Below are 437,377 nucleotides of genomic sequence, written 5' to 3'. Positions count from 1 at the left end.
CGTCCGGTGGGGCGGCGCGTCTGCGGTCCGCCGCCCCTCCCCCCCTCCCGCCCGGCCCGCCCCCGTTGTGTTTGTTCTCGGGCCCCACCCCCCCCCCAAACCCCCCCACGACCGCGGCCGGTTGGGTTTCTTGGGCAGCAGGTCGTAGAGGCCCTTGCGGGCGCCGTTGTCGTTGACGTTGCGGGCCACCGCGACCTCCGAGATGAAGTCCTCGAAGACGAACTCCTCGTCGGCCGGGACCACCGCGGGGGCGGCGTTCTCCGCCAGGTACCCGTCGAGGGTCTCCGCGATCTCGCGGAAGGACAGCGCCTGCAACGTCTCCGGCGCGTAGGTGGTCACCGGGACGCCGTGCGCCGCCGCCTCGTTCATCACCACGCCCAGCGGCAGGTGCGACAGCATCGGGATGCCGAAGTCGTACATCTCCTGCAGCGCCGCGGCCGCGTAGTGCGAGATCGGCCGCCGGTACAGGCTCGGGACCAGCCCGAACCAGGACAGCGGCTGCCGCCCGACGGTCTGCTCGACGTACCGGACCTGGTCGGCCAGCAGCCGCAGCGCGCGGATGCTCGTCTTGTCCGGCTGGACCGGCACCAGGATGCCGTGCGAGGCCGCCAGCGCGTTGTTCGTCAGCACGTCCAGCGCCGGCGGGCAGTCGATGACGCAGTGGTCGTAGTTGGCGAACTGAATGACCCGCGCGAGCTGCCAGCCGGGGACGCGGAAGGAGTCGAGCCGCCGGATCAGGTCGAACATCCCCGGCGACGTCGGCACCACGTCGAGCGCGCCGCCCTTGCCGAGGTTGCTGCGCGGGTGCGGCACGACGAGCTGCTCGATCGGGCCCTTCCACGTCTTGGCCAGCGCCTTCGCCAGGCTCGGCTGGTCCGCGGCCACCTCGGACAGCCCGAGCATCTCGGTCGTCGCGTGGCCCTGCGGGTCGAGGTCGACCAGGAGCACCCGGCGGCCCCGCTCGGCCAGTGCGGCCGCCGTGCCGACGCTCAGTGAGGTCTTGCCGACCCCGCCTTTCTGGTTGACCACCGAGGTGATCTGCATGCCGGAGCGCTCCTCAAGTCGGTCGTTCCGCGAAGGTTATTGGATGCGGGCCCGTTGTGGGTGGCTATCCGCCCCCGGCCTGTCGCGGCCGGACCATCAGGGCCTGGGCACCGGTGGCCACCGGGCCGTCGGCGTCGTGCAGGATGCTGGTCGCCGTGCCGATGCCGTGCGCGCCGACCAGGGTGACCGCGTCGAGGCCGATCCACTCGCCCCGCGGGATCCGCCGCAGGTGCACGGTGAGCTCGGCGTTGATGAACCACCACTTCCGCGGGTCGAGGTAGTTCGACACGCCGTTGCCGGAGTCGGCGACGGTGAACAGCCGCTGCAGGCCGCTCGGTTCCTCGCCGTCGACCAGCGGGACGCGCTGGCGGACCCAGACGGCCGCCGGGCCCGGCACGTCCATGCCGCCGCGCACCGCGCGCCACTCCATGGCGTCCAGGTAGCCGCCCTCCCAGCCGTCCGGCCACGGTGACTCGCCGACGCTGCCGGGGCCGGGCAGCAGCGGGCCGGCGTCGGTGCCGGCTTCCGCGGTGTCCGAGGTCGCGATGCGCCACGCCGACGCCCGCGCCACCACGCGCTCGGCGCTCGCCAGCTCGGCCTGCAGCAGCTCGACCGACCGGCCAGGGCGTTCGACCCGGGCCCGCACGGTGAGCTCGGCGACCGGTGCCGGGCCGAGGATTTCCACGGTCACGCGGGCGAGTTCGGCCGGATGAGCGGTTTCGACGGTTTCGAGGGCGCGGACGAGCAACGCCGACGGCGGGCCGAAGTGCTGGGCGTCCGGGGTCCACGGCCCGGCCGTGTGCGCGGTCGCGGAGAACCGGCCTTCGCCGAGCGGGACGTAGAAGGCGTCGGCCATCAGTCGGCCCGATCCAGCGGAGTCTCTTCGCCCGCGCCGGGCTCCGGCCAGCCGGGGTACTCCGGTGGTGTGCCGCCGTACTCGGGGCAGTGGGCCTGGTGGTCGCACCAGTTGCACAGCTTGCTCTTGTTCGGCCGGAAGTCGCCGGTCTTGCCCGCCTTCAGGATGGCCTGCCAGATGGCTTCCAGCGTGCGCTCGAAGCGCAGCAGCTCGGCTTCGTCCGGTGTGTAGGCGAGGGACTGGCCGTCGGTCAGGTACATGAGCTTCAGCTGACGGGGCACGATCCCGCGCAGCCGCCACAGGACCACGGCGTAGAACTTCATCTGGAACATCGCCTTGGCCTCGCCGATCTCGCGCGGCGCGGCACCGGTCTTGTAGTCGACCACCCGGATCTCGCCGGTCGGCGCGACGTCGAGGCGGTCGATGTAGCCGCGCAGCAGGACACCGGAGCCGAGCTCGATCTCGACGTGCAGCTCGCAGGCCTCGGGTTCGAGGCGTCGCGGGTCTTCGAGGTCGAAGTAGGCGTCCAGCAGCTTTTCCGCCGACCGGAGCCATTCCGCGTGGTCCTCCGGCTTCTCGCCGTCGAACAGCCCGGTCCATTCCGGACGGTCCGCGGAGAGGTCCGTCCAGGCCGGGCCGAGCAGCTCGCGGGCCTGGGCGGGCACGCGCTCGGCGGCCGGGAGCGCGAAGAGCCGCTCCAGGACGGAGTGGACGAGCGTGCCGCGCAGCTGGGCCTTGGTCGGGACCTCCGGCAGCCGGTCGACCGCGCGGAACCGGTAGAGCAGCGGGCACTGCTTGAAGTCGCTGGCCCGTGACGGCGACAACGCGGGCCGCCGCCGGACCTCGGTGGCGACGGCGGAGGCGGGGGTGTCCGTGGTGTCGGTGGTGACGGTGTCGGCGTCGGGCATGGGCAGAGCGTAACGCCGGGGTACGACAGTTCCGGCGACCGCAACGCCCGCCACCCCCGCGGGCCGGTCCCGAGCGACACCGGTGGGGGCCGGATCACCCGGTACCCACACCCGGGGCTCTAGGCTCTCCGCATGGCCGCGACCAGTGAACAGGGCACCGGGGGCACCCGGCAGGCCGTCCGCTCGGACGGTGGCCTCGTGCTGTTCCGGGTCGCCGGGGTGCCGGTGCTGCTCGCGCCGTCCTGGTGGGTCGGCTCGCTGATCGTCGTCGTGCTCTACGCGCCGCTGGTCGGGCGGCTGCTCCCGGAGGCGTCGACCACGACGTCGTGGTTGCTCGCGGGCGCGTTCGCGCTGCTGCTGGGCCTGTCGGTGCTGCTCCACGAACTGGGGCACTGCCTGGTCGCGCTGCGGCTGGGGATCCCCGTGCGGCGGCTGCGGCTGTTCCTCCTCGGTGGCCTGTCCGAAGTGGCCCGCACGCCGAAACGGCCGGGCGACGAAGGCCTGGTCGCCGCGGCCGGGCCCGCGGTGTCGCTGCTGCTCGGCGGGTTCTGCGGCCTGCTGATGTTCGCCGTGCCCCCGGACGGCGCGGTCTGGCTCCTGGTGGCCGAGTGCGCGGTGGCGAACCTCGCCGTCGGCGTGTTCAACCTGCTGCCCGGGCTGCCGCTGGACGGCGGACGGCTGGTCCGCGCCGGTGTCTGGGCGGTCACCGGGATCCGCGCCAAGGGCACGCGCGCGGCGGTCGCCGGCGGTGCGGTCGTGGCCGCGGGCCTGCTGGTCTGGGCCCTGTGGGGCCTGGCGACCGGCAGCCCGGACCGCTGGCTGCGGCTGGGCGTGTGCGTCGTGACGGCGTGGTTCGTCGTCCTCGGCGCGCGGTCGGAGCTGGCCGCCGAAGCGCGCCGCACGTGGCCGGAAGGCCTGGTCCTCGGCGAACTGGTCCGGCCGGTGCTGCAGCTGCCCGCCGAGAGCCCGGTGTCGGACGCGCTGGCCGCGTCGGCGGGCCGGGGCGTGGTCCTGGTCCGCGCCGACGGCGTGGCGGCCGGGCTGCTGGACGAAGGCGCGGCGGAGCGGCTCGCGAGCTCCTCGCCGCACGCCCCCGCCGAGTTCGCGGCCGAGCCGATCCGGGCCGAGACCGTGCTGCTGGCGTCGGAACCGGGGGAGGACGTCGTCGAGCGGGTCCGCGAAACCGCGGCGTGGCAGTTCCTCGTGGTCGACGACGAGGGCCGCCCGGCGGGCGTGCTGCGCCGGGAGGACCTGCGCGCCGCGCTGAACCGCCGTACCCGCTGAGCCCCTGCACCGCGCGGCCTGCGAAGATCTGGTGTCGGCCAAACGGGTTACAGCAGGAGGAAGTGTTGTCGGTCAGCGGACCGTTTCGCGCGGGTGATCGGGTGCAGTTGACCGACTCGAAGGGGCGGCACTACACCCTGACGCTGGCCACCGGTGGTGAGTACCACACCCACCGCGGCGCCCTGGCCCACGACGACCTGATCGGCCGCCCCGAGGGCTCGGTGGTCACGTCCGCGGGCGGGTCGACCTACCTCGCGCTGCGCCCGCTGCTGCCGGATTACGTGCTTTCGATGCCGCGCGGCGCGCAGGTGATCTACCCGAAGGACGCGGCGCAGATCGTGATGTGGGGCGACATCTTCCCGGGTGCGCGCGTGCTGGAGGCCGGCGCCGGCTCCGGCGCGCTGACGTGCTCGCTGCTGCGCGCGGTCGGCCCGGCCGGGCGGGTGCACTCCTACGAGATCCGCGACGACCACGCCGAACACGCCGAGCGCAACGTGGTGAAGTTCTTCGGCGAGAAGCCCGCGAACTGGTCGCTCACGGTGGCCGACCTGGCGTCGCACGAGGGCGAGGTCGACCGGGTCGTGCTGGACATGCTGGCGCCGTGGGACCAGCTGCCGAACGTGGCGGCCCACCTGGTGCCGGGCGGGGTCCTGACGGTCTACGTCGCGACGGTGACGCAGCTTTCGCGCGTCACGGAGTCGCTGCGCGAGCAGCAGTGCTGGACCGAGCCCGAATCGTGGGAAACGCTGATGCGCCCGTGGCACGTGGTGGGCCTGGCGGTCCGCCCCGACCACCGGATGGTCGCGCACACGGCGTTCCTGCTCACCGCCCGCCGGCTGGCCGACGGCACCGTGTCCCCGCGGGTCTCGCGCCGTCCGAGCAAGGGCAAGGGCTGACCGGAGTGTCGCCGCGCCGGGTTGTCGGTGGCCGCGGCCGGACGATCGAAGCGGGTGCCGCGTCCGAGCCGGAGCGCGCCGACCTGCCCGGGGTCCTCGCCGGCGCGACCACCCGCCGGCCCGGCGGGTGCACGCCACCGGCCTAGCCGGGCACGCACCAGCGGCCGTTCTCCTTGTGCAGCGGGAAGGGCGTGTCCTTCGTCCCGCCCGCCGCTTCGACGTGCACCTTCGCCGTCGCGGACTCGCCGCGCAGCTCCGGCGGGGCGGCCAGCCTCGCCGTGACCGGGCCGGCCGCGTCCCACGTCCGCTGCAGGCCCGCGAGCGCCTCGGCGGTCTGCGGGCGGCACGTGAGCTTCCCGAACGCCGCCGAGTCGTGCCGGGCGATCGCGTCGACGATCGAGCGGGCCAGCACCGCCACCGCAGCCGTGTCGGCTTCGTCGGGCGCGGCCGGGGGTGCCGGCGGGCGGGTCGACGGCGACGGCGTGGCCGACGCCGCGGGCGGGGCGCCGGCCGGGGCGATGAGCAGCAGCCCGAGCACGACGCCGGCGCCGGCCACGCCGATCAGGACCAGCCCCGCGGCGAACGCGCGGTTCACCGCCGCCGGGTGCTCACGAGCCGTCCGCGTGGACGTTCGACAGGCACCAGAGCCCGGATTCCTTCTGCGCCGACATCGTGCCGACCTTGGTCTTGCTGCCGTCGGTGGCGGAGTAGCGGACGGTGGCCTTGTCGCCGGTCTCCTGGGGCGTGTCGGTCAGCTTCACCGTGACCTTCGGGATCTCGCCCGTGGTGCCCTCGTAGACGCTGCGGCAGATGGTGTCGCCCAAGGCCTTCTCGTCGCCCGCGTTGTAGGCCGTGATCGTCGAGTCGAACAGCTCCTGGGAGCTGGCCTTGCCGCCGGGGGCCGGGCCGCCCGCGGGCTTGCTGCTCTTCGACGTCGGGCTGGTCGGCGCGGTGCTCTTGGGCTTCGGGGTGGACGCCTTCGGCGCCGTCGTCGGCGCCGCCGAGCTGCTGCTCGCGGGCGGCGCGGCGGTCTGCGTGTCGTCGCCGTTCAGGAGGACGAACGCGGTCACGCCGCCGCCGACGAGCAGCACGGCGGCCGCCGCGATGCCGACGATCAGGCCGGTCTTCTTCTTCGGCGGGGGCGCCTCGCCGAAGCTGCCGCCGCCGTACGGGTCGTGGCCGCCGAAGGACTGGGGCTGCTGGCCCCACTGGTCCTGCTGCCCCCACTGGTCCTGGCCGTACTGGGGGTAGCCCTGCTGGGGCTGAGGGCCCGTCTGCGGCGGGTAACCGCCCTGGCCGGGCTGGTCGTACCCGCCGGGCTGGCCGTACTGCTGCGTGCCGCCGTCGTAGCCGCCGGGCTGGCCGTACTGCTGGGTGTCGTCGTACGGGCCGGGCTGGCCGAACTGCTGGGTGCCGCCGTAGCCGGGCTGCGGCTGGGGGCCGCTCTGCGGGTAGCCGCCCTGCTGGGGCTGGCCGTACGGCCCGGGCTGCTGCCCGTAGCCGCCGGGCTGCTGGCCGTAGCCGCCCGGTTGCTGCGGCGGGTAGGTCATGACGGGTGCCCCCTCGCGTTGCTTCGATGGCGTCCGGCCGTCGGGCCGGTACGACGTCGCCCGATGCTAGCCACCGGGCCGTCCCGCCGCGCGGTTAGGGCGGAACTGACCGGTGTGCCACGCGGGGGTTGGCACTCTCGCGGGCGGGGTACTCCCGTCGTGCTTGCTTCGTTCCGGCCCGGCCGGACCCGCGACACACCGGCGCCACGGCACCGAAATGGCCGCTTGCGCTGCGGGAATGTCCGTGCTGGAGGGGGCAGGCAAACCGCGACGCGCCGATCTTGTGATCCGGAAAGGCCTTTTCTTGTCGGTGATCGCCGGTACCGTGGAATGAAAAGCACTCCGAGGAGGTGCCCGATGCATCATGACCTTCCCGGAGGTCGGCGCAAGGAGGCCGACCCTTCAGCAACATCCGGAGCTGGGACGACGGCGGACGAGCAGGCTCGGCAGATCCGTTTTCTCGAGGAAGAAGTGGCGCTGCTGCGCCGCAAACTGACGGACTCGCCACGGCAGAACCGGGTTCTCGAACAGCGGCTCGCCGAGGCCTCGGAAAGGGTGAGCCAGCTCACCGAACGCAACACCAAACTGGTCGAAACCCTGCGCGAAGCGCGAGGACAGCTCCTCGCCCTCCGCGAGGAGGTCGACCGGCTGGCCCAGCCACCGTCCGGGTACGGCGTCTTCGTCGAGGCGTACGAGGACAACACGGTGGACGTCTTCACGGCCGGCCGGAAGATGCGGGTGTCGGTTTCGCCCGCGGTCGAGATCTCGTCGCTGCGTCGCGGCCAGGCGCTGCGGCTCAACGAGGCGCTCACCGTGGTCGAAGGCGGCGGTTTCGAACGCACCGGTGAGGTGTGCGCACTGCGCGAGGTGCTCGCCCCGGACGTCGAGGGCGGCAGCCCCCGCGCCCTGGTGGTCGGGCACGCGGACGAGGAGCGGGTGGTCCTGCTCTCCGATCTGCTGGCCGAGCAGCCGCTCAAGCCGGGCGACTCGCTGCTGGTCGACTCCAAGGCCGGCTACGCGTACGAGCGCGTGCCGAAGGCGGAGGTCGAGGACCTGGTGCTGGAGGAGGTGCCCGACGTCCGCTACGAGGACATCGGTGGCCTCACCCGGCAGATCGAGCAGATCAGGGACGCGGTCGAGCTGCCGTTCCTGCACGCCGACCTGTACCAGGAGTACCAGCTGCGGCCGCCCAAGGGTGTCCTGCTCTACGGCCCGCCGGGCTGCGGCAAGACGCTCATCGCCAAGGCGGTGGCGAACTCGCTGGCCAAGAAGGTGGCCGAGGCCCGCGGCGACGCGGCGGACGGGAAGTCCTACTTCCTGAACATCAAGGGCCCCGAGCTGCTCAACAAGTTCGTCGGGGAGACCGAGCGGCACATCCGCCTGATCTTCCAGCGGGCGCGGGAGAAGGCCTCCGAGGGCACCCCGGTGATCGTGTTCTTCGACGAGATGGACTCGATCTTCCGGACCCGTGGGTCGGGCGTTTCGTCCGACGTCGAGACCACGATCGTGCCGCAGCTGCTGTCGGAGATCGACGGTGTCGAAGGCCTGGAGAACGTCATCGTCATCGGCGCCTCCAACCGCGAGGACATGATCGACCCGGCGATCCTGCGGCCGGGCCGGCTCGACGTCAAGATCAAGATCGAGCGTCCGGACGCCGAAGGCGCGAAGGACATCTTCTCCAAGTACCTGGCCGAAGGCCTGCCGATCCACGCCGACGACCTCGCCGAGTTCGGCGGCGACGCCAAGGCGACGTTCGACGCGATGATCCAGCACACCGTCGAGCGGATGTACGAGGAGAGCGACGAGAACCGGTTCCTCGAGGTGACCTACGCCAACGGGGACAAGGAAGTCCTGTACTTCCGCGACTTCAACTCGGGCGCGATGATCCAGAACATCGTGGACCGGGCGAAGAAGTCGGCGATCAAGTCGGTGCTGGAGACCAAGCAGCCGGGTCTGCGCGTCCAGCACCTGCTCGACGCGATCGTCGACGAGTTCGCGGAGAACGAGGACCTCCCGAACACCACCAACCCGGACGACTGGGCCCGGATCTCCGGCAAGAAGGGCGAGCGGATCGTCTACATCCGCACGCTCGTCACCGGCAAGAACCAGGACTCGGGGCGGGCGATCGACACCGCCACGAACACCGGTCAGTACCTGTAGGGTTCCGAACGCACGGTGGGGCGGTCGCTTCGGCGGCCGCCCCGCCGGCGTGTCTAGCGGCGGACGAGCTCGGCTTCGGCGGAAGTTGAGCGGCGCAGGCGCAACCTGCCGTGTGCGGCCAGGATCCCCAGCACCACCAGCAGCGCCCCGGCCGGCTGGTGCCAGCTCACCGGTTCCCCCAGCACCAGCACGCCGAGCAGCACGCCGACCACCGGCGTCAGGTACGTCACCGCCGAGGCGTTGGCCGCGCCCCAGGCCGCGATGATCCGCGTGTTCCAGGCGTACGCGATCCCGGTGCCGAAGACGCCGAGCGCGATCATGCTCGCCACCACCGGCAGGTCCAGGTGCACGGGCGTCGCCGCGACGAGCGGGCTCAGCAGACCCAGGATCACCGTCGCGGACGCCGTCTGGCCGAACGCGACGACCACCGGGTCCGTCCCACGGGGTGAGACGAACCGGCGCAGGTACACGAAACACGCGCCGTAGCACGTCGTCGCGCCGAGGCAGGCGAGCTGGGCGGTCAGCTGGTGGGACACGTCGATGCCGTGCCACACCCCGACGATCGTCAGCACCCCGAGGAACCCGAGCAGCAGGCCGAGCACCCGCGGTGGCGTGAACCGCTCGTCCGGCAGCGCCGCGGCCGCCAGCAGCATCGTGATCAGCGGCGTCGTCGCGTTGAAAATGCTGGCCAAACCGGACGAAATGTACTGTTCCGCCCACGAGAACAACAGGAACGGCACCACGCACAACAGCACCGACACCGCCGCGAGGTGGCCCCACAGCACGGGATCGCGGGGGAGCGGCCGCCGGCGCGCCAGCAGGATCCCGGCCAGTGCCAGCGCGCCGAGCGCCACCCGGGCGAGCGCGATCTGGCCGGGGGAGAGCCCGTCGAGACCGACCTTGATGAACAGGAAACTCGCACCCCACACCACGGCCAGCAGCGCGAACCGCACCGTGACCCCGAACTCCGCCAGTCGCATGGCCGCAGTCAAACCGGCGGACCGGCCGCGAAGCCAGTGGTTTTCCGACGCCGCGTTGTGTATAACGGCCTATACCATGGGGCGAGAATGGCGGGCTGCAGTCGAGTACGTCGAGGCCCGCACGGACGGGCCGCCGCTGCCCGACGGCCTCGACATCACGATCCACTTCCACCCGGACCGGCTGGTGGGGGACGTGCCGCTGCTGCGGCACTGGCTGACCGACGGCGTCTACCGTTCGCAGTTCGAGACGAGGACGAGCAACGGCGGCCTGACCGCGCACCGGGGCGGGGACCGGTGGCGCTGGGAACACCGGATGTTCGGCGGCGTCTACGACGAGGCGCCGCCGTCGGCCCGGCCGAAGTACGGCTCGCTGAACCACCGCCGCCGCCCGGCGGGCGGCTCGGTCCGCTTCGGGTCGGCGCACTTCCGGCTCGCGCGGGATGTGCTCGCGCGCACGACGTTCTGCTACCCGGACAGCTTCCACGAGCCGGCGCACTTCGGCACGCGCACGCACTTCCCGCTGCTCCCGCTCGTCGAGGCCGACGCCCCCGACGAGCTCGACGACTACGTCGAGGCCCACGTGCACGGCCCGCTGCGGCTGCCGGACGACGTCGCGGCCCTGGTGCTGGACCCGGCCTTCCGCGGCACCGACGTCGAAGCCGCGGCCGCGGAGTTCCCCTTCCCGGTCCACTGGCACCACGGTTTCCGGCTGCCGGTGGCGGACCTCGCCGCGCACGCGGACTACCGCGGCGCGGACACCGTGCGGGCCGGCGAAGCCATCGCCGAGGACGGCTGGCTGGACGCCCGCGTCATCGGCGACGCCGTCCGCGCCGGCCGGCACGATCCCCAGGTGCTCAAGCGCGTGTGGCACTGCACCGCGCGGTTCGGCCTACGCGGGTAGCAGCGCCTCGGTCAGCCGGCGCCAGTGCGGCATGGCCGAGGTGCCCGGTTCGACGCCGATGACCTGGACGCCGACGTGGTCGGCGCCGGCCTCCAGGTGCCGGCGCAGCTTCGCGGTGATCGTCTCGAGGTCGCCCCAGAACACGAGGTCGTCCACGAGCCGGTCGCTGCCGCTGTCGATGTCCTCCTCGGTGTAGCCGAGCCGGAGGAACTTCGCGATGTTGTACGGCGTGGTCAGGTACGGGTGCAGGTGCTTGCGGGCGGTCTCGCGCGCCTTGGCCGCGTCCGTCTCGAACAGCACGGCGTGCTCGACGCCCAGGAACGGCTCCGCCCCGAGGATCTCCCGCGCTTGGGCGGTGTGCTCCGGGGTCACGTGGTAGGTGTGCGCGCCCGCCGAGCGGTCGCGGGCCAGTTCCAGCATCTTCGGGCCGTACGCCGCGAGGATCCGCCGCACCGGCGAGCGCGGGGCGGGGTTGACCTTGGTGTCGATGTCGAGGGCATCGAGGTAGTCGCTCATCGCCTGCAGCGGCTTCGCGCCGGGCTTCCCGGCGCCGTAGCCGAGCCCGAGCAGGTGGCGGTCCGGGTATGCGTCGGCCAGCAGCAGGGCGCCGCCGCGGGTCCACTGCGCCTCGCGGGACCAGATCTGCGCGATGCCGTTGACGACGGTGAGGCGTTCGGTGGCCGACAGCAGGAAGCCGGCGTGCGTCAGGGCCTCGCGCCCTTCGCTCTCCGGGATCCAGATCGCCGGCCAGCCGAGTTCTTCCAGCTCCTGCACGGAGTCCCGGATCAGGCCGGCCGGCTGGTCCTCGAAGTCGAACGTCCAGATCCCGTAGCGGCCGAGCCGCATGTTCTCGATCATACCCATAAATCGAAGTATCGCAGATTTGCGATATGAAGCAAGGAAGGGGTGTCCAGATCGGGGAGCGGAGGGTCAGAGGGAGCGGCCGAGGGTGGCGACGAGCTCGGCGATCCGGGCTTCGTCCCGCTTGTAGTGCGTCCACTTGCCGACGCGCGTCGCACGGACGAGACCGGCCCGCTGCAGCACCGCCATGTAGGCCGACACGGTCGACTGCGCCAGCCCCAGCTTCTCCTGGATGTGGCTCACGCACACGCCGACCTCCACCGGGTCGGCGATCGCCCGCTCGACCGGGAAGTGCCGCTCCGGCTCCCGCAGCCACTGCAGCACCTGGAGCCGGACGGGGTTCGCGAGCGCCTTGAACACGTCGAGCAGCTGCTCGACGTCGGCCGGGGAGGAAGTGTGCGTCGTCATGGTGTCGCGGCCAGTATATCGGCGTATAACGATCTATACTCACGGCCGTGACCGAAGAAACCCGGCCCCGCGCGCCCATCACCGAAGCCGACGTCCTGGCCTGGCTGGAGACGACGGCGGCCGCCGTCGAAGCGGGCGAAGTGGGCGCCCAGGAACTCATCGACATGCTCGGCGAGCTGCGCCGCGCGTCCGCGGCCTGCGCCGACGCCTCGGACTGGCTGCTGCTCGCGGCCCGGGAGGGCGGCGCCAGCCTGCGCCAGATCGCCCCCGTCTTCGGCAAGGGCTACGTCCGGGCCCCGGCCGCGCGCCTCGAGAAGCTGCACCGGCAGGCGCAGACCTCGGGGCAGTGGCTGGCCATCCTGCGGCACAAGCAGACGGCATGAGCGTGGAGCGCATCGCACTCGGCCTGGCGGCGCTGGGCCGTCCCGCGTACATCAACCTGGGCCGGGACGGGGCGCTGCCCCCGGTGCGGGACGTGGCTTCGATGCGCGCGGCGACGTTCGCGGTGCTCGACGACGCCTACGCCGCGGGTGTCCGGCACGTCGACGTCGCCCGGTCCTACGGGCGCTCCGAGGAGTTCCTGGCCGGCTGGCTCGCCGAGCGCGGCCACGCCGACGTGGAGGTCTCCAGCAAGTGGGGCTACGCCTACGTGGGGGAGTGGCGGGTCGACGCCGACGTGCACGAGGTGAAGGAGCACTCGGCGGCGCGGTTCGCCACGCAGTGGGCGGAAACCCTGGCGCTGCTGGGGGATCGGGTCGGGCTCTACCAGGTCCATTCGCTCACTGTGGACAGTCCGCTGTTCGCCGACGAGCCGTTGCTGGAAGCTCTCGCGGAGCTGGCCGCGAACGGGGTCGCGGTCGGGTTTTCGACGTCCGGGCCGGCCCAGGCGGACGCGATCGAGCGGGCGTTCGCGCTGGAAGCGGCCGGGCGGGGAGTGTTCTCGGCGGTGCAGTCGACGTGGAACGTCCTCGAGCCGTCCGCGGGGCGGGCCCTGGCCGCGGCGCACGCGGCCGGGAAGCGCGTGCTGGTCAAGGAAACCCTGGCCAACGGCAGGCTGGCGGTCGAAGCGCCGGCGGTGGTCCGCGAGATCGCGGCGGCGCACGGGAGCGGGCCGGACGCGGTCGCGGTGGCCGCGGTGCTGGCGAACGACTGGGTGGACCGGGCGGTCGTCGGCCCGGCGAGCCCGGCGCAGCTGGCGGCGAACCTGCGCGCGACGGCCCTGGAACTCACCGCGGCGGAACGGGACGCGCTGGCCGCGCAGGCCGAGGAACCCGGCGCGTACTGGCGACACCGGTCCTCCTTGGCGTGGGACTGAGGGGCTGCACTACCCTTCGCAGGCACGCCACGGACGACGGGAGGCCGGAGCAGGTGCGTCATCGGCAGGCGGTCGCGTTGGCCGCGGTCGCGTTGGTCGGCCTCACCGGCTGCGACGGGCCCGACCCGAACAACCTTGAGACGTACTACGACGATCCGGTGCCCACGTCGGCGGCCGCGCCGGCGGCGCCGAAGACGTCGCAGGCCCCGGTGAGCCCGCCGCAGGTGACGCCGGCGGCGTTCGACGCCGGCAAGCTCGCGGCGCAGGCGTTGCTGACCGACGCCGACGTCGCCGAGGAAGGCGTGCAACCGGGCTCGAGTGAGGTTTCGGGTTGCCTGGCGGACGGTCCGGCAGCGGGCAGCAGGACCGCAACCTGGCGCTATTCCAGCGGGTCGGTGCTGAGCCACCGCGTCGTGGCGTTCCCGGACCGCTCGGCCGCCCGGGCCGTCGCGGAAAACGAGTGCGCGGGCAAGACGGTGAGCGTCCCCGTGCAGCCCGGGGTCGAGGTGCAGCAGGCCTGGCGCGACGGCAAGACCTGCACGGTGCTCCTGGCCAAGGGAAGGCTCGTGTCCGAGCTGACGGTCTCGGCGAGCACCGAGGCCCGCGCGGTCGACGCGGCGAAGCGGCTGCTGCCCGCGATGACGGCGAAGCTGGCTGCTCAGCCGTAGCGGCGGAACCACTCCTGGACGCCTTCGCGGCCGTCGGGGATGAACGGCAGCTCCGGGGCCGGGTCGTCGACCCACGCGCGCAGCTCGTCGAGGGTGACCCAGCGGCCTTCGACGATCTCCTCGGCCTGGTGGCGGATCGGGCCGTCCCAGCGGACCTCGAAGGCGAAGTTGTGGCAGCGGTTGCGCCCGTCGTCGTAGACCTTGGTGAACAGCGGCACGGGTTCCACTCCCTGGACGCCGAGCTCTTCGGCGAGTTCGCGGCGGGCGCACTCGGCCGGCGTCTCGCCCGCGGCCACCACCCCACCGGCCCAGCAGTCCCAGGTGGAGGGGAACACGTCCTTACCGGGCGTGCGCAGGTGCACGTAGACCGCGGTTCCGTCACCCGAACGGACCAGGACGACACCGGCGGCGTGCCACAGCGCGCCGGCGCGGACCCGGGCCCGGGTGGTGCTGCCCACCACTGCTCCGGCCTGGTCATAGAGGGCAACGAGTTCGTCACTGCCTGGCATGGGTGCATCGTTCCACTAGGACGACCCCGTAGGGTGGGGACATGCGGCGGATCATGGGAACCGAAGTCGAGTACGGCATCTCCGTGCCGGGCGACGCGACGGCGAACCCGGTACTCACCTCCACCCAGGTCGTGCTGGCCTACGCGGCGGCGGCCGACATCCCGCGTGCCCGGCGGGCGCGCTGGGACTACGAGGTGGAGAGCCCGCTGCGGGACGCGCGCGGGTTCGACCTGACCGGCCCGGGCGGGCCGGGGCACGACCCGGACGTCGAGGACCTGGGCGCGGCGAACGTCATCCTCACCAACGGGGCGCGGCTGTACGTCGACCACGCGCACCCGGAGTACTCGGCGCCCGAGGTGACGAACGCGCGCGACGCGGTCATCTGGGACAAGGCGGGCGAGCGGGTGATGGAGGAGGCGGCGATGAAGGCCGCTTCCGTGCCCGGTCAGCCACAGCTGCAGCTGTACAAGAACAACGTCGACGGCAAGGGCGCGAGCTACGGCACGCACGAGAACTACCTGATGGCGCGGTCGACGCCGTTCACCGCGGTGATCGCCGGGCTGACGCCGTTCTTCGTCTCGCGCCAGGTGGTGACCGGCTCGGGCCGGGTCGGCATCGGCCAGCAGAGCGAAGAGGCGGGGTTCCAGCTCTCCCAGCGCGCGGACTACATCGAGGTCGAGGTCGGCCTGGAGACCACGCTGAAGCGCGGGATCATCAACACCCGCGACGAGCCGCACGCGGACGCGGACAAGTACCGGCGGCTGCACGTCATCATCGGCGACGCGAACATGTCGGAGTACTCGACGTACCTCAAGGTCGGGACGACGGCGCTGGTGCTGGACCTGATCGAGTCGGGCATCCGGTTCGACGACCTGAAGCTGGACGAGCCGGTCAAGGCGGTGCACCAGATCAGCCACGACCCGACGCTGAAGGTGCAGGTCGCGCTGGCCAACGGCAAGAAGTACACCGGGCTCGACCTGCAGTTCGCCTACCACGAGATCGCCTCGCAGAACCTCGAGCGCACCGGCGCCGACGAGGCCTCGAAGGAGGTCCTGCGGGTCTGGGGCGAGGTGCTGGACGCGCTGGCGCGCGACCCGCAGGAGTGCGCGGACCGGCTGGACTGGCCGGCCAAGCTGCGGCTGCTGGAGGGCTACCGGCAGCGGGACAACCTGGCCTGGGGCGCGCCCCGGCTGCGGCTGGTCGACCTGCAGTATTCGGACGTGCGGCTGGCGAAGGGCCTGTACAACCGGCTCGTCACCCGCGGGTCGATGAAGCGCCTGGTCACCGAGGAGGAGGTGCTGGCCGCGGTGACGACGCCCCCGTCGGACACGCGGGCCTACTTCCGGGGCCGGGCGCTGGAGAAGTACGCGACGTCGATCGCGGCGGCTTCGTGGGATTCGGTCATCTTCGACGTCGGCAAGGAGTCGCTGGTGCGGATCCCGACCCTCGAGCCGCTGCGGGGGACGAAGGCGCACGTCGGCAAGTTGCTGGACAACGCGGCGACGGCGGAGGAGCTGGTGGAGGCGCTCACCGGTTCGGACTAGGCGGTTGGCACACCGATCGCGGCGTTGCCCCGAATGTCGGGGCCGCTGGGTAGGCTAGGAAACATCAGCCACACCGGGAGGCGAGATGGCCCAGGAAAAGATCGAAAAGCACGGCGGTGGTGACTCCGACGAGGAGTTCGACGACACCGGCGCGGCGGGTCAGGAGCGGCGCGAGAAGCTCGGCGAGGACGTCGACACGATCCTCGACGAGATCGACGACGTGCTCGAGGAGAACGCCGAGGACTTCGTCCGGGCCTACGTGCAGAAGGGCGGCGAATAGCCGCACCGGGGCACTGCCCCCCTTGCCGACCGTTCAGCAGGCGGCCGGGGCTCCGCGTGGCGTCCTGCACGCGGGGCTCCGGCCCGCACAGATGGGATTTTTGAGCACGTATGGACAACACCAGGGGCATCTCGGGTCCCGCGCTGCCTGCGGCGTACTTCTCCTCGGCGACGTCGTCGTTTTCGGACTTCCTGCGCGTGCAGGCGCCGGAGCTGCTGCCCGAGCGGCGCGTGGCGCCGGGCGCGGCTGAGCTGGGCATCCCGCACGGCACGACGATCGTGGCGTGCACCTTCGCCGGCGGCGTGCTGATCGCGGGTGACCGGCGGGCGACGTCGGGGAACCTGATCGCCAGCCGCGACATCGAAAAGGTGCACGTCACCGACGAGTATTCGGCGGTCGGCATCGCGGGCACGGCGGGCCTGGCCGTGGAGATGGTGCGGCTGTACGCGGTCGAGCTGGCGCACTACGAGAAGATCGAGGGCGTCTCGCTGTCGCTGGACGGCAAGACGAACAAGCTGGCCGGGATGGTCAAGGCGAACCTCGAGATGGCGATGGCCGGGCTGGCGGCGATCCCGCTGTTCGTGGGCTACGACCTCGAGGCCGAGGACGCCAAGCACGCGGGCCGGATCGTGTCGTACGACGCCGCGGGCGGCCGCTACGAGGAGAACGGCGGCTACGCGGGCATCGGCTCGGGTTCGCTGTTCGCGAAATCGGCGTTGAAGAAGCTGCACGACCCGGACGCCGACGTCGAAGGAGCGGTGCGGGTCGCGGTGGAGGCCCTGTACGACGCGGCGGACGACGACACGGCATCGGGCGGCCCGGACCTGGTGCGGCGCATCTTCCCGAGCGTCGTGACGATCACCGCGGAGCACGGAGCGGTGCAGCTGTCGGAGTCGGAGACGGCGGCGGTGGCCGAAGCGGTGGTGGCCGGCCGGATCGAGCGCCAGCAGCGCCGGCTGTCCTGACACCGGGGCTTGAACCAGTGAACGTTGGAACACCGAAAGACCTGGAGCGCACACCGTGACGATGCCGTTGTATGCCTCTCCCGAGCAGCTGATGCGGGAGCGTTCCGAGCTGGCGCGCAAGGGCATCGCGCGCGGCCGGAGCGTGGTGGTGCTGAAGTACGCGGGCGGCGTGCTGTTCGTGGCGGAGAACCCGTCGGCGACGTTGCACAAGGTGTCCGAGATCTACGACCGGATCGGCTTCGCTGCGGTCGGGCGCTACAGCGAGTTCGAGAACCTCCGCGTGGCGGGCATCCGGCACGCGGACCTGAAGGGCTACCAGTACGACCGCCGCGACGTGAGCGCCCGGGCGCTGGCGAACGCGTACGCGGCAACGCTGGGCAGCATCTTCACCGAGCAGCTGAAGCCGTTCGAGGTGGAGGTCTGCGTCGCGGAGGTCGGAGCGAGCTCGGCGGAGGACCAGCTGTACCGCCTCACGTACGACGGTTCGATCTTCGACGAGCCGCAGTACGTGGTGATGGGCGGCCAGAACGAGAAGATCGCGGCCAAGCTGAAGGAAACGTTCGAGGACGGCCTGGACCTGCAGGCGGCCTTGGGCGTGGCGGTGGCGGCACTGCGGGCACCGAGCCAGCCGGCCCCGTCGACCTCTTCCTCCTCGGCGTCGTCATCGTCGGCGAACACCGCATCGAACGGCAACGGCGACGCGGACCCGATCAAGCTGGAGGTGGCGGTCCTGGACCGCGACCGCCCCCGCCGCGCATTCCGCCGCCTGACCGGAGCAGCCCTGGACACGCTCCTCCCGGTCCCGGATCCCCAGGGCGAGGAGCCGGAGAGCAAACCCGAAGGCGAGTAAGCAAGCAAGCGAAGCGGGGCGCAGCCACAGGCGGCGCCCCGCTTCCTTTCGCCCGCGGCCACCCGTGCAGGCTCCTCAAGCGCCCCAAGGCGGCCTTGGTTGCGTCCGACGCACCGAAGGCCACGGGGGCGCTCGAAGCGCGGCGGGGCGGAGGCCCGGACCAGCCCAACAACCACCCGAGCCGACCAACCACGCCAGCCTCCGGCCACACCCCCCTGCCGACCCGATACGCAGCCGCCTCAGCGGCCGACAGGCCGTGTCAAGGCACGCTTTCCCGCCTTGACAAGGCCTGTCGGCCGTTGAACAATCCGGCGTTCGGGCCGGCGGGACCACTTAGCCGCGAGTTCCGACCGGATCCACTTAGCCGCGCGTCCAGGCCACATCCCGGCAAGACGCAACGATCACGACGCCGCAGGAGGCGTCCGGAAGTCCTGATCGGCAAAGGCCAGCAGGTAAGGCAGAGTGGCCCGAGCGGTGTGCCAGGTGTGGTTGAACCCCCGCTCGGCATGAACCACCGCCTCCTGCCCCCGGGCATGCAGCGCATCGGCGATCCGCCGGGCGGTGGCCACATCCGTCGGCGCCCCGGTCCCCACGGCGAGCATCACCGAGATCGGCGCCGGGAACTTCATCGTCGGCAGGTACCGCCGAGGCGTGTTGGCGGCAATGGCCTGCCGGTTCCCGTCGAGGATCCCGACCGAGTCGTTGAGATCGTCGTACGGCAGCGCGATCACCAGGGTGGCGAACTCGTCCACGTGGTGCAGCCCGATGTTGAGCGCACCGAACCCACCTCCGGACATCCCGCCCAACGCCCGGTGCGCCCGATCGGCCAGAGTCCGGTAGCGCTGGTCGATGGCCGGCACGACGGTGCCGGCCAGGTAGGTCTCCAGCTGCGGACCACCCGGCACGTTGAGGCACTCCCAGTCGGTGCTGGGGTTGCCTGCGGTCAGGTCGACGCTGACCACGATCATCGGCGCGATGACGTTGGCCTGCTGCAGCGCGGTGAGCGAGCCCGGGGCGTCGCCGGAGGTGAGCCAGTCGCGGGGCCCGCCGAAGGGGTAGCCGTGGATCAGGTAGACGACCGGGTAGCGGCGGGTGGTGTCGCTGTCGTACCCGGGCGGGAGGACGACGTAGTTGCTGCCCGACGGGATGCCGTTGGCCGGGTCGGGGAGGTTGACGACGTCGATCCGCTGCCCACCGGCCGCCTGGCCGGCACCGGGGTGCGCCGTGGACGACGACGCGGAGTCCGAGGACGACGACCCCGACGACGGCTCGGGGGCCTCCTTGCCGTCGTCGAGCAGGCGGCCGGCGAAGTTGACGACGCCGGGGCCGCGCTGCAGGAGCCGGGCCAGGTCGTCGGAGGTGCGGACGTACCCGACGTAGCTGTTGAGCGCGGTGACCGACGCCAGCAGCAGGAGCACGCCGACGGCGGTGAACCCCCAGCGCCGGACGCGGCGGCGGTACCAGAGCGCGACCACGACGGAGAGCACGGCCACGGCGGCCGAGGCGAAACCGAGCCAGATGAGCGGCGACTCCAGCGGGCCGAGGTCGCGGGCGCGGGCGGTGACGTCACCGGGCAGCACCGGGTCGCTCGCGGCCCGGTGGATGACGCTCGCCAGGCCGTGCCCGTCCATCGAATCCCCGCTCGTCCCCTGGTCACGGGCAGGAGGGCCCGCAACTCGATCACGAAGCTAGCCGGGGGAGCCTGTGGGTTCGTTGAGAGAAGGTAAAGCAACCTTCAGGGCCGGTAGAGCGTCAGGGCGCTGGACCGCGACCGGAAGCGGAACCGGTTGCCGAGCGGGCCGACCTCGCCGTCGGTGGCGACGCGGCGGTTGCCGTCGAGCAGCTCGACGTCCAGTTCCGGCAGGTCCAGCTCCTGGTAGACGTGGCTGGCGGCGAGGCTGCGGGTGATCATCGCGAGCAGGAACCGGGCGCGGGAGTAGGGCAGGTCGGCGCGCAGGTAGCGGATGTCGAGGAGGCCGGTGTCGAGCGCGGGCCGCCGGCTCGGGGCGAACCCCTTCGGCGCGTACGTGCCGTTGCCGACGAACAGCAGCCAGACCTGCGTCCGCTTGCCGTTGAGCCGGACGGTCAGCGGCTTGGCGTGCCGCAGCGTCCTGGCCAGCGCGATCGCCGCCGAGGGCCACTTCGGGTGCTTTTCCTGCAGCTTCTCGCGCAGCCGGACCATCTCGGGGTAGCCGCCGAGGCTGGCGGTGTTGACGAACCAGCGGTGGGCCGGGTCGCCGGCGCCCTCGATCTCGACTTCGCCCAGGTCGACGCGGACGGCGTTGCCGACCTCGGTGGCCGCGTCGGCGTCGGGCATCGAGGTGACGCCGACGTCGCGGGCGAAGTGGTTGAGCGTCCCGGCCGGGACCAGCGCGAGCGGCAGGTCGCGTTCGGCGGCGACGGAGGCCACCGCCGCGACGGTGCCGTCCCCGCCCGCGACGCCGAGCGCGCGGATCGTGCCGCGGGCGTCGATCTCGGCTTCGAGCTGGGCGCGCAGGTCCTGCTGCGGGTCCGGGTAGAGCAGCGTGGCCTTCGGCCAGGCGTACTTGACGTCCTCGGTCGGGTCCTGGCCCGCGATCCCGGAGTTCGGGTTGACGACGGCGAGCATGTCCTCGCCGTCGACCATCTCGGAGGCGTCCGCGTCGTGGGCGGTGCGGCCCGGGACGTCGTCGTGCAGCGGCCACCAGTGCCGGGTGGCGAGGCCGACGCCGACGCCGATGCCCAGGCCGACGCCGACGTCGGAAGGCCAGTGCACGCCGGTGTGGACCCGTGAGTAGGCCACCGCCAGCGCCAGCGGGGCCACGGCCAGCCCGGCCCGGGGCGACTCCATCGCGACCGCGGTGGCGAAGGCCGCCGCGGACGCCGAGTGCCCGGAGGGGAACGACGAGGACGTCGGGCGTTTCCGCAGGCGGCGGTGCACGGGCGTCTCTTCCTCGGCCGGACGGCGGCGCGGGAAGAGCGGCTTGCCGATCAGGTTGGCCGCGGCGCTGGCGCCGGCGATCGCCACGACCCCGCGCAGCGCCGCGCGCCGCGTCGGGCCCTTCTGCACTGCGAGCACCGCGGCGACGCCCCACCAGAGGCGGGACTTGTTCGCCGATCTGGACAGCGTCATCAGCGCGTCGTCGGCTTTCGTGGCCGGGAGGGCGGCGGTGCGCCGCATCAGGGCGCGGTCGGTGCGCCCCACCCGCCGGAAGGCCTGGATCAGCTGGTGTGTCAAGGAGTCGCCTTCCCCGAGTCGTCAAGAGCAGTGCTCCAATCGTGCCTGAATCGGGGAGTTTTCACCGTCTGTGGCATACCGGGGGCGTGTCGACGCCCGAACGGCGCACCGTCGAAGGGGGTCCAGCGCCTACTCTGGTGGAATGCAGCGGCGGATCTTTGGCATCGAGACCGAGTTCGGGGTCACGTGCACCTTCCACGGACAGCGCAGGCTCTCGCCCGACGAGGTGGCGCGCTACCTGTTCCGGCGGGTCGTGTCGTGGGGACGCTCCTCCAACGTGTTCCTCTCGAACGGCTCCCGGCTCTACCTCGACGTCGGCTCGCACCCCGAGTACGCGACGGCCGAGTGCGACGACCTGGTCCAGCTGGTCACGCACGACAAGGCCGGGGAGCGGATCCTCGAGGACCTGCTGGTCGACGCCGAACGGCGGCTCGCCGACGAGGGCATCGGCGGCGACATCTTCCTGTTCAAGAACAACACCGACTCCGCGGGCAACTCCTACGGCTGTCACGAGAACTATCTGGTGACCCGGGCGGGGGAGTTCTCCCGGATCGCGGACGTGCTCCTGCCGTTCCTGGTGACCCGGCAGCTCATCTGCGGCGCCGGCAAGGTGCTGCAGACCCCGCGCGGCGCGGTCTACTGCCTCTCCCAGCGTGCGGAACACATCTGGGAGGGCGTCTCCAGCGCGACCACCCGGTCGCGGCCCATCATCAACACCCGCGACGAGCCGCACGCCGACGCCGAGCGCTACCGGCGCCTGCACGTCATCGTGGGCGACTCGAACATGGCCGAGCCGACGACCATGCTCAAGGTCGGCTCGGCGAACCTGGTCCTCGAGATGATCGAGGCCGGTGTCCAGTTCCGGGACTTCACGCTGGACAACCCGATCCGGGCGATCCGCGAGATCAGCCACGACCTCACCGGCCGCCGCCAGGTGCGCCTGGCCGGCGGGCGCGAGGCCTCGGCGCTGGACATCCAGCGCGAGTACCACGCCCGCGCGGTCCAGCACATCAAGGACAACGGCACGACCGCGGCGAACGAGCGCGTCGTCGAGCTGTGGGGCCGGGCGCTGGACGCGGTCGAGCAGCAGGACTTCGGCAAGATCGACACCGAGATCGACTGGGCGATCAAGCACCGGCTGGTCGAGCGCTACCGGCACAAGCACGACCTGGACCTGTCCAGCCCGCGCATCGCGCAGCTCGACCTCGCCTACCACGACATCCGCCGTGGCCGGGGCATCTTCGACCTGCTCCAGCGCAAGGGCCTGGTCCGCCGGGTCACCGACGACGGCGAGATCGAAGCCGCCAAGGACACCCCGCCCCAGACCACCCGGGCCAAGCTGCGCGGCGACTTCATCGCCGCCGCCCAGGCCGCCGGCCGCGACTTCACGGTCGACTGGGTGCACCTGAAGCTCAACGACCAGGCCCAGCGCACAGTCCTGTGCAAGGACCCGTTCCGCTCGGTCGACGAGCGGGTGGAACGCCTGATCAGCTCGCTCTAGCCCGGACCACCGCAGGGGACGTCCGCACCGGGCGTCCCCTGCGGCGTTCCCGACGAAAGTCGCGCGGCGGGTGCGGCAGGATCGCGGCATGCGTGTCGTGCTGCTGGTGCTCGCCCTGCTGGTTTCGCTCGCCGTCCCGGCGTCGGCGGGGGAGCGCCCGCCGAAGTGGGAGCTCAAGCCGACCGGCGTCACCGCCCAGTTCCGCGGCCTGTCCGCGGTCAGCGCCCGGGTGGCGTGGGTCAGCGGCACGCAGGGCACGGTCCTGCGCACCACCGACGGCGGGGCGAGCTGGAAGTCCGTGGGGCCGCCGGGGACCGAGGCGCTCCAGTTCCGCGACATCGAGGCCTTCGACGCCGACCACGCCGTGACCCTGTCGATCGGCCCGGGCACCGACTCTCGCGTCTACCGGACCGACGACGGCGGCGCGCACTGGTACCAGACGTTCCAGAACACCGACGCGGCGGCGTTCTACGACTGCCTCGCCTTCTTCGACCCGTGGCGTGGCCTGGCGATGAGCGACCCCGTCGACGGCCGGTTCCGGGTGCAGGCCACCTTCGACGGCGGCCGCAGCTGGCGCCCGGTGCCCGACAGCGGCTTCCCGCCCGTCCTGCCCGGCGAGGCCGGGTTCGCGGCCAGCGGCCAGTGCATCACCACGGCGGGGCCGTTCGACGCCTGGCTCGCGACCGGGGGCGGCGCGACCGCCCGCGTCCTGCACTCCGGCGACGGCGGCCGCCACTGGAGCGCTTCGGACACGCCGTTGCCGAGCAGCCCGTCGGCGGGCGTGTTCGCGCTGGCCTTCCGCTCGCCGTCCCACGGCGTCGCGATCGGCGGCGACTTCGCGAACCCGACCGCGCCCGGCCCGGCCGTGGCGCTCACCCGGGACCGCGGCCGCACCTGGACGACCCCGGGCCAGTACCCGGCCGGGTACCGCTCGGGCCTGGCCTGGCGCGGCGGCACGGTGCTCGCGGTCGGCCCGGGCGGCAGCGACTACAGCCCGGACGGCGGACGGCACTGGAGCTCGTTCGACACGGGCAGCTTCGACAGCGTGGACTGCGCCGGGGCCGCCTGCTGGGCCGGCGGCGCCCAGGGCCGCGTCGCCCGCCTGGGCTTCTAGAGGACCTGGCCGGTCGGGCGGACCACGATCTCGTTGACGTCGACCGACGGTGGCTGCCCGAGGGCGTAGAGGACCGCGCGGGCGACGTCGTCCGGGGCCAGCTTCGGCTTCTTGCGCTGCTCGTCGCTGAGGATGTCGGTGTCGACGATGCCCGGGTTGATCAGCGTGACCCGCACGCCGGTGCCGACGGCCTCCTCGCGGATCGCGCCGGCCATGCCGGTCACGGCCCACTTCGTCGCGGAGTAGAGGCTGGCGTTGCGGATGTACCGGCCGGCGACCGAGCCGGTGATCAGCAGGTGGCCTCCGGACTCGCGCAGCGCGGGCAGGGCGGCGCGGGCGGTGTAGGCGGCGCCGAGGACGTTCGTGCGGACCATGGGCTCCCACGCCCGCGGGTCCGGATCGCCGTCACCGAAGAAGGACGTCCCGACGCCGATCCCGGCGTTGGCGAAGACGGCGTCGAGCCGCCCGAACCGGGCGACGGTCTCGGCGACCGCGCCGGAGACGGCAGGCCAGTCGCCGACGTCGGCGCCGAGGGCGAGGGCCCGATCCCCGCCCAGCTCGGCGGCGAGCGGGGCGAGCGATCCGGCCTCGCGGGCGACCAGGGCGAGCTTGAACCCGGAGGCGGCGGCCAGCCGGGCCGTCGCGGCGCCGAGACCGCGGGAGGCGCCGGTGACGAGGAGAACGCGATCATCCATGGGCTCCAGGCTAGGGAGTCAGCACGAGCCGGCCACGCAGCCCGCCCGCGGCCAGCCGTTCGTGCGCGGCCGCCGCCTCGGTCAGCGGCAGGACGCCGGCGACGCGCAGCGGGAGCGTGCCGTTCCCGGCGAGGCGGGCCAGCTCGGCCAGGCGTTGCCCGTCCGCGCGGATCCAGACGCTGCGGACGCGGGTCCCGCGCAGCGGGATCGGGGCGGCGCCCGCGGCGAAGGCCACGAACTCGCCGCCGCCGCGGACCGCGTCGAGGGCGTCCAAGCCGAGGAGCGCGGTGTCGAGGGCCGCGTCGACCCCGCCCGGGACCAGCGCGCGCACCCGGTCGCCCAGCGACGGACCTCGCGGCACGAACTCGTCCGCGCCGAACGCCCGGACCGGCGCTTCGTCGGCCTCGGAGGCCACGGCGACGACCCGCAGCTTCCGGGCGTGGGCGAGGGCGACGGCGTACCCGCCGACCGCCCCGGCCGCTCCGGTGACCAGGACGGTCCCGGTGGTCTGCACCAGGTCGAGGGCCTGGGCGGCGGTCAGCGCGTTCAGGGGCAGGGTCGCGGCTTCGGCGGGGGAGACGCCGGCGGGTGCGGGCGCCACGGCGGAGGCGTCCAGGACGAGGTGGTCGGCGTAGGCGCCGAGCGGCGTGGCGATCCGGTCGCGCAGGCCGACCACGGCGTCGCCCACCCGGAAGCCGGTGTCGCCGGCGTCGTCGATCTCGCCGGCGACGTCCCAGCCCAGGCCGAGTACCTCCCGCGGCGGGATCACCCCTGCCGCGCTCAGCGCGCCACCGGCGGTCGCCAGGTCCACCGGGTTCACCGCGGCCGCCGCCACCCGGATCCGCACCTGGCCCGGCCCCGGGTCCGGCACCGGCACCGAAACCACCTCGAGCTCCCCGAACCGCCGGACGACCACCGCACGCATCTCGCGTCTCCTTCACCGATCGGAACCTTCCCCGCGAACGTATGGGGAGCTACTCTCCATCGGGAAGTACGCACCTGCGGGTGCCTACCCGACGAGGAGGTTCGCCCGGTGGCCACGCGCACGGCGGAACAGCGGCGGCAGGCCGAAAAAGCCGCCTACGACGCCTACCTGGCGGCGTGCCCGACCCGGAAGCTGCTCGACGAGATCGCCGGCAAGTGGGTCAGCCTGATCCTCGTCGCTCTCGGTGACGGGCCACAGCGCTACAGCGACCTTTCGCGGCGCATCGCCGGGGTCAGCCAGAAGATGCTCACCCAGACCCTGCGGGTGCTCGAACGGGACGGTCTCCTCACCCGCGAGGTGACCCCGGCGGTGCCCGTCCGCGTCGACTATTCCCTTACACCACTGGGGGAATCGCTGCGGGCGCTGATGGCCGGGTTCAAGGAGTGGGCCGAGGCCAACTTCGAAGCCGTCGACGCCGCCCGCGCCGATTACGACGCGCGCACCCCGGACCTCACGATCGGGCCGGGCGGCGCGGGCTAGGCTCTACCGGGTGTCCACCGCACGCGCCGAACGACTGGTCAACCTGGTGCTGGCCCTGTTGTCCACCCGGCAGTACCTCACGGCCGAGAAGATCCGCGGCATCGTGCCCGGCTACGGCGACGCGGCCAGCGACGAGGCCTACTTCCGGATGTTCGAGCGGGACAAGACCGAGCTGCGCGAGCTCGGCATCCCCCTGGAGACCGGCCGCAACTCCGCGTTCGACGCCATCGAGGGCTACCGGATCGCCCGCCGCGACTACGAACTCGGCGAGATCGACCTCGCCCCCGACGAAGCCGCCGCCGTCGCGCTGGCGTCCCGGCTGTGGGACTCCCCGGAGCTGACCGGGCAGGCGCAGGGCGCGCTCGTGAAGCTGCGCGCCGCCGGCCTCGAGGTCGACGACCAGGCACCCACCGTGGTCGAGCCGCGCGTGCGCGCCGAACCGGCGTTCGGGCCGCTGCTGGCCGCGGTGCAGAACGGCCAGGCCGTGCGCTTCGAGTACCGCCGCAGCGGCTCCCCGGAACGGATCATGCGCACCCTCGAACCGTGGGGCGTGGTGTCCTGGCGGGCCCGCTGGTACGTCGTCGGGCACGACCGCGACCGCGGGGCCACCCGCTGCTTCCGGCTCTCCCGCGTCACCGGGCAGGTCCGTCCGGTCGGCAAGCCCGGCGAGGTCCGGCGGCCCGAGGGCGTCAACCTGCTCAAGCTCGTCACGGCCACCGGCGACAGCGAACCGGCCCCGGTCACCACCGCCAGGGTCTGGGTCGCCGACGGCCGCGCGGTCGGGGTCCGCCGCCGCGGCACCGTGGTCGGCCGCGCCACCGTCGACGGCGAAGAGGGCGACCTCGTGGAGATCGCCCTGCTGTATCCGGAATCGGCCGCCGACTGGATCAGCGCGCAGGGCCCGGACGTCCTCGTGCTCGAACCCGACGTGCTGGCCAAGAGCGTGCAGGACCGGCTGGAGGCCGTCGTCGCCCGGCAGGTGAGCGCGCTGTGAGCGGGTCGACCGACCGGATGCCGCGGCTGCTCGCGCTCGTGCCGTACCTGCTGGCGCGCCCGGGCGTCCGCATCGACGACGCGGCGCAGGACTTCGACGTCAGCCCGCGGCAGCTGCGCAAGGACCTCGAGCTGCTCTGGATGTGCGGGCTGCCCGGCTACGGCCCCGGCGACCTGATCGACCTGTCCTTCGAGGGCGACACGATCGTCGTCACCCACGACGCCGGGATGAGCCGCCCGCTGCGGCTGACCGGCGGTGAGGCCACCGCGCTGCTGGTGGCGCTGCGGGCGCTGGCCGAGACGCCGGGGGTGGTCGACGGCGACGCCGTCCGCCGCTCCATCGCCAAGATCGAGGCCGCCGCCGGGCAGGCCCAGCCGGCCGGCGTGGTCGTCGGCGGGGGAGTGCGGGAGGGCAAGAAGACCGCCCGCACCCGCGAGGAGGTCGCCCGGGCGCTGCAGGACGGCCGAGCGCTGCGGATCCGCTACTACACCGCCTCGAAGGACCAGATCACCGAGCGCACGGTCGACCCGATGCGGCTGCTGATCGTCCAGGCGGTCGGCTACCTCGAGGCCTGGTGCCGCCGCGCCGAGGGCGTTCGGCTGTTCCGGCTCGACCGGATCGACGAGCTGACCGTCCTCGACGAGCCGTCGCGGCCGCCCGCGCACGCCCACCCCACCGACATCTCCGACGGTGTCTTCCGCGAGCGTCCCGACCAGCGGGAGGCCGTCCTGGTCCTCGACCCGGACGCACGCTGGGTAGCCGAGTACTACCCGTGCGAGGAGCTCGACGAGCTCGACGGCGGCCGGCTGCGGATCCGGATGCGCTACGCCGACCAGTCGTGGATGGTGCGCCTGGTGCTGGGCCTGGGCGGGGAAGCGCTGGTGGAGAGCCCGGCCGACCTCGCGTCCGACGTCGGTCGCCGGGCCGCCGACGCGGTGGCCCGAGCCCGTCACCTTCCGTCAACCTGCGACCACTAGGCTGACGGCGTGCCGTACCTGCCCACCGCTGTGCTCATCGCGCTCGGCCTCGCCGTCCTCGTGGTCCTGCTGGTGCGGACCGTCAAGGTCTTGCGTGCCTTCCGGCAAACCACAAGCATGGTGGTGACGAACACCCAGGACCGGGCCGGTCTCCTCCGCGCCCGGTCGGCGGGACTGCGCGTCGCGTTCGCGCAGCGCCGCCGCAAAGCGGAAAACCAGTAACATCCCTACCAGACGCAGATAGGAGGCCACCATGCTGAACGGATTGCAGCCGTGGCATTTGATCATCTTGGTGCTCGTCGTCGTGCTGCTGTTCGGGGCCAAGAGGCTTCCCGACGCGGCCCGGTCCATCGGCAAGTCCATGAAGATCTTCAAGGCCGAGACCAAGGACCTCACCGGCGACAAGGCCGCGGCGCACGAAGACGCCGAGCCCGCCGAGACGAAGCAGATCTCGGCCACGCCCGCCACGCCCGCTTCGACCGACCAGCAGGTCGCCGACCTGCAGCGTCAGCTCGACGAGCTGAAGAAGCAGCAGGCGGCCGAGCAGCCGCAGAAGAACGTCAGCTGAGCGGCTCCGGCCCCACCCGGTCCCCCGTCCACGGAGCGCGCCGAACCCGGCGCGCTCCGGCGGACTCCGACGAGAACGGAACAACCCGTGGCGGAATCCGCCTCCGGAAACGGTGACAGCCGCCGGTCGAAGCGGCGCAAGCGCAGCCGTCGGGCCAATCCCGACGGCACGATGACGCTCATCGAGCACATCTACGAGTTCCGCCGCCGTCTCGGCTTCGCGCTGCTCGCGGTGGTGATCGGCGGGATTCTCGGGTTCATCTGGTTCGGCACCAAGATCGGGCCGATCCCGTCGCTCGGCGACCTCGTCAAGGACCCGTACTGCGCCATCCCGCCGGAGCGGCGGCTCGACAGCGCGGCAGGGTGCCGGCTGCTGCAGACCGTGCCGTTCGAAGCGTTCATGACGCAGCTGAAGGTCGGCATCGCGGCCGGGGCCGTGCTCCTGTCGCCGGCCTGGCTCTACCAGCTCTGGGCGTTCATCGCGCCCGGCCTTTACAGCAAGGAACGCAAGTACGCGCTGACGTTCGTCGCGTTCGCGTCGGTGCTGTTCGCCACGGGCGCCGTGCTCGCCTACATCCTCTTCCCGCACGCCCTGCAGCTGCTCATGGGCTTCGGGCAGGATGCGTTCGTCACCGCGCTGACCGCGGACAAGTACATCTCGTTCCTGCTGTCGCTGCTGATCATCTTCGGCATCAGCTTCGAGCTCCCGCTGCTGGTGGTGATGCTCAACCGCGTCGGCGTGGTGAAGTACGTGCAGCTGAAGAAGTGGCGCCGCGGCATCGTGTTCGCGCTGTTCGTCTTCGCGGCGTTCGCCACCCCGGGCTCGGACCCGTTCTCGATGCTCGGCCTGGCCGGCGCGCTCACCGTGCTGTTCGAGATCGCCGTGCAGATGGCGCGCTTCCACGACCGCAAGCTGGACAAGGCCCGCAGCGACGAGGGCTGGGACTCCCTCGCCGACGACGAAGCCGCGCCGTTCGACTACACGCCGAGCACGATCGACGACGAGCCGTCCACCCCGACCGCCTCCGGTGGCCGCTCGAGCACCGACGACGTCACCTAGTGGGGCTCCACGCCGCGCTCGCCGTGCACCCGGCGTCGGGGCACGGCGCGGCCGCCCGGATCGCCGACACCGTCGCCGAACGGCTGCGCACCGCCGTGGACCGCCTCGACGTTCTGGTCGCCAACTCCGTCGAGGAGTCCCGCGCGCTGATGCAGTCCTCCCACGCCGCGGGGCTGGACGCCCTCATCGTGCTCGGCGGCGACGGCGCCGCCCACCAGGGTGTCCAGTTCTGCGCGAACAACGACGTGGCGCTCGGTCTCGTCCCGGCGGGCACCGGCAACGACTTCGCCCGCGCCCTCGGCATCCCCGGCGAGCCCCTCCCGGCGGTCGAGGCGCTGGTCGCGGCCCTGGGCTCGGGCGCCCGCCGCCGCATCGACCTCGGCCGCGCGGGCGACACCTGGTTCGCCACGGTGCTGTGCGCGGGGTTCGACGCGAGCGTCAACGAACGCGCCAACCGGATGCGCTGGCCGTCCGGCCCGCGCCGCTACGACGTGGCGATCCTGGCCGAGCTGGCGTCGTTCCGGTCCCGCCCGGTGGTCGTCGACACCGGCACCGGCCGCCTCGAACTCGACGCGACGCTCGTGGCGATCGGCAACACGCGGTTCTACGGCGGCGGCGTCCCGATCTGCCCGACGGCCGACCCCGAGGACGGCGTCTTCGACGTCACGATCATCGGCCACGCCACCCGCCGCGGCCTGATCCGCATGCTCCCGGGCCTGCGCACGGGCAACCACGTGACCCACCCGGCGGTCCGCACGCTGCGCGCCCGTTCGGTGACCCTGGCCGGCAACACCTGGCCCGCCTACGCCGACGGGGAACCGCAGGGCACGGTCCCGGTCACCGCCACCTGCGTGCCGGGTGCCCTGACGGTGCTGGCCTAACGGTCGTACCCGCCCGCCCGCGCCACCAGGTGCCGGAAGTGCGCCGGGGTCAGCAGGCGGCCCGAGTCGGCGAAGTACACGCCGCCGCAGCGGTGGCAGAACCAACCCTGCTCCCACACCTGCTGGGCCGCCGGCACGCCACGCCGCTGCCGCCGGTGCGCCCGCACGCGGCGGACGTACAACCAGACCAGCACCCCCGCCGCGACGTACACCGCGAACGCCGGCAGCGAGAGCACCGCAAAGCCCAGCACCTTCGCGGCCGCACCGCCCGGGGGCGGGTCATCGGACGCCGAGAACGGCAGCACGAGGAAACAGCTGCCCACCAGGGCCAGCAGGATCGTCGCCGCCAGGAGGCCACCGCCGCGGCGCGGGGGAGGGAAGGGGTCCAGCACCCGGGCCACCGCCGTCACCGTCACGCCACTGACCTGGCTGTTCGTCACGATCACCCCGTCACCGGCCGGCACCGCCACCGCCGGCCCCTGGCCCCGGTAGAACGCATGGCCGCCGTGATAGGCCGCGGGCACGTGCTGCACCCGGTCCAGGAGGCCGCAGCTCGGGCACGGTTCGGTCATGCCCGCTCCGACGCCGCCCGATGACCCCCGGTTCCCGCCCACCCAAGTGTATAACGACCTATACCGCGGGTCGAAGTACGCAACGTGCGGACTGTCGGTGGGGTGTGAAACCCTGACGACGTGGCCAGTAGCCCTTCTCCGTCCCCGGCCGAGGCCTATGCGGCCTCCGCACGCCGCGGGAAGCACCCCCAGCTGACGCGCTTCGCCGCGGAGGTGTCCTTCGAGTTCGACGAGTTCCAGATCCGCGGGTGCCAGGCGCTCGAGGACGGCCACGGCGTGCTGGTCTGCGCGCCCACCGGCGCGGGCAAGACCGTGGTCGGCGAGTTCGCCGTGCACCTGGCCCTCGCCGAGGGCCGCAAGTGCTTCTACACGACGCCCATCAAGGCACTGTCGAACCAGAAGTACGCCGATCTCGTCGCCCGCTACGGCACCGACGCCGTCGGCCTGCTGACCGGGGACACCTCGATCAACGGCAACGCGCAGGTGGTCGTGATGACCACCGAGGTGCTGCGCAACATGCTCTACGCCGGCTCGTCGACGATCACCGACCTCGGGTACGTCGTGATGGACGAGGTCCACTACCTCGCCGACCGGTTCCGGGGCGCGGTGTGGGAAGAGGTGATCCTGCACCTGCCCGAGCACGTGCGCGTGGTCGGGCTGTCGGCGACGGTCAGCAACGCCGAGGAGTTCGGCGAGTGGCTGGTGGAGGTCCGGGGCGACACGACGGTCGTCGTGGACGAGCACCGGCCGGTGCCGCTGTGGCAGCACATGCTGGTGGGCAACCGGCTGCTGGACCTGTTCGCCGGGGACGACGTGCACGCGCCGGGCGCCGAGCTGCGGATCAACCCGACCCTGCTGCGGCGGACCGAGGAGATCGGCCGCCAGTACGCGCCGGCCGGGTTCCGCGGGCCGCGGGGGCGCCGGGGTGCGCCGCCGCGGATGCCGCGGTTCCGGCCGCCGTCGCGGGTCGACGTGGTCGAGCAGCTCGACCGGGCCGGGTTGCTGCCGGCGATCGTGTTCATCTTCTCCCGCGCGGGGTGTGACGCCGCGGTGGCGCAGTGCGTCCGGTCGGGGTTGCGGCTGAACGGGCCGGGCGAGGTCGAGGAGATCCGGCGGGTCATCGAGGAGCGCACGGCGGACCTGCCCGAGGGCGATCTGGGCGTGCTGGGGTACTGGGAGTGGCGGGAGGCCCTCGAGCGCGGGATCGCCGGGCACCACGCGGGGCTGCTGCCGGCGTTCAAGGAGACCGTGGAGGAGTTGTTCGTCCGCGGGCTGGTGAAGGTCGTGTTCGCCACGGAGACCCTGGCGCTGGGCATCAACATGCCGGCCCGCACGGTCGTGCTCGAGCGGCTGGTGAAGTACAACGGCGAGGCGCACGTCGACCTGACGCCGGGGGAGTACACGCAGCTCACCGGCCGGGCCGGGCGGCGCGGCATCGACGTGGAGGGGCACGCCGTCGTCGCGTGGCAGCCGGGGGTGGATCCGAAGCAGGTGGCCGGGCTGGCCTCGACGCGGACCTACCCGCTGCGGTCGTCGTTCCGGCCGGGCTACAACATGGCGGTCAACCTGGTTTCGCAGGTCGGCGCGGCCGAGGCGCGGGAGCTGCTGGAGCAGTCGTTCGCGCAGTTCCAGGCCGACCGGTCGGTGGTGGGGACCGCGCGCCGGATCGAGCGGAACAAGGAGGCGCTCAAGGGCTACACGGCCGCGGTGACCGGCGATTTCGACGAAATGCTGGAGTACGTCGAGCTGCGGGCGAAGATTTCGGCGCGGGAGAAGGCGTTGTCGCGGCAGAACACCGCGGCGCGGCGGGCCGGGACGGCCGATTCGCTGGAGAAGCTGCGCAAGGGTGACGTCATCGCGGTGCCCGCCGGGCGGCGGGCGGGGCTGGCCGTGGTGGTCGATCCGGGCCTGGACCCGATCCGGGAGCCGCGGCCGGTGGTGGTGACCGAGGACCGGTGGTCGGGGCCGTTGTCGGTGGCGGACTTCCCGGCGCCGGTGGAGGCGCTGGGGCGGATCCGGCTGCCCAAGCACGTGGAGCTGCGGTCGCCGCGGACGCGCCGGGACATCGCCTCGATGCTGCGGAGCTCGGGGATTTCGTTGCCGGGGCGGCAGAAGCGGGGTTCGGGGGCGAACGAGGACGGGGAGCTGGCGGCGTTGCGGCGGGCGTTGCGGGCGCACCCGTGTCACGGGCTGGCCGAGCGCGAGGCGAACCTGCGCTGGGTGGAGCGGTACCAGCGGCTGGCGGCCGAGACCCAGCAGCTGGAGCGGAAGGTCGCGGCGACGACGCACTCGCTGGCGCGGGCGTTCGACCGGATCCTGGCGCTGCTGGGGGAGCGCGGCTATCTGGGGCCGGAGTCGGCCGGGGACGGCGAGGACCGGGTCACCGAGCACGGCCGGCGGTTGACGCGGCTCTACAGCGAGTCCGACCTGCTGGCCGCGGAGTGCATCCGGCACGGCGTGTGGCGGAAGCTCAACGCCGCCGAGCTGGCCGCGGTCGTGTCGACGCTGGTGTTCGAGGCGCGCCGGGACACCGCGGGGGAGCCGCGGCTGCCGGGCGGGGCGGTCCCGGAGGCGTGGCAGGAGACGGCGCGGCTGTGGGTGGAGCTGACCGAGGACGAGCGGCGGCACCGGCTGGACCGGACCCGGGAGCCCGACGCCGGGTTCGCGTGGCCGGTTTATCGCTGGGCGCGCGGTGAATCCCTGGAGAAGGTCCTCACGGCGGCCGAGGCCAACGGCCAGGAGCTGTCGGCCGGTGACTTCGTGCGCTGGTCGCGGCAGGTGATCGACCTGCTCGACCAGGTCCGGGACGTGCTGGGCAAGGCGGATCCGGTGGGGGCCACGGCGGCCGAGGCGGTGAAGGCACTCCGTCGCGGAGTCGTGGCCGCGGGGGCGGCGTGAACTCGGTGTTAGCCCAGCTCGGCGGCCGGGTGACCGGTGAGCGTGGACACGTGTGCTCGGCTGGAACCTGTGGTTGGATCGCCTGCGACACCGTGTGTGCGCGGCTTGCCGGTGTTTCGGGGTGGACAGCGAGATGAGCGAAGCAGGCGGAGGCAGACGATGAGCACGCCGTATGGCGGCAACGACCCACAGCAGCCCCAGTACGGGCAGCAGCCGGGCGGCGCGTACCCGCCGAGCGGCCCGCAGGAGCAGCCGCACTGGGGGCAGCCGCAGCAGCCTCCTTACGACCCGAGCCAGCAGCAGCAGTGGGGCCAGCCGCAGCAGCCCCAGCAACCGCAGCAGTGGGGGCAGCAGCCGGGCGGGTACACCCCGCCGCAGCAGCCGCAGTGGGGCCAGCAGCCGCCGCCCTACGGCCAGCAGCCCGGGGGCGGGTACCCGCAGAGCGGGCCGCAGGCGCAGCCGCAGTACGGGCAGCAGCCCGGTGGGGGGTATCCGCAGAGCGGGCCGCAGGCGCAGCCGCAGTACGGGCAGCAGCCGGGTGGCCAGTACGACTACGGCCAGCAGTTCCCCGGCACGGCCGCGCCGGAGGAGGAGAAGCCGGCGAAGTCGAAGAAGGGCCTGCTGATCGGCGTGGTCCTGGCGATCGTGGCCGTCGCCGCGTTCCTCGTGCTGGGGTTCGTCGCGCCCGGGTTCCTGAAGACGCAGGTCTTCAACAACACCCAGATGCAGACCGACGTGCAGAAGCTGCTGACCGAGACCTACAAGATCGACGGCGTCACCGGTGTCACCTGCCCCGCCGAGCAGAAGGTCGAGGACGGGGCGAAGTTCGAGTGCACCGCCACGATCGCCGGGAAGCCGCAGCAGGTGCCGATCACGGTGAAGGGCACCGGCGGCAACTACGAGGTTTCCCCGCCCGTGACCAAGTAGTTCGCGCGAGGCCCGGCCGCCGGCGTATTCCGGTGGCCGGGCCTCGGCGTTTCCGGAGATGATCCGGGCATGAGCGACTTCGAGATCCGGACGCTGGACGACGGCGAACACCGGGCGGCGAGCGAGCTGTTCCGGGAGACCCTGCACGCCGCGCCGTCCGATGACGCCGAATGGGAGTACGCGGCGCGGTACTACCAGCCCGGAGGCACGCTCGGGGCGTTCGACCCGGAGCTGATCGGGACGGCCCGGTCGTTCGACGCCGAGCTCACGGTGCCCGGCGGGGCCCGGCTGCCGATAGCGGGCGTGACTTCGGTGGGGGTCCGGGCCGATCGCACCCGGCGGGGTGTCCTGCGCGCGCTGATGACGACGCAGCTGGCGGACTTCGCGGCGCGCGGGGTGGTGTTCGCGAACCTGCTGGCGTCGGAGGCCGGGATCTACGGCAGGTTCGGGTACGGGCTGGCGACGCGCTACCGCACCTACAGCCTCGACCCGCACCGGGCGCGGCTGCGGCCGGACGCGCCGGCGGGTGGTGAGCTGGAGCTGCTGGACCTCCGCCGGGCACTGGAGGTCTGCCCCGGCGTGTACGAGCGGCTCGAGCACCGTCCGGGGATGATGACCCGGCCCGAGGTGCTGTGGCGGCTCTACGAGATGCAGCTGCGGCGGCACACCACGCCGGCGAAGGCGGTCGTGCACCACGGCCCCGACGGGCCGGACGGCTTCGCGATCTACCACGTCGACGGCGCGATGGCCCCGCCGTGGACCAAGACCCTGGAGGTGGCGGACCTGTTCGCCGGTTCCGCGGCCGCGTACGCCGGGTTGTGGCGGTTCCTGCTCGGCGTGGACCTGGTGGACCGGATCGTCGCCGGGGCGCGGCCGCTCGACGACCCGATCGAGCTGCTGCTGGCCGACCACCGCCGGGGCAACGTCGACCGGATCGGGGACGAGCACTGGTTGCGGCTCGTCGACGTCCCCGCCGCACTGGCCGGTCGCACCTACGGCGTCGCCGAGCCGGTGGTCGTCGAGGTGACCGATCCGCTGCTGCCCGCCAACAGCGGCACCTACCGCGTCACCCCGGACGGCGCCGAGCGCACGGACGGGCCGGCCGGGCTCGGCCTGGACGTCACCACGCTGGCCATGGTGTACCTCGGGACCTGGCGGCCGTCGGCGCTGGCGGCGGCCGGCCGGCTCGAGGTCCGTGACCCGGCCGCGCCCGAGGCGGCGGACCTGCTCTTCGGCACCCGGTCGGCGGCCTGGAGCGGCAGCCACTTCTGAGCGGGCGCGAAAACCGGGTGCCGGGCCGGGTGTCCCGCGGCAGGATCGGGAGGATGAGCACCTTCGACGTCCGCCCGATCGGCGAAGACGAGCGGCGCAGCACGTTCGACCTGCTGCGCCGCGCGTTGCACACCGCGCCCGTCACCGACGACGTGTGGACGCGGGTGGGGGAGTCCTGGCCCGCCGCGCGGAAGTTCGGCGCGTTCGAGGGCGGGATCCCGATCGGGATCGCGAGCTCCTACGACACCGAGATCGCCGTCCCGGGCGGGCGGACGCTGCCGGTCGCCGCGGTGGAGGGCGTCGGGGTCCGCGCCGACCGGACCCGCCGCGGGGTGCTCGGCGCGATGATGGCCGCGCAGCTGGCGGACCTCGCCGCGCGGGGGCTGCCGCTGGCGGTGCTGCACGCCAGCGAACCCACCATCTACGGCCGGTTCGGGTACGGCTCGGCGGCGCTCGGCAAGACGCTGCGGGTGGCGCGGCCGTCGGCGCGCCTGCACGAGCGCGTCGCGGCCGGGGGCGACGTCCGGCTGCTCACGCCCGAGGAGGCGGTGAAGGAGATTCCGGGGCTGTACCGGCGGATCGGGCTGCACCGGCCGGGCATGATCAGGCGGCCGGAGCGCTGGTGGCCGATCTCGCACGACCGGCACGTCGGCCCGGACGGCGGACGGCTCGTCGTCGTCCACAGTGGACCGGACGGGGACGACGGGTTCGCCGTGTACGCCACGGTCACCCGCCGCTCGTTCGATGCACCCGACCACGGTGCCGCGCTGGAGGTCCTCGACCTGCACGGGGCGAGCCCGGCCGCCGGTGCCGCGCTGTGGCGGTACCTGCTGTCGGTGGACCTGGTCTCGGAGGTGTACGCCCGGCACCGGCCGGTCGACGAGCCGCTCGCCCTGATGCTGACCGATCACCGGCACGCGGCCACGGCCGCCGTCGAGGACGACCTGTGGCTGCGCCCGGTCGACGTCGCGGCCGCGCTCGCCGCCCGCACCTACCGCGCGGCCGCCCCGGTGGTGCTCGCGGTGACCGACCGGCTGCTGCCGGCCAACGCCGGGCACTACGAGATCGGCCCGGACGGCGTGCGGCGCACCGACGCGGCCGCGGACCTGGCTCTCGACGTCGACACGCTCGGCATGCTCTACCTCGGGCACTGGGCCGCGACGACGCTGGCGGCCGCGGGCCGCGTCGAAGTCCGCGACGCGGCGGCGCTCGGGCGGGCCGACGAGCTGTTCACCACCACGGCCGCACCGTGGTGCGGCACCCACTTCTAGGCCGCGCTCACGCGCCGGGCAAGGCCTTGAGCAGCCGTTCGACCGAGTTGCCGAGGTTCCACCGCTCGGCCAGCTCGGCAACCCGGTCCGGGTCGGCCGGCTTCGCGGGGACGGTGTCGGGGCGTGACTGCTCGACCGGCGCGTCGACCGCCACGCGCACGACGGTGGGGGCGACGGCGAGGTAGTCGGCCGCGTCCTTCAACCGCAGCCGCGTCTTGAGCGGGAGCGCAGAGTCACCGGTTTCGCCCGCCTTCACGAGGGCTTCGAGCGAGCCGAACTGCGTGATCAGCTTGGCGGCGGTCTTCTCGCCGATGCCGGCGACCCCGGGCAGGCCGTCGGAGGGGTCGCCGCGCAGGGCGGCCATGTCCGCGTACGCCGGTCCGGCGGTGTCGCGCGGCAGGCTGTAGCGCTCGGCGATCTCGGCGGGCCCCAGCACCTCGGCCTTGGCCCAGCCCTTGCCGACGTAGATGACCGAGGTGGGCGTGGGTTCGGTGCGCACGAGCTGGAAGAGGTCCCGGTCGCCGGTGATGACCTCGACCGGGTCGGCCTGCTCGCGGGTGGCCAGCGCGCCGATGACGTCGTCGGCCTCGTAGCCGGCGGCTTCGGCGGTGGCGAACCCGAACGCTTCGAGCAGGTCGAGGATGATCGGCACCTGCGGGGTGAGCGTGTCGGGCACCTCTTCGACGTCCGGGCCGCTGCCGGTCTCCTCGGCCACCCGGTGGGCCTTGTAGCTGGGCAGCAGGTCGGTGCGGAACTTCGGCCGCCAGTCGGCGTCCAGGCAGCAGACGAGCCGCGCGGGCCGCCGGTCGGTGAGGATCCGCGCGATCGTGTCGGCGAACCCCCGCACGGCGTTGACCTGCGTCCCGTCGGCGGCGCGCATCGAGTCGGGCAGGGCGAAGAAGGAGCGGAAGTACAGGCTCGCGGAGTCGAGCAGGGCAAGGGATCCGGTCACCCGCACAGCCTGCCACGTCCGGGGGGCGGAGGAGGGACAAGCCACGCGGCGCTCTCGCCCGGGGAATGCGGGCCGGGCTCGCGGCTGACCGGGGTTCGGCTTCCCGGGCCCGGAATTGTCGGTGGTGACCGGTAGCGTGGAAAACGGGGGGCGCCCCCGCGGGCGCAGGGCGGCGCGCGGCGGGGGAGCGGTGAGCCGCGGGTCACCCGGCCCGGCATGTCGTGGCCCCGGGCGCGTTCGGATCGCCCGGCGCCCCACTAGGCTCGCCCTCATGTCGCGCCGCTCCCTTCACACGCCCGCTCCCGATGCCGCCGCCCTCCGGGCGCGGCTGGACCGCGCCCGCGCTGCCGCGGCCGCCGCGGGCACCGATGCCCTGCTGATCGCGCCCGGCTCCGACCTGCGGTACCTGCTCGGGCAGGCCGGGGGCTCGTTCGAGCGGCTGACCACCCTCGTCGTCCCCGCCGACGGCACGCCCGCGCTCGTCGTGCCGAAGCTGGAGGCGCCCGGGTACGCCGACGTCCCGACCGACGACCTCGGGGTCGAGCTGCTCACCTGGGTCGACGGTGACGACCCGTACGCGCTCGTCGCCGACCGGCTCGGCAAGCCCGGCCGGGTCGCCGTCAGCGACTTCACCCCTGCCCTACACGTCCTCGCGCTGCGGGCCGCCCTCGGCAGCGCCGAGCAGACGCTGGCCGGTCCCGTGGTCCGGGAGCTGCGGATGCGCAAGGACGCCGCCGAGATCGCGTCGCTGCGCGAGGCCGGCGCGGCGATCGACCGGGTGCACGCCCGCGTCCACGAGTGGCTGCGGCCGGGTCGCACCGAGGCCGAGGTCGGTGCCGACATCGCCGCCGCCATCGTCGAGGAGGGGCACGTCCAGGCCGACTTCGTGATCGTCGGCTCCGGCCCGAACGGCGCCAGCCCGCACCACGACGTCTCCGGCCGCGTCATCGAGAAGGGTGACGTCGTGGTCGTCGACATCGGCGGCCCGCTGCCGGCCGGCTACAACTCCGACTCCACCCGCACGTACGCCGTCGGCGAGCCGCGGGACGCCGACGTGGCCGAGACCTACGCGGTGCTGCAGCGGGCCCAGGCCGCCGCGGTGGCCGCCGTGAAGCCGGGCATCACCGCCGAGGCCGTCGACGCCGCCGCGCGGGACGTCATCGCCGAGGCGGGCTTCGGCGAGTACTTCATCCACCGCACCGGGCACGGCATCGGCCTGGACGTGCACGAGGAGCCGTACATCATCGCCGGCAACGCGCTGCCGCTGGAGCCGGGCATGGCCTTCAGCGTCGAGCCGGGCATCTACCAGCCGGGCCGGTGGGGCGCCCGGATCGAGGACATCGTGATCGTCACCGAAGACGGCGTCGAGGCCGTCAACAACCAGCCGCACGAGCTCGTCGTGCTGGACGCATGACGCCCGGCGGCCTGGAGCCGCTGGACCAGTCGATCGTCCAGGAGCTCGCCGCGGACGGCCGGCGCAGCTTCACCGACCTCGCCGAGCGCGTCGGGCTGTCGGTGTCGGCGGTGCACCAGCGGGTGCGCCGCCTCGAGCAGCGCGGGGTCATCCTCGGCTACACCGCCCGGCTCGACGGCGAGCAGATCGGCCTGCCGCTGACGGCGCTGATCTCGCTGACGCCGAACGACCCGGCGGCTCCGGACGACTACCCGCAGCGGATCCAGCACATCAAGGAGATCGAGTCGTGCTACTCGGTGGCCGGCGACGAGTCCTACATCCTGCTGGTGCGCGTCCAGTCGCCGCTGGCGCTGGAGGACCTGCTGCGGCGGATCCGGGAAGCGGCGAAGGTGTCGACGCGCACGACGGTGGTGCTCTCTACGCCGTTCGAGGGACGTTCACCCACGTTCTGACGCCGGCGCCCCGCTCGGCGGCCGGGGCGCTGGTACGGTAAAAGGTATGGCAACACGTAAGGTCACTCTTTCGCTGGACAGCGGCGCGCTGGAATTCGCCGAACGAGCCGCGAAAGCCCACGGAATCTCGGTCTCGTCCTGGCTGTCGAAGGCGGCCAGGCGCGAGGCGGTGCGCACGGGATACACCCCGCAGAAGCCGGAACCGGCCGTCGCGGAATCGGACGAGGCCGAGCGCAGCGCGGCGGAAAAGGATCTGCGTGCGCAGGGGTGAAGTCTGGACGTACCACCCCCCGACCGATCCGGCCCGGCAGCGCACGGTGGTGCTGCTGTCCTCGGACGGGGTGAACGAGTCCGAGCGGCCCTGGCTGCTCGGCACCGAACTGCTCGACCGCGACCCGATGGACATCCTCGGCGTGGCGGTCGACGCCCGCTACTGGGTGTCCACGCTCAACCTCACCCGGCTCTACCGCCCGTGGTTCGACGAGCGCCTCGCCGAGATCGACCAGGACGTCCAAGAGCGCATCGACATCGCCCTGCGGGCCGCCCTCGACCTCTGACCTCCGCGACCCCGGCGGGTCAGCGGGCCACGACCTCCGGGACCGCGTGGAGCTTGCCGTCCGCGCCGGCCAGGCAGGAGGCGTTGCCGTCCTTGGCCGCGATGAACTCCGTCAGGCAGCCGGCGATCGCCGCGTGGCCCGTGGCGTTGGGGTGGAACGATTCCTGGAGCGCGTGCCCGGCGCGTTCGACCTGGCCGAGGTCGGCCAGCTGGAGCGTCAGCCGGGTGAACCACTCCGTCGCCGGGTTGGCGCCGCCGCTGCAGGCCTCGTGCTTGACGCCCGCCTTGGCCAGGTCCAGGAAGCGGGCCCCGGTCTGCCGGGCGGCCGCCTTCAGGCCGGAGGACAGCACGCCGATGCCGGTCTGGGCGATCCAGCGCAGGTCTTCGGCGCGGAACGGGCACCCGTTGAGGCTGCGCAGGTTCTCCGGCAGGTCCGGGCCGATCGGCGCCGCGTAGGACTGCAGGATCAGCTGGTAGTCCGCGGGGACGTAGCCGGCCTGCGCGAGCACCGCCTTCACGTCCGAGACGGCCTTCGCGACCTTCGGCACCATCGCGTCCACTTTGGACTGCCAGGTCTGCTTCAGCGCGGTGCTGCACGGCGGGCCGCCGGGATCGAACCACGCCTTGAAGCAGTCGTTGACCTGGTTGGAGAACTTCGGCTCGTCGTTCGCGCCCACCGCGATCACCACCGCGGCCACCCGGTGGTCCTTCACCAGCGCGGCCAGCTGCTGCGCCTGCGAGCCTTCGGTCCACTGCTTGACGTCGCCGAGGGCGACCTGTTCGGCGGGTGCGCCGGAACAGCCGAGGTTGACGTGCGCGGTGACGCCCGGGATGGCGATCTTCTCGACGAAGGCGTTGGGGGAGCGGTGGCACCAGTTGCCGCCCTGGCCGTTGGTGGTGGCCGTGTACTGGCCGGCGCCTTCGCCGGAAACGGTGCTGTCGCCCATCGCGACGACGGTGAGCGGGCCGGTGCCCGGCGGGCCCTGCCGCGGCTGCGGCTGCCCGGGCTTGCTTTCGGACCCGAAGAAGACGAAGAACCCGGCCAGCAGGGCCACACACGCGAGGACGAGGGCTCCCCAGTACCACCGAAGGCGTCGCATCGCCGCCGATTCTACGGACCGGCCGATCGGCGGACACGGTGCGTCACCGCAGCCAGGTGCGCACCAGCCGGACGAGCGACTGCGCCAGCGTCGCCGAGCCGATCTCCCGGTCCCGCCGCCAGTGCCGGACCTGCTCGGCCGCGAGCGCCGCGAGCAGGACGTCCGCGGCGATCTCGGCGTCCTCCGCGCCGCCGGCTTCCAGGAGGTGGCGGCAGTGCTGCCGCCACAGGGTGTGTGCGCCGGTGCGGAACCGGGCGCCGGTCGTGGCGGTTTCCGACAGCAGGACGAGGTCGAGCTGCCGGTCCAGCAGTTCCAGGTAGGCCTCGACGAACGCGCCGAGGCGGGCGGCCGGCTCGGCGCCGGGCCCCAGTGGCGGCGGGCCGGTGAGGATCCGCTCCTGCAGTTCGCGTTCGCGCTGGTCGAGCAGGGCCATGGCGAGACCGCCCTTGTCGCCGAAGCGGCGGTAGAGCGTGCCCTTGCCGACGCCGGCGGCGCCCGCGACGTCGTCCATGGTGACCGCGTCGACACCGCGTTCGGCGAAGAGCTTCTCGGCGGCTTCCAGCACGCGGATCCGGTTGCGGGCGGCGTCGGCCCGCTCGCGGACGGGCGCGCCGAGGACCGGCAGTTCGGCGGGCGTTGACGAAGCGGACTGCGGTCCGCTACGGTTCAAGGACATAAGCGGACTCTAGTCCGATTCTCCGCCCGGCGAAAGCCGGCCCCCGTCCGAGGAGCTTCGACATGCCCGATCTGCTGCACATTTCCGCGTCCCCACGAGGCGAAGCGTCCCAGTCGCTGCACCTGGCAGCTACTTTCCTGGACACCTACCGCAGCCTCCACCCGGACGCCGACATCGACGAGTGGGACCTCTGGGACGGCTCGCTGCCCGCGTTCGGCCCGGCCGCGGCCCGGGCCAAGATGACCGTCTTCGGCGGCGGCACCCCGCAGGGCGAAGAGGCCGAAGCCTGGGCGGCGGCGCAGGCGGCGTTCGCCAGGTTCGACGCCGCCGACCGGATCCTGTTCAGCGTGCCGATGTGGAACTCCGGCGTGCCGTACGTGCTCAAGCAGTTCGTCGACGTCGTCTCCCAGCCCGGCTGGGTCTTCGGTGTCGACCCGGCCACCGGCTACCGGCACCTCCTGGCGGGCCGCGGCAAGCGCGCGGCGGTCGTCTACACCAGCGCGGTGTGGGCGCCCGGCCTCGGACCGGAGTTCGGCGCGGACTTCCAGGCCCCGTTCTTCACCGGCTGGCTCAACTGGACCGGCATCGACGACGTCACCGAGATCCGCTTCCACCCCACGCTCACCGGCGACGCCGGAGAAGCCGGCCGCCTCGCCGCCGAAGCCGCCCGCGACACCGCCAAGACCTTCTGACCCGCGCCGGGCACCGTGGACCCGGCTTGCCGCGGTCAGCCCGCCTGCGTGAGGTCGGTGGCCGCCGCCAGGTCGGCCGCGACCCCGGCGATCGCCCGGACCGCCGGGTTGTCGTTGCCGGGCACCCACACCAGTTCCGTGCGCGCGACATCGCCGTCCAGCGGCACGAACGCCACGCCGCCGCGGCGCAGGCTGTGCGACGAGCGGGCCAGCCGCGTCACCCCGACGCCGGCCGCGACCAGCCCGAGCAGGCCCTGCACGGTGGTGGCCCGCTGCACCACCCGCGGGGTGAACCCCGCCGCGGCGAAGTCGTCGTCGTAGCGGCGGTGCCACGGTTCCCAGCTGCTGCGCGGGGTCAGCACCCACGGCTCGTCCGCCAGCTCGGCCAGCGCCAGCGACGCCCGCCCGGCCAGCGGGTGCTCCACGGGCAGCACCGCGCACACCTCTTCGGTCAGCAACGTCTCCGACACCAGGTCGCCGACCAGCGGCGGCCGGGTGAACGCCAGGTCGAACCGGCCCGCGCGCAGGCCCTCGACCAGCTCGGCGACCGGTGCCTCGGCCGTCGTCACGGCCAGCCCGGGCAGCCGTTCCCGCACCGCGCGCACCACCGGCGGCAGCAGGTAGTTCGCCGTCGTGGCGAGGAAGACGAGCCGGACGTCGCCGATCTCGCCGCGCACCGCCCGCCCGAGCGTCGCGACGGCTTCCTCGGCGCGGGCCAGCACCGCGCGAGCCTCGGGCAGGAAGAGCCGGCCGACGGCGGTGAGCCGCGTGCCGCGCGCGTCGCGGTCGAACAGCCGCGCGTCGAGGGTGCGCTCCAGCACGCCGATCTGCTGGGACAGCGACTGCTGCGCGAGGTGCAGCCCGGCGGCGGCGCGGGTGAAGCTGCTCGCCTCGGCGACGGCGACGAAGTAGCGGAGCTGCCGCAACTCGGGGGTCACAGGCCCAGACTGTAGCCGCGGCAGGACATCGGTGTTGGCGTCCCGGCCGTGCTCGTCCCCAGGATGGCAGGAGGAACGCACTGGGAGGAAACCGAAGATGACCAACACCGACGGCCGCGTCTGGCTGATCACCGGCTGCTCCGCCGGCTTCGGCCGGGAGATCGCGCTGGCCGCGCTGGCCGCCGGCGACCGTGTGCTGGCCACCGCCCGCCGCCCGGAAACGCTGGCGGACCTGCGGGACCGCGGCGGCGACCGGGTCCGGACCGCGGCACTGGACGTCACCGACGCGGGGCAGATCGACGCGGCGGTGAAGACCGCGCTGGTGGCGTTCGGCCGGATCGACGTCGTGGTCAACAACGCCGGCAACGGTTCGGTCGGCGCGGTCGAAGAGCTCACCCTGGACGAACTGCGCGGGCTGATGGACGTCATGTTCTTCGGCGCGGTCGCGGTGACCAAGGCGGTGCTGCCGCACCTGCGCGCGCAGGGCAGCGGCGCCGTCGTGCAGCTCAGCTCGATGGGCGGGCAGCTGGCCCCGCCCGGCTTCGGCGCCTACTGCGCGGCGAAGTTCGCCCTGGAAGGCATTTCCGAGGCGCTGGCCGCGGAGGTGGCCGCGTTCGGGGTCAAGGTGCTGATCGTCGAGCCGGGCGCGTTCCGCACTGAGTTCGGCGGCGGCCGCATGCACCGCTCCCGCACGATCGACGCCTACGCGGAATCGACCGGAGGGACGCGCGCCGCGGTCGAGAACATGGACGGCACCCAGCCCGGCGACCCGGCCAAGGCCGCCGCGGCGATCGTCCGCGCGGTGGGCAGCGCCGACGCCCCGCTGCGGCTCGCGCTGGGCGCGGACGCCGTCGAGGCCATCCGCGCCCACCACGAGGCCGTCGCGGCGGACCTGGCCGCCTGGGAAGAGGTCAGCCGGGCCACCGCGCTCGATCAGCCCTGAGCGTCCTGCAGGAGGCCGAGGACGTTGCCGTCGGCGTCGGTGAAGGTCGCCACCAGGCGCCCGTTGCCGACGTCCTTCGGCTCGTCCTTGACCGTCGCGCCCGCTTTGGTGACCTCGGCGAGCTTGGCCTCGATGTCGTCGACGTGCCAGTAGGTCACCGGGCCGGTCATGCCCTGCTGCGCGCCGTTGGGCACCAGCCCGATGTGCTGGCCTTCGACGTCGTAGCCGACGTAGTAGGGGGCGTCGGCCTGCGGCTCGAGGCCCAGCAGGGCGGTGTAGACGGCCTTGGCGGCGGCCAGGTCGGTGACGGGGTGCAGGACGGTCTTGATCCCCTGGGTGCTCATCTTCGGTGCTCCTGAAGTTCGTGGTCTGCGGTACGCCGGCAACGCTATGGCCGCGCTCCTGACCTGCGCTTCTCGATTCCTGATCGGTTGTCGTACCCAGCCACTACACTCCCGACCGTCATCCGGAACGACGATGGGGGGACCGCGTGAGCGGGAACAAGGTGCTGGTGGCCGGGGCGAGCGTCGCGGGGCCCGCGCTGGCCCACTGGCTGCGACGGCGGGGCGCCGAGGTGACCGTCGTGGAACGGGCACCCGGGCTGCGCCCCGGCGGCCAGGCGGTGGACGCCCGCGGGGTGGCCAAGGAAGCCATCAAACGGATGGGGCTGGACGCGGCCGTGCGCGCGGCCCGCACCGAGACAGCCGGTGCGTACACGGTGGACGCCGAAGGCAACGTCCTGGAGACCTTCAACGCCGAGGACAACGACGGCGACGGGTTCATCGCGGACATCGAGATCCTGCGCGGGGACCTCTCGCAGCTGATCTACGACGACACCCGCGATCGCGTCGAGTACGTCTTCGGCGACCGGATCGCCGAGCTCACCCAGGACGCCGACGGGGTCGACGTCACCTTCGCGGGCGGTGACCGGCGGCGGTTCGACCTGGTGATCGGGGCCGACGGGCTGCACTCGTCGCTGCGCGCGATGGTCTTCGGCCCGCGCGAGCGGTTCGTCCGCCACCTCGGGATGGTGCTGGCCTTCTACAGCGTGCCCAACGAATTCGGGATCGACCGCTGGATGATCGACTACCAGCACGAGGGCCGCTCCGCCGGCCTGCGGCCCCTCAAGGACCCCGGCCGCGCGATGGCCATGCTCTCCTTCCCCGCCGAGGGCTTCGACGTCGACCACCGCGACCTCGAGGCGCAGAAGAGCCTGCTGCGCGAGCGGATGGCCGGCCTGGGCTGGCGGACCCGGGAAATCCTGGCCCACCTCGACGACACCCCGGACTTCTACCTCGACCAGGTCGCCCAGGTCGTCATGGACCGCTGGTCGGCAGGCCGGGTCGGATTGCTCGGCGACGCGGCGAGCTGCTCGTCGCCGATGTCCGGCGGCGGCACCGGGCTGGCCCTGGTCGGTGCGTACCTGCTGGCCGGCGAGCTGGCCGCGGCCGGGTGGGACCCGGAGGCCGGGTTCGCCCGCTACGAGACGCTGATGCGCCCGTACGTCGAGGCCAACCAGGAGATCGGCCGGCTCCACGTGCAGAGCCGCGACGCCGGCGCCGAGGCCGCCGAACCCGACATGGAGGCGCTCATGCCGGTGATCGAACGCGCGATCAACGGCGTCGAGCTGCCGGACTACGCCGGGGTCCCCGACTCCGGGCCGCGGGTCAGTCCAGCAGCGCCGTAAGCACCCCGTCGAGCAGGCGGACGCGGCGGTCGGCGACGCGGTGGACCTCTTCGTCGTGCGTCGCGACGATCACCGCGGCTCCGTCATCGGCGCACCGGCGCAGCAGCCGCAGCACCCGGGGCGTCGAACCGGCGTCCAGGTGCGCGGTCGGCTCGTCGGTGAGCAGCACCCGCGGCCGGCCGGCGACCGCACGGGCCAGCGCCACCCGTTGCTGCTGCCCGAACGACACCTCCAGGGGGTAGCGGTCGCCGAGCCCGCCGATGCCCAGCTCGTCGAGCAGGCCGGTGACCCGCTCGGCGATCGCCTCCGGCGCCGGACGCGGGACGTCCGAGCGCAACCGCAGCGGCAGCGCGACGTTCTCGGCGATCGTCAGCTCGTTGGCCAGCCCGAGCGCCTGCGGCAGCACCGCGCACGTGTGCCACGGCGGCGCGCCGCCGATCGGGACGCCGTCGAGCAGCACGCAGCCGGAATCGGGGGAGTCGAACCCGCACAGCAGCGCCAGCAGCGCGCTCTTGCCCGACCCCGACCGGCCCGACACCGTCACCAGCTCGCCGGCGCCCACGCGCAGTTCGAGCCCGCGCAGCACCTCGATGTCCCCGCTGGGGTGGGCGAAACTGCGGCGCAGGCCGACGGCTTCCACGACGGTCATGCCGGCAGCTCCCGTTCTTCGATGCTCTCGAGCGTGCCCTTGTGCAGCCGGGCCACCCGGGCGCCGAGGTCGATGAGGCGTTCGTCGTGCGAGGCGACCAGGACCGCGAAGTCCTGGTCCACCAGGTACTGCAGGGTGTCCAGCACCAGGTCGGCCGACGCCTCGTCCAGCTGCGACGTCGGCTCGTCGGCCAGGATCACCGTCGAGCGCGCGGCCAGCACGCACCCGAAGGCCAGCCGCTGCTGCTGCCCGCCCGAGAGCGCGGCGATCTTCCAGCCGCCGGTGCCGTGCAGGCCCAGCTGCCCGAGGATGTCCTCGGCGTTGCACTCGGTCCCGGCGGCCTCGGCCGCGGCGTGCAGGTTTTCGGCCACGCTGAGGTAGCCGAGCAGGTTGTCGGCCGGGTTCTGGAACACCAGTCCCAGGTGGTGGCGCCGCAGCGCCCGCCGCTCGCGGTGCTTGAGCTTGCGGACGTCGGCGCCCTGGAAGGTCAGCGTGCCGCGCGCGGGGTGCTCGAACAGCCCCAGCACCCGCAGCAGCGTCGACTTCCCGGACCCGGACGGCCCGGCGAGCACGGTCATCCCGCGCGCGGGCACGTCGAGGCTGACGTCGTCGACGCCGGTGACGATCCCGGCGGGCGTCGGGTAGTCGACGCCGATGCCGCGCAGGGAGAAGATCGGTTTTTCAGGCACGGATCAGCTCCGCGGTCCGGGCGGTGCGCACCGAGCGCACCGCGATCCAGCCGGCCAGCGCGACCACGGCCACGCCGATCACGACGACGGTCAGCACGAACGGCAGCGGATCCGGCAGCTCCGAGCGCGGCGCGAGGAACGTCGCCGGGTCGAACCGGGGGACCGACAGGCCCGCCACCGACACCCCGCACACCACGCCGACGACGATCGCCAGCCCGCTCAGCGCCCCCAGCTCCATCAGGTGGCTGGCCAGCAGCGTCCGCGGCCGCATGCCCATCCGCAGCACCAGCGCTCCGGCCAGGGCGTTCTGCCGCCGCCGGACCTCGACCGCGACCAGCAGCGCGAGCACCGCCACCACCCCGAGCACCGCGCCCAGCAGCGCCACGAACGAGAACGTCCACGACACCACGAAGAACGGCAGACCGTCCAAAGCGGACTCGCGGCTGATCCGGTTCGGGATGTACACCCCGGCCGCCCGCAGCGCGGTGGTCGCCTCCGCCAGCGGCGCGTGCGTCAGCACGCTCCACCGCGGCACGCCGTCCAGCTGCCCGTGGCTGAGCACCGTGCGGGAGACGACGTACCCGGGGGAGGTGCCGATCATCGGGAACACCGGCAGGTCGCCGGCGACCACCGCGTCCGGCAGGTCGTCCGGCAGCTTGGCGCTCTGCTTGGCCGTGTGCCCGACCCGGATCACCGGCGTGCCGCGCGGGTCCGGCCGCGAGATCCGCGCCAGCAGCCCGGCCAGGTCGTCGCCGGGGACGGCGTCGACCGCGGCGCCGCGGGCGAACGTCGCCGGGTCGACCACCAGCACCACGCTGCCGGTCCCGGTCAGCTCGCCGACCACCGTGCTGTTCCCCGCCAGGGACCCGGGCACCGCGACCTGGCCCATGCCGATCGGGCTGTCGGTGTCGACGCGGGCGTTGCTGCCGACGAAGATCGCCGACTTGGTGTCGAGCGCCTCTTCCTGGCCGTTGGCGATGCCGATGCCGGTGGCCAGCGTGCCGATGGCGAGGGTGCCGATGACCAGCACCCCGGTCACCGGGGCCCGGGCCCCGGCCAGCCGCCGGATCGCCAGCTGCAGCGCCGGGCGCGACCAGAACCGCGCCCGGTGGGAGGCGTGCAGCGCCAGCCACGCCAGCCGCGCGGTCAGCAGCCCCACCGTGAGCACCACGAACACCGGGTAGGTCAGGGCCAGCGGGTCCACCTGGGGCAGGGGGTTGCCCAGCCGCGAGGCCGTGCCGTAGTGCGCCAGCCGGGTCCAGCCCAGCCACGCCATGCCGGCGGTGGCCAGCTCCCACGGGAAGTACGCCAGCAGCCGCACCCGCCTGCCGCCGCGGCGCACCCGGCCCAGCTCGAACTCCCGGTGCACCCGGACCGCGACGATCAGCGCCAGCAGCACCAGCGACACGACCAGCGTCCCGGCCGCGACGCCGGCCGCCCGCAGCTCGGCCGCCGGGTCCGGGCTGCCGGGCGGGCCGTAGACACCGAGCAGCAGCCGCGCCGCGACCGCACCCGCCGCCCCGCCGAACAGGATCGGCAGGCCCAGCTCGGCGACGGCGAGCCCGCCGAGCGCCGCGGGCCCGCTCCCGCGCGCGGACAGCAGCCGCAGCTGCGCGTGCCGCCGCTGGTACCACTGCAGCGCCACGGTGCCGAGGCCGGCGCAGCCGACCAGGACGCTGATCAGCGCCAGCGGCAGGATCGAGACGAACACGTTGTCCTGCGCCTGGCGGGAGATCTGCACCGAACGCTCGAACGTCGGCACGTCGGCGGCGATCAGCGAGCCGAGCCCCTGGGCGGTCAGGTCGGCGCGGACGTCGGCGACCAGGTCCTTCGAGCGTTGCAGCAGGTCCTCCGCCGCGCTCAGCGTCGCCGGCGCCGGCTCGTAGAAGGAGACGTGGAAGTACTGCATCGTCGGCAGGCCGATCGCCTTGACCGCGTCGTCGAAGGTCCTGCGGTCGGTGGCGAAGGCGATGGAATCGATCGGGTCGTTGACCAGCCGGTCGACGACGGCCCCGGACTGCTGGGAGCACCACCACCGCGGCGGCGGGTCGAGCAGGTCGCGGTAGATGCCGGTGACCGGCGGCAGCGGCACGCCCTGTAGGCTCGGCTTCGTGCCGACGCCGATGTGCTCGGCGTCGGCCACCACGTTGCCCAGCCACAGCCCCGGCGCGCGCGTGCCCTGCTGCAGCGTCAGGTTGTCCAGGCCCACCTGGTCGCGGTAGCCGAGCCGGATCTTGTAGTGCGGGTCGCCGTTGAACTCGGTGCCGCGCAGCACGTTCGTGAACTGGCCGACGACGGGCGCGCCGAACCCGTGCGCGGCGGCGTGGCGCTCGATCGCGCCGGTCACCGCCGGGATGTCCTCGACCGGCATGTTGCCCTTGCCGAACATCGGGCCGTAGCTGTCCGGGCAGGTGATGCCCGTCTGGTAGCGCACGGCCGCGCCGCCGGCCGCGGACGCCTGCAGCACCGCGGCGGTGCCGAGGAAACACGCCAGCAGGGAGGTCACGGCCGCCACGATCAGCGTCAGCGGGCTGGAGAGGGCGGCCTTCGGCGCCGCCCGCCACGGCTTGGTCACTCTGCGTTGTCCATTCTTCCCCCAGATCACCCGCATGGACCAGGACGCTACCGGCCACCTCGCCGAGTTGGAACGTTTTTGTCACGATCGTTGCTCACCAGGTGTGTTCGCGCCCGGGGGCGCCGCCCGAGCAACCGGTACCGCCGTCCGGCCTGTTTAGTGGTCTAGACCTTGACGTACCGATTGGTCTGATCCAATCCTGAAAGCGTTCCCGCCGTGCCACGCCGCCGCACGGCTCCCCGCCCGTCCAGGAGCGCAGATGCGTCGACGCAGACCTTTCTCCCGATTGTCCGTTTCCCTTGCCCTGGCGGCGTTCTCGGCCGGCTCCCTGGTCGCCGTGGCCGGGCCCGCCCAGGCCGCCACGCCGCTGCCCGCGCACGTCTTCGCGCCCTACTTCGAGGCCTGGACCGGCGAAAGCCCCGCCGCGCTGGCGCAGCAGTCCGGCGCCAAGCACCTCACCATGGCGTTCATCCAGGCCGCCACCAAGGGCTCCTGCACGGTGTACTGGAACGGCGACACCGGGATGCCGATCGCCACCGGCACCTTCGGGGCCGACATCACCACCATCCGCTCCCGCGGCGGCGACGTCATCCCGTCCTTCGGCGGCTACACCGCCGACAACACCGGCACCGAGATCGCCGACAGCTGCACCAGCGTCGACGCCATCGCCGCCGCCTACGAGGCGGTGATCACCACCTACGACGTGCCCCGGCTCGACATGGACATCGAGGACAACTCGCTGACCAACTCCGCCGGGATCGACCGCCGCAACAAGGCCCTCAAGAAGGTCCAGGACTGGGCCGCGGCCTCCGGGCGTTCCCTGCAGATCTCCTACACCCTGCCCACGACCACCCGCGGCCTCGCCGACAGCGGCCTGAACGTGCTGCGCAACGCCGTCGCCAACGGCACCCGCGTCGACGTCGTCAACCTGATGACCTTCGACTACTACGACAACGCCGCCCACCAGATGGCCACCGACACCCAGACCGCCGCCACCGGCCTGGTCTCGCAGCTGGGCGCGCTCTACCCGGGCAAGACGCAGGCGCAGCTGTGGGCGACGGTCGGGGTCACCGAGATGATCGGCGTCGACGACTTCGGCCCGGCCGAGACGTTCACCACCGCCGACGCCGCCACCGTCTACAACTGGGCCGTCTCGAAGGGCATCAACACGCTGTCGTTCTGGGCACTGCAACGCGACAACGGCAGCTGCCCCGGCGGCGCCGCGGCCGACAACTGCTCCGGCATCGCCCAGGACACCTGGTTCTTCAGTCACGCGTTCGAGCCCTTCAGCGGCGGCACCTCCGTGCCCGGCAACGACTTCTCCCTCGCCGCGAACCCGGCGTCGGCCGCGGTGGACCCGGGCGGGTCGACGTCGGCGACGGTGACCACCGCCGTCACCTCCGGCTCCGCCCAGCAGGTCGCGCTCTCGGTCACCGGCGCGCCCGCCGGTGTCACCGCGACGGTCAGCCCGGGCTCGGTGACCGCGGGCGGCAGCGCAACGCTCTCGGTGAGCACCACCGCGGCCGCGGTCCCCGGGGCCTACCCGCTGACCGTGACCGGCGCCGGCGCCTCCGGCAGCCACAGCACCACCTTCACCCTGACGGTGAAGGGCACCCCGCCCGCTGGCGGCGTGGTCAACGGCGGCTTCGAGACCGGTGCGCTGAGCCCGTGGACCGCCCCGGGCGACACGGTCGTCGGGTCGCCGGCGCACTCGGGCACCCACGCCCTGCAGGTGACGCCCTCGGCGTCGGCCACCGGCGAGGCGGCGCAGAGCGTGACGCTGGCCCCGAACCACGCCTACACGCTGACGGCGTGGGTCCAGGGCAGCTACGCCTACGTCGGTGTCCGGGGCGGGGCCACGGCGAGCGCGTGGACCTCCGGCAGCGGCTGGACACGGCTGTCGGTGCCGTTCACGACCGGCGCTTCGGGCGCGGTGACGGTCTACGTCCACGGCTGGTACGGCCAAAGTGCCGTCTACGCGGACGACTTCGCGATCGGCTAGCTCGTTCGGCGGCGGCCCGGTTGGGCAACACGGAGGTTGGCCGGGCCGCCGCCACCCGAAAGACTGCGCGGGACGATCTTTCGCGGACCGCCAGGAGGACCCGATGCCGCACATCCCGCTCGACCCGCAGCTGCCCGGCATCCGGTCGCTGATGGCCTACCGGCCCGAGACCGCCGTTCCGCTCAACGCGCTGGCGCAGACCCTGCTGCGCGGCCCGAGCAGCCTGACCGTCGGCGAGCGCGAGCTGATCGCGGCGGTGGTGTCGAACGGCAACGAGTGCCGCTTCTGCCACGGCAGCCACGCCGCCGCCGCGGCCGAGACCCTCGACGGCGGCCGGGCGGTGGTCGACGCCGCCTGCGCGGGGGTCGACGACGCGCCGGTGGGGGAAAAGCTCAAGGCCCTGCTGCGGATCGCCCTCGCCACCCGCGAGACCGGCCGTGCCGTGACGCCCGAGCTGATCGCCGCGGCCCGCGCGGAAGGCGCCACCGACCTCGAACTGCACGACACGGTCCTCATCGCCGCGGCGTTCTGCATGTACAACCGCTACGTCGACGGCCTCGCCACGGTGGCCCCGGACGACCCGGCCGCCTACGAAATGATGGGCAAGGTGCTGGCCGCGGAGGGTTACGGCCGCTGAGGCGGCTCGCGACGTCGGATAGGCTCCCGCCTCGAACATTGATGGGGGGAAACTTCGATGTCGCGATTCGTCAAGCCCGCGCTGTGGATGTCCGGGGCGCTCGCCGTGGGCGGGTTCGCGTTCTGGCTGCTGCTGGCGCTGAACATCCCGTACCAGAGCACCGCCGCGCCGGAAACCACGCCGGCGAGCACCACGGCGGCGACCACCACGGTCCTGCCGCCGGCCCCGCCGGCGGAACGGGCCGCCTGGATCGCCGACGTCCGGCTCGGCCCGGACGACCACAGCGCCGTGCTGCACGTCAACCTGCCCACCTGCGCCGAAGCACCGCGCACCCAGGTCACCGAGGCCGACAACCGCATCGACGCCGGTGTCCTGTTCCGGGTCCGGCCCGATCCGGACTGCACGGAGGTCCCGGCGGACTTCCCGTTCCGGACGGCCGCCCCGATCGGCAAGCGGATGGTGATCGTCAACTCCACGGAGCCCTGGGGCCTGCGGTCCGGCGGCTGGAAGAAGTGCGACCAGGTCGTCGTCTGCGACCCGCCGGCCGACCACTGCAACCCGGCGTGGATCGGGCCGCTGGAGTTCAGCGCGGAGGCCGAGTTCCCCGGCACCACCCGGGCGTGCGACCAGAACTGGCTGATCCACGACCTGCAGCGGCACAACGGCGAGCCGCCGAACCGGGTCGCCTACCGCTGGGCCGGCACCGGCTGGGCGAGCTTCGCCTCCGCCAACGGCGGCGGCTGCGCCCAGATCCTGGCCGCCGAACCGAAGTTCCCCACCGCTCTCTGCCAGAACCTGGCCCCGACGGGCGGGCCGTGATCGCTCACCGCACCCGCACCGCCACCGTGCGGCCGATCCGCGCGGCGACAGCCGGGCCGGCGGGGGATTCCGGGGAACGGAAGCGGTTTGGAAGCCGGATCCCGCAGAATGCGGGGGAACGCGAAGGAGCTCAACGATGAAACGTGCTTTGGCTGCCGCTCTGCTCACCGCGGCCGCGCTCGCCGTGCTCGCCCCCGCGGCGTCCGCGTCGAGCGATCCGAACCCGGTCGGCGGGGTGGGAAGCGGTCCCTACATCGGCGACGTGCCGAAACCCGGTCCTGGGGGTCAGTGACCGATCTGCTTCACGGCACCAGAACCACGCGGCCCGGGCGGCGCCACGCCCGGGCCGCGTCGTCCAGCGGGACTCGCTCGTACCCGACCGTCAACGCACCCTTCATCGCCTGGTCCACCACCGTGAGCAGCGCTTCGCGGCGTTCGCCGTCGGTGAGCTCGTTGTTCGTGTAGCCGAGGATCCGCAGCGACCGGCTGCGCAGCACGGCCGACGGGACCGGGCAGACCTCGCCGGCCGCGCTGCCGAGGTTGACCAGCCGCCCGCCCGGGCGCAGGGTCCGCAGCGCCGCCGCGGCGGGGAGCCCGCACACCGGGTCCAGCACCAGGTCGACCGGACCGGCCACCGCGGAAAGCCGCCGCGCCAGCTCGTCGACGGATTCGCCGTCCTCGAGCCGGACCGTGTCGTCCGCCCCCAGCGAGCGAGCCCGCTCCAGCGCGGCGTCCGAGCGCGCACACGCGATCATCCGCCCGGCCCCGGCCACCCGCGCCAGCTGGACGGCCGACTGCCCGACCACCCCGCCCGCGCCGAGCACCAGCACCGTCTCACCCGCGGCGAGTTCTCCCTTGCCCGTCAAGCACATCCACGCCGCCACCGCCGAGAGTCCGAGCGCCGCGACGAGCTCGTGGTCGGCGCCCTCCGGCAGGGCGACGACGTCGGCCGGCGCGGCCACGGCGTACTCGGCCATGCTGCCGTCGCCGGGGCGCATGCCCGCCGTCGTGGCGAACCAGACCGGTGTCCCGTCCGAAATCCCCACCCCCTGGACGCCCGGCACGTAGGGCGTGGCCGGCACCCCGAAGTAGGACGCACCGGACGCGCACAGCAGGTCGAGCGGGGTGATCGGCGCCGCCGTCACCCGCACGGCGACCGTGCCGGGCCCGGGTGCCGGCTCGGCCCGGTCCATCACCTCCGGGGGCTGTCCGGCCGTGCGGATCTCAGCGGCGCGCACCGGCGGTCACACCGGCTGCAGGACGAAGTCGTACCGCGCCTCGAGCCACGGCTGCGCCGATTCGCCGCCGTCCGGTGTCGGCCCGGGCTCCCGCGGCTCGAAGGCGACCACCAGCTCCTGCTTCGTCCCGAACACGACGTCGCTGTCCAGGTACTGGGCGCCCTCCTGGAACAGGTGCGTGATCAGCGGCTCGTACCCGGCGGCGTTGATCAGGAAGTGCACGTGGGCGGGCCGGAAGTGGCTGATGTCCGTGCCGCGGATCAGCTCGCCGACCGGGCCGTCCATCGGGATCGAATACCCCTTCGGCGCGATGGTCCGCACGCAGTAGGTGCCGTCGGCGCGGCTGGTGTACTTGGCGCGCAGCCGGGCCTCGTCGATGTCCGGGAGCTGCGACTCGTACGCGCCTTCCTCGTCGGCCTGCCAGACGTCCAGGACCGCGCCGACGACGGGGAAGCCGTCCAGGCCGCGGACCGTGCCGGTGATGTAGAGCGGCGTGCCGGGCAGGCCGTCGGACATGTCCCCGCCGAACTCCTTCTCCGGCGAGCCGTCGATGTGGAACGGGCCGAGCACGGTGGCCGGGGTCGCCTTCGCGTCGAAGGCGTGGTTCATCTGCACCACCAGCATGCTCAGGCCGAGCACGTCGGAGGCGAGGATGAACTCCTCCCGCTTCTCGTTGCTGATCTGCCCGGTCTCGGTCAGCCACCGCATCGCGGCCATCCATTCGGGCTCGCTCAGCCGCACTTCGCGGGCGAAGGCGTGCAGGTGGCGCACGAGCGCGGCCATCACCTCCGCCGTCCGCGGGTCGTGCGCGCTCGCCCAGCGCCGCGCGGCGAGCTCGGTGATGTTGTCCTCGGTGACCAGCTGCATCGGCGTTCCTCTCACGCGTGCGGATCCGGCGGGACCGACCGGTTGTTCAAGTCGACGGACAGGAAGACGTCGTTGGCCACGGGGTGGCGCAGTTCCTCGGCGAGCTGGCCGATCAGCCCGGCGGTCCGGGCCAGCAGCGCGAACCCGCGCAGCAGTTCCAGCGGCAGCCCGAGGTCGGCGAGCGCGGCGCCGCAGACGCCGGCGCCGTTGAGCGGCAGCGTCTTGCCGAGCACCCGGGGGTGCACCCGGCCGATCGCGGCGAACAGCTCCAGGTGCGGGCCGCGCAGACCCTCCTCCTCGGCGATCGCGAACAGCCGCGGGGTGCGCGGGTCGCCGTCCTTGTGCACGTGGTGCCCGAGCCCGGGGACGAACCTCTTCTCCGCCCGGCGCTTCTCGACGGTGTCGAGCGCCAGCGCGTCCCAGGCGTCCTCGCCGGCCGGCACGGTGTCCACAGTGGAGAGGACGGCGTGCAGGAACCGGCCGCAGTCCTCGGTGACGCCGAGGAACCGCGACCCGCCGCCCAGCAGGCCCGCCGCCAGCGCACCCTGGACCGAATCCGGTGCGGACAGGTACGTCAGGCGCGTGACGATCGCGGTCGGGGTGAAGCCGTGGTCGGCCAGCGCGGCCAGCACCGCCTCGAAGACCCTGGTTTCCCCTGTGGACGGACGTCGCTGCGTCGCCAGCCAGAAGGCGAGTTCGCCGAACCCCACCTTCCCCATCACGTCCTCGGCGAGGTCCTGCCCGAGCAGCGTGATCTTGTCCCTTGTGGACGCACCGAGGGCGGTTTCGTAGACCGGGTCAGCCATCGGCGGCCTCCGTCAGCCAGGCCCGCAGTTCCGCGCCGTGCTCGTCGAGCTCCGGCGGCGGCAGCCGGTAGCCGGCCGGGGTCGCGGAGAACCGGATGGGGTGGCGGGTGGTCGGGACCGCGCGGTCACCCTCGCCGACCTCGACGACCGGGTCCAGCCCGAAGCGTTCGGCCATCGCGAAGCCGCCGTCGATCGTGTTGATCGGTCCACACGGGACGCCGACCTTCGTCAGCGCGTCGAACCAGTCCACCGCGCCGCGCTTCGCCAGCCGCTCCACCAGGATCGGCCGGAGCTCTTCGCGGTTCTTCGTGCGATCGGCGTTGCGGGCGAACCGCGGGTCGTCCGGGACGCCGGGCAGGTCGAGGACCTCGCACAGCCGGCGGAACTGCCCGTCGTTGGCCGCGGCGACGATCAGGTCGGCGTCGGCGGTCGGCAGCGGCTCGTACGGGAACACGCTGGGGTGGGCGTTGCCCATCCGGTAGGGCACCACGCCGCCGGCGGCGAAGGCCGAGCTGTGGTTGACCAGCCCGGTCAGCGCCGAGGACAGCAGGTTGACCTCGACGTGCTGCCCTTCGCCGGTCGCGTCGCGGTGGCGCAGCGCGGCCAGGATGCCGATCACCGCGTGGTTGCCCGCCATGACGTCGAACACCGAGATCCCGGCCCGGTACGGCGGGCCGTCCGGGGCGCCGGTCAGGCTCATCAGGCCCGAGATCGCCTGCACCATCAGGTCGTAGCCGGGCACGTGCGCGCCTTCGCCGGCCCCGAAGCCGCTGATCGAGGCGTAGACGCTGCCGGGGTTGGCCCGGGCGACCGCGTCGTAGTCCAGGCCGTACTTGGCGAGGCCGCCCGGCTTGAAGTTCTCGATCAGCACGTCCGCGCGGGCCGCCAGCTCGCGGGCGACGACGGCGTCGGCCTCGTCGCGCAGGTCCAGCGCGATGGACCGCTTGCCGCGGTTCACGCCGAGGTAGTAGGTCGAGACGTCCCCGCGCACCGGCGGCATCCACGTGCGCGTCTCGTCACCCTGCGGGCCCTCGACCTTGACGACGTCGGCGCCCAGGTCGGCCAGCAGCATCGTGGCGTACGGGCCGGCGAGCACCCGGGAGAAGTCCGCGACCAGCAGCCCGGACAGCGGACCGGGGGGTGAATCCACGCCATGCCTCCACTCGTGTCCGTCTGACGGACTTGTGTCCGCAGTCTGCTCCCGAGCGGGGCGGCGGTCAAGGGACCGCGGGGACGGTGACGTGCGGGACGCTGTCCAGCCGGGCGAAGTCCGCGCTGATCTCCCCGGCGGCCTGCAGCAGCAGTGGCAGGTGGTGGTCGAGCAGTTTCTCCACCGGCGTCTCGGCGGCGTGGCAGTTGACGTTGACGCCGGCGATCACCCGTCCGGACCCGTCACGCAGCGGCGCCGCCACCGACCGGATGCCCAGCGCGAGCTGCTCGTCGGTGAGCGCCCAGCCGCGGGCGCGGACCTCGCGCAGCTCGGCGTCGCGCTCGGCGCGGTCCGGCTGCCAGCGCGGCACCAGGCCCGACCGCGTCGGCTGCGCCAGCACCGCCTCGAGTTCCTCCGGCGGCAACGCCGCCAGCTGGACCTTGCCCAGCGACGTCGGCAGCGCCGGGAAGCGGGTGCCGATCTGCACGCTCAGTCCGACGATCTTCGGCACCGAGACCCGGGCGACGTAGACGATGTCCGAACCGTCGAGCTGGGCGATCGAACACGACTCGTTCGTGCGCGCGACCAGCCGTTCCAGGTGCGGCCGGGCGACGTCCCACAAGCCCATCGAGCGCACGTAGGCGACACCGAGGTCGAGCACCCGCGGGGTCAGCGCGTAGCCGCGCCCGTCGGTGCGGACGTAGCCGAGCTCTTCGAGGGTGAGCAGGATCCGGCGGGCGGTCGGCCGGGCCAGCCCGGTCGCCGTGGCGACTTCGGCGAGCGTCATCTCCGGCCGCTGCGGGCCGAACGCCGTGATCACCTCGAGCCCGCGCGCCAGTGCCTCGATGAAATCGGGACCGGTTCCCTCGCGTGGCATGCGACCTCCCTCTGCAGTCACTGGCAGCGTAGCCGTGGGGATTGACACCGGCGCGGCACTGGGCAAAGGTGACTGCGCCCACGGATTGTCCGTAGAGCGGACGAGTGTACGCAGACGGAGGCAGCCATGTCCGGATCGATCGTCCTGCGGGGTGGCACGGTGCTCACCCTCGACGACGCGCGCCGCGTCCTGCCCGGCGAAGACGTCCTGGTCGAGGGCGACCGGATCGCCGCGATCGGGCCCGCGCTGGACGTCCCGCCGGGCACGACCGAGATCGACGCCTCCGGCGGCATCGTCCTGCCCGGGATGATCGACACGCACCGGCACCTGTGGCAGACCGCCATGCGCGGGTACGGCGCCGACTGGACGCTGACCCAGTACTTCGTCTGGTACTACCTCGAATGGGGCAAGGTGTTCCGCCCCGAGGACATCTACGCGGGCAACCTGCTCGGCGCGTGGGAAGCACTGGAAGCCGGCGTCACGACCACCGTCGACTGGTCCCACGGCCTGCAGACCACCCAGCACGCCGACGCGGCCGCCGACGCGCTCGAAGCCGTCCCCGGCCGGTTCGTGCTGGCCTACGGCAACATCCAGGACGCCCCGGCGAACTGGACGGCCACGCCGGAGTTCCGCGACTTCGTCGCGCGGCGCGCGGATGGCCTCGAAGGCTTCCAGCTCGCCTTCGACGTCACCGGCGACCCGGCGTTCCCCGAGAAGCCGGCCTTCGAGGTGGCCCGCGACCTCGGCGTGCCGGTGACCACGCACGCCGGCGTCTGGGGCGCGACCGGCGACGACGGCATCCGGCTGATGTACGACAACGGGTTCATGACCCCCGAGACCGTCTACGTCCACGGCGCGTCGCTGTCGGCCGACTCCTACCACCGCATCGCCGCCACCGGCGGGTCGGTGTCGGTCTCGACCGAAAGCGAGCAGAGCGCAGGCCAGGGCTACCCGCCCACCTGGGCGCTGCGCCAGTACGGCATCCCGGTGTCGCTGTCGATGGACACCTCGGTGTGGTGGAGCGGCGACCTCTTCTCGGCCATGCGCGCCACGCTGGGCGCCGACCGCTCCCGCGAGCACCTGGAGGCGCACGCCAAGGGCGAGACGGTGACCCACGCGGCCCTGCGCGCGGAACAGGTCGTGGAGTGGGCCACCCGCGGCGGCGCCGCGGCGCTGGGCCGACCGGACCTGGGCAGCCTCGAGGTCGGCAAGAAGGCCGACGTCGTGCTGCTGAAGAACGACGATTCCCCGGTGTCGTTCCCGCTGCTCAACCCGTATGGGCACGTGGCGTTCCAGGCCCAGCGCGCCGACGTCCACACCGTGCTGGTCGGCGGCCGGGTGGTCAAGCGCGACGGCAAGCTGGCCGGCATCGACCTGCCCGCGGTCCGCCGGCGCGTCGAGGAGACGGTCGAGCACCTGCGCGCGCAGCTGGGGGAGGAGGCGTGGCGGCAGGGGATGAACCCGGACGTCCCGGAGACCAAGATCCTCGACAACCCCTACACCTACACGGACTACCAGAGCGACCGCACCCACGGCGGCTGAGCTACCGTTCCCGTCCGTGGTCCAGGTCTTCGTGCAGCCCGCCTACGGCACCGCCGACGCCCGCCGCTACGGCGCGGAATCCCTCGACCGGACCGTGTCCTTCCGCGAGCTGGCCGACCTGCTCGAGCCCGCGGACCTGGCCCGCCTGAACGAGCTGCACCCGGGCGGGCGGGCCCGGTTCTGGGGCGCCAAGGACAAGTACGACCGCCGGATGGACACCGTGACCACCGGCGACGTCGTGCTCTTCACCGGCCGCAAGCACGTCCAGGCCACGGCCGAGGTCGGGCACGGGTTCCGCAACCCCGCCTTCGCGCGCCGGCTGTGGCGCCCGGACCCGGGGAAGTGCCTGTTCAGCAACGTCTACAGCCTGCGCCGCTACCGGCGCGTCGGGCTGCCCTACGCCGCGATCTGGGCGCTGCCCGGCTTCACCCCCGGTGACAACTTCATGGGCCTGCGGTTCCTCGACGAAGCGAAGTCCGCCGCGGTGCTGGGGTTGCTGTCCGCGCACTGAACGCGCTCCGCGGTGCGGCACGACTCAGCGGTGCGGCACAACTCAGCAGTGCGGCATCACGTCGTCGAAGGAGGCGCAGTTGTCCTGGTCCCAGGGGGTCGACTGCCACTGGTCGGCCGTCAGGATCCGGGAGGTGTCGCCCGCGACGAACTTCCAGGGCCCGTAGTAGGAGTTGCTGAACCAGTAGTTGCCCTGGTCGTGCGTGATGGCGTCCTGGATGACCTTGCCCTGGTACGGCGACCAGGACGGGTAGGTCCCCCAGTTGGACAGCAGCGCCATCTTGCCGCAGGAGCCGTTGGTGCAGCCGACGCGGGCCGGGTCGAAGCGGAAGGTGTTGTCGTGCACCTCGACCAGCTGGGTCTTCCAGCGGCAGTCGTCGTACAGCGGCGGGGAGGCGATCCCGGGCGCCGAACACCGCGTGCGGTCGGTGACGAGCTTGGTGCAGGTGTTGATCGAGGTGTTGGCCGGGCTGTTGCAGAACCGGTCGGCGTTCTCCCAGGCGGTGATGCCGGACCAGTTGTCCTCGAAGGTGTTGTCGTAGATGTCGACCAGGTGCGTGCGGGCCGGCACCCGCGGCTCGCCGCCCGACTCGGAGAGGTAGACGCTCGCCACCGGGAAGTTGTCGCCCTTGTCGGCGCGGCGCTTGCCCGAGACCAGGGCGTTGCGGCGCAGGACGTTGTCGCGGAACACGAGGTTGTAGCTGATTTCGTAGAACAGCGCCTCCGCGTCGTTGTCCTCGATGAGGTTGTTCTCGACCAGGAAGTCGTTGTTGTCGGTGTCGGCCCAGAGCCCGGCGCCGTGGTTGTGGTGGATCCAGTTCCCGCGGACGTCGGCCTTGTCGACCACCCAGAACTTGATCCCGCCGCTGCACCCGCAGCCGGGGCTGCGCGTTTCCCAGTCGTCGGTGTTGTTCCCCGAGATTTCGTTGCCCTCGATGATCAACGCGGTGATCGTGCTGTCCGACCGGTAGGCGTTCATGCCGTACTGGCCGTTGTTGCGCAGGCAGCTGTGGCGCACCTCCTGGCGCGCACCGGCCATGATTCCCGCGCCTTTGTTGTTCTGCACGGTGGTGTTTTCGATGATCCAGTGCTCGCCGGAATCGTGGTTCACCACGCCCTGGTCCTGCGGGGCGACGAAGTTCTGAATGGTGAGCCCGCGGATCACGACGTCCTTCGCCAGCTGGGTGAAGGCCGCGCGGTTGATGCCCTGCCCGTCCAGCACCGCGCCGGGAGCGCCGAGGTAGACGTCGCCGTCCTTGGGGATGACCTGGCCGAACGGGTCCGCGGCCAGCAGGTGCGTGCCCGGCGGCAGCCAGAACGTCGTCCCCGGCGGCGACTCCTGGGACTTGCGGTACAGGTCGCCGGGCACCGCGGCGTCGACGGTGACCGCACCCGCCGGCGCCGTCGTGTTGGCCAGGGGCTGGTGGTCGCACACCGGTCCGGGTGTCACCGCGGCCGCGGCCACCGCGGGGCCGAGCGGGACGACGAACGCGGCCAGCAGAACGGCGGCCAGAATGGCTCTGATCGGCGACATGTCGTGCAACCTACGCAATTAACCGCGCAACGGCTTGGTCCGATCGAGTCCATTAATGTGCTTTTCGGGTGTACCAGGTAACGAAAAAAACAGTGATTACTCCACGACTCTGAATACCGTGGGAACAATCTGTGAACGGTTCTGTTATCGTGGTGTGGTGGCGGTTCGCGGCCGAAATTCCCCGCCGGGGCGGGGTTGCGGAGGTTCGTCCCCGGCGCGTCGCGGGTGGGCCACCTGCCGGGGTCCGGTCAGCCGGGCGGCCGAGCGCGGGTGCGGGCGGCCGGGGGAGGGCGGCGGTCCGCCGGCCGGGTGCCCCGCCGGCCGGACCGGAGTTTTCTCCGTTAAACGGAGAACTACCTGAGCGAGTGATTTCGCGGCACTCATTCCGACCACTCCCGCGGCGGCGAACTAGGCTGGTTCGATCCCATTCCGGATCTGTCCTCCGCTTGGCGGTTCCCGCGCACCGATCGGGTATTTGCGCAGGTCAAAGCGGTATCGAGGGGCCGTCCGGGCGGTAACGTCACCTTTCGGACAGAACTTCTGCCCCGGCACCCGGGCCCCGAATGAAACCCGGTTGCCGCACCCAGGAAGGAACCCCGAGAAATCATGTCCACATTGCGACGACTGGCTGTCGCCGGCGCTTTCGCGCTGCCGCTTTCCCTCGTCATCGCCGGACCGGCGACGGCGCACCCGCTCGACTGGCCGCACGACTCCTGGAGCGCCGAGAGCTCCAGCAGCTGGGCCGGCATCGGCGGCGCGGGCACGACCGACACCGACGAAGGCATGACCTGGTGGGGACACCACTGGTCGGAACAGGACTCCGCGGTGGCCGGTATCGGCGGCGCGGCCGTCACGCACAGCGGCGAGTCCGGCGACCACCACGGCTGGCACCACGCCACGCACGACGGCTGGTACGACGGGGACGACGACGACTGCGACGACTACGACAACGGTGGCTACCACCACGGCGACTACGACGACGACGCCCCCGACGTGGTCGAGCACCACCACGCCGTGAGCCACCCCGACCCGGTGGACCAGGAGCCGGCCGGCTACGTCGTCCACCCGGCGTACCAGACCGACGACGCCGACGACGACGATGACGACGCCGACGACGTGGGCTACTACGCCGAGCAGCACTCGGCCGGCGTGGACGGCGCGACCTCGGCCCACGTGGTGAGCCACGCGGGCGAGCACCACGCCACGTACGAGGCGGAGAAGCTGACGGCCGGCCCGCACGGCGCATCGTCGGAGGGTGCGCACGCGGTGGCCGTGCCGGACTACGCGGGCTACCACGCCTGGTACACCGCGGCCGGCGTGGGCGGGGCCGCGGCGCACTCGGTCACGGCGGTGGCCGACGCCACGGACGACGACGTCTGGGCCGACCACGACGCGGACAGCGACTACGACTACGACCGGGGCTGACGTCCACGGCCGAAGCCGCAGGCCGATCGAGCCGGGTCCGCACCGCGCGGACCCGGCTCGCTCAGCAGGGCGCGTCCGGGGCCGGGGTGAACTCCAGCCGCAGCGCGTCGGTGCGCGGCAGCACGAGGGCGGTCCCGTCGGCCTTGTGCCACTGCACGGGGAGGAGGAAGTACTGGCCGCCGGACTGCAGGACCAGCTTCAGCCCGGTGTACCGGTAGCGGTAGGCGGTGTCGGGGTTGCCGCACTGCGTTTCCCGGACCCCGGGCGCGGTGAGGTTCAGGCTCTTCTCGCTGTAGAGGACGGTCTCCGGCGGCGTGGCCAGCGCGGCTTCGATCTGGATGGCCCGCCCGATGCCCACCGAGGCGGAGTAGTCGGCCACGGCCCAGAAGAGACCCACGCTGACCAGCGCGAACGCCGTCACCCACTCGGCGGTCGCCACCGCGGCCGGCAGCGGCCGCCCGGCCCGGGCGGCGAGCAGGCGCGAGGCGGTCACGAGGAACAGCACGCCGAGCGAGAGCCCGGCGCCGGGCACCGAATACGACGTGGAGAAGGCCTCGGGGTCCACCACGCCGACGGCAGCGAGCACGACGCCGGCGAGCCCGGCCACGACGGCCACCGGGGTCACGAGGCGGAGCAGCCGCTGCCACGCTTTTTCCGCGAGGCGGGCACGCAGGAAGCGGTACAGCCACAGCAGCGTCAGCACCGCGGCGAGCACGACCGCGACCGGGCCGAACAGGCCGTCGGCGCTGCGGACCAGGTAGTCCTGCGCGGTCAGTCCCATCGTCGAAAGCGGCACGCCGAAGTAGTCGAGCAGCCAGTGCGCGTGCTGCCTGCCGAAGAAGAACAGCAGCCCGGTGAGCACGGTCGTCGGCGCGATCACCGAGCCGAGCACGCGCAGCGCCCGGGACGGGCTTTCGGGTTTGCCCGTCGCCGCGGGCGGAGGCCGCAGCGACCTGAGCCGGTTCGCCATCGCCGCCGCTACTCGGTGGGTTCGGGCGGCGGGGTGAAGTCCCCGCAGGGGTCGGAGAGCACGAAGGTGATCGTGTCGCCGCGGTAGATCGGCACCGACTGGATGATCCGCTTGACCGTGCAGTCCTGCTTCGGGTCCGGCGGCCCTTCGACGGTCGTCCCCAGCGTGACGCACAGGGTGCCGCCGCACTCGTCCGCGAGCTGCGCCTCGGTCACCGGCCCCAGGGCGGCGTAGGAGGTGCCGATGATGTCGATCGGCGCGGTCCGCACGGGCGACCCCTTGGCCGGCGGTTTCGCCGTCGTGATCTTCGGAGGCGTGGGCGGCTTGCCGGTCGTCGGCTTCGCGGTGGTCGACCCGCTGGTCCGGGACACCGGGTCGGCCGGTCCGGTGGCCGTGGTGGACGCGGCCGAGTGGACGGGCGGTGCGCCGGCGGAGGCGGTGGTCGCGGCACCGGTGGAGAGCGACGGCGGTGGTTCCGGCGTCCCCGGTGGTTGCGGGCTGCCGCAGCCGACCACCAGCAGGGCCAGTGCCGGCCCGATCGAGGCGGGAATCCGTCGCATGGGTGCCTCTCGTTCTCCCACTCCCCGAAGCAGTAGTCGCCCCGGCGGCGGAGCCGGTTACAAGATCGGCGGACCGTCCCGGCCACCACCCGCTCTGCCCGTACGGGCAGCCGGGCGTACCCGAAGGTTTGCCGGTGCGCGGCTGGCCCGGCCGGGTTCTCCCGAACATCGTGGAGGCACCGCCAGTGCGAGGAGGTCCGCCGGTGATCCACGAGGTCGACGAGGCGCTGCGCCGGCTGGTGAAGGACGAGGCGCTGCGGGGCAGCGAGGTCGACGTCGCCTTCGACGCGCCCACCAAGGACTGGGCCGCCCGGCGGAACGCTCCGACGGTGAACATCTACCTCTACGACGTGCGCGAGGACATGCGGCGCCGGTCGCGCGGGCTGCTCAACGAATACGACCAGCGCGGCGAGGTCGCCGCGCGGCACCTGCCGCCCAAGCACGTCAAGCTGTCCTACCTGGTCACCGCCTGGACCCAGCGGCCGGAGGACGAGCACCGGGTGCTGTCGGACCTGCTGCTCGGCCTGCTGCGCCACGAAGCCGTACCTCCCGAGGTGCTGACCGGGTCGCTGGCCGAGATGGGCCTGCCGGTGCCGATGACCGTCGCGCTGCCGCCGCCGGAGGACCGCGCGTTCGCCGACGTGTGGACCGCGCTGGGCGGCGAACTGAAGCCGTCGCTGGACGTCGTCGTCTCCGCGCCGATCCACAGCGGACGCGTCTACCCGGCCGGGCCGCCCGCCAAGGAAGGCCTCAAACTCGACACCGGCGGCGGTGATCTGCTCGGGCACCACGTGGTCGAGACCGGGGCCGTCGAAGGACAGCGCCGGGTCGCGATGGCGCGCACCCACCGGAAGACCCGGTGAGCCTGGAGTACCTGTTCGAGCGGCTGGCCCGGCTCGAACAGCGCATCCGTGACGCCGTCGACAGCCGCCGCGCGGCCGATCCGAACCCCGACGACCCCTTCCGCGGCCTCTACCTCTCCAACGAGACGATCGACGCGCTGCTGGAGGGGCTCCGCGAGCCGTTCACCCCGTTCACCGACTCCGCTCCGGAGGGCAGGCTGCGCCAGCTCGCCGAACGCGCCGGGCTCACCGGCGTCGACGTCGAACTGCTGCTGGTCGCGCTGGCTCCCGACCTGGACAGCCGGTTCGAGCAGTTCTACGGCTACCTCAACGACGACGTGACCCGCCGCCGGGCCAGCGCCGGGCTGGCGCTGCGCCTGTGCGGCATCCCCGAGGCGTCGGCCGCCGGCCGCGCCCGGCTCGACGCCGACTCGCCGCTGGTCACCTGCGGCCTGCTCGCCGTCGGCGAGGACGAACGGCCGTTCCTCTCGCGCACGCTGCGCGTCCCGGACCGGGTGGTCAACCACCTGCTCGGCGACGACCGGCTCGCGCCCGAGCTCGCCGGCTGCGCGCACCTGGGCACCGAGCTCGTCGAGGTCCCGGGCCGCGAGCGGCTCGCCCGCGCGCTCCGCGGCGGGGTCGGGCTGGTCTACCTGAAGGAACAGCCCGGCGGTGGTGCCGAAGAGCTCGGCGTCGGCGCGCTGGCCGCGGCCGGCCACCCGGCACTGGTGGTGGACGCGGCGCGCTGGCAGGCCGAGCCCGGCCGCGCCGAGCTCACCGCTTCCCTGCGGCGGGAGGCGCTGCTGCGCGGCGCCGGGATCGTGCTGGGCCCGGTGGAGGACCCGCGGCTGGAGGAGCTGGCGCACCCGGCGATCCCGCTGGTGGCCCACGGCACCGGCGCCTGGGACCCGCGCTGGAGCGCGACGCCGCCGTTGCAGCTCGACGCGTTGCCGCTGCCGGGTGCCGACCGCGCGGAACTCTGGCGCAGCCGCCTCGACGGCCGGCTCGCCCCGGGCGTCGACCCGGGCGAGGCGACCGCGCACTTCGTGCTGGGGCCCGGGCAGATCGCCCGCGCGGCGAAGGCCGCGTCGGTGACCGCGCTGGCCGACGACGGACTGGTCCGCACCGACCACGTCCGCGCGGGCGCGCGCAGCCAGAACGCCGCCGGCCTGCAACGGCTCGCGCGGCGGATCGAACCGGTCGTCGGCTGGGCCGACCTGGTGCTGCCGGCCGGTGTGCTGTCCCTGCTGGACGAGCTCGCGGCGCGGGCGCGCTACCGCGACCAGGTGCTCGACGAGTGGCGGATGCGCCCGGGTGGCGGCCGCGGCCGGGGCGTGACCGGGCTGTTTGCGGGGGATTCGGGCACCGGGAAGACGATGTCGGCCGAGGTCATCGCGGCGTCGCTGGGGCTGGACCTCTACACGGTGAACCTGGCGACCGTGGTCGACAAGTACGTCGGCGAGACGGAGAAGAACCTGGAGCGGATCTTCACCGAGGCGTCCGGGGTCAACGGCGTCCTGCTGTTCGACGAGGCGGACGCGATCTTCGGCAAGCGGTCGGAGGTCCGCGACGCGCACGACCGGTACGCCAACATCGAAAGCGCGTACCTGCTGCAGCGGATGGAGACCTTCGACGGGATCGCGGTGCTGGCGACGAACCTGCGGGCGAACCTCGACGAGGCGTTCACGCGCCGGCTCGACGTGATCGTGGACTTCCCGCTGCCGGACGTCGAGCTCCGCCACCGGCTGTGGGACCGCTGCCTGGGCGCGCGGATGCCTCGGGGCGCCGACCTGGACCTGGGGTTCCTCGCCGAGGCGTTCGAGCTGGCGGGCGGCCACATCCGCTCGGCCGCGGTCACCGGCGCGTACCTGGCGGCCGAGGCGGGCCGCCCGGTGGGCATGGGCGACCTGGTCGGCGCGGTCGCGCGTGAGTACCGCAAGCTGGGCAGGCTCTGCCTGGACCGCGAGTTCGGCCCCTACCTGGCGATGGTGACGGAGGGCTGAGCTGCCCGCAGGGGCAGGTTTCGCTGCCCGTCCGGACGGGCAGCGCAGTCTGGCGTTCGGTGCCGCGGCAGGGCAAGCTTTACGGGCGGTGGAGGGAGCGAACATGCGCGGGCACAGCCATGACAACGACTTCGACCCGACCCTGCGGCCGAAGGGTGACCGCATCGAGCGGGAGGACCACGACCTCCTGGGCCGCGCGGCCGCGGCGGGCCGCACCGACGTCCTGGGGCCGGCGGGCATGCTGGGCCTGCAGCGAGCGGTGGGCAACGCGGGGACGGCGTCCCTGGTGGAGGAGGAGCGCTCGCCGGTCCACGACGTGGTCGGTTCGGGCGGTGGAGCGCCTCTGGACACGGCGACGCGCGCGGACATGGAGTCGCGCTTCGGGGCCGATTTCTCGGACGTGCGGGTGCACACCGACGGGGCGGCGCACGATTCGGCGAAGTCGGTGAACGCGCAGGCCTACACGGTGGGGTCGAACATCGTTTTCCAGCGGGACAAGTTCGACCCGGCTTCGGACGCGGGGAAGCACATGCTGGCGCATGAGCTGACGCATGTCGTGCAGCAGCGGAGCGGGCCGGTGGACGGGACCGACGCCGGGGGCGGGGTCAAGGTTTCGGATCCTTCGGACCGGTTCGAGCGTGAGGCTGTGGCGAACGCGGATCGGCTGATGTCGGCACCTGCGCCTGCTGTTGCCGGGGCCGCGGTTCAGCGGTGCGAGGATGGTGGGCACTCTTCTTCGGAGGATTCTGCGGCTGTTCAGCGGGAGGAAGCTCCTGCGGCTGAAGAGGGCGAAGAGGAGAAGATGGCGCAGACCTTCGTGCAGCGTGAGGAAGAGGGCGAAGAAGAGGTCTGAACCACAAGGGCGCTTCGGGTCGACGACAGGATGGAGCGCACGCCCTCGGCTGAGAGGTTCACTTTGCGGGATCCGTCCTTCCGCAAGGATTCTCGGTGAACTTCTGTCGCGGTGTCGGGAGCTTTCTGTTTCCGGCGCCGAGTTCTGGTCTTTCTTCTTCCCCTTGAGCCTCTCTTGCCCGCCTTCACGCGCGCTCGCGTGGCGCGTTGTCCCGCGCCGTCGGCATGGGTTCACTGTCGGCCGCGCCGGGCCGATTGCCGACGACCGGACGGGCAGGCGCGGCCGCCCGTCCGGGCAGTTGCCTTTAAGGGCAGAGATCGGTTCCCGCGGGCCTAGCCGCACGGTCGTTCCGCGGAGAAGGCCCTGGCAGCAGCATCGCCGGGGACAAGACTTGTGCGTCGACAAGGGAGGCAACGCATGCCCACCTATCTCACGCCGGGGGTGTACGTCGAGGAGATCGAGGCGGGCGCACGGCCGATCGAGGGCGTGGGCACCGCGGTCGCCGCCTTCGTCGGCTTCGCGGCGGACGGTCCCTTCAACACCCCGACGCTGGTGTCCAACTGGGGCCAGTTCACGCAGACCTTCGGCGACTTCATCGAAGGCTGCTACCTGGCCCAGTCGGTCTACGGCTACTTCCTCAACGGGGGCACCAACTGCTACATCGTCCGCATCGGCGGCTCGCGCGCCAAGGACAACGGCGCCGCGCCGAAGCAGCTCACCGCGCGCCAGGCCGTCCTGGGCGGTTACCGCTTCGTCGCGAAGGAACTGCCGGAGGGCAAACCGGCCGGTGAGATCACCGTCGAGGTGGCCGACCCGACCGGGGAAAACCCGGCCGAAGACCGGTTCACCGTGGTGGTCAAGCAGGACGGCAAGGTCGTCGAAACGCACAACGTGACGACCAAGCGCACCAAGGAGAACGTCGTCACCGCGGTGCGGGAGAAGTCGAACCTCATCACCATCGAAGAGGTCGCCGCCGGCGGCGCGGTCACCAAGCCCGACAAGGGCACCGCGGTGCTTTCGGCGCCGCCGAAGGAGGCCGGCGCGCCGCCGGTCCCGGGCCGGGTGGCGGCGAACGACTACGTCGGCGACGTCGCCGACCGGACCGGGTTCGGCGGCCTGGAGGCGATCGACGAGATCACCATGGTCGCCGCGCCGGACCTGATGGCCGCCTACCAGCGCGACCTGATCGACCTCGACACCGTCAAGGCCGTGCAGCTGGCGATGATCGCCCACTGCGAGCTGATGGGCGACCGGATGGCGATCATCGACCCGCCGCCCGCGCTCAACCCCCAGGAAGTCCGCAGCTGGCGGATGGACGGGGCCGGCTACGACTCGAAGTACGCCGCGCTCTACTACCCGTGGGTGCAGGTCCTCGACCCCGCCTCGGGCACGAACACGTTCATCCCGCCGAGCGGCCACATGGCCGGCGTGTGGGCCCGCACCGACGCCACCCGCGGCGTCCACAAGGCCCCGGCCAACGAGGTCGTCCGCGGCGCGCTCGCGCTGGAGACGCACCTGACCAAGGCGGAGCAGGAACTGCTCAACCCGATCGGCGTCAACTGCGTGCGGTCGTTCTCCGGCAAGGGCATCCGGGTCTGGGGCGCGCGGACGCTCTCGAGCGACCCGGCGTGGCGCTACCTGAACGTCCGGCGCCTGTTCAACTACCTCGAGGAGTCGATCCTCAACGGCACCCAGTGGGTCGTGTTCGAGCCGAACGACGACGCGCTGTGGGCCCGGATCCGGCGCACGATCAGCGCGTTCCTGGTGATGGAGTGGCGCAAGGGCGCGCTGTTCGGGCTCACGCCGGACGAGGCCTTCTTCGTCAAGTGCGACCGCGAGACCAACCCCGCCGAGGGCATCGACCTCGGCCAGGTGATCTGCGAAGTCGGCATCGCCCCGGTGAAACCGGCGGAGTTCGTGATCTTCCGGCTGGCCCAGATGTCCGGCGGCACCAGCCTCGTCAACGAGTGATGAAGGGACTCCACCATGGCACTTCCCGATCTTGACAAGGCTGTCGGCCACTCCTTCGGGCTCGAGATCGACGGCGTCCAGATCAAGCAGATCTCCGAGGTCTCCGGCCTCAAGATGGAGCAGGACGTCATCGAGCTCAAGCAGAACACCGTCGACGGCAAGTACGTCATCAAGAAGCTGCCCGGCCGCCCCAAGGCGGGCGAGGTCACGCTGACCCGCGGCCTCACCGAGGACAACAGCTTCGAAAAGTGGGTCAAGGACGCCCACTTCGGCAAGATGGCGACCGCCCGCAAGGGCGGCGCGATCATCGTCTACGACTACGAGGGCACCGCGCTCAAACGCTACAAGCTCACCAACGCCTGGCCGAAGAGCCTGGAGATCGGCTCGCTGAAGGCCGGCGACACGAGCGTGCTCACCGAGAAGCTCGTCATCACCTACGAGCAGATGGAAGTCGAGTGAGCCGATGCGCAGGGTGATGGCGTCGGCCCCGGTCGAGGAAGCCCCCGCCGCGACGGCGGGGGAGCCCCGGGCGGAACGGCCGAAGCTGCGGACGGAGTTCGCGTTCGAGCTCCCGCGCGGGTACGTCGACGACGAGGGCAAGGTGCACCACTCCGGGGTGATGCGCCTGGCCACCGCGCGCGACGAGCTGATCCCGCTGCGGGACGACCGGGTGCGCGAGAACTCGGCGTTCCTCACGGTGGTGCTGCTGGCCCGGGTGGTCACCCGGATCGGCGACATCACCGACGTGCACGCGGGGATCATCGAGAACCTGTTCGCCTCCGACCTGGCGTTCCTGCAGGACATGTACCGCCGCGTCAACAGCGAGGGCCACACCAGGGCGGGCGTCGCCTGCCCGGAGTGCGGCCACAGCTTCGTCGTCGACGTCGCCGGTGGCCGCCTGGGGGAATCGTGACGTACGCGGCCGACCGGCTGCACGAGGAAGTCGCGTACGTCGCCTACCACCTGCACTGGTCCCTCGACGACATCCTCGACCTCGAACACCCCGACCGGTTGACCTACGTCGCCGAGATCGCCCGGATCAACACCCGGATGAGCCAGGGACGGTGACGCACGATGTGGTTCCGCCGGAAGGAGACGAGCCCGCCGCCCGCGCCCGCACCTGAGCCGGCCGCGCTGCCGGTGACGCGCGGGGAGTGGCGGAGCGTGGCGCCGATCCGGCGCGTGCTGGCCGAGCACCCGCTGGTCAACCCGGTGCAGCGGTTCAGCTCGACGCTGACGTCCTGGCAGAGCCCCGGCTACCTCGAGCCGCTCGGGCACCGCGTGGGCCCGGCCGAGCCCGCGGGCGTCATCGGCGACCTCGTGCGCCCGGCCGTGCCGGTGGCGGCGCCCGGGCCGGCGGTGCAGCGGGTGCTCTCCCCGGCGGGGGAGAGCACCTTCGCGGACCTGCCGCTGGTGCTGCCCGCCGTCGCGGCACCCGCGGCCGGGCCGCTGCTGACGTCGGCAGGAAGCACGGTCACCCCGCCGGTGCGGACGCTCCAGGCGATCGCGGAGCCGTCCCCTGTGGACACTCCGGCGGCCGCGGAGACGCCGGTGGTGCCGCTGGTGGCACCCGAACCGCCGGCCGCCGCCGAGCCGGCGCCGGTCGAGCCGGCGCGGCCGGAGCTGCCCCTCGTCCAGCGGACCGAGCAGGCGGTGCCGCGGCGGCTGGGGCTCGGCGCGCCGATGCAGCCTTCGCTTCCGGTCTCGCGCCTCGAGGATTCGCCCGGCTCGCCGGTCGGTTCTTCGGTGATGCCGCCCACCGGTTCGCCGCCGGTGAACAGCTTCCGCCCGCTCGCCACCACGGAGCCGCCCGGGACACCGGGCGGCTCGACGAACGTTTCCACGCCGTTGCCGGAGACTCGTGTGGGGGAGGGTTCATCCCTCCGGGGCGAGGTTTCGGGACTCCCTGTCGCGTCGACGGCTCGGGAGCCGGGCGTGGCGGTGTCACGGGCGGTCGAGAGCCCGGATTCTTCGCCGGTGGTCTCGCGGGTGGTCGAAGGCTCCGGTCGCCCGGCGGCGCAGGAGCCGCCGTTGCCGATCTCGCGGGCCGTCGAGGGGCCGCTTCCGGTGGCGTCGACGGCGGCCGAGTCTCGGGTGGCCGCGCACCCGCCGGCTTCGGCCGCGGGGGAGTCTTCACTGGTGGTCTCGCGGGCCGTTGAGACGCCCTCGGTCGCATCTCGGGCGGTGGAGAGCCCGACGGCGGGCGAGTCTCGGCCGGTGGTGTCGCGGATGGCGGAGATCCCGGTGCTGCCGGTGGCGGGGCAGTCGCCGTTGGCGGCTTCGCGGGCGGTCGAGGCTCCGGTGGTGCCGGCTGCGTTGAGGGCTTCGCGCGCGGGCGAGGGTGCGGTGGTGCCGACTGCGGGTGACGCTGCGTTGGGGATCTCGCGGGCGGTTGAGGGTGCGGGGGAGCCTCTGCTGGCAGGCTCGCGGGCTGCTGATGCTCCGGTGGTGCCGACCGCGGGCGAATCTCCGTTGGTGGTCTCGCGGGCGGTGGAGCACCCGGTGGTGCCTACTGCGGGCGAGCTTGGGGGCTCGCGGGTGGTTGAGACTCCGGTCGTGTCGACGGTGGGCGAGTCCCCATTGGGGGCCTTGCCGGCTGTTGAGAGCTCGGCGATGCCGTCTGCGGGCGAGCTTGAGGTCTCGCGGGCTGCCGAGGCTCCGGTCTTGCCGACCGCGGGGGTGCCTTCTCTGGTGGTCTCGCGGGCGGTTGAGGCTCCGGTGGTGCCGACCGCGGGGAAGCCTTCTCTGGTTGTTTCGCGGGCGGCTGAGGCTCCGGTCGCGCCGCCTGCGGGGGAGTCTCCGCGGGTGGTTGCGCACCCGGTGTTGCCGACTGCGGGCGACTCTTCTCTGGTGGTCTCGCGGGCAGTTGAGGCTCCGGTGGTGCCGACCGCGGGCGATTCTCCGTTGGCGGTCTCGCGGGTGGTCGAAACTCCGCTGCCGGTCTTGCCTGCGGTCGAGACCCCGTTGGCGACATCGGAAAACTCGCTGTCGGTCGGTTCGCGGGCGACCGAGCACCCGGTGGCGCCGACCGTGGCGCAGGCTCCGCTGCCGGTCTCGCGGGCAGCCGAATCCTCCCAGATGCCCCCGGCTGCGGGATCACTGGTGTCCGAGGCGGCCGGCAACGCACCGCTTCCGGTCGCCAGGGTGGTGGAGGAGCCTCCGGCGACGCGAGCGAGCGGGACTTCGGCGCTCCCCGTGGCGCAGACGTCTTCGATGCCGGCGGCCGCTTCCGGGCCGTCCGTCGCGCGAGGGCCGGCGCTTCCCGTGCTGCGGATCGCCGAGACCCAGGCCGACCCCGGGGCACGAGTGACCGTACGATCGCCGCTTCCGGTGCTTCCGATCGCTCGAGCGGTCGAAGACCCGCCCGCAGGAGCGGCACGGGATGCTTCGCTGCCGATCGCAGGCACTCTCGAAGGCTCGCCCCTGCTCCCCGTCGCACGGGCCGACGAGGCTCCCGGTCGGGCGCTGCCGGTGCTGGCCCCCGGAATCGCGAATCGCACGGTTCAAGACTCCGCGACCCCGGGGCGCGCCGCCGAAGGCTCCTCGGTCGCGGGAGAACAGACGTTTCCGGTGGCCGGAGCCACCACACCGCCGCTCCTGGTCGCGCGAGCGATCGACGCCCCGGGACTCCCGGTGGCCCACCCCGCCGGAAGCTCGGAAACCGCCGTGTCGCCGCTCCCGGTCGCGCGGGCGATCGACGGCCTGGCCACCCCGGCCTCACGCACCCCCGGAGCCGCGGCGCCCGGCGAAACACCCGCGAGCCTGCCGGTCGCGAGGATCGCCGACCACGGCATCGACCACAGCCCGGACCACGGCACCGACCGGGTCCAACCGTCCACACCGGCGCCCGTGCCCGGTCCCACGTTCACCACCGTCGTCCAGCGCGACCCGGAGCCCGTGGCCGCACCCGCGCCGGCCGCGGCGCCGGCGCAGCCGGAAACCGAAGAGCTCGTCAAGAAGCTCTTCGACCCGCTGCTGCGGCGCCTCAAGACCGAACTCCGTCTCGACCGTGAGCGCCGGGGCGCGCTCACCGACCGCCCGCACTGAAGGAGGAGCCGATGCCGGACACCGAAGAGGCCGTTGCCGTGTGTTACGTCGTCAAGCTGGACGACAAGAACCTCGGCAACCTCGGCGCGTTCTCCAGCTGTGACGGCCTCGGCTGCGAATTCGTCATGGAACAGCGGGAAGAGGGCGGCAACAACGGGATGGTCTGGCAGCTGCCGACCCGGATCAAGTACTCGAACATCAAGCTCTCGCGCCCGGTCACCGAGGCCAGCTCGCAGATCACCAAGTGGTTCGCCAGCCTGGCCAGCGGGATCGAACGCAAGACCGCCACCATCGAGGCGCGCACCCTCGAAGGCAAGGTGATCGCCAGCTGGGCGCTCGAAGGCGTCGTCCCGGTGCGGTGGAGCGGGCCGCAGCTCTCGCCCGACTCGCCGAAGGTCGCCACCGAGACCCTCGAACTGGCCCACCACGGCTTCCTCAGCCCGGCGAAGCGGGGTTGACGCCCATGTCCTCGCCCGTCACCTTCACCTCGGCCGGCTCCCAGCCGCCGGCCGCCTACGGCTCCGGGGCGCCGGCGCCCAGCAACCTGCAGCGCGCGGTGCTCAAGGTCCACAAGCCGCCGCAGTCGGGCGGTACCGGGCAGCCGCCCGGCGACTGGCTGTTCGACATCGAATTCCAGTTCAACCCCAAGGAACTCTCGCTGAGCAAGAACGCCAAATGGGGCCGCGACGCGCAGCCGAACGCCAAGAAGAGCGCGCCGCCGCAGTTCAAGGGGTCCGATCCGGCCAAGCTGGCGCTCGAAATGTTCCTCGACGCCACCAACAAGATGGACGACTCCGTCGTCAAGACGGTCGAGAAGCTGTTCTCCTGCTGCGTGGCCACCGAGGACAGCCGTCAGCACAAGAAACCCTCCCCACCGTGGGTGATCTTCAAGTGGGGCGGCATGACCGGCTTCCCCGCCTACGTCTCCAGCGTCACCGCGAAGTACACGCTGTTCACGCCGTCGGGGACGCCGGTCCGCGCGGTCTGCACGATCAACCTCGAAGAGATCTCCGGCGAGCTGGGCGGCCAGAACCCGACCTCCGGCGCGCTGGCGGCCCGGGACACGCACGTGCTCGTCGCCGGGGACTCCCTGCCTTCGGTGGCCTTCCGCGCCTACGGCGACGCCGGGCGGTGGCGCGCCATCGCCGACGCCAACGACATCGACGACCCGATGCGGCTGCGGCCCGGCACCCGGCTCCTGGTGCCCGCGCTGGAGGAGCTCGATGGCTAACGAGACCTTCACGAACACCCTGATGGTCGAGGTCGAGGGCACCGCGCTGCCCGACGACGTCAAGGTGATGCTCGGCTACGCCTACGTCGACGACAGCCGGAACCTGCCGGACACCTTCGTGCTGCGGTTCCGCGACCCCGGGACCGTCGTGCTGGAGAAGGGCAAGTTCAAGGTCGGGGCCAAGATCAAGCTCAAGGTCCAGACGTCCGACCCGGAAGCTCCGCAGGACCTGCTCTCGGGCGAGGTCACCGCGGTCGCGATCGACCTGGACGCGCACGGCACGTTCACCGAGGTCCGCGGGTACGACCACGCGCACCGGCTGTTCCGCGGCCGCCGGGTCGCGGCCTACCCGAACATGACCATCGCCGACATCGTGCGCAAGGTCGCCCAGCGCGCGAACATCCAGGTCGGCAAGATCGACAACGTCAAGGGCTTCGGCGGCCGGCCGAACACCCAGCTGAGCCAGGACAACGTCAGCGACTGGGAGTTCCTGTCCCGGCTGGCCGACGTGGTGGGCGCGCAGATCGCCGTGCGCGACGGGAAGCTGAACTTCGAGCTCCCGGAGAAGCCCTCCGGCGCGCCCTCGACCAGCACCAAGGCCACCGCCGACCCGCTCGTCCTCGAGGCACACGGGACACTGGTCAGCCTGCGCGCCAGCGTCACCGCGGCCGAGCAGGTCCCCGAAGTGCGGGTCAACGGCTGGGACTACGAGAACAAGCAGCCGATCAGCGCCACCGCGACCCCGAAGAACGCGGGCACGGACGTGCCGTCGGTGGACCCGGTGGCGCTGGCCGGCAAGTTCGCCGGCCCGCCCTTCCTCGACGCCGCGGCGCCGCGGCGCACCCAGGGCGAGGCGGACGCGACCGCGAAGGCACTCGCCGAGAGGTTCGGCAGTGCCTGCACCGAACTCGACGGCGTCGCCAAGGGCAACCCGAAGCTGCGGGCCGGCACCGCCGTCACGCTCACCGGCGTCGGCCAGCCCTTCGCGGGCAAGTACACGCTGACCAGCACGCGGCACCTGTTCAACGACGAGGTCGGCTACACGACGGAGTTCGCCGTGTCCGGGCGCCAGGAACGCTCGCTCTACGGCCTGGTCGCCGGTGGCGCGAGGACCTCCACGTGGCCGGGAGTCGTGCCCGCGCAGGTGACCGACCTCAAGGACCCGGCGAAGCTCGGCCGGGTCAAGCTCACGTTCCCCTGGCTGGACAAGGACTTCTCCAGCACCTGGGCCCGCACGGTCCAGCCGGGCGCGGGCAAGGACCGGGGCGCCGTGGTGCTGCCCGAGGTCGGCGACGAGGTCCTGGTGGGCTTCGAGCACGGCGACTTCGAAGCGCCCTACGTCCTGGGCGGCCTCTACAACAACAAGGACACCTCGCCGTCGAAGTTCACCAAGCCCGTCGTCGACGGCAACAGCGGGGAGGTCGCGCTGCGCGGGTTCGTCTCGCGGAAGGGCCACAAGCTCGAGTTCGCCGAGGACGACGGGATCATCCTGTCTTCCGGCGACGCGAAGTTCGTGGTCAAGATCGACCAGAAGAACCAGGTCATCGAGGTGACCAGCGGCAAGAGCGTCACGGTGAAGGCCCAGAACGGCGTGAGCATCGACGCCGGCACCGGGCCGCTGGAGCTCAAGGGCCAGAAGGTGACGGTGAAGTCCCAGACCGACGCCAGCGTCGAGGCGGGAGCGCAGCTGAAGCTGAACGGCACGGCCGGCGCGAAACTCGAAGGCGCCACCGTGTCGGTCGCCGGCCAGGGCCAGACGGAGCTGACCGCCAGCGGTGTCGTCACCGTGCGCGGCAGCGTGGTCAAGATCAACTGACGGGGGAGTGCGCATGCCACCAGCCGCGAGGGTCGGCGACCCGACCGGGCACCCGGGCGTCATCGCCGGGCCCGGGGTGCCGACCGTGCTGATCGGCGGGATGCCCGCCGCCAACGTCGGGACGCTGCACACGTGCTCGTTCCCGCCGCCCGCGGTGCACCCGCCGACGCCGATCGCGCCGCCGGGCTGCCCGACCGTGCTCATCGGCGGCATGCCCGCGGCCCGGATGGGCGACATGGCCGCCTGCGGCGCGCCGATCGTCATGGGCTGCCCGACCGTCATGATCGGAGGCTGACGTGGACTTCCTCGGCCGGGGACTGGCGTTCCCGCTGCACACCGACGCGACGGGCTCGATCGCGCTGGTGGGCGGCGAACGCGAGGTCGTCGAGAGCATCCGGCTGATCCTGGCCACCTCGCCCGGCGAACGCCCGATGCGCCCCGAGTTCGGCTGCGCGGTGCACGACCTCGTGTTCGCGCCCGCCGACGCGGCGACCGCCGGGCAGATCGCCTACGAGGTCCGGGTCTCGCTGGAGCGCTGGGAGCCGCGGATCACCCTCGACGACGTCGTCGTCAGCTTCGACGAGGCCGACCGCGGCACCCTGCTGATCGACATCCGCTACCGGCTGCGCGGCACCAACGACCCGCGCAACCTCGTCTTCCCGTTCTACGTCATCCCGCCGCACGACTCGGGCGAGGAGGGTGCGTGATGTCCCTGCCGATGCCCAACCTCGACGACCGCCGGTTCCAGGACCTGGTCGACGAAGCCAAGTACCTGGTCCAGCGCAACTGTCCGGAGTGGACCGACCACAACGTCTCCGACCCCGGCGTCACGCTGATCGAGACCTTCGCGCAGATGGTCGACCAGCTGCTCTACCGGCTCAACCGGGTGCCCGAAGCGCACTACCTGCGTTTCCTCGACCTGATCGGCGTCCGGCTGTTCCCGCCCGCCGCGGCGCGGACCGACGTCACGTTCTGGCTCTCGGCCGCGCGTGACGTCCCGGTGGTCGTCGCGGCGGGCAAGCAGGTCGCGAGCGTGCGCAACGAGGTCGAGGACCCGGTGGTCTTCACCGTGGAGCGCACCCTGAACATCGTGCCGTGCTCGCTCGCGCACCTGGCGACCAGCACGGCCGACACCGGCCTGCCCCCGGTCGACCGCACCGACGAACTGCTCGTCGGCGGCGGCCCGGCGGCCTTCTCCGAAACCCCGGCCCCCGGCGACGCGGTCCTCTTCGGACTGTCGGATGCCGTGCCCGGCTGCGCGGTGCTGCTGCGGCTGAACTGCGAGGTCGAAGGCCAGGGCGTCGACCCCCGCGACCCGCCGTGGCTGTGGGAGGCCTGGGACGGCACCGGCTGGGCGGCCTGCGAGGTCGACCGGGACAGCACCGGCGCGTTCAACCGGGCCGGCGACATCGTGGTGCACGTCCCGCACGGGCACACGGTGTCGATGCTCGCGCGCCGGCGGGCCGGCTGGCTGCGCTGCCGGCTGGTGGAGGCCAAGCAGAACCAGCCGTTCTACCAGCGTTCGCCGCGGCTGCACACGGCCGAGGCCTCGACCATCGGCGGCACGGTCGCCGCCGTGCACGCCGAAATCGTCCGCAACGAGATCGTCGGGACCTCCGACGGCACCCCCGGCCAGCGGTTCCCGCTCGGCCGGCCCCCGGTGGTCGTCGGGGAAGGGGAACTCGTCGTCGAGGTGTCGGGTCCGGACGGCTGGCAGCAGTGGACGGAGGTCCGCTCCTTCGCCGACTCCGGCCCGGACGACCGGCACGTCATGCTCGACCGGGTCGGTGGGCAGGTCGAGTTCGGCCCCGCGGTGCGCCAGCCCGAGGGCGGCCTCCGGTTCTACGGGGCCTTCCCGCCCAAGTCCGCCGCGATCCGGGTGCCCGAGTACCGGTCCGGGGGCGGGCGGCGGGGCAACGTCGCCCGTGAGGTCCTCGAGGTGCAGCGGGACCCGATCCCGTTCGTCAGCAGCGTGGTGAACCGCCGTCCCGCGATCGGCGGGGTGGACGGCGAATCGGTGCGGGACGCGGCGGTCCGCGGCCCGCTGCTGCTGCGCACCCGCGACCGCGCGGTCACCGCCGAGGACTACGAGCAGCTCGCGCGCGAAGCGGCGCCGGAAGCGGCCCGGGTGCGGTGCATCCCGGCGCACGGCCCCGACGGCCGCGAGACCGGCGCGATCCGCGTCCTCGTCGTGCCGGCGGTGCCCGACACCGGCGAACTGGCCTTCGCGACCCTGATGCTCGAAGCCGGCATGCGCGCCCGGATCGAGCGCCACCTCGGCGAACGACGCTGCGTGGGCGCGCTCGTGTCCGTGGAACCGCCGTTCTACCAGGGCGTCACGGTGGTCGCCCGGCTCCGCGCGCGGCGCCGGACGACGGCGGGCACGCTGGGCGCCCGGGCGAGCCAGGCCCTGTACGACTACTTCAACCCGATCAGCGGCGGCCCGGACGGCGACGGCTGGCCGTTCGGCCGCCCGGTGCAGTCGGGCGAGGTGTTCGCGGTGCTGCAACGGCTTCCCGGCGTCGAGCTGGTGGAGGACGTACGCCTGTTCGCGGCCAACCCGATCACCCGCGAACGCGGCGAACAGGTCGACCGGCTCGACCTGCCGCCCAACGCGCTCGCGTTCTCGTTCGGGCACCAGGTCCGGGTCCGGGAGGCGGGCGCATGAGGGTGGGGATCCCGGGGCTGCCGAGCCCGCACCCGATCGGCGAGCAGCTGCCCGCGGTGTACGCCGAGGACCGGTTCGTGCAGGGCTTCACCGGCGCGCTCGACGAGGTGCTCGCCCCGGTCATCTCCACCCTGGACAACCTGCCGGGCTACCTCGACCCGGGCCTGGCGCCCGCCGACTTCCTCGGCTGGCTGGCCCACTGGGTCGCCCTGCGCGTCGACGAGAGCTGGAGCCCGGAGCAGCTGCGGCAGCTCGTCACGCGCTCGGTCGAGCTGCACCGGTGGCGCGGCACGCGGCGCGGCCTCACCGAACACGTGCGGCTGCTGACCGGCGGCGCGGTCGAGGTGACCGACAGCGGTGGCGTCGTCGCCGACCCGCAGCCCGGCGCCCCGCTGCCGGACCCGGGACCGCCGTGGGTACAGGTGCGCGTGCGGGTGCCCGACCCGGCCCGGGTCGACGTGCGCCGGCTGACGGCGACGGTCGTGGATGCGGTGCCCGCCCACGTGCGGGTCACGGTGGAAGTGCTGGAGGGCTAGCGGATGGTCATCTACGCGGAGTGCGGGCACCAGGGGCCCGCCGACGTCGAGTTCTGCGGCGAATGCGGCCGCTACCTGAAGTGGGACGACGACGGCCCGGTCGCCGTGAAGTCACCGCCGGTGGTGCACCAGCAGCAGGTGGTGCAGCCCGCCGAGCCGATCGCCCCGGTCCGGCAGCCGGTGCAGCAGACCGTCGAGGAGCAGGTGCTCAACCCCGGCGACCTGATCTGCGGCCGGTGCGGCAAGGGCAACGCGCCGAGCCGGAACTTCTGCAGCCGCTGCGGCGCGTCGCTGGCCGAGTCCGAGGTCGTGACGACGTCGTGGTGGCGGCGGCTGTTCGGCCGCAAGCCGAAGGAGCACAAGGCGGGGGCGAGGCCGGGCAAGGACGGCGTCCGCCGCCGGACCGGCCGGGCCGGTGCCGCGCGCCGGACCGTGGGCAAGGTGATCCGCCGGGCCGTCGCGGTGACGCTCATCTTCTCGGCGCTGATCTACGCGCTGTACCAGCCGTTCCGCAGCGCGATCAACACCGCGGCGGTCGGCCTGTGGAACCAGGTGACCGGCGTCTTCGAGGCCAAGCTCAACCCGGTCCACCCGGTCAAGGTGACCGCGACCGGGCAGACGGACGGACACTCGGCGCCGCTGGTCACCGACAACGCCAAGAACACGTTCTGGGCGGCGCCGGGCGACAAGGAACAGACACTGGTGTTCACCTTCGACCACGCGGCGGACCTGCGGAAGGCGTTCGTGTACTCCGGTGACGCGGCGAACTTCCCCGCCCAGCACCGGCCGGCGAAGCTGCACCTGGTGTTCTCCACCGGCAAGACCTACGACATGGCGCTGGCCGACACGCCGGACGCCCAGGAAGTCCCGATCGAAAACAGCGAAGGTGCCACCAGCGTCGAGCTGCACGTGGCCGGGCTGTACCGCTCGCTCGACGGCACGGACGTCGCGATCTCCGAGATCGAACTGTTCGAAGCCGGCTGAGCCACCGAAAGTCTGTTGGGGAGGAACCGACCATGCGCGCGAACCGAGCGGTGGCGGGTATCGCGGTCGTCGCGTTGCTCGGCGGCTGGGCGATCACCGGAGCGCTCTCGCCGACCGCGGCGCAGGCGCCGGTACCGGTGGCTGCGCCCTACCGCGTCGGGTACGTCAGCGAGGACGCCACCGGCCTGTACCAGGCGGACGCGGAAGGCGTGCGGCCCGCGCTGCCGGCCGCGGTGGGCAGCGTCGACTCCGACGCCTCCGCGGGGGCCGGCGGCATCGTCTGGGTGAGCCACCGCGCCGCGGCCGCCGGTGGCGCCGAGCGCGACGGCGAGCTGTTCTACCTCGGCGACGGTGAGAAGGAGCCGGCGCCGCTGCAGCTGACGAACGACGACGCCGTCGACCTCCACCCGGCGTTGTCGCCGGACGGCCAGACGGTCGCGTTCGCCTCCGAACGCACCGGCACCCGGAAGCTCTTCGTGATCGGCGTGAACGGCCGCGGCCTCCGTCAGGTGACGACAGGGCCGGCCGTCGACGACTCCCCGAGCTGGTCGCCCGACGGCACCCGCCTGGCGTTCAGCAGCACCCGCGACGACCCGGCAGGCGACATCTACACCGTCCCGGTCGACGGCGGCACGCCGACGCGGCTGACCGCCGACCCGGCCGCCGACACCCAGCCCGCGTGGGGCAAGGGGCGGATCGCCTTCACCACGACCCGCTTCACCCCGGCCGGCGACGTCGCGCTGATGGCCGAAACCGGCGGCGCGGTCACCCGCGCGATCCCCGACCCCGGGGACTCCTCCGAGCCCGCGTGGTCGCCCGACGGGGCCCGGCTGGCCTTCACGACCCACGCGCCGGACCGGCTCGGCGACGTCAAGGAGCTCGTGGACGGCAAGGTCTCGGTCATCTCGGCGCTGGAGGGCATCGGCGAGACCGAGCCGGCGTTCCGCCTGGACGGCCGCCCGGTGTTCACCGAGCTGCGGGCGAGCGGCTCCACCGACATCTGGAGCGCGGACGCGACCGGCGGCGACCGCCGGGACATCACGAACCGGCCGGGCGCCGACGAGTTCGACCCCGCCTTCTCCGCCGACGGCTCGCAGCTGGCCTACACCCAGGCCGGCCCCGGCGAGTCGTCGCAGACCGAGGTCGTCGTGGCGAACGCCGACGGCGGCGCGCCCCGCCCGCTGACCGGCCGGGTGGACCGGACCAAGCACGAGCAGCACCCGGCCTGGTCGCCCGACGCCACGATGATCGCGTTCACCAACACCGCGATCGAGGGGGAGAGCAGCCGGGACTTCGTGCGGATCGCCCGCGTCGCGGACGGCCGGATCCTCGGCGACATCCCCATCCCGCCGAACCTGCGCGGCGAGGACTCCCAGCCGGTGTGGTCCGCCGACGGCACGAAGATCACGCTCACCCGGGCCGCCTCCCGGGTCGTCCCACCGCCGCCGGGGCGGGTGCAGCCGACGGTGGTCGACATCCCGGTCGGGCAGGGCTCCTCGGCGGCGATCCCCAAGACCGTGCCGACCGACAAGGTGCCCGCCAAGCCGGACATCGTGCTGCTGATGGACCAGACCAGTTCGATGGGGACCGCCCTGAAGAACATGCAGGACAACCTGACCGAGGTCATGAAGACCATCAGCACGGCACAGCCGGAGGCCCAGTACGCCGCCGTGGCGTTCGGCGACCGCAAGGACCCGGCCGACGCCAACAACCCCCACGGTCGGCTGTTCCAGGTGCAGCAGGACCTCACGAAGAACCAGGCCGACATCACGAAAGCCTTCGAGAAGATCACGCCCGCCGACGGTGACGACATCCCGGAGGACTGGATCTACGCCCTGGACCGCGTCGCCACCGGTGCCATCAGCTTCCGGCCGGACAGCAGCAAGATCATCGTGCTGGTCGGCGACGCGCCCAGTCACGACCCGAGCGGCGACCCGGATCCGACGAAGGGCGTGACCCTCGCCCAGGCGATCGGACACCTGACCGGGCAGGGCATCCGGGTGGTCGCGGTGTCGGCCAGGGTCGCCGGCGGCCTGGACAGCGACCCGGCCCACCAGGCCACCCAGGTGGTGACCGCGACCGACGGCGTCATCGCGAGCACCGATCCGGGCAACATCAGCGCCGTGATCACCGAGAAGATCGGTGACCTGAAGGTGAAGGTGCAGCCGGTGCCGTTCTGCGACCGGGGGCTGACCCTGACGTTCACCCCCGAAGGGACCCAGCAGGTGCCGGGCGGGACGAACGCGAACTTCACCGAGTTCGCGAACGTGGCGGCGGACGCGCCTCTCGGTGCGTTCCTGCACTGCCGGGTGGAGTTCCGGATCGACGGCGAGGAATTCGTCCGGGCCGGCTACACCGAGGACGTCACCGTCCGGGTCAAGGACCCGCGGCTGCCCCTGATCACCGTGCACGACAAGACCGTCACCGGGACCGCGCCCACGGTCGTCGAATACTCCGCGACCGCGGTCGACGCCGACCGCGAAACGAAACTCACGCCGTTCTGCACGCCGTCGTCCGGCAGCCTCTTCCCGGTCGGGGCCACCACGGTGACCTGCACGGCGACCGGGCGGGGCGGCACGGCCACCGAGACCGCCGTGATCTCCGTCGACCCCGGCGGGGAATTCCGGCAGGAGCTCTGGCAGGTTTCGCTCGCGGTGACGCCGGACAGCGTCGTCGCCGGCACCCAGCGGGATCTCTCGCCGTCGTTCGGCACGCCGTGCGGCGCCGGACGGCAGGGCTCGGCGGACGTCTCGCCGGACGGCACCGCGCTCGTGTTCCAGAACGACCGCCGTCAGCTCTGCGTCGCCCGCGCCGACGGCGGTCCCGCGCGGGTCCTGGTGCAGGACACCGGATCGGTGGACGATCCGGCCTGGTCGCCGGACGGCACACTGGTCGCCTTCGACAGCACGTCCGGCGAATCCCGGCCGGGCATCCGCACCGTGCCGGCGGCCGGGGGACCCTCGACCGTGCTGATCGCCGCTCCGGGCGGGGCGTCGCAGCCGGCGTTCCAGCGGATCGCCGACGTGCGCGTGACCGCCACCGCCGTCCCGCCCGCCATTCCGTTCGGCGGCCTCACGACGTTCGAGTTCGTGGTGACCAACCACGGCGCCACCGCGGCGCCCGGCGTCGGCCTGTTCGTCCGGCTGACCGCCGGGCTGCAGCAGCCGCAGGCGCCGATCACCAGCGTGGGTACCTGCACGCCCGACCTCGTCTGCACCTTCGGCACGCTCGCCCCGGGCGCGCAGGCGCGGGTGCGGTTCACCGCCACCGGCGCCGAACCCGGGGCACAGGCCGCGACCGGCACCGTCACCACGGCCGGCGCGGACGCCGACGTGCGCGACAATTCCGCCGCGGCCGTGGTCACCGTCGGCGAGAAGCCGGTGCCGCCGGTCACGCCGGGGTCGCTCTCGGTCGGGCTGGCGGTCTCGGCGGTGCCGCTGTTCGTCGGCGGCGACGACGTCGTGCTGACCTTCCTGGTGCACAACGGTTCCGGGGCGCCGATGCCGGACGTCCGCCTGGTCACCCAGCTGCCACCGCAGCTGCCCGCGACCGCCGTGTCGACGGGGTGCACGCCGGGCGGCGGCAGCTGCGCGCTCGGGACGCTGGCGCCGGGCCAGACCGTCGAGGTCCGGATCGCCCTGGCGGCCAAGGCCGCGGCGGACGCCCCGGTGGCGGGCACGGTGAGCACGAGCGGGCCCGACAACAACCCGGGCGACAACACCGCCGCGGCCCGGGTGGTGATCCGCCGGCCGGTGGTGACCGTCGACCCGGGCATCGCCCCGCTGGGCACCGTCGCGCGGGTGACGGGCACGGACTTCCCGCCGGGCGCGACCGTCCAGCTGGGCTGGTCGGCCGGGATCTCCGAGACACCGGGCCTGACCACCGTCGGCGTCGACGGGAAGTTCGAGGCGCAGTTCCTGGTCTTCCACCACGACCTGATCGGGCCGCGGACGGTGTCGGTGGCTTCGGCGAGCGGCCCGAAGTTCGGGACCGTGCCGTCGAACCCGATCCTGGTGGTCCTGCGCACCGAGCAACCCCCGTTCATCAGCCGCGGCTGAGCCGCACCCGAACCCGCTGCCCGTAGGGGCAACCACCGGCGCACGGCCGCACACCCGTCCGCTGGTGCCGGAGCCGAGACACAAAAGGGAGACTTCCGCGCATGGGAGCAACGGCGACGCTGTCCGAGGCCGGCCTGGTCGCGGAACCCGGCCAGGAGACGAGCTGCACGGTGACCATCCGGAACGCCGGGCAGGTCGTCGACCAGTTCACCGTCGACGTCGTCGGCGACGCGAGTGGCTGGGCCACCGCGGAACCGGCGACGGTCAACCTGATGCCGGGGGAGACCGGCACGGTCACCGTGCGGTTCGCGCCGCCGCGGTCCTCCGACGTCCCGGCCGGGACGATCCCGTTCGGGGTCCGCGTGTTCTCGAGCGAGGACCCGGCCGGCTCGGTCGTCGAGGAGGGCAGCGTCGAACTCGGCGCCTTCACCGAGGTGACCGCCGAAATCGTGCCGGCCAAAGTGGAAGGCAGCTCCAAGGCCGACTTCGAGGTCGCCGTCGACAACCGCGGCAACCGGCCGGTGGCGGTCGAGCTGAGCCCGCTGGACCCCGAGGACGAACTGGACTTCCGGCTCGAGCGCGACCGGGCCGAACTGGCCCCGGGCACCGCCGCGTTCGTCCGGATGCGGGCCAAGCCGCGGAAGCGCTTCCTGCGGGGACAGCCCGTCCGGCACCGCTTCCAGGTGTTCGTCGCCGCCGACGGGAACGAGCCGCTCAAGACCGAAGGCACCATGGTGCAGCGGCAGCTGCTGCCGAAGTGGCTGCTGCCCGCGCTCATCGCGCTGCTCGTCGCCCTGCTCGCCCTGGCGACGCTGTGGTTCACCGTGCTGCGGCCCGCGGTCAAGTCGGCCGCCCGCGAGGCCGCCCAGGAGCAGAACCACGAGATCGTGAAGGCGGCGCAGGACGCCGGCGCCGGCGCCGACCAGGCGAAGAAGAACGCCGAGCAGGCCAAGCAGAACTCCGAACAGGCGATGAAGGCCGTCGGCCTGACCCCGCCGGGCGACCCCTCGGCGACCCCCGGCACCGGCCCCGGTCCGGGGACCCCGCCGACCCGCGTGTCGAACGCCGCCGCCGACGGGACACCGACGGACTTCCGGGTGGCCGCGGACGCGAAGATCGACTCGAACGTCAACAAGTTCGCCGAGTTCCCCTACACGCTGCCGGACGAGACCAAGACGCTGGTGATCACCGACCTGATCCTGCAGAACCCGCGCGGTGACACCGGAACCCTGCGCCTGCTGCGGGATGCCGGTGGCACCAAGACGGTTCTGCTGGAGGTCGGGCTCTCGAACTTCCGCGACCTCGACCACCACTGGCTGCAGGCCTGGCGGTTCCAGCCGGGGGAGAAGATCGTGCTCGCGGTCAGCTGCCAGAACCCGGGAGACCGGGGCCGCTGCACGCCGTCGGTCTCCTTCTCCGGCCGGATCGAGTGAGCGGGTGCTAGATCAGCCCTTCGCGCATGGCGAACGCCACCGCGTGGGCGCGGTTGCGGAGCTGGAAGCGGTTGGTGATGTCGTGCAGGATCGACTTCACCGTCCGCTCCGAGTAGCTCAGCTGGTCGGCGATCTCCTTGGTCTCGAAGCCGTCGGCCACCAGCCGCAGCACCCGGGTTTCCCGCTGGGACATCCCGGCGAGGTCCCAGCCGTTCGGGTGCAGCACGTCCCGCTGCAACCGGGACACCCGCGACAGCAGGCGGCCCAGCAGGTCGGGCGGCAGCGCGCCTTCGCCGACGGCCGCGGCCTTCACCAGCCGCACCAAGGTGTCCGGGGTGGCGTCGGCCCGGCGGATGATCGCCGAAACCCCGTTGCCCACGACGTCCAGCAGCTCCGAGTCCTCCACCTCCCCGGCGACCAGGACGACGCCGGCGTGGCCGGCGCACTGGAGGCTGCGCAGCAGCTGCCGTGCTTCTTCGTTCAGCCGCTCGACGATGACGAGCACCACGGCGGGCTCGTCGGATCCCTCGTCGGCGAAGCGGATTTCGGGACGTGAGCGCAGCGCGGCCGTGACGCCCGCGTGGGTGATGGTGTCGGTGGCGTGCAGCAGCACCGGAACCTGATCGGTGATCATGGGTGAAAGTCCTCCCTCGAACGACGTCGGATCGCTCCACCCCCAAGGATCGTGGCGCGAACGCCTGCCGAACAGGGACATGGAGTCCCGATCTGTCCCGCTTTCGTTACTCCGTTCGGGTTTCCCTACTCCGATCGGGCAATGCCCGCCTCTTTGGCCTTCGCGATGGCCTGGGTCCGGTCGGTGACCCGGAGCTTGCGGAAGATGTGGGACACGTGGTTGCGCACGGTTTTCTGGCTCAGCACCAGTTCCTCGGCGATCGAGGCGTTGCCCATGCCCTTCGCCACCAGCCGCAGGATCTCCTGTTCGCGCAAGGTGAGCCGCGGGAACGACTCGTCACGCGGGGTCGCCGTCCCCAGCAGGGACAGCACCCGGGTGGCGATCGCCGGGCTGAAGATGGCCTCGCCGTCGCCGATCACCCGGACCGCGCGGATGATCTGCTCGTTGCGCGCGCCCTTGAGCAGGTAGCCGCGGGCGCCCGCGCGCATGGCGGCGAACACCGCGGCCTCGTTTTCGAACATCGTCAGCATGAGCACGCCGGTGTGCGGGCTCGCGCTCACGATCCGCCGGGTCGCTTCGACCCCGTCGAGGTCCGGGAGGTTGAGGTCCATCAGGACGACGTCGGGCTCGAGCCGGCCCGCGTCGGCGACCGCGGTCAGGCCGTCGGCCGCCTCGCCGGCGACCTCCATCCCGTCGGTGGCGTCGAGCATCGCGCAGAGCGCCGCCCGGAAGACCGGGTGGTCGTCGACCACGAGGACGCGCAGGGAACCGAACACCGCGTCACTTCCCCGCGGCGAGCGGCAGCCAGGCGGCGATCCGCGTGCCGCCGGAGGAAACCGGCTCGACCCGGCAGCCGCCGCCGAGGTCGCCGGCGCGTTCCCGCATCGACCGCAGCCCGGTGCCCCCGACCGTGGGCAGCGCGCCGCCGTCGGTGCCCACGCCGTCGTCGACGATCTCCACGTGCAGGTCGCCGTCCCGCGGCCAGAGGTGCACGGTGCACTCACGGGCCCCGGAGTGACGGGCGACGTTGACCAGCGCCTCGCGGATGATCCGGTAGGCGGTGACCTCGACCTCCGCCGACAGCGGCGGCAGCTCACCGCGCACCTCGACCGCGACCCGCAGCGGCCCGTGCTCGGCGGGCACCCGGCCGGTGAGCGTGGCGGCGTACCGGCGCACGGCCAGGACCAGCCCGGCCTCGTCGAGGGCGGGCGGCCGGGCGTCGGCGACGATCCGCCGCAGGTCGGTGATCGCGCCGTAGAGCTCCTCCTCGAGCCGGGCCAGGAGGTGCTCGGTGGCCGCCCGGTCCCGCGCGACCAGGTCCCGGGCGGCGCGCAGGCCGAGCACGGCGGCGGTGAGCGTCGGCCCGAGCCCGTCGTGCAGATCGTGGAGCACCCGTTTCAGCCGGTCTTCGTATCCCGCGGGGCGGCCCAAGTCGGCGACGACGAATGTCCGGCGCATCTTCTCCCCGTCCGCCAGAAATGGTCTGGACCCCCCGGCGAACCGGGGGAACCAGTTCTCGTGCGGGTAGCCCAGCCGGCTGCTCCGTTTCGCGTAGCGGGATGGTCACCCGCTGTACTAATCGCCGCGTCCCGCCCCGGCGTTTCATTCGGGGCGGCCGCGGCGGGTCACGGATTGGTTCCGATGCGGAAACGCTCGTAACGGCGCAGGTCGTGGTGATGATCCGTTCGGCGCAACGGGTCCCGGCCACCAAAAACCATTCATGAACTGTCCGGTGAACCGGTGGAAATTCGACAAAGCCGAGGCGCTGCACTTTCGTGAAGTCGCACGGGCGGATGGAGCAGAACGACAGCGGCAAGTGGCGGTACACCCGTTGCGCCGATTCTTTTCGTTCATCCGATCGGTATCAGAATCGGGGTCGTCGGGCGGCGGAACGCCTTTTCGCCCGGTTGGTTCGACGAACTGCCGGAGTACCGGATCCGGTCGTGTTCAGGCCACCACGACCGGCGTACCGGGCAGTGCGAGCCGGACGGGGATCTCCGGGGCGATCCGGGCCAGCGCGTCGACGTAGTGGCGCGGGTCGCGGTCGCCCTTGGTGATCATCCGGTCGCCGAGGCGGCCGCTGTGGAAGGCGTAGTGGTGCGGCACGGCCAAGGCCGGCTTCAACGCCGCGGTCAGCCCGGCCGCCTCCTCGGCGTCCATCACCACCTGCTGGAGGTGCAGCGGCCGGATGCACAGGCCGTTCGTCGGCAGGATGGCCAGGTCGACGGGTCCGAACCGGTCCGGGATCGTGTCGAGCTCCGGGACCCGCAGCGAGTCGCCGCCGAAGAACACCGTGCGGTCGCCGGCCTGGATGACGAAGGTGACTTCGTGGACGCCGTGTTTGCCCGGCGTCGCCGTCACCGTGAGGTCGCCGACCGTCGCGGCCTCCCACGCCTCGACGACGCGGACGTCGTGAAAGCCCTTGTCCCGCGCGAGGGTCGCCACCGTGCCGGGCCCGATCAGCGGGGTGCCGAGGTCGAAGCCGCCGTCGACGAGGGCGTCGAGGTCGCAGTGGTCGTAGTGCTCGTGGCTGATCACGAGCGCGTCGACCCGGCCGAGGGCGGGGACGGTCGAGGCGACCGGCTCGCCTTGGTAGTAGGTCGGGGCCTGGGTGAACCACGGGTCGGTCAGCACCCGGATCCCGCCGATCTCGACCAGCTGGCAAGCGTGCCCGATCCGGGTCACGCTCAACGTGGTGCGCATGCTTTTCCTCCTGGGGATCAGTGGCCGAGGTCGAGCAGCGCGCCGAGCAGTTCCTCGGGCGTCTCGACCTGCGGCAGGTGGCCGGTGCGGGGCAGCAGGGTGAACGTCGACAGCGGGATCGCGGCCGCGTAGGCCTTGCCGTACTCCGGGCCGGCGATGCCGTCGCTCTCGCCCCAGACCACGTGCACGGGGACGTCGATCTCGCCGAGCCGCCCGGCGAGCTCCGGGTCGGCCATCGCCGGACCGGTGTAGCCGATCAGGGCGCGCACGTCCGGGCTCGGCCCGGTGCCCCCGCCGGCCGGCGGCGCCGGCGCCTTGCTCGGGTCGTGAAAGGACAGTTGCCGGATCTCGGCGAGGGACATGCCGCTGATGTCGGTCAGCGGGTGCCCGTCGACCTCGATGCCGATCCCGTCGACGATCACCGCGCCGCTGACGCGCGGGCTCTTCTGCAGCGCGATCTCGGCGGCCAGCCAGCCGCCGAAGGAGTTGCCGATCACCGTGACGTCGGTGAGCTCGAGCTGGTCCAGCAGGCCGACGTAGAGCCGGGCCAGCTCGGGCACGCCGGTCAGGTTCGCGGCCTTCGGGGTGCCGGCGAAGCCCGGGTGGGTGGGCAGCAGCACCCGCGAGTGGGTGCGTTCGGCGAGCAGGTCGGCGAAGCCGGTCATCGTCGCGACGCCGCCACCTCCGTGCAGCAGCAGGAAGGGCCGGGTGCGGTCGCGGTCCTCGAGGGTCACCTCGGCCGGGCCGACGGTGCGGGTTTCGGTGCGGGTGGGCCGGAGCGAGCCGGCCGCGGGGAGAGTCGTCATGGGTCCTTCTCGGTCTCGAGGGCTTACCTAAGGAACCTTATATAAGGTTGTTTAGATAAGCAACCTGACTTCGATGGGATAGGGTGATCGCATGAAGTACCGCCCCGGTGACGTCTCCCTGGCCGTCAAGCGCCTGCAGCACCGCCACCACCGCGCGCTGAGCCGGGCGCTGGCGCCGCTGGGGCTTTCGCTGGTGCAGTGGGACACCCTGCGTCACCTGCACCGCCGCCCCGACGCGTCCCTGCACGAGCTGGCGGTGCTGACGTTCCAGACCGACCAGTCCTTCGGTTCGCTGGCGACCCGGATGGCCGAACGCGGGCTGATCGAGCGGGTCCCCGGCCCCGGCCGGGCGGTGCGCCACAAGCTGACGGCGGAAGGCGCCCGGCTGCGCGCCGAGGGCCAGGCCCTCGTCGACGGCGTCGTCGAGTCGTCCTTCCGCGACCTGTCGGAGGCCCAGCTCGCCCAGCTGGGGGAGCTGCTGGACCTGGCACTGGGACCGGACCCGACCGCGTAACGCCCGGACGGGTTCCGGGCACTGAGGTGTGTCGAATCCGCCTCCGAAGGAGCTTGACCCCATGCCGAGCTACGACGATCTGCGCGCCCTGTTCATCAACGGCACCCTCAAGCGCTCGCCGGATCCCAGCAACACCGACGGCCTGATCGACGTCAGCCGCGGGATCATGGAGAAGAACGGGGTCCAGGTCGAGGTGCTCCGCGCCATCGACCACGACATCGCCACCGGTGTCTGGCCCGACATGACCGAGCACGGCTGGGCCACCGACGCCTGGCCGGGCATCTACGAAAAGGTGATGGCGGCCGACATCCTCGTGCTCGCCGGGCCGATCTGGCTCGGGGACAACAGTTCCGTCACCAAGCAGGTCATCGAGCGGCTCTACGCCTGCTCGCACCTGCTCAACGACGCCGGCCAGTACGCCTACTACGGCCGCGTCGGCGGCTGCCTCATCACCGGCAACGAAGACGGCGTCAAGCACTGCGCCATGAACGTCCTCTACAGCCTCCAGCACCTCGGCTACACCGTCCCGCCGCAGGCCGACGCGGGCTGGATCGGCGAGGCAGGCCCCGGACCGTCCTATCTGGACCCCGGCTCCGGCGGCCCGGAGAACGACTTCACCAACCGCAACACCACGTTCATGACCTGGAACCTGCTGCACCTGGCCCGGATGCTGAAGGACGCAGGCGGCATCCCCGCGCACGGCAACCAGCGCAGCGAGTGGGACGCCGGCTGCCGGTTCGACTTCGCCAACCCCGAATACCGCTGAGCCGTGCCCGGCGTCGGCTTCGGGAACCTGTTCGCGGTCGCGGCCATCGCGTTCGCCGCGCCGCTGCTGCTCGGGCTCGTCCCGAAGTTGCGCGTGCCGGCCGTGGTGCTGGAGATCGTGGCCGGGATCGCGCTCGGGCCGTCCGGCCTCGGCTGGCTGACCCCGGACCTGCCGGTGCAGATCGTCGCCCTGCTCGGGCTCGCCTTCCTGCTCTTCCTGGCCGGGCTGGAAATCGACGTCCACCGGCTGCGCGGGCGGGCGCTGCGGGTCGCGCTGCTCGGCTACGGCATCACCCTGGCACTCGGGCTCGCCGCCGGCGCCGGGTTCGCCACCGCCGGGTGGGTGCAGAGCCCGCTGCTGGTCGCGGTGGCGCTCTCGGCGACGTCGCTCGGCCTCGTCGTGCCGGTGCTCAAGGACGCCGGGCAGGCCGAAAGCGGCTTGGGACAGGCGGTCATCGCCGCGTCCTCGGTGGCCGACTTCGCCGCCGTGCTGCTGGTCTCGCTGCTGTTCTCCGCCTCCGGCAGCACCGGCGCGCGGCTGGTGCTGCTGGCCGCGTTCGCCGGGCTGGTCGTCGTGACCGCGGTCGTGGTCGCGCTGGCCGGGAAGTCGCGCCGGCTCGGGACGACCCTGCTGCGGCTGCAGGACACCACGGCTGAAATCCGCGTCCGCGCGGCAGTGGTGCTGCTGGTCGCGTTCGTCGCGCTGGCCGAAAGTTTCGGCCTGGAAAGCATTCTCGGCGCTTTCCTGGCCGGCGCGGTCGTCGGCCTGCTCGACCGCGACGCGGCGTCGCACCCGCGGTTCCGGGTCAAGCTCGACGCCATCGGGTACGGCTTCCTGGTGCCGGTCTTCTTCGTCACCAGCGGCCTGCGCCTGGACCTGTCCGGGCTGCTCGCCGACGCGGCCGCGCTCGCCCGCGTCCCGCTGTTCCTCACCGCGCTGCTGCTCGCGCGCGGCGTCCCGGCGTTGCTGCTGACCCGCGAATTCGGTGCCCGGCGGGCGATCGCGGCCGGCCTGCTGCAGGCCACGTCGCTGCCGTTCCTGGTGACCGCCACCCAGATCGGGGTCCTCACCGGACTGATGACACCGGTGACCGCGGCCGCCCTCGTGTGCGCCGGCCTGCTGTCGGTGCTGGTGTTCCCGGCCGGCGCGCTGTCGCTGCTGCGGACGCGGGGCCGGGTGGCCGTAAGATGACCGTCACCTGTTTTGCCGGTTCCGGCGCTTATATTCGTCCGGTGAGCCCGCTCCCGCCGGACACCGAACTCGTCGCCGCGCTGCGCGGCGGGGACGACAGCACCTTCGCCGCAGTCCTCGACGCGTGGTCGGCCCCGATGCTGCACCTGGCTCGCTCGTTCGTCTCCACCCACGCGTCCGCCGAAGAAGTCGTCCAGGACACCTGGCTCGCCGTGGTGAAGAGCCTCGACGCGTTCGAAGGCCGCTCGGCGTTCAAGACGTGGGTGTACCGGATCCTGGTCAACACCGCCAAGAAACGCGGCACCGCCGAGCACCGCAGCATTCCCTGGGCCAGCCTGGCCCCCGACGGCGAGGACCGCGGCCCCACCGTCGACCCGGCCCGGTTCCGCGGCCCCGGCGACCGCTACCCGGGCGGCTGGCGGGAATTCCCCGCCGCATGGCCTTCTCCGGAAGGCACCGCGCTGGCGCTCGAAGTCCGGCAGGTGATCGCCGGCGCGCTCGACGAGCTGCCCGCGCGCCAGCGCGCCGTGATCAGCCTCCGCGACGTCGCCGACCACAGCGCCGACGAAGTCTGCGAACTGCTCGAGATCACCGCGGCGAACCAGCGGGTACTCTTGCACCGCGCACGGGCCGTGGTCCGTGAACGGCTCGCGGAGTACCTGGGCGCCGAGGGGAAGCCGGCATGACGTGCGAAGAGTTCGTCGAACTCGTCACCGCCTTCCTCGACCGGGCCCTCGACCCGGAAACCGAAGCCCGCTTCGTCGAGCACCTGGCACTGTGCGAAGGCTGCGAAACCTACCTCGAGCAGTTCCGCACCACGATCGCGGAACTCGGTTCGCTCCCGGCGGAGACGCTGTCGGCCGACGTCCGCGACACGGTACTCGGCGCCTTCCGTGATTGGCACTCCCGATGACCACCTCGCCACCGTCCTCAGTGGACCCCACCGCCGGCCGGGTCCGGCCCGCGACCCGGGTGCTCGCCCTCGTCATCGTGCCGTTCCTCCTGGCGGCCTTCGTCATCTGCTACCTGATGCCGGCCCGGACCGCCGAACTGTTCGCCTGGGGCATCAAACCGCCGCTCACCGCGATGCTGCTGGCCGCGGTCTACCTCGGGGGAGCGTTCTTCTTCGTCCGCGTCGCGACGGCGAAGCGGTGGTCGGACGTCGCGCTCGGCTTCCCGCCGGTCGCGCTGTTCGCGTCGATGCTCGACGTCACGACCGTGCTGCACTGGGACCGGTTCACCCACGGCCATATCTCGTTCGTCGCGTGGGCCGCGCTGTACTTCGCCGCGCCCGTCTTCGTGGTCGTGATCGCCGCGCGGAACGCACGAGCGGCCCGCGGCGCCGTGCTCGCCGCCCAGCCCCGGTTACCGGCCGCCGTCCGGATCGTGCTCGGCGTGACCGGCGCCGCCGAGCTGGTCCTGGCCGCCGCGCTGTTCTTCCTGCCGGGCCCGGTCGGCGCCCTGTGGCCGTGGGCGGTCACCCCGCTGACCGCCCGCACCTTGGCCGCCCTGTACGCCCTCGGCCTTGCCAACGTGCTCGTCGCGGCCGACGCCCGGGCATCCCGGGTGCGCCTCCAGCTCGAGGTGCAGACGGTCATGCTGACCCTCATCGCGATCGCGGTCCTCCTCCGGCGCGAAGACTTCACCGCCGGCCCGGCCGCCGCGTACGCGTTCGCGGCCGTGGTGGCCGCGGAACTGGCGGTGATCACGGGCGGCCTGATCGGCATCTCCCGGAACGCGCCGCCCACGGCGTGGTGGCGTTCCGCGCACCTGCCCCGACGGCACCACCCGCACGGCACCTGACCGGCCGCCTTGCCACAAGTGTGTATAACGACCTATTCAGCGGGGCTCGGATTGGTCAAGATTTCCCGGCGGCTAAACCGGAGTTCGGCGCCACAACCAGGGACGAAGTCCTCTAGGCCGGAAACGGCGGCCGAGCATGATGGTCGATGCGGGCGAACCCGGATCGAAAGGAGCCGAACGTGACGATCTACCTGCAGCAACCCGCGACGTACGACCTGGTGGGCACCGTCATCCAGGTGGCCGGCGTGGCCGGCGGCGCGTTCGAAGCGAACTTCGGCTACCGCGTCCACGAGGGCCACGACGAGGTCACCGGCTCGTTCATGGCGGGGGACGGAACCGGAGGGCACAGCCAGTTCCAGTTCACCGTCGACGTCGGCGGCGCGGCTTTCACGCTGGACCGGTTGTTCGTGGACCTTTTCCACACTTCGCCGAAGGACGGCAGTGAACTGGGCAAGGTGGTCGTGCCGGTCGTCTACGGCCCGCGGATCGTTCCGGGCTACCAGAACTACCTGGAGCACATCGTGGTCGCCGGCGAAACGCTGTGGGGCATCGCGGCCAAGTACTACGGGTCCGGCAATCTCTACCACCGCCTGGTGGCGGCCAATCCCGGCACCATCCCGAACCCGAACGTCATCCACCCGGGTGACCTGATCCGCGTGCCGCAGGGAACCTGAACACCGGCGACCGGCTCATGGCCTGGCCGGCCGTGAGCCGGGAAACCGGTGTACTCCGACGGTGGTACGAGCGGCGCGCTCGGTGGTGCTACACATGCTGACGGTCGACCCGGCGGCGGAACGAGGCGTGATGGAGCAGGAGGTGGACTTCGGCGCCGTGTTCCTGGCCGGTCCGTCACCGATGGCCGTGCTGTCGCCGTCGCTGGTCTTCCTCGCGGTGAACGACGCCTACCTCGAGGTCTCCGGCCGCCGCCGCGAGGAGCTGCTCGGGCAGCACGTCTTCACCGCCTTCCCCGACAACCCGGCGGATCCGCAGGGCGCCCGGAACCTGCGTGGTTCGCTGGAGCGCGTCCTGGCGACCGGGCAGCGGCACGTCATGCCGCTGCAGCGCTACGACGTGGCCGTGGCCGGCCAGCCCGGCGTGGTCGAGCAGCGCTTCTGGAGCACGGTGAACGTTCCCGTGCCGGGCGAGGACGGTTCGGTGCGGTGGATCCTGCACCGCGTGGAAGAGGTGACCCGGTTCCTGGAGCAGCTGCCGCCGGACCACGCCGGGGCGGGGGAGCGGCAGGCGATGCAGGCCGAGGTCTTCGCTCGCAGCCAGGAACTGCACCAGGCCAACGAGCAGCTGGCCGCGACGGCCGACATCACCGCCGCGGTGCTGGCCGACGCCCCGGCCACGGACGTGCTGGAGCTGATCGCGGCGCGGGCGCGCCGCATCGCCGGGGTCGACCAGACGCTCGTCCTGGTGCCCGACGACCACCGCGAACACCTCGTCGTCGCCGCGTCGGCGGGCGCGCAGGCCGACGCCTACCGCTCGCTGCGGCTGCCGTTGACCGGCGCGGCCGGCCCGGCGCCCCTGAGCGTGCGGGTCTTCCGGACCGGCCGGTCCCTCATCAGCGACGACGCGGCGCCGGCGGCCCGAAACGCCGGGCTGGGCGTCGCCGTCGGGGCCGCGCTGGCGGTGCCGCTGGGGCCGCCGGACGGCGTGCGCGGAGTTCTGGCCGTGGTCAACGCGCCCGGCCACCCCATCACGCCGACCGGCGTCGTCCGGTCGCTGGAGCTGTTCGCCGCCCAGGCCGCGATCGTCCTGGAGCTGGCCGAGCGGCGCCGGGACGCGGTACTCGTTTCGGTGCTGGACGACCGGGAACGCATCGCCCGCGAACTCAACACCGCGGTCGTCGGCCGGCTCGCCACGATCGCCACCGGCCTGGTCTCGACGCTCAAGATCATCCAGCGCGAAGACGCGGCGCGCCGGGTCCGGGACGCCGTCGGGGCGGTGGACCAGGTCATCCAGCAGCTGAACTCGGCGGTGTTCGCCATCCACGCCGAGCCCGCGCGCGAGCGGGCGCTGCACCGCCGCGTCCGGGACCTCGTCGACGCGGCCGCCGAGACCCTGGACGTCGAGATGACCTCACGGCTCGACAGCCGGCTCGACACGGCACTGCACGGGGCGGTCCGGGAGCAGTTGCTGGCCGTTTTGGACGCCGCGTTGTCCGCGGTCTCCCGTCGGGAGGGGGCTCGACACGTCACCGTGACCGTGGAGCTGCGGCCCGAGCCGAGTCCGGACTGCCTCTTCGTCCAGGTCGAAGACGACGGGACGCCGGGGGAGGAACCGGCCGGGCTCGCGGGGCCGCTCACGGTGGCCGCCCGTCCGGGCGGTGGTACGGCCGCCACGTGGGAGGTTCCGTTGGCCGGCGATGTCTCCGTGCGATCCGGGCGGTAGCGCCGATTTTCGCGGGTTTTGCTTCTGCCGCTGTTCGAAGACCGTCCTCGCCGGACGAGCAGGCGACGGGATGGCCACCCAGCTCGGGGAAGTCCGGGGATTCAGCTCGGCTCGGTCCGGGCGCACAGGGCGAGGAACCAGCCCAGGCCGGCCACCCACAGGCCGGTGAAGCCGCCGGACCACAGCAGCTGCAGCAGGCCGGCCGTCACCAGGGCCACCCCGAGGCTCCAGCCGGCTCGGGCCGCCACGGCTTGGGCTCGGCGCCGGTCGCCGGTGATCTTCCAGACCACCGCCTGCAGGACGCGGCCGCCGTCCATGGGTGCTCCGGGTAGCAGGGTGAACGATGCCAGGACCAGGTTCGTCCAGCCCAGCCAGGTCAGCGTGGACGCCACGATGCCGGTCGACAGCAGGCCGGCCAGCAGGAAGCCGGCCCCGGCCGCGAGGCTCGCCACCGGTCCGGCCACGGCGACGGCGATTGCGGCGCGCGGTGTTGCCGGGTTGTCGGCCGGCTCCGTGCTGCCGCCGAGGAACCACAGGGTGATGCCGTCGACGACCTGGCCGCGGTCCCGGGCCGCCAGTGCGTGGCTGAGCTCGTGGACCAGCAGGGACCCCAGGAACACGACCGAGCCCGTCGTGCCGGTCGCCCAGTAGACCACCGGGGACAGGCCGGGGACGGCGTCCGGCAGCAGCGTCCGCGCCAGGAGCCCCGCCAGCAGGGCCATGACCGGGAGGACGGACCAGTGCGCGCCGACGTGGATGCCGGCCGGGCGCCCGAGGGGGAATGTGGCGTGCATCACTCGACGGTCCGCTCCGCCCGCGGGCGCGGCGAGGGCCGCACTGCCCCGGCGCGAGTGACCAAAGACCCCGGCTCCGGCGACGTTCGGCCACAGCGCGGACACCCGGCGGGCGCTTGGTCCGCGGCCGGAGCCGCCGGCGCGGGCGCAGGCGGATTTGGTCCCCGGGGAAAGGGACTTCGTGCCCTGACCGGCGAGTACCGCCGGTCCGCATGCTGGAAGCCCGGATCCGCAGGAGGAACTCATGACCGCAAACCGGCCGGTGCTCGTCGGGGTGGACGCCTCGGCACCGTCGTTGGCCGCCGTCCGCTGGGCGGCCCGGGAAGCAGGGCGGCGCGACACCACGCTGCGGCTGCTGCACGCCTGCGTCTTCGAGGCCACCTCCGCCCACGAGCGCGACGAGCTCCTGCTCGAACACATCTCCCGATGGCTGCGCCACGCGGCCGGAATTGCCCGGGACTGGGCACCCGGCGTGCAGGTCGAGACCGCGGTCCGGCTCGGGCTCGCCGCCGATCTGCTGCTCGAAGAGGCGGCGGGTGCGGAACTGGTCGTCCTCGGCTCGCACGGCCTCGGTGGCCTGCGCGGCGCGCTGATCGGCTCGGTGGCCCTGCAGGTGGCCGCGGAGGCGCCGTGCCCCGTCGTCGTGGTGCCCGGTCACCAGCCGGCCCGGACGGGACCCGTCGTCGCCGGGATCGACGGGACCGAGTCGAGCGAGCACGCCCTGCGGTTCGCCTTCGAGGAGGCGGCCGCGACGCGGGCACCGGTCCTGGTCGTGCACGCCTGGCACACCGGGGACGCGGCCGCCGAGCGGCAGGAGCTGGAAACGCGCGTCGCGAGCTGGCGCGGCAAGTACCCGGACGTGGAGGTCCTCACCCAGGCCGTGGCGGACCGGACGCCGGCCCGCGCGCTGCAGCACGTCGCGCCCGACGCCCGGCTGGTCGTCGTCGGCACGCGCGGCCGCGGCCCGGTCGCCGGCGGGATCCTCGGCTCGACCGGCAACGCCCTGCTCGCGGAAGCGGCGTGCCCGGTCGCGGTCGTGCACTGAACGTCCGCGACGGCACCGCCGGCCCCCGAACCGTCCACTGTGGACACCCAGGAAGGAACGATCATGCACGCACAGCCGGGCGACTGGCTCGTCCTCAAAGGGCCGCGCACGCCCGACCGGCGCGGCCGGAACCTGGAGGCCGGCCGTGTCCGGGTTCGTTGACGGCGCGGTCGTCGCCGGGATCGACGGCTCCGCGTCCGCGGTGCAGGCCGCGGAGTGGGCGGCGGCGGAGGCCGTGCGTCGCGGGCGTCCGCTGCGGCTGGTCCAGGTTTACGCGCTGCCGCAGGTGAAGGCGCCCGTCGCGTTCGGCACTCATGAGCAGGTGCGGGCCGGGCTGGCCGAGCGGGGCGAGGGCTGGCTGGCCGAGGCGAAGGCCGCGGTGCTCACCGAGCATCCCGGTCTGGACGTGCTCACCGCGGCGCGGGAGTGGAGTCCGGTCACCGCGCTGGTCCAGGAGTCGCGGCACGCCGAGCTGGTCGTGCTCGGCTCGCGCGGGCTGGGTGGGTTCACCGGTCTGCTGGTGGGCTCGACCGCCGTCGCGGTGGCCGCGCACGCGCACTGCCCGATCGTCGTGGTCCGGGGCCGGAGCTCGCACGAGCCGCCGCCGAGTGCCGGGCCGGTGGTCGTCGGGTCCGACGGCTCGCCCGACAGCGAGGCCGCGATCGCGTTCGCGTGCGAAGAGGCGCGGCTGCGCGGCACGGAGCTGGTCGTGGTGCACACCTGGAGCGACGTTCTCGCCGATGGCATGCTGCGGCCGCACCCGCTGCAGGAGGATCCGGGCGAGATCGCCGCCGCCGAGCGCGTCAAGCTGGCCGAGCAGGTGGTGGGCTGGCAGCGCAAGTACCCGGAGCTGGCGATCGAGCTGGAGGTCGTGCGCGGGCGCCCGGTGCGGACGCTGCTGGAGCGCGGTGAGGGTGCGCAGCTGGTCGTGGTCGGCTGCCGTGGCCGGGGCGGGTTCACCGGCATGCTGCTCGGCTCGACCAGCCAGGCGCTGATCGCGCATTCGCCGTGCCCGGTGGCGGTCGTCCGGCCCCAGCGCAGCGAAGAAGCCCGAGTCCCCGCGACACGAAAGACAGGAACCTCCGATGCGAGCACGTGACCTGATGACCGCGCCGGTGATCACCGTGCACCCGTGGGCGTCCGCGAAGGAGGCGGCGGAAGCGCTGGCCGCGCACGGCTTCACCGCGCTGCCGGTGGTGGACGACGACGATCGGCTGATCGGGATCGTCACCGAGGCCGACCTGATCCGCGGCCGCGTCCCGGCCGATCCCCGGAACGTCCGCGAGCCCCGCGAGAGCACCGCCGGCAAGACCGTCGGCGACCTGATGACCACCCCCGTCACGGCGATGAGCACCGGAACCGACGTCGCCGACCTGTGCCAGGCGCTGGTGGACGCCCGGATCCGCGCGGTGCCGATCGTCGACGGCGCGGCCGTCGTCGGCATCGTGACCCGCGGCGACGTCGTGCGCGTGCTCGCGCGGGAGGACGCCGAAATCGCCAGGGACGTCAAGCACCGCCTGGAGATCTACGGCGGCAGCGGCCGCTGGCACGTCGACGTGCACGACGGGCTCGTGCACATCACCGACCAGTTCGACGACGACTCCGACCGGCACGTCGCGCGGCTGCTGGCGCTCGCCGTGCCCGGGGTCGTCGCCGCGGAGACCGCATACGCGGGTGAGGAGCAGGCGCGATGACCGCCAACGACCCGAGGATCACCGTGGGCGTCGACGGCTCGGCGGGGTCGACCGCCGCCGTCGCGTGGGCGGCGAAGCTGGCCTCCCGGCGCCACCTGCAGCTCAAGATCGTGCATGGCCTGCAGATCGCCGGCCTCTACTACGGCGGCGGCATGACCGGGATCGGCGCGGCGACGCTGTTCGAGGCGGTGCGGACGGACGGCGAACGTGCCATCGCCGAGGCCCGCGCCCTGGCGGAGTCGATCGACCAGGACCTGGCCATCACCACCGAGCTGCCCAACGACCCGCCGGTGCCGATGCTGATCGAGGAGTCCCGGCACGCCCGGATGCTGGTGGTCGGCCGGACCGGCACCGGCGGGTTCGCGGGCATGCTGATCGGCGGTACCGCCGCCGCGGTCGCATCCCACGCGCACTGCCCGGTCGCCGTCGTCCGCGGCCACCAGGACTCGACGGCGGGCCCGGTCGTGGTCGGTGTCGACGGGAGCCCGAACAGCGAGCAGGCCGTCGCCGTCGCGTTCGAGGAGGCCTCGCTGCGCGGCGTCCCGCTGGTCGCGGTGCACGCGTGGAACGACATCGTCTACGAGGACACGCGCGGCACCGCCCGGATCCTCACCCAGCCGGAAAGCCTCGAAGAGGGGGAGGAGCGGCTGCTGGGCCAGCGGCTCGCGGGCTGGCCGGAGAAGTACCCGGACGTGGAGATCCGGCGCGTGCTGGTGCGCGACCGGCCGCGGCACGCGCTGCTGAAGGCCGGCGAGGAGGCGCAGCTGGTGGTCGTGGGCAGCCGCGGCCGGGGTGGCTTCACCGGCATGCTCCTGGGGTCGACGAGCCAGGCGCTGGTCCAGCACGCCGACTGCCCGGTGCTCGTGGTCCGCCCGGAGCCGAAGGGATAGCCGCCGTCGACGTCGGGCCCGCGGTCCGCCGGAGCTCGCCCAGGTGGGCGCGCTCCGGCGGACCGCGAACTGTTTCCGGCAGGCCCAGAGCTACCTGATGGCGAACCATGGCCTGAAAGTCATGCCGGTCACTGGCCCGGGCCACGGCGGCCCGGCGACGCGATCGAGGCCAGTGGCAGCAGGGCGAAGCCCGGCGATTCCGCCAGGGCCGTCCACATCGGATCCCGCCGGTGCAGCCAGTCGTCGGCGACGAGCACCCGGCAACCGAGCCCGAGCAGCGCCTCCGTCTCCTGGCGTGCGTCGATCCCGTGCGGGCAGTCCCGGGCGGCGTGTGCCGGGGCGTCGGTCAGGACGAGGATCGTCCGGGGGCCGATGTCGGTGACGAGTTCACGGCAACGCTGCATCGCGTCCTCGAGAGCCTCCTCGAAGTCACCGCCGCCTCCCAGCGGCAGTCCTTCCGCCGCGTCGAAGGCTTCGGCGAGAGACGGGAACGGCCCGAGTGAGCGGAGGAAAAAGGGCTCGCCCTGGTCGTGGTCGGTGTAGGCGACGACCCGGAACTCGTCGTAGCCGGCCTCGAACGCGTCGTCGAGCAGCAGGGACTTCCGGGCCTGGCCCAGCCGGCCGCTCATGCTCGCCGTCCGGTCCACCAGCAGGACGAGGCCGTCGACCGGCTCCTGCCGCTCACCGCCCGGCGGAGCCGTCGCGGCCTGGACGGTATCCACGAACGCCGCGGGGACATTGCCCGGCCGGAACTGCTCGGCGAGCCGGATCTGCGTCCACGCGCTGCCGTACTCGGCTTCGGGATCGCTGCTCCGGCGGTAGTCGCAGTGGTTGACCACCCAGGTGACCCGGGGCCGGAGGCGGGCCGCGTAGCGGACGGCGACCCCCAGAGCGGTCGAGGGGCGGGCGTCACCGGGATGGCTGCCGCGGGGCATCTTGATGCGGTCCTTGGCTTCGACGACGACCAGTTCCCGGCGGTACGGGGCCGGGGTCGACACGGTGACGTCCGGTGTCAGGTCGCCGTCGGCGGTCCGGCACCGGGGCTCGTGCCACACGTCCAACGTCAGGCTCGGGTCCCGCCCGTGTTCCAGCCGGCAGGCGGGTTCGTCGGCCACCCCTCGGGACAGCACCCACACCCCGTCCGGCCCGGGAGCGCCGACCAGGCGCGGCTCCCAGCCGCCCTGCTCGCAGACGCCGATGGTGGTGCAGAGCACCCACACTTCGTAAAGCAGTTCCCGCTGCCGCCAGAGCGGCAGGTTGAGGAATTCCTCCGTGAACTCCAGCATCTCCGTGACGTCGGCGGACCCGGTCGGGTGGAAGACCTCGGAGGCCAGCCAGTCGGCCGCTTCCCGGGCGGCGCCGGTCAAGGTGGTGAGCCAGGTCGTGAGGGCCGTCGGATCGGTGAGGAGCCCACGCTCGAGTTCCCGGCGGGTCTGTGGCCGCCATCGGCCGGTGCGCCACTCCGCGACGAAGCCCGCCAGGGCGCCCACGGCTGTTCCGTAGCCTTCCGCAGCCTCCACGGCGACCGGCTGCAGGTCGTGATCGAGGCCGAGATCCATGCGACGTTCGAGGTTGCTGACCGAGATCGGATCGGCGAATGTCGCGATCACCCGGGCGGTCCGGTAGCGCTCGACCTCGAATTCGAACCGTCCGGGAAGCCGATCGGCCTCTTCGTCGGTGACGAGAAACTCGGAAGCAGGAGCGACGGCCGGAATCGGCAGCGAGTCGATGTGGGCCAGATGGGTGCGAATGAGCCATTGAGCGGTCGAGACCAGCCGTTCGCCCGCCGCCACGGCCTCGGTCGCGGCATCGGCCGCGATCTCCCAGCCAGTGGGTACCCGGTGGGCCATCCCGGTCGGGCGGGAAAAGATCTCGGGGCGAATCCAAGCGAGGGCCAGCAAACCGTCCAGAAGCATGACGCCGTCTTCGGATTCGGTCGGCAAGCTTCCGTAGAAGGCGCCGTTGTCTGCGCGGGTGAACTGCTGGAGCGCATCGTGGTCGATCCGGCCGATTTCCAGCGTCGTGAGGCGTTGCTCGAGTTTTCGCACCTGCTCGATGAATTCCGGGCTGATGACCAGCTGTTCCTCGTCCACGTCGCCCCGCTGCAGGCGGAACGTGTCGCTCGTTCCCCTCGTCGTGGTGGAATACCTGGCCAGGTGCTCGTAGATTTCGGCGACCATGGCCACGAAGCGGCCACCGCAGCGCACGACTTCGTTGAGCAGGGCGCCCGCGGTCGGGGCGGCGTCCGCGAGCTGCTCCGCGGCTGCTTCCCGGAGAAACCCGGCTCGGTCGGTTCTTTGCTGTGGCACACTGCGGGCCAGTGCGGCGAAGTCCATTCCGAACGCCGCGAACAGGTCGTCAATAACGTCCCGTTCATTCTTTCCGGTGCCCAATTCCAGCGCCTCGACGACCAAGGTGGCCAGATTTCTCCGGATTTCCGCGTCGCTCATGGACGGATGGTAGCCTTCATTGCTCGTGCTTCGCACCGGTGCGCGGTGAAAGGGAGGCGGCATGGCGGCGGAAGAGCGGGCGGGCCCCCTGCGCCGCCGGTTCGCGGTTCCGGCGGACGCGGCGTGGCAGGTGTTGAGCACGCGGGTGGGAATGCGGCGGTGGCTGAGCGATCCGTCCCATCCGGGAATGGCGGTCGGGGCGCCTTTCACCCGCAAAGGCAGCATGCCCGGCCGGATCGAGGAGGTCGGGCCGGGCGCCGCCTTCCAGGTGAGTTTCCCGGGAGGCGAGCGAGCCTGCCTGGAAATCCGCGCCGACGGGGAACGCAGCGAACTGGTCGTGACCGTCCAGGGTGGCGGCGGTGCCGGGGCCGAGGGCTGGTCCGGGGTCCTGACGGCGGCGCAGTACCTGGTCGACGAGGCGAAGAAACGGCGTCACCCCAGGCAGGCCGTGGTGGTCGTCCACGGGATCGGGAACCAGCGGCCGATGGCGACCATCAGGCGGTTCACGGCCGCGCTGGCCGGTCCCGGTGAGATGTGGAGCAAACCGGATCGGGTGTCCCGTTCCTACGAGCTGCGGCGGCATCAGCTGCGGCGCACGCACTACCGGCCTCGTACGGACATCTTCGAGCTCTACTGGGCGGACAAAGTGCCCGGGACGAAGCTGAAGCAGATCACCGCCTGGCTCCGCTCGGTGATGCTCCGCCGTCCGGCCGACGTCAGCCGGCGGCTGCGACCGGTCTTCTACCTTTCGTACGGCGTGCTCCTCGCCTTGGCGATCGCCGGCGTGACGCTGGCCGTCGCGGTGGGGGTGGACGGGGTGAGCCACCTCCTGTCCGGTGCGGCGGCCCTCGCGAAGATCGGGTGGGTCAGTCTCCTGCTGTCGGTCGCCGGCGCCGCGGTGAACACGGTGCTCATCTCGACGCTGGGGGACGCCGCGCGGTACCTGGACGACGCGCCGGACAACATCGCCGTCCGCCAGTCGATCCGCGAGAGCGGGATGGCACTGCTGCGCAGGCTGCACACGGAAGGGAAGTACGACCGGATCGTCGTCGTCGGGCACTCGCTGGGCAGCGTGATCGGCTACGACCTGATCTGCCGGTACTGGCTCGAGGTGCACCGGTCCCACGGCCGTCCGCTGGTCGTCCGGCAGCCCGCGTTGCCGGGTTTCACCGCCCGGCTCGGCAATCCGATCACCACCCCCGGCGGGCTGGACGGCTACCGCAAGGCGCAGCGAGACCTGTGGCGGGACTACCGCAGGCTCGGCCAGCCTTGGCTGATCACGGATCTGGTCACCCTGGGCAGCCCGCTGACCTACGCGGACACGTTGCTGGCCCGGTCCCCCGAGGAACTGCGAACCCGGATCTCCCAGCTCGAGGTGCCGGTGTGCCCGCCGGAGTGCGCTCCCGGCGAGTTCACCCTGGACGAGAAGTACCTCGTGGACGGGCACATGCGGTCGATCAAGATGCTGACGCACGGAGCGCCGTTCGCGGTGGTGCGGTGGACGAACCTGTACTTCCCGGCGCGGTGGCTGCTCTTCGGAGACCCGATCGGCGGTCCGCTGGCGCCGGTGCTGGGGTGCGGGATCAAGGACGTCCCGGTGACCACCTCACCCTGGATCCGCCGTCGGACACCGCTGGCGCACACGGCGTACTGGCGTCGGCCGGTGAGCGACGAGAAGGCCGCGGCCACCCGGGCGCTGCTCGAAGCCGTGGGGCTGGAGTCGGGCCGGTGGCTCGACGAGCACGTGGCCGAGATGCCGTGGGAATACTCCGTCGCCGAGGAGGGCGAGGCGCGAGCCGAGCGGTGACCGGACGCCCTTCACCGCAGTGGTGATCCGGACGGCGACGATGCGCCGACGGCCGTGAGAGCGACCTCGGGGAGCGCCGCGAACTCCGCCGGCCGGTGCGTCACCACCAGCACCGACCGGCCCTCCGTCGCCGTCAGCACGTCGGCCGCCAGTGCCGCTGCCGTCGGGGTGTCCAGGTGGGCCGTCGGCTCGTCCAGCAGGAGGATCGGGCGGTCCGACAGCAGTGCTCGGGCCACGCCGATGCGCTGACGCTCGCCGCCGGACAGCGGGGTTCCGTGGGTGCCCAGTGCCGTGTCGAGGCCGTGCGGGAGCTGTGCGAGCCACGGCGAAAGCTGGGCCCGGCCCAAGGCGGCCCGCAGCTCGGCCTCCGATGCCGACGGCCGGGCCAGGCGGAGGTTCTCGCGCAGTGTGCTGTCGAACAAGTGCGTCTCCGGGCCGCACCAGGCGATGTTCTCCCGGACCGAGTCGCCGTCGTACCCCAGCGTGTTCCTGCCGTCGAGCAGGACCCGGCCCGCCGAGGGGTCGAGGTAGCGCAGGAAGGCCGCGATCACCGTGCTCTTGCCCGCGCCCGAGCGGCCGGTCAACGCCAGGCGGTGGCCCGGACCCAGCCGGAGGCCGACGTCCTGGACCGCGTCGGCCGGCGCGCCCGGCCAGCGGACCGACAGGTGCTCGGCCGCCAGTTCGGTCGCGGCCGGAGCGAGAGCCGTGGCCGGCGCACCAGGCGAGGGCAGCGCGTCCAGTTCCGCGAGCCGGCGCGCCGAACCGGACGCGCCGAGCAGCCGCTGGGCCGCCTCCGGCAATCCGGCCACCAGCTCGGCCGTCGCCAGCGGCGTCAGCGCCAGCACCGCCAGCGCGGGACCGGGAACGGCCGCCAGGATGCCCAGCGCCAGGCACGTCACCGACGTCAGCCCGACGCCCAGCGAGGCGAGCCCGCCGCCCAGGCCGCGCCACGCCGCCGAGCGGCGCTGGAGGGCAGTCAGTGCGGCGTCGAGTTCGCGCAGCCTGCCGTGTCGCCGGGCGGCGGCGTCGTGGGTGATCAGCTCGGCCGACGCCTGCAGCAGCTCCACCGTCCCCGCCGTCAGGTCCGCCCGCAGCAGGGCCGTCTCCCGCTGCGCCCGGCGAGCGGCCACGGCCGCGACGACCGGGGCCAGCAGACCCGCGACGGCCAGGCCCGCCGCCGGCAGGAACGCACCGGGGAGGACGACGCCGAGGGTGACGGCGGTCGCGGCCAGGACCAGGAACGTCGAAACGCCCGGGACCAGGCCCCGCACCAGGACGTCCTGCTGGCTGTCCACATCGGACACCAGCCGGTGCAGCAGGTCGCCCCGGCGCAGGCGGGCGCTGCCCGCCGGGCCGATCCGGACCAGCTGCGCCCACACCCGCACCCGCAGCTCGGCGAGTGCGCGCAGGGCGACGTCGTGGGACAGCAGCCGTTCGAGGTAGCGGAAGAGGCCTTTCGCCAGGCCGAACGTCCGCACCGCCACGATCGCCACCAGCAGGCTCAGCACCGGTGGGTGCAGGGCCGCGCTCGCGATCAGCCACGACGACGTCGCCGTGAGGGCGACCCCGCAGCCGAGCGCGGCCGTCGCGGCCAGGCAGGCCAGTGCCAGCCGCAGGCGGTGCGGCCGGACCGCCTCGCGCAGCGGCCGCCACCGCGGAACGTCCACAACGGACGGCACATCGACCGCGGTCGCGGCCGGTCGCGAAACCGGCCGCGGTGGGACGGCAGCCGAGACCGGGGGAAGGGCGACGGGATCGCCGAGGGAGATCACCCGGTCGCAGCGGGCCAGCACCGCCGGGTGGTGGCTGACGATCACCGCGGTCCGCCCGGCGAGCACCTTCGGCAGCCGCTCCAGGATGGCCGCCTCGGTCTCCGCGTCGACGCCTTCGGTCGGTTCGTCGAGCAGGATCAGCGGCCGGTCGAGCAGGACCGCGCGGGCGAGGGCGACGCGGCGGCGCTGGCCGGTCGACAGCCCGGCGCCCAGCTCGCCGACCACAGTGGACAGCGGGACGTCGAGCGCCGCGGTGTCGGCGGCGGCGAGCACCGCCTCGTCGTCCGCGTCGGGGGAGCCCAGCCGGATGTTCTCCGCCACCGTCCCGGCGACCAGGTGCGGCTGCTGCGGCACCCACGCCAGGTGCCGGTGCCAGGTCGCGCGGCCGATGTCGGCGAGGTCGACGTCGCCGACGAGGATCCGGCCGCCGTCGGGCCGCCGCCAGCCCAAGAGGAGGTCGAGCAGCGTCGACTTGCCGGCCCCGCTCGGTCCGGTCACGCCGACGACTTCGCCGGGTGGCAGGCGCAGGCCGAAGCCGTCGAGGACCGGTCCCGACCGGCCGTCGACCGTGACGTCTTCGCAGCGCAGCGCCACGCGGGCGAGGTCGGGAACCGTGCGGGTGCCGGTGTCGCCGGTGGGCGTGCCGGCGAGCGCGATGATCTCTTCGGCCGCGGCGAGCCCCTCGGCGCTGTCGTGGAACCGGGCGCCGACCGCCCGCAGCGGCAGGTAGACCTCCGGGGCGAGGACCAGCACGACCAGCGCGGTCTGCAGGTCGAGCTCGCCGGCCAGCAGCCGCAGCCCGATCGACACCGCCACCAGGGCGACCGACAGCGTGGCCAGCAGTTCGAGGGCGAGCGCGGAGAGGAACGCGACGCGCAGGGTCCGCATGGTGTGCCTGCGGTACTTCCCGGTGATCTCCCGCAGCGACCGGATCTGCGCGCGGCCCCGGCCGAACGCCGTCAGCTCGGCCAGCCCGGCGACCAGGTCGAGGAAGTGGTTGCCCAGCACGGAAAGCGTCCGCCACTGCCGGCGGACGTCGCGCTCGGTGTACCGCCCGATGAGGATCATGAAGACCGGGATGAGCGGGACGGTCAGCCCGATGAGCACCGCGGCGGCCCAGTCGGCCAGCAGGATCCGGGTGCCGACGACCAGCGGCACGACCGCCGCGATCAGCAGCTGCGGCAGGTAGCGCGAGAAGTAGCCGTCCAGCCGGTCGACGCCGTGCGTGGCCAGTGCCGCGATCTCGGCCGGTGACCGGCCGGCCCGCCGGGGCCCGAGCCGCAGCGCGGCCCCGATCACCGTCTCGCGCAGCTGCGAGAGCGCCCGGGCGGAGGCGCGGTGCGCGGTCGTCTCGGCCAGCCACGTGATCCCGGCCCTGGCCAGGACCACCAGGGTCAGCAGGCCGAGCGGCAGCACCAGGCTGCGGAGCGGGAAGCCGTCGAGGAACGCCCAGGTGATCGTCTTCGCCAGCAGTTCCGCCTGGGCGAGCACCAGCATCGCGGTGAGCGCGCCCAGCGCGGCACAGGCGAGGACGAACGGCCGGACCGCGCTCGCGTGGCGCAGCAGGCGCGGGTCGAGCGGCTTCACCGGCCGGCCACGGGCAGGCCGCCGCCGGCCGGGATCGAGGCCCGGCTGATCCGCTTGCGGAACACCCAGTACGTCCAGGCCTGGTAGGCCAGCACGATCGGGGTGAACGCGACCGCGACCCAGGTCATGATCTGCAGCGTGTACGGCGTCGAGGACGCGTTGGTCGTGGTCAGGCCGAACGCCGGGTCGGTCGTCGAGGGCAGCACGTCCGGGTACAGCGACCAGAACAGCGTGAAGGTGACCGCGATGATCGCGCCGGCGGTGCTGGCGAAGGCGAACCCGTCCCGCTCGCTGGTGGTGAACAGCACCGCGGCGACGAGCAGGGCCGCGGCGAGCGCCGAGGACAGCCAAGCCCAGCCGCCGTGTTCGATCGCGGTGTAGGCGAGGAAGACGCCGCCGAACACGATCGCCGTGCCGCCGAGCGCGCGGGCCAGCGTGTGGGCCCGGTCCCGGAGGGCGTCGGTCGTCTTCAGCGTCAGGAACACCGCGCCGTGGAAGGTGAAGAGGCTGAGCGTGGCCAGGCCGCCGAGCAGGGCGTACGGGTTGAGCAGGGTGAAGAACGTGCCGGTGAAGTGGTGCTGCGCGTCGAGCGGGACGCCGTGGACGATGTTGCCGAACGCCACGCCCCACAGCAGCGCGGGCGCGGCGGAGGCGAAGACGATGATCCAGTCCCAGGTGTTGCGCCAGCGTGGGCTGTCGAGCTTGCCGCGGAACTCGAACGCCACGCCGCGCAGGATCAGCGCGACGAGCACGAGCAGCAGCGCGAGGTAGAAGCCGGAGAACAGGCTCGAGTACCAGAGCGGGAAGGCGGCGAAGGTGGCGCCGCCGGCCACGAGCAGCCAGACCTCGTTGCCGTCCCAGACCGGGCCGATCGTGTTGATCAGCACCCGCCGGTCGGTGTCGTCGCGGCCGAGGACGCGCAGCAGCGTGCCGACGCCGAAGTCGAAGCCTTCGAGGACGAAGTAGCCGGTCCAGAGGACCGCGATGAGCAGGAACCAGATGTCGGTGAGGGCCATGACAGGTCTCCGGCGTCTCAGTAGGCGAAGGCCGCGGGGCGCGGCTCGTCGGAATCGGTGTCTTCGCGAGGCGCTTCCGGCGGTGGGGGACCGGCCTTGGCGTAGCGGACCATCAGCACGCCGTCGACGACCGCGAGCACGCCGTAGAGCAGGGTGAACACGATCAGCGAGGTCAGCACGCTGCCGGCGGAGACGGTGGGCGACACCGAATCGGCGGTCTTGAGCACCCCGAACACCGACCACGGCTGGCGGCCCATCTCGGTGAAGATCCAGCCGACGCTGTTGGCCAGGTAGGGCAGGGCGATCCCGAGGGTGGCGACCGGGAAGAACCAGCGGGCGCGCGGGGTGCGGCCGCGGCGGAACAGCCAGAGGCCGGCCAGGGAGATGAGCAGGCACAGGAAGCCGAAGCCGATCATCAGCCGGAACGTCCAGTAGGCGACCGGGATGTCCGGCCGGTACTCGCCGGGCCCGTACTGCTGCCGCTCGGCGGCCTGCAGGTCGTTGATGCCCTCGACCTGGCCGTCGAACTTCCCGGTGGCCATGAAGGAGAGGACGCCGGGGACGCGGATGCTGAACTTCTCCTGCGAGCCGTCGAGCGAGCCGATGGTGAACAGCGAGAACGACGCGGGGGCGACGGTGTCGTAGAGCGCTTCGGCGGCGGCCATCTTCATCGGCTGCTGCTCGGTCATCAGCCGCGCCTGCAGGTCACCGGTGACGATCACGCCGAGGCTCGCGATCAGCACGGTGACCAGGGCGAGCTTCATCGACGGCCGGAAGACGTCGGCGTTCTTCTGCCGCCGCAGCTGCCACGCGCTGATCCCGACGACGAACATCCCCGCGGTGAGGAAGCACGCGGTGACGGTGTGGGCGAACGCCCCGACGGCGGTCGAGTTGGTCAGCACCGCGCCGAAGTCCTTCAGCTCCGCGCGGCCGGTGGCGGGGTTGACCGCGTAACCGACCGGGTGCTGCATCCAGGAGTTCGCGGCGAGGATGAAGTAGGCCGACAGGAGGGTGCCGATCGAGGCGAGCCAGATGGTGGCCAGGTGCAGCCTCTTCGGCAGCTTGTCCCAGCCGAAGATCCACAGGCCGAGGAACGTCGACTCGAGGAAGAACGCCAGCAGGCCTTCGATGGCCAGCGGCGCGCCGAAGATGTCACCGACGAACGTGCTGTAGTCCGACCAGTTCATCCCGAACTGGAACTCCTGCACGATGCCGGTCGCCACGCCCATGGCGAAGTTGATCAGGAACAGCTTCCCCCAGAACTTCGTCATCCGGCGGTAGCGGTCGTTCCCGGTGCGCACCCAGGCGGTCTGCATCCCGGCGACCAGGAAGGACAGCCCGATGGTCAGCGGGACGAAGATGAAGTGGTAGACGGTGGTGATCCCGAACTGCCATCGGGCCAGGTCCAGGGCGCTCATCGAAGATCTCCTGCTCGTTCGCGGTTACCCGGTGAGCATCGGGTGCGGCAGCCCTCCGCGCTTAGGGTCCTTGGTCACTTCCCGGACGGTCACGGGTCCCTGCCGCCGGAGGCCCCCGCGGTCGTACGCTGGGCGTGTCGAACCGTTCCAAGGGAGGTCGCAGATGCTCCGGGTGTTTCTCGTCGACGACCACGAGGTCGTTCGCCGCGGTGTCGCGGACCTGCTGGACGAGGACGAGAACCTCACGGTCGTCGGGCAGGCCGGCAGCGTGTCGCAGGCACTGGCGCGCATCCCGGCCCTCAACCCCGACGTCGCCGTGCTCGACGTCCGGCTGCCCGACGGCAACGGCATCGAACTCGCCCGCGAGCTGCGGTCCCGGCTGCCCGGGCTGAAGTGCCTGATGCTGACTTCGTTCACCGACGAGCAGGCGATGCTGGACGCGGTGATGGCGGGGGCGAGCGGGTTCGTGATCAAGGACATCAAGGGCATGGACCTGGTTTCGGCGGTGCAGGACGTCGGCGCGGGCAAGTCCCTGCTCGACGCGCACGCGGCCGCCGCGCTCATGACCAAGCTGCGGGAGAGCCAGGCCAAGAAGGGGCCGCTGGCGGACCTGTCGGACCAGGAGCGGAAGCTGCTGGAGCTGATCGGCGAGGGGCTGACCAACCGGCAGATCTCCGAGCGCATGTTCCTGGCCGAGAAGACCGTGAAGAACTACGTCTCGCGGCTGCTGACCAAGCTGGGCATGGAGCGCCGCACGCAGGCGGCCGTCCTGGCCACCGAGCTGCGCAACCAGGGCGGCTGAAGCCCCGGCGCTCAGGCCCTCAGCGGCGACGGTTCCATCAACACGTCCGCCAGCGACCGCCGCGGTGTCCACGGCACCGGGGTGCCGCGGCCCAGGCGCAGCACGATCTGCGGCCACAGGCCCCCGCCGAGCAGCCGGCGCAGCTCCGCGCGGACCGCCGGGACCTCGACCGGCTGGGAGATGAACGACGCGTCGAGCCCGGCCACCGTCGCGGTGAGCAGGACCCGCTGCATCGCCTGGCCGGCCTGGAGGCGGTCGGCGGCCGTGTCGTCGAAGGAACCGATGACGACGACCAGCGGCTCGGAATCGTCGGGACGGCCGCGGTCCCGCGTCCCGAAGTCGCGCAGCACCCAGCCGCCGTTGTTCGACGGCATCGCGCCGGCCGCGAACTCCGGGACCCCGTCGCGGCTGTCCGGGCCGCGGCCGGTCCAGTGCCGCCACTCGGCCAGGAACGCCGGATCCGCGAGCTGGACGCGGTGGCCCTGGTGGATCAGCTCGCGCAGGCCCGCCAGCTGCGCGCCGGTCAGCCGCGGCAGCCAGGACTGCTCGAGTTCCGCGGCGTGGCGCAGCTCGGCCACCAGGGACGGGCGGATCACGTCCGCTTCGAACGGCGTGCGGTTGGTGTGCCGTCGTGGGATCGCGTTCGCCAGCTCGACCATGCGGGGGTCCGGACGGCGGGCCGCGAACGGCCGGACCGTGGCGAGCAGCGTCGGGTCGTCGCGGCGGGGGAGCAGCGTCGTGGCCGGGTGGGCACCGAGCGCCTGGATGGCCGTGCGCAGGTTGAACAGCGCGGCGCCGCAGGACAGCAGCAGCTCGCGCCGGTCGGCGTCGGCCACCGGCAGCGCCCGCTCCGGGTCGGCGTGCAGCTCCAGGCCCTCGTGGGTGCAGCGGAAGCGCCAGGGCTGCGTATTGTGCGTCGACGGAGCCAGTACCGCAGCGCCGATGACCGACTTCACCTGATCGGGGTCCAGCAGGCCGATCGAGGTGATGGGTAGTGTCATGGTTTCCCCTCGGTGCCGCGGGGCGGCACACTGTGACTGTCGAAAACTTGGTTCGACGGTCTCTCGCACCGCAGGGCCAAGGAAAGGGGACAAAGTCACCGATGATGCGGAGGCGGTGGTGAGCGAAGCCGGGCGCGAACCGGACGGTGGGCCGCGGCGGATGGCGGGCACGCTGTCCGGCCTGCGGCTGCGGGAAGTCCTGCGCGACCTGCAGGACCGGATCGAGCTGCTGATCGGCACGCGCGACAAGATGGACGGCCTGCTCGACGCGGTGCTGGCCGTCGCGTCCGGGCTGGAGCTGGACACCACGCTGCGGCGGATCGTCCAGGCCGCGATCGAGCTGGGCGAGGCGAAGTACGGCGCACTGGGCGTGCTCGCCGACGACGGGTCGCTTTCGGAGTTCGTCCACATCGGCATCGACGACGAGACCCGCCGGCTGATCGGCGACCTGCCGCAGGGGCACGGCGTCCTCGGCGTGGTCATCGACGAGGCGAAGCCGCTGCGGATGGAGGAGATCTCCGCCCACCCGGCCTCGGTCGGGTTTCCCGCCCACCACCCGCCGATGCACTCGTTCCTCGGGGTGCCGGTGCGCGTGCGCGACGAGGTGTTCGGCCGGCTGTACCTGACCGAGAAGAAGAACGGCGAGCAGTTCACCGACGACGACGAGGTCGTCGTGCAGGCGCTGGCCGCGGCGGCGGGGATCGCGATCGAGAACGCCCACCTCTACGAACAGGCCCGCGTGCGCCAGCAGTGGCTGGCCGCCACGAGCGAGGTGACCACCGAGCTGCTGGGGGGTACCGACCCGGCCGAGGCGCTGAGCCTCATCGCCAGCCGGACCCTCGAACTCACCGGCTCCGACGTCACGATGCTCGCCCTCCCGCACTCCGGGGGCCTGGACGTCGACGAAGAATGGGGCCACGACGCCGAAGACCTGACGGTCACCGTGTGCTCGGGGACGCGCGCGGCCGAGCTGTCGGGGACGCGCATCGCCATCGAGGAGAGCGTGCCCGGCGCGGTGTACCGGGACCGGACCCCGCGCAGCGTGCCCGAACTCAGCCTCCGCGACCACCGGTTCGGGCCCTCGATGGTGGTTCCGCTGCGGGCGGGCGACCGGACGACCGGCGTGCTCATCGCGGCCCGGGAGGTCGGCGCGGCTTCGTTCGAGTCGGCCCAGCTGCCGGTGGTGGCGTCCTTCGCCGACCAGGCGGCGCTGGCACTGCAGCTGGCGGCGCAGCAACGGGCGGCGCGGGAGCTGGACGTGCTCGGCGACCGCGACCGGATTGCCCGTGACCTGCACGACCACGTCATCCAGCGGTTGTTCGCGGTGGGGTTGTCGATGCAGAGCACCCAGCGGCGGGCGAAGTCCCCGGAGCTGCAGAAGCGGCTCGGGGACAGCATCGAGCAGCTGCACGAGATCGTCCAGGAGATCCGCACGGCGATCTTCGACCTGCACGGCGGCGCGGCCGGGGCCACCGGCGTGCGGCTGCGGCACCGGTTGCACGACGCGATCGCCGAGCTGACCGACGACGCCCCGCTGCAGCCGACGGTGAGCATGTCCGGCCCGATCGACACGGTGCCGACCCAGCTGGCCGAGCACGTCGAGGCCGTGGTGCGCGAGGCGGTCAGCAACGCGGTCCGGCACGCCGAAGCCTCGACGTTGTCCGTGTCGATCGCGGTGAGGGACGACCTGATCCGCGTCGTGGTGGCCGACGACGGCAAGGGCCTGCCCGAGGGCATCGCGCCGAGCGGCCTGGGCAACCTCCGCGACCGCGCGGAGGCCACCGGCGGCGCCTTCACGCTGGGCAGCGAGCCCGGAGGCGGCGTCAAGATCGAGTGGTCCGCCCCGGTCGCCTGACCCGCCGCCTTCGGTGACGAAGGTCCTCGCGGTTCGGGCAATCCGGCCGCGTCGCCGCGTCCTGCTCCCGAGGTCTCCTTGACGGGCGAAACCGGACTGGAGGAGCGACCGTGCGAGTGCTGACCCTGAACCCCGGTTCGTCGAGTGTGAAGGCGTCGCTCGTCGCCGACGGCACCGCGATCGGCTGGGCGGCCTGGGACTCGGCCGACCCGGCGGTGTGCGGCCAGGCGATCCGCCGGTGGCCCGATGTGGACGCGGTGGCCGTGCGATTCGTCCACGGCGGTGCCCAGAAGGCTCCGGCGTGCGTGGACGACGCCCTGCTCGTCAACCTCGAACGGCTCACCTCGCTGGCGCCGAACCACCAGCCGCTCTCGCTCGAGGTCACCCGGGAGGTCCGCCGGCTCCTGCCGGAGGTCCCGGTGGTGGCCTGCTTCGACACGGCGTTCCACGCCCGGATGCCCGAAGCCGCCGCCCGCTACCCCCTGCCACGGGCGTGGACCGCGCAGAACCGGTTGCGGCGCTACGGTTTCCACGGCCTGTCGTGCCAGTACGCCCTGCGCCGCTGCGGCGAGCTGCTGGGCCGCTCCCCGGAGGACCTGCAGCTCGTCTGCGCCCACGTCGGCGCCGGGGTCTCGGTGACCGCGATCCGCGACGGCCACGGCGTCGACACGAGCATGGGCTTCACCCCGCTCGAAGGCGCCATGATGGCCACCCGGTCCGGCTCGATCGACCCGGGCCTGCTGCTGCACGTGCTGCAGACGGCCCCGATGAGCCCGGCGGAGCTGGCCGACGCGCTGTTCCACCGCTCCGGGCTGGCCGGGATGACCGGCACCGACGGCGACCTGCGGCGGGTCCTCGCCGCGGCCGCCCACGGCGTGCAGGACGCTTCGGTGGCCTTGGACGTCTACCGGCACCGGCTGCGGCGGGAGATCGGCGCGGCCGCGATGAGCCTCTCGCGGCTGGACGCCGTCGTGTTCACCGGCGGCGTCGCCGAACACCAGCCCGGGCTGATCACCTCCGTCATCGACGGCCTGGGCGTGCTCGGCCTGCACGCGGGCGCCGTCCCGCGAACCGACGTCGACCGGATCGTCACGGCGGCGGATTCTCCGGTGCCGGCCCTGATCGTGCTGCCCCGGGAAGACCTGGAGCTGGCCCGCGGCGCCGAAGAGGCCCTCGCCCGAGCGTCCGTGACGTGACCGGGTTCCGCTGGGACACCTCGTCCCGGGCCGTGCTCGGCGACGCGCTGGTGCGGCTGGGCCCGAACCGGTGCGTCGCGGAGGTCCGGCCGGACGAGGTCGTCCTGGCCGAGCCGCCCGCCCGGCGCGACCGGGCGGGCAACGCCGCCCTCCTCGAATGCGGCGCGGCGCTCTCGACCATCTGGACGGTCGTGCGCGTCCTCGGCCGCGATCCGGTCGTGGTGTTCCCGCACGACGCCGACCGCCCGGAGGTCGCGGCGGTCGTGCGGGCGGGCGGCGCGCACCCGCCGTCCAGCGGCGAGTGGGCGCGGTACGTGGCGCTGCGCAAGCTGGGGGAGCCACAGCTGCGGCCGGTCAGCCTCGCGGTGCTGGGCGCGCTGGCGGGCGACGGGTTCTGGCCGGAGACCGACGTCCGGATCGTGCGGCCCGGCTGGGTCCCGGCGTTGCAGCAGCTCGGCGCCGACGTCACCGGGCAGTCGGCCCTGCTCGTCACCACGCCCGGCGACAGCCGCCGCCACCACGTCCTGGCGGGCGCCGCGCTGCACGGCACCCGGCTGGCCGCGGCCGTCCGCGGGTTCTCGTCCCGGTCCGTGCGGCTGGCCCGCCTGACGGTCCTCGAACGGAGCCGGCAGACCGAAATCCTGCCCGGCGTCCCGCAAGGGCTCCTGCTGGTCGGCCTCCCCGCGAGGAAGACCCGATGACCGGGGAGGGACGAATTCCGCCGGGGCGGGTGACTTTGTGCTCCGGTGCCGTCCCGGTGCGCGCCGCGACCATGAGGAGGGCGGAGCGCCCGGCTCCGCGGCGAGGAGTGACCGCGATGACCACCGCAGCTCCGGCAGCCCTGACCTCCGGCCAGATCGGCGTGCTCGCCCGGGCCGTGAGCCGTGCCCCTTCGGTGCACAACAGCCAGCCGTGGCAGCTGCTGATCCGGGGCACCGAAGTGGACCTGCTCGAACGCCGCGACGTCGAGCTCCGCCGGCACGACCCGTTCGGCCGGGACCGCGTGCTCTCCTGCGGTGCCGCGCTGGCCAACCTCGAACTCGCCGTCCGCGCCCTCGGCCGGGACTGCCACGTCGACCCGAGGGACACCGGTGACGTGGTGGCCACCGTGACGATCGGACGCCCGCGCGCGACCTCCGCCCGGGCCTACGCGCTGTACCAGGCGATCGGCCGCCGGCGCAGCCACCGGCACCGGTTCTTCCACAGCCGCGTGCCGACGACCGTCCACACCGCACTGGTCGCCGCCGGCGAGACGACGGGCGTGCGCGTCGTCGTCCCCGGCCGGCTGGACAAGCTGGCCGAGCTCCTCGGCTTCGCCACGCGCGTCCTGCGGGCCGACCGCGGCTACCAGCGCGAGCTCGAAGTGTGGACCGCCCACACCCACGGGTGGGACGCCCACGGCGACGGCGTCGTCGAGGAGGCGCTCAGCGCCGAGGCCCTGCCGGTGGCCGGGCTCGTCCGCGCGAGCACGCCGGTCCCGGACGACGCCGTGCTCGCCGACCGGCTGGCCGCGGAGAACCTGCTGGTCTTCTGCACCGACGGCGACGCACGGGCCGACCACCTCGCGGCCGGCGCGGCACTGCAGCGCGTCTGGCTCACCGCGGCCTCGAAGGCACTGGCCGGGTCGGTGATCACCCAGCCACTGCACCTGACCGGCTTCCGGGCGCGGCTGGTGTCCGAGCTCGCGCTGCCCGGCGTCCCGCAGGCGATCTTCCGCTTCGGCTACCCGGCCGTCCCCGCCGCGCCCTCACCACGGCTCCCGCTCGGTGAGCTGTTCCCGTGACACGGTCCGGACGGCGGCGTGGACACCGGCCTCGTGACCAAGGGTTCGTCGCGGCGATCCGGTCCACGGGCGGCGCGTCCGGCGAGCCGGTGCCACCGGACCTGCGCAGGGGCCGCCGTGCCTTGCTGGACCGCCTCCGGTGCCACCGGACCTGCGCGGGGGCCGCCGTGCCTTGCTGGACCGCCTCCGGTGTCGCCGCCACCCCGCGCCCAGCCCCGAAGAAGCCCTGCACCAAAGTGTATAACGTCCTATACAGCACGGCTGACCTGAGAAAAAATTCGTCGTCGAACATCAAAACAAAAGCGGCAAAGACCCCGGTCAGCCGGCGACCTTGCGGGCCACGCCACCGTAGAGCTGCGTGTTCGTGTACGGGTCGGCCGAGATGTCGCCCGGTCCGCCCGGTCGCCACAGTGCGCAGCCGACCAGGCCTGGCTCGAGCAGTTCGAAGTCGCCGAACATGGTCTCCACCTCGTGGTAGCTGCGGGTGGTCGCCTGGTCCTGGCCCTTGGCCAGGTTGAACGTGCCCACGAGGCCGCTCATCCGGCTGCCTTCGCGGTCGTTGACCATGTGCGAGATCGCCAGGTGGCTGCCGATCGGCACGCGGCGGCGGTACTCCGCGAGCAGTGCGTGCGGGTCGCTGGCGTCGGGGATCCAGTGCAGCATGGCCACCATCAGCAGGCCGATCGGTGCATCGAAGTCGAGCCGGCGCACGTCGGGGTCGGCGAAGATGCTCTCCGGGTTGGTGAAGTCCGCGTGCGCGATCGTGGCGGTGTCGCTGGTGCGCAGGAGCATCCTGCTGTGGGCGACGGCGATCGGGTCGCGGTCGACGTAGACGACCCGGCAGCGCGGGTCGATCTCGGCGGCGATCTGGTGGACGTTCCCGACGGTGGGGATCCCCGAGCCGATGTCGAGGAATTGGCGGATGCCCAGGTCCATCAAGGTGCGCACGACCCGGCCGAGGAATGCGCGGTTGAGCCGGGCGACGTCGCGGATGCCGGGCATGACCTTCTCGGCCTGTTCCGCGGCGTCGCGGTCGGCCTGGAAATTGTGGGCGCCGCCGAGCAGATAGTCGTAGGTCCGGGAACTGCTGGGTTTCGTGGTGTCGATACCCGGGGGAACCCATTCCTCTTGGTGTTGTGTCGTCATCGTGCACCTCGCTCCTTCGAACGAAGAACATACTCACTGCCGCGGGGTCGTTGATTACGCCATCGGTGTGACGGCAATTCAGCCGATGGGTGCTGTCGCGTGCCGCCGATCGGGCCTAAGGTGGCAGACCTCTTCCGGACTGCCAAGGAGAGGAAATGAGCGTCCCGGTCGCGCCCGGCCGTCGGATCCTGCTGGGGCACACCCCGTCGTTGTTGCGGCGGCGGGTCGGGTTCACGTCTTCCCTGCGTGTTCACGGCGATATGGTGCGGCTGTTCCTCGGTCCGCTGGAGGCGTATTTCCTGACGAGCCCGGAGTTGGTCAATCACGTGCTCGTGACCCAGGGGACGAGCTTCTCGAAGGGGATCGTCTTCGATCGTTTCCGGCCGTTCATGGGAAACGGGCTGGTGATGTCGGAGGGGGTGTTCCACCTGCGGCAGCGCCGGTTGGTGCAGCCGGCGTTCCACAGTGCCCGGCTGGCCGCGTACGCGGACACGATGGTGCGGGTGGCCGGGGAGCTGACCGGGGGCTGGCGGGCGGGTGAGGTCCGGCAGCTGGATGCCGACATGCAGTGGCTGGCGATCACCGTGGTGGGGGAGACGCTCTTCGGCGCCGAGCTCGGGCGGAGGGCTGTGGCGGAGGCGCGGCGGTCGATTCCGGTGGTGTTGAAGGCGGGGATGGTCCGGGCGTTGTCCCCGCGGTTCCTCGAACGTGTCCCGCTTGTTCCGGCCAACCGGCGGTTCGACCGGGCGGTGGATCGGCTGCGGCGGATCGTGCTGGAGGTGATCGCCGGGTGGCGGGTGGCGGGGGAGGATCACGGTGATCTGCTGTCGCTGTTGATGCTGGCGCGGGATCCCGGCACCGGTGAGGGGATGACCGACGAGCAGGTCTACGACGAGGTGATCACGTTGCTGACCGCGGGCAGTGAGACCACTGCGGTCACGTTGACGTGGCTCTTCCACGAGCTGGCGCGGCATCCGGAGGTCGGGCGGCGGGTCCGGGCCGAGGTGGACGAGGTGCTGGGTGGCCGGGTGGCCACGTTCGCCGATGTCGCGAAGCTGGGGTATTTGCGGCGGGTGGTCAGCGAGGTTTTGCGGATGTACCCGATCTGGATCCTCATGCGGCGGGCGGTGTGTGAGGTGGAGGTCGGCGGGGTTCGGCTGCCGGCGGGGACGGAGGTCATGTTCAGTCCGTTTTCGCTGCATTTCGATCCGCGGTTCCACGATGATCCGGAGCGGTTCGATCCGGATCGGTGGTTGCCCGAGCGGGCCGCGCGGGTTCCGAAGGGGGCGTATGTGCCGTTCGGGGCGGGTGGCAGGCAGTGTGTGGGGCAGGCTTTTGCGCAGACCGAAATCACCTTGGTCGCGGCCACAGTGCTGGCGGGGTGGGAGTTGTTGCCGGTGCCGGGGGTGCCGGTGCGGTTGACGGTGACTTCGGCGGCTTATCCGGATCGGATGCCGATGACCGTGGTTCCCCGGCGGGTGGTCTGACCGGCGCCGGAATGTCGTTTTCTTGATCGCTGTGTTCGTTTGATCTTTTCGGAGGTAATTTTTCGTGTCCGGATTCCGTGGTGGGGTGGAGCGCGCCGCCGGTCGTCGTCGGCGGGCTGTCGTGCTGGTGCTGGTGTCGTTGGGGTTGCTGCTGGTTCCGGTGTCGGCCGGTGCCGATGGTGCGGGTTGCCGGGAGCTGTACTTCCCGGTGACGTTGGTGGCGCTTCCGCAGACGATGCACGGGACGCTGTGTGTGCCGCCGGGTGGGGCGAACACGGTGCAGGTGCTCATTCCGGGTGGGACGTACAACAGTTCTTACTGGGACATCGGGTACCAGCCGGAGGTGCGGTCCTACCGGTTGGCGATGAACGCCGCCGGGTATGCCACGCTGGCGCTCGACCGGCTGGGGACGGGTGGGAGCACGACGCCGCCGAGTGCGGTGCTGACGACGGTTACCGAGGCGGCGGTGGTGCACCAGGTGATCCAGGCGGTGCGGTCGGGTGTGCAGGGGCCGGGGTTCGCGAAGGTGATCCTGGCCGGGCATTCGTTCGGTTCGGGGACGGCGAGCATCGAGGCGGGTACGTTCCACGACGTCGATGCGGTGCTGGTGACCGGGTTGGCGCACCGGTTGAACCTGGCCGGGACGTCGGCGGTGTTCGCGGCCACGTATCCGGCGTTGCTGGATCCGCGGTTCGCGGCCGGTGGTTATGACCCGGGGTATCTGACGACGGTGCCGGGCAGCCGGTATTCGATCTTCCACGCGCCGGGTCCCGAGGTGGCCGGGGCGGTCGCGTTCGACGAGGCGACGAAGGACACTTCGGCGTACGAGCAGGCGGCGGATCTCTTCCCGATCGGGATCATCGCTCCGTATTCGCTGCTGATCGACCGGCCGGTGATGGTCGTGCTGGGTCAGGACACGGTGTTCTGCGGGTTGCTGGCCACGAACTGTTCGTCGGCGGGTGGGATCAAGGCGTCGGAGGCGCCGTACTACGGCGCGGGGGTGGATCTGACCGCGTATGCGTTGCAGGGGTATGGGCATGCGATCAACTTCGCGCCCAATGCGCCGGATTACTTCCGGGCGGTTGTGGAGTGGGCTGATCGCAAGGTCGGCCGGTAGGGGTGTCGCTTGGCCGGTGGTGTAAATTTCACGGCCGTTTTGTCCTTTGTGGACGTTGGGCAGTGGCTCTGAGGAGGGAAGCCCTGTTCGGTCACGCTCGCGGGTTGCGGTGCCCGGGTGCGTGGATTGACAACTGCTCGCCCGGGAGTTCAGGCTTGCGCCACGCATGTTAGCGATAACAGTCGTGGTGCTCGTGCGAATACCGATCTGGCCGTCCAATGGCGGGTAGCTGACCGGGAGAAGGTCGTCATGAACAGAGGAAGTTTCAGCCGCCGGGGCCGGCACGGGCTCGCCGTGCTCGTCGCCGCGGCGACGGTCGCGGCGACGGCGTTGCTGGGGGCCAACGCCGCGCAGGCCGACGTCACCGGCGCCTTGCGCGGCGTCGGTTCGGGGCGTTGCCTGGACGTCCCGAACGCCAACCAGACCGATGGCACTTCCGTGCAGATCTACGACTGCTCGGGCGGCGCCGGTCAGCAGTGGACGTCGACCGGCAGCGGCCAGCTGACGGTGTTCGGCGGCGCCAAGTGCCTGGACGTGGCCGGCAGCGGCACGACCGCAGGCACCCGGGTGCAGATCTGGACCTGCCACGGCGGGGCCAACCAGCAGTGGCGGGTGAACGCCGACGGTTCGGTGGTCGGGGTGCAGTCCGGGCTCTGCCTGGACGTGACCGGCGCCGGGACGGCGAACGGGACCGCGGTGGCGCTGTGGACGTGCCACGGCGGGACCAACCAACAGTGGACGGGCCTGTCCGGCACGCCGACGACCACGCCGACGACCACCACGACCGGGGGCACCGGCTGCACGCTCCCGTCGACCTACCGCTGGTCGTCTTCAGGTGCGCTGGCGCAGCCGAAGAACGGGTGGCTGTCGCTGAAGGACTTCACCAACGTCGTCTACAACGGCAAGCACCTCGTGTACGGGTCGACGGTCAACTCGTCCGGGTCCTACGGCTCGATGGCGTTCAGCCCGTTCACGAACTGGTCCGACATGGCCTCGGCCGGCCAGAACGGGGCGAACTCCGGCACCGTCGCGCCGACGTTGTTCTACTTCGCGCCGAAGAACATCTGGGTGCTGGCCTACCAGTGGGGTTCCTGGCCGTTCATCTACCGCACTTCGAGCGACCCGACCAACCCCAACGGGTGGTCCGCGCCGCAGCCGCTGTTCACCGGCAGCATCTCCGGCTCGGGCACCGGCCCGATCGACCAGACGCTGATCGCCGACGGGCAGAACATGTACCTGTTCTTCGCCGGTGACAACGGGAAGATCTACCGCGCGAGCATGCCGATCGGCAACTTCCCGGGCAGCTTCGGCTCGAACTACACGACGATCATGAGCGACACGCAGGCGAACCTGTTCGAGGCGGTCGAGGTCTACAAGGTCCAGGGCCAGAACCAGTACCTGATGATCGTCGAGGCGATGGGCTCGCGCGGCCGTTACTTCCGCTCGTTCACCTCGAGCAGCCTGAGCGGGTCGTGGACCCCGCAGGCGGCGAGCGAAAGCAACCCGTTCGCGGGGAAGGCCAACAGCGGTGCGAGCTGGACGAACGACATCAGCCACGGTGATCTGGTCCGCACCAACCCCGACCAGACCAAGACGATCGACCCGTGCAACCTGCAGCTCCTCTACCAGGGCAAGGACCCGGCGGCCGGCGGCGACTACAACCGGCTTCCGTGGCGGCCGGGCCTGTTGACGCTGCAGCGCTGATCGGCGACCACCGCGGAGAGGGGCCCTGGCCGGGTGACCGGCCAGGGCCCCTCTCCGGCGCGCGGAGCCGGCAGGCGCGGCCACGTCGTCGCGGGTGAGCCGGGCCGGCGAAACAGCGGGTTCGGACCTCCCACGCTTGACCTTGACACTGTGGCAAGGTCTTCACTGCGTGCAGGAGGTGGTTCCCATCAACCCGACACACACCGACCCCTGGCACCACGACCGGCTGCTCGCCGCACTGGGGGCCGGGAATTCGTCCACTCGCCTGCAGGCCGCGCTCGCCGCGGGCACCGGCGCCGACCCGGCTCTCGCCGGCGCGCTCCTGGAGCGGTGCGCGGTCGAGCCGGACTTCTTCGTGCGCGACATGCTGACCTGGGCGTTGACCCGGCTCCCGGCGGAGGCGACGGTGCCCGGGTTGCTCGCCCAGCTCCGTTCCGGGCGGGCGCAGGCCCGGAGCCAGGCGCTGCACACGCTGTCCAAGATCGGGAACCGGGCGACGTGGCCCGCGATCACCGGCTCGCTGCTGCGTGACGCCGACGACGAGGTCGCTCGCAGCGCGTGGCGGGCCGCTGTGGTCCTGGTGCCCGCCGGAGAGCGGGCGGCGCTGGCCGCCGAACTGGCCGGGCAGCTCGGTCGCGGCGACCGGACCGTGCAGCTGAGCCTGAGCCGGGCGCTCGTCGCGCTCGGCGAGGTGGCCGAGCCCGCGCTGCGGGCCGGGCTGGCGAGCGCCGACCCGGCGGTGCGGGCGCACGCCCGCGCCACGCAGCGGCTCCTGCTCGACCCCGACGCCGGGTTCGACGTGGCGGTCGACGAGGCGAACCGGATCGTCGCGCTCGGCCCGGAGCGGGCCGGGGGAGCCGCGTGCTGATCGGCGAGGTGGCCCGCCGCTGCGGGGTGAGCACCCGGATGCTCCGGCACTACGAGTCCCTCGGGCTGGTGCGGCCGACCGGCCGCACCGTCGGGGGCTACCGCGAGTATTCGGCGGCGGACATCCGCCGGATCTTCCACGTGGAAGGCCTGCGGTCGCTCGGTATGTCGCTGCGGCAGATCGGGCGCGCGCTGGAGGATCCCGCCTTCACCCCGGCTGCGCTGGTCGGTGACCTGGTCCGGCGGACCGAGGACCGGCTGCGGCGGGAGCGGGAGCTGCTCGAGCGCCTGCGGGCGATCGACGCCTCGGCGCCGTCGGGCTGGCAGGACGTGCTGCGGGTCGTCGAGCTCCTGCGCGGCCTCGGCTCGCCCAGTGCCGCCCGGCGGCAGCAGGCCGTCCTGGTGCGGGCCGAGGACCTGCCGGTTCCGGCCGATCCGCTGGCCAAGGCCATCCTCGCCGAATCCGATCCGAACGTCGCCGGAGCGCTGCGGTGGGCGCTCGCGCGGGCGGGTGGTGACGGGATCGGCAGCCTGGCGTCCGGCCTGGGGTCGGACGACGCCGAGGTGCGGCGGCGGGCGGTTCGGGCGATCGCCGAGCTGCCCGGCGTGGAGGCCGACGCGGTGCTCGAAGAGGCGCTCGAGGACGCGGACCCGGCCGTGCGGCGGCTGGCCGCGCTGGCCGCGGGCCGGCGCGGCGCGACCGCCGCCGTGCCGGTGCTGGCCGCCATGGTGGTCGAGGGCACGAACGACGTCGAGGCGGCCGAGGTGCTGGGAACGCTGGTACCCGCCGAAGGGCAGGAGGACCGGATCGTCGGCGCGCTGGCCGGTGCGCTGGCCGCACACCCGGCGGACTCCGCGGTCCGGATCCGCCTGGCCCAGGCGCTGGCCGAGCTGCCGGGCGACGCCGCGCGAGACGTCCTGCGGCAGCTGGGCAGTGACGAGGACCCGGCTGTCGCCCTGGTCGCGTCGGCGCTGGTGGAGGCACTCGAGGCGCGGCCCGGCGGCTGAGCGCGGTCACGAGACCGTCGCGGCGATCCGCACGGCGTCCTCGGCGGTGAACGCGCCTTCGAGCCGGTAGGCGACCGTGCCTCGCTGCCAGATCAGCGACGGTGCCGCGAGGCGGGCGGTTTCGGTCCGCCACTGCCCGGCCGGGTCGACGTACATCAGCTCGTGCGGCCGGTCGATCCAGATCGCCGGTGCCCCGCCGACGCTGACCCGCCGGCCCTCGGACATGCCGAGGAACTTCTCGAAGACCGGGCCGAGCTGCCCGTCGAACTCGTCGAGCCGGACGGCGGGCTGCCCCGCGGCGGCGGCCGGGCGGCCCGGTCCGCTTTCGTAGAGCAGCGAAACCACGCGCGTCGGGGCACCGGCGACCCGGACGTCGTCCGGCGTGCCGAGAGCGGCCGGGACCCCGATCGGGAACGCGGTCACGTCGCGCGCCGCGGCGAGGTCCAGCGAGCGTTCGCCGGGCAGCAGGCCCTGGCCGCGCACCGGAGGACCGGGTTCGCTGCGCAGCTCGATGCCGGCGAACCGCAGCAGGTCGGTCACGGTCGCGCGGACCGCGGGGGAGAGGGTGACCGCGGCGGCGAAGGCCAGTACGAGCGCCGCGGCGACGGTGGCCCACCGCGGAACCACCGGACGCCGTCGCGGCCGGGCGGGCAGCCGGGCCAGGACGGCCGCGCGCACCTCGGGGGCCGGCGGCACGTCGAGGCGGTCGCCGAGGCCGCGTAGTGCGGCGGCGAGCCGCGCATCCTCGGGATCAGTCACCGACCGCCTCCTTGTCCGGTTCGGCCAGCAGCTCCCGCAGCCGGGCGAAGGCGCGGTGTGCCCGCGACTTCACCGATCCTCGCGGGCACCCGAGCACCTCCGCCGTTTCTCCTTCCGTGAGGTCGAGGAAGTACCGGCAGATCACGACCGCCCGGTTCTTTTCCGGCAGGGCCCGCACGGCGTCCAGCAACGCGGCGTCCGACATCGCCTCGGTCGCCGGATCGCCGTCGCGGACCAGCTCCAGGCGGGTGGCGCGCAGCTCGGTCGCGGCGCGGCGGCGCCGGGAGCGGACGAGGTTGTGCGTCTCGTTCGCGACGATGCGCAGCAGCCAGGCGCGGAACGAGGCGCCACCGCGAAACGACGGCAGCGCCCGGAAAGCCTTCACGAACGCCTCCTGGACGACGTCTTCGGCTTCGTGCCCGGCGCCCAGCAGGTAGGCCGTGCGGTGGGCGAGCGCGGTGTACCGGTCGACCAGCGTCCCGTAGGACGCCGGGTCGCCGCCGCGAATCCGGGCCACCACCTCGTCGTCGTCCGTCGCCCGCCCCTTCCCACCGTGTTCCACCTTCCTGTACACCGGCCGCGGCCGGGAGGTTCCACCGGAACCCCGGCCGCCGCCGGCGGTGTAGGGCGGGCATGAGACTGCGACTCGCTTCCCTGCTCGGTGCCGTCCTGCTGGCGATGCTCGGGTCGGCACCCGTGGCCACGGCGGGCAACTGGGCGACCAGCTACCTCGACCCGCTGCCGGACACCTTCCGGGCCGGACAGCCCTACACCGTCGGCTATTGGGTGCTGCAGCACGGTTCCCACGTCAGCTCCGAAGACCTGGGGACGACCGCGCTCGTCTTCACACCCGCGGAGGGGGCGCCCGCGGAGTTCCCCGGCGTCGCCCTGCGCGAACCCGCGCGCACTACGCGGCCGCGATCGCCTTGCCCCACGACGGGGTGTGGCGGGTGTCGGCGCGCCAGGGCCGGTTCGCCGACTACGGGATCGGCACCGTGACGTTGCCCGGACGGCTGGCCGTCACGCCGCCACCCACCCCGATGACCTGGGGCGAAAAGCAACCGTGGGACGCGATCCGGCCGCCGGTCGCCCCGGACGGAAGCGGTGCGGTGCAGGCGGACACCGCCGCCGCGGGGCCGGTGACGGCCGCACCCGAGGCGGCGGCGCCACTGGGGGTGGTGCTGGCGGTGGCCGGGCTGGTCGTCGCCGGGGGAGCCGCGCTGCTGCTCGGCGGACGCCACCTGCGAGCCCGGTTGCGCCGGTGAGCGGGACCGGGCTCAGCCGGCCCCGGTGGTGCGCTCCAGCAGCGTGTTCGAGGACCGGACGAACGAGTCGGCGCAGCCGCACGAGCCCCGGGTCGTCAGCCGGGTCGGCAGGGTCCGCAGCCCGGCCGGCCGCGGCTCGTCGCCGAGGGCGCCCACGAGCAGTTCGGCCGCCAGCTTGCCCATCTCGAAGATCGGCTGCTCGGCGGTGGTGAGGCCGGGACTGGTGTAGGCGGCGTACTCGATCCCGTCGAACGAGGCGACCGCGAGATCGCCAGGCACCCGCAGGCCGTGGTCGGTGGCCGCGCGCAGGAGGCCGAGCGCGGCCAGGTCGCTGGTGACGAACAGCGCGGTCGGCGGGTTCGGGCCGGCCAGCAGGGTTTCGAGCGCCTCGTAGCCGGCCCGGCTGCCGAACGGGCGGCGCAGCACCGGCAGGGCGGCCAGCCCGGCGTCGGCCAGCGCGCGCTCGTACCCGGCGACGCGGTCACGGGAGGTCGAGACGTCCGGCCCGCTCAGGCAGGCGATCCGCGTGTGGCCGTGCCCGATCAGGTGCGCGACGACCTCGCGGGCGCCGTCGACCGCGTCGGCCACCACCGTCGGCAGGTCCCCGTCGTCGAACGACCGGTCGACGAACACCACCGGCGTCGGCATCTTCGCGTACTCGGCGCGCAGCAGCGGGCTCGTCGTCGACGGGACCGCCAGCACGCCCTCGACCTGCCGGTCCAGGAACGCGCGCAGATAGCCGAGTTCGCGGGTCTCGTCGTCGGCGGCGTTGCCGACCAGCAGCGGGTACCCGAACCGGTGTGCGGTCTCCTCGACCGCCCGGGCGAGCAGCGCGAAGTAGGGGTTCGCGCTGTCGGGGATGACGAGCCCGAGCGCGTGTCCGCGGGCCATCCGCAGGGACCGGGCCACGGTGTTGGGCCGGTAGCCGAGCTCCTCGATCGCGGCGAGGATCCGCTCCCGGGTCTCCGGGGCCACGCGCCGGGGCCCGTCGTTGAGCACGTAACTGACCAGCGCCGGAGACGTCCCCGCCCGCCGGGCGACGTCCGCCCGCGTCACCGCCATCCAGGAACTCCGTTCTTCGGTTCGGGTCTCGGCCCGTGCGTCTTGACAAGCAGTGTGCCAGAGCACAGGATGCTCCATCAACACGAGTTGACGAGCTATCAACTCGTGTTGCCGCCCAAGAATCAACACGAGTTGAATCGCTCGGACCAGGGAGAACACTCATGGGAAGCTGGAACCTTCGCCGCATCGTCGCGGTGACGGTCGCGGCCGCCGCGGTCACCGGGATGACCGCGGCCTGTGGCCGCGGTGGTGACGACACCAAGCAGGCGAGCGGTCCGCGGATCGCCATCGTCACCCGCAACTTCACCAACCCGTACTGGGCCGCGCTGCGCGACGGCGCACTGGCCGAGGGCAAGCAGCGCGGCGTCGAGGTCAACGTGCAGGCCGGCACGTCCGAGACCGACGCCGACGGCGAGAACGCCAAGATCTCCACCCTGGCCGGCCAGGGCTACGACTGCTTCGGCGTCGTCCCGGTCAACGCGAGCAACGTGATCACCCCGCTCGTGCCGGTGGCCCGCAAGAAGACCCCGATCCTCAACCTCGACTCGCAGATCGACCCCGGCGCCTCGAGCGCGGCCGGCGTCTCCTACGCCTCGTTCATCGGCTCCGACAACATCGCGGCCGGCACCCTGGCCGGGCAGAAGATGCTGACCGCGCTCGGCGGCAGCGGCAAGGTCGTCATCCTGCAGGGCATCGCGGGCGAGCAGAACGGCATCAACCGCGAAAAGGGCTTCACCGAGGCGAGCGGCGGCAAGCTCGAGATCGTCCAGCGCGCGCCCGCCGACTACGAGCAGGACAAGGCCCTGCAGGTCACCGAGGCCATCCTCAAGGCGCACCCGGACATCACCGGCATCTTCGCCGCGAACGACACCATGGGCCTCGGCGCCGTCCAGGCGATCAAGAACGCCGGGCTGGCCGGCAAGATCAAGGTGATCTCGGTCGACGGCATCAAGGACGCGCTCGACTCGGTCAAGCGCGGCGACCTCTACGGCACGATCACCCAGTACCCGTACGCCGAGGGCCAGCTCGCGGTGCAGGCGTGCATCGCGGCGCACTCGGGCAAGCAGGTGCCGCAGCGGGTCGTCGCGCCGATCGCGTTCATCGACAACACGGTCGTCGACCAGCAGATCGCGTCGTTCCCGAAGCCCTTCGCGCCGTTCGACAACCCGCTCGCCGCGCTGGTCGCCGGATGACGGCCACGGCGGCCCGGCCGCGTTCGGTCGACCTCGCCCGCGCGGCCGACTACGCCGCTCCCGGCGCGCTGGTCGTGGTGTGGGTCGCGTTCTTCATCGCGACCCCGCACTTCCTGACCCTGAGCAACATCGGCGACCTGCTGGTCGCCTCGTCGATCCTGGCGGTGCTGGCGCTGGGCCAGCAGTTCGCCGTCGTGGTGGCCGGCATCGACCTGTCGGTGGGCGCGAACCTGCCGTGGGCGGCCGCGCTGCTCGGCGCGACGGCGACCGCCGGTGTCCCGCTGGGCCTGGCGATCGGGATCGCGATCGCGGGCAGCGTCGTCGTCGGCCTCGTCAACGGGTTCCTCGTCGGCTACCTGAAGATGACCGACTTCATCGTCACGCTCGGCTCGCTGAGCGTGGTCAGCGGCATCACCCTGCTGCTGACCGAAGGCAACACGGTGGCGGTGTCCTCGCCGTTCCTGCAGACCATCGCGCTCGACGGGATCGGGCCGGTGCGCTGGTTCTGGCTGATCGCGCTGGCCGCCGCGGTGCTGGTGTGGTTCACGCTGTTCCGCACCCGCGCCGGCACGCACCTGCTCGCCGTGGGCGGCGGCTCGGACGCCGCGCTCGGCTCCGGCATCCCGGTGCGCCGCGTGCGCCTGGCCGCCTACGCGGCATCCGGCCTGCTGTGCGGCGTGGCCGGGGTGATGCTGGTGGCCCGCAACGGCGGCGCGGACCCGTCGCTGCAGACCAACTACCTGCTCAGCTCGATCGCCGCGGTGGTGCTCGGCGGCTCGTCGCTGTTCGGCGGGAAGGCCTCGGTCGTCGGCTCGGTGACCGGTGCGGTGCTGCTGACCAGCCTGGTCAACGGGTTCACGATCATCGGCATCTCCCAGTACTTCCAGACGATCGCCGTCGGCGCGGTGGTGCTGCTCGCGGCGCTGCTCGCCCGGTTCCGGAAGTGAGGCGGCACATGACAACGAACTACCTGATCGAAGCCCGCGAGCTGGTGAAGTCGTTCGACGCCGTGCGGGCGCTGGATGGCCTGACGGCGGGCTTCGCCGAAGGCGAGGTCACCGCGATCGTCGGCGACAACGGCGCCGGCAAATCCACCCTCGTGCGCTGCCTCACCGGCGTGCACCCGCCCACCGAGGGCAGGCTGCTCTTCCGCGGGGAGCCGATCCGGCTGTCCTCGCCCCAGGCGGCGCGCGACCTCGGCATCGAGACGGTCTACCAGGACCTCGGCCTCATCGACGACCTCGCGGTGTGGCAGAACCTGTTCCTCAACCGGGAACTGCTGCGGCCGGTGCCCCTGCTGGGCGTGCTCGACCGGCCCCGGATGATCCGCGAGAGCCGCGACATCCTGAGCGGGCTCGACGTCAACGTGCCCTCGGTGCGTACGACGGTCCGGCGGATGTCCGGCGGGCAGCGGCAGAGCATCGCCATCGCCCGCGCGGTCACCTGGGGCAAGTCGATGGTGATCATGGACGAGCCCACGGCGGCCCTCGGCGTGCGCGAGACGGCGGCGGTGGAAAAGCTGATCCTGTCGCTGCGCGACCGCGGGGTCACCGTGCTCATCATCAGCCACGACCTCGAGCAGGTGATGCGGGTGGCCGACACCGTCGTGGTGCTGCGCCGCGGCCGGGCGGTCGCCCGCCGTCCCGTCGCCGAGGTCACCGGCGACCAGCTGGTCGGCCTGATCACCGGAACCATTTCGGAGGCCGCGTGAAGCGCACGGGCCTGATCAACGGGCAGCTGACCCGGGCGCTCGCCCAGCTGCGGCACACCGACCTGTTCGCCGTCAGCGACTCGGGCCTGCCGGTGCCCGGCGGCGTCGAGGTGATCGACCTCGGCGTCGTCTACGGCACACCGGACTTCTGCACGGTCCTGCGGCCGCTGCTGGCCGAGGTGACCGTCGAAGCGGCGTGGGCGTCGGAGGACGTCGTGGACGCCAACCCGGACGTCCACCAGGCGCTCGGCGAGCTCGTCGAGCCGCAGCTGCTGCCGCACGCGGAGTTCAAGGACCGGCTCGCCCGGTGCCGCTTCGTCGTCCGCACCGGGGACGCGACGCCGTACGCCAACGTCCTGCTGCGGGCGGGGGTGGCGTGGTGAGCGGATCCGTCGTGGTGGTCGGGGCGGTGAACGTCGACCACGTCGTCGTCACCGACCGGCTGCCGCGGGCCGGCGAGACGGTGGTCGGGCCCGCGATGGTCCGCCACGGCGGCGGCAAGGGGGCGAACGCCGCGGTGGCGGCCGCCCGCTTCGGCGCCCACGTCCGGCTGGTCGGCGCGGTCGGCACCGACGACGTCGCCGCGGGCGCACTGGCCGAACTGGCCGAAGCCGGCGTCGACGTCGCCTCCGTCGACCGGCTCACCACCGTCCCGACCGGGGCCGCGGTGATCGTCGTCGACGCCGCGGGCGAGAACCAGATCGCCGTCGGGGCCGGCGCGAACGCCCACGTCGACCCCGACCGGGTCCGGGCCGCGCTGCGGGCGGCCCTGCCCTCGTGCGGGTGCGTGCTGGTCAGCACGGAGATCCCGGAGGCCGCGGTGGCCGCGGCCGTCGAGGAGGCCACGGCGGCCGGGGTGTGCTGCGTGCTCAACCCGGCCCCGGTCGTCCCGGTGGTCGCGGCATTGTTGCGGCACGGGCCGGTGCTCACCCCGAACCGCGGCGAGGCCGCCGAACTCGCCCCCGACCTCGCCACGCTCGCCGCGCGGACGGGTGCGCCGGTGGTGGTGACGCTGGGCGGCGACGGCGTCCGCTACGCACTGCCGGGCGAGGCCCCGGTCGACGTGCCACCACACCCGGCGGACGTGGTCGACACCACCGGTGCCGGCGACACGTTCAACGGCGTGCTCGCCGCCCGCCTCGCGGCCGGCGACCCGCTGGACCGGGCGGTCCGCACGGCGAACGTCGCGGCCGCGCTGTCGGTGTCCGCACCCGGCGCCCGCGCGGGCGGCCCGACACCCGCCGCGGTGGAAGCAGCGCTCGTCCGGCGGTGACGGAGGCCGGAGGCACTCGCGCACAACCGTCCGATGTGGACACACAGCGAGCGGACCTGACCGGCCGTACGCGGGCCACCGCGCGCGGTGGCCGGAAACGGCGTGCTTTCCTGCCACCGGAGTTACGCCGATCGGGCCATCCGCGGCGGCCCGATTTCCCTTTGTATCTGAGGTAAAGCTCGTTGCCCCTTTAGCAATGAGCTCAGGCAGAGGGAGATGGCCATGGGTCGGCCTGAACGCCCGCTGGACCCCACCGCCGGACCGATCGCCGCCTTCGCCCACGAGCTGCGGGTGCTGCGGAGCCGGGCCGGGAACGCCAGCTACCGGGAACTCGCCCGGGCCGCGCACTTCGCCCCGTCGGTGTTGTCCAGTGCCGCCAGCGGCCGACGGCTGCCGACCCTCGCCGTGACGCTGGCGTTCGTCTCCGCCTGCGGTGGCGACCGCCTCGCGTGGGAACGGCGCTGGCGCAGCATCGCCGGGAAGAAAGGGGACGACGAAGCACCGAAGTCACGCGCCAGGGCCGTCCGGCCCGCTCAGCTCCCGCCCGGCTCGAGAACCTTCGTCGGCCGCGAAGCGGAACTGGCGGACGCAGCGGGGGTGATCGAGGCGAACGCACCGGGGCGGATCCCGCTGCTCGTCACCGGCCCGATCGGGGTGGGCAAGGCCGCCTTCGCCCTGCGGCTGGCCGAAGTGGCCGCCGCGGACTTCCCGGACGGGCAGCTCTACGCGGACCTGAGCGGCCGCGGACCGGGCGCCCGCTCGAGCGACGGCATCGTGCGGGGGTTCCTGCGGGCACTGGGCGTGCCGGCCCGGCTCGTGCCCGACGACCCGGCGCACCGCATCGACCTCTACCGGTCGCTGCTGGCCGAACACCGGCTGTTCGTGCTGCTGACCGGCGCCGGCACCGAGGCGCAGGTGCGCCCGCTGCTCGGCCGCACCGCCCGCAGCCAGGTCGTGGTCACCAGCCGCGCCCGGCTGCCGGCCCTGGAGGACGTCCACCGGGTCGAGCTGACCGCCTTCACCCGCGCGGAGTCGCTGGCGTTGCTCGGCAAGATCGCCGGCGAACACCGGATCCGCGCCGAGCCCGCCGCCGCGGACGCGATCGCCGGGCGGTGCGGCGACCTGCCGCTGGCCGTCAGCATCGTCGGCCGCCGGATCGCCGCGCGCCCGGAACGGACGATCGCCGCCACCGCCGCCCGGCTCTCCGGCCGCGAACGGCTGCTGGAAAGCCTCAGCGTCGGGGACGTCAACCTCCGCGACCGCTTCGCCGCCGCCTACGACGGCCTCTCCGCTGCCGGTCGTGCGGTTTTCCGCCACTTCGACGCGGACTGGACGACGCCGTCCGCCGTCGCCGCCGCGACGGGGGCCGCCTTCGAGGCCGCCGACGAGCTGCTGGAGTCCATTGTGGACGCCGGACTGCTGCACCGCGCCGACGTCGCCGGCCGCTACGCGATCCCCGAACTGGTCAAGGTGTTCGCCGCCGAGCGGTAGGCACCGGCGGCGAGATTCCCGGGTCGGCGGGAACAGTTCCCCTACCGACCGGGAACCGGCCGAACCTAGCCTTTGCGCATCGGGCCGGCGGCGCTCACCGTCCGTTGTGGACTGCAGCACGCCGCCGGCCGTCGCGAGCTCGTGACACGGAGGTGGCTGTGCGACCGACCAACGAGGTGGCCGGGTGACCGGCGCCACGCCGACCGGCGTCTTCGCGGTGCTGCGGGCGACCCCGGCCCCGGTCAGGTACCTGCTGGGCGGCATGCTGGTCAACCAGCTGGGCGCGTTCGTCCAGACGTTCCTGGTGCTCTACCTGACCTTCCGGGGCAACTCGCCCGGCTTCGCCGGCATCTGCCTCGCCGCGTTCAGCGTGGGCGCGATCTTCGGCGCCATGCTGGGCGGCGAGCTGACCCACCGCTTCGGCGGCCGGACGACGATCGTGGCGGTGATGACCTGCGCGGCCCCGCTGGTCGCCTCGATCCCGCTGGTCGCCGGCGTGCCCGCGGCCCTGCTCGCGGTGGTCGGGCTGTCCGGGCTGGCCATCCAGGCCTACCGGCCCGCGGCCGCGGTGCTGCTCGCCGAATCCATGCCCGAAGAGCACAAGGTCATGGGCTTTTCGATGATGCGCATCGCGTTGAACATCGGCGCCGCCGTGGCGCCGCTGCTCGCGGCCGTGCTCATCCAGCTGAACTGGGACCTGCTGTTCTGGCTGGACGGCACCACCGCCGCACTGTGGGCGCTGCTGGCGTTCGCGCTGCTCCCGAGGCACACCGGCGCCCGGCACGGCACCGGACCCGACGGCACCCCGGCCAAGGCGGCCAGTGCCCGTGCGGTGTACGGGACGATGGTCCGGGACACCCGGTTCCTGTGCTACCTGCTGGCCGGCGTGTTCGGCATGATGGTCTACGCCGGGTCGGTCGCGGTGCTGCCGCTCGACATCGTCTCCGCCGGCTACCCGGTCGGGCTGTACAGCACGGTGCTGGTGATCTCCTCGGTCGTGCTGATCACCTGCGAACTGAAGATCACCACCTACATCGTCCGCATCCCGAAGTACGTCGCCGGGCTCACCGGCAACCTGGTCAGCGGGCTCGGGTTCACCCTCTACGGGCTGATCGCGCAGCACCCGTTCTTCGTGGTCGCCGGCGCGTTCTTCGCGGTGTCCGGGCTGATGATCCACGGACCGAGCACGGCCGCCCACCCGGCCACCTTCCCGGCCCGGGTGCGCAGCCGCTACATCGCCACGAAGGAAACCCTCTCCGGCCTGGCGGCGACGATCGGCCCGGTGCTGGGCCTGTTCGTCTTCACCCGCTACGGCGGCCCGGTGTTCTGGGGCGGCTGCGCGCTGCTGTCCGTCACCGCCGGCTCCATGCACCTCTACGGCCTCCGGACGCCCCGGACGCCGGCACCCGTTCCCGAACCGGAAGCCGTGGGAGAACGATCATGACCGAACCCGAGGGCGTGCTGCTGGTCATCGGCAGCGGGCTGCGGACCTACCGCGAATACCTGGTCGCCTCGATCCACCGCTGCGCCCGCCGGGCCGGCCTGGGACTGGTGCTGCTGAACAACCTCAAGCCCACCTGGCAGCGCGGCTACTTCGACGAGATCGTCCACGTCGACGTCTTCGACGCCGACCAAATGCTCACCGCCGCCCGCGAGGTCGCCGGACGGCACCGCGTCGCCGGCCTGATGTGCTGGGACGAACCCGTCGTGCTCGCCGCGGGCGAGCTCGCCGCCGAACTCGGCGTCCCCGGCCTGAGCGTCGACGGGGTCCGCGGCTGCCGGGACAAGAACCGCACCCGGACCGTGCTGACCGCCGAAGGCCTGCTGCAGCCCGGATACGCCCTGACCACCGGCCTCGACGAGGCACGCGCGGCCGCCGCCCGCATCGGCTACCCCGTCGTGCTCAAACCACGGGCCATGGGCGCGAGCATCGGCGTGGTGTTCGCCGCGGACGAGTCCGAGCTGGACGCCGCGTTCGCGGTCGCGATGGGAGCGGCCACGGTCGACCAGAGCCGCTACGGCGGGGCCGCCATCGTGGAGGGCTTCGTCCGCGGGCCGGAGATCAGCATCGACGCCGCCGTGCACAAGGGCGAGTACCTGCCCATGTTCGTCGCCCGCAAGCACACCGGCGACCCGCCCTACTTCGAAGAGATCGGGCACGTCGTCGACGCCGGCGACCCGCTCCTGCACGACACCGAACTGCTGGACGTCCTGGTGCGGGCCCACCGCGCGCTCGGCGTGGAAGACGGCATCACCCACACCGAAGTCCGGCTGACCGACCGCGGCCCGCTGATCATCGAGGTCAACGGCAGGCTCGGCGGCGACCTCATCCCGTTCCTCGGCAAGACCGCCACCGGCATCGACCCCGGCGAGGTCCTGTTCGCCGTCGCCACCGGCAACCGCCCGGTCATCACCCCGACCCGGCACGCGGTCGCCGGCATCCGGTTCGGCTACCCGGACCACGACTGCCTGGTCCACGAGATCACCGTCCCGTCCGACCACGACCAGGTGCCTGGGCTCGTCCTCGCCTCGCCGATGACCGCCCCCGGCACCACCCTGCGGCTGCCACCCGGCGGCTACCTCGCCCGCCACTCCTTCGTGGTGTGCGAGGCCGACGACCCCGAAACCTGCGACCGGCGACTGGACACGGCCGCCGCCGCGGTGCGGGTCGACGCCGTCCCGGTCGCCCCACCGGAACCCGGTACCGCGTTCGAAATGCCCGCCGGACTGCTCGACGTCGACGACCACGAGGGAGTTTCCGCATGACCATGACCGAGCCCGCCCGCACCGATGTGCCGCTCACCGGCGCGCAGATCCTCGAGAACGCGAAGGCGCTCGCGCCGGTCCTGCGCGAACGGGCCGCGGAGATCGAGGCGAACCGCAGCCTGCCCGCGGACGTGGTGCAGCTGCTGCGCGACGCCGGCGTCTTCCGCATCGGGTTCAGCCGCGACTGGGGCGGCCCCGAAATGACGTCGATGGAGCAGACCGAGGTGATCGAGGCACTGTCCTACGGAGACGCCTCCGTGGGCTGGTGCGCCAAGCTCGGCTCCGACATCGGCCTGCACGCGAACTTCCTCGACCAGGACGAAGCCCGCCGGATGTTCACCAGCATCGACATGCACTCCGCCGGCGTGCTCCCGGTGACCGGGCACGCCGAACGCGTCCCCGGCGGCTACCGGCTCACCGGCCGGTGGGGCTTCGGCAGCGGCTCGACCCACGCCGACTGGGTCGCCTCCGGCGCGATGGTGTTCGAGAACGGCGAGCCCTACGCCAGCCCGGACGGCAGCAACCCGCACGAGTCACGCCTGTTCATGGTGCCGCAGGAACAGATCCGCTCCCTCGACAACTGGTACACCCTCGGCCTCTGCGGCTCCGGCAGCAGCGACTACACGATCACCGACGTGTTCGTGCCCGAAAACCACACCCTGACCTTCGACAACCCGAAGGTCCCCAACGGGCCGCTGGTGCAGCCGGACGTCATCCAGCGCAGCATGTGCGGCGTCGCGCTGGGCATGACCCGGGCGGCCCTGGACTACGTCCGCGACCTGACCATCGAGCGGGTCGACATGCTGAAGGGCCGGCCGTGGCGGATGAGCGGCCTCGCCTGGAAGGACAACGAGCACATCCAGATCACCCTGGCCGAGTGCGAAGCCGACTACAGCACGACTCGCGCCGGGGTGTACCGGGCCCTGGAGCGGCAGTGGGAGGTCACCGCCGACGGCATCGGCACGCTGGACGACCTCACCCCCGACGAGCGGGTCGCCCCGGCACTGACCGGCTGGCAGGCGTTCCAGATGGCCAAGCGGGTCATGCTGCGGCTGTGCGACCTGGTCGGCACCGCCGCGATCCGGTCCGACGACCCGATCAACCGGTGGCTCCGGGACGCGGTGACCATGTCCATGCACCCGACCGCGCGGGACCGGGTCACCCAGACCGTCGGGGCCCACCTCGTCGGCGCCAAGCCCTCCATGCGGTTCATGCTGGGCATCGTCGACAAGCCCAAGACCGAGCCCGAGACCGATGAGTGAGCGGCCCGTTCTGGTCGTCGGGTTCGTGACGCCGGTGCTGATGGCCCTCACCGGCGCCGAACCCGACGGCTCGGTGGTCCTCGTCGAAGAGCCGGACGTGGTCCGCAAGCGGGACCTGCGCCCGAAACTGGCCGGGTCCGCCCTGGTCCGCGAGCTGGTCGAGTGGGAGCACACCCGGCCCGGCTCGGCCGACGAGTTCCACGCCGCTCACCCGGACCTGGACCCGGTCGCGGTGGTCCCGCTGACCGAGTACGCCACCCCGTTCGCCGCCCGGCTCGCCGAACGCTACGGCGTGCCGGGCGCGAGCCTCGGCGCCGCGCAGATCCTGCGGGACAAGGCCGTGCTGCGCCGGGTCAGCGCGGCCGCCGGCCTGGCCAACCCGGAGAGCGTCACCGTCACCGGCCCGGCGGACGTGCTGGCCTTCATGCGCGCCTGCCCGGGCCCGGTGGTGCTCAAGCCCGCGAACCGGCAGGCCTCCGTCGGCACCCAGGTCGTGTCCGACCCGGCCGAGGTCGACCGGGCGTGGGCGAACTGCGTCGAGCAGGACGAAGGCATCTTCGTCCCCGACCGGCCGATGGAACTGCACATGCTGGCCGAACGGTACGTGCCCGGCGCCGAGTACAGCGTCGAGCTGCTCGTCGGCGGCGGGCGGCAGCTGTTCGCCAACGTCACCGGCAAGCAGCTCCACCCCGGCCCGCGCCCGGTGGAGCTGGCCCACATCGTGCCGGCCGGCATCCCCGGCGAACTCGCCGGGACGCTGACGGAAGCCACCCGCCGGGTCGTGGCGGCCATCGGCTTCGCCGACGGGATCGTGCACTGCGAGTGGATCGTCGGCGACGACGGCGTGCCCTACCTCGTGGAGTGCGCGGGCCGGATCGCCGGGGACGGCATCATGGAACTCATCGACCGCGCCTACGCGATCAAGCTGCTGCGCGCCTACTTCGCCGTGATGCGCGGCGAAACCCCGCCCGAGCTGCCCACCCGGGCGGCCGGCGGTGCGGCCGGCCGCTTCGTCACCATGGAGCCCGGCGTGATCGACACCGTCGCGGGCCTCGAGCAGGCCCGCCGGGTCGAGGGCGTGTTCCTCGTCGACCTCCAGGTCGGCCCCGGCCACCGCTTCGCCGGCCTGCGCAGCTCCTGGGACCGCGCCGGCCTGGTGATGGCCGAGGCCGACAGCTCGGCCGAGGCCCTGCAGCGCGCCGAAAAGGCCGCCGGCCTGGTCCGGATCGAGATGCGCCCGGAGTGACTCCCGCGACGAGAAGAGGCCTTCGCCGGACCAGCGGCGAAGGCCTCTTCTCGTCGCGCGGGTCAGCGGCGCAGCCGGCGACCCACCCCCACCACCGCCGCCGAGAGCGCGGTGGCACCGGCGAACTTCAAGAGCCGGTGCTGGCGGCTCGCCCGGTGCTGGGCCTGCAGGTACGGGATCGTCGTGTTGGTGACCATGGCGTGCAGCGGCATCCAGCGGTGGCGCAGCAGCTTCTCCAGAACCGTGTCACAGGCCCGCTCCAACCGGACCACCGGCGACCGCACGGTGTCGCGCAGCTCGGCGAAGTTGCGGTGGGACATGGTGGCGAGGGCATCGGTGTTCGGCTTGCGGCGGGTGTAGTACCGGGCCAGCGCGGCCACGGGGTCGGCGGGGTGGGCGGCCAGGCTGTCGGTCAGCTCGAGCGCGTCCTCGAACGCGGAGTTCATGCCCTGGGCCAGGAACGGGTAGACCGCGTGGCAGGCGTCGCCGATCAGCACCACCTTGCCTTCGTGGGTCCACGGCGCGGTGCTGACGGTGACGAGGTTGAAGGTGGGCCGGCGCAGGAACGCCTCGCCCAGGTCCGGGACCAGCGCCAGGACGTCGGGGAATTCGCGGCGGAACAACGACTCCACGTCCGCAGGCGTCCGCAGCGCGTCGAAGCCCGCCGGGCCGTGGAACGGCAGAACGCAGGAACAGGTGAACGAACCGTCGCGGTTGGGGTGGGCGAACATCATCGTGTCGCCGCGGGGCCACAGGTGGAAGACGTCGTCGGCCATCCGGTGGGAGCCGTCGCCCGCCGCCGGGATGTGCAGCTCGCGCCAGCCCCACTCGAGGTAGCTCTGCGAGAACTCCGCGCGCAGCTCGTGGTGCATGAACCGGCGGACGGCCGAGAACGCGCCGTCCGCGCCCACCACGACGTCCGGCGTCACGGTGAACACGTGTCCGCCGGGCCCCTCGAAGGTCGCCGACGGCAGGTCCCGGTCCACGCCGGTGCAGCGCGTGTCGAACACGAACCGCACACCGGGCTCCCGGAGGGCGGCGTCCACCAGCAGCGCGCTGAGGTCCTGGCGCTGGATGGCGAGGATGCCGCCGTCGCCGTAGGGCGAGAAGCGCAGACCGCCGTCGGTGTTGTGCAGCAGCCGCCCGCGCATCGGCACGACGAGCTTCGTGACTTCGTCCGACAGGCCCAGGCGGTCCAGCGCCGCCAGGCCGCGCCGGGACAACCCGAGGTTCATGGACGTCACCGCGACACTCGTCCCGCGCGGGTCCGGCCGCCGGTCGTACACCGTCACGACGTGCCCCTGCCGGCCCAGCGAGAGCGCGAGGAAGGCGCCGGCCATGCCGGCGCCCACGATCGTGAACTCCACTACACACACTCCTTGTCGTTCACGCCGCCGAGGATTTCCCGGGCGACGAGCGGGGCGGCGCCGAACCCGGAACCGCCGCACGCGGGCCGGGACCACACCGACGGGTGAATTCGCGCGAGAACCGGACCACCGGTGACGGCATCGGCCGCGTAGTGGCAGTCCTTGATGCCCACCACGGCGTAGTCCTCGCCGCCGGCGAGGATCGGCTCGGAAAGCAGCCGGCCGGCCCACGGTTCGCGGTCGGGCTCCGCGGTGGTGGCGACCTCCCGGCACACCGCGTCGGAACTGATCTTGAGCAGGGCCCCGCCGCCGGGCGGCAACAGCCAGGCGCGGCGGTCGGCCCCGATCCGGCCGACCCCGGGAGCCGACGCCCACCAGGCAGCCAGCCGCGCCGGCGGGCGCAGGTAGACCATGGTCTGCCGGTGCAGCACGACGGACGGCCCGGCAAGGCTGCTGGTCCACGGCCCACCGGCGACCAGCACGGCGTCGGCGTGGACCGGCTCACCGGTGTCCAGCACCACTTCCCGGTCGTGGACACCGGCGACGGCGCACCCCGGCCGCAGCGTCACGGCGGGGTGCGCGGCGAGCCACCCGACGGCGGCGCGCAGGAACCGGCCGGCCAGCAGCACGGCCCCGCCGGGATCGAACAACCCACTGGTCCCGGCCGGGAACAGCACGGGCGGAAGGGCACCGGGCGCGACGGCGGTGGCGGGCACCCCCGCCCGCCCGGCGGTGTCGAACGCCCGCTCGAGCTCGTCCGGGGTGCCGGCGGTGACCACGCCGACGGGCCGCACGAAACCGGTGCCCAGCAACGATTCCAGCTCCGCCCACCGGCGCCGGGCCTCGGCCATCCGCGCGGTGCCCTCGACATCGTCCGGGCGCAGGACACGAAGAGCCCGGTGCTGGTCGGACGAGGTCGAAGAGGGGTTGGGGACGGGCCCGCGTTCGAGAACGCAGACGCGGTGCCCGGCCCGCGCACACCCGATCGCGGTCACCAGGCCGGTGACCCCAGCCCCGACGACGGCGACCGTGGCCATCAGGGAGCCGTCGGGCGCATCGCCGGGGCGCTGTCGACGTACCTCGGACGCGCGGGACCGGCTGCGCTCTCCGGCCCGGCCGGTCCAGGGGCGACGGCCTCGGTCGCGGTCCGCGCCCTTGCCACTGCCGCCGGTCCGGTTGTGCCGGCCGACTCAGCCGCCCGGACCGTCACCGACAGCCGCGGCAACCTCTTCGGGGTCACCGTGTCCGCGTCCGGGTGGCCCGGCAGCATCGTGTCCGGCAACGCCGCCGCCGCGAGGTCGATCAAGATCGGCGCCGCGCACCGCAGGAACACGTCCACCTGGTGGCACAGGTCGCCCGCCGTCCCCAAGCTCACCCCCGCCGCCAAGCGATCCAACCGGGCGAGCTGCTCGGCGAGGGTCGAGGCCGCCGCCGTCAGGCTGAACCGCGGGAGCTCGTAGGCGTCGGCGAACCTCTCGGCCATCCGCTGCGCCGTCCTCCGGGCATCCGCCGACACCGGCAGCGGACCGCGGTCCACCCACCGGTCGACCGCCGCCGCCACCCGGTTCCACGGGCCGGTCAACCGGGTTTCGCCCACCCGGAGCAGCGCTTCGCGGGTGAAGTCGGTGCGCTGGTACTCCGGGCTGGTCGCACACAGGTGAAACCGGATGAGGTCGCGCGGCACCTCGGTGGCCAGTTCCCGGCCGGACACCACGTGCCCGCGGCTGGTGGAGAACTTCTCGCTGGCCAGCTCGTAGAACTCGTTGGTGAAGTACTGCGACGGCAGCACGTGCTCACCGAGCGCGGTGAGCAGCGCCGTGCCCACGATCGCGAACGGGTACGTCGCGTCCAGGCCGAGGAAGTACACCACCGTCGTGCCCGCGCCCGCGCGCCAGAGCTCGTCGTCGGCGGTCAGCACCGCGCCGCGCCGCTCGGCGCCCAGCGCGGTGATGAACATGCTCCACGGCATGCCTTCCATGTGCGCGTAGAACACCTGGCCCGCCACCTCGGGGAACGGCGCCGGGATGCCCCACGACGCCGGCTGGGTGATCGGGAAGTCCGGCAGCGGCCGCGCCAGCGCGGACTCGATCAGCCGGGCCATGCCGGGCCGCATCGGCGTCCGGGCGAAGTACGCCTCCAGCTGCGCGCGGTACCGCTCCACCGGGAAGACGAGGATGTCGACGTCGCGGCGTTCCAGCGGCTCGTCCGGTCGCGTGGCCGAACGCGGCCCGATCAGGTCACCGGGGGCGATCGGCAGCCCGCAGCTCTCGCAGATCCCGGCACACCCCTCGGCGAGGCAGAACGGGCACCCGCCGGTGACGTAGGCGTCCATCAGGTACTCGCCCGTGCTGGGCAGGTACGGGAAGGTCACCGTCCGCAGCTCCAGCAGGCCCCGCTCGTGCAGGCGCTCGTAGAAGCCGGTGACCATCCCGGTGAACCGGTCACCGAGGCAGCCGAACCCGTCGATCTCCACCCCCATCGCGGAGAAGGTCCGCCGGACCTGCTCGGCCGAGCGCTCCCGCAGCTCCTCCGGAGCCACGCCCAGCCGCTCCGCCGCGGCGACGACGTAGTTCTGCGTGAAGTGCATCCCGGTGCCGTACAGCGCTTCCCGGCCGGTCGCCCGCGCGTACCGGGTGCAGACGTCCGCGGCCAGGAACGGGCCCGCGAGGTGGCCGAGGTGCAGGTCCCCGTTCGCCGTCGGCGCGGGTGAAATCACCACGAGCCGGTTCACCGGAGGGCCTCGCGCTCGCCGGCGCCGCGGCGGGCGAGCAGGTCGTCGAGGATGTCGCGGGAGCGGTGGGCCAGCACGCTGATCAGCGAGTCGGCGATGCCGTGCGTGGCCTCGTTGACGCCCTGCAGGTACACCGCGCCCCACGCGGACTCGCCGAGGTCGACCCGGTAGCAGCGGCTGACCGTGATCTCGGCCAGGCCGACGTGCTCGGCCAGGTCGCGGACCAGCGCGGGCATCCGGTTGTCGAAGCCGGTGCCGAGCAGCACCAGGTCGCAGTGCAGCGGCTCCACCTTCCCGCTGGTGCGGTCGCGCAGGTCGAGCACCACCTCGTCGCCGGTGACCCGCGCGCCCACCACCTCGGTCAGCGTCCGCACCTCCGAACGCCGCTGCCCGATGCCGCGCTGCTGGTAGAGCGTGGTGTACATCTGGTCCAGGAACGGCGGGGCCGCCCCGGCGTAGTTGGTCAGCCGCATCTCGTCCAGCACCTGCTGGCGGACCTCGGGCGGGCTGTCGTAGAACCGGTCGACGAACGAGGGGAAGAACAGCTCGTTGACGAACTTGCTCGTCTGGTAGTTCTGCGGGCCCACCGACCGCACGATCATCGTGCGGGTGCTGTTGGGCAGGTTGTCGTGCAGCGCCATGAACATCTCCGCCGCGCTCTGCGCCCCGCCCACCACGACGGCACGCAGCGGCGCGTCCGCGGGCAGCTGCGCGATCCGGCGCCGGTACTGGGCGCTGTGGATCAACCGGTCGGCGGGCAGATCCGCGAAGACCTCCGGCACGTGCGTGTCCCGGCCGCCGCCGACGACCAGGTCGCGGCAGCGGATGGTGTCGCCGCCGGCGAGGGTGGCGACCCAGCCGACGATGGAGCCGTCGGCGTCGCGCGCGGGTTCGATGCGCTGCACCTTCGCCTCGTACCGGATCCGCACCTGCTCCAGCGACTTCGCGACCCACTGGAGGTAGTCGGAGAACTCCCAGCGGAAGGGGTGGAACGTCCCCAGGTTGACGAACTCGTCGAGCCGCTGCTGGTCGTGCAGGAAGCTGAGGAACGAGAACTTGCTGCGCGGATTGCGCAGGGTCACCAGGTCCTTGAGGAAGGAGACCTGGCTGCGCGCCCACGGCATCAGCAGGTCGCGCTGCCACTTGATGTCCGGCCCCTGCTCCAGCAGCAGCGTCTGCCGGGCCAGCTCCGCGTGCCCGGACTCTTCGATGGCCACCGCGAGCGCGAGGTTCGCCGGCCCGGCTCCGATCGCGAGCAAACCCACCTGTACTTCGGTCACAGATACACTCCGATTTCTGGGAATAGGTCGGCGTGCCGCGTGCCGCCGGAGGCGATCGTAAGGAGCGCTCTTTCCCGGGTGGTAGGGACGGTTTTCCCGCCCTTCGGGGAATCTCGCCGAGATCGTGCACGCCGGTGTGCGCCGATCGATGACGGTAAGTGGCGAATTGATTGCGATCAAGGAAGTTGATTGCGATCAATTCCTCCTGCCGAAGAGACTCTCTTGTCGGATATGGGAGGCGCGCCGCGCTTTCACTGGGAGGAGCCGACCGCCAAGCGGATCGGCAGCGGTTCACTTTGGGGGAACGATGAGTCACGCCACCGGTTTCGGCTACACCGCCCGGCTGTGGCCGGTCGAACACCCTGAGCTCGCCCCGCTGACCGTGCTGCTCGCCGACCCCCAGCCGTCGGTGCGGCACTGGGTCCGGGCCGCGCTGGAACACGCCGGCGGCGTGTTCGTGGTCGGCGAGGCGGCCACGGCGAACGGGGCGATCACCGAAACCGCCCGGCACCGGCCGGATGTGCTGGTCGTCGATCCGCAGCTCGGCGGGGCCGGGCCGGTCGACGTGATCGGCCGGGTGGCGCTGGTCTCGCCGGAAACGAAGGTGCTCGTGCTGAGCGCGGCCGACGACGACACCGCCGTCCGGTCGGCGATCCACGCCGGGGCACGCGGGTACCTGGTCAAGGGCGCCGACGCCGAGCAGATCGTGCGCGGGGTGCGGGTGGTGGCGGCGGGCGAGGCGATCGTCGGCCGGGCGATCGCCGCCCGGTTCAGCACTTTGGTGCGGACTTCCGGGCCCGAACCGTATCCCTTTCCGCAACTGACGACCCGGGAACGGCAGGTGCTCGATCGCATCGCCGCCGGTCGGTCCAATGCGGTGATCGCGCGCGATCTAGGGCTGGCCTCCAAGACCATCAGCAATCGGGTGTCGGCAATTTTTACAAAACTCGGTGTAGCCGATCGGGCACAGGCGATAGTGCTCGCGCGGGACGCGGGACTCGGCCGCGGCGAATTCACCGGCGATCGGGAACAGTTCCCCTATCGCCGGGAAACCGGCCCGACCTAGCGTCGATCGGCGTCGGAGGCGGCGACCGGAGACACGCTGATCGGAGTGGGATGTGACTGACCAAGACCTTGCCCTCCTGGACATCCGCAGGCTGGAGCCCGAGAACCTGACGCGGGCCTACGGACTGGACATGAAGCTGCTCTACCCGTGGGACGGGATGACCGCGCCGTTCCGCGGGGCCTGGTGCGTCCTGCGCCCGGGTGACGCCTCGGTGGCCCACGCCCACCACGAGCACGAGATCTTCATCGGCATGGCCGGGCGGGCCGAGGTGGTCACCGGCGACCGGCGGCACGCGTTCGCGGCCGGGGACATCGTGTTCCTGAAGCCGGGCATCGAACACCACCTCTTCAACGACCCCGAACACGGCGAAGACTTCTCCTACTACGCCATCTGGTGGGACCGCGAGATGTCGGCCGAGTTCGTCGCGCACGACACCGGTGAGGCGGGACCGGCGTGATCGACTACGACGGGCGGAAGTTCCGCAAGGCCGGCGCCGAGGCGGTGGCCGTGTACCGGCAGGAAGACGACGTCGTCTGGGCGGAGTTCGCCGGGGGAGAGGTGCGGCGCGGCGCGATCACCGGCACCCAGCGCGAAAACGGGACCCTGCACCTCGGCTACACGCTGGTGCTCGCCACCGGCGAGGTGATCTGCGGGCACACGGTGAACACCCCCGAGGTCACCGAAGACGGCCACCTCCGGCTGCGCGAGGTGTGGGAGCGCTACGGCCCGCACGCCGCCACCGGCGTCTCCTACCTCGACGAGGTGAGCTAGTGTCCCGGCGCCCCACCGACGCGGACTGGCGACGCCTCGAGCGCGCGGTGACCGGCCGCGTGCGGCGCCCCGGCGAGGCCGGGTTCCGCGCCGCGAGCACGCCGTTCAACAAGCGCTTCGCCGGCATCACCCCCGCCGGCGTCCTGTCCGCGGCCGGCACCGCGGACGTCCGGCGCGCCGTCGAATGGGCGCGCGACACCGGTGTCGGCCTCGTCGCCCGCGCCGGCGGGCACAGCTTCGCGGGACATTCGGCGGGCACCGGTCTCGTCCTGGACCTCGGCGCGCTGAACACCGTGTCCGCCGACGCCTCGACCGGGCTCGTGACCGCCGCGGGCGGCGCGCTGATGGCGGACGTCTACGCCGCCATCGAACCCTGCGAGATGGCCTTCGCGCTCGGCAACAGCGCAGGAGTCGGCATCGCCGGGCTCACCCTCGGCGGCGGGTGCGGCGCCACGTCCCGCGTGTACGGGCTCACCGCGGACGCGCTCGTCGCGACCACGGTCGTGACCGCGGACGGGCAGCTGCTGCACTGCGACGCCGACACCAACGCCGACCTGTTCTGGGCCTGCCGCGGCGGTGGCGGCGGCAACTTCGGGATCAACGTCTCCTTCACGTTCCAGGCGAAACCGGTGGCGGACTGGGCCACCTACGTGCTGCTGTGGGACAGCGCGGACGCGGCGAAGGTCTTCTCCGTGCTCCAGGACACCGTGCGGCTCGCCCCGGACGAGTTCGCCGCCCGGATCGGCGTCAGCACGGCCGGTGGGGAGACCGTCGTGTCGGCCGTCGGGCAGCACCGCGGGTCCGCGGCGGAGCTGCGGGAAATCCTCGACCCCGTGCTGTCGGTCGCGGCGCCGGTCCGCACGGCCATCACCGACCGGACCTTCTGGCAGGCCAAGGAAGACCTGCGGCACGAGACCGCCGGAGGCGCGTTCGCCTCGCGGACGAACATCGCCACCGGGCCGCTGCCCGACGAGGCGATCGCCACGATGCTCTCGTACGTCGCACGCCGTCCCGCCAGCGGCAACCCCGACGGCGGCGGCGCCGCGCTGTTCTCCTGGGGCGGGGCGATCAACCGGGTGGCCGCGACGGACACCGCGTTCGTCCACCGCGACGCGATGTTCCTGCTGGCCATGGACACCTCGTGGGCCGAGGACGACGAACCGGCCGTGGTCGAGGCCAACCTCCGCTGGCTGGCGGACCTGGGCGAGGCGATGGCGCCGTACGTGTCGGACCGCGCGTTCCAGAACTTCGCCGACCCGGACCTCGCGGACTGGCGAACCGCCTACTACGGCGCCAACTACCCGCGCCTGAAGCAGATCAAGGAGCGGGTCGATCCGGACGGGTTCTTCACCTTCGCGCAAAGCATCGGCTCATGATCGGCGACGACAAGGTGCGCATCTGGACGGCGGCCGAGGTCACCGCCGGCACCGCGCCGGCCGAGCACCTCCCGCCCCTGCGCGAAATCCTCGCCTGGGCGTGGCGGTACCTGGTGGCCGCACACCCGGACCTCGGCCGCAACGGCCCGGTGTGCCCCTACACGCAGCCCTCGCTCCACAAAGGACTCTTCCACCTTGCCGCGCTGACCGCCGCGAACGCCGAGGTCGACGTGCACGCCGCGATCGAGAGCCTGCGCGCCTGGTACGAGCGGCTCTCGGCAGGCATCCCGCCGGAGCACCGGGAACTGCTGACGATCCTGCTCGTGCTGCCGCAGCTGGACCACCACGACGCGACCCCGCTGGACGACCTGCAGCGCGAAGCCAAGGACGGGTTCGTCGCCGACGGGCTGATGATCGGGCAGTTCCACCCGGTCTGCGACCAGCCCGGCCTGTGGAACGACGAGTTCAAGGCGCTGCGCGCACCGGTACCGCTGCTGGCCGTCCGCAAGCTGGTCGTGTTCGACCTGCCGTTCCTGATGGACAGCACCGCGCACGCCGAAAGCTACTTCCGGCGGTTCGCCCCGGACATCCCGCCCCGCATCCGCGACCAGCTGGTCCGGCGGCTGGTGGGCACCGAGAAGTCGTTGCAGACGGCCTGAGCACCCAGGAGAACCCCGTGCGGCACTACCTCATGGTCAGACCGGCGTACTTCGACGTCGAATACTCGATCAACCCGTGGATGGACCCCGCCAAGCCCACCGACACCGAGCTGGCGACAGCCCAGTGGGAATGGCTGCGCGACCTCTTCCTCGACCTGGGCCACCGGGTCGAGCTGCTCGACCCGGTGCCGGGCCTGCCGGACATGGTGTACGCGGCCAACGGCGCCACCGTGGTGAACGGCCGGGCGCTGGTCGCCCGCTTCCGCCACCGCCAGCGCCGCCCGGAGTCCGCGGCGTACACGGAGTGGTTCGCCCGGCACGGCTACCACGACGTCCGGCAGGCGTCGTGGCTCAACGAAGGCGAGGGCGACTTCCTGGTCGCCGGCGCCCGGATCCTGGCCGGGACGGGGTTCCGGACCGACCCCCGGGCGCACGAGGAGGCCGCGGGGTTCTTCGGCCTGCCGGTGGTGGGGCTGACGCTGACCGACCCGCGCCACTACCACCTCGACACCGCACTGGCCGTGCTGACCGGCGACCTGATCGCGTACTGGCCGGAGGCGTTCACCGAAGAAAGCAGGCGGCAGCTCGAGTGGCTGTACCCGGACGCCGTCATCGCCTCCGCCGCCCACGCCGCGGCGTTCGGCTTGAACGCCGTCTCCGACGGACGGCACGTCGTGCTGCCCCAGGCCGCCACACGGCTGTCGGCGCAGCTGCGGGAACGGGGCTTCGAGCCGATCGGCGCCGACCTGTCGGAGCTGCTCAAAGGGGGCGGCAGCGTCAAGTGCTGCACGCTGGAACTACGCGATGGGGGAGAACAGCAGTGAAGAGATCTTTCGTACTGGCCCTCGCGGTGCCGCTGTTCGGCGCGCTCGCCGTGCCGGCCACGGCCCAGCCACGGCTGTCGGGGCCCACCGTCGAATTCTCCGTCCTGGCCCGGGAAGTGGCCGGCGGGTACGACGTGGCGGCGGCGGAGAACGCCGTCCGCACGGCGGGCGGCCGGGTCGTCACCAGCAACGCCGCGGCCGGCCTGATCACCGCCGCCGCGCCGGCCGGCGGTTTCCTCGAACGGGTCTCGGGCGACCGCACGGTATTCGGGGCCGGCCGGGCGAAGTCGATCGGCACCGTGCCCAAGAACGGCAAGGCCGTGGCGAAACCCGACGTCGCCGAGACCGAAACCGGCCGCGGCCCGGCCCGGCCGAAGGGCTCGTCCGCCGGGCTCGACCCGCTCGACGACCGGCTCTGGGGCCTCAAATCCGTGCGGTCGGACCTCGCGCGGACGGTCCAGCCCGGCGACAAGCGGGTGAAGGTCGGCGTCATCGACTCCGGCATCGACGCCACGCACCCGGACCTCGCGCCGAACTTCGACCGCGCCGGCTCGCGCAACTTCACCAGGGACATCGTCGCCGACGAGAACGGCGTGCCCGTCGACGGGCCGTGCGAGTACCGCGGCTGCGTGGACCCGGTCGACGTCGACGGCACCGGGCACGGCACGCACCTGGCCGGCACGATCGCGGCGGCCGCGAACGGCTTCGGGGTGTCCGGCGTCGCGCCGAACGTCACGCTGGTGAGCCTCCGCGCGGCGCAGGACTCCGGCTTCTACTTCCTGCAGCCGACGATCGACGCACTGACCTACGCCGGCGACGCGGGCATCGACGTCGTGAACATGTCGTTCTACATCGACCCGTGGCTGTACAACTGCACGGCGAACCCGGCGGATTCGCCCGCCGAGCAGGCCGAGCAGCGCACGGTCGTCGAGGCCACGAAACGAGCGCTGAACTACGCGCACCGCAAGGGTGTCACGATCGTGGTCGCGCTGGGCAACCAGCACAGCGACCTGGCGGCGCCGCAGCCGGACGCGACGAGCCCCGACTTCCCGTCCAGCCGCGCGCACCCGCGCACGGTGGACAACGCGACCTGCCTGACGCTGCCGCTCGAGGGGCCGCACACGATCGGCGTGGCCGGGTTCGGCCCGTCCCAGGCGAAGGCGGACTACTCGAACTACGGCCAGGAGCGGATTTCGGTGTCCGCGCCCGGTGGCTACAAGCGCGACTACTTCGGCACGCCGTGGTACGACAGCCGGGACAACGAGATCCTCTCGACCTACGCCCACAGCGTCGGCGTCGCCGCCGGCTACATCGACGCCGCCGGGGAAATCACCCCGGCCGGCGCGGCGGTGGGCATCCAGAAGCAGACGGCCGCCGACGGGCGCGTCGGCTACTTCCGGTGGCTGCAGGGCACTTCGATGGCGGCCCCGCACGCGGCCGGCGTCGCGGCCCTGATCGTGTCGCAGTACGGCCACCCGACCCCCGGCGGAGGGTTCGGCCTGGACCCGGACGTGGTGCAGCGGATCCTCGAGCAGACGGCGGCGAAGATCGCCTGCCCGGTCCCGCGCACGGTCGATTACCTCGACGAAGGCCGCGATGCTTCGTACACGGCAACCTGCGTGGGCGACGCTTCCTTCAACGGCTTCTACGGCCACGGCGCGGTCGATGCCTGGTCCGCGGTGACCCACGGCCGTCCGTGACTGCGTGAAGGAGCGGGGTGCCGCGTTCCCGTGGCCCCCGCTCCGGTCGGAGTCGCTAGTACAGCTTCGGGCCTCGGGCGTCGCGCTCGTTCGCGGCGGCCACGAACGCGGGGTAGTCCTCCCCGCGGGCGCGGCGGGTCCGCAGCTGGAACTGCTCGACCGCCCGGGGGTGGAGCGACAGCTTCACCACGCCGAACCGCCGCCGGAAGGAGCGGACGATGCCGGCCTCGATCAGCCGGACCGCCTCCTCCCGGGACAGGAGCTGCCTGCGGTTTTGCCAGGCAGCCCAGAGCCGGCTGAGCAGAATCGTGGCGACGAGCCCCGGGCCGATGAGCTGGACGGCCGTGCCGACGATGAGAACCACGAGGATCGCACCCCCGTCGGACAGCAGGATCAGCACGAGACCGCTCAAACAGCCCACGGACGTCGTCCCGACGGCGTACACGCCCACGGCCATGGGGAGGTATTCGGACCCCGCCTGCCCGCGGCGAGCCCATTTCGTGGCCACCACCACGCTCACTTCCAACGCCACGAGGTGCAGGACGCCGACGCCCCACAGCGCCCACAACACTGCCTTCAACACCAGCATGACTGCCTCCCCGGGTTCGTGCGCCCAGCATGCGCCGAACTCGGACACCGCGTCAAGACACAGTGTCCGGATTTGCTGTCCGGCTATGCTCCGGCCGTGCCTTCAGTGACCCGGCCGACCGGCCGCAAGCGGCAAGACCGCCGAGAGCAGCTCGAGCGGCGGTTGTTCGCGGCCACCGAGGAGCTCGTCGCGGCGGGCGAGGCCTTCACCGAACTGAGCGTCGAGCGCCTGGCCGGGGCGGCCGGCATCTCCCGCTCCACGTTCTACGTCCACTTCGAGGACAAGGGCGACCTGGTCCGGCGGCTGGCCACATCCGTGCTGGCCGAGCTGCGCGAGGTGTCGAGCACCTGGTGGCGGGCAACCGACCCGGCCGGCCTCACCGAGGCCGTCACGGCGATCGTCGCGGTCTACCGCAGCCGCGCCGCGGCCTTCACGATCATCACCGAAACCGCGGCCTACGACCCGGCCGTCGCGGTCGAGGTGCGCACGCTGATGCAGTCGATCATCAACGCCACCCGCGAAGCCATCGAGCGCGGCCAGGCGGCCGGCGTGATGCGCCCGGTCCGCCCGGCCGAGACCGCGGCCATCCTGACCTGGATGGTCGAACGCGCGGGCTACCAGCTGGTCCGCGGTACCGAGCCGGCCCAGGACGAGCACGTCGTCGAAGCCCTGACCGACATCATCCGGACCACGCTCTACGGGCCCTGATTTCTGCTTCCGGATCCGGACTTCGGCAGCCGGGCTGATCGGGTGGACTGGTTCAAGTGGCCGACAGCGTGCAGCCGGTGGCGCGCATGGTCGCCACGCGGTTGTCGCGTTCGAGCCGGAGGTCCGTGATCCGCCGGTTGATCGGCCCGTCGTGGTGGGGTTCATCGCGCAGCTGGGATTCGAGCTCCGCGATCCGCCGGTCGATGGCCGCGATCCGGGAACGGAGGTCCGCGCAGGCGGCGGGCTCGCCCAGCGGCGTCACGACGATGTCGACGGACTGCCCGGCCTCGCCGAACCAGCGGACACCTTCCTGGAGCATCTGCCAGCCGAACCTGAGCGCGCCGGGCGTCGAGGGCGCCTTGATTTCGAACGTGAACCGCGCGGACCCACCGGGGTGGACCGGCGCGGCGAGACCGACTCGGCCCAGTCCCCAGTTCAGGTTGTCGGGCGGATCCTGCGACCCCAGCCGATAGCCGGCGGCGGGGTCCCAAGTTGTGGTGCCGACGTTGACGAAGACGACCGACACCGTCGCACTGCCGCCTGCCGGGAGTTCGAGTGGGACGTCCTGGGACTCGAAGAACGCGTCGTCCCCTCGCGCGGGGCTCCACGGGTGCGCCTCGTGTCCGAACCACCACAGATTCGGATCGTCCCACTCGCCCACGCCGGCCGGAACAGCCGCTCCGAGGGTCGCTCGTTCGGTGATCAGCGCCCGTATTTCCGCCTTCATCGCGAAGAGCGTGTCGGCGACGGAGGCCCGGCCGCTCGTATCGGGGCGTGCGATCGTCACCATCGACGGCGGGATCGGATGTCCGCCCAGCCAGCACTCCAGGCGCGCCGCTCCGTACCGCAGCACGCTGATGCAGTCGGCGATCTCCGCTGCCCGGTTCGCTTTGGCGGGATCGGCGGGTGGGGCGATCGCGTCGGCGGCACACATCCATCCGTAGGCCATCCGGTTGCGCACGAACGCCGGATACAAGGTGAACGCCGTGTGGATGTCCACCCGTGGCTCGATGAGGGTCGGCGCCGGGTGACCCGCTCGGGCGTCCCGCAACGAAAGTTCGTTGACGGCGATCTCCATCAGCGTGCGCAGGGAGATGGACAGGAGATTCAGCTCGATCCCCGGGGCCGGGTCGACGTCGGGTTTGGACGCCTGCACGGCGATGATCCGATCCGCGCCTTCCACCACCGCAGCCTCGACCGGCAGGACGGCCCGGATCCCGCCGTCGACGTAGTGCTCGGCGTCGATGGGCACCGGGGCGAAGAACGTGGGCATCGACGCGGACGCCAGCATCCCGGTCACCAGGTCCACGGCCGCCGGTTCCGGTGGCGCGGGGTGCCCGGCCTGGCAGGCGGACAGTCCGGCACGTGCCCGGTTGCGTTTCGCGATCAAGCGGAGGAGGTTGCCGGCCGTCCCGCTGGGGTGGTCGCCGGAAGCGACTCGCGCCTGGGCGTCCCGGACCTCCGCTTCCAGTTCGCCGAGTTCGTCCGCCAGGGCCTGGCACTCGGGGGAGAGGGTGCCACCGGGAACGGTGACGACGCTGCCGTCGCGCTCCAGGAGCGTCCCAGCTTCGGTGACGAACCGCAGCTTCCCGCTTTCCAGCGCGACCGTGGCCATCCGGAGCTTTCCGCCGGCCTTCGCCCAATCGCCGATCGCCTGCCGGTCCACGGTGGTTCGCGCTCGGCGTTCCAGGGGTGTGAGGACGAAGAAGGATGACGCCGACAAGGCAGGTGCGACGCCTTGCAGGTTGGTCGCCAGCATGGAGGTGAGGACGGAGCCGAACGCCAGCGTCGCCAGGGGGCCGACCGGGGTCGGCAGCACGACGGACGAGCCCAGCGCCAGGATGCCCAGCACCCCGGCGCCGGACAGCTCCTGAGACACGCCGATGGCGTTGAGCCGCGCCGCCACCTCGTCGGCTTCCGCCAGCCGCAGGGTCCGAAGTGCTCCGTTGACCGTCATGGCATCCTCCACCTGCTTCGCGTTGAGCGCGGCGAAGTCCTGCAGGAACTGGCGGAATGCGCGCAGCAGCCGGGTGGAATCGTTCAGCCAGCCCGCCGGTGCGAAGAAGTCGGTGTGGTCGGTCATCGACAGCCACATCGCCGTGAGCCCGGCCAGGCCCCGGTCCGGGCCGGCCTCACCTTCGGCGAGCTTGATGCCGTTGACCGACCCGACCGAGGTCGTGCACAGGACGTCCGGCCTGATGCCCGCCGAGTAGAGGTAGTGGAGGACACCGACTTCGAAGTCGCCTTTCGAGCCGCCTCCGGAAAGGACGATCGCCGTGCGCGTCATGTCGTCACCGGTTTCGTTCAGCAGATCCTGCTGTCGGTCAGCCACCTGAAGGTGACCCTGGATCCCGGCAGGATGGCGTCGAGGTCACCGACCACCAGAACCTGGTAATAAACACCGAGGAAGCCGGCCTTCAGCAGCGTCAGGTGCTGATGGTTGTGGACCTGCTGGGCCCACAGCCCGTTGCTGTCGGAGTAGATGCCCTGGGACGGGTCGATGTGGATGTCCCACGAGCTGCCCAGGCCGTCGGGCATCACCAGTGTCTTTCCCCAATGGCAGCGATTGCTCGAGGTCAGGCGGAATTCGACGACTTCCTGGGGCACCGCGTTCAGCTCGACGGTGTATTCCAGCAAGTCCAGCGCGTCGGCGGTTCCGAACTGCCCCGAACCCCGGGCGACCCAGTCGACCGGCAGTCCTTGTGCCGGGACGGCCGCGGCGACGTGGACTTCGGGTTCGGCAACGGCCGAAGCTTGTGCGGTCCCTGCCGTGGTCAGGCAGGCGCCGGCCGACAGGAGGGCGGCTATCGCCAAGGTCGGCAGGGTCGGAAATCGGTACACGGTGTTCCCCTCTCTTCGGTTCAGGTGATGATCGGGCCGGCGTGCCAGCCTCCGCCGTCACGCCGGTAGTGCTGGAAATGACCGTCGACGAGTTCGGCGATCAGCTCGAGGCCGGCACCGAAGGTCCCCTGCAGCAGGCCGACGACCCGGCGGACCCGTTCACCGAAAACGGCGGAGAGGTTCCACGGTCCCGGTGCCGTGTTGTACCGCCACCAGTGTTCGATCTTCGAGCCCACGGCCACGCACAGCTCGAAGTTCCCGACGCCCGTTTCGTCCGTGGTGCCGTAGGTTCCCTCGATCAGGCACGGCGCGCTGGAGACGTTGTCGCCGAACACGTGCTCGAGCGTCCAGCCGGTCGGAGCCCGCCGGTAGTGGCGCATCGCGCCGCTGGTCACCGTGCCCACGTAGTGCAGCTCGCCTTGGCCGTTCTCCGGTGAACCGGTCACTCCGAGCCGGCTCTGCACCAGCGCGGGGCCGCCGAAGGCGAAGTCCGACCCGAAGGTCGCCTGGTGGTACCACTCACCCGGGCGGTGGGTCCACGGCGCGCCGTTGTGCTTGGTCCAGTGTTCCGCCTGGCCGGCCGGGTTGACGACCACGACCTCGAAGTCGCCCGGCGCGCCTCGATTGCTCTGGACGAAGCCGGGGATGCCGACGGGGTCCGCGGGGCCGAAGAGCGTGGCGTCGTTCCACCAGCCGGACGCCTGGTCGAAGTACACGTGCCGCAGCCGCCGGTAGCTCGAGCGGTACACGAGTTCGAAGTTGCGGTTGAACGTGCTCTGCACCGCCGCCGCGCAGTCCAGAGCGTCATCGTGGAAGGTGTCCCGCCACGGGTCGGCGGAGCGGACGAGGCCCACCTTGATCCACGGCAGCTTGGCGTCGGCGTTCTCGCGGTACCAGTGCTCGTGGTTCATCCCGTTCCGCACGAACAGTTCGAAGTTGTTGTGGAAGGCGCCGTTTCCGCTCTGGACCAGGGTCCCGTTCCGGAGCCTGCGCTTGGCCCAGGGATCGGGGTTCGTCCCGCGCAGCCCGGCAAACGTCGCGGTGTCGAGGAATCCGGTGGTGTAGGACACCTTGGCGAACCCGCCGTCACCCCAGGCCGGCCCGTAGGAGTTCTTGACGATCCAGTAACCGCCATCGTCGTCGTAGCCGACGACGAGCAGTGCGTGCGCTCCGCCGACGGCGGTGGTCGTCGGCGTGTAGACCCCGGTGCCGTGGAACCAGCCGAAGTCCGCGGGCGGCGTCACGATGGTGGCCATGGGCCCTACGAGGTCGATCCAGCTCTTCTTCTGCATGACGTCGGAGAGCGCGGTGACCGCGGCCGGGTTGATGCGCATGGTGCGCCCGGAGCGATCGGGTGTCGGCGACATCGGCATCGCCTGCAGGGCCGCGCCGTGCGGTTTGGCGGTGTAGAGGGCCGCGGCGGGGCTCCAGGGGAAGCAGTCGGGATCGGCCAGCCCCATCCGCTCGACGAAGATCGAGGCCTCGCCCAGATTGCCCAGGTCCCACGGCTGCTTGCCGGTCCCGCGGGCGAGGTCTCCCTCCGACCGCCGGGTCCACAGGACGTGCTCGATCCGGATCATCGCCTCGTACAAGGCCGTCGAGGCGAACGCCCAGCAGTTGTTCGAACCGCCCTGGTCGCGCACGCTGGTGATCCACCTGCGGCCGAAGCGGTTGCGCCAGTCGACGTTCATGACCTTTCCTCCTCCGAGGGCAGCAGACCGGCCTCGATCCAGTGCGCGCGCAGTGCCGGGTTCGCCGGTGGCGCCGTCGCCAGGACAGCTCGGAGATCGACCGCCGGGTCGAGGACAGTCATGCGCGTTTCCGGCGGCTGGTCGTCCTCCGCTTGAGCACCGCGTGGGCGTTCGGGGAGGGGATCGTCGTCGGTGAGCGCCGGGTCGACCGTCCAGGGATTTCCGATTTCCGACAGCCGCCTCCGCAATTCACCGGCCGTTGTCGCCGGTCTGTCGACGTCCACGTCGTACTCCATTCCGTTGGTTTTCAACCGGCCAGGAGCCGCTTGATTTCGCCGAGTTCCGACCAGCTCGGAACCGTCACCAGCAGCCGGCCGAGCCGACGCAGGTCATCGCCGTTGAATCGAGGGTCGGAGAACCGCCGAATGCATTCACCGCCCAGCCGGACGGTGAAAAGCGCGTTCAAGGACGCGTTCAAGGCCGCCGCCGCGGGCACCGCGACGGCGGGCATGGTGAGCAACAAGGCCATGATTCCCCAGGAAAGAACCTTGGAGGTGACCGAAAAGGTCGCGACACTCGACAGCGCCATGGTGACGAACTTGCCCGCCGTCGCCGCGGACAGCTTCGCCCCGCAGTGCCTGGCGACCGTGGTCACCATCGGCCCCCAGATCGCAGCCATGCCGGCTTCGTCGAGACCGGGGTGGAAGAGACCCGGCACCCCCAACGCGGCAGCCGCGTGCGCGGCCATCCGGATGGCCCGTTCCGCCTTGCCGATGTCTTCTGCCGTTGGCCCGGTCCGGGCAGCGTTCCGGTCGTCGATCACCGTTGTTCCCCCTCTGCACTCCGGCGGACCAGCCTGCCTCGGGGGCCGCGTGGGCGGCTTCCGGGAAAACCCCAGGGTCAGTCCGGCGGACACGGCGACCGGGTGACTTTCGCCGGGCGTTCGGCGCAATGTTTTCGGTGTGACGCCAGTCCGTCGGAGAAGCTGGTAACTTCGTCCGGTGCTTTGCGGTCGAGAGGCGCACTGCCGCCGCATCGACGAGATCCTCAAAGGCGTCCGCGAGGGGCGTAGCGGCGTCTTTTTGTGGTGCGGAGAGGCCGGAATCGGCAAGACGGCGCTGCTCGATTACGCAGAATCCGCCGCTTCGGACCTGCGTGTGCTGCGGTTTCGCGGGTTCGAACCGGAGCAGAACCTCGCCTTTGCCGGGCTTTCCCAGGTTTTTCCCCCACTGGTCCGTCAGATCGCCGCGCTACCGGAACGGCAGGCGCGCGCATTGCGCGGAGCCTTGGCACTGGAACCCGCAGTCGCCGCCGACCGGTTCGCCGTGTACGCGGCAACGCTGGGGCTGCTCGCCCTGCTGGCGGAGGAACGCCCGCTGCTGGTGACGGTCGACGACCTCCAATGGCTGGACGGTCCGTCGGCCGAGGCGTTGACGTTCGTCGCACGCCGGCTCAACGCCGAGAACCTGGCCGTACTCTTCGCCGCCCGCGCGGACCGATCGGAGCACCGGACCGAATGGCAGCTGCCGAGCTGCTTCTTGGAAGGTTTGGACGATGTGGCCACTGCCGAGCTCATCGCCACACGCACCGCGGTGACACCGGACAGCGACGTGGTTCGCCGCCTGCGCCGGGAGACCGCCGGAAACCCGATGGCCTTGCTGGAGGTGATGAGCGGGTTGAACCGCGCCCAGCTGGCCGGGCAGGCGCCCCTGCCCGCCGTCATTCCTGCCGCCGCCGCTTCCGCCCTGTTCGCCCCCCGGGTGGCCGCACTGGACTCCGCAGCGCGAGATGCCCTGCTCCTGCTGGCCGTCAGCCGATCGAACCGGATGGCGGCGGTCCTCGCAGCCGCGCGCGGCCTTTCCCTGCCGTCGAGGACGTTGCTGGACATCGAAGCCCGCGGACTGGTGAAGTTCGCGCGAGGCTCGTTCGAGTTCATCCACCCGCTCGTGCGGGCCGGGGCCACGGCGGCCGCCTCGCCGGCCCGGTTGCGGGAGGTTCACCTGGCGCTGGCCGGGGCCCTGACCGAGCCGGCACAGGCTGACGAGCGGGTTTGGCATCTGGCGGAGGCCGCACTGGGGCCGGACGAAGGCGTGGCCAAGGCGCTCGAGCTGGTCGCGGAGAAGACGCGTGACCGGAGCGGGTACGCCTCCGCTGTTCCGGCGTTGGTCCGGGCGGCCGCGTTGAGCGAGTCCGAGGTGTCGCGTGCGCGGCGCCTGTTCGCCGCGGCCGACAACGCCATGCTCGCCGGGCGAAGCGTCCACGCGAGAACGCTGCTGATCGAAGCCGACGCACTCACCGACGATCTCGACCTCCGCGGTGCGGTCGCGGCCAGCCGAGGACGGGTCGAGCTGTTCACCGGGCACCCGGGGCTCGCCCGCCGGGTGGTGAGCACCGCGGCCGAGGCCTTCCGGCTGGTCGACCCCCTGCGCAGCGCCGAACTGCTCACCGATTCGGCCGTGGCCGCCCTGCTCTGCGGGGACGGCCCGGCCGCGGTCGAGGCCACCACGAGGGCCCAGCAGATCGCCCCGGAAAGCCGCACCGGCACCGCGTTCGTCATCAAGGTCGTTCACGGCATGACCTTGCTGCACATGGGCGACCTGCTGAGCGGCTCACGCCTGGTGCACGAGGCAGTGGCCATGACGTCGAACGAGCGCGGCGAGACCCCGCCGGTGGAATACGCGATCCTGTCCGGACTGGGCATGTACTGGATCGGGCTGCACGACGTCGCTTTGCAAGTCCTGGGGCCGGTGGTCGACGAGCTGAGGTCCACCGGGGCGATCGGGATGCTGCCGTTCGCGCTGGCTGCATCGGCCTACTGCGAGGCGCGGACCGGCCACCTCAACGGCGCCCGCGCATTGGCGGCGGAGGCTGTCGAGCTGTCGCAGCTCGGCGGTCACAGCCTGTGGCGCTACCTGGCGCTCAGCTCGCTCGCCCACGTGGAGGCCATCCGCGGCGACGAGGACGAGTGCCGGGCGCACGTCGCGCAGGCGCTGGCGTTGCAGACCCCGAACAGCGACTACCCCCGTGACGCGATCGAAGCACTCGCCCTGCTCGAGCTGGGCATGGGCCACTACGCCGACGCGGTCACGGCCTTTCGCCGGAATCAGCCGGGTACGGGCGGCGCGGCCCCGGAGGAAGGTCACCCGGACCTGACGGAGGCACGAATCCGCAGTGGATCGGCCGAGGTCGTGCTGCCGGTCGACGAGCTCGCGAAGAACACGACGCTGCCCCTCCAGGCGGCGGTCGCCTGGCGCCTCAAAGGCCTGCTCGCGGGAGAGGCCGCTTTTGCCGGGTGTTTCACCACGGCGATCGAGTTGCATTCGAGAGCCGAGTGCCCGTTCGAGAAGGCCCGGACACTGCTCGCCTTCGGTGAACGGCTGCGGCGGGCCGGTCACCGGATCCGGGCCCGCGAGCACCTGAGGCCGGCCCTCGAAATCTTCGCCGCCATGCCGGCCGCGCACTGGGCGGCGCGCGCCGAGCACGAACTCGCGGCCACCGGGGAGACCCGGCGGAACGTGCCGCCGAGCTCCGGGCTGGAGAAGCTCACCCCGCAGGAGTACCAGGTCGTGCGCGCGGTGGTCACCGGCGCGACCAACCGCGACGTGGCGTCGTCGTCGTTCCTCAGCACGAAGACGGTCGAATTCCACTTGAGCAGCGTCTACCGGAAGCTCGGCCTGCGGTCGCGGACCGAACTCGCGCACCGGTTCGCCGGATTGCCGGGTCGCCAGGTGTAGTGCCCGGTGAGGTTGTCGACCGGGCGCCCGGCACCGGTGCCTGCCTTTGATTCCGGTGCTCAGGCGAGCGCCCGCCGGCGGAACTCCGCCGGCGTCACACCGGCGCCGGCCTTGAACACCTGTCCGAAGTGGGACGGGTCGGTCAACCCCCACCGGGCGCCGATCGCCGCGACCGGGACCGTGCGGGCCGCCGGGTCGGCGAGGTCGCGCTTGCAGGCCTCCACGCGGCGGTGGCGGATCCACCCCGCCACCGTGTGGCCGCTGCCGCGGAACAGCGCGTGCAGGTGGCGCACCGAAACGAAGCAGGCGGCCGCGATGGTCTCGACGCGCAGGTCCGGATCGGACAGTCGCCGGTCGATGTAGGCCAGCACGTCCTGCCGCCGCCGGTTGCGGACGTCGGGTTCGGCCGGGGCGGCCGGGCCGGTGTGGGCGCGCAGCATGGTCGCCGTCATGTCGAGGACGTTGCCCGCCAGCAGGATCCCGGCCGGCTGCTGCGCCGGGGTCAGCGAGCCGAGGCTGAGGATCGTCGACCAGACCACCGGGGCGATCCCCTCTTCGGCGGAGAACTTCCGCGCCACCAGGTGGGTGAAGGCCGCCGCGTCGTGGGCGCCGACCGCCGCCTTGCGGAACCGCACGTTCACCGACCGGTAGTCGTCGCCGACGTCGAGGGTCAGCGGCTGCTCCGAGTCGTAGAGCGCGAACTCGCCGGCCCGCAGCGTCGTCGCCCGGCCGTCCTGGGTGAGCTGCTTGGTCCCGGCCAGCTGCAGCGTCAGGAGGAACGAGGCGTCGGCGGCGCGCGTCAGGTCGTCGGGACGGCGGTGGACGGTGTGGCGCAGGCAGGCGACGCCGAACAGGCCCAGCTCGCCCACCGCCCGGTGGCTGATGGAGCCGGCGAAGGCCTTCGGGTTGTCGAATTCGAAGCTGAAGTGCAGCGACACGCCGGTGTTGACCTGCCGCTCCCAGGCACCCGGGCCGACCTTGGCCGCCCGGTCGGGCACGGCGTGCCCGGTGGGCAGCAGGCTCAACGCACCGGCCATGGTCGCTCCTGGGGCGCTCGGGCAACGCGGCCAGCGTACGCCGCGGTTGTGCGCATCGGCGACATCGGCGTGCACGTTTCGCCGATGCCCGGGCGGCGCCCCGCCCCTAGCGTGGGCGCGGAAGTTCGCAGCTCGACGAGGAGATGCCCGCCATGGCCTACATCGAAGGTTCCCACCACATCACGCTGTCGGTCGGCCACGCGCAGGAGGACGTCGACTTCCACGTCAAGGTGCTGGGCATGCGGTTCATCAAGCGGACTGTGCTCTTCGACGGTTCGGTGCCGATCTACCACCTGTACTACGCCAACGCCGACGGCGACCCGTCCAGCGTGGTCACGACGTTCCCGTGGGCCCAGGCCGGGCTCTACGGCAAGCGCGGCACCAACCAGAGCCGCGAGGTGCTGCTGTCGGTGCCCGAGGGCAGCCTCGACCACTGGCACCGGCGGCTGACCGAGCACGACGTCGAGGTGCGCAACGTCGAGGTCTTCGGACGGCGGCGGCTGGCGTTCGAGCACCCGTGCGGCATCGAGTACGTGCTCGTCGCCAACGAAGGCGACGACCGGGTCGGCCACGCCGGCCACGGGGTCCCGCCGGAGTGCGCCATCCACGGGCTGCACGGGCTCGGCGTGCACGTGCAGACCCCGGACCGGACGGTCGAGTTCGCCAACGACACCTTCTACGCCCAGTCCGGGCTGGCCGAGGACGGCGACCGGATCGCGGTCCAGCTGGGCAAGCAGGCCCACGGCAACCACCTCGAGATCACCGTGAACCGCACGGACGACCAGGGGACCTGGCACTACGGGGCAGGCACCCACCACCACTTCGCCTGGAACGCCGACACCCTGGAGAACCAGGACGAGCTGAAGTTCGAGGTCGAGGGCCGCGGCTACACCGACATCTCGGAGCTGAAGGACCGCAAGTACTTCAAGAGCGTCTACGTCCGGTCGCCGGCCGGCGCCCTGTTCGAGCTGGCGGTCACCCACGCCGACGGCGGCTGGGACTGCGACGAGTCGCCGCACGAGCTGGGGCAGCGGTTCCAGCTGCCGGAGCAGTTCGAGCACCGCCGCGAGGAACTGCTCGCCGCCCTCGAGCCGATCGACGGCTGAGGCGCGTGAACCCCCATCTCGGGCAGCGGGTCCTGACCTGGGGACCGGCCGAGGCGCCCGTCGTGGTGCTCGCGGTGCACGGACGCGGCCAGGAGCCGGAGTTCATGCGCGAGCTGACGACCCGGTTCGGCCCGCTGCCGGCCCGGTTCGTCGCCCCGGCGGCGGCGGAGAGCAGCTGGTACCCGCTGCCGTTCCTGCAGCCGATGGCGGGCAACCAGCCCCACCTCGACGAGGCGCTCGCCGCGATCGAGGCCCACCTCGACACGCTCGTCGACGCGGGCACGGCACCGGGTGACCTGGTGCTGCTGGGGTTTTCCCAGGGCGCCTGCCTCTTGGCGCACCTGCTGCTGACCCGCCCCCGCCGGATCGCCGCGGCGGTCCTGCTCACCGGCGGCTTCATCGGCCCGGACCCGATCGAGCCGCTCACCGGAGGCGAGCTCGACGGCGTACCGGTGCTGCTGCGGAGCATCGAGGAAGACCCGTGGGTCCCGGCACACCGGGTACTGGAGACGGGCGCCCTGTTCGAGGCGGCGGGTGCCCGGCTCGACCTGCGGATCGAGCCGGGCACCGAGCACATCGTGACCGACGAGTCCTGCCAGGCGGCGGCCGATCTCATCGGAGGGCTGTCGCGCCGGGCACGTTGACGTTGGGAGACGCGCCGGGAAGTCTTCGAACTCGCCGCCGGCCGCCGAAGCACGCTGACCCGCACTGTCGACGGATTGTCGACGGCCCATGGCACCGTGCCCGCAGGGGGGACCGGCTCACGTCCCCGTGATGGGCGGGAGGTCAGGTGCGGGTCAGGTTGCTCGGCCCCGTCGACGCTGTCGTCGGCGGTGTGCCGGTGTCGATTTCGGGGGTACGACGAAGGGCCGTGCTCGCGGTGCTCGCGCTGCACGGCGAAGGCATCGTCGGCACGCGCCGGCTCACCGAGGCGGTGTGGGGCGAGAAGGCGTCCGGGGTGTCGCCGAACACCCTGCAGAGCCACGTCTCCGCGCTGCGGCGGGCGCTCGGCGACCGGAACGCGATCGTCGCCCGCGCGCCCGGTTACCTGCTCGGGCCCGGCACGACGGACGTGGCCGAGGCGCGGCGCCTGGTCGAACGGGGTGAACGCGGCGACGACCCGGCCCGCAGTGCCGCGGCACTGCGCACCGCGCTGGCCCTGTGGCGGGACCGTTCGCTGATCGACGTCGGCGGGGTGGCCTGGCTGGACGAGCAGGCCGCCGCGCTGGAACGGCTGCGCACGCAGGCGCAGCTGGCGCTGATCCGGGCCAGGCTCGCCCTCGGCGAGCACGCCCAGCTCGAACCGGACCTGGACCGGCTGGCCCGCGCGCGCCCGTTCGACGAGCAGGTGCACGCGCAGCTGATGTTCGCGCTGTACCGCACCGGCAGGCAGGCCGACGCGCTCGGCGTGTACCGCAGGCTGCGCCGGGCCCTGGCCGACCACCTGGGCATCGACCCCAACCAACGGGTGCGCGAACTCGAGCTGGCGATCCTGCGGCAGGACCCGGCGCTGGAGGTGTCCGCGCTCGCCGTCCGGCTGCTGGCCGGGTGACCACGGGTTTTCAGCGCCACGTCAGTGCCGGTTCAGCGTGGGCTGCCAGAGTCGGGCGCGGGGGCCCGGATGCCGATGCCGGTGCCGATCTTCGCAGACAGGACTCTCATGAAACTTCGACGGCTCGCCGCCCTCGCGGCGGTGGCGGTGGTGTTCAGCGCCGGGGCCGCGGCGCCCGCGAGTGCCGCGAGCGTGCCCGTCGGGTACGCCGGCGGCCCCTTCGCCGGCGCGGCCCGGCACACCGGTCTTTCGCCCTCGGTCGCCGGCCCACTGGTCAACGGGACCTCGCGGAACTGGGCCGGCTACGCCATCACCTCGTTGTCCTCGCCCGCCGCCACCTTCACCCACGTGCACGGGTCGTGGACGCAGCGGCCGATCACCTGCCCGGCCTCGGACGCCTGGGCGATCTTCTGGGTCGGCTTCGACGGGTGGACCAACAACACCGTCGAGCAGGGTGGCAGCTCGGCGCGGTGCGTCAACGGCACCCCGGTCTACGAGCTCTGGTGGGAGATGTTCCCGACCAACGCGATCCAGCCGGTGCTGACCATCGACGCCGGCGACTCCGTCAGCGCCGACGTCACCTACAACGCGGCCACCGCGCAGTACACGATCACCGTCGCGGACGCCACCAAGCACACCAGCTTCACCACCAACCAGACGTGCGCGGCCAACCTCGTCTGCTCGCGCAGCAGCGCCGACTGGATCGTCGAGGCGGTGGGCCGGTTCGGCACCAGCGACTTCTTCCCCCTGGCGAACTACGGCCGGGCCCTGATGAACAACTCGGTCGGCAGCGACAACGCGGGCCACAGCGGGTCGATGACGGCGAGCTCGACCTGGCAGCGGACCAAGATCCAGGAGCAGGACGCGACCACCACCTACGCCACGACCGGTGACACCAGCACGAACGGGCAAAACTTCGCCGTCACCTGGGCACACCAATGAGCCTGACGCGGCGCGCGGCGCTGCTGGCGTTCGCCGTCCTGACGGCCGTGGCCTCGGGGGCGACGTCGGCGACGGCCGCGAACCCGATCACGATCTCCAACGGCCTGTTCAACAACAGCGCCGCGACCGCCTGGTCCTCGGCACCTTCCACGACGATGGGCGACCGGACCGTCACCCGGACCACCGGCGGGGTCCAGGGACTCGTCGTCAGCGGCCCGACCGGGTCGGTGTTCCACCAGACCCTCGGGGTGTCGCGGTACATGTTCATCGGTACCCACAACCACGTCCTGCTCCTGGAGTCGCCGAGCGGCGGCGGCAACCGGTCGGTGTCCCTGGTGGACTTCACCACGACGCCGCCGGCCGAGCGGCCGATCCTGACCGTCCTGGCCTCCTCGGCGGCGGTGAGCCTGCCGGCCGTCCAGTTCAGCACCGGGACCGGTGACGCGTTCTTCGTGTTCGCGCCCACCGGCACCTCGGTCGCCGGGCTCGGCATCTACCGCAGCGACAACGGCACCATCCTCTGTCCCGGCCCGCCGCCACTGGTGTCGACCGGGCAGCTCTTCGGCGAGGCCACGGCGACCCAGCTCCGGATCAAGATGGGCGGCACCGTGCTGGCCGCGTGCGCCCGCCCGCCGGGCACCACCGGCTGACCCGCTCCGCGGCTGCCCGGACGAACCCGGGCAGCCGCGGAAACCTTTCCTTCAGGTGATCGTTCCCGCCGACCGCGACCGGATCAGGCGGGACCGCGGGAGTCCGGGCCGGCTCACGCGGTGAAGCCGCCGTCGATGTTCAGGTTGGCGCCGGTGATGTAGGCGGCCTCCGGCCCGGCGAGGTACGACACGAAGGCCGCGACCTCGGCCGCGGTGCCGTACCGGTCGGTGGCCATGACGTCGAGCAGGGCCGGTGCGATGGGCCCGTCGGCCGGGTTGGCTTCGGTGTCCACCGGACCGGGCTGGACGTTGTTGACGGTGATGCCGCGCGGGGCCAGTTCGCGCGCGAGGCCGCGGGTGAGGCTCGCCAGCGCGCCCTTGGTCAGTGCGTAGATCGACTGGCCGGGCAGCGGCACGCGGTCGGCGTTGATGCTGCCGATGTTGATGATCCGGCCGCCGTCGCCCAGGTGGGACAGCGACTCGCGGATGGCGACGACCGCCGACCGGACGTTGACCGTCAGCATCGCGTCGATCTCCGCGATCTTCAGGTCGGTGATCGGCGCGAAGCTGGCGACGGCGGCGTTGTTGACGAGGATGTCGAGGCCGCCGAAGCGGTCGGCGGTCTGCGCGACGGCGGCCTCGACGTCCTGCTCGTGCAAGCTGTCGGCCTGGATCGCATACGCGCCGGCCTCGGCCGCGACGGCCTCCGCGCGGGCACCCGATCGGGCGTAGGTGAAGGCGACCTGTGCGCCGTCGGCAGCCAGCCGGGCGACGACACCGGCGCCGATGCCCCGGGATCCTCCGGTCACCAGCGCGGTCTTGCCTTCGAGCGGTCGGGTGGTCATGGGGACGTCCTCTCGGTGGATTATGGAGTGTTCACTCAAATACACCCAAGGCGGCGCCGTTTGTCAAATTTGAGGGGTCACTCCATAACTGGTAGGGTCGCGGTATGCCCAGGCCCCGGAAGTTCGACGAGGAGGTCGTCCTCGCCGCCGCGCGGGATGCGTTCTGGCGCAACGGTTACGCGGCCACGTCGATCCAGGACCTCACGGAGGCGACCGGCCTGGGAACGCAGAGCCTCTACGGGGCGTTCGGCAGCAAGCACGACCTGTTCGTCCGGATCCTCGACGAGTACGCCGCTCGTCAGGCCGGCGGGCTCGAGGCTGCGGTGACCGCCGACCCGAGCCCGTGGCACGGGGTCACCTCGGCTGTCCTGTTCGAGGACGGCGGCCGGATGGACCTGCCGCCGCAAGGCTGCCTGATGGCCAACAGCGCCGCGGCGCTGAGCGCGCAGGACGAGGAGGTCCGGTCCCGCACGTGCCGGGCCTACGCCGGGTCGCTCGGGCTGTTCACCCGGCGGATCACCGAGGCCAGGGACCGCGGGGAGATCGACGCGGACATCGATCCGGAGGCGACCGCGCGAGCGCTGATCGCCGTCATGCAGGGGATCGAGTTCCTGAAGAAGTCGGGCATCGGCGAGGACGAAGTGCGGCGGGCCAAGACCGCCGCACTGGAGATGATCGAGCGGTCTGTCGGGCGCTGACGGTGAGGATTCCGGAGCGGACGACGTGCCTCGTCGTGGGCGGCGGTCCGGCGGGGATGATCACCGGCCTGCTGCTGGCCAGGGCCGGCGTCGAGGTCACCGTCCTGGAGAAGCACGAGGACTTCCTGCACGACTTCCGCGGCGACACCGTCCACCCGGCGACCCTCGACCTGCTCGACGACCTCGGCCTGGGGGAGCGCTTCGCGCAGCTGCCGCAGACCCGGGTCACCGCGGTCACGCTGCCCGGGCGGCGAGGTGGGACCCGGCCCATCACCGACTTCGCGGCGCTGCGCCGCTGGGGCGTCCGGCATCCGTACCTGGCCGTGGTCCCGCAGTGGGACCTGCTCGACCTGCTGGCCGAAGCGGGTCGCGCGGAACCGGCGTTTCACCTGCACATGGGTGTGCCGGTGACGTCGGTCATCCGCGAACACGGCCGGGTGGCCGGGGTCCGGCACCGGTCCGGGGAGACCCGGGCCGCGCTCACGATCGCCTGTGACGGCCGGGATTCGCTCCTGCGTGCGGCCGCGGGGCTGCCGGTGACCGGGTTCGACGTCCCGTTCGACACGTGGTGGGTCCGGCTCTCCCGCCGTCCCGGCGAGCAGCTGAGCACGCTGAACCGGCGGCCCGGCCGGGGGTGCTTCGCGGTGGTGATCCCGCGGGAGGAATACCTTCAGATCGGTTACGTGGCCGCGAAAGGCACGGACGCGGCGCTGCGGGCCCGCGGCATCGAGCGCTTCCGGGCCGACCTCGCGCAGCTGCTGCCGGAGTTCGCCGACCGGGTCGGCGAACTGTCCTCGATGGACGACGTCAAGCACCTGGACGTGCGGCTCGACCGGCTGCGTCGCTGGCACACCGACGGGCTGCTGTGCATCGGCGACGCCGCGCACGCGATGTCGCCGGTCGGAGGCATGGGAATCGGACTGGCCGTCCAGGACGCCGTCGCGGCGGCGACCCTGCTGGCCGAACCGCTGCGCCGCGGCGAGGTGACGCCGACCGACCTCGCCCGCGTGCGCCGGCGCCGGCGCCTGCCGTTGCTGCTGGTGCAAGGGCTGCAGCGGATCATGCACGCCGACCTCGCCGGCCCCATCGTGAACGGCACCGAGGCCGGCCCGCCCGGCCCGCTCCTGACGGTGGCGGCCGCGCTGCCGTTCGCCCGAACGCTCGCGGCCCACCTGATCGGCGTCGGTTTCCGCCCGGAACGCGCCCCGGCGTTCGCCCGCCGGGGCGAACGGGCGATCGCCGGGTGACCGTCGCGACACGACTGCGACCCGGCGGGGACGGCGTCCTGACCCGGGCGCGGCACCTTCGACGGCATGGCGACCACCGAAACAATCCGGCCGTCCGGTGAACGCAAGCGGCACCTGCCCGCGCTGGATGGCCTGCGCGGCCTGGCGATCCTGGGTGTGCTGCTGTTCCACACCGGCCACCTGCCCGGCGGTTTCCTCGGCGTGGACCTGTTCTTCGTGCTGTCGGGCTACCTCATCACCGAGCTGCTGCTGCGGGAGATCGAGACGACCGGCGCGGTGTCACTGGCCGCCTTCTGGGGCAGACGGGTCCGCCGGCTGCTGCCCGCGCTGGCGGTCGTGCTCGCCGTGGTCACGCTGCTCGTCCTCGCCGTGGGACCGCCGGATCTGGTGCGCACGACGCTCGCGGACGGCCCGTGGGTGCAGCTGAGCCTCGCCAACTGGCACCTGCTCGCGGAATCGGCGAGCTACTGGGACCGGTTCGGGGCGGCGCGGGTGTTCGAGCACCTGTGGAGCATCGCCGTCGAAGAGCAGTTCTACCTCGTCTGGCCGGTGCTGCTGCTGGTGATCGCCCGGCGGGGACGCCGGGTGGAGAGCCGCGTCCTGGTGCTGGCCGCCGTCGCGTCGGCCGGCTCGCTGATCTCGATGATCCTGCTCGCCGACGCGGACCCGACCCGCGTGTACACGGGGACCGACACGCGGGCGTTCTCGCTGCTGCTGGGCGCCGCGGCCGCCACCCGGCCGGTGCGGTCGGCGCTGGCCCGGGTGGCCTCGCCGTGGCCGAGCGCCGTGCTGGCGGCGGGCATCGCCGCCGCGTGGCTGTTCGTCGACGGCGTCGGAACACCGTGGCTGTTCACCGGCGGGCTCTTCGCGCACTCGCTCGCGGCCGCGCTGTTGATCGGACTGTGCGCGCAGGCACCCGCCGGGACCCTCGCCAGGGCGCTCGCCTGGCGTCCCCTGCGGGCGCTGGGCCGGATCTCCTACAGCCTGTACCTGTGGCACTGGCCGGTGTTCGTGCTGCTCACGCCGGTGCCCGGCTGGGCTCGTACGGTGCTGGTGCTCGCCGGGGCCGTCGGCGTCGCCACGCTTTCGACGCACCTGGTCGAGAACCCGATCCGGTTCCGCGCACGGTGGGCGAGGGGACGCCGCGGCGCGCTCGTGTTCGCGGCGGTCATGGCCGGGCTGGCCGTCCTGTGGCTGACCGCGCCCGGGCCGGCGCCGGTCACCGTCGACGTCACCGGGCTGAGCCCGGTCACCGGATGAGCGGGCAGGTCCGCCGCAGGTCCGATGCCGGGGTGGGCTGGACGAACCGGACCTGGACCTGCATCGTCCTCGTCCCGCCGGCCTGGACGTGGACGCCGAGGGCGGTGCACACGATCTGGTCGATACCCGGCGGTGTCACGTCCTCGATCGTCAACGGCGTCACCAGCTGGATCACGCCGGGCGCGGTGGTCACCACGACCTGGGTCACCGGTTGCCGGGCGATGCCGGTGTGCAGGCCGTCGCCGGCCGGGCCGGACAGCAGCAGGGCCAGCGCGTCGGCGATCGTGCCCAGGTGACCGGTGGGCCGCAGCTGCGGCCGCAGCCGGTTGTGCGCGTCCAGGAAGTACAGCGTCATCCCGGCCGCCACGCCGGTCGGCGCCTCGCCCGCGTCGGTGATCCCGGCGGGCGGAACCCCGCACCCGGCGAGCAGGAGCACCACCAGGGCCGGCCAGATCCGTTTCACGCGTCCTCCCGATACCGGGGCAGGCGGAGCACGAACCGTGCGCCGCCCTCGGCGGTGTTGCCCGCGGTGAGCTCGCCACCGTGCAGGCGGGCGTTCTCGCTCGCGATCGACAGGCCGAGCCCGCTGCCGGGCGTGCGGGTGCGGGCGGCGTCGGCCTTGTAGAAGCGGTCGAACACGTGCGGCAGGACGTCCTCGGGCAGGCCGGGTCCGTGGTCGGTGACCTCGATCCGCACCTCGTCGTGGGCGGCCGAGACGTGCACGCGGACCGGCGGTGCGCCGTGCCGCAGCGCGTTTCCGGCGAGGTTGGCCACGATCACGTCCAGCCGGCGCCGGTCGGCGGGCAGCAGGATTCCCCCGGGCGTGGTGAGGTCGACCCGGTCCAGCCAGCCGCGGGCACGCAGGCAGTCCCGCACGGCCGCGGCCACCTCGATCGCCTCGATCCGCAGCGACGCGGTGCCGGCGTCCAGGCGCGAGATCTCCATCAGGTCCTCGACCAGGTGGACGAGCCGGTGGGTCTCGACGATCGCCAGCTCCGCGGACTCCCGGGCGTCGGCGTCCATGCCGTCGGTCGACGCGGCCAGCACTTCGGCCACCGCCGTCAGCGTGCTGAGCGGGGTGCGCAGCTCGTGGGAGACGTCCGCGGCGAACCGGCGCGCGTCGGCCTCCATCCGGCGCACGGTCGCCATCGAGGCCTGGAGCGACTCGGCCATCTCGTTGACGGTCACGGTGAGCTCGGCCAGCTCGTCGGCGCCGGCGGGTGCCGAACGCGCGGCGAGATCGCCGGCCGCCAGCCGGCGTGCGGTGTCCCGGAGTTCACGGACCGGGCGCAGCACGCTGCGGGCGGCCAGCAGAGCCAGCACCACCGCGAGCGCGATCGCCAGCGTGGCCGAGCCGGCGGCGGACCGGGCGAGCCCGCCGAGCTGCTCCTCGACCGGGGTGAGGTCGCGGACGGTGTAGACCTCGATGCCCGACGGCGTCCGGGTGCCGTCCGGTGCGGTGAGCGCGACGGGGGTGCCGACCAGCAGCCACGGCCGGCCGCCGTCGGTGATCCGCTGGGTGACCAGCCGGTCGCGGCTGCGGACGGTGGTGCGGAGGTCGCCGGTGATCAGGCCGAGGTCGGCGCCGTTCGCCGAGCGGAGGTCCCGGTAGGTGACCAGGGTGTCCGGGCCGACGGTGGTACGGAGCAGGTCGAGCGCGTCCTGCGTCGGGGGATAGGTCAGCTGCGGCGTGATCGCCCCGATGGCGGTGGTGACGCTGTCGGTGATCCGCTGCTGGGCCGAGGTCACCAGCGACGCCGCGGCCGAGTTCGCCCCCGTCCACGCTGCCGCGCCCGCGCCGAGCGCGGTCACCAGCACGAACGCGGCCAGCAGCCGGGGCCGCAGCCCGCGGGGCCGCCAGGTCACCGCGGCCCGAAGCGGTAGCCGAAGCCGCGCACGGTCTGCACGTGGCCGGGGGCAGCGGGATCGGCCTCGATCTTCGCCCGCAGCCGCTGCACGCAGTTGTCGACCAGCCGGGAGTCGCCGAGGTAGTCGTGCTCCCAGACCTCTTCCAGCAGCTGCTGCCGGCTGAACACCCGGCCGGGCGCCCGCGACAGGGCCAGCAGGAGCCGCAGTTCGGTCGGGGTCAGTGCCACCGGCTCGCCCCGCACCGACACCGTCAGTGCGGTCGTGTCGATCCGCAGGTCGCCGTGAGTGCGCACGCCGTCGGCGGTGGTCGCGCTGCGGCGCAGCACCGCGCGGATCCGCGCGTCCAGCACGGTGGGCTGGGCGGGCTTGACGACGTAGTCGTCGGCGCCCGCTTCCAAGCCGGCGACGACGTCGAAATCGTCGCCGCGCGCGGTCAGCATGATCACCGGGACCGGCCCGGCCGACCGGAGGCGGCGGCACACCTCGACACCGTTGATGCCCGGCAGCATCAGGTCGAGCACGACCAGATCCGGCCGGGCGGTGCCGAATTCGCACAGGCCCTCCTCGCCGGTGCCCGCGGTGCGGATGTCGTGCCCGTGCCGGGACAGCGCCAGCTCGAGCCCGCGCCGGACCAGGGGGTCGTCCTCGATGAGCAAGATCGCCGCCACCGGCCCAGTATGGCCGGACCCGGCGGCCCGGCCCCGGCCGCCGGGAAGCCTGCGACACGATCGGGACACGGCGGAGGAAGCGCCGGGACACCGCGTCGGCACCGTCGGACCCATGATCAGGAAAGCGAATCTCGCCATCGGGCTCGCCGGGGTGCTCCTGCTGACCGCGGCCTGTTCCGGCGGCACCACCGGGACCGCCCCCACCACCTCGGGCCCGGCTCCGGCACTGTCCAAAGTGCTCTTCGCGGGCGATTCCGTCGCCGTCGGCGAAGCACTGCCCTTGGCCGCGGCGTTCCGGGCCGGTGGCACCGCGTTCACCTCGGCGGCGGCCGACGGCGGCGGGAACGTGGTCGGCCCGGCCGCCGACGACAACGCGAAGGAGCTGGCCGGCCGGATCGCCTCGGCCAAGCCGAACGTGGTCGTCTACCAGCTCACCACCTACGACTGGGGCAGCCGCGCGGAGCAGCAGACGGCCTACGAGAAGCTGCTGGCGACGGCGACCGCGGCCGGTGCGAAACTGCTGTTCGTCACCATGCCGCCGATCCGGCCCGACGACTTCTACCAGCCCCACATGGCCGACCTCGAGCGCGCCCCCGACGTCGCCCGGACGGTGGCGAGCCTGCTCGACGCGACCGCGGTCTGGGGCGCCACCTACCAGCAGACCAAGGACGGCAAGCCCGACCGCAGCACCGACGGGATCCACACGTGCCCGCAGGGCGCCGCCCGCTTCACGGCGTGGCTGCTGGCCGAGCTGGCCAAGCAGTTCCCCGGCTTCACCCCGGCGCCGCCGCAGTCCTGGGCGAACACAGGCTGGTCGGCGGACCGCCACTTCCAGGGCTGCTGACGGCCGCGGTCAGTGCTTGCGGCGGATCTTGATCCGGCGCATGTCGGTCACCGCCGTGCGCAGGACCTGGTACGGGTGGCCGTGGGCGTCCAGCACCGCCAGCGCGCGCTGGGTCGCTTCCCGCTCGCCGTCTTCGGCGTGGCCGGCCGGCACCTGGCAGCGGAAGGTGAACGCCGAAACGCTGCCGTCGTGGGTGAACGTGCCCGCCTCGGTGAAGGCGGTGTCGCCGGCGGCCAGCACGGCGGCCTTCCCCGCCTCGTCCAGCTCGCCGAACTTGCCTCGGATGGTCACGCGGAACACGGCGGGTCCTTTCGGATGGCGTAGGTGAGAACGCGGTCGCCGAGCACGTCCTCGACGGCGGTCAGCAGGTCGAGCGTGGCCTCGGCGATCGCGTCGGGCCGGCGGCCCTCGGCGACGAGCTTGCCGATCTCGGCGTACACGAGGGAGTGGAAGCAGCCCAGCTGGAAGGCGATCACCCGGGGCAGCGGGTCGTCCGCGGCGGCGCCGGTCTCCCCGGCGAGCACGGCGGCGAGCGCGTCGGTCATCTGCCGTCCGAGCGACTCGAGCCGGGCGAGGAGCGTCGGCGCGGCCCGCATCATGGCGAAGACGCGGCCGAAACCCCCGGTCAACCCGAGCTTCCGGTCGCGACGGCCGACCTCCTCGCGCAGCTCGCGCAGGATCGCGTCCGCAGCGGACTCGCCGACGCGGCGCCGCCGCACCATGTCGGCGAGCCGCTGCGGAGACGCTTCCTCGGGCGGCAGAACGAGGTCTTCCTTGGCCGGGAAGTAGTTGTAGACGGTGTTCACCGACACCTCCGCGGCCTCGGCGACCTCCGCGATCGTGACGTGGTCGAAGCCGCGCTCGACGAACAGCCCCAGGGCCACCTCGATGATCCGCTGCCGTGTCCGGCGCTTCTTGCGCTCCCGCAGCCCCTCGGTCATGGGCCTAGCTTAACTCAACTCCAATTTTGGAGTCCACTCCAATATCTACCGGAAGGTGACCGTGAAGCCCGTGCAGGCGGCGCACTGGTACACCGTCTGGTTGCCCGGCTCGGTGTCCTGTTTGGACCACGCGTACGCCTTCGGGCAGTGCGACTTGATCGCGTCGCTGTAGCTCGTCGGCGCGTCGCGGTTCGGGTTGACGCAGTTGACCAGCGTGCCGCTCGGCGAGTAGCGGCGGTCCTCGGCCGGGCAGTAGGACAGCAGGTTCTCCGGGCAGCCCGCCGTGCCGCACGAGGCCGAACCCGGTGGCACGCTCGCGTTGACCGGCTCGATCGTGATCGGCAGGGAGAACGCGTTGACGTAGCTGACGTCGTACCACGGGGCGAGGCCGTCCGCGGTGTCGAAGTTGAACTCGGCCAGGCTCGCGGGCTGCTCGCCGGTCGCGCAGTGGTCGGCGTAGACGCCGCAGTCGCCGACCACGCAGTGGAAGTCCCGGCCCGAGGTGCCCGTGCAACCCTGGCGCGCGAAGAACTTGCCCCGCCAGTGCCCGGGCGCCGACGTCTCGGGGACCGTCACGGTCGCCGACTGGCCGGGCGCGAGTGCCGGCAGGCTCGAGAAGTTGACCGACTGGTCGGCGTTCACGGTGCTGCCCAGCCAGATCGTCTGGCCGGAGCCGTTGACGAACGTGACGGTGTGGTTGCCCGCCGCCTCGGCCGGAGCCGACGGCGAACTCACCGTCAAAGCCGCCACGATCGCCGCGGCGACCGCGAAGAAACGCCTGGAAAGCATGGGTTCGACCTCCGTTCTTGGCAACTCAGGCGCCGCGGTAGGCGACGCCGCTGGAGTTCGGGGTGGTGCCCGTGTAGAGACCGGTCGGCGTGGTCGACGTCGACAGCGAGAACCAGGCGTACCGCTCGACGAACGACAGCCCGTTCAGCATCGCCGTGGACCGGGTGACGAAGTCGGCCTGCTGGGCCGCGGACGGGTACCGCGGACTGGGGCCGGAGAAGTCGGTCAGCGCGTATTCGGTGAGCCAGATCGGCCGGTGGTAGCGGTTGGACACCGCCTGCAGGTAGGACTGCAGCTGCCCGGTCGCGGCGGCCGAGAAGTCGCCGCCGTACCAGTGCAGCGGGATGAAGTCGACGCGGTAGCCGCGCGCCGCCGCGCCGCTCATGAACCGGTCGAGCCAGCCGCCGGGCGTGTCGCCGCCGTAGGCCACCGCGGGCGCGCCCAGGCGCAGGCCGGTCGCCTGCAGCTGCGGCCACAGGTTCAGTGCCGTTTCGACGGACATGTTCGCCTGGCCGGCCAGGTCGGGCTCGTTGAACGCGAGCAGCGTGCTGCCGGCCGCCTTCGCCTGCGCCAGCTGGGCCGGGGTGACCGAGCCGGCGCCCCAGATCATCGGGACGAACTCCGTGCCGGCCGGTGCGGTGATGCCCTGGGTGTCCGACGCCCAGGTGTAGAACCACCGGGCGCCGACGTCGGCGAGGGCCGTCGTCACGCCGGTGAAGGCGGCCGCGCTGACGCCCTTCTTGGTGCCGGCCGCGCCTGCCGGGCCGGCCAGGCCGCCGAGGGCGGCCACGACCACGGCCGCGAGGACGAGGATCTTCCTTAACTGGTTCATACCACCTGCTCCCGAGGCAGAGGACCGGCCTGCCTCCGGCGGTGCCGCCGGAGGCAGGCGCTGAGGTCACGAGCGCACGAACGACCAGGTCACCGGGATGTTGCCCAGGTTGGTGTCGGCCAGCTGGGCGAACGCCGGCTGGCTGAGGTCGATGTGCGCGCTGTCGCAGCTCGGGCACTTGTCGACCACGGGCACGGTGATGGTCCGGCCGTTGTAGGACACCCGGATGGACACGCCCCGGCACAACGGGTCGTTGTTCGGGTTGGCCGTCGTCCAGTACGCGGCCGGCGCCGCGACGAGCAGCTGGGTGGCGGCGTTGATCTGGGTGCCACAGGCGCCGAAGCCGGCGTCGTTGTAGTAGGTGGCGCGCCCGTTGACCGATTGGTCGAACGGAATATCGGCCCACGCCGTACCGCTCGTCGTCAGGGGAAGCGCGGCAGCGGCGGCCAGCACGGCGAGCGACTTGATGGTCTTGCGCATTCCGTCCCTTTCCCTTGTTCGTGACGCATTACCGATTCTTGTCGGAGGCACCGCGAAATCGGGGTCGAGCCACACGGAGTGGCCGGTTTCCGCGGTGCCGCGCCAGATACTACGGCCAGGTGCAATACTTCGCTATGACAAAGAATTGTCCGGACAAGATCGGCTGTCATCGTTGACAACGGGGAGGTAATTCTCCCGATTCGGAATCGCTTGCCATGATCGCGGGCAATTCCCGAAATCGTCGGAAGATCACTACTGGGTGCCGGTCATTCGTACGGTGCGCGGGCCATGAGGCGGAACGCGCGGCCTGCCCGCCCTCGACGCGGTGGGCGGATTAACTGAATCGTGACAGGGCGGCGAGGGCGGGGGTAAAGGACGGCGCGGACGCTGGCCGCATGACCGAACCCGAGGTACCGCCGAAAGCCGCCGGCCGAGCGAGCTCGATCACCCGTGAGCTGGTCGAGCTCGCTGCCCTGTTCATCGCCACCGGGGTCGCCGACCTGTTCGTCAGCACGTTGTCGCACAACCGCGTCGGGCCGATCGTGCTGTTCGGACTGGGTGGGCTCCTGGTCGCCACCGCCGCGGCGCGCCGGTGGTGGACCCACCGTCCGAACCCGGCGCGCGGCGCCAAGGGCGGAGTCCCGCGGCGGACCGGGGTCGCGTGGCGGATGCGCGCCACGGTCAGCGACGTGCCGGGGAGCCTGGCGGGGGTCACGGCCGCGCTGGCGGCGCACCGCTACGACATCGTCTCGTTGCAGGTGCTCGCGGTACCGGACGGCGTGGTGGACGAGTTCCTCGTCCGCGCGCCGGACGGCGCGACCGCGGCGGACATCGCCACGGTCGCCGAGCTGGGCGGCGGCCGGGATGTGCGGGTGGTGCCGGCGGACGTGCACGAGTTCGTCGACCTGCCGACCCGCGTGCTGACGATGGCGGCCGCGGAGGAACCGGACCTGGGCCGGTTGCTGCCGGCGGTGCTGGGCGCTTGCGCCGTCGAGCGGAAGCCCGCCGGGCGCCGGGGGAAAGGGGCCGGCGAAGGCATCGACGGAACGGCGCTGCGCCTGGCCGACCCCGACGGCGGCGTGGTGGTGGTGACCCGGCCGCTGCTGCCGTTCACCCCGGTGGAGTTCGCGAGGGCCAAGGCGGCGCTCGACCTCCAGCGCCGTCTCGCCGGATCGCGGGCCACCGCAGCGGGCCGACCGCCGGAGGCGGATCTGCGCTGAATCCGCCCGGCTCGACACCGGACTTCGCGGCGTGCACCCGAGGATGGCCGAAAAGGCAGTCTTCCCCGACGCCGGTTGACGTTCCCGGGCTCCGGCCACCAGGATCCGCCCGGTCGGAGCCCGGCGCCGGAACACCGGCTGAGCCAGGAGGAAAGCCTTGATCGGCAGCCCGATGCGGTCAGCGGCGCGGTGGTTCCTCCCGCCGATGACACTGCTCGTGGCGGCGTGTGGCCCGGCCCGGGTGGCCGGTTCGGCGAGCCCGGCCCCGGCCGGCCCCGCCAGCCCGGCGGCGAGCAGCCCGGCCCGGTCGTCTCCGGCGCCGCCCGCTTCCGTCGCGAAAACGCCGGCAGTCGCGGTCGAGCGGTGGGTCACCGAGATCCTGGAAGAGCAGTACACCGAGGCCTGCCTTTCCAGCGCTCCTCTCCTGCCCGCCGGCCAAGACGCCGAGACCCTGTGCCGCAGCCCCCAAGCCGTGGCGAGCGCCAAGTCGCTGCGTTCGGCGTGGGCGAAGCCGGGCGTCGACCTTCCCCCGCGGGGGAAGGTCGAAGTGGCCGCCGTGACACCGAAGGGCGGCAAGGCCACCGTCCCGGACACGGCGGTCAAGCTCGACGGCCGAACGCTCCGCGATCTCGAGCTCATCGGTGCCACCGGCGACACCGGCTCGTTCAGCCTCGGCATCAAGGTGGCGGAACACGCGGGAGCCTGGTACGTCACGGGCTTCGACCTCAAGGCCTGACGCCGGGTCCTACAACAGCTTGTCCAGGGTGATGGGCAGGTCGCGGATCCGCTTGCCGGTCGCGTGGTGGACCGCGTTCGCGATCGCTCCCGCGACGCCGGTGATGCCCACTTCGCCCACGCCGATCAGGCCGAGCGGCATCGTCGGGTCCGGGTCGTCGAGGTAGCTGACGTCGATCGGCGGGATGTCGGCGTGCACCGGGACGTGGTACTCGGCGAGGCTGGGGTTCATGATCCGGCCCGTGCGCGGGTCGACCAGGGTCTCCTCGGCCAGTGCCATGCCGATGCCCATCACGATCCCGCCGCGCAGCTGGCTCGAGGCGGTCTTGGCGTTGATCACCCGGCCGACGTCGAACACCCCGACCCAGCGCGACACCCGCACCTCGCCGGTGTCCGGGTCGACGCGCACCTCGCAGAACTGGGCCCCGCAGGCGGCCTTCATCCAGCGCCGCTGGTCGCGGAGGAACTTCGCCATGAACTTCAGCTGCCCGGTCACCCGGCCGAACCGGGTGTCGGAGCCGACGGCGGCTTCGACCGACGGCACGCCGGCCTTGGCCAGGACCGTCGCCGGGCTGTCGCCGGTGGCACCGGAGCGGTTGGCGAGTGCGTCCAGTTCCTTCTTCAGCTTCTCGCACGCGGCCAGCAGGCTGTTGGCGATGCTCGCCGTCTGCATGGACCCGCCCGCCCCGGGGCTCACCGGCAGCGTGGAGTCGCCGTATTCGACCCGGACCGCTTCGAAGGGCACGCCGAGCGCGTCGGCGGCGATCTGCGCCTGCGCCGTCGCGCCGCCCATGCCCATCTCGTGGAAGCCGCACCGCACCAGGACGGTGCCGTCGACCGAGAGCCGGACCGTGACACTGGCGGCGAACTGCCAGGCCGGGTGGTACGCCGACGCGACGCCCATCCCGACCAGCCACCGCCCGTCGCGCATCGACCCCGGTTCCGGCGTCCGGTCGGCCCAGCCGAACCGCTCGGCGCCCTGGGCGTAGGCCTCGCGCAGCATCCGGTGCGCGAACTTCTTGCCGTCGATGGGGTTCACCGCCGGTTCGTTCCGCATCCGCAGCTCGATCGGGTCGATGCCGACCCGGTAGGCGAGCTCGTCGATCGACGCCTCCAGCGCGTAGGTCCCGATCGATTCGCCGGGCGCGCGCATCGAGGTGTTCGGGATCAGGTCCAGCTCGACCAGGTTCTGCTGGACCAGGATGTTCTCGGCGGCGTAGAGGTGCCTCGACTGCGACGTCACCTGCTCGGGCCCGCCGCCGACGCGCCCGGTGCGCGTCACGCTGGTGTGGATGAGCGCGGTCAGCCTGCCGTCGGTGCCGGCGCCGAGCGCGACCCGCTGGGTGGACGGCGTGCGGCCGCCGACCGTGCGGTAGACGCCTTCGCGGGTGAGCATCAGCCGGACCGGCCGCCCGGTCGCGCGGGCCGCGAGCGCGGCGAGGATCGTGCCGGGCCAGACCATGCCCTTGCCGCCGAAGCCGCCGCCGACGAAGGGGGCGATGACCCGCACGTTCGCCGTCGGGACACCGAACCGCAGCGCGAGGTGCGTGCGGACCCAGTCGATGTTCTGCGTGCCGTCGTGGACGGTCAGCCGGTCGCCGTCCCAGGCCGCGGTGGTCGCGTGCGGCTCGATCGCGTTGTGGTGGTGCGTCGGCGTGGTGAACCGCAGGTCGAGCGACACCGGTGCGGCGGCGAGCGCGGCCTCGGCGTCCCCCTTCTTCGCCGCGCCGGACATGATCAGGTTGCTCTTCTGCGGTTTGGCGTGCTGCTCTTCGGCCGCGAAGTCCACAGTGGACGGAAGCGGCTCATAGGTCACGGTGACCAGCCCGGCGGCTTCGCGGGCGGCGTCGAGGGTGCCGGCGACGACGACCGCCACCGGCTGGCCGTCCCAGTGCACCTCGTCGGTGTTGAGGTAGTCGACCGAAGTGCCGGAGACCAGCGTGGCGAGGTTGAGCGGGCTCACCTTCGGGGCCGGTTTCAGCGGGGGAGCGTTCAGGTGGGTGAGCACCGCGACGACGCCGGGTACCGCGGCCGCGGCGTCGGTCTCGATCGCGGTGATCCGGCCGCGGCTGATCGTCGAGTGGACCAGCGCCGCGTGCGCCAGGTCGGGGAGGGGGTATTCGGCCGAGAAGCGGGCGGCGCCGGTGGTCTTGGCCGTGCCGTCGACCCGGTCGATCGGCCGGCCGACGACGGGGCCGCCGGTTTCGGTGGCGGGCAGGGTCGTGGTCATGCCGCACTCCCGTCGGTGAGCAGCTGCCGCAGCGTCGCGGCGATCGTGCGCTGGGCCAGCTCGATCTTGAAGGTGTTGTCCGGCCGGCCCACCGCGGGTGCCAGCTCCGCCGCGGCCGCCCGGCGGAAGGACTCTTCGGTCGCCGGGGCGCCGAGCAGGATCCGCTCGGCCTCGCGGGCCCGCCACGGTTTGGCGGAGACACCGCCCAGGGCCAGCCGGACGTCGGTCACGAGGCCGTCTTCGGTCGTCATCGCCGCCGCGACGGAGACGAGGGCGAAGGCGTAGGACGCGCGGTCGCGCACCTTGCGGTAGCGGGAGTGCGCGGCCACCGGCAGGGCGGGCAGCTCGACGGCGGTGATCAGCTCGTCCGCGGCCAGCGCGGTCTCGACCTGCGGAGTGCTGCCGGGCAGGCGGTGCAGCTCGGTCAGCGGGAGACGGCGGACGCCGCGCGTGCTCTCCACTTCCACTTCCGCGTCGAGCGCGGCCAGCGCGACGGCCATGTCGGAGGGGTGCGTGGCGATGCAGTGGTCGCTGACTCCGAGGACGCCGGTGTTGCGGGCGAACCCGCCGATCGCGGCGCAGCCACTGCCGGGCTCACGCTTGTTGCACGCGGCCGCTCCGTCGTAGAAGTACAGGCACCGGGTGCGCTGCAGCAGGTTGCCGCCGACGGTCGCCATGTTCCGCAGCTGGGCCGAAGCACCGTTGAGGACGGCCTGGGCCAGCACCGGGTAGCGGGTCCGGACCAGGGGGTGGGCGGCGAGCCTGCTGTTGCGGACGAGCGCGCCGATCCGCAGGCCGCCGCCGGGCAGCTCCTCGATCCCGGTCAGCGGCAGCCGGGTGATGTCGACGACCACGTCGGGCTGCTCGATGTCCTCGCGCATCAGGTCGACGAGGTTGGTCCCGCCGCCGAGGAACTTCGCGTTCGGTTCGGTGGCGATCGCGCGGACCGCCGTTTCGACGTCCGGGGCGCTCAGGTAGGTGAACGACCTCATCTCGCGACCTCCTGGATGGCCTGGACGATCCCGTTGTAGGCGCCGCAGCGGCACAGGTTGCCGCTCATGCGCTCCCGGATCTCCGCGTCCGTCAGTTCGTCGCCGCCGGCGGCGAGGTGTTCGGTGACCGCGCTCGGCGCGCCGCCGGAGTGCTCGGCCAGCATCCCGATCGCCGAGCAGATCTGGCCGGAGGTGCAGTAACCGCACTGGAAGCCGTCGTTGCGGACGAAGGCCCGCTGCAGCGGGTCGTCGACGCCCTCGATGGTGGTGATTTCGCGGCCGCTGTACTGCACGGCCAGCGCGAGGCAGGAGTTGATCCGCTCGCCGTCGGCGAGGACCGTGCACGCGCCGCAGGCGCCCTGGTCGCAGCCCTTCTTCGTGCCGGTCAGCCCCAGCCGCTCGCGCAGCGCGTCGAGCAGGCTGACCTGTGGTGGGAGGTCGAGCAGCTCGTCGACCCCGTTGACCCGCAACCGCACTTCGACCACGTGGATCCCCTTCGCTCGTGACGGTGCCGCCAAATTAACAGGACGTCGTCCTCTTAACAAGAGAACGTTGTCCTGTTAAGTGGACCGTATGATGGCTGAGACATGTCTCAGTCGATGTTCATGCGGGCCAGGAGGCCGGAGCAGAAGGAGCAACGGCGCGCGGCCATCCTGGCCGCGGCCCGCGAGCTCGCGCTCGAATCCGGCGTGCGCAACGTGAGCCTGGGCAGCGTGGCCACGGCCGTGGGGCTGGCCAAGTCCAACGTCACCCGCTACTTCGGCACCCGCGAGGAGATCTACCTCGAGCTGGCGTCCGCGTGCTGGCGCGACTGGGCGGACGAGGTCACCCGCCGGCTCGCGGCCGGCCACGACGTCGTCGACGTCCTGGCCGAGACGCTCGCGGAACGGACGTTGTTCTGCGACCTGCTGGGCCACACCGCGACGTCCCTGGAGCACAACGTCTCGGTCCCGGCCGCCCGCGACTTCAAGCGAGGGGTGCTGAGCACCATCACCGAACTCGGCGCGGCGGTCGCCCGGGCACACCCGGACCTGACCGAGGGCGAAGCGTTCGAGCTGGTCGCGGCAGCCAGCGGCTTGGCGGGGATGCTGTACCCGGCGGCGAACCCACCGCCGACGCTGCGCGAGGTCTACGCGCAGAACCCGGACCTCGCCGCGGCATGCGTGCCACTCGCCCCGACGCTGAAGCGTGCGCTCGCCGCCTTGGCCGCCGGCCTGCCCTCCTTGCGCTGACGACCGATAACGCTACCGCCGGCCCGGACGGACATCGTGGTGCATTCGCCTCGGCGGTGTCACGATTCGTCGAACTCGGGAGACTCAAGGTCGGAGTCGAGGCCGGTGGCTGCCTGTGCGTTGATGTACGGGTCGCGCTCGATCCACTTCTTCCCCTCCGCCGCGATGCCCTCCAGGATGTGCAGGGTGTGAGCGAACCCAGCGGCGTGCAGGCTCATCATCGCCAGGGAGCGGGCGTCCTTGCCCGCATCGGCGGTGTCGCCGGCCGAGTCGGTGACCCGGATGTTCCGCGGCTCGCCGTTCATGAGCGTCAGCTCCAAGGTGTAGCTGAGTTCGGTGGTCGCGGCGACATGGACCGAGGAGACGGCATCGAAGCGGAAGTTGTTCCGTTCCTGCAGCTTGTGCACACCGTGCTCGAAGTCGATCTCGGTGCCGATCTCGCGCACGCCTTCCTGGGTGAGCAGGAAGATCCGGAGGTCGTACTTCGAGTACCGCCACGGCCCGAAGCGGTCCCGCGCTCGTTTGCACGGCCGACCGGGGGTTTGCAGGAACGTGTGGGCGAGGACATCGCGCCAGGCGAGCCGGTAGTGCTTCAACGCCTCGTCGAGCGCCATGGTCTTGTCGGCGGTGAGCCAGTTTTCCATCTTCGTCTCCGTCGGGCGCGTGTCGTCCAGCTTCCGCACCCAGCGTTCGTACTCGACCTGGCGGGCGGCCAGCACTTCGTCGTGCTCCTGCCAGCTGTCCCTGATCCGGCGGCGTTCGTTGAGGATGCGCGACCACCCCGCGCCGGCCGCCCAGGTCCCGACCACCGCGATGAAGACGGCTGCCGTGCTGGGGATCAGTGCGACGTCCACCGCCACCGAGACGACGTAAACGGCGAGGGCGAGGAAAGCGGTCGTGGACACCACGCAGCGAGCCTTCATCGACCTGGAGACGCGATACCGCTCACGATGGGGGAACAGCGTGCCGGCCGTCCAGCGCTTGTACGTCTCCCTGGTGAGGTAGCGGATGAGCCACCTGACGCGGCCGACGCCGATCCGCTCCTCGCGGTAGAGAACGGCGATCTCGTCGCACAGCGCGGCCCGGACGCCTTTGGTCTCGGACATCCACTTCTTGCGCTTCTTCCGTTCCGTGTCCGGGTCGGCGTCCGTGGGGCCGTATTTGATGAAGTAGTACTCGAACGAGCGAGCCACGTCCCGGGTGAACCCCGGAGCGGGATCGAGATCGGCGCTTCGCCTGACAAGGTAGAGCCGCTCCTTGGCGGCGAAGCGCCCGCGCCGGTATCCCCAGTTCAGGGCGCTGTGTGCGGCGACGTACGCGGTGGCGACGGCGAGCAGGCAGGCCACGATCGGCACGGGGCGCCCGCTCTGGATGATCGTCTTGATCACGAACGCGGTGGCGAGGCCGCCGGTCAGGGTGCCGATCGCGGCCCGCGCGCGGTCCCCCGGCGTGGTGGTGCTCGGCGCGGGACGGCGGGCTCGCGGCGGGATGGGATCGGGCTGGAAGTAGGCCCAGACGGAGTCCTCCCGCCCGTCGGCGAACCGCATCAGTTTCGCGTTCTGCCGGGTCTCAGCCCAGAAGTTGTCCCTCAGGCTGCCGGTGAGCACGAGGTCGAGGTGGCGCACGATCATCTCGCGCTGCCCCGTCGGCAGCTTGGCCAGTTCCTTGAGCGCGTGACTCGGGTCACCGCCGGTCTTTCCGAAGTATTCGAGCAGTTCGCACAAGGCGTTCAGCGACTGCGTCCATTCGTCCTCGAGCAGCTCCGCGCAGGTGAGGGGCACGGCCGCCAGCCGTTCGCGCTCTTCGGTGTTCAGGTCGCGGTACGAACGTTTGCTGAGCATGGCGAGGATCCAGTGGAACCGGACCTCGGCGCTGTCGAGACCGCGTGCCCTGGCGTCGTCGATGAGCCTGCGGGCTTCGGACGGCACGCCGTCTCGGAGGTAGGCCAGGCCCACCCGGTATTTCTCTTCGGGCGATGCGTTCGAGTCGAGCAGGTAGACGTTCGAGTTGTGGACTTCGTTGGCCTGGATACCGACATGGGATCCGCCGGTGGCGGTGTTTTCGGTCTTCGGGCCACTGTCCGTCATGACAATCCCTTCGCCGCCGTTATGAGGGCTGCGATCTTCGCCGCCAACCCGGCCAGATCCCCGATCAGGCCGCCGAGCCGCTTGAGCGCCAGCAGGAACGTCTTGTGGCTCTCGGGCGTCGGGGACTCCAGAGCCTCGTCGGCGATGTCGAGTTCGTTCCGGGCCGCCTCGTAAGTCGCGTTGTCGAGCTGTCCGCGGGAGCGTTCCCGCTTCAGTTCGGCGCGCAGGATGGCCAGTTCCGCGGCAAAATCGGGCGCGTCGGGACGATTCGGGGACGCGTTCTGCCAGACGGTGCTCCCGGTGACGGAGCCGGCCTGGATGCCGACCGGCCCGGTCGCGTAGTTGTACACACTGCCGTGACGGTCTTGGGTGGCGTTGTCGTCCATGGCGAGGAGTTCCTGTTCGTTGATGAGGTCACTGGCGAGCTGGACGGCGAATGCCGCCGCGTTGGCCGCGGCCGCAGGCTGCCACTTCCGGTCCGCACTGGTGGATTTGGTGCCGTCGGCCAGGTCGCTGATTCCCCGCACGACCGCGACGGGAGCGCCGTTGAGGTGCCCGGCTTGCGCGACGCCCGCCGCTTCCATTTCGATCGCCAGGGCGTCGTTGTAGTGATCGCGGATCCAGCGCGCTTCGGCGGACAACCGTGAGTTCTGCACGATCTCGCCGGCGGCGATGACCCCGAAGTGCGCCTTGGTGCCCGGCGGGGTGTCCCGGGCCCACTCGCCGGTCCGGGCCACGTGCTGGGCTACTTGACTGACCTCGTGCGCGATCTCCCAAACCCGCGGGCGAGCCTTGAGCCCGTCGTCCTCGCTGGTGCCGCCGTGGTAGGCGCAGACGTGGGTGGCGACGACGACGTCGCCGAGCGGGGTGTCCCACAACGCGCCCGCGACACCGACGAAAATGAGTGCGACCGGGGAGAAGTGCTGTATCGCGCGTTCGGCGAGGACGGCGGCGGGATGCGTTCCCTTGCCGGTGAGACTGAGCGCGACGCGGCACGACGTGCCCGGGATGGTGCCGATTTCGAAGCGGGTGCCTTTGTCGTGGCGGACGATCTTCGTATCGGTCAGCCTTTCGCGGACTGCTTGGTATTCGTCGTTGAAGGCGGTGAGCATCACCACCAGGTCGTCGGTCATGCGTTCCCCTCAGGTCGTGACGGTTCAGTTGGGGCGTACGAGCGGCGGATAGAGCGTGGTCTGGTTTCCGGCTTTGAAAAGACGGGCTGGGCGGCCGCGGCCGGCTCGGCGTTCGTCGCCGAGGGGCACGATGAAGTCGTTCGTCGCCTGGACCTTCCGGTAGAAATTCCGCGGATCCAGCTCGACTCCCCACACCGCCTCGTAAACCCGCTGTAGTTCGTTGATGGTGAAGGTGTTCGCGCAGAAGGCGGTGGCCAGAGCGGAGGACTCGAGTTTCGAGCGCGCGCGCTCCAGACCGTCGTCGAGGATGTCCCGGTGGTCGAACGCGAGCTTGGTCCGGCCGGCGAGGACGTCCGGAACCGGCGTCCAGGAGGCTCGGGCGGCATCGGTGCCCGCGAGCGGCTCGGGAAGACCGGGTGCGATGGCGAGGTAGGCCACGGAAACGACGCGTCCCCGGGGGTCGCGGTCGGGGGCGCCGTAGGCGCCCAGCTGCTCCAGGTGCAGCTGCGCCGCGTCGAGGTTCGCCTCCTCCTGCAGCTCCCGGTGCGCGGCGGCGAGCACGTCCTCCCGGTCGTGTTCGAGGAACCCGCCCGGGAGGGCCAGTGTTCCCCGGAACGGATCGACTCCTCGCTCGACCAGCAACACGTGGAGAACAGAGTCGCGAAGCGTGAAGATCACCAGATCGACGGCCAGCAGCACTGGAGGGGGAGTCCAATCGTTGTCTGCCACGCCCCAGACGGTACTTTACTGTCAGATAGACAGTAAAGGTGAAGTTCCCTGGTTCCGAGGTGACTGTGAGTGCGGGGACCGAGGCCATCCGGGTGACTTCGGCGTCGCCTCATGTCAGGTGATTGCGGCGGACGCGGGGACGTCGGACGCCACGGCGCCGGGTGGTCACGGACGCAACAGGTGGCCGAGCGTCCGCCTGCGGGCGGCGGCGTTGTCCCGCCGCGGGTCGAACACCGCGTCGAGCAGGGTCAGCACCTCGTCCCGAGCGGCCCTGGTGCGCATGATCCGCCGCCACAGCCACAGGTTCAGCGCGTGGCGGCGGGGTGAGGTGGTGGCCAAGCGGAGGACGTTGGCGACGTTGCGCCTCACCCGGTCCGGCAGCGTGGACAGGTCGGAACGCTGCTCGAGCAGTGTTTCCGGGAGCACGTCCAGGCCGTGCTCGATCATGAAGCCGAAGTCGGTGCGCCAGGCCGCCGCCCCGAGGTAGTCGACCATCCGGCACCAGCCGCGCAGGAACGTCAGTTCGAGCGGCGTGAACGGAGCCGGGTCGATGTCCGCGATCTTCGTGACCACGACGTCGAGGCAGGTCTTGTGCGCCTTCCACAGCGCGATCCGGAGTGGCTCGAAGTCGGTCGGGGCCCGGGTGCCGGTGACCATCGCGAAGTAGCGGCGCCACTGTTCGACGCTGGGTGCCAGCTCGTCCGGGACCACGCCGCCACGCACGTACCGGAACCGGGCGGCGCCGGGGGCGTCGGCGATTTCGAGTGGAGCGACCACCCCGGCCCGTTCCGCGCCCAGCCACGGGATCACGCTGAGGGTGTAGTTGCCGTAGGCCCACGGCGCGTCCGGATCGATCGTCCCGTCAGCGTGTGTGGTGGCTCCCAGCCGGTCGGTGCGGCACTGCCACTGGAGCTGGAACGTCCAGGCCCACAGGGGATTGTGCCGGTTGTCGGCCCCGAACAGCCCGCCCGCGTTCGTGGCGTCGATCAGGCGCCGGTAGGCGGCCATGCGGTGCTCGAACCGGAACGGGTCGAACCGGTCCGTCAACTCCGCCGCGGAGACCCAGACCGCGTAGAGGTCGAGGTCGGCCAGCTCCGGTGGATGGAGTGGGGTCACGTCGTGAATGTAGCGCGGTCCGGCGTCCCTGCCGCGTCCCACGGCAGTGGCATTCCCGCTGGTCCGGCGGCATGGGACCGTCCCGGCGTCCCGGGTCGGTCGCCGAAGGGCGATCGGCACCCCGGGCGCTGCCAGCCTTCACGCCATGCAAAGACTCGCTCTGGCCGTCGCGGTGCTGCTGGTGTTCCCCGCCGCGGCCGCGGCGGCCGCCGAACCCGTTGCGGTGTGCGGGCACACCGCCGGCCAGCCCACCCTGGCCCAAGGTGCGACCGGCGCCGCGGTCACCGAGGCGCAGTGCGAACTGAACCTGGCGACCAAGGCGAGCCGGTACGCGCCCATCGGCGCCGACGGCTCCTTCGGCCCGGCCACCGACGCCCGCGTGCGCGTGTTCCAGAAGTGCGCGGCCCTGAGCGTGGACGGCCGGATCGGGCCGAACACCTGGGCCGCCCTCAACTCCTGGTCCGCGCGGCCGCGCAAGTGCGCCACCCAGGGCACGGCCGACACCGCGCAGAGCGTCGTGTGCGGCCTTTCCACCGCCCGCCCGACCCTGCAGAGCGGTTCGGCCGGCACCGAGGTCAAGGAACTGCAGTGCCGGCTCAACCTCGCGATGGAGCCGGGCCACTACCCGCCGCTGACGATCGACGGGCAGTTCGGCGACGGCACCCGCACCCGCGTCATCCAGTTCCAGCACTGCGTCAACGCCAGCGCCGACGGCATCGCCGGGCCCACCACGTGGGCGAAGGTGACCGACTGGTCCAGCCGCAACACCTACTGCACGCCGCCGAAGCCCGCCGGGCACCCGATCGACGGCGTCGACACGGCGAAGTACCAGCACCCCGGCGGCGCGGCCATCGACTGGGGTGCGGTGAAGGCGTCCGGGGTCGAGTTCGCGACCGTCAAGGCGACCCGCGGCCTGAACGTCACCGACGACTACCTCGCCACGGACCTGCCCGCCGCCCGCAACGCCGGCCTCGCCGCCGGGCCGTACCACTTCTACACGGGCACGGCGGCGAACACGGGCGGCGCGCAGGCGGACCGGTTCATCGCCGCGGTCAAGGCCACCGGGTACACCGGCAAGCGCGCCGGTGACCTGCCGCCCGTGTTCGACCTGGAGTGGAAGGACGACGGCTCGGGCGGCTGCCCGCCGTACGTCACCGTCGCCGACGCCAAGGCGTGGCTGGACAAGGTCCAGGCGGCGTTCGGCCGGACCCCGATCATCTACACCCAGAAGTCGTTCCTGGACGCCTGCCTGGGCGGCACCACGGCGCTGTCCGGCTATCCGATGCAGCTCGCCGACTACCGGCAGTCCGTCACCCAGCCGGCGCTGCCCGCCGGGTCGAAGACCTGGCTGATGTGGCAGTACACCGACGCGGCCATCCCCGACGGCATCCCCGCGCCCGCCACCGGCGACGTCTTCAACGGCACCCAGGCCGATCTCGACCAGCTCGCCAACCGGTGAATCCCCGCTAGGAAAGGACGAGAATGACCCCCTCCATGAGCCGCCGCACAGTGCTGCGCGGCGCGGTGGTGCTCGGCGCGGCCGCGGCGGTCAGCCCCCTGTTGCTGACCGGCACCGCCCAGGCGTATTCGTGGTCCCGCACCCTCGTGCAGGGCAACACGGGCGCCGACGTGACCGAGCTCCAGATCCGCGTCGCGGGCTGGGCCGCCGACCACGCCAGCCAGAGCCGCGTCTCGATCGACGGCGAGTTCGGCCCCGGCACCGCGGCGGCGGTCCGCCGGTTCCAGGCGGCCTACGGCCTCGGCGTGGACGCGCAGGTCGGCCCGGCCACCCAGGCCGCGCTCAACGCGCTGGAGCAGAGCGATGGCTCCACCGCGCACTTCAACTTCAGCGAGTTCACCGACCGCGACAGCGGCACCTTCAACGGCGGCAAGGTCAGCGCGGCCACCGCCAAGGAGAACGCCCGGCGCTGCATGTACAAGCTGGAGGCGCTGCGCAAGAAGCTCGGGAACAAGCCGATCACGGTGAACTCCGGCTTCCGCAGCATCGCGCACAACGCCGAGATCGGCGGCGCGAGCGACAGCATGCACCTCTACGGCACCGCGGCCGACCTGAACGTGCCGGGCGTGGCCAACAAGACCGTCTACCAGAAGGCCGAGACGTGCGGGTTCTCCGGCCTCGAGACCTACAACACCGACCACCAGCACGTGGACAGCCGGGCCGACCTCGGCCGGTCGTGGTGGTGGGAGAACGGCACGGTCTGACCTGCCGCTGGGGGACCGGCGCGGGTCCCCCAGCAGGCACCGGCCGCGCTCAGTGCGCCTGCGGGGCCGCCAGCGCCGCCGAGCAGGCCGGCCAGTCGTGGAAGTCGTGGCGCACGCTCCACAGTCGGTGCGCCGCGTCGATGTTCCAGACCGGGTCGAACGCCTGCCGCGGCGAGCCGCCCAGCTCCAGCAGGCGGGCGTCGGAGATCTGGAACACGCCCCAGTTGCGGCTGCCGTTGGTGTTCGGCAGCACCCAGAGCGGATCGAGGAACGAGGCGCAGCGGGCGATCGCGACCGCGGTGTCCGGCACCTCGGTGAACACGGCCCGGACCCGCTGCTCCACCGAGGCCGCCGGCCAGGTCGCCATGCTGGTCCGGCGGTCGTACAGCGCGGTCTTGGTGGCCTCGTCGACCACACCGCGCGCGGGCAGTCCGGCGAGCACCTGGAACGCGGTGACCCGGCGCAGCGTCTCCGGACCGAACGAACCGTCGACCGAGAGCCGCCCGTGCGCCGCGACCAGCAGGTTCTGCACCTCGGTGACGCACTCGTCGTGCTGCCCCATGCTCACCGGGGGCTGGCAGGCGGCCGAGAAGAGCATCCGGTCGGCGTAGCGGCCGGAGGCGGGTGCGGACGCGCCGGTGGTGAGCCAGACCAGACCGCCGGCCAGCAGCACCACGACCGCGACGGCCATCGCGGCATAGGCAAGCCGTCGACGTGGCGGCGCGGCGCGGTCACCGGTCTCGGTCCCGGGTTCGTCGACGCGGTCGACGTCGGCCAGGGCCCACAGCTGGTGCAGTTCGCGCAGTTCCGCGGGCGAGGCACCGCAGACCTTGGCGAAGGAGTGGACGACGCGGTAGTCGGCGGGGACGCTCTTGCCGGAGCAGTACCGGTGCAGGCTGGAGCCACTGGCGCCGGCCTGCTTGCCGAGCCGTTCGTAGCCCTGCCCGCTGCGGTCTTTGAGCATGCGCAGGTAGGCGGCGAACTTGTCCGTGTGCAGTGTCACTGTGACTCGAACACCTCGCTCGGGCAGCGGATGACGGACGGAAGTTAACACCGTCGTGGAGCGGCCCGGGCAAAAACTGACGGATTGCGCCTTCCGGCGGAGTGCCCCCGGCGCTGACCAGCCCATGGGCCGAGATCTGCCGAAGGGGTGCACGCGGCCCGGTCAGGCTGCGCGGCACCCCTTCGGCAGACCTCTCGGACGCTGCCGGCGTCAGTGGGAGCGGTTCGCCCACCAGGACTGCCCGGCCTCGGGCAGCGTCGAGATCGGGTCGTAGTACGGGTACCGCCGCTGCAGCGCCTCCGGGTCCTCCAGCTCGATCCCGGTCCGGTAGTTCTTGGTCCAGTACGAGATCCCCAGCTCCCGGTCGTACTCGGCGAGCTGGTGCACCCACCGCTTCCCGACATACGGCACGTCGCACACAATCCGCGGCGTCGCATACCCGGGCAGGTACCCCATGATCGCGTGCTGCAGCTCCTGCGCCTCCCACACCGCAACGCGCCAGTGTTCGGCGTTGGGGATCATGTCGCACATGTAGAAGTAGTACGGCAGGATGTTCGCTTCCCCTTGCAGCGCAAAGCAAAGGTCCAGCAGCGCCGCCGGGGTGGCGTTGACGCCGCGCATCAGCACGCCCTGGTTGCGCACGTCACGGACGCCGACGTTCAACGCCGTCTGGGCCGCCTCCGCCACCAGGGGCGTCACCGACTGGGCGTGGTTGACGTGGGTGTGGATCGCCAGGTTGACCCCGCGGCGCTGGGCGGTCACCGCGACGCGCTCGAGGCCTTCGACCACCTTCGGCTGAAGCCAGTGCTGGGGGAGCGCCGCCAGGGCCTTCGTCGCCAGGCGGATGTCGCGGACCGTCTCGATGTCCATCAGGCGCATCAGGAACGACTCGAGCTGCGGCCACGGGACGTTGGCGACGTCGCCGCCGGAGACCACGACGTCGCGGACGCCCGGGGTCTTCTTCAGGTACGCGATCATCGCGTCCTGGCGGTCGACCGGCTTGAGCGTCAGCTTGTGCTTCTCGACCGTCTCGGTCGAGTTGCCGACCAGGTCCATGCGGGTGCAGTGGCCGCAGTACTGGGGGCAGGTCGAGATCATCTCGGCGAGCACCTTGGTCGGGTAGCGGTGGGTCAGGCCCTCCACCACCCACATCTCGGCCTCGTGCAGGGAGTCGCGCTCGGCGTGCGGGTGGCTCGTCCAGACCGAGTCGCGGTCGGAGCGCACCGGCAGCATGTAGCGGCGGATCGGGTCGGCGTAGAACGCCTCGGTGACCTTCGCCGGGTCCGTGCCGGCCGTCGGGGCCATCGTGTTGAGCATCTGCGGGGGCAGCAGCATCGACATCGTCGCCAGCTCGCGCTGGTCGGCGAGCAGGTCGTCGTAGAAGCGCTCCTCGAGCAGGTCGCCCATCAGCGCGCGCAGCTGCTTGACGTTGCGGACGCAGTGCACCCGCTGCCACTGCGCGTCACGCCACTCGGCCTCGGTCACGTCGTGCCAGCCAGGAAAGCGGCGCCAGTCGGGTTCCACCAGCTCGGCGCGGGCGTACTCGTAGGGCTGGTCGAAGGCGGCGGCAGGCGTCACAGGTTCCTGGATCGCAGTCACTTGTACTCCTAGTCGTCGGGAACGCGTTAAAATATCCTGTCATAACGTTCTCACGGAGTAAATCTTCCTGCCTGCTGGGGCGCCGTCCCCCACGTGGACGAAGGGGGCAGACTCAAGGGCGTGACGGACGAACACACGACGCTCCTGCTCGGCGGGCGCATCTACACCCCCGCCGGTCCCGACGCCACGGCGATGGCGGTCACCGGCGGCACCGTGGTCTGGGTCGGGCAGGACGCCCCGGCCCGCGCCCTGCACCCGACGGCCGAGGTGATCGACCTCCAGGGCGCCTTCGTCGCGCCGGCGTTCGTCGACGCGCACGTCCACGCCACCGCCACCGGCCTGCACCTGACCGGCCTCGACCTCACCGGCGTCCGCAGCGGCGCCGACCTGCTGGCCCGGGTCCGGGCCGCCGCCGAACCCGGGCAGGTCCTGCTCGCCCACGGCTGGGACGAGACCACCTGGACCGACCCGCGCCTGCCCAGCCGCGCGGAACTCGACGCCGCCGCCGGCGGCACGCCGGTCTACCTCAGCCGCGTCGACGTCCACTCCGCGCTCGTCTCCACCGCCCTGGTCGAGCTGGCCCCCGCCGCCCGCGACGCCGAAGGCTGGTCGCCCGACGGCCCGCTCACCCGCGCCGCCCACCACGCCGTCCGCGCGGCCGTGCGCGCCGCGATCACCCCCGAGCAGCGCGAACGCGCCCAGCGAGCCTTCCTCGCCGAGGCCGCGAAGCAGGGCATCGTCAGCGTCCACGAATGCGCCGGCCCCGACATCTCCGGCCGCGACGACCTCGCCGCCCTCCTCGCCCTCGCCGGACCCGGCACGCCCGAGGTCGTCGGCTACTGGGGCGAGCTCGGCGCCGTCGAAACCGCCCGCGAGCTCGGCGCGCGCGGCCTGGCCGGCGACCTGTTCGCCGACGGCGCCCTGGGCTCCCACACCGCCGCCCTGACCCAGCCCTACGCCGACCACGCGGGCACCGGAACGCGCTACCTCGACGCCCACCGCATCGCCGGGCACCTGGCCGCCTGCACCGAAGCCGGGCTGCAGGCCGGCTTCCACGTCATCGGCGACGCCGCCGTCGCCGATGTCGTCGAAGGCTTCCGGCTGGCGGAAAAGGAGGTCGGGCAGCGCGCACTGGCCGCCCGCCACCACCGGCTCGAGCACCTGGAAATGGTCACCGCCGAGCAGGCCAAGCAGCTGGCCGGCTGGGGCGTCGTCGCCTCGATGCAGCCGCTGTTCGACGCGCTCTGGGGCGGCTCGGAAGGCATGTACGCCGAACGCCTCGGCGCCGACCGCGCGGCCGGGCTCAACCCCTTCGCGACCCTGGCCGCCGAAGGCGTCCTGCTCGCCTTCGGCTCCGACGCCCCGGTCACACCGCTGGACCCGTGGGCGAGCGTTCGCGCCGCGGCCTACCACCGGACACCGGGGGCCGGCCTGTCCCCGCGGGCGGCGTTCACCGCCCACACCCGCGCCGGGCACCGGGCGGCGGGCGTCAACGACGGCGTCACCGGCAGCCTCGTCCCCGGCGCGCCGGCGCACTACGCGATCTGGGACGCCACCGACCTGGTCGTGGCCACCCCCGACAGCCGCGTGCAGCGCTGGTCCACCGACCCGCGGGCCGGCGTGCCGCCGCTGCCCCGGCTCGAACCGGACGCCGCCCTCCCGCGGTGCCTGCGCACGGTCCGCGCGGGTGCGGTTCTCCACGACACCATCTCCTAGAGTTGGTACCTGTGGCAGTCACCATGGCCGACCCCGAACCGGGCGCCCCGCACCAGTCCGCCCGCCCGCGGCGGGTCCCGCCGGCCTGGCTGCTGCGCACCGCCGCGGCGTGCGCGTCCGGATTCGCCTATTACCTGAGCTTCGCGCCGCGCCCGCTGTGGTGGCTGGCGCCACTGGCGTTCGCCGGACTGGCCCTCGTGCTGCGCGGCCGCCGCTTCCGGGCCGGCTTCGGCTACGGCTTCGCGTTCGGGTTCGTCTTCTTCCTGCCGCTGCTGACCTGGCTGCTGGACTTCCTCGGCCCCGACTTCGGCCCGTGGCCGTGGCTGGGCCTGTCGTTCGCGCTCGCCCTCTACCACGGGCTGGCGGGCGGCCTGATCACGCTGGTGTCCCGGCTCCCGGCCGCGCCGCTGTGGGGCGCGCTGGTGTTCGTCGCGCTGGAGACGCCCCGCGCGTGGTTCCCCTTCGGCGGTTTCCCGTGGGGCCGGGTCGCCTTCAGCCAGCCCGAAGGCGCGTTCCTGCCGCTCGCCTCGATCGGCGGCGCCCCGCTGGTCGGCCTGGCCGTCGTCCTCACCGGCTTCGGCCTGGCCGCGCTGGCCGCCCGGCTGTGGAAGGTGCGCAAGCTCACGCGGCCGGTGGTCTTCGCCGCACTCGGCACGCTGCTGCCCGTCGTCGCGGGCCTGGCGCTGTGGCCGACGATCGGCACCGGCGCCCAGGACGGCGAGCGCACCGTCGCCACCGTCCAGGGCAACGCCCCGGACATCGGGCTCGCCCTGCAGGGGGAGCGGACCGTGCTGCGCGACAACACCATCGCCGAAAGCCGGCGGCTGCTCGCGGACATCCGGGCCGGCAAGGTGCCCAAGCCGGACCTGCTCGTGTGGCCGGAGAGCGCCACCACCGTCACCGGCCCGGACCTGCAGGTCGACCAGCTCGTCGCCAACTTCGGCGTCCCGGCCCTGATCGGCGCCATCTACCGGCTGCCCGACGGGCACCTGCAGAACTCCGTCGTCGCCTGGGACCCGCGCACCGGGCCCGGCGAGCGCTACGCCAAGCAGCAGCTGGTGCCCTTCGGCGAGTACGTCCCGGCCCGCAAGGTCGCCGAGCTGGTCACGCCGTTCCTCGACTCCGAAACCGTCGACATGGTCCCCGGCGACGGCACCAACCAGGCCATGGCCGCCGCGGGCACCAAGGTCGGCGTGTTCGTCTGCTACGAAGCGGCGTTCGACTACCCGGCCCGCGACGCCGTGCGCGACGGCGCCGAGCTGCTGGTGGTGCCGACCAACAACGCCTGGTACGGCGAGAGCGAGATGAGCGTGCAGCAGCTGGCCATGTCCCGGCTGCGGGCGGTCGAGCACGGCCGGGCCGTCGTGGTGTCGGCGGTCTCCGGGGTCAGCGCGATCGTCGCCCCCGACGGGACCGTGACCAGCTCAACCGGCCTTTTCACGGCGGATTCCCTGGTCGGGCGCGTCCCGCTGCGGACGCAGACTACGCTGTCGGATCAACTAGGTGCGTGGACGGAGTACGGGCTGCTGGCTCTGGCGATCGCCGGGGTGGCCGGCGGGCTCGTACTCCGTTTTCGCACCCGGCGCACCAGCGCCGGCACGGCAGCAGAGGAAGCGGCGGACTGACCGCCGCGGATATCGGAGGAGCACGGATGTCGCAGGCGCCGCGGGGGGCCCGGGAAATCGAGCCGGTGCTGGTGGTGATCCCGACCTACAACGAGCGGGAGAACCTCGGCCCGATCCTGGATCGCCTGCACAAGGCACTCCCGCACGTGCACGTGCTCGTGGTCGACGACGGCAGCCCCGACGGCACCGGTGAGCTCGCCGACGAGCGCGCGGCCGCCAACGACCACATCCACGTGCTGCACCGCACCGAGAAGGCCGGCCTCGGCGCCGCCTACATCGCCGGGTTCCGCTGGGGCCTGGCCCGCGAGTACAACACGATCGTCGAGATGGACGCCGACGGCTCGCACGCCCCCGAGGACCTGCCCCGCCTGCTGGACGCGGTCGGCGACGCCGACCTGGCGATCGGCTCGCGGTACGTGCCGGGCGGCAGCGTCGTCAACTGGCCGGTCAAGCGCCAGGTCCTCTCCCGCGGCGCGAACCTCTACTCGCAGATCGCGCTCGGCATGAAGGTCCGCGACATCACCGCGGGCTTCCGCGCCTACCGCCGTCCGGTGCTGGAGAAGCTGGCCCTGGACGAGGTCAACTCGCACGGCTACTGCTTCCAGATCGACCTCACCATCCGCACCGACGAGGCCGGCTTCGAGATCGTCGAGGTCCCGATCACCTTCACCGAGCGCGAGATCGGCGAGTCGAAGATGAACGGCTCGATCATCCAGGAGGCGTTCCTGCGGGTGGCGAAGTGGGGCCTGGAGCGCCGCTGGCACCAGCTGCGCAAGCTGGTCAAGCGCGCCTGACCCGGTTTCGGCCGTTCTGGGCCATGATGGGCCGGGTGACGACGATCGTGGCCTTCCACGCCCACGCCGACGACCCCGTCCTGCTCAGCGGCGGCACCCTGGCCCGCGCCGCGGCCGACGGGCACCGGGTGGTCGTCGTCGTGGCCACCGACGGCATGGCCGCCGGGCACCCGACCCCGCGGTGGGCCGAACTGGAGGCGGCGGCGGCCATCCTCGGCGTCCGGCGGGTGGTGCACCTGGGCTACGCCGACAGCGGCCACGGTCCCGTGCTCTACGCCGACCCGCCCGGACGGCAGCGCTTCGCCCGCGCCGACACCGAGGAGGCGGCGCACCGGCTCGCCGCCGTGCTGCACGAGGAGCGCGCCGACCTGCTGCTCGGTTACGACGGCAACGGCGGTTACGGCCACCGCGACCACGTGAAGGTGCACCAGGTGGCCCGCCGGGCGGCCCGGCTGACCGGGACTCGGCTGCTGGAGGCCACCCTGCCCCGCGACTTCGCGCTGCGGTTCGTACGGGTGGTCCGGGCGCTGCGGATCCCGTTGGACTACGACGTCGAAGCCCTCAGCCGTGCCTACAGCCCGGCCTCGGCCGTCACCCACCGGTTCGACGTGCGGCGCTTCGCCGCGCGCAAGCAGGCGGCGCTGGCCGCGCACGTGTCCGACGTGCGCGGGACCGGGCGGCTCTCGGCGGTGCTGCGGCTGCTCGTGTGGCTGCCGGCGCCGCTGTTCGGGCTGGCGGCGGGCCGCGAGTGGTACACCGAGGTCACGCCCGCAGGATCGCCACGCCCTTCTCTGCAAGTTCCTGCACGTTCTGGTCGTCGGCATCGGTGACGATCCCGGCGACCTCGCCGAAGGGCAGCACGGTGAACCGTGACGCCGCGCCGAGCTTTTCGGCGCTGGCCAGCACGTAGGTGTCGGCCGCGCGGCGGGCCAGGGTGCGTTTCATCGCGGCTTCGTCGGCGTCGCCGGTGGTCAGGCCGGCTTCGGGGTGGACGCCGGTGACGCCGAGCAGGAAGACGTCGGCGCTGATCGACTGGGCCGCTTCGGCCGCGGCGGCGCCGCAGGTGACCGCGGAGTGCCGGAACAGCCGTCCGCCGAGCAGGAACACCTCGATGCCGTGGTGGTCGAGCAGGGCGACGGCGACGGTCGGGCTGTGGGTGACCACGGTGGCCTCGAGATCGTGCGGGAGGGCGTTCGCGACGGCCAGGGTGGTCGTGCCGCCGTCGAGGATGACGGTCGAACCGGGCCGGACCAGCGCGGCGGCGGCCCTGGCGACCCGCTCCTTGCCGTCCCGGGCGATGACCGTGCGGCTCGCGTAGTCGGCGACGGCGGGGGAGACGGGCAGCGCGCCGCCGTAGACGCGCTGGCAGAGGCCGGCCGCGGCGAGGTCGCGCAGGTCGCGGCGGATGCTGTCCTCCGAGACGCCGAGTTCGGCCGCGACGTCCTTGGCCAAGACCTTGCCCTCGGCGGCCAGCCGGGCCAGCAGCAGCTCACGGCGTTCCCCGACCAACATGCACGATCCTCCTTGTTGTTTCCGAGTCGTGCACATTATCGTCGCGGCATGACCTCTTCGACAAGCCCGGCCCGCAACCCGCGCGTCCGCGTCACCAACGTGGAACTGCTGTCGTCGGCCTGGTACGTGCTCCGCCGCACGACGTTCGACTACCAGCACGCCGACGGCCGCTGGACGACCGAGCAGCGCGAGACCTACGACCGCGGCAACGGCGCGACGGTGCTGCTCTACGACCTCCAGGGCGGCACGGTCCTGCTGACCCGCCAGTTCCGCTACCCGGTCTACGTCAACGACCACCCGGACGGCATGTTCGTCGAGACCGCGGCCGGCCTGCTCGACACCGACGACCCGGAGACGGCGATCCGCCGCGAAGCCGAGGAGGAGACTGGGGTGCGGATCGGCGCGCTGGAGCACGTGTTCGACGTCTACACGAGCCCGGGCTCGGTCACCGAGCGCCTGCACTGCTACGCCGCGCCCTACGACCCCGCCGACCGCGGCGAGGGCGGCGGCCTCGCGGAGGAGGGGGAGGACATCGAGGTCCTGGAGCTCCCGTTCACCAAGGCCCTCGAGATGATCGGCACGGGCGAGATCGCGGACGCCAAGACGATCATGCTCCTGCAGTGGGCCGCGCTGAACGGCCCCTTCCGCCCAAGCTGACCCCGTACCCGAACGACGTTCCGGGTACGGGGTCCGGGCAGGCGAAAGGCCCCCGCGGGGGGAGGTCGCGGGGGCCTTTCCGTTGTGGTGGGAGCTTGGCTACAAGGCCGAGTTCCGGAGGGTCACGCCGACCGTGAGGTGCGGCGGCCCTTCAGCTCGGCGAGACGTTCGTTGAGCAGGTCCTCGAGCTCGGGGATCGTGCGCCGCTCGAGCAGCATGTCCCAGTGGGTGCGCGGCGGCTTGACCTTCTTCTGCTCGGGCTGCCCGCCATCGACGATCTCCGATTCGCTCCCGTGCAGGCGGCACTCCCAGACCGTCGGGATCTCGGCGTCGTCGGAGAACGGCACCTCGAACTCGTGGTTCTTCGGGCAGGCGTAGCGCACGGTGCGGCGTGGGGCGAGGTCGTGGTTGCGGTCGGTCTCGTAGCTGACCGCTCCCAGCCGGCTTCCACGAAGAACACGGTCGGCCATGATGGGGGTCCTTTCAGTCAGCTCCGGGGTGGAGCCAGGGTGTTGCTCACCCTATGCAACGACCGGCGGCACCGGAGGATTCCCGGACCACCATGTCGTTGCTCACGATGAGCTGCGTCACCCGCCTGCATCAGCTTCTCCTAGTAGGAGGCATTTCGCGCTCCGGCGTGACGTCAATACGGCCTTCTTAGTGCTGATATCCCCCGGATGGGCTACTCGCGTCTCGCTCAGGTCAACCGTAACTGACCGTGATGAGCGGTAACCGAGCCCAAGTCACCCGATCGAAAGTGGCGGCGACACAATACCTGATAACGCACGGTAGCGAATTCGGCCTCAAAACGTGCTGAAGCTGAAGTTTCAACTACGGATTGTTCGGTATCTGCCACCACGACGGTATCGCCTTCACGCACCACCTCGCCGTCCACCACCCGCGCGTTGAACCGCCCGGGTAGCCCACACCAGCACAACACCTCCACCTGAACCGGCTGCAACTCGTCCGCCAGTTCGAACAGACGAGCGGCACCCGGGAACAACCGGCTCCGGAAGTCCGTCGCGATCCCGAAGCAGTACACGTCGATCTCCACCTCGTCGGCCAGCTCCGCCAGCTGGTCGACCTGGCCGGGGGAGAGGAACTGCGCCTCGTCCACCACCACGTAGTCCACGTGCCTGCCCTGCGCCCACTCCTGCCGCACCAGCTCACGCACGTCGGTGTCCTCACCGACCTCCACCGCCTGCCGGGTCAACCCGATCCGGCTCGAGATCTGCGGCGCCCCCGACCGGTCGTGGCGCACCAGCACCAGCCCCCGGCGGCCCTGCCGCGCGTGGTTGTGGTCGATCTGCAGCGCCAGGGTCGACTTCCCGCAGTCCATCGGCCCGTAGCAGAACTTCAGCTTGCCCACCGGCGGCGTCCCACGGCGCGAACCGGCCGCGGGAACCGAGGAAAGCGCGTCCGTGGGATCAGGGCCGGCGTCGTCGATCAAGGTCACGACGCCCGACCCTATCGGTGCCTCACAGCACCCCCGGCGGACGGTTGCCCGCCGCCACGATCGCCCGCCGCACCGGCACCAGCCACACCAGCACCAAACCCACCGCGAAGAACACCACCAGCGCCACGATGGCCAGCCGGAACGACCCCGTCGCCTGCCCCACCCCGGCGAACACCAGCGGCCCCAGCCACGACGTCCCCCGCTCACCCACCACGTAGAGCGAGTAGTACTGCGCGTCCTTGCCCGCCGGGATCATCTGGCTGAACAACGACCGCGACAACGCGTTCGTCCCGCCCAGCACCAGCCCGATCCCCACCGCCACCGCCAGGAACTGCAGCATCTGCCTCGGCTGGACAAAGTACGCCCCGGCCAGCACCACGATCCACACCACCAGGCTGCCCAGGATCGTCCGCTTCGCCCCGACCCGCCGCGCCACCAGCCCGTGCAGCGTCCCACCCAGGTACGCCACGAACTGGATCACCAGGATCGTCACGATCAGCACGCTGTTGCCGAACCCCAGCTCGTCCTTGCCGTACTGCGCCGACACCGTCACCACCGTGTTGATCCCGTCGGTGAAGACCAGGTAGCTGCCCAGGAACGCCAGCGTCAGCGGATACGCCTTCGCCGCCACCAGCGTCTGCCGCAGCTCCGTGAACCCCGCCCGCACCACCGAACGCCCCGGCGCCACGTCCACCGGCACGTGCCGGCGGGGGAGCCGCCGTACCGCCGGGAACGTGAACGCCGCCCACCACAGCCCCGAGGTCAGGAAGCAGATCTGCACCGCCAGGTCCTGGTCCACGCCGAACGCGTCGTGCTTCAGGTAGAACCCCAGCTGCAACGCCAGCGCCAGCCCGCCACCCAGGTACCCGAACGCCCAGCCCTTCGCCGAAATGCCGTCCCGCTCGTCCGGCCCGCCGATGTCGGCCAGGAACGAGTAGTAGACGACCAGTGAGCCGCCGTAGCCGATGTTCGCCACGATGAACAGCGCCGCACCCAGCTGCCAGTCCGAACCGGTCAGGAAGAACATCCCCGCCGCGGCCGCCGCGCCCAGGAACGCGAACCCGCCCAGGATCCGCCGCTTGTTGTGGCTGCGATCGGCCACCGCACCCGCGATCGGCAGCACCAGCACCTGCACCACCGTCGCCACCGACAGCAGGTACCCCCACACCGAACCGGCCGGGAAGTGCAGCCCGAACAACGACACGTCACAGTGCTGCAGCGTGTCCGTCTCACCCGCCGCGTTCAGGCACGCACGGTCCCCGTTAAGGGTGATGTTCGCCCGCGCGTCCGCCGCCGCGATCGGGCTCATCGACAGCGCCCCGAACACCGTCGTCGTCGACGAATAGAACGGCGAATTCGCCCAGTCGTAGAAATACCAGCCCCAGCGCTCGCGCTTGGTCGAGCGCGTCCCGGCCAGCGTCATCCACGGCTCCTCGATCTCAAGAACTTCCAGGTCAGCGCGGAGACTACGGGGACACCGCGACCCCGGTGACCACCCCGCCGAAACCGTGTCCGGTTTGTCGCTTCGTGATCATCCACCGCCACCGCGGGCCACCTCGTTCACCACCCACGGCGTGTCGCCGCCAAAAGTGAACAGTGTTTCATGTGAGACTTAAGCGCCCATCGTGTCTGTTGTGGTCAGTGGGACACGCTCCTACTGTGCACCCATGATCCAGAACCGCCGACGCACCGTGACGAGCCTCCTGCTCCTCACCCTCGCCGCCATGGGTCTGCCGCTGACCAACCCCGCCACCGCCACCGCGGACCCCGCCTCGAGCGCCTGGGCCAAGCTCCGCATGTGCGAGTCCAGCGGCCGCTACGCCACCAACACCGGCAACGGCTACTACGGCGCCTACCAGTTCGACCTGCCCACCTGGCGCAGCGTCGGCGGACAGGGCCGCCCCGACCAGGCCGCCCCCGCCGAACAGGACTACCGCGCCCTCTACCTCTACCGCATGCGCGGCTGGCAACCCTGGCAGTGCGCCGGCATGCTCAAGCTCGCCGCCGACGCGGACGCCCGCAGCAAACGCGTCCCCACCTACACCGAATCCGCCTACATCGGCGGGGGAGGACTCCCCACCCCGCCACCCGGCCCCGGCGGCCCCCGGCCCGCCTGGCCCGGCGTCGTCTACCGCTACGGCGACTGCGCCGACCCGCTTAAAACCTTCCAGCTCCGCATGAACGCCTTCGGCTACGGCTTCACCGGCACCGGCTGCTACCTCGAGAAGACCCGCACCGCCGTCCTCGACCTCCAACGCGCCAACGGCATCAACGACAGCGGCCTGCTCGGCCCCAAGACCTGGGAAGCCGCCTGGACCGGCAAACCACCCCGCTGACCCTCACGGCTCCTGCGACCGCTGCCACGCACCCCGCTCGATCAGCACCTCACGCAACAGATCCGGCCGATCCGTCACGATCCCGTGCACCCCCAGGTCCAACAGCATCCGCATCTCCGCCGGATCGTCGATCGTCCACGTGTGCACCTCGATACCCGACCGCCCGGCCACCGACAGGAACGCCTTGTCCACCACCCGCAACGCCCCCTGCCGCACCGGCACCTGAGCCATCGCCCCCAGCACCAGCCGCCCGAGGGGCAGCAGCGGCAGCCGGCCCCGCGCCCACAACGCGAACGCCGACCGCGGACCCATCGCCGTCACCAGCTTCGGCCCCGCCAGCTTCCGCAACCGCACCAGCCGCGCATCCGAAAACGCCGCCCCCGCCACCCGGTCGAACGCCTTCGTCCGCTCCAGCACCCGCACGAACGGCTCCACCGCCCGATCCGCCTTCACATCGACGTTGAACCGCGCGCCCGGCAGCTCCTCCAGCACGTCCTCCAGCCGCGACAACGGCGCCTTGCCACCCACCTTGACGTTCTTCAGCTGCTCCCACGTCTGCGAAGCGATCGGCCCCGACCCATCCGTCGTCCGGTCCAAGCTCGCGTCGTGGTGGACCACCACCACACCGTCCGCCGTCGCGTGCACATCCGTCTCCAGGTACCGGTACCCCTCCGCACACGCCCGCTTGAACGCCGGCAGCGAATTCTCCAAACCCTCGAGCTCGTCGAGGTGCCACCCCCGGTGCGCGAAGGCACGGGGGAGCGGATCGGCCAGGTACGGGAACGACGCCTGCATCCCCCAAGTGTGCACTTCCGCCATGACCCCGGCATGAGCAAACGGTGGCCAGCTAGGGTCTCCCGGGTGAGGGAAGCCGCCGAACTGACCCAGCCGACCACGATCGAACTCGCCCCGGCCCGCCGAGGCGCCCCCAAGCACTGCGGCTGGTGCGGACGACGCCTCCCCGAAGGCGGCAACGTCGGCCGCCGACGGCGCTACTGCGGACAGTCCTGCCGCCAGCGCGCCTACGAACGCCGCACCGCCCTCCAGCGCAGCGGCCTCCCCGAAGACGCGGTGGTGCTCTCCGACACCGAAATCGCCGCCCTCCAGGACCGCCTCTTCCAGCTCCGCTGCGCCGCCGAGGACATCGTCACCGCCGCCGACGACGGCGCCGACCCCCGCGAACTCCGCACCCTCGCCGAAGAAATCGCCCGAGCGGCCAAAGACCTCGAACAACTCCGCTGACCCACCGGACGACACGCGCACCCCACCGGACGACACGATCAGACCACCGCCGGGCGTCGTGTCGTCCATCCAGACACGCGTGTCGTCCGTCCAGGTACGCGTGTCGTCCGTTCCGGAACCTCAGCCCAAACCATCCAGGGCCCGGTACGTCCGGTTGCTCGCCGCCGCCGCACGCTGCTCGCGACCCGTCGCCTCGATGTAGTTCTGGCTCGTCGCCAAACTCGCGTGCCCCAGCAACGCCATGATCTCCGACGCCGTCGCCCCGTCCTCCGCCAACCGCGTCGCGAACGTGTGCCGCAACGCGTGCAGATTCGCCCCCACCGGCACCCGGTCGTGCAACCCCGCACCCCGGTAACACGACTTCACCAGGTACTCCAGCGCACCCCGCCCGATCGGCTCACCCGCCCGATCCAGCAGCAACGGCGAACCGGGGGAGAACCGCGCGTTCGGGAACCGCACCCGGCACGACTCCCGGTACCGCTCGATCAGCTCCGCCAGCACCGGCTGCACCGGGATCGACCGGTCCCGGCTGCCCTTCCCCTTCACGTGCAACCGCAGCTCACCCGCGCGCCCCACCAGCGACCGCGACGTCAACGCCCGCATCTCCGCCGCTCGCAACCCCGCCACCAAACCCAGCGCGATCACCAGCACGTCCCGCTCCGGCCACGGATCCCGCGCGCGCCGCGATCCGGCAGCAGCTGCCGAAAGCAGCTGTTCCGGGGTCTCCTCGCCCCGCAACGGCTTCGGCGTCAACGCCGGCGTCCGCGGCCGCGCCACCGCACCCATCGGATTGCCCGCCAGCAGCCCGTCCGCCACGCAGAACGTCAGGAACTGGTTCCACGTCGACCAAGCCCGCAGCACCGAGCTCTTCGCGTGCCCGTCCGCGAACGCGCCGAACGCCGACCGCAGCGCCGGGCCGGTCAGGTCGGCCACCTCGAGCTCCTCGGCCGGACGGCCGAGCTCCGAAACCAGGAGAGTGGTGATGCCGGCGAGGTCCCGGCGGTAGGCGTCGGTGGTGTGCGGAGAGTCCTTGCGGGGACGGCGGGCGGCGAAGAAGGCTTGCTGGGCCTCGGAAACCTTCATGTGGATCTTGTACCGCACACCACCGACAGTTTCCGCGGCCGGGCCCGATCCCGGCATTTCATGCATAATGGCAATTATGCATGAAATGCCGGGATGACCCAGGATCTTCCCCTTGGGGGACACGGAACTCTCCGGAGGCCGATCTGAGGCCGTCGGCGCCCTCGGATCGCGAACACGGGGACATGCGCACACATGTTCGACACCGGCTCGGCGGGAATCAGGCCGGCCACGGGAGCCCGTAGCGACGGATCGAGTGTCGCCGACCGCGCCACGCATACACGTTCAACCTCGGACAGCCTCGGTCAATTTCGTCACCGTGACGTTTTGAGGTCGAGTGACTGGACCCTGGACTCAAGCCCCTCAGGGGATCCTCTCAAGGCCTCGGATGGGTCGAATCGGGCCGGCAGCTTCACCGGGTGCCCTCAAAACCCTCACAGGAGCCGTCCTGGCGAAGCGAACACTCTCGCCGACCGAACACGGTCCGACCCCGGGTTCGGCACCCCTCCCGGGTCGTCCGCCCAGCAGGTCACCAAGTGCCGATAATGTACATTATGTCAAGTAACGTCAGTGCCAGTCACTGATCGCCACGTCCCGCGGGCTCGGGGCACCTTCCCCGGTCTCGACGAGCTGCTTGAGGCTCATCAGGTAGATCGCCCACTTGGTACTGCAGTGGTGCATGAACTCACCTGCCTCGCGCCAGCCTTCGTGCTTGAACAGGACGATCGTGTGGTCGGCGCGCTGCTCGAGTTCCCAGCGGATCGTCGTGCCGATCCACTCCGGCGGGCCGTCGACGACTTCCCAGCGGACGAGCCGGCCCGGGTCGAGTTCGAGGACCTTCATGTCGAAGCCGCCCGGGATGAAGCGGAAGGCGATGATGCCGCCGGGTTCGGTGTCCCCCTCGGTCTTCTCGGTCCACCAGTTCGAGAGGCCGTCGAGGGTGGTGATGGCTCGGTAGGTCTTGTCCGGGCTGGTGTCCTGGACGCCGATGCGGTGCAGGATGTCCATCTTCTACCGGTTCCTTTCGGTGTTCTTCTCGGTGTTCTTTTGAATGGTTTCGGCGATGTGCTTGATCCGGCGGAGCCTCGCGTCCCAGGCGTTGCCGACTTCGTTGAGCTGAGCGACGGCCCGGGCGAGCTGGGCTTCGTCGACGCGGAAGTGCCTTTCGCGGCCGGCGTTGCGGGCGTGGACGAGTCCGGCGCGGTCGAGGACGGCGAGGTGTTTGGCGACGGCTTGGCGGGTGACCGGGAGGTGTTCGCTGAGGCTGGTCGCGGTGCCGCTCCCCTCGTTCAGCAGGAGGTCGAGCATCCGGCGGCGGGTGGGGTCGCCGATGGCGGACCAGAGGTCGTCGTCCACGGTGGTGGTCACCGGGCGGCTCCCACCTTGGGGGCGTAGGTGGTCAGGCGGGGCAGGAAGTGGTCCCAGCCGCTGACGTGGTCGGCGTATTCGGCGGCGATCTTGGCTTCGTCCCAGCCTTGTTCGCGGAAGCCGGTTTCGGTCATGCGGAGGCGGGTGCCGGTGGCGGTGGGGTCGAGTTCGAAGACGACGAGGAAGGAGTTGCCGGGGGTGGCGGTCTCCCCTTCGGCGTGGGTCCACCGGAAGGAGAACAGCTTGTGCGGGATGGCGTCGACGACGGTGAAGCCGACTCGGGAGTCGCCGAAGCTGATGTGTCCCGCTCCCCCGGGTTCGGCGGGGTATTGGGCGTCGTCGGGCCACCATTCGCGGAGGTGCTGGGGGTTGCTCACGACGTCGAAGACGACTTCGGGGCTGGCGTCGATGTGGATTTCGCGTTCGAGTGTGCCGTGTTCCACGGGGGCTCCTTGTGCAACGTTTGGTTGCGTGTCACGTTAGCTCGCCGGGTGCGGATGTGCAACCTTCAGTTGCGCGAAGGTCCTTCTGGACCCAGGCGACGTCGCGCCAGGCGCCGTGTTTCCAGCCGACCCGGCGGTAGACGCCGGCGGGTTCGAAGCCGAGGGCTCGGTGGAGTCCCGCGCTGGCGTCGTTCGGCAGGGTCATGCCGGCGAAGGCGCGGCAGAACCCCCGCTCGCGCAGCCGCTCGAACAGTGCCTCGTAGAGGGCGCGGCCGGCGCCGGTGCGGCGGCGGCCTTGTTCGAGGTAGATGCTCGTTTCGCAGGACCAGCGGTAGGCGGCGCGTTCGGCGAAGCGGGTGGCGTAGGCGTATCCGGCGATCCGGTCCTGGTCTTCGAGGACGAACCAGGCGTGGGCGTGGCCGATGCGGCGGGCCATTTCGGTGGCGTCAGGTGGTTCGGTTTCGAAGGAAACGGCGGTGTCGGTGACGTAGGGGGCGTAGAGGGCGGCGCAGGCGGCGGCGTCCTGGGTGGTGGCGGCTCGAATCATGGCTCATATGGTAGCCAGAATGGCTCGTATAGTATCCACAGTTATGAGCGATCCCCTGACTGCCCGCCTTGCCGCCACGGTGTCCGCCGCCCGGGCCTCACGGGGTCTCTCGGCCGCTGCGCTCGCCGACCGGTCAGGGGTGTCGCGGGCGATGATCGGCAAGATCGAGCGGGGTGACGTGCAGCCGACGGCGGCGTTGCTGGCGAAGCTGTCGGCGGCACTGGGGCTGACGCTCTCGGAGCTGATCGCGCGGGCCGAGGGCGACGAGCGCCGGTTGGTGCGGGCGGCGGAGCAGCCGGTGTGGGTGGATCCGGACACCGGGTACCGGCGGCGGTCGGTCTCCCCCGCGGCCGGGCGGCCGCTGGAGCTGGTGGAGGTGGAGCTGCCGCCCGGGGTGGAGGTGCCGTTGACGTCGGGGACGTATGCGTTCCTGCACCAGCAGATCTGGGTGCTGGCGGGGCACCTGCGGTTCCACGAGGGCGCGCAGGTGCACGAACTGGAGGCCGGCGACTGCCTGCAGCTGGGGCCGGCGGCGGACTGCGTGTTCGCGAATCCGGGGGCGGTGCCGTGCCGGTACCTGGTGGCGCTGGTGAAGCGCCCGGCGTGATCAGCGGGAGGTGAGCCGCAGGGCGGCGACGGAGGAGTCGAGCCAGGCGGCGAGGAAGCGGTCCGGAGCGAGGTCGCCGGGCGTGTGTCCGATGAGGACGTCGAGGATCGGGTAGTAGGTCAGGGCCGCGACGAGCACGGCGGCGGTGGCCTCGGGGTCGCTCACGTCGGCTCTCCCCTGGTCTCGCAGGGCGGTGATCCACTCGGTCCCGCGTCGGTAGACGGTGGCGACCACGCCCTGCCACATCTGCTCGAAGAGCTCCGGGAAGCCGGTGAATTCGCGGATCATCAGGCGGATGAGGTCGCGGTCGGCGGCCATGAAGGCCCAGACGACGTCGGCGAGCAGGCGCAGGGCTTCACGGGGGTCGTCCGGCAGCTGGCCGCCGGCAGTGGAGGCCGTGCGGGCGGCCAGGCGCTCGAGGTTGTCGTGGACGGCGGCTTCGAGGAGGGCGGCTTTGGACGGGAAGTGCTTGTAGAGAGCGCCGCTGCCGGGGTGGAGGCCGCAGGCGGCCTGGATGTCGGCGACGGAGGTGGCGTCGTAGCCGCGGGTGGCGAAGAGGTGGACGGCTTCGTCGAGGATGCGGCGGCGGGTGACGCCCGGGGTTGTTCGAGCCATAGTGAGAAACTACTCTCTTTCTATGGTCGAGGTGATCGTGGAAGAGAGCGTGTCGTGCCCGCCCGAAGCCTTCCTGGCGCTGGTCATGGACCCGCGGCGGTACGCCGAGGTCGACCGGAAGCTGGGCCGGATCGACTGGGTGCACCGCGACGGCGACGTGACCGAGTTCCGGTTCCGTTCGGCGCTGCCCGGGCTCGGTCCGGGGCCGAAGGTCGTGTCCCGGATGACGCTGACCCCGGGACGACGGGTCGACGTCCGGCTGCCCGACGTGCCGGAGAACCGCCTCGCGCGTCGGGTCTCGACGTTCGAGGCGCACTTCGAGTGCGTCCCCGCCGGCGGAGGGATCCGGGTGCGGCGGCGGATCGCGTTCGGGTTCGCCGCTCCCCTGCGCTGGCTGGTCGAGCCGGTTCTGCGACGACGGCTGCGGGCGGACGTCGAGGCCGAGGTGCGGGGTGCGAAGCGGCTGCTCGAGCGTTGACTGAAGCAATGAATCAGTGCTTCACTTCTTGACGTGCCCTACCGCCGCACCCCCAAAGTGCAGGAACGTCTCGACGCCCAGCGCGAGACGATCGTCGCCGCGGCGACCCGGCGGCTGGCCGAACACGGCTACAGCGGGTGCTCCGTCGCCGCGGTGGCCGAGCGGGCCGGGGTCGCCGTCGGCAGCGTCTACCGGCACTTCCCCACCAAGGCCGACCTGGTCGTGCACGTGTTCCGGCAGGTCGTGACGCGGGAGGTCGAAGCGGTCCGGACGGCGTCGGCGACGGCGGGTGCGCCGGCCGAGCGGGTCCTGGCCGCGGTCGACACCTTCGCCCAGCGGGCGCTCAAGGCGCCGAAGCAGGCGTATGCCCTGCTCGCCGAGCCGGTCGACGCGCTCATCGACGCCGAGCGGCTGGAGTTCCGGCGGGCCTACACCGAGGTGATCGCCGAGCACGTCGCCGCCGGGGTCCGGGACGGCTCGCTGCCGCCCCAGGACGGCAGGCTGACGGCCGCCGCGCTGGTCGGCGCCGCCGCCGAAGTCCTGATCGGGCCGTTGACCAGCGGAAACGCCGGTGACGTCGCCGAACTCCGCACATTCATCCTTCGCGCTCTAGGAGGTTCCGATGCCCGCCACGCATGAGGTCACCAACCAGGTCCCGCCGCTGGCCGGCCACGACGTCGCCGACGACCCGGCGCTGCTGGCCGGGCTCGAGCGCGCCGGCGCGGGCTGGGCGGCGGGCGAGCTCCACGAACTGGGCCGGCTGGCCGGGACCGAACAGGCCCAGGAGTGGGGCCGGCTGGTCAACGAGAACGAGCCGGTGCTGCGCACGCACGACCGGTACGGCCACCGGGTCGACGAGGTCGAGTTCCACCCGTACTGGCACGAGCTGATGCGGGTCGCGACGAGCCACGGCCTGCACGGCACGCCGTGGCGGGACCCGCGCGAGGGCGCGCACGCGGCGCGGGCGGCGAAGTTCTACGTCTGGGGGCAGGTCGAGGCCGGGCACAGCTGCCCGATTTCGATGACCTACGCGGCGATCCCGGCGTTGCGCGCGAACCCGGAGCTGGCGGCGCGGTACGAGCCGCTGCTGGCGGCCACCGAGTACGACTTCGGGCTGCGCGAGCCCGGCACCAAGCGTGGCCTGCTCGCGGGCATGTCGATGACCGAAAAGCAGGGCGGCTCGGACGTCCGGGCGAACACCACGACCGCGACCCCGGCCGCCGACGGCAGCTACACCCTGGTCGGGCACAAGTGGTTCACCTCGGCGCCGATGTGCGACCTGTTCCTGACGCTGGCGCAGGCACCGGGCGGGCTGTCGTGCTTCCTGCTCCCCCGCGTGCTGCCGGACGGCTCGCGCAACCGGATCCTGCTGCAGCGGCTGAAGGACAAGCTCGGCAACCGGTCGAACGCGTCGTCGGAGATCGAGTACGACCACGCGGTCGGCTGGCTGGTCGGCGAGGAGGGCCGCGGGGTCCGCACGATCATCGAGATGGTCAACAACACCCGGCTGGACTGCACGCTGGGCAGCGCGTCCGGGATGCGGCTGGGTGCGGTCCGCGCGGTGCACCACGCCACGCACCGGCGTGCGTTCGGCAAGGCGCTGGTGGACCAGCCGCTGATGGCGAACGTGCTGGCCGACCTGGTGGTCGAGTCGGAGGCGGCGACGACGGTGGCGATGCGGCTGGCCGCGGCAGGCGACCGGCGGGAGGACGCGCAGGAGCAGGCGTTCCGGCGGCTGGGGCTGGCGGTGTCGAAGTACTGGGTGTGCAAGCGGGCGCCGGTGCACGCCGCCGAGGCACTGGAATGCTTCGGCGGCAACGGGTACGTCGAGGAGTCGGGGATGCCGCGGCTCTACCGGGAGGCGCCGCTGTCGTCGATCTGGGAGGGCTCGGGCAACGTCGCGGCGCTGGACGCGTTGCGCGCGATGGGCCGGCAGCCGGAGTCGGTGGCGGCGTTCTTCGCCGAGGTCGAGCAGGCCGCCGGCGGTGACGCCCGGCTCGACGACGCCGTGGACCGCGTCCGCAAGGAACTGACCGATCTGGACGGCATCGAGTACCGGGCGCGGCGGCTGGTCGAGGCGATGGCGCTGGTGCTGCAGGGCTCGCTGCTGGTGCGCCACGGCCACCCCGCGGTGGCGGACGCGTTCTGCGCGTCGCGCTTCGGCGGCGACTGGGGCATCGCGTTCGGCACGCTCCCGGCCGGCGTCGACACGGGAGCGATCATCGAGCGCGCGGCGGTCCGCTAACCGCGTTCGGCCCGCTGCTTGGCCAGTTCCTCGACCGCGCTGGGCAGGGTCTCCTCGAAGTCGATCAGCTTCGCCCAGGTCGGGGTGACCACGATCCGGACCATGCCGTCGTAGAGCGAGCGCACCTCGCGTTCCCATTCGGCGCGCTGCTCGGGGGTCATCTCGTAGGTGCCGTTCATCTGCAGGTACTCCTCGGGGATGCCGTCGACGACGTCCAGGTCCGCGCGGCCGCGGAGGAGGAGGATCTTGGGCGGGTGCACCTCGGTGTCGATGGTCAGCGCGACCGCCGGGTTGGCGCGCAGGGACGCCAGCTTCGGGGCGTTCTTGGTGGTGCACATGACGATCTCGGTGCCGTTCCAGGTGAAGGCGATCGGGATGGTGCGCGGGGTGCCGTCCTGCGCGACGTAGGCCAGCCGGGCGATGTCGCGGGCCAGCAGGTCGCGGCTGTGCGGCTTGGCGAGCACCTGGGCGATTTCGTCCTGCTGCATGGTCGTCTCCTTCTCCGGTCGCGGCCTTCGTGGCCGCTGTTGTCCCGGGGACGGAGCCGCCGGTGCGTTCTCGACACGCGCCGGGGAAGATTTTTCAGCGGCCGAGGGCGCCGAGGGCGCCGGCGACCGCGGCGGCCCTGAGTTCGGCGACCGGGACGTCGGGGAACTGCATGCAGACGTCCTGCAGGCCGCCGAGGGCCAGGATGGCCCTGGCCTGCTGTTCGAGCGTCGGTTCCGGGCCGCAGATCAGCTCGGTGAGCCGGGTCCGCCAGCCCAGGACGCGGTCGATGAGCCCGAGGTCGGCCAGGGTGGGCATCTCGGCCAGCAGCATGACGACGTCGGCGCGGTGGCGGTGGTTGAAGTCGAAGAAGCCTTCGATCAGCTCGCGCACCGGCGCGTTGCCGCGGGCTTCCTGGTCGAGGAGGAACTTCTCGCCGTCGTCGAGCAGCGGCTGGACGATGCTGCGGACCAGGTCTTCGCGGGACGGGAAGTGGTAGTAGAGCGCCGGTTTGGTGATGCCGAGCCGGTCGGCGATGTCCTGCAGGCTGGTGCGCTGGACGCCTTGGCTGGTGAACAGGTCGCGGGCGACGTCGAGGATGCGCTGCTTGGTGTCGGAGGGCTTCGGCACCGCCCCAGCATAACTGACTTAACGATAGGTAAGGAACTGTGGTACAACTTACCTACCGTTAAGTCAGGGAGGTACTCATGCGGATCCTCGTCTCCGGCGCCAGCATCGCCGGACCGGTGCTGGCGTACTGGCTCACCCGGCACGGCTTCGACGTCACCGTGGTCGAGCGCGCGCCCGCGCTGCGCAAAACCGGCGGCCACGCCGTCGACCTCTTCCGGCCGGCCATGGACATCACCGAGAAGATGGGCGTCCTCCCGCGCGTGCGGGCCGTCGCCACCGGCACGAACCGGATGACGGTGCACCGCGAAGGCAGCGCCCGGCCCATCCAGGTCGACCTGGCGAAAGTCTTCCAGGCAGCGTCCGACCGGCACGTCGAGGTGATGCGCGACGACCTCAGCGAGATCTACTACGACGCCGGCCGCGACGACGTCGAGTACCTCTTCGGCGACTCGATCACCGCCATCTCCCCCGACGGCGACGTCACCTTCGAGCACGCGCCGGCGCGCCGCTTCGACGTCGTCGTCGGCGCCGACGGGCTGCACTCGAACGTCCGGCGCCTGGTGTTCGGGGAAGAAGCCGGGCTGACGACGTTCATCGGCGCGTACCTGGCCGTGCTGTCCCTGCCGGAGACCTTCGGCCTCGACGGCGAAGCCATCACGCACGTCGGTCCCGGCCGCTCCGCCTCGATCTACAGCGCCGCGCACCTGACCGACGCGCGCGCGGTGTTCCTGTTCCGCCGCGACGAGCCGCTCGACTACCACCACCGGGACGTCCCCCGGCAGCAGCAGCTGCTCCGGGCAGCGTTCTCGGGCATGCACCCGCAGGTCGACGGCTGGCTGGCCGGGCTCGACGGGCCGGGCCCGTTCTACTTCGACTCGATCACCCAGCTCCGGCTGGACACCTGGTCCCGCGGAAGGGTGACGCTCGTCGGCGACGCCGGCTACTGCCCCGGCCCGGCCGTCGGCGGCAGCACGAGCCTCGCGGTGCTCGGCGCGTACGTCTTGGCCGGAGAACTGGCCGTGGCCGGCGGAGACCACGAGCGCGCCTTCGCCGCCTACGAGCGGGAGATGCGTGAGCTGGTGCGCCGCAGCCGCGCCTTCGCCGTGGGTGCGGCGCGCAGCCTGATCCCGGCTTCACGGGCCGGGGTGTGGGCGCTGGCCCGCGGTGGGCAGCTGGTCTCGGCGCTGCCGGCCGGCCTGACGCGGTCACTCGCCAAGCTCAACACCGGCGGCGTGCGCATGCACGACTCGATGCGGGTCAAGGACTACGCGGTGAAGACGAGGGCTTGACGCTGGAGGGGACCCGTTCGTGGCAGCCCCCTCCAGCTTCGACAGCGGGTGGGAGGTCACCGGCGGAAACCGGGCGGGCGCGCGGGAGAGCCCGCGCGCCCGCACCCCCAGTGGCCCGGCGGAACCCGCCGTCGAGGGACAGGAGACAACGAGTACCGCGCTGGATACCGGGAAAACTGGCGGATTTCCACCCGGTACGGCGGCACCCGCTCACCGGGTGCCCGGAGCCGGTTCCGCTCACCGGCGAACGCGGATCGCCCGGCCGATGCACCCAGCGGAGCACCGCCGATTCCGGTCGGCGCAAGCAACCGGCTCGGCTCAGCAGCGACCGCTGCCCAAGCGCTCAGCCCACCAGCAACCCCGGGTCGCTTTCCGGCGCTCCCGCGGGCCACCACTCCTCCCCTTCGCGCCGGTACGGGTGCCACCGGCCCCGGCGGTCCAGCCGCAGCTGCACCTCACCCACCGTGCAGTGGTTCCGCTCGAACACCGGCTCCCCCTCGACCTCCGCCAGCGCCGCTCGTGCCGCCGCCATCACCGCTTTCGGCGGAGACCACGGTGTCCGGAGCACTTCCAGCCCGTCCGGCCCGCCGAACCGCCACGCCGCGACCGCCCGCGCGAAGCCCGGCCCCGAACCCAGCCGCCCGGCCGCCTCGGGGAACTCCGCGGCCAGACGCACCGCGTCGTGCCGTCGGCCGGTGAGCGTTCGTCCCGCCAGCAGTGCCTGTGCCCGGCCGGCCGCGTTGGCCGTCAGCAGCGCGAACGCCTCGGCCGGCACGCCCGGCGCCGCCGGGATCGACGGGGCTCCCGACGGGCCGAACTCCGCCAGGTCGGGCAGCTCGCCCGGGACCCGGTCCGCCGCCGGCTCCGCGTCGGGCGCCGGTGCAGTGCGGCTCTCCAGCTCGTCCCGGATCTCCCGCTCGCCCTTGCCGCGCATCAGCAGCAACAGGAACGGGTCCGCGTCCAGCAGCCACGACGTCTGGAACGACAACGCCGCCGCGTGCCGGCACGGCAGCTCCCACCCGGGGCAGTCGCATTCGGGGTCGAGGTCGCCGATGCCGGGCAGCAGCTCGACGCCGGCCACTTCGGTCAGCTCGGGCGGCAGGTCGCGGTCCAGCAGGGCCGCCAGGTGCCCGGCGCGGGCGGCGACCCGGTCCAGCAGCCGCGTCCAGTCCGCCTCCGGCAGTTCCGCCAGCCGCAGCCGGGTGCGGTACGGCCCGCCGTCGGCGTCCTCGACCGTCGCCGCGATCCGGCCCGGGCTGATCGTGATCGGGCCGACCAGGCCGGCCGCGGCATACTTGCGGCCCTGCTTCAGCTGACGCAGGTCCAGCGCGGTGTCCTCCATCGCGCGCACCCACGCCCGGCCCCACCACGAACGGGCCAGGTGCCCGCCCGCGCCGAACGCGGGGAAGCCGCGTACCCGGTCGTCGCTCATCGGCGGCTCCTCAGTTCGACGAGCTCGGCCAGCTCGGTGTCCGACAGTTCCGTCAACGCCGCCTCGCCACCGGCCAGCACCGCATCGGCCAAGGCCCGCTTCTCCCGCAGCATCGCCGCGATCCGGTCCTCCACCGTGCCCTCGGCGACGAGCCGGTGCACCTGCACCGGCCGGGTCTGGCCGATCCGGTACGCCCGGTCGGTCGCCTGGTCCTCCACCGCCGGGTTCCACCAGCGGTCGAAGTGCACGACGTGATCGGCCCGGGTCAGGTTGAGCCCCGTCCCCGCCGCCTTCAGCGACAGCAGGAACACCGGCACCTCGCCGTTCTGGAACCGCGCCACCAGCTCTTCGCGCCGGGGCACCGGCGTGCCGCCGTGCAGCAGCTGCGTCGCGATCCCGCGCCCGGCCAGGTGCTTCTCCAGCAACCGGGCCATCGCGACGTACTGGGTGAACACCAGCACCGCGCCGCCGGCGGCGAGGATCGTGTCCAGCAGCTCGTCGAGCAGCTCCACCTTCCCCGACCGGCCGCCCGGCTCCTTGAGGTACTGCGCCGGGTGGTTGCAGATCTGCTTGAGCGCGGTCAGCAGCTTGACGATCCGGCCGCGCCGGGCCATCCCGTCACTGGCGGCGATGTCGGCCATCATCTCCCGCACGACCGCCTCGTACAGCGCCACCTGGTCCGCGGTGAGCGCCACCGGCCGGTCGGTCTCGGTCTTCGACGGCAGCTCGGGCGCGATCCCCGGATCGGACTTGCGCCGCCGCAACAGGAACGGCCGCAGCAACCGCGAAAGCCGCTCGGCCGCCGCGGCGTCCCCGGCCTCGATCGGCTTCGCCCACCGCGTCCGGAACTCGGCCGGCGACCCCAGCAGCCCGGGCGCGGTCCAGTCGAGGATCGCCCACAGCTCCGAGAGCGTGTTCTCCACCGGCGTCCCGGTCAACGCCACCCGCGCCGCCGCCGGCACCAGCCGCAGCGCCTTCGCCGTGCCCGAGCGGTGGTTCTTGACGTGCTGGGCCTCGTCGGCCACCAGCAGCCCCCACCGCACCGCGGCCAGCGGCGCGGGATCGGTGCGCAGCGTGCCGTAGGTCGTGAGGACGAACCCGGCGGCGTCCTCGACGTCCTCGAGGGAGCGGGCGCTGCCGTGGAAGCGCCGCACCGGGACGCCGGGGGCGAACCGGCGGATCTCGCGTTCCCAGTTGCCCAGCAGCGACGCCGGGCACACCACCAGCGTCGCTCCCGAAGCCCGGTGCAGGTGCAGCGCGATCAGCGTGACCGTCTTGCCCAGCCCCATGTCGTCGGCGAGGCACCCGCCGAGGCCGAGCCCGGTGACGGTGGCCAGCCACTGCAGCCCCCGCAGCTGGTAGTCCCGCAGGGCCGCGGCCAGCCCGGCCGGCGGGGCCTGCGGTTGCGGCGGCGCGGACAGCCGTTCCCGCAGCCGCGCCAGCCAGCCGTCGGTGACGACCTCGACCACTTCGCCCTCGACTTCGGTGGTCCCGGACAGCACCGCACCCAAGGCGTCGACCGGCGTCAGCGGCTTGAGCGCCCGCTCCCGTGCCTTCGCCGCCAGCGCCGGGTCGACCAGCACCCACCGCTCGCGCAGCCGCACCACCGGACGGCGTGCCTCGGCGAGCGCGTCCAGTTCCGCCTCGGTCAGCACTTCGCCGCCCAGCGCCAGCTGCCAGTCGAACGCCAGTGCGTGCCCGCCGCCGAAGAACGACGGCAGGTCGCCCGGGGTGTCCCCGGCGCGGACGACGGCCCGCGCGGACAGCGAGCCCGCCAGCTCGGCCGGCCAGTGCACGTCGATCCCGGCCGCCGCCAGCTGCGGACCCGCGGCCGCGACCAGCTCGGTGACGTCGTCCTCGCCCAGCTCCAGCTCGGCCGGCACCGCCGAGGTCAGCAGCGGGCCCAGCGCCGGCCACACCTGCGCGCCGCGGCGCAGCGCCAGCAGGACGTCGATGCGGGCCCGCGGCCCGAACCGCCCGGTCTCCCACAGCTCCGCCGCGTCGGCGAGCTGCCCCGGATCGGCCAGGCTGTGCACCTGGACCACGGCGTGGAAGCGGCCGGCCTCGAACCCGCCGGGTGCCTCGATCCGCAGCGACACCCGGATCCCCGAGTCCAGGCCCGCGGCCAGTTCGCCCGCCCAGTCGCGCAGGGCTTCCGCGCGCTGCGGCGCGACGGCGGCGAACAACCGCGTCCCGGCGGCTTTGGCCGCGGCGGGCGTGCGGGGCAAGGTGTCGGCGACCGCGTCGAGGAACGCCCGCAGCAGCGGTCCCGGCGCGCGCTCGTCCGGTGGCATCGCGGCCGCGAGGTCCCGCAGCCACGCGGCCTCCGCCGGTTCCAGCGGGCCGACGCGCCAGGCGTCGTGCCCGGCGGCGGTGACGCCCGGCAGCAGCCGGCCCGCCGCCACCAGCCGCAGCGCGGCCTGGGCGGCCGTCGCCCAGAACCCGCCGGCGCCCAGCAGTTCCGGCAGACCGTCGGCAATGGTCAGGTCACGGCCGTCGACCAGCAGGCGGCCCGCCCGCGGTGGTTCGCCCGGCTCGAAGCAGACGTTCAGTTCCCCAGCCTCCCGTACCGGCGCACCGACAACGGCACGAACACCGCCAGCAGCACCAGCGGCCAGACCACCGCCATCGCCACCGCGTGCGCACCCACCCAGGACGTGCCGGCCGCGCCCGGGTTGCCGAACAGCACCCTCGCCGCGGTCACCGTCGAAGACAACGGGTTCCACTCCGCCACGGTTCCCAGCCACGCCGGCATCGTCGAGGTCGCCACGAACGCGCTGGAGAGGAACCCGAACGGGAACTCCAGGGTTTGCGCCAGCGTCACCATCGACGGGTCCGAGGTCAGCAGGCCCAGGTAGATCCCGGCCCACACCAGCGCGGTCCGCAGCAGGAGCAGCAGGCCGAGCGCGGCGAGGGTCTCGCCGAGGCTGCCGTGCGGGCGCCAGCCGACGGCGAACCCGCAGCCGACGAGCACCGCCAGCGCGAGCACGGCGTTGACCAGGTCCGCCGCCACCCGCCCGGTGAACACCGCCGACGGTGCCATCGGCAGCGACCGGAACCGGTCGGTGACGTCCTTGCCGGTGTCGTCCAGCACCGCGACCATCGTCCCCGACAGCCCGAAGGCCATGGTCATCGCGAACATCCCCGGCATCAGGAACTCCTGGTAGGAGCCCCCGCCGGGCACGCTCATCCCGCCGCCGAGCAGGTAGGCGAAGATGAGCACCATCAGGATCGGGAACGCCACGACCCCGGCCAGCCGGGCCGGGCGCCGCGCCAGCTGTGCCAGGTAGCGCTGGGTCAGCGTCCAGCCGTCTTCGACCGCCCACCTCATCGCGCCACCTCCGCCCGGCCGGTCAGCTGCAGGAACACCTCGTCCAGCGTCGGCTGCCGCAGCGCCACGTCGGCGAACGCCAGCTCGGTCGCCGCCAGCTCACGCACGACGTCGGTCAGCATCGACGGCTCGGCCGGCGCGCTCACCCGCAGCTCTTCGGTGACCGGCTCGGCCCCGGTGACCCGGGCCAGCAGCCCCGCCGCGGCGCCGAGGGCGGCGGAGTCGGCGAGGTCGGTGAGCACCAGCTCGATCCGGGTCGCCCCCAGCGAGCCCTTCAGCTGCGCCGGGCTGCCTTCGGCGATCACCCGGCCGTGTTCGACCAGCGAGATGCGGTCGGCCAGCTGGTCGGCCTCCTCCAGGTACTGGGTCGTGAGCAGCACCGTCGTACCGTCCGCGACCAGCGCCCGCACCGCCCGCCAGACCTCGGCGCGGCTGCGTGGGTCCAGCCCGGTCGTCGGCTCGTCCAGGAACAGCACCTGCGGGGCCGCCAGCAGCGAGGCGGCCAGGTCGAGCCGCCGCCGCATCCCGCCGGAGTAGGCCGACACCGGCTTCGACCCGGTGTCGGCCAGACCGAACCGGTCGAGCAGGTCGTCGGCGCGGCGGGCGGCTTCGGCGCGGCCCAGGTGGTGCAGCCGCCCGAACAGGACCAGGTTCTGCCGCCCGGACAGGATTTCGTCGACGGCGGCGTGCTGGCCGACCAGCCCGATCGCCGAGCGCACTTTCGCCGGCTCGGTGGCGACGTCGAACCCGGCCACGCGGGCGACGCCGCCGTCGTGCCGCAGCAGCGTGGAGAGCACGCGGACCGCGGTGGTCTTGCCCGCGCCGTTGGGTCCCAGCAGGCCGCACAGGGTGCCGGCCGGGACGGAGAGATCGAACCCCTCGAGGGCGTACGCGTCGCCGTAGCGCTTGCGCAGTCCCTCGGCGTGAATGTGCGGAGTCATCCTGCCCCTCTAACTCTGTACGGTGTACGAAGAAGAGGTTAGCACAACTCTGTACGTTGTACGGAAATCAGGTGGGCAGAATGGGCGGCGTGCACACGCAGGACAACGGGGACGGCGACCCGCGCCGGGCGATCGAGCTGCTCTGGGGCGTCTCGGCACCCCCGCGCCGCGGCCCCAAGCCGAAGCTGGCCACCGCCGACGTCGTACGCGCGGCGGTGGCGCTGGCCGACGCCGACGGCATCGAAGCCGTCACCATCCGCCGGGTCGCCGAGCAGCTCGGCGTCGCCCCCATGTCGCTCTACACCTACGTCCCGGGCCGCGCCGAGCTGCTGGACCTGATGATCGACCACGCCCACGGCGAACTGGCCGCCCTCGAAGACGGGCTCGGCTGGCGGGCCGCGCTGACCGCCCTCGCCGAGGACCAGTGGGCACTGCTGCACCGCCACCCCTGGCTGCTGCAGGTCACCACCAGCCGCTCGGCGCTGGGCCCGCACAGCTTCGCCAAGTACGAGCGCGAGCTGCGCGCGATCGAGGGCATCGGCCTCGGCGACGTCGAGATGGACGCCGTGGTCGGCCTCGTCACCGGCCTGGTCCGCACCACCGCGCGCAGCTCGCTCGACAACGCCCGCCTGGTCCGCGCCACCGGGATGACCGACGCCCAGTGGTGGGAGCGCGCCGCGCCGGTGCTGGCCGGCATCCCGGCCGCCGACGCGGCGCACTACCCGATCTCCTCCCGCGTCGGCCAAGCCGCCGGCGAAGCCCACGAAGCCGCCGAGAACCCGGCCTACACCTTCCGCTTCGGCCTGGCCCGCGTCCTCGACGGCATCGAAGCGCTGGTCCTACAGCGCCAGCAGTAGCCGTGCGGGACGCCAGGTGCCGCCGTCGGGCGCCCGGGGGACGTCCTCGGTCAGCGCCAGGCCGGGGAAGCGGGCGAACAGCGACGACAACGCCACCTCGGTCTGCACCCGCGAGATCGAGGCGCCCAGGCAGAAGTGCGGCCCGTGCGAGAAGCCCAGCTGCGCCGGCCCCGAACGGGTGATGTCGAAGCGGTCCGGGTCGGCGAACGCCCGCGGGTCGCGGTCGGCGGCCACCATCGCCGCCGTCACCCGCTCGCCCTTGCCGATCACCTGCCCCTCGATCTCGACGTCCTCGCGCGCGAACCGCGGCGTGGTCAGCAGCTGCGGGCTGCAGAAGCGCATCAGCTCCTCCACCGCCCCCGGCCACAACCCGGCGTCGGCACGCAGCAGAGCCAGCTGGTCCGGGTGCCGCAGCATCGTCTCCACGGAGTTGGCGATGAGGTTCACCGGCGTCTGCCCGCCCAGCACCAGGTGCCAGACCAGGGTGACCAGCTCGGTGTCGGTGAGCCGGTCGCCGTCCTCCTCCTGCACCCGCACCAGATCGCCGATGAGGTCGTCGCCCGGCTCGGCCCGGCTGCGCGCCACCGCCTCCTTCGCGCCTTCGACGATCGCCGGGATCGCCGCGGCGAAGTCCGGACCCATCCCGCTCGCGACCGCGGCCCCGTACCCGCGCCAGCGCGGCCGATCGGCCTCGGGGATGCCCACCAGCTCGCAGATCACGTCGATCGGCAGCGGCCGCGCGAAGTGCGGCACCAGGTCGACGACGCCGTCTTCGGCGTGTCCGGGCAGCCCGTCGAGCAGCCGCGCGGTGATCGCCGCCAGCCGCGGCCGCAGCTGCGCGGCCCGCTTCGGCGTGAACGCCGGGGCCACCAGCCGCCGCAGCCGCAGGTGCTCGGGCCCGTCCTTCTCCGACATCGTCTCCAGGTACTGCAGGCAGTGCTCGGGAACGCCAGGCGGGCGCAGGAAGCTGCCGGAGTTCACCTCGAACCGGGTGTCGGTCAGCATCGCGCGAGCTTCGGCGTAGCGGGTCAGGGCCCAGAACGGGCCGAAGCCGGGGATGACCAGCTTGGCCACCGCGCCCTGTTCCCGCGCGTGGTCGTAGGCGGTGAACGGGTCGGTCAGCACCTTCGGGTCGGTCAGGTCGATCTCGGGGGTCATCCACCACTCCAGATGTTGAAATCAGATGTTCTTATCATCTCAGTGGTCACGGTATCTTGGCTCGCGACCCCGCGGCAAGGAGGACGATTGGTCAGGCTCAGCAGGGCGGAGACGCAGGAACGCAACCGCGCGAAGGTGCTCACCGCCGCCCGCGACGAGTTCGCCCGCCGCGGCTTCCGCGAGGCGAAGATCGACGTCATCGCCGAACGCGCCGAACTCACCCGCGGCGCGGTCTACTCCAACTTCGCCGGCAAACGTGCCCTGTACTTCGCCGTCCTGGCCGACCTCGCCGAACGCGCGCCCCGGCCCGCCACCCCACCGGCGGACCCCACCGCGGCCGACGTCCTCGCCGCCTTCGCCCGCGCCTGGATCGCCCGGCTCCCGCTGGCCACCGACACCGACAGCGAAGAAGCCCGGCTCGCCCGCGACCTGCTGCCCGAAGTCCTCGCCGACGAGCACACCCGACGGCCGTTCGCCCAGCTCATGCGCGTCGACGCGATCCTGCTCGGGCTCGCCCTCGAACGCACCCGCCCGGGACGGCGGCTCGTGCGGGTCGCCGAAGCCGCGCTCACCACACTGCACGGCGCGAGCCAGCTCGCCGCCGCCGCACCCGGCTTCGGCGAACCGTTCCACCTCGTCACCGCCTGCGCCGCACTGCTCGAACTCGACCTGGACGACGACTGGCCGGCCGAGCCGCCGATCACCGCCCAGGCCCGGTCCGACGACCGGCCGTGGGACCCGCCGACGGCCACCGACCTGCTGACCGGCGAAACCTTCCGGCCCGGCGACGGCGTCACCGCCGTCCTCGGCCTGCACCGCGCCGCCGCCTTCGAAGAAGCCGTCCGCACCGGCGCCGACGTCACCGCCGTGCTCGTCACCAGCGACCCCGGCGAGCTCGCGCCACTGGCCCGCCTCGCCGTCGCCGACCTGCGCGGCTGCCTCGACCAGGCGATCGCGCCCCCGGCCCGGCCCCGGCTGCGGCTGGTCTGCGACGCCGGCGGCGAACTGGCCGCCGCGGCCGGCGTCACCGCCGTCAGCGACGCCACCGAGGCCGCCGTCCGCGTCGAAGACGGCCGGATCGTGGCGCGCGCCGAAGGGTTCGGCGCCTGCCACGCCGCAGCTGTCGGTCCCGGGCCGTCCCGTTCGTCGGAAGGGTGAAACCGGCGGAAGGAGCGAAGGTGGACGTCGAGACCGCGGTCGCCGCAGCGTTCCGGGAGGAGTGGGGCCAGGTCGTGGCCACGCTCATCCGGATCACCGGCGACTGGGACCTCGCCGAGGAATGCGCCCAGGAAGCCTTCGCCCAGGCCCTGCGCACCTGGCCCCGCGACGGCGTCCCCGCCTCCCCCGGCGCCTGGCTGACCACCGCCGCCCGCCACCGCGCCACCGACCGGCTCCGCCGCGACGCCGTCGGCGCCGCCAAGCTCCGGGAGGCCGCCCGCATGCCCGTCCCCGGCGAACCCGAACCCGACGACAGCGGCGTCACCGACGACCGGCTGCGGCTCATCTTCACCTGCTGCCACCCGGCACTGGCCACCGAAGCCCAGGTCGCGCTGGCCCTGCGCACCCTCGCCGGCCTGTCCACCGCCGAGATCGCCCGCGCCTTCCTCGTCCCCGAAGCCACCATGTCCCAGCGGCTCGTGCGGGTGAAGCGCAAGATCCGCCACGCCCGCATCCCCTACCGCGTCCCGCCCGCGCACCTGCTGCCCGAACGCACCACCGCCGTGCTCGGCGTGCTCTACCTGACGTTCAACGAGGGCTACTCCGCCAGCGCCGGCCCCGACCTGCTCCGCCCGGACCTCGCCACCGAAGCACTGCGGCTGGCCCGCGTCCTCGCCGAGCTGATGCCCGACGAACCCGAAGCACTCGGCCTGCTCGCCCTGATGCTGCTCCAGCACGCCCGCCGCGCCACCCGCGCCGACGCCGACGGCGTGCTCGTCCCCCTCGAAGAGCAGGACCGCACCCGCTGGGACACCGCCGCGATCACCGAAGGCACCACCGTGCTGGAGACCGCGCTGCGCCGCCGTCGCCCCGGGCCGTACCAGATCCAGGCCGCCATCGCCGCCTGCCACGCCACCGCCGCCCACGCCGCCGACACCGACTGGCCCCAGATCGCCGGCCTCTACGACCAGCTGCGCAAGCACGTCCCCAGCGCCGTCGTCGAACTCAACCGCGCCATCGCGATCGGCATGGCCGACGGCCCCGAAGCCGGGCTCGCCCTGCTCGACGCCCTGCCGCTGGCGGGCTACCACCTGCTGGCCGCCACCCGCGCCGACTTCCTCCGCCGCCTCGGCCGCCACGCCGAAGCCGCCCACTGGTACGCGAAAGCCCGCGACCTCGCCGGCACCGAAGCCGAACGGACCTACCTCACGCGAAGAATCTCGGAACTGGTGTCGGTCCCCGGCGGCGCCGTTCGTCGGTCGGGTGAAACCCGACCACCGGAGGAAACCCCATGACCACCCTCGCCGTCCCCGGCGCCACCCTCACCTACGACGTCCACGGCACCGGTCCCGCGCTGCTGCTGGTCCCCGGCGGCCCCGCCGACGCCCAGGTGTTCACCCACCTGCGGCCGCTGCTGGCCGAAGACCACACCGTCGTCACCTTCGACCCGCGCGGCCTGTCCCGCAGCCCCCTCGACGGCACCCCCGGCCCGGACCCCGTCGGCGACCACGCCGGCGACGTGCACCGGCTGCTGGCCGAGGTCGGCCCCGCCGACGTGCTGGCCAGCAGCGGCGGCGCGATCACCCTGCTCGAACTCGTGCGCCACCACCCCGCCGACGTCGGCACGGTCGTGCTGCACGAACCGCCGGTCACCCGGTACCTGCCCGCCCTCGACGGCCCGGACATCCCCGCCCTCTTCCGCGAACAGGGCCTCGCCGCCGCCTTCGCCGCGTTCATGAAGATCGTCGGCGTCGACCCCGCCCCGCCGCTCGACCCGCGCGCGGAAGGCAACTTCGCCTACTTCTTCGGCCACCTCATGCCCGCGACCGGCGCCTACGAACCGGACCTCGACGCACTGCGGGCCACCCCGGCGCGCCTGGTGGTCGCCGTCGGCGAAGAGTCCACCGCACTGCCGGTCCACCACGCCGCGCTCGGGCTGGCCGCGGCCCTAGGCGCCGACGTCGAGGTGTTCCCCGGCGGCCACGGCGGGTTCGACACCGACGCCGAAGCCTTCGCCGCGCGCCTGCGCGAAGTCCTGAAAGGATGCTGACATGCAGTACCTGCTGATGATCTGCGGCGACGAAACCGCCGAAGAACACGCGAACGACGGCTGCGGCGGCTGGAGCGAGGACGTGGAACGCCGCGGCATCGTCCGCGGCGGCGGTGGCCTGCGCCCACCCTCGGAAGCCACCACCATCCGGGTCCGCGACGGCGAAGTGCTGCTCACCGACGGGCCGTTCACCGAAGCCAAGGAGCAGATCGGCGGCTTCGTCATCCTCGACTGCGCCGACCTCGACGAAGCCCTCGAACTCGCCGCCCGCCACCCCGCCGCGACCTACGGCAGCATCGAGGTCCGCCCCATGCTCGGACCGGAGGACTTCGCCTGATGCCCACCGTCGTCGAGCGGCCCGCCCAGCACTACGTCGCCGAACGGGCCACCCTCGCCGTCCCCGACTTCCCCCGGATCGCCGACCGGCTGCCACCGCTGATCGGCACCCTCGCCACCCGGGGCATCGCCCCGGCCGGAGCCCCGTTCTTCCGCTACCGCGTGCTGCATCCGGGCCTGCGGTTCACCGTCGAAGCCGGCGTCCCGATCGAGGGCGGCCACACCCCGGACGAGCCCGCCTTCCTCGGCGAGCTCCCGGCCGGCCGGTACGTCCTCGACACCTACGTCGGCGCTCCGGACGGCCTCGCCGCGGCGACCGAGGCCGTGCTGGCCTGGGGCGACGCCGAGGGCCTGACCTGGGACCGCGCCGCGGGACCGGACGGCGAGGAATGGGGCTGCCGGCTGGAAGTGCTGCGCAGCAACCCCCGAGAGGTGCCCGACCCCGTCCGATGGGTCACCGACCTGCTCTTCCGCCTCAAGGACTAATCGCGCCGGGTGAGCACGGCCGCGACCAGGCAGCCGAAGCCCGCCGTGCTCACCGCCGCGCGCACGAGGTTCCAGCGCACCCACGTCGTCTCGAACGCCGCCCGCGCCGCCGTGTAGTCGTCGCCACCGCGGTCGAGGGTGTTGTTCAGCGGGATGTGCACCGCCCCGGTGAGCAGCACCATCCCCGCCAGCAGCACGAACCCGGCGATCACCCACGGCAGCGACGGCGAACCGAAGTGCAGGAACACCGCCACGCCGGCCAGCAGCGGCGCCCCCAGGAACGTCACCATGAACACCGGGTTGACGATCGCGACGTTGATCCCGCGCATCCCCTCCACGAACGTCTTGTCGTCCCCGCGCGCCAGCCCCGGCAGCACCGAGCAGGCGTAGGCGTAGAACAACCCCGCGATCAGGCCCGCCGCGACCAGCGCGGCCACCAGCACCACCGTCGACATCGGTTTCCCCTTCCCCTTCACCGCGTCCAGACCCCGGTCGCCGCGGCGTCCCGCGCGAAGCCGGCGAAATCCGTCGCCGGACGGCCCAGCACCCGCGCCACGCCGTCGGTCACCGATGCGTTGCGGCCGTCGAGAACGCGGGCGAACAGCTCGGTCAGCGCGCCGGCCTCCTCCTCGGGCATCCCTTGGCCGGCCGCCGCGGCCGCGAACTCCGCGGCCGAAACCGGAACACAACGGACCGCCCGCCCGGACGCGGCGGCGATTTCGGCCGCGGCGTCGGCGAAACCCAGCAACCGCGGCCCGGTCAGCTCGTACAGCTGCCCGGTGTGGCCGGGCTCGGTGAGCACCTTCGCGGCGACGTCGGCGATGTCGCGGACGTCGACGAACGGCTCGGTCACCGTCCCCGCCGGCAGCACGATCTCCCCGGCGCGCACCGCGTCCAGCAGGAAGTGCTCGCTGAAGTTCTGCGCGAACCAGCTGCACCGCAGGACCGTCCAGCCCGTCCCGGCCGTCCGGACGATCTCTTCGCAGGCCTCGGCTTCCGCTTCGCCGCGGCCGGACAGCAGCACCAGGTGCCGCACCCCGAACGCCACCGCGAGTTCGGTGAACGCCCGGATGTCGCCGGCAGCCCGCGGCACCACCAGATCGGGGTAGTAGGTCAGGTAGACCGCCTCGACGCCGGTGAGTGCTTTCGCCCAGGTCCCGCGGTCGGCCCAGTCGAACGGCGGCGCCCCGCGCCGCGACGTGATCCGCACGGGCCGACCGCGCTCACGCAGCCGGTCCGCCACCCGGCGCCCGGTCTTGCCGGTGCCGCCCACCACCAGGAAGTTCGTTGTCATGCCGCTCAGTGAAGCGGCCACCGGTGAGACTCTCCATAGTTCACAGGCTCGATAACATGCGCCAGCGTCTACAGTTGCCGGCATGGACCCGCTTGCCGCGCTCCTCGACGGCCCCCGCGCCCACGGCGCGTTCCTCCTGCGGTCGGTGCTGACCCCGCCGTGGTCGCTGCGCATCGAAGACCGGGCGCCGCTGACCGTCGTGGCGGTGGTGCGCGGCGACGCGTGGATCGTGCCCGACGGCGGGGAAGGCGTCTCGATGGGCGAAGGCGACGTCGCGATCACCCGCGGCCCGGACCCGTACCTGGTCGCCGACCACCCCGCGACCCCGCCGCAGGCCCTCATCCTGCCCGGCCAGGAATGCCGCACCCCCGACGGCGGCCACCTGACCGAGCTCGCCGACGTCGGGGTCCGCACCTGGGGACACGGCACCGACGGCCCGGTCGTGCTGCTCACCGGCACCTACGGCATGGAAGGCGAACTGAGCAAGCGGCTGCTGGCCGCGCTGCCGCCGCTGCTCGTCCTGCGCGCGGCCGACTGGCCCACCCCGCTCGTCGGGCTGCTGGCCACCGAGATCGGCAAGGACGTGCCGGGGCAGGAAGCCGTCCTCGACCGGCTGCTGGACCTGCTGCTGATCGCCGCGCTGCGCGCCTGGTTCGACCGGCCGGACACCAGCGCCCCGGCGTGGTACCGGGCGCACGAGGACCCGGTCGTCGGGCAGGCCCTGCGGCTGCTGCAGCACCAGCCGGCCGAGCCGTGGACGGTGGCCAAGCTCGCCGCCGACGTCGGTGTGTCCCGGGCCGCGCTGGCCCGCCGCTTCGCGGCCGCGGTGGGCGAGACCCCGATGGCCTACCTGACCGGCTGGCGGCTCGCGCTGGCCGCGGACCTGCTGCGCCAGCACCCGGAAACGACGATCGCCTCGATCGCCCGCCAGGTCGGCTACGGCAGCGCGTTCGCCCTCAGCGCGGCCTTCAAGCGCGAATTCGGTGCCGGCCCGCGGGCCTACCGGGCCGGGTAAGCGGTCACTGCTTCAGTTCGTCGCCCAGCCGGTCGAGCCAGTCGCCGGTGCCCTGCTCGCGCCACTCCGGCTTCTCGGCGCCGTCGAGGAAGGTGTCCTGCTCGGTGAGCACCAGCCGGGTGCCGTCACCTTCGGCGAACAGCTCCACAGTGGTGGTCGAGACGGTCGCGAGCGCACCGTCGCCGGTGAGCGTGCCGGAGAAGACGATCCGCTGCTCGGGCACGATGTCGTGGTAGGTCGCGACGAAACTCAACACCCCGCCGGCGGGCGTGCGGCCCTCGACGGCTTCCCGGCCACCGGCGCGGAAGTCCAGTTCGTGCGCGCCCGCGGAAACGAACCAGCGCTTCTTCGCCTCCGGGTCCGCCCAGGCGGAGAACACCCGCTCCGGCGGCACCGGGTAGCTGCGTTCGAGGCTGAACGTGCTGTGCAGGACGGTCATGACGTGCTCCCTTCCGACGTTCCTGGCGGCTCGGCGAGGAAGTCGCCGAGCCGGTCGAGCTTGCTTTCCCACGTGGTGCGCTGCCCGCTCAGCCACTGCTCGGCCGCGCGCAGCATCGCCGGTTCGATCCGGCAGGTGCGGACCCTGCCGACCTTCTCCGACCGCACGATCCCGGCGGTCTCCAGCACCTGCAGGTGCTGCACGACCGCGGCGAGCGACATGGTCAGCGGCTCGGCCAGCTCACTGACCGACGCCGGGCCGCGCACCAGCCGCGCCACCAGTGCCCGCCGGGTCCGATCGCCCAGGGCGCGGAACACCAGGTCCAGCGACTCCTCATGGTTAAGCACCTACTTAAGTTAACGCCGCGCCCGTCAACGGTCAAGTAACTGCTTAAGTTTTTCGGGCAGGTCGGGCGTCTCGCGCAGAGCGGTCAGCACGTCCGCCAGCTCCCGCTCGGCGGCGTCGGCCCGGCCGGCCGCGGTCCGCAGTTCGGCACCGAGGCCGGTCGTGGTTTCGTGCATCGACCGGACGGTCTGCTCGTGCGCCGCCTGCAGCTCGGCCAACCGCTGGTCGAACGCGGCGCGGGCGGCTTCGTGTGCCGCCTGGAGTGCCGCGACCGCCTTGGCGTGGTCGTCGCGCACGGCGTTGAGCGCGGCTTCATGGGCCGCGGTCGCCTCGGCGTGCTCGTCACGTGCCGCATCGAGCCGCGCCTGGACGGCGTCGGCCCGTTCCACGGCGGCCTGAACGCGGCCGCGTTCCTCCCCGAGTGCGGCCTGGGCGGCCGCCAGCTCGGCGGTCAGCGCGGCGATCACCGTCGCACGTTCACCGGCGAGGGCCGCGGCAGCGTCGGCCCGCTCGGCAACCCGGCCGAGCTCGTCACGGACCGCGGCCAGCTGCCCCTCGGCCCGCTGCTGCTCCTGAACGGCCGCCCGCCGGGCCGCCAGCTCCTCATCCCGCTCCGCGAGCGCGGCCGCCTTCGCCTTCTCGGCCGCGGCTGCCGCGGCGACGGCGGTTTCGGCGGTCTCCCGGGCCTGGGCGGCTTCGGCTTCCGCGCGGCCACGCCGCAGACGGTGTTCGTCCGCCTCGGCCACCGCGGCGTCCCGTTCGGCCAGCGCGGTGGCCGTGGTGGCCTCGAGCTGGTGGCGCAGCGTCGTGAGGGTCTCGACGAGCCCGCGCGCCGGCTCGAGCACCCGGTCGACCTGACCGGCGAGGGCGGTGACAGCGGTGTCGTCCAGCTCGGTGTCGCTTTCCCGCAGCGACTCCGCGTCCGAGAGCACGGCCTCGGCGTCCCGGCAGCTGAGGTTGCGACGGCCCCAGATTTTCCCGTCCTGGCAGAACCGCGCCCGGCTCCCGCGTCCCACCGCCGGAGGCAGCGGCGCCCCGCACCTCCGGTACTCGCACACCCGCGCTTGACCAGCGTCTTCCGTCATGGGCCGGACTCTATCAAAGCTTCTAATCAGAACTAGATGCAGCTGTTTCAAAATCAAAAGATTGGTTCCGAAGAACCTGAGTTTGGATAAGGTCACATATCCAAACCCAGAACAGCCGAGGAGACCCCGGGGTGACGGCGGTGGGTGGATGGGCGAGTCTGGAACCGTGAACGACGCCCCGCACCCCCAGGTGAAACCGCTCCGGACCGTCGACGGCGTCTCCTACGGCGTCGCGCTCACCAACCGGCCCTGGGAGCTGCCGGTGGATGCGCTGGTGGTCTCCGTCGGCGGCGGGTTCGGGCAGGTCGCCGCCGCCGTGGAGGAGCAGTTTCCCGACCCGGGCTGGGACTCGATCGACCTGAACCAGGTCAAACCCGGCGAACCGGCGGTGCTCGACCTGAGTTCGCACAGCGGCGGGCATCAGCTCCGGATGGCTGTGCTGGCCACGCCACACGCCTCGGACGAGCGCCAATCGGCCACTCCGCAGGCGATCGCCACCGCGGCGCGGGAAGCGATCTTCGCGGCCGCCGATGCCGGGGCGACTTCGGTCGCGCTGCCGCTGTTCGCCACCGGGCAGCTGGGGATGGAACCGGTCGTGGCCGCCGATGCGTTGATCGGAGGCGCGCTCGGCGCGCACACCGCCGTGCGGAAGGTGGTCTTCTTCTCCCTCCGCGAAGACCACGTGGACACCATCGCGGCACGGTGGACCTCCGCGCACTTCCCCCGAAGGCCCCCGGCGCGCGGGTTCTCGGCCGACCAACTGGCCGGCGGGCTGACCAAGGACCTCGTCGACCCCAACGAATGCATCCCGCTGAGCCGCGACCACCTCGGCGTCAAGCCGTACGTTTCCATGCTGGCCACGGTGATCGCCGCGAAGGACACGCCGCTGCCGCTGTCGATCGGGGTGTTCGGCGAATGGGGCGCCGGGAAGAGCTTCTTCATGGGCATGCTCCGCGGCCAGGTCAAAGAGCTCGAGGGCGCGCCCGGCCAGTGCCGGAAGATCGCGCAGGTCGGGTTCAACGCCTGGCACTACGCGGACGCGAACCTGTGGGCCAGCCTCGGCGACGAGATCTTCCGCCAGCTCGCCGAACCGGTCCGGCAGCCGGGCGAGCCGCACGCCGAGCACCGCGCCCGGCTCCGCGAAGGTGCCCGGCTGCGTGACCGCCTCGCCGGTGAACTCGAGCAGCGCAAACAGCTGACCGCGGTGACCGAGCGCGCCCAGGCCGAGGCCGCGGCGCTCAAGCTCAAGATCGGCGAAGCGCGCGGCAACCGCCGGACGCGGGCCCTCGACCTGGTCCGGGCCCTGCGGAAGTCGCCCGTGCTGCGGGAGCAGTACGCCGAGGTGTGGCGGAAACTGGGCGTCGGCGATCCGGCCGAACAAGGCAGGCTGCTGGCCGGCGAACTCCGGGAGACCCGGGAGGAAACCGGCGAACTGCGCCGGATCAGCCGCTACCGCCACGGCCGGACGGCGCTGGTCGTCGCGGCCGTCGTCCTGCTCGCCGGGGTGGGCCTCACGGCGTTCGTCCCGGACGTCCGCAGCTGGCTGATCGGCGTCGGTGCCGTGTTCGGTGCCTTCACCGCCGCCGGGCTCACCCTGGTGCGGGCCGCCCGCGGCGGGCTGCGGCGGCTGCGGGACCTCGCGGAAGACCTGCAGAACGGCCTCGACGAGGCCGCACAGCGCGAAGTCGCCGCCCTGCGCCAGGCCGACGCCGAACAGCAGATCGCGGAACGGCAGCTGGAAGAGGTCGTCGCCCGGATCGGCGAGCTGGGCCGTCAGCTGACCGAGCTGACACCGGGCCGGCGGCTCTACGCCTTCCTCGCCGAGCGCTCCCGCACCGACGACTACCACGGCAACCTGGGGCTCATCTCCACCATCCGCAAGGACTTCGAGAAACTCGTCGCGCTGATGACCGACGGCGAAGACGACGGAACCCGGCCGCTGGACCGGATCGTGCTCTACATCGACGACCTCGACCGCTGCAGCCCCCGCCAGGTCGTCGACGTGCTCCAGGCGGTGCACCTGCTGCTCGCCTTCGACCTGTTCGTGGTGGTCGTCGGGGTGGACCCGCGGTGGCTGCTGCGGTCGCTGAGCGCCCACTACGACCGGCTGATCGAAGCCGACCCCGTCGTGCGCGCCGACGGGTGGCACGTGACGCCCGAGGACTACCTGGAGAAGATCCTCAACATCCCGCTCGTCCTGCCCCGGATGCCCGACGGCAGCCTCCGGCGGCTGCTGGACGGGATGGCCGAACCGCCGGCCGCAACGGCGACGGCGCCGGCCGAACCGGAACCGCCCGAGCTGGAACCAGCCGCCTCCTCCCTGTGGGACCGCCCCGTCACCGACCTGCCGGTGGAGCCCGGCTCGCAGGTGGCCGCGCAGCTGGACCCGGCCGAGCCGCCCGCGAAACCCCGTCCGCTGACCGAACCGGAGATCGCCCTCCTCGCGCGCCTGGACCGGCTGGTCGACACGCCCCGGGACGCCAAGCGCCTGATCAACCTCTACCGCATGCTGCGGGCGACGCGGGACCTGTCCACGGCGTCCGCCTTCCTCGACGGCGAGTTCGAGGCCGTGGTCGTGCTGCTCGGGACGTGCACCGCGCACGGGCGCCTGCTCGGCCGGTTCGCCGACGCGCTGCTGCACCGGGCGCCGCAGACCTCGTGGGCCGATTTCGTGGCCGGCCTGCAGCCGGTGGAGAACGGCGGCCAGTGGCGCAGCGAAGCCATCGGTGCGATCGCCGACGGCGAGGTCGCGCACTGGGCGCACCTGCACCGCAGCCTGGCCGACCTCGCGCCGTCGATCACGCTGCCCGACGTCAGCCTGTTCCAGGCCTGGGTGCCCCGCGTCCGCCGGTTCTCCTACGTCCTCTCCCCCGGCACGCGCTGACCACACGCGGCCAGCTTGCTCCGCAGCAGGTCGCGTTCCACGGCGTTGCGCGTGAGATCGATGGCCGCGGTGTAGGCCGCGACCGCGTCTTCCGGACGGCCCGCCCGGTCCAGCAGGTCGGCCCGGATCGCGTGGAACAGCGGGAAACGCGGCAGGTCGAGCTCTTCGACCAGCGCCAGCGCCACGCCGGGGCCGTCGACCTCGGCGACCGCCACCGCCCGGTTCAGCGCCACCACCGGCGTCGGCGAGTGTGCCAGCAGCTGGTCGTACAGCGCCTTGACCTGCCCCCAGTCCGTCGGCGCGTCGCTGTGGACGGCCTGGATCGCCGCCTGGATCTGGTACGGGCCCGGCTGGTTGCGGCGCAGGCAGCGGCGGACGATCTCCTGTCCCTCGGCGATCAGGTCCGCGTCCCAGCGCGACCGGTCCTGATCGGCCAGCAGCACGATCTCGCCGTCCGCGGTCGTGCGCGTCTCGCGGCGGGCGTCGATCAGCAGGATCAGCGCCAGCAGTCCCCAGACCTCGGGCTCGTCGGGCATCAGCCCGGTCAGGACGCGGGTCAGCCGGATCGCCTCGCGGCACAGCTCGGCGCGGACCAGCTCCTCCCCGGCGCTGGCCGCGTAACCCTCGTTGAAGATCAGGTACAGCACGGCGAGCACCGCGACCAGCCGGGCCGGCAGGTCGGCGTCACGCGGGACGCGGTACGGGATGCCCGCGTCGCGGATCTTGTTCTTGGCCCGCACGATCCGCTGGGCCATGGTCGGCTCGGCGACCAGGAACGCGGCCGCGATCTGCGCGGTGGTCAGGCCGCCTAGCAGCCGCAGCGTCAACGCGACCTGCGCGGACCGGGCCAGCGCCGGGTGGCAGCAGGTGAAGATCAGCCGGAGCCGTTCGTCGGGCACGGCACCCTCCTCCACGACCTCGGTTTCCGCGCGCAGCAACGCGGCTTGGGCGTGCTTGCCCGCCCGGGCGGCCTCCCGGCGCAGCCGGTCGATCGCCCGGTTGCGGGCGGTGGTGATGATCCAGCCCGCCGGGCTCGGCGGGAGCCCGGCGGCCGGCCACCGCCGCACGGCCTCGGCGAAGGCGTCCTGCACGGCCTCCTCGGCGACGTCGATGTCCCCGAACACGCGCACCAGGACCGACACCGCCCGGCCGTACTCCGCGGCGAACACCTCTTCGACGGTCATTCGCGGAACGGCCGGACCTCGACCGGCAGCGGGGCGACGGCGTCGGCCAGCCGGCCACCCCAGGTGAGCGCGGCGTCGAGGTCGGGCGCGGTGATGATGGTGAACCCGCCGAGGTGTTCCTTGCCTTCGCTGTAGGGGCCGTCGGTGACCAGGGTGTCGCCGTCGCCGGCCCGCAGCACGGTGGCGGTCGAGGGCGGGTGCAGCCCACCGGCGAACACCCAGGCACCGGCGGCCTGGAGATCGGCGTTGAGCGTGTCGAGCTTGCGCACGATGCCGTCCAGGACCTCCGGCGGCGGGGTCGGGCCGTCGGGCTGGTACACGCTGAGCAGGTACTGCTTCACTTCGTCCTCCTCGGGATCGGTGCTCCTCACCGCTGACACGAACGGGACACGGCCGGATCGACACCTCACCGGCCCGCATTCTCCGCCCGGTCCGGGAGATCGACATCCCGTAACCTCGGCGCGTGCCCGACCTGGAACCGGTGACCGACGCCGCGCTCAGCGCCCACGAGCGGCTCGCTCTGCTGGACGAAGCCGCCGCCCGGCACGTCGACGAGCAGCGGCCGCCCAACACGCTCAAGGCCTACGCCCAGGACTGGCAGGTCTGGCAGGACTACACCGCCGAAGCCGGGATCCCGCCGCTGTCGGCGACGATCGGCGCGCTGACCGGGTTCGTCGTGTGGCTGGAACGCGGCCGCACCCTGCGCCCGGACGAGCGGGCCGTGCCCGAAGTCCCCGAACGCGCCGCCCCGGCGGCGCCCTCGACGATCGAGCGCCGGCTCACCGGCGCGCTCGCGGGGCTGCGCCACCACAAGGTCCTCGTCGATCCCGAAGCCAGCCGCGCTGCCTGGCGGGCGTTGAAGGGGTACCGGCAGCGGCTGGCGCGGGAGGGGATCCAGCGCGGCCGCGGCAAGGCCACCATGGTCACCCTCGCCGACCTGCGGGCGATGTCGCGCGCGTGTCCGGACACGCTGGCCGGCGCCCGGGACCGGGCGATGCTGCTGATCGGCTTCCCGATCGCCGCGCGCTGCTCCGACCTGGCGAACCTGCTGGTCACCGACGTGCAGCCGGTGGACGACCGGGGGCTGGCGGTGACCGTCCGGCACGGCAAGAGCACCGGTGACATGGTCGTCCCGCGGCGCGAGAGCGCCGACACCGATCCGGTGCGGGCCTGGCACGCGTGGCGGTCCGGCGCGGGGATCACCGAAGGGCCGGCGTTCCGCCGCGTCGATCGGCACGGCAACGTCGGCGAGCCGGCGTTGAGCACGACCGGCGTCAACCAGATCCTCACCCGGGCCGGTGTCCGCGCGGGCCTGCCGTACCCGGTGACCGGCCACTCGCTGCGGTCCGGGTTCGCCACCGAGGCGCGCCGGGCCGGGGCCGACGACCTCGCGATCGCCGATCAGGGCCGCTGGGTGCGCGGCAGCCGGGCGCTGTACGAGTACATCCGCCGCGTCGACCAGTGGAACGACAACGCGGCGGGCGTGCTCGATCTCTGAGCCGGGTCAGGGTGTCGAGCGGGTGGCGCCGACTATTTCGCCGTCCCAGCGGGCGAGCCAGCTGCCGCAGACGCAGCGCACGTAGTCGAGGCGGCGGGTGACGGGCTGCGCCGCGGCCGCCGGGAGTTCGGCGAGCGGCCAGCCGCAGCGGGGGCAACGGTTCCGGTCCATGCCCCGATCGTGCTGTAATGACTCAGTGCACTTCAACCCTTACGGCGGCCCGGCCGCGCTGGTGGCCGCCGATCTGGTCAACGCCGGGTCCGCGAGCGAGCTGCTCGACGGGATGGTCCGCAACGGCATGGCCATCCAGGCCCTGACCGACGCCGAAGAGGCACTGATCGGCGCGTGGGCCGGCCGGCTGCGCCCGGTGTTCGCCGCCGGCGCCGCCGAACGGCCCGACCTGGTCAACGAGCTGCTGGCCGAAGCGGCGTGCCGCCCGCACATCACCACCCACGACGGCAAGCCACCGCACCTGCACTACTCGGCCGAGGACGCGGGCCCGGTCGGCCGGGTCCGCGCGTACACCGCGGGCGGCCTGGCGCACCTGGTGTGCGAGGCCCCGGACCGCTTGGGCATCTGCAGCCGCGAAGGCTGCGAAACGGCGTACGTCGACACTTCGCGCAACGGCCGCCGGCGGTTCTGCTCGACGCGGTGCGCGACGCGGGTGCACGTCGCCGAGCACCGGGCCCGGCAGGTCGGCGTCTAGGACAGCGAATGGACCGCCGCCGCGCGCGGGTCCTCCGACAGTCCCAGGAGCAGCGTCCGGTCCGGGAGCGTGGCCGCGCCCAGGACGTCCCCCCAGAAGCTGGGCCGGAACGGCCGTTCGGAGCCGTCCCGGAGATCCCACACCGTCGTTTCCCCGGGGGCCCAGCCGCACGCGACCGCGACCGGGGTGCCGTCCGGCAGGTGCGTGCACACCAGGGCCGCCTTGGCTTCGACCAGGCCGGTGATGGTGCGGAGCAGCGTCTGGCGGCGCAGGTCCCAGACGCGGATCGTCTTGTCCTGGCTCGCGGACACGACGACCGGGGTCCCGTCGGGGAGGACCGTGGTGTCGATCGCGGTGACCGTCTGCGTGTGGCCGCTGAGCCGGAACCGCAGCTTCCCGTTCGCGAGGTTCACCACCCGGAGGTGGTTGTCTCCCCAGTCGGCGACCACGGCGACCGGCGTGCCGTCGGGGAGGACCGCCGGGACCAGCCGGTCGAACGCGGCGACTTCGCGCAGGTCGTGGCGCTTCTTGCGGTCGCGCAGGTCCCATGTCTGGATCGTGGAGTGGCCGTTGTGGACGACCGCGGCCGGAGTGCCGTCCGGCAGCGAGAGGCACCGCACCGTCGCGGGCTCCTTGGCCAGTCCCGGCAGGGTGCCGCGCGAAGAGCCGTCGCGGAGGTCCCACACCCGGGCGGTCCGGTCCGGGCTGACCGTCACCGCGACCGGGACGCCGTCCGGCAGGACCATGGCCGCGACTCCGGTCACGTCGTGGGTGTGGCCGCTGAGCGTGTGCCGCCACGAGTCGCCGGTCAGGTCCCACACCCTCGCGGTGTTGTCGCGGCCGCCGGTGATCGCCAGCGGGGTGCCGTCGGGCAGGACCAGGGCCGTGACCGACAAGAGGTCGCCCTTGTGCTCGCCCAGCGCCCGTTCCCGCGGCCGCCACTCGGCCGGGTCCACGTCGACCCACTGCGGTTCGGCGGGCAGCGGCGGGAACCGGATGTCGGCATTGGCCGCGCCTTCCGCGGCGATGGCCGCAGTGGTGGTGCGCTTGGCCCACAGCAGGATCCCGACCAACGTGATCGCCGACACCGATCCGACCACGATGGCGAGCGCGGTCAGCCCCGCTATCCCGAAGACGATCACCATGCCGGTCAGGACGAACCAGGCGAAGGCCGCGATCTTGGCCGTGGTCATCGCAGTCTCGAACGACGGCGGCTTCCGCGCGGGCAGGTCGACCGGCGGCGCGGGCGGCAACGCGGTCGGCGGAGCCGGTTCCGGGGCCGGCTTCGGCAGGTCCGCCACGAGCCTCGTCAGCTCGTCGCGCAACCGTGCCGCGTACACCGCGCGCACCCGCTCGTCGAACTCCGGCAGGTCGAGCACGCCCGCCTCGACGGCGTCGTGCAGTTGCGCCACCACGGCTTCCCGGTCGGCGTGGGAGGCCCGCGGCGACCGGGCCGGGGCCGCACCGGCGGGCAGGTCGGCCACCAGCGCGGCCAGCTGGGCGTCGGTGGTCGCCCGCCGGACCGCGGCCACCCGGTCGTGCTGCTCGGCCGGGTCCAGTAGCCCGCCGGCGACCGCGGCCTCGATCCGCGCGACGGCCTGATCGCGTTCGGTGTCGCTCGCCTTGGCGTCGAGGTTGCCGACGACGGCGTCGACGTCGGCGTAGGTGACCGCCCGGTTCAGCAGGGTCTCGGCGTCGGCGTAGGCGCGGGCTTCGAGGCGCCCGTCGGTCAGGGCGCCGGCCAGCCGGACCAGGGCCTGTTCCCGGTCGGCGGTGGAAATCCGCAGGTTGGGGCCGGTGCGGCGGGAACCGCCGGGTAGATCGGCGACCGCCGGGGTCAGGTCCTTCCGGACCTTGGCGGCCTGGACGAGCACCAGCCGCCGTTCGTACTCGGCCAGATCGAGCCGGCCTTCGCGCAACGCCGTATCCAGTGTGCGGGTGGCCGCCGCGCGGGCGTCGTTACCGATCCGGACTTCCCCAGCCATCGCGGGAGCATAGCGACACGGCCAAGTCCTACGGCTTCCTCGCCCGCCAAGCGAGCACCGTCGGGGTGGGCGCGCCCCCTTCGGCGAACCGCTCGAACACCAGCCCCGCCTCGAGCACCGCGCCCAGCAGCGCGGGCAGCGGCCGGTGCGTTGCGCCGACCTTGTCGCGCAGGCCCTGGTCGGTCCACGACTCCGTGGTCCAGCCGGGCTCCCGGTAGCCGGGCCGGATGACGACGGCGCGGCCGTCGGTGCGGTCGGCGAACCCGCCGCAGAAACACGGGTGCACGCCGACGTGCACGAACACGCCACCGGGCGCCAGCACGCGGGCCGCTTCACGCAGCACGGCCGGGTACGCGGGCATGTCGGTGTGCACCATGATCGCGACGACGGCGGGCAGCGCGCCGGTGGCGATCGGCAACGCGGTGGCGTCACCGCGCGCCACCGGCAAGCGCGCCGCCGCGTGCCGCAGCATGCCCGCGGAGACGTCAACGCCGAGCGGGGTGCGGCCGAGCTGCCGGATCCGCCCGGCGTGGGCGCCGGTGCCGCAGCCGAGTTCGAGGCACGGCCCCGTGCCCGGCCCCAGCAGGTCGCGCAGCACCGGCCCGAACTCCAGTGGATCCGCACGCCAGCTGGGGACGAGCGTGGTTTCGTACCAGTCGGCGATGGCGTCGTAGGAGCTCACCTCTCCCGTGTTACCGGTCCAGGGCGCGGCGAGCCACGGATTCCGCGCCGGGCGGAACCCGGCGCCGGTCACCCGTGGCGGGCCGGCCGGTAGGTCAGCACCTGCGTGTGACCGTCGAAGGTGCGGGCCTCGAGCAGTTCGAGGTCGAAGTCGGCCACGCCGTCGAAAACCCGGTCGACGCCGGTTTTGCCGGAGAGCACCGGGAAGACCGTCACCTCGACGACGTCGACCAGGCCGGCGTCGAGCAGCGCGCGGTTGAGGGTCAGGCTTCCGTGCGAGCGCAGCGGCACGTCGGAGCCGGCCTTGAGCCGCCGGACCACCTCGACCGGGTCGCCGGCCTCGATGGTCGTGCCCGGCCAGCCGAGCGGGTCGGTCAGCCCGGTGGAGAGCACGGTGACCGGGGACTCGAACATGCGCGTGATCCACCCGTCGAACCGGCGGCGATCGAGGCCCGCACGCAGGAACGGCGCGTTCGAGGCGTAGGTCCTGGCCCCGAGCACCATGCGCAGGGGATCGCGGTAGGCGGCGGCGCGGTGGGCCAGGAACTCCGGGCCCTGCTTGCCCCAGTAGCCGCCCCAGTCGCCGTCGTGGTTGGCGAAACCGTCGAGCGTGGAGAAGACGTCGAAGGTGTAGGTGGCGGTCATGGTGCACTCCTCACGGTGGATCGGTCGCGCCCGGTGGCGCCTCACCCGTGCCACGAACACCGCGTCCCCGATCCGACAGGCCCTCGGAGTTTTCTTCCGCGGCGTGCCTACACTGGACACATGAGCAAGCGCTTAGTGACCCTGGGGGACTCGTTCACCGAAGGGGTCGGCGACGACGATCCCGCCGCCCCGAACGGCGTGCGCGGCTGGGCCGATCGCGTTGCCGAACAGCTCGCCGCCCGCGAGCCGGGCTTCCGGTACGCCAACCTCGCCATCCGGGGCAAGCTGCTGCCCCAGGTGCTCGCCGAACAGCTCGAGCCGGCGCTGGCCATGGAGCCCGACCTCGTCAGCCTCTACGCCGGCGGCAACGACCTGATGCGGCCCAAGGTCGACATCGACGCGATGCTCGCCGACTACGAAACGGCCGTCGCCCGGATCCGGGCGACCGGGGCCCGCCTCATCCTGTTCACCGGGGTCGACGGGGTCGAGGACCCGCTGTTCCGCGCGATCCGCGGCCGGGTGGCCATCTACAACGAGCTCGTGCGCGGCATCGCGGCCCGCCACGACGCGCTGCTGGTGGACCTGTGGTCGATGCGGCAGCTGTGCGACCGCCGGTTCTGGGCGCCGGACCGCCTGCACCTCAACGCATTCGGGCACACCGAGGTCGCCATCGAGGTGCTGCGGGTGCTCGGTGTGGAGCACCCGCTTGTCACCCCGGAACTGGCGCCGCGTGCGGTGCTGAGCCCGGCCGCGCGGCGGAGCCAGAACCTGCAGTGGGCGCGGGAGCACGCGCTGCCGTGGGTGCGGCGGCGGGTGAAGGGCGAGTCGTCCGGGGACACCATGGCCGCGAAGCGCCCGGTGCTCGCCCCGGTGGACTCAGCGCCGGTCCCCCGCTGACGGGCGCAGGCCGTCGAAGAGGATCGCCACGGCCCGGTCGCGCAGGTGCGCGTCCGGGCCGGCGTATTCGGCGGCCCGCGCGACGCCGATGATCACCGGGATCAGCTCGCCGACGACGAGGTCGTCGCGGACCGCGCCCGCCCGCTGTGCGCGCGAAAGCAGCACCCCGAGGGCCGACAGCAGCCGCGCGCCGGTGTCGGACTTCGCCACCGGCACCGTGACCCCGGCCGCGGTGAGCGCCTCGAAGTAGGCGTTCTTCGCGCTCGACATCTCGACCCAGCTGGTGAGGAAGGTGAAGAACGCGTGGCCCGGGTCGGCGGGCTCCGCGGCCACCGCCGTCTCGGCCTCGTCGACGAACCGGCTCAGCCGCGCGTAGAGCACCGCTTCGAGCAGGGCCTCCTTGGTCGGGAAGTGCCGGAACACCGTGCCGATGCCGACCCCGGCGACGCGGGCGACCTCCTCGGTGGGCGCCCCGGTGCCCTTGGCGGCGAACACGCTCTCGGCCGCCTCCAGCACGCGCGCCCGGTTGCGCCGGGCGTCGGCGCGCAGCGGTTTCGGCTCGGCTTGGTCAGCGGCGGGGGTCACCACCCGATCGTAACGGGGCGGGATCGGGCAACGAGTCCAGCAGCCGCGCCAGCGCCCGCGGCACGTGGGTGCGCCAGCCACCTCCCATGATCCGGCGGGAGACGCGCTGGAATTCGTCGTCCGGGTCGAACCCTTCGTGGCTGAGGAAAAGCCGGGTGCCGGTGCCTTCGGGTTCGAGCCGCCAGGTCACCGTCCACTGCGGACCCCAGCGGATGCTGAGCTTGCGCTCGGGCTCGACCTCCAGTACCTCGCACGCCACCGGGCCGCCGGCGAACCCGGCCGCGGGCACCGGCTCGGCCAGCAGCTCGAAGCGGTGCCCCACCACGGGTTTGATGTCGTTGGGCATGCCGAGCCAGCGTTCGAGCAGCTCCGGTTCGGTCAGCGCGCGCCACACCTTGCGGGCCGGGTGGGCGAGGAACTGGTCGACGTGGACCGCCTTCGGGTCGTCTTCGGTCACTGGTCTTCCTCTTCGTCCAGCAGGTCGCGCAGGGTGGCGAGCTTGGTGCGCCAGAAGCGCTCGTACGGGGTCAGCCAGTCCGCGACTTCCGCCAGCGGCGCCGCGTCGAGGCGGTAGACGCGGTTGCGGCCCTGGCGCTGCTCGGTGACCAGGCCCGCCTCGCGCAGCACCCGCAGGTGTTCCGAAAGGCTGGGCCGGGCCATCTCGAACCGCTGCGCGATCGAGCCGGCGGCCATCGGGCCGTCGAGCAGCAACCGCAGCACTTCGCGCCGCGCCGGGCTGGCGAGCGCGGCGAAGACGTCGTCGTTGACCGGCATCAGCGCGGCACGGCGCCGAAGTCCGACGGCTCGAGCAGGCCGACGGTGTGGCCGTCGACGTCCTGGAACGACGTCGCCCGGCCCCACGGCTGCGGCTGCGGATCGGCGACCTCGACCCCGGCCGCCCGCAGCGCGGCGACATCGGCGTCGACGTCGGTGGTCTGCAGCTGGAAGTGCCGCGGCCCCGGCTCGATCCCGGTGACCTGCTGGTCGGTGAGCACGACGCCGGTCTGCGCACCCTTCGGCGCGACCATCACGAACCGTCCGCCCTGGGGCGTGCGGCGGTCGACGAGCGCTTCGAAACCGAGTTTGCCGACGTAGAAGTCCCGCGCGCGGGCGTGGTCGGCGACCGGCAGGGTCAGGAACTGCACGTGGGTGATGGTCATGCGGCCGACAATACGTAGGAGATATCCTACGCGTCAAGCGGGTGCCCGAACCACCGTTCGAGGGCCGCGCGCAGCGTCTTGCGTTCGGTGTCGTCCGGCTCCGCCGAACTCGACGCCCAGGCCACGTACCCGTCAGGCCGGACCAGCAGCGCGGTCGCGGCACCCTCCGCGTGACCGGGAACGAGGTCGACCCGGTCGGTCCAGCCGCGCAGCTCGTCGCCGAGCGAGCCGGTGAAGTCCAGCAGCAGCGGCCGGGCTGTCGTGGTCAGCTCGGCGAGCCGGGTGCCGTCGGCCAGCACGAGGTCCGGCGCCCAGCGGCCGTCGAGCGGGTGGTCGGTGCCCGGCTCGTACCGGACGTCGGCGCCGGACATCAGGTCGGCGATGTGCTGCACCGTGCCCGGGAGCCGCAGGAGCTCGCCGAACAGCTCGCGCAGCGCGGTGGTGTCGCGCCCCGGGCTGATCAGCGCGGACTGGGCCTGGGTGTGCATGACGACGCGCTCGGCGACCGGCCGTCGCTCGCTCTCGTAGGTGTCGAGCAGGCCCGCCGGCGCCCAGCCGTGCACGGTGGCGGCCAGCTTCCAGCCGAGGCCGACGGCGTCCTGCAGGCCCATGTTCAGCCCGGGACCGCCGATCGCCGAATGGACGTGGGCGGCGTCGCCGACCAGCAGCACACGGCCGTCGCGGAACTTCTCGGCCAGCCGCGTGTTGCGCCCGCGCAGGCGCCGCAGCAGGTGCGGCCCCTCGCCGTCGGGTTCGCCGAGGGGCAGGTCGAAGCCCAGGACCCGCCGGACGCTCGCACGCAGGTCGCCGAGGGTCATCGGCGGCTCGTCGGCCGGCTCTTCGTCGTCGGTCCACTCCATGGTGCTGAGCAGCGGGCCGGCCGGGAACGGCGCGTAGACGAACAGCCCGGTTTCGGTGCGGTAGTGGAAGAACGGCGGGATGACGCCGTGGCCGGGCACCCGCAGCCCGCCCGACGCCGGGTCGGTGAGCTCCGCGGGCACGGTGGCGTTCGCGGAACAGGACAGCGTGCGGTCCTCGGTGACGCCGGGGAAGCCGATGCCGGCCAGCTTCCGGGTGACACTGCGGCCGCCGTCGGCGCCGACGTGGTACCGGGTCCGCAGCCGGTACGGGCCATCGGGCCCGGTGACGTCGAGGGTGACGGCGTCGGCGTCCTGGGCGAGGCCGGTGAGCTCGTGGCCGCGCCGGATCCGCACGCCGAGTTCGGCGGCGCGTTCGTCGAGCATCGCCTCGACCCGCCGCTGGGGCACGCCGAGGATGTGGAGCGAGTTGCGCTCGGCGAGGGTGAGGTCCAGGCGCATCGCGCCGAAGACGAACGCCGGCGCGGGCGGGGTGATCGGGCCGGCGAGCCGCTCGTGCAGGCCACGGCGGTCGAGCAGGCGGACGACCTGGCCGACGAGCCCGTTGGCGCGGTTCTCGGTGGTGGGTTCGGGCAGCTGCTCCAGGACCAGCGGCCGGAGGCCGGCGAGGGCGAGCTCGCAGGCGAGCATGAGGCCGTTGGGGCCGGCTCCGGCGACGACGACGTCTTCCATGGCGGGAACTCCTTGCGTGACAGGGAAAAAGGGCATGACGAACCAGCCCGGCGGGTGCCGGGCGCCCCAGGGTGGTTCAGGTGGTCAGCGCGGTTCGGGCAGGCCGGCGGCCAGCCGGCCGAAGACGTCCCGCAGGAGGTCTTCGAGTGACGGCCGCGGGTCGGCGACGAGCCACTGCTGGGTGACGACGTTGAGCGCGGCGCCGATGACCCCGGCGACGAGCCGCGGGTAGACGTCCCGCGCGGGGTCGGCACCGGTGCGTTCGGCGACGGCGAGCGCGAACTCGGCTTCGGCGGCCGCACCGGCCTTTTGGAACTCGCCCTGCAGGGTGGGCTCGGCGACCATCAGCCGCAGCCCTTCGACCCAGCCCTGGTCGGCGGGCCGCCCGTCGGGCACCGGCTCGCCGAGCGCGAACCCCTCGAGCGCGGCCTGGGTGACGGCGGTCCAGATCGGCTCACCGGCCGGGCGTTCGCGGAGCGCGGCGGCAATGGCGCGCGCCCGGTCGTGGTGCCGGGCGACGATGGCTTCGCCCTTGCTGCCGAAGTAGTTGCTGAAGGTCCGCGTGGACACCCCGGCTTCGGCGGCGATGTCTTCGATCCGGACGTTGTCGAAGCCGCGTTCGACGGTCAGCCGGATCGCCGCCCAGCTCAGCGCGATGCGCGTTTGCTGCTTCTTGCGGTCGCGAAGGCCGGCTCGGTCGGTGTCCATGACTTCACGGTACCGAACTTTGCCGAATCTGCAAACTTGCCTAATCGGCAAGCTTCTGGGCGGGGCGCAGGACCCGGCGCACGGCGTCGCGCAGCCACCGGTGGCCGCCGTCGGCGGCGTGTCGCGGGTGCCAGGCCATGCCGATCTTCAGGGGTGGCAGCGGCAGCGGGATGTCCAGCAGGCGCAGTCCCAGTGCGTGCGCGACGTCGGCGAGTGGCGAGGGAGGCTCGCCCGGCAAGGCGGCCGGGACCAGGCAGACCACGTCCCCGGCCGCGGCCAGCGCCATCGCCGCCAGGTGCCCGGGCAGCACGGCTCCGACCCGGCGGGCGAGGCCGTGTTCGGCCAAGGCGGCGTCCAGGGGGCCGGCGAAGCGGCCGCGACGGCTGACCGCCACGTGCTCCGCCGCGGCCAGCCTGGCGGGGGTCAGCGTGGCGTCGGTCAACGGGTGCCCGGCGCGGACGCCGGCCGCCATCCGCAGGGTGACCAGGTCTTCCACCCGGGTTTCCGGGTCGGCGTGGCCGATGCTCCCGACCTCCAGGTCGATCCGGCCGTCGCGCAGGGCGGGACCGGCCTCCCACTCCTCGGCCAGCACCCGCAGCGAGACGCCGGGGGCTTCGCGCCGGGCCAGCTCGAGCAGCCCCGGCGCCACCGCCGCGCCGACCACATCGGCGGCCTGGACGGTGAAGGTGCGCCGCAGGCCGGCGGGGTCGATCCCGCCACCGGGGGTCAGCAGGGCCGTCAGCGCGCGCACCACCGCGGCGGCCTCGTCCCGCAGCGCTTCGGCGCGGGGCGTGGGCACCATCGCCTGCCCCGCCCGGACCAGCAGCGGGTCCTGGAGCACCCGGCGCAGCCGGGCCAGGGTGCGGCTCATCGCGGCGGGTGAAGTGCGCAGCCGCTCGGCGGCCCGGGTGACGCTTTGCTCGGCCAACAGGGCGTCGAGGGCCACGGCGAGATTGGCGTCGAGGTTCGGCAGAAGGTCGCTCACCAGCGTTGTTCCGTTTCCGGCAATGATTGCTTGTTGAAGTTCCCATTGTGGCAATGCGGTGCGGGTCCGCACGATCGAGGGGTCATTCCGATCCGACACAGACCGCGAGGTTCCATGATCGTCATCACCGCGCCCACCGGCCAGATCGGCGGGCGCCTGCTTTCCTTGCTGCTCGAAGCCGCGCCTGCCCGCGGCGAACAGCTGCGGGTCGTGGTCCGCGACCCGGCCCGGCTCCCCGGGTCCGTGCTCGACCGGGTCGAGGTGGTCGTCGGCTCCCACGGCGACGCCGCGACCGTCGAACGCGCCTTCGCCGGGGCCGACGCGGTCTTCTGGCTGGTGCCGCCGGACGGCTCGGTCCCACCCGAGCAGGGGTACCTCGGCTTCACCCGCCCGGCGGCACGGGCGTTCGCCGAGCACGGCGTCGGCCAGGTCGTGGGCATCTCGGCGCTCGGCCGCGGTACCGCGCTCGCCGACCGGGCCGGGCTGGTGACCGCCACGCTGGCCGTCGACGATCTGATCGCCGGCTCCGGCGTCGCCTACCGCGCGCTGGCCTGCCCGTCGTTCTTCGAGAACCTCCTGGAAGAGGCCGGTTCGATCCGGGAACACGGGGTCTTCGCCGACACCGCCGCCGCGGACCGCCCCGCGCCGCTGGTGGCCGTCGCCGACATCGCCGCGGCCGCGGCCGGACTGCTGCTGGACCGGTCCTGGACCGGCGCCGGCAGCGTCCCGGTGCTCGGCCCGCAGGACCTGTCGCCGGACGAGCTGGCCCGCATCATGACCGAGGAGCTGGGCCGCCCGGTCCGCTACCGGCGCCAGCCGCTCGACGAGCTGCGGACCGAGCTGCTCGGTTACGGCCTCGACGCGGAGTTCGTCGAGGCCATGGTCGCCATGAAGCGCGCCAAGGACGAGGGCCTGGACGCCGGTGCCGTCCGGTCGGGGCCCGCGGGCACCGGGTTCGCGCAGTGGTGCGCGGAGGTCCTCAAGCCCGCCGTTTTCGCCGTCCCGGAGGCCGCCGATGTCCGCTGAGCCGGCGGTCACCGCGTTCATGCTGGTCAAGACCACGCCCGAGTGGCTGGCGCTGCCCGTGCCCGAGCGGATCCACGCTTTCGAGACCGAGATCGTCCCTGTGCTCGAAGCCCGCACCCAGGGCGTCCGCTCGCGCTTCTACGACACGGAGTTCTACTCGGCGCGGGTCACCGACGTCTGGGTCTGGGAGGCCGACGACCACGACGCCTACCGGCTGCTGATCGACGCGCTGCGGGAAACCCCGTTCTGGGACCGCTACTTCGAGGTCGTGGACCTGCTGGTGGGCACCGAGAACGGCTACGCGCGCACCTACGGCGTGGCGCCGGTGGCCACGATCGCCACCTGACCGCGCAACCGGCCGGCGTCCCCCGCGTGGCGCCGGCCGGTTGCGCGGTCACCGACTGGACAATCAGCGCGCCATCGATCGCCGAAACCCGCGCCGGGCGTCACACTGTCGTGTGACATCAGTCACCGGAGGTGTTGCGAGATGGTTCTGGGAGACAACGGCGTCACTCAACAGGTGACGGCGGACAGCAGAGTTCAAGTACGGCGGGCCGCGCTGGCAAGCGCCGTCGGCACGACCATCGAGTGGTACGACTTCTTCCTCTACAACACCGCGGCGGCCCTGGTCTTCCCGCACCTGTTCTTCCCCGCCTCCAGCGCCTACGCCGGGGCCATGCAGTCGTTCGCCACCTACGCGGTCGGGTTCGCCGCGCGGCCGGTCGGGGCGGCCATCTTCGGGCACTGGGGTGACCGGATCGGGCGGAAGGCGACGCTGATCGTCACCCTGCTGCTGATGGGGATCTCCTCCGGCGTGGTCGGGATGCTGCCCGGGACCTCGGCGATCGGGTTCGCCGCACCGCTGGTCCTGGTGCTGCTGCGGCTGGTGCAGGGCATCGCCATCGGCGGGGAGTGGAGTGGCTCGGTGCTGCTCGCGATGGAGTGGGGCAACCAGCGCAAGCGCGGCCTGCTCGGCAGTTTCGCGCAGATCGGCGTCCCGGTCGGGCTGGTGCTGGGCACCGGCGGGATGACGCTGCTGTCGGCGACGCTCTCCCCCGCCGCGTTCGACTCCTGGGGCTGGCGGGTGCCGTTCCTGCTCAGCCTGGTGCTGGTCGCGGTCGGCCTGGTGATCCGGCTGAAGATCCTCGAGACGCCCATGTTCGCCAAGCTCGTCGAGAACCGGCAGACCGCCCGCACGCCGGTGCTCGACGCGATCCGGCACCACTGGCGGGAGATCCTGCTTTCGGCAGGCGTCCGGTTCAGCGAACAGATGCCGTTCTACCTGTTCACCAGCTACGTGCTGATCTACGTCGTGTCGCGGCACGAGTTCAGCAAGACCTTCGTGCTCAACGCGGTCCTGGTCGGGGCCGCGTGCGAACTGGCGCTGATCCCGCTGTTCTCGGCGCTGTCGGACACCTTCGGCCGCAAACGGGTCTACCTGTGCGGGGCGGTGCTGACCGGGCTGATCGCCTTCCCGTACTTCACGATCCTGGCGCACGGCAGCCACGCGCTCGTGTTCGTGGCGGTCGTGGTGTCGTTCATCCCGCACGCGCTCCAGTACGGCCCACAGGCGGCCTTGATCGGGGAGAGCTTCCCGACGCACCTGCGCTACGGCGGCGCGGGGCTGGGCTACCAGCTGGCGTCGGTGTTCGCGGGCGGGCCGGCGCCGCTGCTGGCGACGTGGCTGCTGCACACGACCGGGACGCCGTACGCGATCTCCGGCTACATCGTCCTGTCGGCGGTGGTCACCGTGCTGTGCGTGATCTTCCTGCGGGACCGGTCGAAGGCGGACATCGACGACGTCAGCGTCTACCAGCGCACCTGAAACGCGTGAAGGCCGCCTCGGACACCGAGGCGGCCTTCACGGCGTTCGTACTGCGTCAGCGGCGCGGGCCGCCGAACGGGGGCTGCTGCGGGAACGGTCCGCTGCCCGGGTTCTGCTGCTGCGGGCCGCCGAACTGGCCCGGCGGCGGGGCCTGGTACTGGCCACCCGGGGGCGGGCCGGCCGGGGCCTGCGGCTGCGGCAGCGCGGGCTGCCCGCCCTTCGGGGTCGACGGCTGCTGGGGCGGGGGCACGGCCTCCGTGCCGCGGTCCTCGTCGGCCTCCGGCTCGGGCTGCTGCTGGGCCGGGCGCGGGATCGACGGCCGCGCGGGTGGCGAGGACGGCGCCCCGATCGCCGGGACCTCCTTGCGCGCCACCGCTTCCGCCGCCGCGACGGCCTCGGCGACCTTCGGGTCGCTCTTGGTCTCGAACCAGCTGGAGACCTCTTCGTCCTCGAGCTCGGGCTTGTCCGGGACGTCGTCCTCCTTCGGCGGCTCGTACCGGAACACGCCGTCGTCGCCCGGGGTGCCGAGCGCGCGGGCGAAGCCTTCGAGGGCCTTGCCGTAGTCGCTCGGGATCATCCAGACCTTGTTCGCGTCGCCCTGCGCCATCTGCGGCAGCGTCTGCAGGTACTGGTAGGCCAGCACCTCCGGGGTGGGGCGGCCGGCCTTGATCGCGGCGAACACCTTCTCGATCGCCTTCGCCTGGCCCTGCGCCTGCAGGTAGCGGGCGGCCCGCTCACCCTGGGCCCGCAGGATCCGGGACTGCCGCTCGGCCTCGGCGGCGAGGATGGTCGCCTGGCGGGCACCCTCGGCGGCGAGGATCTGGCTCTGCTTCTGGCCTTCGGCGGTCTTGATCGCCGATTCCCGCTGACCTTCGGCGGTGAGGATCATCGCGCGCTTCTCGCGGTCGGCGCGCATCTGCTTCTCCATCGAGTCCTGGATGGACGGCGGCGGGTCGATCGCCTTCAGCTCGACGCGGGCGACGCGGATGCCCCAGCGGCCGGTGGCCTCGTCGAGCACGCCGCGCAGCTGGCTGTTGATGGAGTCGCGGGAGGTCAGGGTCTGCTCGAGGCTCATGCCACCGACCACGTTGCGCAGCGTGGTGGTGGTCAGCTGCTCGACACCGACGATGTAGTTGGAGATTTCGTACACCGCGGCGCGCGAATCGGTGACCTGGAAGTACACGACCGTGTCGATCGACACCGTCAGGTTGTCTTCGGTGATCACCGGCTGCGGCGGGAACGAGACGACCTGCTCGCGCAGGTCGATCCGGGCGCGCACCTTGTCCAGGAACGGCACGAGGATGTTGAGGCCGGGCGAGGCGACCGTGCGGAACCGGCCGAGCCGCTCGATCACGGCCGACTGCGCCTGCGGCACCACCATGACCGCCTTGGCTATCGTGATGATCACGAGCAAGGCCAGCGCTATGACCAGGCCGATCACAAATCCGGTCAAGTGAATTTCCCCTTACCTAGTACCATTCTTGCGCGGTTGACGGCGTTCCGGGCGCCGCGGGCGGGCTCACCGCGAGCTCCAGTTCCTTCGTGGTGATGCCCCAGCGGCCGGTGGTGTCGTGCAGGACCGTCCACACTGTACGGTGCAGGTCGCCCGGGGCGGTGACGGCGCGCTCGGCCGTGGTCAGGCCGGCCTCCTGCCGCAGGGCGGTGCGGGTCAGCTGCTCGATCGCCAGCGCCGGGGCGGAGATTTCGTAGGTGGCCAGGCGCGGATCGGTCACCGCGAAGACGACCTCGAAGCCGATGAAGACCTCCTGCCCGTCACCGGCTTCGACCGGGCGCGGCGGGGCCGAGAGGATCTGGTCGCCGAGGTCGAAGCGGGCCCGGACCCGGTCGGCGAACGGCACCACGAGGTGGCGGCCGGGGCCGAGGACGGTGCGGAACCGCCCGCCGCGTTCGATCACCGCGGCGTGGCCTTCGCCGACGACGACGAGTCCCAGGCTCACGGCTCGGCCGACACGACGGCGGTGGCGCCGGAGATTTCGACGACCGTGACCTGGGTACCGGGGGCGATAGGCGGGAGGTGCTCGCCGAGGCTGCGGGCCGACCAGACGTCGCCTGCCAGTTTCACCTGACCCGCCTCGGCGTCCACTGTGGACAACACGACGGCGCGGGCGCCGATCAGCGCGTCGATGCCGGTGTGGTGGGCAGGCCCGCCGAGCAGGCGCCGCTTGAGCGCCGGGCGGACCAGCAGGAGCATGCCGACGGAGGCGACGGCGAACACGGCGACGTCGATGACCAGGTTCCCGGTGAGGACATCGGCCCCCGCGCCGAACAGCGCGGCGACGCCCAGCATGACCAGCACGAAGTCGCCGGAGACGACTTCGGCGATCACCAAGGCGATCCCGACGATCAACCAGACCAGTGCCCAGGACATGGCTTCATGCTCTCAGATCGCGCCGGTTCGCACCGGCGCAGTGACGGGACGTAACCTTCGCGTGACCTTGGACAAAACGAACATTCAGCCCTCTTCCGCGGGTTCGGTGACGAAGTCGATGAGCCGCTCCACGGCCCCGATGAGCGGGGTCTCGAGGTCGCGGAAACTGCTCACCCCGCTCAGGACACGCTGCCAGCCTTCGAAAGGTTGCCCCCAGCCGAGCGCGTCGCAGATCCCCTGCTTCCACTCGGTCCCGCGCGGGATCTTCGGCCAGGCCTCGATCCCGACCGCCTCGGGCCGCACGGCCTCCCAGACGTCGATGTACGGGTGGCCGGTGACCAGCACGTTCTCGTCGCGGATCGCCTCGACCAGCCGGGACTCCTTGCTGCCGGGCACCAGGTGGTCCACCAGGACCCCCAGGCGGCGCCCGGGGCCGGTGCCGAACTCGGCGATCCGGTCGGCGAGCACGTCGACGCCGTCGAGCGGCTCGACGACCACGCCTTCGACGCGCAGGTCGTGCCCCCAGACGCGTTCGACCAGCTCGGCGTCGTGCTTGCCTTCGACCCAGATGCGCGAATCGCGGGCGACGCGGGCCTTCAGGCCTTCGACGCGCACCGACCCGGACGCCGAGACCCGCCGGGCCGGCGCCTTGGCGGGGGCCCGGTACGGCACCAGCGTCACCGGCTTGCCCTCGAGGAGGAACCCGGCGGGCGCGAGCGGGAAGACGCGGTGGCGGCCCTTGGCGTCCTCGAGCACGACGTTGCCGTACTCGATCTTCACCACCGCGCCGCAGTAGCCGCTGGCCGGGTCCTCGACGACCAGACCGGGTTCGGCGGGGACCTCCGGCACCTTCTTGCGGCGCGGGCCGGCGAGCACGTCGTCATAGGAGTGGGAGCGCACGACCTGGGAACCTAGTGCGCGCGGCCGCTCGAGGCGGTCATGCCACGCCGGTCAGCGCGCCATCTCCAGCAGGGCATCGGTGAACGGCGTGTGCGCACCGCGGCGCAGCGGCGGGTGGGCGGCCAGCGGAGCCAGCGCGGCGCACCACGCGCGAGCGCGGGCGGCGTCGAGGCCGGGCAGGTGCGGCCGGAGCGCCTCGATGCCGTCGTCGAGCGTGCCACCGGCGGACAACGGCAGGTAGAGCCAGTCGGCGAGGTCGAAGGCGGGGTCCCCGACGCTCGGGCGCGGGTCGATGGCCACCACACCGCGGCGGGGGCCGGCGTCGAGGACGTTGCCGGGGTGCAGATCGCCGTGCACGACCGCCGCGGGGCCGCCTGCGGCGAGGGCGAGGGCCCGGTTGCGGGCGCGGGACAGGAGTTCGGGTGTCAGGTGCGGTTCGGCCGCCGAGCCGGGGACGGTGCGCTCGGTGATGTCGAACATGAACGTCACGCGATCGGTCAAGGGCGGCAGGCCGGACGGGGGTGCGACCGCGTGCAGCTCGGTGAGCAGGGCGCCGATCTCCGGCCACGGGACCTCCCGGCCGCGCAGCTCGGTGCCGGGGACCAGTCCTTCGAGCAGGATCGCCCCGGCGTCCAGGTCGGCGTCGAGCACCTGCACGGCCCGCGAGCAACCGTGCCAAGCCCGCAACCCGGCGAACTCGAGCCGAGCGACCTCGGGGTCCGGGGTCAGCTTGAGGACCTGCAGGTCACCTCCGGGACCGGTGCACAGCAGCGTCCGGCCGGAATTGCCGGGCCGAGCCTCGCGGATCGTGAGCCGCCACTTGGCGGTGAGGCGGGCGACCAGGCCGGGCAGCGTGTCGCACCAGGGTTCGGCCAGTTCCGCGCCGAAGCGGTCGACGAGCCGGGCCCGCGCGGCGGCGTCGATCAGAACAGCGGCCAAGGGATGGCTCGCCAGTCGTCGCCGGGTTCGGGGAAGATGCCTTCGGCGAGCAGCACGTCGGTGCGCTCGGCCAGTGCCCGGATCTCGAACTTGGTGATGTGCTCGGCGAGGGTCTTGCCGAGGCCGCCGTCGAGCTCCGAGCGCAGCTTGCGCAGCTTCTCGATGGTGTCCGGCGGCACCGGCTCGCCGATCCAGCCCCACAGGACGGTCCGCAGCTTCGGGTCGGTGTGCAGGCAGATGCCGTGGTCGCAGCCGTAGACGCGGCCGTCGACACCGGGCAGCAGGTGGCCGCCCTTGCGGTCGGTGTTGTTGACGACGATGTCGAGCACGGCGAGGTCGCGCAGGCCCGGGTGGTCGGCGTGGGCCAGTACCGCGGGTTCGCCGAGCCGGTCGTGGGCGTGCAGCACCGGGCGCCAGCCGTCGGGGACGTCGTCGGGCGGCAGGACTTCCACCAGGTCGTCTTCGGTGGTTTCCACCCACAGCTGGACCATGCCGGGGCCGAACGGGCCGTCGCGCAGCACGGTCGGCGGGATGGCGCCGATGCCGGTGGCGTCGGCGATGATCGCGGTGGCGACCTCGCGCCCGGCGAGGGTGCCGTCGGGGAAGTCCCACAGCGGCCGCTCCCCCGACACCGGCTTGTACACGACCCGGCCGGTGACGCCGTCGAGTTCGATGGCGCAGAAGAGCGTGACGTTGGAGGCGTCGACCAGCCGGCCTTCGACGTCGATGCGGCCGTGGGCGACGAGTTCGCGGGACGCGGGGTCGGCCGGGGTGGGCGCCATGGTCAGTCTTCTTCGCCCGCGTCGGTTTCGCGCCGGTAGCCGTTCTGCCGGGGGCAGATGTGCCCGGTCGGGTCGAGCGGCTCGGCGCACAGGGGGCACGGCTTGCGGCCGGCGTTGACGACGCGGTCGGCCCGCTCGGCGAAGGCGCGGGCGGCGGCCGGGGTGAGGAAGACCCGGACGGCGTCCGGGCCCTCTTCGGTGTCGTCGAGCACGACCGTTTCGTCGACCTCGCCTTCGGTGATGGCGAGCAGCTCGATGACGACCGCGCTGCTGTCGGCGTCCCAGCCGAGGCCCATGGTGCCGACGCGGAACTCCTCCTCGACCGGGACGGTGAGGGGGTCGGCGTCGACGAGGTCCTCGGGGACCTCGTCGGGCACGTCGGCGCCGAACCGGCTGGCGACCTCCTCCAGCAGCGAGCTCAGCCGTTCCGCGAGGACGACGACCTGCTGTTTTTCGATGGTGACGCTGATCGTGCGCACGTCCTCCGTCGCCTGGAGGTAGAACGTGCGATCGCCGGGCTCGCCGACGGTGCCGGCGACGAACCGATCCGGCTGGCGGAAGACGTGGATTACGCGAGACATAGCACTGACGACCCTAGGCCACCGGCGCATGATCGGCATCCGCCGCCCCACCGTTCGCGGGCCGCTAGCCTCGGGGGGTGTCTCGGATCTCGCCGTACGGAACCTGGTCTTCGCCCATCACCGCCGCCGAGGTGGCCGCCGCCGGTGGCGGCCCGCAGTGGCTCGACGTCGTCGGGGACGAGGTGTGGTGGGCCGAGGCGCGACCCGGTGAACAGGGGCGGGTCGCGCTGGTCCGGGCCGTGCCGGGCGGTACCGAGGACGTGTTGCCCGCGCCGTGGAACGTCCGCAACCGGCTGCACGAGTACGGCGGCCGGCCGTGGGCGGCCGCCGACGGGGCCGTGGTGTTCACGCACTGGGCCGATCAGCGCGTGTACGCGCAGAGCGAAATCGGCGTGGTGGCTCTCACGCCGTCCCCGGCGGAGCCGCAGAGCGTCCGCTACGGCGACCTGCGCGCCGGACGGCCGGGGGAGGTGTGGGCCGTCCGCGAGCGCAGCACCGGCCCCCGGCCCACCGACATCGAGCGGGAATTCGTCGCGATCGCCGTGGACGGCGGCGGTGAGCGGGTGCTGGCCGCGAGCCACCGGTTCCTGACCGTGCCGAAGCTGTCGCCGGACGGGCGGCACGCGGCCTGGTTCGGCTGGGACCACCCGCTGATGCCGTGGGACGGCACCGAGCTGTGCGTGGCGCCCGTCGGCGAGGACGGCGTCTTCGGGCCGCACCGGGTGCTGGCCGGCGGCGCGGACGTGTCGGTGTGCCAGCTCGAGTGGGAGACCCCGGCGGCGCTGCTGGCGCTGGCCGACCCGGACGGCTGGTGGAACCTGCACCGGATCGGCCTGGACGGGTCGGTGGTGAACCTGGCGCCGGTGGAGCAGGAGCTGGGCGGGCCGCTGTGGAAGGCGGGGTCGCGCTGGTTCGCGCCGCTGGGCGGCGGACGGCACGCGGTGCTGTCCGCGGGCCGGCTGGTGGTCCTCGACGAGGCGGACGGCTCGGTGACGCCGGTCGCCGGCGAGCTGACGGCCTGGTCTTCGACGGGGTTCGCGGTCTCCGGCGGCGACGTCGTGGGCGTTGCGGGCGGCCCGGCCCGGGAGTCCGCCGTGGTGCGGGTCTCTTTCGACGGCGCGGTGACGGACCTGACGCCGCAGCCGGAGCTGCCCGCGGCCTACCTGCCGGAGCCGCAGGAGCGGGTGTTCAGCACGCCGGACGGCGAGACCGTGCCGGTGGTGCTGTACCTGCCGCGGAACCCGGAGTTCACCGCGCCCGAGGGTGAGTTGCCGCCGCTGCTGATCGACGTCCACGGCGGCCCGACCGGGCAGCACTTCGCCGAGCTGAACCTGGAGATCGCGTACCTCACCAGCCGCGGCATCGCCGTGGCGGCGGTGAACTACGGCGGGTCGACGGGGTTCGGGCGGGCCTACCGGGAGCGGCTGCGGGAGCAGTGGGGGGTGGTGGACGTCGCCGACTGCGTGGCGGTGGCCGAAGCGCTGGTGGCGGCCGGGCTGGCCGACGGCGACCGGCTGGGGATCCGGGGCGGCAGCGCGGGCGGGTTCACCGCGGCGGCGTCGATGACGACGACGAAGACCTACCGGGCGGGCACGGTGATGTACCCGGTGCTGGACCTGGCCGGCTGGACCGGCACCGAGGGCGACACGCACGACTTCGAGTCGCGGTACCTCGACGGGCTGGTCGGGCCGCTGCCGGAGGCGCGGCAGCGGTACGTCGAGCGTTCGCCGCTGGCGAACGTCGGCGGGCTGGCCGGGCCGGTGCTGTTCCAGCAGGGACTGGAGGACCGGATCTGCCCGCCGGAGCAGGCCGACCGGTTCGTGGCCCGGCTGGCCGGGCGCGGGATCCCGTACGCCTACCAGCGGTTCGCCGGTGAGCAGCACGGGTTCCGGCAGGCGGCGACGATCGTGGCGGCCCTGGAGGCGGAGTTGTCGTTCTACGGTCAGGTGTTCGGCTTCGAGACGCCGGGCGTGGCGCGGCTGGAGCTGTCGAAGTGAGGCCGCCGCGGTTGCGGGCCGGCGACACGCTCGCCCTGGTCGCACCGGCCGGGCCGGTGCCGGCGGACCTGCTGGAGAAGGCGTTGCCGGTGCTGCGAGGCTGGGGTGTCGAGGTGCGGGTCGGGCCGTGCGTGCGGGCGGAGCCGGGTTCGCCGCCGTACCTGTCCGCGCCGGACGCGGCGCGGGCGGCGGAGTTCACCGAGGCGTGGCTGGACCCCGGGGTGCGGTGCGTGCTGGCCGCCCGGGGCGGCTACGGGGTGCAGCGGATGCTGGACCTGGTGGACTGGGCGGCGCTGCGGGCGGCGGGGCCGAAGGTGCTGGCCGGGTCGTCGGACATCACGGCGCTGCACCGGGCGGTGGACGTCCACCTCGGACTGTCCACTTTGTTCTCGCCGATGCCGGCGAGCGTGCTGTTCGACGACTTCGCTCACGAGCACCTGCGGCGGGCGCTGTTCGAGCCGGAGCGCAACCTGGTGGTCCGCGGCGGGGCACCGCTGGTGCCGGGCCGGGCGTCGGGGATCCTGACGGGCGGGAACCTGTCGCTGCTGGCGGCGGGGATCGGCACCCCGGAACACGGCTCGGCGCGGGACGCGATCGTGCTGCTGGAGGACGTCACCGAGAGCGTGTACCGGCTGGACCGGATGCTGACGCAGCTGCTGCGCAGCGGCTGGTTCGACGGCGTCCGCGGCATCGTGCTGGGCTCGTGGGCGGCGTGCGGGGACCCCTCGCAGGTGCGTGCGGTGATGCTGGACCGGCTGGGGCCGTTGGGGGTGCCGCTGGTGGAGGAGTTCGGGTTCGGGCACGTGGCGTCGTCGCCGACGTTGCCGCTGGGGGTGCCGGTGGCGCTGGACGCGGACCTGGGGACGTTGACGTTCGACTCCCCCGCGCCGGCATGACGCCGTCGGAGGCCCGCGAACGGTTCGCCGCGGCCCGGGTGGCGCGGCTGGCGACGGTGTCGGCGGCCGGGGTCCCGCACCTGGTCCCGGTGACGTTCGCGGTGCGGGGTGACGTGGTGGTGTTCGCGGTGGACCACAAGCCGAAGTCGACGACGGCGCTGCGGCGGCTGCGCAACATCGAGGCGAACCCGGCGGTGTGCTTCCTGGCGGACGGCTACGACGAGGACTGGTCGCGGCTGTGGTGGGCCCGCGCGGACGGCGTCGCGCGGGTGCTGCCGGACGACGAGCGGGCCGAGCCGGTCTCATGGCTGGCCGCGAAGTACGTGCAGTACGCGGTGCGGCCGCCGGAGCACGCGGTGGTGGTCACCGAGGTGCACACCTGGCGTGGGTGGACCGGGTCGTGAGTGGACCGGCGAGTTTCTGGCCAAGGTCTAGGTCGTGACTTCGACCAACCGCTCATCACCCGACCACTGGAAGCCGCGGTAGGCATCCCGGCGTCGGGCTTCATTCGTCGATACTGAGGCTCTCTGAGATGCGGGCAAGATGTGCCACTTGTTCTTGAATCTGCTTGTTGCCGATACCGCCGCTGCGAGCCAACGACGCCAAAGATTTGCTGATCGCGTCTAGATGCTTCACCGCCTGGGTCAGGCGTTCCTCGGGATGCCTGGACGACGTGGCGAACGTTCGATTACGGATCAACCCGACATCAAGCGCGAAGCGGTCAGTGTACCGCTCGCCGTCAGGTGCTGTGGAGCTGATCGTCACCGTGAAAGCATCCGGAAACGGGTCGTTGTTCTTCCAGCCGCCGTCGTGGTCGTCGATGCCGTCAAAGTAGATGTTGTCCAGTTCCATGCCCGGAACCAAAGTGGGGACAGGTTTTTCGTACCGGGCCTTGAGGAAAACACCAAGGCTTTTGTGCGCGGCATCGGGCAGCGGGTCCGGCAACGGCGGGTCAAAAGTCACCACGACATCGCGCGCGACCGCAGGACCGTAGTTCTTGATCACGAGTATCTGTGTGCCGCGCACATAGGGCACCTCTCGCAGCTCTGCCGCCACCATCGGACGTGTGCGTGCCTGGCTGTCCCGGTCCGAACGCTTCAACGTCCGGTTGCCGTTGGTCGCCGACCAGATTGCCGCGCACGAACTGACCACAGCCGCGCCGCCGGCGATCCACGCGGGCTCGATCATGGGGCTAGCCTCCTGGGCCGCCGTACGAAACACCGAAGACCCCGAATGGTAGCCGTCGCAGGCCCGGCTAGCCGCGTCACACGCGGATGCCCGCGAGCTGGATAGACGGCCGGCAGACAGACTTGATCAGTCCCGAAGGAACTTCTCCGGGCGGCGCCAGGCGTCGATGATGCCCATCGGGTCCGGGCGCAGCAGCGAAGCCGCCGAGTACAGGCTGGCCAGGACGACCCCGGCGATGAACCACCAGTCGTAGAGCGCCTGCTCGCCCGTCGGGTAGTACACCAGGGTCACGAACACCGACACCGCCACCACGAGCGCCAGGTGCCGCGGCTGCCACTTGAACGCCGACAGGAGCACGAAACCCCAGGTCAGGTACCACGGCAGGGTCGGCGGCATGAGGATCGCCACGGCCAGGAGCGAGATGCCCGCCCGGTACACCGCCTCCGTGCCGCCGCCGCGGGCGAGCCACCACTGGCGGACGCCGAAGCCGATCAGCAGGAGCATGCCTGCCGCGCGGGCGACCGTGACGAACGGGGAGACCTGGACGTCCACGATGAGGTGGACCAGGTTGTAGAACACCTCGCCGATGCCGGTCGGGATGTTGAGCCAGTTCGCGATGAGCTGGGGGGCCTTGAGCCCGGACCACCAGCCGAGGTTGAGCGAACCGAGCGAGATCCACGTGCCCGCGACGAACACCGGCAGGAACAGGCCCACCGAGGCCGCGCCGGCGCGGAGGAAGTTGCGGACCTTCGATTCTCCCGTGAGGTGGTTGGCCCACATCCAGACGATGAACGGCAGCGCGATGGCCGCGGTCGGCTTGATCAGCATGCCGATCGTCACCAGGATGACCGCCACGACGTGCTTGCGTTCCAGGGCGGCGAGGACGCCGATGGTGAGGAACGCGAGCATCATCAGGTCGTTGTGCGGGCCGCCGAAGAGGTGGATGACCATCATCGGGCTGGCCACCGCGAGCCACAGCGCGACCGGGAGCTTGCCGCCGAGGTGCTTGACCAGCCGGGGCAGCGCCCACAGCGTCCCCGCGAGCCCGGCCAGCAGCACGACGCGCATCAGGATGACGCCGAGGATCATGTTGTCGCCGGTGGTGGCGACCACGCCCTTGGAGATCAGCAGGAACAGCGGGCCGTACGGGGCCGGGGTGGTCTGCCAGAGCGGGTGGACGTTCTGCACCACGTTCGGCAGCACGTCGAGCTCGGCGGGACCGTTGGCGTACGGGTCGAGGCCGTAGAGCAGCTGGGCGCCCTGGCCGAGGTAGGAGAAGACGTCGCGGGTGAACAGCGGCGGCGAGATGAGCAGCGGCGCCATCCAGCACCCGGCGGCGACCAGGACGGGGCGGCTGCCGACCCGGCCGAGCAGCACGTAGCGGCCGAGCCGGACCCAGGCCCACACGACGAGACCGAAGCCGGTGTAGAGGACGGCGTTGGCGAGCATGCGCCCGTGGCCGTAGCGGATCCACGACAGCGGGCCGTGGCCGAGCACGGGGTCGGAGATCAGGATGCCGCCGGCGCCGAACGCGGCGAGCATGAGCAGGGTGCTGCCGACGGTGCCCATCGCGATCGTGCGGTAGGGGAACCGTGAGGGCACGCGGAGCCGCTCGGCCAGTCCGGTCGAGGGCGTCTGTGCGGGGTCGGTGGTGGTCGCCATTTCCGTTCGGAGATTACACACCGCGCTCGCGCGGAGTTCCCGCAGTATCAGGTTTCCACCGTGCGGCGCTGGGCGGTGCCGCCGGGGAGGGCGGCCAGGAGGGACTTCGTGTAGTCGTGCTGCGGGTCCAGCAGGACCTGTTCCACCGTCCCGGTTTCGACCAGCTCGCCGCGGTACATCACGGCCACGCGGTCGGCGATGTTCCAGGCCAGGCCCAGGTCGTGGGTGATCACCAGTGCGGCGAGGCCGAGTTCGCGGCGCAGCCGCAGCAGCAGCGCCAGGATTTCGCCGCGGACGGAGGCGTCGAGCGAGGCGACCGGCTCGTCGGCCACCACCACCGACGGTTCGAGCGCCAGCGCCCCGGCGATCACGACGCGCTGGCGCTGGCCGCCCGAGAGCTGGTGCGGCAGCCGGTCGGCGTACTTCTCGGCAGGCCGCAGCTCCGCGGCTTCCAGCGCCCGGTGGACGACCGCGCGCTCGTCGGGCAGCTTGTGGATCCGCGGTCCCTCGGCGACCGCCTCGTACACCGTGTGGGCCGGGTTGAGCGCGCTGGTGGGGTCCTGCAGGACGAGCTGGACCTGACGGCGGTAGGCCTTGAGGCCCGCTCCCCCGATCGGCACCGGCTTCCCGGCGTAGCGGACCACGCCGGAGTCGGGTTTCTGCAGGCCGAGCAGGGTGCGGGCGAGGGTCGTCTTGCCGGAGCCGGACTGGCCGACCAGTGCGACGATCTCGTCGCGCGCCACGGTGAGGTCGACCCCGGCGACGGCGTCGATCCGCTTGCCGGTGCGGTCCCGGAAGGACACCCGCAGATTCTCCGCGGCCAGCAGCGGCTCGCCCGCCGTCCGGTCCGGGGGTTCCGGCGGCAGCGGGGTGCTGGTGGCCGGGGCGAAGCGGGACACCGGGTCGCCGACGGTGGGGAACGCGGCGGCCAGCGCGCGGGTGTGTTCGTGCTTCGGCGAGCCCATCACCTCGGCGCTGGGGCCTTCCTCGACGATCTGCCCGTCGTACATGACGGCGATGCGTTCGCAGGTGGCGGCGAGCACGGACAGGTCGTGGCTGATCATGACCAGGCCGATGTGCTGTTCGGCGACCAGCTTGGAGAGCAGGGCGAGGACCTGGGCCTGGACGACGACGTCGAGGGCGGTGGTCGGTTCGTCGGCGATGATCAGCCGGGGCGCGCAGGCCAGGGCCATGGCGATCATGACGCGCTGCTTCTGCCCGCCGGAGAGCTCGTGGGGGTAGGCGCCGGCCCGGCTGGGGGGCAGGTCGACCTGGGTGAGCAGTTCGGCGACGCGGGCGTCGACCTCGGCGTCGGTGTACGGCTTCCCGGACGGCGGGTGCAGCCGCAGCGGCTCGGCGATCTGCTCGCCGATCCGGCGGACCGGGTTGAGCGCGTGCATGGCGCCCTGGAAGACCACCGACGCCTCGGCCCAGCGGACCGCGCGCAGCCGACCCCACTTCATGGTGGTGACGTCTTCGCCGTCGAGCAGGATCTCGCCGGTGATCTTCGCGGTGCGCGGCAGGAGCCGCAGCACGCTCATCGCGACGGTGGACTTGCCCGAGCCGGATTCGCCGGCGACGCCGAGGGTGCCACCGGGGTCGAGGGTGAGGCTCACCCCGCGGACGGCGGGCACGTCCTTGTCCCCCACCGCGTAGGTGACGTTCAGGTCCTGGAGCTGCAGCAGCGGGGTGGTCACTTCTTCAACCTCGGGTTGAACACGGTCTCCAGGCCCCGGCCGACCAGGGTGAAGAAGAGGACGACGAGGACGATGGCGATGCCCGGCGGGAGCACGTTCCACCAGGCGCCGCGGCTGATGGCGCCGTTGTTGAGCGCGTCTTCGAGCACCTTGCCCCAGCTGACGGAGTTCGCGTCGCCGACGCCGAGGAAGGACAGCGTCGCGTCGGCGATGACGGCGTTGCCGACGACCAGGGTGGTGTTGGCCAGGACCAGCGGCATCACGCCGGGCAGGACGTGCCGTCCGATGATGTGCAGGTGGCCGCCGCCGAGGGCGTGGGCGCGCTCGATGTAGGGGCGGCTTTCGATGGTCAGCGTCTGGGCGCGGACCAGCCGGGCGGTGCTGGGCCATGCGGTGAGGCCGATGGCGATGATGATCGTGCCGACGCCCTTGGGCAGCACCGCCGAAAGCGCGATCGCGAGGATCAGCGAGGGCAGGACCAGGAAGAAGTCGGTGAACCGCAGCAGGGTCGCCGACACCCAGCCGCCGAAGTGGGCGGCGGTGATGCCGATCAGGGTGCCGATGACGACCGACAGCAGCGCGGCGGAGAACCCGACGAGCAGGGAGATCCGGGTGCCCCAGGCGGTCATCAGCAGCACCGAGCGGCCGAAGTTGTCGGTGCCGAGCCAGAACTCGGCGTTCGGCGGGGACAGCGGCGTCCCGGTGGCCTTGGTGACGTCGAGGCCGGTTTCGTCGCTGATCAGCGGCAGGATCAGGGCGACGAGCACGGTGGCGCCGAGCAGGACGAGCCCGGCGAGCGCGGCCCGCTGGCCGGCGAACTCGCGCCAGGTCCGGCGCAGTGACGCGCGGCGGCGGCTCCAGGCGATCTGCCGCGGTGTCTCGGCGGTGGTCATGAGGTACGCACCCTGGGGTCGAGCACGCGGTAGAGCAGCTCCGCGAGCAGGTTCATCAGCACCACCGCGCTCGCCAGCACGGTGAACAGGCCTTGCAGCACCGGCAGGTCGGGGCCGTGCAGCGCCTCGTAGGTGAGCTGGCCCAGCCCGGGCCAGCTGAACACGGCCTCGACGGTGACCGCGCCGGCGAGCACGTGGCCGAACTGCATGAACACCAGCGTGGTGGTGGGCAGCAGGGCGTTGGGAACGGCGTGGCGGCGGCGGACGAGGTCGTCGCGCAGGCCCTTGGCGCGGGCGGTGGTGAGGTAGTCGGCGTTCATCTCCCCCAGCAGCGACGACCGCATGATCAGCATGTACTGGGCGTAGAACACCGCCAGCAGCGTCACGCACGGCAGCACCAGGTGGTGCAGGACGTCGAGGGTCTGGGAGAGGACGTCGGGCGCGGCGTCCGGGGAGTGCATGCCGCGGCTGGGGAACAGGCCGCCCGTGACCACCAGCAGCATCAGGCCGAGCCAGAACTGCGGGACCGACCAGAAGGTCAGCGCGATCCCGGTCTGGGTGCGGTCGAAGAAGCTGTCGCGGCGCCAGGCGGCGCGGATGCCCAGCCACAGCCCGAGCAGGACGGCGAGCACGGTGGCGCTGCCGACGAGCAGGATGGTCGGCCAGAGGCGTTCGCCGATCATGTCGGCGACCGGGCGGCCGTTGTTGAGCAGCCGGGATTCGCCGAGGTCGCCGTGCAGCAGGTTCCAGAAGTAGGTGCCGAACTGGACGACGACGGGCTTGTCGACGCCCATCTTCTCGCGCAGTTCGGCGATCTGCTGGGGGCTGGTGACGCGGTCGCGGGTCATCGCCGCGACCGGGTCGCCGGGCAGCAGCCGGAACAGGAAGAAGAACAGCACGATCACCAGCACGATGCTGACCAGCGCTTCGGCGATCTTGGTGAGGACGAACCGGGCCGTGCCGGTCCCGCCGCGGTGCTCGCCGGGATCGGCGAGCACCGCGGCCTGTTCGGGGGCGGTCATGGTTACTCGCGGTCTTCCGAGGTCTTGTTCCGGCGGCTGAGGACGATGCCGCCGGCCACGAGGACCACCACGACTACGGCGCCGACGACGATCCACACGACGGTGGTGTCGGAGCCGCCGCCGGTGGCGCCGGCGGCCTTCGTGCCGTCGGAGCCGGCCGGGGTGGCGCCGTAGACGCCCCAGTAGCCGGTCTGCTCGAGGATGGCGCCCTTGGGCTGCGGCTGGGTGGTGAAGCCGGTGAACTTGTCGGAGCGGTAGGCCTCGAGGGCGTTCTGGTAGTCGAGGACGATCGTCGGGAACTGGCTGTAGAGACGGGCCTGTGCCTGCTTGACGTACCCGGCGCGCTTGGTGTCGTCGGTTTCGGTGAGCTGCTTCTTGTAGAGGTCGTCGTAGGCGGCGTCGCAGAAGAAGGTGTCGGTGCTGCCGCCCTTGCCGTCGGCGCTGGGGCGGGCGGCGCAGGTGTGCAGCGACAGCGCGTAGTCCGGGTCGGGGCTGGTGCCGTAGCCGCCGATGGCGAGGTCGTACTTGCCGACGGCGGTGCGGTCGGACAGCTCGTCGTCGGAGACGAGGTCCTGCTTGACGGTGATGCCGATGTCCTTGAGCCAGCCGGTGACGTACTGGGCGACACCCTGGTCGTAGCTGCGGTTGGCGTGGCCGGTCAGGCGCAGTTCGAGCTTGGCGCCGCCGGGTGCGGTGCGGACGCCGTCGGCGCCCTTCTGGTAGCCGGCCTGGTCGAGGGTCGCGTTGGCCGCGGCGAGGTCGAACTTGACCTTCTCGGCGGCGGCGGGGTCCCAGTGGTAGGCGGCGTAGACGGGGGGCACGATGCCGCCGCCGACCTGGCCGAGGCCCTTGAGGACCTTGTCGACGATGGCCTGGGTGTCGACGGCCTGGGTGATGGCCTTGCGGAGGTTGATGTCCTTGAGCACGGGGTTGCCGTCACCGATCGGGTTGTTCGCGTTGTCGGTGACGCCGAAGTTGATCGACAGCTCGTCGTAGCGGCGGCCGGGGGCGGCGTTGGTGGTGATGCCGTCCTGGCCCTGCAGCGCGGCGAACTGGTTGGGGTTGAGCCGGTTGATGACGTCGACTTCGCCCTGCTTGAGCGCGTTGACCGCGGCCTCGGTGTCCTTGAACTGCAGCAGCTGCAGCTCGTCGATCTTGGGGGCGCCGCGCCAGTAGTCCTTGTTGGCCTTGAACTTGACGTACTCGTTCGGCTTGTATTCGGTGATCTGGAACGGGCCGTCGGAGACGCCGGCGACGGCGAGGCTGTCGGTCGAGGCGGCCTTGAGGTCGGTGACCGGCTCCCAGATGTGCTGCGGCACGATCGGGACGTCGAGCAGGTTCATGTTGACCTGCACGGTCTTGGTCTTGATGACGAGGGTGGTGTCGTCGGGCGCGGTGACCGTCTCGAAGTTGGCGACGTAGTTGCCGTTGGCGGTGCGCGCGTTCTCGTCGGTGAGCATGCGGTTGAACGTGAACGCCGCGTCCTTCGCGGTGACCGGCTGCCCGTCGCTCCACTTGACGCCGCTGCGGATCTTGAAGGTCCAGGTGAGCTTGTCCGGCGACGGGGTCCACGACTCGGCGAGCGCGGGGGCGGCTTCGGCCTTTTCCGCGTTCGGGACGGTCAGGAACTCGAAGGTGAACCGGCCGATCTGCGTGGAGGCGGCGAGCACGGCGGTGAACGGGTTGAGGTGGTCGATGCCGGTGGTGAGCGCGACCCGCAGCACCTTGGCCTGCTGGGCCTGGGCGGGACCGGCGAGCGGGATCGCCGCCAGTGTCGCGGCCGCGACGACCGCGCCCACGCGGGCGAATCGCCCGGATCTGCGTTGGAACTGCACCGAAAACCACCCCATCGTTCGCTTGTGAGCCTCCCCCAAGGACGAGAAGTAACCACATATCGGGACAACCGCGCAATATGTTGCCGCCTCGGCGAGTGCCCGATCGTTATCGACGCGAGAGTCGTCACGCTGAGTGACATTCGGCGAAGGGGGCGTTCCGCCTCCCGGGACCGGCCGCGCTGGTTAGAGTGCCCGGCATGCGCATCCTGATCTCGGCGGACATGGAGGGCGCCACCGGCGTCACCTGGACCGACGACGTCGTGCCCGGTTCGCCCCAGTGGGACCGCTTCCGGCGGCTGTTCACCGGCGACGTCAACGCCGTGCTGGCCGGGTTGTTCGAGGCGGGCGCGAGCGACGTGCTGGTCAACGAAGCCCATTCCTCGCAACGGAATCTGCTGCTGGAGGACCTCGACCCGCGGGCGCGGATGCTCACCGGGCGGCACAAGCCGCTGTCGATGATGCAGGGCGTCGATTCCGGTGTGGACGGTGTGGTGTTCCTCGGCTACCACGCCGGCGCCGGGTTCGACGGGGTGCTTTCCCACACCTATCTGGAGAACCAGATCACCGGGGTGTGGCTGGACGACGTCCCGGCGAGCGAGGGGCGGCTGAACGCGGGCATGGCCGCGGAGTACGGCGTCCCTGTCCTGCTCGTTTCGGGTGACGACAAAACGTGTGACGACGCCCGTGATTACGCTCCGGAGGCGGAGCTGGTCCAGGTGAAGGAATGCGTGAGCCGGTACGCGGCGATCTGCCTGCCGCCCTCGCGCACCGCGGAGCTGCTGACCGGCGCGGCGGCCGACGCGATGGCGCGGGCCGGGCGCGAGGAGCGGCAGGTCCGGGGGCACCGGATCGAGGTGGAGTTCGACGCGAGCCACCTGGCGCAGGCGACGGCGGTGATTCCGACGGTGGAGCAGATCGGCACGCGGCGGGTCGGGTTCGACGCGCCGGACATGACCGAGGCGATGAAGTGTTTCAAGGTCGTCACGGCGATCGCGGCCGGGGCGGTGCAGGGTATCTATGGCTGACCTGCCCGACGTCGTCGAACTGTGTGCCGGCCTGATCCGGTTCGACACGACCAACCGCGGGAACAACGACGCCCGGCCCGAGCGGCCGGCCGCGGAGTACGTGGCCGCGTTCCTGGACGGCCTGGGCATCCCGTCGCGGATCCTGGAGGCCGCGCCGGGGCGGGCGAGCGTGATCGCGCGCGTGCCGGGCACCGATCCGTCGTTGCCGGCGCTGCTGGTGCAGGGGCACCTGGACGTCGTCCCGGCGGACGCCGCGGACTGGTCGGTGCCGCCGTTCGCCGGCGAGGTGCGCGACGGGTACCTGTGGGGCCGCGGCGCGACCGACATGAAGGACTTCGTGGCGATGGTGCTGGCGGCGCTGGCCGGCGGGGTGCGCCCGCGGCGGGAGCTGGTGCTGGCGTTCGTCGCCGACGAGGAGGACCGCGGCGAGTGGGGCGCGCACTGGCTGGTCGCCCGCCACCCCGAGCTGTTCGAGGGGTGCGCGGCGGCGATCAGCGAGTCGGGCGGCTACACCTACCACGTGCCCGCCGCCGACGGCCGGGACGTGCACCTGTACCCGGTGGGGACGGCCGAGCGCGGCACGGCGCACCTGCGGCTGACCGCGCGCGGCCGGGCCGGGCACGGTTCGCGGCCGAACGACGAAAACGCCGTCACCCGCCTGGTGGGTGCGCTGCACCGGATCGCCGCGCACCGCTGGCCGGTGTCGCTGACCCCGGCGGTCCGGGCGTTCCTGGAGCGGACGGGGGCGGCGCTGGGGGTGCCGGTCGAGCTGTCCACTTCGGAGGGTGTGGACGCGGCGGTGGCCGCGCTCGGCCCGGCCGGCTCGCTGGTGGTGCCGACGGTCCGCAACAGCACGACCCCGACGATGCTCGAGGCGGGCTACAAGGTGAACGTGATCCCGTCGACGGCTTCGGCGCAGGTGGACGTGCGGGTGCTGCCCGGGACCGAGGAGTCGTTGTTCGCGGCGCTGGACGAGCTGCTCGGCGAGGGCGTGACGCGGGAGTTCGTCGCGCACCAGCCGCCGGTGCAGGCGCCGGTGGATTCGCCGTGGTTCACCGCGATGGCTTCGGCGTTGCGGGCGGAGGACCCCGAGGCGGTGGTGGTGCCGTACTGCCTGGGCGGCGGAACGGACGCGAAGGCCTTCGCCCAGCTGGGCATCGACTGCTACGGCTTCGCGCCGCTGTGGCTGCCGAAGGGGTTCCCGTACCGGGCGATGGCGCACGGGGTGGACGAGCGGGTGCCGGTGGCGGGCCTGCACTTCGGCACCCGCGTCCTGGCCCGGTTCCTGGAGAACTGCTAGCTCAGCGCGCGCCCGAGGAGGGCGAGCAGGCTGTCCCAGTGATGTTGCCGGGCGGTGGGGTCGAAGGCGTCGGTGTCGGCCATGGTGAAGCCGTGGACGGTGCCGGGGTAGATCTCGGAGGTGTACTCGACGCCGGCGGTGTCGAGGGTCCGGTTGAGTGCGGCGAGGGCTTCCGGGGTCAGGTCGGTCGCGGCGTGGCCGAAGTGGATCCGGGCGGTGATCCGGTGCAGGCTGTCCTCTCCGGCGGCGGCCACCGGGGCGTGGAACCCGGCGAGGGCGGCCACCCGGCCGGGGTGGGCCGCGGCGGTGTGTGTCGCCAGGAGGCCGCCGATGCAGTAGCCGGTCGTCGCGACCGGGCCGGGCCGGACCTCGGGGCGGCTGGTGAGGAACGCCAGGTAGGCGTCCGCGTCGCGCCGGATGCGGTCGGTGGTGTGCGCCTCGATCATGGGCATCAGCTGGGCGAAGACCGCGGGCCGGGCCTCCTCGCCGATGTGTTCGGGGAGGTCGATCACCGGCGCCGGGCCGTGGCGGTAGAAGGGGTTGGGGACGAGCACGTAGTAGCCGTGCCCGGCCAGTTCCTCGGCCATCTCGCCGAGCACGGGCCGGATGCCGAAGCCGTCGGGGTACATCAGGACCCCGGGGTGCGGCCCGCCGTCGCCGGGGAACGCGGCGACGGCGTCGGCGTGGCCGTCCGAAGTGGGGATGCGCAGTGACTGAAGGGGCATGATCGCCGAGCCTAGGTCACCGGATCAGGGACGACGACGAGTTTTCCGGTGGCCCGGTCCTCCTCCATGTACCGGTGGGCCGCGGCGATCTCCTCCAGCGGGAAGACCCGGTCGACGTGCGGCCGGTACGTGCCCGCCTCGACTTCGCCGATGATCCGCTGCAGCAGCTGCGTGCTGCCTTTGAGGGTGTCGCTGTGGAAGGCGGTCAGCTTGGTGCCGGACGGGATCTTGGCGATCGGCTCGAAGTCCGGGACGATCCAGCCGCTGAGCGAGCCCGCCACGCAGACCGTGCCGCCGCGGCGGACCAGGCGCAGCGAGTCCACGGCCGTGCGGGCGCCGACGAGGTCGAGGACCCAGTCCGGGCCTTCCGGCCACAGTTCGGCCAGGGCGGTGAGCGGGCCGCCGTCGTCGATGAGGACGTGGCCGGTCAGCGCCGCGGCTTTGGCGGGCCGGCGGGTGGTGGTGGCGACCGCCAGGCCGTGGCCGGTCGCGATCGAGGCGGCGGCCAGCCCGACCGAGGACGTGCCGCCGCGGATGAGCAGCCGCCCGGTGCTGCCCGGGCCGATCCCGAGCGCGTCGAGCGCGCCTCGAGCGGTCAGGTACGTCTCGGGGAGGGCGGCCAGGACGTCCCAGGACAGGGTGGTGGTGACCGGCATCAGCAGCGGGTTCGGCAGCAGGGCGTATTCGGCGTAGCCGCCGTCGAAGGCGCGGCCCATCTCCCCCATCACCGCCGCGACCGTGGTGCCGTCGGGGATCCGCGGGTCGGTCGAGGCGGCGACGGTCCCCACGCATTCGATCCCGAGCACCCGCGGGAAGACCACGTCCGGGGAGTGGCCTTGCCGGGTCCGCAGCTCCGACCGGTTCAGGCCGGCGCCCTCGACCCGCACCAGGCTCCAGCCGTCCCGGACCGCCGGGACCAGCAACTCCCGGATTTCCAGCACTTCCGGGCCGCCGGCCCGGACACACACCGCAGCTCGCATCGTGTTCATGCGATCCACCCTCACCGGCGCGGGCGGTGGCCGACCACCGGTAGAATGCCAAGTTATGCCCATCGGCCGCCAAGCTTCGCGGATCTGGCCGTCCGGTGGCGTGCACCTGTGGCCGCCGGGCGCCACCAGCGAGGCGGACGTCCACGACCGGGGACACCTGGTCTACGCGGCCCGGGGCGTGCTGTCGGTGCACACCGAGCGGGGGACGTCGATCGTGCCGGCCAACCGGGTGGCCTGGACCCCGGCCGGGTTCGTGCACCGGCACCGCGCGCACGGCCACACCGACATGCGGATCGTGTTCCTGCCGGCGTCACTGGCCCGGCTGGTGCCCGCTCGCCCGGCGGTGTTCACCGCGTCGGATCTGGCCCGCGAGGTGCTGCTGGCCCTCACCGGCCCGCGCGAGTACGACCGGGCCGCGAGCGCGCGCCTGCGCCGGGTCCTGGTCGACGAGCTGCGCGAAGCCCCCGAGCAGCCGCTGCACCTGCCCGAGCCGCGCGACGACCGGCTGCGGGCGATCGCGCGGCGGCTGTACGAGGAGCCCGGCGACACGACCTCGCTGGCGGAGCTCGGGCAGCGGATCGGCGCCGGCCCGCGCACGCTGAGCCGGTTGTTCCGAGACGAGCTCGGCATGACGTTCTACCAGTGGCGCACGCAGGTGCGCATCGGCCACGCCCTGGTCCTGCTGGCCGAGGGGCACGACACCGCCCACACCGCGCGGGCGTGCGGCTGGGCGAACCCGAGCCACTTCATCGCGGCGTTCACGGCCGTGGTGGGGACGACCCCCGGCCGGCACCGGGCTAACGGGTGAAGGTGGCCCAGTAGCGGGCGCCGTCGCGGACGGTCTCCAGGCTGAGCAGCCGGACGCCGTCCTGGGCGACCGATTCGACCTCGGTGCGGCTGAACGGCCACGGCGGGCTCTGCCAGTTCGCCATGTCCATGTTCTCCTCCGCCACCTCGCACACGATGGCGGTGCCGCCCGGGGCGAGGAACGAGGCCAGTGACTTGAGCGCCGCGGGGCGGAAGTCGCGGGGCATGGCCTGGATGTTCATGATCTCCACGACCAGGTCGAACTCCTGTGTCCACTCCGAGGGCGGGTTCAGCAGGTCCGCGACCACGTAGTCCACTTCGGACTCCGGGAACCGGGCCTTGGCCGCCGCGACGGCGGTCGGGGCGACGTCGAAGCCCGTCACGGCCCAGCCGTGGGCCGCGAGCAGTTCCGAGTCGTCGCCCAGCGCGCTGCCGACGACCAGGGCGCGGCGGCCGGCTCCCGGGTGGGTCCCGGCCCAGGCGGCGAGGTCGATGCCCGGTTTGCCGCGGGTCCACGGGACCTCGGCCTCGCCGCGCGCGGCGGCGGTGTAGAGCTGGTCGAACCAGGCGGTGGGGTCGCCTTCGGCGAGGGAGGCGCGGGCGAGTACGCGGTCGGCGGGTTCCGGCGTCGTCATGATCGTGACCCTAGCGACGACGCCGGACCCGCGAGACCGGTTTACGGAGCGACCGGCCCCGGAATCGCGTACAGCCGCTCCCCGGCCCAGTGGACGACGTCGCGGGCCGGCGAGGACGGCGGTGCGGGCCGGAAGTTGGCGGCGTCGTCGATGCTGCCGGTGCCGTCGTAGACCGCCCGCTGCGGGTAGGCGAACACCGGCCGGGTGCGGGTGCCGGTCCCGTCGGCGTTCTGGCCGGTCGCGGTGACCACGGTGGGGGTGGTGCCGCGTTCGACCCAGGCGACCAGCTGCTTGAGCGGGTCGAACCGGGTGAGCGTGCTGCCGCCGCCGCAGTGGTAGAGCGACGGGACCATGAACAGCCGGGCCCAGTCCTGTGGCCGGCCGTGGGTGAGCCGCCGGTAGTAGTCGAGCGTGCCGGCGGGCGGGATGGCTTCGTCGTTCCAGCCGTGCCAGAGCAGCAGCTTGCCGCCGCGCCGCTGGAACGCCGAGAGGTCGAGGCTCAGCGCGTCGTAGCGGACGCCGACCGGGGTGAGCCGGTCGAATTCGCGCCGGGTGAAGGCGAAGGTGTCGACGGTGGCGGCCGGGGCGCCGATCGGGTAGCCGAGGTAGCGCAGGTAGTTGTCGGCGAGGTCGCGGGCGAAGGCGAAGCCGCCGGTCTCGGGGGTGGCGATGATCCACCCGGCCCAGGACAGCTCGGACCCGGGCAGCTGGCCGCCGGGGTAGAGCAGCGTGCCGCGCTCGTCGGTGGGTGGCGAGTACAGCTTGCCGGCGACGGCGACCTGGGCCGGGGTGAGGCAGGTCGGGGTGTCGGCGCCGGTGCAGGTCAGCGTGGCCGGGTCGAAGCGGCAGGTGCGCGGGTCGTCGAGCTGGCCGTCGGCGAGCCCGTCGAGGCGGTCGCAGGCGGCGAGGACGGCGTTGTGCAGGGCGGGCAGCTTGGCGGCGGTGAGGATCGGGCTGCCGTCGGCGGCGCTGTTCACCCGCGCGAGCCACGTCTGGTAGACCCCGAGCAGCGGGCCCCAGTAGTTCGCGGGGGCGCCGACGTCGATGCCGTCGAAGTCCGCGGGGTAGCGCTGGGCGAGCAGCAGGCCTTCGCGGCCGCCGTCGGAGCAGCCGCTGAAGTAGGACTTGCGCGGCGGGGCGCCGTAGAAGGCCTGGATGATGGCCTTCGAGGCGCGCGAGACGACGTGGGGTGCGCGGAATTCGAAGTCGTTGCGGGCGGCCTGGTCGTGCGCGCCCCAGCTGCCGTCGTCGACGACGGCGGGGGTCTTGCCGACGTGCCCGTCGTCGGTGGCCGCGACCGCGAAGTCGCCGCCGTGGGGCAGGCCGCAGTCGGCGAAGGCGGGCGGGTTGACCAGGCCGCAGAAGCCGCCGCAGCCGTACTGCAGGTAGCGCCCGGCGTAGGTCCTGGTGGGCAGGCGCAGCTCGAACCGGACGGCGGGTTCGACGTAGCCGGCGACACCGCAGTATTCGGGGTCGGTCGCCGTGGCCGGGACGACCACCGCGGAGGTGACGTGGGTGGGCGCGCCCGGGAGGGCGAATCCGCGGGCCAGGTCGGCGCAGGCGGTGACCGGCCGGATGGCCGCCTCGGTCGCCGCGGCGGCGGCGACCGGGGTGAATGTGGTGGTGGCGAGCGTGAAGGTGGCTATGGCGGTGCAGATCCTGAACGTTCTCATCGGGCCCCCGTTTTCCGCGTTGTCTGATTCCGGCCAGGTTTGGCGAGCGGTCTTGACATCGATGTCACCCGCGCGTTTCCCTTCGTTGGCGCCGCCGGTCCCCGCCCGCGCGGCGCTGCTGAATCCGCCCTCCGAGCTTGGAGCAACGATGCCCCGAAGCGCCAGACCGCCGGTTGCCTTCCTGGTGACCGCCGCTGTGGTCGCCGCCGGCCTGGTCGCCCTCCCCGCGGCCTCGTCCGCCGCCGAAGACGCCCTGCCCGCCGATTTCTCGTCCTCCTTCGAGCCCGGTGACGTCCAGCCGACCTGGACCGACACGGTCGACACCGACGCGGCGGGCAAGCCGCGCGCGTCCGGGATCAACGGCGCGAACGGCACCGCGATCCCCGGCGACATCCGCGGCAAGGTGACCGAAACCAGCGCCACCAGCGAGAACACCAGCGGCGGCGAGGTCGTCTCCAACCTCGTCGACGGCACCACCGACACCAAGTGGCTGTCCTGGGACCCGACGGCCTCGGCGCAGATCACGCTGTCGGAGCCGACGTCGATCACGCACTACGCGATCTCCTCGGCCAACGACTTCGCCGAACGCGACCCCAAGGACTGGACCCTGCAGGGCTCCAACGACGCGTCGAACTGGACCGACCTGGACAAGCAGACCGACCAGGCGTTCACCGCGCGGTTCCAGCAGAAGGACTACCCGCTGGCCGCGCCGATGGCGGCGTACAGGTACTTCCGCCTCGACATCACCCGCAACAACGGCGGGCCGATCCTGCAGCTGTCGGAGCTGCTGCTGGCCAACGACGAGCCGGCGCCGCCGCCGCTGCCGAACATGCGCAGCTTCACCGACGCCGGCCCGACCACCGGCTACACGAACAAGAACCGCGTCGGCTTCACCGGGCTCAAGGCGTTCCGCTACTCCGGCAGTCAGACCCAGGCCCACGGCTGGTCCTACAACAAGGTCTTCGACGTCGACGTCCCCGTCGTGCCCTCGACCGAGCTGTCCTACAAGGTGCAGCCGCAGTTCATCACCGGTGACCTGAAGTACCAGAGCACCAACGTCGCGATCGACCTGGTCTTCACCGACGGCACCCGGCTGCGCGACCTGGGCGCGACCGACCAGTACGGCTTCCCGCTCACGCCGGAGGGCCAGGGCAGGAGCAAGGTCCTCTACACCAACCAGTGGAACCTGGTGCGCTCGGCGATCGGCACGGTCGCCAAGGGCAAGACGATCGACCGGATCCTGGTCGGCTTCGACAACCCGGACGGCCCCGGCTCGCTGCAGGGCTGGCTCGACGACGTCAAGATCTCCGCGACGCCGACCCCGCCGGCCAGCACCCGCCCGAGTGACAACGTGCTCACCACGCGCGGCACGATGGCCAACGGCACGTTCTCCCGCGGCAACAACTTCCCGGCCACGGCGGTACCGCACGGGTTCAACTTCTGGACCCCGGTCACCGACGCCAACGCCGACAACGGCGACGTGCGGTGGATGTACAACTACCACAGCCAGAACAACGAGCAGAACCTGCCGGAACTGCAGGCCTTCGCCGTCAGCCACGAGCCGAGCCCGTGGATGGGCGACCGGCAGACCTTCCAGGTGATGCCGTCCGCGGCCACCGGCGTCCCGGACGCCAACCGCGACGCGCGGGCGCTGGCGTTCAAGCACGACAACGAAACCGCTCGCGCGCACTACTACGGGGTGCAGTTCGAAAACGGGATCAGGACCGAGATCGCCCCGACCGACCACGCGGCGGTGTTCCGGTTCTCCTTCCCGGGCAGCGACTCCAGCCTGATCTTCGACAACTACAAGAACCAGGGCGGGCTGACCCTCGACACCGCGAACGGCACGCTCTCGGGCTACACCGACGTCAAGAGCGGCCTGTCGGCCGGGGCGGGCCGGATGTTCGTCTACGCCACCTTCGACAAGCCGGTCACCGCGGGCGGGAAGCTCACCGGCCAGGGCCGCGACAACGTCACCGGCTACCTGCGCTTCGCCGCCGGGGCCGACAAGACGGTGACCATGCGGATCGCGACCTCGCTGATCAGCGTGGACCAGGCGAAGAAGAACCTGACGCAGGAGATCGCGCCGAACGCGACCTTCGACTCCGTCCGCGACGCCGCGCAGCGGACCTGGGACGAGCAGCTGAAGGTGATCGAGGTCGAGGGCGCGTCGAAGGACCAGCTCACGACGCTGTACTCGAACCTGTACCGGCTGTTCCTCTACCCGAACTCCGGGTTCGAGAACACCGGCACGAAGGAGACGCCGAAGTACCAGTACGCCAGCTTCGTCTCGCCGAAGGTGGGCGCGGACACCCCGACGCAGACCGGGGCGAAGATCGTCGACGGCCAGACCTACGTCAACAACGGGTTCTGGGACACCTACCGCACCACCTGGCCGGCGTACTCGCTGCTCACGCCGGACATGGCCGGGAAGATGGTCGACGGGTTCGTGCAGCAGTACCGCGACGGCGGCTGGATCTCGCGCTGGTCCTCCCCCGGCTACGCGGACCTGATGACCGGCACCAGCTCGGACGTGGCCTTCGCCGACGCCTACCTCAAGGGCGTGCGCAACTTCGACGTCAAGGCGTCCTACGACGCGGCGCTGAAGAACGCCACGGTGACCCCGCCGAACAACGCCGTCGGCCGCAAGGGCATCGACGAGGGCATCTTCCTCGGCTACTCGCCCAACACCGCCGACCACGGGTTCTCGTGGTCGATCGAGGGCTACGTCAACGACTACGGCATCGCCAACCTGTCGAAGAAGCTCTACGACGAAGCCCCGGCGAGCGACCCGCGCAAGCCGGAGTACCTGGCCAACTACGAGTACTTCACCAGCCGCGCGCAGCAGTACGTGAACCTGTTCGACCCGAGTGTCGGGTTCTTCCAGGGCCGGGACGCGGCGGGCAAGTTCAGCCGGTCGCCGCAGGACTACGACCCGCGGGTGTGGGGCATCGACTACACCGAGACCAACGGCTGGGGCATGGCGTTCTCCGTGCCGCAGGACGGTCAGGGCCTGGCGAACCTCTACGGCGGCAAGGCGGGCCTGGCGAAGAAGCTGGACGCCTTCTTCGCCGACCAGGAGACCGCCAACTTCCCGGGTACGTACGGGGGCGTGATCCACGAGATGCGCGAGGCCCGCGACGTGCGGATGGGCCAGCTCGGCCACTCCAACCAGGCCTCGCACCACACGCTCTACATGTACGACTACGCGGGCCAGCCGGCCAAGACGCAGGAGAAGGTCCGCGAGGCGCTCTCGCGGCTCTACACCGGCAGCGAGATCGGCCAGGGCTACGCGGGTGACGAGGACAACGGCGAGCAGTCGGCGTGGTGGACCTTCAGCGCGCTGGGCTTCTACCCGCTGCAGATGGGCAGCCCGGACTACGCGATCGGGTCGCCGCTGTTCAAGAAGGCCACGATCCACCTGGCCGGCGGCAAGGACCTGGTGATCAACGCGCCGAAGAACAGCGCGAAGAACCTCTACGTCCAGGGCGTGAAGGTCAACGGCAAGGCGTACTCCTCGACGTCGCTGCCGCACGAGCTGATCGCCCGCGGCGGGGTCATCGACTTCGGCATGGGCCCGAACCCGTCGTCGTGGGGCACCGGCCCGAACGACGCGCCGAAGTCGATCACCCAGGGTGACGCCGCCCCGGCGCCGCTGCACGACGAAACCGGCCCGGGCCGGGGCACGCTGTCCACTTCGGACGGCTCGAACGCGGCCGCGCTGGTGGACAACACCTCGCGGACGCAGGCGGCGGTCACCGGCGCCGTACAGTACCAGCTGAACAACACCGACGAAGCCGTCACGAACTACACGCTGACGTCCCAGACCGGGGCGGGCGACCCGAAGAGCTGGGTGCTGAAGGGTTCCTACGACGGCAAGACGTGGGCGGTGGCCGACCGGCAGGAGAACCAGGCGTTCAGCTGGCGGCAGCAGACCCGCGCGTTCAAGGTGGCCGACCCGGCGCACTACGCCTACTACCGGCTCGAGGTGACCGCGACCAGCACCGGCGCCCCGGCGCAGCTGGCGGAGTTCGAGCTGCTGGGCAAGCCGGACGCGGCCTGCACTCGCACCATCTCGGGCGTGTCGTCCGGGCCGCTGTCGATCACCTCGGGCACGGTGTGCCTGGAGAACGCGACGGTGTCCGGCCCGGTCACGGTCGGTCTCGGGGCGTCGCTGGTCGTCCGCGGCGGGGAGCTGAAGGGCCCGCTCGCGGCGACCGGTGCCGCTCAGGTGGTGCTCAACCGCACGAAGGTGGGCGGTCCGGTGGCGATCACCGGGGCGACCGGGGTGGTGTCGATCGAGCTGACCGACATCGGCGGCCCGGTGGCGCTGACCGGCAACCACGGGCCGGTGCTGACCTCGAGCACGGTCGGCGGCCCGCTGGCGTGCGCGGTGAACAACCCGGCGCCGACCGACCACGACCTGTCGAACACGGTCCGCGGGCCGGTCGCCGGGCAGTGCGCGAAGATGTAGGTCCGTTCGAGGTCGCCACGCGGTGCGGTGCAACCGGCCGCACCGCGTGGCGCCACGGTGGTTCCGCCGGGATGTGGACGTGGCCGCTCCGGCCGGGGGATCCTGGGCGCATGTCGTCCGCTGACGGATCACCGCAGGCCCGGTTGCCGTGGTGGCTGGTCCAAGGCCTGAACATGCTGTCGATCGGCGCGGGGGCCAACGGCCTGTACGACGCGATGCACCCGCTGCTGGTCGGCGCCGTCGTGGTGGTGGCGCTGTTCGTGTACTTCTTGAGCCGGCTCGAGCCGGCGCAGGACATCGCCACGCACCTCCCGCGCGCGTTGCTCTACCTCACGGTGACGGGGGTCGGGCTGCTCGTGACCACGCCGCCGTCGTGGACCGGCCCGATTGCGGTGGCCTCTGTCGTCTGCGCGATGTGTGCGGCCCTGGCCGCACAGGACCGGGCCGGCGCGCTGGCGACCTTGTTCGGCGTCAGCGTGTTCACCGTGGGAGCCGTCGGAGCGACCGAGGCCGTTCATGCCGCGACCGCGACGGGACGAATCCTGCTCACCGGCGCGGCGGGCAGCGTCGCCCTGGCGGGGCTGTTGTGCCTGGGCAATCGGCGTAGCCTCCTCGGGCCCACCGGGATCACCATGCGCACCCTGCGGACGAACCCGATGGTGTGGGCCCGGCTCAGCGTGCTGGGCATACTCGGGATCGTCACCGGCTTCGCGTGGGGCGGCCACGGACATCTCGTCGCCGCCCTGCTCGCCGTCGTCGGCGGCGCGTGCTGGGTGGGAGCCGCCATCATCTTCTCCTTCGCGGAACGCCATGACGCACTCACCGGAACGCTGCTGGCGACGGCCGGCTTCTCGCTCGTCGGGCTGGGCTGGATCGCTTTCGGCGCAAAGGAATTCGTCGCGGGCCTGATCTGCATGACGACCGGCGCGACCTTGGCGGTCGGCGGGCTCTGGCTGCTCGATTCGGCGGGCCTCTCCGGCTGGCTGGGACGCCAGTTCAAGCCACGGCAGCCGAGCTAGCCGCCGTAGCGGTCGGCGATCGCCGTCGCCCGGGCGCGCAGGGCCGTGCGCAACGACGCTGGGCCCAGGGCTTCGGCGTCCGGGCCCAGCTGCCACAGCGCCCACTCGGCGTGCCAGGCGTCCTGGTAGGTGACCTCGAACCGCAGCCACCCGTCGGCCCCGGGTTCCTCCGCGCGGACCGCCACCGCCGTGCCCAGCAGGTCTTCCCGGCGGCCCGGACGCACCCGGACCCGCACCGCGAGGTGCCCTTCGGCCAGGAAGGCGGCGCAGCGCTGCCGCCACACCCGGCCGAGATCGACCTCGTCCGGCCGCTGGGCCGGTTCCGCGAGGCACTCGGCGGCCGTGATCCGTGCCAGCCGGTAGGTCCGGTCGGCGCCCGACCTGGTCGCCAGCAGGTAGCCGCGGTCGCGGACGGTGACCAGGCCGATCGGGTCGACCGTGCGCCACCGCGGCTCCTGGCCGGTGGCCGCGTAGTGCAGGCGCAGCCGGCGACCGGTGAGGACCGCGCGGCGCACCTCGAGCATCGCCGGGTGGTCCACCTCCTCGGCCGCGGACCGGCGGGAGAGCAGGTCCGTTTCGGGCTCGACGAGGAACCGTTCGGCGCGGGCCACCTGCGTCTCGGGCAGGGCGTCGGCCACCTTCCGCAGCGCCGAGGCCAGCGCCGGGCCGAGGCCGAACGCGCGCCCGGTGGTCAGCAGGGCCAGCGCTTCGTCGTGGTTCAGGCCGGTGAGCTCGGTGCGGAAGCCGGGCAGCAGCGCGAACCCGCCGTGACGGCCGCGTTCGGCGTAGACCGGGACGCCCGCCGCCGAGAGCGCGTCGATGTCGCGCAGCACCGTGCGGGTGGAGACCTCCAGCTCGCGGGCCAGCACGTCGGCGGTCAGCCGGCCGCGCCGGCGCAGCAGCAGCACCAGGGAGACCAGCCGGTCGGCACGCACCCGCAGAACAGTAGCGAAAACACGACACAGGATGTCGTGATTGCCCGGAAAGGTCCCCGGCGCAGCAATCGCGACGAACGGAGCTGAAGTGGCACTGGAACGAACGGCGGTCAACCCGGTGACGTGGTCCCTGGAACTGGGCTTCAACCAGGGGGAGCTCGTCGCCGGGCAGACCCGCACCCTGTACTGCTCGGGGCAGACCTCGACCGACGCCGATGGCAAGCCCCGGCACGACGGGGACGTGGCCGCCCAGCTCGCGCTGAGCGTGGACAACCTGGAGGCCGTGCTCGCCGAGGCGGGCATGTCCCTGGCGAACCTGGTCCGGCTGAACGTCTACACCACCGACGTCGACGGGCTGTTCCCGCACTACGGCGTGCTGGCGGCGCGGCTGGGCGCCGCCGGGGTGGCCCCGGCCACCACGATGCTGGGGGTGAGCCGGCTGGCGATCCCGGGCCAGCTGGTCGAGCTCGAGGGCACGGCCGTGGCGTAGCGCGGGCGCTGCTGCCCGCACCGGCGCGGGCAGCAGCGTTCAACACGCTGCGCCGTTCGGCGGCGGATACGGTGAGCCCATGTCCGACGCGGTGTTCTTCTCGTCCTTCGAAACCGGCGACCCGCAGCCGGCGGATCCCGGCCTGCACGTCGGCGGCGGCCCGGACCGCTCCCCCACGGCCAAGACCGGCGTCGGCTTCACCGGCACCCGCGCCCTGCGCTACACCGCCCGGCCCCGCGCCGTCCTGTTCGAACTCGACGCGCCGGTGACCGCGCGCACCGAGCTGTCCTATGTGGTCTTCCCGGTGGCCGACGGCGACATCCCCGCCTACCACGCCACCCGGGTCGCCCTCGACGTCGAGTTCGCCGACGGCACCTCCGCGGGGTTCGAGCCGGTCGACGACAAGACGCTGTGGGTGGACCAGTGGAACCTCGTCCGCCGCCCGCTGGGGGCGTTCGCCGGGCGCCGGATCGCCCGGCTCGTGCTGCGCACCGACGCGCCCGGGGAGATCACCGGCTGGCTCGACGACGTCCGGATCGCCGACCGCCCCGAGCCGCCGCGCGACCCGGTCGACTGCGTCCGCACGACCCGCGGCACGCACTCCAGCGGCGAGTTCTCCCGCGGCAACAACTTCCCGGCCACGGCCGTGCCGCACGGGTTCAACTTCTGGACCCCGGTCACCGACGCCGGCGTGACCAACTGGCTCTACTCCTACCACCGGCACAACGACGAGCAGAACCGTCCCGCCCTGCAGGCGTTCGCGCTGTCGCACCAGCCGAGCCCGTGGATGGGCGACCGGCACACCTTCCACGTCGTGCCCGGCACCGGCCCGGTCGAACGCGACCGCCGCAAGCGCGCCCTGGCCTTCTCCCACGAAGACGAGACCGACTCGCCGCACCACTACGGCGTCCGGTTCGCCAACGGGATGACCGCCGAGCTCGCGCCGACGTCGCACGCGGCGATCATGCGGTTCACCTTCCCGAGCAAGCACGGCTGGCTGCTGTTCGACAACGTCCGCAACCGCGGCCGCATCCGGATCAACCCCGACACCGGCGTGATCACCGGGTACACGACCGTCCGCAGCCGGCTGTCGGCCGGGGCGCGCCGGATGTTCGTCTACGCCGTGACCGACGCCCCGGCCACCCGGGGCGCCAAGGTGCACTTCCCGCCGTGGCGGCGGGTCTCGGGCTACTTCGAGTTCGACGGCCCCGACGTGACGCTGCGGATCGCGACGTCGCTGATCAGCCTGGCCCAGGCCAAGCGCAACCTGGAGCTGGAGATCCCGGCCGGGACGACGGTCGAGGAGGTCACGGCGCAGGCGAGGCGGCGGTGGCAGGAGGAGCTCGGCCGCGTCGAGGTCGAAGGCGCCACCGAAGACCAGCGCACGACGCTGTACTCGAACCTCTACCGGCTGTTCCTCTACCCGAACGAGGCACACGAGAACACGCCGAAGGGCATCCGGCACGCCAGCCCGGTCGTGCGGCGCTGGTGGCCGAGCACCCGGCGGCGGACCGGCGCGAAGGTCGTCGACGGCGAGCTGTACGTCAACAACGGCTTCTGGGACACCTACCGCACCACCTGGCCCGCGTACGCGCTGCTCACGCCGGAACGCTGCGGCCGGATGATCGACGGCTTCGTCCAGCAGTACCGCGAAGGCGGCTGGATCGCCCGCTGGTCCTCCCCCGGCTACGCCGACCTGATGACCGGCACCAGCTCCGACGTCGCCTTCGCCGACGCCTACCTCAAGGGAGTTCGCGGGTTCGACGTCGAGGCCGCCTTCGACGCCGGGCTGAAGAACGCCACCGTCACCCCGCCGCGCCGCGCGGTCGGCCGCAAGGGCCTCGAAGAGTCGATCTTCCTGCACTACACGCCGGTGTCGGTCCACGAGGGACTGTCCTGGGCGCTGGAGGGGTGCATCAACGACTTCGGCCTGGCCAACCTCGCCGAAGCGCTGTCCCGCGAAAGCGAAGGGGCGCGGGCCCGGACGTATGCCGGCTACGCGGCCTACTTCCGCGAGCGGGCGAAGGACTACGTCCACCACTTCGACCCGGCGATCGGCTTCTTCCAGGGCCGCCACCGCGACGGCCGCCGCAAGTTCGCCCCCGAAGGCTACGACCCGGCCGCCTGGGGCGGGGACTTCGTCGAGACCAACGCCTGGAACACCGCCTTCACCGCACCGCACGACGGCCCGGGCCTGGCCGCCCTGCACGGCGGCACCGAGGCCCTCGAAGCCAAGCTCGACACGTTCTTCGCCACCCCGGAGACCGGACGGCGGCCGGGCGCCTACGGCGGCCTGATCCACGAGATGACCGAGGCCCGCGACGTCCGGATGGGCCAGTACGGCCACTCCAACCAGCCCTCCCACCACATCCCCTACGTCTACAACCACGCCGGCGCGCCCGCGAAGACCCAGGCCGTCGTGCGGGAGGTGCTGCGGCGGCTCTACCTCGGCAGCGACATCGGCCAGGGCTACCCCGGGGACGAGGACAACGGCGAGATGTCCGCCTGGTACGTCTTCAGTGCCCTGGGCTTCTACCCGCTGCAGATGGGCAGCCCGCGCTACGCCATCGGCTCGCCGCTGTTCGAGAAGGCGACCGTGCACCTGGGCGAGGGCCGGAAGCTGGTCGTCCACGCCCCCGGCAACACCGCCGACACCGTCTACGTCCGCGGGCTCACGGTGAACGGCGAACCGCACGACGCCACCTCGATCGGCCACGCCACCCTCGCCGCCGGCGCCGAGCTGGTCTTCGACCTGACGACCGAACCCACCGGCTGGGGTGCCCCACCGCCCCCGGCCGAGCGGCCGGCCCCGGTGACCGACCTGACCGGCACCGCGACCAGCTCCGACGGCACCAAGGTCGGCGCCCTGTTCGACGACACCACCCGCACCCAGGTCACCTTCCGCAGCGCCGCCCCGGCGATCGAGTTCACCGTCACCGGCGAACCCCGCGAGGTGACCATGTACACGCTGACCTCCGGCACCCGCGGCAGCGACCCGAGCGCGTGGGTGCTGGAAGGCTCCGACGACACTGACGGCGAAGACTGGACCACCCTCGACGAACGCGACGGCGAACTGTTCCGCTGGCGGTGCCAGACCCGCCCGTTCGTCCTCGCCACCCCGGCCGCGCACGCCCGCTACCGGCTGCGGATCACCGCCACCCGCGGCCGCCGCGCCACCCTCGCCCAGTGGGAGCTCCTTGCTCGATGAACGACTGCCCGATGAACCACCTCCGCACCGCCGTTCTCGACCGGCTCGTGGCGGCCGACCCCGGCCTGGTCCGGTTGCGCCTGGCCGGCTCCGCCGTGCTCGGGATCGTCCTCGCCGTGGTCGCGCTGCTGCCCGCGCACGTCCCGCTGACCGTCACCCTCGTCGGCGCCATCGCCGCGATGATGACGGCGTTCACCGTCAACGACCCGACCCCGGGCGGCCAGGCCGTCACCCTCGTCCTGGCCTTCCTCACCGGGGCGGCGTCGATCACCGTGGCCAGCCTCGGCTCGGCGATGCCGCCGCTGGACAGCGTCGTGTTCGTCCTGCTGATCTTCGTCGCGGTCTACGCCCAGCGCTTCGGCGCCCGCGGCACCGCACTCGGCTCGATCGCCTTCTTCCTGTTCTTCTTCCCGATGTTCCTGCAGGCCCACGTCAAGCAGGTGCCGCAGCTGCTGATGGCGCTCGGCGTCGGCGTCCTCGCCAACGCCGTCGTCCGGTTCGTCCTGCTCCGGCACAACGCCGAGGCCGAGTTCCTCCGCGTCCGCCGGGCGTTCCGCGCCCGCCTCGGCGCGGTCGTGCGCGCCACCGAGGCCTACCTCGCCGTGAACGGCAGCGAGCGCACCCGCAAGCAGCTGCGCTCGGCGCTGGCCCGGCTGCACGAATGCGTCCTGCTCATCGAGGACGCCGCCCCCGACGTCGTCGACGCCCGCGCCGCCGACCGGCTGCGCCGCCGCGCCATCGAAGTCGAGCTCGCCGTCGGCTGGCTGGCGATCACCGTCCAGCGCACCTGCTCCGCCGAACTCATCGCCGAGGTCCGCGACGACCTGATCGCCCGGCTCGCCCGCTTCCGCGCCCTGATGGAGCGCGACCCCCGCGAGCTGCCGCTGATCAGCGAAACCGGCGAGTACAGCCGGATGCTCGTCGAGGGCAGCCGGATCGACGAGCACGCCGCGCCCGGCGACGGCGTCCGCAAAGCCCTCGCCGAACTGGCCTTGGCCGACGACCGCGCGCAGCGTGCCGCCGCCCCGGAGGCCACTCCGGACCCGCTCGCCCCTGACGCCGACGAAACCGACGAGCCGGCCCCGAAGTTCGCCTACGACAACCGCACCCGCAGCGCCATCCAAGCCGTCGTCGGCGGCGGGCTCGCCGTCCTCGGCGGCACCCTCGTGTCCCACCAGCGCTGGTACTGGGCCGTGCTCACCGTGTTCGTCGTGTTCATCGGCGCCTCCAGCGCCGGCGCCACCTTCGTCAAGGGCGTCCGCCGTCTCGGCGGCACCCTGATCGGCATCCTCGGCGGCGTCCTGCTCGCGCTGCTGGTCGGCGGCAACACCGCCGCCACGCTCGCCCTCATCCTCGTGTGCGTCTTCGGGATGGTCTACACCGCGCGGGTCTCCCAGGTGGTGATGGCCTTCTTCGTCACCAGCATGCTCGGCCTGCTCTACAGCCTGCTCGGCACGTTCAGCCTCGAAGTGCTCTGGATCCGCGTCGCCGAGACCGCCGTCGGCGCCGCTGCCGGCATCCTCGCCGCGGTCGTCATCGTCCCGGTCCGCACCCGCTCGGTGATGCTCGACGACACCACCGCGGTGCTCGACGACCTCGAAGAGTTCCTCGAGCACACCCGCGGCCTGCTCGCCGGCGAGGAGAACGTCAACATCATCGAGCTCTCCCGCGACCTCGACCGCAGCGTCGACCAGGTCCGTACCACCATCGAACCGCTGACCCACCCGGTGAACCTGCGCAGCGCCCGCCGCGACTACGGCTGGCACGTGCTCACCACCCTGGAAACCATCGCCTTCCGCGCCCGCCACGTCGCCGCGCGCGCCCAGCCCGGCCAGCTCACCGGCGCCGACGCCGACCGGCTCCGCCGGTTCACCGGCCGGCTGCTGGCCAACATCGACGTCCTCCGCACCGCGCTCGACGCCCCGGGTGGCCCCACACCCGGCACGCTCGTGCGCGACGACGGCACCCCGGTCTCCGACCGCGTCGAAGCGGCCGAAACCCGGGCCGTCCTCTCCAGCCTCAGCCACCTCGACGAGGCCCTCGTCTCCCTCGGCCGCGTCTTCGGCGTCGAAGCCACCGATCCCCGGACCCCGGCCAAGCCCTGACCGGGGCCGGGGCGGCGCAGTTGTCCACCGCGCCGCCCCTCTGGACCTCCGGTCACCCGGAGCCGATCACGGGCAGGTGAGCCACGCGAAGTGGTAGGTGGTCGTGATGCTGCCGTCGGTCGAGTCCATGGTGACGTAGCTGGTCGTCTTCTTCGGATCCGACGTCCCGACCGCGGCCCGCAATTCCGTGTTGATGTTCAGGTTGCGTTCCTCGCCACACGGCTTGAAGACGATCGCACCCACCTCCGTCGAATCGGTGAAATGCCAGTCGTCATCGAGCAGTCCGGCCAGCGGGTGCTGAATGTACGCTGTCGGCGAATTCCCCTGGAAATAGTAGTTCGCTCTTTCCAGGCCGGTCGCGCCGCGTTCCAGGTGCGCGAATCCGCGGTAGTCGGCCTGCGCGATTCCGTAGGTGAAGCCCTGCGGAACGTGCACCCGCAGGCCGATCTGGCAGTTCTTCCGGGCGTCCAGCGGGCCGGCGCCGACTCCGACCAACGCCGTGTAGGCGCTATAGGTCACGGTGAACGCCGTGTTATCCTGCGAAACCGCCACCGCGGACGTGCCTGCCGGACACCCGGTGCCATTGGCGTTGACCACGTCGATGACGATTTTGTCAGGCGGCGGAGGGGTGTTCCACGAATGCGGGGTGACCACTGAGGACAGCGCCATTACGGCAGCAACGACCGCAGACAGCATCGGAATCCTTCCCAATACATTCAAATTGGGGATGGGGGCCGGACCATGGTAGCCGAAGGATCATGGAAGCAAACCCCGCTGAACGGAGCAACGCTGGACACGCGTCCCATCAAGCGACATTGCTCACCTTTCGACAATTTTCGTAAACGCCATTCCGGTGAGCGTGAATAAATGCGTGGAGAAAACGATTTCGCGCCCCCGCTCCCCCGGCGGCCGGCCACGATCACCCGCGTGACGTCCGGCTCAGCCGATCAACGCCGCCGCCCGCCCCAGCGTCGCCACCCCCGCCACCGGCCACGGACCGGCCGTGATCACCACCGCGTGCCCGATGCCCCACCCGGCGAACTCCGCGCAGCGCCGCGCGAACGACTCCGCCGGCTCCCCGGGCGCCAGCCGGGTGCTGATCGTCTTCTCGATCTCCCCGTACGGCCGCCCCACCTCTTCGCAGTGCCGCCGCAGGACGGCGAGCTTGTGCCGCACCGTCCGCCCACCGTCGGGGACGTCGAAGACGTTGCACGCGTCGGCGTACCGCGCGACCAGCCGCAGCGTCCGCCGCTCACCCGCCCCGCCGACGAGGATCCGCGGCCGCCGCACCGGCCGCGGATTCCCGATCGGACGCTCGAGCCGGTAGTGCTCGCCTTCGAACGGCGACTCGTCACCCGCCCACATCCGCAACGCCAGCCGGATGGTCTCCTCCAGCTGCCCGAACCGCGCGCCCACCGGCGGGAACGGCAGGCCCATCGCCAGCGCCTCGCCCTCGTGGTGCCCGGCACCGATACCGAACCGGGCCCGCCCGCCGGAGAGGACGTCCAGCGTGGTGACCGCCTTGACCAGCAGTGCCGGCGGCCGGAACGACACCGCCGACACCATCGTGCCCAGCCCGATCCGGGTGGTCCGGCCGGCCAGGAACCCCAGTGTCGTGTACGCCTCCAGCATGGCCGAGTCCGCGGAGCTGTGCGGGTCGGCCTGCAGCAGGTGGTCGGCGACCCACAGCGTGTCCAGCCCCGCGTCCTCGGCCGCCACCGCGACGGCGGCGAGCTCACCCGTCAGGCTCCCCGCCCAGGAGAAGTCCGTGACCCCGATGCTCAACCGCATGACCGCCCCCGGCCCGACAACTCGATGGCCCACTCGATCGTGTGGTTCACCGCTGGTCCCCACCGGGTGCGAACGGGGCGCCGATCGGGCTCAGATGCATCCCCGCCAGCCGCCACTGCTCCCCGTCGCGCACCAGGACGTGCGCGGCGCGGAAGCGGCCGTTCACCGGGTTCCCCCGGTGCGTGGCGACCTGCTCGTGCACGCCGATCGCGATCGCGGTGCCACCGAAACCGCGGACCTCGACCTCGGTCCAGTCCAGCTTCTCGGTGATCAGCCCGCCGCCGTCGTAGCGCGCCAGCCACTGGTCGCGGTCCAGCACGAACCCCAGCGGCCCGACCAGGCGGAACCCCTCGGTGGCCAACCCGGCCAGCGCCTCGGTGTCGCCGCGTTCCTCCGCCGCGGCCCACACCCGGCCGAACTCGCGGACCTGCTCTTCGGTGCTCATCACGTTCCCCTTCCGTTCGATGCCTCAACGTTAGAAGTCTAACCATTAGATGTCAAACGCTTCGACTTCTCGGCATCTGCGCTAGGGTCCCCACGTGCCCAAACCCGCCACCGCCCCCATCGGCGTCGTCCTCGCCCGCACCGCCAAAACCGCCGCCCGCGCCTTCGACCACGCCCTCGCCGCCGCCGGCGGCTCCCAACCCGTCTGGCAGATCCTCATCTCCCTCAAAACCACCCCCGTCGCCAACCAACGCGAACTCGCCGACGCCGTCGGCATCCAAGGCGCCACCCTCACCCACCACCTCAACGGCATGGAAACCGCCGGCCTCGTCACCCGCCGCCGCGACCCCGCCAACCGCCGCGTCCACCTCGTCGAACTCACCGACGACGGCGAACAGCTCTTCCACCGCCTCGCCACCGCCGCCATCGCCCACGACCAGCGCATGCGCCAAGGCCTCACCGAAACCGAGGTCGCCCAGCTCGCCGACCTGCTCCACCGCCTCGCCGCCAACGTGACGGATACCTGATCGATCCAGCGAGAGTGACTGGACGCACCCGAACAGCGACGCCCGGGAGGGATAGGCTCCAAGGCACAAGCCAAAGTCGTCTCAAGCTGGAGAACCGCAATGACCCAAGCCCCCGTCAACGTGACCGTCACCGGCGCCGCCGGCCAGATCGGCTACGCGCTGCTCTTCCGCATCGCGTCCGGTCAGCTCCTCGGCCAGGACGTCCCGGTGAAGCTGCGGCTGCTCGAAATCCCGCAGGCGGTCAAGGCGGCCGAGGGCACCGCCATGGAGCTCGAAGACGGCGCATTCCCGCTCCTGGCAGGCACCGACATCTTCGACGACCCCAAGCAGGCCTTCGAAGGCACCAACATCGCCCTCCTCGTCGGCGCCCGCCCCCGCAGCAAGGGCATGGAACGCGGCGACCTCCTCGAAGCCAACGGCGGCATCTTCAAGCCCCAGGGCGAAGCCATCAACGCCGGCGCCGCCGACGACATCAAGGTCCTCGTCGTCGGCAACCCCGCCAACACCAACGCCCTCATCGCCCGCTCGCACGCCCCCGACGTGCCCGCAGACCGCTTCACCGCGATGACCCGCCTCGACCACAACCGCGCCCTCGCCCAGCTCGCCAAGAAGCTCGGCGTCCCGGTCACCGACCTCAAGAAGGTCGCCATCTGGGGCAACCACTCCGCCACCCAGTACCCCTCGGTCCAGCACGCCGAATTCGGCGGCAAGGCCATCGCCGACGCCGTCGACCAGGCCTGGCTCGAGAACGACTTCATCCCCACCGTCGCCAAGCGCGGCGCGGCCATCATCGAAGCCCGCGGCCTCTCCTCCGCCGCCTCGGCCGCCTCCGCCGCCATCGACCACGTCTACACCTGGGTCAACGGCACCCCCGCCGGCGACTGGACCTCCGCCGCCGTCGCCTCCGACGGCTCCTACGGCGTCCCCGAAGGCCTCATCTCCTCCTTCCCGGTCACCGCCGAGAACGGCCAGTACAAGATCGTCCAGGGCCTCGAGATCGACGACTTCTCCCGCGCCCGCATCGACGCCTCCGTCAACGAGCTCGTCGAGGAACGCGACACCGTGCAGAAGCTCGGCCTCATCTGAGCCGACCCACCGCACCGGGGCCGCCGTCCGCAATGGACGGCGGCCCCTTTCGCGTCCGGCGAACACCGCACGCCCAAAGCGAAACCACCACCGCGAACCGGATCCCGCGCCCTACCGTCGGCCCATGACCCTTTTCGCCGTGCCCGACATGCAGGCCCCCACCCAGTCCCCGGACGAAACGGTGTACCAGCAGCTCCTGCGCGACCGCATCGTCTTCCTCGGCTCCGAGGTGACCGACGACACCGCCAACCGGATCGTCGCCCAGCTGCTCCTGCTCGCCGCCGACGACCCGGACAAGGACATCACCTTCTACATCAACTCACCAGGCGGCTCGGTCACCGCAGGCATGGCCATCTACGACACCATGCAACTGGTCAAACCCGACGTCGCCACCTACGGCCTCGGCTTCGTCGCCTCCATGGGCCAGTTCCTGCTCTCCTCCGGCACCCCCGGCAAGCGCTACCTGCTGCCCAACACCCGGATCGTCATGCACCAGCCCTCGGCAGGCATCGGCGGCGCCGCCACCGACATCGCCATCCAGGCCGAGGTCTTCGGCCGGATGAAGCGCCGCATCGCCGAGATCACCGCGCGCCAGACCGGCCAGAGCGTCGAACGCATCACCGCCGACGCCGACCGCGACCGCTGGTTCGACGCCGACGAAGCACTGACGTACGGCTTCGTCGACCACATCGTGTCCGCCGGCTGATAGGAGCCTGTCCCCGTCTTTGCGGTTTTTGGCAGGAAAAGCGCCGGGGCTGATTTTTTTAAATCAGCCCCGGCGTATAGGTCGTTATACAGTTGTTGAGTTGATCCGACCGGTGCGTGCCGGTCGGTCGGGCTCAGACTCCGTCGAGGCCTCGGCGGGCCAGGAGGGGTTCGATCTCGGGGTCGCGGCCGCGGAAGGCGCGGAACGCGTCCATCGGGTCGATGCTCCCTCCCCTGCCGAGGAGGGTGTGGCGGAAGTGGTCGCCGTTGGCCCGGGCCAGTCCCCCGTTTTCGCGGAACCACTGGACGGTGTCGGCGTCGAGGACTTCGCTCCAGATGTAGGAGTAGTACCCGGCGCTGTAGCCGCCGCTGAAGATGTGCGCGAAGTAGGTCGTGCGGTAGCGCGGCGGGATGGCGTCGACGGCCACGCCGGCCTTCACGAGTGCCTCGGCTTCGAACGGCTGGACCTCTCCCACGCGGTCGTCGACGCCGAGCCCGTGCCAGGCCTGGTCGAGCAGGGACGCCGCGAGGTACTCGGTGGTGGAGAACCCTTCGCCGTACTGCTGGGCGGCCAGCAGCTTTTCCACCTGCTCCTGCGGCAGGGCTTCGCCGGTCTCGTGGTGCTTGGCGTAGTTGGCCAGTACTTCGGGCCACAGCATCCACATCTCGTTGACCTGTGACGGGTACTCGACGAAGTCGCGGGGCACGTTGGTGCCGGAGAAGGTGGGGTAGCGGACCGCGGAGACGAGTGCGTGGAGGGCGTGGCCGAACTCGTGGAAGGCGGTGACGACCTCGTCGAAGGTGAGCAGGGTCGGCTCCCCCGCCGGCGGCTTGTTGACGTTGAGCACGTTGACGACGACCGTTTTGCGGCCGAGCAGCTCGGACTGGTCGACGAACGTGTTCATCCAGGCGCCGCCGCGCTTGGCGTCGCGGGTGTAGAGGTCGAGCAGGTAGAGGCCCAGCGGGGTGCCGTCGGCGTCGAAGACCTCGAAGGTCCGGACCTCCGGGTGGTACTTGGGCAGGTCGTCGCGCTCGGTGAAGGTCAGGCCGTACAGCTTCGTCGCCGCGAAGAAGACGCCGTCGAGGTAGACGCGGTCGGCCTCGAAGTACGGGCGCAGCGCCTCGGTGTCGACCTCGAACCGCTCGCGGCGGACCTGGGTGGCGTAGAACGGCCAGTCCGACGGCCGCAGCGTCGCGCCCGGCACGTCGGCTTCCAGCAGCTGCTGGAGTTCGGCGGCTTCGGCGCGGGCGTTCGCGACCGCGGCGGGCGCCAGCCGTTCCAGCAGCCCGGCCGCGGCCTCGGCCGTCTTCGCCGTCTCGTCCGCGATGACGTACGCGGCGTGGTTCGGGTAGCCGAGCAGCACCGCCCGTTCCGCGCGCAGGCGGACGATCTCGGCGACGACGGCGTTGTTGTCGAAGGCGTTGCCGCGGTTGCCCCGCGCCATCGAGGCGGTGTGGATGCGCTCGCGGACCTCGCGGTTGCGCAGGGTTTCCAGCGGCGAGGCCTGGCTGGTCGGCAGGCTGAGGGTGAGCACGTACTTGCCGTCCTCACCGCGGGCGGACGCCGCCTCGGCCGCGGTGGCGATCGCGCCTTCGCCGAAGCCGTCGAGCTCGGCGCGGTCGGCGATGACGACGGCCAGCTCGTTGGTGTCCTTGAGGAGGTTCTGCTGGAACTTCGTCTGCCACGTGGAGAGCTGCTCGTTGAGCTCGCGCAGCCGCGCCTGCTCGGCCTCGCCGAGACCGGCGCCGGCGCGGCTGAAGTCGGTGTGCCGGCGTTCCAGCAGCCGCAGCGACTCCTCGTCGAGACCGAGCTCGCCGCGGCGGGCGTGGAGCGCGTCGATCCGGGCGAACAGCTGCGGGTTCAGGTGGATCGCGTCGTGGTGGGCGGCCAGCTTCGGCGCGAACTCCGCCTGGATCTCCTGGATCTCGTCGGTGCTGTTGGAGCCGGACAGGTTGTAGAACACGCTCGCCACCCGGCCGAGCAGCTCGCCGGCGCGCTCGAGGGCCACGATCGTGTTCTCGAACGTCGGCTCGGCGTCCTGCGCCGCGATCTGCTCGATCTCCGCCGCGTGCTCGGCCAGCCCGGCCTCGAACGCGGGCCGGTAGTGCGCGTCGGAGATCCGGTCGAAGGGCGGCAGGCCGTAGGGCAGTTCGCTGGGTGCGGCGAACGGGTTGTCCGGCGAAATCATCGGGCAGGCTCCTGGTCGGGGACAGACACTCGGTCTTGCCACCCTACGGGGTCCGCCCGGGTCGATGTCAGCGCTTTCCGGAGGTGGCCGGAGTCACCGTCCCGTGGTACCGCCCACCACGGCGTCGCTGCTCGACGCGGCCTTCTTGCCCCGCTTCGGCTTGGGTTCCGGCGGCACGATGCCGCGCAGATCGCCACCGTGGTCGTTGACGCGCATCACGAACGGCCGCGTCTCGGTGTAGCGCACGACGGAGATGGACGCCGGGTCGACGACGATCCGCTGGAAGGCGTCGAGGTGCTGGCCGAGCGCGTCGGCGAGGATGGACTTGATCACGTCGCCGTGGCTGCACAGCAGCCAGACGGCGTGGTCGCCGTGCTCGGCGGTGATCCGCCGGTCGTGCGCGCGGACGGCGGCGACTGACCGGGCCTGCATCGCCGCGAGTCCTTCGCCACCGGGGAACACCGCCGCCGAGGCGTGCGCCTGCACGACCCGCCAGAGCGGTTCCTTCGCCAGGTGCTTGAGTTCCTTGCCCGTCCAGTCCCCGTAGTCCACTTCGGACAGCCCGGGCTCGACGACCTTCTCGAGCCCGCGGGCGGTGGCCAGCGGGCCGACCGTCTGCTTGCACCGCAGCATGGGCGAGACGACGAGCCCGGAGAGGGGGACGCCGTCGAGGCGTTCGACGAGCTTCTCCGCCTGGGCGCGGCCGGTGTCGTCGAGGTTGACCTTCGGGGAGCGCCCGGCCAGGACGCCCGAGCCGTTGGCCGTCGACTTGCCGTGCCTCAGCAGAATGACCGTACTCACGGGTCCCACCCTACGTGGGGACCGATCAAGCGGTCCCCACGCGGGCGGATCAGTGGCCGACCGGGCCGGCGTTGGGGTCCAGCGCGCCGGTGAAGATGAGCACGAACAGCAGCACGCCGAGCACCAGCCGGTACACCACGAACGGCACGAAGCTGCGCTTCTTGATGTAGGCCATCAGCCAGGCGATCACCGCGTACCCGACGCCGAAGGCGACCAGCGTGGCCAGGATCGTCGGGCCCCACTGGGCAGGCACCCCGCCGGCGCCGATGTCCTTGAGCTTGTACACCCCCGAGCCGAACACCGCCGGCAGCGCCAGCAGGAACGAGTACTCCGCCGCCTCGGAACGGGTGTAGCCGAGCAGCAGGCCCGCGCTGGTCGTGCCGCCCGAGCGGGACACCCCCGGGATCAGGGCCAGCGCCTGCGCGAAGCCGAAGCCGAGCCCGTGCGGCACGGTCAGGTCGTCCAGCGTCCGCTCCTGCTTCCCGACCCGGTCGGCGACCAGCAGGATCAGGCCGAACACGATGAGCACGCTCGCGGTGATCCGCAGGTCGCGGAAGGCGCTGTCGATCTGGTCCTGCAGCAGCAGCCCGAGCACCACGATCGGCAGCGAGCCGACGATGATCAGCCAGCCCAGCCGGGCGTCCGGGTCACGGCGCCACTCCGCCCGGTACAGCGAGAAGAACCAGGCCCGCAGGATCTTCCCGATCTTGGGCCCGAAGTAGATGATCACCGCGAGCTCGGTGCCGATCTGGGTGACGGCGGTGAACGCCGCGCCCGGGTCGTCCCAGCCCGCCAGCGCCGCCACGATCCGCAGGTGCGCGCTCGAGGAGATCGGCAGGAACTCGGTCAGGCCCTGGACCAGGCCCAGGACGAGTGCTTCGAACCACCCCACGTCAAGCCACCCCCGCCAGTTCGAGAGCCTCGACGGCCGTGCGCAGCGCCGCGGCCGGCTCGGACGTGTAGGGCGACACCGACAGGGTCGTCACGCCGGCTTCGGCGTATTCCGTCATCTTCTCCGCTATCCGTTCCTTCGGGCCCAGCAGCGACGTCGCGTCGAGGAACTCCGGCGGCACCGCCGCCATCGCCCCCGCCCGGTCGCCCGCCAGGTACTTCTCCTGCACTTCGGCGGCCTCGGCCGCGAATCCCATCCGGCACGCCAGCCGGTTGTAGAAGTTCTTCTCCTTGCTCCCCATCCCGCCGAGGTAGAGGGCCGCGTAGCCGCGCACGGCGTCCGCACACGCCCGCCAGTCCTCGCCGGGCACCAGCGGCACCGAAGGGACGACGTCGAAGCCCTCCAGGGTGCGCCCGGCCCGCTCGGCGCCGGCGCGGACGTGGGCCAGCTGCTCCCCCGCGTGCGACGGCGAGAAGAACACCGGCAGCCAGCCGTCGGCGATCTCCCCGGCCAGCTCCAGGTTCTTCGGGCCGATCGCGGCCAGGTACAGCGGGATGTGCTTGCGGGCCGGCCGGACGGTCAGCCGCAGCGCCTTGCCCGGGCCGTCCGGCAGCGGCAGCGTGAAGTGCTCGCCCTCGAACCTCAGCCGCTCGCGGCGCAGCGCGGTTCGCACGATCGAGGCGTACTCGCGGGTGCGGCTCACCGGGGAGGCGAACCGGACACCGTGCCAGCCCTCGGACACCTGCGGGCCGGACACGCCGAGGCCGAGCCGGAACCGGCCGCCCGAGAGCGTGTCGAGGGTCGCGGCGGTCATCGCCGTCATCGCCGGCGTGCGCGCCGGGATCTGCAGCACGGCGGCGCCGACGTCGATCCGCGACGTCCGCGCCGCGATCCACGAGAGCACGGTCACCGCGTCCGAGCCGTAGGCCTCCGCGGCCCACACGACCGCGTACCCCAGCTCCTCCGCGTGTTTCGCCAGTGCCAGGTTCGCGGGGTCGTTCCCCGTTCCCCAGTAGCCGAGATTCAGTCCGAGTCGCACGCGGACAGACCCTAACGGGGGCCATGATCGCGACACGACTCACCTTGGTCTCCTCCGGAGGAGGCTGCCCACTAGGCTCGGCGGTCGTGGAAAAGCGACTGCTCGGCCGCTCGGGACTGCGCGTCTCCCGTATGGCGCTCGGCACCATGACCTGGGGTGGCGACACGGACGCGGAGGAGGCCGCCAGCCAGCTGGTCGCCTTCGTCGACGCCGGCGGCACCCTGGTGGACACGGCCGACATCTACGGCGAGGGCGAGAGCGAACGGGTGCTCGGCTCCCTGCTCGGCGACCTCGTGCCCCGCGAAGACGTCGTCCTCGCGACCAAGGCCGTGGCCAAGCGCACCGACGGCCCGTTCGGCGGCGGCGCCTCCCGCGGCGCGCTGCTCACCGCGCTCGACGGCTCGCTGAAGCGGCTCGGCACCGACCACATCGACCTCTGGCAGCTGCACGCCTGGGACGACTGCGTCCCGCTCGCCGAGACGCTCTCCGCCCTCGAGTACGCCGTGACCAGCGGGAAGGTCCGCTACGTCGGCGTCTCGAACTACGCGGGCTGGCAGCTGGCCACCGCGGCCGCCGGCGCTTCGGCGCTCGCGCCGATCGTCTCCACCCAGGTCGAGTACTCGCTGCTGGAGCGCGGGGTGGACCGCGAAGTGGTGCCCGCGGCCGCGCACCACGGCATCGGGCTGCTGCCGTGGGCTCCGCTCGGCCGCGGCGTGCTGACCGGCAAGTACCGCACCGGCACCCCCGCCGACTCGCGCGGCGCGAACAGCGCCTACGCCGGGTACGTCGAGCACCACCGCACCGACCGCGCGGCCCGGATCGTGCAGGCGGTCGCCACCGCCGCCGACGGGCTCGGCACGTCCCCGCTCGCCGTCGCGCTGGCCTGGGTCCGCGACCGGCCCGGCGTCGTCGCCCCGGTCGTCGGCGCCCGCGACACCGGCCAGCTCACCGGCTCGCTGACGGCGGAGGACATCACCCTCCCGCCCGCCATCCGGTCCGCGCTCGACGACGTCAGCGCGATCGAGGTCGGCTACCCCGAACGCTGGCCCCGGTGAGCGCCAGGTGTCTGTTCGGTGACACGCACGTGACGGCACGGGGATCAAGGAGCATGCTGGTGAAGACCAACCGCCGAGGGACGCCTGGAGGCCGCAACGTGCATCGGCTCGCCGCCGTGTCGTGGATCGCGCTCCCGCTCGCCGGTGCCCTGGTGCTCTCGGGCTGTTCGTCGGCCAAATCGACCTCCGACGACCTGCAGATCGTGGCGAACCCCACCGCGGCCCGGCCTGCCGTCTCCCCCGCGGTCACCGTGAAGCCCGCCGGTCAGGTGCTCGGTTCGGGCTCGGTGTCGGCCGTCGCCGTCGACCCGAAGACGGCGACCCTCGTCGTTGCGGTTTCTTCACCACCGGCTTTGCAGCTGTACGACCTGAACGCGCTCGCGTCACCCCCGGTGAATATGTCGTTATACAGTGCGGCGTCCCGGTTGACGGTGACGCCGGGGCGGGTGGAGATCGCCGAGCCCGGTCGGGGTGTGGTGCAGGAGCTGACGTTGCCGGACCGGAAGCTGACCGAGACGCAGACGGGCGGGCAGCCGGCGTCGAGCATCGTCTACGGGGCCGATCGGCTGGTCGCGATGGGGGCGGGCAAGGACATCCGGGTGCTGACGGCGGCGGGTCCGGCGCGGACGATCGGCGGGCAGCTCTACAGCGCCGACGACGTAGTCGACACCGGCGGCGGTGTGGTGGTGCTGGACCGGTTGCGGACCGCGGTCTTCTCGGTCGACGTCGCCGCGGGGAAGGTCGGCGAGGGCCTGCGGGCGGGTGACGGTGCCGCGAACGCCGTGGCGGACTCCTACGGGCGGGTGCTGGTGACCGATGTGCGGGCGGGGGCGCTGCTGGCGTTCTCGGCGGGCCCGCTGATCCTGAAGCAGCGCTACCCGGTGCCCGGTGGGGCGTACGGGATCGCCTACGACGCCACGCGCAGCCTCGCGTGGGTGACGCTCACCGAGCGGAACGAGGTGGTGGGGTTCGACGTCCGCGGCGGCGAGCCCGTGGAGAAGTACCGGTTCCCCACCGTGCGCCAGCCGGACTCGGTGGGGGTGGACGAGAAGAGCGGCCGGGTGATCGTCGGCTCGGCCGCGGGAGAAGGGACCCAGGTGATCCAGCCATGACAGCGGTCAGCGAGGCGGTGGTCGAAGGGGATTGGGAGTATCGCCGTCTGCACCTCCCCCCGGGCGTGTCCCGGCGTGCGGCGGCGATCCAGCTCTCCATCCACGCGGAGTTCGCGGGCTGGGAACTGCGGACGGTGCGGCTCTACGCCGACGGCACGCGCCGGGTCTGGCTGCGCCGCAAGAAGACGGCGCAGAGCCTTCCCGGCGCCCTGCCGACCTAGCGGTTCGGGGTGACGCCGCCGGGTCCGGTGCGCGGCCGCCGGGCTGTCAGCCGAGCACGTGGTGCAGCCAGTCGCTCCAGGTCTTTTCTTCGGCGTCGGCGTCGGCACCCGGGGTGAACAGGTGGTGGCAGGCGACCATCGCGCCCTGGAAGCCGCGCACGAACCGGAACATCGCGTCCGGTGTCCGCACGCCGGCTGTCTGGTCGTTGACCGCGTAGACCATGCCCTCCTGTTCCTGGCCGATGCGGACCCGGTCGCCCTCGACGGGCCGCGCCGCCAGGCCCAGCGCCCGGCCGAGCCGCGTCCACGCCTCGTCCCAGTCCCCCACCGGCGGCCCGAAGGCCGTCACCGGTGTCGCCGTCCGGCCCGCGAAGTGCGTCACGTATTCGACCAGCGTGCGGAAGAACAGCTCGCCGCCCGTGGTCATCGCCTCGAACTCGTCCTCCCAGTCGTCGCCCGGGAGGAACCCGCTGGTGACGCACCGGATCACCGTGCTGCCGCCGCCGCGGCCCTCGATGAGGAACTCGTAGGCGATCCGCCGTCCGTCCGGTGCCGTGTCGCTGCCGTAGGCGAGCTTGGCCGCCGGGTCCCATTCGCGGATCCGGAACTCGGGCCGGTAGCCGCCGAAGGCGCCGCGGACCGTGCCGCCGGTGCCGCCTTCGACCTCGTTGCGGCCCATGAACCACGAATCGATCCCCGGCCCGGTCGCGATGGCTTCCCAGACCTGTTCCGGGGTCGCCCCGACCTCGGCGACGTCGGTCAGTTCGAACTCGTACCCCACCTCAGGACTCCTCCGGGACGCTCGGGTGCACGGCGACGACCACCCGGTACGAGCGGCCTTTCTCGGCCGTCTCGTCGTGGTACTTCCCGACGAGCGTGGTGACCGCGGCCGCCAGCTCCTCGGCGAACGCGGCCCGGTCGGCGGCCGAGGCGAACCGCACCTCGCCGTCGAGCGCGAAGGTCGCCAGGCGCTGCTTAGCCTTGGCCGCGCCGGTGATGAGCAGCCCGACGTCGCGCACGAGCCGGCCGGCGACGGCGAGCAGCCACCGCGCCGAGAGCCGGTCCGGTGAGCGGGCCGGGTCCGGCTGCACGGCGGCCAGCGCCGTCGGCGAGATGACGTACGACGCCGCCGTCGCCCGCATCATCCGCTCGGTGACGTTGCCCTTGCGGCGTTCCTCCACCAGCTCCACCAGGCCGTGGCTCTCCAGTGCCCGCAGGTGGTAGTTCACCTTCTGGCGGGGCAGGCCGACGCGCGCGGCCAGCATCGTCGCCGAGGCCGGCTCGGCCAGTTCGGCCAGCAGCCGGGCCCGGACCGGGTCCAGCGACACCTCGGCCGCCGCCGCGTCTTCGATCACCGCCACGGGAAACATGGGCCCAGCATCCAGCCGAACAGAGAAGTTGTCAAGAACGATCGAGCTGTCGGTCGAGCAGGCCCTGGAAGTGCGGGCACGCCATGAGGTCGTCATGCGTGCAGTCGCCCTCCAGCAGCTCCAGCGCGGCCTGCGCCCGGGCGATCCGGGTCCGCAACCGCGCACGCTGGCGGGCCGCCATCGCCGCCCGGCCGGCCGCGGACCGGTCGGTCAGCATCGAGCGGATGTCCGCGAGCTCCCACCCGGCCTCCTTGGCGACCAGGATCGCGGCCACCTGCCGCACGTCCGCGTCGGTGTAGCGGCGCCGGGTGCCCACCCGGGCCGGCGTCAGCAGCCCTTCCGCTTCCCAGTACCGCAGCACGTGGGCCGGGAGCCCGAACCGGGCCGCCACTTCGCCGATTGACTTCATCCCGGCATTAAGTCGCAGGATGGGCGCCATGTCCACGTTGCTCTCCCTCCTCGACGCCCTCGACGACCGCCCGCAAGCCGTCGACCTGCGGGAACGTACCTACCGAGCGCTCGGCGGCACCGTGGTCGACGTCGGCTGCGGCAGCGGGCGAGCCGTCGGCGAACTGGCCGCGCGCGGGGTGCGCGCCATCGGCGTCGACGCCGACCCGGCCATGGTCGAGGTCGCCACCGCACGCCGGCCCGACGGCGAGTTCCACGTCGCCGACGCCACCGCGCTGCCCCTCGGCGACGGCTCGGTCACCGGTTACCGCGCCGACAAGGTCCTGCACGTCCTCCCCGACCCCGTGCGCGCGGTCGCCGAGGCCCGCCGCGTCCTGGCCCCGGGCGGCCGGGCGGTGCTCACCGGCCAGGACTGGGACACGATCGTCATCGACTCCGACGACCCCGCGCGCACCCGGTCGATCGTCCACGCGCGCGCGGACGGCATGCCCCACCCGCGGATCGCCCGGCGGTACCGCAACCTCCTGCTGGACAGCGGGTTCACCGACGTCACGATCGAGGTCCACACGATCGTCTGGACCGACGCGGCGGCCTTGCCGGTGCTGGCCAACCTCGGCGGCGACGGAGCTTGGCTGGCGGAGCAGGCCACCCGCGCCCGCGAAGACCGGCTGTTCGTCGCCGTGCCGATGTTCCTCGCCACCGGCACCCGCCCCGGCTGAGCTCAGCTCCGGAGACTCGCGTTGACCAGCGCGACCACCCGCGGCAGCACCTGGGCCGCGGCCTCCAGCGGCACGACGTGCCCGACCCCGGGCAGCACCACGGCCGTGCCGTTGCCGAGGCCGCGGACCCACTGCTCCACATCGGACGCCCGGACGATCCGGTCCCGCTCCCCCACGATCGCCGTCACGCGCAGGTCGGCGACCTGCGTCAAGGCCGCGTCGCGCGCGTAGGCGTCCATCGCCGGGCGGAACAGGGACACGGTGTGGGGCCAGTTGCCGCGGACCATCTTCACGGTCAGTTCGACCAACTCCGGGTCCGGGTCGTCGCCGAACAGCCACCAGCGCAGGCCCGCGCTGACCGCCCGGCTGGTGTGTTCGCGCACGACGCCGAAGAGCTTCGAGCCGAGCACCGCCTCGAGGTCGCGGGCCAGCTTCCCCAGGGCGTTCGGCCAGGTCGCCGACACCTCGGCCGCCAGCGTGCCCGACGAGGTCGCGAGCAGTACCAACCCGGAAACCCGCTCGGCGAACACCGAAGCATGCCGCTGGGACAGCGACATGATGGCCAGGCCGCCCATGTCGTGGCCCACCAGCACCACCCGGCCCTCGGGCACCTCGCGCGCCAGCAGCTCGGCGAGGTCGTCGCCGAGCTGGGCCATGGTCGCGGTCCCGCGCCGCGCCCGCCCCGAGCCGCCGTGGCCGCGCTGGTCGTAGGTCAGCACGGCCACCGGCCCGTCGGCCGCGGCCGGCACCAGCGGCGCGATCCGGCCCCAGCTGCGCTGGTCGAGCGCGTAGCCGTGGACGAACACCACGGTCACCGGCGCGGCCGGGTCGCCCCTGCGGATCACCTGCAGGAGCGTGCCGTCGGCGAGCGCGAACCCGGTCATCAGCTGGTGCGCAGGAACCGGTCCAGCACGCGGGTGCCGAACTTCAGCGCCTCGACCGGGACCCGCTCGTCGACGCCGTGGAACAGCGCCGAGAAGTCGAGGTCCGCGGGCAGCTTGAGCGGCGCGAAGCCGAAGTTGCGGATGCCGAGGTACTGGAACGACTTCGCGTCGGTGCCACCGGAGAGCATGTACGGCAGCGTTTTCGCGCCCGGGTCCTCGGCCAGGACCGCGGCGCTCATGGCGTCCACCAGCGCGCCGTCGAAGGTGGTCTCGACCGGCGGGAGCTCCATCCACTCCTTCTCGATGTCCGGGCCGAGCAGCTCGTCGAGCTCGCGGTCGAAGGCCTCCAGGCGGCCCGGCAGGATCCGGCAGTCCACCGCGGCCTCGGCGACCGAAGGGATCACGTTCGACTTGTAGCCGGCGGTGAGCATGGTCGGGTTGGCCGTGTCGCGCAGGGTCGCGCCGATCATCCGGGAGATGTTGCCCAGCTTGGCGACCGAGCCCTCCAGGTCGTCCTCGGGGAAGTCCCAGCCGGTGAGCTCGGTGACGCCGGCGAGGAACTCCCGCACCGAGTCCGTGAGCACGAGCGGGAACCGGTGGTTGCCGAGCTTCGCCACGGCTTCGGCCAGCTTGGTGACCGCGTTGTCGCGGTGGATCATCGAGCCGTGCCCGGCGGTGCCGCGCACCCGCAGCTTCATCCAGCGGATGCCCTTTTCCGCCGTCTCGATGAGGTAGGCGCGGACGTCGTCCTTGAGGGTGATCGAGAAGCCGCCGACCTCGCTGATCGCCTCGGTGACGCCCTCGAACAGCTCCGGGCGGTGCTCCACCAGCCACTGCGCGCCGTAGTGGCCACCGGCCTCCTCGTCGGCCAGGAAGGCGAAGACCAGATCGCGCGGCGGCACGACGTTGTTCAGCTTGTAGTGCCGGGCCAGCGCGAGCGCCATCGCGCACATGTCCTTCATGTCGACCGCGCCCCGGCCCCAGACGTAGCCGTCCTGGATCGCGCCGGAGAAGGGGTGGACCGACCACTCCGAGGGATCGGCGGGCACGGCGTCGAGGTGACCGTGGATGAGCAGTGCGCCCCGGGACCGGTCGGCGCCTTCGAGCCGGACGATCACGTTGTGCCGGTTCTTGCCGCCCGACTCGACGTAGGTGATCTCGTAGCCGGCGTCGGTCAGCTTTTCGGCCACGTACTCCGCCGCCGCCCGCTCGCCGACCAGCGTTTCGGGATCGCCGGTGTTGGTCGTGTCGATGCGGATGAGCTCGCTGGTCAGCGTGACGGCCTCGGCCGCGGCGGCTTCGATCAGGTTCGGTTCGGTCACCGGGCATTCCTATCATTCGCGCCGCCGCGCGCGCTGATCGTGGGAACTCCGGCGACCGCTCAGAACGGGACGTCGGGCCCGAGCCTGCGGACGTCGCGGATGTAGGGCTCGAGTTCGCCCATCTCGAACCGGGTCATCCCGATCACGTGCCAGAACTGGCCGCCGACGTCGCCTTCGAACTTGTACCGGCCGTCGGGGGCCAGCGCGGCCCAGCCTTCGGGCAGCCCGAGCAGCGCCACCTTCGCCTCGGGCCGGTCGCCGCCGACGGACCAGAGCCGGGCCGTGCCGTCGTCGCCGCCACTGGCCAGCAGGTCCCCGGCCGCGCTGAAGGCCAGCGACCAGACCGCGCGCGTGTGACCGATCAGGGTGTGCAGGTGGGTCCCGGACTCCGGGTCCCACAGGCGGATCGCGAGGTCGTCGCCCGCGGTGGCCAGCAGGTCCCCCGCCGGCGAGAAGGCCGACGCCCACAGGCGGCCGAGGTGGCGGGTCAGCACGTGCCGGGTCCGGCCGGTCGCGACCTCCCACACCCGCGCCGTCGAGTCCCACGAGGAGCTGACGAGCAGCCCGTCGCCGAAGGACACCGAGTAGACCCGGTCGGTGTGCCCGTCCAGCGTCCGGACGAGCTTGCCCGTCGACGCGCTCCACAGCCGGACCTTCGAGTCGTCGCACCCGGTCGCGATCAGCGTCCCGTCGCCGTTGAACGCGATCGAACGCACCCGGCCGCGGTGCTCGGCCAGCGTGTGCAGCATCCGCCCGGTCGTGCGGTGCCACAGCCGGACCGTGTCGTCGTCGTTCGCCGTGGCCAGCTCGTCGCCGGACGGGCTGAACGCGACCGCCCAGATCGGCGCGGACTCGACCGCGATGTGCCGCTCGTACCGGCCGGTTTCGAGGTTGCGCAGGTTCAGCCTGCCGTCGTTGGTCACGGTCGCCAGCCGGGCCGCGGCCGGGCTGAAGATGGCGGACTCCACGGTGAACAGGCGGTCTTCCGAGCCGAACAGCCGCTGCAGCTGCTTGCCCGTCACGGGGTCCCACAGCCGCGCGACGCCGTCGTTGCCGCTGGTCGCGAGCATCGAGCCGGTCGCGTCGAAGCGCACCTTCGTGACCTGCCGCCCGTGGCCGGACAGCGTGTGGCGGCACAGGCCGCTCGCCGGATCCCAGAGCCGGGTGGTGAACTGGTCGTCGCTGACGGCGAGCTGGGCGCCGTCGGGGCGGAACGCGAAGGGCCACACCGACCCGGTGTGGCTGGTCAGCTTGCGGTGGATCTCGCCGGTCGCGGTCTCCCACAGGAGCACCAGGCCGGCGCTGTCGCCGGTGGCCACCAGCCGGCCCGACGGGCTGAACTCGACCCAGTAGATCGCGGCGCGGTGCCGCGTCAGCGGGAAGCGCAGCTTCCGCGTCGCGAGGTCCCAGATCCGCACGTTGCCGTCGGTGTCGCCGGTCGCCAGCAGCCGTTCGTGCGGGTGGAACGCGAGCGTGTAGACCCCGCCGGTGTGCCCGGGCAGATCGGCGATCCGGTGCCCGGTCGCCGGGTCCCACAGCCGGACGGCCCCGCCCTGGCCGCCGGTGGCGAGCAGGTCCCCGGACGGGCTGAAGGCGACCCGGTACACCGAGCCCATCGCGCCCGTCAGCTCACCGAGCGACGCGCCGCTCGCGCTGTCCCACAGCCGGACGCTGCCGTCGCGGTACGCGGCCGCGAGCAGCTGCCCGTGGAAGGCGGCGCTGAACACGAAGCCGAGGCCGCTGGGCAAGGCGTGGCGGAGGTCGCCGGTCTCCAGGTCCCACAGCCGCAGCACCCCGTCGGCGTCGCCGGTCACCAGCTCGGCACCGCCGGGGCCGATCACCAGCGGCCACGGCCATTCGTGGTGGCCCTCCAGGGTCCGCAGCCGACTGCCGGTCGCCGGGTCCCAGACGCGGACCCGCCCGTCGGCCGACCCGGTGACCAGGAAATCCTCGCCGTAGGTCACCGCGAACACCCGGTCGCGGTGACCCTGGAGCGTGCGCAGCGGCAGCCCGGTCGCGCTGTCGCAGATCAGCACGCCGCCGTCGTCGCTGCCGATCGCCAGCGTGGCGCCGTCCGGGCTGTAGTCGACGACCTGGGGAAGCCGGCCGAGCTCGGCGTGGAAGCCGTGCCGGACCCCGATCGAGGCGGGCGCGAGCTCGGTGTCGACGGGCTGGCCGGGAGCGATCGCGGCGCCGCGCAGCTCGGGCGCGTCCCGCAGGTCGGGGACGCCGGTCGCGGCGATGAGCGCGGCCCGGCGCCACCGGCTGCCGGTCAGCTTCACCCCGGTGAGGTCGGCGCGCGACAACCTGGCGCGGCTGAGGTCCGCGCCACGCAGGTCCGCACCCTCGAGCCGGGCCTCGTCGAGCCGGGCCGCCACCAGCCGGGTGTCGCGCAGCACCGCACGGCTGAGGTTGGTGCCGACCAGGCGGGCGCCGGTGAGGTCGGCGCCGGTGAGGTCGACCTCCTCGAATTCCCGGTACGAGAGGTCCTCACCGGTCAGGGACGCGCCGCGCAGGTCCGCGGTGGCGGGCGTCCGCAGCCGGGTGCTCACCTTGATCGCGTTCGTCCGTTCCACGTCGCCGGCGTCGGGGTCGTGGAGCACCTGGTCGGCCCAGGCCTGGCAGGCCTTCGCTTCGGCGATGTCGCAGAGGAAGTCGACGGTCGGCTGGGAAAGCTGGCGCTGCGCCAGCTCCGGCGGCGCCGCCGAGCCGCCGTAGAACCGCCCGGCGATCGCGTTGGCGACCAGCCACTCCACGACGGAGCTGTGGATGAAGCCGAACAGGCCTTCCTCGGTGCGCACGAGCAGGCTGCCGGACCCCATCGCGTGCGCGGTCTGGTGGCGGGACAGACGCCCGCCGGCCAGGCCCGCGAGCGTGTCGGCGACCTCGGTGAGCTCCGCCAGCGGCACGTAGGACTCGCCGGACTCCCACAGCCGCAGGGCGAGCGTGGTCACCGCCAGCCAGAGGTCGTCGACCCCGAGCCCGCCCGGCGCACCCGGGCCGCCGCTCGCCCGGGCGGCTTCGTGGCCGAGCCAGAACTGCAGGATCTCGCGGTACAGCGCGGCCGGGCTGAGGGTGTGCTGGGCGCGCACGGCGGCCCGGACGCGATCCTCGTCCAGGTCGGCGATGAAGCTCAGCATGCGCGGGTTCTTCGACAGGCCCAGCAGGTCCTGGACGCCGCTGATCAGCGACAGCCGGGCGTCGGCCCGCCGCTCGTCGCCGCCGTAGCGGTTGACCAGGTACGACCGGATCTGGGCCGGGGTGAAGTCTTCGACGCCGAGGATCCGCCGGTGCGGCATCAGCCCCACCCGCTCGCCGAGCGCGGTGAACACCTGGGCGTGGGACTTGAAGTGCTGGGTCCGGCTGGCGACGATGATCTTCGCCTTGTCCTGCGCGGCGTGCAGCAGTGTCTCGAGGTGGTCGGCCGCCCGGTCGTAGGCGACCCGGGTGACCAGCTCGTCGAAGCCGTCGAACAGCAGCACGATCCGGCCTTCGCGCAGCATGTAGTGGAACGCCTTGAGGTCGATCAGCTCTTCGCCGTGGTTCGCCAGGTGGGCCGCGACCAGCCCGTCGACGGAGTGCGCCTTGTCGAGTTCGCGCAGCTCGATGAGGATCGGGATGAGGCCGGGCGCCCGCTCGGTCAGCCGCCTGGTCACCTCCCGCAGCACGAACGTCTTGCCGCGGCCGAAGTCGCCGAGCACCAGCACGAACCTCGCGTGGTCCCCGGTGACCAGGTGCACGACCTCCTCGGCCAGGTCGTCGCGGATCTGCTGCTGGTTGCGGTCGAGCTCGCGGAACCGTTGCGGCACGTACAGGTCGAACGGGTAGCGGCGGTCGGCGTGCAGCCGGACGGTCTGTTTCGCGAGGTAGCCGTCGAGGTCGAGCAGGCCCTGGAACTCGGTGAAGCTGCGCAGGCGGACGCCCCGGCGCGCGGCTTCCTCGCGCAGCGCCTGCGGCGGGGGCGCGCCCTGGTACACCAGTTCCGACCCGTGGCCGGGCTCGTGCGCGAGGAAGTCCTCGACGACCTCACGGGTCAGCTCGCCGACGTGGACGCCGACCCGCCACTGCGGGGTGAAGCCCTCCTCCTGCCGGGTCACCAGCAGGTGGGGCGGCTTCGCCTCGACGCGGCGGATCTTCGCGCCCTCGTGCCGCGTGGCGCAGACCTCCGCGACGCGGTCGAGCAGGCGGCTGTGCGGATCGCTCGCCCGCAGCGGCTCCTCCTCGGGGAGCTCCGCCGGCGGCTCGGCCAGCTCCGAGAACCCCGCGGCCTGCGCGGTGAAGGTGCCGCCGACCGCGTGCCACTGGCGCGGGACCAGGTTGTCCTCGCCGAGACGTTCGTCGTAGGCCGAGAAGCGCCGAAGCCCCTCCGCGGTCACCTGGACGATTTCGTCGCGGCCCGCGGCGGTGGCCGACACCGCGAGCAGGCCGGAATCCAGGAAGTCGACCGGTGCGCGCGCCGGGCCCGGCCCGTGCAGCAGGAAGTTCAGGTGCGGGCCGAGCAGGCCGTCGAGCTGCCCGGCGTCGCGCAGCAGCACGGGATCGGGACCGGCGAGCCTGCCACCGGGCGTCGGGTCGTGCCTGAGCACCCCCATCCGCAGCCAGCCCGACTCCTCGAAGGGCCGCATGCGTTCGGCGAACCACGCGGCCTGCGCTTCGCCGATCCACCCGTAGTCGTCCTCGGGGCGGTGGCTCATCGCGATCGTCGAGTTCATCGCCGCGACGGCCACCCGCAGTTCCGGCACCGCGAAAAGGGTCCACGGCTGCGCGACGTCGAAAACCGGCCCGTCGAGCCCCTGGTAAAGCTCCGCGAACAGCTCGGCGTAGTGCTCGAGCTTGGGGAAGAACGGTTCTTGGGGAACGCGATCGCGCGATTCGCAGTGCGCGAAGTACGACAGGCAGGCGGCCTTGGACACGTCCCGTGCGCCCGGCACGATGACCATCCGGTGCGGTTCGAGCCCCAGCAGCACCCGCAGCCCGGTCAGGAAGCTCAGCGCCTCGTCCACCTGGCGGGGCCGGGCCGATTCCGTCAGGTCGCCGCTGACCACGATCAGGTCCGGCTCCGGGACCCCGGCGTCGGTGAGCCTGCTGACGTTGGCGCGGATCCTGGCCTGCAGGTCCCGGGCGCCGATCGGCTCGCCGGCCGCGACGGTGCCCCGGCCGAACCGGGGGCCGGGCACGTGCAGCACGGTCACCCCGTCCGGCCGCGGCCGCGCGGCGGCTCCGGCCGGCGGGTACGTCGGCTCGGCCACCGGTGCCCGCCGGGTGCGAGCCGGCTCGCGGTTCACCGTCGGCTCCGGCTCCCGGTGGTGCAGCACCTCCCCCGGGCCGAGCCGGTGCGCGGGGAAGCCGGGCTCGGTCACCGGCTTGGCCCGGCCCGCGAGCAGGTGGCGCAGCTGGCCGAGCAGGGCCGCCCGCGCCGCGGCGGCGTCGTCGATGTCGAGCAGGTCCAGGTAGGTGATCGTGCCGAGCAGCCCGTCGAGCGGGCAGTCCTCGATCCGGACCGTGACGAGCTTCCCCGGATCGGTGCGCAGCGCCGCCTGCCATTCCATCGTTCCGTAACGCGATTTCAGGTAGTTGCGCGACAAAACCGCGACAACCACCGCGGCATCCCTGATCCCGCGATCCATGAAGTCGATGAAATTGGTGCCCGGCACGAAATCCCAGGCCTGGATCAGCGTGCGGTGTCCCGCCGCCTCCAGTTGCCAGGCAATCCAGGACGCCCAGCGCTCGTCGGCAGGCGAATAACTGAGAAAGAAATCTATCGGTGAGTCCTCGTTCATTCGCCCGCCTCGCCACGTCATAGAAGCAAGTATTCCGCCTGGCGGTGACGTTGTGCTGAGCCATTCGGGTCACGGGAAATGACCACCTGCCAACTGCGCCCGGGGCACCCGGCAGGATGTCCCTATGACTCGGCTGCGTTCCCTCCTGGCCAAACCGGGTGCACTCGACTGGATCCGGATCGGCCTGCTGGCGGCGGGCGTGCTGTGCGTGCTCACCGGTCTGCTCCCGGTGGCCGAGGCCAAGGCCAGCATGAGCCGGATCGCCCCGCTGCTGCTGTTCCTCGGCAGCGTGATCGTGCTGGCGACGCTGGCCAGGCACGCGCAGGTCTTCGACGCGATCGCGGCCCGCCTCGCGCTCATCGGCCAGGGCAACTACCTGGCCCTGTTCCTGCTCTGCGTGGCGTTCGCGACGGCGACCACCGTCGTGCTCAACCTCGACACGACCGCCGTCCTGCTCACCCCGGTCTTCCTGGCGCTGGCGCCGAAAGCCAAGATCGCCCCGCTGCCGCTGGCCATGACCACCCTCTGGCTGGCCAACACCGCCAGCCTGCTGCTGCCGGTCTCCAACCTCACGAACCTGCTGGCGGCGGACCGGGTCGCGCTCGCCGCGCCCGCGTTCGCCGCCCGGATGTGGGCGCCCCAGCTGGCCTCGGTCGCCGCCACGATGGTGTTCCTGTGGGTGTGCTACTGGCGGCGGGGCAAGCGCGGCGGCGATCGGTACCTGCCCCCGCCCCCGGTCGAACTGGACGGGGTCCGCAGCCGGGTGCTCTTCTGGGTCGCCGGCGCGGCCTGCCTGCTGTTCATCCTGGCCATCCCGTTCATCCGGGACGAAATCGGCTACGCGGCCGCGGTCGCGGCGGCCATCGTCGTCATCGCGTTCGCCGTGCTGGACCGGGCGAAACTGCGGCCGAGCCTGATCCCGTGGCAGCTGCTGGTGTTCGTCACCGGCCTGTTCCTCGTCGTGCCCACCCTGAGCCGGTACGGGCTGTCGGAGATCATGACCGCGCTCATCGGCGCCGACGGCGGCGGGCTCGGCGAGTTCCGGGCCGGCGCCGCGGGTGCGGCACTGTCCAATGTCGTCAACAACCTCCCGGCGTACACGGCGGGCGAAGCCGTGGTGCCACCGGGGAACGGCGACCAGCTGCTCGCGCTCCTGGTCGGGACCAACGTGGGACCGATCGTGACGCCTTGGGCGTCACTGGCGACTTTGCTGTGCCTCGAGTCGTGCCGCCTGCACGAACTGCGGGTCCCGATGGGCCGTTTCGTACGCAACGGCGCCGGTCTGGCCGTCGTGGCCCTGGTCGTGAGCATCGCCGCGCTCCTGCTCACCCGGTAGGCCGGTCACGGTGACCCGCCCGGCGACCCGGACCAGTTCGAGCAGCCCGGGAATGGCCCGCGGGTGCCCGGCCACGAAGCTGCGGTCGTGGGCGAGGCCGATGCGCTCGTCGAACGGAGCGCCGTCGAAGCCGTGCACGACGAGGCCGGCTTCCCGCGCGATCAGGCTCCCGGCGGGCAGGTCGACGGCCTCGGCCCGGTAGCCGACGAACCCGTCGATGTCGCCGCGGGCCAGCAGCACCCAGGCCAGCAGCGGGGCCCACAGCCGCAGCACCCGGCGGGCGCTGGACTCCAGCACCACCCGCAGCCCGCGCGCGACGACGTCGTCCCGGCGGACTTCGTAGCCCTGCGCCCAGGCGAGCACCGGGCCGTGGGCCGGCGTCCGGTACGGCGCCCGCTTCAGCGTGCCCGCCGGTCCCCACGTGCCCCGGCCGCGGATCGCCGACCAGCTCTGCCCCCGCACCGGGTCGTGCACGACGCCGAGCACCGGCGTGCCCGCCTGGCACAGGGCGATGCCGACGACGTAGTCGCTCAGGCCGATGGCGACGTTGTTCGTGCCGTCCAGCGGATCCACCAGCCAGGCCCACGAGTCGTCGCCCGCGTCGAGCAGGCCCGCTTCCTCCGCGATGATCCGGTGCCGGGGGAAGGCGGCCCGGATGTGCCGCACGATCAGGGCTTCCGCGGCGAGGTCGAGATCCGTCACGACGTCGCCGGTCGTGCTCTTGGTGCGGACCCCGAGCGTCCCCTTCGCCCCGGCGAACAGCAACGCGCCCGCCTCTTCCACCGCCCGCAGCGCGACGGCACGGGCGTGGTCGAGATCGACCGGCGTGCTCAGGGCCTTCCTCGCTCGCATAGGTCCTCCCGGGGACGCGGTTCCGGAATTCGGCCGAGCCGCTCGACGACCATCGCGGCGACGAGCGCCGTCTCCTCGCGGTCGCAGAGCTGCCGGGTCGTGCGGTGCGTGACGGTGTCCACCGCGCCGACCGACAGGTCGACCGCCCCCGGACGGCCGCTCCCCAGCGCGACCGTGGCCACTTCGCCCTCCGCCACGGTCTCGTGGAACACCCCGGCGGGGAGCGTGTAGACGTCGCCCTGCCGGTACAGCTCGCTCGATCGGCGTTCGCGGCGCACGAGGCTGGACGTCCGCCGGATCTCGTCACCGCGCTCGTCGCTGCCGATTTCGCAGACGCGGTGCGTCGGCTCGTCCGGCGCGTCGGTCACCGAGACGAGCTCGTTGCGCAAGGTCCCGTAGAGGACGTAGCTGACCAGGTCCCAGCTGTGCGCGTGCGTCGAGGAGGTCGTCGGGCGCGCGTGGGTCAGGCTTTCGCTCCAGACGTGCAGGCAGATGCCCCGCTCACCGGCACGTTCCAGCGGCAGGCACAGGAACCCGAGCGGGTGCCGGACCGCCCGGAGGCCACCCCGGCCGTGGGCGACCGCGGCGAGCACGCCTGCGGTCCAGCGCGGGACCACGTTCCCGGCCTCGCCGTCCATGAGTGCGCGGTAGATCGTCTCGTACATGCGGCCTCACCAATACGGATTCTTGGGCCGCAGTGCCCGGCGCACGAGGTCGGTGACGTCACGATCGGTGAACGAGCCCGGCAGGTCCAGTTCCAGCAGGGCGAACAGCTTGCGCGCCTCCTCCACCGTCGGCTCGTCCGACAGCCGGAGCTCCTTGGCGCGCGCGATGTCGACCTGCCGGGTCTGCTCGAAGCTCGCCGCCAGCTCCCTGCTGTACGCGCGGTAGTGCGGCCGGCCCTTCTCGAACAGGATCGCGGGCGCGGACGGGTCCTCCTGCGTCATGATCACCCACACCGAGGAAAGGTCCCAGCGGAACGTCGTCATCACCTTCGAAAGGCCCACTTCGACCTTGAGGAAGGTGAACCGCTGCCGGTACCAGCACGCGGCCAGGATCGTCGCGAACGATTCCTTGCGGGTGCGGTCCAGCGTCCACGTCTCGCCGGTCCGATCCGGCCCCGGCGTCAGGGACGACCGGTATTGGGCGTACTCGTTGCACAGCGATTCGTCGGTGGGGTCGATGATCTCGATCTGCATGCGCAGCGGGCGTTTCGCGCGGCGGGCGCTTTCCACGCATTCCTTCATCGTCACCGCACGCAGGTAGGTGCCGGTGCCGCCCTTGAACATCCACTGCTCGGTCTCGTGGTGGGCTTCGGCGTGCACCCGGCCGACTTCGGGACCGTTGACCAGCCGCACCGCGGACAGGTCGGCCAGCGCGGTGGCCGCCGTTTTCCGGTCGCGCAGCAACGTCGCCGCCAGCAACGCGAGGGTCAGCAGAATTGCCGCGTTGATCTCGCCGGTTCCGAGCACGTCGAGCACCCCGAGCAGCCCGACCGTCGCCGCGATCAACAGCGCGAAAAAGCCGTCCGCGTTTTTCTTGAGCCACCCCGCGAACCGTCCCATTATCGGGAGGGTACTCATCGAATCGGCCCGGCGGACCCCCTGACGGCCGCCTTTCACTCAGGCGGCGGCGGGGTGTGGATCCGTCTCCGCCGCCGCACCGAACCGCTCCGGTGGCCGATCGAGGGGAATCCGAAGGCGGCCGGGCACGCCGAGCGGACCCTCGAGCTGCCCGGCTACAACGGCGCGCTGTCCCGAAGCGGCGCGATCGTCGCGCCGGCCACCGGCGGGCAGGTGAGCAGCCGGTGCTCACCTGCCCGGGTGTCGACCACGGACGCCAGCAGCCGCACCGCCTCGCGGCCCACAGCGCGCCGCGGCACCTTGAAGCCGCTCACCTCCGGGCCGGCGGTCCCGGACGGCGGGCGGCCCAGCACCGCGAGGGAAAGGTCGCCGGGTATCTCCACGCCGGCCACTCGGCAGGCCCGCTGCACCGGGGCGAACAGCGCCTCCTCGACGACCAGCGCGGTCACCCCTTCGGCGAGCCAGCCGCGGATCGCCGTCGCGAGGCCGGTGCCGTCGGTGCGGACCACCGAGCCGGGCTCGGCGCCGACGCCGCGCTCGTGCTCGCGCGCCGCCGGGGTGTCCGCCGGCTCGCGCAGGTAGCGGATCCGCCGGTGCCCCGCCTGCCGCAGCCGGGTGCACACCTCGGCCGCGGCGGACGCGTGGTCGGCGTCGACGCAGGGCACCCGGCGGCCCAGGTCCGCACAGTGTCCGATGTGGACGATCGGGAACCCGGCGGCGAGCAGTTCCGGTGGGACGGGGCCGCCGAAGAACAGGCAGCCGTCGGCGAGCCGGGCGCGGCGGACGAGCGCGGGGCCGGCCGCCGCGAACATGATGAGGTCCTTGCCGAGCGCGGCCGCCTCCGCCGCGATGCCGGCCAGGATCGCCTGGTGCGCTTCGAAGGCCGGTGAGGCGGCGCAGATCCCGAAGAGGTCGTGGCACGCCGGCCGCTTCGCCAGCGGATCGGCGTACCCGAGCCGCCGGGCGGCTTCCAGCACCCGCAGCCGCGTCGCCTCCGCCAGCCGGACCCCGGTGCGGTTGCCGCCGAGCACCACCGACACCGTCGCCTGGGAAACCCCCGCCACGCGCGCGATGTCGGCCTGCCGCACCCTGCCCATCGCCGCACCTCGCTCGCCGGTCGCCGGGGTCAGCTGATCGATTCAGATTGCTGGCCCGCTTCGGTGTGCGTCAACGGTTTTGCCCGAAACTCCAGCGGATCCGTCCCCGGCGTCCTGATCGGCGCCGCGCCGGGTGGCAGGATGCGGCCATGCGCTCCTTGCCCCTCGACGGCGTCACCGTCGTGTCGTGCGAACAGGCGGTCGCCGCGCCGCTGGCCACCCGGCACCTGGCCGACCTCGGGGCCCGGGTGCTCAAGATCGAGCGGCCGGGCACCGGCGACTTCGCCCGCGGCTACGACGAAACCGTGCACGGCCTTTCCAGCCACTTCGTGTGGCTGAACCGGTCGAAGGAGAGCGTCACGCTCGACCTCAAGAGCGACGCGGCGGCCGGCGTGCTGGCCGCGCTGCTGGACCGCGCCGACGTGTTCGTGCAGAACTTCGCGCCCGGCGTCGCCGAGCGGCTCGGGCTGGGCGCGGCCGCGGTGCGCGCCACGCGGCCGCGGCTGATCACGTGCTCGGTGTCGGGGTACGGTTCGACCGGGCCCTATCGCGACGCGAAGGCCTACGACCTGCTCATCCAGTCCGAAGCGGGGCTGGTGTCGGTCACCGGCTCCGCGGCGGAGCCGGCCAAGAGCGGCATCCCGGCCGCGGACATCGGCGCCGGGATGTACGCCTTCTCCGGCATCCTGTCCGCGCTGTACGACCGCGAGCGCACGGGGCAGGGCACCGAACTCGAGGTCAGCCTGTTCGACTCGCTGGTCGAATGGATGGGCTTCCCGCTGTACTACGCCGGCTACGGCGGGACGCCGCCACCGCGGACGGGCACCAGCCACGCCGCGATCGCACCGTACGGCACGTTCGCCGCGGGCGACGGGACCGAGGTGGTGCTGGCGGTGCAGAACGACCGCGAGTGGGCGGCGTTCTGCGAGCACGTGACCGCGCGCCCGGAGTGGGTCACCGACGCCCGGTTCGCCACGGGCAGCGCGCGGGTCGCCCACCGGGCGGAGCTGGAAGCCGAGATCGACGCGATCCTGGCCGAGCTGACCGGCGCCGAGCTCGAGGGCCGGTTGACGGCAGGCCGCATCGCGCACGCGCGTCGCCGCGACCTGCCGGAGGTCTTGGCGCACCCCCAGCTCACCGCGCGTGACCGCTTCACGGACGTCGAGACGCCCGCCGGGACGATCCGGGCGACGCTGCCCCCGATCGCGATGACCGGCCGGGCGCCGCGGATGGACCCGGTCCCGGCCTTGGGCGAGCACACGGACGCGGTGCTGACGGAGTTCGGCTTCGACGCGGCGGCCCTTCGCCGCCAAGGAGCGGTGTAGCCCGGTTCGCGACGGACACCGAATGCCCCGCCGCCCAGGACCCGGCGGGTAAGGGCTCCCGGCGCCGGAGGTGCGTGATCACCCGATGCGGACGGCGAACCCTCAGGACGAACGTGGGCTCCACGACGAAAGGAGCCACCGTGCGAGGCGACTGGATCCACGACTGGGTACGGGTGGAGATGGAGTACCGGGCCGGGCGGCCCCCGGCACCGGTGGTGCGCGAGCGGCCGGCTTCGCACCCGTGGAAGGCGCTGTGGGCCGGGTTGTTCCCGCCTCGCCGCGTCGAGGTGCGCCACCCGTGACGGCGGTCAGCGGGCTCCGGCGTGCACCCGCTCCACCGTCTCGGCCAGGCCGGCCAAACCGGGCAGGACCGCGTCCGCCACCGCCGGGTCCTGCGGCCCGGCGTGCCGGTTGACCCACACGCGCGGGATGCCCAGCGCCTGGGCGGGCACCATGTCGTGGAAGTGGCTCTGCGCCACGTGGACCCAGTTCCCGGCGGTGGCGTCGAAGGACGCGGCGAACCGCCGGAAGTGGCCGTGCCCGGGTTTGTACTCGCCGACGTCCTCCGCGGTCACGATCGCGTCGATCGGCACCGCGAGCCGCCGCTGGGTCTCGCCGATCAGATCGCGGTCGCAGTTGGTCAGCAGGGCCAGCCGCCAGCCCGCTTCCCGCAGGGCGGCCAGCGCCGGCCGGGTGTCGGGGAAGACCGGCCAGTACGGCAGCCCGGTGCCGAGCACCGACGCGTCGTCCGCCACCAGCTCCAGCCCGGCTTCCGCCGCGGTGCGGCGCACGGACTCGGCGAGCACCTCCCGGTACCGCCGCACCGGCTGCTCGGCCTGCACCTGCGGCTCGAACCGGTGGTAGACCTCGAGCAGCTCCGCGCCGCGGCCGGGGAACAGCAGCTCCAGCCCGGTGGCGATGCCGTGGCGCCAGTCCACCAGCGTGCCGAAGCAGTCGAACGTCGCCCAGCGGATCATCCGGTCTTCCCCTCCGTGCCGGTCAGGTCCGTGCCGGTCAGGTCCGCGAAGATGTCCGCGAACTCGAAGATCACCCGGGACCGCCGGCCGGACACCCACGCCAGGCACACCTCGTTCGGCGGCAGGTCCTCCACCGGCACGAGCGCCACGTCCGGCCGGGTGTAGTACTCCGACGTCGACCGCGGGACGATCGCGACCCCGCGCCCGACCGCCACGTGCTCGAGCTTCTCCTCCACGTTCCGCACCGGCCGCCGCGCCGGTCGAGTGCCTTCGCGCAGCTCGACCGCGATGTCACGCCACTCCGGCACCGCGTCCGGGTCGTTGAGCAGGTGCTCGTCCGCGAGGTCGCCGACCCGCAGCGACTCCTTGCCGGCCAGCCGGTGGCCGGCGGGCAGCACGGCCACGCGCGGCTCGCGGAACAACGGCCGCACGCTCAGCCCGCGCCAGTCCACCGGCAGCCGGACGACGCCGACGTCCGCGCGGCCGTCGTGGAGGACTTCGGTCTGGTCGTCCCAGGTGGTGCGCAGCAGCTCCACGGTGAGGCCGGGGTGCCGCGCCGAGAGCTCGCGGACCGCACCGGTGACCGTGATGCCCGGCATGAACGCCACGGTGAACGCCGAGGTGCCGCGCGCGGCCGTCGCCACCCGGCGGCGGAGGGCGTCGGCCGAGGCCAGCAGCGGCCGGGCGTCCTCCAGCAGCTGGCGGCCCGCCGCGGTGAGCTCGGTGGACCGCTTGTCCCGCACGAACAGCCCGGCCCGCAGCTCGCCCTCCAGGGCCCGGATCTGCCGCGAGAGCACCGGCTGCGCGATGTGCAGCCGGGCGGCGGCGCGCCCGAAGTGCAGCTCTTCGGCGACCGCCACGAAGTACCGCAGCTTCCGCAGATCGACGTCCATCGGGCCTCCCTGAGACCTCCAGGGTATGGGGTGCCGGCTCAGCCCGGCCGGACCGTGACCGACTCGCCCGGCCGGAGGGTGACGGTCCGGTGCCAGGCCCCGGCCCGCACCTCGGTCCGCGTCCCGCCGACGCTGCGGATCACCGCCCGGGTGACCTCGCCGTCGCGCCAGGCGAGGTCGACGTCGAACCCGCCCCGCGCGCCGATCCCGGTCACCCGGCCCGCCGCGGCCCACGCCGACGGCAGCGCGGGCAGCAGCTCCAGCACCCCGGGTCGCGAGTGGACCAGCATTTCGAGCATCGCCGCCGGCGCGCCGAGGTTCGCGTCGATCTGGAAGATCGTGTAGCTGCCCTGGCTGTACATGTCGAAGAAGTTGGGCGCGGTCCCGTTGCCGTTGTTCACCGACGGCCGCAGCACGGTCAGCAGCAGCCGGTACGCGCGGTCGGCGTCCTTCAGCCGGGCCCAGCACGCCGAGCGCCACGCGGTCGCCCACCCGTAGCTGTCCATCCCGCGCGCGACCAGCAGCGATCGGACGCCGTCGAGCAGCTCGCGCGGTGCCGTGCCGGCCGCGATGCGGTCGCCCGGGAAGAAGCCGATCAACGGCGAGAGGTGCCGGTGCGTGGTCTCGCCGAGGTTGTCCGGCGACATCCACTCCTCGAGCCAGCCCGTCGTCGGGCTCACCTTCGGCAGGTACAGCTTCTTCTGCAGCCCGGCGATCCGGTCGCCGTACGCGCGGTCGCGGCCCAGCACCGCGACGGCTTCGCGGTAGTGCTCGAACAGGTCCCAGACGATCTCCTGGGCGTAGGTGATCCCGCGGGCGTCCTGCGGGCCGTGCTCGGGCGACCAGTCGTGGTCGTCGACCAGCACCTCACGGCCGTCGACGGTCATCGGGAGCAGCCGCGCCTCCCAGAACTCGGCGGCCCCCTTCAGCAACGGGTAGATCCGGGCGAGGTAGGCCTTGTCCTGGGTGAAGGCGTAGTGGTCCCAGAGCGAGTTGCACAGCCACGCGTTGCCGCCGGGGTGCCACCACCAGCCGGAGCCGCCGTAGATGTTGGTGGAGAACGCGACCGCCCAGCCGGCGACCTTCCCGCTCGTGTTGCGGAAGCGGTTCCTCGGGTCGTTGAACAGCCGCTTCGTGTTGTCCGTCCACACGGGAAGCTGCGCGAGGCAGTAGCCGGCCAGTGCAGCGAAGCTCTCCGGCAGCGCCGCGCGATCGGCCAGCCAGTAGTTCATCTGGAGGTTGATGTCGGTGTGGTAGTCGCTCATCCAGTCCGGCGTGTTGCTGTTCTGCCACAGGCCCTGCAGGCCCATCGGCAGGCCGTCGCGCGAGCCGGTGATGGTCAGGTAGCGCCCGAACTGCAGGTAGCTCGCCTCCAGCTCCGGGTCGGGGACGCCCGGGTCGTCGTGGCGGGCGACCAGCCGCGCCCAGGTGTCCAGCGCCCGTTTCGCCGGCGGCGACTGGCCGAGGTCCACGCTCATCCGGTCGTACAGCCGCCGGTAGTCGGCGACGTGGGTGTCGCGCAGCGTCCCGCCGGCCACGGCCAGCGCCGCGGCCGCCTTCCGCTTCGCCAGTGCCAGGGGGTCGAGGGAACTGTCGAGGAACTTGCGCGCCGCGTCGGGCACGTAGTTCGTGCCGCCGCTGAGCACGATGACGACCTCGCTGCCGCTGAAGGCGAGCCCACCGGAGGTCGTCACCGTGCAGGCGTACTTCAGGCCGTTGGCGAAGGTGCCGGTGAACGCGCCCGCACCGGCCGGCGCCTCGCCGCGGGTGGGTTCCAGCGTCACCGAGCCCGTGACGGGGCCGCCGCTGAGCCGGATCACGACGACGTCGTCGGGGTGGCTCGCGAAGTACTCGCGGCGGTAGCGCACGCCCTGGTACCGGTAGGTGAGCACGACCAGGCCGTTGCTCAGGTCGAGGGTGCGCCGGTAGTCCGTGACCCCGGTGTGCGCCGGGACGGCGATCCGCAGCTTCGCGAGCAGGCCGAGGGTGCCGAACCTCTCGGTCTCGTACGGGAACTGGCCGTCGTCCTGGAGGACGGCGTTGGGGCCGCCGGTCCACAGGGACGCGTCGGCGAGGTAGAGCAAGTCGGCGGCCGGGTCGCCGCCGACGAGGGCACCGATCCGACCATTGCCGATCGGCAGGCCCTGTTCGATGATCTTGTTCTCGCTCGCCGGTGCCGGGTACCACAGGGTGGTGGCCGACGACTCGGGGACGAGCTCCTCGCCGGCAGGTCGGATGACTTCCGCATGGGCACTGAACGGACGAAGGCCGCCCAACGCCACTCCGGCGCCGACCGCGCCACCGAGCTTGAGGAAGGTCCGACGCGACGGCGGGAGAGGCAGTTCCGGCATGGGTCATCCGTTCGGCGTTGGGCGGAAAACGGCCGCGAAGCCCGCCAAACATATGACCTATCCGATCCGATGGTCAAGAATCTTCGAGATGGCCGGGTTACCCGTGATCGGCTCGCTCGGCCAGGTACTCCCGGAAGGTGATCTCGCCTTCGCGGTACCCAGGAGCCAGGTGGCCGCCACCGGCGTAGGCCCGGAACGTCTCCCCCGGCACCTTCAGCGGGACGATCCGCCGGCGCCGCCCGCTCGCCTCGCCGACCGCCTGGGCCAGCTCGGCCGCGGCGAGGATCTCCGGGCCGCCGAAGTCGGGCGCCCGGCCGGCCGGGTCGTCCAGCGCGTGCGCGGCGAGGCGGCGGGCGACGTCCCGGACGTCGACCGGCTGGAAGGAGATCCGCGGCACCGGCACCACCGGCAGCCGGGACGCCCCGGAAAGAACGGCGCGGACCAGGCCGTGGAACTGGGTGGCCCGCTGGATCGTGTACGGCAGGCCCGAGGCGGCGAAGTGCTCCTCGGCCTCGTGCTTGGCCCGGTAGTAGCCGAGCGGCACCCGGTCGACGCCGACGATCGAGACGTACACCAGGTGCGGGCCGCCGGCCCACCGCGCCGCCTCGATCAGCGTGCGCGCGAGCTGCGTCTCCCGGCCGAAGTAGTCGGTGGCGCAGTGCACGACGACGTCCACGCCGGCGAGGGCGCTGTCGATGCCGCGTCCGGTGCGCAGGTCGCCGCGGACGACGTCCGGCGCGGCCCGCCTGCTCAGCACGCGGACTTCCTCGCCCGCCGCCCGCAGCCGCGCCACGACCGCCGAGCCGAGCTGCCCGGTGCCGCCGGTGACCAGGATCCGCACGTCGACCACCTCCGGCGCCATCCTGGCACGGGTGCGCCCGCCGGGAAACGGTTTCCCGGCGGGCGCAGCCGCACTGCCTCAGTTGCGGTTGATGGTGAAGGTGGTGGTGCGGTTGCGGATGTCCTCGGCGTTGTCGGCCAGAGTCAGCCCGGTGAAGGTCGCCGAGCCGACGGCCGGGCCCTGGCCCGGTTCCGGCAGCTCGTTGGCCCAGATCCCGATCCCGGACTTGGCGTCGAAGGCGTCCCCGCTGCGGTGGGCGCCGGTGATCGACACGTTCGTCAGCACGGTGTCCTCGACCGGGTGCTCCGGACCGCCGTTGTACTTGGTCTGGAACATGATGCCGCTGTAGGTCGGGCTCTGGATGTCCACGTCGGACACCCGGATGCCGCGGAACTCCTTGGACGCGGAGAACAGCCAGATCGCCGGGAACGTCTGCTGGCCCCAGAAGTGGCCGCCGTCCCGGACCAGCGAGGCGTTCTGGACCGTCGTCGGCTGCGGCCCGAACCCGAGGAAGGGGTAGCCGAAGTCGAGCGAGCTGATCGTGATCGCCGAGTAGGTCAGCGTGTCCGCGATGTAGAGGTTGCGGAAGGTGTTGTTGTACCCGCCGTACACCGCCAGCCCGGCCGCGCGCCACGGGGTGAGCGCGGTGAGGTTCTCGAACACGTTGTCGTACTGGTTGCCCTGGTTGATGTCCGTGGCGGCGAACAGCGCGAAGCTGTCGTCACCGGTGGACCGGGCCTCGATGTTGGTGACGTGGTTGCCGGTGCTCCCGTTCGTCAGGTTGACGCCGTCGGCGAAAGTGTCGCGGATCCGGGAGTTCCGAATCGTGGTGTTGTCCACGTTCGTGCCCCAGACCATGACCACCTGGTGCTCGACCCAGAGGTTGTCGATGGTCAGGTTCGCCACGTTGGTCAGGTTGAACACCTTGCCGGGACCGTCGATGCGGGACGTGTAGTTCCCGAACACCGCGAACCCGCTGAACGTCGAGCCGTTCGCGCTCGGCTGGACGTCGATGCCGATGTCGGTGTTCTCCTGACCCGAAGGCGCGGAGAACTTCGTGAACCACGGCCCGGCGCCGGTGACGGTGACGGCCTTGCCGTAGACGTTGAGCTTGCTCGACAGCGCGTAGTTCCCGGCCGGCAGGTAGACGCCGGTGAGCGTGGTGTCCTGCCGGACCTTGTCGAGGGCGCTCTGCACGTCCTGCTGGGTGAACCCGGTGGGCACCGCGAAGTGCGCCGGATCGGGGTTGGCGGCCGCGGTGGCCTGCTCGAAGTTGACGAAGTCGATCGCGTAGTTCGTCGTGTTGGCCGCGTCCTTCTGCAGCTTGATCCGGCTGCCCGCGGGCACGGTGGTGCCGAGCAGCATGCCGGCTTCGTCGTAGATGTGCCGCGGTCCGGCACCCGGCGAGTTGCCCGGGCCGGTTTCGGCGCCGTAGAGCCACGCGTAGTGCGAAGTCAGGTCGATGGCCTTGAGGAAGGTGCCGTCGACGTAGACGTCGAGGGTCGCGTTGATCCCGCCGCCGCCCGCGCTGTCCGGGATGGAGAACCGGGTGACGAGGGTGTTGGTCGCGGCGCGGGTGGTGAACTCCACCGACGAGCCGGTCGAGTTGAGCGTCACGGCCTTGCGGCCCGAGGCCTCGCCCGCGAGGTCGCCGATCGTGCGGTTCGGGCCGACCACGGCCGCCCCACCGGCGAGCACGCCGTCCTCGGCCTCGTACATGTCGTAGGGCATGTTCGCGCCGCGGCCGGCGAACAGCGCCTGGGTGCTGGTGTTGTTGGCCTGCTTGACGGGCAGTTCGTTGGCGTCGTTCGCCACGACCGTCTTGACCGTGTACCGGCCGTTGGCCGCGGTCCAGGTGCCGGCGGTCACCGGCGCGGCGGTCGCCCCGGCGGCGATGGCCCCGGTGTAGCTGCCGGTCAGCGTCTTGACGACGGTGCCGTTCTGGTCGGTGATCGTCACCGTGACGGCGTGGGCGCCGCCCGCACTGGCCACGGTTCCCTGGTTGCGCAGGGTCGTGGTGAAGGTGACGGTGTTGCCCGCGGACGGGTTGCCCGGTGACCACGCCGTCGCCGCGACCAGGTCGGAGCTCTGCACCGGGCTGACGACCAGCGCCGTCGAGCCGGTGTAGGAGTTGTTGGCCTCGTTCTGTTCGATCACGGCGTTGGCCTCGTCGACCTTGGCCGTGAGCTGGTAGCTGCCCGCGTCCCGGGTGCCGATGTTCGCCGACACCGTCGCCGCAGCACCGGCGGCGAGCGCGCCGACGTTCGCGGTGCCGACCTTGGTCGTGCCCAGGTAGAGGTTGACGTTCGTCGCGCCGGAAGCGGCGGTTCCGGCGTTGCGGACGGTCGCCGACGCGGTGATCGCGTCGGTCTCCACCGGGTTCTGCGGTGACCAGGACACGCCCGAGATCGTCAGGTCCGGGTTGGGCGCGGGGACGCCGAAGACCTGGAACTCCGCGGCCTGCCCGCCGCCCGCACCGGAGTTGGCGGTGACGCGGAGGCGGACGTCGGCGGCGCGGCCGCCGAGCGGGATCGTCACGGCGTTGCCGGTCGCGGGGCTGAAGCTGTAGGTCTGCGCGGCGGCCAGGGTGGTGAAGGCGGACGCGCTCTGTTCCCGCCCTTCGACGGCGATCGTCTGGGTCCGCGGGCCCCACGCCGGGTCCGGGTTGAGCCTGACCACGACCTGGTTCAGGTCGGCGTTCGCGCCGAGGGCGACGGTCAGCAGGTTCGGGTAGGTCCCGCCGCCGCCTTCCCAGTAGGTGGCCGGCGAGTCGTCGTTGGCGTTGGCCGCCACGTACGTCCACTCCGTCGAGGACGCGGTGATCGGCTTGCCCAGTGCCAGGTTGGTGCCGACCTGGGTGCCGGTGCGCGTCACCGTGTTGCTGTCGGCCGACTGGTTGCCCGCGGCGTCCTTCGCGCGGACGAAGTACGAGACGGTGGCGCCGTCGGGCTGGCTGTCGGTGTAGGTGAGGACGTTCCCGCCGACGCTGCCGCGGAGCTGGTTGTTCGCGTAGACGTCGTAGCCGGCGACACCGGTGTTGTCGGTCGAAGCCGACCAGGTCAGCCGGATCTGGCCGCTCGCGGGCTGGGTGTAGGCGAGGTTGCCGGGCGCGGACGGCGGCTGGGTGTCGCCGCCGGCGGGCCCGTGCACCTCGAACTCCGACAGCTGGGCGGCGGGCCAGCCGGTGTTCGCGGTGACGTTCAGCCGGACGTACCGGGGCTTGCCGCTGACGTCGACGGTGACCGTGTTGGCCTTGGCCGGGTCGAAGACGTACCCGGCCGACGGCTTCAGGTCCGTGAAGGTGGTTCCGTCGGTGCTGCCCTGGACGCTGAACGTCTCGGTGCGGGCGCCCCAGTTCGCGGCCGGCAGCTTGAGCACCAGCTGCGCGACGTCCGACGGCGTGCCGAGGTCCGCCTGGACCCACTGCGGGAACTGGTTGTTCGTGCTTTCCCAGTAGGTGTCCTGGTTGCCGTCGCCGACGTTCGAGGCGGGATAGCCGGCGAGCTGGCTGCTGGCGGTGTAGGTCGCGGCGGCGGCCAGCGCGGCGGCCCGGACGGCGGGCGCGCCGGCCGGGGCGGCGCTCACCGGGGCGGCGGGCGTGGTCAGGAGCAGGGACAAGGCCGCGAAGGCGGCCGCGGGTGACAACACTCGCTTCGTTCTCATGCGGTTCCTCTGATCCGGGGAGGAGGGAGACGACTCGGAGCGAAACCGGAATCTTCCTGACATCTGCCGTGATATACCGGTCATCTGTCAGGTTCTTGCACTGATTCGTTCAAGACTTACAGTGACGGGGGCCACAAGTCAACGGGCGGACACGGAAAAGGCCTCCTCGCGGGGATGCGGGGAGGCCTCTCCGAGGTGGACGGGGGTCAGTGCACGGCACCGAGCCGGATCACGCGGGTGCCCGGGGCGTTCGCCGGGTCGCCGCAGTGCGCGCAGACGGTGGCCGGCTCCAGCACCTCGCCGCAGGCGTGGCGCCAGAGAGTGGGCGGTTCGCCCTGGTGGACGTACTTGTCACCCCAGGCCATCAGCCCGAGCAGGATCGGCTGCAGCGCACGGCCGGCTTCGGTCGGGTGGTACTCGTGGCGCGGCGGGTGGGCTTCGTACTGGACCTTCTCGAGCACGCCCGCGTCGACGAGCTTGCGCAGCCGCGCGGCCAGGATGTCCCGGCTGGCGCCGGTGTTCTCGGCGATCTGGTTGAACCGCCGCTCCCCCAGCATGATCTCGCGCAGCGCGAGCAGGCTCCACCGCTCGCCGACGACCTCCAGTGCCTCGGCGACCGAGCACTCGCGACCCCGCCGGACCATGCCACCTCCACGGATTGAAAACCCAACCTAGCACGTCAACAGTATGTGATGTGCGGAACAGCTAAGTTGTGGATTCCAACTCACCCGGCGTATACCGAAGACATCCCCAGCTGCGAGGAGGCAGACGCCATGACGGACGCGGTGATCGTCGACGCGGTACGAACCCCGATCGGCAAGGGCAAGCCGAACGGCACCCTGGCCGGCGTGCACCCGGTCGACCTGCACGCCCACGCCCTGCGTGCCCTGGTCGAGCGAGCCGGCGTCGACCCGTCCCGCATCGACGACGTGATCAGCGGAGCGGTCGGCCAGATCGGCGAGCAGAGCATGAACACGGCCCGCTGGGCGGCGCTCGCGGCGGGCCTGCCGGAATCGGTGCCCGCGGTGACGGTCGACCGCCAGTGCGGCAGCAGCCAGCAGGCGATCCACTTCGCGGCCCAGGGCGTGATCGCCGGCGCGTACGACGTGGTGATCGCGTCCGGCGTCGAGTCGATGAGCCGGGTCCCGATGGGCAGCCAGGCGGCGGGCCGCGACCCGTTCGGCACCCAGGTCGCCGCCCGCTACCCGGACGGCCTGGTACCGCAGGGCATCAGCGCGGAGCTCATCGCGGCGAAGTGGGGCTTCACCCGAGCGCAGCTGGACGAGTTCGCGGCGGAAAGCCACCAGCGCGCGGCGAAGGCATGGGCGGACGGGAAGTTCACGACCGAAGTGGCTCCCCTCAAGGCGCCCGGCCCCGACGGCACCCTGCGCGAGGTGACGACCGACGAAACGGTCCGCCCCGGCACCACCCCGGAGATCCTCGCCGGCCTGAAGCCGGCATTCCGGGCGGACATCTGGGAACAACGCTTCCCGGACCTGGCCTGGCACACCACCGCCGGCAACTCCTCACCGATCAACGACGGCGCCGCAGCACTGCTGATCACCAGCAGCGAGACGGCGGCCGCACTGGGCCTGAAGCCCCGGGCCAGGATCCACAGTTTCGCGGTGGCCGGCGACGACCCCCTGCTCATGCTGACCGGCGTGATCCCGGCCACCCGGAAGGTCCTGGCCCGCGCCGGCCTCAAGGTGGAGGACATCGACGCATTCGAGGTCAACGAGGCATTCGCCAGCGTGGTACTGGCCTGGCAAAAGGAGATCGGCGCCAACCCGGCGAAGGTCAACATCAACGGCGGCGCGATAGCGCTGGGCCACCCCCTGGGCGGCAGCGGAGCCCGCTTGGCAACAACGCTGCTATCGGTGTTGGAGCAGACGGGCGGCCGCTACGGCCTCCAGACAATGTGCGAGGCAGGCGGCCTGGCCAACGCAACAATAGTCGAACGCCTGGACTGACCCTTCAGCAGGAAAGCACGTCAGCTCGGGTCAGGAGGCTCCTCGACACCATCCCGATCAGCCCACTCCAGCAACGGATCCAGCGAGAACACGGCGTCATCGATCCCGGCATGAAGATCCCCCAGCTCGGCAAACCGAGCGGGAACGGTGGCAATGGTGAAGTCCCCCGGCTCGGCATCATCGATCTCCTCCCACCGAACCGGCGTGGAAACCGTCCCTTCAGGATTCCCCCGAACCGAGTATGCGCTGGCAATGGTGTGATCCCGGGCATTCTGGTTGTAGTCGACGAAGAGCAGCCGCGGATCCCGATCCTTGCGCCACCACGTCGTGGTGACGTCATCCGGAGCCCGCCGTTCAACCTCGTGGGCAAAAGCCAGCGCAGCCCGCCGAACGTCGGAGAAACCCCACCGAGGCGGGATCCGGACGTAGATGTGCAACCCCCGCCCACCGGACGTCTTCGGCCACCCCACCGCACCAAGCTCATCGAGAATCTCATGAGCGACGTGCGCAACCCGCCGCACCCGGTCGTAACCGCATTCCGGCATCGGATCGAGATCGATCCGCCATTCGTCGGGCTTCTCGGTGTCCGCCCGCCGCGAGTTCCACGGATGGAACTCCACAGTGGACATCTGCACCGCCCAGGCCACGTGTGCGAGCTCGGTGACGCACAGCTCGTCGGCGTGCCGGTTGTACCGGGGGAAGGTGACCCGGACGGTCTCCAGCCACGGCGGCGCACCGTTCGGCACCCGCTTCTGGTGCACCTTCTCCCCCGCCACCCCGGACGGGAACCGGTGCAGCATGCAGGGCCGTTCACGCAGGGCGTTGACGATCCCGTCGCCGACCGAGAGGTAGTAGTTGACCAGGTCGAGCTTCGTCTCGCCGCGGGCCGGGAAGTACACCCGGTCCGGGTTGGAGATCCGCACGGTGTGCGGGCCGACCTCGAGCTCAACAGCCTTGACCGCCATGCGACAGACGGTACAGCGGCGGGGAGGAAGGCGGAGGTGCACAATCGGGCGGGTGCACCTCCCGACGGACGGTCACGTCCACACCGAATGGTCCTGGGACACGGTCACCGGCTCGATGACCGGCTCCTGCGAGCGGGCGATCGAGCTGGGCCTGCCGTCGGTGGCCTTCACCGAGCACGCGGACCTGACACCGTGGCTGCTCCCGGAGCCGGTCCGGCCGCTGCTGCCGGACCACTTCCGGGTGCGGCTGCGCCCCGACGGCGTCCTGGAGCCGCCGGAGCTGGACGTCGCGGGGTACCTGGCGTGCGTCGAGGAGTGCCGCGCGCGGTTTCCCGGGCTGCGGATCCTGTCCGGCGTGGAGCTGAGCGAGCCGCACTGGCACCGCCCGCGCGCCGACGCCCTCCTGGCGGCCCATGGCTTCGACCGCGTGCTCGGCTCGGTGCACTCCCTCCCGGACGGCGAGCACCACCGCGAGCTGACGGTGGTCTCGGACCGGCCGCCGGGCGAGCTGCTGCGCGCCTACCTCGGCGAGGTGCTGGGCCTGGTCGAGTCGACGGCGGACTTCGCGGTGCTGGCCCACATCGACTACGCCCTGCGCTCGTGGCCGGGCGAAGGCCCCCCGTTCGTGGCGGCGGAGTTCGAGGAGGAGTTCCGGACGGTGCTGCGGGCCCTGAAGGCGAGCGGGCGCGCGCTGGAGGTGAACACGAAGGTGCCGCTGCCGGGCGAGGTGATCCGCTGGTGGTTCGAGGTGGGCGGCGAGGCGGTGGCGTTCGGCAGCGACGCCCACGAGCCGGGCCTGGTCGGCCACGGCTTCGAGGACGCGGCGGCCCTGGTGGAGGCGTGCGGCTTCCGCCCGGGCCGCGACCCGCACGCCTTCTGGCGCCGCTGACCGGCACGCTCACCCAAGCGCCCCAAGGCGGCCTTGGTTGCGTCTCACGCACCGAGGGCCACCTTGGGGCGCTGGGGGCCAGGCCGAGCCGAGGGTGAACACTTAGGCGAGTGCGTGCCGGCCGTGGGCGCGTGACTCCGCGCTCTGGTCCATCAGCCGGGCCGCGACCCGCCCGATGGCCGCGTCCAGCTCGGCGCGGTTGTTCGTGCCCCAGTCGCCGAGCCGCTCGGCCAGCCAGTCGTGCCAGGCCCGGACCACCTTCCCGAACTCCTCCCGGCCCGGGGGCGTCAGCTCCCAGCCGTCGCGGGTGTAGCGCAGGTGCCCCGTCAGCTCGAGGCGGTTGAACGCCGGCTCCAGCACCTGCGCCGGCACGCCGAAGTGCTCACCGATCGCCCGCAGCGTCGCCGGCGAGCCGCGGCGTTCGCGCAGGTGGACCTGCAGCAGGCACCAGATCCCGCCCTCGTCGAGGTCGCCTCCGGCCCGCTCGACGATCGCGGGCGCCATTTTGCGGCGTTCGCGGAAGAACAGCGTCGCGACCGCGCGTTCGAGCTCGCGGTCGTCGGTGCGCGCTTCCGGCATCGCGAACCCGTCGCCCAGGTCCGGGGCCGCCGCGCGGGCCGTGTCGCGCAGCGGGACCTCCTTCAGGAAGAACGCCAGGACCAGGGCGACCAGGCCGACCGGGGCGGCCGCGAGGAACACGACGTGCAAGGAGTCGCTGTACGCGCGGATCACCGGTGCCGAAACCGACGAAGGCAGCGCGTGCAAGGCCGTCGGTACCTGCAGGGCCCGCGGGTCCACCCCCGGCGGCACCGGAAGCGCGGCCAGCTTGGGGGTCAGCTGGTTCGCGTACACCGTGCCGAAGATCGCCGCGCCGAACGAACTGCCGATCGACCTGAGGAAGGTCACGCCCGAGGTCGCGACCCCGAGGTCGGCGTAGTCGACGGTGTTCTGCACCGCGATGGTCAGCACCTGCATGCCGAGCCCGATGCCGAGGCCCAGCACGGCCATGTACGCCGACGCCTCCCAGAACCCGGTGCCGGTGTCCAGCCGGGACAGCAGGTACAGGCCGATCGTCATGCCCGCGGCCCCGGCCAGCGGGAAGATCTTGTACCGCCCGGTGCGGCTCACCGCGTTCCCGGCGGCGATCGACGCCACGAGCAGGGCCAGCACCATCGTCAGCAGCCGGACGCCGGACGTCGTCGCGGACGTGCCCTGGACGTACTGCATGTACGTCGGCAGGTACGACAGCGCGCCGAGCATCGCGAAGCCGACGACGAAGCTCATGATCCCGCCGACGGTGAACACCGGGTTGCGGAACAGCCGCATCGGCAGCATCGGTTCCTTCGCGCGCAGCTCCACGAAGACGAACGCGGCCAGCAGCACCACCGAGCCGATCGCCATCCCGATGATCACCGGCGAGCCCCACGCGTACTGCGTGCCGCCCCAGCTCGTCACCAGGGTCAGGCCGCTCGCGGCGAGGCCGATGAGCAGGATGCCGAGGTAGTCGATGACCGGCTTGACCACCGCGCGGGCGTTCGGCATCGCCGAGGACGCCACCACCAGCACCACGACGACCAGCGGGATGTTGACGTAGAACGCCCACCGCCACGACAGGTGGTCGACGAAGAACCCGCCGAGCATCGGGCCGGCCACGGTCACCACGCCGAACACCGAGCCGAGCACGCCCTGGTACTTGCCGCGCTCGCGCAGCGGGACGACGTCGGCGATCAGCGCGGTCGAGGTCACCATCAGCCCGCCGCCGCCCAGGCCCTGCACCGCGCGCCAGACGATCAGCCAGACCATGCTGCCGGCGAACCCGGCGCAGAACGAGCCGACGCCGAACACGACCACCGACAGCTGGAACATCAGCTTGCGGCCGAACAGGTCGCCGAGCTTGCCGACGACCACGGTCATGATGGTCTCGGCCAGCAGGTACGACGTCACGACCCAGGACAGGTGCCCGGCGCCGCCGAGGTCGCCGACGATGGTGGGCAGCGCGGTGCCGACGATGGTCTGGTCCAGCGCCGCCAGCAGCATCCCGAGCAGCACGGCGCCGAACACGGCGTTGACCCGGCCGCGGCTCAGTGCGGGCGGCGCCGCGGCGCCCGAAGACACCTCCGCGGTGGCCGTCATCTCTCCAAGCTAGTGGCCGCAGTCCACTGTGGATAGCCACCCGTTCCGGTGGTCCACGCCGCTCAAAGGGTCCAGCGGTCCCGCGGCGGGGACTCGAGGGCGAGCTCGCCGCCCACGGCCGCGGCGATCTCCTCCACCGTCCAGGTCTCCCGGTGCAGCACGGGCCGGATGATGGCCGGCTGCCGGACGGCGTGCAGGTGCCCGTCGGCGAGCCGCAGCACCTGGCCGGTGACGCCGGCCGAGAGGTCGCTGAGCAGGTAGGTCACCAGCGGCGCCACCCGTTCGGGCGGCGGCGCGTCGCGGTTTCCGTTGGGGTCGGCGGCCATCAGCCGGGTCCAGGCGATCGGGCTGACGGCGTTCACGCGCACCCCGTGCTCCGCCAGGTCCACGGCCCACGAGTAGGTCATCGACGCCACCGCGCCCTTCGACGCCGAGTATGCGGCGGCGCGGCGCTGCCCGATCATCGACCCCGACGTCACGTTGACGATGACACCGCGGCCCTTGGCGCACATGACCTTCGCGGCCGCGGTGCCGCAGTGGAGCGGACCGAGCACGTTGGTCTCGACCAGCGCACGGGCCCGCTCGGCGTCGTCGTCCTCCCACGGCGGCGCGTGGTACCCCACGGCGGCGTTGTTGACCAGCCCGTCCAGGGCCCCGAACCGGCTGCAGCAGAGGGAGATCAGCGACCGGGCGTAGTCCGGGACGGCCACCGAGCCGACGCTCGCCACGGCGGTCCCGCCGTCCGCTTCGATCGCGGCCACGGTCTCGCCTGCCGGTTCCGCGTCGATGTCGTTGACGACGACCGCGGCGCCGTTCGCGGCCGCGTGCCGGGCGAACGCCCGCCCCAGTCCACGTCCGGCACCGGTGATCACCACGGCCCGCCCGTCCAGGAAGCCCATGCGTAACAGTGTGACCACGGTCGGTCCGGACCGCAGGCTCAAGCCTCGCGGACCAGCTTCACCTCGAACGCACGGAATCCCTGTGCACGGTAGAACGCCAATGCACCGTCGTTCTGCGCGTACGCCTGCACGACCAGCTGGTTCGCGCCGTGCGCACGGGCCCACTCCACGAACGCGCCCACCAGCGCCTCGCCGACTCCTTCGCGCCGCCGCTCCGCCGCGACCCGCATACTCTCCAGCGCGGCCCGGACCACCCCCGGCCGCAGTGGATCGGCGGGCAGCAGTCGGCCGATCAGGTGCCCCGCCGCCGCGCCGTCCTCCGCTCGCGCCAGCAGGCAGAGGGCGGTGTCGTCCTCGACGAGATTCCGGTAGTAGGCCGCGCCTTCCCGGTCCGGCCAGCCGAGATCCATCGACGGGTCACGGGCGCCGGCGTCTTCGGCGAACAGCGCCGCCGCCGACGCGACGAGTTCGGGGACTTCCTCGGTGACGTGCACGGAAACAGCCATGTCCAGCACCGTATCCGCTGGATTTTTCAGAGTAAATTTCACAGGTACGCGAGATTCTCCAGCGCCAGCTGTTCCAGGTGCCCGGCCGCCGCGGCGCTCCCCCCGGCCGCCTGGAACGACGCCGCCACGACTTCGGCCGCGCGGCGGTACGACGGTTCCGTCAGGACCTCCTCGACCGCCGTCGCGATGCGAGGTGCGTCCGCGCGGCCGAAACGCAGGCGGACACCCGCGCCCGCCGCGACCACCTGGGCCGCCACGATCGGCTGGTCGTCGCGGATCGGGGCGACCACCAGCGGCAGGCCGTGCCACAGCGTCTCGCACACCGTGTTGTGGCCGGCGTGGCAGAGCACCGCGTCGACCCGCGACAGCAGTGGCAGCTGCGGGACACTCGGCCGCACCAGGACGTTCGGCGGGACGTCGCCGAGCACACCGCCCGGGTCGGCGATCACCGCGCGCGCGGGCAACCCGGCGAACGCCTCGGCCGTCGCCGTCAGGAAGCCGGCGCCCGCGGTCGTGTTCGCCGTGCCGAGGGAGACCAGCACCGTCGGCCGCAGCGGGTCGAGCCACTCCCACGGGAAGTCCGTTGTGGACGGACGCACGCCGAGGGCGGGGCCGACCAGCCGCACCGACGGCGGCAGCGCGGCCGCGCCGAGCAGCTCGCGGGTGGTGAAGGCGAGGACGCCGTGGGGCGAGAACCGCGGATCCGCCGCGCCCCGGCCGCCGGCGATCCGCGCGCGCAGCCCGTCGAGCAGCGCACCCACCCACTCCGCCACCTTCGGCATCCCGGCGAGGGGGTCGACGAGCTCGGCCGACGTCGTCGCCGACGTGACCCACGGCAGGCCGCGGGCGTCGGCGAGCAAGCCGCCGGCCAGCGCCTGCTGGTCGGCCACCACGACGTGCGGCTCGAAGGCGTCGAGCGCCGCGGTCACCCCCGGGGCCATCGCGTCGGCGAGCGGGACGAGGAAGTCCTGCCACAGGAAGCGCAGCGCGGCCGGGCCCTTCAGCTTGGCCGGGCGCTCGGGCTGGTCACGCGGCACGGCGCACGAAAACACCAGCGCCTCCGGGCCGGCCAGCTGCCACAGCAGTTCGTCGTGGCCCGCCCAGGCGACCTCGTGGCCGCGCGCGGCGAGCTCGGCCGCCACGCCGACGGCCGGGTTGACGTGCCCGACCAGGGGCGGGACGACGAAGAGGAACCGGGCCACTACCGCACCCGCGCCTGCGTGCGCGCGGTGTCGCGGACCCACCCGGAGACGAGCTCGACGACCTCCGCGGTCCGCTCGACCAGCACCGAATGCCCCTGGTCGGGCAGCACGACCGTGCGGCAGCCCGCCAGGTGCGTTTCGAAGTGCGGCACCTGCGCGGCCAGCCCGGAGTCGCCGCCGAAGATCGCGAACACCGGGCAGCGCACCGCCGAGAGGTCCGCCGCGATCGTCGCGCTGTTCGGGATGTCCTCGGCGATCGTGGTGGTCTGCAGGATCTTGTTCGCGGCCTTGGACAGCCGCGCGGTGTGCGCGCCGTGGTTGTCGGCGATCCAGCCGATCACCTCGTCGATCGCCAGCCGGGTCTTGGCGTCGGCGAGGCCGTCGGCCATGTGCCGGGTCCACTCCGCGGTCGGCGGTTCGCCCTCGATCACCACGACGCTCGCCACCCGGTCCGGCCGCGCGGCGGCCAGCCCGAACGCCACCGAAGCGCCGAAGGAGTTGCCGACGACGTGCACCGGCCGGGTGACGTCGCACGCGTCGAGGACCGCGACCAGGTCGTCGACGAACCGCTCCAGGTGGTACCCGGAAGACGGCCGTGTCGTGCGGCCGTGCCCGCGCAGGTCGTACATCAGCACGTCGAGCCCGCGTTCGGCGAAGGCGGGCCCGAGTGTGAAGTAGTAGCTGGCCAGGCTGTCGGTGAGCAGGCCGTGCACGCACACCACGATCGGCGCGTCCCCGTCGAGGGGCACGTCCGGGGTGAGCCGCTGGACGTGCACGTCCAGCTCTCCCGCCCGGACCCGGCTCACGCCGTCGCCCGCAGGGACGCGACGATGTACCGGACGAGCTCGCCGACGGTCAGCGCGATGATCTCGTCCAGGTCGCGCTCGGCGATGAAGTTCGCGAAGTTGACGCGGTCGCCGTAGTGCTCGCGCAGCTGCCCGGACAGCGCCACCAGGTCGACGCTCTCCAGCTCGAGGTCGTCGTGGAACGTCGTGTCCATGGTGATCTCCACAGTGTCTTCCGCGTCCAGCCCGTACTCCTCGAGCAGCTCCCGCAGCATCTCGCCGAGCTGGGCGAGCACGGTCACCTCGTTCGCGGCCGTGGTCTCGATGCTCATCCGGCAGTCTCCTTCGTCTCTTCGGTCCAGGCGACGACGTAGCGGCGCGGCGGCGCACCGGGCGGGTTCCCGACGTCGGCGCAGCGCACGAGGTATTCGCGGCCCGCGACGCGGACGGACAGCTCTTCCGGGGTCGCCGCGACGACCTCGAAGTCACGGGGTTCGCCGCGCAGCCCGGTGCCGCGCAGCTTCGCCACGGCCTCCTTCGCCGTCCAGAACCGGGCGAACCACTGCTCCGGGTCACCGGGCAGGCTCGCGAACAAAGCCAGCTCGCCGGGTCCGAGCGCGGCCTCCACAGTGGACTCCGCGCGCGGGACGACCTCTTCGATGTCGATGCCGCAGCGCCCGTGGCGGGCGATCGCCACCCCGGCTTCGGCGCGGTGCGCCACGGAAATCGTGACCGGTGGCAGCGCACGGCCGTAGGCACCGGTCGCGAGCGGCCGGCCGGCTTCGTCGTTGCCGATGCGCAGTTCCGAAGGGAACATCTCGGATTCGCCGCGAGCCCAGAGGAACTGGCGGACCGCGTCCTTGGCCGCGATCCGGCCGAGCAGCCACTGGCGCCGCCCACGCGGGGGACGGCTCTCGTAGGCGTCGCGCTCGGGGCCGGCGAGGTAGTTGCGCATGATCAGCTCGCGGGTGGCCAGGTCCGGCCACTGCTCGTGGACCAGCGCCCAGCCACCCGGCTGCTCGTGCGACAGCGTCGAGCGCTCGGGCGTGCGGTCGGCCTGGCGGATGTGCGCGGTGCTGTCGAAGCGCCGGTCGCGCCAGCCGGTGAACTCCGCCCAGACCCGGCCGTGGTGGACGAGCTGCATGTCGGCGTCGAGGAACTCGTCGGTCAGCCCGGTGATCCGGACCAGGCACTCCAGGCGGTCCCCCGGGGCCGGGTGCGGGCCGTGGAACCGGATTTCGCCCATCGCGACCGGGAAGACGGTGGTGCGCTCGGGCAGCCGGGACATGATCCAGTAGCCGAGCACCTGGCCGACGTTGTCGAGCAGCCCGCCGGGCGCGGCCGGCGTGGTCAGCACCGCCCGCACGTGCCGTTCGCCGACGGCGGTCAGCTCGGTGACGCCCTGGAACCGCGGGCCGTGGAACATCCAGCGCTCGTCGTACAGCTGTGCCGCCGTCGTCTCGGGGACCCGTTCGGCCGACGCCGGGAACCGCCACGGCGCGGGCGCGCCTGCCGGGTACTCCGAAGCGAGTTCCACGACGGCCTGCGAGTAACCGACGACGGCCGCGTGCACCCGGTCGGTGCCCTGCGGCCGGACGCGCACCGGCACGGTGACCGCCGGGACCGCGGTGATCCACTGGCTGAGCCGGACGTTGTGCACGGCCACCGCGTGCCGTCCGGGCGCGGCCTGCTCGGCGAACCGCATCAGGTGGTCGATCACGGTGGTGGCCGGGACGACCGGCCAGCGGTCGCCCGGATCGGCCTGGGGCGGCTGTTTGAAGAAGCAGTGGTCGAGCAGGTACGGCATCGACTCGAGCGACACGGTCAGCGTGGTGTCCAGCGCCCGCGGTGGCGGCAGACGGCGGGCCGGTCCGGAAAGGACGGTGGACGCCAGCTCGGCCGTATCGGCCAGCAGGGCGGCGAACTCGGCGGCGAGCGGGCCCTTCGCCGCCAGGTCGTCCACGCCCGCCCGGCGGGTGGCGGGCAGTGCGATCCGCGCGCGCACCTGCTCGTCCAGGGAGATCAGGCGGCCGCCGAGGTCGAGCTTGACCGCCTTGGGGGCGGCCGGGCGCTCGCCGGGCAGCCGGGCGAACCCGACGTCGAAGCCATCGGCCCACAGCGCGGTCGCGACCCGGCGCAGCTGCGCGAGCCCGGGGCGCTGCCCCGAGTGGGCCGCCACGACGAGGTGCTCCTCGCCGTGCAGGGTGTCGCCGACCAGCGAGCCGAGCTGCCCGGCGCCCACCTGGACGAAGGCGCGGAACCCCGCGTCGTGCAGCGCCCGCACGAGCGGGCGGAACCGGACCGGCTGCAGCAGGTGCCGCACGAACAGCTCGCGGACCTCGGCCTCGCCCGCCGGGTACTCCGACACCGTGGTCGCCGACCAGAGCGGCAGGGCGGGCGGGTGCAGGGTGAAGTGCTCGGCCGCGGCGCGGATCGGGTCCAGGTACGGCCGCAGCATCGGGGTGTGGAAACCGGACCGGAAGGGCAGCACCTGCGCCACGATCCCGGCGTCCCGGAACTGCCGCACGAGCACGCCGACCGCCGCTTCCGGACCGCAGATCATGGCCTGGTTCGGGGAGTTGTCGTGGGACAGGACGACGTCCGCCCGCCCGGCCAGCTCCTCGGCCACCCGCGGCGCGGGCGCGCCGACCGCGGCGAAGGCGAGCCCGGGGACGACGAGCGCGTCCGGGTCGAACCCGGCGAGGAACGCGTCGACCTCGTCTTCGGCGTAGACGCCGGCGACCGCCATCGCCGTCCATTCGCCCAGGCTGTGCCCGGCCACGGCGTCCGGGGTGACGCCGAGCTTGCCGAGGGCGGCGTGCAGCAGCCTGCCCAGCTCGAACACCGCGGCGCCCTGGCGTCCGACGTCGCCGACCTCGACGTCCGCGTGCTTCCAGCGCAGGCCGAAGTGCCGGGCGACGTCGGCGCAGTTCAGCGTGAGCTCCGACTCCAAGCCGGGGAAGAGGAAGGCGATCTTGCCGCCGCCCGGCCCCAGCAGCGGGCGGTCGGCGAACCAGACGTCGTTGCGGCCGCGCCAGGCCCGGCCGCGCGCGAGCACCTTCCTGGCCAGGGCCAGCCGCTTCTCCGTCGGGTCGACGATGCCGAGCCGGACCGGGCCGTCGCCGGTTTCCGGGGTGCCGGGCCGGTCGAACGCCTCGCGCAGCGCGTCGAGGGTCGGTGCGGCGAGCCGCAGCACGCGTTCGGGCTCGCGCACCACGGCCGGCTTCGCCCGGCCCGGCGCCTGCTCCAGGACGACGTGGGCGTTGATCCCGCCGAAGCCGAACGCGTTGACCCCGGCCCGGCGCACCGGCGCGTCCCACGGTGCGGCGGCGGCCAACGTGGCGAAGCGGGTGCGCGCGAGCGCCGGGTGCGGGTCGTCGCAGTGCAGGGTGGGCAGCAGGACGCCGTGGTGCACGGCCAGGGCGGCCTTGACGAGCCCGGCGATCCCGGCCGCGGGCATGGTGTGGCCGATCATCGACTTGACCGAACCGAGCACCGCGCTCCCCCGGGTTCCGAAGACCTCGGCGAGGGTGGCGAGCTCGGCCGCGTCGCCGGCCGGAGTGGCGGTGCCGTGCGCCTCCAGCAGGCCGATCGAGTCCGGTGCGGCCGGGTCGAGGCCGGCCGCGGCCCACGCCTGGCGGACGGCCCGGACCTGGCCACCGGAGTCGGGGTTGGCCAGGCTCGCGGTGCGTCCGTCGGAGGCCACCCCGGTGCCGGTGATCACGGCGTAGACGCGGTCGCCGTCGCGCTGGGCGTCGGCCAGGCGCTTGAGGACGACGACACCGGTGCCTTCGCCGATCAGCACGCCGTCGGCGTCGCGGTGGAACGGCCGGATCCGCTCGGACGGCGACAGCGCGCCGAGCTGGGTGAACACGCTCCAAAAGGTGATGTCGTGGCAGTGGTGCACCCCGCCGGCGAGGACGACGTCGCACCGGCCGGTGGCCAGCTCCCGCACGGCGTGGTCGACGGCGATCAGCGAGGACGCGCACGCGGCGTCCACGGTGTAGGCCGGGCCGCGCAGGTCGAGGCGGTTGGCCAGCCGGGAGGCGGCCAGGTTCGGCACCAGCCCGATCGCCGACTCGGGTGCCTCCGGGCCGAGCTGGTCGGTGAAGGCCTGCCGGACGGCGTCGAGCCGGTCGGCGTCGAGGTCCGGCAGCAGTTCGCCGAGGGTGCGCACGAGCTGGCTCGCGGTGCGGACGCGCTGGTCGAGGCGGACCAGCCCGGGCGTCAGGTAGCCGCCGCGGCCGAGCACGACGCCGACCTTCGCGCGGTCGGCGGGCAGCCGGTCCGGGCCGCCGGCGTCCGCGACGGCCTGCGCCGCGACGCGCAGGGCGATCAGCTGGTCGGGCTCGGTGGCGGGCACGGAGTTCGGCATGATCCCGAAGCCGGTGACGTCCACTTCGGCCAGTTCGTCGACGAACCCGCCGCGGCGGCAGTAGAGCCGGTCGGCCCGGCGCTGCTCGTCCGGCGCGTAGTGCGCGAGGTCCCACTTCCCGGGCGGCACCTCGGTGATCGCGTCGACGCCGCCGGTGAGGTTGCGCCAGTAGCTCGCCAGGTCGGGGGCGCCGGGCAGCAGCACCGACATCCCGACGATGGCCACCCGCATTCCCGTCACCACCCGGACGCCGTGTGGACGACGGCGCCGGTGTCCGGGCGCCCCCAGGCCAGCTCGCGCAGCAGGCCGAGGGTGCCCTCCTCCGGGTCGATCAGCGCGATGCCGCGGCGGGCGTAGTCGCGCATCAGCTCGGGGGTCACCATGCCGTCGTGCTCGCCGGTGGGCGCCCACGGTCCCCAGTGGACGGTGACCGCCCGGCCGGCGGGCCACTGCCTGCCGAGCGCCTCGAGGGCGTCGTTGGCGGCGGCGTAGTCGGACTGGCCGCGGTTGCCGAGCGCCGCGGCGATGCTGCCGAAGAGGACCACGAACGCCGGCTCCTCGGGGAGGTCGGCGGTCGCCTCGAGCAGGGTGCGGGCGCCGTCGACCTTCGTGCCGTACACGCGCTCGAACGACTCCGGCGTCTTCTCGGCGACGAGCTTGTCTTCGATGACGCCGGCCGCGTAGACGATGCCGTCGAGCCGGCCGTGCTCGGCGTGGATCTCCTTGACCGCGCGGTGCACGGCCTCGGCGTCGAGCATGTCGACCGACTGGTAGCGCACCGGGCTGCCGAGGGCTTCGAGTTCGGCCAGGGTCCGGCGGACTTCGCGTTCGCCCTGGATCCGGCGGACCGTCCGTTCGATCTCGGCCGGGCTCTTCAGCCCGGCTTCGATGAGCGCGGCGCGGAGGTCCTTGGCCGTCTCGGCCCGGGGGTGTTCGTCCTCGGCGGCGGGCACCGGGGTGCGGCCGAGGAGTTCGATCCGGCAGCGGGCGGCCGCGGCCAGGGTGACGGCGAACCGGGCGGTGATGCCCTTGGCGCCCCCGACGAGCAGGACGACCGACTCCCGGGTCAGCCCGATCGCGGCGGCTTCGGCGGCGCCGTCGCCCGCCGGGCCCGCGCCGCTGCTGCCGAGCGGGCCGAGGTCCCGTTCGGTCATCCGGAAACCGGTCCGGGTTTCGCCGCACCGCACGACGACCGGCTCACGGTCCACTGTGGACAGCTCGTGGACGAGGGCGGCCTCTTGGTCTTCGGTCGGTTCGTCCGGGGACAGCTCGACCACGCGGGTGAGGGTGTCGGGGTATTCGCGGGCGAGGCTGCGGTGGAACCCGCGCAGGCCCTCGCCCGGCCCGGCGGTCAGCAGCCAGGCGGGCCGCGTCGCGAGGGCGGCTTGGTACTGCGGGAAGGCGGCGGGCAGCACGGTCCCCTGCAGGAACAGGAAACCGTCGAACCCGGCGCGGACCTCGTCGGCGACCTCGGCGGACGCGCCGAGCCCGGTGAGGCGGGTCCGGACACCCTCGGCCAGCGACCCCTGGCCGAGCAGCAGGAACTTCTTCCCGGCGACATCGGGAGCCCCGGTCGGCGGAAGCTCGGTTTCCGCCATGACCAGGCGTTTCGGCGCAACGACAACCGGCGCCGGCTCGGTCTCGGGTTCGGGCTCGGCCGGCACCAACGTGGCCTCCGGTGCGCCAGACGCAACCAAGGTGGCCTTGGAGCGCTCACCTTCGATCAGCTCGGCGATCGCCGCGGCCGTGCGGGCCTTGGCCAGTTCCTCGACGTCACCGCCGGTGTCGAGGTTCAGGCGCGTGGCCAGTTCGCCGGCGATCTCGGCGCGCTTGATCGAATCCACACTCAGGTCGGCTTCCAGATCAAGGTCCGGCTCGATCATCTCCACCGGATACCCGGTCCGCTCCCCGATCACCTCGACCACGGTCTCCAGCACCGAAGCCACGACCGCGGACACCACAGCAGGGGTGTCCGCACCGATCAGCTCGGCGATCGCGGCCGCCGTGCGGGCCTTGGCGAACTCCTCCACGTCACCGCCGGCCAGCCCCAAGCGGGATGCCAGTTCGCCGGCGATTTCCGCCCGCTTGATCGAATCCACGCTCAGGTCGGCTTCCAGATCGAGATCCGGCTCGATCATCTCCACCGGATAGCCCGTCCGCTCCCCGATCACCGCCACCACGGTCTCCAGCACCGAAGCCGCCTTCGGGGCCGTGGCCGGCACCGCCGCCGGCTGCTCGACGACCGGCACGGTGACCGGCGCCCGGACCTCCGCGGGCGCGTCGGCGCCGAGGAAGCCCAGGAGCACGTCCCGCTGCGCCGCGATCATCTCGCGGCCGGTGCGCAGGAAGTCCGCGACCATCGCCTCCGATGTGGCCGGCGGCGTGGCCGCCACACCGAACGAAACCCGCTCCGCCGGGCGGAGGGCGCCGGCCGGGATCGTGCCGTCCGCCGCGCGCAGCAGGTGGCCGTCGACCGTCCACCCCGGACGCTTCGGCCGCGGCGCGGTGAACGCGTCGATCGCGTCGCGGCCGCGGAACAGCCAGCCCGTCTCGACGCCCACCCCGGACACCGCCAGCTGCGCCAGCGCGCCGAGGAAGCCCGGCAGGCCGCGGCGGCCCGGCTGCTCGAACCCGACCGTCCGGTGCGGCCGGTCGCCGAGGATGGCGGCGACCTGCCTGGCCAGCACGGCCCCGGGACCGGCCTCGACGAACACCCGCGCCCCGGCCGCGTACATCGCCTCGACCTGCTCGACGAACCGGACCGGCGCGCCCAGCTGGGCGGCCAGCTCGCCGCGGATGGCGTCCGGGTCCGCCGGGTAGGGCGCGGCGGTCCGGTTGCCGTACACCGGGACCGCGGGCCGCACGACGCCGATCGCGTCCAGGGCGCGGCCGAACGCCTCCCCGGCCGGCGCCACCAGCGAGCTGTGGAACGCGCACGCGACCTGGATCCGCTTCGCGCCGAGCCCGGCGGCCCGCAGGTGCCCGACCGCGGCTTCGACGTCGGCCGTCGGCCCGGAGATCACCGTCTGCCGGGGCGAGTTGTGGTTGGCCAGGACGACCGGCGAGGTGCCGAGGACGGCGAGCACCTCGGCGGCGGACGCCGACACCGCGGCCATCGTCCCCGGATCGCCGTCGGGGACCGCGTCGAGGATCGCCGCCGCCCGGACGTGGCTGGCGTGCAGCAGTCCTTCCGGTGTGAGGGCGCCGGCGGCGGCCAGCGCCGTCAGCTCGCCGTAGCTGTGCCCGCCGAGCATCGACGGCCGCACGCCGGCGCGGGTCAGCAGCCGGAACGCGGCCAGCCCGGCCATCCCGAGCGCGGGCTGGGCGACGCGCGTGTCGGTGACCCGGTCCGCGGCGGCCCGCCGCGCCGGCTCCCCGAACACCGCCGGGCCGAACACGACGTCGGCCGTCGCCGGGTCCAGGTGCAGGTACCGCTGCAGCTCCGGGAAGGCGACGAACAGCTCGGCGAACATGCCCGGCCGCTGGCTGCCCTGGCCGGGGAACAGCACCGCGACCTCGCCCGCCACCGCGTCGTCCGCGCGGAACACGCCGGGTGCGTCGTGCCCGTCGAGCGCCTGCCGCAGCAGCCCGGTCAGCTCGTCCACAGTGGACGCGACGACGGCAAGCCGCGCCGGGCGTCCGTGCGCCCGCCCGGCTGCCGCCAGCGCCAGGTCCCGCAGCCGCCACGGCGACGGGACCTCCGAGGCCATGGCCAGCAGGTCCCGCGCCGCGGCCTCCGTCGTGAAGGTGAACAGCTCCGCGGGCCATTCGTCCGCGGCCTGCGCGGGCGGGACGCCGTCGTGCGCGGCGAGCACCACGTGGAAGTTGGTGCCGCCGAAGCCGAACGCGCTGACCCCGGCGACCCGTTCGGACGGCGGCGCGGTCCACGGCTGCGCGGCCGACTGGAACACGAACGGGCTCGTCGAAGGGTCCCACGCCGGGTTGGGCGCCGAGAGGTGCAGCGTCGGCGGCTTGACGCCGGCGTGCACCGAGAGGGCGGCCTTGATCAGCCCGGCCAGGCCCGCGGCGCACTTGGTGTGCCCGATCTGCGACTTCACCGAGCCGACCGTGCACCCGCCGGGCGCGGCGCCGGCCTCGGTGAACACCTTCGTCAGCGTGCCGAGTTCGGTCCGGTCGCCGACGACGGTGCCGGTGCCGTGCGCCTCGACCAGCCCGACGCGCGCGGGCGAGAGGCCGGCGTTGCGGTAGGCGCGGGTCAGCGCGGTGTGCTGCCCTTCGGGCCGCGGTGCCGTCAGCCCCAGAGCGCGGCCGTCCGAAGCCGCGCCGACGCCCTTGATCACGGCGTACACGCGGTCGCCGTCGCGTTCGGCGTCGGCAAGGCGCTTCAGGGCGAGGCACGCGACGCCTTCGCCGAGCGCGATGCCGTCCGCGGCGCTGTCGAACGTCGCCGACCGGCCGGTCGGCGAGAGGGCGTGCGCGGAGGCGAACAGCAGGTAGTCGTGGATGCCGTTGTGCAGGTCCGCCCCGCCGCAGAGGACGAGGTCGCTGGTGCCTGCGGTCAGTTCCTTGCAGGCGACGTCGACCGCGGTCAGCGAAGACGCGCAGGCGGCGTCGACCGTGTAGTTCGCCCCGCCCAGGTCGAGGCGGTTGGCGATCCGCCCGGCGATGACGTTGGCGAGCACGCCCGGGAAGGAGTCCTCGGTGATCCGCGGCAGCCGTTCGTCCAGTTCGGACGGGAGTTCGCCGAGGTAGGACGGCAGCACGCTGCGCAGCGTCATCGCGTTCGACAGGTCACTGCCCGCTTCGGCGCCGAACACCACCGACGTCCGGGTGCGGTCGAAGGCGCGGTCGGCGTAACCCGCGTCGGCCAGCGCGCGGTGCGCGGCCTCCAGCGCCAGCAGCTGCACGGGCTCGATGCTGGCCAGCGACGACGGCGGGATGCCGTACTTCAGCGGGTCGAAGCCGATCTCGGGCAGGAACCCGCCCCAGCGCGACGGCGTCCGCTCCCCTTGCCCTTTGGGGTCGTAGTACAGGCCGGTGTCCCAGCGCTGCGGAGGCACCTCGGTGACCGCGTCGGTGCCGGCCAGGACGTTCGCCCAGAACGCGGCCAGGTCGGGGGCCTGCGGGAACATGCAGGCCATGCCGACGATCGCGATGTCAAGCGGCTCGGGCGCGGGCGGTTCGGCATCGGTGACGCCGAACTCGGCGGCCCGCGCGCGCAGGAACGCGTCCGCCCCCTCGCCGACCGCGGCGTGCAGGTCGGCGAGCGTGGTGACCGCCGAGCGCAGCACGGCCACCTCGCCCGCCATGAACATGCCTTCGGCGAGCTGGCGGTCTTCGCCGACGTTCCGCAGCTCGGCGCCGACCCGCTCGATGCCCTTGCTCGCCAGCCGGAGCCGTCCGACGTTGAGCGTCTCCAGCTGCTCCCAGGCGTCGCGGCTCGGGACGCCGCGCTCGGCGAGGCCCGCCTTGATCGCCGCGTACTCCTCGGTGAACGGGCTGCGCACGCAGCGGGTGGCGTGTCCGGGCGCGGTCTCGAGGAGATCGGTGTGCTCGGCGTCGAGGAGACTGCGCTGGAACAGCGGGAGCACCGCGCCCGCGTCGACGGCTTCGCGCGTGAAGAGGTAGGCGGTGCCCATCAGCACGCCGATCGCGGCACCGCGGGCGGCCACCGGGGCGGCGAGGGCGGCCACCATCGCGGCCGAGCGTTCGTCGTGGATGCCCCCGGCGAACAGCAGCTGCAGGTCCGCGGCGGCGGCCGGGGTGACCGCGAGGAAGTCGGCGAGCACGCCGAGCTGGGCCTCCCACAACGGGAAGCTGGTGCGCGGGCCGACGTGCCCGCCGCACTCCGAACCTTCGAAGACGAACTTGCGGGCACCCGCCTCGAGGAACTGCTTCAGCAGCCCCGGCGACGGCACGTGCAGGAAGGTGGCGATCCCGGCCTCTTCCAGCGCCGCCGCCTGGGCCGGACGGCCGCCGGCGATGATCGCGTGCGTCGGCCGGAGTTCGCGGATGACCGCCAGCTGGGCGGCCTTGACGTCGTCGGCGGCGAAGCCGAGGACGCCGACGCCCCAGGGCGCGTCGCCCACGGCGGCGCGGGTCCGGTCCAGCACCTCGCGGGTCTGTTCCGGGCCCGAAAGGGCCAGCGCGATGAACGGCAGCGCGCCGGCCGCGGCGACCTCGGCCGCGAAGGCGGGCTGGTCGCTGACCCGGGTCATCGGTCCCTGGGCGACCGGCAGCGCCGTGCCGAGCGCGCGGCTGCCCGCGCTGCCCGGGCCCAGCACCGCGTCCGGCAGGCGCAGGGCTTCGCCGACGGCCTCGGCGAGGCCGCGGACCGCGGCGGTCACCGTGCCCCAGCGGTCGCGGAACCGGGTGGCGAGGAAGACGTCCTGGCCGGCTTCGAGCGGCTCGGTCCCGCGCCGGGCCAGCACGCGGACGCCGTCGGCGAGGGTCGTCTCGGAGCCGTCGAGGCCGGTGACGGCGGTGATGAGGGCCGACGGGAGTTCGGCTTCCGGCAGCAGGGCGAGCTGGGTGTCGACGACGACGCCGGCCGCGCCACCCGCGACGGCGGCCGCGGCGGTGTGCGGGCCGATGCCGCCCGCCGCCCACACCGGGACGTCGACGCCCTCCTCGGCGAGCAGGGCCTGCAGCAGCACGAAGGTGCTCAGTTCCCCGACCGGCCCGCCGCATTCGTGCCCACGGGCGACCAGGCCGTGGGCGCCCCCGGCGACCGCCCGGCGGGCGGCCGCCCGCGAGGTGACTTCGGCGAGCACCCGCCGGCCCGGGAAGTCCCGCGGCCTGCACCCGGCATCTTCGGTCAGCAGCACGGTGGTCACCGCGTCGGGCAGGTCCGCGGGGCCCGCCAGGCGGACCCCGAACGCCGGGACACCCCATTCCCCGAGCAGCGCGAGCTCGTCGGCGGCTGCGGCTCCCCCGGCGGTCAGGTCGAGCACGCCGAGCCCGCCCCCGCGTGCGGCGGCGGCGACCCCGCGCGCCGACGGCCATCGCAGCGGCGACACGGCGACGACCAGCGCCGGCACGGAGTCGTCTTTCGAGAGACGCATGGGAACTCCCGCTACGCACGAAAGGGTGAAGGGTAACGGGGTGTACTTAAGCGGGTTCCTTCCGTGCCGTCAACAACCCACCGCGATTTCATCGCCGAGGTTCAGAAAATTCGGGATGGACCAGGCCGATGGCGCAAGAATTTAACGTTGCCGTCACGTTCCCCGCGGGCACGCGGTGCCACCATTGCCCGGCCGGTCCGCGGTGGACCGGTTCCGCGACGTGGTCCACCCGGCTCGCACCGCCGGACGGCGCAAGCCATCCCTCCTGGTGGACGCCGCGCCGTTGGCCGATCCGGACCACGTCGTCCGTCGGGTCCGGCCTTTCCCCGTTCGCCATGGCGCTTATCCCGCCGGTAAAGCAGGCGCGCGAAGACGCTCGCTTCGCCGATCCGGGCACTCCACTCTCGACACGTTGTCACCGTCGATTTGCGCACGCTTTTCCGGAGCCCCGTAAGAATTGTCAGCAGAATACGCGAGGCCACCCCGGACGATTTCTTGAGTCCACTGTGGATTAACCACTCGCCGGGATTCTCGGTGCTCACAAGACCACGAACGCGGACGTCGGCGGCCACTGGTGGCCGGGCGAGCACGACGGGCGGTATTCGGGCAGCCACCAGCGGTACGCCCGGCGGCGCCCGTGGTCGTAAATTTCCACCCCGGCGTTACAAGCTTTTCCTGAGAAGAAGCTGAAGACATTTCGCATACTCCGGAGTAGCACTAGACGGATCGTCTAGACTTGGACCGATCGTCCAGACGTGGAGGTGGCGGTGGAGTACTGGTACACCGACGAGCGGTCCGGGAAGCGCTACCTCGGTGACCCGCGGCGCTGGCGGGGCGACGACGGCGCCCCGCTCACCGTCGCGGCCCGGCCCGGCCTGCGCCGGGAGGACGTCGACGCGGGCGTCCGCTCGCTCTGGCGGTACCGGGCCGCGCTGCCCGGCGACCTCCGCCCGGTGTCGCTGGGGGAAGGCTGCACCCCGCTCGTCCCGCGGACGTGGGGCGGCACCGAGGTCCGGTTCAAGCTCGAGTGGTTCAGCCCGACGGGCAGCTTCAAGGACCGCGGCTCCAGCGTCATGGTCTCCGCGCTGGCCGGCGCCGGCGTGCGCGAGCTGCTGGAGGACAGCTCCGGCAACGGCGGCTCGTCGGTGGCGGCCTACAGCGCCGCGGCCGGGATCGCGGCGACCGTCCTGGCCCCGGAGGGGACGTCGGCGGCGAAGGTGCTGCAGACCCGCGCGTACGGCGCGACCGTCGAGCTGGTGCCGGGCACCCGTGACGACACCGCCACCGAAGCCGTCCGGCGCGCGGAGCACACCACCTACGCCAGCCACAACTGGCACCCGTTCTTCCTGCAGGGCACCAAGACCCTCGCCTACGAGCTGTGGGAAGACCTCGGCTTCCGCGCACCGGACGCCGTCGTCACCGTGGCCGGCGCGGGCAGCATCGTGCTGGGCTGCGACCTCGGGTTCGGGGAGCTGCTGGCCGCCGGGTCGATCACGCGGCGCCCGCGCCTGCTCGTCGCCCAGCCGCGCAACTGCTCCCCGATCGACGCGGCCGTCCACGACCGGCCGCCGCCCGGGTTCGCCCCGACCGTCGCCGAAGGGACGGCGATCCGGCGCCCGGTGCGGCTGCCGGAGGTGGTCGCGGCGATCCGGCGCTCGGGCGGCGACACGGCGGCGATCGACGAGGACGCCATCGGCGCGGCCGCCCGTCGGCTGGCGTCGCTCGGCCTGTACGCGGAGCCGACGAGCGCGACGGCCGCGGCGGCGATCGACGTCTTCCGCGCGCGAGGCGCCATCCGGCCCGGCGAGACCACGGTCGTCGTGCTCACCGGCTCCGGCCTCAAGGCGGCGGACGCGCTGCGGGAGCTGATCGGATGACCGAGGACGAGCTGCTGCTGCGCGAGGCCGAGAAGATCGCCCACGCCGTCGGCCGGATGTTCCCCGGCCTGTGCGAGGTGGTGCTGCACGACCTGCGCGACCCGGCCCACGCGGTCCGCGCGGTCGAAGGCGGCCTGTCCGGCCGCGCGGCCGGCGACCCGGCCACCGAGCTGGGCCTGGCCCGGATCGCCGACCCGGAGTTCCCCGACGTGCTGCAGAACTACCCGAACCGCTTCCCGGACGGCCGGCCCGCGAAGAGCACGTCGATCGGCATCCGCAACGCGGACGGCGAGTACGTCGCGGCGCTGTGCCTCAACCTCGACGTGTCGCTGCTCGGCTCGGCGGCCCACGCGCTGACCCGGCTCGCCGCCACCGACGAGCCGGCCCCGCTCGCCGAATCCCTGCGGGCCCGGACGGCCGGCGAGCTGCGGGCCCTGATCGAGGACTACGCGACCGAGCGCGGCCACACCCCGCGCAGCCTGCCGGCGGCGGCGAAGAAGGACCTCGTCCGGTCGCTGAAGGAACGCGGGTTCCTGGAGCTGAAGAACGCGGTGCCGGCGTTGACCGACCTGCTCGGGATCTCCCGGGCCAGCGTCTACAACTACCTGCGCTGAACTCGGTACCCCCGACGGTCGTCACCCGTTCGGTGACCCGCTGTGACCAGCATGGCGTACAGTGACTCCCGCCACAGACGTGAGGGGGCTCATGCAGGGGGACAGCCAAGCGCGCACGGTGGACTTCTGGCGTGCCGTCGAAACACTCAGCCCGGCCACCGTGCCCAAGCTCGACCGGCGTGGTGGCCCCGGCGCCGACCAGCTGGTGTTCGACCTCGACCCGCGGGAACCGGCGCCGTGGTCCGAACGCCACCCCCTGCGGGCCCGTCCCCTGCGGCCGACGCTGACGTGGCAGTTCACCGTCTACGGCGGCCTCTACGAGCTGAAGGCGATCCGGGACACGCTCGCCCGGGCGTTCGGCGACGACGCCACGCCACCGGATGGCCGCAGCTCCGGCCAGGCGGCCTTGTTCGCCTTCACGGTGGACGCCGACGGCTTCCTGGTCGAGGGCTCCGGCACCCTCTCGGCCTGTGCCTGGGCCCTCGGCAGGCTGAGCACGCAAGGCCCGGACGGCACCGGCTGGCTCGACGGCTTCGAAGCCGAAGAACACGGCTTCGCCGAGGGCCTGGACCGGCTGGCCCCACCCGAGCGCCGGGCCAAGGCGGCGAACCCGGCTCTGCACGCCTTGGGCGAGCACGCGAAGGAGGCGGCGCGGGAGGCCGCCGGAGCCGGGGCCAAGGCCACCGGCGCGGCCGTCACCACCGCGGTCACCTCGCTCGCCGGCCCGGTCGTCGGAGGCATCGCCGGCGCGGTGGCCGGAACCTTCGCCGAGAAGCTCCTGACGCCCGCGAAGAAGAAGCCGGCCGAGCCGGGAACCGGCTCGCGGACGCCGCGGTTCGACCTCACCGCGGCCGCCCTGCACGAGTTCACCGCCGAACTGGCCGAAGCGCTGGGCGTCACCGGCCCGCTCGACCCGCGGGGCATCCGCGTCCAGTGCACGAAGGTGCGGGTCAAGGACGCCGCCGAGGCCCGGGACAGCGCGTTCCTCAACAGCTTCCACGTCAACGACCTCGCCAAGATCGCCGAGGCCGTCCGGGCCGGCGACCTCGGGCCCGGCCTGCGCGGGTTCCTTTCCGACGCCGGCTGCGTGCCGGCCGGCGACCGGGTCGACGTCCGCGCCACCCCGCAGGCCGTGCTCGACGGGGTCGAGCCCGCCCGGCTGCCGCTCGGGCGGTGGCCCGGCGACCCGAAACGGCCGCTGGTGCTGAGCCAGCAGTTCGCCGTCGACCGGATCGTGGCCGAGCTCGGCGAGACGGGCGGGATGTTCGCGGTGAACGGGCCGCCCGGCACCGGCAAGACCACCCTGCTGCGGGACGTGATCGCCGCCGTGCTGGTGCGGCGGGCCCACGCGCTCGCGGAGCTGTCCGCGCCCGCCGAAGCGTTCTCCGGCGAGCTCGAGCGGGTCGAAATCACCGAGCGGTACTCGGCCACCGTCCGGAGCGTCTCGCCCGCCGTGACCGGCGCGGAAATCCTCGTGGCCACCTCCGGGAACAAGGCGGCCGCGAACGTGACCGCGGAGATCCCCGGCGTGGCGGCGGTCGGCGGTGCCGAAGAGGCCGCGGGCGCCGTCGACTACTTCCGCGGGCTGGCCACGCACGTGCTCGACAAGCCGGCGTGGGGCCTGCTCGCGGCCACGCTCGGCAACCGCAGGAACTGCGGCCAGTTCGCCAACCGGTTCTGGTGGGGTCAGGAGTCCCTGCCGACGGAGGACCAGGTGGCGAAGCCCGACATCCCCGGGATGCAGCGCATCCTGCGCGCCGCACGGGACAAGCCCGGCTCGGTCGACGACTGGGCGACGGCCGTCCGCCGGTTCCGCGAGGCCGAGGCCGCGTGCACCCAGCTGGCCGCCGAACGGGAGCAGGTTTCCCGGGCCCTGCGGGACCGCCCCGGTTCGGAGGCCGGCCTGCGCGACGCCGAAGCGGTGCTGGCCCAGCTCCGGCACCAGCAGGCGGTCCTCGGCACGCGGATGGCCGAAGCGCGGCACGGGCACGCGGCCGCCGCGGCCGCACTGCACCACGCCACGGCCGTCCACCGCGACCACCGCGCGGACAAGCCCGGCTTCTGGGTCTCCGTCTCCACGCTGTTCCGGGCCGGTCGCGCGTGGCACGCCGAACACGACCGGCTGCGCCGTGAGCGTGACCGAGCAGCCCAGGCGGTGGAGCAGTGGACGGCCGCGCTGCACCACCTGGCCGGGGAAGGCTCGGCCCTCGAGGCCCGGCTTCACGACGCCGGCGGCCGGCTCGAACAGGCGCAGTTCGAGCTGAACAAGATCACCTCGTTCATCGCCGCCGCGCACAGCCGGTGGCCGGGCCACGTTCCCGATCCCACGGCGTTCACCGGCGACGACGCCTTCCAGCTGTGCGCACCCTGGGCCGACCCGGAGTTCACCGCCGCCCGCAACCGGGTCACCCTCGAGGCGCTCCGGCTGCACAAGGCCTTCGTCCTGGGGGCAGGTGCGCCGATGCGCGACAACCTCACCGCCGCCGTGGCGGTGCTCGGCGGGAACCCGAAGCTCCGGGACGAAACGCTGCTCGCGGTCTGGCAGACGCTGTTCCTGGTCGTGCCGGTGATCTCGACGACCTTCGCGTCACTTCCGCGGCTGTTCGGCCGCCTCGGTTCCGAAGCGCTGGGGTGGCTCTTCATCGACGAGGCCGGTCAGGCCACGCCCCAGCAGACGGCGGGCGGTATCTGGCGCGCCCGGCGGTCCGTGCTCGTCGGCGACCCCCAGCAGCTCGAGCCGATCGTCACGCTGCCGTCCACCGCGCAGGCGGCCCTGCTCAAGCGGTACCGCGTCGCCGAGGAATGGCTGCCGGACGCGACTTCGGCCCAGCGCGTGGCCGACCGGCTCAACCGGTTCGGCACCGCACTGCCCGACCCGATCGGTGAGGGGTCGACCTGGGTGGGTGCTCCCCTGCGCGTGCACCGGCGGTGCGACCGGCTGATGTTCGAGATCTCCAACCGCATCGCCTACGGCGGCGAGCTCATGGTCTTCGGCACCGGCGAACGGCCGCCGTACCCCGGCCGCGACGAATGGATCGACGTCCCTTCGGCGCATTCGCAGAAACACTGGGTACCGGCCGAAGGGCAGGCGCTCGGGCAGCTGCTCGACGAGCTGGCCGGACTCGGCGTCGCACCGGGCGCCATCCGGGTGGTCAGCCCCTTCCGGGACGTGATCCGGGGTGCCCGGCGCGTAGTCCGGCAGCGGTCCGGCGGCGGGCCCGCGGCGATCGAGGTGGGCACGGTCCACACCGTGCAGGGACAGGAGGCCGACGTCGTCGTGATCGTGCTCGGCAGCGATCCGGCCAGTGAGGGGGCGCGCCGGTGGGCCGCAGCCAAGCCCAACCTGCTCAACGTCGCGGTCTCGAGGGCGAAGCGCCGGCTCTACGTGATCGGTGACCGTCGCCGCTGGCAGGACCAGCGGTACTTCGACGTCCTGGCCACCGCCCTGCCGGTCCGGGACACCGGCCGGGGTGCGGGCTGAATCAGAAGATCGACCAGCCCGTGAGCGTGGTGAACCGGTCGAGGGCGGCGACCCCGGCGACGGAGTTGCCGCGGGCGTCCAGCCCCGGGCTCCACACGCACACCGCGCACCGGCCCGGGACGATCGCGACGATGCCGCCGCCCACGCCGCTCTTGCCCGGCAGGCCCACGCGGTAGGCGAATTCGCCCGCCGCGTCGTACGTTCCGCACGTCAGCATCACCGCGTTGATGCGCTTCGCCGCGCTGAGCCCGAGCAGCCGCGAACCGTCGTTGCGCAGGCCGTGGCGGGCCAGGAACAGCGCCGAGCGGGCGACGTCAGCGCAGCTCATCGCGATCGAACACTGGCGGACGTACTGGTCGAGCACCGACGGCACCGGGTGGCGCATGTTGCCGTAGGAGGCCATGAAGTACGCGAGGGCGCGGTTGCGGTCGGCGTGCCCCGCCTCCGAGGCCGCCACCTCGGGGTCCACGGCGATCTCCGCACGCCCGCTCTCCTCCCGGACGAACGCGAGCAGCGCCTCCGCCGCGTCGCCGTGGCGGGCGAGTTCGTCGGTCACCACCAGCGCGCCCGCGTTGATGAACGGGTTGCGCGGAATGCCGTCCTCGTGTTCGAGCTGCACCAGTGAATTGAACGGATCGCCCGACGGTTCGCGGCCGACCCGCGCCCACACGCCGTCACCGCGGGAAAGGGTCAGCGCCAGTGTGAACACTTTGGACATGCTCTGCACGGAGAACGGGTGCTCCCAGTCGCCGACGCCGTGCACCGCACCGTCCACTTCGGCCACCGCCATGCCGAACCGACCCGGCGCGACCCTGGCCAGCGCGGGAATGTAGTCCGCGACGGCGCCGCGGCCGACGTCGGTCGCGACGTCGTCGGCTATCCGGTCCAGCAGCGCCGCGAGGTCCACGGGCCCGAGCGTAGAACGCGCTCCCGCACCGGCCGCGGGCGGCCCGTGTCAAATCGGAACCGGCGATTCGCGGAACGATCTCCGGGTGAGATCCGGCACACCTTAAGTCTTCCTTAGTCCGCTTGGTGACCTGCCGCACACCGCTCTAGCGTCCGGTAACCATGGATTCCTCGCTGCTCACCGAAAAAGGTGAAAGCTATTCGAAAGCACTGGGCAACCGCCAGGTGCAGATGATCGCCATCGGCGGCGCGATCGGCGTCGGGCTCTTCCTCGGCGCCGGCGGCAAGCTCCACCAGGTCGGCCCGTCGCTGATCTTCTCCTACGCGATCTGCGGAATCGCCGCCTACTTCGTGATGCGCGCGCTCGGCGAGCTCGTCCTGCACGAGCCCAGCTCCGGCAGTTTCGTCACCTACGCGCGGAAGTTCATCGGGCCGTGGGCCGGCTTCGCCTCGGGCTGGATGTACTGGGTGAACTGGGCGATGACCGGGATCGCCGAGATCACCGCGGTCGCCATCTACGTCCACAAGTGGCTGCCGGACGTGCCGCAGTGGATCACCGCGCTGGTCGCGCTCGGCGTCCTGCTGGTGGTGAACCTGCTGTCGGTGAAGGTGTTCGGCGAGCTGGAGTTCTGGTTCTCGGTGGTCAAGGTGCTGGCCATCGTCGTCTTCCTGGTCGTCGGCGCCGGGCTGGTGCTGACGAGCGCGGACATCGGCGGCGCACCGGCCGGCGCGCACAACCTCACCGGCCACAGTGGACTCTTCCCGGCCGGGATCGGCGTCGCGCTGATGACGCTGCAGGCGGTCATCTTCGCCTACTCGGCCATCGAGGTCGTCGGCATCGCGGCCGGCGAAACGAAGAACGCCCGCAAGGTGCTGCCGAAGGCGATCAACGGCGTGGTCTGGCGGATCGGCGTGTTCTACGTCGGTTCGGTGCTGCTGCTGGCGATGCTGCTGCCGTGGCCGTTCTACAGCGGCGACGAGAGCCCGTTCGTCACCGTGTTCAGCAGGCTCGGCATCCCGGGCATCGGCGACGTGATGAACGCGGTCGTCCTGACCGCGGCGCTGTCCAGCGTCAACTCGGGCCTCTATTCGACGGGCCGGATCCTGCGTTCACTGGCCGAGAAGGGCGAAGCGCCGTCGTTCGTCAGCCGGATGAGCAGCCGGCACGTGCCCTACGGCGGCATCATGTTCACGTCGGTCGCCTACGTGCTGGGCGTGGTGCTGAACTACCTGGTGCCGAAGGAGGCGTTCGACATCGCCATCGCGATCGCGTCCCTGGGCGTGATCAGCACCTGGGCGACCCTGATCTTCTGCCAGCTCCGCCTGCGCCAGGCCGCCCTGCGCGGTGAGCTCGAGCGCCCGTCGTACCGGATGCCGTGGGCGCCCTACAGCGGCTGGGCGACGCTGGGGTTCCTGGCCCTGGTGGTGGTGCTGATGGGCTTCTCCGACGGCGCCGAGAAGATCGCGTTCTACTCGATCCCGGTGCTCGCGGTGGTCCTGGTGGTGGGCTGGCGGATCGTGGTCAAGCGCCGCGAACGCACCCCGGCCGGGTAGCGGGCATACTCGACCTCCGGACGAGGAGGTGGGGCGGTGCCCGGAACCACGGAGCCCCGGCGGGTGACGATCCACGACGTCGCCCGTTCGGCCGGGGTTTCCCGGCAGACGGTGTCCCGCGCGCTGAACGACAAGGCCGAGATCGACGGCTCGACCAAGCAGCGCGTGCTCGACGCCGTCCGCGAGCTCGGGTACCGCCCCAGCCGCTTCGCCCGCGGCCTGGTCCGGCCGGACACCACCACGATCGGCCTCGTCGTGCCGGACCTGCTCAACCCCTTCTTCACCGAGGTCGCCTCCGGCGCGCTGGAGGCGGCCCGGGCCCGCGGCTGGCACGTCGTCGTGCACGACACCGCCGACGACCCCGAGCAGGAGCTCGCCACGCTGCGGGTGATCGGCACCCAGGTCGACGCGGTCACCGGCTACTTCGGCCGGTCCGATGAGGACCTCGACCGGCTCACCGCCGGCATCCCGGTCGTGCTGATCGACCGCGAGCCGCGCACGCCGCGGTTCAGCGGTGTGGTGGTCGACGGCGAAGACGGCGTCCGCGAGGCCGTCGCCCACCTCGTCTCGCGCGGGCACCGGCGGATCGGCATGCTCGACGGGACCCCCGGGCCGAGCGTCCGCCGCCGGTGGTTCCTGCGGGCCGCCGCCGGGTGCGGGGTCTCCGTGCAGCCCGGCTGGATCACCGCCGGTGCCCAGAGCGTCGACGGCGGCGGCTCGGCGCTGGCCACCCTGCTCGCCGCCCACCCCGACGTCACCGCGCTGTTCGCCTTCAACGACGTGATGGCCATCGGCGCCCTGCGCGAAGCCCGCCGGTTCGGGCTGGGCGTGCCGGCCGACCTCGCCGTGATCGGGTTCGACGGGCTCGCCCTGGGCACGCTGGTCGAGCCGGAGCTCTCGAGCGTCGCGATCGACACCCGCGCGGTCGGCGCCCTCGCCGTCGAGCAGGCGGCCCGCCTGGTCACCGGCGCGGCGCCGCTCGAACCGGCAGAGCTGATCGTCCGCGCCCGTCTCCACCTGCGCGAATCCGCCTGATCCCTTGACACCCGGCCGCGCCGGGAAGCACACTGCGGAGCGGTCCGTGAACGTTCACGGGAACGTTCTCGGGCGCGTGCCGAGCGCGGAAAGGACCCCATGTCGTACCTCGAAGACCCCGGCCCGGGCCGCGGTTCCCTTCCGCCGCGCGCGGCTTTCACCTCCGACGCGCCATCGTTGTCGCTGAACGGCACGTGGCGGTTCCGGTTGTCGCCGAGCCTCGCGGCCGCGCCGGCGGGGGTCGAAGCCGAGGCCTTCGACGACTCGGCGTGGGACGAGCTGCCGGTGCCGTCGCTGTGGCAGCTGCACGGCCACGGGCGTCCCGCCTACACGAACGTGCCCTACCCGTTCCCGGTCGAGCCGCCGCACGTGCCGTCGGACAACCCGACCGGCGACCACCGGCTGCGGTTCGACCTGCCCGGCGGCTGGCCGGCCGGGTCCGCCGTCCTGCGCTTCGACGGCATCGACTCCTGCGGCCGGATCTGGCTCAACGGCACCGAACTCGGCGTCACCCAGGGCAGCAGGCTGCCCTCGGAGTTCGAGGTGGGCGCGCTGCTGCGGCCGGCCGGGAACGTGCTGGTCGTGCGCGTGCACCAGTGGTCGGCGGGCAGCTACCTCGAAGACCAGGACATGTGGTGGCTCTCGGGCATCTTCCGCGCCGTCACGCTGCTGGCCCGCCCGGACGGCGGCATCGGCGACTACTGGGTCCGCGCGGACTACGACCACACCACCGGCCTGGGCACCGTCCGGGTCGAGACCGGCCCGGACGTCGTGCTGGACATCCCCGAGCTGGGCGTCACCGGGCACCCCGCCGGCGAGGCGCTGGAGCTGCAGGTCGAGCCGTGGAGCGCCGAGACGCCGCGGCTCTACGAAGGCACGCTGGCCACCGCGGCCGAGCGGGTCCCGGTGCGCATCGGGTTCCGGACCGTGGCCATCGAGGACGGGCAGCTGAAGGTCAACGGCCGTCCGCTGATGCTGCGCGGGGTCAACCGCCACGAGCACGACCCGCGCACCGGGCGCGTGGTTTCGCCGGAGACGGCGCTGGCCGACGTCCTGCTGATGAAGCGGCACAACGTCAACGCGGTCCGGACCAGCCACTACCCGCCCGACCCGGCGTTCCTCGAGCTGTGCGACACCCACGGCCTGTGGGTGATCGACGAGTGCGACCTGGAGACCCACGGCTTCGAGCTGCTGGGCTGGGCCGGCAACCCGAGCGGCGAGCCGGCGTGGGCCGAGGCCTACCTCGACCGGATGCGGCGCACGGTGGAGCGGGACAAGAACCGGCCCAGCGTGATCCTCTGGTCGCTGGGCAACGAAAGCCACACCGGCGAGAACCTCGCCCGGATGGCCGAGTGGGTGCGCCACCGCGACCCGACGCGGCCGGTGCACTACGAAGGCGACCACGACTGCGCCTACGTGGACGTGCACAGCCGGATGTACGCCACGCACGAGGAGGTCGAGCGGATCGGCCGCCGGGAGGACACCAACGAGCGCCGGCGGGACCTGCCGTTCCTGCAGTGCGAATACGGGCACGCGATGGGCAACGGCCCGGGCGGGCTGCTGGAGTACCGCGAGCTGTTCGAGCGCTACCCGAACTGCCAGGGCGGGTTCCTCTGGGAGTGGATCGACCACGGCCTCGCCGCCGACGGGCACTTCGCCTACGGCGGCGACTTCGGCGAGCCGATCCACGACGGCAACTTCGTCATCGACGGCCTGGTCTTCCCCGACCGGACGCCGTCGCCGGGGCTGCTCGAGTTCGCGAAGGTGATCGAGCCGGTCCGGATCTCGGCCGGCGCGGACGGGCTCGTGGTGAGCAACCACTACGACTTCGCCGACACCGGGCACCTGACGTTCACCTGGGTGCTGGAGGACGAAGGAGTCGCTGCCGCGCAGGGTGTTCTCGATGTGCCGGCTGTCCGATCAGGACAGAGTGTTTCGGTCCCGCTGCCCGAGCTGCCCGCGACGGGCGGGGAGTCGTGGCTGACGGTGTCCGCGTCGCTGACCTCGGCGACGGCGTGGGCCCCGGCCGGCCACGTCGTCGGCTGGGGTCAGCTGGCGGTGTCGGCGGCCCCGGCCGCGGCGCCGCTGCCGCCGCGGGGCCCGGTGTTCCGCACCGGCGGCCGGCTGGTGCTGGGGGCCGGCCGGTTCGACCCGTCGACGGGGACCTTGTCGGCGCTCGGCGAGCACCCGGTGCGCGGCCCGCGTCTCGACGTCTGGCGCGCGACGACCGACAACGACCGCGGCACGTTCGCCGGGCGGCCCGCCGCCGACCAGTGGCGCGAGGCCGGCCTGCACCGCATGCAGCACCGCGTGATCACGATCGACGCCGACGGCGAGGAACTGGTGGTGCGCACCCGGGTGGCGCCGCCGGCGCAATCGTTCGGGCTGTTCGCCGACTACACGTGGACGGCGTTCGACGACCGCCTCCGCCTGCGGGTCGAGGTGACCCCGGACGGCGAGTTCCCGGGCACCCTCCCCCGGCTGGGGCTGGCGATGGCGATCCCGGGCACGCTCGGCTCGGCGGAGTGGTTCGGCGGCGGCCCCGGCGAGGCGTACCCGGACAGCCGCCAGGCGGCCCGCATCGGCCGGTTTTCCAGCAGCGTCGACGGTCTCCAGACGCCGTATGTGTACCCGCAGGAGAACGGCAACCGAACGGCGGTCCGCTGGGCCCGCCTGACCGCCCCGGACGGCCCGGGCATCCAGGTGGCCGGCGACCCGGTGTTCGAGTTCACGGCCCGCCGCTGGACCGCGGCGGCACTGGAGGCGGCGCGGCACACCGACGACCTGACCCCGGACGACGTGGTGCACCTGACGCTGGACGTGGCCCAGCACGGGTTGGGGACGGCTTCGTGCGGGCCCGGGGTGTTGCCGGAGTATCGGCTGGTGCCGCAGAAGACGGAGTTCACGTTGTGGTTCCGCCCCCTTTCCGGGTGAGGACGAGCGCTCGCACGACTCGTCTCAATAAATCGCACAAGTCGTCTCATTAATCGCCGTCGGACAGGTGCCGGTAGATCGTGGCGCGGGAGACGCTGAGCTCGGCCGCGATATCCGCCGGTGAGTGGCCCGAGTCGTAGAGCCGACGGGCGGCCTCGATCGTCTCCGGGCTCATCACCGTCGGCCGGCCGCGGCCGGCGCGGGGCCTGCCGGGCGGCGCGGAAGTGCCGAAGAGGCGGTCGACGCCGTCGAGGATCGCCTCTCGGAGCTCCGACACCGCGACGTCGGCGAAGAGGACCACCGGGTCGCTGAGCATCGCGATGGCCTGCGCCGCCCGGACACGGCCGGCCAGGTCCGCGTCCGGGCCGGCGACCAGGGCGTTGGCCCGGAGCATGCCGTCACGGAACCGCGCGAACACGGCGCCGGACGCGGTCAGGCCCAGGTCCACGAGGTTGAGCCGCAGCAGGTACCGGTGCTCCAGCCACACGTCGAGGAGTCCTTCCAGCACCGCGCGGCGGACGTCGTCGACCTCCGCCGCCTTCGCCAGCACGGCCTCCAAGGCGGCCAGCATCGGTTCGGCCAGCGCGGTCAGGATGTCCACCTTGCCGGGGAAGTGGTAGAGCACCGCGGTCTTGGTGACCCCCACCCGTTCGGCCAGCTCCCGCACCGAGGTGGCGTGGTACCCCCGCGCCGAAAACTCCTCCAGCGCCGCGCGCAGGATCCGCGCCCGGGTGTCGTCCGTCATCGCCTCAGCGTAGCGCCCTTGCCTGACCGGCGGACAGGAGCGTACCGTCGGCACTGACCGATGGTCAGGACAGCGATGGGGGCACCACGATGACCGAACAGACCGTGCTGATCTCCGGCGCCGGCGTCGCCGGGCCGACCCTGGCGTACTGGCTGGCCCGCGCCGGCTTCCGGCCGACCGTGGTCGAGCGGGCCACCGGGCTGCGCTCGAGCGGGAGCCCGGTCGACGTCCGCGGGCCGGCCTTGCGCGTCGCGGAGCAGATGGGCATCACCACGCGACTGCGGGAAGCGGGCACGAGCGCGACGGCGCTGAACTTCGTGGACGACGCGGGCAGGCGCACCGGCCGGATCCCGATGGGGTTGCTCGGCGCGGGCGGCGACATCGAACTCCCCCGCACCGACCTCGCCGCGATCCTCCACGACGCGGCGCGCGAGCACGCCGAGTTCGTCTTCCACGACTCGATCACCGAGCTTCGCGAAGACGACGGCGGCGTCGACGTCACGTTCGAGCGCGGCGCCCCGCGGCGGTTCGACCTCGTGCTGGGCGCGGACGGGCTGCACTCGGCGGTGCGGCGGCTGGCGTTCGGCCCGGAACGCGCGTTCGTCGAACACGTGGGCGTCTACATCGCGACGCTGCCGCTGGCCGGGCCGCCCGCCGACGCGACGGCGATCGAGATGTACAACTCGCCGGGCCGGGCGGTGGCGGTGCACCCGTCCCGCGGCCACGGCATCGCGGCGTTCATGTTCCGCGGCGACGCGCTGCCGGGGTTCGACCACCGGGACACCGCGCTGCACCGGCGCCTGCTCGCCGAGGCCTACGCGGGCGCGGGCTGGCGGGTCCCGGAACTGCTGGCCCAGGTGCGCTCGGCCGACGACCTGTACTTCGACTCGGTGAGCCGGGTCCGGATGGCTCGCTGGAGCACCGATCGCATCGCCTTGGCGGGCGACGCGGCATCGTGCGTGTCCCTGTTCGGCGACGGCTCGACGCTGGCCATGGCGGGCGCCTACACGCTGGCCGAAGAGCTGGGCCGGACGCCGGGAGACGCGCCGTCGGCGTTCCGGCGGTACGAAAGCGCCCACCGGAAGCTGGTGGAGCCGAAGCAGCGAGCGGTCTCGACGGCGGCGGCACTGCTGATCCCGGCCACCCGCGGCGGCTTGGCGGCCCGCAACTTCGGGACGCGCCTGCTGCCGCTCGTCTCCGCGGCCCGGCGCCTGGTGCCGGCCCGCGCGGCTTAGGCGAGATCGGGCCACGGGCCGTCCGTGGCCCGATCAGCAGCCCCGCCGTCAGTTTCGCAGCATCGGCGGATAGAGCACCTCCGCCGATCCCCGCCGGTACAGCCGGGCCGGGCGGCCGCCGTCGCGGGTGGTTGTCCGGCCCGTCGGCTCCAGGAGGCCCTCCGCTCCCGTCACCTTGCGGTGGAAGTTGCGCGGGTCCAACCGGGTGTCCCACACCAGCTCGTACACCCGGCGCAGCTCGGCGACCGTGAACTCCGGTGCGCAGAACGCCGTGGCCAGCGGGGAATACTCGAGTTTCGCCCGGGCGCGCTCCACCCCGTCGGCCAGGATGCGGTCGTGGTCGAACGCCAGGCGCTCGGCCCGCAGTGACCGGACCGGGGCCCACCGCGCCTCCGCCGCGTCTGTGCCCGCGCGCGGCACCGGCAGGTCCGGCGCCAGTGCCAGGTACGCCACCGTCACGACCCGCATCCGCGGGTCGCGGCCGGGGGCGCCGTAGCCGGCCAGCTGTTCGATGTGGACGGTTCCCGGCGCCAGTCCCGTCTCCTCCGCCAGCTCGCGCCGCGCCGCCTCCGCCAGGTCCTCGTCCTCGCCGACGAAGCCGCCGGGCAGCGCCCACTCCCCCAGGTACGGCTCCACGCCCCGGCGGACCAGCAGCGCGCACAGCTCGTCGCCGGTCAAGGTGAGCACGACGAGGTCCACAGTGACGGCGAACGGCGGGTGTCCCATGTCACCACCCTAATCGTCAGCTTGACGATTAGCCAGTCCACCCCATATCGTCACCACGACGATAAGAGGAGGGCTCCATGGCCGACATCGACCGCCGGTTCGGGTTCCGGCACCTGCGCGGTGCCCCCACCGTGCACATCCGGCACTACCGCCGCGGCAAGCTCGCGCACGACGGCGTCGGGCTGTCGTTCTGGTACCGGCCGCTGACGGCAGTCGTCTCGGAGGTACCGGTCGACGACCGCGAACTCCCCCTGCTGTTCCACGCCCGCACGGCCGACTTCCAGGACGTCACCGTCCAGCTCGCCCTCACCTTCCGGATCGAGGACCCGGCGCTGGCCGCGCAGCGCATCGACTTCTCCATCGACCCGGACACCGGCCGCTGGAGAAGCGATCCACTGGCGCAGATCAGCGGGCTGCTGACCGAAAACGTCCAGCAGTACGCGCTCGAGGTGCTGACGCGCACGCCCCTGGCCACCGCGCTCGTCGACGGCGTCCGCGCGGTCCGCGACCGGATCCGCGCCGGCCTGGCCGACGAGGACACCCGGCTCGCGCAGACCGGCTCGGCGGTGATCGACGTCCGCGTCGTCGCGATCCGGGCCGAGGCCGACGTCGAGAAGGCGCTGCAGACGACCGCGCGGGAGAAGGTGCAGCAGGAGGCCGACCGCGCCACCTTCGAGCGGCGCGCGCTCGCCGTCGAACGCGAACGCGCGATCAGCGAGAACGAGCTGCAGAACCAGATCGAGCTGGCCCGCCGGGAGGAACAGCTGCTCGCCCAACGCGGCGCGAACGCTCGGCGCCAGGCCGAAGAAGCCGCGGCGGCGAACCGGATCGAGACCGAGGCGCAGGCTTCGCGTGAAGAGCGGCTGACGCAGGTGAAGGCCGACGGACAGCGTGCGCTCGGCGAAGCGGAAGCGGCGGGCGAGGCGGCCCGGCTCGCGGCGTACCGCGACCTGCCCGAGGGTGTGCTGACCGGGCTGGCCCTGAAGGAGCTGGCCGGGAACCTGCCGCAGATCGAGAGCCTGGTCCTCACCCCGGACCTGCTCGCGCCGCTGCTGACGAAGCTGGGCATCCGCTCGTGAGCCTCGCCCCGCGGGTCGTGCTCGTCCACCGCCGCACCGAGCTGGCCGAGCTCGTCGCCCGCCACGGCACCCGCGGCCAGGCCGAGTTCTTCCTGCGCACCCGCGGGCGCGACCTCGCCGAGGTGACGGCGGCGGACACGGCCCTGCGCGCCGCGCTCGCCGCGGCCAGTGCGGCCATCCCGCTGGACTGGCGCCGCGGCGAGGTCGAACGCGCGGACCTCGACCGGTTCCTGTTCACCCCGGAGGACGTCGTCGTCGTGGTCGGACAGGACGGCCTGGTCGCCAACGTGGCCAAGTACCTCGACGGCCAGCCGGTGATCGGCGTCGCGCCGGGCGAACCCGGCGTCCTCGTCAAGCACCCGGTCGAGGCCGTCGCGGACCTGATCCGGTCCACGACCGACGTCGAGCACCGGACGATGGCCGAACTCACCGCGGACGACGGCCAGCGGCTGCTCGCCCTCAACGAGATCTACCTCGGGCACGCCGGGCACCAGACGGCCCGCTACCGGCTGGGGGTCGGTGGCGGGCGGGCGGAACGCCAGGCGTCGTCGGGGATCCTGGTCGGCACGGGCACCGGGGCCACCGGCTGGTGCGGGTCGGTGTGGCGGGAACGCCGCAGCGGCCTGCCCCTGCCGGCCCCCGGCGAGGCCCGGCTGGTCTGGTTCGTGCGGGAAGCGTGGCCGTCACCGTCGACCGGGACCGCGTGCACCGAAGGGGAACTGACGCGGGCGCCGCTGACGGTCGAGGTCGAATCCGACCGGCTGGTCGCGTTCGGCGACGGCCTCGAAGCCGACACCGTCGCCCTCACCCGCGGCCAGACGGCGACCTTCGCTCCCGCGGCGAAGACCGTCCGCCTGGTGCGGTGACGGAACGGACGACACGCGTGCTCGGACGGACGACACGCGTGCCTGGAGGGACGACACGACGAGGGATCAGGTGCCGTAGCGGGACTTGACGATCGACGGGGTGTCGAGGTTGCGGCCCGCGTCCATGTTCTGGGCCAGCCGCAGGTACTGACCCTCGGCCCACATCAGCGGGCCCGCGCTGCCGGTCGGGCGGCCGAGCCCGAAGCAGCCGACGTCCGCGCGGTCCCAGACCTGCTCGGGCACGAAGTAGCCGTCGTTGACCGAGTCCGCCATGGACTTCAGGTACACCGCCGCCGAACGGCCGTTGGCGAGCTCGTACTGCCCGCGCTCCCCCGACAGCACCGGCCACAGCCGCCCGAAGCGCTGGGTGGCGCCGGCCGGCCAGCCGCTGCAGTTGGCGGTGCTTTCGCCGTAGTTGTCGTGCGGGTAGCGGTGGAAGTAGACGTCGCCGTTCGGGAGCGTCACCTGCACCGCCGAGTTGCCGTCGGAAGCGGCGGCCGTGGGGGCCACCGAGTTCGCGATCGTCGCGTCCCCGGCCGGGCGGATGCCGAGGCGGACCAGGTCGAGGAAGCCGAAGTCGGTGACGTCGTGCTCGTAGAAGCAGCCTTCGTCGAAGCAGATCGTGGCGGTGTCGTTCGGGTTGCCGGCCCGGTCGAGGCGTTCGTAGTAGGTGTGGCCGCCCCAGTAGCCCGACGTCGTCACGGTCCAGCCGGCCAGGGAATTCCGCCAGGAGTCCGCTGTGGACTCCCACGACGCCGCGCTCGCGGTGTCGCCGTTGGCCCGCGCGACGGCGCCGGCCGCGATCAACCCGGCGATCTCCGCGGCCACCGACGACGGCGACTTGCCGTACTGCTCCTCCCAGCGCTCGGTGGTGTCCGGGCCGGTGGCGACGATGTGGTTCGCCGTCGTCTTGATCTTGACGTAGGTCGAGGCGTCGGTGACGCCGGTCAGCCAGGCCAGCAGGATCGCGTTGGCGTCCTGGTCCAGCTGTTCGCAGCAGCCGAGCTGCTGGGCGCTCGCCCCCGCGACGCCGGAAACCGGGCTGTAGCGCGGGAACGAGCCCGCCGGGTAGGTCGTGCCGTCGCCGGCGGTGGGGCTGCCGATCCACTGGGCGTTCCAGAGGAACTGGGCCATCCGCTTGGCCTGGGCGCTGTCGCCCGCGGCCAGGAGGCCGGTCGCCTGCTGGTAGAGGTCACGGCCCCAGACCCGGTGGTAGCCGTCGTTGAGGTGGTCGCCGTTGGTGAAGTCGCCCCACGGGGTGGCCAGGCCCGCGACGCTCGCGCCGGGGTGCTGCTTGTCTTCCGCCGTCTTCAGCGCCATCGCCGCCACGTAGTAGGTGCGGCGCCGTTGCGTGTCGCCGGAGATGCTCGCCGGAGCGGGTTTCAGGCTGCCGACGTAGGAGTTCCAGCCGCTGCGGTAGGACGCCGACACCGCGGCGAAGCCGCCGGCCAGCGATCCGCTCGCGGCCGAGGAGGCGGCGGCCGCCGTGGCGCCGAAGCCGAGGGCGACGGTGAACGTCGTGTCCGTTCCCACCGGGATCTGGCCGCACTGGACCACGTTGCCGGTGCCGGCGATGGTGTCGAACTGGTTGTTCAGGGTCTTGTCCGCGCGGAGGTCGACCAGGCAGTCGCTGGCCGCGCCGGTGTAGCCGTTGTCGTGCGCCGTGAAGCCGGTCGAGGCGCGCAGTGCGGAGACGACCGTGGTGGGGGTTCCGCCGAACAGCGTTTCGGTTCCGCTCGCCATCAGGGCTCCGGTCGAGTCCCACCAGGCGTTGTCGTTCGCCCCGCCGCCGGCCATCGAGGGGTTGGCCAGGAGGTAGAGGCGGTACGTGCCGCCGTCCAGGGACTGGAAGCGGGTGTTCGTGACCAGGGTGGCCCGCGCCGGGTCGGTGACGTAGTCGGTGGTGATCCGGTACTTGCCGCTCTTCGCCGTGTTCGTGATCGTGTACTGGAGTGCCTTCTCGTCGGGCATGGTCACGACGTGGTCGGTGGCGTCGCGCTCCAGGTCCACGAACGTTGCGCCGTCCGTGACGACGTACTGCACGTCCTGGGTGTTGGGGACGTCCGCTCGGGGGTAGAAGACCTCGGAGGTGACGCCGTTCGCGACGGTGAACCAGACCGGGCTGGCGGTGGTGGTGGATGTACCCAGTGCCGACTTGTTGCCCGTCGCCCAGGAGGCTCCACCGCCGCAGCAGTCCGTTGCCGTTCCGGTCGCGGCCGCTGTGCCCTGCAGGGTTGCGGCCAGCAGGATGGTGGTTCCTGCGCAGGCCAGGGCGGCTTTCCACCTGATCATCGGGGTCCTCCGACGGCGTTGTCGTTCAATATGTTGCGGGTCGCAACATATTGCGGCTTCGCGGAGTGACAAGCAATGTCCGATTGGGCTGGATCGATTCAGGTGCCGGGTTGCGGGCGTCGCCGGGTTCCATCGAGCTTTATGCGTCGGCTATGCGGTCCAGCCACTCGGCCAGGAGGGTTCGCTCGGCCTTGGTCAGTGCCGTGGCGCCGTCCAGTCCCGCCCGCAGGGCGATGGCCCGCTCCGGCAGGTCCGATCCCGCCGGTTCCGGTGTGCCGGTGAGGATGCGGGCCAGCACCGTCTCGCGGGCCGTCGGCGACAGCTCCTGGTCCCGCTCGTTCTCCGGGGTGGCGATCTGGGTCAGCACCACGCCCATTCCCGCCGAGTGCACCAGCCTGGCCGCTCGGTCGACACTCACCCGGAGCCGGCCCGCCGCCGCCACGCGCTCGACCTTGCTCCGCAGCATGGCCTCCGCTTCGCGGGCCGCCGGCGAGGTGCGGCCCGGCCGGGCGTCGCCGTACATGAGCACGTAGAACTCGGGGCGGGACAGGCCGAACTCGATGTGCAGGTTCCAGCCGTTGCGGAGGTCCTCGACCGGGTCGTCCGTCGACCCCATGGCGCGCTTGCTCTTCAGGTACTCGTCGAAACCGTACGCCGCGACCGCGTCGAGCAGGCCGTCCTTGTCACCGAAGAGGCGGTACAGCGCCGGTGGCTGGACGCCCGCCGCCGCGCTCACCGCGCGGGTCGACAGGCCGTCGCGGCCCTCCGTCACCAGCAGGGCCGCCGCCGCCTCGAGGATGCGTCCGCGCGTGTCCTCCGCCGTCTTCGTCGCCACGGTTACGATGGTAACAAATCTTCGGTATCGACTATTCGGTCGATGGCCACGCGGTGGGCGAGGCGGCGCAGCAGCGGTGCCGCCTCCGCCATGCAGCGCGCCGGGTCCGGCTCCAGGTCCGTCAGCGCGTACGCGGCCGAGATGCCCGCCTTCGCCAGCTCGTCCGAGGACAGCAGGCAGCGTCCGGACACCGTCACGCACGGGACACCCCGGGCCGCCGCGGCCCGGGCCACTCCTGCCGGGGCCTTGCCGGCCAGCGTCTGGCTGTCGAGTGATCCCTCGCCGGTGATCACCAGAGAGGCTCCGGCCAGGGCCGCGTCGAAGCCGAGGAGGTCGAGCAGGAGCTCGATGCCCGGCCGCATGCGGGCGCCCAGCACGGCCATCGCCGCAAAACCCACTCCCCCGGCCGCTCCGGCGCCCGGGCGTTCGGCGTACTCCGGGCCGGCGACCGAAGCCCAGTGGCGCAACGCCGCGTCCAGGATCTCGACGTCGCCGGGGGACGCGCCCTTCTGCGGGCCGTAGACCAGCGCCGCCCCGCGTGGTCCGCAGAGGGGGTTGTCCACGTCGCTCGCCAGCTCGATGTCCACTTCGGACAGGTCCGGCGGGTCCAGCGAGGCGAGCCGGGACAGGGCCGCACCTCCGGACGGGAGCTCGCGGCCGGTGTCGTCGAGGAGCCGGGCGCCCAGTGCGGCCAGCATGCCCGCGCCACCGTCGGTGCAGGCGCTGCCGCCGAGCCCGAGCACGATCCGGCGGCACCCGGCCCGCACGGCCGCCGCGATGACGTCCCCCGTTCCCGCGCTGGTCGCGGTGAGCGGGGCCGGGGCGCCGGGCAGGCGGTGCAGCCCGGACGCCTCGGCCAGCTCGACCACCGCGGTGTCCCCGCGCACCGCGTAGCACGCCGTCACCGGGGCTCCCGTCGGGCCGCGGGCGGGCACTCGCACCCGTTCGTACCCGGCGGCGACGGCGGCGTCGACCGTCCCCTCGCCGCCGTCGGCCACCGGGAGGGTCCGCACCACCGCCGCGGGGTCGACGTCGGCGATGCCCGACGCCACCGCCGACGCCACCTCCCCCGCGGTCAGGGACCCCTTGAACTTGTCCGGGGCGAGGAGGACCTTCACGCGCTCGCCTTGAAGGCCCGCCAGTCGCCGATCTCGGTGATGTCCCGCAGGGCGACGTGCGAGGTGTAGGGCCGCCGCAGCAGCATCGCGAACGCCGAACTGCCGTCGGCCAGCTCCACCACGCCCAGCTCCAGCTCGTGCGGCTCGGCCGGCAGCACCCGGTCCCGCAGGGCGTCCAGGGAGACGTCGTACACCTCGCCGGTGACCGCCGCGCCGCCGTGCGACACCGGGTACAGCGCCGGGCACTGGTCGCCGACGGCGTAGAACCGGTACTTCGGCGCGGTGTCCGCCACCGCCACGAACGGCGATCCGTCGAGCAGGTGGTGCAGCGGCTCGCCGCGCATGGCGCCGCCGTTGAAGAACATCAGGGGCACGGGAACTCCTTACCGGAAAAGGGTTTCGACACCGTCGATGGCGAAGTACACCGCGAAGACCAGCGCCAGCAGGGATAGCAGCCAGCCTGCCTCGCGCCACTTGCCGCGGCCGATCTTGATCAGGACGAACGCGATCAGGCCGGCGCCGACGCCGTTGGTGATCGAGTAGGTGAACGGGATCAGGGCCGCGGTGAGGAACACCGGGATCGTGTAGTCCGGGTCGTGCCACGGGATGGTGCGGCACTGCGCGACCATCATGCCGCCGATGACCACCAGCGCGGGCGCCGCGGCCTGGGCCGGGACGACTCCGGCGAGTGGCGTGAACAGCAGCGTCCCGGCGAACAGCAGGCCGGTGACGAGGCTCGCCAGCCCCGTTCGGGCACCTTCGCCGACGCCGGCCGCGGACTCGAGGAACACGGTGTTCGGCGACGAGCCGGTGACGCCGCCCGCGATCGCACCCGCGCCGTCGACCAGCAGGATCCGGCCCATCCGCGGCACTTTCCCGTTCTTCGACAGCCCGGCTTCGGCGGAGACGCTGGTGATCGTGCCCATCGCGTCGAAGAAGCCGGACAGCACCAGCGTGAACAGGAAGACGGTGGCCGCGAGCGCGCCCGCCGAGGCGAACCCGCCGAACAGGTCGACATGACCGAAGAGCCCGAAGTCGGGGGCGGCGACCACGTGCTCGGGCAGGGCCGGGGTGGTCAGGCCCCAGCCGCCGACACCGAACGCCTCGTGCAGCACGACCGCGAACACCGTGGCCACGCCGATGCTGATCAGCACCGCACCCGGGACCTTGCGGGCCATCAGCACGATCATCAGCAGCAGCCCGAAGCAGAACACGACGATCGGCCAGCCGTGCAGGTGCCCGCTCGCCCCGAGGCGTACCGGGACCGTGGTCTGCGCGGAGTCCGGCATCCTGGTTACGAACCCGGCGCTGACCAGCCCGACCAGGGCGATGTAGAGCCCGATCCCGACGGTGATCGCCATCTTGAGCGGCCGCGGGATGGCGTTCATGATCCGTTCGCGGACCCCGCTGACGGCCATCAGCACGATGCACACGCCTTCGAGCACGACCAGCCCGAACGCCTGCGCCCAGGTCATCGACGGCGCCATCTGGAAGGCGACGATGCCGTTGATGCCGAGGCCGGCGGCCAGCGCGAGGGGCGCGTTGCCGACGAGTCCCATGAGGACGGTCATCACGGCGGCGGCCAGCGCGGTCGCGGTGGTCACCTGCGCCGCCGACAGCCGGGCGCCGGTGATGTCGGCGGAGGCGCCGAGGATGAGCGGGTTGAGCAGCACGATGTAGGCCATCGCCACGAAGGTGGTGACGCCGCCGCGGACTTCGCGGCCGATCGTGGTCTGGCGGGCGCGCAGCTCGAAGAGCCGCTCGAGAAAAGTTCGGCGTTGTGCGAGTACTTCGTCGACTACGGGGGTGGGGACTTCGGTCTGGGTCATGCGTCCTGCCCTTGCCGGTGGGTGTGCTCGGCCAGGGCCAGGCACCACGCCGTGCCTGGCCGAGCGGGACGTTCGATTCGGTTGTGCTCCGGTCAGCTGGCCTTGTGGGTCAGTAGTCGGTGCGGTCGGCCTTGTCGAGCCAGGCCGCGAACGGCGCGAAACCGTCCGTTGCGGACAGTCGGGTCACGGGTACCGTCCACGTTTCGCGGGGACGGTCGAAGAGTTCGTAGAAGGCGCGGTCGTCGAAGCCGGCCTTGGCCGCGTCGTCGCGGTCGGCGGCGAAGACGACCTTGTCCACGCGCGCCCACAGCGCCGAGGACAGGCACATCGGGCACGGCTCGCAGCTGGAGACGAGCACGCACCCGTCGAGCTTGAACGTGCCGAGCGCCTGGCAGGCCGCGCGGATCGCGACCACTTCGGCGTGCGCGGTCGGGTCGAGGTTCGCCGTGACGCGGTTGACGCCGGTGGCGACGACCTCGCCGTCGCGGACGATCAGCGCGCCGAACGGGCCGCCGCCGTTCTCGACGTTGTGCGTGGCGATGCGGACGGCTTCGTCCAGCCAGGCCTGCTCGACGGAAATCGACGTGGTCATCTCAGACTCCGGTGATGTGCTCGGGGCGGATCGGGACGCGCGGCAGCTCGAGGCCGGTGGCCGCGCGGATGGCGTTGGCGATCGCGGGCGTGGCCGAGATCGTGGGCGGCTCGCCGACGCCGCGGACGCCGTAGGGCGCGTGCGGGTCGGGCCGTTCGAGGACCTCGACCCGCATCGGCGGCATGTCGAGGATGGTCGGGATGAGGTAGTCGGTGAACGACGGGTTCCGCACCTTCCCGCCCTCGACCAGGATCTCCTCCATCACGGCGAGGCCGAGGCCCTGTGCCGAGCCGCCCTGGATCTGGGCGACGACGGCGTCGGGGTTCATCGCCTTGCCGACGTCCTGGGCGCAGTCGAGCTGCACCACCTTGACCAGGCCGAGGTCCAGGTCGACGTCGACCACCGCGCGGTGGGCGGAGAAGCCGTACTGGACGTGGGCGTCGCCCTGACCGGTCTCCGGGTCGAGCGGGTAGGTCTTGCGGTGGTGGAACTCGCGGGTCTCCTCGATCGCGGTGTCCCCCAGCAGCTCGGCGAGGTCCGCGACGACTTCGCCGTCGGCGGCGACCACCTTGCCGCCGGTGAGGGTCATGCCCTCCCCGGAAACGCCAAGGCGACTGCATACCGTATCCGCGACCGCGCGGCAGGCGTTGCGGACCGCGCCGCCGGTGACGTACGTCTGGCGCGACGCCGAACTGGATCCCGCGTCGCCGACGCTCGTGTCGGCCGGGTGCACGCTCACCCGCGTCACGCCCAGCTCGGTGCGGGCGATCTGCTGCTGCAGCGTCACCAGGCCCTGGCCGACCTCGGCCGCGGCGGTGTGCACCATCGCCACCGCTTCGCCGCCGATCACCTCCAGCCGGACGCGGGCGGTCGAGTAGTCGTCCAGGCCTTCGGCGTAGGAGATGTTCTTGATCGTCACGCCGTAGCCGACCCCGCGGACGACGCCTTCGCCGTGGGTGGTGTTGGACGCGCCGCCGGGGAGCTCGCGGATGTCGCGGGCGCCGGCCGGCACGGGCGGCAGCGGCAGGTCGCGGACGCGCTGGACGAGTTCCGCCACCGGCGCCGGGAAGTCGACCACCTGCCCGGTGACCACAGTGGACCCTTCGCTCAGCGCGTTGCGGATCCGCAGCTCGGCCGGGTCCATGTCCAGTGCGGCCGCCAGTTTGTCCATCTGGGACTCGTAGGCGTACGTCGGCTGCACCGCGCCGAGACCGCGCATCGCACCGCAGGTCGGGTTGTTGGTGTATACACCCCAGCCCTCGATGTGGGCGTTCGGTACATCGTATGGGCCGACGCTCAGCGTGGTGCCGTTGCCGACCACGACCGGGGTCTTGGACGCGTACGCGCCGCCGTCGAAGTACAGCTTGGCGCGGACGTACACGAGCTTGCCGTCCTTCGTCGCCCCGTGCTCGTAGTACATTTTCGCCGGGTGGCGGTGCACGTGCCCGAAGAACGACTCCAGCCGGTTGTACACCATCTTGACCGGTCGGCCGGTGCGCAGCGCGAGCATGCAGGAGTGGATCTGCATCGACAGGTCCTCGCGGCCGCCGAACGCGCCGCCGACCCCGGACAGCGTCAACCGGACCTTCTCCAGCGGCAGGCCCAGCGCCTTCGCCGTCTGGCGCTGGTCGACGTGCAGCCATTGGGTGGCCAGGTAGAGGTCGACGCCGCCGTCTTCGGCAGGCACCGCCAGCCCCGACTCCGGGCCGAGGAACGCCTGGTCCTGCATGCCGATCTCGTAGACGCCGGACACGACCACGTCCGCGGTGGCGGCCGGGTCGCCCTTGACGATCCGCTGGTGGCGGACCAGGTTCCCGCCCGGGTGCAGCTTCGGCAGGGTCTCGTCGTGCGCGGCCCGCTCCGGGTCGGTGATCGGCTCGAGGACGTCGTACTCGACGACGATCTCCTTGAGCGCCTGCCGGGCGGTCTCCGGGTGGTCGGCGGCCAGGATGGCGACCGGTTCGCCCTGGTACCGGACCAGGCCGTCGGCCAGCGCCGGGGTGTCCTGGAACTTGAGGCCGTAGACGTTCTCGCCCGGGACGTCCTCGTGGGTGAGGACCGCGTGCACGCCCGGCTGGGCCAGCGCGCGGGAGACGTCGAGGCGGACGATCCGGGCGTGCGGGTGCGGGCTGCGCAGGGTGGCGCCCCACAGCATGTCCTCGTGCCACAGGTCCGAGGAATAGGCGAACTCGCCGCGGACCTTGAGCGTGCCGTCCGGGCGCAGCGGGCTCTCCCCGATGCCGCCGGCGATCGTCTCGTGCAGCTCCTGCGGCGAGCGGGCCGGCGCGCTCATCGGACGGCCTTCTTCGCGGCGGCGTCCCGCACGGCGTCGAGGATCTTCTCGTAGCCGGTGCAGCGGCAGAGGTTCCCGGCGAGGGCCTCGCGGATCTCGACGTCGGAGGGGTCCGGGACCCGCTCGATCAGGTCGTGCGCGGCGACCAGCAAGCCGGGCGTGCAGAACCCGCACTGGACGGCGCCCTTTTCGACGAACGAGTCCTGCACCGGGTCGAGGGCTTCCCCCTCGGCCAGCCCTTCGACCGTGACGACCTCGCGGCCCTCGGCCTGCCCGGCCGCGACCAGGCACGCGCACGCCGGGACGCCGTCGAGGTAGACCGTGCAGGAGCCGCATTCGCCCTGTTCGCAGGCGTTTTTCGAGCCCGGCAGGCCGAGCCGCTCGCGCAGCACGTACAGCAGGCTCTCGCCTTCCCAGACGTTGTCCGCCCGGCGGTGCTCGCCGTTGACGGTGACGTTCACGCGCACTTCGCGCTCCCCTCGCAGTATTCGGTCCAAGCCCAGGTCAGCGTCCTTCGCGCCATGACCCCCAGCGCGTGCCGGCGGTAGGCCGCACTCCCCCGGACGTCGTCGATCGGCGACGCGGCTCCGGCGACCAGGTCGCCGAAGCGGCGCTTCACCGAGTCGGTCAACGCCCGCGGCGACTCCCAGTCCAGCTCCCCGGCCAGGAACTCTTCGGCTTCGAAAGCCCGGCGAGGGGTGGGCGCGGCCGAGCCGACCCCGGTGCCGACGCGCTTTTCGGCGGGGTGCAGCGCCAGCCCGAAGGCCGCGACCGCGATGACCATCGCGTTGCGGGTGCCGATCTTGCTGAACTGCTGCGGCCCGGTGGCCGGTTCGACGAGCACGGCCGTGATCAGCTCGTCCGCCGCCAGGACGTTCCGCTTCACGCCGGTGTAGAAGTCCTTCGCCGCGACGATCCGGGTCCCGCGGACGGAGGCGATTTCGACCTCGGCACCGGCGGCCAGCAGCGCCGGGTGCGAGTCACCCGCGGGCGAAGCTGCGCCCAGGTTGCCCCCGACGGAACCGCGGTTGCGGATCTGCGGGGACCCGACGGTCCGCGCGGCCATCGCCAGCCCGGGCAGCTGCGCGCCCAGCTCGGCGATGATCCGGGTGTAGGGAACGGCCGCGCCGATCCGGATCCGGCCGCCGTCGGTGCCGTGCTCGTGCAGCTCGGGGACGCGCCCGAGGTCGAGCAGGGCTTCGGGACGGCGGTGGTCGAAGTTGAGCTCGACCATCACGTCCGTGCCGCCGGCGATCGGCACCGCACCGGGGTTCGCGGCCCGCGCGGCGAGCGCGTCGGCCAGCGAGGCGGGTCGGAGGAATTCCACTGTGGACGTCCTTTCGGGGCTGCTTCGTGAAGAAGTACACACGCTGACGTGTGGCCGCGACCACGGCAAAACCCCTGAAAGACGGGTGAATTTCCGGCCCGCGTTTGTACTTTTCTCCAACCCCTCGATCGCGGGCGCGGAAAGGCCGCCGCACGGGGTCAGGTCTCGTGCGGCGGCCGTGGTCACGCGGGTGTTACGCGGGTTCGAACTCCTTGACGGCGTCGAGCGCGGCGCCCATGGCGGCGTTGCCCTCGCGCTCGATCATGATCTCCACCAGGACCGGGCGGCTGGTGCGCTCGGCTTCCTTGCGCGCCCACTCCAGGGACGTCCGGATCTCCCCGGGCTCGTGCACACGAGTGCCCGAACAGCCGTAGGCCTCCATGATCTTGACGTTGTCCGTGCCGATCGCGTCGTAGTGGATGTCGACTTCGAAGTTCATCTCGTAGCCGGTCTCGGCCTGGCGGATGAGCCCCAGGTACTCGTTGTTCAGCATGATCAGCACGAACCCGACGTCGTACTGCGCCGCGACCGCCAGCTCCTCGACCAGGAACTGGAACGAGTAGTCGCCGACCACGCCGACGACCTCCGCCTCCGGCCGCGCCTTCTTCACCCCGATCGCGGCCGGGATCTCCCAGCCGAGCGGGCCGGCCTGGCCGCACACCTGGTAGTGCCGCGGCTTGTGCGCCTGCTGGAACTGGCCCGACCAGATCTGGTAGAGCCCGATCGCGGTGACGAAGTAGGTGTCTTCGCCGAACGTTTCGTTGATCTCCTTGAACACCCGCGGCGCCTTGATCGGCAGGCTGTCGAAGTCGTCACGGCGGGGCAGCGCCTCCTTCAGCTCGCCGATCCGGGCGACCCACTCCCGCCGCGGCACCGGCTTCCGCTTCTCCAGCGCCACCAGCAGCGCGTCGAGGAACTCCCGCGTGTCCGAGACGATCCCGAGGTCGGGGCCGAACACCTTGCCGAGCTGGGTCGGCTCGATGTCGACGTGGATGAACTTCCGGTCGCCGCGGTAGACCGACAGCTCGCCGGTGTGCCGGTCGCCGAACCGGGCACCCAGCGCCAGGACCAGGTCCGACTCGAGGAAGGCCGCGTTCGCCCAGCGCTGGGACGTCTGGATGCCGGCCATCCCGGCGAACAGCTCGTGGTCCTCCGGGAAGCTGCCCTTGCCCATGAGCGTCACCTGGACCGGGACGTCGAGGCGTTCCGCGGCGGACCGCAGCCGCTCGCTCGCCTCGCCGAGGACGACCCCGCCACCGGCCAGGATCAGCGGGCGCTCCGCGGCCAGCAGCAGGTCCAGCGCGCGCTCCACCCGTGCGGGCGCCGGGGTCACCCGGGTCACCGGCAGCGGCGAATCGATCGAGGAGTCCCACTCGATGTCCTGCTTCTGGACGTCGATCGGCAGGTCGACGAGCACCGGCCCGGGCCGGCCCGAGCGGGCGATGCGGAACGCCTCGCGGAAGATCCACGGCAGCTGGGCGGCCTCCTTGACCTGCACCGCCCACTTCGTCACCGGCTTGGCGATCTCGACGATGTCGACCGCCTGGAACGCCTCCTGGTGCAGCTTGGTCGTCGCCGCCTGGCCGGTGATGCAGATCATCGGGATCGAGTCCGCGTGCGCGGTGTAGAGCCCGGTGATCATGTTCGTCCCGGCCGGTCCGGACGTGCCGATGGCGACGCCGACCCTGCCGTTCGTCCTCGCCCAGCCGTCGGCCATGTGCGTTGCGCCTTCTTCGTGGCGGACGATCAGGTGCTCGATGGCCCGGCCTTGTAGGGCGTTATACAGCGGGAGGATCGCGGCGCCGGGGCAGCCGAAGACGGTGTCGACGCCTTCGCTTTCCAGGACGTCGACGACCGCCTGCATCGCGGGGATTCTGGGCATGTCACACCTCCGCCGGGACGCGGCCCGACAACTGTTCGGCGACCTTCAGCAAGGCCGAGTGGTCCAGGGAGCCGTACCCCATGGCGCGGCCGGCGGCGACGAGCTGGGCGACCAGCCCGGTGAGCGGGAGCGCGACGCCGGCCTGCCGGGCGGCGGCCAGCGCGATCCCCATGTCCTTGTGGTGCAGGTCGATCCGGAAGCCCGGGGCGAACCGGCGGTCCACCATGGACCGGCGCTTGAGTTCGAGGATCCGGCTGCCCGCGAGCCCGCCGGCGAGCACGTCGAGGCCGGTGGCAGCGTCCACACCGGACGCTTCGAGCAGCACGATCGCCTCGGCGACCAGGCCGTAGATCCCGCCGACGACCAGCTGGTTGGCGGCCTTGACGACCTGGCCGGCGCCGTGCGGGCCGACGTGCACGATCGTCTTGCCGACGGCGCCCAGGACCGGCTTGGCGGCCTCGAAGTCCTCCGCGTGCCCACCGACCATGATGGACAGCGACGCCTGCTCGGCCCCGGCCTGGCCGCCCGAGACGGGGGCGTCGAGGACGCGGATCTTCCTGTCCCGCGCGGCTTCGGCGACGGCGACGGACGTCTCGGGCCGGATGGTGCTCATGTCGATCAGCAGCGTGCCGGGCTCGGCGGTGCCGAGCACGCCACCCGCGGCCAGCACGACCTCTTCGACCTGCGGGTGGTTCGGCAGCATCGTGATCACGACGTCCGCACCGGCCACCGCGTCGGCGACGCCCGTCGCCGCCCGGCCACCGGCGGCTTCGAGCTTCTCCCCCGCGGCCGGGTTGACGTCGTAGCCGCCGACGTCGTGGCCGGCTGCGGCCAGGTGCGCGGCCATCGGGGCGCCCATCACGCCCAGTCCGATGAATCCCAGTTTCATGCTCGTCCCCTTCGGGTTTTCGGCAGCCAGGCCAGCGACGTGACGGTGTCGGGGTCCGGGACGTACTCGATCCCGACGAACCCCGCGTACCCCGCGTTCTGCAGCTTCGCGAGGTGCCCGTCGATGTCGAGCTCGCCGGTGCCGGGCTGGTGGCGGCCGGGTGCGTCGGCGATCTGCACGTGCCCGATCCGGGCGAGGTGCTTCGCCGCGAGTGCGTCCAGGTCGTCGCCGTTGACGGCCAGGTGGTACAGGTCGGCCAGCAGCCGCACGTTTTCGCGCCCGAGGTCGTCGAGCACGGCCACGGCGTCCGCGGCGGTCTTGAGCGGGTAGCGGTCGGCGCCCGAGAGCGGTTCGAGGACCAGCTGCGCGCCGATGCGCGCGGCCGCGTCGGCAGCCTTGTCCAGGTGCACCCGGGCCAGCTCGTCCTGCTTGGCCGGGTCTTCGCCGTCGAGCCGGTTGCCGTAGAGGGCGTTGAAGCTGCGGCAGCCGGTGCGCTCGGCGATGCCGAGGGCGACGACCAGGCTGTCGGCGAACTCGGTCTCGCGGCCGAGCCAGCTCACCAGGCCCCGCTCCCCCGCGGCCATGTCCCCGGCGTAGAAGTTCAGCCCCCGCAACCGGACTCCGTCGAGGCTGCGCACGAACGCGTCGACCTCGTCGCGCGCGGGGACCGCCGAGCCGAACGGCCACCAGTACTCGACGTCGGTGAACCCGGCGTCCCGCGCGGCGGCGGCCCGCTCGAGGAGGGGTACCTCCTTGAACAGGATCGACAGGTTGGCGACGTACGGCAGGGAGTGCCCCTCTTCAGGCATCGCGACCTCGAATTTCGCTATCCGGAATTTTTCTTTCGCATATCGAGAATAGCCGTTGCCCTGCGCCGGGGTCAACGCCCGGACGGCGAAGGCGCCGCGACTCGGGCGAGTCACGGCGCCTTCGCGCGAGCGGGTACCGCTACTTGTTCTGGACGTGCTGCCAGCCGAAGCGGCCCTTGATGCAGAGGTTCCCGTGGGTGACCGAGCTGTCGTGCGGAGACGTCACCTTCACGATCTCGTTGTCCTGGACGTGCAGCGTCAGGGTGCAGCCGACCCCGCAGAACGTGCAGACCGTCGTGGTCCGCTTCTGCCGGGACTCGTCCCAGGTACCGTCTTCGCGCTTGTCGTACTCGCGCTTGAAGCCGAGCGCGCCGGTCGGGCAGACCTCGACGCAGTTGCCGCAGTACACGCAGGCACTGTCCGGCAAGGGGTTGGAGAACTCCGTCGAGATCCGGGCGTCGAAGCCGCGGCCGGCCACGCTGATCGCGAACGAGTTCTGCCACTGGTCGCCGCACGCGTCGACGCACTTGTAGCAGAGGATGCACTTCGCGTAGTCCCGGACGTACAGTTCGTTGTCCACCAGGGCCGGTTGGGCCACTGTCGCCGCGTCCGGGCCGAAGCGGTCCGGGTCGGCGCCGGTCTCCGCCAGCCACTGCGCGACACCGGGCGTCGTCGACAGGTCCGTCGCCGAGGCCAGGAGTTCGAGGACCACCTTGCGGCTCGTGCGCGTCCGTTCGGAATCGGTGTGCACCACCATGCCGGGCTCGGCCTTGCGCGAGCACGACGGCACGAGCGTCCGCGAACCCTCGACCTCGACCATGCAGACGCGGCAGGCGTTCGCCGGTTTCAGGGTATCGCCGTAGCAGAGCGTCGGGATCGCCTTGCCCGCCGCCGTGCACGCGTCGAGGATCGTCGAGCCTTCGGGCGCGCGGACCGGCTCACCGTCCACAGTGAACTCGACGATCCGCTTGGGCAGCCCGAGGTCCACAGTGCTCATTGCAGGGCCCCCAGCCGGTCGATGGCGGACTCGATGGCGTTCCACGCGGTCTGGCCGAGGCCGCAGATCGACGAGTCCCGCATGACGCCGCCCACTTCCCGGAGCAGCGGCCGTTCCTCGGTGCCGGCGGCGAGGACGCGCCGGATGGCTTCTTCCTGGCGCACGGTCCCGATCCGGCAGGGGACGCACTGGCCGCACGACTCGTCGCGGAAGAACTCCGCGATCCGCAGCAGGAACCCGCCGAGGTCGGCCAGGTCGTCGAGGACCAGGACGACGCCCGAGCCGAGGGTCGTCTTCGCCGCCCGCGCGTCCTCGAACGTCAGCGGCAGGTCCAGCTCGTCCGGCCGGACGAACCCGCCGGCCGCGCCGCCCAGCAGCACCGCCCGCAGCGACCGGCCCTTCGGCACTCCCCCGGCCATGGCCAGCAGCTCCCGCAGGGTCGTCCCGAACGGTACTTCGTATACCCCCGGTCGTTCGACGTTGCCGGACAGGCAGAACAGCTTCGGCCCGGCCGAGGACTCGGTGCCGATGGCCCGGTAGGCGGCCGCGCCTTGGGTCAGGATCAGCGGCACGTTGACCAGGGTCTCGACGTTGTTGACCACGGTCGGTTTGCCGAACAGCCCCTGCTCGGCCGGGAACGGCGGTTTGGTGCGGGGTTCGCCGCGGAAGCCTTCGATCGAGTTGAAGATCGCGGTCTCCTCGCCGCAGATGTAGGCGCCCGCGCCGCGCCGGATCTCGATGTCGAAGGCGAACCCCTGGTGTCCCATGATGTCCACGCCGAGGAACCCGCGTTCGCGGCAGACCTCCAGTGCGTTCCGCAGCAGCCGGAGCGCCCGGGGATACTCACCGCGCAGGTAGACGTACCCCTGCCGGGCCCCGATGGCGAAGGCGGTGATCGTCATGGACTCCACCAGCGCGAACGGGTCGCCTTCCAGGATCACCCGGTCCTTGAACGTGCCGGGCTCGCTCTCGTCGGCGTTGCACACCAGGTAGTGCGGCCCGGCGGGCTGGGCGGCGGTGGCCGCCCACTTGCGCCCGGTCGGGAACGCGGCGCCGCCGCGGCCGAGCAGGCCCGAGTCGGTGACCTCGCGGGTCACCGCGGCCTGGCCCATCTTCAAGGCGTTGCGCAGGGCGGCATATCCGCCGGACGCGCGGTAGTCGTCCACACTGGACGGATCGACCACCCCGACCCGGCGCAGCAGCCGCAGGCCGTCCCGCTGGTGGATCACCGGGGGCGCCCCTTCGTCCGCGGGCAGCCGCCGGGCGGCGAGCACGGCCGAGGCGCCGGTCGCCGGGGCGAGCAGCTCGGTCGTCGCCGGGTCGCCGGCCTGGAACGTCAGCGCCGCGGGGGCCCGCTCGCAGACGCCGAGGCACGGGCTGCGCAGCCACGTGACCCCGCCGCGTGCCTTCCCCGCGGCGCCGACGTGCTCAGTCAGCACATCGCATACAGTATGCGCTCCGCTGATCCGGCAGGCCAGGTCGGTGCACACGCGCAGCACCCGCTCCGGGCGCTCCTCCAGCGCGAACAGCGAGTAGAAGCTCGCCACGCCGTACGCGTCGGCGGGCGGCACGTGCAGCGTCTCGCAGATGAGGTTGAGGGCGCCCTGGCTGATCCAGCCGACCCGGTCGTTGACCGCGTGCAGGGCCGGGAGCAGCTGGTCACGGCCGCCGCCGGCGAACCCGGCGACCGCTTCCCGCTCTTCGCGCGACGCGACGGCGTCCAGCAGCTTGAGGTCCACTTCAGGCTCCCAGTTCCTGGAGCTTGTCGACGCGGATCGCCGCGGCCTTGTACTCGGCGGTCCCGGCGACCGGGCAGGTGGCTTCGATGGTGATGACGTTGACGTCGACCTCGTCCGGGAAGTGGAAGGTCATGAACGCGAGCCCGGGTTTCAGCCCCTTGTCCAGCCGGACCGGCGCGACGATCTCCCCGCGCCGGGACGAGATCCGGACCAGTTCGCCGGGCTCGACGCCCAGCGACCGCGCGTCCTCGGGGCAGAGGTCGAGGGTCTCCCCCTGCCGCAGTGGCGACGGGAACCCGCCGGACTGGACGCCGGTGTTGTAGGAGTCGAGCCGCCGTCCGGTGGTGAGCCGGATCGGGAACTCCTCGGTGAGCAGGTCGACCGGCGGGCGGTGTCCGATGACCGTGAACGGTGCCGGGCGGCCGCGTTCGGCCGGGTCGTCGGCCCAGAGCCGGGCGTGCAGGAACGTCGGTTCGAGGGTGTCTTCGGAGTAGCACGGCCATTGGATCCCGTCGAGCTCTTCGAGCCGTGCATACGACATACCGGCGTGCATCGGCGACAGCGACCGCAGCTCGTCCCAGACCTCTTCGCCGCCCGTGTAGTACCAGTCGTGCCCGAGCCGGCGAGCCAGCTCCGACAGCAGCTCGATGTCGTCGCGGGCGCCTTCCGGCGGCTCGAGGGCCTTGCGGACGCGCTGGACCCGCCGTTCGGAGTTGGTGAAGGTCCCGTCGCTTTCGCACCAGGCCGCCGTCGCCGGCAGCACGACGTCGGCCAGCTGCGCGGTCTTGGTGAGGAAGATGTCCTGCACGACCAGGTGGTCGACGTCGGCCAGCCGCTTGATCGTGTGCGCGCAGTCCGCTTCGGACTGCACCGGGTTCTCGCCGATGATGTACACGCACGTCAGGTCGCCGCGGTCCATCGCGTCGAGCATCTGCGTGAGGTTGAGGCCCGGGCGCGGCGGGATCGACGAACCCCACGCCGTGTCGAACTTCGCGCGGACGTTCGCGTCGAGGACGTCCTGGAAGCCCGGCAGCCGGTCCGGGATGGCACCCATGTCGCCGCCGCCCTGGACGTTGTTCTGCCCGCGCAGGGGGTTCAGCCCGGCGCCGTAGCGGCCGACCTGCCCGGTCAGCAGGGCGAGGTTGATCAGGGCGAGGACGTTGTCGGTGCCGTTGTGGTGCTCGGTGATGCCGAGGGTCCAGGACAGCTGGGCGCGGTCGGCGCGGGCGTAGGCGTGGGCGAGTTCGCGGATCAGCCCGGCCGGCACGCCGGTGGTCTTTTCGGCGGCCTCCGGCGTCCACGGTTCGACCGAGGCGGCGAACTCGGCGAACCCCTCGGTGGCGCGTTCGACGAACGTCGTGTTGGCCAGTCCGGAGTGGATGATCTCCCGGGCGATGGCGTGCGCGAGCGGGATGTCGGTGCCGACTTCGAGCTGCAGCTGCCGGTGCGCCCAGCTCGCCGTGCTGGTCTGCCGCGGGTCGACGACGAACAGCTTCGCTCCCTTGTGGACGGCCTTGAGCACGTGGTGGAAGAAGATCGGGTGCGCTTCGCGGGGGTTGCCGCCCCAGATCACGATGACGTCCGCGTCCTCGATCTCCTGGTAGGACGACGTGCCGCCGCCGCTGCCGAACACCCGGGCCAGCCCGGCGACGCTCGGCGCGTGGCAGGTGCGGTTGCACGAGTCGACGTTGTTCGTGCCGATCACGGCCCGGGTGAACTTCTGCGCGACGAAGTTCATTTCGTTGGTGGCGCGGGCGCACGAGAACATCCCGAACGCCTCGGGCCCCTTGGCGTCCAGGGTGCGGCGGATCCCGGCGGCGGCCCGGTCGAGGGCCTCCTCCCAGGTGGCCGGCCGCAGCACGCCGGAATCGCGCACCAGGGGCCGGGTGAGCCGGACGTACGGCTCGGTGTTCCTGCGCTTCACGGGGGACCTCCGGTCAGTGCGCCCCGACGGGGACGTTGCTGGTGCGGTCGAGCAGGGAAACGGCGGCGTGGACGTGCCGCAGGGCGGGCGCGGGAACGCCGGTGAGGCCGGCCAGCTCGACGACCGCGCCGATGATCGCGTCGATCTCGAGGGGCTTGCCCGCTTCCAGGTCCTGCAGCATCGACGTCTTGTGGTGGCCGACGCGCCGGGCGCCGTCGATGCGCTTCTCCACGGAGATCCGCGGGTCGGCGCCGGCCGCGCGGGCGATCTCCAGCGTTTCGGCCATCATCGTGGCGACGAGCTCGCGGGTGTCCTCGTGCTCGCACATCTGGGCCATGGTCGCCCGGGTCAGCGCCGAGAGCGGGTTGAAGGCGACGTTGCCCATCAGCTTGATCCAGATGTCGTCGCGCAGGTCGGCCTCGACCGGCGCCTTCAGCCCGCCGGCGATCATCGCCGCGCTGAGCACCTTGGCCCGCGCCGAGATTTTGCCGTCCGGTTCGCCGAGGGAGAACCGGGTGCCTTCGAGGTGCCGGATGACGCCCGGCTCCTCGATGACCGTCGAGCAGTAGACGACGCAGCCGATCGCCCGGCGCAGCTCGAGCACCGCGGTCACCGAGCCGCCGGGGTCGACGGTCTCGACCCGCTGCCCTTCGAGCGGGTGGCCGCGCAGGCCGTGGAAGTACCACCACGGGATGCCGTTCTGCGCGGCCACCACCGCGGTCTCCGGGCCGAGCAGCGGGGCGAGGAGGGCGCCGCACGTGGCGTAGGAGTTGGCTTTCAGGCCGAGGAACACGAAGTCGGCCTCGCCCACCTCGGCGGGGTCGTCCGTGACGTGCGGGTGGGCGGTGAAGTCGCCGCGCGGGCTGAGCACGCGGACGCCGTGCTCGCGCATGGCCGCGAGGTGGGCCCGGCGGGCGATCAGGTGCACCTCGGTTCCGCCGCGGTGCAGCGCGGCCCCGACGTAGGCGCCGATCGCCCCGGCCCCGAGAACAGCCACTTTCATTCTGCGCCTCCAAGGTTCCCCACATTGCATACAGTATCCTGGATCCTCTACCGCGACCAGGCTTTCTCTTCCAAACCACCCAGGCGGCGCACCAAAGACCGACAAATCAGACACTCAGGGTCACTTCTTCGGCCGCGGTTGATCCACCTCGCCACACGGCCACCCCTAGCCGGGTGAGTTCTGGGATTTTGCATACCAAAACCTGTATCCTGGTGGCCGATCACCGCTCTTCTCTTCGACTCGAGGTGTCCCGTGAGCCAGCCCGCTTCTCCGTTGCCCGACCGCGGCCCGACCGGCCGCCGCACGGCCAAGGGCTCGCTCAGCTCGACCGCCGCCAAGCGCGTCGAGCGGCCCGCGCCGCTGCGGCAGGTCGTCTACGAAGCGCTCGCTGAGCTGATCATCAACCGCACCCTCGAACCCGGGCAGCACCTGGTCGAGGCCGATCTCGCCGAGTACCTGGGCGTCAGCAGGCAGCCTGTCCGCGAGGCCCTGCAGCGGTTGCAGAGCGAAGGCTGGGTCGACCTCCGTCCCGCCCAGGGCGCGTTCGTGCACCTGCCCACCGACGAGGAGGCCGACCAGCTGCTGAGCGTCCGCAGCGTGCTGGAGACGCACTCCGCGAAGCTCGCCGCCGGCAACGCCACACCCGACGACGTCCGGCGGCTGTGGGAGCTGCAGCAGGCCGGGGTCGACGCGCTGCACGCGGAGGACACCGAAGGCCTGGTGGCGGCGAACGCGGCCCTCCACGCGTTCATCACCGAACTGTCCGGGAACGCGGTGCTCGCGGAGCTGATCGGCCTGGTCGACCGCCGGGTCCGCTGGTACTACACGCCGATCGCCCGCCCCCGCGGCCGCGACGCGTGGAACGAGCACGACGAGCTGATCCACGCCATCTCCGACGGCGACACCGGGGCGGCCGAGCAGATCATGGCCAAGCACACCGAACGGACCCGCCAGGCCTACCACGAACGCACGGAGGCTCCCCGGTCCTGACGGTGTGGTCCGCGAGGCCACGCACTCCGGCAGGAAGAGGTCGCCGGACCTGCAGCAGGCCAAGCGACGCTGGCCCACCCGGTCAGGTCGACCCGGCCGGGTGAGCACCAGCCCGCAGGACTAACCGCCCGCGGCGGCGGAGGGTCGCGCCACCAGCCCGGTTTCCGCGGCCTGGTGGCGTGGCCGGCCCGGTTGGCGCAGGAACAGCGTCAGCAGCGCCGAAAGCACCGCGATGCAGCCGGCCAGCACGTACGCCCCGGTGTAGCCCCACGCGCTGATGACCCCTGCGGCCAGCCCGCCGCCGCCGACGCCGCCGACCAGTTTTGCGCTGTAGACCAGGCCGTAGTTCGATGCGTTGTTGTTCTCGCCGAAGTAGTCCGGCACGAGCGCCGCGAACAGCGGGTAGAAGGCGCCGCCACCGAAACCGGTCAAGAACGCGAACACCATGAACAGCACCAGGTTGTGCGTGTTTCCTGCATACAAAACACCGAACTGGGCGCCGCCGGCGATCAGGAGCACGATTGTCAGCGTCTGGCGCCTGCCGAGCTTGTCCGACGCCCAGCCGACGACCGCGCGGCCGGTGCCGTTCACGATCGCCAGCACCCCGGCCGACGAAGCCGCGACGAACGCGCCGAAGTGGCTCTCCTTGGCGAACGGCACCTGGAAGTTGATGCCGAACAGCGACACCCCGCCGATGATCACCAGGCACACCCACATCAGCGGGAGCATGCCCGTCCGGATGGCCTCCACCGGCGTGAACTGGCGGACCGCGGGCGGGTTCTTCGCCAGGCTCTTCACCCCGGCGTTGCCCTTCGCCCAGGAAATCGGGTCGACCTCCTTCGGCCACCAGCTCTTCGGCGGGTCCTTGAACAGGAACCCGCAGACGCCGACGACGACCAGCATGTACAGGCCGATGCCGTCCAGCACCCCGGTGACGTTCTCGTGCCCGAGGAACGCGCTGAACAGGTAGATGAACGGCACCGAACCGTAGGCGAACCCGCCGTTGACGAACCCGGTGCGCGCGCCGCGCTTCTCCGGGTACCACTTGCCGACCATGTTGATGCAGGTCGCATACACGAGCCCGGCGCCGGTGCCGCCGAGGACCGAGTACCCGACGAACGCCAGCGTGAGGTTGCCGCTGTGCGCGATGGTGAAGTAGCCGATGCCGCTGAACAGGGCACCGAGCAGCATCGCCGTCCTGGCCGAGACGACGTTGCGTTCCCGGAGGCGCCCGGCCGGGAACGCCACCCCGGCCTGGAACACCGCCCAGATGCTCGCCAGCCAGAACGCGTCCGACAGCGTCCAGCCGTACTTCTCTTCGAGGGTGCCTTCGACGGCGCCCCAGCCGTACTCGAACACGCTGACCGCCATCATCGCGATCCACGGCAGCCAGACCATCCAGCTGCGCGAGCGTCCCATGATGTCGTGCGCGGACTCGCCGACCCGGTAGATTCTTCCGTTCTCGTCAACTATCTCCTGGTACGTGGCTGCAGTCATGAGAGTTCTCCTTCGTCACCGTTGACTCAGGTTCGAAAGCAGGCCCGCGGCCCGCGCCCAGCGGTACTTCGCGCCGAGCACCGCCACGGGCTTCTCGGTCGTGTAGGGATACGCGACGACGCCGCGGTCGTACAGGTGAGCGCTCGCCTCCTCGACTTCGACGTCACCGGACAGGGACGCGACAACCGGCTTGTGGATCCCCTTCGCGCGGTACTCCGCGACCACTTCGGACACCAGTTCCGCGAACACCATCGGCGGGGTGACGATGGTGTGCCAGTAGCCCAGGATCAGGGCGTGGACGCGGTCGTCCTCGAGACCCAGCGCGATCGTGTTGCGGTAGGTCGAGGGCGGTTCGCCACCGGTGATGTCGACCGGGTTGCCTGCCGCGCCGAACGGCGGGATGAACTTCCGGAACGCCTCGTCCAGGTCCGGCGGGATCGCCATCAGGTCGAGCCCGTTGTCGACGCAGGCGTCCGAGAGCAGCACGCCCGAACCGCCGGCGCCGGTGATGATGACGACGTTCTCCCCCTGCGGCGTGGGCAGCAGGGGGATGCCCCTGGCGTATTCGAGCAGGTCGTTCAGCCCGGGCGCCCGGATCACCCCGCTCTGGCGGAGGACGTCGTCGTAGACCTTGTCGTTGCCGGCCAGCGCGCCGGTGTGCGAACTCGCCGCCTTCGCGCCCTGGGACGTCCGGCCCGCCTTCAGCACGACGACCGGCTTGCGCCGCGAGACCCGCTTCGCCGTCTCCGCGAACGCCCGGCCGTCCTTGAGGTCTTCGAGGTGCATGGCGATGAGCTCGGTGTGCTCGTCGTGCTCGAAGAACGTGAGCAGGTCGTCTTCGTCGAGGTCCGCCTTGTTGCCGACGCCGACGATCGAGGAGACACCCATCTTCGCCGACCGGCTGAAGCCGAGGATCGCCATCCCGATGCCGCCGCTCTGCGACGAGAGCGCCACGCCGCCCTTGACGTCATACGGTGTACAGAATGTCGCCGACAGGTTCTCCGGTGTGTAGTAGTAGCCGTAGATGTTGGGCCCGAGGATGCGCACGCCGTGCCTGCGGGCGATCGCGACGACCTCGTCCTGCAGTTCGACGTTGCCGGTTTCGCCGAACCCGGACGGGATGAGGATCGCGCCCGCCACGCCCTTCCGGCCGGCTTCTTCGAGCGCCGCGGGGACGAACTTCGCCGGGATGGCGAACACCGCGACGTCGACGTCACCCGGGACGTCGGTGATGCTCGGGTGGGCCTTGCGGTCGAGGATCTCCGCGGCCTTGGGGTTGATCGGGTGGATCTCCCCCGCGTAGCCGCCGTCGACGAGGTTCCTCAGCACCGAGTTGCCGATCTTCCCGGCTTCGGCCGACGCGCCGATCACCGCGACCGACGCCGGCTTCATGATCCGGTTCATGGCGGCGAGGATCTCCTCCTGGGTGAACCGGTGCGGCTCCTTCGCGGCGTCCGGGTCGATCAGGATGCGGACGTCGACCGCGGTCGCCCCTCGCGGGGTCGCGAGCACCGGGTTGAGGTCCACTTCGGACAGCTGCGGGAAGTCGGTGACGAGCTCGCCGAGGCCGGTGATCACGGCGGCGAGCGCGGCACGGTCGACCGGATCCGATCCGCGGACACCCCGGAGGATTTCGGCCGCTTGGATACCGTCGACCATCGACAGTGCCTCTTCGGTCGACGTCGGCGCGAGCCGGAACGTGACGTCCTTGAGCACCTCGACCAGGACGCCGCCGAGGCCGAACGCGACGATCTTGCCGAAGGCCGGGTCGGTGACCGAGCCGACGATCACCTCCTGGCCTTCGGTGAGCATCTGCTGCACCTGGACGCCGAGGATCTTCGCGTCGGCGCGATAGGCCTGGACATTGGCTACGATTTGTGTGAATCCCGCGGATACTGCATCCACGTCGTTCAGCCCGACGAGGACGCCGCCGGCCTCGGTCTTGTGCAGGATGTCCGGGGAGACGATCTTGAGCACCACCGGCAGCCCGATGGCTTCGGCGTGCGCCACCGCCTCCTCGGCCGTGGCGGCCAGCCGCTCGGCCGGGGTCGGGATACCGTAGGCCTCGCAGACCGCACGCCCCTCGGGCGCGGTCAGCGACGAACGGCCCTCGGCGGCCGCCTGTTCCAGGATCTTTTCGACCGCCGTGCGATCGCCCACGTCAGATCACCCCCGCCGCGCGGAACTCGTCGAGCTCCGCTTCGCTGTAGCCGAGTTCGGCCAGTACTTCGTCGTTGTGCTCGCCGAGCAGCGGCGAGCGTTCGATCTCGACGGGCGAGTCGGACAGCTTGAGCGGGCAGCCGACGGTCTTGAAGCTGCCGCGTTCGGGGTGCGCGACCTCGACGACCGAGCCGAGCTCGGCCAGCGTCTCGTCCTCGATCAGTTCCTTCGTGGACAGGATCGGGCCGCACGGGATGTTGCAGGCGTTGAGCTTCTCCATCACCTCCCACTTGGTGTGCCGCTCGGTCCACTCTTCGACGAGCGCGAACATCTTGTCCAGTTTGGACAGCCGGACCTCGGGGGTGGCCCAGGCCGGGTCGTCGGCCAGCTCGGCCTTGCCGATCAGGCGGGCGAGCGGGGCCCAGCCGGGTGGCTGGACGATCACGTAGATGTAGTCGTTCGGGCCGCCGGGCGCGCACTTGACCGCCCAGCCGGGCTGGCCGCCGCCGGAGGCGTTGCCCGAGCGCGGGACCTCGTCGCCGAACTGGTCGTTCGGGTACTCCCCCAGCGGGCCGTGGGCCAGCCGCTGCTGGTCGCGCAGCTTGACGCGGCACAGGTTCAGCACGGCGTCCTGCATGGCGACCTGGACGCGCTGGCCGCGGCCGGTGGCGGTGCGCTGGTACAGCGCGGCGAGGATGGCGGCCACCAGGTGGATGCCGGTGCCGGAGTCGCCGATCTGCGCGCCGGTGGCGGTCGGCGGCCCGTCCTCGAAGCCGGTGGTGCTCATCGCGCCGCCCATGGCCTGCGCGACCACTTCGTAGGCCTTGAAGCCCGCGTACCGGCCGGGGCCGAACCCCTTGATCGAGGCGTAGACCAGCCGCGGGTTGAGCGCGGCCAGCTTCTCCCACGGGTAGCCGAACCGGTCGACCACGCCCGGGCCGAAGTTCTCCACCAGGACGTCCACCCCGGACACGAGCTTTTCGAAGATCTCCTTGCCTTCGGGACTCTTCATGTTGAGCGTGATGCTGCGCTTGTTCGCGTTCAGCATGGTGAAGTAGAGACTGTCCACTCCGGGCAGGTCGCGCAGCTGCCCGCGGGTGATGTCGCCGCGGCCGGGGGTTTCCAGCTTGATCACGTCCGCGCCGAGCCAGGCGAGCAGCTGTGTCGACGACGGACCGGACTGCACGTGGGTCATGTCGAGGACGCGGACGCCCTCCAGTGCCTTGCCCATGCTCTGGCCTCCGCTCACTTGTACATGGTCTGGTTCATGGTTCCGGGGGCGTACACGTCGGGATCGACCCAGACGTTGATCAGCGACGGCTTGCCCGACTCGCGGGCCCGCAGCAACGCCGGCCCGATGTCGGCCGGGTCGCGGACCTCTTCGCCGTGGCCGCCGAGCATCCGGGCGAACTCGTCGTAGCGGACGTCGCCGAGGGTGTTGCCGACGCGTTCGCGCGGCAGGCCGTACTTCGCGGCCTGGCCGTAGCGGATCTGGTTCATCGACGAGTTGTTGCCGACGATCCCGACGAACGGCAGGTCGAACCGCACGAGCGTCTCGAAGTCCCAGCCGGTGAGGCTGAAGGCGCCGTCGCCGAAGAGGGCGACGACTTCCTTGTCCGGGCGCGCGTGCTTGGCGGCCAGGACGAACGGGACGCCGACGCCGAGCGTCCCGAGTGGACCGGGGTCCATCCAGTGCCCGGGTGCCTTCGGCTGGACGACCTGGCCGGAGAAGGTGACGATGTCGCCGCCGTCGCCGATGTAGATCGAGTCCTCGGTGAGGAACTCGTTGATCTCGTGGACCAGCCGGTACGGGTGGATCGGGCGCGCGTCGGAGTGCTGCAGCGGCAGCCGCTTCTGCTTCGCCTTTTCCTCCACGGCCTGGAGTTCTTCGAGCCAGGTCTTGCGGCCGACGGCGCCGTTGTCGGCGCGGCCGGAGACGGCTTCGGCGACGGCGGCGAGCACCTGGCCGGCGTCGCCGACGATGCCGAGGTCGATGTCGCGGTTCTTGCCGACCGTGCGGTAGTCGAGGTCGATCTGGGCGACGGTGGCGTCCTTCGACAGCCGCTTGCCGTAGCCCATCCGGAAGTCGAACGGGGTGCCGACGATGACGATGACGTCGGCGTTGTCGAAGGCGTACCGGCGCGAAAGCTGGAAGTGGTGCGGGTCGCCCGGTGGCAGCGTGCCGCGGCCGGCGCCGTTCAGGTACGCCGGGATGTTGAGCGTCCGGACGAGTTCCGTCGCCGGGCCGGTCGCCCGCGTGGTCCAGACCTGGCTGCCGAGCAGGACGGCCGGCTTCTTGGCGTGCACCAGCAGGTCGGCGAGCTTCTCGACGTCAGCCGGGTCGCCCGCGTTCTTCGTCGACGCCCGGTAGCGGCCGGCTTCGGGGATGCGGGCGTCCTGGAGCGGGACGCGCGCGTCGAGGACGTCACGCGGGATCTCCAGGAAGGACGGCCCGGGCGCGCCGGCGTAGGCCTCGCGGAACGCCATGCTCACCAGGTCGGCGACCCGCGCGGTGTGCGGCACGGTGGCGGCGAACTTCGTGATCGGCGCCATCATGTCCACGTGCGGGAGGTCCTGCAGGGACCCCATCTTGTGCTGGGTCAGCGCGCCCTGGCCGCCGATCAGCAGCATCGGGCTCTCGGCGCGCAGCGCGTTCGCGACTCCGGTGACCGCGTCGGTGGTGCCCGGCCCGGCCGTGACCACCGCGCAGCCGGGCTTGCCGGTGATCCGCGCGTAGCCGTCGGCCGCGTGCGCCGCGACCTGTTCGTGCCGGACGTCGATGACCTCGATGCCTTCGTCGACGCAGCCGTCGTAGATGTCGATGATGTGGCCGCCGCACAGGGTGAAGATCGTGTCGACCCCTTCGGCCTTCAACGCCTTCGCCACCAGGTGGCCGCCGGATATCCCGGCGGGCTCGGCGCCGCCGGTCGCGGCGGCACGCTCCCCCGCGGTGGTGCCGGTCGTGGTCAGCGCCATGGCTCAACTCCTCTGGTTCGCCGCCGGATCTCTCTTGTCCGGCGGGTGGGTGTCGCCTTTTCTCCGAGGTCAGCGGCCCCTTCGCGGCAGACTGTAGATTGCATACCGTATGGGGTAGGCATATAGTCACTCTTCGAGCCGACTGTGTCCAGGGCCATCCGCAGGGTTTTTCCGGACTCGAATCCGGCCCTCGCGGACCACCGCTCGACGCCCTTCGCCCTGCCCCGCCGCGGAAAGGACGCTCCCGCATGGACCTCTTCGAACACGAAGCCCGCAACCTCTTCGAGAAGCACGGTGTGCCGGTCCCCCGCGGCCTGGTCGCCGCAGATCCCGCCCAGGCCCGTTCGGCGGCCGCCGCCCTCGGTGGCCCTGTCGTGGTCAAGGCCCAGGTCAAAACCGGCGGGCGTGGCAAGGCGGGCGGCGTCCGCGTGGTGCATACAGCCGACGACGCCGAACAGGCCGCCGACGACATCCTCGGGATGGTCATCAAGGGCCACACCGTGCACCGCGTCCTGGTGACCGAGGCCAGCGTCATTTCGGACGAGTACTACCTCTCCTTCCTGCTCGACCGTGCCGGGCGCCGGTTCCTCGCCATGGCTTCGGCCGAAGGCGGGATGGAGATCGAGGAAGTCGCGGCCACCCGGCCGGACGCACTCGTCCGGGTGCCGGTGGATCCGCTGACCGGGGTCGACGCGGCCGCGGTGGCGGCCGCGTTCCCCGCCGGCGTTCGCACCGAGGTGGCCGGGGTCGTGGAGCGGCTGTGGCAGGTGTTCGTCGCCGAGGACTGCACGCTCGTCGAAGTCAATCCCCTGGCGCTCACGGCCACCGGGATCGTCGCGCTCGACGGCAAGATCACGCTGGACGACAACGCCTCCTTCCGGCGGTCCTCGCCGTTCGACGACACTTCGGACGGTCATCCCCTCGAGCGTTCCGCGCGCGCGAAGGGCCTCAACTACGTCAAGCTCGACGGCGACATCGGCGTGATCGGCAACGGCGCGGGCCTGGTCATGTCCACTTTGGACGTCGTGGCGGCGGCCGCGGCCGAAGCGGGCGCGCGGGGACCGGCGAACTTCCTCGACATCGGCGGCGGGGCGTCGGCGCAGGTGATGGCCGACGGCCTGACCGTCGTCCTCGGCGACCCGCAGGTGCGCAGCGTGTTCGTCAACGTCTTCGGCGGCATCACCGCGTGCGACGCGGTGGCGACCGGGATCGTGCGGTCGCTCGGGATCCTGGGTTCGCGGGCGGCCAAGCCGCTGGTCGTCCGGCTCGACGGGAACAACGTCACCGAAGGCAGGCGGATCCTCGCCGAAGCCGCCCACCCCCTGGTCACCGTGGTGGCCACCATGGACGACGCCGCCCGCGAGGCGGCGAAGCTCGCGATCGCGGAGGTCTGAGCCGTGGCCATCTTCCTGGACGAGCACAGCCGGGTCGTCGTCTCCGGCATCACCGGTTCCGAAGGCGCGAAGCACACGCTGCGGATGCTCGCCGCCGGGACGAACGTCGTCGGTGGCGTCAACCCGCGCAAGGCCGGGCAGCAGGTGGAGTTCTCCGGTCGTTCGCTCCCGGTCTTCGGCAGCGTCGCGGACTCGATGGCGGCGACGGGGGCGGATGTCTGCGTGCTGTTCGTGCCGCCGCCGTTCGTCGCCGAAGCCGTGATCGAAGCGGTGGACGCGGGCATCGGGCTCGCCGTGGTGATCACCGAAGGCGTCCCGGTGCACGACAGCGCGCGGCTGTGGGCGCACGCCGTCGCGGCCGGCGGGCGGACCCGGATCATCGGCCCGAACTGCCCCGGCATCATCTCCCCGGGCCGGTCGAACGCCGGGATCATCCCGGCAGGCATCACCGGCCCCGGCCGGATCGGCCTGGTGTCGAAGTCCGGAACCCTGACCTACCAGCTCATGCACGAGCTGCGGGACATCGGGTTCTCGACGTGCGTCGGCATCGGCGGCGACCCGATCGTCGGGACCACGCACATCGACGCGGTCGAGGCGTTCGAGAAGGACCCGGACACCGATCTGATCGTGCTGATCGGCGAAATCGGCGGCGACGCCGAGGAGCGGGCCGCCCGGTTCGTGCGGGCGAACGTGGCGAAGCCGGTCGTCGGGTACGTGGCGGGGTTCACCGCCCCCGAAGGCAAGACGATGGGCCACGCGGGCGCGATCGTCTCGGGCTCGGCGGGGACCGCGGCGGCCAAGAAGGAGGCTCTGGAGGCAGCGGGGATCCGGGTCGGCCGGACGCCGAGCGAGACGGCGGCGCTGGCCCGCGAGCTGCTGGGCTGATGGAACTGCGCCAGCTGGCGGTGGTGGTGGCGGTCGCCGAGGAAGGCGGGTTCACGGCGGCCGCCCAGCGCCTGCGGACGGTCCAGTCCACGGTGTCCACAGTGGTCCGGGCGTTGGAGCGGGACCTGGGCACGCCGCTGTTCCACCGCACGACGCACCGGGTGGTCCTGACGCCCGCGGGCGAGGCGTTCGTCCCGGCCGCGCGGGCGGCGCTCGAGGCGGCGGAGCGAGCCCGGGCGGCGGTGTCCCCCGTGGACGGACGCGTGCGGCTCGGGGTGTGCCCGGGCTTGCTGGCCGACCTACACCGCACGCTGGCCCGGCTGCGGCAGGCGCACCCGGGTTTGGGGGTGGAGATCCGGCAGGTGCGGCCGGAAGGAATGCGCCACGGCCTGGCAGGGTCCACTGTGGATGTGGTGCTGACCCCAGCGGCCGAGGTCGCCGGCGGACCGGCGGCCATCGCCGTCACCCTCCTCCCCGCCGAAGAGCTCGTTCTCGCCACCGCGCCCGGCGGCTCGCGCTCCGCCCCCGCCGATCTCTCCGCACTCTCCCTCGTGGACTTCCCGCCGGGCTGGGCGATCCGCGAAGCCGCCGACCGCGCCTTCCCGCAGCGCCGGATCTCGCTGGAGGTCGACGATCTCGCCGTGGCCGCCGGGCTCGTGCGGGCCGGGCTCGCCGCCTGCGTCCTGCCCGTCTCCGCCGCCGCCCGGTTCCCCGATCTCACCGTGCGGCGGTTCGAACGGCCCCTCCCCTGGCAGCTCGCCGCCGTGCACCGGGCTGCGGCCGGGCCTGCCGTGACCGCCGTGCTCGCTCAGCTCGGCTGAAGACCCAGCCGGTCCGGTCGCGTGTAGACGTTCATCGACGTCCCGCGCAGGAAGCCGACCAGCGTCAAGCCCAGCTCGGCGGCCAGGTCCACCGCCAGCGACGACGGCGCCGACACCGCGGCCAGCAACGGGATCCCGGCCAGCGCCGCCTTCTGCACCAGCTCGAACGACGCCCGCCCGCTCACCATCAGCGCCGTGCCGGACAGCGGGAGCCCGCCCTCGCGGGTGGCCCAGCCGACGACCTTGTCCACCGCGTTGTGCCGTCCGACGTCCTCGCGCAGGCACCGCAGCTGCCCGCCGGCGTCGAACAGGGCCGCCGCGTGGAGACCGCCGGTGCGCTCGAAGACCCGTTGTGCCGCGCGGAGTTCGTCCGGCAGCGAAGCCAGCGCCGCCGGGTCGGTCGCGAACGGGTCGTCGGCGACCGGCCAGGTGGCCGACGTGCGCACGGCGTCCAGGCTCGCCTTGCCGCACAGCCCGCACGACGACGTCGTGTAGAAGTTCCGCTCGACCGAGGCGTCCGGCGGCGCGACGCCCTCGGCGAGCACCACGTCGAGGACGTTGTACGTGTTGCCGGACGAACTCCGAGCGGCGCCGGCGCAGTAGCGGATCGACCGGATGTCGGCCGCCGCGCGCACCACGCCCTCGCCGACCAGGAACCCCGCGGCGAGGTCGAAGTCGTCGCCCGGGGTTCGCATCGTGATCGTCAGTGCCTTGCCCGCCACCCGGATCTCGAGCGGTTCTTCGACGGTCAGCGTGTCCGGCCGCACGGTGTGCCCGCCCTCGTGGACGCGCAGCACCCGCCGCCTGCTGGTCATCCGTCCCACGTCACGCCACCGGCAGCAGCGACCCGGGGCGGCCCGGCTGGGACAGCCGCCCGGACAGCACCGCACCGGCCAGGCTCAGCACCCCGGCCACGACGAACCCCTGCTCCGTCACGACGAGCGCGGCCGGCCCGATGCCCACGACCGCGCCGACGGCCTTCGCGCTGTAGAGGATCCCGAAGTTCTGCGCCGCCGACTCCTCGCCGAAGTACTCGCGCACCAGGCCGATGAGCAGCGTGTAGCAGCAGCCGCTGCCGAGACCGGCCAGCGCGACGCCCACCAGCAAGCCGGTGGCGTGCCGGTGTTCACCGGAGTACCACAGGACGAACTGGGCGACCCCGCCCGCGAGCAGGCCGAAGCGCAGGATCCGGTGGCGGCCGAGGCGATCGGCGAACCGTCCGATGAGGACACGGCCGCCGCCGGTGGCCGCGGCGAGCAACACCAGCGCGGCCGCGGCGAGCCCGCGCCCGTTGCGCGCGGTGGTGAAGGTGGCCAGGTAGGCGAGGTCGAACAGCAGGACGGCGGCCGCGAGCACCACGACGAGGTACAGCGAAAGCGTCGTCCCGCAACGGAACAGTTCCGCCGGCCGGTAGTGCCGGACCGCGGGGCGCCGGTTGTGCGCCCGGTCGAGCGCCCAGGTCCGGGGTTCCGGCGTGGTGGGCCACCAGTGCCGCGGTGGGTACCGCAGCAGCGCGGCGGACCCGGCGATGACGGCGAACACCACGGCGGCGGTGACGTCCAAGAGCACCGGACGCGCGGCCGGCAGGGCGGCGGCGAGCACGACGAAGGGGACGCTGCCGCAGGCGAAAGCTCCGCTCACGACGCCGGCACGCGGGCCGGTGCGGTCCGGGAACCAGGCCAGCACGGCGCCGACGCAGGTCGCATACACCAGACCGGTGCCGAGCCCGCCGAGCACGGAGTAGCCGAGGAACACGACCGTCAGGCTGCTCGCGTGGCCGAGCGTCAGGAGCCCGGCGGCGCACAGGAGCGCCCCGGCGGCCATTGCCGCGGGTGCGGGGAGCAGGCCGCGTTCGCGCAGCCACGCCACGGGGAAGGCGACCCCGGCCTGGCAGACCGCCCACAGCGCGAGCGAAAGGACGATCCCGCCGAAGGTCCAGCCGGGCTGCCGGCTCAGCAACGGCACGATGGCACCGAAGCCGTACTGCTGCACCCCGGCCGCGAGCATCGCCGCCGCGGCGACGACGGTGATCCACGCCCGCGGCCGGCCGAGCAGGTCCCGGTCGGACTCGCCGACGCGGTACCGCCGTCCGTGGACGTCCCGGACCTCACGCACCTCGGCCATGACGACCGCCTCCCACCCAGACTGAAGATTGTATGCAGTATGGAGTAGTCCGAGTGTGCGCCCATGAGGGTTGGTTGTCTACCAAAGACGACCGGCGATGCCCGGATGGCCGAGTGCAAGGGGGAACGCCCGGCACCCCATCGACGCGCACAAGGAGGCGAGCCGAGGCCTGAGCGTTCGGGAAAGAGCCCTAGGAGAAGGAAGCACTCCGGAGAGTCAGGAGGCGGGAGGGGCGCCCGGAGCGGTTTCGCCCACCGCGAAGGGGGAGGCGGCCCGGTGGCCATCGAGGGAGGAGGCGACCACCGGACCGTGCTCCACCGCGGTACCGGCCGCGTGGAGCACTGACAGTCTGGCCATCGAAGCCGCTCTCCGACAAGCTTTCGGCCCTGCCCGGCAGGCGAGATGCCCGTTTGGCGGCGCCAGAAGCGTCTTCGCCGTCCACATCGAACCGCAGGGGTGACAGTGAGGCACCGGAGCAGCACCCAATGCGACCTGCCGGACCCGGACGACGGCCGGCCGGTGAAGCCGCGCCGGGTGGCGCCACCTCACCGGCACGGGGGGTTCAAGCCTTCTTGCGCGTCGCTCGCTTGCGCGCCGGCTTGGCCTCGGCCGGCTCGGCCGCGGCGGCCTGGTCGGCCTCGAAGCCCGCGATGATCTCGCTGGACAGCCGGCCGCGCTCGGCCACCTCGTAGCCGTTCGCCTGCGCCCATTCGCGGATCTGCCGGTTGCGCTCGCGGTCGGTGCCCGAGCCGGACGGGCCGGACAGCGACTGGCCGGTCGCCAGGCGGACCTTGCGGCCGCCGATGCGCCGCGCGGCGGCGACGTAGCGAGCCAGCTCGTCCCGCAGCGCGGAGGCGTTGTCCTCGGACAGGTCGATCTCGTAGGTCACCCCGTCGAGGCTGAAGGGGACGGTCTGCGAAGCCTCGCTGCCGTCGAGGTCGTCCACCATCTGGACCTGAACCCGTTGCGCCATGATTCGTCGTTCCTCATCTTCTCCAGAACACGGTCGGACTGACCCTAACCTGTCGAACTCATGCCCGGCACACTCGACACCCTGAAACGTCCACAATGGCCGCTCGGGCGAGCGGGCCGCCCGCGTCCAGAGTGACCGCAACCGAGCCGAAATGCTCGCCGTCTTGTCTGAGATTGTATTTTGTGATATGCTCGAAATCGAATCGGTACCGTGGCTCCATGAACCCGACCGAGTTTTCCGCTAATGCTCCCCGCGCCAGCCGGACCGCCTTCACGGCCGCTGCCGCGCGAGCGGCACATTTGCTCGTCGACACCGAGCCCGTCATCTTCTCGGACCCCCTTGCGGCGCGCCTGCTCGGAGGCCACGCCGACGAACTCCTGGCCTACCACCGGCTCCAGGGTACGCATCCGATCCTGGCCGGCGCCCGCGCCGAAGCGGTGTGCCGGAGCCGGTTCGCCGAAGTGCGCCTGATGCGCGTCAATTCCGGTATAGACCAGTATGTGATTCTCGGTGCCGGACTGGATTCGTTCGCGTATCGGACCGCGCCGCGACGATTCCGCGTGTTCGAGGTCGACCACCCGGCGACACAGGCGGCCAAACGGGAACTGCTGGCCGCCGCCGGCGTCGCCGAACCGCCGTCGGTCACCTTCGTCCCGGTCGACTTCGAAGCCGATCCGCTCCGGGAACGGCTCGTCCAGAGTGGACTCGACCCGTTCCGCCCCGTGTTCGTCAGCTGGCTCGGTGTCACCATGTACCTGACGCGCTCGGCGATTGCCGCGACATTGCGCGAGCTCGGCGGATTCGCGCCGGGGTCCGAAATCGTGGCCGATCACCTGCTCCCCGCGGAACTGCGCGACGCGGTCGGGAACGGCTACGCCGAGGCCGTCGGGCCGGTCGCCGCCGGGCAAGGCGAGCCGTGGCGCACGTTCCTCTCCCCCGCCGCGCTGTCCACGCTCTTGCGCGAAGCGGGTTTCGACGTCGTCGAACAGGCCGGACAGCGGGAGAGCGTCGCCGCGCGGCTGTGGCACCGCACCGATGCGCTGCGGCCCGCCGCGCTTTCCGCGCTCGCGCACGCGCGCATTCCCGGCCGGCCCGGCTGGTTCCCGCTCAGTCCGGCAGCATCGGCACTTCGAGGTCGTCCGGACGGCCGAGCAGCACCGCGCGGGTGACCGCGGCCTTGCCGAACCGGTCCCGCACCGCGTCCAGTGCGGTGTCGAGCTCGGTCGCCCGTTGCCGCTCGAACGGCAGGGTCGGCTGGAACGGGTTGTCGTCGGCCAGGTTGGACAGCGCCGCGCCCAGCAGCGTGATCCCGCGGTCGGCGATCAACGGCAGCGCGGCGACGAGCAGCTCCCGCGCCGCGGCGAGCAGTACGCCGGTGCCGGCCGTGGGATCGAGCAGCGTGTGCGAGCGCGTGGCGCGGGAGAAGTCGGCGAAGCGCAGGCGGATCGTCACGGTCCGGCAGACGCGGCGGGCGGTGCGCAGCCGGCGGGCGATCCGGTCGATCAGCGCCACCAGCACCACGTCGAGCTCGGCCGGGGTCCGCCTGCCGCGCCCGAGGGCCCGCTGGGCGCCGATCGAGCGCCGCCGCGTGCCGAGCTCGACGCGGCGCGGGTCGTCGTTGTGCGCCAGGTCGTGCAGGTGCGACACGGCAGCCCGGCCGAGCAGGCCGACGAGGTCCACGTGTTCGGACGCGGCCAGCTGGCCGACGGTCGTGATGCCGCGCGCCCGCAGCTTTTCGGCGGTGACCTTGCCGACGCCCCAGAGCGCCGAAACCGGCAATGGGTGCAGGAACGCCAGCTCGCCGTCGTGCGGGACGACGAGCAGGCCGTCGGGCTTGGCGACCCGGCTGGCGACCTTGGCGAGGAACTTCGTCCGCGCCACCCCGACGGTGATCGGCAGCCCGGCCCGCTCGGCCACGGCCGCCCGCAGCCGTTCGGCGACGTGGCTCGGCCGCCCGCCGATCCTGGTCAAACCCCCGACGTCGAGGAACGCTTCGTCGATCGAGATGCCCTCCACCCACGGTGTGGTGTCGTGGAAGACCTCGAACACCGCCCGGCTGGCGGCCAGGTACGCCGACATCCGCGGGCGCACGACGACCGCGTGCGGGCACAGCCGCCGGGCCTGCGCGCCGCCCATCGCGGTGCGCACGCCGTAGGCCTTGGCCTCGTAACTCGCGGCGAGCACGACCCCGCCGCCGACGATCACCGGCCGCCCCTTCAGCGCCGGATCGTCGCGCTGTTCGACCGACGCGTAGAACGAATCGAGGTCGGCGTGCAGGATGGGCCCCTCGTCGAGCATAGAACACATGTTCGCATACCCGTGCGCCGAAGTCCGCTCATCCGCCTACCGCGGGTGACGTGCCGCCGGTCGAAAGTGCGCGCTTTTCCGGTTGTCCACCCTCTGTTGCCCCGCTCACACTCGACGCAACGAACGGCCCGACCACTGGGGGCGACATGACCGAGAAGTGCCGATGCGGCGACCACCACGCGTGGGCGACGCCGAGTCCGCAGGACAAACCGGCCGCACCGCGACAGCCGCTGCTGGCGACGACCTTGGCGCGCGAGGACCGCGTGGAGGACGCCGGCGACCTGGACCCGACCGACCGCGTCACCTGCCGCACGCACCGCCGCTGGCTGCACGACTGCGTGGCCTCACCGGTGCACACCAACCCGGCCATCGGCTACCGGTGGTGCCGTCGCTGCGACCACCAGGCGCTGGTCGCGGTGGACGAGCTGGCCGGCGAGGTGACCATCCGGTGCGAGCTCTGCGGGTCGATCCCGCGCAGCCGGGCCAACCGGGAACTGGTGGAGCTGTGCCGGAGGAGCCTCGCACTGGCCCGCTCGAGCCGGTTCCCGGAGACGGCCGCCGCCTGACTGCCATGATGCGGAGGTGCCCTCACCCGGAACCACCGCACTGGTGATCCTGTTGCCCGCCGCCGAGCCGGCCCTCGCCGCGGCCCGGCGGGTCGACCCCGCTCTCGTCCGGCCCGGCCTGCCCGCGCACGTGACGGCGCTGTACCCGTTCCTCCCGGACGACTCGGTGACCGACGAGGTACTGGCGGCGGTTCGTGCTCTCGCGGCGGGGTTTGCGCCCTCGGACGTATCGCTGGCCGAGCTGGTGGTGACGCCCGGTTTCGTCGCTCTCGCGGCGCCGGCTCTTCAGTCGGTCGCCGACGCGGTTTGTGCGCGGTGGCCGGAGGTCCTGCCGTACGGGGGACGGTTCGGTCCGCGGCCGGTCGCGCACCTGACGGTCGCGATGGGCGGTCCGGAGACGGCGCTCGGGCGGGTCGCCGACGAGGTGCGGCCGTTGCTGCCGCTGGTCGATCGCGCGAAGGCGCTCCAGCTGGTGGCGCTCACGGACCGCGGCTGGGAGCCGCGGCTGACGGCCCCGTTCGGGGCGTGAGCGGTCGCCGGCTGCCGGCCGGTCACCGGCCGGTGCCCTGAGGCGCAGTCGTTCCCTCCAGCTTGCGATACGCGCGGGCGATCGCGCGCAACCGGGCGACGTCCGCGGCGAACGGTTCCGCCGCCGCGCTGGGCGGCTCCGCCTCGGACGGCTCGTCCGGCAGGTCGCGCACCAGCCTCGCCGCCGCCGCAGGTGGCAGGTCCGGCGTCGCGCCCGCCAGGATCAAGCCGTCGTTGGTCTCGCTCATCGCCGTCAGCAGGCGCTCCCGGCGGGACGGCCCCGCCGGGTCGATGCGGGCGATCTCCGGGAACCGCCGCGTGAGGTGGGCGCGCAGCGGCCGGAGCAGGCGGAGCGTCCGGGCGTCCCGGCGCGCTGCCGCCAGGCCCGGGATCGCCGGGATCGTCAGGCCCACGACGATCAGCAGCACCGACACCGCCGGGAACCCGACGTCGAGCGTGCACGGCAGCGTCGAGAACGGCCCGTGGCACACCGCCTTGGCCGGGTGCTCGGCCTGCAGGGCGCGGATCGTCGCGACCACCTTCCCGGCCAGGTAGGCCACCGCGAACGCCGACGCCAGCAGCAACAGCGCGAGCCCCGCTCGCAGCGCGCCCCCGCTCGCCCGGATCGTCACCGCCGCCATGAACCCGATGTCGAGCACCGCGAAGCCCAGGTACACCGTGTAGGTGAAGACGTAGACCACCAGCGTCGGGTGGGTGCGGTACAGCTCGTCGAACAGGCCGATCCCGCGGGGCAGGTCCGTGGTGCTGAAGAACGTCACCAGCAGCACCGCCAGCGCCACGCCGAGCGCGACCAGCCGGGTGCGGCGGCCGCGGTCGCGGGTGCCGCTGATCTCCGCGACGGTCAGGCCGATGCCGTACGCCGCGACCATCGTCGCCAGGTTCGACAGCAGCCGGCCGAGGCTCGGGTAGAGCTGGCTCTCGAACTGCTGCGCCCGGTTGGACAGGAAGCAGAACGCCGCGCCCAGCGCGATCAGCGAAACCGCCAGCCCCGCACCCGCGCCGGTGCGACGCGCGCGGTTCGCCCGCCAGATCCCGGCGAACAACGCGAAGAGCCCGACCCCGACGAAAAGTATGTCGATCACGGAAGGCGACTATCCCAGGAGTGCCGCCAGCCGCCTAGCCTGGTCCGCCGCTCGGCCGGACGCACCCGGCTGAACGGCGGGTGGCTCGCTCGTCGCCGCGCTCATCAGCAGGACCGCGATCAGCTCGGCCTCGTACTCGTCGGTCCCGGTCGTGACCCGGGTCAGCAGGTGCGACAACGCCCGCGGCGCCAGGTCGGGAGCGAGCTCGGCGGCCTCGGCCTCCGACATCAGGCACGTCCCGGTGTGCGCGCACAGCATGTGGGCCAGTTCGTGGGCGATGATGTGGTCCTGGTGCAGCGCCGACGTCTGCTCGGTGTAGGCGATCAGGTCGTAGTCCGGACGGGCCTGCCACGCACCGGAGGGCTGCCCGGGCCGGTACGCGATCGGCACGAGGTCGATCTCGCGCCCGCGCCACGCTTCGAGCCCGTCGACCCAGGCGTTCATCGACCACGGCCTCGGCAGCGGGACGTCGGCGAGCAGCGCGCGCACGCGCTCGCGTGCCCGTTCGCGGAGGGCCGGCAGGCCGCGCTCGTCGATGGGTCCTCCCCGGTCACCGGGCGCCAGCCGGGTACACCGGGGCGCGAACACGGACGAGGTCATCGTAGCCGAGGCGGCCGCCGTCACTCCGGCTTCCGCCGTCGTCCGGCGCGACGCCGGGTGTCGTCGTAGCTGCTGAGCTGATCGAGCAGGGCCGTCACGGTTTCGCGGTCGCGCGGCGAGAGCTGCATGGCCCGCTGCGCCAGGTTCCGCGCCTCGCTGTCCCGCCACGCCACGACCGCTTCGACCTGCCGGTCGACCTGACCGGCGACCTGGTCGTCGAAGAAGTACGTCACCGGCACGCCGAAGAACTGGGCGAGCGCCTGGATGTGCGAGCGCTTCGGGTCCTTGCGCGCACCGACGGCGAGCTGCTGGACGTGGGTGGCCGACATCGTGACGCCGGTCTGCTCGGCGACGCCGTGCGCGATCTCCCGGTAGGAGTAGGGCTTGCGGTCCGGCGGGTGCACGGTCGCGATCAGGTGCGCCAGCCGTTCGGCGAAACTGCGCTCTTCGCTCACCACACACCACCCGCAGACATGAAACGTGACACCGGCCAGCGTAGCTGTCCCGAAAACTTGACACAGCCTGTACCGGAAAGACTACGATACTCCTGCTCGGTGTTTCGGAAACGTGACACCGGCCCGGGGTGGCGCAGCGGCCCGCGGGTGACTCACGTGGCCGCTGGGGGTGGCCACGCGCCTAACCCCACCCGCCGCGCCGCCCCTTCTCTTCTCCTCCGGCCTCACCGCCCCAGCAGCCGGCGCACCGCGCCCGGCGGCACGCCGGCGTGCTCGCGCACCGTCCGGGTCAGGTGCGCCTGGTCGGCGAACCCGAGGTCCGCCGCGAGCACCGCGAGCTCCCGCTCCCCCGCTTCCAGCCGCTCGAGGGCCCGGCTCACCCGCACCCGGTTGCGGTAGCGGGTCAGCGAAACACCGACCTCCCGCGGGAACGCCCGGCTCAACCGGTACGGCGACACCCCCAGCGCCTCCGCCAGCGGGAACAGCCCGGCCGCCGCCGGGTCGTCCGCCACCATCGCCTCTCGCGCGCGAGCCACCACCGCGCGGTCGTCCGAGCGCGCCGACGACACCGGGACCGCCTGGGCGATCGCGCCGCCCACCAGCACCAGGAGCTGTTCCGCCAGCGCGTAGTCCGGATCCGCCGTGGCGGCGGCCAAGCGCCGGTGGGCGAGCTCGAGGGCGGCGTCGACGTACACGGTCGAGGGCAGCACCCGGTCCCCCGTGAGCCGGCGCCACAACCGCGCGCCGAACTCCACCGAAGTGCAGACGTCTCCGCCGGCCGGGTGCGCGAAGCGTTCTTCCTCGCCCGGCCGGGCGAGGTAGGCCGCCGTCGGGTCGGCGTCCGCGACCACGCCGCGGACGCGACGCCGGAACCGGCCGCGGCGCACGAGCACCATCCGGTGGCCGGCCGACACCTCCGCCGCCGACCAGCCGGTGTGGTCGTCGGCGCACCGGACCACGTTCACCGCGTACCCCGGACGGGCCGCGATCTCGACTGCTTCGAGCACGATCCGGACGGTACGCCGGGGATCCGACAGTTTCCGGGCCGCAAGGATCTTCAAGACCCCGCCCCGGGGCGGCGGGCAGGCTGCCGCACAACCGAAACGCCCACGAAGGAGCCACCGTGCCCGCAGAACTCACCACCGTCGTCCTCGACTGCGCCGACCCGGCCGCGCTCGCCGCCTTCTACGCCAAGGCGCTCGGCTGGGAAGTCACCCACACCGACGACGACACCGTCCAGCTCGGCGGCGGCCCGGTCGGCCTCGGCTTCCAGCGCGTCGCGGGCTACCGCGGCCCCGCCTGGCCGGACGCCGCCAAGCACGCCCACCTCGACCTCAAGGTCGGCGACCTCGCCGTCGCCGTCGAAGAGTTCGTGGCGCTCGGTGCCACCAAGCCGGACTTCCAGCCCGGCGGCGGCGACTGGATCGTCCTGCAGGACCCCGAAGGGCACCTGTTCTGCCTCGCCGAGGGGTGATGCCGCGGTGGCCCCTCGGCGAGGCACCGAGGGGCCACCGTCACGAGCGGTAGACGCCGAATTCGTACAGCGAGTAGCCGTAGCCCGTGCCGCGCTGGGTGCCGTACACGCGTACGTACCGCCCGGTGGCCGAGACCGCGAGATCGTCGACGCCGCCATCGCCGGACGTCGTCGCGGCCACCGTGCGCCAGTTCGCCCCGTCGTCGCTCACCCGGATCTCGTAGGCCCTGCCGAACGCGGCTTCCCACACCAGCTGGACGTGGTCGAACGCCTGGCTGCGGCCCAGGTCCACCTGCAGCCACTGCGGGTCGCTCCACGCGCTCGCCCACCGCGTCGCGCCGTTGCCGTCGGTGGCCAGCTGCGGCAGGTAGGGCGCGCCGTCCCCGTCGGCCTGGTACGTCGACGCCGTGGTCGCGGCGCCACGCGCCAGGTTCGTGCCCGGCACCGGTGGGGCGACGACCCGCAGCGAGCGCGTCTCGATGCCGACGTTGCCGTGGCCGTCCCTGGCGTAGAGGTAGAGCTTCCAGACGCCCGGCTGCCGCGGCGCGGTCACGGTGAACGGGCCGGTCCCGGTGAACGACGCCGGGATCAGCCCCGAGGCGTTGTCGAGGTACTTGCTGTTGTAGCCCATGGTGTAGGTGATCGGGTCACCGTCCGGATCGGACACCCCGGCCGTCACCGTGAAGGTGCCGCCCGCCGGGACGTCGGTGACCCGGCCGAGGTTCATCGACGCGATCACCGGCGGCGTGTTGCCGCCGGTCTGTCCGCTGTAGAGCCTGCGGACGGCGTACCAGGAGAGCCGTTTCTCGCCGCCCGTGGTGATGTTGAACCAGACGCCGCCGAAGTCGCCCTCCGTGCCGTAGTGGAAAAGGGTGGACCCGAGGGCCACGCCGGGGTGGGCCAGCACGCAGTTCCAGGCGTTGCCGTAGCCGTCGCGCTTCTGCTGGTCGGTCGGTTCGGCGGGCACGCCGTTGCCGTCGGCCGGCACCTCCCACTCGCCGGCCGGGCCGGTCTCGGTGATGATGTACGGCTTCGTGTAGCCGCCCGCGAGCCAGTCCTGCTTCACCTGGCAGACGTGGGCGTAGGAGTTCACCGCGTACAGGTCGAGGCTCGGTGCGTACGCCTGGTAGTACGGCCACGCGCCGGTCCAGGCGTCGGTCGAGGTGACCGGGTGGTTCGCGTCGATCGCGTGGATCGCGCGCGCCGCCTCGTCGACGAACCGCGTGTAGGCGATGCGCTCCTGCTCCAGCTGGGCGCCGGAGTAGCAGTTCTGCATGCCCAGGATCGACTCGTTGCCGACGTTCCACAGCAGCACGCCGGGGTGGGTGCGGTACGCGGTGACCCACTGCCGGATCTGCGTGAGCATCGTGTTCTTGTAGTTCGTGTCCGTGGTGTAGTCGACGCAGCCGCCACTGCCCGGGCCGCCGCCGGGTTGCAGCCAGAAGCCGCTGATGACCTTGATGCCGTTGGCCGCGGCGGCGTCGAGCAGCGGCTGGGTCGTGCCGTCGGTACCCCAGGTCCGGACGGTGTTGACGCCGATCGCGTGCAGTTCGGGCATCCGCGCGGCCGCTTCGCCCACCGGCGGTCCCCAGGTGAGCCCCTTCACGAGCCACGGTGTCCCGTCCACGGTGAGCTGCCAGCTGCCCTGCGTGCCGGTCACCCGGGTGACGCCGGGACCGTCCCGCAACGCGGCGGCCGGGGGCGCGAGCAGCCCGGAAATCAGCAGGGCCGCCAGAGCCGGAACAGCACGGAGCAGCGACGTTCGGTCCACGATGACTCCCGTACGCGAGGGGACGACGGTTGGAGAGCGCTCTCCGGCAGGACCGATGGTTCGGCACCGGCCCTCGCGTTGTCAAGAACCGCTGACGAACTCGACAATGACTGTCCGGCGGCCGAATCGGGTACTCCTTGACAGAGCCGCGGCGGGCGGCGCATGCTGCGGGAGAGCGCTCTCCCATCCTTGGCACCCTCACCGTGGAGGACCCTTGGCAACGAAAGCCGCGCTCCTCGCCTGCACCGCCGCCACCGTGCTGGCAGGCGCCTTCCTGACCGCGGCCACCTGGTCGCCCGCCGGAGCCGACGACCTGGTGACCCACCACGAGTTCCAGGTCAACTGCTCCCCGAGTCACCACCAGCCGGACGACCCGATCGTCTTCCCCGGGCTGCCCGGCGCGTCGCACGACCACACGTTCCTGGGCAACAAGACCACGAACGCGGCCAGCACGACCCAGTCCCTGCAGGCCGCGGGTGTCGGCAACACGACCTGCCTGGCCCCGGACGACCTGTCCGCGTACTGGTTCCCGACCGTCTACAACGGCAACCAGGTGGTGCTGCCGAACTTCGCGCAGGTCGTCTACTACAAGTCCGGCATCCTCGACTACACCAAGGTGGTGCCCTTCCCGCCCGGGCTGCGGTACGTGGCCGGGAGCGTCACCGCGACGCAGGACGAGTTCCAGCACGCGCCCGGCGCGATCGAAGGCTGGGAGTGCGGTGACAGCTTCCACAACTGGGACATCCCGGTGAACTGCGTCGCCGGCAGCCAGCTCAACATCCGCTACCAGGCGCCGAGCTGCTGGGACGGCGTCCACCTGGATTCGGCCGACCACAAGAGCCACCTGGCCTACCCGGACCGGGCGACGCTGACCTGCCCGGCCGACCACCCGGTGGCCGTGCCGATGCTGGAGTTCAAGATGGCCTTCCCGGTCAGCGGCGACATGTCCGGCGTGCACCTGGCCAGCGGGCGCGGGTACTCGTGGCACTACGACTTCTTCAACGCGTGGGACCCGGAAACCCTGGCGGCGCTGGTGAAGCACTGCATCAACGGCGGCCTGCAGTGCGACCCGCGCGGGTTCGACCTGTACAAGCCCGACCGCGGCAGCGTGCTCGGGCCGAACTACCGGCTGCCCGGCCGTCCGTGAGACGGCTGCTCCCGGGGGCGGCGGCGGTGGTGGCGCTGATCATGGGCGGTTGCGCCACCACCGGCCCCGCCCCCACGCCGTTCAACCCCACCGACATCGCCTGGCTGCAGCTGGTGGTGCCGATGACGGAGAACGCGCTGGCGGCGGCCCGCCTGGCCCCGGAGCACACCGGGAGCCCAGCGGTCCGCTCGGCGGCCGGGACCGTCGCCGGGCCGCAGGAACGGCTGCTGGTGCGCCTCCGGGCGGCCCGCGACCGGGCCGGGCTGCCGGCGACCGACGTCCACAGTGGACATCGGATGCCGGGCATGGTCACCGCGGCGGACCTGGTGGCGCTGCGGAGCGACCGGGACGCCGGGTTCGACCGGCGGCTGGTCGCCTTGCTGCGGGCGCACGCCGCTCAGCTCGTCGTGCTCGCCGGCGGCGAACAGGCGAACGGCGCGGACGCGGAGACCCGCGAGCTGGCGCGGGAGGCCGGCGCCGAGGGCGCCCGGGAAACCGGGCTGTTCCCGTGAGAACCGCCGGGGCCACGGGCGAACCGTGGCCCCGGCGGCATTTCCGGCTCCGCCCACCGGGGGTCAATACGTGACGGTCACCGGAGCTCGTCCCGGCCGGGCCGGCGCGGTCACCGTCAGCGTCTGCGTCGCCGCGTCCCACTTCCACGCCGACGAGGGCGCCCAGCCGTTGCCCACCTTCACCCGGTTCGGTGCCGACGTGACACCGACGAACTTCACCGTCCACTCACGTGGGGCCACCCGGTAGGCGCCCTCCGCGGGCGCCACCGTCACCGTGTGCGCCCCGGCGCACTCGCTGTAGGTGATCTTCGTCGACGCCGACCGCGACGACGAAACGCCGTCGTCCTCGTACAGCGAGAACGACCCCGAGCCGCCCGGTGCCACGGTGACCGTGGCCCGGTTCAGCGGGTTCTGGACGTCGTTGGGCACATCGGCCGTCCGGGTGACCGCGATGCCGCCCGCACGCAGGAACACCGGCATCGTCCCCAGGTCGGACGTCACCTGCTGGGTCGTCCCGCCCGCGTACGTCTTGCCGGAGAAGTAGTCCGTCCACTGCCCCGGCGGGAACCACACCGACGTCGTCGCCGACGTCCCCGGCGAGGTCACCGGCGCGACCAGCATGTCCGGCCCGTAGAAGTACTCGCTCTGGGCCGCCGCGTACGCGGCCGGCTCCTCCGGGTACTCCAGGTACGTCGGGCGCACCACCGGGACGCCCGTCGTCGCCGCTTCCTGCGCCAGCGTGTAGGTGTAGGGCACCAGGTTTTCGCGCAGGTTCAGGAACTTCGTCGCCGACGCCTTCGCCGCGTCGCCGTACTGCCAGGGCAGGCGGTCGCTGTGGTTGCTGTGCAGGCGGTCGATCGGCTGGAACGTGGCCAGCTGCACCCACCGCGCGTACAGGTCGTCCGGCAGCTTGAAGGTCTGGCGCTGCTGCCCGCCCGAGGTGTAGGTCTCGCTGCCGCGCAGGCCGGTCGTGTCGTTGTGGCCGCCGATGTCGTGGCTGATCGCCGACATGCCGGTCGCCGCCGATTCGGCCGGCGTGATGCCGACCTCCATCCGCAGCGTTCCCCACGTCGACGACGTGTCGCCGGTGAAGTGCAGCGTGCTGCGCTTGTCCGCCCACGGCCCGGTCGCCAGCCCGGTCGGGCCGCCGTAGCCGCCCGCCTGCAACGACCCGTACGCCCGCGAGATGACGAACCCGCGGCCGGTCGCCGGGGCGGCGAGGTCGGCGTACTGCTGGTTGATCCAGGCGTCCGGCGTCACGCCGGGCAGGCTCGAGCGGGAGGCGTCGCAGCACCAGTCGAGCCACCAGAAGTCGTTGCCCTGCTGCATCATCCCGGCGTGCAGGTCGAGGTAGGCCTTGAGCTGGTCCGGGTCGCCCCAGTCGAAGACGTAGCAGTCGCTGCCGCAGTTCGACTTGGCCAGCTTGCCCTTCGCCGTCGCCTGGGCGCGGGCGAACTGCGGGTCCGAACCCATGATGCTGGGGTGGATGTTGAGGTTGTTGTGCAGCCCCTGCGCCTTCGACCAGGCGAAGAAGCCGGCCGGGTCGGGGAACTTGGCGGTGTCGAACTGCCAGCCGTTCCAGGTGTCCGGTGCCTTGAAGTCGGTGTCGGTGACCAGGACGTCCAGCGGCACGCCTTCGCTGCGGAAGCGGGGCAGGATCTTGTCGCGGTAGTCGGCCGCGGTGCGGTCGATGTACTCCGAGTACCAGACGCCGTAGGCCCAGCGCGGCAGCAGCTGCGGCGGCCCGGTCAGGGTGGCCAGGTCGCGCAGCCCGGCTTTGTAGTCGTGGCCGAAGGCGAAGAGGTAGCCGTCCTGGTAGGGGTTCCCGCCGTGCGACGGCCGCTGCGTCACCGCGCGCGTGCGCGTGTCGTACAGCGCCGAGGGGGTGTCGTCGAGCAGGTACCAGCCGTCCTGGTGCAGCAGCCCTTCGGTGATCGACGGCCAGCCGTTGTCGCCGTTCACCCCGTCGAGGCCGCGCCGGTAGCCGCCGAGCGCGAGGTGCGGCGGGGGCGCCGTGCCCCCGGCCGGGGTGACGGCGACGGTGTCGACGTTCACGTGGCAGCTGAGGTCGTCGGGGCAGCCGAGGACGACGTCGTTCGTGCCCGCCTTGAGGTCGACCGGCACGGACGCGCTCTTCCAGGCGTCCCAGCCGTCGGTGACCGGCAGGGACAGGGTGCGGGTGACGCCGTTCGCGGCGACGGCGGCCGTGCGCGTCTCGTGCCGGCCGTCGCCGCCGGTGCCGTTGGCGTAACGGACGTAGAGCAGGTACGTGCCGTCGGCCGGGACGTCGGCGACCCGGTGGGTCAGCGTCGAGCCGCGGTTGAGCTCGGCGACGAACCCGCGCCCGGCGTACCCGGAGTGATCGGTCGCCACGACGGCGGAACCGGTCCGCAGCCCGGCTTCGGCCTCGCAGCTCACCCCGGCCGGGCAGCCGGTGATCGCCCGCGCCGACGACGGCGGGAACGCCGCACCCGCGGCCAGGACCGCCAGCCCGTCGAGGTTGACGTTGCCGGAGTCGGCCGCGGTCCGTTCGACGCGGACGCTGTGGTGGCCGGCGCCGAGGGTGATCGGGACCGAGGCGAGTGCCCAGGTGTCCCAGTCGGCCGTGGCGGGCAGGTTCAGCTTCTGCGCCGCGCCGCCGTCGACCGAGACGCTCAGGGTACGCGTGACGTGCTGGCCGTCGCCTCCGGTGGCGTTGGCGTAGCGGGCGGTCAGCGCGTAGGTCCCCGCGGTGGGCGCGAGGACGTCCGCCGTCACCGAGTTCCCGGTGCTCTCGAAGCCCGCGAGGAAGCCTTCGCCGGTGTAGCCGGAGTGGTCGGTGGCGACGCCGAGCCCGTCGGCCGTGAGGTCTTCGGCCTCGCACCGGGCGCCCGCCGTGCAGGTCAGGTGGTGCCAGGGGGCCGCGAGGACCGATGTCGGCCCCGCGTTCGTGCGGATTTCGAGGTTGCCGCCGTCGAACGGGCCGGAGTTCAGCCGGTAGGTCAGGGTCGTCGCGCTGGTCCGGATCGTCAGCACGCCGTTGGCGACCGTGCTGGTGTAGGACGTCGGGGTGAAGGCACCGCGGCCGACGGCGTTGAAGGTGGCGGCGTCGGTGAACCGGCCGTCGCCCGCGTACTCGGTGCGGATCAGCGTCGGGGACAGCACCTGGAAGCGGGCGTTTCCGGCGGCGACGGTCTGGCGCGCGGGCCCGGCCACGGCGGGCGTCGCGACGGTCACCCCCGCGGCGGCGACCCCGGCGACGGCGAGCGCGCAGGCCCGCCGGATGGTTCTCGCTGTTCTGGTCCGCACGGCGGAACTCCGTTCCGGTGAAGGGGACTCGGCGGCGTTACAACGTTGGAAAGCTGAGCACAGCAAATCGGCCGATGTCCAGACCACCGGGGGCAACTTGTCCCGGACAGATCAGCGGCCGGTCACGCCGTCGATCTGCTCCCGGGGCTCGGTCCGTCCGCGATGGAGTGGCCGAACCGCCGTCGCGGTGTCGAGCTCGCCGTCGTCGCGGCGCGGCACGTGTTTCCGAACCCGGCGCTCAGGCCGAGTCGCGGACCACCAGCTCCGGGTCGAAGATCACCGACTCCGCGCGCAGCGACGGGTCGGCCATGCGGTCGAGCACCATGCGGGCCATCGTCGCGCCCATCTCCTCGACCGGCTGGCGGACCGTCGTGAGGCGGGGGCGGCAGCTGAGCGCGACCCGGCTGTCGTCGAAGCCGATGACCGCCACGTCGTCCGGGACCCGCTTGCCCGCCTCGCGCAGCACGGTCAGCGCGCCGTACGCCATCAGGTCGTTCGCCACGAAGAGCCCGTCGAGCGCGGGGTCCTCGGCCAGCAGGCGCTCCATCGCCCGTTCGCCGCCGTGCTCGGTGAAGTCGCCCTCGGCGACCGCGACGTACGCGTGGCCGTGGCGGGCCATCGCGTCGCGGAACCCGGCCAGCCGGTCCTGCCCCGCCGGGGTGCCCCCCGGGCCCGCGATCGTCGCGACCCGGCGGCAACCGCGCGAGACGAGCCTCTCGGCGGCGAGCCGGGCGCCGTCCTGGTGGGCGACGTCGACGTAGCAGACCGGCGCCGGCCGGGCCGGCCGCGCGAACAACGCCGTGGGCACGCCCGCGCCGGTCAGCACGCGCGGGAGCGGGTCCTCCGCCGGGTGCAGCGAAATCAGCAGCACCCCGCTCACCTGCTCCTGGCGCAGCTTCGGCACCAGCTTTTCGCGCTCTTCGTCGCTGTCGACGAGCATCAGCAGCGGGTGCAGCCCCTGCGGACGCAGGTGCGCGACCACGCCTTCGACGACCCGGCCGAAGAACGGGTCGCCGAACACGCCGCCGGTGAACGCCTCGACGTGCCGCTCCGGTTCGGACACGACTAGCGCGATCCCGCCGGTACGCCGGGTGACCAGCGAGCGGGCCGCCCGGTTCGGGACGTACCCGGTGTCGGCGATGGCGCGTTCGACCGTCTCGCGCAGCTTCGGATCCACGTTGCGCACGCTGTTCACCACACGGGACACCGTGGCGCGCGAGACCCCGGCGACCCGCGCGACGTCCTCCAGGGTGGGCGGCTGCGTCGTCACCCGTCTTTTGTAGCACGCTGTGAGAGCGCTCTCCCAGCACCGCTGACAAATGTCACGGGCGGCCGGTGCGGGACGGCACTGCCCGCCGCCGGCCCACGCGGCCAGCATTTCGGCATGACCAGAACCGAAACCGCCGGCTTCCGGCCGGTGCTGCTGCTGACCGGCGCGTACGCCGCGCTCTCCGCGCTCACCTTCGTCGTGATCGTCCTGTTCCGGAACCACCCCGCGCTGGTGACCGACGCGGTCTGGGTGCGGGCCACCATCGTCGTCGCCAGCTCGCTGCTGACGTTCGCCTTCGCCCGCAGCGCGGCCCGCGGCTCGCGCAAGGGCCTCTTGCGGCTGCGGATCGTCTCCGCGGTGATGCTGGTCGCGATCGCCGTCATCGTCGTGCTGCCGGGACTGTTCCCGCTGTGGCTGCGGCTCGAACAAGCCGTCTGCGGGCTCCTCCTGCTCGGGGTGACCGCGCTCGTCAACGGCCGATCGCTCCGGGCCCGGTAGCGTGCCGGTGTGGACCGATCGCGGGACGTGCAGCGCTGGGTGCGCGGCTGGCGGCTGCGGCTGCTCGACGCCGGGATGCTCGTCTACCCGGCCGTGACCGCGGCGGGCGTGCTGCAGCATTCCGCGAACGCCTTCGCGGGTTGCCTGGTCGTGGCCGCCTTCGCCGTCGGGTACCTGCTCGCCGCGGCCGCGGCGGCCCGCCGGGCCGTGCGGCCGTTCTGGCTGCTGGTCGGCGGCTGCGCCGTGCTGTTCGCCGTCGCGATCCCGTTCGCCCAGGCGGACGCCTTCTTCCTCGCCGCCGTCGTCCTTTCCCTCGCCGTGCCGAGGCTCCCGCGCGGCGTCGGGATCGGGCTGGTGGCCGCGGCCGTGCTCGCGGCCCTCGCCGCGCCGTGGCCGGGCGGGCCGGCGTGGACGCAGGCGGTCGCGCTCGTGTTCACCGTGCTCGTGGTTTCGGTGTTCGCCGAGGCGATCCGGGCCAACACGGCGCTCGTCGAGGCCCGCGCGGAGGTGGCGCGGCTGGCCTCCGAGGCCGAACGCGCCCGGATCGCGCGGGACCTGCACGACCTGCTCGGGCACTCGCTCACCGCGATCACGGTGAAGAGCACCCTGGCCCGGCGGCTGGTGCCGGCGGAGGCCGCCCGCGCGGGCGAGGAGATGGCGGCCGTCGAGACCCTGGCGCGGCAGGCGCTGGCCGACGTCCGCGCGGCCGTGTCGGGCTCCCACGAGGTGACGCTCACCGGCGAGCTCGCCCGCGGCCGCGAGCTGCTGCGGGCGTGCGGGGTCGCCGCGGACCTGCCGAGGGCCACCGACGTCGTCGGCCCGGCGCACCAGGAGCTGTTCGGGTGGGTGGTGCGGGAGGGGCTCACCAACGTGGCCAGGCACGCGCGGGCGAGCCGGTGCGCGGTGACCCTCTCGGCGTCCACGGTGGAGGTCGTCGACGACGGCATTGGCGGGACCGCGGGCGGCGGTTCCGGGCTCGACGGGCTGCGCGAGCGCGTCCTGGCGGCCGGCGGGGACTTTTCGGCGGGGCCGGTGCGCCCGCACGGGTGGCGGCTGCGGGTGACGGTGTGACGATCCGGTTGCTGCTCGCCGACGACCAGGCGCTGGTCCGGGAAGCGTTGTGCGCGCTGCTCGCGCTCGAGGACGACTTCGAGGTGGTGGCGTCGGTGGGCCGCGGGGACGAGGTCGTCGCGGCGGCGCGCGAGCACCGCCCCGACGTCGCGCTGCTCGACATCGAGATGCCGGGCCTGGACGGGCTGGCGGCCGCGGCGGTGCTGGCCGCGCAGGTGCCGGACTGCCGCGTGGTGATGCTGACGACGTTCGGCCGCGCGGGCTACCTGCGCCGCGCGATGGAGGCGGGCGCGGCCGGGTTCGTGGTGAAGGACGCCCCGGCCGACGTGCTCGCCGACGCGATCCGCCGGGTCCGCGCGGGTGAGCGGGTGGTCGACCCGGCGCTGGCGGTGGCCACGCTGGCGGCGGGCGAATCGCCGCTGACCGCCCGCGAGCGCGACGTGCTCATCACGGCCCGGACGGGGGCGACGATCGCGGAAATCGCTTCGCGGCTATACCTGTCGGAGGGAACGGTGCGCAACTACGTGTCCGCGGCGATCGCCAAGACCGGCGCCCGCAACCGGGTGGAAGCGGTGCGGATCGCGGACGAGCGCGGCTGGCTGTAGCGCCGGACCGAGCAGGTCCGCGAGCTTGGTGGCGGCGGCCGGCTCAGTCGTGCAGCCGGGCCTCGGCCGCCGCCCAGTCGGCGGTTCCCGACGGCTCGTAGCGGCGGATCTCCTGCGTCTCGCGCACCAGCGCGCGCATCGCCGCCAGGTCCGGCAGGTCCTCCCCCAGCGCCCGGGCCTGGACCAGTACGTTGCCCAGCGCCGCCGCTTCGACCGGGCCCGCCAGGACCGGGACCCCGCACGCGTCCGCCGTCGACTGGCACAGCAGCTCGTTGCGGGCTCCGCCGCCCACCAGGTGGATCGCGTCGACGCTCCGGCCCGTCAGGCGGGCCGCCTCGTGGATCGTGCGGCGGTGCGCCAGTGCCAGGCTGTCCACGATGCAGCGGACCACCGCCGCCCGGCCGGACGGCGGGCGCTGGCCCGTCGCGCGGCAGGCGTCCGCCAGCCGGGACGGCATGTCGCCCGGGGGCAGGAACGCGGGTGCGTCGATGTCCACCACCGCGGCCAGCGCGGGTGCCGAAGCCGCCGCCGCGAGCAGCGCCGGCAGTTCTTCCGGGCACGACCAGGTGCGCAGCGTCTCCGACAGCACCCACAGGCCCATCACGTTGCGCAGGAACCGGATGGTGCCGTCGACGCCACCTTCGTTCGTGAAGTTCGCCGCCAACGCCTCGTCGGTCAGGACCGGCGTGGAAAGTTCGAGGCCGGCCAGCGACCACGTGCCCGACGAGATGTAGGCGAAGTTCGTCCCCGGTGACGCGGGCACCGCGACCACCGCCGACGCCGTGTCGTGCGAACCGACCGCCACCACCGGCAGGCCGGCCAGCTCGCCGGCCGTGCCCACCACCGTTCCCGGGTCGCGCAGCGGCGGCAGCAGCCGCGGCGGGATGCCGACCTTCGAAGCCAGCGAAGTGGCCCAGGTCCGCGCGCGGACGTCGTACAGCTGGGTCGTCGACGCGTTGGTCCGCTCGGCGCCGATCGAGCCCGTCAGCCAGTGGTTCAGCAGGTCGGGGATGAGGAGCATGGTCGACGCCGACTCGAGGCGGTCGCCTTCGGACACCAGCTGGTAGAGCGTGTTGAACGGCAGCCGCTGCAGTCCCGTCACGTCGTAGAGCGAGCGTGCGGACACGAGACCGGCCACCGCGGCGGGCACGCCGTCGGTGCGGGAGTCGCGGTAGTGGACCGGGTTGCCCAGCAGCGCGCCGCGGTCGTCCAGGAGCCCGTAGTCGACGGCCCAGGAGTCGATGCCGACCCCGTCCAGCCGCCCGGCTTCGCGGATCCCGGCGAGCGTCTCGCGGTACAGGCCCAGGATGTCCCAGTACAGCACCGGCCCCGCGCGGACGCCGCCGTTCGGGAAGCGCCGCACCTGCTCGACGGCCAGCCTCGACGGCCCCACCGTCCCGGCCATCACGCGCCCGCTGGACGCGCCGAGGTCGACGGCCGCCACCCGCTTCACGGGCGCACCACCGTCAGCTGGAGGCCGAGCAGGTCCGCGACCGCGGTCAGCTCGGCGACGCGGTGGCCGGTCCCCAGCGCCCAGTGGTGCGCGACGCCGCCGGCCGACCAGGCGTCGGTCCACTCCCCCGGGTCGCACCCGAAGTCGACGCGGGAGGTCGTGTTGCCGATCCGCAGCAGCGGCCCCGGCACCACCGTGCCTTCCGACGCGATCAGCGTGAACGTCCCGTCGCGGCGCTGGCCGAGCCCGCACAGCGTCACCGGCCCGTGCTTGACGTCGAACTCCACCGACACGCCCCAGCCGCGCTTGCCGTGGTAGACACCCAGGCCGCGCAGCAGCGGCTTGCGGGCGCTGATGCCGAGGTGCGCCGGCCCGTCGTGGCCCATTTCGACCACGCCGTCGCGGAAGTTCAGCGCCTGCAGCTCGGTGAACGAGCCGCCCGCGCCGAGCCGGTCCATGACCAGCATGGCCAGCGACGTCCGCAGCTCGTACTCGCCGACGGCCGGGATGCCGCGGGCGGTGAGCAGGGACGCGCCGAGGATGAACCCGGCGCCGACGCGCTCGTGCGTCTCGCCGTCGAGGCCGCGGTGGTAGTAGGCGAGCGAGTCGAGCGAGAAGTCGTCGACGAGCCGGTCGAGGGCCACCGAAACCCGGGCGCCCCAAGCGAAGTCCTCGTCCACAACGGACTCGTCCACAGTGAACACCTCGCGCGCGAGCGCGACCCGCGCGGCGGTCTCGTCGTCGGTGACCTTCTCCACGCGCACCCGCAGGTCGTCGACCTCCAGGATCTCGACGTGCCCGCCGAGCTGGGCCGACACCAGCGTCGGGTCGGTGGCGACGTCCATCATGCCCGGGTAGAGGTGCCCGAGCAGGCCGTGCCGGCCGTGGCGCAGCGCCGCGCGGACCCCCGCGGCCTTGATCCAGCGCTCGATCCGCGTCCACGCCCGCGGGTCCTCCAGGTACCCGGACACCGAGCGGAACTCGACGCCCAGCCGCCGGAAAGTGCCGGCCATTTCCGGCAGCGGGCAGGCACCGCAGTAGGCCAGCCACGCGCCGGTGTCGAAGGACTCGTGGTCCATCGCCTCGGTGGGCTGCAGGTTCAGCAGCAGCACCGGTGCGCCCGAGCGCTGCGCGACCGGGGCCAGCATGCTCGAGGTCAGGTACGTCGTGAGGAAGCCGATGATCAGGTCGCACCCGGCCACCCGCAGCTTCTCCGCCGCGGCCGCGCCTTCGGCCGCGTCCGAGACGAACCCGGCGTCGACGACCTCGCAGTCCAGTTCGGACAGCCGCGAAGCGACCCGCCGGGCGGACGCCTCCAGCTGGGGCAGCAGCGCCGGGAACTGCGGCCAGTACGCGCCGAGCCCGCCGGAGACGAGCCCGACGCGGGTGCGGCGCGGGGTGATGCGAGCCAAGGTCATCGGTCCTCCTTCAGCGCAGGAACGCCGCGGCCACCCCGGCGTCCACCGGCACGTGCAGGCCGGTGGTGTGGGTCAGCTCGCCGCCGGTCAGCGCGAACACCGCGGCGGCCACGTGCTCGGGCAGCACTTCCCGCTTCAGGATGGTTCGCTGGGCGTAGAACTCGCCGAGCTTGGCCTCCTCGACGCCGTAGACGGCGGCCCGCTGGGCACCCCAGCCGCCGGCGAAGATCCCGGAGCCCTGGACGACACCGTCGGGATTGACGCCGTTGACGCGGATACCGTGGGCACCCAGCTCCGCGGCCAGCAGCCGGACCTGGTGGGCCTGATCGGCCTTCGCGGCCCCGTAGGCGACGTTGTTCGGACCGGCGAACACCGAGTTCTTCGACGAAATGTAGACGATGTCCCCGCCGATCCCCTGGTCGATCATGGCCTTGGCCGCCGCCCGGGCGACCAGGAACGACCCCTTGGCCATGACGTCGTGCTGCAGGTCCCAGTCCTGTTCGGTGGTCTCCAGCAACGGCTTCGAGACGGACAGCCCGGCGTTGTTGACCACCAGGTCGATCCCGCCGTACGCGAGCACGGTGGCGTCGACCGCCGCCTGCACCGCCGCGGCATCGGTGACGTCGGCGGTGACGGCGGTGCCGCCGATCTCCGCCGCGACCTCCGCGGCCGCGTCGCCGTTGAGGTCGGCGATCGTCACGCACGCACCCTCGGCCGCGAGCCGCTGCGCGATCGCCTTGCCGATGCCCGAACCCGCGCCCGTGACCAGGGCGATCCGCCCGGCCAGCGGCTTCGGCTCCGGCATCCGCCGCAGCTTCGCCTCTTCGAGGGCCCAGTATTCGATCCGGAACTTCTCGCTTTCCGGGATCGGCGCGTACGTCGAGACGGCTTCGGCGCCGCGCATGACGTTGATCGCGTTGACGTAGAACTCGCCCGCCACGCGCGCGGTCTGCCTGTCCTTGCCGAAGGAGAACATCCCGACGCCCGGCACCAGCACGATCGCCGGGTCGGCGCCGCGCATCGGCGGCGAGTCCGGGGTCGCGTGGCGCTCGTAGTATGCCGCGTACTCCGAACGGTATTCGGTATGCAGTTCCTTCAGCCGCTCGAGGATATTGTCGACCGGAGCCGTCGCGGGCAGGTCGAGCACGAGGGGCCGGACCTTGGTGCGCAGGAAGTGGTCCGGGCACGACGTCCCGAGCCCGGCGAGCGGCGCGAGCTTCTCGCGAGCCAGGAAGTCGAGCACGACGTCGCTGTCGGTGTAGTGCCCGACGACCCGCTGGTCGGTGGAGGCGAGCCCGCGGATCACCGGCGCCAGCGCCGCGGCACGCGCGTGCCGCTCGGCTTCGGGGAGCGCTTCGAAACCGGGGACGACCGGTCCGAACGGCTCCGGGGCACCCCGGGACGCGAGGAACTCTTCGGCGGTCCGGATGATCTCCAGCGAGTTCCGCTCGCACTCCTCGGAGGTCATGCCCCACGCCGTGATGCCGTGCCCGCCGAGGATCACGCCGATGGCCTGCGGGTTGGCCGCCTTGACCGCGGCGATGTCCAGCCCCAGCTGGAACCCGGGCCGCCGCCAGTCCACCCAGGCGACCCGGTCGCCGAAGCACTCCTTGGTCAGCGCCGGGCCGTCGGCCGCCGTGGCCAGCGCGATCCCCGAGTCCGGGTGCAGGTGGTCGACGTGCGGGGCTTCCACCAGACCGTGCATCGCGGTGTCGATCGACGGCGCCGCGCCACCCCGCCCGTGCAGGCAGTAGTCGAAGGCGGCGACCATTTCGTCCTCGCGCTCGACACCCGGGTACACGTTCACCAGGGCACGCAGCCGGTCCAGCCGCAGCACCGCGAGCCCGGCTTCGGTGAGCGTCCCGAGGTCGCCGCCGGAGCCCTTGACCCACAGGACGTCCGTGGGCGAGCCGGTGACCGGGTCGGTCACCGCGCCCTTGGCGGAGGTGTTGCCGCCGGCGTAGTTGGTGTTGCGCGGGTCGGCCCCGAGCGCGTTGCTGCGCGCGATGAGCTGCTCCGGCACGGTCATCGTCATGCTCCCCATCCGGCCTGCGTGCCGCCGGCGCGCTCGGCCACGATCCGCTCCTGATACCCGCTGCGGTGGTAGGCCGCGATCGGGTCCGGGTCGAGCCCGGCCTCGGTGCGCAGCTCGGCCAGCAGCGGCCGGACGTCGGTGTTGTAGGCGTCCATCAGCACGGCGTTCGCGCCGAGCACGTCACCCGCCTGCTGAGCCGCCCGCAGTGCGGGGCGATCGACCAGCAGCGCCTTCGCCGTCGCTTCCTGGACGTTCATCACCGACCGGATGATCGCCGGGATCTTCGCCTCGATGTTGTGGCACTGGTCGAGCATGAAGGCGATGCCGTAGGCCGGATCCAGTGCGTCGCCGCGGACGATCTCGTACATGATCCGGAACAGCTGGAACGGGTCCGCCGCCCCGACCATCAGGTCGTCGTCGGCGTAGAAGCGCGAGTTGAAGTCGAACGCGCCCAGCTTCCCGGCCCGCAGCAGGAACGCCACGATGAACTCGATGTTCGTCCCCGGCGCGTGGTGGCCGGTGTCGATGCACACCGTGGCCCGCTCCCCCAGCTCGACGCAGTGGGCGTAGGACGTCCCCCAGTCCGGGACGTCCGTCGCGTAGAACGCCGGCTCGAACAGCTTGTACTCCAGCAGCATCCGCTGGTGGTCCCCGAGCCGCTCGTAGGTCTCGCGAAGCGCCGCCGCCAACCGGTCCTGCCGGTCCCGGATGTCGTCCTGGCCCGGGTAGTTGATGCCGTCGGAGAACCACAGCTTCAGGTCGCGCGAGCCGGTCGCGTCCATGATGTCGACGGCTTCCAGGAGGTGGTCGGTCGCCTTGCGGCGGATGCCCGCGTCCGGGTTGGTCACCGAGCCGAGCTTGTAGTCCTCGTCCTGGAAGACGTTGGTGTTGATGGCGCCGATCTCGACGCCGAGGTCCCGCGCGTACGCGGTCAAGGCACCGTAGTCGTCCACGCGGTCCCACGGGATGTGCAGCGCCACGCTCGGCGCCACCCCGGTGAGCTTGTGCACCATCGCCGCGTCGGCGATCTTCTCTTCGGGCGTGCGCGGGACACCCGGCTGCGGGAACACCTTGAACCGGGTGCCCGAATTCGCGTACGCCCACGACGGCGTCTCGATGCGCTGCGCCCGCAAGGCCTGTTTCACGGCCGTCAAGTCGCTCACGGCGATCACTGTCCTTTCCGGACGTCGAGGTGGAAGACCTCGTCGAGCAGCTGGAACCCTTCGTCCGGCGGACCGCCGTCCAGGCCGGTGAAGAACTCCGCCATCTCCGCCTGCCAGCGGGCGTTGACGTCGGTCTTCGCCATGGCGGCCCGCGCGGCTTCGAGGTCGTCCGCCTCGACGTACCCGATCAGCAGGCCGTCGTCGCGGAGGAACAGCGAATAGTTGCGCCAGCCGGTGTCGTGCAGGGCCTGCCGCAGCTCGGGCCACACCGCCCGGTGCCGCTCGGCGTACGCGGCTTTCCGGTCGGGCTTCACCTGGAGGCAGAAGCAGTACCGGGGCATCAGAAGTTGAACTTGTCGATGTTGTTCGCGTCGAACGTCGTCGGCGGGCCGAGCACGATCTCGCCGTTCTCGCCGATCGTGTACTCGCCGAGCTTGCCCGCCTTGAACTTCTCGCCCGTCTTGCCGGTGATCTGGCCGGACTTCAGCGCCACACCGGCGTAGGCGGCGAGGTAGCCGATGTCGGCCGGGTTCCACAGCGCGAACTGCTTGACCGAGCCGTCCTTGACGAAGGCGCGCATCTGGTTCGGCGTGCCCAGGCCGGTCACCGCGACCTTGCCCTTGTAGCTCGACGAGCTGACGTACCGGGCGGCGGCCGCGATGCCGACCGTGGTCGGCGCGACGATCACCTTGAGGTTCGGGAACGACTGCAGCAGACCCTGGGCCTCCTGGAACGACTTCTGGTCGTCGTCGTTGCCGTAGGCGACCTTGTCCAGCTTCAGGCTCGCGTACTCCGGCTTGGCCAGCTCCTTCTTGAACACGTCGATCCAGGCGTTCTGGTTGGTCGCGTTCGGCGTCGCGGACAGGACCGCGACCTCACCGGACCCACCGGAGAGGTCCTTGGCCTGCTTGGCCAGCGCCTCGCCGATGCCCTGCGTCGTCGCCTGGTTGATGAAGACGTCGCGGCAATCCTTCGCCGCGTCGGAGTCGAACGCGACGACCTTGATGCCGGCACTGCGGGCCTGGTTGAGCGACGGGCACACGGCGTTCGGGTCGTTCGCGGCGATGCCGATGACGTCCTGCTGCTGCTGGATCAGCGTGTTGATGTAGCTGACCTGCGACGACGCGCTGGCGTCGTTCGGCCCGACCAGCTTGTACTCGCCCTTCAGCTCGCCGAGGGCCTCCTTGCCGCCGCTGACCTCGATGTCGCTGTAGGGGTTGTTGAGCTGCTTGGGCAGGAACGCCATCTTGACGCCCTCCTTCGCCGCGGCGTTCGGGTTCGCCGCGGCGGTGGACTGCTGGCCGCCGGAACCGGCGTTGTCGTTCTTGGTCGTGCCGCTGCACGCGGCGAGGACCAGCACCAGCCCGGCCGACACTGCGCCTGTGAGGAACCGTCGGGACATCTTCGTCACCTTTCCGGAGTTACCGCTTGCCGACGGCGACGCACTGCCGTGCGGGCCGAAGTCACGATGTTGGGGAGCAGGACCGACACGATCAGGAGCACGCCGGTCACGATGTTGAGCGCCTCGTTCGACACGTCCTGCAGGCGCAGCGCGTTCTGCAGGGTCGCCAGCAGGACCACCCCGGCCAGCACGCCGGGCAGCGTGCCCTTCCCGCCGAAGATGGACACGCCGCCGAGCAGCACGGCGGCCACGACGGCCAGTTCGAGGCCGAACCCGTTGTCGGCGCGGGCGCTGGAATACCGCAGCGTCCACAGCACCCCGGCGAGGCCCGCGACCGCGCCGCTCACGACGTACAGCCAGAACTTGAGGCGTCCGGTGCGGATGCCGGCGAACCGGGCCGCCTGCTCGCCCGCCCCGGCGGCGAAAACGCCGCGGCCGATCGGGGTCGCGTGCAGCACGACGCCGAAGATCAGCGCGACGACGACCAGCGGGATCAGCACGTTCGGGATCGGGCCGTCGCCGATCGTGCCGGTGACCCAGCTCGTGTAGGCCCGCGGGAAGTCGGCGACCGCGCCGTCGCCCAGCACCACGAACGCGAGACCGCGGTAGAGGGCGAGCGTGCCGATCGTGACCGCGAGGGACGGCAGCTTCAGCACGGTGACGAAGAAGCCGTTCAGCGCGCCGAGGACCGCGCCGAGCACGATGCAGAGCGGGATGATCGTCTCGATCGTCAGCCCGGCGTCCCACAGCGAGCCCATCACCGCCGACGTCAGGCCGAGCGTGCTCGCCACGGAGAGGTCGATCTCGCCGGTGACGATGACGAACGTCATCGGCAGCGCGACCAGCGCGATCGGGAGCAGGTCGAGCAGCAGGAAGGTGAAGTTGCGGCTGGTGCCGAAGTTCTCGACGGCGCCGGAGGCGACGACCAGGACGATCACCGTGACGAGCACGACGGCGGCGTCCCAGCCGAGCAGCCGGCTTCCCCGTTCAGACATGGGAATCCCTCTTCTTCAATGCCTTCGCGACCCGGACGGCGACCAGCCGGTCGGCGCCGATGGCCAGCAGGATGAGCGCCCCGACGATCGCCTGCTGCCAGAACTGGTTGATGTCGAGCACGGCGAGGGCGCTGCCGATGACGGTCAGCAGCAGCGCGCCGAGGCCCGCACCCCAGACCGAGCCGCTGCCGCCGAACACCGCCACCCCGCCGACCACGGCCGCGGCGACGACGTTGAGCTCGTAGCCGGTGCCGGCGGCCGCGTCCACGGTGCCGAACCGGGCGGCGAACAGCACCCCGGCCAGCCCCGCCAGCGCGCCGCTGACCAGGAACGCCGCGCTCGTGTTGCGGCCGACCCGGATACCGGCCAGCCGCGCCGCCTGTGGGCTCGACCCCATCGCGTACAGCTCACGGCCGGCCGGGTAGCTGCGCAGCACGATCCCGGCCGCGACCAGGACCAGCACCGCGATCAGGACCAGCCACGGCACACCGAGCACCGAGGCGGTGCCGAAGTCCAGGAAGGACACCGGCAGCTTGTCGGCGTTGATCTGCCGGCCACCGGCCCAGAAGTAGCTGACGCCGCGGTAGGCGTAGAGGGTGCCGAGCGTGACGACCAGCGCGGGCACCTGGCCGAAGCGCACCAGGACGCCGTTGACCAGCCCGCACACCGCGCCGACGGCCAGCCCGGCCAGGATCGCGACGAGCACCGGCAGGCCCGGGTGGTCCTTCATCAACGTGCCCACGGCGAACGCCGACAGGCCGAGCACCGAACCGACCGAGAGGTCGATGTTGCGGGTGATCATCACGATGGCCTGCCCGACGGCGAGCACCGCCAGGATCGCCGTGCCGAGCAGGATGTCGCGAATGCTCTGCCCGGACAGGAACCGGGAGTTCTGCGTCGCGGTGAAGGCGACCAGCACGATCAGGGCGAGCACGATGCCGGATTCGCGCGCCTTCAGCAGGTTCGCGGACCACGAACGTCCGGAGTGGACGGCCGGTGGCGAGGTCACGGGCGCCTCCTCGGTCGCGGTCACGCGGCGGCCCCCTGCCCCATCGCGGCGAACATGACCGAGTCCTCGGTCGCCTCGGCGCGCGGGAGCTCGGCCACGATCCGGCCCTCCCGCATCACCAGCACGCGGTCGGCCATGCCCAGCACCTCCGGCAGTTCCGAGGACACCATCACGATCGCGACGCCCTCGGCGGCCAGCGACGACATCAGCCGGTGGACCTCGGCCTTGGTGCCGACGTCGATGCCGCGGGTCGGCTCGTCCACGATCAGCACCTTCGGCGCCATCGCCAGCCACTTGGCCAGCACGACCTTCTGCTGGTTGCCGCCCGAAAGCGTGCCGACGGGGTCGCCGAGCCGCCGGTACTTGGTGCGCAGCCGTTCCGTCCAGTGCCGGGCTTCCCGGCGTTCGCTCGCGCCGGTCAGGAAGCCGAGTTTGGACAGGGCACGCGAGCGCGGCAGCGTCACGTTCCGCTCGATCGAGAGGTCCATGATCAGGCCCTGCTGGCGCCGGTCCTCGGGGACCAGCGCCATCCCGGCGGCCATCGCGGCCCGCGACGAGTGCGGCTTGAGCTTCTTGCCGCTCACCTTCACGACTCCGGCGTCCCGTTCGTCGACGCCGAAGACGGCCTGGACGACCTCGGAACGGCCGGACCCGACCAGCCCGGCGAACGCGACGATTTCGCCCGCGCGCACGGAGAAGGAGATGTCGCGGAACACACCCTCGCGGGCCAGGCCCTCGACCTCCAGCACGACCACACCGGGTTCCGCGTCCTGCTTGGGGAACAGCGCGTCGAGGTCGCGGCCGACCATCCGCTTCACCATCTCCTCGACGGTGACGTCCTCGAGGGCGTCGGTGGAGACGTGCTTGCCGTCGCGCATGATCGTCACGCGCTGGCAGAGCTCGGTGATCTCCTCGAAGCGGTGGGAGATGAACATGATCGCCGCGCCTTCCTGGCGCAGCGCGCGGGCGACGCTGAAGAGCCGCTCGACCTCGATCTGCGTCAGGGCGGCGGTCGGCTCGTCCATGACGAGGACCCGGGCGTCGGCGCCGAGCGCCTTGGCGATCTCGACGATCTGCTGGTCGGCGATCGACAAACCCCTGGCGGGCCGGGCGGGGTCGATCCGGACGCCGAGGCGGGTGAACAGGCGCTCGGCCTCGGCGCGGATCGCCGCCCGGTCGATCCGGCCGAGGCTCTTGCGCGGGTGGCGGCCCATCACGATGTTCTCCGCGACGCTCAGGTCCGGGAACAGCGTCGGCTCCTGGTAGATGACCGCGATGCCGGCCGCCTTCGCGTCGGCGGGCGAGCCGAACTCGACCGGTTCGCCGTCCAGCAGCAGCGTGCCGTCGTCGGGCTTGTGCACCCCGGCCAGCATCTTGACGATCGTCGACTTGCCCGCGCCGTTCTCCCCCACCAGCGCGTGGGCCTCTCCGGCGGACAGCCCGAAACTCACACCGGCAACGGCCGCGACGGCGCCGAACGACTTCGTCACGCCGCGCACCTCCAGCAGAGGGGCCCGGCCCGGGCGTGGGCGCGTCATCGCGACCTCCGGATTGAAAGGTTTCACAAATCTGGTGCGGTGAAGCTACTATGCGGCGGAACGAGAAGTCAATGCATCGACACAGGCTTGGCCAAACGGCATCTTCACCAGCTCATGCGCGGTGATGTTACGTTTCAACGAGGGGTACGGATGGTGATCAGGGAGCCGGGCACCGAGCCACGCGCGGCGGGCATGAAGGAAGTGGCGGCGGCCGCCGGCGTCTCCCTCGGCACGGTGTCCAATGTGCTCAACCGGCCCGGCCGGGTCAGCCCCGCGACGCGGGCCAGGGTCGAGGCCGCGATGGCCGAGCTCCGGTTCGTGCGCAACGAGTCCGCGCGGCAGCTGCGGGCGGGGCGCAGCCGGGTGCTGGCCTACGTGATGCTCGACGGCAGCAACCCGTTCTTCACCGACGTCGCGGCCGGCATGGAGGACGCCGCCGACGCTGCGGGCGAGGACGGCCTGTCGCTGTTCCTCTGCAACAGCGCGCACCGCCCGTCGCGCGAAGAGGTCTACCTCGGACGCCTCGAACAGCAGCGCGTGCAGGGCATCCTCATCACGCCGGTCGACCCGGACGCCCCGCTGCTGGGCGAGATCGCCCGCCGCGGCACGCCGGTGGTGGTCGTCGACCGCACGCCCGAAGGCACGACGCACTGCTCGGTAGCCGTCGACGACGTCTACGGCGGCGAGATCGCCGTGCGGCACCTGGTCGAGCAGGGCCACGAGCGGATCGCCTTCATCGGCAACCACACGAGCGTCGGCCAGGTCCGCGACCGCCGCCTCGGCGCGTTGCGCGCGCTGGAAGCCGCGGGGCTCGGCCCGGACCACCTGGTCGACCTGACGACGACGGCGCTGACCGTGGCCGACGGCCGCGGTGCGGGCGAGCGGCTGGCCGGGCGGCCGGCGTCGGTGCGCCCGACGGCGGCGTTCTGCGCCAACGACCTGGTCGCCCTCGGCCTCCTCCAGACGTGCGCGAACCTCCGCATGAGCGTGCCGGACGACCTGGCGATCGTGGGCTACGACGACATCGAGTTCGCCGCGGCGGCCGCGGTGCCCCTGACCTCGGTCCGCCAGCCCCGGCGGCTGCTCGGCCGCACCGCGGTGGAGCTGCTGCTGGCGGAAGCGTCCGAAACCGGCCACGAACACCGGAAAGTCGTGTTCACGCCGGAGCTGGTGGTGCGCGCTTCGACCCTGCGCTGAGCAACCCGCTGATCGTTTGTGACGTCTTACCGTGCACCGGCGATATCCCGGGTGAGCCCGAGCACGGAGGTCGTAGATGGCCGACTCGCATCCTCGGCTGTCGCGGCGCGGGTTCCTGGCCGCCGGCACCGCCGCGTTGCTCGGCGTCGTCGCCGGGTCGGCCGGGCACGCGGCGCCCGGGCCGGATGCGGTGCGGCTGGGCGATTTCTGGCTGTTCGGGCGGTTCGACGACGGCTGCACCGACCTCGGCTTCGACGAAATCGACCTCTCACCGGTGCAGCTCCCCCATTGCGTGACACCGCTTTCGTGGACCGGGTGGAACCCGGCGTCCTGGCAGGACCGCTGGGTCTACCGCAAGCACTTCACCGCGTCGGTGGCCGAACGCCACACCGCCCGCTTCGACGGCGTCATGACGAACGCCGAGGTGCACCTGAACGGCACCTTGGTCGCCACCCACGAAGGCGGCTACCTGCCCTTCGAGGTGGAGCTGCCGGACGTGGTGGCGGGCGACAACGTGCTCGCCGTGGTCGTCGACGGGCGGTGGGCGCTGGACGTCCCGCCCAACCTGCCGCGCGGCGCGGGGCCGTCGGTGATCGACTTCTACCAGCCGGCCGGGATCTACCGCCCGGCCACGGTCGGCGCGGTGCCCCGGGTCCGGCTGGCCGACGTCTTCGCCCGGCCCGTCGACGTCCTCTCCCCCGGCCGGTCGCTGCACCTGACCTGCACGCTCGACGGGCCCGTCGCCGGGCAGGTGACCGCGTCGGTGCGCCAAGCGGGCCGCGAACTCGCCCGCGGTGCCGCGCCGGTGCGGGGCACCACCGTCGAATTCGACGTCGGCGGGCTCGGCGCGGTACAGCTCTGGGACGTCGAGGATCCCGCCCTCTGCGAGGTCGTGGTGACGGTCGAGTCCGGTAAGCACGCCCTGGACCAGCGGGTGGTGCGGGTCGGGTTCCGCGACGCGCGGTTCACCACGGAGGGCTTCTTCCTCAACGGACGGCGGCTCAAGCTGTTCGGTCTCAACCGCCACCAGTGGTACCCGTTCGCCGGCGGCGCGCTGCCGGACCGCGTGCAGCGGCGTGACGCCGAGATCCTGCGCCGCGAGCTGAACTGCACGATGGTCCGCTGCTCGCACTACCCGCAGTCCAGTGCCTTCCTCGACGCCTGCGACGAGCTGGGCCTGCTGGTGTGGGAGGAGATCCCGGGCTGGGGGCACGTCGGGGACGACGCCTGGCAGCGGCGGAACCTGGCGGACGTCGAGGGGATGGTGGTGCGCGACCGCAACCACCCGAGCATCGTCGTCTGGGGCACGCGGGTGAACGAGGCCAACGGCACCACGGCGCTGTACGAGCGGACGGGACGGCTCGCCCGGCAGCTCGACCCGTCCCGGCCGACCAGCGGCGCGCTGGCCAGCAGCACGCTCGGCCGGTTCGCCGGCACCGACGTCGAAATCCTCGCCTACAACGACTACACCGCCCGGCGCGGCACGCCCTTCCGGCTGCGTCCGCCGCGGCCGGGGGTGCCGTACCTGGTGACGGAGACGATCGGCACGCTCGCCGGGGCACGCGCGTACCGCCGCGCCGACGCCCCGGGCGTCCGCCAGCAGCAGGCGGAGCTGCACGCCAGGGCCCACGACCTCGCCGCGGCCGACGACCACTACTGCGGGCTGCTCGCCTGGTGCGCGTTCGACTACCCGTCGGGCTGGCAGCGGTCGGTCGACGGGTCGAAGTACGCCGGGGTGTCGGACATCTTCCGGATCCCCAAGCCGGCCGCGGCCTTCTACGCCTCGCAGGTCGACCCGCGGGTGCGGGTGGTGGCCGAGCCCGGCTTCGCCTGGGACTTCACGGCCCAGCCGTCCGGGCCGGGGCCGGGCGCGACGATCTGGTCCAACTGCGAGCGCCTCCTGCTGTTCCTCGACGACCGGCCGGCGGGCGAGGCGCGCAGCCGGCGCGCCGAGTTCCCGCACCTGCGGTACCCGCCGTTCGCGGCCGACGTCGTCGTGCCGAAGGGGCGGCGGCCGGAGCTGCGCATCGACGGCTACGTGGCCGGGCGGCTGGTGGTCAGCAGGCGCTTCAGCGGCGACCGCGGGCTGGACGTGCTCAGCTGCGTGCCCGACGACCCGGAACTGCGGGCCGACGGCGGCGACGCCACCCGCGTGGTGGTGGCGGCGGTGGACCGCTTCGGGACACTGCGCGCGGGGACGGCGGGCGTGGTGCGGCTCGCCCTGACCGGCCCGGGCGAGCTGGTCGGCGATCCGGCGGTGGACTTCGGCGCCACGGGCGGGGCCGCGGCGGTCTGGCTGCGGCCGTTCGCGGGCCCGCCGGGCACGTTGGTGCTGACGGCCCGCCACGAAACCCTCGGCTCGGCGACGGCGACCGTGCGGGTGACGACGAACGCGGCCCGTTCCTGAACCGGGCGTCCGGACGACACACGTACCTCGATGGACGACACGCGTACCTCGATGGACGACTCGCGTTCCTGGACGGACGACACGCGTACCCAGGGGGTCGGATGGCGGTTTCAGTGCTCGGTGAGCACCGCCGCCAGCACGGCCGCCTGGCTGATCGACGGGGATCCGCTCGCCGTCAGGAGGGTCACCGGGCCGTCGCCGGCCAGCTCGCGCAGCCGGGTCAGCGCCGCGACGCGATCGGGCTCGCGCAGTTCCGCGCGGTAGCGCTCGGCGAACTCCGCGAACCGCTCGGGGTCGTGGCCGTACCAGGTGCGCAGCTCGTCGGACGGGGCCAGGCCGCGGTACCAGCCGTCGAGGACCACCGCCGTGCGGGCGGTGCCGCGGGGCCAGAGCCGTTCGACGAGCACGCGGGTGCCGTCGGCGGGCCCGGGCGGGTCGGCCAGGCGCGCCACCCGGACGACCGTCGGCTGCATGCGCGCATTCTGCGTCGGGCCGACGCCGGCCGCCACCGGAAACGCAGCAGCCGCCCCGGGCGGAAGCTGCCCCGGGCAGGCACCGGCGCAAGGGCCACCACGGCGACCGTGGAGGGATCGCCGTGGTGGTCCTACCCCCAGCTCGTGCCGCCTGTGGACAACGGCAGCCGAATCCGCCGGTGCCCGGACCGTCGCACGCGCCGGCTGCGGACAACGTCGGGAGCGTGCCCGGCAGCCCCGCCAGGATGGCGGACCGGTGCTGCAGCACACTTGCAGTACGCTTGCACGCCACGAACGGGTGAAGGGGGTGACCGGGTGGAGTTCCGCGTCCTCGGCGCCGTCGAGGCGACGGCGGACGGCGACCCGGTCGATCTCGGCTCCCGCAAGCAGCGCCTGGTCCTCGCCGTCCTGCTCCTGGAGACCCCGCGCCCGGTCACCGTCGAGAACCTCGTCGACCTGCTCTGGCCCGACGATCCGCCGGCCAGCGCGCGCAACACCGTCCAGGCGCTGGTCTCGCGGCTGCGTGCGGTGTTCCGCGCCGCGGGCGGTCCCGAACTCGTCACCGAAGGCCACGGGTACGTCCTGCGCGCCGACCCGGACGCGATCGACGCCCACCGCTTCACCGCCCTCGTCCGCCGGGCCCGCGCGGCCGCCGACGAGACCGCCGTCGAACTGTTCGACGAGGCCCTCGCGCTGTGGCGGGGCGACGCACTGGCCGGCGCGGCCACCGCCGACGTCGCCGGCGTCCTGCTCGCCGGGCTGAACGAAGCTCGCTGGAGCGCGCTGGAAGACCGCATCGACGCGCAGCTGCGGCTCGGCCGCGGCCGCGACCTGCTCGCCGAGCTGACGACGCTGGTCGCCGCGCACCCGCTCCGGCAGCGGTTCGTCGGCCAGCTCATGCTCGCCCTGCACCGCGAGGGCCGCACCGACGCCGCCCTCGCCGCCTTCCGCGGCCTGCGCGCCCGGCTCGTCACCGAGCTCGGGCTCGACCCCGCGCCGGAGCTGGTCCGGCTCGAGGCCGCGATCCTCGCCGCCGACCCGGCTCTCGACGCCGCGCCGGAGCCGCCGCCCGAACCGGTGCTCCCGGCCCAGCTGCCCCACGACGTCCGCGGTTTCACCGGCCGCGCCGCCGAGCTGGCCCGGCTGGACGAACCGGCGGACCCCGGGTCCGGTGCGGACATCCGCGTGGTCACCGGCACGGCGGGGGTCGGCAAGACCGCGCTCGCCGTCCGCTGGGCGCACCGCGTCCGCGGCCGGTTCGGTGACGGCCAGCTCTACCTCGACCTGCGCGGGTTCGACCCGGACCACGAGCCGCTCACCCCGGCCGTCGCGGCCGCGCAGCTGCTGCGGGCGCTCGGCACCGACCCGCGCGCGATCCCGCCGGACCCGGACGGCCGCACGGCGCTCTGGCGCTCGCTGCTGGCCGACCGCCGGGTCCTGGTCCTGCTCGACAACGCCCGCGACAGCGCCCAGGTGACGCCGCTCCTGCCGCCGTCCGGCACGATCCTGGTCACCAGCCGCCAGCGGCTCGGCGACCTGATCGCCCGCACCGGCGCTCGGGCGGTGCCGCTGTCGGTGCTGCCCGCCGAGGACTCCCGGCAGCTGCTGGAAGCCGTGCTGGGGCCGCCCGCGGTCGCCGCGGAACCGGCCGCGGCGGCCGAGCTCGCCCGGCTGTGCGGGCACCTCCCGCTCGCGCTGCGGCTCGCCGCGGCGAACCTCGGCGCCGGCGAAGTCTCCGGCATCGCCGAGCTGGCCCGGGAACTCGCCGACGGTGACCCGCTCGCCGGGCTGAGCGTCGACGGCGCCGAAGAAAGCGCCGTCACGACGGCGTTCTCCGTGTCGTACCGGGCCCTGCCTGCCGAGCACCGCCTGCTGTTCCGGCGGCTCGCGCTGGTCCCGGGCCAGACGTTCACCGCGCCGGTGGCCGCGCGGCTCGCCGCGGTCGCCGACGCCCAGGCCGGCCGTCAGCTCAAGGCCCTCGCCGCGGCCAACCTCGTCGAACGGCACCTGCCGGGCCGCTACCGCTTCCACGACCTGCTGCGCAGCTACGCCGGCGGGCGGGTCGCGGCCGACGACCCCGCCGCCGACGCGGACGCGGCACGGCGGCGGCTGTTCGACCACTACCTCGCGACGGCCGACGCGGCGGGCCGCCTGCTGATCCCCCACTTCCTCCGGCTGCCCCGGCCCGAACCGGAGCAGCCGTTCGAAGGCACCGAAGCGGCGCTGGCCTGGCTGGACACGGAGTGGCCGAACCTCGCCGCCGCCGTCGAGCACGCGGCGGCGCACGGTCCCCGCGAGTACGCCTGGCACCTGGCCGACGCGCTGCGGGCGTTCTTCCACCACCGCGGCCACCACACCGAGTGGATCGACACGGCCACCACGGCGCTGACCGCCGCCCAGGCCGGCGGCGACCGGCAGGCGCAGGCGGCGATGCGGCTGTCCATCGCGCTCGCCGGGGTCAACAGCGGCCGCTACGCCGAAGCCCGCACCCACCTGACGACGGTGCTGAACGACGGGCTGGCCGCCGAGTGGCCCGCCGGGCGGGCCGCGGCGCTCAACAACCTCAGCGCCGTGCTCCAGCGCCTCGGCGACGCGCACGAGGCGATCGCGTGCGGCCTGGAAGCGTTGCGGCTGTGCGAAGAAACCGCCATGCCGGGCATCACGATGGCACTGGCCAACCTCGGGTTCGCCTGCGGCCAGGTCGGCGACTTCGACGCCGCGCTCGGCCACTTCGGCCGCGCGCTGGACATCGCCGAACGCGACGGCGCGCGGTTCAGCGTCGCCGTGCTGCTGGTCGACCTCGGCCACGTCCACCGCGATCTCGGCAACGCCGTCGCGGCCGAGTTCTACGAGCGAGCCCTGACCGCCAACCGGGAACTCGGGTACCAGTACGGCGAAGCGGCGGCGCTGTCCGGCCGCGCGGTCATGGAGGCCCGGACGGGTGACGGCACCCGGGCCCTGGCCGACGCGGCCGAAGCGGTGGAGCTGACCCGCCGCATCGGCGACCGCGGCACCGAGGCGTCGGCACTGGCCTCGCTCGGCGAGACCTGTCTCCGGCTCGACCGCCCGGCGGAGGCGGTCCCGCACTTCACGGCCGCGCTGGACATCGCCCGCGAAACGAGCTTCACGTGGTGCGAAGCCGCGGCCCTGACCGGTCTCGCCGAAGCGGCGCTCGCCGCGGGTGACGCCGAAGCGGCGCGCACCCACGGCGAAGCCGCGGGCAAACTGGCCGCGCAGGCGGGCTACCGGCCGTTGGAAACCCGGGCGGCGGCCGTTCTGGCGAAGCCGGCCTAGCAGACCGCCGGGGCCGTGCACTTCGCGCGGGCCAGGATGGTGGCGAAGTTGTCCTGGTAAGCCGCGCTGATCGCCGCGTTCTCCACCTTGATCAGGATCTCGTCGTTGTCGCGCAGGGCCGCACCGGAGATGTTGTGCGAGCCGGTGAAGACGAGCTGGCGGCCGGCCTTCTCGCTGTAGTTGCCCGTGTAGAGCATGTACTTCGAGTGCACGGTGATCTCGCGGTCGTTCACGGTCGTGTTGAACTTCTTGAGCGTCACGTTCGCCTTGCCCTTGAGCGCGGTCAGCGCCGCCGTGCCCAGGTCGTCGTAGACGATCCGGACCTTGCAGCCCAGCTTCGCGATGCGGACCAGCTCGTCGACCACCGGGGTGCGCGAGTCGGCGATGTTGGCCTGCACGACGTTGAGCGAGCAGCCCGCCTCGTACTTGGTGATGTACTTCAGCAGCTGCGCCCACGTGTCGGTGGCGAACTCCTCCGAGGCTCCGCCGTGGGAGTCGGCGCGCGGCGAGAGGTAGCTGGTGACCATGGTGGTCAGTGTCTTGTGGTAGCCGGCGGTGTCGAAGTAGTCGTTGTTCTTCTTCTGCGCCAGCATCTTCTGCATGTGGCCGACGTAGAAGCCGTACAGGTCCGGGTCGCCGTAGGTGAGCAGCGCGTTGTTGAACATGTTGCCCTGCACGGTGGTCAGGTTGTACGAGCCGATGACGACGACGTCCTTCTTGCCCTCGGTCTCGGAAAACATCCACAGCTTGTCGTGGTTGATCGAGTGCGGGCTGCCGTCGTGGGCGATGCAGCCGGTGTTGTCGCCGCCGGTGCCGCAGAAGACCAGCTGGGTGAGCCCCGCGGACTTGAGGATCGGCATGGCGGTGTTGGCGGGGTCGTCGTCCGCCGCACCGTCGAGCGCGATCCGCACCTTGACGCCCCTGGCCTGCGCCGCCTTGACCGCCTCGGCGAGCGCCGGCCGGGTCCAGCTGAAGAGGGAGATGTGGATCTCCGCACCGGCCGGGGTGCCGTTGGTCAGCTCGACCAGCCGCGTTTCGATCGAGTGGTCGCGGTCGCCGTTCTCGGGCGGGTTGTTGAAGATCGCTTCCATGCCGGTGGCGTCGGCGGCCACCGCCGTCGCCGCGTGCGCCACCCCGCCGCCGGCCAGCGCGAGCAGCGCGCCGACGGCCACGGTGAGCGCCTTGAACTTCGGGGCCATGTCGTCCTCCCTGTCGGATGACCCCAGGCTCGCAAGGACCCGTACAAGATCCGTACACCCGGACGTTGCCGCGCATACACGACGAAAAGGGCGCTCGGGCAGGCGGAACCCGACTCATGGCGGGTTCCGCCCATCCGGACCGAAGGGGACGCTTCTCCTGGCTCCCACGGGTGGAGCCGGGAAAGGACGACCTCCATGAGATCGAGGGTGCTTCCTGCCGTGCTCGGCGTGGCCATCGGCCTGCTGGGCACCGTCGCCGTCGCCACGCCGGCCGAGGCCGCCGCGGTCTGCGGCGACCAGATCGTCGGCAACGGCGGGTTCGAAAGCGGCACCACGCCGTGGACCCAGACCAGCGGCGTCATCTCCGCGGCCACCACGGCCGAGCCCGCGCACAGCGGGACGATGGACGCCTGGCTGGACGGCTACGGCAGCACCCACACCGACACCCTGTCGCAGTCGCTGGCGCTGCCCGCCGGCTGCGCGTCGGCGACGCTCTCGTGGTGGACGCACATCGACACCAAGGAGACCTCGACCACCACCGCCTACGACAAGCTGGTGGTGCAGGCGGGTTCCGACACCCTCGCGAGCTACTCCAACCTCGACAAGAACACCGGCTACGTCCAGCGCACCGTGGACGTCTCGCGCTACCTCGGCCAGACCGTGACGCTGAAGGTCACCGGCACCGAGGACGCCAGCCTGGCCACCAACTTCCTCCTCGACGACTTCTCGCTGACCACGACCGGGACGAGCAACCCGCAGTCGCCGGTGGTCACCTCGCCGGGCGCCCAGACCGGCGCCGTCGGCCAGGCCGCGTCGCTGCAGATCCAGGCGAGCGACCCGCAAGGCGACGCACTCACCTACAGCGCCACCGGCCTGCCCGCCGGTCTCGCGATCGGCGCGAGCACGGGCAAGATCACCGGCACGCCGACCACCGCGGGCACGTCCTCGGTGACCGTGACGGCGAAGGACCCCGCCGGCAACAGCGGGAGCGCCACCTTCACCTGGACGATCTCGGCCGCCCCGGCGGACTCGACGCGCACGCCGATCAACCCCGCCTACACGGTGAGCCTGACCTCGAACACCGCGGGCGACACCTGGACCGGGCACCAGAGCGTCAGCTTCACCAACGGCTCGGCGACCGCGCTGCCCGAGGTCTACCTGCGGCTCTGGGACAACTACCACGGCAGCTGCCCGAGCACGCCGATCACCGTCACGAACGTCACCGGTGGCACGGCGTCCGCGCTGAGCGTGAACTGCACGGCCATGAAGATCACGCTGCCCACGCCGCTGGCCCAGGGCCAGTCGGCAACCGTCGGGTTCGACCTGAGCATCGTCGTGCCGAGCGGCGCCGACCGGTTCGGCCACGACGGCGCGTTCAACATGATCGGCAACGCGCTGCCGGTGCTCGCGGTCCGCGACGGCGCGGGCTGGCACCTCGACCCGTACACCAACAACGGCGAGTCGTTCTACACGGTGATCAGCGACTTCGACGTCACCCTGGTGCACCCGACGTCGCTGCTGACCCCGGCCACGGGGACGTCGACCGAGACCACCAGCGGCAGCACGACCACCACGCACGCGGTGGCGCCGAAGGTGCGTGACTTCGCCTGGGCCGCCGGGCCGTTCGCGAAGATCGCCACGACGTCCGGCAAGGGCGTGCGGGTCAACGTCTACTCGGTCAGCGGGATCTCCACGAGCAGCGCCAACCAGATGCTGACGCTGGCCGCCGACTCGATCGACGTCCACTCGGGCCGCTTCGGCGACTACCCGTACGGTGAGGTGGACGTGGTGCTGGACAACAACTTCTGGTTCGGCGGCATGGAGTACCCGGGCTTCGTGATGGATCTGGTGTCGAACGTGGCCCTGCCGCACGAGCTCGCGCACCAGTGGTTCTACGGGATCGTCGGCGACGACGAGTACAACTCGCCGTGGCTGGACGAGAGCTTCACCGACTACGCCACCGACCTCTACCGCGGCATCACCGGCAGCGGCTGCGGCATCACGTGGCAGTCGAGCGCGGAGAAGCTGACCAACTCGATGGCCTACTGGGACGCGCATTCGTCGCGGTACTCCACGGTGGTCTACAACTACGGCAAGTGCACCCTGCACGACCTGCGGCGGCTGATCGGCGACACGGCGATGGCGAACCTGCTGAAGTCGTACGCCCAGTCGCACTGGTACGGCGTGTCGACCACGGCGGAGTTCAAGGCCGCGGCACAGGCGGCGGCCGGGTCGACCGACCTGACGTCGTTCTGGGCTTCGCACCGCGTGGAGGGCTGAAAACCGGTTGGAGTTCCCCGTCCGCGTCCGCCACTGTGGGGACGTGGACGGGGAACGGCTTTTCTGTGATGTCGGCTTGGCGGCGCGCATCGAACGCGCCAACGCGGAGTTCGTCGCGGCGTGCGCCGCGGCCACCCGGCAGCGGCTCGGGGACGGTCCCGGCTTCACCCGCCGGCTCGCCGGGGGTGTCGCGACCTTCGCCGAGCCGGACTCGCCGTTCACCAAGGTCGCCGGGCTTGGGTTCGGCGGGCTGCCGAGCCCCGCGGAGCTCGACGAGGTGGAGGCGGCGTTCGCCGAGCTGGGCGCGCCGGTGCAGGTCGAGCTTTCGCAGCTGGCCGAGGCCGGTGCGGGTGCGTTCTTCACCGAGCGCGGCTACCGGCTCGAGTCCTACGAGAACGTGCTCGGGCGGCGGATCGGTGCCGTCGACTTCCCGGCCGGCGTCCGCGCCTGCCGGGACGACGAGCTGGAGACCTGGCTGTCCGCGGTGGCCGAAGCGTCCGCCGTGGCCGACGAGCAAGGCCTGCCCTCGCACGAAGAGTTCCCCCGCGAGCTGCTCGTGAACGCCCTGCGGGACATGGCCGGGGTGCGGCGCTACCTCGCGGAACGGGACGGCGAGTTCGCCGGCGGCGCGAGCTTCCGCGTCACCGGCGGGATCGCGCAGTTCAGCGGCGCGGCGACGCTGCCGTCGCACCGGCGCCGCGGCGTCCAGACCGCGCTGCTGCGGGCCCGGCTCGCGGCCGCCGCCGAAGCCGGGTGCGACCTCGCCGTCGTCACCACGCAGCCGGGGTCGAAGTCGCACCAGAACGTGCAGCGGCAGGGGTTCGACCTGCTCTACGCGCGGGCGATCCTGGTGAAGGGGACTTCGGCGGCGAGCTCCTCGGGGGCGGAGAGCCGCCAGGCCTCGTAAAGGAGTTCGGCGAGCTCGTCGGCGTCGATGCCGTCGAGGTGGACGACCACCCAGCCGAACCCGCCGGCGGTGAACTGGACCTCGAAGACGTCCGGGCGTTCCGAGACCAGCGCGAGCTGCTCGGAAATCTCCTGCTTGAGACCGACGGTCCGGGTCCGCGGCCAGAAGTAGCCGAACCGCTTGCCGCGCACGCTGAACGACGAGTAGTCGCGCGCCTCCGACCGCTGGACCTCCGCCAGCGTCTTCAGGACCCGCTCGAACTCCTGGACCCGCACCACCACACCCGCTCCCCGTGTCTCCGGCGACCACCGTAGCGCGCCGGTACCGTGCGGGACATGAGCGAGTCCGCAGACGTGGTCGTCAAGCGGGGGCACGCCCCCGGTGCGACCGCCGCCGAGGCCGCCGGGCTGCGCTGGCTGGCCGCAGCGGGCACCGTGCCGGTGCCGGCCATCCACCGCGCCGACGACGACCGGCTCGTCATCGACCGCGTCCCCGCCGGGCGCCCGTCCGCCCCGGCGGCGGAACGGTTCGGCCGCGGGCTGGCCGGGCTGCACGCCGCCGGCGCCCCGGCGTTCGGCGCACCGCCGCCGGGCGGACCGGCCGAGGCGTGGATCGGCCGGGCGCCGATGACCAACGTCCCGGCCGGTGACTGGGCGTCCTGGTACGCGGCCGACCGCGTGCTGCCCTACGTCCGGCTGGCGGTGGACGCGGGCACGTTCGGCCCGGCCGAGTCGGCGTTGTTCGAACGGGCGTGCGGCCGGATCCCGGCGTCGGCCGAGCCGCCCGCGCGGCTGCACGGCGACCTCTGGAACGGCAACGTCCTGTGGGACGGGCACCAGGTGTGGCTGATCGACCCGGCCGCCCACGGCGGGCACCGCGAGACGGACCTGGCGATGCTGCACCTGTTCGGCTGCCCGCACCTCGAAACTGTCGTCGCCGCCTACGACGAGGCGACGCCGCTGGCGGACGGCTGGCGCGAGCGGATCGGCCTGCACCAGCTGTTCCCGCTGCTGGTGCACACGGTCCTGTTCGGACAGTCCTACGCCGGGCAGGCCGTGGCGGCGGCCCGTTCGTTCTAGCAGCGCTGCAGCATCGACTCCAGCGCCGTCTTCTCCGGGACGGTGATGGTCAGGCCGTAGTCGTGCTTCACGACGATCCAGTCGGTGGCGTAGGCGCACCAGTACGACACGAGCGGCGGCTTCCACGCGTCCGGGGCCTTGTCGCTCTTCTGTTCGTTGAGGTTGTCGGTGACGGCCTTCAGCTGCGGGCGGACGAGGTCGTTCGCGAACTGCTCGCGGCGTTCCCGCGTCCAGCTCTTCGCGCCACTGATCCAGGCCTGCCCGAGCGGGACCATGTGGTCGATGTCCACATCGGACGCCTTGTGCCAGGTTTCGCCGTCGTAGGGGCTGACCCAGGTGCCGGACTTCACGGCGCACCGGTCGTCGGTCTTGACGTCCTGGCCGTCTCGCTTCAGGACCTCTTCGCGGACGTCGCAGTTCGCGTCGACCTTGTCCCAGTGCGGGAACTCGTCGCGGCTGTAGCCGTCCATGGTGCCGCGCACGGCGATCTGCAGGGCCGCGAGCTCGGTGCGCGCCTCCGCGGGCGCGATCCGCGGTGCGGCGACCGTGCCGGGGGCCTGCGTCACGGGTCCGGCTCCGGCTCCCGACGACAGCTCGTCGGCGAGCTTGCAACCGGCGAGGGACGAACCCGCGAGGACGGCGAGAAGGACAAGCGCTCGGGTGCGCGGCATCGTGAACCCCTTTCACGTCGACCGGGAGGTGCCCAGCGAACGCGTCGGGGAAACGGTGCAGATGGCCTAGTTGACGCGATCCGAACGGGTCAAGATCCGTGGAAGACCTGCCCGACGAACACGGCGGCCACCACCCCGGCGGCGACGAGCAGGGTCAGTACGAGGAGCAGGGTCCAGGGGACCAGCCGGATCGGCCGCTGGCGCGGGAAGACGGCCCCTCGCGCCGACGGCGTCCACGCGACGGGCTCGTCTTCGGCGACCGGCGCCGGCGGTTCCGGGAGCACGGGGACGACGGCGGGCAGTTCGGGCAGCCGGTCGAGCACGGGAAGCCGCGCGGGGAACCCCTCGGCGATGAGGGCGGCCCGGGGCGGGGCGAGGTGCGCGAGGGAGAGGGCGTAACAGGCGTCGAGAACGTCGTCGGCGGACCAGACGGTCCGCCACCGGTTGTGCTGGGCGATGATCCGCCGAAGCCCCCGCGGATCGGCGAGCACGACGGCGACGCCGGGCACCGGGTGCGGGTCGGGCCAGCGGACGGCTTGCGCGGCGGGTTCCCGGCCGTTCGGCGCCGGCGCGCCTGGCTGCGGTCGCTCCGCGGGCTCGGTTTCCGCCCTTCGCCCATCCCCCTCGGACCCGGCCGCCTGCGGGCCCTCCGCCAGCGCCGCCCCTCGCCCATCCACCTGCGAGCCGCTTGCCTTTGGGGCCTCCATCCGCCCACCCGGCAGCGAGCCGCCCGCTACCCCAGGCGCGGCTGCCTGCGGCCTCTCCGCCGGCCCGGCCCCCGCCGGGCGCCCAGCCACCTCTGAGCCACCCGCCTGCAGGCTCTCCGCCGGCTCGGCCACCACCGCTCGCCCATCCACCTCGGACCAGGCTGCCTGCGGGCCCTCCGCCGGCGCCGCCCCTCGCCCATCCACCTCCGAGCCGCCTGCCTTTGGGGCCTCCATC

General features: G+C 72.3%; 398 protein-coding genes and 2 pseudogenes. 191 read left to right on the top strand and 209 right to left on the bottom strand.

Going from position 1 to position 437,377, the window contains the following annotated elements:
• Window positions 1-111: 111 nt before the first annotated feature.
• From ACWEGE_RS02475 to ACWEGE_RS02465, 3 genes and pseudogenes are all read right to left on the bottom strand, one after another.
• A pseudogene (locus tag ACWEGE_RS02475) lies at window positions 112-1,044 on the bottom strand (ParA family protein); the annotation flags it as partial.
• 64 nt (window positions 1,045-1,108) lie between these two features.
• A complete protein-coding gene (locus ACWEGE_RS02470; RefSeq protein WP_449658672.1) occupies window positions 1,109-1,900 on the bottom strand; it encodes a thioesterase family protein in 792 nt (263 codons plus the stop codon).
• Complete coding sequence (locus tag ACWEGE_RS02465) at window positions 1,900-2,808, bottom strand: RecB family exonuclease (RefSeq protein ID WP_449658671.1); 909 nt, start codon at window positions 2,806-2,808, stop codon at window positions 1,900-1,902. Before ACWEGE_RS02465 ends, ACWEGE_RS02470 begins: the two co-directional genes overlap by 1 nt.
• 132 nt (window positions 2,809-2,940) lie before the next feature.
• Here ACWEGE_RS02465 and ACWEGE_RS02460 point away from each other — a divergent pair, with 132 nt between their 5' ends.
• On the top strand, window positions 2,941-4,092 hold the full coding sequence (locus ACWEGE_RS02460; RefSeq protein ID WP_449658670.1) for a site-2 protease family protein: 1,152 nt from the start codon (window positions 2,941-2,943) through the stop codon (window positions 4,090-4,092).
• 65 nt (window positions 4,093-4,157) lie between these two features.
• Window positions 4,158-4,988, top strand: coding sequence for a tRNA (adenine-N1)-methyltransferase (locus tag ACWEGE_RS02455; protein ID WP_449658669.1), 831 nt, complete (start codon window positions 4,158-4,160; stop codon window positions 4,986-4,988).
• Between the two features lie 142 nt (window positions 4,989-5,130).
• On the opposite strand, the gene ACWEGE_RS02450 is transcribed toward ACWEGE_RS02455, so the two are convergent.
• Both ACWEGE_RS02450 and ACWEGE_RS02445 read right to left on the bottom strand, forming a co-directional pair.
• Entirely contained in the window at window positions 5,131-5,583 is a 453-nt protein-coding gene (locus ACWEGE_RS02450; RefSeq protein ID WP_449658668.1) for a hypothetical protein, read from the bottom strand.
• Window positions 5,584-5,596: 13 nt separating this feature from the next.
• Window positions 5,597-6,538 (bottom strand): hypothetical protein, encoded by a 942-nt coding sequence (locus tag ACWEGE_RS02445; protein WP_449658667.1) that lies wholly within the window; start codon window positions 6,536-6,538, stop codon window positions 5,597-5,599.
• Window positions 6,539-6,895: 357 nt separating this feature from the next.
• Here ACWEGE_RS02445 and arc point away from each other — a divergent pair, with 357 nt between their 5' ends.
• Window positions 6,896-8,698, top strand: coding sequence for a proteasome ATPase (gene arc / locus ACWEGE_RS02440; protein ID WP_449658666.1), 1,803 nt, complete (start codon window positions 6,896-6,898; stop codon window positions 8,696-8,698).
• A 53-nt stretch (window positions 8,699-8,751) separates the two neighbouring features.
• Here the strand turns inward: arc and ACWEGE_RS02435 are convergent, their stop codons facing one another.
• The gene (locus tag ACWEGE_RS02435; RefSeq protein ID WP_449658665.1) at window positions 8,752-9,678 is read right to left on the bottom strand and encodes a DMT family transporter; all 927 of its coding nucleotides are present in this window, start codon (window positions 9,676-9,678) and stop codon (window positions 8,752-8,754) included.
• A gap of 76 nt (window positions 9,679-9,754) precedes the next feature.
• On the opposite strand from ACWEGE_RS02435, the gene ACWEGE_RS02430 reads away from it, so the two are divergent.
• Window positions 9,755-10,579 (top strand): DUF3626 domain-containing protein, encoded by an 825-nt coding sequence (locus ACWEGE_RS02430; RefSeq protein WP_449658664.1) that lies wholly within the window; start codon window positions 9,755-9,757, stop codon window positions 10,577-10,579.
• Here ACWEGE_RS02430 and ACWEGE_RS02425 read toward each other — a convergent pair.
• Both ACWEGE_RS02425 and ACWEGE_RS02420 read right to left on the bottom strand, forming a co-directional pair.
• Window positions 10,568-11,443: a TIGR03620 family F420-dependent LLM class oxidoreductase gene (locus ACWEGE_RS02425; protein WP_449658663.1), complete on the bottom strand. Its 876-nt coding sequence runs from the start codon at window positions 11,441-11,443 to the stop codon at window positions 10,568-10,570. The two genes, ACWEGE_RS02430 and ACWEGE_RS02425, sit on opposite strands and share 12 nt — an antisense overlap.
• A gap of 66 nt (window positions 11,444-11,509) precedes the next feature.
• On the bottom strand, window positions 11,510-11,848 hold the full coding sequence (locus ACWEGE_RS02420) for an ArsR/SmtB family transcription factor (RefSeq protein WP_449658662.1): 339 nt from the start codon (window positions 11,846-11,848) through the stop codon (window positions 11,510-11,512).
• A 47-nt stretch (window positions 11,849-11,895) separates the two neighbouring features.
• Here ACWEGE_RS02420 and ACWEGE_RS02415 point away from each other — a divergent pair, with 47 nt between their 5' ends.
• From ACWEGE_RS02415 to ACWEGE_RS02405, 3 genes are read left to right on the top strand one after another with little or no spacing between them, the layout of a single operon-like run.
• On the top strand, window positions 11,896-12,231 hold the full coding sequence (locus ACWEGE_RS02415) for a hypothetical protein (protein ID WP_449658661.1): 336 nt from the start codon (window positions 11,896-11,898) through the stop codon (window positions 12,229-12,231).
• On the top strand, window positions 12,228-13,163 hold the full coding sequence (locus ACWEGE_RS02410) for an aldo/keto reductase (RefSeq protein ID WP_449658660.1): 936 nt from the start codon (window positions 12,228-12,230) through the stop codon (window positions 13,161-13,163). Before ACWEGE_RS02415 ends, ACWEGE_RS02410 begins: the two co-directional genes overlap by 4 nt.
• Before the next feature lie 53 nt (window positions 13,164-13,216).
• Window positions 13,217-13,831: a hypothetical protein gene (locus tag ACWEGE_RS02405; RefSeq protein ID WP_449658659.1), complete on the top strand. Its 615-nt coding sequence runs from the start codon at window positions 13,217-13,219 to the stop codon at window positions 13,829-13,831.
• Here the strand turns inward: ACWEGE_RS02405 and ACWEGE_RS02400 are convergent.
• The gene (locus ACWEGE_RS02400; RefSeq protein WP_449658658.1) at window positions 13,822-14,340 is read right to left on the bottom strand and encodes an NUDIX hydrolase; all 519 of its coding nucleotides are present in this window, start codon (window positions 14,338-14,340) and stop codon (window positions 13,822-13,824) included. The genes ACWEGE_RS02405 and ACWEGE_RS02400 overlap by 10 nt on opposite strands.
• Before the next feature lie 41 nt (window positions 14,341-14,381).
• Between ACWEGE_RS02400 and dop the strand changes: the two genes are divergently transcribed.
• From dop to prcA, 4 genes are all read left to right on the top strand, one after another.
• Window positions 14,382-15,884: a depupylase/deamidase Dop gene (gene dop / locus ACWEGE_RS02395; RefSeq protein WP_449658657.1), complete on the top strand. Its 1,503-nt coding sequence runs from the start codon at window positions 14,382-14,384 to the stop codon at window positions 15,882-15,884.
• Between the two features lie 85 nt (window positions 15,885-15,969).
• On the top strand, window positions 15,970-16,164 hold the full coding sequence (locus tag ACWEGE_RS02390; RefSeq protein WP_013226725.1) for a ubiquitin-like protein Pup: 195 nt from the start codon (window positions 15,970-15,972) through the stop codon (window positions 16,162-16,164).
• Between the two features lie 110 nt (window positions 16,165-16,274).
• Window positions 16,275-17,129 (top strand): proteasome subunit beta, encoded by an 855-nt coding sequence (prcB, locus tag ACWEGE_RS02385; RefSeq protein ID WP_449658656.1) that lies wholly within the window; start codon window positions 16,275-16,277, stop codon window positions 17,127-17,129.
• Between the two features lie 55 nt (window positions 17,130-17,184).
• Window positions 17,185-17,979, top strand: a complete 795-nt coding sequence (gene prcA / locus ACWEGE_RS02380) for a proteasome subunit alpha (protein WP_449658655.1) — start codon at window positions 17,185-17,187, stop codon at window positions 17,977-17,979.
• A 401-nt stretch (window positions 17,980-18,380) separates the two neighbouring features.
• On the opposite strand, the gene ACWEGE_RS02375 is transcribed toward prcA, so the two are convergent.
• A complete protein-coding gene (locus tag ACWEGE_RS02375) occupies window positions 18,381-19,610 on the bottom strand; it encodes an alpha/beta hydrolase (RefSeq protein ID WP_449658654.1) in 1,230 nt (409 codons plus the stop codon).
• Window positions 19,611-19,714: 104 nt separating this feature from the next.
• Window positions 19,715-21,139, bottom strand: coding sequence for a phosphatase PAP2 family protein (locus ACWEGE_RS02370; protein WP_449658688.1), 1,425 nt, complete (start codon window positions 21,137-21,139; stop codon window positions 19,715-19,717).
• 199 nt (window positions 21,140-21,338) lie between these two features.
• Between ACWEGE_RS02370 and pafA the strand changes: the two genes are divergently transcribed.
• Entirely contained in the window at window positions 21,339-22,697 is a 1,359-nt protein-coding gene (pafA, locus tag ACWEGE_RS02365) for a Pup--protein ligase (protein WP_043784126.1), read from the top strand.
• Window positions 22,698-22,785: 88 nt separating this feature from the next.
• A complete protein-coding gene (locus ACWEGE_RS02360) occupies window positions 22,786-23,811 on the top strand; it encodes a WD40/YVTN/BNR-like repeat-containing protein (protein ID WP_449658653.1) in 1,026 nt (341 codons plus the stop codon).
• On the opposite strand, the gene ACWEGE_RS02355 is transcribed toward ACWEGE_RS02360, so the two are convergent.
• Together ACWEGE_RS02355 and ACWEGE_RS02350 are read right to left on the bottom strand one after the other, a co-directional pair.
• Window positions 23,808-24,506, bottom strand: a complete 699-nt coding sequence (locus tag ACWEGE_RS02355) for an SDR family oxidoreductase (RefSeq protein WP_449658652.1) — start codon at window positions 24,504-24,506, stop codon at window positions 23,808-23,810. The two genes, ACWEGE_RS02360 and ACWEGE_RS02355, sit on opposite strands and share 4 nt — an antisense overlap.
• Before the next feature lie 10 nt (window positions 24,507-24,516).
• The gene (locus ACWEGE_RS02350) at window positions 24,517-25,431 is read right to left on the bottom strand and encodes an NADP-dependent oxidoreductase (RefSeq protein ID WP_449658651.1); all 915 of its coding nucleotides are present in this window, start codon (window positions 25,429-25,431) and stop codon (window positions 24,517-24,519) included.
• A gap of 108 nt (window positions 25,432-25,539) precedes the next feature.
• Here ACWEGE_RS02350 and ACWEGE_RS02345 point away from each other — a divergent pair, with 108 nt between their 5' ends.
• The 7 genes from ACWEGE_RS02345 (at window position 25,540) to ACWEGE_RS02315 (ending at window position 30,450) form a co-directional block, all read left to right on the top strand.
• Window positions 25,540-25,971 (top strand): winged helix-turn-helix transcriptional regulator, encoded by a 432-nt coding sequence (locus tag ACWEGE_RS02345; protein ID WP_449658650.1) that lies wholly within the window; start codon window positions 25,540-25,542, stop codon window positions 25,969-25,971.
• Window positions 25,972-25,981: 10 nt separating this feature from the next.
• A complete protein-coding gene (locus ACWEGE_RS02340; RefSeq protein WP_449658649.1) occupies window positions 25,982-26,965 on the top strand; it encodes a helix-turn-helix transcriptional regulator in 984 nt (327 codons plus the stop codon).
• Window positions 26,962-27,942 carry a helix-turn-helix transcriptional regulator gene (locus ACWEGE_RS02335; RefSeq protein WP_449658648.1) on the top strand — a complete coding sequence of 327 codons (981 nt, stop codon included), beginning with the start codon at window positions 26,962-26,964 and terminating at the stop codon, window positions 27,940-27,942. The genes ACWEGE_RS02340 and ACWEGE_RS02335 overlap by 4 nt, the downstream gene beginning before the upstream one ends.
• A 9-nt stretch (window positions 27,943-27,951) precedes the next feature.
• Window positions 27,952-28,164: a bacteriophage holin gene (locus ACWEGE_RS02330; protein ID WP_449658647.1), complete on the top strand. Its 213-nt coding sequence runs from the start codon at window positions 27,952-27,954 to the stop codon at window positions 28,162-28,164.
• Window positions 28,165-28,195: 31 nt separating this feature from the next.
• On the top strand, window positions 28,196-28,510 hold the full coding sequence (gene tatA, locus ACWEGE_RS02325) for a Sec-independent protein translocase subunit TatA (RefSeq protein ID WP_449658646.1): 315 nt from the start codon (window positions 28,196-28,198) through the stop codon (window positions 28,508-28,510).
• Window positions 28,511-28,597: 87 nt separating this feature from the next.
• Window positions 28,598-29,569 (top strand): twin-arginine translocase subunit TatC, encoded by a 972-nt coding sequence (tatC, locus tag ACWEGE_RS02320; RefSeq protein WP_449658645.1) that lies wholly within the window; start codon window positions 28,598-28,600, stop codon window positions 29,567-29,569.
• Complete coding sequence (locus ACWEGE_RS02315) at window positions 29,569-30,450, top strand: diacylglycerol/lipid kinase family protein (protein WP_449658644.1); 882 nt, start codon at window positions 29,569-29,571, stop codon at window positions 30,448-30,450. The genes tatC and ACWEGE_RS02315 overlap by 1 nt, the downstream gene beginning before the upstream one ends.
• Here ACWEGE_RS02315 and ACWEGE_RS02310 read toward each other — a convergent pair.
• A complete protein-coding gene (locus ACWEGE_RS02310; protein WP_449658643.1) occupies window positions 30,447-31,022 on the bottom strand; it encodes a hypothetical protein in 576 nt (191 codons plus the stop codon). The genes ACWEGE_RS02315 and ACWEGE_RS02310 overlap by 4 nt on opposite strands.
• A 120-nt stretch (window positions 31,023-31,142) precedes the next feature.
• On the opposite strand from ACWEGE_RS02310, the gene ACWEGE_RS02305 reads away from it, so the two are divergent.
• The 4 genes from ACWEGE_RS02305 to ACWEGE_RS02290 all read left to right on the top strand — a co-directional run bounded on the left by ACWEGE_RS02305 (window position 31,143) and on the right by ACWEGE_RS02290 (window position 37,390).
• Entirely contained in the window at window positions 31,143-33,920 is a 2,778-nt protein-coding gene (locus tag ACWEGE_RS02305; RefSeq protein WP_449658642.1) for a DEAD/DEAH box helicase, read from the top strand.
• Window positions 33,921-34,079: 159 nt separating this feature from the next.
• A complete protein-coding gene (locus ACWEGE_RS02300) occupies window positions 34,080-34,847 on the top strand; it encodes a DUF4333 domain-containing protein (protein ID WP_449658641.1) in 768 nt (255 codons plus the stop codon).
• Window positions 34,848-34,916: 69 nt separating this feature from the next.
• Window positions 34,917-36,119, top strand: a complete 1,203-nt coding sequence (locus ACWEGE_RS02295) for a GNAT family N-acetyltransferase (protein WP_449658640.1) — start codon at window positions 34,917-34,919, stop codon at window positions 36,117-36,119.
• 53 nt (window positions 36,120-36,172) lie between these two features.
• Complete coding sequence (locus tag ACWEGE_RS02290; RefSeq protein WP_449658639.1) at window positions 36,173-37,390, top strand: GNAT family N-acetyltransferase; 1,218 nt, start codon at window positions 36,173-36,175, stop codon at window positions 37,388-37,390.
• A 7-nt stretch (window positions 37,391-37,397) separates the two neighbouring features.
• On the opposite strand, the gene ACWEGE_RS02285 is transcribed toward ACWEGE_RS02290, so the two are convergent.
• A complete protein-coding gene (locus tag ACWEGE_RS02285; protein WP_449658638.1) occupies window positions 37,398-38,342 on the bottom strand; it encodes a 5'-3' exonuclease in 945 nt (314 codons plus the stop codon).
• 271 nt (window positions 38,343-38,613) lie between these two features.
• Between ACWEGE_RS02285 and ACWEGE_RS02280 the strand changes: the two genes are divergently transcribed.
• The 4 genes from ACWEGE_RS02280 to ACWEGE_RS02265 are packed head-to-tail and all read left to right on the top strand — an operon-like array spanning window position 38,614 to window position 40,765.
• Entirely contained in the window at window positions 38,614-39,756 is a 1,143-nt protein-coding gene (locus ACWEGE_RS02280; RefSeq protein ID WP_449658637.1) for a M24 family metallopeptidase, read from the top strand.
• On the top strand, window positions 39,753-40,208 hold the full coding sequence (locus ACWEGE_RS02275) for an Lrp/AsnC family transcriptional regulator (protein WP_003092399.1): 456 nt from the start codon (window positions 39,753-39,755) through the stop codon (window positions 40,206-40,208). The genes ACWEGE_RS02280 and ACWEGE_RS02275 overlap by 4 nt, the downstream gene beginning before the upstream one ends.
• 46 nt (window positions 40,209-40,254) lie before the next feature.
• Window positions 40,255-40,479: a hypothetical protein gene (locus ACWEGE_RS02270; protein WP_206788328.1), complete on the top strand. Its 225-nt coding sequence runs from the start codon at window positions 40,255-40,257 to the stop codon at window positions 40,477-40,479.
• Entirely contained in the window at window positions 40,466-40,765 is a 300-nt protein-coding gene (locus ACWEGE_RS02265) for a hypothetical protein (protein WP_449658636.1), read from the top strand. The genes ACWEGE_RS02270 and ACWEGE_RS02265 overlap by 14 nt, the downstream gene beginning before the upstream one ends.
• 19 nt (window positions 40,766-40,784) lie before the next feature.
• Here ACWEGE_RS02265 and ACWEGE_RS02260 read toward each other — a convergent pair whose 3' ends face one another.
• Window positions 40,785-41,864, bottom strand: coding sequence for a GDSL-type esterase/lipase family protein (locus ACWEGE_RS02260; protein ID WP_449658635.1), 1,080 nt, complete (start codon window positions 41,862-41,864; stop codon window positions 40,785-40,787).
• 43 nt (window positions 41,865-41,907) lie between these two features.
• Window positions 41,908-42,540 carry a TetR/AcrR family transcriptional regulator gene (locus ACWEGE_RS02255; protein WP_449658634.1) on the bottom strand — a complete coding sequence of 211 codons (633 nt, stop codon included), beginning with the start codon at window positions 42,538-42,540 and terminating at the stop codon, window positions 41,908-41,910.
• 62 nt (window positions 42,541-42,602) lie between these two features.
• Here ACWEGE_RS02255 and ACWEGE_RS02250 point away from each other — a divergent pair, with 62 nt between their 5' ends.
• Window positions 42,603-43,232, top strand: a complete 630-nt coding sequence (locus ACWEGE_RS02250; RefSeq protein ID WP_449658633.1) for an FMN-dependent NADH-azoreductase — start codon at window positions 42,603-42,605, stop codon at window positions 43,230-43,232.
• Window positions 43,233-43,267: 35 nt separating this feature from the next.
• On the opposite strand, the gene ACWEGE_RS02245 is transcribed toward ACWEGE_RS02250, so the two are convergent.
• Window positions 43,268-44,170 carry a LysR family transcriptional regulator gene (locus tag ACWEGE_RS02245; RefSeq protein ID WP_449658632.1) on the bottom strand — a complete coding sequence of 301 codons (903 nt, stop codon included), beginning with the start codon at window positions 44,168-44,170 and terminating at the stop codon, window positions 43,268-43,270.
• Between the two features lie 97 nt (window positions 44,171-44,267).
• On the opposite strand from ACWEGE_RS02245, the gene ACWEGE_RS02240 reads away from it, so the two are divergent.
• Complete coding sequence (locus ACWEGE_RS02240) at window positions 44,268-45,113, top strand: oxidoreductase (RefSeq protein WP_449658631.1); 846 nt, start codon at window positions 44,268-44,270, stop codon at window positions 45,111-45,113.
• On the opposite strand, the gene ACWEGE_RS02235 is transcribed toward ACWEGE_RS02240, so the two are convergent.
• The gene (locus ACWEGE_RS02235; protein WP_449658630.1) at window positions 45,104-45,457 is read right to left on the bottom strand and encodes a VOC family protein; all 354 of its coding nucleotides are present in this window, start codon (window positions 45,455-45,457) and stop codon (window positions 45,104-45,106) included. The two genes, ACWEGE_RS02240 and ACWEGE_RS02235, sit on opposite strands and share 10 nt — an antisense overlap.
• A gap of 146 nt (window positions 45,458-45,603) precedes the next feature.
• Between ACWEGE_RS02235 and ACWEGE_RS02230 the strand changes: the two genes are divergently transcribed.
• Window positions 45,604-46,800 (top strand): FAD-dependent monooxygenase, encoded by a 1,197-nt coding sequence (locus ACWEGE_RS02230; protein ID WP_449658629.1) that lies wholly within the window; start codon window positions 45,604-45,606, stop codon window positions 46,798-46,800.
• On the opposite strand, the gene ACWEGE_RS02225 is transcribed toward ACWEGE_RS02230, so the two are convergent.
• The 3 genes from ACWEGE_RS02225 to ACWEGE_RS02215 are packed head-to-tail and all read right to left on the bottom strand — an operon-like array spanning window position 46,781 to window position 50,713.
• The gene (locus tag ACWEGE_RS02225; RefSeq protein WP_449658628.1) at window positions 46,781-47,449 is read right to left on the bottom strand and encodes an ABC transporter ATP-binding protein; all 669 of its coding nucleotides are present in this window, start codon (window positions 47,447-47,449) and stop codon (window positions 46,781-46,783) included. The two genes, ACWEGE_RS02230 and ACWEGE_RS02225, sit on opposite strands and share 20 nt — an antisense overlap.
• Window positions 47,446-48,138: an ABC transporter ATP-binding protein gene (locus tag ACWEGE_RS02220; protein ID WP_449658627.1), complete on the bottom strand. Its 693-nt coding sequence runs from the start codon at window positions 48,136-48,138 to the stop codon at window positions 47,446-47,448. The genes ACWEGE_RS02225 and ACWEGE_RS02220 overlap by 4 nt, the downstream gene beginning before the upstream one ends.
• The gene (locus tag ACWEGE_RS02215; RefSeq protein ID WP_449658626.1) at window positions 48,131-50,713 is read right to left on the bottom strand and encodes an FtsX-like permease family protein; all 2,583 of its coding nucleotides are present in this window, start codon (window positions 50,711-50,713) and stop codon (window positions 48,131-48,133) included. The genes ACWEGE_RS02220 and ACWEGE_RS02215 overlap by 8 nt, the downstream gene beginning before the upstream one ends.
• Window positions 50,714-50,972: 259 nt before the next feature.
• Between ACWEGE_RS02215 and ACWEGE_RS02210 the strand changes: the two genes are divergently transcribed.
• The 4 genes from ACWEGE_RS02210 (at window position 50,973) to ACWEGE_RS02195 (ending at window position 54,463) form a co-directional block, all read left to right on the top strand.
• Window positions 50,973-52,715 (top strand): glycosyl hydrolase family 18 protein, encoded by a 1,743-nt coding sequence (locus ACWEGE_RS02210; RefSeq protein WP_449658625.1) that lies wholly within the window; start codon window positions 50,973-50,975, stop codon window positions 52,713-52,715.
• A 103-nt stretch (window positions 52,716-52,818) separates the two neighbouring features.
• Window positions 52,819-53,352 carry a carboxymuconolactone decarboxylase family protein gene (locus ACWEGE_RS02205; RefSeq protein WP_449658624.1) on the top strand — a complete coding sequence of 178 codons (534 nt, stop codon included), beginning with the start codon at window positions 52,819-52,821 and terminating at the stop codon, window positions 53,350-53,352.
• A gap of 57 nt (window positions 53,353-53,409) precedes the next feature.
• Complete coding sequence (locus tag ACWEGE_RS02200) at window positions 53,410-54,171, top strand: hypothetical protein (RefSeq protein ID WP_449658623.1); 762 nt, start codon at window positions 53,410-53,412, stop codon at window positions 54,169-54,171.
• Between the two features lie 136 nt (window positions 54,172-54,307).
• Window positions 54,308-54,463, top strand: a complete 156-nt coding sequence (locus ACWEGE_RS02195) for a hypothetical protein (protein ID WP_449658622.1) — start codon at window positions 54,308-54,310, stop codon at window positions 54,461-54,463.
• A 10-nt stretch (window positions 54,464-54,473) separates the two neighbouring features.
• Here ACWEGE_RS02195 and ACWEGE_RS02190 read toward each other — a convergent pair whose 3' ends face one another.
• The 5 genes from ACWEGE_RS02190 to ACWEGE_RS02170 all read right to left on the bottom strand — a co-directional run bounded on the left by ACWEGE_RS02190 (window position 54,474) and on the right by ACWEGE_RS02170 (window position 59,109).
• Entirely contained in the window at window positions 54,474-55,409 is a 936-nt protein-coding gene (locus ACWEGE_RS02190; RefSeq protein ID WP_449658621.1) for a quinone oxidoreductase family protein, read from the bottom strand.
• 6 nt (window positions 55,410-55,415) lie between these two features.
• Window positions 55,416-56,276 carry a dioxygenase family protein gene (locus tag ACWEGE_RS02185; RefSeq protein WP_449658620.1) on the bottom strand — a complete coding sequence of 287 codons (861 nt, stop codon included), beginning with the start codon at window positions 56,274-56,276 and terminating at the stop codon, window positions 55,416-55,418.
• 11 nt (window positions 56,277-56,287) lie between these two features.
• Complete coding sequence (locus tag ACWEGE_RS02180; protein WP_449658619.1) at window positions 56,288-57,082, bottom strand: citryl-CoA lyase; 795 nt, start codon at window positions 57,080-57,082, stop codon at window positions 56,288-56,290.
• Entirely contained in the window at window positions 57,075-58,232 is a 1,158-nt protein-coding gene (locus ACWEGE_RS02175; RefSeq protein WP_449658618.1) for a CaiB/BaiF CoA transferase family protein, read from the bottom strand. Before ACWEGE_RS02175 ends, ACWEGE_RS02180 begins: the two co-directional genes overlap by 8 nt.
• A gap of 67 nt (window positions 58,233-58,299) precedes the next feature.
• Window positions 58,300-59,109 (bottom strand): IclR family transcriptional regulator domain-containing protein, encoded by an 810-nt coding sequence (locus ACWEGE_RS02170; protein WP_449658617.1) that lies wholly within the window; start codon window positions 59,107-59,109, stop codon window positions 58,300-58,302.
• A 126-nt stretch (window positions 59,110-59,235) separates the two neighbouring features.
• Here ACWEGE_RS02170 and ACWEGE_RS02165 point away from each other — a divergent pair, with 126 nt between their 5' ends.
• Both ACWEGE_RS02165 and ACWEGE_RS02160 read left to right on the top strand, forming a co-directional pair.
• A complete protein-coding gene (locus ACWEGE_RS02165) occupies window positions 59,236-60,651 on the top strand; it encodes an amidohydrolase family protein (RefSeq protein ID WP_449658616.1) in 1,416 nt (471 codons plus the stop codon).
• A 16-nt stretch (window positions 60,652-60,667) separates the two neighbouring features.
• A complete protein-coding gene (locus ACWEGE_RS02160) occupies window positions 60,668-61,162 on the top strand; it encodes a hypothetical protein (protein WP_449658615.1) in 495 nt (164 codons plus the stop codon).
• 42 nt (window positions 61,163-61,204) lie between these two features.
• On the opposite strand, the gene ACWEGE_RS02155 is transcribed toward ACWEGE_RS02160, so the two are convergent.
• Entirely contained in the window at window positions 61,205-62,695 is a 1,491-nt protein-coding gene (locus tag ACWEGE_RS02155; RefSeq protein WP_449658614.1) for a right-handed parallel beta-helix repeat-containing protein, read from the bottom strand.
• 606 nt (window positions 62,696-63,301) lie between these two features.
• Between ACWEGE_RS02155 and ACWEGE_RS02150 the strand changes: the two genes are divergently transcribed.
• Complete coding sequence (locus ACWEGE_RS02150; RefSeq protein ID WP_449658613.1) at window positions 63,302-64,120, top strand: hypothetical protein; 819 nt, start codon at window positions 63,302-63,304, stop codon at window positions 64,118-64,120.
• A 61-nt stretch (window positions 64,121-64,181) separates the two neighbouring features.
• On the opposite strand, the gene ACWEGE_RS02145 is transcribed toward ACWEGE_RS02150, so the two are convergent.
• Together ACWEGE_RS02145 and ACWEGE_RS02140 are read right to left on the bottom strand one after the other, a co-directional pair.
• On the bottom strand, window positions 64,182-65,090 hold the full coding sequence (locus ACWEGE_RS02145; RefSeq protein WP_449658612.1) for a hypothetical protein: 909 nt from the start codon (window positions 65,088-65,090) through the stop codon (window positions 64,182-64,184).
• An 8-nt stretch (window positions 65,091-65,098) separates the two neighbouring features.
• Complete coding sequence (locus ACWEGE_RS02140) at window positions 65,099-65,650, bottom strand: hypothetical protein (RefSeq protein WP_449658611.1); 552 nt, start codon at window positions 65,648-65,650, stop codon at window positions 65,099-65,101.
• A 203-nt stretch (window positions 65,651-65,853) separates the two neighbouring features.
• Here ACWEGE_RS02140 and ACWEGE_RS02135 point away from each other — a divergent pair, with 203 nt between their 5' ends.
• The 7 genes from ACWEGE_RS02135 (at window position 65,854) to ACWEGE_RS02105 (ending at window position 72,387) form a co-directional block, all read left to right on the top strand.
• On the top strand, window positions 65,854-66,513 hold the full coding sequence (locus tag ACWEGE_RS02135) for a DUF4255 domain-containing protein (protein ID WP_449658610.1): 660 nt from the start codon (window positions 65,854-65,856) through the stop codon (window positions 66,511-66,513).
• A complete protein-coding gene (locus ACWEGE_RS02130; RefSeq protein WP_449658609.1) occupies window positions 66,510-68,495 on the top strand; it encodes an ATP-binding protein in 1,986 nt (661 codons plus the stop codon). The genes ACWEGE_RS02135 and ACWEGE_RS02130 overlap by 4 nt, the downstream gene beginning before the upstream one ends.
• 103 nt (window positions 68,496-68,598) lie before the next feature.
• Window positions 68,599-69,348, top strand: coding sequence for an eCIS core domain-containing protein (locus ACWEGE_RS02125; protein WP_449658608.1), 750 nt, complete (start codon window positions 68,599-68,601; stop codon window positions 69,346-69,348).
• 417 nt (window positions 69,349-69,765) lie between these two features.
• A complete protein-coding gene (locus ACWEGE_RS02120) occupies window positions 69,766-71,319 on the top strand; it encodes a phage tail sheath family protein (protein ID WP_449658607.1) in 1,554 nt (517 codons plus the stop codon).
• 15 nt (window positions 71,320-71,334) lie between these two features.
• On the top strand, window positions 71,335-71,778 hold the full coding sequence (locus ACWEGE_RS02115; RefSeq protein ID WP_091311556.1) for a phage tail protein: 444 nt from the start codon (window positions 71,335-71,337) through the stop codon (window positions 71,776-71,778).
• Window positions 71,779-71,782: 4 nt separating this feature from the next.
• Entirely contained in the window at window positions 71,783-72,232 is a 450-nt protein-coding gene (locus ACWEGE_RS02110) for a hypothetical protein (RefSeq protein ID WP_449658606.1), read from the top strand.
• Window positions 72,229-72,387 carry a DUF6760 family protein gene (locus tag ACWEGE_RS02105; protein WP_003098516.1) on the top strand — a complete coding sequence of 53 codons (159 nt, stop codon included), beginning with the start codon at window positions 72,229-72,231 and terminating at the stop codon, window positions 72,385-72,387. Before ACWEGE_RS02110 ends, ACWEGE_RS02105 begins: the two co-directional genes overlap by 4 nt.
• Window positions 72,388-72,575: 188 nt before the next feature.
• Here the strand turns inward: ACWEGE_RS02105 and ACWEGE_RS02100 are convergent, their stop codons facing one another.
• Window positions 72,576-73,163, bottom strand: coding sequence for a hypothetical protein (locus ACWEGE_RS02100; RefSeq protein ID WP_449658605.1), 588 nt, complete (start codon window positions 73,161-73,163; stop codon window positions 72,576-72,578).
• Window positions 73,164-74,985: 1,822 nt separating this feature from the next.
• On the opposite strand from ACWEGE_RS02100, the gene ACWEGE_RS02095 reads away from it, so the two are divergent.
• The 11 genes from ACWEGE_RS02095 (at window position 74,986) to ACWEGE_RS02045 (ending at window position 88,092) form a co-directional block, all read left to right on the top strand.
• Window positions 74,986-75,366 (top strand): hypothetical protein, encoded by a 381-nt coding sequence (locus ACWEGE_RS02095; protein ID WP_449658604.1) that lies wholly within the window; start codon window positions 74,986-74,988, stop codon window positions 75,364-75,366.
• Window positions 75,367-75,377: 11 nt separating this feature from the next.
• Window positions 75,378-75,824, top strand: coding sequence for a phage tail protein (locus tag ACWEGE_RS02090; protein WP_285992000.1), 447 nt, complete (start codon window positions 75,378-75,380; stop codon window positions 75,822-75,824).
• 5 nt (window positions 75,825-75,829) lie between these two features.
• The gene (locus ACWEGE_RS02085) at window positions 75,830-76,597 is read left to right on the top strand and encodes a CIS tube protein (RefSeq protein ID WP_449658603.1); all 768 of its coding nucleotides are present in this window, start codon (window positions 75,830-75,832) and stop codon (window positions 76,595-76,597) included.
• Entirely contained in the window at window positions 76,590-78,413 is a 1,824-nt protein-coding gene (locus ACWEGE_RS02080; protein ID WP_449658602.1) for a VgrG-related protein, read from the top strand. The genes ACWEGE_RS02085 and ACWEGE_RS02080 overlap by 8 nt, the downstream gene beginning before the upstream one ends.
• A gap of 13 nt (window positions 78,414-78,426) precedes the next feature.
• Complete coding sequence (locus tag ACWEGE_RS02075; protein ID WP_091311569.1) at window positions 78,427-78,708, top strand: PAAR domain-containing protein; 282 nt, start codon at window positions 78,427-78,429, stop codon at window positions 78,706-78,708.
• A gap of 1 nt (window position 78,709) precedes the next feature.
• A complete protein-coding gene (locus ACWEGE_RS02070; RefSeq protein ID WP_449658601.1) occupies window positions 78,710-79,120 on the top strand; it encodes a GPW/gp25 family protein in 411 nt (136 codons plus the stop codon).
• Entirely contained in the window at window positions 79,120-81,081 is a 1,962-nt protein-coding gene (locus tag ACWEGE_RS02065) for a putative baseplate assembly protein (RefSeq protein WP_449658600.1), read from the top strand. Before ACWEGE_RS02070 ends, ACWEGE_RS02065 begins: the two co-directional genes overlap by 1 nt.
• Window positions 81,078-81,617, top strand: coding sequence for a phage tail protein (locus ACWEGE_RS02060; RefSeq protein ID WP_449658599.1), 540 nt, complete (start codon window positions 81,078-81,080; stop codon window positions 81,615-81,617). The genes ACWEGE_RS02065 and ACWEGE_RS02060 overlap by 4 nt, the downstream gene beginning before the upstream one ends.
• Window positions 81,618-81,620: 3 nt before the next feature.
• Window positions 81,621-82,601, top strand: coding sequence for a zinc ribbon domain-containing protein (locus ACWEGE_RS02055; RefSeq protein WP_449658598.1), 981 nt, complete (start codon window positions 81,621-81,623; stop codon window positions 82,599-82,601).
• A 32-nt stretch (window positions 82,602-82,633) separates the two neighbouring features.
• Window positions 82,634-86,659 (top strand): VWA domain-containing protein, encoded by a 4,026-nt coding sequence (locus tag ACWEGE_RS02050; protein ID WP_449658597.1) that lies wholly within the window; start codon window positions 82,634-82,636, stop codon window positions 86,657-86,659.
• Window positions 86,660-86,760: 101 nt separating this feature from the next.
• Window positions 86,761-88,092, top strand: a complete 1,332-nt coding sequence (locus ACWEGE_RS02045; protein WP_449658596.1) for a COG1470 family protein — start codon at window positions 86,761-86,763, stop codon at window positions 88,090-88,092.
• Window positions 88,093-88,099: 7 nt separating this feature from the next.
• Here ACWEGE_RS02045 and ACWEGE_RS02040 read toward each other — a convergent pair whose 3' ends face one another.
• From ACWEGE_RS02040 to ACWEGE_RS02020, 5 genes are all read right to left on the bottom strand, one after another.
• A complete protein-coding gene (locus ACWEGE_RS02040) occupies window positions 88,100-88,726 on the bottom strand; it encodes a response regulator transcription factor (protein ID WP_449658595.1) in 627 nt (208 codons plus the stop codon).
• 125 nt (window positions 88,727-88,851) lie between these two features.
• A complete protein-coding gene (locus ACWEGE_RS02035; protein ID WP_449658594.1) occupies window positions 88,852-89,502 on the bottom strand; it encodes a response regulator in 651 nt (216 codons plus the stop codon).
• 4 nt (window positions 89,503-89,506) lie between these two features.
• A complete protein-coding gene (locus ACWEGE_RS02030) occupies window positions 89,507-90,184 on the bottom strand; it encodes a sensor histidine kinase (RefSeq protein WP_449658593.1) in 678 nt (225 codons plus the stop codon).
• Between the two features lie 489 nt (window positions 90,185-90,673).
• Entirely contained in the window at window positions 90,674-91,429 is a 756-nt protein-coding gene (locus tag ACWEGE_RS02025) for an MBL fold metallo-hydrolase (RefSeq protein ID WP_449658592.1), read from the bottom strand.
• 17 nt (window positions 91,430-91,446) lie between these two features.
• On the bottom strand, window positions 91,447-92,235 hold the full coding sequence (locus ACWEGE_RS02020; RefSeq protein WP_449658591.1) for an alpha/beta fold hydrolase: 789 nt from the start codon (window positions 92,233-92,235) through the stop codon (window positions 91,447-91,449).
• 91 nt (window positions 92,236-92,326) lie between these two features.
• Between ACWEGE_RS02020 and ACWEGE_RS02015 the strand changes: the two genes are divergently transcribed.
• The 8 genes from ACWEGE_RS02015 (at window position 92,327) to ACWEGE_RS01980 (ending at window position 98,906) form a co-directional block, all read left to right on the top strand.
• Window positions 92,327-92,749, top strand: coding sequence for a MarR family winged helix-turn-helix transcriptional regulator (locus ACWEGE_RS02015; RefSeq protein WP_449658590.1), 423 nt, complete (start codon window positions 92,327-92,329; stop codon window positions 92,747-92,749).
• 61 nt (window positions 92,750-92,810) lie between these two features.
• Entirely contained in the window at window positions 92,811-93,515 is a 705-nt protein-coding gene (locus ACWEGE_RS02010) for a flavodoxin family protein (RefSeq protein WP_449658589.1), read from the top strand.
• Between the two features lie 3 nt (window positions 93,516-93,518).
• A complete protein-coding gene (locus tag ACWEGE_RS02005; protein ID WP_449658588.1) occupies window positions 93,519-94,706 on the top strand; it encodes a cation:proton antiporter in 1,188 nt (395 codons plus the stop codon).
• Between the two features lie 41 nt (window positions 94,707-94,747).
• The gene (locus ACWEGE_RS02000; RefSeq protein WP_449658587.1) at window positions 94,748-95,392 is read left to right on the top strand and encodes an RNA polymerase sigma factor; all 645 of its coding nucleotides are present in this window, start codon (window positions 94,748-94,750) and stop codon (window positions 95,390-95,392) included.
• On the top strand, window positions 95,389-95,619 hold the full coding sequence (locus ACWEGE_RS01995) for an anti-sigma factor family protein (protein WP_449658586.1): 231 nt from the start codon (window positions 95,389-95,391) through the stop codon (window positions 95,617-95,619). Before ACWEGE_RS02000 ends, ACWEGE_RS01995 begins: the two co-directional genes overlap by 4 nt.
• On the top strand, window positions 95,616-96,509 hold the full coding sequence (locus ACWEGE_RS01990; RefSeq protein ID WP_449658585.1) for a hypothetical protein: 894 nt from the start codon (window positions 95,616-95,618) through the stop codon (window positions 96,507-96,509). The genes ACWEGE_RS01995 and ACWEGE_RS01990 overlap by 4 nt, the downstream gene beginning before the upstream one ends.
• Window positions 96,510-96,688: 179 nt before the next feature.
• A complete protein-coding gene (locus tag ACWEGE_RS01985) occupies window positions 96,689-97,183 on the top strand; it encodes a LysM peptidoglycan-binding domain-containing protein (protein ID WP_449658584.1) in 495 nt (164 codons plus the stop codon).
• A 94-nt stretch (window positions 97,184-97,277) separates the two neighbouring features.
• Window positions 97,278-98,906, top strand: coding sequence for a PAS domain-containing protein (locus ACWEGE_RS01980; RefSeq protein ID WP_449658583.1), 1,629 nt, complete (start codon window positions 97,278-97,280; stop codon window positions 98,904-98,906).
• Between the two features lie 101 nt (window positions 98,907-99,007).
• On the opposite strand, the gene ACWEGE_RS01975 is transcribed toward ACWEGE_RS01980, so the two are convergent.
• Window positions 99,008-99,700, bottom strand: a complete 693-nt coding sequence (locus tag ACWEGE_RS01975; protein ID WP_449658582.1) for a site-2 protease family protein — start codon at window positions 99,698-99,700, stop codon at window positions 99,008-99,010.
• A 244-nt stretch (window positions 99,701-99,944) separates the two neighbouring features.
• On the opposite strand from ACWEGE_RS01975, the gene ACWEGE_RS01970 reads away from it, so the two are divergent.
• The 4 genes from ACWEGE_RS01970 to ACWEGE_RS01955 all read left to right on the top strand — a co-directional run bounded on the left by ACWEGE_RS01970 (window position 99,945) and on the right by ACWEGE_RS01955 (window position 103,329).
• Window positions 99,945-100,745: a universal stress protein gene (locus tag ACWEGE_RS01970; RefSeq protein ID WP_449658581.1), complete on the top strand. Its 801-nt coding sequence runs from the start codon at window positions 99,945-99,947 to the stop codon at window positions 100,743-100,745.
• A 145-nt stretch (window positions 100,746-100,890) separates the two neighbouring features.
• Window positions 100,891-101,844 (top strand): universal stress protein, encoded by a 954-nt coding sequence (locus ACWEGE_RS01965; protein ID WP_449658580.1) that lies wholly within the window; start codon window positions 100,891-100,893, stop codon window positions 101,842-101,844.
• Window positions 101,831-102,439 (top strand): CBS domain-containing protein, encoded by a 609-nt coding sequence (locus tag ACWEGE_RS01960; protein WP_449658579.1) that lies wholly within the window; start codon window positions 101,831-101,833, stop codon window positions 102,437-102,439. Before ACWEGE_RS01965 ends, ACWEGE_RS01960 begins: the two co-directional genes overlap by 14 nt.
• Window positions 102,436-103,329 (top strand): universal stress protein, encoded by an 894-nt coding sequence (locus ACWEGE_RS01955; protein WP_449658578.1) that lies wholly within the window; start codon window positions 102,436-102,438, stop codon window positions 103,327-103,329. The genes ACWEGE_RS01960 and ACWEGE_RS01955 overlap by 4 nt, the downstream gene beginning before the upstream one ends.
• Window positions 103,330-103,457: 128 nt before the next feature.
• On the opposite strand, the gene ACWEGE_RS01950 is transcribed toward ACWEGE_RS01955, so the two are convergent.
• A complete protein-coding gene (locus ACWEGE_RS01950) occupies window positions 103,458-106,004 on the bottom strand; it encodes a hypothetical protein (protein ID WP_449658577.1) in 2,547 nt (848 codons plus the stop codon).
• Here ACWEGE_RS01950 and ACWEGE_RS01945 point away from each other — a divergent pair.
• Window positions 106,003-107,586: a hypothetical protein gene (locus tag ACWEGE_RS01945; RefSeq protein WP_449658576.1), complete on the top strand. Its 1,584-nt coding sequence runs from the start codon at window positions 106,003-106,005 to the stop codon at window positions 107,584-107,586. The two genes, ACWEGE_RS01950 and ACWEGE_RS01945, sit on opposite strands and share 2 nt — an antisense overlap.
• Window positions 107,587-107,597: 11 nt before the next feature.
• On the opposite strand, the gene cydD is transcribed toward ACWEGE_RS01945, so the two are convergent.
• The 3 genes from cydD to ACWEGE_RS01930 are packed head-to-tail and all read right to left on the bottom strand — an operon-like array spanning window position 107,598 to window position 113,379.
• Window positions 107,598-110,945 (bottom strand): thiol reductant ABC exporter subunit CydD, encoded by a 3,348-nt coding sequence (gene cydD, locus ACWEGE_RS01940; protein ID WP_449658575.1) that lies wholly within the window; start codon window positions 110,943-110,945, stop codon window positions 107,598-107,600.
• On the bottom strand, window positions 110,942-111,961 hold the full coding sequence (gene cydB / locus ACWEGE_RS01935) for a cytochrome d ubiquinol oxidase subunit II (RefSeq protein ID WP_449658574.1): 1,020 nt from the start codon (window positions 111,959-111,961) through the stop codon (window positions 110,942-110,944). Before cydB ends, cydD begins: the two co-directional genes overlap by 4 nt.
• Before the next feature lie 17 nt (window positions 111,962-111,978).
• Window positions 111,979-113,379: a cytochrome ubiquinol oxidase subunit I gene (locus tag ACWEGE_RS01930; RefSeq protein ID WP_449658573.1), complete on the bottom strand. Its 1,401-nt coding sequence runs from the start codon at window positions 113,377-113,379 to the stop codon at window positions 111,979-111,981.
• 163 nt (window positions 113,380-113,542) lie between these two features.
• Between ACWEGE_RS01930 and ACWEGE_RS01925 the strand changes: the two genes are divergently transcribed.
• Window positions 113,543-114,181: a response regulator transcription factor gene (locus ACWEGE_RS01925; protein WP_449658572.1), complete on the top strand. Its 639-nt coding sequence runs from the start codon at window positions 113,543-113,545 to the stop codon at window positions 114,179-114,181.
• Window positions 114,182-114,192: 11 nt separating this feature from the next.
• On the opposite strand, the gene ACWEGE_RS01920 is transcribed toward ACWEGE_RS01925, so the two are convergent.
• Complete coding sequence (locus ACWEGE_RS01920; protein WP_449658571.1) at window positions 114,193-115,182, bottom strand: Acg family FMN-binding oxidoreductase; 990 nt, start codon at window positions 115,180-115,182, stop codon at window positions 114,193-114,195.
• Window positions 115,183-115,342: 160 nt separating this feature from the next.
• Here ACWEGE_RS01920 and ACWEGE_RS01915 point away from each other — a divergent pair, with 160 nt between their 5' ends.
• The 4 genes from ACWEGE_RS01915 (at window position 115,343) to ACWEGE_RS01900 (ending at window position 120,016) form a co-directional block, all read left to right on the top strand.
• Window positions 115,343-117,037 (top strand): GAF domain-containing protein, encoded by a 1,695-nt coding sequence (locus tag ACWEGE_RS01915; RefSeq protein ID WP_449658687.1) that lies wholly within the window; start codon window positions 115,343-115,345, stop codon window positions 117,035-117,037.
• A 110-nt stretch (window positions 117,038-117,147) separates the two neighbouring features.
• Window positions 117,148-118,233 (top strand): acetate/propionate family kinase, encoded by a 1,086-nt coding sequence (locus ACWEGE_RS01910; protein WP_449658570.1) that lies wholly within the window; start codon window positions 117,148-117,150, stop codon window positions 118,231-118,233.
• Window positions 118,230-118,934 (top strand): hypothetical protein, encoded by a 705-nt coding sequence (locus ACWEGE_RS01905; protein WP_449658569.1) that lies wholly within the window; start codon window positions 118,230-118,232, stop codon window positions 118,932-118,934. The genes ACWEGE_RS01910 and ACWEGE_RS01905 overlap by 4 nt, the downstream gene beginning before the upstream one ends.
• Before the next feature lie 116 nt (window positions 118,935-119,050).
• On the top strand, window positions 119,051-120,016 hold the full coding sequence (locus ACWEGE_RS01900; RefSeq protein ID WP_449658568.1) for an Acg family FMN-binding oxidoreductase: 966 nt from the start codon (window positions 119,051-119,053) through the stop codon (window positions 120,014-120,016).
• A gap of 318 nt (window positions 120,017-120,334) precedes the next feature.
• On the opposite strand, the gene ACWEGE_RS01895 is transcribed toward ACWEGE_RS01900, so the two are convergent.
• The gene (locus tag ACWEGE_RS01895; RefSeq protein ID WP_449658567.1) at window positions 120,335-121,162 is read right to left on the bottom strand and encodes an SAM-dependent methyltransferase; all 828 of its coding nucleotides are present in this window, start codon (window positions 121,160-121,162) and stop codon (window positions 120,335-120,337) included.
• Between the two features lie 155 nt (window positions 121,163-121,317).
• Between ACWEGE_RS01895 and ACWEGE_RS01890 the strand changes: the two genes are divergently transcribed.
• From ACWEGE_RS01890 to ACWEGE_RS01870, 5 genes are all read left to right on the top strand, one after another.
• The gene (locus tag ACWEGE_RS01890; RefSeq protein ID WP_449658566.1) at window positions 121,318-122,649 is read left to right on the top strand and encodes a cytochrome P450; all 1,332 of its coding nucleotides are present in this window, start codon (window positions 121,318-121,320) and stop codon (window positions 122,647-122,649) included.
• A gap of 64 nt (window positions 122,650-122,713) precedes the next feature.
• Window positions 122,714-123,766, top strand: a complete 1,053-nt coding sequence (locus ACWEGE_RS01885; protein ID WP_449658565.1) for an alpha/beta hydrolase — start codon at window positions 122,714-122,716, stop codon at window positions 123,764-123,766.
• 249 nt (window positions 123,767-124,015) lie between these two features.
• Window positions 124,016-125,470 carry a non-reducing end alpha-L-arabinofuranosidase family hydrolase gene (locus tag ACWEGE_RS01880; protein ID WP_449658564.1) on the top strand — a complete coding sequence of 485 codons (1,455 nt, stop codon included), beginning with the start codon at window positions 124,016-124,018 and terminating at the stop codon, window positions 125,468-125,470.
• Window positions 125,471-125,648: 178 nt separating this feature from the next.
• Window positions 125,649-126,338 carry a HEAT repeat domain-containing protein gene (locus tag ACWEGE_RS01875; RefSeq protein ID WP_449658686.1) on the top strand — a complete coding sequence of 230 codons (690 nt, stop codon included), beginning with the start codon at window positions 125,649-125,651 and terminating at the stop codon, window positions 126,336-126,338.
• Entirely contained in the window at window positions 126,332-127,345 is a 1,014-nt protein-coding gene (locus ACWEGE_RS01870; protein WP_449658563.1) for a HEAT repeat domain-containing protein, read from the top strand. Before ACWEGE_RS01875 ends, ACWEGE_RS01870 begins: the two co-directional genes overlap by 7 nt.
• 6 nt (window positions 127,346-127,351) lie before the next feature.
• On the opposite strand, the gene ACWEGE_RS01865 is transcribed toward ACWEGE_RS01870, so the two are convergent.
• Window positions 127,352-128,104, bottom strand: coding sequence for a hypothetical protein (locus tag ACWEGE_RS01865; protein ID WP_449658562.1), 753 nt, complete (start codon window positions 128,102-128,104; stop codon window positions 127,352-127,354).
• Window positions 128,097-128,666, bottom strand: coding sequence for an RNA polymerase sigma factor (locus ACWEGE_RS01860; protein ID WP_449658561.1), 570 nt, complete (start codon window positions 128,664-128,666; stop codon window positions 128,097-128,099). Before ACWEGE_RS01860 ends, ACWEGE_RS01865 begins: the two co-directional genes overlap by 8 nt.
• Window positions 128,667-128,737: 71 nt before the next feature.
• Here ACWEGE_RS01860 and ACWEGE_RS01855 point away from each other — a divergent pair, with 71 nt between their 5' ends.
• Window positions 128,738-129,103 (top strand): hypothetical protein, encoded by a 366-nt coding sequence (locus ACWEGE_RS01855; protein WP_449658560.1) that lies wholly within the window; start codon window positions 128,738-128,740, stop codon window positions 129,101-129,103.
• Window positions 129,055-129,369 (top strand): hypothetical protein, encoded by a 315-nt coding sequence (locus ACWEGE_RS01850; RefSeq protein ID WP_449658559.1) that lies wholly within the window; start codon window positions 129,055-129,057, stop codon window positions 129,367-129,369. Before ACWEGE_RS01855 ends, ACWEGE_RS01850 begins: the two co-directional genes overlap by 49 nt.
• 12 nt (window positions 129,370-129,381) lie before the next feature.
• Here the strand turns inward: ACWEGE_RS01850 and ACWEGE_RS01845 are convergent, their stop codons facing one another.
• A complete protein-coding gene (locus ACWEGE_RS01845) occupies window positions 129,382-130,431 on the bottom strand; it encodes a LacI family DNA-binding transcriptional regulator (RefSeq protein WP_449658558.1) in 1,050 nt (349 codons plus the stop codon).
• Window positions 130,432-130,592: 161 nt separating this feature from the next.
• Between ACWEGE_RS01845 and ACWEGE_RS01840 the strand changes: the two genes are divergently transcribed.
• From ACWEGE_RS01840 to ACWEGE_RS01795, 10 genes are all read left to right on the top strand, one after another.
• Window positions 130,593-131,624, top strand: coding sequence for a sugar ABC transporter substrate-binding protein (locus ACWEGE_RS01840; protein ID WP_449658557.1), 1,032 nt, complete (start codon window positions 130,593-130,595; stop codon window positions 131,622-131,624).
• Window positions 131,621-132,571: an ABC transporter permease gene (locus tag ACWEGE_RS01835; RefSeq protein ID WP_449658556.1), complete on the top strand. Its 951-nt coding sequence runs from the start codon at window positions 131,621-131,623 to the stop codon at window positions 132,569-132,571. Before ACWEGE_RS01840 ends, ACWEGE_RS01835 begins: the two co-directional genes overlap by 4 nt.
• Before the next feature lie 8 nt (window positions 132,572-132,579).
• The gene (locus tag ACWEGE_RS01830) at window positions 132,580-133,335 is read left to right on the top strand and encodes an ATP-binding cassette domain-containing protein (protein ID WP_449658555.1); all 756 of its coding nucleotides are present in this window, start codon (window positions 132,580-132,582) and stop codon (window positions 133,333-133,335) included.
• Window positions 133,332-133,718 carry a D-ribose pyranase gene (gene rbsD, locus ACWEGE_RS01825; protein ID WP_449658554.1) on the top strand — a complete coding sequence of 129 codons (387 nt, stop codon included), beginning with the start codon at window positions 133,332-133,334 and terminating at the stop codon, window positions 133,716-133,718. The genes ACWEGE_RS01830 and rbsD overlap by 4 nt, the downstream gene beginning before the upstream one ends.
• The gene (locus ACWEGE_RS01820; protein ID WP_449658553.1) at window positions 133,715-134,608 is read left to right on the top strand and encodes a PfkB family carbohydrate kinase; all 894 of its coding nucleotides are present in this window, start codon (window positions 133,715-133,717) and stop codon (window positions 134,606-134,608) included. Before rbsD ends, ACWEGE_RS01820 begins: the two co-directional genes overlap by 4 nt.
• A gap of 222 nt (window positions 134,609-134,830) precedes the next feature.
• Window positions 134,831-136,099 (top strand): helix-turn-helix domain-containing protein, encoded by a 1,269-nt coding sequence (locus ACWEGE_RS01815; RefSeq protein WP_449658552.1) that lies wholly within the window; start codon window positions 134,831-134,833, stop codon window positions 136,097-136,099.
• A 184-nt stretch (window positions 136,100-136,283) separates the two neighbouring features.
• A complete protein-coding gene (locus ACWEGE_RS01810; protein ID WP_449658551.1) occupies window positions 136,284-137,543 on the top strand; it encodes an MFS transporter in 1,260 nt (419 codons plus the stop codon).
• Window positions 137,540-138,865, top strand: coding sequence for an ATP-grasp domain-containing protein (locus tag ACWEGE_RS01805; protein WP_449658550.1), 1,326 nt, complete (start codon window positions 137,540-137,542; stop codon window positions 138,863-138,865). The genes ACWEGE_RS01810 and ACWEGE_RS01805 overlap by 4 nt, the downstream gene beginning before the upstream one ends.
• Window positions 138,862-140,127 (top strand): acyl-CoA dehydrogenase family protein, encoded by a 1,266-nt coding sequence (locus tag ACWEGE_RS01800; RefSeq protein ID WP_449658549.1) that lies wholly within the window; start codon window positions 138,862-138,864, stop codon window positions 140,125-140,127. Before ACWEGE_RS01805 ends, ACWEGE_RS01800 begins: the two co-directional genes overlap by 4 nt.
• Window positions 140,120-141,373: an ATP-grasp domain-containing protein gene (locus ACWEGE_RS01795; protein WP_449658548.1), complete on the top strand. Its 1,254-nt coding sequence runs from the start codon at window positions 140,120-140,122 to the stop codon at window positions 141,371-141,373. Before ACWEGE_RS01800 ends, ACWEGE_RS01795 begins: the two co-directional genes overlap by 8 nt.
• 62 nt (window positions 141,374-141,435) lie before the next feature.
• Here ACWEGE_RS01795 and ACWEGE_RS01790 read toward each other — a convergent pair whose 3' ends face one another.
• Genes ACWEGE_RS01790 through ACWEGE_RS01775 form a run of 4 tightly spaced genes read right to left on the bottom strand, consistent with a single transcriptional unit; the run spans window position 141,436 to window position 146,751 of the window.
• On the bottom strand, window positions 141,436-142,740 hold the full coding sequence (locus ACWEGE_RS01790; RefSeq protein WP_449658547.1) for an FAD-dependent oxidoreductase: 1,305 nt from the start codon (window positions 142,738-142,740) through the stop codon (window positions 141,436-141,438).
• Window positions 142,740-143,777: an NAD(P)/FAD-dependent oxidoreductase gene (locus ACWEGE_RS01785; protein WP_449658546.1), complete on the bottom strand. Its 1,038-nt coding sequence runs from the start codon at window positions 143,775-143,777 to the stop codon at window positions 142,740-142,742. Before ACWEGE_RS01785 ends, ACWEGE_RS01790 begins: the two co-directional genes overlap by 1 nt.
• Window positions 143,777-145,471, bottom strand: coding sequence for a class I tRNA ligase family protein (locus ACWEGE_RS01780; RefSeq protein WP_449658545.1), 1,695 nt, complete (start codon window positions 145,469-145,471; stop codon window positions 143,777-143,779). Before ACWEGE_RS01780 ends, ACWEGE_RS01785 begins: the two co-directional genes overlap by 1 nt.
• Window positions 145,468-146,751, bottom strand: coding sequence for a SidA/IucD/PvdA family monooxygenase (locus tag ACWEGE_RS01775; protein ID WP_449658544.1), 1,284 nt, complete (start codon window positions 146,749-146,751; stop codon window positions 145,468-145,470). The genes ACWEGE_RS01780 and ACWEGE_RS01775 overlap by 4 nt, the downstream gene beginning before the upstream one ends.
• Before the next feature lie 124 nt (window positions 146,752-146,875).
• Here ACWEGE_RS01775 and ACWEGE_RS01770 point away from each other — a divergent pair, with 124 nt between their 5' ends.
• From ACWEGE_RS01770 to ACWEGE_RS01740, 7 genes are read left to right on the top strand one after another with little or no spacing between them, the layout of a single operon-like run.
• The gene (locus ACWEGE_RS01770; RefSeq protein ID WP_449658543.1) at window positions 146,876-147,817 is read left to right on the top strand and encodes a LuxR C-terminal-related transcriptional regulator; all 942 of its coding nucleotides are present in this window, start codon (window positions 146,876-146,878) and stop codon (window positions 147,815-147,817) included.
• Between the two features lie 52 nt (window positions 147,818-147,869).
• Window positions 147,870-148,274, top strand: a complete 405-nt coding sequence (locus tag ACWEGE_RS01765; protein WP_449658542.1) for a cupin domain-containing protein — start codon at window positions 147,870-147,872, stop codon at window positions 148,272-148,274.
• A complete protein-coding gene (locus ACWEGE_RS01760) occupies window positions 148,271-148,588 on the top strand; it encodes a hypothetical protein (RefSeq protein ID WP_449658541.1) in 318 nt (105 codons plus the stop codon). The genes ACWEGE_RS01765 and ACWEGE_RS01760 overlap by 4 nt, the downstream gene beginning before the upstream one ends.
• Window positions 148,588-149,964 (top strand): FAD-binding oxidoreductase, encoded by a 1,377-nt coding sequence (locus tag ACWEGE_RS01755; protein ID WP_449658540.1) that lies wholly within the window; start codon window positions 148,588-148,590, stop codon window positions 149,962-149,964. The genes ACWEGE_RS01760 and ACWEGE_RS01755 overlap by 1 nt, the downstream gene beginning before the upstream one ends.
• The gene (locus ACWEGE_RS01750) at window positions 149,961-150,623 is read left to right on the top strand and encodes a DUF6875 domain-containing protein (RefSeq protein WP_449658539.1); all 663 of its coding nucleotides are present in this window, start codon (window positions 149,961-149,963) and stop codon (window positions 150,621-150,623) included. Before ACWEGE_RS01755 ends, ACWEGE_RS01750 begins: the two co-directional genes overlap by 4 nt.
• Window positions 150,620-151,447 (top strand): dimethylargininase, encoded by an 828-nt coding sequence (gene ddaH / locus ACWEGE_RS01745; RefSeq protein WP_449658685.1) that lies wholly within the window; start codon window positions 150,620-150,622, stop codon window positions 151,445-151,447. The genes ACWEGE_RS01750 and ddaH overlap by 4 nt, the downstream gene beginning before the upstream one ends.
• Window positions 151,444-153,147 (top strand): S8 family serine peptidase, encoded by a 1,704-nt coding sequence (locus tag ACWEGE_RS01740; RefSeq protein ID WP_449658538.1) that lies wholly within the window; start codon window positions 151,444-151,446, stop codon window positions 153,145-153,147. Before ddaH ends, ACWEGE_RS01740 begins: the two co-directional genes overlap by 4 nt.
• A gap of 55 nt (window positions 153,148-153,202) precedes the next feature.
• Here the strand turns inward: ACWEGE_RS01740 and ACWEGE_RS01735 are convergent, their stop codons facing one another.
• Window positions 153,203-153,736, bottom strand: coding sequence for a hypothetical protein (locus tag ACWEGE_RS01735; protein ID WP_449658537.1), 534 nt, complete (start codon window positions 153,734-153,736; stop codon window positions 153,203-153,205).
• 96 nt (window positions 153,737-153,832) lie between these two features.
• On the opposite strand from ACWEGE_RS01735, the gene ACWEGE_RS01730 reads away from it, so the two are divergent.
• Window positions 153,833-154,444, top strand: a complete 612-nt coding sequence (locus ACWEGE_RS01730; RefSeq protein ID WP_449658536.1) for a TetR/AcrR family transcriptional regulator — start codon at window positions 153,833-153,835, stop codon at window positions 154,442-154,444.
• Window positions 154,445-154,496: 52 nt separating this feature from the next.
• Here the strand turns inward: ACWEGE_RS01730 and ACWEGE_RS01725 are convergent, their stop codons facing one another.
• The 5 genes from ACWEGE_RS01725 to ACWEGE_RS01705 are packed head-to-tail and all read right to left on the bottom strand — an operon-like array spanning window position 154,497 to window position 159,799.
• Window positions 154,497-156,776 carry a patatin-like phospholipase family protein gene (locus ACWEGE_RS01725; protein WP_449658535.1) on the bottom strand — a complete coding sequence of 760 codons (2,280 nt, stop codon included), beginning with the start codon at window positions 156,774-156,776 and terminating at the stop codon, window positions 154,497-154,499.
• Window positions 156,749-157,285: a hypothetical protein gene (locus ACWEGE_RS01720; RefSeq protein ID WP_449658534.1), complete on the bottom strand. Its 537-nt coding sequence runs from the start codon at window positions 157,283-157,285 to the stop codon at window positions 156,749-156,751. Before ACWEGE_RS01720 ends, ACWEGE_RS01725 begins: the two co-directional genes overlap by 28 nt.
• Before the next feature lie 20 nt (window positions 157,286-157,305).
• Window positions 157,306-158,976 (bottom strand): C1 family peptidase, encoded by a 1,671-nt coding sequence (locus tag ACWEGE_RS01715; protein WP_449658533.1) that lies wholly within the window; start codon window positions 158,974-158,976, stop codon window positions 157,306-157,308.
• Window positions 158,973-159,272, bottom strand: a complete 300-nt coding sequence (locus tag ACWEGE_RS01710) for a hypothetical protein (protein WP_449658532.1) — start codon at window positions 159,270-159,272, stop codon at window positions 158,973-158,975. Before ACWEGE_RS01710 ends, ACWEGE_RS01715 begins: the two co-directional genes overlap by 4 nt.
• 11 nt (window positions 159,273-159,283) lie before the next feature.
• Window positions 159,284-159,799, bottom strand: a complete 516-nt coding sequence (locus tag ACWEGE_RS01705; RefSeq protein WP_449658531.1) for a hypothetical protein — start codon at window positions 159,797-159,799, stop codon at window positions 159,284-159,286.
• Between the two features lie 178 nt (window positions 159,800-159,977).
• On the opposite strand from ACWEGE_RS01705, the gene ACWEGE_RS01700 reads away from it, so the two are divergent.
• Complete coding sequence (locus tag ACWEGE_RS01700) at window positions 159,978-162,710, top strand: AAA family ATPase (protein ID WP_449658530.1); 2,733 nt, start codon at window positions 159,978-159,980, stop codon at window positions 162,708-162,710.
• A 59-nt stretch (window positions 162,711-162,769) separates the two neighbouring features.
• On the opposite strand, the gene ACWEGE_RS01695 is transcribed toward ACWEGE_RS01700, so the two are convergent.
• Complete coding sequence (locus tag ACWEGE_RS01695; protein WP_449658529.1) at window positions 162,770-163,747, bottom strand: AraC-like ligand-binding domain-containing protein; 978 nt, start codon at window positions 163,745-163,747, stop codon at window positions 162,770-162,772.
• Between the two features lie 152 nt (window positions 163,748-163,899).
• Between ACWEGE_RS01695 and ACWEGE_RS01690 the strand changes: the two genes are divergently transcribed.
• The 5 genes from ACWEGE_RS01690 (at window position 163,900) to ACWEGE_RS01670 (ending at window position 167,997) form a co-directional block, all read left to right on the top strand.
• Complete coding sequence (locus tag ACWEGE_RS01690; RefSeq protein ID WP_449658528.1) at window positions 163,900-164,853, top strand: VOC family protein; 954 nt, start codon at window positions 163,900-163,902, stop codon at window positions 164,851-164,853.
• A gap of 5 nt (window positions 164,854-164,858) precedes the next feature.
• Window positions 164,859-165,497: an alpha/beta hydrolase gene (locus ACWEGE_RS01685; RefSeq protein ID WP_449658527.1), complete on the top strand. Its 639-nt coding sequence runs from the start codon at window positions 164,859-164,861 to the stop codon at window positions 165,495-165,497.
• A gap of 146 nt (window positions 165,498-165,643) precedes the next feature.
• Window positions 165,644-166,405 carry an AfsR/SARP family transcriptional regulator gene (locus tag ACWEGE_RS01680; RefSeq protein WP_449658526.1) on the top strand — a complete coding sequence of 254 codons (762 nt, stop codon included), beginning with the start codon at window positions 165,644-165,646 and terminating at the stop codon, window positions 166,403-166,405.
• Between the two features lie 108 nt (window positions 166,406-166,513).
• Entirely contained in the window at window positions 166,514-167,347 is an 834-nt protein-coding gene (locus ACWEGE_RS01675; RefSeq protein ID WP_449658525.1) for a G1 family glutamic endopeptidase, read from the top strand.
• Window positions 167,344-167,997: a hypothetical protein gene (locus ACWEGE_RS01670; protein ID WP_449658524.1), complete on the top strand. Its 654-nt coding sequence runs from the start codon at window positions 167,344-167,346 to the stop codon at window positions 167,995-167,997. Before ACWEGE_RS01675 ends, ACWEGE_RS01670 begins: the two co-directional genes overlap by 4 nt.
• A gap of 113 nt (window positions 167,998-168,110) precedes the next feature.
• Here the strand turns inward: ACWEGE_RS01670 and ACWEGE_RS01665 are convergent, their stop codons facing one another.
• Window positions 168,111-168,842: an SDR family oxidoreductase gene (locus ACWEGE_RS01665; RefSeq protein WP_449658523.1), complete on the bottom strand. Its 732-nt coding sequence runs from the start codon at window positions 168,840-168,842 to the stop codon at window positions 168,111-168,113.
• 104 nt (window positions 168,843-168,946) lie between these two features.
• On the opposite strand from ACWEGE_RS01665, the gene ACWEGE_RS01660 reads away from it, so the two are divergent.
• The 3 genes from ACWEGE_RS01660 (at window position 168,947) to ACWEGE_RS01650 (ending at window position 172,047) form a co-directional block, all read left to right on the top strand.
• Window positions 168,947-169,540, top strand: coding sequence for a TetR/AcrR family transcriptional regulator (locus ACWEGE_RS01660; protein ID WP_449658522.1), 594 nt, complete (start codon window positions 168,947-168,949; stop codon window positions 169,538-169,540).
• Window positions 169,541-169,548: 8 nt separating this feature from the next.
• Window positions 169,549-170,787: an FAD-dependent oxidoreductase gene (locus tag ACWEGE_RS01655; RefSeq protein WP_449658684.1), complete on the top strand. Its 1,239-nt coding sequence runs from the start codon at window positions 169,549-169,551 to the stop codon at window positions 170,785-170,787.
• 66 nt (window positions 170,788-170,853) lie between these two features.
• The gene (locus ACWEGE_RS01650; RefSeq protein WP_449658521.1) at window positions 170,854-172,047 is read left to right on the top strand and encodes an acyltransferase family protein; all 1,194 of its coding nucleotides are present in this window, start codon (window positions 170,854-170,856) and stop codon (window positions 172,045-172,047) included.
• Here ACWEGE_RS01650 and ACWEGE_RS01645 read toward each other — a convergent pair.
• Genes ACWEGE_RS01645 through ACWEGE_RS01635 form a run of 3 tightly spaced genes read right to left on the bottom strand, consistent with a single transcriptional unit; the run spans window position 172,037 to window position 174,584 of the window.
• Window positions 172,037-172,510, bottom strand: coding sequence for a hypothetical protein (locus ACWEGE_RS01645; RefSeq protein ID WP_449658520.1), 474 nt, complete (start codon window positions 172,508-172,510; stop codon window positions 172,037-172,039). The two genes, ACWEGE_RS01650 and ACWEGE_RS01645, sit on opposite strands and share 11 nt — an antisense overlap.
• Entirely contained in the window at window positions 172,507-173,913 is a 1,407-nt protein-coding gene (locus ACWEGE_RS01640) for a sensor histidine kinase (protein WP_449658519.1), read from the bottom strand. Before ACWEGE_RS01640 ends, ACWEGE_RS01645 begins: the two co-directional genes overlap by 4 nt.
• A complete protein-coding gene (locus ACWEGE_RS01635; protein ID WP_449658518.1) occupies window positions 173,910-174,584 on the bottom strand; it encodes a response regulator in 675 nt (224 codons plus the stop codon). The genes ACWEGE_RS01640 and ACWEGE_RS01635 overlap by 4 nt, the downstream gene beginning before the upstream one ends.
• Before the next feature lie 112 nt (window positions 174,585-174,696).
• Here ACWEGE_RS01635 and ACWEGE_RS01630 point away from each other — a divergent pair, with 112 nt between their 5' ends.
• The gene (locus tag ACWEGE_RS01630) at window positions 174,697-175,428 is read left to right on the top strand and encodes an SGNH/GDSL hydrolase family protein (protein ID WP_449658517.1); all 732 of its coding nucleotides are present in this window, start codon (window positions 174,697-174,699) and stop codon (window positions 175,426-175,428) included.
• Between the two features lie 9 nt (window positions 175,429-175,437).
• Here the strand turns inward: ACWEGE_RS01630 and ACWEGE_RS01625 are convergent, their stop codons facing one another.
• From ACWEGE_RS01625 to ACWEGE_RS01605, 5 genes are all read right to left on the bottom strand, one after another.
• Window positions 175,438-175,728 (bottom strand): DUF6204 family protein, encoded by a 291-nt coding sequence (locus ACWEGE_RS01625; RefSeq protein ID WP_449658516.1) that lies wholly within the window; start codon window positions 175,726-175,728, stop codon window positions 175,438-175,440.
• Window positions 175,716-176,369 carry a TetR/AcrR family transcriptional regulator gene (locus tag ACWEGE_RS01620; protein ID WP_449658515.1) on the bottom strand — a complete coding sequence of 218 codons (654 nt, stop codon included), beginning with the start codon at window positions 176,367-176,369 and terminating at the stop codon, window positions 175,716-175,718. The genes ACWEGE_RS01625 and ACWEGE_RS01620 overlap by 13 nt, the downstream gene beginning before the upstream one ends.
• Before the next feature lie 45 nt (window positions 176,370-176,414).
• Entirely contained in the window at window positions 176,415-177,158 is a 744-nt protein-coding gene (locus ACWEGE_RS01615) for a thaumatin family protein (protein ID WP_449658514.1), read from the bottom strand.
• Window positions 177,159-177,183: 25 nt separating this feature from the next.
• Complete coding sequence (locus ACWEGE_RS01610) at window positions 177,184-177,990, bottom strand: glycoside hydrolase family protein (RefSeq protein WP_449658513.1); 807 nt, start codon at window positions 177,988-177,990, stop codon at window positions 177,184-177,186.
• Between the two features lie 66 nt (window positions 177,991-178,056).
• The gene (locus ACWEGE_RS01605; protein WP_449658512.1) at window positions 178,057-178,470 is read right to left on the bottom strand and encodes a cysteine/serine endopeptidase inhibitor; all 414 of its coding nucleotides are present in this window, start codon (window positions 178,468-178,470) and stop codon (window positions 178,057-178,059) included.
• Window positions 178,471-178,865: 395 nt separating this feature from the next.
• On the opposite strand from ACWEGE_RS01605, the gene ACWEGE_RS01600 reads away from it, so the two are divergent.
• Window positions 178,866-179,690, top strand: coding sequence for a hypothetical protein (locus ACWEGE_RS01600; protein ID WP_449658511.1), 825 nt, complete (start codon window positions 178,866-178,868; stop codon window positions 179,688-179,690).
• A gap of 205 nt (window positions 179,691-179,895) precedes the next feature.
• Window positions 179,896-180,426, top strand: a complete 531-nt coding sequence (locus ACWEGE_RS01595) for a hypothetical protein (protein ID WP_449658510.1) — start codon at window positions 179,896-179,898, stop codon at window positions 180,424-180,426.
• Between the two features lie 9 nt (window positions 180,427-180,435).
• Here ACWEGE_RS01595 and ACWEGE_RS01590 read toward each other — a convergent pair whose 3' ends face one another.
• From ACWEGE_RS01590 to ACWEGE_RS01580, 3 genes are read right to left on the bottom strand one after another with little or no spacing between them, the layout of a single operon-like run.
• Window positions 180,436-182,655, bottom strand: coding sequence for a xanthine dehydrogenase family protein molybdopterin-binding subunit (locus ACWEGE_RS01590; RefSeq protein WP_449658509.1), 2,220 nt, complete (start codon window positions 182,653-182,655; stop codon window positions 180,436-180,438).
• Entirely contained in the window at window positions 182,652-183,647 is a 996-nt protein-coding gene (locus tag ACWEGE_RS01585; RefSeq protein WP_449658508.1) for an FAD binding domain-containing protein, read from the bottom strand. Before ACWEGE_RS01585 ends, ACWEGE_RS01590 begins: the two co-directional genes overlap by 4 nt.
• On the bottom strand, window positions 183,644-184,132 hold the full coding sequence (locus ACWEGE_RS01580) for a (2Fe-2S)-binding protein (RefSeq protein WP_449658507.1): 489 nt from the start codon (window positions 184,130-184,132) through the stop codon (window positions 183,644-183,646). Before ACWEGE_RS01580 ends, ACWEGE_RS01585 begins: the two co-directional genes overlap by 4 nt.
• 102 nt (window positions 184,133-184,234) lie before the next feature.
• On the opposite strand from ACWEGE_RS01580, the gene ACWEGE_RS01575 reads away from it, so the two are divergent.
• The gene (locus ACWEGE_RS01575; RefSeq protein WP_449658506.1) at window positions 184,235-184,879 is read left to right on the top strand and encodes a TetR family transcriptional regulator; all 645 of its coding nucleotides are present in this window, start codon (window positions 184,235-184,237) and stop codon (window positions 184,877-184,879) included.
• A 59-nt stretch (window positions 184,880-184,938) separates the two neighbouring features.
• Here the strand turns inward: ACWEGE_RS01575 and ACWEGE_RS01570 are convergent, their stop codons facing one another.
• The 4 genes from ACWEGE_RS01570 to ACWEGE_RS01555 all read right to left on the bottom strand — a co-directional run bounded on the left by ACWEGE_RS01570 (window position 184,939) and on the right by ACWEGE_RS01555 (window position 189,944).
• Window positions 184,939-186,966 (bottom strand): hypothetical protein, encoded by a 2,028-nt coding sequence (locus tag ACWEGE_RS01570; protein ID WP_449658505.1) that lies wholly within the window; start codon window positions 186,964-186,966, stop codon window positions 184,939-184,941.
• Complete coding sequence (locus ACWEGE_RS01565; RefSeq protein WP_449658504.1) at window positions 186,963-188,099, bottom strand: phosphorylase family protein; 1,137 nt, start codon at window positions 188,097-188,099, stop codon at window positions 186,963-186,965. Before ACWEGE_RS01565 ends, ACWEGE_RS01570 begins: the two co-directional genes overlap by 4 nt.
• Window positions 188,100-188,123: 24 nt before the next feature.
• Window positions 188,124-188,798: an NUDIX hydrolase gene (locus tag ACWEGE_RS01560; protein WP_449658503.1), complete on the bottom strand. Its 675-nt coding sequence runs from the start codon at window positions 188,796-188,798 to the stop codon at window positions 188,124-188,126.
• A gap of 195 nt (window positions 188,799-188,993) precedes the next feature.
• The gene (locus tag ACWEGE_RS01555) at window positions 188,994-189,944 is read right to left on the bottom strand and encodes a Leg1-related protein (RefSeq protein ID WP_449658502.1); all 951 of its coding nucleotides are present in this window, start codon (window positions 189,942-189,944) and stop codon (window positions 188,994-188,996) included.
• Between the two features lie 145 nt (window positions 189,945-190,089).
• On the opposite strand from ACWEGE_RS01555, the gene ACWEGE_RS01550 reads away from it, so the two are divergent.
• On the top strand, window positions 190,090-191,403 hold the full coding sequence (locus tag ACWEGE_RS01550; protein WP_449658501.1) for a GH25 family lysozyme: 1,314 nt from the start codon (window positions 190,090-190,092) through the stop codon (window positions 191,401-191,403).
• A 35-nt stretch (window positions 191,404-191,438) separates the two neighbouring features.
• Complete coding sequence (locus ACWEGE_RS01545) at window positions 191,439-192,167, top strand: D-Ala-D-Ala carboxypeptidase family metallohydrolase (protein ID WP_449658500.1); 729 nt, start codon at window positions 191,439-191,441, stop codon at window positions 192,165-192,167.
• Between the two features lie 49 nt (window positions 192,168-192,216).
• Here ACWEGE_RS01545 and ACWEGE_RS01540 read toward each other — a convergent pair whose 3' ends face one another.
• Both ACWEGE_RS01540 and ACWEGE_RS01535 read right to left on the bottom strand, forming a co-directional pair.
• Window positions 192,217-193,170 carry a helix-turn-helix domain-containing protein gene (locus ACWEGE_RS01540; protein WP_449658499.1) on the bottom strand — a complete coding sequence of 318 codons (954 nt, stop codon included), beginning with the start codon at window positions 193,168-193,170 and terminating at the stop codon, window positions 192,217-192,219.
• A gap of 210 nt (window positions 193,171-193,380) precedes the next feature.
• Complete coding sequence (locus ACWEGE_RS01535) at window positions 193,381-194,769, bottom strand: KamA family radical SAM protein (protein ID WP_449658498.1); 1,389 nt, start codon at window positions 194,767-194,769, stop codon at window positions 193,381-193,383.
• Between the two features lie 120 nt (window positions 194,770-194,889).
• Between ACWEGE_RS01535 and ACWEGE_RS01530 the strand changes: the two genes are divergently transcribed.
• The 4 genes from ACWEGE_RS01530 to ACWEGE_RS01515 are packed head-to-tail and all read left to right on the top strand — an operon-like array spanning window position 194,890 to window position 199,734.
• A complete protein-coding gene (locus tag ACWEGE_RS01530; RefSeq protein ID WP_449658497.1) occupies window positions 194,890-196,485 on the top strand; it encodes an amidohydrolase in 1,596 nt (531 codons plus the stop codon).
• Window positions 196,486-196,496: 11 nt separating this feature from the next.
• The gene (lnt, locus tag ACWEGE_RS01525) at window positions 196,497-198,110 is read left to right on the top strand and encodes an apolipoprotein N-acyltransferase (protein WP_449658496.1); all 1,614 of its coding nucleotides are present in this window, start codon (window positions 196,497-196,499) and stop codon (window positions 198,108-198,110) included.
• Window positions 198,111-198,136: 26 nt separating this feature from the next.
• Window positions 198,137-198,904: a polyprenol monophosphomannose synthase gene (locus ACWEGE_RS01520; RefSeq protein WP_449658495.1), complete on the top strand. Its 768-nt coding sequence runs from the start codon at window positions 198,137-198,139 to the stop codon at window positions 198,902-198,904.
• A gap of 26 nt (window positions 198,905-198,930) precedes the next feature.
• Entirely contained in the window at window positions 198,931-199,734 is an 804-nt protein-coding gene (locus ACWEGE_RS01515; protein ID WP_449658683.1) for a PIG-L deacetylase family protein, read from the top strand.
• Here ACWEGE_RS01515 and ACWEGE_RS01510 read toward each other — a convergent pair.
• On the bottom strand, window positions 199,667-200,416 hold the full coding sequence (locus ACWEGE_RS01510; protein ID WP_449658494.1) for a DeoR/GlpR family DNA-binding transcription regulator: 750 nt from the start codon (window positions 200,414-200,416) through the stop codon (window positions 199,667-199,669). The genes ACWEGE_RS01515 and ACWEGE_RS01510 overlap by 68 nt on opposite strands.
• A 48-nt stretch (window positions 200,417-200,464) precedes the next feature.
• On the opposite strand from ACWEGE_RS01510, the gene ACWEGE_RS01505 reads away from it, so the two are divergent.
• Window positions 200,465-201,073, top strand: a complete 609-nt coding sequence (locus ACWEGE_RS01505; RefSeq protein ID WP_449658493.1) for an NUDIX domain-containing protein — start codon at window positions 200,465-200,467, stop codon at window positions 201,071-201,073.
• 122 nt (window positions 201,074-201,195) lie between these two features.
• Here the strand turns inward: ACWEGE_RS01505 and ACWEGE_RS01500 are convergent, their stop codons facing one another.
• The 3 genes from ACWEGE_RS01500 to ACWEGE_RS01490 all read right to left on the bottom strand — a co-directional run bounded on the left by ACWEGE_RS01500 (window position 201,196) and on the right by ACWEGE_RS01490 (window position 203,952).
• Window positions 201,196-201,543: an RNA polymerase-binding protein RbpA gene (locus ACWEGE_RS01500; protein ID WP_003081521.1), complete on the bottom strand. Its 348-nt coding sequence runs from the start codon at window positions 201,541-201,543 to the stop codon at window positions 201,196-201,198.
• Window positions 201,544-201,770: 227 nt separating this feature from the next.
• Complete coding sequence (locus tag ACWEGE_RS01495; protein ID WP_449658492.1) at window positions 201,771-202,529, bottom strand: thymidine kinase; 759 nt, start codon at window positions 202,527-202,529, stop codon at window positions 201,771-201,773.
• Between the two features lie 22 nt (window positions 202,530-202,551).
• Window positions 202,552-203,952, bottom strand: coding sequence for an MFS transporter (locus ACWEGE_RS01490; protein ID WP_449658491.1), 1,401 nt, complete (start codon window positions 203,950-203,952; stop codon window positions 202,552-202,554).
• 244 nt (window positions 203,953-204,196) lie between these two features.
• On the opposite strand from ACWEGE_RS01490, the gene ACWEGE_RS01485 reads away from it, so the two are divergent.
• Complete coding sequence (locus tag ACWEGE_RS01485; RefSeq protein ID WP_449658490.1) at window positions 204,197-204,865, top strand: transglycosylase family protein; 669 nt, start codon at window positions 204,197-204,199, stop codon at window positions 204,863-204,865.
• A gap of 3 nt (window positions 204,866-204,868) precedes the next feature.
• On the opposite strand, the gene ACWEGE_RS01480 is transcribed toward ACWEGE_RS01485, so the two are convergent.
• Window positions 204,869-205,660, bottom strand: a complete 792-nt coding sequence (locus ACWEGE_RS01480) for a glycerophosphodiester phosphodiesterase (RefSeq protein WP_449658489.1) — start codon at window positions 205,658-205,660, stop codon at window positions 204,869-204,871.
• Between the two features lie 66 nt (window positions 205,661-205,726).
• Here ACWEGE_RS01480 and ACWEGE_RS01475 point away from each other — a divergent pair, with 66 nt between their 5' ends.
• Complete coding sequence (locus tag ACWEGE_RS01475) at window positions 205,727-206,107, top strand: hypothetical protein (RefSeq protein ID WP_449658488.1); 381 nt, start codon at window positions 205,727-205,729, stop codon at window positions 206,105-206,107.
• A gap of 120 nt (window positions 206,108-206,227) precedes the next feature.
• Here the strand turns inward: ACWEGE_RS01475 and ACWEGE_RS01470 are convergent, their stop codons facing one another.
• The 5 genes from ACWEGE_RS01470 to ACWEGE_RS01450 all read right to left on the bottom strand — a co-directional run bounded on the left by ACWEGE_RS01470 (window position 206,228) and on the right by ACWEGE_RS01450 (window position 209,545).
• Window positions 206,228-207,208, bottom strand: a complete 981-nt coding sequence (locus ACWEGE_RS01470; protein ID WP_449658487.1) for a tyrosine-type recombinase/integrase — start codon at window positions 207,206-207,208, stop codon at window positions 206,228-206,230.
• A 546-nt stretch (window positions 207,209-207,754) separates the two neighbouring features.
• Window positions 207,755-208,195, bottom strand: coding sequence for an SRPBCC family protein (locus ACWEGE_RS01465; RefSeq protein WP_449658486.1), 441 nt, complete (start codon window positions 208,193-208,195; stop codon window positions 207,755-207,757).
• 3 nt (window positions 208,196-208,198) lie between these two features.
• Window positions 208,199-208,555, bottom strand: coding sequence for an ArsR/SmtB family transcription factor (locus ACWEGE_RS01460; RefSeq protein ID WP_449658485.1), 357 nt, complete (start codon window positions 208,553-208,555; stop codon window positions 208,199-208,201).
• Window positions 208,552-208,998: an SRPBCC domain-containing protein gene (locus ACWEGE_RS01455; RefSeq protein WP_449658484.1), complete on the bottom strand. Its 447-nt coding sequence runs from the start codon at window positions 208,996-208,998 to the stop codon at window positions 208,552-208,554. The genes ACWEGE_RS01460 and ACWEGE_RS01455 overlap by 4 nt, the downstream gene beginning before the upstream one ends.
• Before the next feature lie 31 nt (window positions 208,999-209,029).
• Window positions 209,030-209,545, bottom strand: a complete 516-nt coding sequence (locus tag ACWEGE_RS01450; RefSeq protein WP_449658483.1) for an N-acetyltransferase family protein — start codon at window positions 209,543-209,545, stop codon at window positions 209,030-209,032.
• Window positions 209,546-209,588: 43 nt separating this feature from the next.
• Here ACWEGE_RS01450 and ACWEGE_RS01445 point away from each other — a divergent pair, with 43 nt between their 5' ends.
• On the top strand, window positions 209,589-210,152 hold the full coding sequence (locus tag ACWEGE_RS01445) for a helix-turn-helix domain-containing protein (protein ID WP_449658482.1): 564 nt from the start codon (window positions 209,589-209,591) through the stop codon (window positions 210,150-210,152).
• Here ACWEGE_RS01445 and ACWEGE_RS01440 read toward each other — a convergent pair whose 3' ends face one another.
• Entirely contained in the window at window positions 210,153-210,767 is a 615-nt protein-coding gene (locus tag ACWEGE_RS01440; RefSeq protein WP_449658481.1) for a TetR/AcrR family transcriptional regulator, read from the bottom strand. It lies immediately after the preceding gene.
• Between the two features lie 22 nt (window positions 210,768-210,789).
• Between ACWEGE_RS01440 and ACWEGE_RS01435 the strand changes: the two genes are divergently transcribed.
• The 3 genes from ACWEGE_RS01435 to ACWEGE_RS01425 are packed head-to-tail and all read left to right on the top strand — an operon-like array spanning window position 210,790 to window position 213,490.
• Window positions 210,790-211,245 (top strand): SRPBCC family protein, encoded by a 456-nt coding sequence (locus ACWEGE_RS01435; protein ID WP_449658480.1) that lies wholly within the window; start codon window positions 210,790-210,792, stop codon window positions 211,243-211,245.
• Between the two features lie 33 nt (window positions 211,246-211,278).
• A complete protein-coding gene (locus tag ACWEGE_RS01430) occupies window positions 211,279-211,884 on the top strand; it encodes a TetR/AcrR family transcriptional regulator (RefSeq protein ID WP_449658479.1) in 606 nt (201 codons plus the stop codon).
• Complete coding sequence (locus tag ACWEGE_RS01425; protein ID WP_449658478.1) at window positions 211,868-213,490, top strand: acyl-CoA dehydrogenase family protein; 1,623 nt, start codon at window positions 211,868-211,870, stop codon at window positions 213,488-213,490. Before ACWEGE_RS01430 ends, ACWEGE_RS01425 begins: the two co-directional genes overlap by 17 nt.
• Here ACWEGE_RS01425 and ACWEGE_RS01420 read toward each other — a convergent pair.
• Complete coding sequence (locus ACWEGE_RS01420) at window positions 213,487-213,978, bottom strand: pyridoxamine 5'-phosphate oxidase family protein (RefSeq protein ID WP_449658477.1); 492 nt, start codon at window positions 213,976-213,978, stop codon at window positions 213,487-213,489. The two genes, ACWEGE_RS01425 and ACWEGE_RS01420, sit on opposite strands and share 4 nt — an antisense overlap.
• A 94-nt stretch (window positions 213,979-214,072) precedes the next feature.
• A complete protein-coding gene (locus tag ACWEGE_RS01415; RefSeq protein ID WP_449658476.1) occupies window positions 214,073-214,606 on the bottom strand; it encodes a TetR/AcrR family transcriptional regulator in 534 nt (177 codons plus the stop codon).
• Window positions 214,607-214,683: 77 nt separating this feature from the next.
• Here ACWEGE_RS01415 and ACWEGE_RS01410 point away from each other — a divergent pair, with 77 nt between their 5' ends.
• The gene (locus tag ACWEGE_RS01410) at window positions 214,684-215,895 is read left to right on the top strand and encodes an FAD-dependent monooxygenase (RefSeq protein WP_449658475.1); all 1,212 of its coding nucleotides are present in this window, start codon (window positions 214,684-214,686) and stop codon (window positions 215,893-215,895) included.
• A 343-nt stretch (window positions 215,896-216,238) separates the two neighbouring features.
• Here ACWEGE_RS01410 and ACWEGE_RS01405 read toward each other — a convergent pair whose 3' ends face one another.
• The 4 genes from ACWEGE_RS01405 to ACWEGE_RS01390 are packed head-to-tail and all read right to left on the bottom strand — an operon-like array spanning window position 216,239 to window position 221,599.
• Window positions 216,239-217,327, bottom strand: a complete 1,089-nt coding sequence (locus ACWEGE_RS01405) for an SWIM zinc finger family protein (RefSeq protein ID WP_449658474.1) — start codon at window positions 217,325-217,327, stop codon at window positions 216,239-216,241.
• On the bottom strand, window positions 217,324-219,831 hold the full coding sequence (locus ACWEGE_RS01400; RefSeq protein WP_449658682.1) for a DEAD/DEAH box helicase: 2,508 nt from the start codon (window positions 219,829-219,831) through the stop codon (window positions 217,324-217,326). The genes ACWEGE_RS01405 and ACWEGE_RS01400 overlap by 4 nt, the downstream gene beginning before the upstream one ends.
• 44 nt (window positions 219,832-219,875) lie before the next feature.
• Complete coding sequence (locus tag ACWEGE_RS01395) at window positions 219,876-220,658, bottom strand: ABC transporter permease (RefSeq protein WP_449658473.1); 783 nt, start codon at window positions 220,656-220,658, stop codon at window positions 219,876-219,878.
• The gene (locus ACWEGE_RS01390; RefSeq protein WP_449658472.1) at window positions 220,655-221,599 is read right to left on the bottom strand and encodes an ATP-binding cassette domain-containing protein; all 945 of its coding nucleotides are present in this window, start codon (window positions 221,597-221,599) and stop codon (window positions 220,655-220,657) included. Before ACWEGE_RS01390 ends, ACWEGE_RS01395 begins: the two co-directional genes overlap by 4 nt.
• A gap of 80 nt (window positions 221,600-221,679) precedes the next feature.
• Between ACWEGE_RS01390 and ACWEGE_RS01385 the strand changes: the two genes are divergently transcribed.
• Window positions 221,680-222,456 (top strand): TetR/AcrR family transcriptional regulator, encoded by a 777-nt coding sequence (locus ACWEGE_RS01385; protein WP_449658471.1) that lies wholly within the window; start codon window positions 221,680-221,682, stop codon window positions 222,454-222,456.
• Here the strand turns inward: ACWEGE_RS01385 and ACWEGE_RS01380 are convergent.
• Window positions 222,439-223,614 (bottom strand): cytochrome P450 family protein, encoded by a 1,176-nt coding sequence (locus tag ACWEGE_RS01380; protein ID WP_449658470.1) that lies wholly within the window; start codon window positions 223,612-223,614, stop codon window positions 222,439-222,441. The genes ACWEGE_RS01385 and ACWEGE_RS01380 overlap by 18 nt on opposite strands.
• An 87-nt stretch (window positions 223,615-223,701) precedes the next feature.
• Here ACWEGE_RS01380 and ACWEGE_RS01375 point away from each other — a divergent pair, with 87 nt between their 5' ends.
• Genes ACWEGE_RS01375 through ACWEGE_RS01355 form a run of 5 tightly spaced genes read left to right on the top strand, consistent with a single transcriptional unit; the run spans window position 223,702 to window position 227,644 of the window.
• Entirely contained in the window at window positions 223,702-224,772 is a 1,071-nt protein-coding gene (locus tag ACWEGE_RS01375; protein ID WP_449658469.1) for a TetR/AcrR family transcriptional regulator, read from the top strand.
• Window positions 224,773-224,792: 20 nt separating this feature from the next.
• Window positions 224,793-226,067: an RNA polymerase sigma factor gene (locus tag ACWEGE_RS01370; RefSeq protein ID WP_449658468.1), complete on the top strand. Its 1,275-nt coding sequence runs from the start codon at window positions 224,793-224,795 to the stop codon at window positions 226,065-226,067.
• A complete protein-coding gene (locus tag ACWEGE_RS01365; protein WP_449658467.1) occupies window positions 226,064-226,822 on the top strand; it encodes an alpha/beta fold hydrolase in 759 nt (252 codons plus the stop codon). Before ACWEGE_RS01370 ends, ACWEGE_RS01365 begins: the two co-directional genes overlap by 4 nt.
• 1 nt (window position 226,823) lies before the next feature.
• Entirely contained in the window at window positions 226,824-227,159 is a 336-nt protein-coding gene (locus ACWEGE_RS01360; RefSeq protein ID WP_449658466.1) for a YciI family protein, read from the top strand.
• Window positions 227,159-227,644, top strand: coding sequence for an AraC family transcriptional regulator (locus ACWEGE_RS01355; protein ID WP_449658465.1), 486 nt, complete (start codon window positions 227,159-227,161; stop codon window positions 227,642-227,644). Before ACWEGE_RS01360 ends, ACWEGE_RS01355 begins: the two co-directional genes overlap by 1 nt.
• On the opposite strand, the gene ACWEGE_RS01350 is transcribed toward ACWEGE_RS01355, so the two are convergent.
• Window positions 227,641-228,099 (bottom strand): anthrone oxygenase family protein, encoded by a 459-nt coding sequence (locus ACWEGE_RS01350; protein ID WP_449658464.1) that lies wholly within the window; start codon window positions 228,097-228,099, stop codon window positions 227,641-227,643. The two genes, ACWEGE_RS01355 and ACWEGE_RS01350, sit on opposite strands and share 4 nt — an antisense overlap.
• Window positions 228,100-228,116: 17 nt before the next feature.
• The gene (locus ACWEGE_RS01345) at window positions 228,117-228,938 is read right to left on the bottom strand and encodes an NmrA family transcriptional regulator (protein ID WP_449658463.1); all 822 of its coding nucleotides are present in this window, start codon (window positions 228,936-228,938) and stop codon (window positions 228,117-228,119) included.
• An 82-nt stretch (window positions 228,939-229,020) separates the two neighbouring features.
• On the opposite strand from ACWEGE_RS01345, the gene ACWEGE_RS01340 reads away from it, so the two are divergent.
• Window positions 229,021-229,953, top strand: a complete 933-nt coding sequence (locus tag ACWEGE_RS01340; RefSeq protein WP_449658462.1) for an AraC family transcriptional regulator — start codon at window positions 229,021-229,023, stop codon at window positions 229,951-229,953.
• A gap of 4 nt (window positions 229,954-229,957) precedes the next feature.
• Here ACWEGE_RS01340 and ACWEGE_RS01335 read toward each other — a convergent pair whose 3' ends face one another.
• Genes ACWEGE_RS01335 through ACWEGE_RS01325 form a run of 3 tightly spaced genes read right to left on the bottom strand, consistent with a single transcriptional unit; the run spans window position 229,958 to window position 231,822 of the window.
• The gene (locus tag ACWEGE_RS01335; protein ID WP_449658461.1) at window positions 229,958-230,392 is read right to left on the bottom strand and encodes an SRPBCC family protein; all 435 of its coding nucleotides are present in this window, start codon (window positions 230,390-230,392) and stop codon (window positions 229,958-229,960) included.
• The gene (locus tag ACWEGE_RS01330) at window positions 230,389-230,739 is read right to left on the bottom strand and encodes an ArsR/SmtB family transcription factor (protein ID WP_449658460.1); all 351 of its coding nucleotides are present in this window, start codon (window positions 230,737-230,739) and stop codon (window positions 230,389-230,391) included. Before ACWEGE_RS01330 ends, ACWEGE_RS01335 begins: the two co-directional genes overlap by 4 nt.
• 24 nt (window positions 230,740-230,763) lie before the next feature.
• Window positions 230,764-231,822 carry a hypothetical protein gene (locus tag ACWEGE_RS01325; protein ID WP_449658459.1) on the bottom strand — a complete coding sequence of 353 codons (1,059 nt, stop codon included), beginning with the start codon at window positions 231,820-231,822 and terminating at the stop codon, window positions 230,764-230,766.
• A 166-nt stretch (window positions 231,823-231,988) separates the two neighbouring features.
• Here ACWEGE_RS01325 and ACWEGE_RS01320 point away from each other — a divergent pair, with 166 nt between their 5' ends.
• Window positions 231,989-234,706 (top strand): P-loop NTPase fold protein, encoded by a 2,718-nt coding sequence (locus tag ACWEGE_RS01320; protein WP_449658458.1) that lies wholly within the window; start codon window positions 231,989-231,991, stop codon window positions 234,704-234,706.
• On the opposite strand, the gene ACWEGE_RS01315 is transcribed toward ACWEGE_RS01320, so the two are convergent.
• Window positions 234,679-235,890 carry an RNA polymerase sigma factor gene (locus tag ACWEGE_RS01315; RefSeq protein WP_449658457.1) on the bottom strand — a complete coding sequence of 404 codons (1,212 nt, stop codon included), beginning with the start codon at window positions 235,888-235,890 and terminating at the stop codon, window positions 234,679-234,681. The two genes, ACWEGE_RS01320 and ACWEGE_RS01315, sit on opposite strands and share 28 nt — an antisense overlap.
• Window positions 235,887-236,231, bottom strand: a complete 345-nt coding sequence (locus ACWEGE_RS01310; protein WP_449658456.1) for a YciI family protein — start codon at window positions 236,229-236,231, stop codon at window positions 235,887-235,889. Before ACWEGE_RS01310 ends, ACWEGE_RS01315 begins: the two co-directional genes overlap by 4 nt.
• A gap of 122 nt (window positions 236,232-236,353) precedes the next feature.
• Between ACWEGE_RS01310 and ACWEGE_RS01305 the strand changes: the two genes are divergently transcribed.
• Complete coding sequence (locus ACWEGE_RS01305; RefSeq protein WP_449658455.1) at window positions 236,354-237,388, top strand: site-specific integrase; 1,035 nt, start codon at window positions 236,354-236,356, stop codon at window positions 237,386-237,388.
• A 6-nt stretch (window positions 237,389-237,394) separates the two neighbouring features.
• On the opposite strand, the gene ACWEGE_RS01300 is transcribed toward ACWEGE_RS01305, so the two are convergent.
• Window positions 237,395-237,559 carry a hypothetical protein gene (locus ACWEGE_RS01300; protein ID WP_449658454.1) on the bottom strand — a complete coding sequence of 55 codons (165 nt, stop codon included), beginning with the start codon at window positions 237,557-237,559 and terminating at the stop codon, window positions 237,395-237,397.
• A gap of 25 nt (window positions 237,560-237,584) precedes the next feature.
• Between ACWEGE_RS01300 and ACWEGE_RS01295 the strand changes: the two genes are divergently transcribed.
• A complete protein-coding gene (locus ACWEGE_RS01295) occupies window positions 237,585-238,094 on the top strand; it encodes a CGNR zinc finger domain-containing protein (protein WP_449658453.1) in 510 nt (169 codons plus the stop codon).
• On the opposite strand, the gene ACWEGE_RS01290 is transcribed toward ACWEGE_RS01295, so the two are convergent.
• From ACWEGE_RS01290 to ACWEGE_RS01280, 3 genes are all read right to left on the bottom strand, one after another.
• Window positions 238,091-240,079: a DUF1707 domain-containing protein gene (locus ACWEGE_RS01290; RefSeq protein ID WP_449658452.1), complete on the bottom strand. Its 1,989-nt coding sequence runs from the start codon at window positions 240,077-240,079 to the stop codon at window positions 238,091-238,093. The genes ACWEGE_RS01295 and ACWEGE_RS01290 overlap by 4 nt on opposite strands.
• 28 nt (window positions 240,080-240,107) lie before the next feature.
• The gene (locus ACWEGE_RS01285; RefSeq protein WP_449658451.1) at window positions 240,108-240,761 is read right to left on the bottom strand and encodes a class I SAM-dependent DNA methyltransferase; all 654 of its coding nucleotides are present in this window, start codon (window positions 240,759-240,761) and stop codon (window positions 240,108-240,110) included.
• A 68-nt stretch (window positions 240,762-240,829) separates the two neighbouring features.
• Entirely contained in the window at window positions 240,830-241,405 is a 576-nt protein-coding gene (locus ACWEGE_RS01280; protein ID WP_449658450.1) for a dihydrofolate reductase family protein, read from the bottom strand.
• Window positions 241,406-241,525: 120 nt separating this feature from the next.
• On the opposite strand from ACWEGE_RS01280, the gene ACWEGE_RS01275 reads away from it, so the two are divergent.
• Window positions 241,526-242,302 (top strand): SGNH/GDSL hydrolase family protein, encoded by a 777-nt coding sequence (locus ACWEGE_RS01275; protein WP_449658449.1) that lies wholly within the window; start codon window positions 241,526-241,528, stop codon window positions 242,300-242,302.
• Here ACWEGE_RS01275 and ACWEGE_RS01270 read toward each other — a convergent pair.
• The 7 genes from ACWEGE_RS01270 to ACWEGE_RS01240 all read right to left on the bottom strand — a co-directional run bounded on the left by ACWEGE_RS01270 (window position 242,282) and on the right by ACWEGE_RS01240 (window position 247,290).
• Window positions 242,282-242,887 (bottom strand): TetR/AcrR family transcriptional regulator, encoded by a 606-nt coding sequence (locus ACWEGE_RS01270; protein ID WP_449658448.1) that lies wholly within the window; start codon window positions 242,885-242,887, stop codon window positions 242,282-242,284. The two genes, ACWEGE_RS01275 and ACWEGE_RS01270, sit on opposite strands and share 21 nt — an antisense overlap.
• Window positions 242,871-243,344: an SRPBCC family protein gene (locus tag ACWEGE_RS01265; RefSeq protein WP_449658447.1), complete on the bottom strand. Its 474-nt coding sequence runs from the start codon at window positions 243,342-243,344 to the stop codon at window positions 242,871-242,873. Before ACWEGE_RS01265 ends, ACWEGE_RS01270 begins: the two co-directional genes overlap by 17 nt.
• Window positions 243,341-243,661 (bottom strand): ArsR/SmtB family transcription factor, encoded by a 321-nt coding sequence (locus ACWEGE_RS01260; RefSeq protein ID WP_449658446.1) that lies wholly within the window; start codon window positions 243,659-243,661, stop codon window positions 243,341-243,343. Before ACWEGE_RS01260 ends, ACWEGE_RS01265 begins: the two co-directional genes overlap by 4 nt.
• Window positions 243,661-244,047, bottom strand: a complete 387-nt coding sequence (locus ACWEGE_RS01255) for a VOC family protein (RefSeq protein ID WP_449658445.1) — start codon at window positions 244,045-244,047, stop codon at window positions 243,661-243,663. The genes ACWEGE_RS01260 and ACWEGE_RS01255 overlap by 1 nt, the downstream gene beginning before the upstream one ends.
• 26 nt (window positions 244,048-244,073) lie before the next feature.
• Window positions 244,074-245,597: an FAD-dependent monooxygenase gene (locus ACWEGE_RS01250; protein ID WP_449658444.1), complete on the bottom strand. Its 1,524-nt coding sequence runs from the start codon at window positions 245,595-245,597 to the stop codon at window positions 244,074-244,076.
• 84 nt (window positions 245,598-245,681) lie between these two features.
• Window positions 245,682-246,305, bottom strand: coding sequence for an acyl-CoA-like ligand-binding transcription factor (locus tag ACWEGE_RS01245; protein WP_449658443.1), 624 nt, complete (start codon window positions 246,303-246,305; stop codon window positions 245,682-245,684).
• Between the two features lie 40 nt (window positions 246,306-246,345).
• Entirely contained in the window at window positions 246,346-247,290 is a 945-nt protein-coding gene (locus ACWEGE_RS01240) for a LysR substrate-binding domain-containing protein (RefSeq protein ID WP_449658442.1), read from the bottom strand.
• Window positions 247,291-247,404: 114 nt separating this feature from the next.
• Here ACWEGE_RS01240 and ACWEGE_RS01235 point away from each other — a divergent pair, with 114 nt between their 5' ends.
• The 3 genes from ACWEGE_RS01235 to ACWEGE_RS01225 all read left to right on the top strand — a co-directional run bounded on the left by ACWEGE_RS01235 (window position 247,405) and on the right by ACWEGE_RS01225 (window position 250,141).
• Entirely contained in the window at window positions 247,405-248,316 is a 912-nt protein-coding gene (locus ACWEGE_RS01235; RefSeq protein ID WP_449658441.1) for an NAD(P)H-binding protein, read from the top strand.
• The gene (locus ACWEGE_RS01230; RefSeq protein ID WP_449658440.1) at window positions 248,306-248,662 is read left to right on the top strand and encodes a darcynin family protein; all 357 of its coding nucleotides are present in this window, start codon (window positions 248,306-248,308) and stop codon (window positions 248,660-248,662) included. The genes ACWEGE_RS01235 and ACWEGE_RS01230 overlap by 11 nt, the downstream gene beginning before the upstream one ends.
• A 141-nt stretch (window positions 248,663-248,803) precedes the next feature.
• Window positions 248,804-250,141 carry an MFS transporter gene (locus tag ACWEGE_RS01225; RefSeq protein ID WP_449658439.1) on the top strand — a complete coding sequence of 446 codons (1,338 nt, stop codon included), beginning with the start codon at window positions 248,804-248,806 and terminating at the stop codon, window positions 250,139-250,141.
• Between the two features lie 55 nt (window positions 250,142-250,196).
• On the opposite strand, the gene ACWEGE_RS01220 is transcribed toward ACWEGE_RS01225, so the two are convergent.
• The 7 genes from ACWEGE_RS01220 to ACWEGE_RS01190 form a co-directional block, all read right to left on the bottom strand.
• Window positions 250,197-251,522: an SPFH domain-containing protein gene (locus tag ACWEGE_RS01220; RefSeq protein WP_449658681.1), complete on the bottom strand. Its 1,326-nt coding sequence runs from the start codon at window positions 251,520-251,522 to the stop codon at window positions 250,197-250,199.
• Between the two features lie 88 nt (window positions 251,523-251,610).
• A complete protein-coding gene (locus ACWEGE_RS01215; protein WP_449658438.1) occupies window positions 251,611-252,099 on the bottom strand; it encodes an SPFH domain-containing protein in 489 nt (162 codons plus the stop codon).
• A complete protein-coding gene (locus tag ACWEGE_RS01210; RefSeq protein ID WP_449658437.1) occupies window positions 252,096-252,530 on the bottom strand; it encodes an NfeD family protein in 435 nt (144 codons plus the stop codon). The genes ACWEGE_RS01215 and ACWEGE_RS01210 overlap by 4 nt, the downstream gene beginning before the upstream one ends.
• An 84-nt stretch (window positions 252,531-252,614) precedes the next feature.
• Complete coding sequence (locus ACWEGE_RS01205; RefSeq protein WP_449658436.1) at window positions 252,615-253,430, bottom strand: DUF3097 domain-containing protein; 816 nt, start codon at window positions 253,428-253,430, stop codon at window positions 252,615-252,617.
• A gap of 51 nt (window positions 253,431-253,481) precedes the next feature.
• Window positions 253,482-254,369: an aminoglycoside phosphotransferase family protein gene (locus ACWEGE_RS01200; protein ID WP_449658435.1), complete on the bottom strand. Its 888-nt coding sequence runs from the start codon at window positions 254,367-254,369 to the stop codon at window positions 253,482-253,484.
• The gene (locus ACWEGE_RS01195; RefSeq protein ID WP_449658434.1) at window positions 254,354-255,151 is read right to left on the bottom strand and encodes an SCO1664 family protein; all 798 of its coding nucleotides are present in this window, start codon (window positions 255,149-255,151) and stop codon (window positions 254,354-254,356) included. Before ACWEGE_RS01195 ends, ACWEGE_RS01200 begins: the two co-directional genes overlap by 16 nt.
• A gap of 2 nt (window positions 255,152-255,153) precedes the next feature.
• Window positions 255,154-255,732, bottom strand: a complete 579-nt coding sequence (locus ACWEGE_RS01190; protein ID WP_449658433.1) for a DUF3090 domain-containing protein — start codon at window positions 255,730-255,732, stop codon at window positions 255,154-255,156.
• A gap of 77 nt (window positions 255,733-255,809) precedes the next feature.
• Between ACWEGE_RS01190 and ACWEGE_RS01185 the strand changes: the two genes are divergently transcribed.
• Genes ACWEGE_RS01185 through ACWEGE_RS01175 form a run of 3 tightly spaced genes read left to right on the top strand, consistent with a single transcriptional unit; the run spans window position 255,810 to window position 259,029 of the window.
• The gene (locus ACWEGE_RS01185) at window positions 255,810-257,729 is read left to right on the top strand and encodes a prolyl oligopeptidase family serine peptidase (RefSeq protein ID WP_449658432.1); all 1,920 of its coding nucleotides are present in this window, start codon (window positions 255,810-255,812) and stop codon (window positions 257,727-257,729) included.
• A complete protein-coding gene (locus tag ACWEGE_RS01180) occupies window positions 257,726-258,625 on the top strand; it encodes a S66 peptidase family protein (RefSeq protein ID WP_449658431.1) in 900 nt (299 codons plus the stop codon). The genes ACWEGE_RS01185 and ACWEGE_RS01180 overlap by 4 nt, the downstream gene beginning before the upstream one ends.
• Complete coding sequence (locus ACWEGE_RS01175; protein WP_449658430.1) at window positions 258,622-259,029, top strand: TIGR03668 family PPOX class F420-dependent oxidoreductase; 408 nt, start codon at window positions 258,622-258,624, stop codon at window positions 259,027-259,029. Before ACWEGE_RS01180 ends, ACWEGE_RS01175 begins: the two co-directional genes overlap by 4 nt.
• A gap of 100 nt (window positions 259,030-259,129) precedes the next feature.
• On the opposite strand, the gene ACWEGE_RS01170 is transcribed toward ACWEGE_RS01175, so the two are convergent.
• The 6 genes from ACWEGE_RS01170 to ACWEGE_RS01145 all read right to left on the bottom strand — a co-directional run bounded on the left by ACWEGE_RS01170 (window position 259,130) and on the right by ACWEGE_RS01145 (window position 266,937).
• Window positions 259,130-259,813, bottom strand: a complete 684-nt coding sequence (locus ACWEGE_RS01170) for a hypothetical protein (RefSeq protein WP_449658429.1) — start codon at window positions 259,811-259,813, stop codon at window positions 259,130-259,132.
• Between the two features lie 126 nt (window positions 259,814-259,939).
• Entirely contained in the window at window positions 259,940-261,475 is a 1,536-nt protein-coding gene (gene mptB, locus ACWEGE_RS01165; RefSeq protein WP_449658428.1) for a polyprenol phosphomannose-dependent alpha 1,6 mannosyltransferase MptB, read from the bottom strand.
• Between the two features lie 47 nt (window positions 261,476-261,522).
• Window positions 261,523-263,172: a nickel ABC transporter ATP-binding protein NikE gene (gene nikE, locus ACWEGE_RS01160; RefSeq protein WP_449658427.1), complete on the bottom strand. Its 1,650-nt coding sequence runs from the start codon at window positions 263,170-263,172 to the stop codon at window positions 261,523-261,525.
• A complete protein-coding gene (locus ACWEGE_RS01155) occupies window positions 263,169-264,065 on the bottom strand; it encodes an ABC transporter permease (RefSeq protein WP_449658426.1) in 897 nt (298 codons plus the stop codon). Before ACWEGE_RS01155 ends, nikE begins: the two co-directional genes overlap by 4 nt.
• The gene (locus ACWEGE_RS01150; protein WP_449658425.1) at window positions 264,062-265,087 is read right to left on the bottom strand and encodes an ABC transporter permease; all 1,026 of its coding nucleotides are present in this window, start codon (window positions 265,085-265,087) and stop codon (window positions 264,062-264,064) included. Before ACWEGE_RS01150 ends, ACWEGE_RS01155 begins: the two co-directional genes overlap by 4 nt.
• 2 nt (window positions 265,088-265,089) lie before the next feature.
• Complete coding sequence (locus ACWEGE_RS01145; protein WP_449658424.1) at window positions 265,090-266,937, bottom strand: ABC transporter substrate-binding protein; 1,848 nt, start codon at window positions 266,935-266,937, stop codon at window positions 265,090-265,092.
• A gap of 182 nt (window positions 266,938-267,119) precedes the next feature.
• Here ACWEGE_RS01145 and ACWEGE_RS01140 point away from each other — a divergent pair, with 182 nt between their 5' ends.
• Window positions 267,120-267,947, top strand: a complete 828-nt coding sequence (locus ACWEGE_RS01140; RefSeq protein ID WP_449658423.1) for a M55 family metallopeptidase — start codon at window positions 267,120-267,122, stop codon at window positions 267,945-267,947.
• A complete protein-coding gene (locus ACWEGE_RS01135) occupies window positions 267,940-269,247 on the top strand; it encodes a M20/M25/M40 family metallo-hydrolase (RefSeq protein WP_449658422.1) in 1,308 nt (435 codons plus the stop codon). The genes ACWEGE_RS01140 and ACWEGE_RS01135 overlap by 8 nt, the downstream gene beginning before the upstream one ends.
• Here the strand turns inward: ACWEGE_RS01135 and ACWEGE_RS01130 are convergent.
• Window positions 269,244-269,972 carry a dienelactone hydrolase family protein gene (locus ACWEGE_RS01130; RefSeq protein ID WP_449658421.1) on the bottom strand — a complete coding sequence of 243 codons (729 nt, stop codon included), beginning with the start codon at window positions 269,970-269,972 and terminating at the stop codon, window positions 269,244-269,246. The genes ACWEGE_RS01135 and ACWEGE_RS01130 overlap by 4 nt on opposite strands.
• 11 nt (window positions 269,973-269,983) lie before the next feature.
• Window positions 269,984-270,961: a zinc-binding dehydrogenase gene (locus ACWEGE_RS01125; protein ID WP_449658420.1), complete on the bottom strand. Its 978-nt coding sequence runs from the start codon at window positions 270,959-270,961 to the stop codon at window positions 269,984-269,986.
• Window positions 270,962-271,016: 55 nt separating this feature from the next.
• Here ACWEGE_RS01125 and ACWEGE_RS01120 point away from each other — a divergent pair, with 55 nt between their 5' ends.
• Window positions 271,017-271,769: an AraC family transcriptional regulator gene (locus ACWEGE_RS01120; protein WP_449658419.1), complete on the top strand. Its 753-nt coding sequence runs from the start codon at window positions 271,017-271,019 to the stop codon at window positions 271,767-271,769.
• Here the strand turns inward: ACWEGE_RS01120 and ACWEGE_RS01115 are convergent.
• Together ACWEGE_RS01115 and ACWEGE_RS01110 are read right to left on the bottom strand one after the other, a co-directional pair.
• Window positions 271,759-272,403 carry a class I SAM-dependent methyltransferase gene (locus tag ACWEGE_RS01115; protein WP_449658418.1) on the bottom strand — a complete coding sequence of 215 codons (645 nt, stop codon included), beginning with the start codon at window positions 272,401-272,403 and terminating at the stop codon, window positions 271,759-271,761. The two genes, ACWEGE_RS01120 and ACWEGE_RS01115, sit on opposite strands and share 11 nt — an antisense overlap.
• Before the next feature lie 41 nt (window positions 272,404-272,444).
• The gene (locus ACWEGE_RS01110; protein ID WP_449658417.1) at window positions 272,445-274,076 is read right to left on the bottom strand and encodes a tannase/feruloyl esterase family alpha/beta hydrolase; all 1,632 of its coding nucleotides are present in this window, start codon (window positions 274,074-274,076) and stop codon (window positions 272,445-272,447) included.
• A 148-nt stretch (window positions 274,077-274,224) separates the two neighbouring features.
• Here ACWEGE_RS01110 and ACWEGE_RS01105 point away from each other — a divergent pair, with 148 nt between their 5' ends.
• Window positions 274,225-278,550 carry a GH92 family glycosyl hydrolase gene (locus ACWEGE_RS01105; protein ID WP_449658416.1) on the top strand — a complete coding sequence of 1,442 codons (4,326 nt, stop codon included), beginning with the start codon at window positions 274,225-274,227 and terminating at the stop codon, window positions 278,548-278,550.
• A 110-nt stretch (window positions 278,551-278,660) separates the two neighbouring features.
• Window positions 278,661-279,569, top strand: coding sequence for a hypothetical protein (locus ACWEGE_RS01100; protein ID WP_449658415.1), 909 nt, complete (start codon window positions 278,661-278,663; stop codon window positions 279,567-279,569).
• Here the strand turns inward: ACWEGE_RS01100 and ACWEGE_RS01095 are convergent.
• The gene (locus ACWEGE_RS01095; protein WP_449658414.1) at window positions 279,566-280,504 is read right to left on the bottom strand and encodes a helix-turn-helix transcriptional regulator; all 939 of its coding nucleotides are present in this window, start codon (window positions 280,502-280,504) and stop codon (window positions 279,566-279,568) included. The two genes, ACWEGE_RS01100 and ACWEGE_RS01095, sit on opposite strands and share 4 nt — an antisense overlap.
• Window positions 280,505-280,598: 94 nt before the next feature.
• Between ACWEGE_RS01095 and ACWEGE_RS01090 the strand changes: the two genes are divergently transcribed.
• The 3 genes from ACWEGE_RS01090 to ACWEGE_RS01080 all read left to right on the top strand — a co-directional run bounded on the left by ACWEGE_RS01090 (window position 280,599) and on the right by ACWEGE_RS01080 (window position 286,307).
• Window positions 280,599-280,994, top strand: a complete 396-nt coding sequence (locus tag ACWEGE_RS01090) for a RidA family protein (protein WP_449658680.1) — start codon at window positions 280,599-280,601, stop codon at window positions 280,992-280,994.
• 79 nt (window positions 280,995-281,073) lie between these two features.
• Window positions 281,074-284,202: a GH92 family glycosyl hydrolase gene (locus ACWEGE_RS01085; RefSeq protein ID WP_449658413.1), complete on the top strand. Its 3,129-nt coding sequence runs from the start codon at window positions 281,074-281,076 to the stop codon at window positions 284,200-284,202.
• Window positions 284,203-284,213: 11 nt separating this feature from the next.
• On the top strand, window positions 284,214-286,307 hold the full coding sequence (locus ACWEGE_RS01080) for an FUSC family protein (RefSeq protein ID WP_449658412.1): 2,094 nt from the start codon (window positions 284,214-284,216) through the stop codon (window positions 286,305-286,307).
• Window positions 286,308-286,373: 66 nt separating this feature from the next.
• On the opposite strand, the gene ACWEGE_RS01075 is transcribed toward ACWEGE_RS01080, so the two are convergent.
• The 3 genes from ACWEGE_RS01075 to ACWEGE_RS01065 form a co-directional block, all read right to left on the bottom strand.
• Window positions 286,374-287,003 (bottom strand): DUF4360 domain-containing protein, encoded by a 630-nt coding sequence (locus ACWEGE_RS01075; RefSeq protein WP_449658411.1) that lies wholly within the window; start codon window positions 287,001-287,003, stop codon window positions 286,374-286,376.
• Window positions 287,004-287,246: 243 nt separating this feature from the next.
• Window positions 287,247-288,098: a TIGR03560 family F420-dependent LLM class oxidoreductase gene (locus tag ACWEGE_RS01070; protein ID WP_449658410.1), complete on the bottom strand. Its 852-nt coding sequence runs from the start codon at window positions 288,096-288,098 to the stop codon at window positions 287,247-287,249.
• Window positions 288,099-288,144: 46 nt separating this feature from the next.
• The gene (locus tag ACWEGE_RS01065; protein WP_449658409.1) at window positions 288,145-288,543 is read right to left on the bottom strand and encodes a nuclear transport factor 2 family protein; all 399 of its coding nucleotides are present in this window, start codon (window positions 288,541-288,543) and stop codon (window positions 288,145-288,147) included.
• Between the two features lie 94 nt (window positions 288,544-288,637).
• Here ACWEGE_RS01065 and ACWEGE_RS01060 point away from each other — a divergent pair, with 94 nt between their 5' ends.
• The 3 genes from ACWEGE_RS01060 (at window position 288,638) to ACWEGE_RS01050 (ending at window position 290,861) form a co-directional block, all read left to right on the top strand.
• Window positions 288,638-289,069, top strand: coding sequence for a MarR family winged helix-turn-helix transcriptional regulator (locus ACWEGE_RS01060; RefSeq protein ID WP_449658408.1), 432 nt, complete (start codon window positions 288,638-288,640; stop codon window positions 289,067-289,069).
• 99 nt (window positions 289,070-289,168) lie between these two features.
• Window positions 289,169-290,155 carry a malate dehydrogenase gene (locus tag ACWEGE_RS01055; protein ID WP_364248843.1) on the top strand — a complete coding sequence of 329 codons (987 nt, stop codon included), beginning with the start codon at window positions 289,169-289,171 and terminating at the stop codon, window positions 290,153-290,155.
• 124 nt (window positions 290,156-290,279) lie between these two features.
• The gene (locus tag ACWEGE_RS01050) at window positions 290,280-290,861 is read left to right on the top strand and encodes a ClpP family protease (RefSeq protein WP_449658407.1); all 582 of its coding nucleotides are present in this window, start codon (window positions 290,280-290,282) and stop codon (window positions 290,859-290,861) included.
• A gap of 133 nt (window positions 290,862-290,994) precedes the next feature.
• Here the strand turns inward: ACWEGE_RS01050 and ACWEGE_RS01045 are convergent, their stop codons facing one another.
• The 4 genes from ACWEGE_RS01045 to ACWEGE_RS01030 form a co-directional block, all read right to left on the bottom strand.
• Window positions 290,995-293,049, bottom strand: a complete 2,055-nt coding sequence (locus ACWEGE_RS01045; RefSeq protein ID WP_449658406.1) for a M3 family metallopeptidase — start codon at window positions 293,047-293,049, stop codon at window positions 290,995-290,997.
• Between the two features lie 93 nt (window positions 293,050-293,142).
• Complete coding sequence (locus ACWEGE_RS01040; protein ID WP_449658405.1) at window positions 293,143-293,850, bottom strand: histidine phosphatase family protein; 708 nt, start codon at window positions 293,848-293,850, stop codon at window positions 293,143-293,145.
• 49 nt (window positions 293,851-293,899) lie between these two features.
• Complete coding sequence (locus ACWEGE_RS01035) at window positions 293,900-294,742, bottom strand: undecaprenyl-diphosphate phosphatase (protein ID WP_449658404.1); 843 nt, start codon at window positions 294,740-294,742, stop codon at window positions 293,900-293,902.
• A 1-nt stretch (window position 294,743) separates the two neighbouring features.
• Window positions 294,744-295,781, bottom strand: a complete 1,038-nt coding sequence (locus ACWEGE_RS01030; RefSeq protein WP_449658403.1) for an LLM class F420-dependent oxidoreductase — start codon at window positions 295,779-295,781, stop codon at window positions 294,744-294,746.
• Between the two features lie 86 nt (window positions 295,782-295,867).
• On the opposite strand from ACWEGE_RS01030, the gene ACWEGE_RS01025 reads away from it, so the two are divergent.
• The 3 genes from ACWEGE_RS01025 to ACWEGE_RS01015 all read left to right on the top strand — a co-directional run bounded on the left by ACWEGE_RS01025 (window position 295,868) and on the right by ACWEGE_RS01015 (window position 298,169).
• Window positions 295,868-296,836: an aldo/keto reductase gene (locus ACWEGE_RS01025; RefSeq protein ID WP_449658402.1), complete on the top strand. Its 969-nt coding sequence runs from the start codon at window positions 295,868-295,870 to the stop codon at window positions 296,834-296,836.
• Window positions 296,837-296,934: 98 nt separating this feature from the next.
• A complete protein-coding gene (locus ACWEGE_RS01020) occupies window positions 296,935-297,948 on the top strand; it encodes a YncE family protein (RefSeq protein ID WP_449658679.1) in 1,014 nt (337 codons plus the stop codon).
• The gene (locus tag ACWEGE_RS01015) at window positions 297,945-298,169 is read left to right on the top strand and encodes a DUF5703 family protein (protein ID WP_004561940.1); all 225 of its coding nucleotides are present in this window, start codon (window positions 297,945-297,947) and stop codon (window positions 298,167-298,169) included. The genes ACWEGE_RS01020 and ACWEGE_RS01015 overlap by 4 nt, the downstream gene beginning before the upstream one ends.
• A 46-nt stretch (window positions 298,170-298,215) precedes the next feature.
• On the opposite strand, the gene ACWEGE_RS01010 is transcribed toward ACWEGE_RS01015, so the two are convergent.
• From ACWEGE_RS01010 to ACWEGE_RS01000, 3 genes are read right to left on the bottom strand one after another with little or no spacing between them, the layout of a single operon-like run.
• Window positions 298,216-298,950: an SRPBCC family protein gene (locus ACWEGE_RS01010; RefSeq protein ID WP_449658401.1), complete on the bottom strand. Its 735-nt coding sequence runs from the start codon at window positions 298,948-298,950 to the stop codon at window positions 298,216-298,218.
• 1 nt (window position 298,951) lies between these two features.
• Complete coding sequence (locus tag ACWEGE_RS01005; protein ID WP_449658400.1) at window positions 298,952-299,539, bottom strand: ArsR/SmtB family transcription factor; 588 nt, start codon at window positions 299,537-299,539, stop codon at window positions 298,952-298,954.
• Window positions 299,540-299,570: 31 nt separating this feature from the next.
• On the bottom strand, window positions 299,571-299,948 hold the full coding sequence (locus tag ACWEGE_RS01000) for a MerR family transcriptional regulator (RefSeq protein ID WP_449658399.1): 378 nt from the start codon (window positions 299,946-299,948) through the stop codon (window positions 299,571-299,573).
• Between the two features lie 28 nt (window positions 299,949-299,976).
• Here ACWEGE_RS01000 and ACWEGE_RS00995 point away from each other — a divergent pair, with 28 nt between their 5' ends.
• Entirely contained in the window at window positions 299,977-300,666 is a 690-nt protein-coding gene (locus ACWEGE_RS00995) for a methyltransferase domain-containing protein (RefSeq protein WP_449658398.1), read from the top strand.
• 2 nt (window positions 300,667-300,668) lie between these two features.
• On the opposite strand, the gene ACWEGE_RS00990 is transcribed toward ACWEGE_RS00995, so the two are convergent.
• The 3 genes from ACWEGE_RS00990 to ACWEGE_RS00980 are packed head-to-tail and all read right to left on the bottom strand — an operon-like array spanning window position 300,669 to window position 308,652.
• Window positions 300,669-301,550, bottom strand: coding sequence for an alpha/beta fold hydrolase (locus ACWEGE_RS00990; RefSeq protein WP_449658397.1), 882 nt, complete (start codon window positions 301,548-301,550; stop codon window positions 300,669-300,671).
• On the bottom strand, window positions 301,550-302,872 hold the full coding sequence (locus tag ACWEGE_RS00985) for a M20/M25/M40 family metallo-hydrolase (protein ID WP_449658396.1): 1,323 nt from the start codon (window positions 302,870-302,872) through the stop codon (window positions 301,550-301,552). The genes ACWEGE_RS00990 and ACWEGE_RS00985 overlap by 1 nt, the downstream gene beginning before the upstream one ends.
• A gap of 59 nt (window positions 302,873-302,931) precedes the next feature.
• Window positions 302,932-308,652 carry a WD40 domain-containing protein gene (locus tag ACWEGE_RS00980; protein WP_449658395.1) on the bottom strand — a complete coding sequence of 1,907 codons (5,721 nt, stop codon included), beginning with the start codon at window positions 308,650-308,652 and terminating at the stop codon, window positions 302,932-302,934.
• Window positions 308,653-308,776: 124 nt separating this feature from the next.
• Here ACWEGE_RS00980 and ACWEGE_RS00975 point away from each other — a divergent pair, with 124 nt between their 5' ends.
• Window positions 308,777-309,988, top strand: a complete 1,212-nt coding sequence (locus ACWEGE_RS00975) for an SLC13 family permease (protein WP_449658394.1) — start codon at window positions 308,777-308,779, stop codon at window positions 309,986-309,988.
• A gap of 117 nt (window positions 309,989-310,105) precedes the next feature.
• Here ACWEGE_RS00975 and ACWEGE_RS00970 read toward each other — a convergent pair.
• From ACWEGE_RS00970 to ACWEGE_RS00955, 4 genes and pseudogenes are all read right to left on the bottom strand, one after another.
• A pseudogene (locus ACWEGE_RS00970) lies at window positions 310,106-310,840 on the bottom strand (inositol monophosphatase family protein); the annotation flags it as partial.
• On the bottom strand, window positions 310,819-311,505 hold the full coding sequence (locus ACWEGE_RS00965) for a hypothetical protein (RefSeq protein ID WP_449658393.1): 687 nt from the start codon (window positions 311,503-311,505) through the stop codon (window positions 310,819-310,821). The pseudogene ACWEGE_RS00970 and the gene ACWEGE_RS00965, both read right to left, overlap by 22 nt.
• A gap of 6 nt (window positions 311,506-311,511) precedes the next feature.
• Window positions 311,512-312,405, bottom strand: coding sequence for a hypothetical protein (locus tag ACWEGE_RS00960; protein ID WP_449658392.1), 894 nt, complete (start codon window positions 312,403-312,405; stop codon window positions 311,512-311,514).
• 173 nt (window positions 312,406-312,578) lie between these two features.
• Window positions 312,579-313,520, bottom strand: a complete 942-nt coding sequence (locus ACWEGE_RS00955; RefSeq protein ID WP_449658391.1) for a substrate-binding domain-containing protein — start codon at window positions 313,518-313,520, stop codon at window positions 312,579-312,581.
• 149 nt (window positions 313,521-313,669) lie between these two features.
• Here ACWEGE_RS00955 and ACWEGE_RS00950 point away from each other — a divergent pair, with 149 nt between their 5' ends.
• Together ACWEGE_RS00950 and ACWEGE_RS00945 are read left to right on the top strand one after the other, a co-directional pair.
• A complete protein-coding gene (locus ACWEGE_RS00950; protein WP_449658390.1) occupies window positions 313,670-314,845 on the top strand; it encodes a CaiB/BaiF CoA transferase family protein in 1,176 nt (391 codons plus the stop codon).
• 140 nt (window positions 314,846-314,985) lie between these two features.
• Window positions 314,986-315,147, top strand: a complete 162-nt coding sequence (locus tag ACWEGE_RS00945; protein ID WP_449658389.1) for a hypothetical protein — start codon at window positions 314,986-314,988, stop codon at window positions 315,145-315,147.
• Window positions 315,148-315,153: 6 nt separating this feature from the next.
• Here the strand turns inward: ACWEGE_RS00945 and ACWEGE_RS00940 are convergent, their stop codons facing one another.
• The 6 genes from ACWEGE_RS00940 to ACWEGE_RS00915 all read right to left on the bottom strand — a co-directional run bounded on the left by ACWEGE_RS00940 (window position 315,154) and on the right by ACWEGE_RS00915 (window position 324,214).
• Window positions 315,154-315,822 (bottom strand): HAD family hydrolase, encoded by a 669-nt coding sequence (locus tag ACWEGE_RS00940; RefSeq protein WP_449658388.1) that lies wholly within the window; start codon window positions 315,820-315,822, stop codon window positions 315,154-315,156.
• Window positions 315,819-316,715: a LysR family transcriptional regulator gene (locus tag ACWEGE_RS00935; RefSeq protein WP_449658387.1), complete on the bottom strand. Its 897-nt coding sequence runs from the start codon at window positions 316,713-316,715 to the stop codon at window positions 315,819-315,821. The genes ACWEGE_RS00940 and ACWEGE_RS00935 overlap by 4 nt, the downstream gene beginning before the upstream one ends.
• A gap of 38 nt (window positions 316,716-316,753) precedes the next feature.
• A complete protein-coding gene (locus tag ACWEGE_RS00930) occupies window positions 316,754-319,066 on the bottom strand; it encodes a glycosyl hydrolase family 95 catalytic domain-containing protein (RefSeq protein ID WP_449658386.1) in 2,313 nt (770 codons plus the stop codon).
• A gap of 97 nt (window positions 319,067-319,163) precedes the next feature.
• A complete protein-coding gene (locus ACWEGE_RS00925; protein ID WP_449658678.1) occupies window positions 319,164-319,916 on the bottom strand; it encodes an SDR family oxidoreductase in 753 nt (250 codons plus the stop codon).
• A gap of 69 nt (window positions 319,917-319,985) precedes the next feature.
• Window positions 319,986-323,570 carry a discoidin domain-containing protein gene (locus tag ACWEGE_RS00920; protein WP_449658385.1) on the bottom strand — a complete coding sequence of 1,195 codons (3,585 nt, stop codon included), beginning with the start codon at window positions 323,568-323,570 and terminating at the stop codon, window positions 319,986-319,988.
• Between the two features lie 206 nt (window positions 323,571-323,776).
• Window positions 323,777-324,214 (bottom strand): winged helix-turn-helix transcriptional regulator, encoded by a 438-nt coding sequence (locus ACWEGE_RS00915; RefSeq protein WP_449658384.1) that lies wholly within the window; start codon window positions 324,212-324,214, stop codon window positions 323,777-323,779.
• Window positions 324,215-324,343: 129 nt separating this feature from the next.
• On the opposite strand from ACWEGE_RS00915, the gene ACWEGE_RS00910 reads away from it, so the two are divergent.
• Entirely contained in the window at window positions 324,344-325,540 is a 1,197-nt protein-coding gene (locus ACWEGE_RS00910) for a thiolase family protein (RefSeq protein ID WP_449658383.1), read from the top strand.
• Window positions 325,541-325,560: 20 nt separating this feature from the next.
• Here ACWEGE_RS00910 and ligD read toward each other — a convergent pair whose 3' ends face one another.
• Window positions 325,561-326,505 carry a non-homologous end-joining DNA ligase gene (gene ligD / locus ACWEGE_RS00905; RefSeq protein WP_449658382.1) on the bottom strand — a complete coding sequence of 315 codons (945 nt, stop codon included), beginning with the start codon at window positions 326,503-326,505 and terminating at the stop codon, window positions 325,561-325,563.
• Window positions 326,506-326,557: 52 nt separating this feature from the next.
• Here ligD and ACWEGE_RS00900 point away from each other — a divergent pair, with 52 nt between their 5' ends.
• A complete protein-coding gene (locus tag ACWEGE_RS00900; RefSeq protein ID WP_449658381.1) occupies window positions 326,558-327,394 on the top strand; it encodes a PHP domain-containing protein in 837 nt (278 codons plus the stop codon).
• Between the two features lie 102 nt (window positions 327,395-327,496).
• On the opposite strand, the gene ACWEGE_RS00895 is transcribed toward ACWEGE_RS00900, so the two are convergent.
• The 8 genes from ACWEGE_RS00895 to ACWEGE_RS00860 form a co-directional block, all read right to left on the bottom strand.
• Window positions 327,497-329,527, bottom strand: a complete 2,031-nt coding sequence (locus tag ACWEGE_RS00895) for a DHA2 family efflux MFS transporter permease subunit (RefSeq protein ID WP_449658380.1) — start codon at window positions 329,525-329,527, stop codon at window positions 327,497-327,499.
• Between the two features lie 62 nt (window positions 329,528-329,589).
• Window positions 329,590-330,426: an SDR family NAD(P)-dependent oxidoreductase gene (locus ACWEGE_RS00890; RefSeq protein ID WP_449658379.1), complete on the bottom strand. Its 837-nt coding sequence runs from the start codon at window positions 330,424-330,426 to the stop codon at window positions 329,590-329,592.
• Between the two features lie 38 nt (window positions 330,427-330,464).
• Window positions 330,465-330,932: a GNAT family N-acetyltransferase gene (locus tag ACWEGE_RS00885; protein ID WP_449658378.1), complete on the bottom strand. Its 468-nt coding sequence runs from the start codon at window positions 330,930-330,932 to the stop codon at window positions 330,465-330,467.
• A 38-nt stretch (window positions 330,933-330,970) separates the two neighbouring features.
• Entirely contained in the window at window positions 330,971-332,134 is a 1,164-nt protein-coding gene (locus tag ACWEGE_RS00880; protein ID WP_449658377.1) for a glycosyltransferase, read from the bottom strand.
• A complete protein-coding gene (locus tag ACWEGE_RS00875; RefSeq protein WP_449658376.1) occupies window positions 332,134-332,940 on the bottom strand; it encodes an alpha/beta fold hydrolase in 807 nt (268 codons plus the stop codon). Before ACWEGE_RS00875 ends, ACWEGE_RS00880 begins: the two co-directional genes overlap by 1 nt.
• The gene (locus tag ACWEGE_RS00870) at window positions 332,937-333,251 is read right to left on the bottom strand and encodes an acyl carrier protein (protein ID WP_449658375.1); all 315 of its coding nucleotides are present in this window, start codon (window positions 333,249-333,251) and stop codon (window positions 332,937-332,939) included. Before ACWEGE_RS00870 ends, ACWEGE_RS00875 begins: the two co-directional genes overlap by 4 nt.
• On the bottom strand, window positions 333,248-337,525 hold the full coding sequence (locus ACWEGE_RS00865; RefSeq protein WP_449658374.1) for a beta-ketoacyl synthase N-terminal-like domain-containing protein: 4,278 nt from the start codon (window positions 337,523-337,525) through the stop codon (window positions 333,248-333,250). Before ACWEGE_RS00865 ends, ACWEGE_RS00870 begins: the two co-directional genes overlap by 4 nt.
• Window positions 337,526-337,530: 5 nt before the next feature.
• The gene (locus tag ACWEGE_RS00860) at window positions 337,531-344,319 is read right to left on the bottom strand and encodes an SDR family NAD(P)-dependent oxidoreductase (protein WP_449658373.1); all 6,789 of its coding nucleotides are present in this window, start codon (window positions 344,317-344,319) and stop codon (window positions 337,531-337,533) included.
• Window positions 344,320-345,074: 755 nt separating this feature from the next.
• On the opposite strand from ACWEGE_RS00860, the gene ACWEGE_RS00855 reads away from it, so the two are divergent.
• From ACWEGE_RS00855 to ACWEGE_RS00845, 3 genes are all read left to right on the top strand, one after another.
• On the top strand, window positions 345,075-346,196 hold the full coding sequence (locus ACWEGE_RS00855; protein ID WP_449658372.1) for a threonine synthase: 1,122 nt from the start codon (window positions 345,075-345,077) through the stop codon (window positions 346,194-346,196).
• A complete protein-coding gene (locus ACWEGE_RS00850) occupies window positions 346,193-346,810 on the top strand; it encodes a helix-turn-helix transcriptional regulator (RefSeq protein WP_449658371.1) in 618 nt (205 codons plus the stop codon). The genes ACWEGE_RS00855 and ACWEGE_RS00850 overlap by 4 nt, the downstream gene beginning before the upstream one ends.
• Before the next feature lie 91 nt (window positions 346,811-346,901).
• Window positions 346,902-350,291 carry a DEAD/DEAH box helicase gene (locus tag ACWEGE_RS00845; protein WP_449658370.1) on the top strand — a complete coding sequence of 1,130 codons (3,390 nt, stop codon included), beginning with the start codon at window positions 346,902-346,904 and terminating at the stop codon, window positions 350,289-350,291.
• Between the two features lies 1 nt (window position 350,292).
• On the opposite strand, the gene ACWEGE_RS00840 is transcribed toward ACWEGE_RS00845, so the two are convergent.
• Window positions 350,293-351,198 (bottom strand): glutaminase, encoded by a 906-nt coding sequence (locus ACWEGE_RS00840; protein WP_449658369.1) that lies wholly within the window; start codon window positions 351,196-351,198, stop codon window positions 350,293-350,295.
• 161 nt (window positions 351,199-351,359) lie between these two features.
• On the opposite strand from ACWEGE_RS00840, the gene ACWEGE_RS00835 reads away from it, so the two are divergent.
• The 3 genes from ACWEGE_RS00835 to ACWEGE_RS00825 all read left to right on the top strand — a co-directional run bounded on the left by ACWEGE_RS00835 (window position 351,360) and on the right by ACWEGE_RS00825 (window position 356,720).
• Window positions 351,360-352,751: an amino acid permease gene (locus ACWEGE_RS00835; RefSeq protein ID WP_449658368.1), complete on the top strand. Its 1,392-nt coding sequence runs from the start codon at window positions 351,360-351,362 to the stop codon at window positions 352,749-352,751.
• A gap of 36 nt (window positions 352,752-352,787) precedes the next feature.
• Window positions 352,788-353,786 carry a LacI family DNA-binding transcriptional regulator gene (locus ACWEGE_RS00830; protein WP_449658367.1) on the top strand — a complete coding sequence of 333 codons (999 nt, stop codon included), beginning with the start codon at window positions 352,788-352,790 and terminating at the stop codon, window positions 353,784-353,786.
• Window positions 353,787-353,885: 99 nt separating this feature from the next.
• Complete coding sequence (locus tag ACWEGE_RS00825) at window positions 353,886-356,720, top strand: glycoside hydrolase family 2 TIM barrel-domain containing protein (RefSeq protein ID WP_449658366.1); 2,835 nt, start codon at window positions 353,886-353,888, stop codon at window positions 356,718-356,720.
• A gap of 49 nt (window positions 356,721-356,769) precedes the next feature.
• Here the strand turns inward: ACWEGE_RS00825 and ACWEGE_RS00820 are convergent, their stop codons facing one another.
• Window positions 356,770-357,465 (bottom strand): TetR family transcriptional regulator, encoded by a 696-nt coding sequence (locus ACWEGE_RS00820; RefSeq protein ID WP_449658365.1) that lies wholly within the window; start codon window positions 357,463-357,465, stop codon window positions 356,770-356,772.
• Window positions 357,466-357,554: 89 nt separating this feature from the next.
• On the opposite strand from ACWEGE_RS00820, the gene ACWEGE_RS00815 reads away from it, so the two are divergent.
• Entirely contained in the window at window positions 357,555-358,700 is a 1,146-nt protein-coding gene (locus tag ACWEGE_RS00815) for an FAD-dependent monooxygenase (RefSeq protein ID WP_449658364.1), read from the top strand.
• A 48-nt stretch (window positions 358,701-358,748) separates the two neighbouring features.
• On the opposite strand, the gene ACWEGE_RS00810 is transcribed toward ACWEGE_RS00815, so the two are convergent.
• Entirely contained in the window at window positions 358,749-359,426 is a 678-nt protein-coding gene (locus ACWEGE_RS00810) for an NUDIX hydrolase (RefSeq protein ID WP_449658363.1), read from the bottom strand.
• Window positions 359,427-359,503: 77 nt separating this feature from the next.
• Between ACWEGE_RS00810 and ACWEGE_RS00805 the strand changes: the two genes are divergently transcribed.
• The gene (locus ACWEGE_RS00805; protein ID WP_449658362.1) at window positions 359,504-360,505 is read left to right on the top strand and encodes an SPFH domain-containing protein; all 1,002 of its coding nucleotides are present in this window, start codon (window positions 359,504-359,506) and stop codon (window positions 360,503-360,505) included.
• Window positions 360,502-361,371 (top strand): hypothetical protein, encoded by an 870-nt coding sequence (locus tag ACWEGE_RS00800; protein ID WP_449658361.1) that lies wholly within the window; start codon window positions 360,502-360,504, stop codon window positions 361,369-361,371. The genes ACWEGE_RS00805 and ACWEGE_RS00800 overlap by 4 nt, the downstream gene beginning before the upstream one ends.
• 66 nt (window positions 361,372-361,437) lie before the next feature.
• On the opposite strand, the gene ACWEGE_RS00795 is transcribed toward ACWEGE_RS00800, so the two are convergent.
• The 16 genes from ACWEGE_RS00795 to ACWEGE_RS00720 form a co-directional block, all read right to left on the bottom strand.
• On the bottom strand, window positions 361,438-363,663 hold the full coding sequence (locus ACWEGE_RS00795) for a glycoside hydrolase family 15 protein (RefSeq protein WP_449658360.1): 2,226 nt from the start codon (window positions 363,661-363,663) through the stop codon (window positions 361,438-361,440).
• Window positions 363,664-363,802: 139 nt separating this feature from the next.
• Window positions 363,803-364,498, bottom strand: a complete 696-nt coding sequence (locus tag ACWEGE_RS00790; RefSeq protein ID WP_449658359.1) for a TetR/AcrR family transcriptional regulator — start codon at window positions 364,496-364,498, stop codon at window positions 363,803-363,805.
• A 2-nt stretch (window positions 364,499-364,500) separates the two neighbouring features.
• Window positions 364,501-365,616 (bottom strand): glycerate kinase, encoded by a 1,116-nt coding sequence (locus ACWEGE_RS00785; protein ID WP_449658358.1) that lies wholly within the window; start codon window positions 365,614-365,616, stop codon window positions 364,501-364,503.
• On the bottom strand, window positions 365,613-365,990 hold the full coding sequence (locus ACWEGE_RS00780; RefSeq protein ID WP_449658357.1) for an allophanate hydrolase-related protein: 378 nt from the start codon (window positions 365,988-365,990) through the stop codon (window positions 365,613-365,615). Before ACWEGE_RS00780 ends, ACWEGE_RS00785 begins: the two co-directional genes overlap by 4 nt.
• Window positions 365,991-365,999: 9 nt before the next feature.
• The gene (locus ACWEGE_RS00775) at window positions 366,000-367,445 is read right to left on the bottom strand and encodes an NCS2 family permease (RefSeq protein WP_449658356.1); all 1,446 of its coding nucleotides are present in this window, start codon (window positions 367,443-367,445) and stop codon (window positions 366,000-366,002) included.
• A 109-nt stretch (window positions 367,446-367,554) separates the two neighbouring features.
• Window positions 367,555-368,037, bottom strand: coding sequence for a nucleoside deaminase (locus tag ACWEGE_RS00770; protein ID WP_449658355.1), 483 nt, complete (start codon window positions 368,035-368,037; stop codon window positions 367,555-367,557).
• A 1-nt stretch (window position 368,038) separates the two neighbouring features.
• Window positions 368,039-370,330, bottom strand: coding sequence for a xanthine dehydrogenase subunit D (gene pucD, locus ACWEGE_RS00765; RefSeq protein ID WP_449658354.1), 2,292 nt, complete (start codon window positions 370,328-370,330; stop codon window positions 368,039-368,041).
• Complete coding sequence (locus ACWEGE_RS00760) at window positions 370,327-370,797, bottom strand: (2Fe-2S)-binding protein (protein ID WP_449658353.1); 471 nt, start codon at window positions 370,795-370,797, stop codon at window positions 370,327-370,329. Before ACWEGE_RS00760 ends, pucD begins: the two co-directional genes overlap by 4 nt.
• Window positions 370,788-371,657, bottom strand: coding sequence for an FAD binding domain-containing protein (locus ACWEGE_RS00755; RefSeq protein ID WP_449658352.1), 870 nt, complete (start codon window positions 371,655-371,657; stop codon window positions 370,788-370,790). Before ACWEGE_RS00755 ends, ACWEGE_RS00760 begins: the two co-directional genes overlap by 10 nt.
• Window positions 371,658-371,850: 193 nt before the next feature.
• Window positions 371,851-373,539: a glyoxylate carboligase gene (gene gcl, locus ACWEGE_RS00750; protein WP_449658351.1), complete on the bottom strand. Its 1,689-nt coding sequence runs from the start codon at window positions 373,537-373,539 to the stop codon at window positions 371,851-371,853.
• Between the two features lies 1 nt (window position 373,540).
• On the bottom strand, window positions 373,541-374,428 hold the full coding sequence (locus tag ACWEGE_RS00745; RefSeq protein ID WP_449658350.1) for an NAD(P)-dependent oxidoreductase: 888 nt from the start codon (window positions 374,426-374,428) through the stop codon (window positions 373,541-373,543).
• Window positions 374,425-375,237 carry a hydroxypyruvate isomerase family protein gene (locus ACWEGE_RS00740; RefSeq protein WP_449658349.1) on the bottom strand — a complete coding sequence of 271 codons (813 nt, stop codon included), beginning with the start codon at window positions 375,235-375,237 and terminating at the stop codon, window positions 374,425-374,427. The genes ACWEGE_RS00745 and ACWEGE_RS00740 overlap by 4 nt, the downstream gene beginning before the upstream one ends.
• Window positions 375,238-375,376: 139 nt before the next feature.
• Complete coding sequence (locus ACWEGE_RS00735) at window positions 375,377-376,234, bottom strand: 2Fe-2S iron-sulfur cluster-binding protein (RefSeq protein WP_449658348.1); 858 nt, start codon at window positions 376,232-376,234, stop codon at window positions 375,377-375,379.
• Complete coding sequence (locus tag ACWEGE_RS00730) at window positions 376,231-377,973, bottom strand: NAD(P)H-dependent oxidoreductase subunit E (protein WP_449658347.1); 1,743 nt, start codon at window positions 377,971-377,973, stop codon at window positions 376,231-376,233. The genes ACWEGE_RS00735 and ACWEGE_RS00730 overlap by 4 nt, the downstream gene beginning before the upstream one ends.
• Before the next feature lies 1 nt (window position 377,974).
• Window positions 377,975-379,897 carry a molybdopterin oxidoreductase family protein gene (locus tag ACWEGE_RS00725; RefSeq protein ID WP_449658346.1) on the bottom strand — a complete coding sequence of 641 codons (1,923 nt, stop codon included), beginning with the start codon at window positions 379,895-379,897 and terminating at the stop codon, window positions 377,975-377,977.
• A 13-nt stretch (window positions 379,898-379,910) separates the two neighbouring features.
• Window positions 379,911-380,900, bottom strand: a complete 990-nt coding sequence (locus tag ACWEGE_RS00720) for a 2-dehydropantoate 2-reductase (RefSeq protein WP_449658345.1) — start codon at window positions 380,898-380,900, stop codon at window positions 379,911-379,913.
• A gap of 252 nt (window positions 380,901-381,152) precedes the next feature.
• Here ACWEGE_RS00720 and ACWEGE_RS00715 point away from each other — a divergent pair, with 252 nt between their 5' ends.
• Complete coding sequence (locus tag ACWEGE_RS00715) at window positions 381,153-381,890, top strand: GntR family transcriptional regulator (RefSeq protein WP_449658344.1); 738 nt, start codon at window positions 381,153-381,155, stop codon at window positions 381,888-381,890.
• 120 nt (window positions 381,891-382,010) lie between these two features.
• Here the strand turns inward: ACWEGE_RS00715 and ACWEGE_RS00710 are convergent, their stop codons facing one another.
• Genes ACWEGE_RS00710 through ACWEGE_RS00695 form a run of 4 tightly spaced genes read right to left on the bottom strand, consistent with a single transcriptional unit; the run spans window position 382,011 to window position 388,523 of the window.
• On the bottom strand, window positions 382,011-383,387 hold the full coding sequence (locus tag ACWEGE_RS00710) for an OFA family MFS transporter (RefSeq protein WP_449658343.1): 1,377 nt from the start codon (window positions 383,385-383,387) through the stop codon (window positions 382,011-382,013).
• A gap of 15 nt (window positions 383,388-383,402) precedes the next feature.
• Window positions 383,403-385,547 carry an acetate--CoA ligase family protein gene (locus ACWEGE_RS00705; RefSeq protein ID WP_449658342.1) on the bottom strand — a complete coding sequence of 715 codons (2,145 nt, stop codon included), beginning with the start codon at window positions 385,545-385,547 and terminating at the stop codon, window positions 383,403-383,405.
• Window position 385,548: 1 nt separating this feature from the next.
• Window positions 385,549-386,778, bottom strand: a complete 1,230-nt coding sequence (frc, locus tag ACWEGE_RS00700) for a formyl-CoA transferase (RefSeq protein ID WP_449658677.1) — start codon at window positions 386,776-386,778, stop codon at window positions 385,549-385,551.
• A 14-nt stretch (window positions 386,779-386,792) separates the two neighbouring features.
• Entirely contained in the window at window positions 386,793-388,523 is a 1,731-nt protein-coding gene (locus ACWEGE_RS00695; protein ID WP_449658341.1) for a thiamine pyrophosphate-binding protein, read from the bottom strand.
• A 248-nt stretch (window positions 388,524-388,771) separates the two neighbouring features.
• Here ACWEGE_RS00695 and sucC point away from each other — a divergent pair, with 248 nt between their 5' ends.
• From sucC to ACWEGE_RS00680, 3 genes are read left to right on the top strand one after another with little or no spacing between them, the layout of a single operon-like run.
• Complete coding sequence (sucC, locus tag ACWEGE_RS00690) at window positions 388,772-389,917, top strand: ADP-forming succinate--CoA ligase subunit beta (protein ID WP_449658340.1); 1,146 nt, start codon at window positions 388,772-388,774, stop codon at window positions 389,915-389,917.
• A 3-nt stretch (window positions 389,918-389,920) separates the two neighbouring features.
• A complete protein-coding gene (gene sucD, locus ACWEGE_RS00685; protein WP_449658339.1) occupies window positions 389,921-390,802 on the top strand; it encodes a succinate--CoA ligase subunit alpha in 882 nt (293 codons plus the stop codon).
• Window positions 390,802-391,623 (top strand): LysR family transcriptional regulator, encoded by an 822-nt coding sequence (locus ACWEGE_RS00680; protein ID WP_449658338.1) that lies wholly within the window; start codon window positions 390,802-390,804, stop codon window positions 391,621-391,623. Before sucD ends, ACWEGE_RS00680 begins: the two co-directional genes overlap by 1 nt.
• On the opposite strand, the gene fdhD is transcribed toward ACWEGE_RS00680, so the two are convergent.
• The 3 genes from fdhD to ACWEGE_RS00665 form a co-directional block, all read right to left on the bottom strand.
• Complete coding sequence (fdhD, locus tag ACWEGE_RS00675; RefSeq protein WP_449658337.1) at window positions 391,611-392,447, bottom strand: formate dehydrogenase accessory sulfurtransferase FdhD; 837 nt, start codon at window positions 392,445-392,447, stop codon at window positions 391,611-391,613. The two genes, ACWEGE_RS00680 and fdhD, sit on opposite strands and share 13 nt — an antisense overlap.
• A gap of 1 nt (window position 392,448) precedes the next feature.
• Window positions 392,449-393,747 (bottom strand): OFA family MFS transporter, encoded by a 1,299-nt coding sequence (locus ACWEGE_RS00670; protein WP_449658336.1) that lies wholly within the window; start codon window positions 393,745-393,747, stop codon window positions 392,449-392,451.
• Between the two features lie 562 nt (window positions 393,748-394,309).
• Window positions 394,310-394,720 (bottom strand): histone-like nucleoid-structuring protein Lsr2, encoded by a 411-nt coding sequence (locus ACWEGE_RS00665; protein WP_449658335.1) that lies wholly within the window; start codon window positions 394,718-394,720, stop codon window positions 394,310-394,312.
• A gap of 218 nt (window positions 394,721-394,938) precedes the next feature.
• Between ACWEGE_RS00665 and ACWEGE_RS00660 the strand changes: the two genes are divergently transcribed.
• Window positions 394,939-395,889 (top strand): class I SAM-dependent methyltransferase, encoded by a 951-nt coding sequence (locus tag ACWEGE_RS00660; protein WP_449658334.1) that lies wholly within the window; start codon window positions 394,939-394,941, stop codon window positions 395,887-395,889.
• Here ACWEGE_RS00660 and dinB read toward each other — a convergent pair.
• Window positions 395,828-397,018 (bottom strand): DNA polymerase IV, encoded by a 1,191-nt coding sequence (dinB, locus tag ACWEGE_RS00655; RefSeq protein WP_449658333.1) that lies wholly within the window; start codon window positions 397,016-397,018, stop codon window positions 395,828-395,830. The two genes, ACWEGE_RS00660 and dinB, sit on opposite strands and share 62 nt — an antisense overlap.
• 155 nt (window positions 397,019-397,173) lie before the next feature.
• Here dinB and ACWEGE_RS00650 point away from each other — a divergent pair, with 155 nt between their 5' ends.
• Both ACWEGE_RS00650 and ACWEGE_RS00645 read left to right on the top strand, forming a co-directional pair.
• Window positions 397,174-397,593 (top strand): hypothetical protein, encoded by a 420-nt coding sequence (locus tag ACWEGE_RS00650; RefSeq protein WP_449658332.1) that lies wholly within the window; start codon window positions 397,174-397,176, stop codon window positions 397,591-397,593.
• A gap of 16 nt (window positions 397,594-397,609) precedes the next feature.
• Entirely contained in the window at window positions 397,610-398,122 is a 513-nt protein-coding gene (locus tag ACWEGE_RS00645; protein ID WP_449658331.1) for a 2'-5' RNA ligase family protein, read from the top strand.
• A gap of 22 nt (window positions 398,123-398,144) precedes the next feature.
• Here the strand turns inward: ACWEGE_RS00645 and ACWEGE_RS00640 are convergent, their stop codons facing one another.
• The 4 genes from ACWEGE_RS00640 to ACWEGE_RS00625 form a co-directional block, all read right to left on the bottom strand.
• Window positions 398,145-399,224 (bottom strand): hypothetical protein, encoded by a 1,080-nt coding sequence (locus tag ACWEGE_RS00640; RefSeq protein ID WP_449658330.1) that lies wholly within the window; start codon window positions 399,222-399,224, stop codon window positions 398,145-398,147.
• A 9-nt stretch (window positions 399,225-399,233) separates the two neighbouring features.
• Complete coding sequence (locus tag ACWEGE_RS00635) at window positions 399,234-399,824, bottom strand: hypothetical protein (RefSeq protein WP_449658329.1); 591 nt, start codon at window positions 399,822-399,824, stop codon at window positions 399,234-399,236.
• 20 nt (window positions 399,825-399,844) lie between these two features.
• Window positions 399,845-400,279 (bottom strand): XRE family transcriptional regulator, encoded by a 435-nt coding sequence (locus tag ACWEGE_RS00630; RefSeq protein WP_449658328.1) that lies wholly within the window; start codon window positions 400,277-400,279, stop codon window positions 399,845-399,847.
• A gap of 224 nt (window positions 400,280-400,503) precedes the next feature.
• Window positions 400,504-401,316, bottom strand: coding sequence for a helix-turn-helix transcriptional regulator (locus tag ACWEGE_RS00625; protein WP_449658676.1), 813 nt, complete (start codon window positions 401,314-401,316; stop codon window positions 400,504-400,506).
• 86 nt (window positions 401,317-401,402) lie between these two features.
• Between ACWEGE_RS00625 and ACWEGE_RS00620 the strand changes: the two genes are divergently transcribed.
• The gene (locus tag ACWEGE_RS00620; RefSeq protein ID WP_449658327.1) at window positions 401,403-401,753 is read left to right on the top strand and encodes a VOC family protein; all 351 of its coding nucleotides are present in this window, start codon (window positions 401,403-401,405) and stop codon (window positions 401,751-401,753) included.
• A gap of 40 nt (window positions 401,754-401,793) precedes the next feature.
• Here ACWEGE_RS00620 and ACWEGE_RS00615 read toward each other — a convergent pair whose 3' ends face one another.
• A complete protein-coding gene (locus ACWEGE_RS00615; protein ID WP_449658326.1) occupies window positions 401,794-403,524 on the bottom strand; it encodes a discoidin domain-containing protein in 1,731 nt (576 codons plus the stop codon).
• 214 nt (window positions 403,525-403,738) lie between these two features.
• On the opposite strand from ACWEGE_RS00615, the gene ACWEGE_RS00610 reads away from it, so the two are divergent.
• Both ACWEGE_RS00610 and ACWEGE_RS00605 read left to right on the top strand, forming a co-directional pair.
• The gene (locus ACWEGE_RS00610; protein WP_449658325.1) at window positions 403,739-404,671 is read left to right on the top strand and encodes a DUF1996 domain-containing protein; all 933 of its coding nucleotides are present in this window, start codon (window positions 403,739-403,741) and stop codon (window positions 404,669-404,671) included.
• On the top strand, window positions 404,668-405,183 hold the full coding sequence (locus ACWEGE_RS00605; protein WP_449658324.1) for a DUF305 domain-containing protein: 516 nt from the start codon (window positions 404,668-404,670) through the stop codon (window positions 405,181-405,183). The genes ACWEGE_RS00610 and ACWEGE_RS00605 overlap by 4 nt, the downstream gene beginning before the upstream one ends.
• A 63-nt stretch (window positions 405,184-405,246) precedes the next feature.
• Here ACWEGE_RS00605 and ACWEGE_RS00600 read toward each other — a convergent pair whose 3' ends face one another.
• Both ACWEGE_RS00600 and ACWEGE_RS00595 read right to left on the bottom strand, forming a co-directional pair.
• Window positions 405,247-408,471: a TIM-barrel domain-containing protein gene (locus ACWEGE_RS00600; protein WP_449658323.1), complete on the bottom strand. Its 3,225-nt coding sequence runs from the start codon at window positions 408,469-408,471 to the stop codon at window positions 405,247-405,249.
• A 238-nt stretch (window positions 408,472-408,709) separates the two neighbouring features.
• Window positions 408,710-409,741 carry a LacI family DNA-binding transcriptional regulator gene (locus ACWEGE_RS00595; RefSeq protein WP_449658322.1) on the bottom strand — a complete coding sequence of 344 codons (1,032 nt, stop codon included), beginning with the start codon at window positions 409,739-409,741 and terminating at the stop codon, window positions 408,710-408,712.
• Between the two features lie 114 nt (window positions 409,742-409,855).
• Here ACWEGE_RS00595 and ACWEGE_RS00590 point away from each other — a divergent pair, with 114 nt between their 5' ends.
• The 3 genes from ACWEGE_RS00590 to ACWEGE_RS00580 are packed head-to-tail and all read left to right on the top strand — an operon-like array spanning window position 409,856 to window position 411,915.
• Window positions 409,856-410,239 (top strand): hypothetical protein, encoded by a 384-nt coding sequence (locus ACWEGE_RS00590; protein WP_449658321.1) that lies wholly within the window; start codon window positions 409,856-409,858, stop codon window positions 410,237-410,239.
• A 9-nt stretch (window positions 410,240-410,248) separates the two neighbouring features.
• A complete protein-coding gene (locus tag ACWEGE_RS00585) occupies window positions 410,249-411,310 on the top strand; it encodes a sensor histidine kinase (protein WP_449658320.1) in 1,062 nt (353 codons plus the stop codon).
• On the top strand, window positions 411,307-411,915 hold the full coding sequence (locus ACWEGE_RS00580; protein ID WP_449658319.1) for a response regulator transcription factor: 609 nt from the start codon (window positions 411,307-411,309) through the stop codon (window positions 411,913-411,915). Before ACWEGE_RS00585 ends, ACWEGE_RS00580 begins: the two co-directional genes overlap by 4 nt.
• A 43-nt stretch (window positions 411,916-411,958) precedes the next feature.
• Here the strand turns inward: ACWEGE_RS00580 and ACWEGE_RS00575 are convergent, their stop codons facing one another.
• From ACWEGE_RS00575 to ACWEGE_RS00535, 9 genes are read right to left on the bottom strand one after another with little or no spacing between them, the layout of a single operon-like run.
• A complete protein-coding gene (locus ACWEGE_RS00575; protein ID WP_449658675.1) occupies window positions 411,959-413,359 on the bottom strand; it encodes a rhamnulokinase in 1,401 nt (466 codons plus the stop codon).
• A gap of 5 nt (window positions 413,360-413,364) precedes the next feature.
• Complete coding sequence (locus ACWEGE_RS00570) at window positions 413,365-414,786, bottom strand: arabinose isomerase (protein WP_449658318.1); 1,422 nt, start codon at window positions 414,784-414,786, stop codon at window positions 413,365-413,367.
• Between the two features lie 10 nt (window positions 414,787-414,796).
• On the bottom strand, window positions 414,797-416,815 hold the full coding sequence (locus tag ACWEGE_RS00565) for a bifunctional aldolase/short-chain dehydrogenase (protein WP_449658317.1): 2,019 nt from the start codon (window positions 416,813-416,815) through the stop codon (window positions 414,797-414,799).
• 2 nt (window positions 416,816-416,817) lie between these two features.
• Complete coding sequence (gene rhaI / locus ACWEGE_RS00560) at window positions 416,818-417,993, bottom strand: L-rhamnose isomerase (RefSeq protein WP_449658316.1); 1,176 nt, start codon at window positions 417,991-417,993, stop codon at window positions 416,818-416,820.
• A complete protein-coding gene (locus tag ACWEGE_RS00555) occupies window positions 417,990-418,325 on the bottom strand; it encodes an L-rhamnose mutarotase (RefSeq protein ID WP_449658315.1) in 336 nt (111 codons plus the stop codon). The genes rhaI and ACWEGE_RS00555 overlap by 4 nt, the downstream gene beginning before the upstream one ends.
• Window positions 418,325-419,386 carry a rhamnose ABC transporter substrate-binding protein gene (gene rhaS / locus ACWEGE_RS00550; protein ID WP_449658314.1) on the bottom strand — a complete coding sequence of 354 codons (1,062 nt, stop codon included), beginning with the start codon at window positions 419,384-419,386 and terminating at the stop codon, window positions 418,325-418,327. The genes ACWEGE_RS00555 and rhaS overlap by 1 nt, the downstream gene beginning before the upstream one ends.
• Window positions 419,387-419,391: 5 nt before the next feature.
• Window positions 419,392-420,381, bottom strand: a complete 990-nt coding sequence (locus ACWEGE_RS00545; RefSeq protein ID WP_449658313.1) for an ABC transporter permease — start codon at window positions 420,379-420,381, stop codon at window positions 419,392-419,394.
• Window positions 420,374-421,390, bottom strand: a complete 1,017-nt coding sequence (locus ACWEGE_RS00540) for an ABC transporter permease (RefSeq protein ID WP_449658312.1) — start codon at window positions 421,388-421,390, stop codon at window positions 420,374-420,376. Before ACWEGE_RS00540 ends, ACWEGE_RS00545 begins: the two co-directional genes overlap by 8 nt.
• A gap of 20 nt (window positions 421,391-421,410) precedes the next feature.
• The gene (locus ACWEGE_RS00535) at window positions 421,411-422,928 is read right to left on the bottom strand and encodes a sugar ABC transporter ATP-binding protein (protein ID WP_449658311.1); all 1,518 of its coding nucleotides are present in this window, start codon (window positions 422,926-422,928) and stop codon (window positions 421,411-421,413) included.
• Window positions 422,929-423,078: 150 nt separating this feature from the next.
• Between ACWEGE_RS00535 and ACWEGE_RS00530 the strand changes: the two genes are divergently transcribed.
• Both ACWEGE_RS00530 and ACWEGE_RS00525 read left to right on the top strand, forming a co-directional pair.
• Window positions 423,079-424,125, top strand: a complete 1,047-nt coding sequence (locus ACWEGE_RS00530; RefSeq protein WP_449658310.1) for a LacI family DNA-binding transcriptional regulator — start codon at window positions 423,079-423,081, stop codon at window positions 424,123-424,125.
• Window positions 424,126-424,201: 76 nt separating this feature from the next.
• A complete protein-coding gene (locus ACWEGE_RS00525) occupies window positions 424,202-426,532 on the top strand; it encodes a glycoside hydrolase family 2 protein (protein ID WP_449658309.1) in 2,331 nt (776 codons plus the stop codon).
• Window positions 426,533-426,642: 110 nt separating this feature from the next.
• Here ACWEGE_RS00525 and ACWEGE_RS00520 read toward each other — a convergent pair whose 3' ends face one another.
• Window positions 426,643-427,005: a DUF488 domain-containing protein gene (locus tag ACWEGE_RS00520; RefSeq protein WP_449658308.1), complete on the bottom strand. Its 363-nt coding sequence runs from the start codon at window positions 427,003-427,005 to the stop codon at window positions 426,643-426,645.
• 315 nt (window positions 427,006-427,320) lie between these two features.
• On the opposite strand from ACWEGE_RS00520, the gene ACWEGE_RS00515 reads away from it, so the two are divergent.
• Window positions 427,321-430,299 (top strand): BTAD domain-containing putative transcriptional regulator, encoded by a 2,979-nt coding sequence (locus ACWEGE_RS00515; RefSeq protein ID WP_449658307.1) that lies wholly within the window; start codon window positions 427,321-427,323, stop codon window positions 430,297-430,299.
• On the opposite strand, the gene ACWEGE_RS00510 is transcribed toward ACWEGE_RS00515, so the two are convergent.
• A complete protein-coding gene (locus ACWEGE_RS00510; RefSeq protein ID WP_449658306.1) occupies window positions 430,296-431,498 on the bottom strand; it encodes a phospholipase D-like domain-containing protein in 1,203 nt (400 codons plus the stop codon). The two genes, ACWEGE_RS00515 and ACWEGE_RS00510, sit on opposite strands and share 4 nt — an antisense overlap.
• Window positions 431,499-431,705: 207 nt before the next feature.
• On the opposite strand from ACWEGE_RS00510, the gene ACWEGE_RS00505 reads away from it, so the two are divergent.
• Both ACWEGE_RS00505 and ACWEGE_RS00500 read left to right on the top strand, forming a co-directional pair.
• Complete coding sequence (locus ACWEGE_RS00505; RefSeq protein ID WP_449658674.1) at window positions 431,706-433,778, top strand: putative Ig domain-containing protein; 2,073 nt, start codon at window positions 431,706-431,708, stop codon at window positions 433,776-433,778.
• Between the two features lie 76 nt (window positions 433,779-433,854).
• Window positions 433,855-434,685 carry a GNAT family N-acetyltransferase gene (locus ACWEGE_RS00500; RefSeq protein WP_449658305.1) on the top strand — a complete coding sequence of 277 codons (831 nt, stop codon included), beginning with the start codon at window positions 433,855-433,857 and terminating at the stop codon, window positions 434,683-434,685.
• Here ACWEGE_RS00500 and ACWEGE_RS00495 read toward each other — a convergent pair.
• Window positions 434,610-434,966, bottom strand: coding sequence for an MmcQ/YjbR family DNA-binding protein (locus ACWEGE_RS00495; RefSeq protein WP_449658304.1), 357 nt, complete (start codon window positions 434,964-434,966; stop codon window positions 434,610-434,612). The genes ACWEGE_RS00500 and ACWEGE_RS00495 overlap by 76 nt on opposite strands.
• 54 nt (window positions 434,967-435,020) lie before the next feature.
• Between ACWEGE_RS00495 and ACWEGE_RS00490 the strand changes: the two genes are divergently transcribed.
• Window positions 435,021-435,764, top strand: coding sequence for a fructosamine kinase family protein (locus ACWEGE_RS00490; protein WP_449658303.1), 744 nt, complete (start codon window positions 435,021-435,023; stop codon window positions 435,762-435,764).
• Here ACWEGE_RS00490 and ACWEGE_RS00485 read toward each other — a convergent pair.
• A complete protein-coding gene (locus tag ACWEGE_RS00485; protein ID WP_449658302.1) occupies window positions 435,761-436,435 on the bottom strand; it encodes an HNH endonuclease family protein in 675 nt (224 codons plus the stop codon). The two genes, ACWEGE_RS00490 and ACWEGE_RS00485, sit on opposite strands and share 4 nt — an antisense overlap.
• A gap of 89 nt (window positions 436,436-436,524) precedes the next feature.
• Complete coding sequence (locus ACWEGE_RS00480) at window positions 436,525-437,112, bottom strand: hypothetical protein (protein WP_449658301.1); 588 nt, start codon at window positions 437,110-437,112, stop codon at window positions 436,525-436,527.
• Between the last annotated feature and the right edge of the window lie 265 nt (window positions 437,113-437,377).

This window comes from Amycolatopsis sp. NPDC004747, assembly GCF_053601335.1.
The sequence above is the reverse complement of the archived record's forward strand: the minus strand, read 5'-3'. Positions and strand labels throughout refer to the sequence as shown.

Excerpts from the sequence above, each read along its gene's own strand:
- ACWEGE_RS00920 (WP_449658385.1), bottom strand. The coding sequence starts at position 323,570 with ATGAGAACGAAGCGAGTGTTGTCACCCGCGGCCGCCTTCGCGGCCTTG.
- ACWEGE_RS02445 (WP_449658667.1), bottom strand. The coding sequence starts at position 6,538 with ATGACCTACCCGCCGCAGCAACCGGGCGGCTACGGCCAGCAGCCCGGC.
- ACWEGE_RS01490 (WP_449658491.1), bottom strand. The coding sequence starts at position 203,952 with ATGACGCTGGCCGGGACGCGCTCGACCAAGCGCGAGCGCTGGGGCTGG.
- ACWEGE_RS02120 (WP_449658607.1), top strand. The coding sequence starts at position 69,766 with ATGCCCACCTATCTCACGCCGGGGGTGTACGTCGAGGAGATCGAGGCG.
- ACWEGE_RS01665 (WP_449658523.1), bottom strand. The coding sequence starts at position 168,842 with ATGACCACCCGACCGCTCGAAGGCAAGACCGCGCTGGTGACCGGAGGA.
- ACWEGE_RS01545 (WP_449658500.1), top strand. The coding sequence starts at position 191,439 with ATGAGCCGCCGCACAGTGCTGCGCGGCGCGGTGGTGCTCGGCGCGGCC.
- ACWEGE_RS01840 (WP_449658557.1), top strand. The coding sequence starts at position 130,593 with ATGGGAAGCTGGAACCTTCGCCGCATCGTCGCGGTGACGGTCGCGGCC.
- ACWEGE_RS00660 (WP_449658334.1), top strand. The coding sequence starts at position 394,939 with ATGAACCCGACCGAGTTTTCCGCTAATGCTCCCCGCGCCAGCCGGACC.
- ACWEGE_RS01390 (WP_449658472.1), bottom strand. The coding sequence starts at position 221,599 with ATGACTCCGCACATTCACGCCGAGGGACTGCGCAAGCGCTACGGCGAC.
- ACWEGE_RS01380 (WP_449658470.1), bottom strand. The coding sequence starts at position 223,614 with ATGACCCCCGAGATCGACCTGACCGACCCGAAGGTGCTGACCGACCCG.
- ACWEGE_RS00955 (WP_449658391.1), bottom strand. The coding sequence starts at position 313,520 with ATGGGCAGGGTGCGGCAGGCCGACATCGCGCGCGTGGCGGGGGTTTCC.
- ACWEGE_RS00975 (WP_449658394.1), top strand. The coding sequence starts at position 308,777 with ATGACTCGGCTGCGTTCCCTCCTGGCCAAACCGGGTGCACTCGACTGG.
- ACWEGE_RS00965 (WP_449658393.1), bottom strand. The coding sequence starts at position 311,505 with ATGTACGAGACGATCTACCGCGCACTCATGGACGGCGAGGCCGGGAAC.
- ACWEGE_RS01960 (WP_449658579.1), top strand. The coding sequence starts at position 101,831 with ATGCGAGCACGTGACCTGATGACCGCGCCGGTGATCACCGTGCACCCG.
- ACWEGE_RS01890 (WP_449658566.1), top strand. The coding sequence starts at position 121,318 with ATGAGCGTCCCGGTCGCGCCCGGCCGTCGGATCCTGCTGGGGCACACC.
- ACWEGE_RS02150 (WP_449658613.1), top strand. The coding sequence starts at position 63,302 with ATGTCCACATTGCGACGACTGGCTGTCGCCGGCGCTTTCGCGCTGCCG.
- ACWEGE_RS02080 (WP_449658602.1), top strand. The coding sequence starts at position 76,590 with ATGGCTAACGAGACCTTCACGAACACCCTGATGGTCGAGGTCGAGGGC.
- tatA (WP_449658646.1), top strand. The coding sequence starts at position 28,196 with ATGCTGAACGGATTGCAGCCGTGGCATTTGATCATCTTGGTGCTCGTC.
- ACWEGE_RS01500 (WP_003081521.1), bottom strand. The coding sequence starts at position 201,543 with ATGGCCGACCGTGTTCTTCGTGGAAGCCGGCTGGGAGCGGTCAGCTAC.
- ACWEGE_RS01975 (WP_449658582.1), bottom strand. The coding sequence starts at position 99,700 with ATGCACGCCACATTCCCCCTCGGGCGCCCGGCCGGCATCCACGTCGGC.
- ACWEGE_RS01650 (WP_449658521.1), top strand. The coding sequence starts at position 170,854 with ATGGCGACCACCGAAACAATCCGGCCGTCCGGTGAACGCAAGCGGCAC.
- ACWEGE_RS01125 (WP_449658420.1), bottom strand. The coding sequence starts at position 270,961 with ATGAACACGATGCGAGCTGCGGTGTGTGTCCGGGCCGGCGGCCCGGAA.
- ACWEGE_RS00940 (WP_449658388.1), bottom strand. The coding sequence starts at position 315,822 with ATGATCCGCTGGGCGACGTTCGACTGCTTCGGCACGCTGGTGGACTGG.
- ACWEGE_RS01275 (WP_449658449.1), top strand. The coding sequence starts at position 241,526 with ATGAGCAAGCGCTTAGTGACCCTGGGGGACTCGTTCACCGAAGGGGTC.
- ACWEGE_RS02040 (WP_449658595.1), bottom strand. The coding sequence starts at position 88,726 with ATGATCACCGATCAGGTTCCGGTGCTGCTGCACGCCACCGACACCATC.
- ACWEGE_RS01600 (WP_449658511.1), top strand. The coding sequence starts at position 178,866 with ATGACCGAACCCGAGGTACCGCCGAAAGCCGCCGGCCGAGCGAGCTCG.
- ACWEGE_RS01115 (WP_449658418.1), bottom strand. The coding sequence starts at position 272,403 with ATGACGACGCCGGAACCCGCCGACCGCGTACTCGCCCGCGCCTCCCTC.
- ACWEGE_RS01175 (WP_449658430.1), top strand. The coding sequence starts at position 258,622 with ATGACGCCGTCGGAGGCCCGCGAACGGTTCGCCGCGGCCCGGGTGGCG.
- ACWEGE_RS01815 (WP_449658552.1), top strand. The coding sequence starts at position 134,831 with ATGGGTCGGCCTGAACGCCCGCTGGACCCCACCGCCGGACCGATCGCC.
- ACWEGE_RS00665 (WP_449658335.1), bottom strand. The coding sequence starts at position 394,720 with ATGGCGCAACGGGTTCAGGTCCAGATGGTGGACGACCTCGACGGCAGC.
- ACWEGE_RS01615 (WP_449658514.1), bottom strand. The coding sequence starts at position 177,158 with ATGCTTTCCAGGCGTTTCTTCGCGGTCGCCGCGGCGATCGTGGCGGCT.
- ACWEGE_RS01830 (WP_449658555.1), top strand. The coding sequence starts at position 132,580 with ATGACAACGAACTACCTGATCGAAGCCCGCGAGCTGGTGAAGTCGTTC.
- ACWEGE_RS01835 (WP_449658556.1), top strand. The coding sequence starts at position 131,621 with ATGACGGCCACGGCGGCCCGGCCGCGTTCGGTCGACCTCGCCCGCGCG.
- ACWEGE_RS00710 (WP_449658343.1), bottom strand. The coding sequence starts at position 383,387 with ATGACTGCAGCCACGTACCAGGAGATAGTTGACGAGAACGGAAGAATC.
- ACWEGE_RS02465 (WP_449658671.1), bottom strand. The coding sequence starts at position 2,808 with ATGCCCGACGCCGACACCGTCACCACCGACACCACGGACACCCCCGCC.
- ACWEGE_RS01570 (WP_449658505.1), bottom strand. The coding sequence starts at position 186,966 with ATGACGGACAGTGGCCCGAAGACCGAAAACACCGCCACCGGCGGATCC.
- ACWEGE_RS02460 (WP_449658670.1), top strand. The coding sequence starts at position 2,941 with ATGGCCGCGACCAGTGAACAGGGCACCGGGGGCACCCGGCAGGCCGTC.
- ACWEGE_RS01225 (WP_449658439.1), top strand. The coding sequence starts at position 248,804 with ATGGTTCTGGGAGACAACGGCGTCACTCAACAGGTGACGGCGGACAGC.
- ACWEGE_RS01085 (WP_449658413.1), top strand. The coding sequence starts at position 281,074 with ATGTCCGACGCGGTGTTCTTCTCGTCCTTCGAAACCGGCGACCCGCAG.
- ACWEGE_RS02065 (WP_449658600.1), top strand. The coding sequence starts at position 79,120 with ATGTCCCTGCCGATGCCCAACCTCGACGACCGCCGGTTCCAGGACCTG.
- ACWEGE_RS00835 (WP_449658368.1), top strand. The coding sequence starts at position 351,360 with ATGGATTCCTCGCTGCTCACCGAAAAAGGTGAAAGCTATTCGAAAGCA.
- ACWEGE_RS00635 (WP_449658329.1), bottom strand. The coding sequence starts at position 399,824 with ATGACCTCGTCCGTGTTCGCGCCCCGGTGTACCCGGCTGGCGCCCGGT.
- ligD (WP_449658382.1), bottom strand. The coding sequence starts at position 326,505 with ATGGCGGTCAAGGCTGTTGAGCTCGAGGTCGGCCCGCACACCGTGCGG.
- ACWEGE_RS02015 (WP_449658590.1), top strand. The coding sequence starts at position 92,327 with ATGAAGTACCGCCCCGGTGACGTCTCCCTGGCCGTCAAGCGCCTGCAG.
- ACWEGE_RS01395 (WP_449658473.1), bottom strand. The coding sequence starts at position 220,658 with ATGAGGTGGGCGGTCGAAGACGGCTGGACGCTGACCCAGCGCTACCTG.
- ACWEGE_RS01385 (WP_449658471.1), top strand. The coding sequence starts at position 221,680 with ATGGGCGGCGTGCACACGCAGGACAACGGGGACGGCGACCCGCGCCGG.
- ACWEGE_RS01075 (WP_449658411.1), bottom strand. The coding sequence starts at position 287,003 with ATGCTGTCTGCGGTCGTTGCTGCCGTAATGGCGCTGTCCTCAGTGGTC.
- ACWEGE_RS01410 (WP_449658475.1), top strand. The coding sequence starts at position 214,684 with ATGCGGATCCTCGTCTCCGGCGCCAGCATCGCCGGACCGGTGCTGGCG.
- ACWEGE_RS00860 (WP_449658373.1), bottom strand. The coding sequence starts at position 344,319 with ATGCGTCTCTCGAAAGACGACTCCGTGCCGGCGCTGGTCGTCGCCGTG.
- ACWEGE_RS00530 (WP_449658310.1), top strand. The coding sequence starts at position 423,079 with ATGGTGATCAGGGAGCCGGGCACCGAGCCACGCGCGGCGGGCATGAAG.
- ACWEGE_RS01795 (WP_449658548.1), top strand. The coding sequence starts at position 140,120 with ATGAGTGAGCGGCCCGTTCTGGTCGTCGGGTTCGTGACGCCGGTGCTG.
- ACWEGE_RS00485 (WP_449658302.1), bottom strand. The coding sequence starts at position 436,435 with ATGCCGCGCACCCGAGCGCTTGTCCTTCTCGCCGTCCTCGCGGGTTCG.
- ACWEGE_RS02280 (WP_449658637.1), top strand. The coding sequence starts at position 38,614 with ATGTCGCGCCGCTCCCTTCACACGCCCGCTCCCGATGCCGCCGCCCTC.
- ACWEGE_RS00820 (WP_449658365.1), bottom strand. The coding sequence starts at position 357,465 with ATGACGGACGACACCCGGGCGCGGATCCTGCGCGCGGCGCTGGAGGAG.
- ACWEGE_RS01135 (WP_449658422.1), top strand. The coding sequence starts at position 267,940 with ATGGCTGACCTGCCCGACGTCGTCGAACTGTGTGCCGGCCTGATCCGG.
- ACWEGE_RS01440 (WP_449658481.1), bottom strand. The coding sequence starts at position 210,767 with ATGGCTCGAACAACCCCGGGCGTCACCCGCCGCCGCATCCTCGACGAA.
- ACWEGE_RS01990 (WP_449658585.1), top strand. The coding sequence starts at position 95,616 with ATGACCACCTCGCCACCGTCCTCAGTGGACCCCACCGCCGGCCGGGTC.
- ACWEGE_RS02025 (WP_449658592.1), bottom strand. The coding sequence starts at position 91,429 with ATGCGCACCACGTTGAGCGTGACCCGGATCGGGCACGCTTGCCAGCTG.
- ACWEGE_RS01950 (WP_449658577.1), bottom strand. The coding sequence starts at position 106,004 with ATGCTGCCTTTGCGGGTGAAAGGCGCCCCGACCGCCATTCCCGGATGG.
- ACWEGE_RS01445 (WP_449658482.1), top strand. The coding sequence starts at position 209,589 with ATGAGCGATCCCCTGACTGCCCGCCTTGCCGCCACGGTGTCCGCCGCC.
- ACWEGE_RS01335 (WP_449658461.1), bottom strand. The coding sequence starts at position 230,392 with ATGACCGTCCTGCACAGCACGTTCAGCCTCGAACGCAGCTACCCGGTG.
- ACWEGE_RS01220 (WP_449658681.1), bottom strand. The coding sequence starts at position 251,522 with ATGGTGGTGCCGCAGGCGCAGTCGGCCGTGATCGAGCGGCTCGGCCGG.
- ACWEGE_RS01315 (WP_449658457.1), bottom strand. The coding sequence starts at position 235,890 with ATGACCGTCGAAGAGGTGTTCGCCGCGGAGTACGGCCGGGCGGTGTCG.
- ACWEGE_RS01055 (WP_364248843.1), top strand. The coding sequence starts at position 289,169 with ATGACCCAAGCCCCCGTCAACGTGACCGTCACCGGCGCCGCCGGCCAG.
- ACWEGE_RS01660 (WP_449658522.1), top strand. The coding sequence starts at position 168,947 with ATGCCCAGGCCCCGGAAGTTCGACGAGGAGGTCGTCCTCGCCGCCGCG.
- ACWEGE_RS00890 (WP_449658379.1), bottom strand. The coding sequence starts at position 330,426 with ATGGGCTTCCTGGACGGGCGGGCCGTGGTGATCACCGGTGCCGGACGT.
- ACWEGE_RS01245 (WP_449658443.1), bottom strand. The coding sequence starts at position 246,305 with ATGGACACCGACCGAGCCGGCCTTCGCGACCGCAAGAAGCAGCAAACG.
- ACWEGE_RS00810 (WP_449658363.1), bottom strand. The coding sequence starts at position 359,426 with ATGGGACACCCGCCGTTCGCCGTCACTGTGGACCTCGTCGTGCTCACC.
- ACWEGE_RS02235 (WP_449658630.1), bottom strand. The coding sequence starts at position 45,457 with ATGAGCACCCAGGGGATCAAGACCGTCCTGCACCCCGTCACCGACCTG.
- ACWEGE_RS02470 (WP_449658672.1), bottom strand. The coding sequence starts at position 1,900 with ATGGCCGACGCCTTCTACGTCCCGCTCGGCGAAGGCCGGTTCTCCGCG.
- ACWEGE_RS01610 (WP_449658513.1), bottom strand. The coding sequence starts at position 177,990 with ATGAACCAGTTAAGGAAGATCCTCGTCCTCGCGGCCGTGGTCGTGGCC.
- ACWEGE_RS01210 (WP_449658437.1), bottom strand. The coding sequence starts at position 252,530 with ATGTCCTGGGCACTGGTCTGGTTGATCGTCGGGATCGCCTTGGTGATC.
- ACWEGE_RS01930 (WP_449658573.1), bottom strand. The coding sequence starts at position 113,379 with ATGAGCGCCCTGGACCTGGCCCGATGGCAGTTCGGGATCACCACCGTC.
- ACWEGE_RS00845 (WP_449658370.1), top strand. The coding sequence starts at position 346,902 with ATGCAGGGGGACAGCCAAGCGCGCACGGTGGACTTCTGGCGTGCCGTC.
- ACWEGE_RS00950 (WP_449658390.1), top strand. The coding sequence starts at position 313,670 with ATGCGCTCCTTGCCCCTCGACGGCGTCACCGTCGTGTCGTGCGAACAG.
- ACWEGE_RS02125 (WP_449658608.1), top strand. The coding sequence starts at position 68,599 with ATGCGCGGGCACAGCCATGACAACGACTTCGACCCGACCCTGCGGCCG.
- ACWEGE_RS01260 (WP_449658446.1), bottom strand. The coding sequence starts at position 243,661 with ATGCCGGTCAACGACGACGTCTTCGCCGCGCTCGCCAGCCCGGCGCGG.
- ACWEGE_RS01550 (WP_449658501.1), top strand. The coding sequence starts at position 190,090 with ATGCAAAGACTCGCTCTGGCCGTCGCGGTGCTGCTGGTGTTCCCCGCC.
- ACWEGE_RS02140 (WP_449658611.1), bottom strand. The coding sequence starts at position 65,650 with ATGCGACGGATTCCCGCCTCGATCGGGCCGGCACTGGCCCTGCTGGTG.
- ACWEGE_RS01575 (WP_449658506.1), top strand. The coding sequence starts at position 184,235 with ATGTCTCAGTCGATGTTCATGCGGGCCAGGAGGCCGGAGCAGAAGGAG.
- ACWEGE_RS02195 (WP_449658622.1), top strand. The coding sequence starts at position 54,308 with ATGAAACGTGCTTTGGCTGCCGCTCTGCTCACCGCGGCCGCGCTCGCC.
- ACWEGE_RS01105 (WP_449658416.1), top strand. The coding sequence starts at position 274,225 with ATGCCCCGAAGCGCCAGACCGCCGGTTGCCTTCCTGGTGACCGCCGCT.
- ACWEGE_RS02310 (WP_449658643.1), bottom strand. The coding sequence starts at position 31,022 with ATGACCGAACCGTGCCCGAGCTGCGGCCTCCTGGACCGGGTGCAGCAC.
- ACWEGE_RS02205 (WP_449658624.1), top strand. The coding sequence starts at position 52,819 with ATGCCGCACATCCCGCTCGACCCGCAGCTGCCCGGCATCCGGTCGCTG.
- cydB (WP_449658574.1), bottom strand. The coding sequence starts at position 111,961 with ATGGCCCTCACCGACATCTGGTTCCTGCTCATCGCGGTCCTCTGGACC.
- ACWEGE_RS00680 (WP_449658338.1), top strand. The coding sequence starts at position 390,802 with ATGGAACTGCGCCAGCTGGCGGTGGTGGTGGCGGTCGCCGAGGAAGGC.
- ACWEGE_RS02370 (WP_449658688.1), bottom strand. The coding sequence starts at position 21,139 with ATGCGGCGCACCGCCGCCCTCCCGGCCACGAAAGCCGACGACGCGCTG.
- ACWEGE_RS00735 (WP_449658348.1), bottom strand. The coding sequence starts at position 376,234 with ATGAGCACTGTGGACCTCGGGCTGCCCAAGCGGATCGTCGAGTTCACT.
- ACWEGE_RS01190 (WP_449658433.1), bottom strand. The coding sequence starts at position 255,732 with ATGTCTCGCGTAATCCACGTCTTCCGCCAGCCGGATCGGTTCGTCGCC.
- ACWEGE_RS00990 (WP_449658397.1), bottom strand. The coding sequence starts at position 301,550 with ATGACCGGGTTCGCGCTCGCCGACGGCACGCTCCTGCAGGTGATCCGC.
- ACWEGE_RS01715 (WP_449658533.1), bottom strand. The coding sequence starts at position 158,976 with ATGAACGTCGACTGGCGCAACCGCTTCGGCCGCAGGTGGATCACCAGC.
- ACWEGE_RS01955 (WP_449658578.1), top strand. The coding sequence starts at position 102,436 with ATGACCGCCAACGACCCGAGGATCACCGTGGGCGTCGACGGCTCGGCG.
- ACWEGE_RS02260 (WP_449658635.1), bottom strand. The coding sequence starts at position 41,864 with ATGCGACGCCTTCGGTGGTACTGGGGAGCCCTCGTCCTCGCGTGTGTG.
- ACWEGE_RS00910 (WP_449658383.1), top strand. The coding sequence starts at position 324,344 with ATGACGGACGCGGTGATCGTCGACGCGGTACGAACCCCGATCGGCAAG.
- ACWEGE_RS01450 (WP_449658483.1), bottom strand. The coding sequence starts at position 209,545 with ATGATTCGAGCCGCCACCACCCAGGACGCCGCCGCCTGCGCCGCCCTC.
- ACWEGE_RS00720 (WP_449658345.1), bottom strand. The coding sequence starts at position 380,900 with ATGAAAGTGGCTGTTCTCGGGGCCGGGGCGATCGGCGCCTACGTCGGG.
- sucC (WP_449658340.1), top strand. The coding sequence starts at position 388,772 with ATGGACCTCTTCGAACACGAAGCCCGCAACCTCTTCGAGAAGCACGGT.
- ACWEGE_RS01565 (WP_449658504.1), bottom strand. The coding sequence starts at position 188,099 with ATGACCGACGACCTGGTGGTGATGCTCACCGCCTTCAACGACGAATAC.
- ACWEGE_RS00535 (WP_449658311.1), bottom strand. The coding sequence starts at position 422,928 with ATGACGCGCCCACGCCCGGGCCGGGCCCCTCTGCTGGAGGTGCGCGGC.
- ACWEGE_RS00865 (WP_449658374.1), bottom strand. The coding sequence starts at position 337,525 with ATGCGGGTGGCCATCGTCGGGATGTCGGTGCTGCTGCCCGGCGCCCCC.
- arc (WP_449658666.1), top strand. The coding sequence starts at position 6,896 with ATGCATCATGACCTTCCCGGAGGTCGGCGCAAGGAGGCCGACCCTTCA.
- ACWEGE_RS01360 (WP_449658466.1), top strand. The coding sequence starts at position 226,824 with ATGCAGTACCTGCTGATGATCTGCGGCGACGAAACCGCCGAAGAACAC.
- ACWEGE_RS00590 (WP_449658321.1), top strand. The coding sequence starts at position 409,856 with ATGACCAGAACCGAAACCGCCGGCTTCCGGCCGGTGCTGCTGCTGACC.
- ACWEGE_RS02240 (WP_449658631.1), top strand. The coding sequence starts at position 44,268 with ATGACCAACACCGACGGCCGCGTCTGGCTGATCACCGGCTGCTCCGCC.
- ACWEGE_RS01695 (WP_449658529.1), bottom strand. The coding sequence starts at position 163,747 with ATGGCCGGTGCGTTGAGCCTGCTGCCCACCGGGCACGCCGTGCCCGAC.
- ACWEGE_RS00815 (WP_449658364.1), top strand. The coding sequence starts at position 357,555 with ATGACCGAACAGACCGTGCTGATCTCCGGCGCCGGCGTCGCCGGGCCG.
- ACWEGE_RS01005 (WP_449658400.1), bottom strand. The coding sequence starts at position 299,539 with ATGTTTCCCGTGGCGGTGATCGAAGACGCGGCGGCGGCCGAGGTGTCG.
- ACWEGE_RS00935 (WP_449658387.1), bottom strand. The coding sequence starts at position 316,715 with ATGGACGTCGATCTGCGGAAGCTGCGGTACTTCGTGGCGGTCGCCGAA.
- pucD (WP_449658354.1), bottom strand. The coding sequence starts at position 370,330 with ATGAGCGCGCCGGCCCGCTCGCCGCAGGAGCTGCACGAGACGATCGCC.
- ACWEGE_RS00915 (WP_449658384.1), bottom strand. The coding sequence starts at position 324,214 with ATGGTCCGGCGGGGTCGCGAGTGCTCGGTCGCCGAGGCACTGGAGGTC.
- ACWEGE_RS01045 (WP_449658406.1), bottom strand. The coding sequence starts at position 293,049 with ATGATTTCGCCGGACAACCCGTTCGCCGCACCCAGCGAACTGCCCTAC.
- ACWEGE_RS01845 (WP_449658558.1), bottom strand. The coding sequence starts at position 130,431 with ATGGCGGTGACGCGGGCGGACGTCGCCCGGCGGGCGGGGACGTCTCCG.
- ACWEGE_RS00805 (WP_449658362.1), top strand. The coding sequence starts at position 359,504 with ATGGCCGACATCGACCGCCGGTTCGGGTTCCGGCACCTGCGCGGTGCC.
- ACWEGE_RS02165 (WP_449658616.1), top strand. The coding sequence starts at position 59,236 with ATGTCCGGATCGATCGTCCTGCGGGGTGGCACGGTGCTCACCCTCGAC.
- ACWEGE_RS01805 (WP_449658550.1), top strand. The coding sequence starts at position 137,540 with ATGACCGAACCCGAGGGCGTGCTGCTGGTCATCGGCAGCGGGCTGCGG.
- ACWEGE_RS01710 (WP_449658532.1), bottom strand. The coding sequence starts at position 159,272 with ATGGAGTACGACGTGGACGTCGACAGACCGGCGACAACGGCCGGTGAA.
- ACWEGE_RS02210 (WP_449658625.1), top strand. The coding sequence starts at position 50,973 with ATGCGTCGACGCAGACCTTTCTCCCGATTGTCCGTTTCCCTTGCCCTG.
- ACWEGE_RS01130 (WP_449658421.1), bottom strand. The coding sequence starts at position 269,972 with ATGCCCCTTCAGTCACTGCGCATCCCCACTTCGGACGGCCACGCCGAC.
- ACWEGE_RS00995 (WP_449658398.1), top strand. The coding sequence starts at position 299,977 with ATGTCCACGTTGCTCTCCCTCCTCGACGCCCTCGACGACCGCCCGCAA.
- ACWEGE_RS01355 (WP_449658465.1), top strand. The coding sequence starts at position 227,159 with ATGCCCACCGTCGTCGAGCGGCCCGCCCAGCACTACGTCGCCGAACGG.
- ACWEGE_RS02250 (WP_449658633.1), top strand. The coding sequence starts at position 42,603 with ATGCCCGATCTGCTGCACATTTCCGCGTCCCCACGAGGCGAAGCGTCC.
- ACWEGE_RS02420 (WP_449658662.1), bottom strand. The coding sequence starts at position 11,848 with ATGACGACGCACACTTCCTCCCCGGCCGACGTCGAGCAGCTGCTCGAC.
- ACWEGE_RS01195 (WP_449658434.1), bottom strand. The coding sequence starts at position 255,151 with ATGGCGCCCACCCCGGCCGACCCCGCGTCCCGCGAACTCGTCGCCCAC.
- ACWEGE_RS01750 (WP_449658539.1), top strand. The coding sequence starts at position 149,961 with ATGATCGGCGACGACAAGGTGCGCATCTGGACGGCGGCCGAGGTCACC.
- ACWEGE_RS01800 (WP_449658549.1), top strand. The coding sequence starts at position 138,862 with ATGACCATGACCGAGCCCGCCCGCACCGATGTGCCGCTCACCGGCGCG.
- ACWEGE_RS02430 (WP_449658664.1), top strand. The coding sequence starts at position 9,755 with ATGGGGCGAGAATGGCGGGCTGCAGTCGAGTACGTCGAGGCCCGCACG.
- ACWEGE_RS00565 (WP_449658317.1), bottom strand. The coding sequence starts at position 416,815 with ATGACCGTGCCGGAGCAGCTCATCGCGCGCAGCAACGCGCTCGGGGCC.
- ACWEGE_RS00650 (WP_449658332.1), top strand. The coding sequence starts at position 397,174 with ATGACCGAGAAGTGCCGATGCGGCGACCACCACGCGTGGGCGACGCCG.
- ACWEGE_RS01405 (WP_449658474.1), bottom strand. The coding sequence starts at position 217,327 with ATGAGCGACGACCGGGTACGCGGCTTCCCCGCGTTCGGCGCGGGCGGG.
- prcB (WP_449658656.1), top strand. The coding sequence starts at position 16,275 with ATGGACAACACCAGGGGCATCTCGGGTCCCGCGCTGCCTGCGGCGTAC.
- ACWEGE_RS00740 (WP_449658349.1), bottom strand. The coding sequence starts at position 375,237 with ATGCCTGAAGAGGGGCACTCCCTGCCGTACGTCGCCAACCTGTCGATC.
- ACWEGE_RS01425 (WP_449658478.1), top strand. The coding sequence starts at position 211,868 with ATGCCCGCCACGCATGAGGTCACCAACCAGGTCCCGCCGCTGGCCGGC.
- ACWEGE_RS02155 (WP_449658614.1), bottom strand. The coding sequence starts at position 62,695 with ATGTCGCCGATCAGAGCCATTCTGGCCGCCGTTCTGCTGGCCGCGTTC.
- ACWEGE_RS01945 (WP_449658576.1), top strand. The coding sequence starts at position 106,003 with ATGCCCGGCCGGATCGAGGAGGTCGGGCCGGGCGCCGCCTTCCAGGTG.
- ACWEGE_RS02090 (WP_285992000.1), top strand. The coding sequence starts at position 75,378 with ATGCCGGACACCGAAGAGGCCGTTGCCGTGTGTTACGTCGTCAAGCTG.
- ACWEGE_RS02200 (WP_449658623.1), top strand. The coding sequence starts at position 53,410 with ATGTCGCGATTCGTCAAGCCCGCGCTGTGGATGTCCGGGGCGCTCGCC.
- ACWEGE_RS01170 (WP_449658429.1), bottom strand. The coding sequence starts at position 259,813 with ATGATCGAGCCCGCGTGGATCGCCGGCGGCGCGGCTGTGGTCAGTTCG.
- ACWEGE_RS02435 (WP_449658665.1), bottom strand. The coding sequence starts at position 9,678 with ATGCGACTGGCGGAGTTCGGGGTCACGGTGCGGTTCGCGCTGCTGGCC.
- ACWEGE_RS01925 (WP_449658572.1), top strand. The coding sequence starts at position 113,543 with ATGCTCCGGGTGTTTCTCGTCGACGACCACGAGGTCGTTCGCCGCGGT.
- ACWEGE_RS01300 (WP_449658454.1), bottom strand. The coding sequence starts at position 237,559 with ATGGACCGGAACCGTTGCCCCCGCTGCGGCTGGCCGCTCGCCGAACTC.
- ACWEGE_RS02020 (WP_449658591.1), bottom strand. The coding sequence starts at position 92,235 with ATGACGACTCTCCCCGCGGCCGGCTCGCTCCGGCCCACCCGCACCGAA.
- pafA (WP_043784126.1), top strand. The coding sequence starts at position 21,339 with ATGCAGCGGCGGATCTTTGGCATCGAGACCGAGTTCGGGGTCACGTGC.
- ACWEGE_RS00570 (WP_449658318.1), bottom strand. The coding sequence starts at position 414,786 with ATGACCTTGGCTCGCATCACCCCGCGCCGCACCCGCGTCGGGCTCGTC.
- ACWEGE_RS02255 (WP_449658634.1), bottom strand. The coding sequence starts at position 42,540 with ATGTCCTTGAACCGTAGCGGACCGCAGTCCGCTTCGTCAACGCCCGCC.
- ACWEGE_RS01255 (WP_449658445.1), bottom strand. The coding sequence starts at position 244,047 with ATGACCATCACCCACGTGCAGTTCCTGACCCTGCCGGTCGCCGACCAC.
- ACWEGE_RS02010 (WP_449658589.1), top strand. The coding sequence starts at position 92,811 with ATGCCGAGCTACGACGATCTGCGCGCCCTGTTCATCAACGGCACCCTC.
- ACWEGE_RS02180 (WP_449658619.1), bottom strand. The coding sequence starts at position 57,082 with ATGGCTGACCCGGTCTACGAAACCGCCCTCGGTGCGTCCACAAGGGAC.
- ACWEGE_RS02055 (WP_449658598.1), top strand. The coding sequence starts at position 81,621 with ATGGTCATCTACGCGGAGTGCGGGCACCAGGGGCCCGCCGACGTCGAG.
- ACWEGE_RS01230 (WP_449658440.1), top strand. The coding sequence starts at position 248,306 with ATGTCCGCTGAGCCGGCGGTCACCGCGTTCATGCTGGTCAAGACCACG.
- ACWEGE_RS02400 (WP_449658658.1), bottom strand. The coding sequence starts at position 14,340 with ATGCCAGGCAGTGACGAACTCGTTGCCCTCTATGACCAGGCCGGAGCA.
- gcl (WP_449658351.1), bottom strand. The coding sequence starts at position 373,539 with ATGCCCAGAATCCCCGCGATGCAGGCGGTCGTCGACGTCCTGGAAAGC.
- ACWEGE_RS02290 (WP_449658639.1), top strand. The coding sequence starts at position 36,173 with ATGAGCACCTTCGACGTCCGCCCGATCGGCGAAGACGAGCGGCGCAGC.
- ACWEGE_RS01605 (WP_449658512.1), bottom strand. The coding sequence starts at position 178,470 with ATGCGCAAGACCATCAAGTCGCTCGCCGTGCTGGCCGCCGCTGCCGCG.
- ACWEGE_RS02350 (WP_449658651.1), bottom strand. The coding sequence starts at position 25,431 with ATGCGTGCGGTGGTCGTCCGGCGGTTCGGGGAGCTCGAGGTGGTTTCG.
- frc (WP_449658677.1), bottom strand. The coding sequence starts at position 386,778 with ATGGGCAAGGCACTGGAGGGCGTCCGCGTCCTCGACATGACCCACGTG.
- ACWEGE_RS01915 (WP_449658687.1), top strand. The coding sequence starts at position 115,343 with ATGGCGGGCACGCTGTCCGGCCTGCGGCTGCGGGAAGTCCTGCGCGAC.
- ACWEGE_RS01595 (WP_449658510.1), top strand. The coding sequence starts at position 179,896 with ATGACACTGCTCGTGGCGGCGTGTGGCCCGGCCCGGGTGGCCGGTTCG.
- ACWEGE_RS01145 (WP_449658424.1), bottom strand. The coding sequence starts at position 266,937 with ATGGGGTGGTTTTCGGTGCAGTTCCAACGCAGATCCGGGCGATTCGCC.
- ACWEGE_RS01280 (WP_449658450.1), bottom strand. The coding sequence starts at position 241,405 with ATGACCGCCACCTACACCTTCGACGTCTTCTCCACGCTCGACGGTTTC.
- ACWEGE_RS00895 (WP_449658380.1), bottom strand. The coding sequence starts at position 329,527 with ATGACGGCCACCGCGGAGGTGTCTTCGGGCGCCGCGGCGCCGCCCGCA.
- ACWEGE_RS01510 (WP_449658494.1), bottom strand. The coding sequence starts at position 200,416 with ATGTTGGTCGGGGAACGCCGTGAGCTGCTGCTGGCCCGGCTGGCCGCC.
- ACWEGE_RS02375 (WP_449658654.1), bottom strand. The coding sequence starts at position 19,610 with ATGGACGGGCACGGCCTGGCGAGCGTCATCCACCGGGCCGCGAGCGAC.
- ACWEGE_RS01070 (WP_449658410.1), bottom strand. The coding sequence starts at position 288,098 with ATGCGGTTGAGCATCGGGGTCACGGACTTCTCCTGGGCGGGGAGCCTG.
- ACWEGE_RS01880 (WP_449658564.1), top strand. The coding sequence starts at position 124,016 with ATGAACAGAGGAAGTTTCAGCCGCCGGGGCCGGCACGGGCTCGCCGTG.
- ACWEGE_RS01590 (WP_449658509.1), bottom strand. The coding sequence starts at position 182,655 with ATGACCACGACCCTGCCCGCCACCGAAACCGGCGGCCCCGTCGTCGGC.
- ACWEGE_RS00520 (WP_449658308.1), bottom strand. The coding sequence starts at position 427,005 with ATGCAGCCGACGGTCGTCCGGGTGGCGCGCCTGGCCGACCCGCCCGGG.
- ACWEGE_RS01350 (WP_449658464.1), bottom strand. The coding sequence starts at position 228,099 with ATGTCGACGGTGGTGCTGGTGGCCGCGCTGGTCGCGGCGGGCCTGATC.
- ACWEGE_RS02030 (WP_449658593.1), bottom strand. The coding sequence starts at position 90,184 with ATGCGCCGGACATTCGTCGTCGCCGACTTGGGCCGCCCCGCGGGATAC.
- ACWEGE_RS02115 (WP_091311556.1), top strand. The coding sequence starts at position 71,335 with ATGGCACTTCCCGATCTTGACAAGGCTGTCGGCCACTCCTTCGGGCTC.
- ACWEGE_RS02300 (WP_449658641.1), top strand. The coding sequence starts at position 34,080 with ATGAGCACGCCGTATGGCGGCAACGACCCACAGCAGCCCCAGTACGGG.
- ACWEGE_RS00555 (WP_449658315.1), bottom strand. The coding sequence starts at position 418,325 with ATGCCCCGGTACTGCTTCTGCCTCCAGGTGAAGCCCGACCGGAAAGCC.
- ACWEGE_RS00770 (WP_449658355.1), bottom strand. The coding sequence starts at position 368,037 with ATGACCACGTCGATTTCCGTCGAGCAGGCCTGGCTGGACGAAGCCGTC.
- ACWEGE_RS01340 (WP_449658462.1), top strand. The coding sequence starts at position 229,021 with ATGGACCCGCTTGCCGCGCTCCTCGACGGCCCCCGCGCCCACGGCGCG.
- ACWEGE_RS01675 (WP_449658525.1), top strand. The coding sequence starts at position 166,514 with ATGAAACTTCGACGGCTCGCCGCCCTCGCGGCGGTGGCGGTGGTGTTC.
- ACWEGE_RS00885 (WP_449658378.1), bottom strand. The coding sequence starts at position 330,932 with ATGGCTGTTTCCGTGCACGTCACCGAGGAAGTCCCCGAACTCGTCGCG.
- ACWEGE_RS01920 (WP_449658571.1), bottom strand. The coding sequence starts at position 115,182 with ATGACACTACCCATCACCTCGATCGGCCTGCTGGACCCCGATCAGGTG.
- ACWEGE_RS01365 (WP_449658467.1), top strand. The coding sequence starts at position 226,064 with ATGACCACCCTCGCCGTCCCCGGCGCCACCCTCACCTACGACGTCCAC.
- ACWEGE_RS01735 (WP_449658537.1), bottom strand. The coding sequence starts at position 153,736 with ATGCTGGTGTTGAAGGCAGTGTTGTGGGCGCTGTGGGGCGTCGGCGTC.
- ACWEGE_RS00795 (WP_449658360.1), bottom strand. The coding sequence starts at position 363,663 with ATGATCAGGTGGAAAGCCGCCCTGGCCTGCGCAGGAACCACCATCCTG.
- ACWEGE_RS01000 (WP_449658399.1), bottom strand. The coding sequence starts at position 299,948 with ATGAAGTCAATCGGCGAAGTGGCGGCCCGGTTCGGGCTCCCGGCCCAC.
- ACWEGE_RS01150 (WP_449658425.1), bottom strand. The coding sequence starts at position 265,087 with ATGACCGCCCCCGAACAGGCCGCGGTGCTCGCCGATCCCGGCGAGCAC.
- ACWEGE_RS01420 (WP_449658477.1), bottom strand. The coding sequence starts at position 213,978 with ATGCAGCAGGACGAAATCGCCCAGGTGCTCGCCAAGCCGCACAGCCGC.
- ACWEGE_RS02355 (WP_449658652.1), bottom strand. The coding sequence starts at position 24,506 with ATGGATGATCGCGTTCTCCTCGTCACCGGCGCCTCCCGCGGTCTCGGC.
- ACWEGE_RS00525 (WP_449658309.1), top strand. The coding sequence starts at position 424,202 with ATGGCCGACTCGCATCCTCGGCTGTCGCGGCGCGGGTTCCTGGCCGCC.
- ACWEGE_RS01855 (WP_449658560.1), top strand. The coding sequence starts at position 128,738 with ATGAGACTGCGACTCGCTTCCCTGCTCGGTGCCGTCCTGCTGGCGATG.
- ACWEGE_RS00980 (WP_449658395.1), bottom strand. The coding sequence starts at position 308,652 with ATGAACGAGGACTCACCGATAGATTTCTTTCTCAGTTATTCGCCTGCC.
- ACWEGE_RS00870 (WP_449658375.1), bottom strand. The coding sequence starts at position 333,251 with ATGAGCATCGAGACCACGGCCGCGAACGAGGTGACCGTGCTCGCCCAG.
- ACWEGE_RS01505 (WP_449658493.1), top strand. The coding sequence starts at position 200,465 with ATGACCTCTTCGACAAGCCCGGCCCGCAACCCGCGCGTCCGCGTCACC.
- ACWEGE_RS02390 (WP_013226725.1), top strand. The coding sequence starts at position 15,970 with ATGGCCCAGGAAAAGATCGAAAAGCACGGCGGTGGTGACTCCGACGAG.
- ACWEGE_RS01290 (WP_449658452.1), bottom strand. The coding sequence starts at position 240,079 with ATGGCTGGGGAAGTCCGGATCGGTAACGACGCCCGCGCGGCGGCCACC.
- ACWEGE_RS01670 (WP_449658524.1), top strand. The coding sequence starts at position 167,344 with ATGAGCCTGACGCGGCGCGCGGCGCTGCTGGCGTTCGCCGTCCTGACG.
- ACWEGE_RS02360 (WP_449658653.1), top strand. The coding sequence starts at position 22,786 with ATGCGTGTCGTGCTGCTGGTGCTCGCCCTGCTGGTTTCGCTCGCCGTC.
- ACWEGE_RS02425 (WP_449658663.1), bottom strand. The coding sequence starts at position 11,443 with ATGGGTATGATCGAGAACATGCGGCTCGGCCGCTACGGGATCTGGACG.
- ACWEGE_RS00850 (WP_449658371.1), top strand. The coding sequence starts at position 346,193 with ATGACCGAGGACGAGCTGCTGCTGCGCGAGGCCGAGAAGATCGCCCAC.
- ACWEGE_RS01785 (WP_449658546.1), bottom strand. The coding sequence starts at position 143,777 with ATGGCCACGGTCGCCGTCGTCGGGGCTGGGGTCACCGGCCTGGTGACC.
- ACWEGE_RS00510 (WP_449658306.1), bottom strand. The coding sequence starts at position 431,498 with ATGGCCCCGAAGTTCAAGGCGCTCACCGTGGCCGTCGGCGCGCTGCTC.
- ACWEGE_RS00670 (WP_449658336.1), bottom strand. The coding sequence starts at position 393,747 with ATGGCCGAGGTGCGTGAGGTCCGGGACGTCCACGGACGGCGGTACCGC.
- ACWEGE_RS01485 (WP_449658490.1), top strand. The coding sequence starts at position 204,197 with ATGATCCAGAACCGCCGACGCACCGTGACGAGCCTCCTGCTCCTCACC.
- ACWEGE_RS01585 (WP_449658508.1), bottom strand. The coding sequence starts at position 183,647 with ATGAGGTCGTTCACCTACCTGAGCGCCCCGGACGTCGAAACGGCGGTC.
- ACWEGE_RS00545 (WP_449658313.1), bottom strand. The coding sequence starts at position 420,381 with ATGTCTGAACGGGGAAGCCGGCTGCTCGGCTGGGACGCCGCCGTCGTG.
- ACWEGE_RS01140 (WP_449658423.1), top strand. The coding sequence starts at position 267,120 with ATGCGCATCCTGATCTCGGCGGACATGGAGGGCGCCACCGGCGTCACC.
- ACWEGE_RS01435 (WP_449658480.1), top strand. The coding sequence starts at position 210,790 with ATGGTCGAGGTGATCGTGGAAGAGAGCGTGTCGTGCCCGCCCGAAGCC.
- dop (WP_449658657.1), top strand. The coding sequence starts at position 14,382 with ATGCGGCGGATCATGGGAACCGAAGTCGAGTACGGCATCTCCGTGCCG.
- ACWEGE_RS02050 (WP_449658597.1), top strand. The coding sequence starts at position 82,634 with ATGCGCGCGAACCGAGCGGTGGCGGGTATCGCGGTCGTCGCGTTGCTC.
- ACWEGE_RS02085 (WP_449658603.1), top strand. The coding sequence starts at position 75,830 with ATGTCCTCGCCCGTCACCTTCACCTCGGCCGGCTCCCAGCCGCCGGCC.
- ACWEGE_RS01465 (WP_449658486.1), bottom strand. The coding sequence starts at position 208,195 with ATGGACATCCTGCACCGCATCGGCGTCCAGGACACCAGCCCGGACAAG.
- ACWEGE_RS00930 (WP_449658386.1), bottom strand. The coding sequence starts at position 319,066 with ATGCCGGAACTGCCTCTCCCGCCGTCGCGTCGGACCTTCCTCAAGCTC.
- ACWEGE_RS00490 (WP_449658303.1), top strand. The coding sequence starts at position 435,021 with ATGAGCGAGTCCGCAGACGTGGTCGTCAAGCGGGGGCACGCCCCCGGT.
- ACWEGE_RS02270 (WP_206788328.1), top strand. The coding sequence starts at position 40,255 with ATGGCAACACGTAAGGTCACTCTTTCGCTGGACAGCGGCGCGCTGGAA.
- ACWEGE_RS01345 (WP_449658463.1), bottom strand. The coding sequence starts at position 228,938 with ATGACAACGAACTTCCTGGTGGTGGGCGGCACCGGCAAGACCGGGCGC.
- ACWEGE_RS02225 (WP_449658628.1), bottom strand. The coding sequence starts at position 47,449 with ATGACCGTCGTGGAAGCCGTCGGCCTGCGCCGCAGTTTCGCCCACCCC.
- ACWEGE_RS02295 (WP_449658640.1), top strand. The coding sequence starts at position 34,917 with ATGAGCGACTTCGAGATCCGGACGCTGGACGACGGCGAACACCGGGCG.
- ACWEGE_RS00775 (WP_449658356.1), bottom strand. The coding sequence starts at position 367,445 with ATGACCCAGACCGAAGTCCCCACCCCCGTAGTCGACGAAGTACTCGCA.
- ACWEGE_RS02045 (WP_449658596.1), top strand. The coding sequence starts at position 86,761 with ATGGGAGCAACGGCGACGCTGTCCGAGGCCGGCCTGGTCGCGGAACCC.
- ACWEGE_RS02275 (WP_003092399.1), top strand. The coding sequence starts at position 39,753 with ATGACGCCCGGCGGCCTGGAGCCGCTGGACCAGTCGATCGTCCAGGAG.
- ACWEGE_RS01995 (WP_449658586.1), top strand. The coding sequence starts at position 95,389 with ATGACGTGCGAAGAGTTCGTCGAACTCGTCACCGCCTTCCTCGACCGG.
- ACWEGE_RS02145 (WP_449658612.1), bottom strand. The coding sequence starts at position 65,090 with ATGGCGAACCGGCTCAGGTCGCTGCGGCCTCCGCCCGCGGCGACGGGC.
- ACWEGE_RS02075 (WP_091311569.1), top strand. The coding sequence starts at position 78,427 with ATGCCACCAGCCGCGAGGGTCGGCGACCCGACCGGGCACCCGGGCGTC.
- ACWEGE_RS01080 (WP_449658412.1), top strand. The coding sequence starts at position 284,214 with ATGAACCACCTCCGCACCGCCGTTCTCGACCGGCTCGTGGCGGCCGAC.
- ACWEGE_RS01980 (WP_449658583.1), top strand. The coding sequence starts at position 97,278 with ATGCTGACGGTCGACCCGGCGGCGGAACGAGGCGTGATGGAGCAGGAG.
- ACWEGE_RS01480 (WP_449658489.1), bottom strand. The coding sequence starts at position 205,660 with ATGCAGGCGTCGTTCCCGTACCTGGCCGATCCGCTCCCCCGTGCCTTC.
- ACWEGE_RS01895 (WP_449658567.1), bottom strand. The coding sequence starts at position 121,162 with ATGACGACACAACACCAAGAGGAATGGGTTCCCCCGGGTATCGACACC.
- rhaS (WP_449658314.1), bottom strand. The coding sequence starts at position 419,386 with ATGTCCCGACGGTTCCTCACAGGCGCAGTGTCGGCCGGGCTGGTGCTG.
- ACWEGE_RS02410 (WP_449658660.1), top strand. The coding sequence starts at position 12,228 with ATGAGCGTGGAGCGCATCGCACTCGGCCTGGCGGCGCTGGGCCGTCCC.
- ACWEGE_RS01970 (WP_449658581.1), top strand. The coding sequence starts at position 99,945 with ATGACCGCAAACCGGCCGGTGCTCGTCGGGGTGGACGCCTCGGCACCG.
- ACWEGE_RS01690 (WP_449658528.1), top strand. The coding sequence starts at position 163,900 with ATGGCCTACATCGAAGGTTCCCACCACATCACGCTGTCGGTCGGCCAC.
- ACWEGE_RS00745 (WP_449658350.1), bottom strand. The coding sequence starts at position 374,428 with ATGAAACTGGGATTCATCGGACTGGGCGTGATGGGCGCCCCGATGGCC.
- ACWEGE_RS01155 (WP_449658426.1), bottom strand. The coding sequence starts at position 264,065 with ATGACCACCGCCGAGACACCGCGGCAGATCGCCTGGAGCCGCCGCCGC.
- ACWEGE_RS01520 (WP_449658495.1), top strand. The coding sequence starts at position 198,137 with ATGTCGCAGGCGCCGCGGGGGGCCCGGGAAATCGAGCCGGTGCTGGTG.
- ACWEGE_RS01100 (WP_449658415.1), top strand. The coding sequence starts at position 278,661 with ATGTCGTCCGCTGACGGATCACCGCAGGCCCGGTTGCCGTGGTGGCTG.
- ACWEGE_RS01015 (WP_004561940.1), top strand. The coding sequence starts at position 297,945 with ATGACAGCGGTCAGCGAGGCGGTGGTCGAAGGGGATTGGGAGTATCGC.
- ACWEGE_RS00960 (WP_449658392.1), bottom strand. The coding sequence starts at position 312,405 with ATGGGACGGTTCGCGGGGTGGCTCAAGAAAAACGCGGACGGCTTTTTC.
- ACWEGE_RS01630 (WP_449658517.1), top strand. The coding sequence starts at position 174,697 with ATGATCAGGAAAGCGAATCTCGCCATCGGGCTCGCCGGGGTGCTCCTG.
- ACWEGE_RS01325 (WP_449658459.1), bottom strand. The coding sequence starts at position 231,822 with ATGACGGAAGACGCTGGTCAAGCGCGGGTGTGCGAGTACCGGAGGTGC.
- ACWEGE_RS01235 (WP_449658441.1), top strand. The coding sequence starts at position 247,405 with ATGATCGTCATCACCGCGCCCACCGGCCAGATCGGCGGGCGCCTGCTT.
- ACWEGE_RS02185 (WP_449658620.1), bottom strand. The coding sequence starts at position 56,276 with ATGCAGCTGGTCACCGAGGACAACATCACCGAGCTCGCCGCGCGGCGC.
- ACWEGE_RS01515 (WP_449658683.1), top strand. The coding sequence starts at position 198,931 with ATGGGCCGGGTGACGACGATCGTGGCCTTCCACGCCCACGCCGACGAC.
- ACWEGE_RS01050 (WP_449658407.1), top strand. The coding sequence starts at position 290,280 with ATGACCCTTTTCGCCGTGCCCGACATGCAGGCCCCCACCCAGTCCCCG.
- mptB (WP_449658428.1), bottom strand. The coding sequence starts at position 261,475 with ATGGCGACCACCACCGACCCCGCACAGACGCCCTCGACCGGACTGGCC.
- ACWEGE_RS02060 (WP_449658599.1), top strand. The coding sequence starts at position 81,078 with ATGAGGGTGGGGATCCCGGGGCTGCCGAGCCCGCACCCGATCGGCGAG.
- ACWEGE_RS01120 (WP_449658419.1), top strand. The coding sequence starts at position 271,017 with ATGCCCATCGGCCGCCAAGCTTCGCGGATCTGGCCGTCCGGTGGCGTG.
- ACWEGE_RS00825 (WP_449658366.1), top strand. The coding sequence starts at position 353,886 with ATGTCGTACCTCGAAGACCCCGGCCCGGGCCGCGGTTCCCTTCCGCCG.
- ACWEGE_RS00695 (WP_449658341.1), bottom strand. The coding sequence starts at position 388,523 with ATGGCGCTGACCACGACCGGCACCACCGCGGGGGAGCGTGCCGCCGCG.
- ACWEGE_RS02110 (WP_449658606.1), top strand. The coding sequence starts at position 71,783 with ATGCGCAGGGTGATGGCGTCGGCCCCGGTCGAGGAAGCCCCCGCCGCG.
- dinB (WP_449658333.1), bottom strand. The coding sequence starts at position 397,018 with ATGCTCGACGAGGGGCCCATCCTGCACGCCGACCTCGATTCGTTCTAC.
- ACWEGE_RS01065 (WP_449658409.1), bottom strand. The coding sequence starts at position 288,543 with ATGAGCACCGAAGAGCAGGTCCGCGAGTTCGGCCGGGTGTGGGCCGCG.
- ACWEGE_RS01110 (WP_449658417.1), bottom strand. The coding sequence starts at position 274,076 with ATGAGAACGTTCAGGATCTGCACCGCCATAGCCACCTTCACGCTCGCC.
- ACWEGE_RS01250 (WP_449658444.1), bottom strand. The coding sequence starts at position 245,597 with ATGGAAGACGTCGTCGTCGCCGGAGCCGGCCCCAACGGCCTCATGCTC.
- ACWEGE_RS01900 (WP_449658568.1), top strand. The coding sequence starts at position 119,051 with ATGACCACCGCAGCTCCGGCAGCCCTGACCTCCGGCCAGATCGGCGTG.
- ACWEGE_RS01620 (WP_449658515.1), bottom strand. The coding sequence starts at position 176,369 with ATGACCGAGGGGCTGCGGGAGCGCAAGAAGCGCCGGACACGGCAGCGG.
- ACWEGE_RS02170 (WP_449658617.1), bottom strand. The coding sequence starts at position 59,109 with ATGCCACGCGAGGGAACCGGTCCCGATTTCATCGAGGCACTGGCGCGC.